General features: G+C 46.1%; 386 protein-coding genes, 34 tRNA genes, 4 rRNA genes, 2 other RNA genes, 17 pseudogenes and 1 riboswitch (2 of these 444 only partly in view). Of the genes and pseudogenes, 168 read left to right on the plus strand and 275 right to left on the minus strand.

Features of this window, described 5'->3' with window-relative positions:
- Positions 1-123, plus strand: the 3' portion of a protein-coding gene (gene exsE2 / locus KHO06_RS12240; RefSeq protein WP_212581674.1) for a T3SS regulon translocated regulator ExsE2. 177 nt of this gene lie to the left of the window's left edge; the window shows 123 of its 300 coding nt (coding positions 178-300); its start codon lies off the left edge, out of view; its stop codon occupies positions 121-123.
- 483 nt (positions 124-606) lie between these two features.
- On the opposite strand, the gene KHO06_RS12245 is transcribed toward exsE2, so the two are convergent.
- The 6 genes from KHO06_RS12245 to KHO06_RS12270 all read right to left on the minus strand — a co-directional run bounded on the left by KHO06_RS12245 (position 607) and on the right by KHO06_RS12270 (position 7,484).
- Positions 607-1,656 carry a hypothetical protein gene (locus KHO06_RS12245; RefSeq protein ID WP_212581675.1) on the minus strand — a complete coding sequence of 350 codons (1,050 nt, stop codon included), beginning with the start codon at positions 1,654-1,656 and terminating at the stop codon, positions 607-609.
- Positions 1,657-1,861: 205 nt separating this feature from the next.
- Entirely contained in the window at positions 1,862-3,142 is a 1,281-nt protein-coding gene (locus KHO06_RS12250; protein WP_212582477.1) for an AAA family ATPase, read from the minus strand.
- A 21-nt stretch (positions 3,143-3,163) separates the two neighbouring features.
- Positions 3,164-3,529: an AAA family ATPase gene (locus KHO06_RS12255; protein ID WP_212581676.1), complete on the minus strand. Its 366-nt coding sequence runs from the start codon at positions 3,527-3,529 to the stop codon at positions 3,164-3,166.
- 412 nt (positions 3,530-3,941) lie between these two features.
- Positions 3,942-4,029 (minus strand) — tRNA-Ser (locus KHO06_RS12260).
- A 144-nt stretch (positions 4,030-4,173) separates the two neighbouring features.
- Complete coding sequence (locus KHO06_RS12265; RefSeq protein ID WP_010646956.1) at positions 4,174-4,623, minus strand: L-alanine exporter AlaE; 450 nt, start codon at positions 4,621-4,623, stop codon at positions 4,174-4,176.
- Between the two features lie 440 nt (positions 4,624-5,063).
- Positions 5,064-7,484, minus strand: a complete 2,421-nt coding sequence (locus KHO06_RS12270) for a hybrid sensor histidine kinase/response regulator (protein WP_212581677.1) — start codon at positions 7,482-7,484, stop codon at positions 5,064-5,066.
- A gap of 53 nt (positions 7,485-7,537) precedes the next feature.
- On the opposite strand from KHO06_RS12270, the gene KHO06_RS12275 reads away from it, so the two are divergent.
- Positions 7,538-8,149, plus strand: coding sequence for a YecA family protein (locus tag KHO06_RS12275; RefSeq protein ID WP_212581678.1), 612 nt, complete (start codon positions 7,538-7,540; stop codon positions 8,147-8,149).
- Between the two features lie 67 nt (positions 8,150-8,216).
- On the opposite strand, the gene KHO06_RS12280 is transcribed toward KHO06_RS12275, so the two are convergent.
- The 21 genes from KHO06_RS12280 to aspS form a co-directional block, all read right to left on the minus strand.
- Positions 8,217-9,383 (minus strand): glutathionylspermidine synthase family protein, encoded by a 1,167-nt coding sequence (locus KHO06_RS12280; protein WP_045377923.1) that lies wholly within the window; start codon positions 9,381-9,383, stop codon positions 8,217-8,219.
- Between the two features lie 5 nt (positions 9,384-9,388).
- A complete protein-coding gene (locus KHO06_RS12285; protein WP_005426101.1) occupies positions 9,389-9,958 on the minus strand; it encodes a DUF1190 domain-containing protein in 570 nt (189 codons plus the stop codon).
- An 8-nt stretch (positions 9,959-9,966) separates the two neighbouring features.
- On the minus strand, positions 9,967-10,383 hold the full coding sequence (locus KHO06_RS12290) for a DUF350 domain-containing protein (protein ID WP_005426232.1): 417 nt from the start codon (positions 10,381-10,383) through the stop codon (positions 9,967-9,969).
- A complete protein-coding gene (locus KHO06_RS12295; protein ID WP_010646945.1) occupies positions 10,383-11,426 on the minus strand; it encodes a potassium channel family protein in 1,044 nt (347 codons plus the stop codon). The genes KHO06_RS12290 and KHO06_RS12295 overlap by 1 nt, the downstream gene beginning before the upstream one ends.
- 144 nt (positions 11,427-11,570) lie before the next feature.
- Positions 11,571-12,614, minus strand: a complete 1,044-nt coding sequence (nadA, locus tag KHO06_RS12300) for a quinolinate synthase NadA (RefSeq protein ID WP_212581679.1) — start codon at positions 12,612-12,614, stop codon at positions 11,571-11,573.
- Positions 12,615-12,922: 308 nt separating this feature from the next.
- Positions 12,923-13,678 carry a tol-pal system protein YbgF gene (gene ybgF / locus KHO06_RS12305; RefSeq protein WP_038889163.1) on the minus strand — a complete coding sequence of 252 codons (756 nt, stop codon included), beginning with the start codon at positions 13,676-13,678 and terminating at the stop codon, positions 12,923-12,925.
- A 15-nt stretch (positions 13,679-13,693) separates the two neighbouring features.
- Entirely contained in the window at positions 13,694-14,215 is a 522-nt protein-coding gene (gene pal / locus KHO06_RS12310) for a peptidoglycan-associated lipoprotein Pal (protein ID WP_005426291.1), read from the minus strand.
- A gap of 31 nt (positions 14,216-14,246) precedes the next feature.
- On the minus strand, positions 14,247-15,599 hold the full coding sequence (tolB, locus tag KHO06_RS12315) for a Tol-Pal system beta propeller repeat protein TolB (RefSeq protein WP_212581680.1): 1,353 nt from the start codon (positions 15,597-15,599) through the stop codon (positions 14,247-14,249).
- Between the two features lie 10 nt (positions 15,600-15,609).
- A complete protein-coding gene (gene tolA, locus KHO06_RS12320) occupies positions 15,610-16,638 on the minus strand; it encodes a cell envelope integrity protein TolA (protein ID WP_212581681.1) in 1,029 nt (342 codons plus the stop codon).
- Positions 16,639-16,651: 13 nt separating this feature from the next.
- Positions 16,652-17,095, minus strand: a complete 444-nt coding sequence (gene tolR, locus KHO06_RS12325; protein WP_009842719.1) for a protein TolR — start codon at positions 17,093-17,095, stop codon at positions 16,652-16,654.
- Positions 17,096-17,098: 3 nt separating this feature from the next.
- Positions 17,099-17,797 carry a protein TolQ gene (tolQ, locus tag KHO06_RS12330; RefSeq protein WP_005426224.1) on the minus strand — a complete coding sequence of 233 codons (699 nt, stop codon included), beginning with the start codon at positions 17,795-17,797 and terminating at the stop codon, positions 17,099-17,101.
- A complete protein-coding gene (gene ybgC / locus KHO06_RS12335) occupies positions 17,787-18,206 on the minus strand; it encodes a tol-pal system-associated acyl-CoA thioesterase (RefSeq protein ID WP_005426200.1) in 420 nt (139 codons plus the stop codon). The genes tolQ and ybgC overlap by 11 nt, the downstream gene beginning before the upstream one ends.
- Positions 18,207-18,377: 171 nt before the next feature.
- Positions 18,378-18,680, minus strand: a complete 303-nt coding sequence (ybgE, locus tag KHO06_RS12340) for a cyd operon protein YbgE (RefSeq protein WP_212581682.1) — start codon at positions 18,678-18,680, stop codon at positions 18,378-18,380.
- A complete protein-coding gene (gene cydX / locus KHO06_RS12345; protein WP_000270284.1) occupies positions 18,673-18,780 on the minus strand; it encodes a cytochrome bd-I oxidase subunit CydX in 108 nt (35 codons plus the stop codon). The genes ybgE and cydX overlap by 8 nt, the downstream gene beginning before the upstream one ends.
- 12 nt (positions 18,781-18,792) lie before the next feature.
- Positions 18,793-19,929 (minus strand): cytochrome d ubiquinol oxidase subunit II, encoded by a 1,137-nt coding sequence (cydB, locus tag KHO06_RS12350; protein ID WP_038889166.1) that lies wholly within the window; start codon positions 19,927-19,929, stop codon positions 18,793-18,795.
- A 17-nt stretch (positions 19,930-19,946) separates the two neighbouring features.
- Positions 19,947-21,533 carry a cytochrome ubiquinol oxidase subunit I gene (cydA, locus tag KHO06_RS12355; protein WP_038889167.1) on the minus strand — a complete coding sequence of 529 codons (1,587 nt, stop codon included), beginning with the start codon at positions 21,531-21,533 and terminating at the stop codon, positions 19,947-19,949.
- Positions 21,534-21,994: 461 nt separating this feature from the next.
- On the minus strand, positions 21,995-22,999 hold the full coding sequence (gene ruvB / locus KHO06_RS12360) for a Holliday junction branch migration DNA helicase RuvB (RefSeq protein WP_009698277.1): 1,005 nt from the start codon (positions 22,997-22,999) through the stop codon (positions 21,995-21,997).
- A 21-nt stretch (positions 23,000-23,020) separates the two neighbouring features.
- Entirely contained in the window at positions 23,021-23,635 is a 615-nt protein-coding gene (ruvA, locus tag KHO06_RS12365) for a Holliday junction branch migration protein RuvA (RefSeq protein WP_043882971.1), read from the minus strand.
- A gap of 78 nt (positions 23,636-23,713) precedes the next feature.
- Positions 23,714-25,165 (minus strand): methyl-accepting chemotaxis protein, encoded by a 1,452-nt coding sequence (locus KHO06_RS12370; protein WP_212581683.1) that lies wholly within the window; start codon positions 25,163-25,165, stop codon positions 23,714-23,716.
- A 122-nt stretch (positions 25,166-25,287) separates the two neighbouring features.
- Entirely contained in the window at positions 25,288-25,809 is a 522-nt protein-coding gene (gene ruvC, locus KHO06_RS12375) for a crossover junction endodeoxyribonuclease RuvC (RefSeq protein ID WP_005426231.1), read from the minus strand.
- 99 nt (positions 25,810-25,908) lie between these two features.
- Positions 25,909-27,687: an aspartate--tRNA ligase gene (gene aspS, locus KHO06_RS12380; protein ID WP_005426152.1), complete on the minus strand. Its 1,779-nt coding sequence runs from the start codon at positions 27,685-27,687 to the stop codon at positions 25,909-25,911.
- A gap of 272 nt (positions 27,688-27,959) precedes the next feature.
- On the opposite strand from aspS, the gene KHO06_RS12385 reads away from it, so the two are divergent.
- From KHO06_RS12385 to KHO06_RS12415, 7 genes are all read left to right on the plus strand, one after another.
- Positions 27,960-28,826 carry a DUF72 domain-containing protein gene (locus KHO06_RS12385; protein WP_212581684.1) on the plus strand — a complete coding sequence of 289 codons (867 nt, stop codon included), beginning with the start codon at positions 27,960-27,962 and terminating at the stop codon, positions 28,824-28,826.
- A gap of 104 nt (positions 28,827-28,930) precedes the next feature.
- Positions 28,931-29,668: a carboxy-S-adenosyl-L-methionine synthase CmoA gene (cmoA, locus tag KHO06_RS12390; protein WP_005426299.1), complete on the plus strand. Its 738-nt coding sequence runs from the start codon at positions 28,931-28,933 to the stop codon at positions 29,666-29,668.
- A gap of 185 nt (positions 29,669-29,853) precedes the next feature.
- Positions 29,854-30,825 carry a tRNA 5-methoxyuridine(34)/uridine 5-oxyacetic acid(34) synthase CmoB gene (cmoB, locus tag KHO06_RS12395; RefSeq protein ID WP_005426262.1) on the plus strand — a complete coding sequence of 324 codons (972 nt, stop codon included), beginning with the start codon at positions 29,854-29,856 and terminating at the stop codon, positions 30,823-30,825.
- Between the two features lie 221 nt (positions 30,826-31,046).
- A complete protein-coding gene (locus tag KHO06_RS12400; RefSeq protein ID WP_005426107.1) occupies positions 31,047-31,793 on the plus strand; it encodes an ATP-dependent zinc protease in 747 nt (248 codons plus the stop codon).
- Between the two features lie 11 nt (positions 31,794-31,804).
- Positions 31,805-33,310, plus strand: coding sequence for an inactive transglutaminase family protein (locus KHO06_RS12405; RefSeq protein WP_005426303.1), 1,506 nt, complete (start codon positions 31,805-31,807; stop codon positions 33,308-33,310).
- A 3-nt stretch (positions 33,311-33,313) separates the two neighbouring features.
- Positions 33,314-34,282 (plus strand): alpha-L-glutamate ligase-like protein, encoded by a 969-nt coding sequence (locus KHO06_RS12410; protein ID WP_005426199.1) that lies wholly within the window; start codon positions 33,314-33,316, stop codon positions 34,280-34,282.
- Between the two features lie 199 nt (positions 34,283-34,481).
- Positions 34,482-34,634 (plus strand): hypothetical protein, encoded by a 153-nt coding sequence (locus KHO06_RS12415; RefSeq protein WP_005426147.1) that lies wholly within the window; start codon positions 34,482-34,484, stop codon positions 34,632-34,634.
- 86 nt (positions 34,635-34,720) lie between these two features.
- Here KHO06_RS12415 and KHO06_RS12420 read toward each other — a convergent pair whose 3' ends face one another.
- From KHO06_RS12420 to KHO06_RS12430, 3 genes are all read right to left on the minus strand, one after another.
- Positions 34,721-36,361, minus strand: coding sequence for a GMC family oxidoreductase N-terminal domain-containing protein (locus tag KHO06_RS12420; RefSeq protein ID WP_212581685.1), 1,641 nt, complete (start codon positions 36,359-36,361; stop codon positions 34,721-34,723).
- Complete coding sequence (locus KHO06_RS12425) at positions 36,348-37,913, minus strand: long-chain fatty acid--CoA ligase (protein ID WP_077261726.1); 1,566 nt, start codon at positions 37,911-37,913, stop codon at positions 36,348-36,350. The genes KHO06_RS12420 and KHO06_RS12425 overlap by 14 nt, the downstream gene beginning before the upstream one ends.
- An 81-nt stretch (positions 37,914-37,994) precedes the next feature.
- Positions 37,995-39,485 (minus strand): coniferyl aldehyde dehydrogenase, encoded by a 1,491-nt coding sequence (locus KHO06_RS12430; protein ID WP_212581686.1) that lies wholly within the window; start codon positions 39,483-39,485, stop codon positions 37,995-37,997.
- A gap of 166 nt (positions 39,486-39,651) precedes the next feature.
- Here KHO06_RS12430 and KHO06_RS12435 point away from each other — a divergent pair, with 166 nt between their 5' ends.
- Entirely contained in the window at positions 39,652-40,680 is a 1,029-nt protein-coding gene (locus tag KHO06_RS12435; RefSeq protein WP_212581687.1) for an AraC family transcriptional regulator, read from the plus strand.
- Positions 40,681-40,757: 77 nt separating this feature from the next.
- Here the strand turns inward: KHO06_RS12435 and mukB are convergent, their stop codons facing one another.
- From mukB to cmoM, 4 genes are read right to left on the minus strand one after another with little or no spacing between them, the layout of a single operon-like run.
- Positions 40,758-45,221, minus strand: a complete 4,464-nt coding sequence (mukB, locus tag KHO06_RS12440; RefSeq protein WP_212582478.1) for a chromosome partition protein MukB — start codon at positions 45,219-45,221, stop codon at positions 40,758-40,760.
- A gap of 2 nt (positions 45,222-45,223) precedes the next feature.
- A complete protein-coding gene (gene mukE / locus KHO06_RS12445) occupies positions 45,224-45,949 on the minus strand; it encodes a chromosome partition protein MukE (protein ID WP_005532796.1) in 726 nt (241 codons plus the stop codon).
- Complete coding sequence (gene mukF, locus KHO06_RS12450) at positions 45,930-47,267, minus strand: chromosome partition protein MukF (protein ID WP_212581688.1); 1,338 nt, start codon at positions 47,265-47,267, stop codon at positions 45,930-45,932. Before mukF ends, mukE begins: the two co-directional genes overlap by 20 nt.
- Before the next feature lie 2 nt (positions 47,268-47,269).
- The gene (gene cmoM / locus KHO06_RS12455; protein ID WP_005426241.1) at positions 47,270-48,061 is read right to left on the minus strand and encodes a tRNA uridine 5-oxyacetic acid(34) methyltransferase CmoM; all 792 of its coding nucleotides are present in this window, start codon (positions 48,059-48,061) and stop codon (positions 47,270-47,272) included.
- A 113-nt stretch (positions 48,062-48,174) separates the two neighbouring features.
- On the opposite strand from cmoM, the gene elyC reads away from it, so the two are divergent.
- Complete coding sequence (gene elyC / locus KHO06_RS12460) at positions 48,175-48,981, plus strand: envelope biogenesis factor ElyC (protein WP_005426158.1); 807 nt, start codon at positions 48,175-48,177, stop codon at positions 48,979-48,981.
- A gap of 107 nt (positions 48,982-49,088) precedes the next feature.
- Here the strand turns inward: elyC and torR are convergent, their stop codons facing one another.
- Positions 49,089-49,802 (minus strand): two-component system response regulator TorR, encoded by a 714-nt coding sequence (torR, locus tag KHO06_RS12465; RefSeq protein WP_005426192.1) that lies wholly within the window; start codon positions 49,800-49,802, stop codon positions 49,089-49,091.
- A 233-nt stretch (positions 49,803-50,035) separates the two neighbouring features.
- Between torR and torD the strand changes: the two genes are divergently transcribed.
- From torD to KHO06_RS12490, 5 genes are all read left to right on the plus strand, one after another.
- Positions 50,036-50,683, plus strand: coding sequence for a molecular chaperone TorD (gene torD, locus KHO06_RS12470; protein WP_005426309.1), 648 nt, complete (start codon positions 50,036-50,038; stop codon positions 50,681-50,683).
- A 443-nt stretch (positions 50,684-51,126) separates the two neighbouring features.
- Positions 51,127-52,131 carry an HTH-type transcriptional repressor PurR gene (gene purR, locus KHO06_RS12475; protein ID WP_005426185.1) on the plus strand — a complete coding sequence of 335 codons (1,005 nt, stop codon included), beginning with the start codon at positions 51,127-51,129 and terminating at the stop codon, positions 52,129-52,131.
- Positions 52,132-52,410: 279 nt separating this feature from the next.
- Positions 52,411-52,500: riboswitch (cyclic di-GMP riboswitch) on the plus strand.
- Between the two features lie 116 nt (positions 52,501-52,616).
- The gene (locus tag KHO06_RS12480) at positions 52,617-53,207 is read left to right on the plus strand and encodes a TfoX/Sxy family DNA transformation protein (RefSeq protein ID WP_005426274.1); all 591 of its coding nucleotides are present in this window, start codon (positions 52,617-52,619) and stop codon (positions 53,205-53,207) included.
- A gap of 120 nt (positions 53,208-53,327) precedes the next feature.
- Entirely contained in the window at positions 53,328-54,017 is a 690-nt protein-coding gene (locus tag KHO06_RS12485; protein ID WP_005426239.1) for a TVP38/TMEM64 family protein, read from the plus strand.
- Positions 54,017-54,334 carry a DUF2007 domain-containing protein gene (locus KHO06_RS12490; RefSeq protein ID WP_010645812.1) on the plus strand — a complete coding sequence of 106 codons (318 nt, stop codon included), beginning with the start codon at positions 54,017-54,019 and terminating at the stop codon, positions 54,332-54,334. The genes KHO06_RS12485 and KHO06_RS12490 overlap by 1 nt, the downstream gene beginning before the upstream one ends.
- Positions 54,335-54,371: 37 nt before the next feature.
- Here KHO06_RS12490 and KHO06_RS12495 read toward each other — a convergent pair whose 3' ends face one another.
- From KHO06_RS12495 to topA, 4 genes are all read right to left on the minus strand, one after another.
- Complete coding sequence (locus KHO06_RS12495) at positions 54,372-55,175, minus strand: alpha/beta hydrolase (protein WP_212581689.1); 804 nt, start codon at positions 55,173-55,175, stop codon at positions 54,372-54,374.
- Positions 55,176-55,298: 123 nt separating this feature from the next.
- Positions 55,299-56,756 (minus strand): glycogen synthase GlgA, encoded by a 1,458-nt coding sequence (glgA, locus tag KHO06_RS12500; protein WP_038889184.1) that lies wholly within the window; start codon positions 56,754-56,756, stop codon positions 55,299-55,301.
- Positions 56,746-57,963 (minus strand): glucose-1-phosphate adenylyltransferase, encoded by a 1,218-nt coding sequence (glgC, locus tag KHO06_RS12505; RefSeq protein ID WP_005426320.1) that lies wholly within the window; start codon positions 57,961-57,963, stop codon positions 56,746-56,748. The genes glgA and glgC overlap by 11 nt, the downstream gene beginning before the upstream one ends.
- Before the next feature lie 534 nt (positions 57,964-58,497).
- Positions 58,498-61,128: a type I DNA topoisomerase gene (topA, locus tag KHO06_RS12510; RefSeq protein ID WP_212581690.1), complete on the minus strand. Its 2,631-nt coding sequence runs from the start codon at positions 61,126-61,128 to the stop codon at positions 58,498-58,500.
- A gap of 751 nt (positions 61,129-61,879) precedes the next feature.
- On the opposite strand from topA, the gene KHO06_RS12515 reads away from it, so the two are divergent.
- Positions 61,880-62,128 (plus strand): YciN family protein, encoded by a 249-nt coding sequence (locus KHO06_RS12515; RefSeq protein WP_005426324.1) that lies wholly within the window; start codon positions 61,880-61,882, stop codon positions 62,126-62,128.
- A 65-nt stretch (positions 62,129-62,193) separates the two neighbouring features.
- On the opposite strand, the gene aroA is transcribed toward KHO06_RS12515, so the two are convergent.
- Both aroA and KHO06_RS12525 read right to left on the minus strand, forming a co-directional pair.
- Positions 62,194-63,474, minus strand: coding sequence for a 3-phosphoshikimate 1-carboxyvinyltransferase (gene aroA / locus KHO06_RS12520; protein ID WP_212581691.1), 1,281 nt, complete (start codon positions 63,472-63,474; stop codon positions 62,194-62,196).
- Between the two features lie 160 nt (positions 63,475-63,634).
- Positions 63,635-64,111 carry a glycine zipper 2TM domain-containing protein gene (locus KHO06_RS12525; protein WP_038889187.1) on the minus strand — a complete coding sequence of 159 codons (477 nt, stop codon included), beginning with the start codon at positions 64,109-64,111 and terminating at the stop codon, positions 63,635-63,637.
- Between the two features lie 41 nt (positions 64,112-64,152).
- Here KHO06_RS12525 and aat point away from each other — a divergent pair, with 41 nt between their 5' ends.
- The 3 genes from aat to infA all read left to right on the plus strand — a co-directional run bounded on the left by aat (position 64,153) and on the right by infA (position 65,860).
- Positions 64,153-64,863, plus strand: coding sequence for a leucyl/phenylalanyl-tRNA--protein transferase (aat, locus tag KHO06_RS12530; protein ID WP_012127426.1), 711 nt, complete (start codon positions 64,153-64,155; stop codon positions 64,861-64,863).
- A complete protein-coding gene (locus KHO06_RS12535; RefSeq protein ID WP_038889188.1) occupies positions 64,860-65,561 on the plus strand; it encodes an arginyltransferase in 702 nt (233 codons plus the stop codon). Before aat ends, KHO06_RS12535 begins: the two co-directional genes overlap by 4 nt.
- 80 nt (positions 65,562-65,641) lie before the next feature.
- On the plus strand, positions 65,642-65,860 hold the full coding sequence (gene infA, locus KHO06_RS12540; RefSeq protein ID WP_001040192.1) for a translation initiation factor IF-1: 219 nt from the start codon (positions 65,642-65,644) through the stop codon (positions 65,858-65,860).
- A 193-nt stretch (positions 65,861-66,053) separates the two neighbouring features.
- Here infA and clpA read toward each other — a convergent pair whose 3' ends face one another.
- Together clpA and clpS are read right to left on the minus strand one after the other, a co-directional pair.
- Complete coding sequence (gene clpA / locus KHO06_RS12545) at positions 66,054-68,324, minus strand: ATP-dependent Clp protease ATP-binding subunit ClpA (protein ID WP_045373188.1); 2,271 nt, start codon at positions 68,322-68,324, stop codon at positions 66,054-66,056.
- Between the two features lie 48 nt (positions 68,325-68,372).
- Positions 68,373-68,693 carry an ATP-dependent Clp protease adapter ClpS gene (gene clpS / locus KHO06_RS12550; RefSeq protein WP_005427554.1) on the minus strand — a complete coding sequence of 107 codons (321 nt, stop codon included), beginning with the start codon at positions 68,691-68,693 and terminating at the stop codon, positions 68,373-68,375.
- A 710-nt stretch (positions 68,694-69,403) separates the two neighbouring features.
- Between clpS and cspD the strand changes: the two genes are divergently transcribed.
- Positions 69,404-69,622 carry a cold shock domain-containing protein CspD gene (gene cspD, locus KHO06_RS12555; RefSeq protein WP_005427548.1) on the plus strand — a complete coding sequence of 73 codons (219 nt, stop codon included), beginning with the start codon at positions 69,404-69,406 and terminating at the stop codon, positions 69,620-69,622.
- A 146-nt stretch (positions 69,623-69,768) separates the two neighbouring features.
- Here cspD and KHO06_RS12560 read toward each other — a convergent pair whose 3' ends face one another.
- Positions 69,769-71,994, minus strand: a complete 2,226-nt coding sequence (locus KHO06_RS12560; protein ID WP_212581692.1) for an NADP-dependent isocitrate dehydrogenase — start codon at positions 71,992-71,994, stop codon at positions 69,769-69,771.
- A gap of 371 nt (positions 71,995-72,365) precedes the next feature.
- On the opposite strand from KHO06_RS12560, the gene KHO06_RS12565 reads away from it, so the two are divergent.
- On the plus strand, positions 72,366-73,070 hold the full coding sequence (locus tag KHO06_RS12565) for a pseudouridine synthase (protein ID WP_077261731.1): 705 nt from the start codon (positions 72,366-72,368) through the stop codon (positions 73,068-73,070).
- Positions 73,071-73,141: 71 nt separating this feature from the next.
- Here the strand turns inward: KHO06_RS12565 and KHO06_RS12570 are convergent, their stop codons facing one another.
- Complete coding sequence (locus KHO06_RS12570) at positions 73,142-73,819, minus strand: DUF2057 family protein (protein ID WP_212581693.1); 678 nt, start codon at positions 73,817-73,819, stop codon at positions 73,142-73,144.
- 76 nt (positions 73,820-73,895) lie between these two features.
- The gene (locus tag KHO06_RS12575) at positions 73,896-74,921 is read right to left on the minus strand and encodes a porin (protein WP_050904643.1); all 1,026 of its coding nucleotides are present in this window, start codon (positions 74,919-74,921) and stop codon (positions 73,896-73,898) included.
- A gap of 515 nt (positions 74,922-75,436) precedes the next feature.
- On the opposite strand from KHO06_RS12575, the gene dinG reads away from it, so the two are divergent.
- From dinG to xthA, 5 genes are all read left to right on the plus strand, one after another.
- Positions 75,437-77,512: an ATP-dependent DNA helicase DinG gene (dinG, locus tag KHO06_RS12580; RefSeq protein ID WP_045397681.1), complete on the plus strand. Its 2,076-nt coding sequence runs from the start codon at positions 75,437-75,439 to the stop codon at positions 77,510-77,512.
- Positions 77,513-77,526: 14 nt separating this feature from the next.
- Positions 77,527-78,312, plus strand: coding sequence for a TSUP family transporter (locus tag KHO06_RS12585; protein WP_038889197.1), 786 nt, complete (start codon positions 77,527-77,529; stop codon positions 78,310-78,312).
- Positions 78,309-78,854, plus strand: a complete 546-nt coding sequence (locus KHO06_RS12590; protein WP_005534025.1) for a primosomal replication protein — start codon at positions 78,309-78,311, stop codon at positions 78,852-78,854. Before KHO06_RS12585 ends, KHO06_RS12590 begins: the two co-directional genes overlap by 4 nt.
- Positions 78,854-79,018, plus strand: coding sequence for a pleiotropic regulatory protein RsmS (rsmS, locus tag KHO06_RS12595; protein ID WP_005431885.1), 165 nt, complete (start codon positions 78,854-78,856; stop codon positions 79,016-79,018). The genes KHO06_RS12590 and rsmS overlap by 1 nt, the downstream gene beginning before the upstream one ends.
- A gap of 118 nt (positions 79,019-79,136) precedes the next feature.
- Entirely contained in the window at positions 79,137-79,943 is an 807-nt protein-coding gene (gene xthA, locus KHO06_RS12600) for an exodeoxyribonuclease III (RefSeq protein WP_045373201.1), read from the plus strand.
- Between the two features lie 79 nt (positions 79,944-80,022).
- On the opposite strand, the gene KHO06_RS12605 is transcribed toward xthA, so the two are convergent.
- The 5 genes from KHO06_RS12605 to KHO06_RS12625 form a co-directional block, all read right to left on the minus strand.
- Entirely contained in the window at positions 80,023-80,700 is a 678-nt protein-coding gene (locus KHO06_RS12605) for an ABC transporter permease (protein WP_045373203.1), read from the minus strand.
- A gap of 3 nt (positions 80,701-80,703) precedes the next feature.
- Complete coding sequence (locus KHO06_RS12610) at positions 80,704-81,444, minus strand: ABC transporter permease (protein ID WP_045377857.1); 741 nt, start codon at positions 81,442-81,444, stop codon at positions 80,704-80,706.
- An 81-nt stretch (positions 81,445-81,525) separates the two neighbouring features.
- Positions 81,526-82,296 carry an ABC transporter substrate-binding protein gene (locus KHO06_RS12615; protein WP_005430696.1) on the minus strand — a complete coding sequence of 257 codons (771 nt, stop codon included), beginning with the start codon at positions 82,294-82,296 and terminating at the stop codon, positions 81,526-81,528.
- 80 nt (positions 82,297-82,376) lie between these two features.
- Positions 82,377-83,147, minus strand: a complete 771-nt coding sequence (locus KHO06_RS12620; protein ID WP_212581694.1) for an ABC transporter ATP-binding protein — start codon at positions 83,145-83,147, stop codon at positions 82,377-82,379.
- A 233-nt stretch (positions 83,148-83,380) separates the two neighbouring features.
- On the minus strand, positions 83,381-84,835 hold the full coding sequence (locus KHO06_RS12625) for a flagellar sheath protein A (protein WP_212581695.1): 1,455 nt from the start codon (positions 84,833-84,835) through the stop codon (positions 83,381-83,383).
- Positions 84,836-85,293: 458 nt separating this feature from the next.
- Here KHO06_RS12625 and KHO06_RS12630 point away from each other — a divergent pair, with 458 nt between their 5' ends.
- The 9 genes from KHO06_RS12630 to KHO06_RS12670 all read left to right on the plus strand — a co-directional run bounded on the left by KHO06_RS12630 (position 85,294) and on the right by KHO06_RS12670 (position 98,269).
- A complete protein-coding gene (locus KHO06_RS12630; protein WP_038892562.1) occupies positions 85,294-86,841 on the plus strand; it encodes a DUF3360 family protein in 1,548 nt (515 codons plus the stop codon).
- 307 nt (positions 86,842-87,148) lie between these two features.
- Entirely contained in the window at positions 87,149-89,425 is a 2,277-nt protein-coding gene (gene pflB, locus KHO06_RS12635) for a formate C-acetyltransferase (protein WP_050909162.1), read from the plus strand.
- Positions 89,426-89,578: 153 nt separating this feature from the next.
- The gene (locus KHO06_RS12640; RefSeq protein WP_005431699.1) at positions 89,579-90,556 is read left to right on the plus strand and encodes a lipid A deacylase LpxR family protein; all 978 of its coding nucleotides are present in this window, start codon (positions 89,579-89,581) and stop codon (positions 90,554-90,556) included.
- A gap of 144 nt (positions 90,557-90,700) precedes the next feature.
- Positions 90,701-91,441 (plus strand): pyruvate formate lyase 1-activating protein, encoded by a 741-nt coding sequence (gene pflA, locus KHO06_RS12645; RefSeq protein WP_005431703.1) that lies wholly within the window; start codon positions 90,701-90,703, stop codon positions 91,439-91,441.
- A 191-nt stretch (positions 91,442-91,632) separates the two neighbouring features.
- Complete coding sequence (locus tag KHO06_RS12650; protein ID WP_045373213.1) at positions 91,633-92,298, plus strand: energy-coupling factor ABC transporter permease; 666 nt, start codon at positions 91,633-91,635, stop codon at positions 92,296-92,298.
- A gap of 158 nt (positions 92,299-92,456) precedes the next feature.
- The gene (locus KHO06_RS12655; RefSeq protein WP_005534010.1) at positions 92,457-92,957 is read left to right on the plus strand and encodes a YfbU family protein; all 501 of its coding nucleotides are present in this window, start codon (positions 92,457-92,459) and stop codon (positions 92,955-92,957) included.
- 489 nt (positions 92,958-93,446) lie between these two features.
- A complete protein-coding gene (locus tag KHO06_RS12660) occupies positions 93,447-95,381 on the plus strand; it encodes a PrkA family serine protein kinase (protein ID WP_005431706.1) in 1,935 nt (644 codons plus the stop codon).
- 45 nt (positions 95,382-95,426) lie between these two features.
- Entirely contained in the window at positions 95,427-96,698 is a 1,272-nt protein-coding gene (locus KHO06_RS12665) for a YeaH/YhbH family protein (RefSeq protein WP_212581696.1), read from the plus strand.
- A gap of 11 nt (positions 96,699-96,709) precedes the next feature.
- Positions 96,710-98,269, plus strand: coding sequence for a SpoVR family protein (locus KHO06_RS12670; protein WP_103410090.1), 1,560 nt, complete (start codon positions 96,710-96,712; stop codon positions 98,267-98,269).
- 81 nt (positions 98,270-98,350) lie between these two features.
- Here KHO06_RS12670 and kdsB read toward each other — a convergent pair whose 3' ends face one another.
- From kdsB to KHO06_RS12695, 5 genes are read right to left on the minus strand one after another with little or no spacing between them, the layout of a single operon-like run.
- Positions 98,351-99,109: a 3-deoxy-manno-octulosonate cytidylyltransferase gene (gene kdsB, locus KHO06_RS12675; protein WP_038891570.1), complete on the minus strand. Its 759-nt coding sequence runs from the start codon at positions 99,107-99,109 to the stop codon at positions 98,351-98,353.
- Positions 99,109-99,288, minus strand: a complete 180-nt coding sequence (locus KHO06_RS12680; protein WP_005378451.1) for a Trm112 family protein — start codon at positions 99,286-99,288, stop codon at positions 99,109-99,111. Before KHO06_RS12680 ends, kdsB begins: the two co-directional genes overlap by 1 nt.
- Positions 99,269-100,276, minus strand: a complete 1,008-nt coding sequence (gene lpxK / locus KHO06_RS12685; protein ID WP_212581697.1) for a tetraacyldisaccharide 4'-kinase — start codon at positions 100,274-100,276, stop codon at positions 99,269-99,271. The genes KHO06_RS12680 and lpxK overlap by 20 nt, the downstream gene beginning before the upstream one ends.
- 5 nt (positions 100,277-100,281) lie before the next feature.
- Positions 100,282-102,033, minus strand: a complete 1,752-nt coding sequence (gene msbA, locus KHO06_RS12690) for a lipid A ABC transporter ATP-binding protein/permease MsbA (protein ID WP_005431688.1) — start codon at positions 102,031-102,033, stop codon at positions 100,282-100,284.
- Between the two features lie 31 nt (positions 102,034-102,064).
- Entirely contained in the window at positions 102,065-104,323 is a 2,259-nt protein-coding gene (locus tag KHO06_RS12695; protein ID WP_212581698.1) for a DNA internalization-related competence protein ComEC/Rec2, read from the minus strand.
- A gap of 8 nt (positions 104,324-104,331) precedes the next feature.
- Between KHO06_RS12695 and KHO06_RS12700 the strand changes: the two genes are divergently transcribed.
- A complete protein-coding gene (locus KHO06_RS12700) occupies positions 104,332-104,841 on the plus strand; it encodes a DUF2062 domain-containing protein (protein ID WP_005431694.1) in 510 nt (169 codons plus the stop codon).
- A gap of 202 nt (positions 104,842-105,043) precedes the next feature.
- Here KHO06_RS12700 and lolE read toward each other — a convergent pair whose 3' ends face one another.
- Genes lolE through lolC form a run of 3 tightly spaced genes read right to left on the minus strand, consistent with a single transcriptional unit; the run spans position 105,044 to position 108,199 of the window.
- Entirely contained in the window at positions 105,044-106,288 is a 1,245-nt protein-coding gene (gene lolE, locus KHO06_RS12705; RefSeq protein WP_212581699.1) for a lipoprotein-releasing ABC transporter permease subunit LolE, read from the minus strand.
- Between the two features lie 2 nt (positions 106,289-106,290).
- Positions 106,291-106,998 carry a lipoprotein-releasing ABC transporter ATP-binding protein LolD gene (lolD, locus tag KHO06_RS12710; RefSeq protein WP_212581700.1) on the minus strand — a complete coding sequence of 236 codons (708 nt, stop codon included), beginning with the start codon at positions 106,996-106,998 and terminating at the stop codon, positions 106,291-106,293.
- On the minus strand, positions 106,991-108,199 hold the full coding sequence (gene lolC / locus KHO06_RS12715; RefSeq protein ID WP_212581701.1) for a lipoprotein-releasing ABC transporter permease subunit LolC: 1,209 nt from the start codon (positions 108,197-108,199) through the stop codon (positions 106,991-106,993). Before lolC ends, lolD begins: the two co-directional genes overlap by 8 nt.
- Before the next feature lie 264 nt (positions 108,200-108,463).
- On the opposite strand from lolC, the gene KHO06_RS12720 reads away from it, so the two are divergent.
- The 4 genes from KHO06_RS12720 to KHO06_RS12735 all read left to right on the plus strand — a co-directional run bounded on the left by KHO06_RS12720 (position 108,464) and on the right by KHO06_RS12735 (position 113,922).
- Positions 108,464-109,033, plus strand: coding sequence for a PilZ domain-containing protein (locus KHO06_RS12720; protein WP_212581702.1), 570 nt, complete (start codon positions 108,464-108,466; stop codon positions 109,031-109,033).
- A gap of 25 nt (positions 109,034-109,058) precedes the next feature.
- Positions 109,059-112,520, plus strand: coding sequence for a transcription-repair coupling factor (mfd, locus tag KHO06_RS12725; RefSeq protein ID WP_212581703.1), 3,462 nt, complete (start codon positions 109,059-109,061; stop codon positions 112,518-112,520).
- A gap of 7 nt (positions 112,521-112,527) precedes the next feature.
- Complete coding sequence (locus KHO06_RS12730; RefSeq protein WP_005431683.1) at positions 112,528-113,295, plus strand: peptidoglycan binding protein CsiV; 768 nt, start codon at positions 112,528-112,530, stop codon at positions 113,293-113,295.
- A 78-nt stretch (positions 113,296-113,373) separates the two neighbouring features.
- A complete protein-coding gene (locus KHO06_RS12735) occupies positions 113,374-113,922 on the plus strand; it encodes a GNAT family protein (RefSeq protein ID WP_038891560.1) in 549 nt (182 codons plus the stop codon).
- Positions 113,923-114,008: 86 nt separating this feature from the next.
- Here KHO06_RS12735 and KHO06_RS12740 read toward each other — a convergent pair whose 3' ends face one another.
- From KHO06_RS12740 to hinT, 7 genes and pseudogenes are all read right to left on the minus strand, one after another.
- Positions 114,009-115,298: an NAD(P)/FAD-dependent oxidoreductase gene (locus KHO06_RS12740; protein WP_005431677.1), complete on the minus strand. Its 1,290-nt coding sequence runs from the start codon at positions 115,296-115,298 to the stop codon at positions 114,009-114,011.
- Between the two features lie 527 nt (positions 115,299-115,825).
- Positions 115,826-116,365 carry an alpha/beta hydrolase YcfP gene (gene ycfP / locus KHO06_RS12745; protein WP_045397638.1) on the minus strand — a complete coding sequence of 180 codons (540 nt, stop codon included), beginning with the start codon at positions 116,363-116,365 and terminating at the stop codon, positions 115,826-115,828.
- A gap of 75 nt (positions 116,366-116,440) precedes the next feature.
- Positions 116,441-117,322: a thiamine kinase gene (gene thiK, locus KHO06_RS12750; RefSeq protein ID WP_045417672.1), complete on the minus strand. Its 882-nt coding sequence runs from the start codon at positions 117,320-117,322 to the stop codon at positions 116,441-116,443.
- A gap of 42 nt (positions 117,323-117,364) precedes the next feature.
- Positions 117,365-117,954, minus strand: a pseudogene (lpoB, locus tag KHO06_RS12755) (penicillin-binding protein activator LpoB).
- Between the two features lie 91 nt (positions 117,955-118,045).
- The gene (locus KHO06_RS12760) at positions 118,046-118,438 is read right to left on the minus strand and encodes a YcfL family protein (RefSeq protein WP_212581704.1); all 393 of its coding nucleotides are present in this window, start codon (positions 118,436-118,438) and stop codon (positions 118,046-118,048) included.
- A pseudogene (locus KHO06_RS12765) lies at positions 118,438-119,833 on the minus strand (hypothetical protein). The gene KHO06_RS12760 and the pseudogene KHO06_RS12765 overlap by 1 nt, the downstream one beginning before the upstream one ends.
- A gap of 70 nt (positions 119,834-119,903) precedes the next feature.
- On the minus strand, positions 119,904-120,254 hold the full coding sequence (hinT, locus tag KHO06_RS12770) for a purine nucleoside phosphoramidase (RefSeq protein WP_212581705.1): 351 nt from the start codon (positions 120,252-120,254) through the stop codon (positions 119,904-119,906).
- Positions 120,255-120,489: 235 nt separating this feature from the next.
- On the opposite strand from hinT, the gene KHO06_RS12775 reads away from it, so the two are divergent.
- Both KHO06_RS12775 and KHO06_RS12780 read left to right on the plus strand, forming a co-directional pair.
- Entirely contained in the window at positions 120,490-122,481 is a 1,992-nt protein-coding gene (locus KHO06_RS12775; protein ID WP_045373232.1) for a methyl-accepting chemotaxis protein, read from the plus strand.
- 165 nt (positions 122,482-122,646) lie between these two features.
- Positions 122,647-123,807 (plus strand): DUF1887 family protein, encoded by a 1,161-nt coding sequence (locus KHO06_RS12780; RefSeq protein ID WP_005431680.1) that lies wholly within the window; start codon positions 122,647-122,649, stop codon positions 123,805-123,807.
- 154 nt (positions 123,808-123,961) lie between these two features.
- Here KHO06_RS12780 and udp read toward each other — a convergent pair whose 3' ends face one another.
- From udp to KHO06_RS12805, 5 genes are all read right to left on the minus strand, one after another.
- The gene (gene udp / locus KHO06_RS12785) at positions 123,962-124,720 is read right to left on the minus strand and encodes a uridine phosphorylase (protein ID WP_005437517.1); all 759 of its coding nucleotides are present in this window, start codon (positions 124,718-124,720) and stop codon (positions 123,962-123,964) included.
- Between the two features lie 321 nt (positions 124,721-125,041).
- Positions 125,042-127,348: a zinc/cadmium/mercury/lead-transporting ATPase gene (locus KHO06_RS12790; RefSeq protein WP_081233766.1), complete on the minus strand. Its 2,307-nt coding sequence runs from the start codon at positions 127,346-127,348 to the stop codon at positions 125,042-125,044.
- A gap of 100 nt (positions 127,349-127,448) precedes the next feature.
- On the minus strand, positions 127,449-128,900 hold the full coding sequence (locus KHO06_RS12795) for an MATE family efflux transporter (RefSeq protein ID WP_038891552.1): 1,452 nt from the start codon (positions 128,898-128,900) through the stop codon (positions 127,449-127,451).
- 63 nt (positions 128,901-128,963) lie between these two features.
- On the minus strand, positions 128,964-129,383 hold the full coding sequence (locus tag KHO06_RS12800; RefSeq protein ID WP_005431646.1) for a CBS domain-containing protein: 420 nt from the start codon (positions 129,381-129,383) through the stop codon (positions 128,964-128,966).
- Positions 129,384-129,726: 343 nt separating this feature from the next.
- Complete coding sequence (locus KHO06_RS12805) at positions 129,727-131,346, minus strand: NAD(P)/FAD-dependent oxidoreductase (RefSeq protein ID WP_005431643.1); 1,620 nt, start codon at positions 131,344-131,346, stop codon at positions 129,727-129,729.
- Positions 131,347-131,576: 230 nt separating this feature from the next.
- Between KHO06_RS12805 and fdxA the strand changes: the two genes are divergently transcribed.
- Positions 131,577-131,900, plus strand: a complete 324-nt coding sequence (gene fdxA / locus KHO06_RS12810; RefSeq protein WP_005431654.1) for a ferredoxin FdxA — start codon at positions 131,577-131,579, stop codon at positions 131,898-131,900.
- Between the two features lie 90 nt (positions 131,901-131,990).
- On the opposite strand, the gene KHO06_RS12815 is transcribed toward fdxA, so the two are convergent.
- From KHO06_RS12815 to KHO06_RS12830, 4 genes are all read right to left on the minus strand, one after another.
- Entirely contained in the window at positions 131,991-132,725 is a 735-nt protein-coding gene (locus KHO06_RS12815) for an RNA methyltransferase (RefSeq protein WP_050917741.1), read from the minus strand.
- Between the two features lie 123 nt (positions 132,726-132,848).
- Positions 132,849-132,945, minus strand: an RNA gene (gene ffs / locus KHO06_RS12820) — signal recognition particle sRNA small type.
- A 142-nt stretch (positions 132,946-133,087) separates the two neighbouring features.
- On the minus strand, positions 133,088-135,085 hold the full coding sequence (locus KHO06_RS12825) for a GGDEF domain-containing protein (RefSeq protein WP_212581706.1): 1,998 nt from the start codon (positions 135,083-135,085) through the stop codon (positions 133,088-133,090).
- 170 nt (positions 135,086-135,255) lie between these two features.
- Positions 135,256-135,999, minus strand: coding sequence for a hypothetical protein (locus KHO06_RS12830; RefSeq protein ID WP_045373240.1), 744 nt, complete (start codon positions 135,997-135,999; stop codon positions 135,256-135,258).
- A gap of 271 nt (positions 136,000-136,270) precedes the next feature.
- On the opposite strand from KHO06_RS12830, the gene KHO06_RS12835 reads away from it, so the two are divergent.
- Complete coding sequence (locus KHO06_RS12835) at positions 136,271-136,573, plus strand: DNA base-flipping protein (RefSeq protein ID WP_005529865.1); 303 nt, start codon at positions 136,271-136,273, stop codon at positions 136,571-136,573.
- Positions 136,574-136,611: 38 nt separating this feature from the next.
- On the opposite strand, the gene KHO06_RS12840 is transcribed toward KHO06_RS12835, so the two are convergent.
- The gene (locus KHO06_RS12840; protein WP_005431657.1) at positions 136,612-137,046 is read right to left on the minus strand and encodes a YbaY family lipoprotein; all 435 of its coding nucleotides are present in this window, start codon (positions 137,044-137,046) and stop codon (positions 136,612-136,614) included.
- Between the two features lie 167 nt (positions 137,047-137,213).
- Here KHO06_RS12840 and tesB point away from each other — a divergent pair, with 167 nt between their 5' ends.
- Positions 137,214-138,074: an acyl-CoA thioesterase II gene (gene tesB / locus KHO06_RS12845; protein WP_038891543.1), complete on the plus strand. Its 861-nt coding sequence runs from the start codon at positions 137,214-137,216 to the stop codon at positions 138,072-138,074.
- A 57-nt stretch (positions 138,075-138,131) separates the two neighbouring features.
- On the opposite strand, the gene KHO06_RS12850 is transcribed toward tesB, so the two are convergent.
- Entirely contained in the window at positions 138,132-138,599 is a 468-nt protein-coding gene (locus KHO06_RS12850) for an Lrp/AsnC family transcriptional regulator (RefSeq protein WP_005431675.1), read from the minus strand.
- A gap of 145 nt (positions 138,600-138,744) precedes the next feature.
- Here KHO06_RS12850 and KHO06_RS12855 point away from each other — a divergent pair, with 145 nt between their 5' ends.
- A complete protein-coding gene (locus KHO06_RS12855; RefSeq protein WP_005431662.1) occupies positions 138,745-139,839 on the plus strand; it encodes a PLP-dependent cysteine synthase family protein in 1,095 nt (364 codons plus the stop codon).
- Positions 139,840-139,917: 78 nt separating this feature from the next.
- Here the strand turns inward: KHO06_RS12855 and KHO06_RS12860 are convergent, their stop codons facing one another.
- On the minus strand, positions 139,918-140,235 hold the full coding sequence (locus KHO06_RS12860) for a DUF1244 domain-containing protein (RefSeq protein ID WP_212581707.1): 318 nt from the start codon (positions 140,233-140,235) through the stop codon (positions 139,918-139,920).
- Between the two features lie 203 nt (positions 140,236-140,438).
- On the opposite strand from KHO06_RS12860, the gene KHO06_RS12865 reads away from it, so the two are divergent.
- Entirely contained in the window at positions 140,439-141,014 is a 576-nt protein-coding gene (locus KHO06_RS12865; RefSeq protein WP_212581708.1) for a porin family protein, read from the plus strand.
- A 104-nt stretch (positions 141,015-141,118) separates the two neighbouring features.
- Here KHO06_RS12865 and KHO06_RS12870 read toward each other — a convergent pair whose 3' ends face one another.
- From KHO06_RS12870 to KHO06_RS12880, 3 genes are all read right to left on the minus strand, one after another.
- Positions 141,119-141,316: a hypothetical protein gene (locus KHO06_RS12870; protein ID WP_045373245.1), complete on the minus strand. Its 198-nt coding sequence runs from the start codon at positions 141,314-141,316 to the stop codon at positions 141,119-141,121.
- A 227-nt stretch (positions 141,317-141,543) separates the two neighbouring features.
- Positions 141,544-144,657, minus strand: coding sequence for a multidrug efflux RND transporter permease subunit VmeF (vmeF, locus tag KHO06_RS12875; RefSeq protein ID WP_212581709.1), 3,114 nt, complete (start codon positions 144,655-144,657; stop codon positions 141,544-141,546).
- On the minus strand, positions 144,657-145,763 hold the full coding sequence (locus KHO06_RS12880) for an efflux RND transporter periplasmic adaptor subunit (protein ID WP_212581710.1): 1,107 nt from the start codon (positions 145,761-145,763) through the stop codon (positions 144,657-144,659). Before KHO06_RS12880 ends, vmeF begins: the two co-directional genes overlap by 1 nt.
- A 283-nt stretch (positions 145,764-146,046) precedes the next feature.
- Between KHO06_RS12880 and KHO06_RS12885 the strand changes: the two genes are divergently transcribed.
- The 5 genes from KHO06_RS12885 (at position 146,047) to KHO06_RS12905 (ending at position 146,810) form a co-directional block, all read left to right on the plus strand.
- Positions 146,047-146,131, plus strand: a tRNA-Tyr gene (locus KHO06_RS12885).
- A gap of 85 nt (positions 146,132-146,216) precedes the next feature.
- Positions 146,217-146,301, plus strand: a tRNA-Tyr gene (locus tag KHO06_RS12890).
- 84 nt (positions 146,302-146,385) lie between these two features.
- A tRNA-Tyr gene (locus tag KHO06_RS12895) sits at positions 146,386-146,470 on the plus strand.
- Positions 146,471-146,555: 85 nt separating this feature from the next.
- A tRNA-Tyr gene (locus KHO06_RS12900) sits at positions 146,556-146,640 on the plus strand.
- A gap of 85 nt (positions 146,641-146,725) precedes the next feature.
- Positions 146,726-146,810: transfer RNA gene (locus KHO06_RS12905), tRNA-Tyr, on the plus strand.
- Between the two features lie 409 nt (positions 146,811-147,219).
- Here the strand turns inward: KHO06_RS12905 and KHO06_RS12910 are convergent.
- Complete coding sequence (locus KHO06_RS12910) at positions 147,220-148,092, minus strand: TIM44-like domain-containing protein (RefSeq protein ID WP_045417701.1); 873 nt, start codon at positions 148,090-148,092, stop codon at positions 147,220-147,222.
- A 256-nt stretch (positions 148,093-148,348) separates the two neighbouring features.
- Between KHO06_RS12910 and KHO06_RS12915 the strand changes: the two genes are divergently transcribed.
- The 3 genes from KHO06_RS12915 to KHO06_RS12925 all read left to right on the plus strand — a co-directional run bounded on the left by KHO06_RS12915 (position 148,349) and on the right by KHO06_RS12925 (position 151,895).
- The gene (locus KHO06_RS12915; RefSeq protein ID WP_005425581.1) at positions 148,349-148,939 is read left to right on the plus strand and encodes a TetR-like C-terminal domain-containing protein; all 591 of its coding nucleotides are present in this window, start codon (positions 148,349-148,351) and stop codon (positions 148,937-148,939) included.
- A gap of 13 nt (positions 148,940-148,952) precedes the next feature.
- The gene (locus tag KHO06_RS12920) at positions 148,953-150,827 is read left to right on the plus strand and encodes an MFS transporter (RefSeq protein WP_005425580.1); all 1,875 of its coding nucleotides are present in this window, start codon (positions 148,953-148,955) and stop codon (positions 150,825-150,827) included.
- 162 nt (positions 150,828-150,989) lie between these two features.
- Positions 150,990-151,895, plus strand: coding sequence for a putative sulfate exporter family transporter (locus tag KHO06_RS12925; RefSeq protein ID WP_045370552.1), 906 nt, complete (start codon positions 150,990-150,992; stop codon positions 151,893-151,895).
- Here the strand turns inward: KHO06_RS12925 and KHO06_RS12930 are convergent.
- Positions 151,881-152,081, minus strand: coding sequence for a hypothetical protein (locus tag KHO06_RS12930; RefSeq protein WP_005425578.1), 201 nt, complete (start codon positions 152,079-152,081; stop codon positions 151,881-151,883). The genes KHO06_RS12925 and KHO06_RS12930 overlap by 15 nt on opposite strands.
- A gap of 96 nt (positions 152,082-152,177) precedes the next feature.
- Entirely contained in the window at positions 152,178-153,059 is an 882-nt protein-coding gene (locus tag KHO06_RS12935) for a LysR substrate-binding domain-containing protein (protein ID WP_212581711.1), read from the minus strand.
- Between the two features lie 156 nt (positions 153,060-153,215).
- Here KHO06_RS12935 and nagE (KHO06_RS12940) point away from each other — a divergent pair, with 156 nt between their 5' ends.
- On the plus strand, positions 153,216-154,670 hold the full coding sequence (nagE, locus tag KHO06_RS12940; RefSeq protein ID WP_212581712.1) for an N-acetylglucosamine-specific PTS transporter subunit IIBC: 1,455 nt from the start codon (positions 153,216-153,218) through the stop codon (positions 154,668-154,670).
- 50 nt (positions 154,671-154,720) lie between these two features.
- Here nagE (KHO06_RS12940) and menE read toward each other — a convergent pair whose 3' ends face one another.
- From menE to KHO06_RS12970, 6 genes and pseudogenes are all read right to left on the minus strand, one after another.
- The gene (menE, locus tag KHO06_RS12945) at positions 154,721-156,154 is read right to left on the minus strand and encodes an o-succinylbenzoate--CoA ligase (RefSeq protein WP_212581713.1); all 1,434 of its coding nucleotides are present in this window, start codon (positions 156,152-156,154) and stop codon (positions 154,721-154,723) included.
- A complete protein-coding gene (gene menC, locus KHO06_RS12950) occupies positions 156,139-157,128 on the minus strand; it encodes an o-succinylbenzoate synthase (RefSeq protein ID WP_005425572.1) in 990 nt (329 codons plus the stop codon). Before menC ends, menE begins: the two co-directional genes overlap by 16 nt.
- A 130-nt stretch (positions 157,129-157,258) precedes the next feature.
- Positions 157,259-158,125, minus strand: coding sequence for a 1,4-dihydroxy-2-naphthoyl-CoA synthase (gene menB, locus KHO06_RS12955; RefSeq protein WP_038887944.1), 867 nt, complete (start codon positions 158,123-158,125; stop codon positions 157,259-157,261).
- A gap of 26 nt (positions 158,126-158,151) precedes the next feature.
- A complete protein-coding gene (gene menH / locus KHO06_RS12960; RefSeq protein WP_045397585.1) occupies positions 158,152-158,946 on the minus strand; it encodes a 2-succinyl-6-hydroxy-2,4-cyclohexadiene-1-carboxylate synthase in 795 nt (264 codons plus the stop codon).
- The gene (gene menD, locus KHO06_RS12965; RefSeq protein WP_212581714.1) at positions 158,933-160,651 is read right to left on the minus strand and encodes a 2-succinyl-5-enolpyruvyl-6-hydroxy-3-cyclohexene-1-carboxylic-acid synthase; all 1,719 of its coding nucleotides are present in this window, start codon (positions 160,649-160,651) and stop codon (positions 158,933-158,935) included. The genes menH and menD overlap by 14 nt, the downstream gene beginning before the upstream one ends.
- Positions 160,648-161,956: pseudogene (locus tag KHO06_RS12970) on the minus strand (isochorismate synthase). The gene menD and the pseudogene KHO06_RS12970 overlap by 4 nt, the downstream one beginning before the upstream one ends.
- A gap of 217 nt (positions 161,957-162,173) precedes the next feature.
- Here KHO06_RS12970 and KHO06_RS12975 point away from each other — a divergent pair.
- The 3 genes from KHO06_RS12975 (at position 162,174) to KHO06_RS12985 (ending at position 165,395) form a co-directional block, all read left to right on the plus strand.
- Complete coding sequence (locus KHO06_RS12975; protein WP_029788618.1) at positions 162,174-163,388, plus strand: pyridoxal phosphate-dependent aminotransferase; 1,215 nt, start codon at positions 162,174-162,176, stop codon at positions 163,386-163,388.
- Positions 163,389-163,472: 84 nt separating this feature from the next.
- A complete protein-coding gene (gene yfbR / locus KHO06_RS12980) occupies positions 163,473-164,057 on the plus strand; it encodes a 5'-deoxynucleotidase (RefSeq protein ID WP_005425568.1) in 585 nt (194 codons plus the stop codon).
- A gap of 3 nt (positions 164,058-164,060) precedes the next feature.
- The gene (locus tag KHO06_RS12985; RefSeq protein WP_045455046.1) at positions 164,061-165,395 is read left to right on the plus strand and encodes an anti-phage deoxyguanosine triphosphatase; all 1,335 of its coding nucleotides are present in this window, start codon (positions 164,061-164,063) and stop codon (positions 165,393-165,395) included.
- A 20-nt stretch (positions 165,396-165,415) separates the two neighbouring features.
- Here the strand turns inward: KHO06_RS12985 and KHO06_RS12990 are convergent, their stop codons facing one another.
- Positions 165,416-166,033 carry a DTW domain-containing protein gene (locus KHO06_RS12990; RefSeq protein WP_212581715.1) on the minus strand — a complete coding sequence of 206 codons (618 nt, stop codon included), beginning with the start codon at positions 166,031-166,033 and terminating at the stop codon, positions 165,416-165,418.
- 3 nt (positions 166,034-166,036) lie between these two features.
- Between KHO06_RS12990 and rrtA the strand changes: the two genes are divergently transcribed.
- On the plus strand, positions 166,037-166,588 hold the full coding sequence (gene rrtA / locus KHO06_RS12995; RefSeq protein ID WP_212581716.1) for a rhombosortase: 552 nt from the start codon (positions 166,037-166,039) through the stop codon (positions 166,586-166,588).
- Between the two features lie 144 nt (positions 166,589-166,732).
- Here rrtA and KHO06_RS13000 read toward each other — a convergent pair whose 3' ends face one another.
- The 7 genes from KHO06_RS13000 to tig all read right to left on the minus strand — a co-directional run bounded on the left by KHO06_RS13000 (position 166,733) and on the right by tig (position 175,577).
- A complete protein-coding gene (locus KHO06_RS13000) occupies positions 166,733-167,020 on the minus strand; it encodes a helix-hairpin-helix domain-containing protein (protein WP_005425566.1) in 288 nt (95 codons plus the stop codon).
- Between the two features lie 145 nt (positions 167,021-167,165).
- On the minus strand, positions 167,166-169,025 hold the full coding sequence (gene ppiD / locus KHO06_RS13005; protein ID WP_212581717.1) for a peptidylprolyl isomerase: 1,860 nt from the start codon (positions 169,023-169,025) through the stop codon (positions 167,166-167,168).
- Positions 169,026-169,239: 214 nt separating this feature from the next.
- The gene (locus tag KHO06_RS13010) at positions 169,240-169,512 is read right to left on the minus strand and encodes an HU family DNA-binding protein (RefSeq protein ID WP_005430934.1); all 273 of its coding nucleotides are present in this window, start codon (positions 169,510-169,512) and stop codon (positions 169,240-169,242) included.
- 192 nt (positions 169,513-169,704) lie between these two features.
- Positions 169,705-172,056 (minus strand): endopeptidase La, encoded by a 2,352-nt coding sequence (gene lon / locus KHO06_RS13015; RefSeq protein ID WP_005529911.1) that lies wholly within the window; start codon positions 172,054-172,056, stop codon positions 169,705-169,707.
- 131 nt (positions 172,057-172,187) lie between these two features.
- Positions 172,188-173,468, minus strand: coding sequence for an ATP-dependent protease ATP-binding subunit ClpX (gene clpX, locus KHO06_RS13020; RefSeq protein ID WP_005430932.1), 1,281 nt, complete (start codon positions 173,466-173,468; stop codon positions 172,188-172,190).
- Between the two features lie 71 nt (positions 173,469-173,539).
- The gene (gene clpP / locus KHO06_RS13025) at positions 173,540-174,166 is read right to left on the minus strand and encodes an ATP-dependent Clp endopeptidase proteolytic subunit ClpP (protein WP_005430931.1); all 627 of its coding nucleotides are present in this window, start codon (positions 174,164-174,166) and stop codon (positions 173,540-173,542) included.
- Positions 174,167-174,272: 106 nt separating this feature from the next.
- On the minus strand, positions 174,273-175,577 hold the full coding sequence (gene tig / locus KHO06_RS13030; RefSeq protein WP_045397570.1) for a trigger factor: 1,305 nt from the start codon (positions 175,575-175,577) through the stop codon (positions 174,273-174,275).
- A gap of 524 nt (positions 175,578-176,101) precedes the next feature.
- Here tig and KHO06_RS13035 point away from each other — a divergent pair.
- The 3 genes from KHO06_RS13035 to KHO06_RS13045 all read left to right on the plus strand — a co-directional run bounded on the left by KHO06_RS13035 (position 176,102) and on the right by KHO06_RS13045 (position 179,509).
- Positions 176,102-177,907 carry an ATP-binding protein gene (locus KHO06_RS13035; RefSeq protein WP_212581718.1) on the plus strand — a complete coding sequence of 602 codons (1,806 nt, stop codon included), beginning with the start codon at positions 176,102-176,104 and terminating at the stop codon, positions 177,905-177,907.
- Between the two features lie 4 nt (positions 177,908-177,911).
- Entirely contained in the window at positions 177,912-179,249 is a 1,338-nt protein-coding gene (locus KHO06_RS13040) for a sigma-54 dependent transcriptional regulator (protein WP_212581719.1), read from the plus strand.
- A gap of 77 nt (positions 179,250-179,326) precedes the next feature.
- Positions 179,327-179,509 (plus strand): hypothetical protein, encoded by a 183-nt coding sequence (locus KHO06_RS13045; protein WP_043883365.1) that lies wholly within the window; start codon positions 179,327-179,329, stop codon positions 179,507-179,509.
- Positions 179,510-179,545: 36 nt separating this feature from the next.
- Here the strand turns inward: KHO06_RS13045 and KHO06_RS13050 are convergent, their stop codons facing one another.
- The 9 genes and pseudogenes from KHO06_RS13050 to KHO06_RS13090 all read right to left on the minus strand — a co-directional run bounded on the left by KHO06_RS13050 (position 179,546) and on the right by KHO06_RS13090 (position 189,560).
- Positions 179,546-180,907, minus strand: coding sequence for a TRAP transporter large permease (locus KHO06_RS13050; protein ID WP_005437607.1), 1,362 nt, complete (start codon positions 180,905-180,907; stop codon positions 179,546-179,548).
- A 3-nt stretch (positions 180,908-180,910) separates the two neighbouring features.
- Positions 180,911-181,579 (minus strand): TRAP transporter small permease, encoded by a 669-nt coding sequence (locus tag KHO06_RS13055; protein WP_212581720.1) that lies wholly within the window; start codon positions 181,577-181,579, stop codon positions 180,911-180,913.
- A gap of 118 nt (positions 181,580-181,697) precedes the next feature.
- Positions 181,698-182,693, minus strand: a complete 996-nt coding sequence (locus KHO06_RS13060) for a TRAP transporter substrate-binding protein (RefSeq protein WP_005430879.1) — start codon at positions 182,691-182,693, stop codon at positions 181,698-181,700.
- 215 nt (positions 182,694-182,908) lie between these two features.
- Positions 182,909-184,378: a protein adenylyltransferase SelO gene (locus KHO06_RS13065; RefSeq protein ID WP_212581721.1), complete on the minus strand. Its 1,470-nt coding sequence runs from the start codon at positions 184,376-184,378 to the stop codon at positions 182,909-182,911.
- Positions 184,379-184,548: 170 nt separating this feature from the next.
- A pseudogene (locus tag KHO06_RS26820) lies at positions 184,549-185,365 on the minus strand (sugar transporter).
- 168 nt (positions 185,366-185,533) lie between these two features.
- Positions 185,534-185,659 carry a GlyGly-CTERM sorting domain-containing protein gene (locus tag KHO06_RS13075; RefSeq protein WP_212581722.1) on the minus strand — a complete coding sequence of 42 codons (126 nt, stop codon included), beginning with the start codon at positions 185,657-185,659 and terminating at the stop codon, positions 185,534-185,536.
- A 248-nt stretch (positions 185,660-185,907) separates the two neighbouring features.
- The gene (locus KHO06_RS13080; RefSeq protein ID WP_212581723.1) at positions 185,908-187,275 is read right to left on the minus strand and encodes a TrkH family potassium uptake protein; all 1,368 of its coding nucleotides are present in this window, start codon (positions 187,273-187,275) and stop codon (positions 185,908-185,910) included.
- Positions 187,272-187,934 carry a TrkA family potassium uptake protein gene (locus tag KHO06_RS13085; protein ID WP_005437626.1) on the minus strand — a complete coding sequence of 221 codons (663 nt, stop codon included), beginning with the start codon at positions 187,932-187,934 and terminating at the stop codon, positions 187,272-187,274. Before KHO06_RS13085 ends, KHO06_RS13080 begins: the two co-directional genes overlap by 4 nt.
- A 390-nt stretch (positions 187,935-188,324) precedes the next feature.
- Positions 188,325-189,560 carry a DEAD/DEAH box helicase gene (locus tag KHO06_RS13090; RefSeq protein ID WP_005430868.1) on the minus strand — a complete coding sequence of 412 codons (1,236 nt, stop codon included), beginning with the start codon at positions 189,558-189,560 and terminating at the stop codon, positions 188,325-188,327.
- 182 nt (positions 189,561-189,742) lie between these two features.
- Here KHO06_RS13090 and KHO06_RS13095 point away from each other — a divergent pair, with 182 nt between their 5' ends.
- Positions 189,743-191,068 (plus strand): hemolysin family protein, encoded by a 1,326-nt coding sequence (locus KHO06_RS13095; RefSeq protein ID WP_212581724.1) that lies wholly within the window; start codon positions 189,743-189,745, stop codon positions 191,066-191,068.
- Between the two features lie 92 nt (positions 191,069-191,160).
- Here the strand turns inward: KHO06_RS13095 and KHO06_RS13100 are convergent, their stop codons facing one another.
- Entirely contained in the window at positions 191,161-193,122 is a 1,962-nt protein-coding gene (locus KHO06_RS13100) for a TonB-dependent receptor (protein WP_212581725.1), read from the minus strand.
- Positions 193,123-193,240: 118 nt separating this feature from the next.
- On the opposite strand from KHO06_RS13100, the gene KHO06_RS13105 reads away from it, so the two are divergent.
- On the plus strand, positions 193,241-193,981 hold the full coding sequence (locus tag KHO06_RS13105; protein ID WP_212581726.1) for a 4'-phosphopantetheinyl transferase superfamily protein: 741 nt from the start codon (positions 193,241-193,243) through the stop codon (positions 193,979-193,981).
- Between the two features lie 17 nt (positions 193,982-193,998).
- Here KHO06_RS13105 and KHO06_RS13110 read toward each other — a convergent pair whose 3' ends face one another.
- From KHO06_RS13110 to KHO06_RS13135, 6 genes and pseudogenes are all read right to left on the minus strand, one after another.
- Positions 193,999-194,940, minus strand: coding sequence for a hypothetical protein (locus KHO06_RS13110; RefSeq protein ID WP_212581727.1), 942 nt, complete (start codon positions 194,938-194,940; stop codon positions 193,999-194,001).
- On the minus strand, positions 194,933-198,886 hold the full coding sequence (locus KHO06_RS13115; RefSeq protein ID WP_212581728.1) for an enterobactin synthase subunit F: 3,954 nt from the start codon (positions 198,884-198,886) through the stop codon (positions 194,933-194,935). The genes KHO06_RS13110 and KHO06_RS13115 overlap by 8 nt, the downstream gene beginning before the upstream one ends.
- Before the next feature lie 33 nt (positions 198,887-198,919).
- On the minus strand, positions 198,920-199,810 hold the full coding sequence (locus KHO06_RS13120) for an isochorismatase family protein (RefSeq protein WP_038891826.1): 891 nt from the start codon (positions 199,808-199,810) through the stop codon (positions 198,920-198,922).
- A gap of 64 nt (positions 199,811-199,874) precedes the next feature.
- Positions 199,875-201,494, minus strand: a complete 1,620-nt coding sequence (locus KHO06_RS13125) for a (2,3-dihydroxybenzoyl)adenylate synthase (RefSeq protein ID WP_212581729.1) — start codon at positions 201,492-201,494, stop codon at positions 199,875-199,877.
- Entirely contained in the window at positions 201,491-202,711 is a 1,221-nt protein-coding gene (locus tag KHO06_RS13130) for an isochorismate synthase (protein ID WP_079401094.1), read from the minus strand. Before KHO06_RS13130 ends, KHO06_RS13125 begins: the two co-directional genes overlap by 4 nt.
- Positions 202,712-203,002: 291 nt before the next feature.
- Positions 203,003-204,099 (minus strand): annotated as a pseudogene (locus KHO06_RS13135) (hypothetical protein).
- A 101-nt stretch (positions 204,100-204,200) separates the two neighbouring features.
- Between KHO06_RS13135 and KHO06_RS13140 the strand changes: the two are divergent.
- Positions 204,201-204,992: a 2,3-dihydro-2,3-dihydroxybenzoate dehydrogenase gene (locus tag KHO06_RS13140; RefSeq protein WP_212581730.1), complete on the plus strand. Its 792-nt coding sequence runs from the start codon at positions 204,201-204,203 to the stop codon at positions 204,990-204,992.
- A gap of 19 nt (positions 204,993-205,011) precedes the next feature.
- On the opposite strand, the pseudogene KHO06_RS13145 reads toward KHO06_RS13140, so the two are convergent.
- From KHO06_RS13145 to KHO06_RS13160, 4 genes and pseudogenes are all read right to left on the minus strand, one after another.
- Positions 205,012-205,735, minus strand: a pseudogene (locus KHO06_RS13145) (transglycosylase SLT domain-containing protein).
- A 210-nt stretch (positions 205,736-205,945) separates the two neighbouring features.
- Entirely contained in the window at positions 205,946-207,073 is a 1,128-nt protein-coding gene (locus KHO06_RS13150; protein WP_212581731.1) for an HNH endonuclease, read from the minus strand.
- 20 nt (positions 207,074-207,093) lie between these two features.
- A pseudogene (locus KHO06_RS13155) lies at positions 207,094-207,678 on the minus strand (class I SAM-dependent methyltransferase); the annotation flags it as partial.
- Positions 207,679-207,838: 160 nt separating this feature from the next.
- Positions 207,839-207,915: transfer RNA gene (locus tag KHO06_RS13160), tRNA-Arg, on the minus strand.
- Between the two features lie 204 nt (positions 207,916-208,119).
- Here KHO06_RS13160 and folD point away from each other — a divergent pair.
- Together folD and KHO06_RS13170 are read left to right on the plus strand one after the other, a co-directional pair.
- A complete protein-coding gene (folD, locus tag KHO06_RS13165) occupies positions 208,120-208,980 on the plus strand; it encodes a bifunctional methylenetetrahydrofolate dehydrogenase/methenyltetrahydrofolate cyclohydrolase FolD (protein WP_005430847.1) in 861 nt (286 codons plus the stop codon).
- A 237-nt stretch (positions 208,981-209,217) separates the two neighbouring features.
- Positions 209,218-209,589: an endonuclease domain-containing protein gene (locus tag KHO06_RS13170; RefSeq protein ID WP_212581733.1), complete on the plus strand. Its 372-nt coding sequence runs from the start codon at positions 209,218-209,220 to the stop codon at positions 209,587-209,589.
- Between the two features lie 247 nt (positions 209,590-209,836).
- Here the strand turns inward: KHO06_RS13170 and KHO06_RS13175 are convergent, their stop codons facing one another.
- The 4 genes from KHO06_RS13175 to KHO06_RS13190 all read right to left on the minus strand — a co-directional run bounded on the left by KHO06_RS13175 (position 209,837) and on the right by KHO06_RS13190 (position 213,590).
- Positions 209,837-211,036 carry a NupC/NupG family nucleoside CNT transporter gene (locus KHO06_RS13175; RefSeq protein WP_005430867.1) on the minus strand — a complete coding sequence of 400 codons (1,200 nt, stop codon included), beginning with the start codon at positions 211,034-211,036 and terminating at the stop codon, positions 209,837-209,839.
- A gap of 236 nt (positions 211,037-211,272) precedes the next feature.
- Positions 211,273-212,217 (minus strand): LysR family transcriptional regulator, encoded by a 945-nt coding sequence (locus KHO06_RS13180; protein ID WP_005446456.1) that lies wholly within the window; start codon positions 212,215-212,217, stop codon positions 211,273-211,275.
- 71 nt (positions 212,218-212,288) lie between these two features.
- Entirely contained in the window at positions 212,289-213,260 is a 972-nt protein-coding gene (locus KHO06_RS13185) for a lytic murein transglycosylase (protein ID WP_212581734.1), read from the minus strand.
- 48 nt (positions 213,261-213,308) lie between these two features.
- The gene (locus tag KHO06_RS13190) at positions 213,309-213,590 is read right to left on the minus strand and encodes a YcgL domain-containing protein (RefSeq protein ID WP_005430875.1); all 282 of its coding nucleotides are present in this window, start codon (positions 213,588-213,590) and stop codon (positions 213,309-213,311) included.
- Positions 213,591-213,787: 197 nt separating this feature from the next.
- On the opposite strand from KHO06_RS13190, the gene minC reads away from it, so the two are divergent.
- The 3 genes and pseudogenes from minC (at position 213,788) to minE (ending at position 215,545) form a co-directional block, all read left to right on the plus strand.
- A complete protein-coding gene (gene minC / locus KHO06_RS13195) occupies positions 213,788-214,450 on the plus strand; it encodes a septum site-determining protein MinC (RefSeq protein ID WP_212581735.1) in 663 nt (220 codons plus the stop codon).
- 31 nt (positions 214,451-214,481) lie between these two features.
- Positions 214,482-215,279: pseudogene (minD, locus tag KHO06_RS13200) on the plus strand (septum site-determining protein MinD); the annotation flags it as partial.
- A gap of 2 nt (positions 215,280-215,281) precedes the next feature.
- Complete coding sequence (gene minE / locus KHO06_RS13205) at positions 215,282-215,545, plus strand: cell division topological specificity factor MinE (protein WP_005437690.1); 264 nt, start codon at positions 215,282-215,284, stop codon at positions 215,543-215,545.
- 265 nt (positions 215,546-215,810) lie between these two features.
- On the opposite strand, the gene rnd is transcribed toward minE, so the two are convergent.
- From rnd to KHO06_RS13245, 8 genes are all read right to left on the minus strand, one after another.
- Complete coding sequence (gene rnd, locus KHO06_RS13210) at positions 215,811-216,929, minus strand: ribonuclease D (RefSeq protein ID WP_045370502.1); 1,119 nt, start codon at positions 216,927-216,929, stop codon at positions 215,811-215,813.
- A gap of 87 nt (positions 216,930-217,016) precedes the next feature.
- On the minus strand, positions 217,017-218,708 hold the full coding sequence (fadD, locus tag KHO06_RS13215; RefSeq protein ID WP_212581736.1) for a long-chain-fatty-acid--CoA ligase FadD: 1,692 nt from the start codon (positions 218,706-218,708) through the stop codon (positions 217,017-217,019).
- A 106-nt stretch (positions 218,709-218,814) separates the two neighbouring features.
- A complete protein-coding gene (locus KHO06_RS13220) occupies positions 218,815-219,669 on the minus strand; it encodes an alpha/beta hydrolase (protein ID WP_212582479.1) in 855 nt (284 codons plus the stop codon).
- Between the two features lie 6 nt (positions 219,670-219,675).
- The gene (locus KHO06_RS13225) at positions 219,676-220,233 is read right to left on the minus strand and encodes a Slp family lipoprotein (RefSeq protein WP_212581737.1); all 558 of its coding nucleotides are present in this window, start codon (positions 220,231-220,233) and stop codon (positions 219,676-219,678) included.
- Positions 220,234-220,258: 25 nt separating this feature from the next.
- The gene (locus KHO06_RS13230; RefSeq protein WP_005428720.1) at positions 220,259-220,564 is read right to left on the minus strand and encodes a hypothetical protein; all 306 of its coding nucleotides are present in this window, start codon (positions 220,562-220,564) and stop codon (positions 220,259-220,261) included.
- Between the two features lie 60 nt (positions 220,565-220,624).
- The gene (gene tsaB, locus KHO06_RS13235; protein WP_054822928.1) at positions 220,625-221,326 is read right to left on the minus strand and encodes a tRNA (adenosine(37)-N6)-threonylcarbamoyltransferase complex dimerization subunit type 1 TsaB; all 702 of its coding nucleotides are present in this window, start codon (positions 221,324-221,326) and stop codon (positions 220,625-220,627) included.
- A 45-nt stretch (positions 221,327-221,371) separates the two neighbouring features.
- Positions 221,372-223,297 carry an ATP-dependent DNA helicase gene (locus KHO06_RS13240; RefSeq protein WP_212581738.1) on the minus strand — a complete coding sequence of 642 codons (1,926 nt, stop codon included), beginning with the start codon at positions 223,295-223,297 and terminating at the stop codon, positions 221,372-221,374.
- 91 nt (positions 223,298-223,388) lie between these two features.
- Positions 223,389-223,571, minus strand: a complete 183-nt coding sequence (locus tag KHO06_RS13245; RefSeq protein WP_005428722.1) for a hypothetical protein — start codon at positions 223,569-223,571, stop codon at positions 223,389-223,391.
- Positions 223,572-223,820: 249 nt separating this feature from the next.
- On the opposite strand from KHO06_RS13245, the gene purU reads away from it, so the two are divergent.
- The 3 genes and pseudogenes from purU (at position 223,821) to KHO06_RS13260 (ending at position 226,863) form a co-directional block, all read left to right on the plus strand.
- Complete coding sequence (purU, locus tag KHO06_RS13250; protein ID WP_005428723.1) at positions 223,821-224,654, plus strand: formyltetrahydrofolate deformylase; 834 nt, start codon at positions 223,821-223,823, stop codon at positions 224,652-224,654.
- Positions 224,655-224,860: 206 nt separating this feature from the next.
- Positions 224,861-226,490, plus strand: a pseudogene (locus KHO06_RS13255) (serine protease).
- Positions 226,491-226,494: 4 nt separating this feature from the next.
- Positions 226,495-226,863 carry a hypothetical protein gene (locus tag KHO06_RS13260; protein WP_212581739.1) on the plus strand — a complete coding sequence of 123 codons (369 nt, stop codon included), beginning with the start codon at positions 226,495-226,497 and terminating at the stop codon, positions 226,861-226,863.
- Between the two features lie 71 nt (positions 226,864-226,934).
- Here KHO06_RS13260 and KHO06_RS13265 read toward each other — a convergent pair whose 3' ends face one another.
- Entirely contained in the window at positions 226,935-227,531 is a 597-nt protein-coding gene (locus KHO06_RS13265) for a VOC family protein (RefSeq protein ID WP_045397483.1), read from the minus strand.
- A gap of 220 nt (positions 227,532-227,751) precedes the next feature.
- Here KHO06_RS13265 and argS point away from each other — a divergent pair.
- The 3 genes and pseudogenes from argS to KHO06_RS13280 all read left to right on the plus strand — a co-directional run bounded on the left by argS (position 227,752) and on the right by KHO06_RS13280 (position 230,710).
- A pseudogene (argS, locus tag KHO06_RS13270) lies at positions 227,752-229,484 on the plus strand (arginine--tRNA ligase).
- 125 nt (positions 229,485-229,609) lie between these two features.
- Positions 229,610-230,038: an HIT domain-containing protein gene (locus KHO06_RS13275; RefSeq protein ID WP_212581740.1), complete on the plus strand. Its 429-nt coding sequence runs from the start codon at positions 229,610-229,612 to the stop codon at positions 230,036-230,038.
- Positions 230,039-230,188: 150 nt separating this feature from the next.
- Positions 230,189-230,710: a YqhA family protein gene (locus tag KHO06_RS13280; RefSeq protein WP_005426711.1), complete on the plus strand. Its 522-nt coding sequence runs from the start codon at positions 230,189-230,191 to the stop codon at positions 230,708-230,710.
- 109 nt (positions 230,711-230,819) lie between these two features.
- Here KHO06_RS13280 and KHO06_RS13285 read toward each other — a convergent pair whose 3' ends face one another.
- The 5 genes from KHO06_RS13285 to znuA form a co-directional block, all read right to left on the minus strand.
- Positions 230,820-231,050: a FeoC-like transcriptional regulator gene (locus tag KHO06_RS13285; protein WP_005426709.1), complete on the minus strand. Its 231-nt coding sequence runs from the start codon at positions 231,048-231,050 to the stop codon at positions 230,820-230,822.
- Positions 231,047-233,323: a Fe(2+) transporter permease subunit FeoB gene (gene feoB / locus KHO06_RS13290; RefSeq protein WP_212581741.1), complete on the minus strand. Its 2,277-nt coding sequence runs from the start codon at positions 233,321-233,323 to the stop codon at positions 231,047-231,049. Before feoB ends, KHO06_RS13285 begins: the two co-directional genes overlap by 4 nt.
- Positions 233,323-233,550, minus strand: a complete 228-nt coding sequence (locus tag KHO06_RS13295; protein ID WP_005426705.1) for a FeoA family protein — start codon at positions 233,548-233,550, stop codon at positions 233,323-233,325. Before KHO06_RS13295 ends, feoB begins: the two co-directional genes overlap by 1 nt.
- Before the next feature lie 782 nt (positions 233,551-234,332).
- Positions 234,333-237,713 (minus strand): AraC family transcriptional regulator, encoded by a 3,381-nt coding sequence (locus KHO06_RS13300; RefSeq protein ID WP_212582480.1) that lies wholly within the window; start codon positions 237,711-237,713, stop codon positions 234,333-234,335.
- A 212-nt stretch (positions 237,714-237,925) separates the two neighbouring features.
- Positions 237,926-238,807 (minus strand): zinc ABC transporter substrate-binding protein ZnuA, encoded by an 882-nt coding sequence (gene znuA, locus KHO06_RS13305; protein ID WP_212581742.1) that lies wholly within the window; start codon positions 238,805-238,807, stop codon positions 237,926-237,928.
- A 78-nt stretch (positions 238,808-238,885) separates the two neighbouring features.
- Here znuA and znuC point away from each other — a divergent pair, with 78 nt between their 5' ends.
- Positions 238,886-239,674: a zinc ABC transporter ATP-binding protein ZnuC gene (gene znuC, locus KHO06_RS13310; RefSeq protein WP_038892101.1), complete on the plus strand. Its 789-nt coding sequence runs from the start codon at positions 238,886-238,888 to the stop codon at positions 239,672-239,674.
- The gene (gene znuB, locus KHO06_RS13315; protein ID WP_212581743.1) at positions 239,667-240,452 is read left to right on the plus strand and encodes a zinc ABC transporter permease subunit ZnuB; all 786 of its coding nucleotides are present in this window, start codon (positions 239,667-239,669) and stop codon (positions 240,450-240,452) included. Before znuC ends, znuB begins: the two co-directional genes overlap by 8 nt.
- A 131-nt stretch (positions 240,453-240,583) precedes the next feature.
- On the opposite strand, the gene sucD is transcribed toward znuB, so the two are convergent.
- The 8 genes from sucD to sdhC all read right to left on the minus strand — a co-directional run bounded on the left by sucD (position 240,584) and on the right by sdhC (position 250,206).
- Positions 240,584-241,456: a succinate--CoA ligase subunit alpha gene (sucD, locus tag KHO06_RS13320; RefSeq protein WP_005436989.1), complete on the minus strand. Its 873-nt coding sequence runs from the start codon at positions 241,454-241,456 to the stop codon at positions 240,584-240,586.
- Positions 241,456-242,622: an ADP-forming succinate--CoA ligase subunit beta gene (gene sucC, locus KHO06_RS13325; RefSeq protein ID WP_212581744.1), complete on the minus strand. Its 1,167-nt coding sequence runs from the start codon at positions 242,620-242,622 to the stop codon at positions 241,456-241,458. Before sucC ends, sucD begins: the two co-directional genes overlap by 1 nt.
- Positions 242,623-242,827: 205 nt before the next feature.
- Positions 242,828-244,036 (minus strand): 2-oxoglutarate dehydrogenase complex dihydrolipoyllysine-residue succinyltransferase, encoded by a 1,209-nt coding sequence (gene odhB, locus KHO06_RS13330; RefSeq protein WP_005426699.1) that lies wholly within the window; start codon positions 244,034-244,036, stop codon positions 242,828-242,830.
- A 28-nt stretch (positions 244,037-244,064) separates the two neighbouring features.
- Positions 244,065-246,890 carry a 2-oxoglutarate dehydrogenase E1 component gene (gene sucA, locus KHO06_RS13335; RefSeq protein WP_005426698.1) on the minus strand — a complete coding sequence of 942 codons (2,826 nt, stop codon included), beginning with the start codon at positions 246,888-246,890 and terminating at the stop codon, positions 244,065-244,067.
- Between the two features lie 92 nt (positions 246,891-246,982).
- Positions 246,983-247,693: a succinate dehydrogenase iron-sulfur subunit gene (locus KHO06_RS13340; protein ID WP_005426697.1), complete on the minus strand. Its 711-nt coding sequence runs from the start codon at positions 247,691-247,693 to the stop codon at positions 246,983-246,985.
- Between the two features lie 15 nt (positions 247,694-247,708).
- Positions 247,709-249,475 (minus strand): succinate dehydrogenase flavoprotein subunit, encoded by a 1,767-nt coding sequence (gene sdhA / locus KHO06_RS13345; protein WP_005426690.1) that lies wholly within the window; start codon positions 249,473-249,475, stop codon positions 247,709-247,711.
- The gene (sdhD, locus tag KHO06_RS13350) at positions 249,476-249,820 is read right to left on the minus strand and encodes a succinate dehydrogenase, hydrophobic membrane anchor protein (RefSeq protein ID WP_005426689.1); all 345 of its coding nucleotides are present in this window, start codon (positions 249,818-249,820) and stop codon (positions 249,476-249,478) included.
- On the minus strand, positions 249,814-250,206 hold the full coding sequence (gene sdhC, locus KHO06_RS13355; protein ID WP_005426687.1) for a succinate dehydrogenase cytochrome b556 subunit: 393 nt from the start codon (positions 250,204-250,206) through the stop codon (positions 249,814-249,816). Before sdhC ends, sdhD begins: the two co-directional genes overlap by 7 nt.
- Positions 250,207-250,601: 395 nt before the next feature.
- Here sdhC and KHO06_RS13360 point away from each other — a divergent pair, with 395 nt between their 5' ends.
- Positions 250,602-251,891, plus strand: a complete 1,290-nt coding sequence (locus KHO06_RS13360) for a citrate synthase (protein WP_005426685.1) — start codon at positions 250,602-250,604, stop codon at positions 251,889-251,891.
- A gap of 165 nt (positions 251,892-252,056) precedes the next feature.
- On the opposite strand, the gene KHO06_RS13365 is transcribed toward KHO06_RS13360, so the two are convergent.
- On the minus strand, positions 252,057-252,815 hold the full coding sequence (locus tag KHO06_RS13365) for a Nif3-like dinuclear metal center hexameric protein (RefSeq protein ID WP_212581745.1): 759 nt from the start codon (positions 252,813-252,815) through the stop codon (positions 252,057-252,059).
- Between the two features lie 132 nt (positions 252,816-252,947).
- On the opposite strand from KHO06_RS13365, the gene KHO06_RS13370 reads away from it, so the two are divergent.
- A complete protein-coding gene (locus KHO06_RS13370; protein WP_050909989.1) occupies positions 252,948-253,700 on the plus strand; it encodes a DUF1853 family protein in 753 nt (250 codons plus the stop codon).
- A 349-nt stretch (positions 253,701-254,049) separates the two neighbouring features.
- Here the strand turns inward: KHO06_RS13370 and pgm are convergent, their stop codons facing one another.
- Together pgm and seqA are read right to left on the minus strand one after the other, a co-directional pair.
- Positions 254,050-255,696 (minus strand): phosphoglucomutase (alpha-D-glucose-1,6-bisphosphate-dependent), encoded by a 1,647-nt coding sequence (gene pgm, locus KHO06_RS13375; RefSeq protein ID WP_212581746.1) that lies wholly within the window; start codon positions 255,694-255,696, stop codon positions 254,050-254,052.
- A gap of 92 nt (positions 255,697-255,788) precedes the next feature.
- Positions 255,789-256,331 carry a replication initiation negative regulator SeqA gene (gene seqA, locus KHO06_RS13380; protein ID WP_005535181.1) on the minus strand — a complete coding sequence of 181 codons (543 nt, stop codon included), beginning with the start codon at positions 256,329-256,331 and terminating at the stop codon, positions 255,789-255,791.
- Between the two features lie 92 nt (positions 256,332-256,423).
- On the opposite strand from seqA, the gene KHO06_RS13385 reads away from it, so the two are divergent.
- From KHO06_RS13385 to fldA, 3 genes are all read left to right on the plus strand, one after another.
- Positions 256,424-257,191, plus strand: a complete 768-nt coding sequence (locus tag KHO06_RS13385; RefSeq protein WP_045377666.1) for an alpha/beta fold hydrolase — start codon at positions 256,424-256,426, stop codon at positions 257,189-257,191.
- A gap of 112 nt (positions 257,192-257,303) precedes the next feature.
- Positions 257,304-257,525 carry a DUF2788 domain-containing protein gene (locus KHO06_RS13390; protein ID WP_005446406.1) on the plus strand — a complete coding sequence of 74 codons (222 nt, stop codon included), beginning with the start codon at positions 257,304-257,306 and terminating at the stop codon, positions 257,523-257,525.
- Between the two features lie 49 nt (positions 257,526-257,574).
- Positions 257,575-258,108 carry a flavodoxin FldA gene (gene fldA, locus KHO06_RS13395; RefSeq protein WP_010643291.1) on the plus strand — a complete coding sequence of 178 codons (534 nt, stop codon included), beginning with the start codon at positions 257,575-257,577 and terminating at the stop codon, positions 258,106-258,108.
- Between the two features lie 57 nt (positions 258,109-258,165).
- Here the strand turns inward: fldA and KHO06_RS13400 are convergent, their stop codons facing one another.
- A complete protein-coding gene (locus KHO06_RS13400) occupies positions 258,166-258,669 on the minus strand; it encodes a DUF4442 domain-containing protein (protein ID WP_038892119.1) in 504 nt (167 codons plus the stop codon).
- Between the two features lie 199 nt (positions 258,670-258,868).
- On the opposite strand from KHO06_RS13400, the gene fcrX reads away from it, so the two are divergent.
- Entirely contained in the window at positions 258,869-259,318 is a 450-nt protein-coding gene (fcrX, locus tag KHO06_RS13405; protein WP_010643296.1) for a ferric iron uptake transcriptional regulator FcrX, read from the plus strand.
- Positions 259,319-259,448: 130 nt separating this feature from the next.
- On the opposite strand, the gene glnS is transcribed toward fcrX, so the two are convergent.
- Together glnS and nagE (KHO06_RS13415) are read right to left on the minus strand one after the other, a co-directional pair.
- A complete protein-coding gene (glnS, locus tag KHO06_RS13410) occupies positions 259,449-261,119 on the minus strand; it encodes a glutamine--tRNA ligase (protein WP_010643299.1) in 1,671 nt (556 codons plus the stop codon).
- Between the two features lie 234 nt (positions 261,120-261,353).
- Complete coding sequence (gene nagE / locus KHO06_RS13415) at positions 261,354-262,928, minus strand: N-acetylglucosamine-specific PTS transporter subunit IIBC (RefSeq protein ID WP_005425455.1); 1,575 nt, start codon at positions 262,926-262,928, stop codon at positions 261,354-261,356.
- A gap of 489 nt (positions 262,929-263,417) precedes the next feature.
- Between nagE (KHO06_RS13415) and nagA the strand changes: the two genes are divergently transcribed.
- From nagA to asnB, 4 genes are all read left to right on the plus strand, one after another.
- On the plus strand, positions 263,418-264,554 hold the full coding sequence (nagA, locus tag KHO06_RS13420) for an N-acetylglucosamine-6-phosphate deacetylase (protein ID WP_005425436.1): 1,137 nt from the start codon (positions 263,418-263,420) through the stop codon (positions 264,552-264,554).
- A 2-nt stretch (positions 264,555-264,556) separates the two neighbouring features.
- Entirely contained in the window at positions 264,557-265,771 is a 1,215-nt protein-coding gene (locus tag KHO06_RS13425; RefSeq protein WP_005425462.1) for an ROK family protein, read from the plus strand.
- Positions 265,772-265,852: 81 nt separating this feature from the next.
- On the plus strand, positions 265,853-267,442 hold the full coding sequence (locus KHO06_RS13430) for a cation:proton antiporter family protein (RefSeq protein ID WP_045377661.1): 1,590 nt from the start codon (positions 265,853-265,855) through the stop codon (positions 267,440-267,442).
- Between the two features lie 229 nt (positions 267,443-267,671).
- Positions 267,672-269,336, plus strand: a complete 1,665-nt coding sequence (gene asnB, locus KHO06_RS13435) for an asparagine synthase B (RefSeq protein WP_005425432.1) — start codon at positions 267,672-267,674, stop codon at positions 269,334-269,336.
- A 112-nt stretch (positions 269,337-269,448) separates the two neighbouring features.
- Here the strand turns inward: asnB and rfaH are convergent, their stop codons facing one another.
- Positions 269,449-269,949 carry a transcription/translation regulatory transformer protein RfaH gene (gene rfaH, locus KHO06_RS13440; RefSeq protein ID WP_038892128.1) on the minus strand — a complete coding sequence of 167 codons (501 nt, stop codon included), beginning with the start codon at positions 269,947-269,949 and terminating at the stop codon, positions 269,449-269,451.
- A 333-nt stretch (positions 269,950-270,282) separates the two neighbouring features.
- Between rfaH and KHO06_RS13445 the strand changes: the two genes are divergently transcribed.
- Positions 270,283-271,671, plus strand: coding sequence for a peptide MFS transporter (locus KHO06_RS13445; protein ID WP_005425503.1), 1,389 nt, complete (start codon positions 270,283-270,285; stop codon positions 271,669-271,671).
- Between the two features lie 91 nt (positions 271,672-271,762).
- Here the strand turns inward: KHO06_RS13445 and hemH are convergent, their stop codons facing one another.
- From hemH to htpG, 3 genes are all read right to left on the minus strand, one after another.
- Positions 271,763-272,728, minus strand: a complete 966-nt coding sequence (gene hemH / locus KHO06_RS13450) for a ferrochelatase (RefSeq protein ID WP_045370486.1) — start codon at positions 272,726-272,728, stop codon at positions 271,763-271,765.
- 140 nt (positions 272,729-272,868) lie between these two features.
- Positions 272,869-273,513: an adenylate kinase gene (adk, locus tag KHO06_RS13455; RefSeq protein WP_005425498.1), complete on the minus strand. Its 645-nt coding sequence runs from the start codon at positions 273,511-273,513 to the stop codon at positions 272,869-272,871.
- 319 nt (positions 273,514-273,832) lie between these two features.
- Positions 273,833-275,737, minus strand: coding sequence for a molecular chaperone HtpG (htpG, locus tag KHO06_RS13460; RefSeq protein WP_212581747.1), 1,905 nt, complete (start codon positions 275,735-275,737; stop codon positions 273,833-273,835).
- A 272-nt stretch (positions 275,738-276,009) separates the two neighbouring features.
- Here htpG and KHO06_RS13465 point away from each other — a divergent pair, with 272 nt between their 5' ends.
- From KHO06_RS13465 to KHO06_RS13480, 4 genes are read left to right on the plus strand one after another with little or no spacing between them, the layout of a single operon-like run.
- A complete protein-coding gene (locus tag KHO06_RS13465; RefSeq protein ID WP_005425426.1) occupies positions 276,010-276,882 on the plus strand; it encodes a transcriptional regulator in 873 nt (290 codons plus the stop codon).
- Between the two features lie 11 nt (positions 276,883-276,893).
- Positions 276,894-277,409 (plus strand): transmembrane regulator ToxS, encoded by a 516-nt coding sequence (gene toxS / locus KHO06_RS13470; RefSeq protein WP_005425490.1) that lies wholly within the window; start codon positions 276,894-276,896, stop codon positions 277,407-277,409.
- A gap of 46 nt (positions 277,410-277,455) precedes the next feature.
- Positions 277,456-278,211, plus strand: a complete 756-nt coding sequence (locus KHO06_RS13475; RefSeq protein ID WP_212581748.1) for a sulfite exporter TauE/SafE family protein — start codon at positions 277,456-277,458, stop codon at positions 278,209-278,211.
- Between the two features lie 23 nt (positions 278,212-278,234).
- The gene (locus KHO06_RS13480) at positions 278,235-278,513 is read left to right on the plus strand and encodes a SelT/SelW/SelH family protein (RefSeq protein WP_010643323.1); all 279 of its coding nucleotides are present in this window, start codon (positions 278,235-278,237) and stop codon (positions 278,511-278,513) included.
- A 52-nt stretch (positions 278,514-278,565) separates the two neighbouring features.
- Here the strand turns inward: KHO06_RS13480 and yfcE are convergent, their stop codons facing one another.
- From yfcE to KHO06_RS13510, 6 genes are all read right to left on the minus strand, one after another.
- Complete coding sequence (yfcE, locus tag KHO06_RS13485; protein WP_012127245.1) at positions 278,566-279,111, minus strand: phosphodiesterase; 546 nt, start codon at positions 279,109-279,111, stop codon at positions 278,566-278,568.
- 69 nt (positions 279,112-279,180) lie between these two features.
- On the minus strand, positions 279,181-279,390 hold the full coding sequence (locus tag KHO06_RS13490; RefSeq protein WP_005425482.1) for a hypothetical protein: 210 nt from the start codon (positions 279,388-279,390) through the stop codon (positions 279,181-279,183).
- Between the two features lie 159 nt (positions 279,391-279,549).
- Positions 279,550-279,957 (minus strand): CBS domain-containing protein, encoded by a 408-nt coding sequence (locus KHO06_RS13495; RefSeq protein ID WP_005425434.1) that lies wholly within the window; start codon positions 279,955-279,957, stop codon positions 279,550-279,552.
- Positions 279,954-280,304: a P-II family nitrogen regulator gene (locus KHO06_RS13500; protein WP_005425459.1), complete on the minus strand. Its 351-nt coding sequence runs from the start codon at positions 280,302-280,304 to the stop codon at positions 279,954-279,956. Before KHO06_RS13500 ends, KHO06_RS13495 begins: the two co-directional genes overlap by 4 nt.
- Positions 280,294-281,085: a DUF1538 domain-containing protein gene (locus KHO06_RS13505; RefSeq protein ID WP_005425423.1), complete on the minus strand. Its 792-nt coding sequence runs from the start codon at positions 281,083-281,085 to the stop codon at positions 280,294-280,296. Before KHO06_RS13505 ends, KHO06_RS13500 begins: the two co-directional genes overlap by 11 nt.
- The gene (locus KHO06_RS13510) at positions 281,082-281,816 is read right to left on the minus strand and encodes a DUF1538 domain-containing protein (RefSeq protein ID WP_045377641.1); all 735 of its coding nucleotides are present in this window, start codon (positions 281,814-281,816) and stop codon (positions 281,082-281,084) included. The genes KHO06_RS13505 and KHO06_RS13510 overlap by 4 nt, the downstream gene beginning before the upstream one ends.
- Before the next feature lie 258 nt (positions 281,817-282,074).
- On the opposite strand from KHO06_RS13510, the gene KHO06_RS13515 reads away from it, so the two are divergent.
- The 3 genes from KHO06_RS13515 to KHO06_RS13525 all read left to right on the plus strand — a co-directional run bounded on the left by KHO06_RS13515 (position 282,075) and on the right by KHO06_RS13525 (position 285,167).
- Positions 282,075-282,992, plus strand: coding sequence for a TIGR01777 family oxidoreductase (locus KHO06_RS13515; RefSeq protein WP_010643330.1), 918 nt, complete (start codon positions 282,075-282,077; stop codon positions 282,990-282,992).
- A gap of 37 nt (positions 282,993-283,029) precedes the next feature.
- Entirely contained in the window at positions 283,030-283,857 is an 828-nt protein-coding gene (locus tag KHO06_RS13520) for an SDR family oxidoreductase (protein ID WP_005425448.1), read from the plus strand.
- 455 nt (positions 283,858-284,312) lie between these two features.
- The gene (locus KHO06_RS13525) at positions 284,313-285,167 is read left to right on the plus strand and encodes a co-chaperone YbbN (protein WP_010446759.1); all 855 of its coding nucleotides are present in this window, start codon (positions 284,313-284,315) and stop codon (positions 285,165-285,167) included.
- Positions 285,168-285,273: 106 nt separating this feature from the next.
- Here KHO06_RS13525 and KHO06_RS13530 read toward each other — a convergent pair whose 3' ends face one another.
- From KHO06_RS13530 to bcsQ, 5 genes and pseudogenes are all read right to left on the minus strand, one after another.
- Positions 285,274-289,035: a cellulose synthase subunit BcsC-related outer membrane protein gene (locus tag KHO06_RS13530; protein WP_081234721.1), complete on the minus strand. Its 3,762-nt coding sequence runs from the start codon at positions 289,033-289,035 to the stop codon at positions 285,274-285,276.
- Positions 289,023-290,132 (minus strand): cellulose synthase complex periplasmic endoglucanase BcsZ, encoded by a 1,110-nt coding sequence (gene bcsZ / locus KHO06_RS13535; protein ID WP_081234723.1) that lies wholly within the window; start codon positions 290,130-290,132, stop codon positions 289,023-289,025. The genes KHO06_RS13530 and bcsZ overlap by 13 nt, the downstream gene beginning before the upstream one ends.
- On the minus strand, positions 290,129-292,420 hold the full coding sequence (bcsB, locus tag KHO06_RS13540; RefSeq protein WP_050919219.1) for a cellulose biosynthesis cyclic di-GMP-binding regulatory protein BcsB: 2,292 nt from the start codon (positions 292,418-292,420) through the stop codon (positions 290,129-290,131). Before bcsB ends, bcsZ begins: the two co-directional genes overlap by 4 nt.
- A pseudogene (gene bcsA, locus KHO06_RS13545) lies at positions 292,410-295,042 on the minus strand (UDP-forming cellulose synthase catalytic subunit). Before bcsA ends, bcsB begins: the two are co-directional and overlap by 11 nt.
- A 12-nt stretch (positions 295,043-295,054) precedes the next feature.
- Positions 295,055-295,825, minus strand: a complete 771-nt coding sequence (gene bcsQ, locus KHO06_RS13550; protein ID WP_212581749.1) for a cellulose biosynthesis protein BcsQ — start codon at positions 295,823-295,825, stop codon at positions 295,055-295,057.
- A 677-nt stretch (positions 295,826-296,502) separates the two neighbouring features.
- On the opposite strand from bcsQ, the gene bcsE reads away from it, so the two are divergent.
- From bcsE to KHO06_RS13585, 7 genes are all read left to right on the plus strand, one after another.
- Positions 296,503-298,086 (plus strand): cellulose biosynthesis protein BcsE, encoded by a 1,584-nt coding sequence (gene bcsE, locus KHO06_RS13555; protein ID WP_212582481.1) that lies wholly within the window; start codon positions 296,503-296,505, stop codon positions 298,084-298,086.
- Positions 298,083-298,259: a hypothetical protein gene (locus KHO06_RS13560; protein ID WP_167381315.1), complete on the plus strand. Its 177-nt coding sequence runs from the start codon at positions 298,083-298,085 to the stop codon at positions 298,257-298,259. Before bcsE ends, KHO06_RS13560 begins: the two co-directional genes overlap by 4 nt.
- Positions 298,259-299,878, plus strand: a complete 1,620-nt coding sequence (gene bcsG, locus KHO06_RS13565; protein WP_212582482.1) for a cellulose biosynthesis protein BcsG — start codon at positions 298,259-298,261, stop codon at positions 299,876-299,878. Before KHO06_RS13560 ends, bcsG begins: the two co-directional genes overlap by 1 nt.
- 176 nt (positions 299,879-300,054) lie before the next feature.
- Positions 300,055-300,969: an SPFH domain-containing protein gene (locus KHO06_RS13570; RefSeq protein ID WP_212581750.1), complete on the plus strand. Its 915-nt coding sequence runs from the start codon at positions 300,055-300,057 to the stop codon at positions 300,967-300,969.
- A 9-nt stretch (positions 300,970-300,978) separates the two neighbouring features.
- Positions 300,979-301,440 carry an NfeD family protein gene (locus KHO06_RS13575; RefSeq protein ID WP_005425424.1) on the plus strand — a complete coding sequence of 154 codons (462 nt, stop codon included), beginning with the start codon at positions 300,979-300,981 and terminating at the stop codon, positions 301,438-301,440.
- A 330-nt stretch (positions 301,441-301,770) separates the two neighbouring features.
- Positions 301,771-301,950 (plus strand): hypothetical protein, encoded by a 180-nt coding sequence (locus KHO06_RS13580; protein ID WP_077201026.1) that lies wholly within the window; start codon positions 301,771-301,773, stop codon positions 301,948-301,950.
- A 149-nt stretch (positions 301,951-302,099) separates the two neighbouring features.
- A complete protein-coding gene (locus KHO06_RS13585) occupies positions 302,100-302,339 on the plus strand; it encodes a hypothetical protein (protein WP_152442076.1) in 240 nt (79 codons plus the stop codon).
- Between the two features lie 50 nt (positions 302,340-302,389).
- Here the strand turns inward: KHO06_RS13585 and KHO06_RS13590 are convergent, their stop codons facing one another.
- The 3 genes from KHO06_RS13590 to zipA form a co-directional block, all read right to left on the minus strand.
- Positions 302,390-303,685 (minus strand): hypothetical protein, encoded by a 1,296-nt coding sequence (locus KHO06_RS13590; RefSeq protein WP_038892155.1) that lies wholly within the window; start codon positions 303,683-303,685, stop codon positions 302,390-302,392.
- A 513-nt stretch (positions 303,686-304,198) separates the two neighbouring features.
- Complete coding sequence (ligA, locus tag KHO06_RS13595; protein ID WP_212581751.1) at positions 304,199-306,211, minus strand: NAD-dependent DNA ligase LigA; 2,013 nt, start codon at positions 306,209-306,211, stop codon at positions 304,199-304,201.
- A gap of 88 nt (positions 306,212-306,299) precedes the next feature.
- Positions 306,300-307,271 (minus strand): cell division protein ZipA, encoded by a 972-nt coding sequence (gene zipA / locus KHO06_RS13600; RefSeq protein ID WP_212581752.1) that lies wholly within the window; start codon positions 307,269-307,271, stop codon positions 306,300-306,302.
- A gap of 250 nt (positions 307,272-307,521) precedes the next feature.
- On the opposite strand from zipA, the gene cysZ reads away from it, so the two are divergent.
- The 5 genes from cysZ (at position 307,522) to crr (ending at position 312,434) form a co-directional block, all read left to right on the plus strand.
- The gene (gene cysZ, locus KHO06_RS13605) at positions 307,522-308,265 is read left to right on the plus strand and encodes a sulfate transporter CysZ (protein WP_038892169.1); all 744 of its coding nucleotides are present in this window, start codon (positions 307,522-307,524) and stop codon (positions 308,263-308,265) included.
- 165 nt (positions 308,266-308,430) lie between these two features.
- A complete protein-coding gene (gene cysK / locus KHO06_RS13610; RefSeq protein ID WP_005534670.1) occupies positions 308,431-309,399 on the plus strand; it encodes a cysteine synthase A in 969 nt (322 codons plus the stop codon).
- 298 nt (positions 309,400-309,697) lie between these two features.
- Positions 309,698-309,955, plus strand: coding sequence for an HPr family phosphocarrier protein (locus KHO06_RS13615; protein WP_005436894.1), 258 nt, complete (start codon positions 309,698-309,700; stop codon positions 309,953-309,955).
- A gap of 139 nt (positions 309,956-310,094) precedes the next feature.
- Complete coding sequence (ptsI, locus tag KHO06_RS13620; RefSeq protein ID WP_212581753.1) at positions 310,095-311,819, plus strand: phosphoenolpyruvate-protein phosphotransferase PtsI; 1,725 nt, start codon at positions 310,095-310,097, stop codon at positions 311,817-311,819.
- A gap of 105 nt (positions 311,820-311,924) precedes the next feature.
- Positions 311,925-312,434: a PTS glucose transporter subunit IIA gene (gene crr / locus KHO06_RS13625; RefSeq protein ID WP_005425608.1), complete on the plus strand. Its 510-nt coding sequence runs from the start codon at positions 311,925-311,927 to the stop codon at positions 312,432-312,434.
- A gap of 98 nt (positions 312,435-312,532) precedes the next feature.
- Here crr and KHO06_RS13630 read toward each other — a convergent pair whose 3' ends face one another.
- From KHO06_RS13630 to KHO06_RS13640, 3 genes are all read right to left on the minus strand, one after another.
- Positions 312,533-313,657 carry a flagellin gene (locus tag KHO06_RS13630; RefSeq protein ID WP_212581754.1) on the minus strand — a complete coding sequence of 375 codons (1,125 nt, stop codon included), beginning with the start codon at positions 313,655-313,657 and terminating at the stop codon, positions 312,533-312,535.
- Positions 313,658-313,769: 112 nt separating this feature from the next.
- Positions 313,770-314,903 (minus strand): flagellin, encoded by a 1,134-nt coding sequence (locus KHO06_RS13635; protein WP_212581755.1) that lies wholly within the window; start codon positions 314,901-314,903, stop codon positions 313,770-313,772.
- Positions 314,904-315,419: 516 nt separating this feature from the next.
- Positions 315,420-316,574, minus strand: a complete 1,155-nt coding sequence (locus tag KHO06_RS13640; protein ID WP_005425620.1) for a flagellin — start codon at positions 316,572-316,574, stop codon at positions 315,420-315,422.
- 236 nt (positions 316,575-316,810) lie between these two features.
- Between KHO06_RS13640 and KHO06_RS13645 the strand changes: the two genes are divergently transcribed.
- On the plus strand, positions 316,811-316,969 hold the full coding sequence (locus KHO06_RS13645) for a hypothetical protein (protein WP_212582487.1): 159 nt from the start codon (positions 316,811-316,813) through the stop codon (positions 316,967-316,969).
- A gap of 55 nt (positions 316,970-317,024) precedes the next feature.
- Here the strand turns inward: KHO06_RS13645 and flgL are convergent, their stop codons facing one another.
- From flgL to KHO06_RS13680, 7 genes and pseudogenes are all read right to left on the minus strand, one after another.
- The gene (flgL, locus tag KHO06_RS13650) at positions 317,025-318,215 is read right to left on the minus strand and encodes a flagellar hook-associated protein FlgL (RefSeq protein ID WP_212581756.1); all 1,191 of its coding nucleotides are present in this window, start codon (positions 318,213-318,215) and stop codon (positions 317,025-317,027) included.
- A 12-nt stretch (positions 318,216-318,227) separates the two neighbouring features.
- Positions 318,228-320,136, minus strand: a pseudogene (gene flgK, locus KHO06_RS13655) (flagellar hook-associated protein FlgK).
- A gap of 166 nt (positions 320,137-320,302) precedes the next feature.
- Positions 320,303-321,229, minus strand: coding sequence for a flagellar assembly peptidoglycan hydrolase FlgJ (gene flgJ, locus KHO06_RS13660; RefSeq protein ID WP_005438655.1), 927 nt, complete (start codon positions 321,227-321,229; stop codon positions 320,303-320,305).
- A gap of 80 nt (positions 321,230-321,309) precedes the next feature.
- Positions 321,310-322,338, minus strand: a pseudogene (locus tag KHO06_RS13665) (flagellar basal body P-ring protein FlgI).
- A 44-nt stretch (positions 322,339-322,382) separates the two neighbouring features.
- Positions 322,383-323,162 (minus strand): flagellar basal body L-ring protein FlgH, encoded by a 780-nt coding sequence (gene flgH / locus KHO06_RS13670; protein ID WP_005425645.1) that lies wholly within the window; start codon positions 323,160-323,162, stop codon positions 322,383-322,385.
- 30 nt (positions 323,163-323,192) lie between these two features.
- Complete coding sequence (gene flgG / locus KHO06_RS13675) at positions 323,193-323,981, minus strand: flagellar basal-body rod protein FlgG (protein ID WP_005425600.1); 789 nt, start codon at positions 323,979-323,981, stop codon at positions 323,193-323,195.
- 18 nt (positions 323,982-323,999) lie between these two features.
- Entirely contained in the window at positions 324,000-324,749 is a 750-nt protein-coding gene (locus tag KHO06_RS13680; RefSeq protein ID WP_005425588.1) for a flagellar basal body rod protein FlgF, read from the minus strand.
- Between the two features lie 119 nt (positions 324,750-324,868).
- On the opposite strand from KHO06_RS13680, the gene KHO06_RS13685 reads away from it, so the two are divergent.
- Positions 324,869-325,030, plus strand: a complete 162-nt coding sequence (locus KHO06_RS13685) for a hypothetical protein (RefSeq protein WP_212581757.1) — start codon at positions 324,869-324,871, stop codon at positions 325,028-325,030.
- A gap of 33 nt (positions 325,031-325,063) precedes the next feature.
- Here KHO06_RS13685 and flgE read toward each other — a convergent pair whose 3' ends face one another.
- From flgE to KHO06_RS13715, 6 genes are all read right to left on the minus strand, one after another.
- Positions 325,064-326,377, minus strand: a complete 1,314-nt coding sequence (flgE, locus tag KHO06_RS13690) for a flagellar hook protein FlgE (RefSeq protein ID WP_005425641.1) — start codon at positions 326,375-326,377, stop codon at positions 325,064-325,066.
- 32 nt (positions 326,378-326,409) lie between these two features.
- Positions 326,410-327,117 (minus strand): flagellar hook assembly protein FlgD, encoded by a 708-nt coding sequence (gene flgD / locus KHO06_RS13695; protein WP_005425626.1) that lies wholly within the window; start codon positions 327,115-327,117, stop codon positions 326,410-326,412.
- A 17-nt stretch (positions 327,118-327,134) separates the two neighbouring features.
- Complete coding sequence (gene flgC / locus KHO06_RS13700) at positions 327,135-327,548, minus strand: flagellar basal body rod protein FlgC (protein ID WP_005425613.1); 414 nt, start codon at positions 327,546-327,548, stop codon at positions 327,135-327,137.
- Between the two features lie 5 nt (positions 327,549-327,553).
- A complete protein-coding gene (gene flgB, locus KHO06_RS13705; RefSeq protein ID WP_005425594.1) occupies positions 327,554-327,949 on the minus strand; it encodes a flagellar basal body rod protein FlgB in 396 nt (131 codons plus the stop codon).
- A 367-nt stretch (positions 327,950-328,316) separates the two neighbouring features.
- Positions 328,317-329,144 (minus strand): protein-glutamate O-methyltransferase, encoded by an 828-nt coding sequence (locus tag KHO06_RS13710; RefSeq protein WP_010650748.1) that lies wholly within the window; start codon positions 329,142-329,144, stop codon positions 328,317-328,319.
- A gap of 11 nt (positions 329,145-329,155) precedes the next feature.
- Positions 329,156-330,082, minus strand: coding sequence for a chemotaxis protein CheV (locus tag KHO06_RS13715; protein ID WP_005425637.1), 927 nt, complete (start codon positions 330,080-330,082; stop codon positions 329,156-329,158).
- 76 nt (positions 330,083-330,158) lie between these two features.
- Here KHO06_RS13715 and flgA point away from each other — a divergent pair, with 76 nt between their 5' ends.
- The 3 genes from flgA (at position 330,159) to flgN (ending at position 331,787) form a co-directional block, all read left to right on the plus strand.
- A complete protein-coding gene (flgA, locus tag KHO06_RS13720; protein ID WP_045417847.1) occupies positions 330,159-330,905 on the plus strand; it encodes a flagellar basal body P-ring formation chaperone FlgA in 747 nt (248 codons plus the stop codon).
- A 115-nt stretch (positions 330,906-331,020) separates the two neighbouring features.
- Positions 331,021-331,335, plus strand: a complete 315-nt coding sequence (gene flgM / locus KHO06_RS13725) for a flagellar biosynthesis anti-sigma factor FlgM (protein ID WP_005425628.1) — start codon at positions 331,021-331,023, stop codon at positions 331,333-331,335.
- Between the two features lie 26 nt (positions 331,336-331,361).
- A complete protein-coding gene (gene flgN / locus KHO06_RS13730) occupies positions 331,362-331,787 on the plus strand; it encodes a flagellar export chaperone FlgN (RefSeq protein WP_212581758.1) in 426 nt (141 codons plus the stop codon).
- A 195-nt stretch (positions 331,788-331,982) separates the two neighbouring features.
- Here flgN and flgP read toward each other — a convergent pair whose 3' ends face one another.
- Positions 331,983-332,414, minus strand: a complete 432-nt coding sequence (gene flgP / locus KHO06_RS13735; protein WP_005425609.1) for a flagellar assembly lipoprotein FlgP — start codon at positions 332,412-332,414, stop codon at positions 331,983-331,985.
- A gap of 9 nt (positions 332,415-332,423) precedes the next feature.
- Positions 332,424-333,063, minus strand: a pseudogene (locus tag KHO06_RS13740) (FlgO family outer membrane protein).
- 172 nt (positions 333,064-333,235) lie between these two features.
- On the opposite strand from KHO06_RS13740, the gene KHO06_RS13745 reads away from it, so the two are divergent.
- Both KHO06_RS13745 and KHO06_RS13750 read left to right on the plus strand, forming a co-directional pair.
- Entirely contained in the window at positions 333,236-334,369 is a 1,134-nt protein-coding gene (locus tag KHO06_RS13745; RefSeq protein WP_005425597.1) for a flagellar assembly protein FlgT, read from the plus strand.
- Positions 334,370-334,437: 68 nt separating this feature from the next.
- Positions 334,438-334,514, plus strand: a tRNA-Arg gene (locus KHO06_RS13750).
- Positions 334,515-334,604: 90 nt separating this feature from the next.
- Here the strand turns inward: KHO06_RS13750 and KHO06_RS13755 are convergent.
- The 5 genes from KHO06_RS13755 to chiP all read right to left on the minus strand — a co-directional run bounded on the left by KHO06_RS13755 (position 334,605) and on the right by chiP (position 340,404).
- Positions 334,605-335,111 (minus strand): hypothetical protein, encoded by a 507-nt coding sequence (locus KHO06_RS13755; RefSeq protein ID WP_005449220.1) that lies wholly within the window; start codon positions 335,109-335,111, stop codon positions 334,605-334,607.
- 197 nt (positions 335,112-335,308) lie between these two features.
- Positions 335,309-336,265 (minus strand): OmpA family protein, encoded by a 957-nt coding sequence (locus tag KHO06_RS13760; protein ID WP_005425612.1) that lies wholly within the window; start codon positions 336,263-336,265, stop codon positions 335,309-335,311.
- A 614-nt stretch (positions 336,266-336,879) separates the two neighbouring features.
- Positions 336,880-338,307 carry a glutamate--tRNA ligase gene (gltX, locus tag KHO06_RS13765; RefSeq protein ID WP_020196224.1) on the minus strand — a complete coding sequence of 476 codons (1,428 nt, stop codon included), beginning with the start codon at positions 338,305-338,307 and terminating at the stop codon, positions 336,880-336,882.
- Positions 338,308-338,562: 255 nt separating this feature from the next.
- On the minus strand, positions 338,563-339,159 hold the full coding sequence (locus tag KHO06_RS13770; RefSeq protein ID WP_005425603.1) for a DUF2057 domain-containing protein: 597 nt from the start codon (positions 339,157-339,159) through the stop codon (positions 338,563-338,565).
- 123 nt (positions 339,160-339,282) lie between these two features.
- Positions 339,283-340,404, minus strand: coding sequence for a chitoporin (gene chiP, locus KHO06_RS13775; protein ID WP_005425622.1), 1,122 nt, complete (start codon positions 340,402-340,404; stop codon positions 339,283-339,285).
- 473 nt (positions 340,405-340,877) lie between these two features.
- Between chiP and KHO06_RS13780 the strand changes: the two genes are divergently transcribed.
- Positions 340,878-343,574 (plus strand): heavy metal translocating P-type ATPase, encoded by a 2,697-nt coding sequence (locus KHO06_RS13780; protein WP_212581759.1) that lies wholly within the window; start codon positions 340,878-340,880, stop codon positions 343,572-343,574.
- Positions 343,575-343,598: 24 nt separating this feature from the next.
- Positions 343,599-344,048, plus strand: a complete 450-nt coding sequence (locus KHO06_RS13785) for a DUF411 domain-containing protein (RefSeq protein WP_005425611.1) — start codon at positions 343,599-343,601, stop codon at positions 344,046-344,048.
- A gap of 66 nt (positions 344,049-344,114) precedes the next feature.
- Here KHO06_RS13785 and KHO06_RS13790 read toward each other — a convergent pair whose 3' ends face one another.
- Positions 344,115-344,807 carry an oligogalacturonate-specific porin KdgM family protein gene (locus KHO06_RS13790; protein WP_005425607.1) on the minus strand — a complete coding sequence of 231 codons (693 nt, stop codon included), beginning with the start codon at positions 344,805-344,807 and terminating at the stop codon, positions 344,115-344,117.
- A gap of 452 nt (positions 344,808-345,259) precedes the next feature.
- Entirely contained in the window at positions 345,260-347,911 is a 2,652-nt protein-coding gene (locus KHO06_RS13795; RefSeq protein ID WP_212581760.1) for a beta-N-acetylhexosaminidase, read from the minus strand.
- Between the two features lie 458 nt (positions 347,912-348,369).
- Here KHO06_RS13795 and KHO06_RS13800 point away from each other — a divergent pair, with 458 nt between their 5' ends.
- Together KHO06_RS13800 and KHO06_RS13805 are read left to right on the plus strand one after the other, a co-directional pair.
- Complete coding sequence (locus KHO06_RS13800; protein ID WP_212581761.1) at positions 348,370-349,242, plus strand: TraB/GumN family protein; 873 nt, start codon at positions 348,370-348,372, stop codon at positions 349,240-349,242.
- Between the two features lie 175 nt (positions 349,243-349,417).
- Positions 349,418-349,840, plus strand: a complete 423-nt coding sequence (locus KHO06_RS13805) for a hypothetical protein (protein WP_212581762.1) — start codon at positions 349,418-349,420, stop codon at positions 349,838-349,840.
- 203 nt (positions 349,841-350,043) lie between these two features.
- Here KHO06_RS13805 and rplS read toward each other — a convergent pair whose 3' ends face one another.
- The 5 genes from rplS to ffh all read right to left on the minus strand — a co-directional run bounded on the left by rplS (position 350,044) and on the right by ffh (position 353,627).
- On the minus strand, positions 350,044-350,397 hold the full coding sequence (rplS, locus tag KHO06_RS13810) for a 50S ribosomal protein L19 (RefSeq protein ID WP_005379971.1): 354 nt from the start codon (positions 350,395-350,397) through the stop codon (positions 350,044-350,046).
- Between the two features lie 41 nt (positions 350,398-350,438).
- Complete coding sequence (gene trmD / locus KHO06_RS13815; protein WP_005534054.1) at positions 350,439-351,182, minus strand: tRNA (guanosine(37)-N1)-methyltransferase TrmD; 744 nt, start codon at positions 351,180-351,182, stop codon at positions 350,439-350,441.
- 27 nt (positions 351,183-351,209) lie between these two features.
- The gene (gene rimM / locus KHO06_RS13820; RefSeq protein ID WP_005534055.1) at positions 351,210-351,758 is read right to left on the minus strand and encodes a ribosome maturation factor RimM; all 549 of its coding nucleotides are present in this window, start codon (positions 351,756-351,758) and stop codon (positions 351,210-351,212) included.
- Between the two features lie 27 nt (positions 351,759-351,785).
- Complete coding sequence (gene rpsP, locus KHO06_RS13825) at positions 351,786-352,034, minus strand: 30S ribosomal protein S16 (protein WP_004410028.1); 249 nt, start codon at positions 352,032-352,034, stop codon at positions 351,786-351,788.
- Between the two features lie 210 nt (positions 352,035-352,244).
- A complete protein-coding gene (ffh, locus tag KHO06_RS13830; RefSeq protein WP_005462555.1) occupies positions 352,245-353,627 on the minus strand; it encodes a signal recognition particle protein in 1,383 nt (460 codons plus the stop codon).
- Positions 353,628-353,840: 213 nt separating this feature from the next.
- Here ffh and KHO06_RS13835 point away from each other — a divergent pair, with 213 nt between their 5' ends.
- On the plus strand, positions 353,841-354,635 hold the full coding sequence (locus tag KHO06_RS13835) for an inner membrane protein YpjD (protein WP_005426660.1): 795 nt from the start codon (positions 353,841-353,843) through the stop codon (positions 354,633-354,635).
- A gap of 155 nt (positions 354,636-354,790) precedes the next feature.
- Complete coding sequence (locus KHO06_RS13840; RefSeq protein WP_005426658.1) at positions 354,791-356,065, plus strand: CNNM domain-containing protein; 1,275 nt, start codon at positions 354,791-354,793, stop codon at positions 356,063-356,065.
- Between the two features lie 88 nt (positions 356,066-356,153).
- Here the strand turns inward: KHO06_RS13840 and luxS are convergent, their stop codons facing one another.
- From luxS to pncC, 25 genes and pseudogenes are all read right to left on the minus strand, one after another.
- Entirely contained in the window at positions 356,154-356,672 is a 519-nt protein-coding gene (gene luxS, locus KHO06_RS13845) for an S-ribosylhomocysteine lyase (RefSeq protein ID WP_212581763.1), read from the minus strand.
- 89 nt (positions 356,673-356,761) lie between these two features.
- Positions 356,762-357,367: a hypothetical protein gene (locus tag KHO06_RS13850; RefSeq protein ID WP_005438049.1), complete on the minus strand. Its 606-nt coding sequence runs from the start codon at positions 357,365-357,367 to the stop codon at positions 356,762-356,764.
- Between the two features lie 19 nt (positions 357,368-357,386).
- Positions 357,387-358,955 (minus strand): glutamate--cysteine ligase, encoded by a 1,569-nt coding sequence (gene gshA / locus KHO06_RS13855; protein ID WP_005426650.1) that lies wholly within the window; start codon positions 358,953-358,955, stop codon positions 357,387-357,389.
- A 163-nt stretch (positions 358,956-359,118) separates the two neighbouring features.
- Entirely contained in the window at positions 359,119-361,962 is a 2,844-nt protein-coding gene (locus tag KHO06_RS13860) for a pitrilysin family protein (RefSeq protein WP_212581764.1), read from the minus strand.
- A 9-nt stretch (positions 361,963-361,971) separates the two neighbouring features.
- Positions 361,972-362,433: pseudogene (locus tag KHO06_RS13865) on the minus strand (YqaA family protein).
- Positions 362,427-363,377: an NADP-dependent oxidoreductase gene (locus tag KHO06_RS13870; protein ID WP_212581765.1), complete on the minus strand. Its 951-nt coding sequence runs from the start codon at positions 363,375-363,377 to the stop codon at positions 362,427-362,429. Before KHO06_RS13870 ends, KHO06_RS13865 begins: the two are co-directional and overlap by 7 nt.
- A 149-nt stretch (positions 363,378-363,526) precedes the next feature.
- A complete protein-coding gene (locus KHO06_RS13875; protein WP_005426644.1) occupies positions 363,527-364,657 on the minus strand; it encodes a sodium ion-translocating decarboxylase subunit beta in 1,131 nt (376 codons plus the stop codon).
- A 9-nt stretch (positions 364,658-364,666) separates the two neighbouring features.
- Positions 364,667-366,460, minus strand: a complete 1,794-nt coding sequence (gene oadA / locus KHO06_RS13880; protein ID WP_045369847.1) for a sodium-extruding oxaloacetate decarboxylase subunit alpha — start codon at positions 366,458-366,460, stop codon at positions 364,667-364,669.
- Between the two features lie 33 nt (positions 366,461-366,493).
- Positions 366,494-366,751 (minus strand): oxaloacetate decarboxylase subunit gamma, encoded by a 258-nt coding sequence (locus KHO06_RS13885; RefSeq protein ID WP_005426641.1) that lies wholly within the window; start codon positions 366,749-366,751, stop codon positions 366,494-366,496.
- 596 nt (positions 366,752-367,347) lie between these two features.
- Positions 367,348-367,424, minus strand: a tRNA-Arg gene (locus KHO06_RS13890).
- Between the two features lie 59 nt (positions 367,425-367,483).
- Positions 367,484-367,560: transfer RNA gene (locus tag KHO06_RS13895), tRNA-Arg, on the minus strand.
- A gap of 59 nt (positions 367,561-367,619) precedes the next feature.
- Positions 367,620-367,696, minus strand: a tRNA-Arg gene (locus tag KHO06_RS13900).
- Between the two features lie 59 nt (positions 367,697-367,755).
- Positions 367,756-367,832, minus strand: a tRNA-Arg gene (locus KHO06_RS13905).
- A 59-nt stretch (positions 367,833-367,891) separates the two neighbouring features.
- Positions 367,892-367,968, minus strand: a tRNA-Arg gene (locus tag KHO06_RS13910).
- Positions 367,969-368,025: 57 nt separating this feature from the next.
- A tRNA-Arg gene (locus KHO06_RS13915) sits at positions 368,026-368,102 on the minus strand.
- A gap of 56 nt (positions 368,103-368,158) precedes the next feature.
- Positions 368,159-368,235 (minus strand) — tRNA-Arg (locus KHO06_RS13920).
- Positions 368,236-368,319: 84 nt separating this feature from the next.
- Positions 368,320-368,411: transfer RNA gene (locus KHO06_RS13925), tRNA-Ser, on the minus strand.
- Between the two features lie 29 nt (positions 368,412-368,440).
- Positions 368,441-368,517, minus strand: a tRNA-Arg gene (locus KHO06_RS13930).
- Between the two features lie 31 nt (positions 368,518-368,548).
- Positions 368,549-368,640, minus strand: a tRNA-Ser gene (locus tag KHO06_RS13935).
- Between the two features lie 243 nt (positions 368,641-368,883).
- Positions 368,884-369,081, minus strand: coding sequence for a carbon storage regulator CsrA (gene csrA / locus KHO06_RS13940; protein WP_004415691.1), 198 nt, complete (start codon positions 369,079-369,081; stop codon positions 368,884-368,886).
- Positions 369,082-369,173: 92 nt separating this feature from the next.
- A complete protein-coding gene (locus tag KHO06_RS13945; protein WP_005425356.1) occupies positions 369,174-370,361 on the minus strand; it encodes an aspartate kinase in 1,188 nt (395 codons plus the stop codon).
- A 201-nt stretch (positions 370,362-370,562) separates the two neighbouring features.
- Positions 370,563-373,160, minus strand: a complete 2,598-nt coding sequence (gene alaS, locus KHO06_RS13950) for an alanine--tRNA ligase (protein WP_050919026.1) — start codon at positions 373,158-373,160, stop codon at positions 370,563-370,565.
- Between the two features lie 142 nt (positions 373,161-373,302).
- Positions 373,303-373,770 carry a recombination regulator RecX gene (gene recX / locus KHO06_RS13955; RefSeq protein WP_005425358.1) on the minus strand — a complete coding sequence of 156 codons (468 nt, stop codon included), beginning with the start codon at positions 373,768-373,770 and terminating at the stop codon, positions 373,303-373,305.
- 206 nt (positions 373,771-373,976) lie between these two features.
- Positions 373,977-375,020, minus strand: a complete 1,044-nt coding sequence (gene recA, locus KHO06_RS13960) for a recombinase RecA (protein WP_005425359.1) — start codon at positions 375,018-375,020, stop codon at positions 373,977-373,979.
- A gap of 200 nt (positions 375,021-375,220) precedes the next feature.
- Positions 375,221-375,703 carry a nicotinamide-nucleotide amidase gene (gene pncC / locus KHO06_RS13965; RefSeq protein WP_105066534.1) on the minus strand — a complete coding sequence of 161 codons (483 nt, stop codon included), beginning with the start codon at positions 375,701-375,703 and terminating at the stop codon, positions 375,221-375,223.
- A gap of 85 nt (positions 375,704-375,788) precedes the next feature.
- Between pncC and mutS the strand changes: the two genes are divergently transcribed.
- The gene (gene mutS / locus KHO06_RS13970; protein ID WP_081234591.1) at positions 375,789-378,350 is read left to right on the plus strand and encodes a DNA mismatch repair protein MutS; all 2,562 of its coding nucleotides are present in this window, start codon (positions 375,789-375,791) and stop codon (positions 378,348-378,350) included.
- A gap of 89 nt (positions 378,351-378,439) precedes the next feature.
- On the opposite strand, the gene rpoS is transcribed toward mutS, so the two are convergent.
- From rpoS to rlmD, 13 genes are all read right to left on the minus strand, one after another.
- Positions 378,440-379,426, minus strand: a complete 987-nt coding sequence (rpoS, locus tag KHO06_RS13975; protein WP_005425361.1) for an RNA polymerase sigma factor RpoS — start codon at positions 379,424-379,426, stop codon at positions 378,440-378,442.
- Between the two features lie 80 nt (positions 379,427-379,506).
- On the minus strand, positions 379,507-380,430 hold the full coding sequence (locus KHO06_RS13980; RefSeq protein WP_038891105.1) for a peptidoglycan DD-metalloendopeptidase family protein: 924 nt from the start codon (positions 380,428-380,430) through the stop codon (positions 379,507-379,509).
- A gap of 14 nt (positions 380,431-380,444) precedes the next feature.
- Complete coding sequence (locus KHO06_RS13985; RefSeq protein ID WP_012128909.1) at positions 380,445-381,071, minus strand: protein-L-isoaspartate(D-aspartate) O-methyltransferase; 627 nt, start codon at positions 381,069-381,071, stop codon at positions 380,445-380,447.
- Positions 381,071-381,847, minus strand: coding sequence for a 5'/3'-nucleotidase SurE (gene surE, locus KHO06_RS13990; protein WP_005531673.1), 777 nt, complete (start codon positions 381,845-381,847; stop codon positions 381,071-381,073). Before surE ends, KHO06_RS13985 begins: the two co-directional genes overlap by 1 nt.
- A complete protein-coding gene (truD, locus tag KHO06_RS13995; protein WP_212581766.1) occupies positions 381,847-382,890 on the minus strand; it encodes a tRNA pseudouridine(13) synthase TruD in 1,044 nt (347 codons plus the stop codon). Before truD ends, surE begins: the two co-directional genes overlap by 1 nt.
- 45 nt (positions 382,891-382,935) lie before the next feature.
- Positions 382,936-383,412 (minus strand): 2-C-methyl-D-erythritol 2,4-cyclodiphosphate synthase, encoded by a 477-nt coding sequence (ispF, locus tag KHO06_RS14000; RefSeq protein WP_005425365.1) that lies wholly within the window; start codon positions 383,410-383,412, stop codon positions 382,936-382,938.
- Positions 383,413-383,426: 14 nt separating this feature from the next.
- On the minus strand, positions 383,427-384,137 hold the full coding sequence (gene ispD / locus KHO06_RS14005) for a 2-C-methyl-D-erythritol 4-phosphate cytidylyltransferase (RefSeq protein ID WP_212581767.1): 711 nt from the start codon (positions 384,135-384,137) through the stop codon (positions 383,427-383,429).
- Between the two features lies 1 nt (position 384,138).
- The gene (gene ftsB, locus KHO06_RS14010) at positions 384,139-384,420 is read right to left on the minus strand and encodes a cell division protein FtsB (RefSeq protein WP_005452106.1); all 282 of its coding nucleotides are present in this window, start codon (positions 384,418-384,420) and stop codon (positions 384,139-384,141) included.
- A 423-nt stretch (positions 384,421-384,843) separates the two neighbouring features.
- A complete protein-coding gene (gene eno, locus KHO06_RS14015) occupies positions 384,844-386,145 on the minus strand; it encodes a phosphopyruvate hydratase (protein ID WP_005425372.1) in 1,302 nt (433 codons plus the stop codon).
- Between the two features lie 78 nt (positions 386,146-386,223).
- Positions 386,224-387,864 (minus strand): CTP synthase, encoded by a 1,641-nt coding sequence (locus KHO06_RS14020; RefSeq protein WP_005531665.1) that lies wholly within the window; start codon positions 387,862-387,864, stop codon positions 386,224-386,226.
- A 151-nt stretch (positions 387,865-388,015) separates the two neighbouring features.
- Positions 388,016-388,813: a nucleoside triphosphate pyrophosphohydrolase gene (gene mazG, locus KHO06_RS14025; protein ID WP_038891109.1), complete on the minus strand. Its 798-nt coding sequence runs from the start codon at positions 388,811-388,813 to the stop codon at positions 388,016-388,018.
- Between the two features lie 204 nt (positions 388,814-389,017).
- A complete protein-coding gene (gene relA, locus KHO06_RS14030) occupies positions 389,018-391,237 on the minus strand; it encodes a GTP diphosphokinase (protein WP_212581768.1) in 2,220 nt (739 codons plus the stop codon).
- 127 nt (positions 391,238-391,364) lie between these two features.
- Positions 391,365-392,684 carry a 23S rRNA (uracil(1939)-C(5))-methyltransferase RlmD gene (gene rlmD / locus KHO06_RS14035; RefSeq protein ID WP_212581769.1) on the minus strand — a complete coding sequence of 440 codons (1,320 nt, stop codon included), beginning with the start codon at positions 392,682-392,684 and terminating at the stop codon, positions 391,365-391,367.
- Between the two features lie 192 nt (positions 392,685-392,876).
- On the opposite strand from rlmD, the gene barA reads away from it, so the two are divergent.
- A complete protein-coding gene (gene barA / locus KHO06_RS14040; RefSeq protein WP_045451165.1) occupies positions 392,877-395,675 on the plus strand; it encodes a two-component sensor histidine kinase BarA in 2,799 nt (932 codons plus the stop codon).
- A gap of 88 nt (positions 395,676-395,763) precedes the next feature.
- On the opposite strand, the gene acpS is transcribed toward barA, so the two are convergent.
- The 11 genes from acpS to rpoE all read right to left on the minus strand — a co-directional run bounded on the left by acpS (position 395,764) and on the right by rpoE (position 404,984).
- Positions 395,764-396,144, minus strand: coding sequence for a holo-ACP synthase (acpS, locus tag KHO06_RS14045; protein WP_212581770.1), 381 nt, complete (start codon positions 396,142-396,144; stop codon positions 395,764-395,766).
- 12 nt (positions 396,145-396,156) lie between these two features.
- Positions 396,157-396,888: a pyridoxine 5'-phosphate synthase gene (pdxJ, locus tag KHO06_RS14050; protein ID WP_005426507.1), complete on the minus strand. Its 732-nt coding sequence runs from the start codon at positions 396,886-396,888 to the stop codon at positions 396,157-396,159.
- Positions 396,885-397,616 carry a DNA repair protein RecO gene (gene recO, locus KHO06_RS14055; RefSeq protein ID WP_005426504.1) on the minus strand — a complete coding sequence of 244 codons (732 nt, stop codon included), beginning with the start codon at positions 397,614-397,616 and terminating at the stop codon, positions 396,885-396,887. Before recO ends, pdxJ begins: the two co-directional genes overlap by 4 nt.
- Before the next feature lie 128 nt (positions 397,617-397,744).
- Positions 397,745-398,707 carry a GTPase Era gene (era, locus tag KHO06_RS14060; protein ID WP_005531651.1) on the minus strand — a complete coding sequence of 321 codons (963 nt, stop codon included), beginning with the start codon at positions 398,705-398,707 and terminating at the stop codon, positions 397,745-397,747.
- A complete protein-coding gene (gene rnc, locus KHO06_RS14065) occupies positions 398,700-399,377 on the minus strand; it encodes a ribonuclease III (protein WP_005449793.1) in 678 nt (225 codons plus the stop codon). Before rnc ends, era begins: the two co-directional genes overlap by 8 nt.
- A 21-nt stretch (positions 399,378-399,398) precedes the next feature.
- On the minus strand, positions 399,399-400,298 hold the full coding sequence (gene lepB, locus KHO06_RS14070) for a signal peptidase I (protein ID WP_005426502.1): 900 nt from the start codon (positions 400,296-400,298) through the stop codon (positions 399,399-399,401).
- Between the two features lie 104 nt (positions 400,299-400,402).
- Positions 400,403-402,196 carry a translation elongation factor 4 gene (gene lepA, locus KHO06_RS14075; RefSeq protein WP_038891116.1) on the minus strand — a complete coding sequence of 598 codons (1,794 nt, stop codon included), beginning with the start codon at positions 402,194-402,196 and terminating at the stop codon, positions 400,403-400,405.
- Between the two features lie 127 nt (positions 402,197-402,323).
- Entirely contained in the window at positions 402,324-402,794 is a 471-nt protein-coding gene (locus KHO06_RS14080; protein ID WP_045384556.1) for a SoxR reducing system RseC family protein, read from the minus strand.
- Positions 402,791-403,756, minus strand: coding sequence for a sigma-E factor regulatory protein RseB (gene rseB / locus KHO06_RS14085; RefSeq protein ID WP_005531641.1), 966 nt, complete (start codon positions 403,754-403,756; stop codon positions 402,791-402,793). The genes KHO06_RS14080 and rseB overlap by 4 nt, the downstream gene beginning before the upstream one ends.
- Positions 403,753-404,379: a sigma-E factor negative regulatory protein gene (locus KHO06_RS14090; RefSeq protein WP_005449785.1), complete on the minus strand. Its 627-nt coding sequence runs from the start codon at positions 404,377-404,379 to the stop codon at positions 403,753-403,755. Before KHO06_RS14090 ends, rseB begins: the two co-directional genes overlap by 4 nt.
- A gap of 26 nt (positions 404,380-404,405) precedes the next feature.
- Positions 404,406-404,984, minus strand: a complete 579-nt coding sequence (gene rpoE, locus KHO06_RS14095; protein WP_005449784.1) for an RNA polymerase sigma factor RpoE — start codon at positions 404,982-404,984, stop codon at positions 404,406-404,408.
- A 558-nt stretch (positions 404,985-405,542) separates the two neighbouring features.
- Between rpoE and nadB the strand changes: the two genes are divergently transcribed.
- Complete coding sequence (gene nadB / locus KHO06_RS14100; protein WP_041853458.1) at positions 405,543-407,150, plus strand: L-aspartate oxidase; 1,608 nt, start codon at positions 405,543-405,545, stop codon at positions 407,148-407,150.
- Positions 407,151-407,184: 34 nt separating this feature from the next.
- Here the strand turns inward: nadB and KHO06_RS26560 are convergent, their stop codons facing one another.
- Positions 407,185-407,625: a protein YgfX gene (locus KHO06_RS26560; RefSeq protein ID WP_309145832.1), complete on the minus strand. Its 441-nt coding sequence runs from the start codon at positions 407,623-407,625 to the stop codon at positions 407,185-407,187.
- Positions 407,573-407,833 carry a succinate dehydrogenase assembly factor 2 gene (locus KHO06_RS14110; protein ID WP_005429937.1) on the minus strand — a complete coding sequence of 87 codons (261 nt, stop codon included), beginning with the start codon at positions 407,831-407,833 and terminating at the stop codon, positions 407,573-407,575. The genes KHO06_RS26560 and KHO06_RS14110 overlap by 53 nt, the downstream gene beginning before the upstream one ends.
- A 236-nt stretch (positions 407,834-408,069) precedes the next feature.
- Here KHO06_RS14110 and ygfZ point away from each other — a divergent pair, with 236 nt between their 5' ends.
- The 3 genes from ygfZ (at position 408,070) to KHO06_RS14125 (ending at position 410,364) form a co-directional block, all read left to right on the plus strand.
- Entirely contained in the window at positions 408,070-409,038 is a 969-nt protein-coding gene (ygfZ, locus tag KHO06_RS14115) for a tRNA-modifying protein YgfZ (RefSeq protein WP_212581771.1), read from the plus strand.
- Positions 409,031-409,504, plus strand: coding sequence for a YbaK/EbsC family protein (locus tag KHO06_RS14120; protein ID WP_212581772.1), 474 nt, complete (start codon positions 409,031-409,033; stop codon positions 409,502-409,504). The genes ygfZ and KHO06_RS14120 overlap by 8 nt, the downstream gene beginning before the upstream one ends.
- Positions 409,505-410,157: 653 nt before the next feature.
- The gene (locus KHO06_RS14125) at positions 410,158-410,364 is read left to right on the plus strand and encodes a DUF1107 domain-containing protein (RefSeq protein ID WP_212581773.1); all 207 of its coding nucleotides are present in this window, start codon (positions 410,158-410,160) and stop codon (positions 410,362-410,364) included.
- Between the two features lie 79 nt (positions 410,365-410,443).
- On the opposite strand, the gene KHO06_RS14130 is transcribed toward KHO06_RS14125, so the two are convergent.
- The 3 genes from KHO06_RS14130 to KHO06_RS14140 are packed head-to-tail and all read right to left on the minus strand — an operon-like array spanning position 410,444 to position 413,478.
- Complete coding sequence (locus KHO06_RS14130) at positions 410,444-411,652, minus strand: FAD-dependent 2-octaprenylphenol hydroxylase (protein ID WP_212581774.1); 1,209 nt, start codon at positions 411,650-411,652, stop codon at positions 410,444-410,446.
- 28 nt (positions 411,653-411,680) lie between these two features.
- A complete protein-coding gene (ubiH, locus tag KHO06_RS14135) occupies positions 411,681-412,859 on the minus strand; it encodes a 2-octaprenyl-6-methoxyphenyl hydroxylase (protein ID WP_038891910.1) in 1,179 nt (392 codons plus the stop codon).
- Between the two features lie 40 nt (positions 412,860-412,899).
- On the minus strand, positions 412,900-413,478 hold the full coding sequence (locus KHO06_RS14140; RefSeq protein WP_010650321.1) for a YecA family protein: 579 nt from the start codon (positions 413,476-413,478) through the stop codon (positions 412,900-412,902).
- Positions 413,479-413,728: 250 nt separating this feature from the next.
- Between KHO06_RS14140 and KHO06_RS14145 the strand changes: the two genes are divergently transcribed.
- From KHO06_RS14145 to serA, 5 genes are all read left to right on the plus strand, one after another.
- Positions 413,729-414,037, plus strand: a complete 309-nt coding sequence (locus KHO06_RS14145) for a cell division protein ZapA (protein WP_005531622.1) — start codon at positions 413,729-413,731, stop codon at positions 414,035-414,037.
- 8 nt (positions 414,038-414,045) lie between these two features.
- Positions 414,046-414,230, plus strand: a non-coding RNA gene (gene ssrS / locus KHO06_RS14150) — 6S RNA.
- A 5-nt stretch (positions 414,231-414,235) separates the two neighbouring features.
- Positions 414,236-414,829, plus strand: a complete 594-nt coding sequence (locus KHO06_RS14155; protein WP_212581775.1) for a 5-formyltetrahydrofolate cyclo-ligase — start codon at positions 414,236-414,238, stop codon at positions 414,827-414,829.
- Positions 414,830-414,887: 58 nt separating this feature from the next.
- Positions 414,888-415,544: a ribose-5-phosphate isomerase RpiA gene (gene rpiA, locus KHO06_RS14160; protein ID WP_005436473.1), complete on the plus strand. Its 657-nt coding sequence runs from the start codon at positions 414,888-414,890 to the stop codon at positions 415,542-415,544.
- Between the two features lie 259 nt (positions 415,545-415,803).
- On the plus strand, positions 415,804-417,033 hold the full coding sequence (gene serA / locus KHO06_RS14165) for a phosphoglycerate dehydrogenase (RefSeq protein WP_045451144.1): 1,230 nt from the start codon (positions 415,804-415,806) through the stop codon (positions 417,031-417,033).
- A 75-nt stretch (positions 417,034-417,108) separates the two neighbouring features.
- Here the strand turns inward: serA and KHO06_RS14170 are convergent, their stop codons facing one another.
- Both KHO06_RS14170 and KHO06_RS14175 read right to left on the minus strand, forming a co-directional pair.
- Positions 417,109-417,804, minus strand: a complete 696-nt coding sequence (locus KHO06_RS14170; protein ID WP_005429927.1) for an oxidative stress defense protein — start codon at positions 417,802-417,804, stop codon at positions 417,109-417,111.
- A gap of 254 nt (positions 417,805-418,058) precedes the next feature.
- A complete protein-coding gene (locus KHO06_RS14175) occupies positions 418,059-418,955 on the minus strand; it encodes a LysR family transcriptional regulator ArgP (RefSeq protein ID WP_005429925.1) in 897 nt (298 codons plus the stop codon).
- Between the two features lie 160 nt (positions 418,956-419,115).
- On the opposite strand from KHO06_RS14175, the gene KHO06_RS14180 reads away from it, so the two are divergent.
- Together KHO06_RS14180 and KHO06_RS14185 are read left to right on the plus strand one after the other, a co-directional pair.
- Positions 419,116-419,745: a LysE/ArgO family amino acid transporter gene (locus tag KHO06_RS14180; protein ID WP_005429924.1), complete on the plus strand. Its 630-nt coding sequence runs from the start codon at positions 419,116-419,118 to the stop codon at positions 419,743-419,745.
- A gap of 24 nt (positions 419,746-419,769) precedes the next feature.
- Positions 419,770-420,252 carry a YbaK/EbsC family protein gene (locus KHO06_RS14185; RefSeq protein WP_212581776.1) on the plus strand — a complete coding sequence of 161 codons (483 nt, stop codon included), beginning with the start codon at positions 419,770-419,772 and terminating at the stop codon, positions 420,250-420,252.
- A gap of 63 nt (positions 420,253-420,315) precedes the next feature.
- Here KHO06_RS14185 and mscS read toward each other — a convergent pair whose 3' ends face one another.
- The 4 genes from mscS to epd all read right to left on the minus strand — a co-directional run bounded on the left by mscS (position 420,316) and on the right by epd (position 425,221).
- The gene (gene mscS / locus KHO06_RS14190) at positions 420,316-421,182 is read right to left on the minus strand and encodes a small-conductance mechanosensitive channel MscS (RefSeq protein ID WP_005531607.1); all 867 of its coding nucleotides are present in this window, start codon (positions 421,180-421,182) and stop codon (positions 420,316-420,318) included.
- 458 nt (positions 421,183-421,640) lie between these two features.
- Positions 421,641-422,717 carry a class II fructose-bisphosphate aldolase gene (gene fbaA, locus KHO06_RS14195; RefSeq protein ID WP_005531604.1) on the minus strand — a complete coding sequence of 359 codons (1,077 nt, stop codon included), beginning with the start codon at positions 422,715-422,717 and terminating at the stop codon, positions 421,641-421,643.
- Positions 422,718-422,869: 152 nt separating this feature from the next.
- Complete coding sequence (locus KHO06_RS14200) at positions 422,870-424,030, minus strand: phosphoglycerate kinase (protein WP_005436484.1); 1,161 nt, start codon at positions 424,028-424,030, stop codon at positions 422,870-422,872.
- A gap of 153 nt (positions 424,031-424,183) precedes the next feature.
- Positions 424,184-425,221: an erythrose-4-phosphate dehydrogenase gene (gene epd / locus KHO06_RS14205; RefSeq protein ID WP_212581777.1), complete on the minus strand. Its 1,038-nt coding sequence runs from the start codon at positions 425,219-425,221 to the stop codon at positions 424,184-424,186.
- A 198-nt stretch (positions 425,222-425,419) separates the two neighbouring features.
- Between epd and KHO06_RS14210 the strand changes: the two genes are divergently transcribed.
- On the plus strand, positions 425,420-425,656 hold the full coding sequence (locus KHO06_RS14210) for a hypothetical protein (RefSeq protein WP_045384536.1): 237 nt from the start codon (positions 425,420-425,422) through the stop codon (positions 425,654-425,656).
- 51 nt (positions 425,657-425,707) lie between these two features.
- Here KHO06_RS14210 and tkt read toward each other — a convergent pair whose 3' ends face one another.
- Positions 425,708-427,660, minus strand: coding sequence for a transketolase (tkt, locus tag KHO06_RS14215; protein WP_212581778.1), 1,953 nt, complete (start codon positions 427,658-427,660; stop codon positions 425,708-425,710).
- A gap of 368 nt (positions 427,661-428,028) precedes the next feature.
- Between tkt and metK the strand changes: the two genes are divergently transcribed.
- The 8 genes and pseudogenes from metK (at position 428,029) to ruvX (ending at position 434,683) form a co-directional block, all read left to right on the plus strand.
- Positions 428,029-429,183, plus strand: a complete 1,155-nt coding sequence (gene metK, locus KHO06_RS14220) for a methionine adenosyltransferase (protein ID WP_005425833.1) — start codon at positions 428,029-428,031, stop codon at positions 429,181-429,183.
- Positions 429,184-429,464: 281 nt separating this feature from the next.
- Complete coding sequence (locus KHO06_RS14225; RefSeq protein WP_045371819.1) at positions 429,465-430,262, plus strand: DUF2189 domain-containing protein; 798 nt, start codon at positions 429,465-429,467, stop codon at positions 430,260-430,262.
- A 67-nt stretch (positions 430,263-430,329) separates the two neighbouring features.
- Complete coding sequence (locus KHO06_RS14230) at positions 430,330-430,827, plus strand: SprT family zinc-dependent metalloprotease (protein WP_212581779.1); 498 nt, start codon at positions 430,330-430,332, stop codon at positions 430,825-430,827.
- A 150-nt stretch (positions 430,828-430,977) separates the two neighbouring features.
- Positions 430,978-431,673 (plus strand): deoxyribonuclease I, encoded by a 696-nt coding sequence (endA, locus tag KHO06_RS14235; protein WP_005425828.1) that lies wholly within the window; start codon positions 430,978-430,980, stop codon positions 431,671-431,673.
- Between the two features lie 146 nt (positions 431,674-431,819).
- Positions 431,820-432,551 carry a 16S rRNA (uracil(1498)-N(3))-methyltransferase gene (gene rsmE / locus KHO06_RS14240; protein WP_005425825.1) on the plus strand — a complete coding sequence of 244 codons (732 nt, stop codon included), beginning with the start codon at positions 431,820-431,822 and terminating at the stop codon, positions 432,549-432,551.
- A 14-nt stretch (positions 432,552-432,565) separates the two neighbouring features.
- A pseudogene (gshB, locus tag KHO06_RS14245) lies at positions 432,566-433,517 on the plus strand (glutathione synthase).
- Between the two features lie 129 nt (positions 433,518-433,646).
- Complete coding sequence (locus KHO06_RS14250; protein ID WP_038892068.1) at positions 433,647-434,210, plus strand: YqgE/AlgH family protein; 564 nt, start codon at positions 433,647-433,649, stop codon at positions 434,208-434,210.
- Between the two features lie 47 nt (positions 434,211-434,257).
- Positions 434,258-434,683: a Holliday junction resolvase RuvX gene (gene ruvX / locus KHO06_RS14255; protein ID WP_038892069.1), complete on the plus strand. Its 426-nt coding sequence runs from the start codon at positions 434,258-434,260 to the stop codon at positions 434,681-434,683.
- Between the two features lie 61 nt (positions 434,684-434,744).
- On the opposite strand, the gene KHO06_RS14260 is transcribed toward ruvX, so the two are convergent.
- Complete coding sequence (locus KHO06_RS14260; RefSeq protein WP_005425812.1) at positions 434,745-435,851, minus strand: PilT/PilU family type 4a pilus ATPase; 1,107 nt, start codon at positions 435,849-435,851, stop codon at positions 434,745-434,747.
- A gap of 31 nt (positions 435,852-435,882) precedes the next feature.
- Complete coding sequence (locus KHO06_RS14265) at positions 435,883-436,923, minus strand: type IV pilus twitching motility protein PilT (RefSeq protein WP_005425810.1); 1,041 nt, start codon at positions 436,921-436,923, stop codon at positions 435,883-435,885.
- Between the two features lie 28 nt (positions 436,924-436,951).
- Here KHO06_RS14265 and KHO06_RS14270 point away from each other — a divergent pair.
- From KHO06_RS14270 to hemW, 7 genes and pseudogenes are all read left to right on the plus strand, one after another.
- Positions 436,952-437,661, plus strand: a pseudogene (locus KHO06_RS14270) (YggS family pyridoxal phosphate-dependent enzyme).
- A 130-nt stretch (positions 437,662-437,791) separates the two neighbouring features.
- The gene (gene proC, locus KHO06_RS14275; RefSeq protein ID WP_212581781.1) at positions 437,792-438,610 is read left to right on the plus strand and encodes a pyrroline-5-carboxylate reductase; all 819 of its coding nucleotides are present in this window, start codon (positions 437,792-437,794) and stop codon (positions 438,608-438,610) included.
- Between the two features lie 52 nt (positions 438,611-438,662).
- Positions 438,663-439,220, plus strand: a complete 558-nt coding sequence (locus KHO06_RS14280; RefSeq protein WP_005425806.1) for a YggT family protein — start codon at positions 438,663-438,665, stop codon at positions 439,218-439,220.
- Positions 439,220-439,510 carry a DUF167 family protein YggU gene (yggU, locus tag KHO06_RS14285; protein WP_005425805.1) on the plus strand — a complete coding sequence of 97 codons (291 nt, stop codon included), beginning with the start codon at positions 439,220-439,222 and terminating at the stop codon, positions 439,508-439,510. Before KHO06_RS14280 ends, yggU begins: the two co-directional genes overlap by 1 nt.
- A 59-nt stretch (positions 439,511-439,569) precedes the next feature.
- Positions 439,570-440,001, plus strand: coding sequence for a DUF4426 domain-containing protein (locus KHO06_RS14290; protein ID WP_005425804.1), 432 nt, complete (start codon positions 439,570-439,572; stop codon positions 439,999-440,001).
- Between the two features lie 105 nt (positions 440,002-440,106).
- Positions 440,107-440,709: an XTP/dITP diphosphatase gene (locus KHO06_RS14295; RefSeq protein ID WP_005436525.1), complete on the plus strand. Its 603-nt coding sequence runs from the start codon at positions 440,107-440,109 to the stop codon at positions 440,707-440,709.
- A gap of 18 nt (positions 440,710-440,727) precedes the next feature.
- Complete coding sequence (gene hemW, locus KHO06_RS14300; protein WP_212581782.1) at positions 440,728-441,900, plus strand: radical SAM family heme chaperone HemW; 1,173 nt, start codon at positions 440,728-440,730, stop codon at positions 441,898-441,900.
- 206 nt (positions 441,901-442,106) lie between these two features.
- Here hemW and glsB read toward each other — a convergent pair whose 3' ends face one another.
- The 3 genes from glsB to trmB all read right to left on the minus strand — a co-directional run bounded on the left by glsB (position 442,107) and on the right by trmB (position 444,889).
- On the minus strand, positions 442,107-443,027 hold the full coding sequence (glsB, locus tag KHO06_RS14305; protein WP_212581783.1) for a glutaminase B: 921 nt from the start codon (positions 443,025-443,027) through the stop codon (positions 442,107-442,109).
- A 102-nt stretch (positions 443,028-443,129) separates the two neighbouring features.
- Entirely contained in the window at positions 443,130-444,158 is a 1,029-nt protein-coding gene (locus KHO06_RS14310) for a DNA methylase (protein ID WP_005425798.1), read from the minus strand.
- Positions 444,159-444,169: 11 nt separating this feature from the next.
- Complete coding sequence (trmB, locus tag KHO06_RS14315) at positions 444,170-444,889, minus strand: tRNA (guanosine(46)-N7)-methyltransferase TrmB (protein ID WP_212581784.1); 720 nt, start codon at positions 444,887-444,889, stop codon at positions 444,170-444,172.
- A 203-nt stretch (positions 444,890-445,092) separates the two neighbouring features.
- Here trmB and mutY point away from each other — a divergent pair, with 203 nt between their 5' ends.
- The 16 genes from mutY (at position 445,093) to KHO06_RS14395 (ending at position 451,197) form a co-directional block, all read left to right on the plus strand.
- Positions 445,093-446,169, plus strand: coding sequence for an A/G-specific adenine glycosylase (gene mutY, locus KHO06_RS14320; protein ID WP_051117017.1), 1,077 nt, complete (start codon positions 445,093-445,095; stop codon positions 446,167-446,169).
- A 19-nt stretch (positions 446,170-446,188) separates the two neighbouring features.
- Positions 446,189-446,461: an oxidative damage protection protein gene (locus tag KHO06_RS14325; RefSeq protein ID WP_005425792.1), complete on the plus strand. Its 273-nt coding sequence runs from the start codon at positions 446,189-446,191 to the stop codon at positions 446,459-446,461.
- A gap of 86 nt (positions 446,462-446,547) precedes the next feature.
- Positions 446,548-447,678 (plus strand): membrane-bound lytic murein transglycosylase MltC, encoded by a 1,131-nt coding sequence (gene mltC / locus KHO06_RS14330; protein ID WP_038863707.1) that lies wholly within the window; start codon positions 446,548-446,550, stop codon positions 447,676-447,678.
- A gap of 109 nt (positions 447,679-447,787) precedes the next feature.
- Positions 447,788-447,863 (plus strand) — tRNA-Phe (locus KHO06_RS14335).
- 51 nt (positions 447,864-447,914) lie between these two features.
- Positions 447,915-447,990, plus strand: a tRNA-Thr gene (locus tag KHO06_RS14340).
- A 7-nt stretch (positions 447,991-447,997) separates the two neighbouring features.
- A tRNA-Phe gene (locus KHO06_RS14345) sits at positions 447,998-448,073 on the plus strand.
- 43 nt (positions 448,074-448,116) lie between these two features.
- A tRNA-Asn gene (locus KHO06_RS14350) sits at positions 448,117-448,192 on the plus strand.
- A 70-nt stretch (positions 448,193-448,262) separates the two neighbouring features.
- Positions 448,263-448,338 (plus strand) — tRNA-Thr (locus tag KHO06_RS14355).
- A 7-nt stretch (positions 448,339-448,345) separates the two neighbouring features.
- Positions 448,346-448,421 (plus strand) — tRNA-Phe (locus KHO06_RS14360).
- A gap of 42 nt (positions 448,422-448,463) precedes the next feature.
- A tRNA-Asn gene (locus KHO06_RS14365) sits at positions 448,464-448,539 on the plus strand.
- 292 nt (positions 448,540-448,831) lie between these two features.
- Positions 448,832-450,457, plus strand: a complete 1,626-nt coding sequence (locus tag KHO06_RS14370; RefSeq protein ID WP_212581785.1) for a methyl-accepting chemotaxis protein — start codon at positions 448,832-448,834, stop codon at positions 450,455-450,457.
- Positions 450,458-450,690: 233 nt separating this feature from the next.
- Positions 450,691-450,766 (plus strand) — tRNA-Phe (locus tag KHO06_RS14375).
- A gap of 51 nt (positions 450,767-450,817) precedes the next feature.
- Positions 450,818-450,893 (plus strand) — tRNA-Thr (locus KHO06_RS14380).
- A gap of 21 nt (positions 450,894-450,914) precedes the next feature.
- A tRNA-Asn gene (locus tag KHO06_RS14385) sits at positions 450,915-450,990 on the plus strand.
- Between the two features lie 40 nt (positions 450,991-451,030).
- A tRNA-Thr gene (locus tag KHO06_RS14390) sits at positions 451,031-451,106 on the plus strand.
- 15 nt (positions 451,107-451,121) lie between these two features.
- A tRNA-Asn gene (locus KHO06_RS14395) sits at positions 451,122-451,197 on the plus strand.
- 157 nt (positions 451,198-451,354) lie between these two features.
- Here the strand turns inward: KHO06_RS14395 and KHO06_RS14400 are convergent.
- From KHO06_RS14400 to KHO06_RS14450, 11 genes are all read right to left on the minus strand, one after another.
- Positions 451,355-452,791, minus strand: coding sequence for an NAD-dependent succinate-semialdehyde dehydrogenase (locus KHO06_RS14400; RefSeq protein ID WP_212581786.1), 1,437 nt, complete (start codon positions 452,789-452,791; stop codon positions 451,355-451,357).
- A 657-nt stretch (positions 452,792-453,448) separates the two neighbouring features.
- Positions 453,449-453,525 (minus strand) — tRNA-Asp (locus KHO06_RS14405).
- Positions 453,526-453,556: 31 nt separating this feature from the next.
- A 5S ribosomal RNA gene (gene rrf, locus KHO06_RS14410) occupies positions 453,557-453,673 on the minus strand.
- A 57-nt stretch (positions 453,674-453,730) separates the two neighbouring features.
- A tRNA-Thr gene (locus tag KHO06_RS14415) sits at positions 453,731-453,806 on the minus strand.
- A gap of 101 nt (positions 453,807-453,907) precedes the next feature.
- Positions 453,908-454,024 (minus strand): 5S ribosomal RNA (rrf, locus tag KHO06_RS14420).
- An 88-nt stretch (positions 454,025-454,112) separates the two neighbouring features.
- A 23S ribosomal RNA gene (locus KHO06_RS14425) occupies positions 454,113-457,001 on the minus strand.
- A gap of 275 nt (positions 457,002-457,276) precedes the next feature.
- A tRNA-Ala gene (locus KHO06_RS14430) sits at positions 457,277-457,352 on the minus strand.
- A 43-nt stretch (positions 457,353-457,395) separates the two neighbouring features.
- Positions 457,396-457,472: transfer RNA gene (locus KHO06_RS14435), tRNA-Ile, on the minus strand.
- Positions 457,473-457,574: 102 nt separating this feature from the next.
- A 16S ribosomal RNA gene (locus KHO06_RS14440) occupies positions 457,575-459,127 on the minus strand.
- The 16S, 23S and 5S rRNA genes sit together here with 4 tRNA genes alongside, the layout of an rRNA operon.
- A 502-nt stretch (positions 459,128-459,629) precedes the next feature.
- On the minus strand, positions 459,630-460,880 hold the full coding sequence (locus KHO06_RS14445) for an HD-GYP domain-containing protein (protein ID WP_212581787.1): 1,251 nt from the start codon (positions 460,878-460,880) through the stop codon (positions 459,630-459,632).
- A gap of 141 nt (positions 460,881-461,021) precedes the next feature.
- Positions 461,022-461,373, minus strand: partial view of a LacI family DNA-binding transcriptional regulator gene (locus KHO06_RS14450; protein ID WP_212581788.1) — the 3' end only. 647 nt of this gene lie beyond the right edge of the window; only the last 352 of its 999 coding nucleotides appear in the window; its start codon lies off the right edge, out of view; its stop codon occupies positions 461,022-461,024.

The following is a 461,373-nucleotide window of genomic DNA, read 5'->3' on the forward strand; positions in this document are numbered from 1 at the left end:
TCTATGCTTGCCAATACTGAGCGCTCCAACGCGATTTTAGGCTTTGAAAAAGACTCGAACGCAGCACAAAGCCTGTTGAGTAGAAAGGTTCAAGTGATCGCGGCCAATAGGCCGATGAGCTAGGGTTCACCCTCACCTTGCAAGAAACGCAAAGCCCCGAGATTTCGGGGCTTTGTTGTTTTGGAAATTAGAGATACAAAAAAAATCCTTGGAAGTCTTTTTTGTGAATGTGGGAATGAGGAAATTAAATTACTGAATAGTAACCAAATTAGTAGACGCTCTTTAACGTGATTTCACCTTTGCTTGTTTATCCCCGAATTAAAGAGAAGGATTACCTAAATTGGATGAGCAAATGCTGATTTTCTCATTGGTACTGGTTGTAACTCTGTTAATTGGCCTATTTTACATAGTCAGGAAGGTCTTGCTCCGTCGCAACAATCTTAAACTTAACTCTGTTGAGCCAACCCTTAGAAAGTCCAAACGCAATCTTTTGGATCTGAGCAGAACGCAGGCTAAGGTCGTTCGACAAAACAGCGCCCTCACAGCCGACGATGCCGCCTTTATTCAGTCTTGCCTTTTTGTAGAAAAAGATAGCAATAAATAAGCCTATTCAAAATTAAGCTTTCCAGATAATTCAAACATCAAATCTTGATGCAAAACCGTAAATGGTAGCTCAAGGTAATCTCCCGGAGCACGTTTGATTGCTTTCCCATCGTTAGGTGCATTTTTCGTATACCCCATAACAAATTCACCATTTTCCCTTACATATGGTAAAACAACTATACGCCCATGGTTCTTTGACACAATCTTACCTTCAACCCAAAGAGCGTTCTTCCCCTTGTCTGAATCAGGAATCGAAGCAAACTTCACTTGCCACCCAACCAAATTACCTTGCTCTTCAAACCAGAATAAATAGTCCCCTGAAAGAATGACTTTTACCCCTTTCTTGTATTCTTGTTCTAGGTGTTTCTTGACACTCTCCAACTGCAGCAATTTATTGGCTTTTGGCAATAAAGCAGCCCTAATGCTAGCTTTTGTCTTGCTCCAATTTTGCATCCCATCAAACCCAAATGGGCGAGCAATCATTTCTCTATAGGAATATTTTGCTGTGGTCTGAGTGTGGAGGCCTCGTCTCCATACATTGTCATCTCCTTTAACCAGAGTGAGACGATGTTCACTGATTCTGACTATTTTCACATAAGGAGTTTCTGTTAGCCTCTTGTACAACGCACTACGTAAAGAATCACTTGCGCCATGGATTTCGATATCCTGCCACTCCTCCGCAGGAAACGGCTTGCTTTTGTAAATAGATAGAGCTTCTCGTAGCATCAAGTCTTCTTCGCGTACAAGCCTCTTTTGTGCTGTAGTTCTTTTTTTTACTTTTAAAATCAAAGAACATTTCTGTTCATGGGGAAGGTTAAGCGTCTCAAGAGTAGATAGAAGCTTTGAGTTTTCATCCTCTGCAGACAAGCAAGCCTCTTCAAAGGAGTCGTAGAAACGTTTACGCTTGACTTGAGTTCTCAGATCGTAAGGCTTGTCGTACCATTGTAGCTCCCCATTTTTGTCAAGCCGACACTCATGAATTAAATAACCACGCCCTCTAAAATAAAATTGTACGGGGCAGACTGCTAATATGGTACTTCGATCAAGATCCATGGTTTACCATCATCAAATTGTATTGTTTCCAAAGCACTTCCTGATTCGAGTGACAGTAGATGTCACGCGCCAATACTCATAATTGGAAAACGTTACTTACTCAAAGGTTGACCAGCCAAGGCTCGTAAAAACACTTAGTAGTTAACCGTGCAACTAAAAATGATTATAGAGAGAAGGGCCTTCCCCCTCTCTCCAATTCAAGACATTAGGCTAATGCTTTGTTTAATGTTTTCGTTAACTTGTAGAAAGCAGAGTAGTCGTCAGATCCCGCTTTTGCCTTTTCGCGAAATTCTTTCAAATACAGTCCCTTCAGCTCATTTTTAGCATATTTCTGCTCGTCTTTTGTTCCATGTATAGCCTGCTGAATAAGATCTGGGTTAGACACATTTACTGCATTTTTGTAGGAATCAGGAATCAACCCCTCAACACTTCGGCACCCTGCCTTATCTATGCCGACCACAACATATGAACTATTCTTTTCGAAGCCATGCCTTTTCAATGTTGGCTCTATATCCTTTATCACGTCTATGTCAAACGTTATCACCATGTTCTTGCTTCTTGACTTAATGAAGTTAAGAAGTGTCGAGTTTTTGAGATTCCCGCATCCATCATAAGCGAATATCTCACCGTCAAAATCTAAGCGATTCTCTCCATGACTATCGTGACGCAATGACTCAAAGTACTCCTTGTCAGTTTTACCTTCAACCAGTAGGTAAGATTTTGATTCTGAGAAGAAAATATCTCTCCAAGGCTTAAACTCCTCATTAGCGAGACCCAAAACTACTCCAAATGGCTCCATCCAGTTCTCTTCATCAATCTCAACTCTTGCTGTTGCTCTCAGTTGGTTTCTGTACTTCCTTCTCTCCAAAAGAATATTACTATCAGGTGCAGACTGGTTCAGCATGTAAGGGCTATGGGTTGTCGTGATCACCTGCACACCAAACTCATTCGAGATTTGCTGCAAAATCCTACCAAATTCGGCCTGTGCTGAAGGGTGTAGAAAACTCTCTGGTTCTTCAATTACTAGTATCGGAGTGAGCTTTTCAGCAGACGTCGCAGACTCACTGATTTGCTTTGCTTTAAGAAGCGTCAGAAAAATCATTGTTCTGTTTTTAGTACCACTTCCCCAGTCATCAAGATCAACATCCATTTTGCTATCACCTAAGGTCAGGTTATATGGAAGTCGATCGATACTAAAGTCTGGTAATGTTAAGCCTACTTTCAGATTGCTGTTTAGCTTACATAGCAGGGCTGATATTTCTTCTTTCTGGGTTTTTGCGATCTTAGCTAAAGACTTATTCATAGATTCAGACATTACATTCATGTCTTTAGAGTATTGAGCAGAAAATTCGTCAAGAAAACCTGTAAACGAGGCTCTACTTTCAATCTCTGTCGAGTTATGAATTAGTATGCTTGATTGTACTTTTTTGTGTATCTCTTGAGCTTTGATGCCCTCAAATAAAACACCATCAATAGTTGCAGTTATCTCGCTCGACGACGACGAATCTTACCACTGGCAATGCAATTCCAATTCAAGCGATGTGCCCGGTTCTTTTAACCCAAGATAATCAATAAAAAACTCGTATACCCCGCCATCCGAACTTTGGAAGATAGTCAAACCGATAGTAACTTCAGTCTTTTTATCCTGATCCTCCGTATCCTTCCATCGTGGATAATCTCTTAAAGCAGAAATACTATGCCTTCTAGCTCTTCCTAGAATGCTGTCTTCTCTTAGAACAGCTCTTAATGCTCTGACTATGTTGCTCTTACCTGCATCATTTTGACCACAGATTGCTGAATAGTAATCATCAAACTTAATATCGATATTCTCAAAGGTTCGATAGTTCTCAATTCTTAGTTTATTAATTTTCATCTGAACACTCTCTAGCCAACCAACATGCGGCTTTAACGACAAATCGTCGCATTTACCCCCGAAGACAACAAACGATATAATTAATCTTTTCAAGAAGATAAATTAGTTGCATAAAAAGTTAAAATACCCCTATGGAAGTAGGAAAGATTGTGAGGCCCCCTAATTGAACGAGTTACTTCAGCAGCTATAGAAATAGATTCTAAATAGTCTCTTATTTTTCAGCTAAGACGAGGTTAATGTTGCTTCACAACATCCATCTAAAGACAAAGATGCCATTGAATGAGAAAGGTACAGTTCCGGTAGGTTTTAGTGCGAAATCCTGAAAGTATTTGTCGGCCTAATTGTCATATACCCAAAAACCTCAAATCCAAAAACGAAAAAGCCCCAGCATTTCTGCTGGGGCTTTAGAATGTGGCGGTGAGTGAGAGATTCGAACTCTCGATACGTTGCCGTATACACACTTTCCAGGCGTGCTCCTTCAGCCACTCGGACAACTCACCGAATCAAATTGTGGTTAGCATCATTGGCTAACGAGGCGCTAATTTAATGATTATGTGCCTGATGGTCAAGGCTAAACACGAAAAAAAGCGCCCTTTTGCGTTTGTTTGCTCACTATCTAGCTAAATTGCATAAAACAGGGGCAATTATGCTTCTTGATAGTAGCCAGGTACTCGGAACCAACGGCGGCATTGGTCAAGGAAATAACCGTAAAGTACACCCATACCGCAAGATACAACCGCGTTACTCGCCACTGCTGTAATGATTTGGTCAGTCGATGCGCCTACCGCAAACAAAATACCTGCGTAAACTGGAGATTGGAATAGCACGTACGCCACCAAATCAGATACGTTCTTCATGAAAGAGGAAGGGGAAAGCTTGTTGCCTTGGCGTAGCACCCAGTCACGGAACATTCCATAAGGCCATGCAATTGCGATATTGACTGGAATAGACAGCGTGCGTGATGCCAGAGACTGCTCGAACGTCATACCCGAGATCAAAATCTCAATGATCATCCCTGTGATAAAACAAAAAACCACCATAGCAAAAGTATCCGCTGCGGCGTTACGAATACAAAATGGTCCACGAGACTTCATCTACAACCTCTAAAATCAAACACTATTAAAAACGACATCTATAAAATGATTTACTGCATTTAAAACCACAAAGCAGTCAATGGCGCTATTAGAGCACAACATTTTCAGTTTATGGTTCCGTTTTAAATTATTGGTTGTAAATTAATAACCAACTTTAAGCCTAAAAGTAGCAGCTTTCACCAAAACCAGTAAAAACCACCTTAGAACGACCTAAAATGAGGTTTAAAAACGTAATTTATTTACTAATAAGCGACTTAGCACACGAAAACACGCAGAAAACCAGAGAAATATCTGGTAAGTGAATTTCAAAAAGATCGGCTTATGCTACTTGGAGGTCGATTTTCAGAGTAAATGCGAAGTTTGTGGGGTTAGAGAAATGGGCTTGAACAAAGGAAGTTGCTCGAACCTCGGTTCAAGCGACTTCCTTTTTATGTGTGAGGTTATTGATCTGCCAATAATATGGTGAGCTGATCGATATCTTCTTGCTCAGGAGATAAGGCTTTCAGTAAGTGGCTTTCAATACGTTCGATAACGCTGCTTAGCTCTTCTGTCATGCTCGGTTGCACACTATCGAGAATATAAGACAGCGTCGTTAGCGCTTGAGTGAGGTTGCCATCATCTAACGCTAGATAGAAGTTCAAAAGTAACGCATCTACATCGTGCGGTGTTACTGGTTTATTCCCCTGCTTATCTTGGTATTGATAGAGGATAGAAGCGTGGCGATACAAAGCATCATCCAATTCTGATTCAACAATAGGTTTTGCAATAATGTGGTTAGCGCCTACATCAAGCATCCGCTCTTGTGTCTCTTTGAATACATCGGCCGTACACCCGAAGATCAACACAGATTTTGCGGGGGTATCCATAGAGCGAATCACCGCTATTGCGCCTACCCCATCGAGCACCGGCATGTGGTTGTCCATTAATACCAAATCAAACTTCTGACTGGACACCTGCTCTACGGCTTGTTTGCCATTCTCGACACAAACACAAGCGAAGCCCTTCGAGCGTAAGAAAGTCTCCATGATGATGGTGTTGGTGCGGTTATCTTCAACGATCAACGCACGTAAACCTTGGCAATCAAGTTTGTGTGTGCTGGTAGGCTCCAATATCCCCGCTTCACAGGGGTTTAGCTCAAGTTCGACCACAAACTTAGTGCCGATACATTCTTGGCTCTGCACGGTAATGCTACCGCCCATGTGCTCGGAAATTTGCTTAACAATCGCGAGTCCAAGGCCTGTGCCGCCATATCGACGCGTGGTCGAAGACTCCGCCTGCTCAAACGGCCTAAAGATGCGTTCCTGAGCGTCAGGACTAATGCCGATGCCAGTGTCTTTTACGCTAATGCGCAAGCGCGTTTGCTGCCCCTCGACATACTCTGTCAGTTCTACCTCCACATAGCCTCGGTCGGTGAACTTGACTGCATTATTAAGCAGGTTGAACAAAACTTGGCGCAGTCGTGCTTTATCGTTGTTGTACCAACGCCCCTCTGGCACATTGGAAATGACACGGAATTGCAGGCCCTTCTCAGCACACAAGGTGTGATAGACACTGTTGGTACTGCCCAGAATCGAATCAATTGGGAATGGCGTGTTATCAATCTCGATGTGCCCCTGCTCAATCTTCGAGTAATCCAAGATTTCGTTTAGCAACGTCATCATATGATCGCCTGAGTCATACAGGGTGTTGAGGTGTTTTCTCTGCTCGTCGGTTAACTGGGTTTTCAGCAGAATTTGTGCCGTTCCCAACACACCATTCATCGGCGTTCGAATTTCATGAGATAACGTTGCCAAAAATGCCGTTTTTGCATTGGTGGATGCCTGCGCTTTGATGCGCTCTTGCTCTAGGTAGACGGTTTTCTCATTGAACTTAGTGATCAAGTGCCCGATTTCATCTTCACTATCGTAGGTAATGTCGATGATGCCACCAGTTTTGGAGTCATCAACTTTTTGCGCGATGCGGACGATGGGTTCCACAATGTAGCGATTAAGTAGGTAGTAACCCACCAGCACACAGATCAATAAGAAAGGGATGATGCCCCGCTCTACACTCATCACTTGATCAAACACTTGTTCTGCAACTTGAACTTTGGCATTCACAACGTCCATTTGCCATTGGAAAGCTCCGAATTCAAGTTGACTGATATAAATGTCTTTTGTGAGATGAAAGTTATGCTCAATCACGACTTGTCCATCCGCGTCACGGATCACCACGCCTAAAGAGTATTGGTTGGTGTGCTCGCGAATGAACTGGAATAGCGCTTCGAGGGATAAATCGACCGTGGCGACACCAGCAAAAACGCCCTGTTTGTAATAAGGCGCTGAAGCCGTGATCATCTGAACTTGGGTAAAGGTATCGATATAAACGCCAGACCAACTTACATAACCAGCGGGCTTATTCGCCACAGATTGATACCATGGCTCGTTGTCGTAACCACCGGACTCGGGGTTATTGTAAGAATGGATTTGATCTAAGCTGCCGTGCTCGTTCTTATTGAAAAATAAACTTGTGTATTGCCAGCGCTCATCTTCGAGTGTCGGCTTTGGCCATAAACCGCCACTGACGATGATGTCATCACTCACGGCAAGCAACTGAGGAATGGTACCTTGCAGCGAAATATCGGCTGTTGGTGTTTGCCCTAACCCGACCAAGCTGTTCAGCAATCCAACGGAGCTGGTCAATGGCCCCTCGATTTGAGATGCGAGTAATTGGGTGCGTAAATTCAAATTACGTTCGAGCTTTTCTCGAACTGGCGGGTCAACAACGAGGTACACGACGGAGCCAATGGTCGCGATAAAGAAACACAAATAAAGCGTTAGGGCGAGAATGCTTTTTTTTCTGAGTGACGAACGAATTTCCATAGATGTAGACGAATCATTCCCTAATATCGATTTATCGCTGATTGATTGGTAATATGAGCGCAACCAACCAGCCCATTAACAAATGGTATTCGATTTTGAAACTACAAGACATCCTTTCTCTTCCAGAACTTGATGGAAAACTACTAAACCTAGCGAAAACTCAAGGCTTTGTAACGTCGATGGCGTGTGCGCCAAACGTTCTAAACCCTCAAGAGTGGCTGCCGTTCTTATGGGGTGGTGAAGAAACCGCACCCTTCTCTGATGGCGAACAACTAGAGCAGTACATTGATGAGATTGTTCAAATGTGGAACCAAACTCGTCCTGCTCTTCTAGAAGGTTCATGGCAATGGCCAGAAGGTTGTGAACTGGATGATAAAGATATCGTTTCAGCGAACACGCGTGATTTCTGTGAAGGCGTACTTCAAGGCTGGCAAATCACTCGTGATGACTGGGAAAATTTGATGCCTGCAGATAGTGAAGACAGCGCTCTACTGGGTGGTGTTCTGCTTTCTCTTACTATGCTTTACGATCCAGAAACAACGATCGCGACACTTGCAGAGCAAGGCATGGAAGGTTTAGAGCAGTTTGAAGAGATCTTCAATGCGATGCCAATGATGCTTGGTGGCCTGACTCAGCGCGGTGTTATGCTAGCAGAAGAAGAGTAAGACGCTTTGCTCATCTAAAGCAGACTGCATTTGATGAAAAGCTCTCCACGTTGGAGAGCTTTTTTGATCAATCGAGAATAACGTGGGGAATATAGCGCGCCATATCTTGCGTGACTAAACTGCTGTCTTCTCGAATGGAAATGCCGGCGGCTTTGTCATTGACTAACCAGCTGCCAATCAAAGTATGGCTCTGACCAAATTTCGGTAGCGGATGATATTGCTGGACGATGTTTTGGCTCGATTCGTACGGCCCAGGAGTTTTCACTAAACGCTGTCCATTTTTGACGATCTCTATGTTTGCGCCTTCGCGAGAAAAAAGAGGCTTGATGACATAGTCTTTCAAACTGCTCGCTTTTGGATCGTTCGCAAAATACGCAGGCAGGAGATTAGGATGATTTGGAAAACGCTCCCAAAGCAACGGCAATAGCGCTTTGTTAGACAGAATCGACTTCCACATCGGCTCTAACCAGTTCACACTCGATGTTGCGAGATACTGGCTGTATTGCTCTTCGAACATGAATTCCCACGGGTAGAGTTTGAACATCCAGCGAATCGCTCGGTCATCGGCATCAACAAACTGCCCCTCTTCTGTCACACCAATATCTTCGACAAAAACAAACGCCGTAGCTAAGCCAGCTTCACGGGCGCAATCTTCCAGATATTGCACAGTGCCTTTGTCTTCTTCGGTATATTTGCAGCAACTGAAATGCAGTGTTTGTCCCGGTTGCAATTTGGCGATCTCGGCGAAGCGCTCAATGAGGAAATCTTGCAGAATATTAAACTGATCCGCACTTTGGTGGATGCGGCCTTTGTTAACCACATCTTCTAACCATACCCACTGCCAAAAGCCTGTTTCAAACAGAGAGGTAGGAGTATCTGCATTGTTCTCTAGCAGTTTTGCTGGTGATGAACCGTTGTAAGCAAAATCCATTCTTGAATAGAGGGATGGCTCTCTGCGTTGCCAAGAGGAAGCCACTTGGGACCACATGGCTTCAGGAATGGCACATTGCGTCAGTAATCGCTCACTTCGTACGACCTCGTCCACGATTTCAAGACACATTTGATGAAGCTCCTCGGTTGGGTCTTCAATGTCTTGTTCGATTTGGGAAAGGGAGAATTGATAGTAAGCACTCTCATCCCAGTAGGGTTGGTCGTACATGGAATGGAAACCAAAACCAAACTGGCGTGCTAAATCACGCCAGTTTTCTCTTTCTTGTATTTCTCGTCGAAACATCGCTGTTAACCGCCACGACTCACTGATACTGCTTTACCGAACCCGCCTCGCGACATGGCACGGCCAATCGTACCGCCACCTCGCTTGTTTAGGTTACTCGTCGCCACCTTGGTAGGTTGATTACGGTAAGAGCCGTAGAACTGCCCTGCGCCGTTGTAATACTTGGATTTGTAGCGATACATCGGCTCTGAATAGTAGCTTTTGTTGTAACCACTTAAACCGCTGACTGCACGGCTGAAGAAGTATCCTCCCACAAACGGTACGTAAGAACGGTGGCGCGAGCTGTAATAACAATCGTCTTCGTAGAAATCGTCTTCACACTCGTACTCATTGTTATAGCGCGGTGCGTTTTCTTCTGCTCTCGCCATTGCTTCTTGATACGCGATTTCACACTGTTCGCTGAACTCTGGCGCATCCGATTTACACTCATCCGCGTCGGTGTAGATGTAACCTTCCGTTTTCGATTCGTGCGTTGCCAGAAAGAAGATGCCACCAAAAGCAACGAATGGAATGATTCGTCCAACTTTAAAGCTTTTGTCCATTGAAGAACGTTTGACGTTAGAACTGCGTTTCATCGCTCCTCCTAGTACGTCATGCAAGCCGCGTTCAGCACGCCGACAGAGACAGAGACGGCCGCTAGCACGATGCCCGCTGGCACTTCATCATTCTCAATACGCTCTGAGACTTTTGGCAAAAGAATGAAACGTACGATACCAAACGCGATGATTTGCGCGAGCATGGCCACAACGCCCCACACCATGAAATCGACGATGTTCACTGAGTTAGTCGCCGCACCTGCAATCGCTAAGCAATAACCAAGGAACGCACCACTTAACGCAACCGCAGCCGCGGTGTTTTTCTCTTCTTTGATCAGGTGCCATTCATCGTATGGAGTCAGTTTGACGTAGATGAACTTGAACGCCAGTACGAAGATAATCGAAACGGAAAAATAGATAAGAAAGTTAGGAAAACCTGCCAACAGGTCGGCAATCATGTGCATTATTTGTCCTTGTTCATGTCTGTCCAAGCGAAATCATCAATTCGCTCATCGGCAATATAAAACAGCTTAGTGCTCGGTGGCACTTGAGCGCTGAGCTCCGGATTAAGCTCAATGCCGCTACCAAGATCGAAAGCGATCAAGGTCGCTTGATGGTGCTTCTTAATGAACCCAAAGATCGTCTCGACCGTCGTCGTTGGTTGATCTTCAGGGTAGATCACAGAGTACTGAGTCATACCACGTGTTGAAGCCAACAGCTCTTGATGGAGTGCACTTGAGCCCGGATCCACCGCCGCTTTGGCAAGCATCTCTGCCCCTACAGCTGGGATACATTCCGCTCTCGGGCAGTGCTGGCTCAACAATCGGCCCAACGCATCGTCTTTGAAATAAGCGAGCAAGTGTGCATCAGGATTTACAGAGGCACAATACAATGCTGCTGAGAGGGTGATGTCATCGGTGAGATTATCAACAATGATACAGTTCGCTTCGGTGATGTTGGCATTCTTCATCTCCTGCGCATCGGTATAGCTGTTAACCTTGATAAAACCAATCTCACCCGGTAGTGGGTTTTCAATGTCTGAACGACTGCACAAAACGATTGGACGCTTGCCATGTTCTTCATGTTGCAACATACGGATCAGATGCATGGTACGTGCGCCATTCCAACCCAGTAATACGATATGGTTTTCCACTCTTACTCTCCGTTTGCCCAATATTCCCGCTCGCCAATAGTCGATCGCGCCTCCTGCCACTCGTCCCAAAATGGCGGCAAATAAGCTCAAACCACCAGGGATGATAAACAACACGACTACCCACTTGCCCATATCGGTGACGGGTGAATGATCGCCATAGCCCACCGTAGAGGCGGTGACCATTAGGTAGTAAATGAAGTTCGAGAAGTTATCGGTTAGTGCGTGCTCCCCCGCGAGGGCCAGCAACAACCATGAAATGGCGATATATGCGGCACTAATGACAAGAAGGTTTCGGTTGCTCAATTTGAAAAGATGGGTACTTAGCCACTTTTTCAGTACTAGCCATACAGCCATAAGTTTCCGATTCCTTTCTGATTGCTATAACTAAATACTAACTCATTGATTGTAAAAAACAAAAAAACCAGCCATATTCGGCTGGTTTTTGAGATTTATCGTAGCAAACTTTGGTCTAAGAACTGACTAAGCGTTGCCTTTCAACTACATGTTAAGCTGCTCTGCGAAATCTAGCATGCGGTTCAGTGAGACCAGAGATTTCACACGTAATGCTTCATCAACGAAGATTTCGTGCTCTGCACCACCTTCTCTCAATGCTTTTTCAATCGCTTTAAGGCCATTCATTGCCATCCAAGGACAGTGTGCACAGCTGCGACACGTTGCACCCGCACCTGCCGTTGGAGCTTCAATCAGCTCTTTTTCTGGCACTAGCTGCTGCATCTTGAAGAAGATACCTTTGTCAGTAGCCACGATCATTTGTTGCTGAGGAAGCTCTTTCGCCGCTTTGATTAGCTGACTTGTAGAACCCACTGCATCGGCAAGTTCCACCACACTCGCAGGAGACTCTGGGTGCACTAGGATAGCGGCATCTGGGTATACGCTCTTCATCTTGCGTAGTGCATCTGCAGAGAACTCATCGTGAACCACACACTCACCTTGCCATAGCAACATGTCTGCGCCTGTCTTGTTCGCGATGTAAGAACCTAGGTGACGGTCAGGGCCCCAGATGATTGGCTTATCTTCTGCGTCTAGGTGTTCAACAATCTCTAGAGCGATGCTTGATGTAACTACCCAATCAGCGCGCGCTTTTACCGCTGCCGACGTGTTTGCGTATACCACGACCGTATGGTCAGGGTGTGCATCACAGAATTCGCTGAACTTGTCTGCTGGACAGCCAAGATCAAGAGAACATTCAGCCTCTAGCGTTGGCATTAGAATGCGTTTTTCAGGCGTAAGGATCTTTGCAGATTCGCCCATAAAGCGCACACCACCAATGATCAGTGTGCTTGCTGGGTGACGGTTACCAAATTTCGCCATTTCTAGCGAATCACCAACAAAACCGCCGGTCTCTTCAGCCAAAGCTTGGATCTCAGGATCGGTGTAGTAGTGCGCGATAAGTACCGCGTCTTTCTCTTTAAGCAGCTTTTTGATTCGCTCGATGTAATCGGCTTTTTCTTCTTGGCTTAATGGGATTGGTTTTGGAGGGAATGGGTAAACTGTCTCGATTTTATCTAGTATGTGGCTCATTGCTCTTGCTCTACGCAACTTCCTTTAATCCGAGTATTGTAACCTTGTTGATTTTCAAAAACCAACCCGTAACCGGAATTTATAGCAGTCTAGCCGTATATCTTTGTTGTAAGTAACAATTCTAACTGTAGAGAATGAACGCTTGTTACATCTCAGGTCAGCAACACAGAGACGAGTATTGATGGGGATTGAGGCATAGGGAGATAAGGAGTAGAGATTGAAAGAGAAAGAGAAAGAGATAGGGATACAAAAAACAAAAAGGGAGCCTCTGCTCCCTTTGATATTGTCTTGCTACCGATTAGGCGTGATTACTTCAGCTTAGAGCCTGCAACTTTCGCCGATGCACTGCCCGGGTACTCATCAACAACTTGCTGATAGTATTTCTTCGCCTGTGCGTCATTTTTGTTACGCTCTGCGATATCGCCTAGCTTAACCAATGCGTCTGCACGCTTGTTGGAATCTTTGTAAGAAACCACAGCAGCAAAGCTTTTCACGGCCTCTTTGTCCTGTTTCTTAGCGAAGTACAACTGACCTAGCCAGTAATGCGAGTTCGCTGAGTAAGTTGAATCAGGATAGTCCTTTTGGAACTGTTGGAATGCAGCGATCGCGCCAGTGTAGTCGCGTTTCTTGAGGATCAAGTCCACCGCATCTTGGTAGGCCGTTTGCTCATCGGCATTCGATGAGTACTTACCACCCGTTTCCGCTGGTTTGGTTTCTTTTACTGGCGCAGCTTTCATTTCGCCACGCACTCGATCTAACTCAACGAACAACTCTCGCTGACGTTTCAGCATTTGCTGCATCTCGTAGCTGTTGCGCTCTAACTGACCACGTAGATCACTGATCTCTTGTGACATTTGGTCAATTTGCTCTTGCATTTGAAGCTGAACGCGGTTGCGATTTTGCAGCAAGCGCTCTAAACGCTCGATGTCGCTTTCGGAAGAAGATCGAGTAGATACTGATGATGTGCTGTTGAGATCTGATACTGGAGCTGGTGCAGCGAACGCGAAGTTCGCTGCACTTGCCAGTAACGTAAGCGTAACAGCGCGCTTAGTGTTACTGAACATGAGGTTTACCTCGAATTAGTATACTAGAACCGCACGACGGTTCTTAGCGTAAACTTCTTCAGATTGACCTAGAAGAAGTGGCTTCTCTTCACCGTAGCTAACGATAGAGATTTGGTCAGCTTGAACACCTAGTGCTTGTAGGTAGTTCGATACTGCTTCAGCACGACGCTCGCCAAGTGCGATGTTGTACTCAGGCGTACCACGCTCATCCGCGTGACCTTCAATCGTTACTTTAAGAGCAGGGTTCTTGCTTAGGTAAGAAGCGTGAGCTGCTAGCATTTCTTCGTAATCGCCCGCAATTGTTGAGTTATCAAATGCGAAGTAGATAGTTTGAGTTTCACGTAGCGCTTGCTCTTTTAGCTCTTGCTCCGTTAGCTGACCATTTGGATCGATCGGCGTTACTACTGTTGTTTCTGAAGCACCAGTGTTTGTTTCTGCACCAGTGTTAGAAGCAGCGTCATCGCTTGAACTACATGCTGTCATAGCCATCACAGGAATCGCGATTAGTAGCCCTTTTAGAACCTTGTTCAGTTGCATCTTATTTTCCTTTATTAATCAATTTTTCTTACTACAAAAACGGTGACCATGCGGGAGCTCTTACACGCCCATTTGTTGCCGGTAATCTAGCTTTAAATCGACCATCAATTGACACCATCGATAGTACGTTTTTCTTGTTGTAAATCGAGCTATAGATAACCATGCCACCATTTGGGGCAATGCTCGGAGACTCATCAAGCAATGTTTTTGTTAGAACCTGAAGAGCGCCTGTTTCCAAATCTTGTTTAGCCAAGTTGAAACCCGAATCACTGCGATTCACCATGACTAGGAATCGACCATCAGGGGTGATTTGACCACCTAAGTTTTGGCTGCCTTGCCAAGTCAAGCGGTTAGTAGAACCGCTGCCCAAATCTACTTGATAAATCTGAGGTTTACCACCCCTGTCAGATGTGAAAATCAGTGATTTACCATCAGGGTGCCAGAACGGTTCTGTATTATTTGATCTGCCACGCGTAATTTGTGTCAGCTTGCGAGTTTTCAGATCCAAAGTGTATACCTGAAGCGAGCCAGTCTTAGACAGTACCAGTGCTAACTGACTGCCATCTGGAGAGAATCTTGGCGCACCATTGTGGCGAGGGTATGAAGTAATCTTCTCGCGCTCGCCGGTATAGATGTTCATGATGAAGATTTCAGCTTGGCCATTTTGGAAGCTAACATAAGCCAGCTTTTGACCATCTGGAGACCATGCAGGAGACATCAGTGGCTGCTTAGAACGCAGAACCAAACGCTCGTTGTAACCGTCGTAATCCGCAACACGAAGTTGGTAAGGGAAGTTATCTTTATCGTTCACTACCACGTAAGCAATACGCGTCATAAACGCACCACGTTCACCCGTCAACTGCTCGTAAACCAAGTCAGAGATTCGGTGTGCGTATTCACGCATACGTGGGCCTTCAACTGTTGCAACCTTGTTGAACAGAACATGATCTTTAGAAAGGACTAGCTCACCGTCACCACCCAATGCTTTGCTCTTACCACCAGTTAGCTGGCCGCGCACTACGTCAACCAATTGGTAGTTAACTACGTAGTTACCCTGCTCGTTCTTTCTGATTGAGCCAGTAAGCAATGCGTCCACACCTAAGCCGGTCCACGCATCAAAGTTCACCTCTGATTCGTTGAATGGCGTTTGGGGCATTTTGCTGGTTGGTACCGGGCTGAATTTACCACTGCGTTGCAAGTCAGAAGCAATCACAGCAGAAATATCGGTAGGAAGCGGTTCACTGCCTTCCCATTTGAATGGAACAACAGCAATTGGTCGTGCTGAATCAATACCATCGGTAATCACCAGCTCTAATGCAGCGTGAGCTACACTCGTCAGACTGCCAAGCAGTACAAACATTCCTAGTAAAAGACGTTTAATCACGGCTTATCCCTTATTGTTGTAGTGCGACCGTAAGGTTAATATCCTTCAGCCTTTGGTTAACTGTTGAATCGGTAGACATTGGAAAACTTGGCACTTGTGCGATTGCACTCTTTGCAGCCGCACATACTCTAGAGTCTCCAGAAAGCACACTCACCGATGAGACTATCATGTCTGCCCCTGTCGGAATCAGCTTAATGTTAACTCTACACTCCTTTCCCAATAAGTAGTCGTCCTTTAGCAATTTGCTTTGAATAAGCTGAGTATAGATTGAGCTGTAACGAGAAACTTCGTCAGCGACAAATTGCCCTTGTGCCTGTTGGTTTGCACTCGACTCACTTTCTAGACCGGCAAAGATGTCATCCAGTGCCGCTTCTTGTTCTTTACGCTCACGCTCGATTTGTTCAAGACGCTCTTTTTCTTTACGCGCTTTCTCTGCGGCCTCTTTGGCTGCCTTTTCTTTCGCGATGCGTTCTTGTTCGGCTTTTGCTGCGGCTTCGCGTTCACGTTTCGCTTTTTCTTCCGCTTCTTTTGCGGCTTTCTCACGCGCTACACGTTCCTGCTCTGCCTTACGTACTGCCTCTTCTTTGGCTTTACGCTCTTTCTCGGCTTTTGCTGCTTGCTCTTTCGCTTTGCGAGTACGTTCTTCTTCGGCCTTACGTTCTTGTTCTTTCTTCTTGCGAGCAGCTTCGGCTTCACGAGCGGCTTTGGCGTCTTTTGCCTGCTGCTCTTTTAGCTTACGAATCTGTTCTTCTTCAGCTTTACGGTTTTTCTCAAGCTGCTCAGCTTCACGTCTCAGTTTATCCAGACGGTCTTGCTCTTTCTTCGCGGCTTTTTCGCGTTGCTGACGAATCTCGTTCGCTTGTTTCTGAACAAGTTTTGGATCAATCACCACGGCCTGAACCATCTGCCCTGTCGGCTCTGGTTTCGACATTGTGAAATCCGTACCCCAAAGCAGAGCAACGACTAACAGCGCATGCAAACCAACCGATATCGCTATCGGCTTGGTGTATTCTTTGCGTTTCTTCTTGTTGTCTTTCATAGATGTACGATGTCTATTCCTTGATATCGGTCATCAGACCCACTTTTGGGATGCCTGCACGACTTAACTCGTCAAGCAAAAGTACAACGTCAGCGTATGGCGTTGCCGCATCACCACCGACTGCAACAGGTGAATCAGGCTTAATCTCACGCTCGGCTTTCACGCGCACAATCACGTCTTGTAGTGATAGACCGCGTTGAACCTCTTCATCATTCACGCTTAGGCCTAAATTGCCGTCACGATCGATTTCGATAATGATGAAGCTGCTGTCTGTATCACCAGCCAGATCTTGCATGGATTCAGCCGTCGACGTTTGTGGTAGATCCACATCCACGCCTTGAGTCACAAATGGAGCGGTCGCCATGAAAATGATCAACAGAACAAGCATCACGTCGATGTAAGGTACGACGTTGATCTCTGCAGTCATTTTACGCTTTTTAGGTTGGTAACCCGCCATGACTTATTCCTTACTTGCGCTGTCTCGACCCGCCATCGCTTGACGGTGCAGAATGCTGTGGAATTCTTCAGAGAAAGTTGCGTATGTGTGTTCTAGCTTACTTACTTTGTTACTTAGACGGTTGTAAGCCATTACCGCAGGGATTGCCGCGAATAGGCCCATCGCTGTCGCAATCAGTGCTTCAGCGATACCTGGCGCTACCATTGAAAGCGTTGCTTGCTTCACTTCACCTAAAGCGATGAACGCGTGCATGATGCCCCAAACGGTACCAAACAGACCAATGTATGGACTGATAGAACCAACCGTTGCAAGGAATGGTAGGCTGGTTTCAAGTTCATCAACTTCACGAGCAACAGCGACGCGCATTGCACGGCCAGTACCTTCCATGATGTAAGCTGGTGAGTTTGCGTTGCTCTTACGTAGGCGTGCGAACTCGGTAAAACCTGCGTAGAAGATTTCTTCTGTGCCCGTGATGTCGTCTTTGCGGCCTTTCACTTTTTGATAAAGCTGTGAAAGATCCGTGCCCGACCAAAATTTGTCTTCAAATGACTCTGCATCTTTTGATGCTTGAGATAAGACTTTGCTGCGCTTAATGATCATAGCCCATGATGCGATTGACATGCCTAGCAGTGTCAACATCACAAGCTTTACCAACAGACTGGCCTGAAGAAAGAGATCTAAAATGGAAATATCAGCAGTCACTATTTGTTAGCTCCGAATTGATAAATGATGGAATCGCAATTGGCTTCATTTTCTTATTATCGATACATGCTACCTTAACCATTGCCTTGCACAATGTTCTGCCTTCATCATTGACTAACTCTTGACAGAATTGCAGGGAAGCACGTTTTATTTCTGACACTCGGGTTAGAACGGTCAAATGCTCGTCCAGCCTAGCGCCTTGGTTGAAATCGATATCCATGTGTCGGACAACAAAGCCTATGTTTTGTTCCAATAACACATGTTGGGAAACGCCTTTTGCACGCAACATCTCAGTGCGTGCACGTTCAAAGAATTTCAAATAATTTGAATGATATACAACGCCGCCCGCATCCGTGTCTTCGTAATACACGGTGATCGGCCAGCGGAAGGGATTTGATGTGCCTTGCAAGGGAGTACCAGTAATTTCAATTCTTTAAAGCAATTACTATAACTGAAGCGGCAGTAATTGGTACTGAGCGAAGGGAATATTTTTGAATTTTGTAGAAAAAATAAAAGCCAGACAAACTGCCTGGCTTTTATTCGATGATTTAGTAACCGACTTTATTTCAGAGTGTAACGCTTACATGAAATACAGTGCAGTTAGATAAATTAGGATAGCGAGTGAGAAGTAAGGGCTGAACAATACTTGCCAGTACCAGTTTCTCGGTTTAAAACCCACGCCATACACCATGCTTGAGCAACAAGCCCAAATCAATGCTGGCGCGATAAACGCATTAAAGCCACCAATTTCTCGATGGTATGCGTTTGGGTCCCACATCACCAATCCAACGTGCATAAAGCCGAGGATTAAGGCCAAGACTCTCAGCAGAGTCTTGTCCATTGGTGCGTGAAGTTTCGCTACCTTGCCAGCGAGATTACTCACTGTCTTTATCCATCATTTCTGAGTGCTCTAACCAAAGAGCGTTGATGATACCGAATGCACAAGCAAGTAGTACACCTAGAATCCATGCGAAATACCACATAGTAATAGCTCCTTAGTAAAGTGAGTTTTTGTTGTCTTCGATGAACTGATCATCCAAGCGACCGAACATCTTGTAGTAAGTCCAAGACGTGTAAGCCAAGATGATTGGAACCATAACAAACGCTACGCCTGTCATTAGGTTCAGAGTCAGCTCAGATGAAGTTGCATCCCACATTGTTAGGCTGTGGCTTGGCACTAGGTCTGATGGCATGATGAATGGGAACATCGCAATACCAGCAGTAAAGATAACGCCAGCGTTACCTAGGCTTGATGTTAGGAACGCAATACCACACTTCTCTAGACGAGATGCCAATACAGCTAGAAGCGGCATAGCAACACCCAATACAGGTGCAGCCCATAGTAGTGGGTAAGTTTCGAAGTTCGTCATCCACGCGCCTGCTTCACGGATAACCTCTTTGTTTAGAGGGTTAGACGCTGCTGCAGTGTCGATACCACCTACGATTACGTAGCCTTCAATGTTTTGGATCCAGAAGCCTGCTGCTACGAAAGCAACCACTGTTAGTAGGCCAGTAAGCTGAGCTACGTTACGAGCACGAGTGTGTACTTCGCCAGTTGTTTTCATTTGCAGCCAAGTTGCGCCTTGCATCAGGATCATGAACAAGCTTACTAGACCACATAGCAGAGCAAATGGGTTTAGTAGACCGAAGAATGAACCGTGGTACGTTGGCATTAGGAATTCGTTCAACTGGAATGGAACACCTTGTAGAAGGTTACCAAACGCAACACCAAAGATGATTGGTGGAACGAAACCACTGATTGAGATACAGATATCCCAAGTGTTACGCCATTTTGGATCTTCGATTTTCGAACGGTAATCAAGACCGATTGGACGTAGCCAAAGTGCCGCTAGAGTTAGGATCATCGCTAGGTAGAAACCAGAGAACGATGTCGCGTAAACTAGAGGCCATGCAGCGAACAATGCACCACCTGCAGTGATAAGCCATACTTGGTTACCATCCCAGTGCGGAGCGATTGAGTTAATCATCACACGACGTTGCGTGTCGTTTTTACCGATTACAGGTACAAGCGCGCCTACACCCATATCGAAACCGTCAGTAATCGCGAAACCAACTAGTAGAACACCGATCAGTACCCACCAGATGAATCGCAAGATTTCGTAATCAAACATCTTGTTATCTCCTTGCCTTACGCTTCTACTTGGCGACTAACTTTGTCTTCAACAGAGTCAGCGTTTTGCTCGAAGTGGTAGCGACCTGTTTTCAGGCTGCTTGGACCTTTACGAGCGAATTTCACCATTAGGTATACTTCTGCGATTAGGAACACAGTGTATAGCGCTAGGATTGCAAATAGTGAAGTCCAAATCTGACCCGCAGTCAGTGCAGATGCCGCTACATGAACAGGTAGAATTTCACCTACTGCCCAAGGCTGACGACCGTATTCTGCAACGAACCAACCTGCTTCGATCGCAATCCATGGAAGTGGAATGCTGAACAATGCAGCTTTAAGAACCCAAGGTTTCTGTTCGATCTTCTGACGACATGTTTGGATGAATGACGCACCGAATACGAATAGCATAATGAAACCACACGCAACCATGATACGGAATGACCAGAATAGTGGCCAAACTGTTGGGATAGAATCATCCGCAGCCGCTTGGATTTGGTCTTCTGTCGCATCAACAACGTTTTCTGTGTAACGTTTTAGAAGTAGACCGTAACCTAGGTCACCTTTCACTTCGTCAAACGCTGTCATGTTTGCTTCAGACTTGTCGCCTGCACGCAGTTTTTCAAGTAGCTCGTACGCGTACATACCTGTACGGATACGGTCAACGTGCTCTTCACGTAGATCGTGTAGACCTGTTACTTGCTCGTCAAATGAACGCGTTGCGATGATACCCATTACGTAAGGGATCTTGATCGCGTAATCGGTGTTCATTGTTTCTTGGTTTGGAATACCAAATAGCGTGAATGCTGCAGGCGCTGGCTCTGTGTGCCATTCTGCTTCAACTGCCGCTAGTTTCACTTTTTGAACTTCACCCAACTCGTAACCAGATTCGTCACCTAGAACGATTGTCGATAGAATTGCTGCCATACCGAAAGATGCTGCGATAGCAAATGAGCGACGAGCAAACGCCACGTCACGGCCTTTCAGTAGGTAGTATGAACTGATGCCTAGAACGAACATTGCACCACACGTGTAACCTGACGCTACTGTGTGTACAAATTTAACTTGCGCTACTGGGTTTAGAACAACGTCTGCAAAGCTCACCATTTCCATACGCATGGTTTCGAAGTTGAACTCAGCGCCTACTGGGTTTTGCATCCAGCCGTTCGCGATAAGAATCCAAAGTGCAGAGAAGTTAGAACCTAGAGCAACCAACCAGGTTACCGCCAAGTGTTGACGTTTCGATAGACGATCCCACCCGAAGAAGAATAGACCAACAAAAGTTGACTCCAGGAAGAAAGCAACCAGTGCTTCGATCGCAAGTGGCGCACCGAAGATGTCACCTACATAGTGGGAATAGTAAGACCAGTTCGTACCAAACTGGAACTCCATGGTAAGGCCGGTAGCCACACCAAGTGCAAAGTTAATACCGAACAGCTTACCCCAGAACTTGGTCATGTCCTTGTAGATTTGCTTGTTCGTCATTACGTACATCGATTCCATAATGGCCAAAAGGAAGGCCATACCAAGGGTCAATGGTACGAATAGGAAGTGATACATCGCTGTCAGTGCAAACTGCAACCGCGACAGATCAACTACGTCAATCATGGTAACTCCTATGTGTCGGCTGAATGACACTCTCTACATATTGCAATCCATACACAAGTGTTATTTACACTTGAAAAATGTTGAATTATCACAACGCTTTGTTGCAAAAATGTGCTTCGTTGGTTAGTTAATTGTTAAGCATCAGCTAATATAGCTGGGCCTAATATTACTTCTAAAAACAGTTTGTTTCAAAAGGTTTATAGCAGGAAAGCGCTTTGATATATATCAATCTTTAGGCGTCGAATTTGAACAAAAATCCATCAATTTGATCCAGATCAAACGATATTTAAAAGGGATGTTAAAGGAGCGTAATCAGGAGAGAGATTTATCAGTTGGCTAAGAACATAGAGTTAACAACCAATAAGTTTTTATTACCTATTTAGTATTAGAAGAGATTTAATAAATGAGAGGTTGGTCAACATTGGTGAAAAGCTGAGCACTACGTGCCCAGCGTTGAAATCTTACTTTTCAATTCCGAAATGCAAATAAGCACGATCGGTGGCAATTCTACCACGCGGAGTGCGTTGCAAATAGCCTTGTTGGATTAGATATGGTTCAAGAACGTCTTCGATGGTGTCTTTCTCTTCACCGATCGCCGCTGCCATGTTGTCCAAACCAACAGGTCCACCACCAAACTTCTCCATGATCGCTAACAGCAGCTTACGGTCCATATAATCGAAACCTTCGGCATCGACATCAAGCATGTTCAATGCTTTGTCTGCGGTATCAGCACAAATGTGACCGTTGCCTTTTACTTCCGCATAGTCACGAACTCGGCGTAGCAATCGGTTAGCAATACGTGGCGTGCCACGAGCACGGCGAGCAACTTCTAACGCCCCTTCCGACTCCATAGACAAACCCAAACAGTCAGCACTGCGCTGAACGATATCTTGCAGGTCTTTCACTTTGTAGTATTCAAGACGCTGAGTAATACCAAAACGGTCTCGAAGTGGCGAAGTCAAAGAGCCTGCACGCGTCGTTGCACCGATCAAAGTGAAAGGTGGTAGATCAATTTTGATAGAGCGCGCCGCTGGGCCTTCACCAATCATGATGTCTAACTGGTAGTCCTCCATCGCTGGATACAACACCTCTTCAACCATCGGGCTTAAGCGGTGGATCTCATCAATGAACAACACATCGTTTTCTTCTAAGTTGGTCAACAGCGCCGCTAAGTCCCCTGCTTTCTCAAGTACAGGGCCAGAAGTGGTACGAATGTTCACTTCCATCTCATTGGCAACGATGTTCGCAAGTGTGGTTTTACCCAAACCTGGAGGACCAAATATCAAAAGGTGGTCGAGCGCTTCATTTCGCAATTGAGCGGCTTTGATGAAAATCTCCATCTGATCACGCACGTGATCCTGACCTTGGTAATCCGCCAGCTTCTTAGGACGAATCGCACGGTCGATGACATCTTCATCACGAAACGAAGGATTCTCTGGCGCGATTAAACGATCGGCTTCAATCATATTGTTCCCTTGGGCTTTCCGTTACACCATTGATTTTAGTGCTTCACGGATCAGTTGCTCACTGGTCATATCCGGTTTAGCGATCTGAGAAACCACTTTCGACGCTTGAGTTGGCTTGTAGCCTAGAGCTAGAAGCGCACTGATTGCCTCTTCTTCTGCGTTGTTAGAAGCCGCAGAACCAGAGTCCGCAGGTGCTGCATCAGTAAACGGAGTAAACAGATCGCCAGCGCCCCACCCTTTCAGGCGGTCTTTCATTTCAACGACGAGGCGTTCAGCTGTCTTCTTACCAACACCAGGCAGCTTCACAAGCGTTGAAATGTCTTCACGCTCAACGCAAGAAACGAATTGGCTCGCTGTCATACCTGAAAGGATACCCAGACCTAGCTTAGGACCAACACCGTTCGCTTTGATCACTTCACGGAACAGCGCACGCTCTTTGACTGTGTTGAAACCGTAAAGCAATTGCGCGTCTTCACGCACAACAAAGTGAGTATAAATAATGGCTTCTTCACCGACATTTGGCAGTTCGTAGAAACAGCTCATTGGCATCTGAACTTCATAACCAATGCCATTAACTTCAATTAAAACTTCAGGTGGTTGCTTTTCAAGCAGAGTGCCGCGAAGACGTCCAATCACTATAAATACTCTTTGGAAATGAATTTGCGACAGGATAATAAAGAACTGGATAGACATCCAGTCCTTTATGCGGTGGGGTTAGATTTTTGAGACAACTTGATCAAGTTGCTGTGTGAGGTTGCGCACCGCGACCACTTGCCCGTTCAGCTCGTTGCCGTATTGCGCGACAGTTTCGGCAATGGTTTTGGTGTTCACTACGCCGTTAGCAACTTCACTGCTGGCTTCATCTAACTCTTTTAAAGCCGTCATTTGCGTTGCCATGATGCCAGACAGACTCTGCACATCATGAGAGATGGTGGTAACTTGCTGAATAATGGTGTTCATTCGCTCTGTACTTGACGTAACAACGCTTTGACCATGCTTCACTTCTTGTTCACTGCGATCAAGCAAGTTCCGAATTTCCACCGCCGATTGACTGCTCTTCGCCGAAAGCTCTCGCACTTGCTCTGCCACCACCGCAAAGCCTCTGCCCTGCTCACCCGCTCGCGCCGCTTCAATAGCGGCATTGAGTGCCAACAAGTTGGTTTGCTCTGCGACCGAGGTAATCAAGTCTGCCACTTTCATGATATCTTCATGGCTGGTAATGATCTGGCTGATCGCTTGGGTTGAATCCTCCAGCAATTCCGAGCTTTTCTCAGCTTGTTGATGAACGTCTTCACTCTTCTCTCGTAGCTCTTCGACAAACTTGCTGGACTCTTCAATCCCCGTCGCCATGTGATGCACTTGCTGACTCATTTGCTCGGCTGCACTCGCTTGGGATTCACTGTTTACATTGAGCGCATTCACTTGAGCATCTAATTGTGATGATTGTTCGTCCAACACTTGGGAGACTTGTTTCAACTCACTTGAGTTTTGATTCGCCTGCTCTAGCACCTCCCCTAAACGTAGCTCTCCTTCTGTTGCCTTCTGCGCCACCAACTCACTTTCTGCTTTGGCTTTCTCTGCACTTTCGATCGCGATGTCTCGCTGCTTGGCGGTAAAGGCTTGTGCAATACAGATCACCACCAGCGGTAACACAGTGCCTGACCATATTTCCACACGCAGGGCAGACTCAGACAACACTAATTGAGGAAAACCAAAACCAGACACGTGCTGATACGTCATAACGGCAGAAAGCATTATTACTAAGGCACTCCATGAGATCGCCATGATACGAGTGCCAGATAAAAAGAAAGCGACGACTAACAAAGGTACCCAGTAAGTTTGGGTTGAATCGACCACACCACCACTTTGATAGATGATGTTAAGCGCATGCACTGACATGCCAACAAAACCCAAATTGAGCGACAATGCTGGGTGCTTGAACCATTTCAGGCTGAAGGCGGATATCAGTTCGAGTGCGATTAAGAGTATTGAGGTGAAAATTAAGCTTTCATGTCCATGTTTGGACCATTTGATCAGGCTGTAGATCCCGACGAGGAAAGCGATGAGGGTAAATAGAGAGAGGATGTCGGCTTGACGTTGTTGTGTTCTCGTCCATTGAGTTTGGCGCGGCATAAATGCACTGCGCCACTGCGTGGCTGGATTCATGTTCAATCTTCCTTGATTGATTTCTTATTAGACCTCTGACCACTATAGTTTTGTAACATTTTCTCAACAAATTTAATCCCTAAATCTGTCTGAGATGTCTCATTTTTAATACGAGAACACGCCTAACGGTAACGACCTTTTCTTGCACTGGTTGCTTTGCCTGCGAGCGCCACAAGTGTCTTATTGGTGTTAGCGTGACAAATGGCAACACCTAACGCATCGGCAGCATCGGCTTGAGGCTTGGCTGGCAATTTAAGCATGTGTTGAACCATATGTTGAACCTGTACTTTGTCTGCGCCACCTGTACCTGTTACCGCTTGTTTAATGAGGCGAGCGGCGTACTCATGCACCGGAAGATCCGCATTCACTGCCGCCACAATCGCACTACCACGCGCCTGCCCGAGCTTTAGTGCAGAATCAGCGTTCTTCGCCATAAACACTTGCTCAATAGCAAACACATCTGGTTGAAACTGAGTGATGATTTCCGTTACGCCTGCGTAGATTTGCTTGAGACGACCTGGCAGCTCTTTTTCAGAAGTACGAATACAGCCGCTGCCTAGATATTGCAAATGACGACCTTGCTGGCGAATCACGCCGTAACCGGTAATACGAGAGCCTGGGTCGATGCCCAAAATAATTGACATGAAGAGTCCTAATCAATAACTCACTAAATTTATTAGAATATATGCCATTAAAACAAAAACTCCCGCAGATGCGGGAGTTTTTCTTTAATTGTTGTGCGCTTATTCTGCGTCTTTTTCTTTCGCAACTGTTACTGCAATCGCTAGCTCTTCTAGAGCCGCTGGGTTTGCAAGGCTTGGTGCGTCTGTTAGTAGACACGCCGCCGCAGTTGTTTTAGGAAACGCGATAACATCACGGATGTTCTCTGTACCACATAGTAGCATCACTAGACGGTCTAGACCGAATGCAAGACCAGCGTGTGGAGGCGTACCGAATTTCAGAGCGTCCAGTAGGAAGCCGAATTTCAGTTGTTGCTCTTCTGCATTGATACCTAGGATATCGAATACTGCTGCTTGCATTTCTGCGTTGTGAATACGTACAGAACCACCGCCAACTTCGTAGCCGTTTAGAACCATGTCGTATGCGTTTGAGTTCGCCGCTGCTGGGTTCGCTTTTAGCTCTTCCGCAGTCACACCTAGTGGCGATGTGAATGGGTGGTGCATCGCGTGTAGGTTGCCTTCGTCGTCTTCTTCGAACATTGGGAAATCAACAACCCATAGAGGAGCCCAAGTGCCTTCTTTAGTTAGACCTAGGTCTTTACCAAGTTTAAGACGAAGTGCGCCTAGTGCTTCAGCAACGATGTTAGCTTTGTCTGCGCCAAACAGGATGATGTCGCCAGATTCCGCTTGAGTGCGATCTAGAATACCGTTGATCACGTCTTCGTTTAGGAATTTAGCTACTGGAGATTGGATGCCTTCCATGCCTGCTGCACGGTCGTTAACCTTCATCCATGCTAGACCTTTCGCACCGTAGATACCTACGAATTCTGCGTAGCCGTCGATTTGCTTACGAGTAAGCTCTGCACCACCTGGTACGCGGATAACTGCAACGCGACCTTTCTCGTCGTTTGCTGGGCCAGAGAATACTTTGAACTCAACGTCTTTCACTAGGTCAGCAACATCTACTAGCTCTAGTGGGTTACGTAGGTCTGGCTTATCAGAACCGAAACGACGAATCGCTTCGCTGAACGGCATTACTGGGAATTCACCTAGGTCAACGTTCAGTAGCTCTTGCCACATTTCACGAACCATTTTCTCAGTCGTTGCACGAACTTGGTCAGCCGTCATGAATGACGTTTCGATATCGATCTGAGTGAATTCTGGTTGACGGTCAGCACGCAAGTCTTCATCACGGAAACACTTAACGATTTGGTAGTAACGGTCAAAACCAGACATCATTAGAAGCTGTTTGAATAGCTGTGGAGACTGAGGAAGCGCGTAGAAGCTGCCTTTGTGAACACGGCTAGGTACTAGGTAGTCACGAGCGCCTTCTGGTGTCGCTTTTGTTAGTACTGGTGTTTCGATGTCTAGGAAGCCGTTGTCATCTAGGAAACGACGAACAAAGCTAGACGCTTTAGCACGTAGCTTGATGCGGTCGCTCATTTCTGGACGACGTAGATCTAGGTAACGGTACTTCAGACGTTGCTCTTCAGAGTTCTTTTGGTTGAAGTCTAGAGGCAAAACGTCAGAGCGGTTGATGATTTCAAGACCTTTTGCAAGGATCTCAACTTCACCTGTTGCCATGTCTTTGTTTACTTGGCTTTCTGGACGAACGCGAACTTCACCAGTTAGCTTGATACAGAATTCATTACGAAGTGTGTTAGCCACTTCATACGCATCTGCCATATCTGGATCAACAACTACCTGAACGATACCTTCGCGATCTCGCATATCGATAAAAATAAGACCGCCTAAATCACGACGACGGTTAACCCAGCCGCAAAGTTCTACAGTTTGTCCTGCAAGGGACTTGTTCAGGTGACCACAGTAATGGGTACGCATAATGAAATTCCCAATCTCTCAAATATTGTTAACTACGCTCTGTCAGCCTCATTGCCGAGCAGAGTAAAGATCCATTTATACGCTGAAAGCCTATGAAAATCGACTACTCAACATACAATTAAGTGTGTTTTATCATTCATTGGTGGTTTTTAGTACAACAAATGTTCAAAAGCGCACCAAAGCGAAAAAATTGGTGGGGATTATAGCGTGAAATTACCCATTTCAGCAAAACTCTCGTAAAGTGGGCTTAGGAAAAAACGTAAAGCAGAGATATGGATAATTTACCCCTTCGACTTGGATTGACCATGTGGTCGCACAACCAGTGGCAACAAAGCTTTTATGGCAGTGGCACCAAACCAGCAGAGCGACTCGAAAAGTACGCGCAGGTGTTCCATACCGTAGAAGGCAACACCACCTTTTATGCCACACCGACGCTCAACACGGTGCAAAACTGGAAAGCCGCGACTCACGACGATTTCAAATTCACCTTTAAGTTGCCAAAAGCGATTACTCACGAACAGATGCTCAGAGGTTGCGACGAGCAGCTACGTGACTTTATGACGGTAATGGAACCACTTCATGAACGTGTTGGGCAATGGACGATTCAGCTCCCTGCAGCTTTTGGGCCTGAGCATCTTGAGCGCCTGAAGAAGTTCTGTGCCAGCTTTCCGCCGAATTTCCCACTTGGGGTGGAAGTTCGTCATATGGCGTTTTTCTCCAAAGGTGAAGAAGAGCGAGCGTTGAATCAGTGGCTGTTAGAGAGCGGCATTGATCGTATTATTATGGACAGCCGCCCTGTATTTGCCGCGCAGCCGACAACAGAAGCGGTGATCGATGCCCACCAGAAAAAGCCTCGCGTTCCGGTGCATGCAATTGCTACCGCCAAGCATCCAATGATTCGTTTTATTGGCCATCCAGATATGGACGATAACCTGCGCTTTTTCGAACCTTGGTTAAAGAAACTGCCGATGTGGATTGAACAAGGCATTCAGCCGTACTTGATGATTCACACGCCAGATAACGTCTTAGCACCAGAACTGGCTGAAAAGCTTTATAAACAGCTACAACTTAGGCTTTCACTGCCGAACTTGTCTGTATTTCCTGCCAACGATGGCAACTCGCAAATACAAATGTTTTAGACAAGCTTATAATTAAGCAAATGACAGAGGCGCGAATTTCCCATAAAATACGCGCCTTTTTTGATGCCTGACATTTCAGGCGGCTTGTATGCAGAGATTTGGTTATGAACCCTAAGAGCAATCCAGATACTATTTTTTCGGCTCCAATCGATAAAATTGGGGATTTCACGTTCGATGAACGCGTAGCGGAAGTTTTCCCTGACATGATTCAGCGATCGGTGCCGGGTTACAGCAACATCATTTCTGCAATTGGTATGTTGGCAGAGCGATTTGTTAAGCCTCACTCAAACATCTACGACCTGGGTTGTTCTTTGGGTGCTGCTACGCTGTCTATGCGTCGTCATATCAAACAAGAAGGTTGCCAAATCATTGCAGTGGATAACTCTCCTGCGATGGTTGAGCGCTGTAAGCTTCACGTCAACGCGTACCGCAGTGATACGCCAGTTGATGTAGTAGAAGCGGACATTCGTAATATCGAAATCGAAAACGCATCTGTTGTGGTGCTGAACTTTACGCTGCAATTCCTTTCTCCAGAAGATCGCTATGCGCTACTAGAGAAAATCTACGCGGGTCTGCGCCCGGGCGGTATTTTGATTCTGTCTGAAAAGTTCGTGTTTGAAGATGAAGTATCCAATGAGCTGTTGATTGACCTTCACCACGACTTTAAACGTGCAAATGGCTACAGCGAACTTGAGATCAGCCAAAAACGCAGCGCGATTGAAAACGTGATGCGCCCAGATTCGAAGAAAGATCATAAAGAGCGTTTCGCAGAAATTGGTTTCTCAAGCTACGACGTTTGGTTCCAGTGCTTTAACTTCGGTTCGATGTTTGCGATTAAATAAGCTTCGCGACACAGTTCGCTCTCATTAGGACGTCATCCTCAAGAGCGAGGAACGAGCGAGTTGGGGATCTCTTATCAAAAACGATAAAAACCGAGATTCCCTATCACGTTCGTCCCTCACTGTAGGGAATGACACATTTAACTTTTACCCAGGGTCTACTGACTCCATAAACTCAGTGAAAAACTATGTTTAATTTTGCTAATTTTTATCAGTTAATCGCTCAAGACACTCGTCTTCAGCCGTGGCTAAACGTATTACCTCAACAATTAACAGATTGGCAAAACGCTGAGCACGGTGACTTTGGTCGCTGGCTGAAAGCGCTGAACAAGATCCCACAAGGCGCACCAAACCAAGTGGATATCAAAAACTCAGTGACTATCAGCAACGATACGCCTTTCCATGAAGGCGAGTTGAAAAAGCTAGAAAGCCTACTGCGTACATTCCACCCATGGCGTAAAGGTCCATACACAGTGCACGGTATTCATATCGATACTGAATGGCGCAGTGACTGGAAATGGGATCGCGTGCTTCCTCACATCTCGCCACTGAAAAATCGCAGCGTATTAGATGTGGGTTGTGGCAACGGCTACCACATGTGGCGCATGCTAGGTGAAGGTGCACGCCTAACGGTTGGTATCGACCCTTCTCATCTGTTCCTAATTCAGTTCGAAGCGATTCGCAAGTTAATGGGCGATGACCAACGCGCTCACCTATTGCCACTGGGTATTGAACAGCTACCTAAGTTAGAAGCGTTCGACACCGTATTCAGCATGGGCGTGCTTTACCACCGTCGCTCTCCACTGGATCACTTGGTGCAGCTAAAAGACCAGTTGGTATCAGGCGGTGAGCTTGTTCTGGAGACACTCGTCATCGAAGGCGATGAGAATGCGGTATTAGTTCCGACGTCTCGTTACGCGCAAATGCGTAATGTGTACTTCTTCCCTTCAGCGAAAGCGCTGAAAGTGTGGCTAGAACTGGTTGGCTTTAAAGATGTGCGCATCGTAGATGAAAACGTAACGACGGTTGGTGAGCAGCGCACGACCGATTGGATGACACATAACTCACTGCCGGATTACCTTGATCCAAACGACCCGAGCAAAACGGTAGAAGGCTACCCTGCCCCTCGTCGAGCGGTACTTGTGGCAACCAAGCCATAATTAACTAAGATTTCTGACATTGTCTTAACTCACTCCCTCCGTTAAGACATTAACCTCTCTTCAAATCTAATTAAGGATGCATATTGCGTCCTTAATTTTTTGGCTTTTCGTCACTATTCCTCACTCTGTAAGAGACTGTCGCAGATTCTTGCTTGTGAGCGATTGTCGATAACGCTAAACTCCTAAAAAACAAACAACTTACTCCAATCCCAAGGTTTTCAATGTTTATACGATTGACTCCGGTTGTTGCCATCGCCTTACTATCTGGATGTACTTTAACCAAAGGCGAACAGTACCACCAAGAAACGTTAGCTGCTATTCAGGCTTCTGAAACGAATTTCAATACTCGCGTTACCAACTTAGAGCTTCAACTTAGTAACCAGTCGGATTACATCGAGAATCTGGAAGACCAAGTGGATAAGTTAAATGGCGAACTTAGCACCTTCCGCAAAGAAGCGATGGACGAAGTCAGGAAGCCAAAAGAACCTATCATTGTTCAAGCGCCTGCTCCTGTTCAAGCCACTCCTACCCATGACATTGTCCTTGGCTCAATTGAGCGAGTGACGATCGATTCAATCAAACAAACTTTCGATGCTCGCGTAGATACTGGCGCAGCGACTTCTTCACTGAATGCAGTCGATATTGAAGAATTCGAGCGAAATGGCAAAAACTGGGTGCGTTTCCACCTTGCTGACAATACCAAGTCAGAAGAAGAGAAAGATATTTGGATTGAAGCGCCAATTATTCGCTATGTGAAAATCCGTCAAGCAACCAATGAAGAACTAGAGCGTCGAGCTGTTGTTGAACTTTGGGTACGCGTTGGAAAAATTCATGAAAAAGCGCAATTTACGTTGGCAGATCGCTCTCAAATGAACCATCCTGTGTTACTAGGAAGAGAATTTATGCGCGACATCGCACTCGTCGATGTAAGCCGTAAATATATTCAAACGGAAGAAGAGAAAAAATAATAAGGTAGATTATGACGTCCAGAATACCATTTTACCTGTCAATCATCCTTTTGGTGGTGGCAGGCATCGCCTTGAGTGTTTTCAGACATCAGAATTACGGCGTTCCTTGGACTCCAGGTGAAACACGTCAAGTTTGGGATGTTGAAGCCCGCATTGAATTCAATGCAAACGGCGGTGAAGTAAAAGCTTCTCTTGCTGCCCCTCATACACAAAAAGGCTACACTTTAATCGGTGAGTCTGCGTCGTCTCCAGGTTACGGTGTTTCTTACGTAAACTCGGATTCAGGCCGCCGTGCTGAATGGTCAATTCGTCAGGCAACTGGCGCACAAACCATTTACTACAAAGCACAATTCTTGGTTGATCCTCAAGCGAAGGTAGACGAACTACCACCATCGGGTGAAATCACCAAACCTACCCTTTCAGCTCCACAACAAGCGGCTGCAAACGCGTTGATTGAGCGCGCGATGAGCCGTTCGGCAGACAACGAAACTTTCGCTCGTGAGCTGATCAAAACACTCAATGATCCAGACAGCCAAAACGCGGCACTAATTCTAAACGACTTTGATCGCACTGATGCACTGCATAAAATCTTGCTTACTGCAGGTGTACAAAGCAAAACCGTTGGTGTTATCGAGCTAGAAGATGGCCGTCGTCGTCAAACCATCCAACCTATGGTTCAAGTTTGGTCTGGTGACAAGTGGGTTCTGTTCTCACCAAATTCAGAACAAGCGGCAGCACAACCTAACCTTCTGGTGTGGGATGAATCAAACGTTTCTCTACTTGACCTAGTGGGCGGTAAAAACAGCCAAGTTCACTTCTCAATGATCAAGCAAGAACTCACGCCGCAAGAAGCAACAGATAATAAAGTGGAAGCTGACGGTCTATTGAACCTATCGATCCACAGCTTGCCTCTTGAAGAACAAGCGATGTTCAAGACCATCATGCTGATTCCAATCGGCGCTCTGATCGTCGTGTTCCTGCGCGTTATCATCGGTCTTAAGACATCCGGTACCTTCATGCCTGTTCTGATTGCGGTTGCCTTTGTACAAACGCAACTTGTGACTGGTATCGTTGGCTTCCTATTGATTGTTGGTACGGGTCTGATCATCCGAAGTTACTTATCGAGGCTGAACTTACTTCTGGTAGCAAGGATATCCGCGGTTATCATCACGGTAATCATGATCATCTCTGTGTTCACGGTTGTGGCATTCAAGATTGGTCTAACTGAAGGTCTAACCATTACCTTCTTCCCAATGATCATCTTGTCATGGACTATCGAACGTATGTCGATTCTATGGGAAGAAGAAGGTGCGAAAGAAGTAGCGCTTCAAGGTGGCGGTTCACTGCTAACAGCGGTACTGGTTTACTTAGCAATGACTAACACGTACATCCAGCACCTAACGTTTAACTTTATCGGCCTACAGCTTATTGTACTGGCAGGTATTCTACTACTAGGTACATACACGGGTTACCGTCTAACTGAGCTGCGCCGCTTTAAACCACTAGCGGAGGACTAAGCGATGTTTGAACGTTTTACTTCGCCATCAAAACTTCGCCATAAAGGTATTATGGGAATGAACAAGCGTAACCACAGCTACATTGGTCGCTACAATGATCGTTCTAAATACCCATTGGTGGATGACAAGCTAAAAACCAAGATCATCGCTGAAGCAGCAGGCGCGACTGTGCCTGCTCTTATCGGTGTGATTGCCAGCCAAGCTGAAGTGAAAAAGATCCACAAAATGGTCGAAGACTGGCCTGGTTTTGTAATCAAACCAGCACAAGGCAGTGGTGGTAAAGGTATCTTGGTTATCACTTCGCACAAAGATGGCGTCTACACTAAGCCATCAGGTGCTACCTGTAACAAAGAAGAAGTTGAGCGTCACATCAGTAACGCACTAGCGGGTCTTTTCTCGCTTGGTGGTAAGAATGATGTGGCTGTGGTTGAGAACTTAATTAAGTTTGATGACTGCTTCGACGGCTTCAGTTACGAAGGTGTGCCAGACGTACGTATCATTGTATTCAAGGGCTACCCTGTGATGGCGATGATGCGCTGTTCTACGGCGGCATCCGATGGTAAGGCGAACCTTCACCAAGGTGCGGTTGGCGTTGGTATCGACATCGCGACAGGCAAAGCCATTCGTGCGGTACAGTTTGACCAACCCGTCACTCACCACCCAGATACTGGGAAAGACTTGTCGACACTGCAAGTGCCTCACTGGGAACGTTTGTTAGAGCTAGCGTCTAGTGCTTGGGAAATGACAGGCTTGGGCTACATGGGTACCGACATGGTATTGGACAAAGAAGAAGGTCCAATGGTGCTTGAGCTAAACGCTCGCCCTGGTCTAGCAATCCAAATTGCAAACGGTGCAGGCCTCCTACCTCGCTTGAAGCACATTGAAAACCTTGGCATGCCAGCCGAGTATCCAAAACCTAAAGAGCGCGTTGCCTACGCAGCCGAACAATTCGGTGTGAAATCTCAGTTCTAATCTCTTAGCTAGCAGCTATTCCCATAGTTGCTAGCTAACCTTTCATATTTGAGCACTATCGCTCCCTTCTTAAGTAATTCATCGTTGTTATTACTCCAATCGATGATCCAGCTAACAAAACACACATCGATCGTTTCTTTTTTCTGCCGATTTTTGATTTTATATTTTCTCCCCCTTACTCAACTCGAGAGGTTGGGCGATGCTAACAAAAGAAACTAATAACAATGATACTTCGCTTGTAGAACAAGAGAGCTTTGACCAGCACTTACAGCGTTTGTCGGAAATCTCTGTCCAAGCACTTGATGAGCTTGCTGAAATGATCGAAAAAGGAAATGACCTGTCAGAAGAATAGGATTCACCTTTTCACATTTAAGCGCCTGCTAAAAAAGCCGAGACTGTAGCCCTACAGCTCGGCTTATTTCATTCGCGATAGGCGGTTTATATCGAGGCAGCCGCTTGCTCCTCAACACTCTCATCTAGGCGATAATCCGCTTTGATGATATCCGCTACTTTCTCTGCAATCATGATGGTTGGCGCATTGGTGTTCCCACCCACCAGCGTCGGCATGATAGAGGCGTCGACAACTCTCAACCCAGCCAAGCCATAAACCTTAAGGTCTTTGTCGACAACAGCTAGAGGATCCGTCTCCGTTCCCATTTTGCAGGTGCCAATTGGGTGATATTGAGTATCCGCACGATTGCGGATGTCCTGCTCAATGGCGCTATCATCGCAGGCATCAACCGGATAAAAGTTTTCGCCGCGAATCTCTTCGAACGCTTCACTTTCTAGCATCTGATGTTGCTTCTTCCAACCTTTGATCATGATTTCCATGTCTTCGGGATGGCTGAAAAACGCCGGATCAATCAGCGGGTCATCATAAGGATTCGTGCTGCTGAGTTTGACAGTGCCAATACTCTTTGGACGCAATAAAGTCACGTGAGAGCTAAAGCCATGACTCATGTGCATTTTACGTGCGTGGTCATCAACCACTGCGACAACAAAAACAAACTCTAAATCTGGGACCGTGACATCTTCATCCGAACAGAGAAAACCAATGCCCTCAGCAAAGTTACTGCTCATTTTACCGTTACGGTTTTTCATCCATTGCGGTAGCGCTTTCGTCATTTCCGTTGCCATTTGCAGCGAAACACCAAAAGTATCGCGCTTGGCCGAGCATCGATAAGTGTGCACTAGATCGATATGATCTTGTAAGTTCTCACCTACTCCGGGCAGTTCGTGCACTTGATCAATGCCGTGAGCGACGAGATCTTTCTTAGCACCAACACCTGAGAGCATTAGGATTTGCGGCGAGCCAAATGCACCAGCAGAGAGAATCACCTCTTTGTTGCACCTGATCTGAAAGCTGTGCCCCTTCAAGCCGTATTCCACACCGATCGCTCGTTTACCTTCAAACAATACTTTGTGCGTGGTCGCCTTAGTGATAACGGTCAGATTAGGTCTATTCAGGTTGGGCGTCAGATAAGCTTTGGCAGCACTGCATCGCTCGCCATTGATTTGTGTTACTTGAGTTGGCATTGCGCCCAGTTGCTCGGCGCCATTGATGTCCAAATTACGTGGTACACCGATTGACTCACACGCTGTTAAATAACACTCAAGGATCTCACTCGGCGAGCGTAAGTTAGCGACATTAAGCGGACCACCTTGCCCATGGAATTCATCATGATGAACTTCGTTGTTTTCCGCTTTCTTGAAGTACGGCAAACAATCTTGATAGCTCCACCCTTCATTACCAAGGCTTGCCCACAAGTCATAATCGTACTGGTGTCCTCGGGCATACATCATTGCGTTGATGGAACTCGAACCACCGAGTGTCTTGCCCCTCGGCTGATAGCCTTTACGACCATTCAAGCCCACTTGAGGAACCGTTTCAAACCCCCAATTGTTTATTTTGGTCGGCATCATGGCAACCACACCAACTGGCGTATGGATGAAAGGGCTTGAATCTGTACCACCCGCTTCCAATAAACAAACGGTGACATTAGGATCTTCGGTGAGGCGAGACGCTAAAACACAACCAGCTGAACCGCCACCAACGACGATAAAATCATACTTGTCCATTTTCGACCTCCACAACGTCTAAAGGATGAAGCTCTCGTTTTAAAATCTTTCCAGTTGCTGTCATCGGCAGTGCTTTACGGATAAAGACACGACGCGGGTACTTGTAATCGGCCAGTTGTTCACGACACCAAGCGATCAATACATCGCTCTTGCAATGCGCATCTTGATGGAGCACGACATGGGCATGCACTTCTTCACCTAGGCGGTCATCATGCTCACCAACGACAGCCACCATCTCTACATCGGGGTGGCACATCAAAACTTCTTCAATCTCTCGCGGATACACGTTGTAGCCACCGCGAATAATCATGTCTTTGACGCGGTCGACGATAAACAAATTGCCGTGCTCATCCACACGCCCAATATCGCCAGTTAAGAACCAACCATCACGTAACGCATCGCGGGTTGCTTCTGGTCGTCCGTAATAGCCTTTCATCACACTCGGGCTTTTTATGCAGACTTCGCCTAATTCCCCAATGGCTTGGCCATGCCCTTTTACATCGGCAATCTTAATTACGTAGCCACACAATGGTTGCCCGACACTGCCAGGCAGTCGATCACCATCAATATGATTAAATGTCGCTACTGGCGCGGTTTCTGACAGCCCATAGCCTTCCAACACCGGTAGTTCGAAGCGCTGTTCAAACTGACGAATCACTTCTACTGGCATAGAGGCACCACCCGATACACCTAACCGAAGACTGTGCTTTACTAACTCTGAATGCTCCGGAGATTGTTCGCCCGCTCTAAGCAGTGCGATATACATGGTTGGCACACCAGCGAACACGCTGACTTTGTGCTGGATAATTTGCTCAATCACGAACTTCGGCTCAAAGCGTGGAATCAGGACCATGGTAGAGCCTGTCAGCACGCTGGCATTCATCATCACGGTTTGCCCAAAGCTGTGGAATAGCGGCAAGGTCGCCATGGTTGTATCGCTGTATTCCAGACGCATCAGGTACTGGGAGGACATGGCGTTGGTTAGCATATTGGTGTGGGATAATTCAGCCCCTTTTGGCTGTCCTGTGGTACCGGAGGTATAAAGGATCACTGCGGTATCATCACCATTTCTCGTTACCGATTCGAAACTGTCGTTCTCTTCAGCAAGCCACGCGTTAATAGCAAATTCTCCTTCCTCGCATTGAGCAGAGAGCGAGATAAAATATTCGCACTGCTCGGCCTGAGAAAATCCTTGCCTGCCGTAGCTCCCCATTGGTAATTCTTCGCTACCTTCAAAGCAAAAGTACGCTTTAGCATCAGAGTCATTGAGGTGATACGCAATCTCACGGCCTTTAAACAGCACATTCAAAGGCACGACCACACAGCCTGCTTTTAAAATGCCGTAATACACCATGGGGAAATAAGTGATGTTTGGACAAGACAGCGCGACTTTATCTCCAACTTGGAGTCCCAGTCGTTTCAAGTTGGCAGCTATGTTGCCTGCGAATTTGTCGAGTGAAGCGTAGCTGATTTCATCATCGCCCATCCTGAGCGCCACTTTTGAAGGAAAGAGCGCAGCACTGCGCTCCAGATTGACAGCAAGGTTATGCATCCATGATCTCCTTTGGTCGCAAGGCAGCCAGCGAGCACTGGCTGCTGAAGATTCTTTGTGTAGAGAGGTAAGAATTGAGGGTTACGAGTGCTTGTTTAAGTCTGGGTCGGGCTTGCCTGCAAATACACGCAGCACCAGCTTTTGCACCATGTTGCCGTAAGGCGGTGCAAACAATTGGATTGGGAACCAATCGCGCATTTTGAGCACTGTGCGCGCGTGGCTGAGTTCGCGGAAACCTTCTTCACCATGGTAGTTGCCAATACCTGAGTTGCCTACACCACCAAATGGCACAGAGTGATTAAGGACATGCCATCCCCAATCATTGATAGTTACACCACCACTGTGGGTCTGAGTAAGCAAGGTTTCACGTTGTTCTGAGTTGTTGCTAAACAAATAGCAAGCCAGTGGTCGAGGTCTTTGGACGATATATTGAATCACTTCGTCGATTGAGCGATAAGTATGAACAGGCAATAGGGGACCAAAGATCTCTTCTTGGCAGATACGCATTTCGGGAGTCAGGTTGGTCGCGATGTACAAGGGTGTTTTTCGTCCTTCACCATAATCTAAGCACTGGGTAACCGTTGCCCCCCTCTCGCGTGCATCATTGAGTAAGTCATGGAAGCGTTTGTGCTGTGCATCATCCACCAATGCGGTGTAGTCCTGATTGGCTTTAATTTCGCCGTACATATTCTGATGTGCAAGCTTTAACGCTTCAACAAAAGCCTCTTGCTTACCTTCCGGCACAAAGGCGTAATCTGGCGCGATACAGATTTGGCCAGAGTTAAAGCCTTTGCCATGGGCGATACGCTCTGCTGCTTTCGCAACGTCATAATCATCAAATACCACCACGGGTGATTTGCCCCCTAGCTCCAAGGTCACTGGAGTAAGATTGGCAGCAGCGTTAGCCATGATGATCTTGCCGCTTGCTGGCGATCCAGTGAACACTAGATGATCAAAAGGCAGATGAGAGATTTCCATCGCCTCTGGATGATTCCCCTCAACAATGCGGACCAAGTTGTCTGGATAAATTTCAGCGAGCATACGACGCAGCTGTCGAGTCGTCTCAGGGCAGTTTGGTGGCATCTTGATCATGCAACGGTTACCTGCCGCTAACGCCGTGATCATCGGGCCGATGGAAAGATACAAAGGAAAGTTCCAAGGACAAATAATCCCGACCACGCCTTTCGGCTGATATCGAACTTCCAATTTATTGCCTTTGAACAGCCACTCAGTAGGTCTACGACTTGGCTTCATCCAGCTTTTTAAGTGACGGACAACGTGGTTGATATCGAGGATAGGAGCAAGTATGTCAGCCATAACAGACTCGGTGTGACAGCGACCTCCAAAATCTTGGCTCATTGCTTGTGCCAATACATCTTGGTATCGAGAAAGTTGCTTCTTCAGTGCCAACAAACGATGCTTTCTCACCGCATAGCTCGCTGCTGGTTCTGCTTGATAAGCGGCTTGTAACTCAGAAAACCACATTTCAAGTTCGTTCACTGTCGAATCATTAGTAGCAATCATTCCTTGATCACGCTGTACATCCGTATCTTGCTTAGCCAGTACATTCATGTTTCTCTCCTACTGTGCAATTTATTCAATTACAACATTTTGATAACATGAGGCACAGGTTACAAAAAGACAAAAAACGGTGATATTCGGACAGCTTTGAGACAAGCATGACTGAATACCATCGGAATACCTGCTAGGATTGATCCGAATGTAAAGGGGGCTACGCATGGAATACACCGCAGTTTATGAGCCAGATACCGAATCCTGTGGTGTTTTGGACTTGCAGCTACTCACACGCTACCTTGAGCCCTCTGTGAAGGTGGAAACAATACTTGAAGGCAGTGGCATTAGTGCCCCCGAACTTTATGCCCCGGACACACACATCACCCTCGCACAAAAGCTGGTGATTTTTAGCAATGCCCTCGCCCATTCTGATGAGCCAGGACTGGGGCTTGAAGTAGGACAACAAGCTCGTTTTAGTGACTTTGGTGTACTTGGCTATGCTGTGTTTAGCAGTAATACCTTGCTCGATGCATTAATGATGGGCTTTAAGTATCTTCGGCTTGCAGGGCCGGTGTTAAAGAAAAAAATGTGGGTGGAAGATAACTCAGGATACTTTCGAGCTGAGCAACTTATCGACCTACAATCCATTTTGCCTTTTTGCTGTGAATATTGGTTCGCGGCCATTCAAAGTTTGTGTGAAGAGGTGATGCAAAAACCTTTTCCCTCAAAATTGATTCGATTCCCTTATCCGGAACCTGAACACAGCGAGCTGTATGAACAAGTCTTCCATTGCAAAATAGAGTTCAACAGCGACCGTTTGGAATGGCAGTTCGATGCCACCAGCTTATACGATCCACTGCCAGCGGCGAATCCTATGACGCTGCAAATGTGTTTGAAATCTTGTGATGAAATGCTGGCCAAAGTAAGCGGTCATGTCAGTTTAAAAGAGAAGATCACACAGATGTTTCTCGAGCGGCCAGGTTGTTATCCCTCCATTGAGCAGTTGTCTGCCGAGTTGGGTATGTCTTCAAGAACGTTGCGACGCCACCTTAAATCAGAAGAAAGCAGTTATCAGCAGATCCTTGACCATGTTCGCTTTCACTTAGCGCGCCATTACTTGGCTTCGACACAGATGAGTGTCGAGGAAATCTCTGAGCGTATTGGCTTCTCCGACAGCGCAAACTTCCGTTGTGCCTTTCGTAAATGGAGTGGCAACTCACCAAGGCAATATCGACAACAAGTCCCTCAGTGATAAGTTTGTCTTTCATCAGAGCATAAACAAAAACGCCCGCAATCATTGCGGGCGTTTGGTTTTATTAGATTCGGAGTTTACGATTCAAACTCTTCAATCATCTCTTGCGCTTCGGTCTTAGGCTTATCCGTTTGACCAAAACCACGCAGACCAACTACGTGTACATGCTCGTGGTCTTTAAACACCTTACGCACCAGTTTGTAGGTCGTACCTTTCTCTGGACTGATGTTTTCTGGTGCCGCGATAAGAAGCTGCATATCCAGACGGTCACACAATTCGAACAATGTCGCGATAGACTTAGCATCCAGACGTGCTGCTTCATCCAAGAAGAGCAAACGACAAGGCACAATATCTTTGCTACGCAGACGACGAGACTCTTCTTCCCAGCTTTGCACTACCATCAGTAGGATTGACTGACCGGTACCGATCGCTTCACCTGTTGATAGCGCGCCAGACTCAGCTTGTAGCCAACCATCTGTACCACGGTTCACTTCTACACTTAGCTCTAGGTAGTTACGGTAATCCAGTAGCTCTTCACCCAGAACCTGAGGAGAACGTTGACCCATATCGATATGTGGGTTCACGCGTTGGAACAGTTTCGCCATTGCTTCAGAGAAGGTAAAGCGAGTCGATTCAAACAGATCTTTATGCTGCTCTTGCTGTGTCGCTAGACCGTTCAGTAGCACTTCGTGACTTTCGCGGATCTTCACGTTTAGACGTACGCCCTTCACCTGACCAAACGAGATGTTCGACAACCCTTGGTTTAGCATACGAATACGGTTCTGCTCACGCTGAATCGTCTTCTTGATGATGCTCGCTACTGACTCAGAGCTGATCGCTAGACGGTTTTCACGTTGCGTTAGCTCTTCCGTTAGACGCGCTAGCTCTACTTCCATCTCTTCGATTGCTTCCACTGGATCATCAGTACGGATGATATCCTGACGAATACGCTCACGAAGATGTTGGTAAACCGCGATGTAGAACAGAACTTTACGCTCTGGACGTGCATTGTCTTCTGACAGACGCAGCGCATCACGCAGGTCGTCATTGTTCGCAACCGCGAGACGCAGCGCACCCAATGATTTATCCGACATTGAGCGCAGTTCATCCGCTGACATGTAAGCCAGTTCACGCTTGTGTAGACGACGCTCAACATCGTTCTCACGCGCCAGACGAAGTACTGAACACCAGCCAGCTTTCGCTGCAACAACGAAGGTACGCAGCTCAACGTATTCTTTCTGAACTTTCTTCAGACGTTTCGCCAAGCCTTTCATCTCTAGTTCAGTAGAGGTGATCGTGCGCTCGTATTCGCTCTTACGGCTACGAGACGTATGTAGACGCTCATGCAATTCATCACGACGACGCATTGCACGTTCTTCTGCACCTTCGTCCGCGTTAACGCCAAACTCTTGAAGTTCTTGTTTGAACTCTTGAACCGTTTCCAGTTTCGCTTGGTGTGAGCTCTTCAATGACGCCAATACTTGGTTGTATTGGTTCATTTGACCTTGGGACTGTTTCAACTCTTCACGAGAGCGAGTACGCATTTGTTCAGCTTGAACCAATTTCGCTTTTAGCTGCTCACTCAGTTCGCTGCTCTTGTTCAGTAGGTCTACTGAATCTGAGTAAGCGAAGTAGTGGCGACGTTCAACGAGATCTGAAAGTGCAAAGATTTGCTTCTTAAGATCTTGTAGCTGTTCGTCTGCCGCTTTGTATTCCGCTTCCAGCGCATCGAATTGCTCTGGGTCAGCATCTAGGGCAACCGCGACTTTTTCCAGTTCCGCCACTGCTTTCGCGTGGTTATTTAGGAACGCTTTTGCTTCTGAAAGCTGAGCGATTTTCTCTTCCAACTCATCAAAGCGCGCTTGCAGCGACTCATCTTCAATCAGTGCCATGTTTGGTGCTAGCTTGTCTAGAGAAGACAACGCTTGCTTGCTGGTTTGCAGTTGAGAACGTTGTTGTTGCTCTTTCGCATCCAGATCAGCCAGTACGCGAGAAATTTGGTTACGCTTGTCGCGAATGGTTGCCAATGCTTGCTCTGGGTCAGCTTCAAATGCTACTTGAATGTGGCTTGCCACAAACTGGTTAAACGCTTGATACAGACGCTGCATTTTTTGCGAATCGAATGCCGCTTTCGCGTGCTTCTCAACCACTTCTTCACGTTCGTTACGTAGTAGCTCTAAACGTTGCTCACGTGCTGCACGACCAAACAGTGGGATTTCAGGCAAGCGAGAGTAACGCATTTGGCGATCGTTCATGCGAACACAAACTGCGCCTTCTAGCTCTTCAGCGTCGAATGAGCTGTCATCAAAGGCATCGATGTCACCTTCAATGATGTACAAGTCTTCTGGACAGTCGTCTAGCTCTACCAGTTTCTCTTCGATACCAGATAGGTCAGAAACAACGATAGCGTGACGAGCCGGACCGTACATCGCACTGAAGTAAGGGGCGTCATCAATTGTGATGTCATCGTAGATCTCAGACAGCAATACGCCGCCTAGAGTATCTGCCAAGCCTTTCAGGCGAGGGTCGTTTGAACCACCAGGAGAAGCAAGACGCTCAATCTCAGTGTCAAGTTGGCTGCGACGCTCTGCTAGCTTGTCTTTCGCCAGAGAAAGGGTCTTCTCTTGCTCAAGCACCACTTGCATTTGGCTCATGACTGACTGGCTATCTTCTAGCTCAGCGTCACTTTGTTCACGCAGTTTTTCTAGCGCATCGTTCGCCGCAATCCAAGTTGGAGCAATGGCTTCTAGCTTGCTGATTTCCGCTGCTGCATCTTGCTCTAGACGACGCTGTTCACTGCGTTGTTCACGCACGTCTTCCTGCGTCATTTCTAGCGAGTCAATTTGCATCGCGTGACGCTCACGTTCTTGTTCAAACGTGATTTCGTCAGTCAGTTCAACATGGAACTGCTTTTGGTATTCGTTGACTAGCTCACGCGCTTGACGTTGCTGGTTAAGGCTACGCTCGAGGTCACGGTGCTGTGCACGCCATTGTTGTTCGTTTTGCGCCACTTGCTGAGATTCACGCGCTTTCGCAATTGCGGTTTTCGCATGTTCAGACGCGTCTTTACGCTCAACTTGACCAACGATGCTTTGTACCAGTTTAAGTGCAGTTTCGAATTGCTCTGCTGCTGCAGAAGACATGTCCAACTTGTGCTTAACCGATAGCAACGCGTTGGTGCTTTCTGATTCTTTGCTTTTGAGTTCAGAGACAAGCGCTTGTGCCGATTCTGCCGTTAGGCTGTCATCGTCAAGTAATTGTTTCGCTTTTTCCAGCGCTTGAACCGCTTGTTGGTATTGAAGCGCGCGAGTTTGCTGAACGTCGAGTGCTTGTTGGTAGTCCGCCAGTTGCGTCTTAAGGCTATCCACCTCTTCTTCCGCAACGGTCGCCTGCTCTTCCACCATCATCACGCGTTCTTGCGCTTCTTCCACTACCATCATCTGTTCTTCAAGACGCTCACTCAGCTCTTCAAGATCTTCTTGGTAGCGTTCGATCTTCTCTTGCTGACGCAGCGCGTTTTGCACCAGTTGCAAGTGATCCGAAGCCGCTTGGTAATCTTGCTCTAGTGCAGATTCCGACTCAACTAACAGTTCTAGTTCTTCTTGAACGCGGTTAAGCAGGTTGTTTTGCTCAACGAGAGTTTCACGAGAACCGAACAGCTCTGAACGCAATGACAGTGTTTTATCCAACTTGTTACGACGATCGTTCGCGTGACGCATGTAGTCCGCGGCCACATAGTTAGTCGACTCTGTGATCAAGTGTTTGAACAAGTCGCGGTCTGCTTGCGTGGTTTTGATCGCTTCTAGCGTCATGCGGTTTTCGCGCAGCGCCGATTCCATATCTTGGAACGCTTTCTTCACGCCACCGTTTTGTGGCAGAAGGTAGTCACGTAGCGAGCGCGTGATTGCGCTTGAGATACCACCGTAAAGCGATGCTTCGATCAGACGGTAAAATTTAGAGCGGTCACCAGAATTACGCAGTTTCTTCGGAATCACACCGAATTCGAACATCTGTGAGTGGTAATCCACGATAGAAGAGAACGCTTTGAATTGAACACCTTCAAATTCTGCGATCGATTCTTTTACTTCGTTGATTTGACGTACACGAGCTTGCGTCGCTGATACGCTTTCAATCAAGATATCCGTTGGTTTCACATGGCTTGGAAGACCTTGGATAACAAACGGTTTGATGTCTACTTTCTTATCACGACCCGCAACTTGCTGCAGTTTTACTGCGAACAATAGGCGTTGGTTACGTGAGTTCACCACGTCTAGCGCCGCATAACATGCGCCCGGCTGTAGCTTACCGTACAAACCTTTGTCGCGAGACGATTGGCTGCTGCCTGCTTCTGTGGTGTTACGGAAGTGCAGTAGCGTTTGGTCAGGAATCAATGCGGTGATGAACGCCGCCATTGTGGTTGATTTACCTGCACCGTTACCACCTGATAGCGTGGTGACGAGACCATCGATGTCAAACGTACGGGCAAAGAAGCCGTTCCAGTTGACCATGGTCAGCGATTGGTATTTACCGCGTTCAATCATGCTCATGCTTCACCCTCTTCTGTTGTTTCTTCTTGGGCTTGGTCGTCTTGATCTTCTTCAGACAATAGGCTGCCTTGGCTTGGTTCTTTGGTGTGCACTACCGCCTCACCATCACGGATCAGACGTAGCTGCGCTTCACGCATATCATCGCCAACACGTACATCGGCACCAAAACGGAATACCGCTTCACTGATGCTGAATTTACCTGTTTCACCGATGTTGATGATCATGCCTAGACGGCGCAGACGACGAAGTGACGTACGTACTTTTTCAAACAGCTTTTCTTTATCAAGGTCTGAACCAGTAGCACGGTTCGTTACTAGCTTCATCAGCTTATTTTCATCTGCTAGTGCAAGCAGTTCGTCGTACAGCTCTTGGTTAGTGAAGATACCTTCGTGCGCAAGACGCTCTGGACTTAGGTAAAGGAAACACAGTACCTTACCCACCAGCATATCCAGCTCAGAAAGCACACTGCGGCCAATCAGAGACGTTGAACGAGGACGAAGGTAGAAGAAACCTTCTGGCGCTTTCACCAATTCGGTGTTGTAGCGTTGGTAGAAAGAAGAAAGCTCAAGTTCGAAATCCGACAACAACGCGTGGTTGTCTAGATCTTCACTTGAGATATGACGCCCTGCTCGAAGCATGCTGTCTAGCGCTGGGAACAGAGGGTTAGAAATTGCTTTTGCCAGATTCTCTGACATGTATTCATTAGTATCGGTCGATGACATTCGCTTGTACCTTTGCCCCAAATTCGTTGATTGCTTTCCAGTCTGGCTGAACAGCTTGGTAGTCGGATTCTGAATAACCCAGACGTACCGCCTGATCAACGACAATGCGAGCTAAATCAAAGTGATGAGTGTATGGGTGTTGTGCAAGGTAATCTCGCAGTACCACGCTCAAGTCGATTGGTGTGCCTTGATCTTTATGCGCTTTCAGCATGTCACCAATTCGCTCTGCCAACTCATCATTGACTTGTTGAAACTCTTCGTATTCTACTTCCATCGGAACTTGACCCGTTACCTCGTCATCACGCAGTACTAGGGCTTCATCGCGGAGGTCAGAAAGCCTTTCCGCATCTGCATAAGTCAGATACCAAGGCGCATCGAAGTAATCTTTGACGGATTGACGCAGACGCGAGCTAAACGCACGGTTCTTATCCATATCAATGGCAGTACGGATGAACTTGTGTACGTGTCGGTCGTAACCAATCCAAAGGTCGATCGCTTGCTGGCCCCAGCTTGTGATTCGGTCCAGTTTCATCTGCAGACCAAACAAAGCTTCTTCGATAAACTCAAGCTCAGGGTCACCATAAACAATTTCTTGGATGTCTAGGATCTGAGTTTGCAGTTCATCACTGGCAGCTTGCAGCGTATCTTGAAGTTCACGCAACGTGCTGGATGTTTCTGACAGAAGCGCTTCACAGTTGTTGATCGCTTCACGCCAGTCTTTGTTAAGCAGGTCTGCAATCTGTTGTTTAACAGACTGTTGCTGCTCATCCATCACACGTTGGTTGAGGTCAATTTGATCGAAGATCTCGCCTACAGAATATTTCAAAATTCCGTAAACGTTTTTCTTCCAGTGGCCTGGAGTGCCACCCTTTTGTGCCGCTTCAATCGCTTTTGCCATTTCATCCGCTACCATGGATAGCTGGATAGAAAGACGCAGTTTCGAGAACTCACGATGGCGCACGTAGTAGTCGGTTATCCCTATCGCTAATGGCGACAAGCGGTAAATGCTCGCTCCGTCAGTAATTTCACTGACAAAACGGCTAATGAGGCGCTGCTTTACCATCTCGTTGATGGCATTGTTCGCACGGAAAGCCGAAGCTTCACCCGTCTCATCAAAAAGTCGAGTGACGATGGTAAATGCGTCGTGCAATTCACCTTCACCCAATTCTTCATCGAACCTTTCATTACTTAGTACAGCGATGGCAATCAAAAATGCCAATCGCTCAGTGGTCAGGTTCAACGAGAAATCGTGCTGCTTTACCCAGCCAACCAACTCATCGATTGGTTGCTCTGCAGCATTGAGAGTCATCTCACTCATCGTTATTCCTGTTTATCGTTCTTCTTAGCCCACACATGAATATAGCGGCCTAATGAGAGGTATGGCTCTTGTCGACAAAGTTGTTTTTCTAGCGCCAACACATCTTCAAACTCGTAATCGCCCATGTATTCCATATTGCCTATGTAATCACTGAATGAACGAATACCAGATTTTCCACAAATACTAAAACCAGAATCTTCTATCCATTGATAGACCTCTTCGGGTTTTAGGCCTTTTTGTGGCTGTAGTTTAAATCTTTTTCGGTGAGGCATGCCGTCTAAAACATGAGGAATGTTGCCACAAACCACATTTTTATAGACTAAGCCGTGGTGGTTATAGAACATAACCGAAGCGATGCCCCCCGGCTTGACCTGTTCCAAAACGGTTTCGAGTGCGGTTTTCGGGTCTACCAACCACTCCATGACAGCATGGAACATGACAAGGTCCACCTGCCCTTCCATGTGATCACCAATGGATTGGACAGGCGAATGAATCAGGCGATACTGCTCAAGCAAACCGTTTTTTTCAATATCCTGTTTCGCTAGTTGCAGCATTTCCGAAGATAGATCACATAAAGCGACATGATGTCCGAGCTTAGCAAGCTTTTGCGACATTTGTGCTAAACCACCACCAGCATCAAGGACTTGTAGAGCTTGATGGTCGGCGCCTAATTCACTTAGAATCTGTAGAAAATCTTCCCACACAATGATTTGACGGATCTCCCCTTTATCGGAGCCGTAAATATTTTTTGCAAATTTGTGGGCGATATCGTCGAAATTGCGGTCTTCTGTCACTTCTGCTGGGTTATCATATCGGATTGTGCCGCTATTCTGTCACAAGGAAAGCAGGAATAAAGAGGGTCAACCTCATTTTTATAATCAATTGATGTTTTTCGGACTATTTTCGTATGTTTGAGCTGAAAAAAGTAATGTCTGCCTTGCTTATGCCACTTCCGGCATTGTTAATAATAGGCTTGTTAGGTCTTGCTCTCATTAGTTTTACCACAAAACGTAAAACTGGCTGCTTTGTTGTTCTATTCTCTTTCGTCGGCATTTTTCTTGTTGCCTTCCAACCTGTTTCAACCAAGCTGTTAATGCCTCTTGAGCGCGAGTACAAAGCGTTTTTACCTGTTTCTGGTACCGTTGACTATGTCATGGTGCTTGGTAACGGACATGTGGTGGACAATGAGATCCCACCCACTTCTCAATTAAGTCGCACAGCACTAATGCGACTCACCGAAGGCATTCGTATTTTGCGTATGTACCCAGGTGCAAAACTCATTCTGTCTGGCTACGCTGGCGGCTCTGAAATAAGCCATGCTCGTATGATGGCGAACGTTGCGCTTTCTCTTGGTGTAGCCAAATCCGATATCATTTTGTTGGAAGACGCGAAAGACACCTGGGAAGAAGCACGCCAAGCGGCAGCCTTCGTAAAACAAAAAGATATTGTGTTAGTGACTTCTGCTAGCCACATGAAACGTGCTTTGTATGAGTTCAACGCTGCGGGTATTAAACCAATCCCAGCACCAACGAACTTTATGGCGATTGATGACATCGAGCAGCCATGGCAGAAGTACGCACCAAAAGCACGCTACCTAGAGCAAACCGAACTCTACTGGCATGAATACCTTGGTGGGTTGTGGCAAAAGCTGCGCGACAACGTCGGTCAAACACCAATGGTTGAAATGGAAGATCCTGAAATATTGCAGCCATAGAAACAGCGTTTAATCGCTAGCAAGCTTCTTACGCTAGATTGCGCTACAAAAATGACAGACACAAAAAAGGAGAGCCAGTGCTCTCCTTTTTCTTTACTGCAATGATTTTAGTCACCAGCGAACATGTAGCCTTCACCGTGAACCGTCACAAAGATTTGTGGGTTCTTAGGATCAAACTCCATCTTAGCTCGCATGCGGCGAATCAAAACGTCGATAGTACGATCGTTTGGCGCATCCACTCGGTGGCTAATCATATTCAAAATACGCTCACGGCTAAGTACCTGATTTGGGTACGAAGACAGTGCAACTAACAGCTCATATTCTGCTTTCGTTAGTTTCACTGGCTCACCATTACGGCTTAGAGCACGACGTTGAATATCAAACGTCCACTCACCGAAGCGCACAATGTGTTCTTCATTAGTGTCGCTGGCTGCTTTTTGAGAACCGTTGCGAGCCGCAGAGATGCGCCACAGCAAGTTCTTAACGCGAACCAGTAATTCCCTTAGTTCAAAAGGCTTTGTCACATAATCGTCTGCGCCCATTTCTAGGCCAACGATTTTGTCAATGCTATCCGTGCGTCCTGTCACTAATATGATGCCGATATCTGATTGGCTGCGTAATTCACGCGTAAGCATCAGGCCGTCTTCGCCGGGCAAGTTAATATCCAGCATAATTAAATCTACATCGCCACCTTGCAGCACTTCACGCATCTCTGCGCCACTTTCTGCTTCACTGACTTTGTAGCCTTCGTTTTGGAAATAGCCCGCAAGCTTACTACGAGTTACAACATCATCTTCTACGACTAATACGTGATAGCTCATTTACACCACTTTCTGTCTTTTTTATTATCCAAGACGTATTCTATTCATAACTAGTAACATTTCTAGTCGTAGAACCATTAAAATGCAAGATTTTGCGATTTTATTGATTCAAAGCAAGCTTATTTACGGCCATACATAACTACGAATATTTTCCCACAAAGCATAACAATTATAGTTACTGCTATTCATCTTAATTGTTTACACTTAAGGGAGAATCATTCAGGAGCAAAAAAATGCAAGAAGTGAAAGCTTTTAACGAAAAACGCGCCGAGATCTATTGGTGGTTTTCTAGCCTGTTCGCAAAAGAGCTGACAGAAAACGAATTGGAAACCTACCACAGTGTTGAAATTCGAAGCTTTTTAGCCGGCCTTGGTGAAAATGAATCACTGAAACCAGCCGTTGATACCCTTGTTGATGCACTCAACCGCCTACAAGATCGTGAAGACGCTCAGCTAGAATTAGCTGCAGACTTCTGCGAACTTTTCCTTAAAACAGAAAAACACGGCGCACTGCCTTACGCCTCTATGTACATCGGTAAATCTGGCCTGCTAAATGATAAACCAGCAGAAGAGATGGAAAAGCTGATGGCTGATTTTGGCGTGCAGGTAGACGAAAATCTTAAAGAACCAGCAGACCACTTAGCGGTAGAGCTGGATTTCTTAGGCAACATGATCATTCGCTCAAACGAACTAGAGCAAGAAAAGCATATGGAAGAAGCGTTCGAGAAACAGAACGAATTCATCCAGCAGCACCTTATGACTTGGTTGCCTCAGTTTGCTGCTAAATGTAAGCAATTCGATGAATTTGGCTTCTATGTTAGCGTTGCGCAACTATTAATTGCATTCTGTAAACTGGACAGCACCTACCTTCTTGGTGAATAATTGCCGCCTATTTTAGGGAGCCTGCTATTTAGGCTCCCTATTTTATTCGTTTATTTTTAATCTGGCTCATAGAAACCCAACAAATTTAGCCGTTAAAATGTGACCTCAAAGGCGCAAAACAACCGCTGAAAATATTGCCAGCCTGCCCACATCAGTCTAAAATGTGAGCGCAAACGATTAAATATGATTTATATGTAAACCGCTGAAATATAGCGGTTTTTGTGTTTTCTTAACATGATTGCTGACCTATTTCTCATTTATGTAAGACAGGAATAGGCGTTTCAGCAACAAATGTTGCTACAAACCTTTTTATACCGATTTCGGAACAACCGCTGCCAAATATCTCAGCAATGCCCTTTCTGCAGTTGCTCGGTTTGCGCAAGACCCTAAGCGTATGGTTGTCTTCACTACGGTATTCAGTAGCTCGATACAGGACATCATTTATGGCCACTATTAAAGACGTTGCTCGCTTAGCCGGCGTTTCTACCACAACAGTTTCGCACGTAATTAACAAAACTCGCTTTGTTGCAGAGACCACTCAAGAAAAAGTAATGAAAGCAGTGGATGAGCTCAATTACGCGCCAAGTGCTGTTGCTCGTAGTTTGAAATGCAACTCTACTCGTACTATCGGTATGTTAGTTACTCAATCAACCAACCTATTCTTCTCTGAAGTGATCGATGGTGTTGAAAGCTACTGTTACCGTCAAGGTTACACACTGATCTTATGTAACACTGGTGGTATCTACGAGAAACAACGTGACTACATCCGCATGCTTGCTGAGAAACGCGTAGACGGCATCCTAGTAATGTGTTCTGACCTTACGGAAGAGCTAAAAGAGATGCTTGATCGCCATTCAGACATTCCTAAAGTGGTAATGGACTGGGGCCCAGAAAGCTCACAAGCAGATAAGATCATTGATAACTCAGAAGAAGGCGGTTACATCGCGACGAAATACCTGATCGACAACGGTCATACTGACATCGCATGTTTGAGCGGCCACTTTGAAAAGGCGGCGTGTCAAGAGCGTATCGCAGGCTACCGTCGTGCAATGGCTGAAGCAAATCTTGCAGTAAACGAAGATTGGGTTCTTGAAGGTAACTTCGAGTGTGATACAGCAGTACTTGCTGCAGACAACATCACTGCAATGGAGAAACGCCCAACTGCTGTATTCTGCTTTAACGACACAATGGCGTTAGGTTTGATGAGCCGTCTACAACAAAACGGCATCAAAGTACCAGATGACATCTCCGTTATCGGCTACGACAACATTGAGCTTGCTGAGTACTTCTCACCGCCACTAACGACGATCCACCAACCGAAACGTCGTGTGGGTAAAAACGCGTTTGAAATTCTACTAGAGCGCATCAAAGATAAAGAGCACGAAAAGCGTGTGTTTGAGATGCAGCCAGAGATCGTAGTTCGTAATACAGTTAAGAAATTGAACTAATTTCACCTCAGTTTTTATAAAGCGCTCTTCGGGGCGCTTTTTTATTGCGTAAAATAACTTTTTTGAAACATTCGACATCGCTTATACAATCAAAAGCTAAGATAAGTTGCTGTTTTAACTCACTTGTAGCCCATTTCCTACATCAAGCTTTAGTATGACAAGTAGACAGTCCAAAATATGAAACTAAACACATCAAAATAGCACTATTAACTGAACCAAGATCACACTTTGGTGTTTGAAACGTGATGTTAATTCAATATACGAAGTATTCTCAAATGGTCACGCACAGGGCAAACCATTCGAAAGGGTGGGACGCAAAGCCTCCGGCCTGAACCATCGAACTAGATGGAAGGTAGCGGGGTTACCGATGGCAAATATGCATTAAGTGAGTTTACCCTTTAATGACATTGTGTCTGCATGCATTTGCTAATCTCTCGGACCTGATTTTTGGTGGCGTAATATTAATTACACCGAGATAACACACCATGGATAAACCGATACTCAAAGACTCAATGAAGCTGTTTGAGGCACTTGGTAATATCAAGTCGCGCTCAATGTTTGGCGGCTTCGGGCTCTTCGCTGATGAAACGATGTTTGCGCTAGTCGTAAACAACCAACTTCACATTCGAGCTGACCGACAAACATCTTCTGACTTCGAGACTCAAGGACTAAAACCGTACGTCTACAAGAAACGTGGTTTCCCAGTCGTTACGAAATACTATGCGATTTCTGATGATCTATGGGATTCAACCGATCGCTTGATTGAAGTTGCAAAGCAATCTCTAGAGACCGCTAAGCAAGAGAAAAAGCAACAAGCGAGCACCAAACCTAACCGATTGAAAGACCTTCCGAACCTTCGCCTAGCAACTGAACGTATGTTGAAGAAAGCAGGCATTGACTCTGTCGAGCAGCTAGAAGAAGAAGGTGCCTTAAACGCTTACAAAGCAATCCAAGATACGCATGCCTCAACGGTAAGCCTTGAGTTGTTGTGGGCACTAGAGGGCGCAATCAACGGTACACATTGGAGCGTCGTACCTCAGTCTCGCCGAGAAGAATTGATGAGTGCTCTCCCGTAGCGCGTTCATATCAGTATGACATTGAGTAAAAGCCGCAGTTTTCACGCTGCGGTTTTTTTTTGAAATTTTTTCTTATTCCATTCTGTCTTATTATTTAAGAAGCCAAACGGAGCAATTGATATGAATAAGAAACTGATTTTAGGACTGATCCTAGTCGCGACCATCCTCTTTTTAGGTGTAAATTTTGGCCAATACCTAACCCTAGAAAATGCAAAAGCACAACAAGAGGCGTTAAATAGCTTTATTGACCAAAACTTCATATACGCCGCCGCGACCTATTTCTTTGCTTATATCGCCATTACTGCGTTTTCGATTCCAGGCGCAGCTGTCGTTACCCTGCTCGGTGCTGCCTTGTTTGGTTTTTGGACTAGTTTATTGTTGGTTTCTTTTGCCAGCACCATCGGCGCTACGATTGCTTTCTTGAGTAGCCGTTACCTATTGAGAGAATGGGTACAAAGCAAGTTTGGGAGTAAACTGAGTGCGATTAACCAAGGCGTTGAAAAAGACGGTGCCTTTTACCTGTTTTCTCTGCGCTTGATTCCTGTTTTTCCGTTTTTCCTTATCAACTTATTGATGGGGTTAACACCGATGACCATTGCGCGTTTTTACTTAACCAGCCAAATCGGTATGCTGCCAGGCACTGCCGTGTACTTAAACGCTGGTACTCAGCTCGCCACCATTGATAGCCTATCAGGTATTGTGTCGCCGACCGTATTAGCGTCATTTGCGTTACTTGGTTTGTTCCCAATCATCGCAAAATGGGTTATGAATAAAGTTCGCCCTGCTCAAGTACAAAACGGAAACGCTTAATGAAAATATACGTCGCCAAGAATCCTGCTGAAGCTCATATCGTTTGCGAGCTTCTAAAAACCGAACAGATAGCTTGTGAAGTAAGAGGCGAGGGAATGTTTGGCTTGAAAGGCGAACTGCCATTTGGCGATGATACAGACCCGTATGTTTGGCTTTTACATCCAGAGCAAGAGTTGAAAGCGTCAGCCATTGTTGAAGATTATCGACAACAAGCGGACCGAACTTATCAAGATTGGCAATGCCCACAATGTTCAGAACAAAATGAAGGTCAGTTTGGGGCATGCTGGCAATGTGGATATCAAATAGGGGAGCCATAATGGCTCCCCTACTCTTTGGGTCTGACTGAAAAATCTATTAAGCCGCTAGACTTTGCTGCTTAATGAACTCGATAGAATGCTGGTTAAAGTAGTCTGGTCTTTCCACATTACACACGTGTCCACAATCAGGAATTTCGCGCAAGACGCTGAGCTTGTGTACCGCAACCATCTCTTTCACAGGTTTAATGAACATATAATCTCTGTCCCCCATCAAGTATAGGGTTGGGATTGGAAGCTCACGATCTTTAAAATATCGCATCAACGGGTTCACATCCGCAGCCAAAATAAACCAACGTTTGAATTCTTTCTGGCACAGCTTCTTTGCTTCGCGAATAAATAAATGTCGCGATTCACGTTGGTTCTTCTGTGGCATCACAATGTAAGCAAATAACTTATACAGCCACATGTATGGCAGGATGTGCTTACCGAGGTTACCAAGTCTCACTAGGATTTGAGAGCATGTATTCAAACGTGTCACCGCCCCGCCAAGAACCATAGAGCGTACGCGTTCTGAAGCCAGCTCGGCAAGGTTACGAACAATGATGGTCCCCAGAGACATACCGACAAAGTGCGCGGACTGAATCTTAAGGTGATCTAGGACTTTTAAAATATCTTGGGTGACTGCCGTAAAGGTATAACGGCTTGTCATCAACTCTTTAAGCAGTTGATTGGATTTTCCGTGTCCTCGAAGATCAATCAGCAATAAGTTGAAGTGCTGCTTATAAGCCTTGATCTGTTTAAACCATATCGAAGAACTGCCACCAGCACCATGAACGAAAACGACCCACTCTTTACTAGTAGGGTGTAAATAGGTTTTGTGGAATAAAAGTGGCTGAGTCATGTATCAGTATGAAAAACATTCTTTGTGAACAGGAATAAATAAATCCTAACACACTCTATTAGGACAAGAGTAATAAAGGCACCTAATTCGGTGCCTTTCGTTACACTTTCTAAAAATTTTGCGTCAATTTAACGCAGCTCTATACAGTTGCAAATACTCTTCAGCCGCTTTGCGCCAACAAAAGTCTTTTTGCATAGCATGCAGTTGTACTCGCCTTACTTCGTTCACATTTTGTGCATACAGCAATAATGCTCGTAGCATGGTAAGCAACAATCCTTGTGGCGTCGGCTCATAAAAAACAAAACCCGTTGCGTCTGTTGGATCAACGTCGTAGTCATTCACGCTATCTTTCAAGCCCCCCACCCCACGAACGATAGGCAAAGTGCCATAAGCCATGCTGTAGATTTGGTTCAAACCACAAGGTTCAAACTCAGAAGGCATTAAGAAGAAATCTGAACCGGCCTCAACCAAGTGCGCGAGCTCGTTGTCATAAGCTTCAACAAAAACAAACTTATCCGAAAACTGTGCGGCAACATCTCGTAACTGCGCAGCCAGAATAGGATCGCCAGTACCAACCACAACAAGTTGAACATCGTGTTTTAGAAAATCAGCCAATGCCGGCAACAGATAATGAACCCCTTTTTGCTGTGTCAGGCGGCACACCATACCAAACATGGCACAATCGGACGCTTCAAGACCCAGTTGTTCTTGCAGCGCCTTCTTACATGCGTTTTTACCACGAACCATACTTTGTCGATTCGCTTTGTAGTTTAGCGGTAAACTCGAATCGGTTTCTGGGTTCCAAGTGCCGTAATCGCAGCCATTAAGAATACCAACCAAATCTCCAGCACGTTGCTGAAATTCCCACGCCATACCATGGCTTCCCAGCTCAGTTTTAAGCTCTTCTGCATAAGTTGGACTGACCGCATTGATTTTATCGGCGTTCATCACCCCCGCTTTAAGCATGGTGATGTGCGTAGCGCTTACCGCTGCGTCTGGTACATTTCGGGAATGAAACTCAGGAAGACACTGAACATCGTCATAGCTAAATACCCCTTTAAATACCGCATTATGGATAGAGATAACGCTGCGAGTATTCGCAAAGAAAGCGTCGTGACCGTAACGATGTTTTAGCAAGAATGGGACTAACCCAGTATGCCAATCATTGGCATGTACAATATCTGGTTGAAAACCAAGCTTAGGTAACATATCAAGGCAAGCAGCGCTGAAAAAAGCAAAGCGCTCGCCGTTGTCGGTATAAGCCTGGTTATTTTCCGCATACATGGAAGGACGATTGAAATACGGAGGGCAATCAATCAAGTAAACTGGATTGTCGCCGAGCGTTAGCTTTAGGACACGGTAAGCGGTATGAGGCCAACTCGTTAGCTCTGTCTCAAGAACGGTTTCCGCCTCTGATAACTGCTCAATGCCGGTATAGGCTGGTATAGAAATTCGTACATCTTGCTGAAGATTTTGAAGGGCTTCCGGCAGTGCCTTGGCTACATCAGCCAAGCCACCACTCTTGATCAGTCCTTCGACTTCAGACGCTACAAACAGAACAGACAAATTGTTAGTAGCCAACACGTGCTCCTTTTGGAATTACAACAATGCCATCATCTGACACATGGTAGTGTTTCTTATCTTCTTGTAGATTTACACCAATTTGCGTACCCGGTGCAATATCCGCATCTTTATCTACAATCACGCGACGAAGTACACAACCTTCTCCAACTTTCACGTCACCAAGCAAAATACATTGGCTAATGTCACACGCAGAAGCGATGTTGCTGCGGAAGCCAAGTACCGATTTTTCGATGCGAGAGCCACGCACGTAGCTGCCGTTACATACTAAGCTGTCGATGATCTGAACTCGACCATTGTCAGAGTCCGTAAATGTCGCAGGTGGCAATGGTGGGTAGTAAGTGTGCAGTGGCCATTTGCGGTTGTATAGAGAGAACGCTGCGTCTTTCTCAAGCAGGTCCATATGAGCTTGCCAGTACGCGTCAATCGTACCTACATCGCGCCAGTAAACTTCTTCTTTCTCGCCAGTAATGCGGTTAGTACTGAAGTCGTAAACAAACACATCACCACGTGGGAACATCTTTGGAATGATGTCTTTACCAAAATCGTGAGAAGAAGCTTCATTGTCGGCATCTTCAATCAGCTCAGCAAACAGCGTCTGAGCTTCAAATACGTAGTTCCCCATCGAAACCAGCGCATGTTCTGGGTCGCCAGGAATAGATTTCGGGTTTGCAGGTTTCTCTTCAAAGCCGATCATACGACCTTCGTTATCGACTTCAATAACACCAAATTGAGAAGCTTCAGATAACGGCATTCTAAGCGCTGAAACCGTTAGTGACGCTTCTTTCTCTTGGTGGAAAGCCAACATCTGTTTGATGTCCATTTTATAAATATGGTCTGAACCAAAGATACAAACTTGATCCGGTTCCGCCAATTCCATAAAACGTAGGTTTTGGTAAATAGCATCCGCTGTACCTTCATACCAACGCTTACCTGTACGCATTTGCGCAGGAATTGGGTCGATAAAACGGTCGGTAATGCCGTTGATGTTCCAACCCTTTTTCAAGTGGTGGAATAGAGATTGAGATTTGAATTGAGTAAGAACGTAAATGCGCATGAGATCCGCATTCACAAAGTTATTCAGAGCGAAATCAATAAGTCGGTAGCTCCCGCCAAAAGGGACCGAAGGTTTACTGCGGGATTCCGTTAAAGGTCTCAAGCGAGAGCCTTCACCGCCAGCAAGAATCATTCCCAAAACACCAGCCATTCGTTGTTCTCCATATATAGTTATAGCTTGGAACTGGTACTCGCTTGATATGAGCAGAACTCGGGGAGTCAAGCGAATACGTTAATACATTCGCACTGACAAGTTTCTTTGAACCCTCACAGCACGAACTAAAAAAGCTATTGCACATCCTCGTACGCCAGCACCTTAGTTATTCTTTATTTTTGGCGCTAAATAACAGCATACAGTTGCATTATTTGTGTAATAAGTTATCGGACTGGAACTAAATTACAATTTAAAATATGCCATTCCGTGTCATATACAGATGTTGCTTACTCAATACGGTATCTTGATCACACATCAGGGCGCAAACGATTACATTGTGAAAACAATTTACAAACCGATTAACTACACAAGTGCAGTTTTGCGACAGGATACGATGAAACTATGACCGTTCGATGAAAACAAAATGGAGAAAACTTGAAGGGAAAAGCATTGATGAAATGAATGATTTATAAAGTAGCAGATAAAAAATAAGGCAGCGAAATCGCTGCCTTATCCATTTAAACTTGATGTTTAAGCTTTTGCTTTTTTGCGCTTATCTGTGATTTCCCACTTACCGTCAACAAACAACGCAGTCCAACCACTTGGTTTGCCATTGTCTTCAGTACGCACGTAGTTTTCTTTGCTCTTACGGCTAAAGCGAACGACTGCAGGGCGACCATCTGGATCCGCTGCTGGCGCTGTCGTTAGGTACTTAAACTTCTCTGGAAGACGCTCTTCGAAGCGAGCAAGTTCTGACACCAACGGGGCACGAGTTTCACGTGATTTAGGGAAGTTGCTTGCCGCCATAAATAGGCCAGAAGCCCCATCACGCAGAACAAAGTAAGCGTCCGAGTTTTCACATGGCAGTTCAGGGAAATGAACTGGATCTTCTTTCGGAGGCGCAACTTCGCCATTCTTCAGAATCTTACGAGTGTTCTTACACGTCTCACTCGTACAGTCCATGTATTTACCGAAGCGACCGTTTTTAAGCACCATGTCAGAACCACACTTGTCACACTCAACAACTGGGCCATCGTAGCCTTTCACTTTGAACTCGCCGTGTTCAACGATGTAGCCTTCACAGTTCGGGTTGTTACCACAAACGTGCATCTTACGCTTATCGTCGATCAAGTACGCATCCATCGCCGTTTCACAGATAGGACAACGCTTCTTCGCACGCAGTGCTGCAGTTTCCACATCTTCTTCTAGAACATTGATAATGCCATCTTCGTCACCCAAGTTAATCGTTGTCTTACAACGCTCTTTAGGTGGTAATGCGTAACCAGAACAGCCAAGGAATACACCGGTAGATGCAGTACGAATACCCATTGGACGGCTACAAGTCGGACATTCGATGTCTGTCATCACGATGTGATTCAGCTTCATGCCGCCTTCGTTTTCGTCCTGTTCCGCTTTCTCAAGATCGCCAGTGAAGTCTGTGAAGAAGTTGTCTAGGACATCTTTCCACATCACATCGCCTTCTGCGATTTGGTCAAGCTTCTGTTCCATACGAGCCGTGAAGTCGTAGTTCATTAGGTCGTTAAAGCTGTCATCTAGGCGGTCAGTAACGATCTCACCCATCTTCTCTGCATAGAAACGACGCTGTTCAACTTTCACGTAGCCGCGATCTTGGATCGTAGAGATGATTGAAGCGTAAGTTGAAGGACGACCAATGCCGCGCTTCTCAAGCTCTTTAACCAATGCCGCTTCTGTGAAACGTGCAGGTGGCTTAGTAAAGTGCTGTTTAGGCTCTAATGACTCTAGGTCTAGCTTTTCGCCTAGCTGAACAGCTGGAAGAATCGTATCTTCGTTTTTACCCATTGGGCGTTGTACGCGAGTCCAACCGTCAAACTTAAGGATACGGCCTTTCGCTTTTAGCGTGTATTCTGCCGCTTTCACACTGATTGTTGTTGAATCGTATTCTGCTGGCGTCATTTGACAAGCAACGAACTGATTCCAGATCAATGAGTAAAGTTTGTGTGCGTCCGCATCAACACCTTGTAGATCTTCTGATTTCACAGAAACATCGGAAGGACGAATCGCTTCGTGCGCTTCTTGTGCGCCCTCTTTGCTACCGTATGTTAGCGGTTTAGCAGGAAGGTACTTGTCACCATACTCAGAGCCGATGAATCCACGAACCGCATCTACAGCTTCCGCACTCAAGTTAGTTGAGTCGGTACGCATATAGGTGATGTAACCCGCTTCATACAAACGTTGAGCGAGCATCATTGTCTTCTTAACGCCGTAGCCAAGACGAGTACTTGCCGCTTGTTGCAGTGTTGAAGTGATGTAAGGAGCAGACGGCTTACTCTTTGTTGGGCGGTCTTCACGCTTACAAACTTCGTAGCTCGCTTTTTCCAGTACCGAAAGCGCTGCTTTGGTCTCTGCCTCGTTGACTGGCTTAAACGCAACGCCATCTTTTTGTGCAACAAGCAATTTGAATGCGGTCTTGTCTTTGGTGTTCGTATTCGCGTTGATATCCCAGAACTCTTCTGGAATGAAAGCGTTGATTTCACGCTCACGCTCAACCAATAGCTTCACCGCTACTGATTGTACGCGACCTGCTGAAAGACCACGCGCAACTTTCTTCCATAGCAATGGAGAAACCATGAAACCTACTACTCGGTCCATGAATCGACGTGCTTGCTGTGCGTTAACACCGTCCATGTTTAGCTCGCCAGGTGTCTGGAAAGCTTGTTGGATAGCATTCTTAGTGATCTCGTTAAACACCACGCGCTTGTATCGCTCTTCATCGCCACCGATGATCTCACGAAGGTGCCATGCGATTGCTTCCCCTTCGCGGTCCAAATCGGTTGCGAGGTAAACGTAATCAGCGTCTTTGGCTAATTTTTGCAGTTCGCTTACGACTTTTTCTTTGCCTGGAAGGATTTGGTAATTCGCATCCCAGTCATGATATGGGTTAATCCCCATTTTTTTGATTAGCGCTTTGCGGTCTTTTTCTTTTTTGACACGCGCTTTCTCTTCCGGGCTCATTCCTTTTGTAGAAATGGCAGCGGCTTTTTTCTCACCAGTGCTTTGACCGGCCGTAGGCAGATCACGCACGTGACCAACACTAGACTTAACAATAAAGTCTTTACCAAGATATTTATTTATCGTCTTAGCCTTGGCTGGTGACTCCACTATAACGAGCGATTTACCCATAACTGACTCTAACGTCCTTCATAATAATGCGGGTAACTGCCCCCTAAGGAAGCTACCCGCATAATGTTCTATTTCATTGCTTCTTTTTTTACTATTGTGCGAGATGAAAAGAAGATCAACTGCTTTTTTGAAATTCAGATCCGATTGGTTGACAATTCATCGCCTTTGCACTTTGACGAGGCAGGGTTCTGAAAAAGGTCTTGAGCGGCATATACTAAGCAGGCAAAGATTCCTCTCGCTAGTCGAATTCAATAAATTTTGTCTCACATCACAAAATATTTTTTCTTTCGCGATCAGAACGTAACCTTAGGTTAGACCGTGAAATAGCCACTGCATGCGTATACCCAAGTAACCTCGAGATGCTAGGTTCAGCGAGAATGACTTGGTTTGTAGACGCGGCGGCGATTTAAAGATCTAGTCATTCTAAATCAAGAATCGGCAACAAAGTATACAAGCCAAGGCAGCTCGCCCTTTGGGAGCGTGTCATTGACCCGATTGCTGCGTCAAACAACATGGAAACAGCTAGCTATTACACTGCGTTGTTTTCCTTACTCTCGAATCAATGACAACGCTCTGAATCCTGCATCTTGAAGTCACTTGGGTATATACCAATAACGCCTACTATTTCCTCTATATAAATGTATATCGGTATATAAAGCGTAAACACGCAATCAGAGATTTAGGCATGCAAACCCATGACAATTGTGGGTATACTGCACTCACTTAAGTTTCATTGAATGACGAGAGCGTTATGTCTGATAGAAAATACATTGAAGAATTCGACCTTCTTTTAATCGCAAACCAAATCATCCAAGAACACGATGACTACATCGATGGTATGCGTGCGACGAGCGTAGAAGAAAAAGACGATGTATTGGTATTTAAAGGTGAGTACTTCCTCGATGAGAAAGGTCTACCGACCACTAATACAACAGCAGTATTCAATATGTTTAAGTACCTAGCGCACCACCTTTCAAAAGAGTTCACATTGAACAAGTAAGCGCTTCAAATTCAATAAAAAAGCCAGAGTTCTCACTCTGGCTTTTCTCTTTCATATAAGACGAATTAACAGCTCAACGCTTTCAACTTATCGAAGTAATCCGGGAACGTCTTGGACGTACACTTAGGATCGTTAATCGTCACAGGCGTGTCGCTTAGCGCTACCAGCGAGAAACACATCGCCATGCGGTGATCGTCGTATGTATCAATCGCAGCGTGCGTAAGCTGTGGTACAGGCTTCACAATGATGTAATCTTCGCCCTCTTCCACTTCTGCGCCAACTTTGCGTAGCTCAGTCGCCATAGCGGATAGACGGTCAGTCTCTTTTACACGCCAGTTGTACACGTTGCGAATCGCCGTTGTGCCTTCGGCAAACAGTGCTGTTGTCGCAATGGTCATCGCCGCATCTGGAATATGGTTGTAGTCCATATCGATGCCTTTCAGCTGACCGACACGAGAGATAACGTAATCATCACCCCATTCGATCTCTGCACCCATTTTTTCAAGCGCATCAGCGAATTGGATATCACCTTGGATACTGTTTTTACCAATACCAGTGACTTTCACTTCACCACCTTTGATGGCTGCTGCCGCCAAGAAGTAAGAAGCAGATGATGCATCACCTTCAACCAAGAAGTCACCCGGAGCGACGTACTGTTGACCCGCAGGAATCACAAATTCTTGGTAATCGTTGTTGATCACATCCACACCAAACTGTTTCATGATGTGCAGCGTGATATCAATGTATGGTTTTGAAACCAGTTCACCTTCGATGTTGATGCGAATGCCACCTTCTGCCAACGGCGCCGACATCAAAAATGCCGTCAGGAATTGGCTAGAAATCGAACCATCAATCGATACAGAGCCCGACTTAAGTCCAGTACCTACGATTTTTAGTGGTGGGTAGTTTTCATTTTCCAGATACGTTACGTCCGCGCCAGCCGCTTTTAGGGCCGTGACTAAGTGACCAATTGGGCGTTCCTTCATTCTAGGTTCGCCAGTCAGAACGTATTCACCTTCGCCTAAGCATAGGGCTGCAGCAAGTGGACGCATTGCTGTACCTGCATTGCCTAAAAAGAGCTCTACAGGTTCAGAGACAGAAAATGGGCGACCAAGACCTTCTACGACACACTCCGTTTTGTCCTCAGACAATTGGTACTGAACACCGAGTTTAGTCAGAGCGTTCAACATGTGGCGAATATCATCACTGTCGAGAAGGTTGGTCAAACGAGTCGTACCTTTTGCTAGTGCAGCAAGCAGTAACGCTCGATTGGAAACGCTTTTTGATCCAGGAAGGTTCACTTCCCCTTGAATTTTATTGATAGGTTGTAACGTTAGGCTTTCCATTAAAAGTTGATAATCCTTTGTGCCCTCACTTCAAGGTTTTTGAGAGCTAAACAATTCTTCGTGATTTCAGACTAACGAAAAAACCACCACAAAACCAGAGTAAATCCATGCTAATTTTTGAATAATTAGTCAGCTTAGGTTTTGCAGTGCAAACGTTGGCTTAATAAGCGATATCAACCCTTACACCATCATCAAAATACAGGATGCGCACCTCATCACCTCGATTAAACAACATGCTGTTATCAACATCTTGAATGACGTTGATCAGTTTGTTGCCATCAACCTTGATCAATAGCTCAACGAGTTTGTATTCAACCGTGTATTCATAATTGCTGCGATTTCTCACCACCGCCGCACCAGCCAATGCACCAACAGCCGTCGCCACTTCTTTCCCCGTGCCACCACCAAATTGATTGCCGACTAAACCACCGATCGTCGCCCCTAGTAAGGTCTCCCATCCGTTGCTTTGAGATTGCTTCACCTCTTGCTGTGTAATGTATCGCACCGAATCGACTTTGCCATACACCACTTGGTTAACTGGCTTTGCTACATTTCTTTCATAGGCTGCATTGGCGAAAAATGGCAAAAACAGTATGATCCATGCCCATCGTTTTATATTAAGTGTTACTCCGCTCATAATAAGCTCCTATAGGCTCTGATGTTGGTAAAGTTTTCTTTATGGCTATCTATTTAACTGAACTTGGTGATTCACATTCTTTTCCGTCGCCATACGACGCATTGAATGACCCAAATGGCTTGCTGGCTTTTGGCGGCGATCTTAACCCTGATCGCATTCTAAACGGCTATCATCAGGGCATTTTCCCTTGGTATGGGCCGGGAGAGCCGATTCTATGGTGGAGCCCATCTCCACGAGCCGTTTTTGACCCTTTGGCATTTAAGCCTTCCAAAAGCTTGAAAAAGTTTCAACGTAAACAACAGTATAAAGTAACGCTAAACAATGCAACCGAACGCGTAATTCAATTATGCTCTTCAACTCGCTCAGCAGAAGAAACTTGGCTCAATGAAGAGATGCAGACATCATACATTGAGCTTGCAAGACGCGGACACTGCCACTCAGTAGAAGTATGGCACGATGAGAAGTTAATTGGCGGCTTGTACGGCATTAGCGTCGGCCAACTTTTTTGTGGTGAGTCGATGTTTAGCCTTAAAGACAACGCGTCGAAAATCGCATTGTGGTATCTATGCGAGCACTTGGCGTCAAACCAAGGTCAATTAATTGATTGCCAAGTAATGAATCCGCATCTAGCCTCACTTGGCGCGTTTGAGCTGGAGCGTGACGACTTTGTACAAAAACTACTATCTTTAAGAGACAGGAACATTAATTTGGGTACGTTTGAACCACAGGTTTTGCAAGGCGCAGTATCATGAGCACAGATCTCCAGCACATTCGTATCGGATTAACTAATAACCATCCATGCAGTTACCTACCTGAACGTGAAGAGCGAGTGGCTGTCGCGCTAGACGAAAACTTACATACAGAAGACAACTATCAAGTTTTGATGGCCAACGGTTTTCGACGCAGCGGCGATACTATTTATAAGCCTCACTGTCAGCACTGCAACGCATGTCAACCTATACGAATTGCGGTACCTGACTTCATCCCTTCAAAAAGCCAAAAGCGTTTGCAGAGCAAAGGAAAGGCGTTACATTGGGAGATGAAACCTGAGCTCGATCCAAATTGGTTTGACCTTTACAGTCGCTATATCTGTGAGCGACACAAAGACGGCACTATGTTCCCACCAAGAGAGGATGAGTTTGCTCGGTTCGCGCAAACAACTTGGTTGACCACTGGGTTTCTTCATATTTATGACGAGAGTGATCGACTTCTCGCGGTCGCCGTTACCGATATAATGGATAAATGTGCAAGTGCGTTTTATACCTTCTTCGATCCGGACTATCCTTTATCTCTCGGGACGTTAGGGGTACTTTTCCAGCTCGAATATTGCCAACGAGAGAATAAACATTGGCTATATTTGGGTTATCAGATCGATGAATGTCCAGCGATGAACTACAAAACTCGCTTTCAACGACACCAAAGGCTAGTAAATCAGCGTTGGCAAGGGTAGAATACGCCCCAACTTTACATAATTACTGTTTAGCGGCAAAATAAGCGCGCTAATACCGCCTAATTTCTAAAGAGGATTAAATGGCTAAAGAAGACGTAATTGAGATGCAAGGCACTGTGCTTGACACTCTACCAAACACTATGTTCCGCGTTGAACTTGAAAACGGTCACGTTGTGACTGCACACATCTCTGGCAAGATGCGTAAGAACTACATCCGTATCCTTACTGGTGATAAAGTAACTGTAGAGATGACTCCATACGACCTTTCTAAAGGCCGCATCGTCTTCCGTGCTCGTTAATCTCTGATTTTCGAATACAATAAAAAACGGAGCTCAAGGCTCCGTTTTTTATTGTCTGTTTTTGCTCTCAATACCAAGCTTACTTTTGGGAGTTTCAATACACTCCACAGGCTCAGGCTTGCTCCATTCTTGCAGACACAAAAAAAAAGCGCACGCCTAGGCGCACGCTTTTAAAATAGATTTCAACAAAGAATTAGTGAAGTGCTGCTTCTTTCTCGCTTAGGTATTCAAACTTAAGCTCGTCTTTCACTAGCGTTACCTTCACTGTACCACCGTCAACCAATGAGCCGAACAGAAGTTCATTGGCCAAAGGTTTCTTAAGTTGCTCTTGGATAACACGTCCCATTGGACGCGCGCCCATCGCTTTGTCGTAACCTTTGTGTGCCAACCAATGACGAGCATCCTGCGACACTTCCATTGATACGCCACGAGCATCCAATTGAACTTGAAGCTCCACGATGAACTTGTCAACCACTTGGTGGATCACCGCTTCATCTAGGCTATTGAACCAAATGATATTATCTAGACGGTTACGGAATTCTGGTGTGAACACCTTCTTGATTTCCGCCATCGCATCATGACTATTATCTTGTTGGATAAGACCGATAGATTTCTTCTCAGTCTCAGCCACACCGGCGTTGGTTGTCATAACAAGAATGACATTACGGAAGTCAGCTTTACGACCATTGTTATCTGTTAGCGTACCGTTATCCATCACTTGCAGTAGCAAGTTAAAGATATCTGGGTGTGCTTTCTCGATTTCATCAAGCAGAACTACTGAGTGTGGATGCTTAAGCACAGCGTCAGTCAACAGACCACCTTGGTCATAGCCCACGTAGCCAGGAGGCGCACCGATTAGGCGGCTGACTGAATGACGTTCGCCGTACTCCGACATATCGAAGCGCAGAAGCTCGATACCAAGCAACTTAGAAAGCTGAACCGTAACTTCTGTTTTACCAACCCCTGTAGGGCCCGCAAACAAGAATGAACCAACTGGTTTGTTATCCACGCCAAGACCTGCACGAGATAACTTGATGGCTTCAGATAGCGCATCAATCGCCGTGTCTTGACCGAACACAAGCATCTTCATCTTATCATCCAGATTCTTCAGAATGTCTTTGTCTGAAGACGACACTGATTTCTCTGGAATACGAGCCATTTTCGCAACCATCGCTTCGATGTCTGCTACGCCGACCGTTTTCTTACGACGACTTGCTGGTGCTAGACGACTACGTGCACCCGCCTCATCAATCACATCAATGGCTTTATCTGGTAGATGACGTTCGTTAATGTACTTCGCCGATAGCTCTACAGCAGCACGCAATGCTTTGTTGGTGTAACGCACTTCGTGGTGAGCTTCGTACTTAGGCTTAAGGCCAATCAAAATCTTCGTAGTATCATCCAGAGAAGGCTCTACTACATCGATCTTTTGGAAGCGACGAGATAGCGCGCGTTCTTTCTCAAAAATGTTGCTGTACTCTTGGTACGTCGTTGAACCGATACAACGCAACTTACCGCTACTCAGTAGAGGTTTGATCAGGTTAGCAGCGTCAACTTGACCGCCAGAAGCTGCACCCGCACCGATGATGGTATGAATTTCATCAATGAACAGAATCGCATCTTCTTCTTTCTCAAGCTGCTTCAAAACTGACTTAAAGCGTTTCTCAAAATCACCACGGTATTTAGTGCCAGCCAGTAGAGAACCAATATCTAAGGAATAAATCACACTATTTTGAATCACTTCAGGCACTTGGCCTTCTACAATTCTCCACGCAAGACCTTCCGCGATAGCCGTTTTACCTACGCCAGCTTCACCCACAAGTAATGGGTTGTTCTTACGACGACGGCACAGCACTTGAATCGTGCGCTCAAGCTCTTTGTCACGGCCAATCAATGGGTCGATATTACCCGCTTTCGCAACTTGGTTTAGGTTCGTTGCAAAGCTTTCCAGACGCTCTTCTGGGTTGGTTTCTTCAGGTGCTTCTGAGCCAAACGAATCAGATGAAGAAGAATCTTCATTTGAACCCGATGCTTTAGTGATGCCGTGAGAAATAAAGTTAACAATGTCCAAACGAGAGATATCGTTCTTTTTAAGTAGGTAAGCAGCGTGAGACTCTTGCTCACTGAAAATAGCAACGAGGACGTTTGCCCCAGTCACTTCACTGCGGCCAGACGACTGAACATGGAAGACGGCGCGTTGAAGTACACGCTGGAAACTCAATGTCGGCTGGGTTTCGCGCGTCTCATCACTTTCTGGGATGAGCGGCGTTGTTTGGTCGATAAAAATATCGAGTTCATTTCGCAAAGCATCAAGGTCCGCTTTGCAGGCTAAAAGGGCTTCCTTAGCTGCATCATTTTCTAATAATGCAAGTAGGAGGTGTTCGACAGTCATGAACTCGTGGCGTTTATCACGTGCACGAGCGAATGCACCGTTAAGGCTTGACTCTAGTTCTTTATTTAGCATAAGTACCTCCCGAAAGAACAACTTGGGTTGCTCGAGCAAGTCTTCTTATTACGCTTGCTCCATAGTACATAGTAGCGGATGCTCATTTTCCCTTGAGTACATCGTCACTTGCGCTACTTTTGTTTCAGCAATTTCTGCACTGTATGTGCCACAAATTGCCTTTCCTTCATAGTGAATCTTGAGCATGATTTGCGTTGCTTTATCAATATCGTGTGAGAAGAATCGCTCAAGTACCTCTATGACGAAATCCATAGGTGTGTAGTCATCATTGTTGAGTACAACGTTATATAGCTTTGGTGGCTGAACTTTTGTACTTTCTCTCTCCAGAAGATCAGAGTCTGGAGTCACCCATTCAAAATTTTTACTCATGGCAATTCAAAGATATCGTATCAAAGGGTTGATGTTTTCGACCTATAAAAACAATCTACCATAAGCATACCATGCGGTGTAGTGAGATATGGCACCTAATTCGAATTTGATAGATAAAATTTGCGTCCTCATATAGAGACTAATGCACCTCCGGCAGGCGCGCAAATAAAAGATTTTTATCACTGAGGCGCGATATTTTTGCCGTTAGATTCACAAATATTCGACACACTTCATCTTCTATAACTACCCTCTCATATTCTGCCAAGATCACAGTTACAGGGAAAAAACACTAAATATCACGAAAACCGTACTTTTTATTCATTCAGTAGAATCTTCTAATGTACTCTTCTCATCTAGTATTCATTTTCCTTATATCAGAACCTTACAGAGATTTTCACTAAACTTCGGCAAACAACCATAAATTACTTTGCAAAGTTGTTAATCTCAAAAGTGATTTGTTTTCAAATATGTTTCTGATTGTTGTCTTTCACTATTGACTGTCGAGATTCATTGACTACAGTGGAATGTGTTGATGCATAAATCCTCATTCTGGGTTTGTTGGTTTTCTAACACCCTGATGAATATGGATATGCTCACTCGACGTGTGTTAGCAATTACGAACAAAGCAACGGCTAACAATGAGGCCAAGCTAAAGGGATAGCTTGGAGAAGTAACAACATCAGTAAAAAATGCATGAGGGATGTAAAAGCATGGCTACAGGTACAGTAAAGTGGTTTAACAATGCCAAGGGATTTGGGTTTATTTGTTCAGACGAAGAGGAAGGAGACATTTTCGCCCACTACTCAACTATCCAAATGGACGGTTATCGTACACTGAAAGCAGGCCAACAAGTCTCATACGAGATTGAAAAAGGTCCAAAAGGTTCACACGCAAGTAGCGTAGTGCCAATAGAAGGCCAAGCCAAATAAATCGAGCGCTGTCGGAAAGACAAACCATTTGCTCTCGTGAAAGCACAAATTATCTGTTTTCATGAAGAGAAAAATAAACCCGCGTAAAGCGGGTTTATTGTTTTTATAAGTCTTAACTACGCGCTACCGAAATAGCGCGTACAAGGTTATTTATTGATGATTGCGTTCAGCGTTGCGCTCGGGCGCATCAATGTAGAAGCTAGCGCATCATCCAGTGAATAGTAACCGCCTAGCTCACCTTTCACACCCTGTGCATTGTTTAGCTCGGAAACAATCGCTTCTTCTTGCTGCGCAAGCGCGGCTGCTACTGGCACAAACTCAGCCGCTAGATCAGCATCTGCCGTTTGCTCAGCGAGTGCTTTCGCCCAGTAAGACGCAAGGTAGTAGTGGCTACCACGGTTATCCAACTCACCAACTTTACGTGACGGTGACTTGTTGTTGTCTAGGAACTCACCCGTTGCTTTATCAAGTGCATCGGCAAGTACCTGTGCTTTTGCATTGCCAGCAACCGTGCTTAGGTGCTCAAGAGATGCCGCAAGTGCAAGGAACTCACCCAAAGAATCCCAACGTAAGTGGTTTTCTTTTTCTACCTGTTGAACGTGTTTAGGAGCTGAACCGCCTGCACCCGTTTCAAATAAACCGCCACCGTTCATTAGTGGGACAATAGATAGCATCTTCGCAGAAGTACCAAGCTCCAGAATTGGGAACAAATCAGTTAGGTAGTCACGAAGTACGTTACCTGTTACCGAAATGGTATCTAGGCCTTCTTTGATACGCTCTAGAGAGAATTTACATGCGTCGATTGGTGCCAGGATCTTGATCTCTAAACCTGAAGTGTCGTGCTCAGGGAGGTACGCATTTACTTTCTTGATAAGTTCTGCATCGTGAGCACGAGCTTCGTCTAGCCAGAATACTGCTGGAGCACCTGAAGCACGAGCACGAGTAACAGCAAGTTTCACCCAATCTTGAATTGGCGCGTCTTTCACCTGACACATACGGAAGATGTCACCTTCTTCTACCGCTTGTTCAAGAAGAACCGCACCAGAAGCATCTACAACACGCACACTGCCTGCTGCATCTAAGATGAAGGTCTTGTCATGAGAACCGTACTCTTCAGCTTTTTGGGCCATTAGACCGACATTTGGAACGCTGCCCATTGTTGTTGGGTCAAACGCACCATGTTCTTTACAGAAGTCGATCACCGCTTGGTAAATACCTGCGTAGCTACGATCTGGAATCATTGCTTTCGTATCTTTCTGCTTGCCGTCTGGTCCCCACATTTGGCCAGAAGCACGTAGCATTGCAGGCATAGAAGCATCAACAATGATATCGCTTGGTACGTGTAGGTTAGTAATACCGCGATCTGAATCCACCATAGCTAGTGCTGGTTGCGTTTCGTATACCGCAAGAATAGCTGCTTCGATTTCTGCTTTTTGTTCTGCAGGTAGCGCTTCAATCTTCGCATATACGTCACCGATACCGTTGTTTACATCAACGCCTAGCTCTTCAAACAGCTTCCCGTATTTTGCAAATACGTCTTTGTAGTAAACCTTAACTGCGTGACCGAAGATAACTGGATCCGATACCTTCATCATGGTTGCTTTCATATGTAGAGAAAGCAGTACATCTTGCTGTTTTGCTTCTGCAATTTCTTTCTCGAAGAACTCAACAAGCGCTTTCTTGTTCATTACTGAACAATCGATCACTTCTTTGTCTTGTAGAGGGAATGCTGATTTAAGTTCTTTTACCGAACCATCAGCAGCAACAAATTCGATTTTAACGTCGGTAGCACCTGAGATAGTCGTCGATTTTTCACTACCGAAGAAATCGTTGTCAGCCATACTTGAAACGTGAGATTTAGAGTCTGCTGACCACGCGCCCATTGAATGCGGGTTTTTCTTTGCGTAGTTCTTCACTGAAAGTGGTGCACGACGGTCTGAGTTACCTTCACGCAAAACTGGGTTAACCGCACTACCTTTGATTTTGTCGTAAGTCGCTTTGATCGCTTCTTCTTCGTAAGTGCTTGGCTCTTCTGGGTAGTTTGGTAGCTCGTAGCCTTTCGCTTGCAGCTCTTTAATAGCGGCCTTTAGCTGTGGGATTGACGCTGAGATGTTTGGAAGCTTAATGATGTTCGCTTCAGGCGTTTTCGCCAATTCGCCTAATTCTGCTAGCGCGTCACCGATGCGCTGATCTTCTTTCAAATGTTCTGGGAAGTTAGCGATGATGCGACCCGCTAACGAAATATCACGTGTATCTACATTAATGCCAGACGATGCTGTAAACGATTGAATGATTGGTAGTAATGAATAGGTTGCTAACGCCGGGGCTTCATCAGTGATGGTGTAGATAATTGTAGGTTTTTCTGTAGGCATGAAATTTCCCTATTTTTTACTCAACTAAGCTGAACAACTCAGCAACTGAGTTCGTTGAATTTACGCAGTGCTTAACGTTAGTAGTGCATTCCTCCTCACCAACGCGACATGCGGTTTGCACTCTTTCTTATAGTTTGAAGCTCTATGGCTCTCTATCCATGAGTGCACTTTGTGCCAAGTTTGCTTTCATGAAGTTCTTTTGCAAAAACACCTCACTAAAAGCAACTTGGCTATATCATTAAACAAATAACACGAAATAGTCTATTATTCTGTGCGCTTTTGTTAGTTTTTGGCGCGCAAATGATAGCCGATAAGAAGAAAACTTAAAACTTTCAAACACAGTTCATTTACATTTTTGCAAGGTAGTTAACATGTCATCTCGCACGGGTCATGAAAAAGGTCGCCGTAGTAACCACTCCAAACCGAGCCATTTTAAACGCTCTGGTAAGCCAAATCATTCAAATGGACAGGCTAAAAATCGACCGAGTCGCCCTACCCGTTCTTCAAAATCCGCTAAACCGCGTATTGCACCCGAAGATCGTAAGGTGGTTATTTTCAATAAGCCCTATGACACGTTAAGCCAATTTACTGATGGCGATGGCCGTAAAACGCTAGCTGATTATATTCCTGTAAAAGATGTTTATGCGGCAGGCCGATTAGACAGAGACAGCGAAGGTTTGATGGTGCTCACTAACGACGGCATTCTGCAGGCTAAGTTGACCCAACCTCAATCAAAGTCACCAAAGACCTATTGGGTCCAAGTAGACGGTGCTCCGACTGAAGAGGATTTAGAGAAACTACGTAAAGGCGTTGAATTGAAAGATGGCATGACATTGCCAGCAAAAGTAGAAGTGATGCCTGAGCCAGAGATCTGGGAAAGAACTCCACCAGTCCGCTTTCGAGCAAACATTCCAACTACTTGGTTAGCTATTACTATTATAGAAGGGAGAAACCGTCAGGTAAGACGTATGACCGCGCACATTGGATTCCCAACTCTGCGTTTAGTTCGTTACTCGATGGGCGGTATTGTTCTTGACGATTTAAAGCCAGGGGAGTGGCGAGAAATAAAGCTCTAGGCTTAAACCTCAAAAAACATAAAAGCAGGCAATCACCTGCTTTTTTTAGTTTTTGTCGTTACCAATAACGATTATTGTTGAGCAACCCACTTTTTGAAGGTTTCTTTTTCTTCTGGTGTCGCTTTTTGGTACATCGTCTTAAGTAAATCTACCATTTGACTGTCTTGCGCCGTTGGCGATTGTGTGGAGGCTTCTGTAACCGCTTTTGGTTCCACACCAGTCACCGCTTGGCTATGTTGGTTTACAGTCACATATGTCACAGCAACTCCAGCTACACCACCAGCAATATTATAGTTACGAGCTTCCTGAGCGTAATTACGACCAATTTGAACGCCATCGGACTCAAGGACGTCTTCAAAAAGATCGATTGGCTGACCTTTAGAATCTAGTAGTTGCCACTCTAAAGGAGAGATGTTGGTTTGTGCTTGGCGGTAAGTTTTGAATTCTGGCAGCTCGAATTTTAGTTCTTCATTCTTCACATCGAACTTAGCAATAATAGCGTCGCCATAAACCCCTTTGATATCATCGCCAATTTCAAATTCTGGTTGGTATTTGAAGACAATTTGGTTAGTACCGTCAGGGATCTCTATTGTTTTCTCATCCGAAAACAAGCCACCTTCAAGCTTTGGTTTCTCCATGTTTACTGCTAGCAACTTCACATCTTCAGGAACAACCAAAGTTGTCGCAGCGTATAAATTTGTACTAGCCAAAACAGAAAGCGCCATCGCCATTTTTAATGAGAACTGCATAGAAGTTAAATCCTTATCTCCAATAGTAAAAGACCCAGCATAAAGCTGGGTCTTACAATATCAAACTGGGTTTTGATTACCAGTAGAAACGTGCACCAACACCGAAGTCAGTCTTGCTATCTGTCTTCACGTTGTCAGTTGAAGTCTCTTCAAATACGTATGCACCTTCAGCGAATACGCGAGCCCATTTAGAGAACTTGTACTCAACACCAGCGTAGAAGCGAGAATCGTCGCCATCTACAGTGCCAGCTTTGTCAGAAGAAGACATTACTAGCTCGTAACCAGAGTATAGTGTTGTCTTAGGAGCAACAGCGAACATACCAGCTAGAGAGATACCGTGAGAATCAACAGTCTCGTCTGAGATCTTGTTCTCGTCTTCGTTGTAGTAGTATGTTGCACCTAGAGTGTGCTCACCTAGAGCGTACTCACCAGTTACTTCGAAAGATAGGTTTTCTGAGTCGTGAGCAACGTTGTTTACTGCAATTTTGTTTACAGAAGAAAGGATACCAGCGTGCATTGATAGGTCGCCGAAAGACTTACCTACGAATACTTCACGAACTTCTTCGTTCTTGTCTTTCTCGCCTAGAGCGTAACCCGCTTTTAGCCAGAAAGCATCGTTTTCGAATGCGTATTTAATTTGAGAATCGTTGTTCCACTCGTGTCCGTAAAGAAGTGCAGAACCACCGAAGAAGTATGAGTAATCAGCGCCGTAAACGTCATCTGCGAAAGTACCTTCTTTACCGAAGCGGATAGTACCCATTTCGCCCATGTCGAAACCGAAGATGTGACGACGAACGAATACAGTATCGTCTGTACGCTCGCTTGAATCAGCACCAGCGCCGTAGTTGTCACCAAGAGCAACACCGATTTCAACTTCACCTAGTACTTTTAGGCTGTCGTTTACAACGTAAACGCCGTTTACACCCATACGTGAAGAGCTAGTGTTTAGCTCAGCAGTGTGGTCAGTGCTGTCTAGGAATAGAAGAGTTGGACGTAGTTGACCGTAAAAATCTACAGAACCTTCTTCAGATTTGAATACTTCAGCTGCATTCACAGTAGTTGCTGTAGCAGCAACCGCTAGTGCTAATAGAGTCTTTTTCATAATTAATCCACTGCCTTTTCTTAGTTCGGGATATCCTTGTCCGATTCCCTTTTTTATATTTTTGAAACCGCTTGTTATCGAAACGTAACAATGATTGGTCTGCAAAATCTGGGCACTAGAGTGCAAAAGATTATTCTGCCTGTCAAATTTTCTAAACAGAAATATCAAAAAACAAAAACACACTTAAAAAACAGCAAGTTAGAAATTTACATTTAAATTATTCGATGAAGTTCTAAACTACAAGCTTGATTTTTCGTAATTTAGTGATTCATAAATAACAAATACAAAACACCTATAAATCACAAAAATAAAGACACAAACAGAATATATAACTATATAGGTGGCATTTTTGAAGCTTTATATTTTTCACCTAATGAAATTATTTTCATTTAGTTTGAGTTCAATATTTTTTTGTGAACAAGATCTACATTCCGCACAAAAGCATTCCATTTTGTGAACTACTGTCGAACCAGTGATGTGTGCTACTATGCGCCTCCAACGCACTTGAGGCCCGTATGCTAACCAGTAACATCCAAAAATCGATTCGAACCAGTTATCAGAACTTGCAAGCTCAACTGGATAACTTTGTTCCGAGACGAGCACAAAACTACCTCGTCGCTGAGATCGCAAAAACGCTATGCGGGCAATACCACAAATCAAATCGAATGCTGGTAGCCGAGGCAGGAACCGGTATCGGTAAGTCACTCTCCTATTTAATGGCGGCGATTCCTGTCGCGGTTTACAACAACCGCAAAGTAGTGATTTCAACTGCGACAGTGGCCTTGCAAGAGCAATTGGTGAATAAAGACCTCCCTCTTTTCCGCCGAATTACGGATCGAGAGTTTTCTTTTATTCTTGCTAAAGGGCGTCAACGCTATTGCTGCGCAGAAAAGCTTGCTACAGCCAGTGGTGTGGATGGTGGCCAGCTCGCAATGTTTGAGACCAAGCCTAAGAAAAAAGACATCGAACTCCTAGAGACTATGTATCGTTCTCTTGCTCAAGGTAAGTGGGATGGCGACCGTGACTCTTGGCCAAAACCAATAGATGACCGTCTATGGCAGCTTATTGTGAGTGATAAGCACAGCTGCAATAACAGCTTACCAGCCCATCGCAACTGCCCTTTTCAGAAAGCTCGATCAGAGTTAGACAAGAATGATGTCATCATTGCGAACCATTCTTTAGTGATGGCTGATGCTGATTTAGGCGGTGGCGTGATTCTCCCTGAACCTGAAAACACGATTTATGTTTTTGACGAGGCCCATCACCTACCCCATGTTGCTCGCGACCATGCATCCGCCTCTGCGAGTTTGAAAGGTGCAGCGGCTTGGTTGGAAAAGCTTAATCAATCGACCAGTAAGTTTTCATCTCTAGCAGACGAGAAACGTGTCGCGCGTTTTCGCAATGATTTGCAGGAATCGGTGCAAGAGCTCATCCCAGCCCTGAGCCAACTAACCAAACAGTTCGATCCTGCACAGTTTGAAGAAAACATTTATCGCTTTGAACATGGTGAGCTGCCAGAGTGGTTAGAAAACCAATCTAAAGACCTCAAACAACTGAGTAAAAAAGCAAACCAAAGTGTTGCGAAGATCGCCGATCTTATTGCTGAAAGAGTTAAAGACGGCGAACTTTCATCAAGGTTAGCAGAACCAGCACTCGCTGAATTGGGTTTTTACATTCAGCGCCTGGAAAACCTTGCACAGGTGTGGAACCTGATGGCAGAGCCTACCCGTGACAAAGGTGCTCCTTTGGCCAGATGGCTGGAAAAACACCCAGACCGAGAAGGCGATTACATTGTTAGTGTTTCTCCACTAGAGATTGGCTGGCAACTCGATCAACAAATCTGGAGCCGCTGTATTGGTGCAGTCCTCGTATCTGCGACAATGCGAGCTCTGAACTCGTTCAACTATTTCTGTCATCAAGTTGGTGTCGATGCAAAACCTGAGTCTGGCACTCAGTTCTTAGCATTGGCTTCTCCGTTCGACTATCAAAACCAAGCCGAGCTTTTGATTCCAGCAATGAGGTACGAGCCTCAAGCGCCGCAATTTACCGAATATCTTATTGAAATTTTGCCTAAGTATTTAGAAGACAACAAAGCAAACTTAGTATTATTCTCCTCTTATTGGCAAATGAACCAAGTGGCGGATGCGTTAAGTTCAGACTTCATAAAACGAGGCTGGGCACTGCAAGTTCAAGGCGAAAGTTCACGCGCAGAAATTCTAAAAAAACATAAAAAACTCGTAGATCAGCAGAAAACTAGCATTCTTTTCGGTACAGGAAGCTTCTCAGAAGGCCTTGATTTACCCGGTGAACTACTAGAAAACCTCATCATCACTAAGATTCCATTTGGAGTCCCTACTTCTCCGGTAGAACAGGCTCACTCGGAATACATAGAGAAGAAAGGAGGAAACCCGTTTATGCAGATCACCGTTCCTGATGCGAGCAAAAAGCTGATTCAAAGTGTCGGTCGTTTACTGCGCAAAGAACGCGATTCTGGTAGAGTGACCATCCTTGATAGACGTTTGGTAACAAAACGCTACGGGCAAGCTTTAATTGACTCGCTTCCGCCGTTTAAACGCAAGATCGAATATTAGAAGAATAATTATTTATGGAAATGATTGAGCCAACCATGCTGTTGGTCTTGGCGCTAGTCGCTTTTGTTGCTGGATTTATTGATGCTGTAGCCGGTGGAGGAGGCATGCTTACTGTCCCCGCTTTGCTGTCGCTAGGACTTCCGCCACATATTGCATTAGGAACCAACAAACTAGCCGCATCTTTTGCTTCTTCCACTGCCGCTTTTACTTATTATAGAAAGCGCTTGTTCAAACCACAGTGCTGGGGAAGAGCGTTTGTAGCAACCCTAATTGGCGCGACATTAGGAACGCTGTTTGTTGATGCTATTAGTACAGAATGGTTAGAGAAGGTTTTACCTCTTATTATTCTTGCGGCCGCCATGTACACCGTATTCCACAAAACACCGCAATCAACACATCAGAGCCCAACACCAGAGCCGTGCCCTATGTTAAATAAAAAACAGTATGCACAGGGGTTTACGATTGGCTTTTATGATGGTCTAGCAGGCCCTGGTACCGGTGCTTTTTGGACAGTAAGCTCGATGGCACTTTATCGATTGAACATCTTGCTTGCGTCAGGCCTAGCAAAAGCAATGAACTTCACCAGCAACTTTACTTCTCTCATCACTTTTGCTGTTTTAGGTCATATCAACTGGGTGCTAGGCTTAACCATGGGAGTCTGTTTAATGGCTGGCGCTTTTGTTGGCGCACATTCCGCTATTCGGTTTGGCTCCAAATTCATTCGCCCAGTGTTTGTCACTGTGGTCAGTGTGTTGGCGATAAAACTTGCCTATGACGCGTGGTTTGTGGGATTAACATGAACATTAAACAGCTTTCTGAAAACTTAAATCAGATGTCTAATCAAGCAGCCATGCTTGATCGCCAACGCGGCGAACATCATGTTCCACTTTTTGATGAGCGCTTGTTTCATTGCCGTTCTCGTTTGCTTACGCCATGTGTTAAAGAGGCAAATGCAACACTGGATGCTATCATCCGCGAGCAAAATGAAGGAAAGCTCACAGCCCTTCGAGCTGAGTACTTAACGGAGCGTTTGGTAGCACAAATCACCGCGATTCAACGTGAAATTTCCACGACTAAGATTCGTAAAGGCGAGATCAAACACAGCAGCCACTTCCGAAAACCCATCAATGTGATGTACCAGGAATTGGCACAGCATCAAGAGTGGGCTCGCCGTTTACGCGAAATGGTATTAGAGAAGCAAAGAGCGGTCGAAATGGCACCAAGCTTTGCTAGAGCAGAGGCTCAGAAAGTCTTGCTCGCCACCGAACAACGACTAGAACGTTGCGAAGCAGCCCTGCTTAAATTAGAGAACCAAATTACTCATAGGGAAAAGAACCAGTAATGTCAGAACAGCCAAAATCTCCTCTCGACGACGCGCCAGCAGAGATCAAACTCGCGGTTGATTTAATTTACCTGCTCGAAACCAACGAGATAGATCCTGAGACTGCACTCAAAGCGCTAAAGATCGTGCAAAATGATCTGGAAAACAAACTTAAAGCACAGTAGCACCTAGCAATTTGGCCTTGTCTCACTCGTCTCCTCCCCCCTTACATGAGAACCATTTGCACCTTCCCGTTGCAATGGTAACATCATACGCAAACACGCCCCTTGAGAAGGATAAAAAATGAAAGTAATTAGCTTTAACATCAATGGACTTCGTGCGCGTCTGCATCAACTCCAAGCGCTTATCGACAAACACCAACCAGACGTGATTGGTCTTCAAGAAATCAAGGTACACGATGAAGCATTCCCTATCGAAGATGTCGAGGCGATGGGCTACAAAGTTTACTTTCACGGTCAAAAAGCCCACTACGGTGTGGCAATGCTATGCAAACAAGAGCCGATCAGCGTTCAAAAAGGTTTCCCAACCGACAATGAAGAACATCAAAAACGCATGATCATGGCGACGTTTGAAGATGAGAATGGTGAGAAGGTAACGGTTCTAAATGGTTACTTCCCTCAAGGTGACAATATCGCTCACGAAACCAAATACCCATATAAGCGTCAGTTTTACAAAGACTTGATGACTTACCTGAATGATCACCACACTAACGATGAACAACTGATCGTCATGGGTGACATTAATATTAGCCCAATTGATTCAGATATCGGCATTGGCGAACCAAACCGTAAGCGTTGGTTGAAGACAGGGAAATGCTCATTCCAACCGGAAGAGCGCGAATGGTTGAAAACCTTATTAGACTGGGGCTTCGAAGATACATTCCGTAACCTGCACCCGGAAGTCAATGACCGTTTCTCATGGTTTGATTATCGCTCTCGTGGTTTCGATGATAATAGAGGCCTACGTATCGACGTTATTCTGGCGACACCATCGCTGGCGAAAAAGTGTGTTGAATCAGATATCGATTATGAACTACGTGGTATTGAAAAGCCTTCTGACCACGCCCCGATCTGGTCTACTTTCCAATAGCCAAATCACTTTCCAAAAAACCAAAAGAGCGCCAATCGGCGCTCTTTTTCTTTTCATTCACTATTTTGCTGGTGACGATTTAGCTTAACGGCCTTAGGTATGCCAAGAAGCGCTTCTCTGCCATTTTAAAACACCACAAAATAATGAAGGTCAATGCCATATAGAACAGCCCCGCTGTTAGGAATGACTCAAATGGTGCGTAGTATCGAGAGTTCACCAAACGAGCAGCCCCTGTCAGATCCATAATGGTAATAATACCCGCAACCGCACTGCCATGAAGCATGAAGATGACTTCATTGGAGTAAGCTGGCAATGCACGACGCAAAGCACTTGGCAAAATAATGCGGCGATAAGTCATAAACTTGCTCATACCGTATGCTTTAGCGGCTTCCACTTCACCTTTAGGCAAACCATTAATTGCCCCACGAATAATTTCCGCCGTATAGGCTGATGTATTCAGTACGAAAGCCACCAGTGCACAAAACCACGCGTTTTCCCAAAGTGTATCTTTCACCGGGAAGAACTGGTCCATACCGTAATAGATAAGGTAGAGCTGCACGAGCAATGGAGTCCCACGAAAAAAGTAAATAAATGCCCAAGACGGCAAACTTAATGCGTAATTCGTGCTGTTACGCGCGATAGCTAAGGGAATTGATACACATAGACCAATCACCAGCGCTAACGCAACAAGCCATACTGTCGTCCACAATCCATCAAGATAGACCGGGAAGCTTTCAATTATCAATGAAAAATCCATGGCTTACCTCGCGTGAATACTGAATTTACGTTCCACCAGCTTAAGCAAACCGGTCGAAACGCTGGTAAAGAACAAAAAGATGATCGCGACTGCCATATAGAAGGTGAACGGCATCTTGGTTGTACCTGCTGCCAATGAGCTCATACGAACCATGTCTTCCAAACCGATGATGGAAACCAATGCCGTCGTTTTCAGTAGAACCAACCAGTTGTTACCAAAGCCAGGTAAGGCATGTCGAATCATTTGAGGTAATAAGATTCTGCGAAACGACATTACCGGACTCATGCCATAAGCTTTTGCCGCCTCTAATTCGCCTTTGTCTACGGCCATGATCGCACCACGGAACGTCTCAGCCATGTAAGCACCAAAGATAAATCCAATGGTCAGCACGCCTGCAATAAAAGGGCTGACGTCAATATAATCAGGCAAGTAAGAAGTCCACTCATGGTTAGGGTCACTTGCAGTAAACCACTCGTTGAGTGTCTCATTGATCGAATAAAGACTGTTGTTTAATAGAATTTGACCACCGAAGAAGATCAGCATCATCAAAACAAGGTCTGGAATGCCACGAATAATGGTGGTGTAAAGTGTCGCTATGGCTCTCGCCCACTTGTAAGGCGCCAGTTTTGCTAACGCACCAAGCATACCGAGAATCATGGCTAAAAGAAGTGAAAGTACAGCGACTTCTATGGTTACTAGAGCCCCTTTTAAGATCGAGGCTTCATATCCTTGTAGATCCAGCATAGGTGAGTTCCTAATCCCTAAACTCAAAAGATCGACCGTTAGCTACTTCTAGGAACAAGCCAACGGTCGCTTAGTTACAGCTTACTCGCCGTAAACATCGTAGTTGAAGTATTTACCTGCGATTTCTTGGTAAACACCTTTTTCACGTAGTGACAAGATAGCCGCATCTAGCTTCTTAGTTAGGTCTTTGTCTTGCTTACGAACGGCAATACCAAAGCCATCACCGAACCATTTAGGATCCGTTAGAGAAGGACCAACAAATTCGTACGCTTCACCACCCGCTTTGTTTAATACACCTTCTTCAAGTGCTGATGCATCACCAAGTACTGCTGCGACACGACCGTTAGCAAGATCTAGGTAGGCTTCATCAAATGAACCGTAACGTACGATTTCAACTTTATCGCCGTAGTTATCTGTTAGGTACTTATCATGAGTGGTTGCACGTTGAACGGCAATTTTTTGACCGTCAAGGTTATCAAAGTCTAGGTTTGCGCCTTTCTTGGCGATGAATTTGTTTGGAATCAGTGCGTATTTTCCTGTGAAGTCGACTTTCTTCTTACGCTCTTCAGTGATCGACATTGCAGCGATAATTGCATCGTATTTACGAGCAAGTAGAGAAGGAATAATACCATCCCAGTCTTGAGCAACGATCTGACACTTCACTTTCATCTCTTCACAAAGTGCGTTCGCCATATCCACGTCGAAGCCTTTTAAAGAGCCATCCGTTTCTGTCCAGCTAAACGGAGGGTAAGCGCCTTCAATACCAAAGCGAACGGTTTTCCATTCTTTCGCTTGGGCGACACCAGACACTGCTGTTGCAGCAAGCGTTGCTGCTAATAACCACTTTTTCATTTCCATACTCCTGTGATTGCTTTTATTTGGTTTTGATTGTTGTGCTTAATAGGTGGCAAAAGACTGCCACCCAAGAAATATTAGTAGATAGATGAGATAAATTGCTGTAATCGTTCCGAATCTGGGTTTGTAAATAGCTTAGCTGGATCTCCCTGTTCTTCCACTAAGCCTTGATGTAGAAACATCACATGGTTAGATACGTCACGTGCAAATGCCATTTCATGGGTAACGACCAACATCGTTCGCCCTTCATCTGCCAAATCTCGCATTACTCCTAACACCTCACCAACCAACTCAGGGTCGAGTGCAGAGGTTGGCTCATCGAACAGCATCACTTCTGGATCGACAGCAAGAGCGCGAGCAATAGCCGCCCGTTGCTGCTGACCACCTGAAAGGTGTCCTGGGTAGTAGTCTTTTCGCTCGTACAGCCCTACTTTTTTCAGAAGCAGCTCTGCATTTTCAATCGCTTGTGATTTAGGTACGCCAAGTACATGCACCGGCGCTTCAATCACATTTTCTAGAACCGTTAAGTGTGACCAAAGGTTAAAGCCCTGAAACACCATGGCTAAGCGTGAACGAATACGTTGAACTTGTTTCTCATTGGCTGGAACGGACTCTCCTGCTCGGTTATTTTTCATCTGGATAAGCTCGCCGTTTACCCAAATCTCACCAGCAGTAGGCGTTTCAAGAAGGTTAATACATCTTAGGAAGGTACTCTTACCGGAACCGGAAGAGCCAATGATGGAGATAACATCGCCTTTATGAGCGGCAAGTGAAATGCCTTTAAGGACTTCATTCTGTCCAAATGTTTTGTGCAGGTCTTTTATATCTAGCGCTGGTACATCATTCATTGCGCCTTACTCCCTGTGTTTTAGTCACTGCAATAAGGGACTCCGCCCTCTTTGAATTGGAACAAACTATCACCACCAACCGCAAGTTGCAACAAATTATTAACCTAAATAATTCGAATAGATAGATACAACAATCAAATTAATATGCAACATTTAGCTAAATATTCTTTAAATGTTGAATAATTGACATAAAAAAGCCCCTCAGTAGAGGGGCTAGTTAAGATACAAAAGTGTTAATTAGTTCTCTCTAAAAGTAGAGTCTTAGTTTGAGCGACTCGATTCGCCATATCGCGAACTTGCTTTTCATTCATAACAATACCAAGCACATCTTCTTTAGTGTCTGTACCATTACCATTAGCGAAAGCAGTCAGGAAGTCTGCAGCTTGTACGTCACCTTCATCTTCAGTGAAAACATAGCTTTGTGTTATCTGGGAACTATTAGAGATCACAAGATCATCTTCAGCACCTGCTGGTACACTTGAGTAGTCTAAGTCTGGTACAACAATACTGCGTTCGATTAGAGAGTAAACAGAATGTCTTACCACATAAGGTGTAGAGCCTACCGTTGTGCCTTGTTGGTAACTAACACGTTGTAAACCATTTTCGTTACCTAAGCCGATACTGTCAGATAGATCAACAACACTATTCGATACTCCTGGTTTTACGTTCTGAGTGTTGTTTACTGCAAACAGTGAAGCATCGTCGACTACAACACTAAAGTTGTCAGAAACTTTGTCTGTATACGCGGCTTCCCATCCCAGAGTCGAAATTGTACCGTCAACGCTGAATGTCCACACATCACCTTTTAAAGCATCAGGGTGATAAAAAGCATTTGCTTTAGGGACTTCTGCCAAACGATATGCGAAGCCCTTGTAAATAGCATCAATATCAATCGTTGAGAATTTAATTCCCGATGCACTCACCATCGGAGTAGAAGGTGTATTGGCAAATACCATACGACCATCCGTCCAATCTTCAAAACCATATTGGTACAGTGATGCACGAGAATCGGTTCGATACTGAGCAATCATCGTTCTTTCTGTGCTTACTGCTGGCAATACTTCACCCTTAGTAAAGCGAGACTCATTTGCCGTAACAGTTTCTAGCTGAGAATCAAAGTAGAAAGTGGAATAAGGTTGGCCTTCTGCATCTTCAGCAACTTTATAATCAAGGGCTGTCTTGTTAACAATTGAGTCGTTGTTGCCCGTTAAACAAGTCGTGTTACTTACATTCGCATCAGCCGATAAATAAACATTTCTAAGTGAAGAATCTGCTTCTAACAAGTCTTTAGAGAATGTAATTGCGTTAATAATAGTGCCATTCACTTCTTGCACCGTTACGCTGCCACCATCAGGAATTGTCTGAAGAATGATCGTCAATTTGTCGTTGCTCGCAGTAACTAAGTCACCTTCACGGTTACCAGCAGCATCTGAGTAATATGCGGTTAACTGTGAATCAAGCACTCCACCCAAACGGTGGTAGTTCAATACTTTCTCTTCATTGTTCGAGTCAAAGCGGTCATAGATCGTACATGAGCCATTACTTGCCAACGCTTGAGTTTTTGCTGCAACGAAGGTGAAGTTAAAAGGAGTTTGAGGTGCACCACCACCGCCACCACCGCCGCCACCGCAACCGACCATTAATCCCGAAATAATTGCCACTAGCGGCAGTACTTTAAGCTGTTTCATGTCTTCTTCCTAAACTGAGCGGCAATGATTAGCCAAAAAATCGTCTCTGCTCGGTATTAAGCAAGAATGAAGCCAGCTTTTTGTTCCATCTATGAATGGCATCAATAAGTTCAATTGAGCATTATTTCTGCAAAACAAAGTCTAATTTTATGCAACTTGTGTAATCGAATTACACACTAAATCACCAGCTTGTTCGCATGCCAGACACTTTCTGTAGTTTTCTTTCACATCTATTCTTAAAGTGATCTAAATCAATCACCCCAAAGGGCTATCTTGTTAGACTCCGCGTCAATGATGAGGAATTTTTTGTGCCTCAACACAACGAGTTATTAGCTATGCTTAGGCACGTAGTATTCGTGTGACAAAATCTAATAATAGCTAGCATAGGAAGTGCCGCAGGAAGCGGAAAACACACAATTCAATTTAGAATTCATAACTTTTAAATATATGAGGAATCTATGTCAGACGCAGTGAATAAAGCGCACTCTGATTCGGATATTGAGACTAAAAGCTACCGCGAGCTTCACCGTCCATCATCTGAGTTCGCAAGCCGTTCAGACTACCTAGACCACGAACTACAAATCATGAAGCCACGTCGCTTTGGCTTGAACTTGCCAGGTCGTGACTTCCGCTTTGAGCTTGAAGACCTTGTTCCAGCACTTGCTGGTACTATCGGTATTATCGCGATGTACTCTGCGGTAATGATGTCTTGGGCTGAAGGTCTTACTGCAGCATGGGACCACGTAAACTTAGGCAAAGATTTTGCAATCGAAGTTGCACGTGTAGAAATGCTTATCCCTGCACTCCTTTTCTGTGTACTTGCTTCTGGTTTTATTAACCCTAAAGCCAACCTTGCAGGTAACCACGGTCCAATGATCCCTCTTATTGGTACCATCGCTCTTGCTGGTGCTCACCCTCTTGCATTGGCAATTCTAATCGGTGTATTTGGTCTTCTACTTAGTGCCTTGAAAGGCGGCTCCAAGCTAGTAAACCTCACCTCAGAAGGTACAGCCGGCGGCTTGCTTATTTTCTTGGGCTTAACAGGTACTATGAGCCAAATCACTTCGATTCAAGAATGGGCGGTTGGTCTACAATCTTCTACTGTTGAAGCGGGCAGCATGGGTTATGTTGGTCTAATCGTACTAGCAGTGACGATCGCGCTGTACGCATTCCTTGCAAAAGTGAACAAGCGTTGGCTAGCAATCCCAGTGTGTGCTTTCACTGGCCTTGCAATCGCTTTAGTACTAGGCGCAGGTTTCGATATTAAATTCGTCACTGAAACAGGTCTTCCTAACCTAAACCCAGTTTACTGGTGGGGCAGCACTGAAGAAGGTTGGATGCTAGGTCTTCCTAATATGGAACACTTCATCGCATCACTACCGTTTGCAATCCTTGCTGTAGCGATGTGGTCTCCTGACTTCTTAGGTCACCGTATCTTCCAAGAACTGAACTACCCTAAAAAGACTGAAAAAGTACTGATGGACGTTGATGACACAATGACAATGTGTTCTATCCGCCAAATGGTAGGTACAGCAGTAGGTGGTGGTAACATCACTTCATCTTGGGGGACTTACATGATCCCAGCCGCGATCGCGAAACGCCCTATCCCTGGCGGTGCTATCCTTCTTGGTCTTCTAGTGATGATCATCGCAATCCTTGGTTTCCCAATGGATATCGCGGTATGGCCACCAGTAATGCGTGTTGCTCTTCTTGTAGGTGTATCTCTACCTCTACTTGAAGCAGGTATGCAAATGGTGAAAGACTCAAAAGATTCTCAAGCAGCAGGTATCTGTATATTTGGTTCAGCAGTTGTTAACCCAGTTCTTGCTTGGGCACTGACGATGCTTCTAGACAACAACGGTCTAATTGGTGATAAAGAGCGCGCAGCTCGCCTGTCATTTGTAGACAAGATTGTGATCCCTGTAGGTGTACTTGTTATCTGTTTGGTCGCTATGCTTGCAGTAGGTATGCTAGAAGGACAATATGGCATTAAAGCTTGGCTATAATGACATTCGTTCAAAAATTGTGTGGGTAGCGCTTGTCGCTACCCAATTTTTATCGAGATTTTTTAGTATTTATTGATTTAGTTTAAGGTTTGCAGAATTTTTTTTAGTGTAGCCTTGAATTGTGGTTGGGAAGAACCCACATTGTTAGCAGTGACAATATTTATAGTTTTATGACCCACATTTTCTTATTTAAGACTATACATATTGTTATTCATTAAGAGTGTACTGTTCTCCATCTAACAGTGGAGATAGCTGGCTCAACGGCGAACCAGTACGTATTTTTTTCTACTACAAAGGTAGGTATGTCATGGCAGAGCAATTTGCTAAAGCTTGGGAAGGTTTTGCTGCAGGCGACTGGCAAAACGAAGTAAACGTTCGTGATTTCATTCAGAAGAACTACACTCCGTACGAAGGCGACGAATCTTTCCTAGTTTCTGAAGGTACTGAAGCGACTAACAAGCTTTGGGCTAAGGTAATGGAAGGTATCAAACAAGAGAACGCGACTCACGCTCCTGTTGATTTCGATACTTCAGTTATCTCTACCATCACTGCTCACGATGCAGGCTACATCGAAAAAGACCTAGAAACTATCGTAGGTCTACAAACTGAAGCTCCTCTTAAGCGTGCAATCATCCCTAACGGTGGTATCCGTATGGTTGAAGGTTCTTGCAAAGCTTACGATCGCGAGCTTGACCCACAAGTTAAGAAAATCTTCACAGAATACCGTAAAACGCACAATGCTGGCGTATTCGATATCTACACTCCAGATATCCTAGCATGTCGTAAATCAGGCGTTCTAACTGGTCTTCCAGATGCGTACGGTCGTGGTCGTATCATCGGTGACTACCGTCGTGTTGCTCTATACGGTATCGACCGTCTAATGCAAGACAAGCTAGCTCAATTCAAATCTCTACAAGAGCGTTTTGAGAACGGTGAAGATCTACAAATGACTATGCAGCTTCGCGAAGAGATCGCTGAGCAGCACCGTGCACTTGGCCAAATGAAAGTTATGGCTGAGAAATACGGCTGTGACATCTCTCGTCCAGCTGAAACTGCACAAGAAGCAATCCAATGGACTTACTTCGGTTACCTAGCAGCTGTTAAATCTCAAAACGGCGCAGCTATGTCTCTAGGTCGTACTTCTACTTTCCTAGATATCTACATCGAGCGTGATATCGCTGAAGGTAAGATCACTGAAGTTGACGCACAGGAAATGATCGACCACTTCGTAATGAAACTACGTATGGTTCGTTTCCTACGTACTCCTGAGTACGATGACCTATTCTCTGGCGACCCAATCTGGGCAACAGAGTCTATGGGTGGTATGGGTCTTGACGGTCGTACGCTAGTTACGCGTTCAAACTTCCGTTTCCTAAACTCTCTATACACAATGGGTCCTTCTCCAGAGCCAAACATCACTGTTCTTTGGTCTGAGCAACTACCTGAAGGCTTCAAGAAGTTCTGTGCGAAAGTATCTATCGATACTTCATCAATCCAGTACGAGAACGATGACCTAATGCGTCCAGACTTCGAGTCTGATGACTACGCAATCGCATGTTGTGTATCTCCAATGATCATTGGTAAACACATGCAGTTCTTCGGCGCTCGCGCTAACCTAGCTAAGACTCTTCTATACGTTATCAACGGCGGTGTGGATGAGAAACTGAAGATCCAAGTTGGTCCTCAAATGCCTAAGATCACTGACGAAGTTCTAGACTTCGACGATGTATGGGGCAAACTAGACCACTTCATGGATTGGCTAGCTAAGCAGTACGTGACTGCACTAAACAGCATCCACTTCATGCACGACAAGTACAGCTACGAAGCTGCACTAATGGCTCTACATGACCGTGACGTTCGTCGCACTATGGCTTGTGGTATCGCTGGTCTATCTGTTGCAGCTGACTCACTATCTGCAATCAAATACGCGCAAGTTAAACCAGTTCGTGACGAAGATGGCGTAGCAATCGACTTCGAAATCGAAGGCGACTACCCTAAATTCGGTAACAACGATGCTCGCGTAGATGACATCGCTTGTGAACTTGTTGAAGTATTCATGAACAAGATTCGTCAGCTTAAGACTTACCGTGACGCAATCCCTACTCAGTCTATCCTAACTATCACTTCAAACGTGGTATACGGTAAGAAGACTGGTAACACGCCTGACGGTCGTCGCGCAGGTGCTCCTTTCGCACCAGGTGCTAACCCAATGCACGGCCGTGACGAAAAAGGTGCTGTAGCGTCTCTAACGTCTGTAGGTAAACTACCGTTTGCTCACGCTAAAGATGGTATCTCTTACACGTTCTCTATCGTACCTAACGCTCTAGGTAAAGATGAAGGTTCACAACGCGCTAACCTAGCTGGTCTAATGGATGGTTACTTCCACCACGAATCTGGCATTGAAGGCGGTCAACACCTTAACGTGAACGTACTTAACCGCGAAACTCTAGAAGACGCTGTTAAGCACCCAGAGAAATACCCTCAGCTAACAATCCGTGTATCTGGTTACGCTGTACGCTTCAACTCTCTAACTGCAGAGCAACAAGCTGACGTAATCGCACGTACATTCACTGAGTCTCTATAAGACCAGCTGAATTAGCACTCTGAGTGATAGAACAAAGGCCGATGCTGTAAAGCATCGGCCTTTTTTTTGTTTCTTGAACTAAAGTTGTGACATTGCGAAAGATTTTGTTTGTGATCTTCCGTATGATGCGCAAAAAGCTTGCAAACATAATATATGAAACTTAGTAAATTAATCGTCCTTGCTCTGCTGTCTCCAGCAGCTATTGCATCCACCAAGTCCACAGTCTCTTTCACTTTAGATAACGATGGTATCTTCGGCGTCGACCAAGATTATACCAACGGTATTTTCCTTTCTTACGCGACAGAAAAACTGCGTGAAGACGCAGAGTGGAATTGGTTCACACTTAATGACAACAGCCAAAGTAACGTAGACAAGATTGAAATCGTACTTGGTCACAAGATGTACACACCAAGTGACATTGAAGCCGACTACCCTCTTGTTAACGATCGTCCTTACGCAGGCTACCTTCATACCGAAATCAACTATATCTCACTGACTGCAGATAAAGCCGTTCGCTATAACTTCACTATCGGTGCAACAGGTGAAAGCTCGTTGTCAGAGAAAGCACAGGAAATCGTGCACGGCATTACTGGCTCAACCGACCCGCAAGGTTGGGAATACCAGATTGATGATGAAATCGCATTCAGCGTAGGTTACCGCGCATTCAATAAGTTGATGCGCAGCGAAGGTGAAAGCACACAGTGGGAAATCACCAATGTAAACGACATTAATGCGGGTAACTTCCGTAGTGATGTTTCACAAGGTGTAATGTTCCGTTGGGGTACAAACCTAGCAAACAGCATCGGTGCGGCAAACATCAGTGTTGAAAGCCCATTCCACGCAAGTATGCTGGCTAAAAGCACCTCTAGCTGGTTCTTGTTTACCGGATTCGAAGGTCGTTACCGCTTTAATGACATCACCATCGAAGGCGATCGCTCTGGTATTCCTGAGCCATCAGATCAATACGATGTTACGCTACAAAACTGGCAAGCGAGTGCCGTCGCAGGTGCCACTTGGTACAACCAAAACTACGGCGCGAGTTTAACCTTTACCGTCAAAACACCAGACTATAAAGAAGCTCAAACCGACGTTTACGGTACTGGTTCCCTCTCTTTATTCGCCTTCTTCTAAAGAAAAACCCTTATGCGGCGTGTGAGTTTTCATTCGCCGTTTTCTTTGCTCATTATCTCGCCAACGAAAGTCCTGTTAGACTGTTTTAACCCTTCAATTTGTAATAAAATAACGGTCAGAATTTATTAAAAATGAGAGCAAAAGATGTCAACAACTGGTCGTATTCACTCGTTTGAGTCATGTGGTACCGTAGACGGACCTGGTATTCGTTTTATCGTCTTCTTGCAAGGTTGCTTAATGCGCTGTAAGTATTGCCATAACCGCGATACATGGGACACGCATGATGGCAAAGAAGTGACGGTTGAAGAGATTATTGCAGAAGCAAAAACCTACCGTCACTTCATGAATGCATCAGGTGGTGGCATTACGTGTTCTGGTGGCGAAGCAATGCTTCAGCCGGAATTTGTACGTGACTTCTTCCGCGCTGCTCAAGCTGAAGGCATTCATACCTGCCTAGATACTAACGGTTACATCCGTAAACACACTGATGTTATCGACGAAGTATTGGATGCGACAGACCTTGTCATGCTTGACCTTAAACACATGAAAGACGAAATCCACCAAGAGTTCATCGGTGTGTCTAACCGTCGTGTTTTAGACTTTGCTCGTTACCTACATAAGATTGGTCAAAAGACTTGGATTCGTTATGTTGTAGTCCCTGGCTACACTGACGAGCCAGAAGCAGCGCACATGCTGGGTGAGTTCATCAAAGATATGGACAACATCGAAAAGGTAGAGCTTCTGCCATACCACAAACTTGGTGCGCACAAATGGGAAGCGCTTGGTGTTGAATATCCGCTTGATGGCGTCAACCCACCATCAAAAGAAACAATGGATGAAATCCAGTCAATTCTTTCCCAATACCACTCAAATGTGAAATACTAAGCGCATTAGGTTATTGAATAGATTAAAAATACCAGCAGCTTGCTGGTATTTTTTTACCTATACGTTGGTGTATGTGTTGTACAAACTAGTCGAACAAACTGATCGGCCTTGTGTCCTATCCAACCCATATTAGACGTATTAGGAATACTAAGTAGTATGTAAAGCTCACAGGAATAGCGTTGGAATAACTCATGGATTGGTTTAATTTCGTTTCGGTCATCATTGTTTGCTGGGTCGCGGTCGTTTATTGCCTTCCCGATTGGCGAAAAGTGGTTTGGCCTAAAATGGAGCAAGAAAAGCCATTCCAACATTTGGTCTTCGCAACACTCTTCCTACTTAGCATTTTGTGGTCTGCCCAGGCCGGTGTGAAAGAAGGGTTACAAATTCACTTTCTTGCGTTGACGACGCTAACCATGATGTACGGTTGGCGAATGGCGTTTCTTCTCTGCATCCCTGCCATGATCGTCAATCACTTGATTCACGGCATACCGCTGTTAATGTTACCAAGCTCATTGGTGCTTTCTGCTCTGGTTCCAATTCTTATCAGCTATCTTATCTTTTTGCTAAGTTATCAGTATCTTCCGCGCAATATCTTCGTTTTCATTTTTGTAGCGGGATTCTTCAATGGTGCGCTCACTGGTAGCCTCCATTTACTCGTTAACTCTTTTTACCACCTCTCTATCGGTCATTACGACTGGCAAACCATCCAGCACAATTACTTTGTTTTTGTTCCATTGCTTGCCTTCCCTGAAGGACTTCTCAACGGAATGTCACTGGCTGTGTTGACGGTTTTCAAACCAGAATGGCTACGAGTCTTCTCAGACCGAGATTATATATACAACCATTACCATAAATAAGCTGTCATCGCCCGTTAACACAGCGTTTTTAAACTGGCTAAATTCAATAATTCTTGCCATTTTTCATATTAAATATGTGTTGAGATCATGTTTCACCTTCGTCCGAAACGTTAACCTAAGCACATTAAAAATGTATTAGATTATTTAGTGAGGTCATCATGGAAATGTCAAACGCTCAACGTTTGATTCTATCAAACCAGTACAACCTAATGTCTCAACTTGACCCTAGCAATGCGGCGAAATACAAGCGTCTACAAACCATTGTAGAGCGTGGTTACGAGCTGCAAATGCGCGAGTTGAACAAAGATTTTGGCTGCATCACCGAAACGGAATGTCGTGAAATCATCGACATTATGGAGATGTACCATGCAATGCAAGAATCAAACAAAATGCTGGATGATGAAGAGCGCGGCAAAGTGGACCAACGTCGTCTTCAGTTCCTTGGCTTTGATATCGCAACGGAAGCGCAGCAAGTGCATTACGTACGCTTCCTAGTGGATTCAGAAGGTCTTTACCCTCAATTTGACAAAGCGGACCATCACTTCAATAGCCAAATGCCAATGCTAGACAAATACCGTCGCATGCTAAAAACTTGGCGCAACTGCCCTCGTCAATACCACTTGTGTGCAAACGAACTGGCGCAAATCTTTAGTGCATAACCCAGCAAGTATCTGAAAAGGAGAGCAAAGGCTCTCCTTTTTCTTTTCCCCTGTCACAATTCAGCCTCATTCGTTAAGCACGCTTAAGTCTTTCATTCTCTGTAACTTGCACACAAATCACTAATCTCAGTGATTCAAAGCCACATATCTGATTTCTATCGCTCCTATTCACAGCTCAAATTGTTAATTCTCTAAACAGTGATTCAAATGTCACTTTTGCAATAAATTCATAATTGTTAAGCAAAATTGGAAATCCCCGACTAGGCTTAAATTGAGAAAGGGAGTGATTGAAAGGAACTTATCCATCGTTCTTCGTTGCAGTGAAAAAGTGTCCATAAAGCAAAGTCTTTGGTCTTGTCTAGCTTGCCTTCAGTACAAACCAAACGTGATAACAGGACGTATAACTTCATACAACGAAGGGCATATCAAGGTTGGGTAAGCCTGCGTCAACGTTCGTCGGTAGACTGACTAGTTAAAGGGGAAAGCGACATGAGTATTTTCGACCACTATCAATCAAGATATGAAGCTGCAAAAGATGAAGAGATGTCGTTACAGGATTTCTTAGCCCTGTGTAAAGACGACAAAAGCGCCTACGCTAACGCTGCAGAACGCCTACTTATGGCTATCGGAGAGCCAGAAGTCATTGATACTGCTCAAGATCCAAGACTGAGCCGTATATTCTCAAACCGTGTCATTTCGCGTTATGAAACCTTCAAAGATTTCTATGGCATGGAAGACGCAATCGAGCAGATTGTTTCTTACCTCAAGCATGCCGCACAAGGTTTGGAAGAACGCAAACAAATCCTATACCTACTCGGCCCTGTTGGTGGTGGTAAGTCATCACTTGCCGAAAAGCTAAAAGCCCTAATGGAAAAAATGCCCGTTTATGTGCTTAGCGCAAACGGCGAACGAAGCCCAGTTAACGATCACCCATTCTGTTTGTTCAATCCAACAGAAGATGGTGAGATCCTCAAGAAAGAGTATGGCATCGAGCATCGTTACCTACGTTCTATCATGTCACCATGGGCGGCAAAACGTCTTCATGAATTTGGAGGTGATATCACCAAATTTAAAGTACTGAAAGTTCGCCCTTCTATCCTTGATCAAGTAGCTATTGCGAAAACCGAGCCAGGTGATGAAAACAACCAGGACATTTCGTCCCTAGTTGGTAAAGTCGATATTCGTCAGTTAGAACATTACTCACAAGATGACCCAGATGCCTACAGCTACTCTGGCGCGCTATGTAAAGCGAACCAAGGCTTAATGGAATTCGTTGAGATGTTCAAAGCACCAATCAAGGTATTACACCCACTATTGACGGCAACTCAAGAAGGTAACTTCAACGGGACAGAGGGTCTATCAGCGATTCCATTCGACGGTATGATTTTAGCGCACTCAAATGAATCTGAGTGGCAAACCTTCCGTAACAACAAGAACAACGAAGCGTTCTTGGACCGTGTATACATCGTGAAAGTACCTTACTGTCTACGAGTGTCGGAAGAAGTTAAGATCTACCAGAAACTGCTTGAAAACAGTGAGCTATCTAAAGCACCTTGCTCACCAAGCACACTCGAAACGCTGGCTCAATTCAGCATTCTTTCGCGACTTAAAGAGCCTGAAAACTCGTCCATTTTCTCGAAGATGCGCGTGTATGACGGTGAAACACTGAAAGACACCGATCCGAAAGCGAAGAGCTACCAAGAGTACCGAGATTACGCTGGCGTTGATGAAGGCATGAATGGCCTATCAACCCGTTTCGCATTCAAGATCTTGTCTCGCGTATTCAACTTCGACCAAACAGAAGTGGCTGCAAACCCAGTGCACTTGTTCTACGTGATTGAACAACAAGTAGAACGCGAGCAGTTCCCTTCAGAAATGGCAGAGAAGTATCTTGAATTCTTGAAAGGCTATCTAGTGCCTCGTTATGTCGAGTTCATTGGTAAAGAAGTTCAAACTGCGTACCTAGAGTCTTACTCTGAGTACGGCCAGAATATCTTCGACCGTTATGTCACCTATGCAGACTTCTGGATCCAAGACCAAGAATATCGCGACCCAGAAACAGGCCAACTGTTCGACCGTGCTTCTCTAAATGCTGAACTAGAGAAAATCGAGAAAACGGCGGGCATCTCTAACCCGAAAGATTTCCGAAACGAAATCGTCAACTTTGTGCTTCGTGCGAAAGCCAATAACAATGGTCAAAACCCAGTTTGGACCAGCTACGAAAAACTGCGCACGGTAATCGAGAAGAAAATGTTCTCCAATACCGAAGAACTGCTTCCGGTTATCTCTTTCAATGCGAAAACCTCTTCTGAAGATCAGAAGAAACACGACGACTTTGTCGCTCGCATGATGGAAAAAGGCTATACCGAGAAACAGGTTCGCCTACTTTCTGAGTGGTACCTACGAGTACGTAAGTCATCCTAACCAGTTTGAGTTAGGTCGCTTGTGAAACATGAAGAGGGCTATTTCATGGCGCAATTTATAGACCGAAGGCTCAATGGCAAGAACAAGAGCGCTGTTAATCGACAGCGCTTCTTGAAGCGCCATAAAGAGCAGATTAAAGAGTCGGTAGCTGACGCAGTGAATCGACGCTCGATCACGAACACGGAAACGGGCGAAGACGTCGCAATACCGCACAAAGATATTAACGAACCTATGTTTCATCAGGGTAAAGGGGGCGTGCGCGACCGCGTGCATCCTGGTAACGACCAATTTATCACCGGTGACAAAATCGAACGCCCGAAAGGCAGTGGCCAAGGCGGCGGTGCTGGTGAAGGCAATGCCAGTCCTGACGGTGAAGGCCAAGACGAGTTCGTTTTCCAAATTTCAAAAGATGAGTACCTCGATATCTTGTTTGAAGATTTAGAGTTGCCGAATCTTGAGAAGAACCAAATTGCCAAAATCACAGAATGGAAAACCCACCGTGCGGGTTACCAAACCGCGGGTATTCCATCCAATATTGCCGTTGTTCGCTCGCTACAACAATCTCTAGCGCGACGCACGGCAATGACAGCAGGCAAAAAGCGTCTTCTTAATGAACTGGAAGATGAGCTTACTCGCATCAAAAACATCGAGCCCGCTCAACAGCTTGAAGAAAATCGTCTGAAGAAGGAAATTGAGGATCTGCGCAAGAAAATCGAAAGCGTACCCTTTATCGATACCTTCGACTTACGTTTCAAAAACTATGAGAAGCGCCCAGTGCCATCGAGCCAAGCGGTCATGTTCTGTCTAATGGACGTATCCGGCTCTATGGACCAAGCAACCAAAGACATTGCAAAACGCTTCTATGTACTGCTTTATCTGTTCTTGACGCGTACCTACGAAAACGTTGAAGTGGTCTTCATTCGTCACCATACACAAGCGAAAGAAGTCGATGAGCACGAGTTCTTCTATTCGCAAGAAACGGGTGGCACGATTGTTTCGAGCGCACTCAAACTGATGAATGAGATCGTTCAAGACCGCTACCCTGTTGGCCAGTGGAACATCTACGCGGCTCAAGCATCCGATGGCGATAACTGGGCAGACGATTCACCTCGCTGTCGTGACCTACTCGTCAATAAGTTACTGCCAAATTGTCAGTACTATTCATACATCGAGATCACTAGACGTTCCCATCAAACGCTGTGGCATGAGTATGAAAAGCTTTCCGAAGCCTTTCCAAACTTCGCCATAAAAAACATCCGCTCTGTGGAGGATATCTTCCCAGTCTTCCGTGAACTATTCCAAAAAGAAAATGCGTAAGGAGGCTAGCGATGAATACCGCAACGACAAACCTTTCGGGGGAAGCCTCGAAGAAACGCAGAGAAAATATGCTGCCAGATGGTCCAGATTGGACGTTTGAATTGCTGGAGCGTTACCACAAAGAAATCAAGCGTGTGGCGGAGCATTATCGTCTCGACACCTACCCTAACCAAATTGAGGTCATTACCTCAGAGCAAATGATGGATGCTTACTCAAGCATCGGTATGCCCATCAACTACAACCACTGGTCGTTTGGTAAAAAATTCATCCAAACGGAGCAGAACTATAAGCACGGCCAAATGGGGTTAGCTTACGAAATCGTGATCAATTCTAACCCATGTATCGCTTACCTGATGGAAGAGAACACCATCACCATGCAAGCACTAGTTATTGCTCACGCTTGTTATGGGCACAACTCGTTCTTCAAAGGTAATTACCTGTTCCAAACTTGGACCGACGCCAGTTCGATCATTGATTACCTACTGTTCGCGAAGAACTACATTGCGGAATGTGAAGAGCGTTATGGCGTACATGAAGTTGAACAACTACTCGACTCTTGCCATGCTCTAATGAACTTCGGTGTCGACCGTTACAAGCGACCTGAGAAGATTTCCATCAATGAAGAGAAAGCTCGTCAGGAAGAGCGTGAAGCTTATCTGCAATCGCAAGTGAACGAACTATGGCGAACCGTTCCACAATCGAAAACCAAAGAAGAAGACATCAAAGTGCGCTTCCCGAGCGAACCACAAGAGAACCTGCTCTACTTCTTTGAAAAACACGCGCCACTGCTTGAACCTTGGCAGCGCGAGATTGTGCGTATCGTGCGTAAGGTAAGCCAATACTTCTATCCACAAAAGCAAACTCAAGTCATGAACGAAGGCTGGGCAACCTTCTGGCACTACACCATCCTTAATCACCTTTACGATGAAGGTTTAGTGTCTGAGAAGTTCATCCTCGAGTTTCTGCACAGTCACACTAGTGTGGTTGCACAGCCACCTTACAACAGCCCTTACTTTAGCGGCATTAACCCGTATGCGCTTGGATTCGCGATGTTCCGTGATATCAAACGTATCTGTGAAGAACCAACAGACGAGGACAAAGAGTGGTTCCCTGAGCTAGCAGGAACAGACTGGCTAGATGCGGTTCACTTTGCCATGCATAACTTCAAAGACGAGAGCTTTATTAGCCAATACTTGTCACCGAAGCTCATGCGTGATTTCAAGTTGTTTGCCATCAATGACGATGATCGTAAAAACTTCATCGAAGTTGCCGCCATTCATGATGAGATGGGGTACCGACGCATTCGTGAAACGCTGGCTGCACAATATAACTTGGCGAACTTAGAGCCAAACATTCAGGTTTTTAACGTGGATGTCCGCGGTGACCGCTCGTTAACGCTGCAATACGTCCCTCATAACCGCATTCCTTTGGATAACAGTTATGAAGAGGTACTTAAGCATGTGTATCGCTTGTGGGGCTTCGATGTGATTTTAGAAGAAGTGAAAGACACCGGACACAGAGAGATCCTCTCAACCTGTCCGAAACGCAACCAGTACGACACCAATATCTAACCGATACAGCGTCCGAGCTATCGTAGATACAAAAAGGCTCCTCAATGAGGAGCCTTTCTAATTTGAGAATCAATACCAAGCTTATTGTGCTTGCTTAGCGACAATGGCTCGTACTGCTTCTAAATCTTCTGGTGTATCCACACCTGCTGCTGGCGCTTCTTTTGCCACTTCAACATGAATCTTTTCACCGTACCAAAGCACGCGAAGTTGCTCTAGACACTCGATTTGCTCAAGTGCGCTTGGCTGCCAATTCACGTAAGTATTAATGAAACCCGCGCGGTAAGCGTAGATACCGATGTGACGCATCAATGGATTCGCGATGGTTTTGTCTTGCTTAGCAAAGTTGTCACGATCCCAAGGGATCGTTGCGCGACTAAAGTACATGGCATAACCACGCTCGTCCGCAACCACTTTCACCGCATTCGGGTTGAAGACTTCCTCTTCCGATTCAATCTCAACCGCAAGCGTTGCCATTGGTGCATCGCAACCTGCTAGGTTGTCAGCCACTTGGCGAATAATCGATGGCGGAATCAATGGTTCATCACCCTGAACGTTAACCACAATGTGGTCTGCAGGGATAGCCATTTTTTCTACCACTTCCGCTAGTCGCTCAGTGCCAGATTCGTGGTTTGGCGAGGTCATACAAACCTTGCCACCAAACTGCTCTGCCGCCGCCGATACGCGCTCATCGTCAGTTGCGATAATCACGTCTTCTGCGCCCGCTTGTAAGGCTTGTTCATATACCCATTGGATCATTGGTTTACCACCAATGTCTGCCAACGGCTTACCCGGTAAGCGGCTTGACGCGTAACGTGCAGGAATGACAACCGTAAAAGACATTAGCGTCCCTCGTCCATGCTCATAGTTCGTGCTTCTGGCTCAAGCAGAACAGGAATACCCTCTTTGATTGGGTAAGCAAGACGATCCAGTTTGCAGATCAACTCTTGATTATCTTTGTCGTACGTCAGCTTACCTTTGCACACAGGGCAAGCTACAATCTCAAGCAGACGGTGATCCATAAGTCGCTTTAACCTCTTTAATTCGATTTAAAATTCGCTCTGCGTCGTTTGATTCAAACTGAGCAGAAACGGGTAGATACCACCAATTGTCTTGCGCATAACTGTCGCATTTGACGGCATCCTTTTCTGTCATAATCACATTCGCTCCTTGTTGAGCCAATGCTTGTAATTCTTGCTGATCAAAGTCTTGATGATCGGCAAAGCCTTTCGTCACTTTGATATCCGCATTCATTGCGTTAAGTGTATTAAAAAATCGTGCTGGATGCCCAATCCCCGCAAACGCAACGAGATCACGTAATTCACTGACCTCGACTTGTTGCTTGGTCTTCAGGTTTATCGCCTTTGATGGCGCTAAAGACATTGGCATTTCGCCTTGCTTAGCTTGACCACCATTCGTGATGATAAAGTCGACTTCAGCGAGACGCTCTACCCCTTCACGAAGAGGACCAAGTGGAATAAGGCTTTCATTGCCAAAGCGGCGATTACCATCAACGATAACGAACTCGATATCTCGCTCTAGAGCGTAATGCTGGAGGCCATCGTCAGTAATAATGATGTCAACGCCAGTTTCAAGCAATGCTTTCACCGCATTGGCACGAACCGGGTCTACAGCGACAGGTGCAGCAGTACGGCGATAAATCAGCTTCGGCTCGTCACCACAGTGTTTCGCTGGTGTATTGTCATCCAAAACAAGCGGATACTGCGGCGCTTTCGCCCCATAGCCACGAGACACAACGCCTGGTTTGTAACCAAGCTGCTGTAATTGCTCCACCAGCCACACAACAACTGGTGTTTTACCATTACCCCCAGCCGTGATGTTACCCACCACAACTACAGGCACTGGCGCTTTGTAAGCTTGTTTTTTACCTGATTGAAATTGTTGACGCTTAGACTTACTGATCGCACCAAACAACAAGCTCAGTGGCCACAAAAGCGGCCACAGTAGGTATTTGAGAGGATGGTTTTCGAACCAGATTTTTTCAACCACAGTTCTTAGGCACCAAATTGGATTCGATGAAGTTGAGCGTACGCGCCATCTTTCTTGGCAATCAGCTCCGCGTGGTTACCGCGTTCAACGATAGAACCTTCATCTACCACTAGAATTTCATCTGCATTCTCGATAGTCGACAGTCGGTGTGCAATCACCAATACCGTCTTGTCTTTTTGCAGTTCATCCAGCGCCGATTGAATAGCACGTTCAGATTCCGTATCCAGAGCTGATGTCGCTTCATCAAGAACCAAAACAGGGGCATCACGAAGAAGTGCACGAGCAATAGCGACACGTTGACGTTGACCGCCAGATAGACTCGCGCCATTCTCACCAATCATCGTATCAAGGCCGTCTTCCATCTTGCTGACGAACTCAGTGACGTGAGCAAGTTTAGCGGCTCGTTCGATGTCTTCACGTGTGTATTGATCTTCTGTCGCGTAAGCAATGTTGTTTGCAATCGTGTCATTAAACAAATGTACGTTTTGCGATACCAATGCAAACTGCTCGCGCAGGTTCTTAAGCTCGTAGTCACGAATATCATGGCCATCAAGTGTAATTGAACCACCGCTGACGTCGTAAAAACGGTTGAATAAGTTCGCGATGGTACTCTTACCCGAACCTGAACGACCAACAAGAGCAACTGTCTTGCCTTTTGGAATATCAAAGCTCACGTTCTCAAGTGCCGGTTTCTCTGCACCTTCGTAGGTAAAGCTGACTTCTTTTACTGCAACGTCGCCATTTGCACGTTCTACAGTGAACTTACCTTCGTTCTTCTCTGGCTCTAGGTCTACCAGGGCAAACAAGGTTTGGCTCGCTGCCATACCACGTTGGAACTGAGAGGTTACGTTTGTCAGCGCTTTAAGCGGACGCATCAAACCAAACATTGCTGAGAATACAACGGTAAATGTGCCCGGCGTTAACTGTTCTTTGATTGAGTCGATACTTGCTAGGTACAGAACTACAACAATCGCAATAGACGCGATCATTTGAATGATTGGGTTTGCTGCAGCTTGAGCTGTCACCAACTTCATGCTTTGTTGACGCATTTGGTTGCTGACTTTTTCGAAGCGCTTGCCTTCGATATCTTGACCACCGTAGCTTAGTACGACTTTGTGACCTTTTAACATTTGCTCAGCAGAAGCCGTCACATGCCCCATCATGGTCTGCATGTTCTTCGAAATCTTACGGAATCGCTTAGAAACGATACCAATGCCCCAAGCCACAACTGGTGCAACAGCAAATAGTACTAGAGAAAGCTGCCAGCTGTTGTAGAACATCAGCACAAGAAGACCGATTATGCTCGCACCTTCACGCACAATGCTGACTAACGCTTGGCTGGTTGCTGCAGAGACCTGTTCCGAATCATAAGTAATACGAGACAGTAAATTACCTGTTTTTTCTTTATCAAAGTAAGAAACTGGCATATGCATGAAGTGATTAAACACCATGCGACGAATTTGCATCACCACGTTGCCAGATACCCAGCTCAAGCAATAAGTGGAGACAAATCCGCTCACACCACGAATGAACATCATGGCGAAAACAATCAATGGAAGCGTGCGTAGAAAATCCGATTCCGCATTACCAAAACCTTCATCAAGAAGTGGTTTTAGCAAAGAAATCATATAGGTATCTGAAAGTGCATTAATCACTAATGCAATGACGGCAACGATAATGCCTGACTTATAAAGGCGAATAAATTGCCATAGACGCTTAAACGTCTGCCAGGTCGTTTCATCAGTATTTATCGACATAGAAGTGCTTTATTTTCTTACATTAAGACTCTTATTCTACTCCCTTACGCAGCATCTGCCTATACCAAGGCTCAAATGTCTCACTACGTTTAGCTTCAAAGTACCAATTGTCTCGCTCAATAAACACCGATACCTGCCCATGATTTCCCGTATCCAGCCAGTGGGCATTTGCTGCCTGATAAGCCGATAAAACATTTTCAGCAGGCATGCCCCACTGATTACTTTTTGCTAACGAGGCTATCGCCAAGGTTGGAGAGACAGTTTGAACAAATTTTGGATTCGAAGAGCTCTTGCTACCATGATGAGGAACCAACATAACATCACTCTCTAGCTTGTTGGGTTCACGCATAAGTATCCACTCACTGACGGCTTCAATATCGCCAGTCAAAAGCAATTTAAAACCCGATTCCTTATCCACAACTCGAACAACACACGAATGAGGATTATAAGCACGGTTTACCTGCTTAGGTGGCCATAGGACTTCAAAATAAAGCGCCTGCCAATACCAGCGTTCACCCGCAATACAAGATTGGTAGTTAGCGTAGTTTTGACTGCTGAATTTCTGCGCTGGCGAAAAGTACTGCTCTATATACTGCCTACCTCCAGCATGATCCGAATCAGCATGACTGATAATGAACATATCAATGGTACCAAAACCTCTGCGATGTAATACGGGAGAGATAACTTGCTGAGCTATGCTCCCTGAGTTCCAAGCTTTGCCTGTGTCATAAAGCGCCACCTTTCCATGCTTCTCAATTAATACCGCAAGGCCATGCCCTACATCTAACACGTCCACTCGCCAAGAATTTGTTGTACGCTCATAAAATAGGGCGACACCCGTCACTAGCATGACTAACGTAACGAGCGAGCCCCGATTCAAAAAACGTCTCAATAATCCACAGATGGCAACTGCGAGTATCGTTAAGGTCAAAGGCAAACTTACAAAATGCCAACTCCCGACCGCAAACTGTAATGACCATGTCAGTGGCAACAACACCCAATCCACCAGTTGCCAAAGCACACCAGCCAACTGAAAAGCAATTGGGGTTACAATCAGCGCTAGGAACATCAAAGGGACGACCAAAAAACCAAACCAAGGAATGAAAACTAGGTTGTAAGCAATGGACACCAAACTTGTTCCAGAGAAAAACGCACCGCTGATTGGCACGATAAGTAAAGTAAGTACTAACTGTATTTTTAGTAGTGAACTCAGCTTCGTTTGCCAATTGCCGCGTCGCTGTTGAACCACATTCACGGCCAAAAGCACGGCAACCACGGACAGATAAGACAACCAGAAGCTCATCGTGAATGAAGCAAAAGGCTCGATGAAAAGCTGTATCGAGACAGCGAGTAGTAACACTCGCCAAGGACTCCAATGAACCAAAGCCGCTTTAAGCACGAGATAAATGACACAAACCGAAAAAGCACGGGTTGTAGGTAAGGAAAAATCGGCCAACCACGCATAAACGAGCGCTGCCAATAAACCGACAGCGGAAGGAAGGTGAACAAACTTGGGGAATAGAAGCCGAATGACAAAGCCCAAACTCATGCCAAACGCAAACGCCATTCCAATATGCAAACCAGAGATCGAGACCAAATGCAGCAGCCCGCTATCTCGCAGAGACTGCCAATCCTGTTTAGCAAGCAGGGAGCGGTCACTAAATGCTAATGCACTGATTAACGGGAAATGGTCAAGTTCAGCAATATGAGTATCAACGGCCGTAATGATTTGCGGTCGAAATGAAGAGTGTGTACGAATCAACCATTTCGCGTCATCAGGTGTGACAGCTCTAGCGACAATACCCTTACCTATCGCTTGCTTTTCCGCATCAAACCCCGCCTCATTCTTCAAACCCAGAATCGGTTTGATCGTCACCTGAGTAGTGAACTCACTGTTAATGGGCAGTGGGAAAGCGGTTATCAATCGGATTTTCGGTTTAAGAAAAGGTAACAGGTTTTGAGAATTCACCTGATTGATCTGCGCAATTCCTTCATATCCGTGACTTATTTGCGTAAAAGGGCTGTCAACTTTGCCATTTATGGTAATATTCACCCCTGCTCGAAACAGGGCTTGTCTTTGATGCTCCATAACATTGCCGTGGATAATGACAACCATAAAGCCCCAAATTACGCCTATGCTCAATAAGCCACGACGTAATTTGATAATCGAGCCAGTGGCAATTATTCCCAGCAGCAACCATCGCCAATCAGGCATCGTCGGCCACCACGCAGACGATATAACGCTCGCTACAAATAACGCCAAGGTCAAACTTTTTTCTAAGAGAGTCATGTCGTCCTATGCCTAGAAAGCTGATAAAACGCTTCATGCCAGATCATGAAATGATCAAACGCCAAAAAGCACTGAAGGTCTTCGGCAACGTTTTATACAACCCAAACTTGTGGTGTTTAAATCGTCGCTCTGCATCAGGTGCTTTTGCTGTTGGTCTGTTTATGGCGTTTGTTCCGCTTCCGAGCCAGATGATCATGGCGGCGGGTCTCGCCATCATGCTTGGTGTTAACTTGCCTCTATCTGTTGCCCTTGTCTGGATCAGTAATCCAATCACCATGCCGGTGCTGTTCTACTTCGCATACAAACTTGGCGCATTGGTCATGCATGTACCACCACAACCGTTCCACTTTGAGTTGTCGTGGGAATTCATCATGCAGCAAATGAACACCATTGGGCCTCCATTTCTACTAGGCTGCGCAATCTGTGGCGTGGTATCAGCCATCATCGGCTATTTTGGTATACGTGGACTATGGCGTTACTCAGTGGTCAGAAGCTGGCAAAAACGTAAGATACGATAAGTACTTCTTCTTCAATTGGCAGGTTGCAGAACATCGAATGGAGAACAGTTAACGTTCGAAATGAAAGGCGATGTAACTCAAGTATGAAAGCTACCGAGCCACTGCAGAGATAGTTCGATTACAGATAAAAGAAAGGACCGAGATTCGGTCCTTTTTTGTGTCAGTGAGTGACCAGCGCTTCGCTAAGTTCTAGTTCTATCCACTACTTTGAACTCAATACTGCCGCTGGGTTAAGCTTCGCTGCACGAGATGCGGGATACCAAGTAGCTAGCAAGCTAAGAACAATCGCTGTAATGGAAACTAAAGCGACATCAGGCCAGTGCAACTGCGATGGCAAGAAGTCGACAAAATAGATATCCCCCGAAAGGAATTGGTGACCAATTAAGGCTTCCAGCCCCTTAATAATCGGTGTGAGGTTGAGAGCGACAAGAACGCCAACGACACTGCCAGCAAGACTGCCGAATACGCCAGAGAAGACGCCTTGCCACACAAAGATACGTTTAATCAAACCATCCTTTGCACCCATAGTACGAAGAATCGCAATCTCGGCAGCACGATCTTTCACCGCCATCATCAGTGTCGACACAATGTTGAAACACGCCACACCGATAACCAAGACCATCACCAAGTACATAATGGTACGAACGAGCTGAATATCGCGATACAAGAAGCCGAACTGTTGTTGCCAGCTTTTCAGGTAAACATACACATCAATCAGATTGCCCACTTCTCTCACAATCGAAGGGGCGTTCAGAACATCATCGGTTTTAAGAGAAATCCCGGTAACGCCATCCCCCAAGCGTGCATAAGCTTGTGCATCCTCCAGAGGCACTAAAGCCAATGAGTGATCGATTTGACCATTAAGAGTCAAAAATCCAGCCACCTTAACGCGAACTCGTTTTGGTGCTTGAACCTTATTAGTGCTGCCAGTCTGGGGAATCATCAAAGTAATGTAATCACCCACATCGACGTTAAGCTCATTCGCTACACCACGCCCCAAAATGACTTGCTGTTGGCCCGCATAGAAGTTCTGCCATGCTTTTGGATCAATGAACTCCGACATGCTCGAGACCGCTTGTTCAAAAGCAGGATCCACACCACGCACTTCAATCGCCTTAAGCTTGCTGCCCTTTTCTGCCAACCCCGTAAATCGAACATAAGGCGCCGCTGCGACAACATGTTCATGCTTCAAGGCTTGGTTCATGGTCTTGGTGTAGTTATGTAGCGGACCGTTTACCCCTTCTAACTCCCCATGTGGGATTACCGATAAAACACGTGACTGTAGCTCACGCTCAAAACCGTTCATGGCGGATAGACCTATAATGATCACCGCAACACCAACCGCAATACCAATGGTGGAAGAGAGAGAAATGAACGACACCATCTTGTTACGCTTTTTCGCGCGACTAAAACGGCCACCGATCATCAATGCTAAAGATGAAAACAAAATTAGCCCTCCGCAGTCGCTGTTTGAACAGTAAAGCGATCCACCAGCAACCCATCTTGCATGTGCATTTGACGGTCCATTTTCGCGGCTAACTCGTTATCGTGGGTCACCACCAAGAAAGCGATGTTCGATGCCTGGTTTAGCTCACGCATCAAATCGTAAATCGCCAATGCGGTATTGTGGTCTAGGTTACCCGTGGGCTCATCAGCCAAAACCAAGTCAGGCTTATTAACCAAAGCACGGGCAATCGCAACACGTTGGCGCTCACCACCAGATAGCTCCGAAGGACGGTGATCCATGCGGTGTTCTAGGCCAACTTTCTCAAGTAGAGCTTTTGCTTCCGCTTTCGCATCCGCTACTTTTGCGCCCCCAATCAACAATGGCATCGCAACGTTTTCTACTGCGGTAAAGTCAGCCAATAGGTGATGGAACTGATAGACAAAACCAAGGTGTTTGTTTCGTAGTGCCGCTTGCTTGTTTGAACTTAGCGCAGACAAGTTCTGCCCTAGAAAATCCACTTCACCTTGAGATGCATCATCTAAAGCACCAAGGATGTGAAGCAGCGTACTCTTACCTGAGCCAGATGAGCCAACAATAGAAACCAGTTCACCTTTGTCGAGATCAAAACTCACGCCTTTCAACACTTCCGTATCTAACGAGCCTTCTCGGTAGACTTTACGAATATCACGACATTCTAATAGCTTATTCATAGCGAAGTGCCTCAGCAGGTTTAACAGAAGATGCTCGGTAAGACGGGTAAACAGTTGCAGCTAGACTCAGAGCAATCGCCAGCACTACCACTAATAAAATTTGGAATGAATCAATCACGATTGGCAAGTGACCACCAAAGCTAAACAAGGCAACGCCTGCCGCTTCCAGAATGGCATTGAGATTGAGCGATAGAGCAACGCCGACTGCGCCACCAACAATCGCACCAATCACACCACTACTCGCGCCCTGCACCATGAAAATCGCCATCACTTGAGATTGCTTCATGCCTTGAGTTTTGAGAATCGCGACTTCCGATTGCTTCTCCATCACCACCATGATCAACGCAGAAATAATATTAAATGCTGCTACGCCAACAATCAGCCCCAGCATCAAGCCCATCATGTTCTTTTCCATTTTTACTGCTTGGAAAAGCTCACCACGCTGCTCACGCCAGTCACTCCATTGCCAACCTTCCGGCATTGGCTTATCTGCAAATTCCGTCACCATGAATGGGTCAGAGAAGAACACACGCCAACCGGATACCGTATTTTTCGGTAAACGCATCAATTTAGAAGCATCAGTCATGTTGACGATCATAAGCTGACCATCCACATCTGAGCCGGTATTAAAGATACCCGCTACGGTGAAGTTACGTTGACTTGGGATTCGACCTAATGGGGTAAATTGCGTCGCATTGGTCACCATTAAGCGGACTTTGTCACCCATCGATACTTTAAGAGAGCGCGCCAAACTGTGACCAAGGAAAACCTTATATTCACCCGATTGTAGTGAAGATAAGCGACCTGCTATCAAGTGATTGGAAATAGGATCGCCAAGTTTAGGCTCGATACCAATCAAGTAACCAGCGGTTAGCTGCGCGGAACTTTGGATCACCGCTTCACCACGCACAATCGGCTCTGGCTCAGCAATGGTCGACATATTTTGAATGAATTGGGGCGCCGTCTCGCTCATTGGCGTTTTGCCATCATGCTGAGAAACGACAGCATGAGGAAGTACGCCTAAAATGCGCTCTTTAAGCTGAGCTTCAAAGCCATTCATCACAGACAGTACTGTCACCAACGCCATCACACCAATCGTGATACCTGCGGTCGACATGTAAGAAACGAATCGACTGAATCTATCCCCGGAGCGTCCCCGAAGATACCTCAAGCCAATAAACAAAGAGATAGGATGATACATATAGGACAAACCAACTGGTTTTCTAATAATGGAGCCAATACTTAGCTAATTAATACCGGTTATCTTACCTTACTCTTACTATGAAGAAGACAAGATAATCGCTAAATTTGTCAACGACATGCAATAAGTCCCCATTTACTGCAAAAAGTTCAGCCATAAAAACAGGTAAACTTGATAACTTACCCTGATTAGCGATAATCACTCCCCTATCCTACTCATTCTTCAATGAAATGAGAGCGCTCGATGGCAGAAAAGGACCAAATTATGACAGAGCAAGAATACTTCACCGTGCACCACAATCTGACGATTAACGTCGAAACGTTAGGGACGGACTTTGCTCTACCAGATGAGGCCACTTTTGTATCTGAAATTCCAGCACCGTTCATCGTCGCAAGTGAATTCAGTCACTTAGATATGTTAGCGGATAACGCGAGGCTGGAACTGCAAAATAAAGAGTTGAAACACGTCATCAGCTTGCTGGATACCCAAAACTCAAAACTCAACTTACTGCTGAGTTTTATGCTTTCTCAGCAAGATGATATTGCACTGCGTTTTCAAACCACGCAATTCGGTGCAAGCCAACTGAGCTATCGCAGCGCTTCTGCCGCAGAAAAAGACCAACTGGTTCGAGTGAAACTCTTCTTAGATCATCCTGCCGCAGCAATTTACTGCTACGCTCAGGTAGTAGAGTGCGAACAATCAGAGCAAGGTTATGTGGTTACACTCAAGTACAAACTGCTTCGAGAAGCTGACCAAGATTTATTAATCAAAGCCGCGCTATACCAACAGCAAAAATTACTCCGTCAGCGCTCACTAGAGCGAGAAAACAAATAACCCTCATGCTCCTAAAATAACTATCATGACAAAAGCAACAATTCTTTCCGTCACGAATCCATCTGAGCGTGGCGACAAAAAACAACTTGGCAACCTACCTGGTGCAGCATTGGCAATGGCAATCGCTGAGCTAGCCAAACAGCATTCAAGTCACTCTTTGCTTGTAGTGCCAGATCCACAAATCGCACTCAAGCTGCAAGCGGAAATTGAACAGTTTACCGATCAGCCAGTCAGCCTATTTCCAGATTGGGAAACACTGCCTTACGACAACTTTTCTCCGCACCAAGAGATCATCTCAGACCGTATTGCACGCTTATACCAATTGCCGACTCAAAGTAACGGCGTAACGATTGTGCCAGTAAGTACGGTGTTGCAGCGCCAGTCTCCGCGTGATTTCTTATTGCAACACACTTTGATGGTGAAAACGGGCGACCAATTCTCACTAGATAAGCTTCGTGTGCAGCTAGAGAACTCAGGCTACCGTCACGTTGATCAAGTGTTTGGTCCGGGTGAATACGCGAGCCGAGGGTCGATCCTTGACCTGTTCCCAATGGGCAGCTCAGATCCATACCGAATTGATTTCTTCGATGACGAGATCGACACCATCCGTACCTTCGATCCAGAAAACCAACGTTCGATCGAAGACATTCAGCAAATCCAATTGCTACCAGCGCATGAGTTCCCGACAACCAAAGCGGCAATTGAAGATTTCCGTACTCGCTGGCGTTCTCAGTTTGAAGCTCGCCGCGAGCCCGAGTCGATTTACATGCAAGTCACCAAAGGTACTTGGCCGGCAGGTATCGAGTACTGGCAACCACTGTTCTTCGACCATACCGAAACACTGTTTGACTACCTGCCAGAAGACTCTCAACTGATCACATACGGTAATATTGAAGCCGCAGTGGATACCTTCTGGAATGACGTAGATTACCGCTACGATCAAAAGAAAATCGATCCGATGCGTCCGTTGTTAGCACCACATGAATTGTGGTTGAAAAAAGACGAACTATTTACTCACTTCAAACAGCTGCCACAGGCGCAGTTGAACTTAGAGAAAATCGTTAAGCGTGCTGGTCGCCAGAATCTCGCAGTTCAATCTCTAGCCGAGCTTGGTGTTCAACAGCAGAACAAAGAGCCGTTAGCGCGTTTACGTCAATTCAGTGAACAATTCACAGGTAAAATCATTTTCTCTGTGGAATCGGAAGGCCGCCGCGAAGCACTAACAGAGCTGCTGCAAGGCATTAAAGTGCGTCCTGTCGTGCATGGTTCACTCTACCAAGCACTGGATTCTGGCGATCGTTTCAGTTTGATCTTAGGTGCAGCAGAACATGGCTTTATTCACGATGACCTGAACTTCGCCCTGATCTGTGAAAGCGATCTGCTGGGCGATCGTGTGATTCAACGTCGCCGTAAAGACAAGAAAGCGGTAAACAGTGACACCGTTATTCGTCACCTAGCCGAACTTAAGCCGGGTCAGCCTGTTGTGCACATCGATCACGGTATTGGCCGCTACATTGGCTTACAGACTCTTGAAGCGGGCGGCATGAAGACGGAATACGTAACCCTTGAGTATCAAAATGACGCCAAACTTTACGTTCCCGTCTCTTCATTAAACCTAATCAGCCGCTACTCTGGTGGTGCTGAAGAGAGCGCGCCGCTGCATAAACTGGGTGGTGAAGCATGGGCGAAGGCTCGTCGTAAAGCCGCTGAGAAAGTACGCGACGTCGCGGCAGAGCTACTTGATGTTTACGCTAAGCGTGAATTGAAACCGGGCTACAAGTTTGAGCTGGACCGTGGTCAATACGCCACATTTAAAGCCACCTTCCCGTTTGAAGAAACCGATGATCAGTCAACTGCCATTAATGCGGTTCTATCCGATATGTGCCAAGCAAAAGCCATGGACCGTCTCGTATGTGGTGATGTGGGCTTTGGTAAAACAGAAGTGGCGATGCGCGCTGCGTTTGTTGCTACAGACAACAGTAAGCAGGTCGCGGTATTGGTGCCAACCACCCTACTTGCTCAGCAGCACTTTGAAAACTTCCGTGATCGCTTTGCCAACTTACCAATTCGCGTTGAAGTACTTTCACGTTTTAAATCGGCAAAAGAGCAAAAAGTCATTCTTCAAGACGTCGCCGATGGCAAAGTGGATATTGTCGTAGGTACTCACAAGCTGCTTTCAAGCGACATCAAATTCAAAGATCTTGGCTTGTTGATCGTCGATGAAGAACACCGCTTCGGTGTACGCCAAAAAGAAAAAGTGAAAGCGATGCGTGCTGATGTCGACATCCTAACGCTGACCGCAACCCCTATTCCTCGTACATTGAATATGGCAATGAGTGGCATGCGCGACTTGTCGATCATCGCAACACCGCCTGCACGTCGCCTAGCTATCAAGACCTTCGTGCGTCAACGTGAAGACTCTGTGGTACGCGAAGCCGTACTGCGTGAAATCATGCGTGGTGGTCAGGTTTATTTCCTACACAACCAAGTAGAAACCATTGAAAAAACCGCTGAAGACCTACAAAAGCTGATTCCTGAAGCGCGCGTGACCGTTGCCCATGGTCAAATGCGTGAACGTGAACTAGAGCGCATCATGAACGATTTCTACCACCAGCGTTTCAACCTGCTGGTGTGTACCACCATCATAGAAACAGGTATCGACGTTCCGACGGCCAACACCATCATTATGGATCGTGCCGATAACCTCGGTTTAGCGCAGTTGCACCAGCTTCGTGGCCGCGTTGGTCGTTCACACCACCAAGCTTACGCTTACTTATTGACGCCACATCCAAAAGCCATCACCAAAGATGCGATTAAGCGTCTTGATGCGATCGCTTCGCTGGAAGATCTCGGTGCAGGTTTCACACTGGCCACGCACGATCTTGAGATTCGTGGTGCGGGTGAGCTATTAGGTGACGAACAAAGTGGTCAAATTCAATCTGTTGGCTTTACACTGTATATGGAGATGCTTGAACAAGCGGTCGAAGCATTGAAAGAAGGTAAAGAACCATCATTGGATGATCTGCTTCGCGAACAAACTGAAATTGAGATGCGTATCCCAGCGCTATTGCCGGATGACTACATTCCAGATGTGAACACACGTCTATCGATGTACAAACGCATTGCAAGCGTGACAGATAACGAAGGTTTGTCTGAACTGAAAGTGGAACTGATTGACCGATTTGGTGTTTTACCAGATGCAACCAAGAACCTCCTATCTGTCTCAGAGTTGAAAATTGGGGCAGGAAGTCTCAAAGCGAAGAAAATTGAGGCGCATGATAAGGGCGGATTCATTGAGTTTTACCCTGATGCTGACATTAATCCAGCGTATTTGGTTAAACTCCTGCAATCACAGCCGCAAAAATTTGCAATGGAAGGTCCAACTAAGTTCAAGTTTAGCGTACCATTGACGGACCGACGTAAACGCATCCAGTTTGTTCAAGACTTACTGAATGATTTTAAACAGAATTTATTACCAACGAGCTAATAGTCGAATGAGAATACTGATCCCATTATTGCTTCTTTGTGTCTCAATGCCATCTTGGGCTGCGCGTCAATTTGATATTGAAGTAATTATTTTCAAGCGAGCAGTCAACGCTGAAAGTACCAGTGAATCATGGCCAAACGAACTGCCAACTATTGAAATGAGTAACGTCGGCAGCCTACAAAGCGATTCTTACCGCCAGTCAAAAGGCGTCACGCTTCTACCACGTTCTTCTTACCGATTGAACGCACAAGAAGCTGCGCTGAACAACCACGCAGGCTTTAAAGTGCTAAAACACGTGGCATGGCGTCAAGGTGACCGTGGTAAAGCCAGTGCACCAATCTTCCGTATGGTTGGTGGCCGAGACTTCTCTGGCTCTTACAATGCAGATGGCAGCCCTGTCGGCAGCAGCACATCACTATCAACCGATGGCTACAGTGAAGAGAGCGTGAATGGCCCACTGTACGAACTAGACGGTAAGTTACAAATCTATGTTCAGCACTACTTGTTTGCTGAAACAACCATCGATATTCGTGAACCAAGCGTGCGTGAAGTCCACCTAGCGTCACAGCCTTCAGAACAGCTATCTGATGAATTTGGCGAAGTCGATGGCAACGTACAAGTTGGCAACTTAGCGGAAGTCACCCCAACCGTGACCGAAGAGAAGTTTTTGAAGAGCTTCCGAATGGATCAAAAGCGTCGTATGCGCAGTGGCGAAACCCACTACCTAGACAACCCATTGATGGGTATGATCATTCAAGTTCGTCGAGTTCGATAAGAGCCACCTCAACATAAAAGCGCAGCACTGGCTGCGCTTTGTTTTATCTAGAGTCTCACATGGAAGTTGTATCAATTCATGAGTCCAGATTTTGAAATCATCACCCCTCGTTTAGCGCTGCGACTGATTCCTTCAGAACACGCTCACACCTTGCAGCGACTCCTAGTCGAATCCCCTTCTCTGCATCAATGGCTAGATTGGTGCAATGAAGACGTTACGTTAAAAGACGCTCAAGATTTCTTGTTAGCAACTCGCTTAAATTGGGTCAAAACCGAGGCGTTTGGTTTTGGCGTTTACGAGCGTGAGAGCAACAGTCTCGTAGGCATGGCGGCGGTTAATGAGCTTTACCATACCTTCAATATGGCAAGCATTGGTTATTGGGTTGCCGATCGCTATCAGCGCAAAGGTTATGCACAAGAATCGATTCGCTCACTGGCAGAGTTCTGCTTTGCCAAACTCAATTTAACTCGCGTGGAAATTGTCTGCGATCCAGATAACACCGCCAGTCAGGCATTAATTGAATCCGTTGGCGCACAAAAAGAAGCCATTGCCAGAAACCGTTTTATCTTCCATGGCAAGCCAAAGGATGGCGTAGTGTATTCACTGCTTCCTAGTGACTTAGAATGAAAAAAGCCACCGACATGCGGTGGCTTTTGTTTTGACCTTTGTTTCGCTCTCAACCAAATCAGCTTAAAGAGCCAAATCATCAAATATTAGTGCAGCTTCAAGTTCGGACGCAGTACGCGGTTGATACGGCCAACCAGCATCATCAGGCCTGTCTTAATCACGCCATGCAGCGCCATTTGGTGCATGCGGTATAGCGAAATGTAAACCACACGAGCGATACGACCTTCAACCATCATCGAACCTTTGGTTAGGTTACCCATCAAGCTACCAACCGTAGAGAAGCGGCTTAGAGAAACCAGAGAACCGTGGTCTTTGTATTCGTAAGCTTTCAGTTCACGACCATTTAGCTTAGCAACGATGTTAGTAAACGCTTGGCTAGCCATTTGGTGCGCAGCTTGAGCTCGTGGCGGAACAAAAGAGCCATCAGGCTGAGTACATTGTGCTAGATCACCAATAACGAAGATGTCGTCATCACGTGTGGTTTGTAGCGTGTTTTTCACTACAAGCTGGTTAATACGGTTCGTCTCTAGACCTGCGATATCTTTAATGAAGTCAGGCGCTTTGATACCCGCAGCCCATACCATGATTTGCGCAGGGATCTTCTCACCGTCTTTCGTCGTCAGACCGTCTTTGTCCGCCTGCGTCACCATGGTCGCTGTGCGTACGTTGACACCCAACTTAACCAATTCTTGGTGTGCCGCAGAAGAAATACGTGGAGGAAGCGCAGGAAGAATACGTTCGCCCGCTTCAACTAGGTTTACGTTTAGCTTGCTAGAATCTAGGTCGCCAAAGCCGTAAGTACGCAGCTCTTTCACTGCGTTGTGAAGCTCAGCAGAGAGCTCAACACCAGTCGCACCCGCACCAACAATCGCGATATCTACCGTGCCATTACCGTTTTTCGCGTGCAGTTTTAGGAACTCGTTGTTCATTTCACTACGGAAACGGTGTGCCTGTTCTGGGCTATCTAGGAAGATACAGTTGTCACGAACACCAGGAGTGTTGAAATCGTTAGATGTAGAACCAATTGCCATCACTAGAATATCGTATTCTAGTTCACGGCTTGGCATAAGAAGTTCGCCGTGCTCGTCTTTAAGCTCACTTAGAATGATCACTTTACGTTCACGATCAATGTCTTGAAGGCTGCCCATTTGGAAGTCAAAGCTGTGGTTTTTTGCGTGAGCACGGTAGCTCAGTGCATCCACACCTTCGTCCAAAGAACCTGTTGCTACTTCGTGCAACAATGGTTTCCACAAGTGGCTCGCTTTACGGTCTACCAGTGTAATTTGCGCACGGTTCTTACGACCCAGAGTGCGGCCCAGTTTGGTTGCCAACTCAAGGCCACCAGCACCGCCGCCTACAACGATAATGCGTGTCACAATGTTATCCTCTACAAAAATGAATATATGGGTTCAGCTCGATGCTGACTCACAGTGCTCTGCGGTCATACATCCAACCGATGAATTCTTTGGTCTCTAGAGGTGAGCTCACTTTTGGATAAACGCCGATACCATCTTGTTTTTGCTTCTTATTTCATTTGCTTGTTGATGCGCATCGGTTTGCTCGTCTGAAACACGCGATCTCAGACAAAAAATGGGCAAGTTTCTTACTCGCTCTCAATTTTTTTTGATATTTATCAAATTATTTTTACGAAGTTCATTATATAGGGCTATCTTTTGATGGCAACAAAAATCCTTACTCTAGATACGGATTGGCTAATTTTCATCTGCTTAACGGTATCGTTTTCGTGCCACAAAAGGTTAAAACAATAAATCAAGATAATAAATAGCTACAAAATGTAAATTTCTACAGAATTATTATTATCAAGTTGGGCAAAGCCAGAAACAAAAACGGCACTTCGAAAAGTGCCGTTTAAAGATAGTTAAATCATTTGCTCTGGTACAAGTTAAGCGTTTTTGAATGCCTTCATCGCTTGCAAGTGGTGAGAGATTTTCTTGAATTTATGCGTTTGAGTTTCATCCCAAATGATTTGGTAGTGTTTATCCAATTCTGCTGCAGTTTTTGAGTTATCGTGAATTTCATCTTCTTTCGACAAAATAACCAAACAGCGCTCTTGGTTTTTCGTACGGAACTGCTCGACACATTTAGTGGCAATATCTTCGTACTCTTCTGGACGATCAATACGCCCTGCCATCGTCTTCTCTGGGTGCAAATTCGGGTTGAACATCACTTGTTTGATGCCGCAAAGAAAACCGATTCGCTCTGACCAGTATGCGCCAAGACCCACACCACAAATCAGTGGATTTGGATCGTTCGCTTGGTCAATGACCTTAGACACTTCTTTCAATAAGTGCTGCATGTCATGCTTAGGATGAAGTGTGCTGTAGTTGATGAAACGAACGTCATCATCGATGAACTGCAATTGAAGAACTTTTTCGTGGTTACCTGGGCTTGTACTATCAAAGCCGTGCAAGTAAATAATCATGTGTACCTCTCCCTGTGACTTGCTGGTACTTCACTTTAAACTACCACTATTTCCTTATGGTTAAAGAGGAAAAAGTCATGAGTTATCAAAACAGTGATCTTCAATACATAATAAGTCTTTAAACTCGCGAGCACTGTCTAAGTATTGTTCATCATCCCACAATTTGTAGGCGACTAAATACCATAGCATTGCCATCATTCGAGTTCTTGGCATCCAAGCTTGAACGCCTTCTAGCCACAAATCCACGTCTTCAATTTGACGAACTTGGCAATACCTGACGACGCCATCTTCAATTGGTACGTCAGCCAGTTGCAAAATAAGGGTGAGATCAAGTCTTGGGTCCGCTAAGCCTGCGTATTCCCAATCAATGACTTTCACACCGTCTTGGCCGCGCACTAAGTTGTAACAACCAAGGTCAAAATGACACAGTGCTGCTGGGATTTGGTCTACGCTTGGTTCAGAACGCCACTTGCGATACAACATCTCAAACTCAGTGCCTACGTACTTGCCCCCCAGCTCTAACCAATAATGATCGATACGTGAGAGATAAGAGAATGGCACTAATGGAATCGACGTTGCTGAATACTCGTGAATCGCAGCCGCTATTGGCAGTAACTCTTCAATATCAATTCCCGGTTTGGTGAGAGTTTCACCCGGCACCCACTCCACCAATAAACCTTGCTCGTGAACAAACACGGGCTTCGGGCCTAAATTGAGCGAAGCAATCGCGTTGAGAACTTGATATTCATTGTGGCGAGATATAGCAAAGGCCTTGCATACATTACTGGTCGGTCGCCAGACGTAAGCAAGGCCTTCAGAGGATTCCAACCGCCAACAGCGATTGGTCAATCCACCAGTGACGGTTTGAACCTTCACTGGTGGCGAAGTAAAGAAGCCATCAAGAGTATTTAAACTCGGGTCTAATTGTTTCGCTTGTTGCCAAGAAAACCACGCCATGAATGACTTCTCCACTTAGGTCATAAGACCAAACAGAATCAATTAAAGACCAAATAGGCTCTTAGATTGTTCTTTACGGATTTCAGTCTCATCCGCCCACTCAATCAAACCAGTTTCAAGGTCCATTAGACGCATGGTCATTTTGTAGTAAACGTCTTTGTCACTACCTGCATTTTTCACGATGCTAGAAAGGTTTCCGTAAAGCATGTATTGCGCACCGACCATTTTACCGAATTGGATTGCTGTGCTTTGGTTCACTAGCTCGTCAGTGTTTTGGAAGTTAAGTTGCTCACGAACAGACTCAACGCGGTCCATATCTACGAAACGGAACTTACCAGAGTTCAGCATCTTAGTAGAGATAGTGTCTGTGATTGATTCCGTATCAATATGTTCGCTTGTCTTGTTCTTGATACGCTCAACAAACACGATAGGACGTTGGTCACGAGTAATTGCTGCCACTGAACCTGACATCATCATCTGTCGACCATTTCGCCAGCAATTTTTTGTAGATCCGTCGAGCCAAAATCGATCGTTGTGGTTTCTGTCGCTTGCGCATCACCGTAAGAGACTTTGTTTGAACAACCACCCAGAATGACGGCAAGACCTAAAAGAGCAATAATACTTTTTTTCATGAGAGTTCCTTAGTTTGTGTTTCATCCCGAGACGTCTCCATCTTGGGAAAGCAGCATAGCTACCTAAAAAATATGTATCCCAAAGCTTGGGTTAGTTATCTTGTGCTTCGCGAATTTGTACACGGAATTGAGTCCCTTTCGGGTTCACCGTCACTTCAGACAAAGTCACTTGTTCAAATCCACGCACAATCATTTTGCGCCATGGACCTGGTTTGGTATTCACTTCTAATCCAGTATTGTCATACCAGTAAAAACGATAAAGAATCTCTTGATCGCCTTTGTAATTACTGCTCAGTTGAACAACACCGCGTGGACGGTCATCAACATAAGTCGTGGTAATATTGTCTACCAACAGGCGACTACCCATGACGTTATCGTGGAAGAAAACCTTTTGCGTTTGGCCATCGATTCGGATTCCCGCAGTGTTATCTGCACAACCTGCTAAACCTACTATCACTGCCAAACCTATAAGCCATGCTCTCATTACAACCTCCCTAGCTGTTTATGCCACACCGTAGAATGTGTTCCCTGACGAGAAACCCAAACCAACGTTGTTTGCTGTGCTGGCACTTCGAATTGATACACCTGATCACCAACGTTCAGACTCTGCTGACCCGGCTTGACGACTTTCGACGCCGTTTTCACCGTGCCCGGAAGTGTCTGCCAACTTCTGGTATCAGGCTGTTCGGTTAGTGTATTCCACACGTTGAAAAGAATGTTGCCGACATCGTCACCTTTCGCCGCTTCTTTTCGAATTCTGTCTTTGGCCCAAACACGAATTGCCTGACGAATCACAATCGTCGTTAAACGCTCATGCAAATCGTTTTGCGCCATGGCATTCACATCAGCCAATGTGCTTGAAGGTAGCTTTTTACCATTCAACGCAACATCACCAAAACGTTGGGTTCCGCGCTTCGGATAATAAGGCAGTGCGAGCGAGTAGATCGCGCCATCACCTCGGCTGTCATAGATTGGTAAATCAATACGCCAACCTTGTAGCGCTTCCACCACACCTTGCTCATCAATCACAATCACGCGACCTTGCGACTTACTCAGCCCTGATGGTGCTTTGCCGTAGCGCTTCTCTAGCATACGAAGATCTTGACGCATACCGAGCTTTTTCGCGGCATACATGGTGCTTTCAATAACTTGCTTGTTATCTGGCATCACTGCAAGTGCACGACGATAGTCTACATACGCACTGTTCAGATCTCGTGACGCTTCATACAGCAATCCAGAAAGGTAGAATAAGTAACCATTTTGTACAGAGCTCAGCTTTTTGCCTGCGTCTGGGTAGTTGGCTAGCACACTACCTAAGTTCGCTGACATACCTTGCTTCTTAAGATCCTTCTCTGCTTGATTTAGTTCCTTTTCACGTGCTTTCTTTGCCGCCTCTTGCACTTGGTTTGCGCGGCGCATCTCAACCAGCGCCCCCTCAAGGTCATTTTTTTTGTAGGTAGTTCAGACCAAGGTACAAATGCAAAAAGCCGAGTTCATAGTCGGCAGGTTGGTATTCGTTTAAATTGTCGTTAACGGCAAGTGAGCCCACGCTGGTCGCCGTTTCCGTAACAGAAATGGTAGCGCGATCTTGTTGTTTGCGTACTGCACGATCGCTGTCTTCAAGTGAACTCAGGCTGGTTGGGTAGTCTTGGGCAAGAAACGAGATTCGGCCTTGTTCAAAGTTGCCAAGTATATCGCCACCGACATCACTCGATTGCAGTTGCTCAGCTTTGGCATATTCGCCAGCAACCACAGCTTGATAAACTTCTTTATTTTGGTCGCTATAATGACTGAACAGATTGCCAGCGGATAAGTTTGCACATCCTGTAGCAAGCAGGACCCAGCTCATCAATCCGAATAGCTTCACACCATGTTTCACATTTATCTCCACAAATGTGTTGTTCAAGGAAGAAAGAAGTGGATGAATCACCTCACCCACTCCTAAAAGATTAACTCAATACCATAGGGCCTAAAGGACGACCACCCACTAGGTGCATATGAATATGATAGACTTCCTGACCGCCATGTGAGTTACAGTTTAAAATCAAACGGTAACCGTCTTCTGCAATGCCTTCTTCTTTAGCGAGCTTCTTCGCAACCGTGAACATACGGCCCATCATTGCCTCATCTTCCACTTCCACGTCATTGGTTGTCGGGATCAGCTTGTTCGGGATGATAAGGATATGGCTTGGCGCACGCGGATTGATATCACGAAATGCCGTTACTAAATCATCTTGGTAAAGGACATCTGCTGGGATTTCTTTGCGAATAATTTTGCTAAAGATGGTTTCTTCCGCCATGGGTACTCCATTTTATAAGGTGTGTAACCTATTTAGTATGCGCTAAGCCAAAAGCGAGCTCAATAAAAAACAGTGTTCACTTAACATTATCAATATAAGTCGTGACGTTGAAGCTTTTTTTGTCGTGTGCGTCATAAAACGTGCGTCGCAAACTCAATACAATCCGATGAATTTTGTTACTTTTTTAAGACAATTCTAATTTATGTTGTCTATTTTTGGGAGAGGAAGCTCACTTATGCGAGGTTCAGTAATTAAAAGGATGTATGCAGGCTTTGCGCTGATCATCGTCTTATTCGCAGTCACGATTGCCATTATGATGGGAGGCATGAATGATATTCACGGTAAGTTTGAGACTGTATCCAAGTCTTCTCTGCCGCTTGTCTCTTTATCTAACCAAACCAGTGTAGAGCTTCTTTCTGCCGACAAATCTTTTAAAGACTTCCTGACCACAGAGAATAAGCAACGCATGGATCAGATGCGTCAGGAATTTGCCAAATCTCAACAAAGCTTCGAAGCAACATTGAGCCAACTTGAAGTTGCAAGCCAAATCTACCCTTCCCTTGCCGAACCTTTTTCTCAGCTTAAAGAACTTGAGCAGAGCTACTTTACCGAAGCAAAGGAAGCCATGGATAACTACGAAGCGATGTTCGCTGCACAAGAAGAAGTGCAAAAATCTTCTCGTCGCTTCCAGCAACTCAATACTGAGCTATCTGTGGGTCTAAAAGAATACGTGGCGGATCAATCCAGCATCTCAGTTAAAGTGATGGCGAAAAGCTACTTTATTAAGCTGAAAGATGCAGAAGTGATTACGTCAGATGCGCTGGCAAGCTCAAATCCTGAGTTTGTAACGCAAGCCGTAGCAAAAAACCGCAAGGCGGTGACGCATCTGAATTACGCTTTCCGCGGTTTGGTGACTCAACTTCCTGAACTTAAAGAAGCCTTCGGCGAGTCTGTTGAACAATTTACCCGTGACGTAGGTATGCGTGGTGGTGTATTAGACCAACACAATAACTATCTATCGGCACGTGCGGCGCTTTACAACAACATCGCTAACCTTGCCACCAAAGTTGACTCAAGCATGTCGATTCTTGAGCAGTTCACAACAACCGCAACCAATAAGCTGAACGAATCTCTTGCAGACGCAGGCGACATCTACTCAGCAGGTGTTACCAAAGCGATTGTGATTGGCGTCATTGTGGTGTTGTTTGCAACGGCTATCGGTTACCACATTGCTCATAGTGTTCGTGAGCCACTGACTCGTATTCTGAAGGCATTAGAAGGTCTGACAGAAGGCGACATGACGCAACGCATTGATATTCGTTACAACAACGAATTCAGCCGTGTGAGTGGCCATATCAATACGCTGGCAGACAGCCTACATAACATCCTTGTTAAGCTGAATGACGCATCAGAAAACCTAGCGTCTACAGCCTCGACGAACGAGCAGACTTCTTCTCAAGCACAAGCTCAGTTGAACTCTCAGCGTGAGCAAACCGCAAACGTAGCTACAGCAATGACAGAGATGTCTCACTCAGTGCAAGAAGTCGCGCAAAGTGCTCAAGGCTCGTTAGAGATGGTACAGCGTGTTGAGACGGCTTCTGATCAAGGCCGTAACGTCATGAACAGCAACATCTCAACCATCAACCAACTTGAGACACGCTTAAACGAATCCGTCTCTGCGGTTTCTGAGCTACAAAAAATGAGTGGCCAAATCGGCTCGATTCTGGATGTGATTCGTAATATTGCCGAACAGACCAACCTGCTTGCACTGAATGCGGCGATCGAAGCGGCACGTGCTGGTGAGCAGGGACGCGGGTTTGCGGTAGTGGCAGATGAAGTTCGCGTGCTGGCTTCCAAGACCACACAATCGACAACTGAGATTGAAGCAATGATCAGTAACCTTCAATCCAGTTCGCAGTCTGCTAACCAAGTTATTCAAAGCTGCATGAGCGATATGGAAATGTCTGTTGAGCAAGCCTCTAAGGCAAACAGCTCAATGGAAGAAATCCAAGCGCTGATCATCGAAATCAGTCAGATGAGTACCCACATATCCCAAGCGGCGGCTGAGCAGAGCGAGACTTCTGCGGATATTGCGCGCAGCATTGAAGACATCAATAGCATTGCTGACCAGAGCTACCATGCGATGTCCAGCATCGCGCAAACCAGTGAATCTTTGACTCAACTGGCACATCAACAAAACGAACTGGTTCATCGATTTAAACTATAAAGTTTTATGTAAAAACTAGAAAATTCATTGCAACCAACTGTATAAGGGCGACTTTTTATTGAAGTCGCCCTTGTTTTTTATGAGCTGTGTCTACATATGGTTTATATGGCTTGCTCATCCCTTTTCTTTTCTCTTTTCGAGCAAGCCAAATAAGAAGGAAAACCTATGGCTGTTCATGTTGGTATTATCGACCAAGATCCAGTGAGATTAGTCACTCCTCTTTTGGATAATCGCACTGTAAGTACACATATCGTCTTCATCGGCGACAAAAGCCAATCCGATATGTACGAGCGACTGAGCGCAGTATTAGAGCAGCGAGAAATTACGTCTGAATTCTTTGAAATTCCTTCTGCAGTAAACACTTCTCTGATCAAACAATCTGTCCATCAATTGGCAAAAGACCTCCATGACCGAGGTGAAGAAGTAAAACTCAATGCAAGCTGTGGCCTCCGTCACCGACTGCTTTCCGTGTACGAAGTCTTCCGTACGTACCGCTGGCCAATCTTCGTAGTAGAACCAAACAGCGACAAACTGTGCTGGCTTTACCCAGATGGCAAAGAAGACACGCAAGTGGAAGACCACATTACGATTTCTGATTACCTCACTATTTTCGGTGCGCGCGGTGAGTTCCACCACGTAGACCTTCCACCTCAACTCGATCAAAAGCTTTACGAACTGGGTGAACGCTGGGCATCTAACGCGCTGGAGCTTGGCCCTGGCCTTGCAACACTGAACTACCTTGCAACCACTTGTCGTAAAGAACAAAAGCTGGATGTGGAGCTTTCAGAGAAGCAACAAGGCTATCGTGAGCTGAACATGCTACTGACCGATTTGGTTGAAGCGCAAATCGCCACTTACGAAAACGGCGTTCTAACCTTCGCTGACGAAGATGCTCGCCGTTTCTCTAACGGTGAATGGCTAGAAACGCTGGTGCACAGCACAGTGAAACAAATCCAAGACACCATGCCGACAATCCAAGACCGTTCGTTGAATGTGCAGGTTTACCGCAAACTTGGTGAAAGCGAAGTTCGTAATGAACTTGACGTAGCTACGGTGGTAAACAACAAGCTTCACATCATTGAATGTAAGACGAAAGGCATGCGTGATGATGGCGATGACACCCTATACAAGCTGGAATCGTTACGTGACTTATTAGGCGGCCTGCAAGCGCGAGCGATGCTAGTTAGCTTCCGCCCACTGCGTCACAACGACATCACTCGTGCAGAGGACTTAGGTTTAGCGTTGATCGGCCCTGATGAGCTGAAAGATCTCAAAACGCACCTAACCGCATGGTTTAAAGCCGCTGGCGGTTCTGACGAAATTTAATCGTTACTATCCGATCAAAAAAAGCAGCCTCGAGCTGCTTTTTTATTGCGGCAGATTTGTTGTTTGAATACTCATACAACACTGCCAGATAGAAAAAGCCAGAGGCGAACCTCTGGCTTTTCCCGTTTGTTTAAATGCCAACTAAATGTTGTGCTTAAAGCATCTTACGCGCTGCTTCTACTACAACTTTAATTGAGCGAGCTTCCGTTTCTTTCAGCGTTGAATGATCTGGAATCTCTTTTTGTGTACGGTTGATGATTACACCCGCCACACAACCTGCTTTCAGGCCTGAGCTTGCACACATAGTTAGCAGTGTTGCTGACTCCATTTCGAAGTTTAGAACGCCCATGTCTTGCCACTCTTGCATAGAACCTTGGAAACGCTTAACAACACGGCCAGAGAAAGTGTCGTAACGCTCTTGACCTGGGTAGAAAGTGTCACTTGAAGCAGTCACACCCATATGAACTGTTGCACCAGACTCTTCAACCGCTGCTTTCATTGCTGTTGCGATTTCAAAATCTGCTACTGCTGGGAACTCCATTGGAGCAAAGTGTAGGCTCGCGCCATCTAGGCGAACAGAACCTGTAGTAACGATCATGTCACCCACGTTTACGTGTGGTTGGATTGCACCAGTAGTACCTACACGTAGGAAAGTGCGAACGCCAAGCTGCGCTAACTCTTCTACTGCGATAGAAGTAGATGGGCCACCGATACCAGTAGAACAAACCACAACAGGTTTACCGTCTAGCTCTGCACGGTATAGCGTGTATTCACGGTGACTTGCTAGAAATACTGGGTTTTCCATTTCTTCAGCGATTTTTTGTACGCGTGCTGGATCGCCTGGAATGATTGCTAGAGTAGCACCATTAAGATCCGCTTCAGTAACACCTAAATGGAATACAGCTTGAGACATAAGTCGCTCCTTGTTGTGGCTTATTTTGTAAACAATAAGCTCATTAATAAGTTGTTGGGTACAGATGCACTGTAGCGAACCTTTCACTAACATTGAGTGATCACAGTCACAATGAAACAATGTAATAAATCTACACTTTCAAATAAAAACGGTTTTGATCACACTTTTGGAGCCATAAGATCATTTCGTTGCATACCAATGAGTGATTTACCAAACGAATCATTCACCTTTGTTATCTCCACCTTCAGGACAGAAAAAAGCCCAAGGTACGATGACCTCGGGCTATTTATTCAACATTCAAAGATGTACGAAAGGTTGATACTACTTCACTTGTTTTGATTCGAAGCGAAGCAGACGCAGTGCATTCAGTGTGACCAGTGCCGTAGCACCACTGTCGGCAAGAACGGCAACCCATAAACCGGTAATACCCAGTAAGCTTGTTACTAAGAACACACCTTTTAGGCCTAATGCTAACGCCACGTTCTGACGAATGTTATTCAGCGTCGCACGTGATAGTTCAATCATACCAGCGAGTTCGATCAAACGGTTGTGAGTCAGCGCGGCATCAGCCGTTTCGAGTGCAACGTCAGTACCACCGCCCATCGCAATGCCAATGCTTGAAGCCTTCATCGCTGGTGCGTCGTTAATACCATCGCCTACCATCGCAACGGTATGCTGCGCTGAAATCTCTTCTACATAGTGCACTTTGTCTGCTGGTAGCAAACTTGCTTTGTAATCAAGGCCAATTTGGTTCGCAATTGCTTCAGCACTGCGAGGGTTGTCACCTGTTAGCATCACAGATGAAATACCCAGTTTCTTCAATGCCGCAACGGCTTTTTGAGCATCTTGACGAAGCGTGTCTTGCCAAGCAATCAAACCTATCACTTCGTGATCGTGGCGTGCGATAACCACGGTTTTACCTTGTCCTTCCAACGCCAAGACTTGCTGCTCTACCTGTTGTGAGATTGGGAAGTCAGCTTTCGATGGAGCTATCACCTGAACCAATTTGCCTTCAACAAGCCCTGTCACACCAGAACCAACCTGCGCGGTTTTGTCTGCAGCTTCAGGAATGTTGATGCCTTGCTCTTGCGCTTTGTTCACCAACGAAATGGCCAGTGGGTGGCTTGAGCCAATCTCAATCGACGCCGTCAGGCGAAGCAATTGCTCTTCAGTCACATCAAACGGCACCACATCAGTCACTTGTGGTTTACCTTGTGTCAACGTACCCGTTTTGTCGAAAGCGACCGATTCAACACGACCCAATAGCTCAAGCGCAGCACCACCTTTGATCAGTGCGCCTCGTTTTGCCGCCGCCGCTAAGCCAGAAGTGATCGCCGCTGGCGTAGAGATAACCAAAGCACATGGACATGCAATCAACAATAACGCTAAACCACGGTATACCCACGTTTCCCAAGGTTGAGCAAACAACAATGGTGGTGTGATGATGACTAATAGAGAAACAAGCATCATCAACGGTGTGTACCAGCGGCTGAACTTATCGAGGAAGCGTTCAAGTGGTGCTTTGCGTGATTCCGCTTCTTCAATCAAATGTAGGATACGGTCAATCGCGTTCTCACCTTGGCGAGACGTCACTTTGACTTGAACAACTTTATCGACAACCACAGCACCCGCCATGATTTTACCGCCTTCGTTATGCTCTACGGGAACAGACTCGCCCGTTAACGCACTTTCATCAAAGCTTGCCGCTTGAGTCATCAGCAAACCATCAGCTGGCATACGACCGCCAGGCGCAACTTCAATCACATCACCCGGTTGTAGCTGTGACGCAGGCACTTCTTGACGTTCACCATCTACAATCAGCGTTGTGTTCTCTGGAACAAGGTCCATCAAAGCTTGAACACCGCTACGAGCACGAGATGATGCATATGCTTCTAACTTTTCACCAATAAGGAAAAGCAATAGCACCATCGCCGCTTCAGCGGTTTCACCGAGGTAAAGCGCACCTAACGCCGCCACACTCATTAGTGTTTCAATCGCAAATGGCGTACCAGTACGAGCCAACTTGACCGCTTTCATCGCAACCGGGTATAAGCCGAGCAAACAGGTTAAAGTAAATAGCCAAGTACTCAGCGTTGGATTGAAGTCAGAAATGATGCCAGCAAACGCCATCGCACCTGCAATGGATAGGATTTGAACATTGTCTTTAATAACGCCCAACCAACCCTTTTTCTCTGCTTTTGGTTTGGGCGCATCTGTCGATGTCAGTGGGAAGCCAGTTTGCTGAGAAACCTGCTCGATGACAGAAGCCAACGCACGATTATCAAAATCGACCACTAACTTTTCTGTCGCGAACAAGACCTTGGCATTTGTGACACCCTCAACAGAAGAAATGGCCTTTTCTAGCTTTTGAGCACAAGCAGGACAATCCATGCCCGATACTAGCCAGCTATGACGAATGGAGGATTCGAGGGGTTCGGCAGGGCCTTCGTCTTCAACAGAATCCGAGCTACAGCTTCCGCCACTGCAGCAAGAATCTTCCGAAGTTACGACGGTTGCTTGCGTAATATTAAGCGTTGGTTTTGCTGGCGCGCAGCAAGAATCGTTTGCTCCTAGCGCCACCGCAGATTTGACTTTGCCTGTTTGGCAACCTTGATGTTTCGTACACATAATTCACTTTCCTTATTGGTGATAAGTCTCTATTTATCACTAAGAATAAACCTTAGAGCTAACTCCAAGGTCAAGTGTATTTATGGGCATTTCACGAAATTTATGCTTTCTCATCTTCCAAAGCGGTCGCTACTTCATCTATCAACACCGCATCATGGGAACAGAAAGGCTGAGTATTGACGCAAGTGATCGCAGGATCGTCTTCAATGTCTTCTTCTCCGAAGTTTTGCATCAGATCTTTAATGTGTTTGTTCAGCACGACTAACGCCAGCAACCCAAACACTATCGTACCCACTGCTTGCCCATATAACACACCAAGCGCGCCATACCATTGCGATCCAAAGTAAACAAAAGGCAGAGTACCAATTGTGGCTTTACCCAAGTTCAACGCCGTGGAATAAAGTGGTTTACCGAGATTATTGAAAGAAGTGTTAGCGACAAACAAAGTCCCATTGAAGACAAACGTAATGGCAACATAGGTGCAAAATGCGATAACAATAATCGCGGCGTCCCCCGTTAGGCTAAACATCGCTACGATGTAATCTTGCAGCACATAAAGCAGAGCACAGACACCTAGGGTGTATATCGTAGTCACCAATAAAGAGTCGGTCAGAGTGCGCTTCACACGATCCATACGCTCCGCACCGAAGTTCTGCCCAATGATCGGGCCAACCGCGCCAGAAAGCGCAAAAATAACAGCAAAGCACACTGGCGTTAAACGCCCTATCACGGCAAAACCTGCCACAAAATCTTCACCAAATTGTGCAATGTGAGTGGTCACAATCGCATTACCAATTGGTGTGGCAGTGTTGGTGATAATGGCTGGTATCGCGATCGCCAAGATAGGTTTGAGATTATTTCTGAAGATATCGAAGTCTGGAAGAGACACCAATTTGTGCACGCTAATCAGCGGATAAAGGGAGAAAGCCAATACTGTGAAACGAGCGATCACCGAAGCCGCTGCAGCCCCTTCTACGTTCCATTTAAAGACAAAGATAAACAGTGGATCGAGAATCGCGTTTACAATACCACCAGCCAAAGTTGCCCACATAGAGCGCTTTGCATCACCCGCGGCTCGTAAACCGGCACCTGCCGACATACCCAATGCCAGAATCGGCGCACTTGGCAATAGAATGTTGAGGTACGCTTCAGCACGCTCAGCAGCAACACCCTCAGCACCAATGGCCGCTAATAGCTCTGGGATATGAATGTACATACCAATGGTGATGACCAAGCTGATCATAAAAGCAACCAACATGATACTGCCACTGGTCAGCCTAGCGCGTTCAAAGTCCTTTGCGCCAATCGCTTTAGATACCAGGGCGCCCATGGCAATCGACGTGCCGATAGAGGCAGAAGTGGAAAAGAAGATCAACGTTCCTGCAAAGCCGACGGCAGCCGCTAGCTCCACCTGCCCCAGCATACTGATGAAAAGCATATCGAGTAAATCGACAACAAACAGAGCCATCAAACCAACGGAACCGGCTCCAGACATCACCAGAATGTGGCGCATCGTAGAACCTTGGACAAACTTCGCGTCTTGCGTAGACATACTCTTCCTCAACGACAAAAAGACGCCGAGGCGTCTTTCGTCTTAATACTTATTATTTTGATATTAAACGGGATGTTGGAAACATTCGTTTAGCGTTTTGCCGATGGCTCTTAATACATCGCGTCTTGTAATCACACCGACGAGCTTCTCTTTATCATCGACCACAGGATACATTTTAGGTTTACCTATCTGCATCATGTCAGCCAGTTCGATAATAGACATTTCTGGCGACACAGACAGAACATCGTCATGCATACACTCTTCTACCGTGTGTGTATCCTGACAGTGATAACTGGCTTTAACGAGTTTGTCTAAAAGGTCTTGCTCAGAAAGGAATCCAATGACTTTCTCGTTTTCGTTAATCACAGGTCCACCTAGAGTAACACTTTGCATCACCTTGTCCAAAGCCGCCGTCAACGACATGTCCTTGGTGAAAGTCACCGCCTGTAACGTCATATAATCTTTAACTTTAAGTGAGTGCATTCTTATCTCCTTAGCGGCACGTTTTTGCTGCCTTTAAGATAAGTGTCGTCTAATTTCTTGATTTTACTAAATGGAAATTAGCAATTTTATTTATAGGTGCTGTCTATTGATCTTTATCTAAATCAATACATAACACAAACCTATAGATATGCAGTTGCATATTTATTTAAAGTCACGTGGAAAAACCATTTCGCTGCAAGCAAAGAATATACAAGCTTGAATTCGTTCGAGTCAGAAACGAGTCAACACAGAAAGACCAAAAAGAAATAACTAGCTATGCAGTACAAACAAAAAAGCCAGCCCCAAATCAGGCTGGCTTTCATTGTATTATCACGCAATAAAATTATGCGTTTTGCATTGCTTCAACGATGTCACGAGCAACGGCTTCCGCGACTTTAATGCCATCGATACCCGCAGAAAGGATACCACCCGCGTAGCCAGCACCTTCACCCGCAGGGAAGAAGCCTTTCAAGTTGATGCTCTGGAAGTCTTTACCACGCTTGATGCAAACTGGAGAAGACGTACGCGTCTCAACACCAGTCAGTAGGCCGTCTTCAGAAGCAAAGCCTTTGATCTTACGATCGAATGCTGGAATTGCTTCACGAATCGCTTCAATAGCAAACGCCGGTAACGCTTTTGATAGGTCGGTCAGTTTGATGCCCGGAGTGAATGATGGCTCAACATCACCCAGCGCACTTGGATCGCGACCTTTAAGGAAGTCACCAATCTTCTGTGCTGGAGCGTCGTAGTTCTCGCCGCCAAGTGCATAAGCGCCCGATTCTAGTTCACGCTGGAAGCGGATACCCGCTAGCGGATCGCCTGGGTAATCGACTTCTGGAGAGATGCCCACAACGATTGCGCTGTTCGCGTTGCGTTCTGCACGAGAGTATTGGCTCATACCGTTGGTTACTACGCGACCTTCTTCAGAAGTTGCCGCAACAACAGTACCACCTGGACACATACAGAAGCTGTAAACCGTACGGCCATTCTTACAGTGGTGAACCAGTTTGTAGTCTGCCGCACCAAGAATTGGGTGGCCTGCATTTGGACCAAAGCGTGCTTCGTCGATCATCGATTGTTTGTGCTCGATACGGAAACCAACAGAAAACGGCTTCGCTTCCATGTAAACGCCACGGTCGTGCAGCATTTCAAAGGTATCACGAGCACTATGACCTACCGCTAGTACTACGTGACGAGATTTGATCTCTTCACCGTTTGATAGCGTTACGCCTGTGATTTGACCATCTTCCATATGCAGATCGTCAACACGAGTACTAAAGCGGATCTCACCACCTAGTTCGATGATTTTCGCGCGCATCTTTTCGATCATGGTAACCAATTTAAAGGTACCGATGTGCGGCTTACTTACGTATAGAATTTCTTCTGGTGCACCAGCTGCTACAAACTCAGTGATCACTTTACGACCGTAGAAGTTTGGATCTTTCACTTGGCTGTAAAGCTTACCATCAGAGAAAGTACCTGCACCGCCCTCACCAAACTGAACGTTTGATTCTGGGTTTAGTGTGCGCTTACGCCAAAAGCCAAACGTGTCTTTAGTACGCTCACGTACTTCTTTACCACGCTCAACGATGATTGGGTTAAAGCCCATTTGAGCCAAAACCAAACCCGCAAACAAACCACAAGGACCAAAACCGATCACCACTGGGCGCTCTGTTAGGTTCTCTGGTGCTTTCGCTACAAACTTGTATTCCATATCTGGTGTTTGGCGAACGTGCGGATCTTTTTCGAATTTCGCTAACAACGCTTCTTCATCACCTTCAACGATGATGTCTAGCGTGTAGATAAGGTGAATATTGGTTTTCTTACGAGCATCGTAGCCGCGTCTAAAGACATTAAAAGAGATAACTTTCTCAGCAGCGATGCCAAGCTTTTTAGTAATCGCGTCCAATAGCGCGCCTTCCTCATGATCAAGAGGAAGTTTAATTTCATTAATACGAATCATGTGATGTCTCGTTATGGTAGGTGTCTTAGCCAAAGCCACACATTTCCCTCCATATTTAAGGAGAAAAAAAATGGTCAGCTCACAATGGCGCGCATTTTACGAGAAATTGATTTGTCTGTCATACTAAATCCAAGTTGCGCGGCGGAATTAACGTAGCGAATGTTGAATTTTGCCTTGGGATGAGTATTATCCCCATTCTTCAATTTTGACTAACTTAAGAGCTGATTATCATGGCGTTTGTCGTAACCGATAACTGTATCCAATGTAAATACACTGACTGTGTCGCGGTATGCCCTGCAGATGCCTTCCACGAAGGCCCGAACTTTATGGTAATCAATCCGATTGAATGCATCGACTGTGGCTTGTGCGTGGATGAATGTGCCGCAGCCGCTATCTTCCAAGAAGACGAGCTACCAGAAGATCAAGTGATCTACAAAGAGCTCAACGCAGAACTTGCTGAAATCTGGCCAGTACAAACCGAAGTGAAGCCAGCAATGGATGAAGCGGAAAAGTGGAATGGTGTTCCAAACAAGTTGGACATGCTAGAAAAATAATTGCATTAAAACGAAAAAAGCGTAATGAACCTCAACTTGAAAAAGTCTGGCTCGTTACGCTTTTTTTGTATCTATGATTCGTTGATGCGATTAGCTGTGTTGACGACGCATATTGTCCAGAATAATACCTGTCGCCATTGCCACGTTTAGCGACTCAGCACCACCAAACGCTGGAATAGTGATTTTATCGGTCACAAACTTCGATGCCGCCTCACGTACACCATGAGATTCACTGCCCATCAACAAAATGCCGTCTGCTGAGAATTCCGTTTTGTGCACGCTTTCACCTTCAAGAAAAGCGCCATACACCGGCAAGTTTGCATCTTCCAAGTAGCTTGGTAAATCCACTAGACTCACTTGCACACGACCAAAGCTACCCATGGTTGCGCTAATGGTTTTCGGGTTATATGGGTCGGCACAATCCGTACTCGCGATGATGTGCTTGATACCGTACCAATCCGCAACGCGAATGATCGTACCCAAGTTGCCCGGATCAGAAACGCCATCCAATGCGATCATCAAGCCTTTAGCCTGCGGCACTGTTACGTTTGGAATTTCAACCACAGCAATAGCTGCATTGTTGCTCACCAGCGTACTTGCTTTGGTTAGGTCATCCAGTGACGCTTCAATGCACTCGAAACCATTGAGTTCTTGGCTGTGCTGCTCTAGAAAATCAGCGGTTGCAAAGATTTGCTTTACACTTAACGAGCTGTTCGCCAATTCCAGTACATTCTTTTCACCTTGAACCAGAAATAAGCCGTGCGCTTTACGCTGCTTCTTTTGACCCAAAGCACGAAGCAGTTTTAGTTGGTTTTTTGAAATCATGAAAATATCCCAGGTGAAAATGGCATGAACTAGAGCGCCAGATTATAGAATAAAGTGAAATGAACAAAAAGAGACGCCGGAAACGAAAAAGCCTCGCTGTATAAGCGAGGCTTTTAAAGGGTGGGACCCCAGCCACATCCCGGCACACAAGTCACACGCTGCGGCTGCTTCCTTCCGGACCTGACCGAGTTCACGAGCTATTGTTGCGAGAGGACCAAGGCCCCATAATTCTGTTTTGAGAGCGTATCTCAAATGATGTGAGGATTATTCAGCATCGCCTGTCGGATTGCAAGGGCTAAAGCGACGATTTTCTCCTTTTCACTTCCGTTTGGACAAAACTCGGTCAATTCAGCGCATTAGGTTCAAACTAGACAAGGGGTTGATTCCTTGCAATCACGAGAGGCTTGCTTACTTGAGTACATATCTTCATCTGCGAGGTGCAATGCTTGTTCAAGACTAACACTGCGCTCACGCTTAGCAGAAACACCAACTGAAATCGTTACTTGGCTTAAATCACCAAATAGCTCCTCTTTTACCTCCAGGCAGTTAAGCTCTTCTATTGCCCTCGCTAACTGCATCTCCGTCGGATAGCCGAGCAAAATAAACTCGTCACCACCAATACGATAGCTCCTGCCCGTCCATACACGATGTATTTTTAGCGACAGCAACTGCAGTACCTTATCCCCGGCTCTGTGTCCGTAAGTATCATTGATTTGCTTAAATTTATTGATATCAAGGTACAAAATAGCAAGATCTTTCGGTACGCCTTGGCGGTATTTCACCTGTAAAGAGCGGCGATTTCTAAGCCCAGTTAAATTGTCGGTGTTCGACTGACGGTACAAATACAGACTGACACCCAGAGCGAACACCAGCACAAAAATAAACACCGCTTGCGTTTGAGTGGCTAAGCGAACTTCGTACTCCAATGCCGTGCGCCAGTCTGGTCTCAAATCGTATTGGGCAACAATCTTTTCCAGATCCAACATAGAAATCGCACGACTAAAATACGGAGCGAGAATTTTGCCACGTTCATTATTCGTTAAACCAACAGACAATTCAGACTGGTAGAACTCACCAATCGCATCATCTTGTTCAATAGGAATCAATTCACTAAGACGCAGGAAGTGATTGAGCATCGCGGTGTCCATTGCAATGTAGTCAATTTCTCTGGCAAGTAGCGCATCCAACATCGCCTGCTGTGAATCAAAACGATTGAGTTCCTTTAATGGCAACATTTGCGTCAGCATCTGATCAAAGAAATCATCCTTCACAACACCAATGCGCTCTGATATCAATTGGGACACATGAGAATACACATTTGGCTTGTATCCAAGGCGTTTTACCATCACAGAGGTTGGTTGATAATGGTACTCAGGGAAGTAACTGAACGCACGTCGCTCACGGCTGATGGTCAGCGGCGCAAGCATGTCGAACTCCCCTTCAATGAACTGGTTATACATCGATTCCCAGCTCTCGTTTGGTTTGCTGATCACCACGCAATTCAGAGCCAAGATTGCACAACTCTTAAGCACCACATCGGCGGTCATCCCCTCTACGCTTCCATCCGAGCGATAAACCACATAAGGGAAAATGGATTCAAATTTAATCGTAAACGGTTTTTCGAGATCGATAGGCAACTGCTTAATTGATTCACGTAACGCGGTTTGTCTCAGTTTGAATTGGTACAAGGCTACCTTCTCTCGCAGCAATTTCTGAACGTCTTCGCTATGAATAAAGTCAGCGAACTGTGCAAGAACTTCAAGGTGTGCGCCTTTCTGACTCACAATAGAAACGGGTTTGATTGAGATATGGTCGTTCAGCAGTGTCGCATCAAACCCTTCTAATAGCATAGGCTTGAGCTGGTTGATGGCATCCACTACGCCATCAACCTTACGAGAGCGAAGCAATGACACCGCTTCCTCATGCCCTTGATATGGTACTAGGAGCAACTCTGGATAGTTTTGCTGGATCAGCGCTTCGTAGATGGTGCCTTTAGGCACACCAACAACATTCGCTTCACTCAGCGTCATGCCGCTCAAACCATAAAGATAGGTGTATTCAATATTGGTTGGGCGTGAATAACTGAACTTCTGAGCGCGTTCTTGAGTGAAAGTAATATTCGCAGCGAAATCACTATCACCGCGGGCAACAGAATCTAAAATCCCATCAAAGCTCGAATAATTAACATATTCAATTGAGACATCAAATTTTTCCGCCACCGCATCAAACAGGACACGTGTAACGACATCATCCGCTTCTGTCGCTACCTTATAATGGGAGACATGCTCTGGTTCTGCTTTGAGACTCAGGCTCAATAGAAAGCAAGCAAAAACCAACAGCCTTTGAACTACTTTAACCATGACTAACGTTTCTAAAAGACCCAATATACTTGGGATTAAGATTGAATTTTTATTATTAAATACACAATAAATATAATAGGCCGAACATATAACATCCAGCCTATTATTTCATAAACAAATCAATAGTCTGCCGCACGGGTCACTATTTAATCAGTGCGGCTGCAACTATTTTATAATTCCGCTTGCTCATCACTACTACGTAAGATGTAGTCCGTCATCCAAGCGGTACCAAGTAAGCATATCCAAACCACGAATACAGGGTTAGGCACATCAATATTTGGGCTGACAACCAAGGCCGCAAAGCCGACCGTCGGTAATGTCCAGCAAAGCAGTTTCCCCCAGCGCATTGAATTTTTAATCTTCGTTAGCGCTTCCATCGACGCCAAAATACCAGTGATGCTCAGTGCAACCAGAACTGCATAAGGCAGATCAGCCAGCCACAACGGCAAGAGTAACAGTAATGACCACCAGCTATGCTTCTCTGAAGGTTTCCAATGATTTGCCGCCCACCACATGACGATCACCGAAAGGGTTTGCACCATCGTGAGCCAAGCAGAGCCATCTAACTTGCCTGCTTGCTGCGTAACCATAATGCCCACTTGCAAAGTCAGCACTATCAAGCCTGCCGTAAGTAAAACACCCAACGAACTGCGACGAGAGAAAACCACCATGAGTAAAGGGAAAAGGATCAGGACGCCCACCGATAACGCAATCGGCTGCATTGATAAGGTCACGCCATAAACAGTCATGGCGCCGAGCAGAATCAGACCAGCAAGGCCACCTTGCGGTAATATCCACAATGCGGGGATCATTAAGGCAAGAACGGGAATCTCTCCCTCACTCAAACTGATGGCACGAGCGCACACCACGGCAAGAAGAGTCGTAACAAGAAATTGAAGTGTCGAAAAAATCATAGCGCCTCCTGGCTTCCCCAACCAACTTGGTAACTCAACGGCATGTCAAACTGGGCATTAAAAATCGTTGAGCGGGTCTATATGTAAACTAAGCGTGAGCTTGTTTTTGTCTTTCTAACTTACTCGAATGATCAATTGCGGCTCAAAAAAGAAACAACAAAAACGGTGGAGAGAGATGAGCAGCAAATGATGTTAAGGAGCAAGAACTGATAGCGAAGTACAACTCTTGTGTATTACCATTCCTTGGTAAACAACAGTGGACACTTTCAGTATGGACCAATTTTTAATGCAAATCTTTGCTGTAATTCACCAAATTCCTAACGGGCGAGTTTCGACTTACGGTGAGATCGCAAAAATGGCAGGCTATCCGGGCTACGCAAGACACGTCGGTAAAGCGCTTGGAAATTTACCGGAAGGCAGCAAACTGCCATGGTTTCGCGTGATCAACAGTCAGGGCAAGATTTCGTTAAAAGGCCGAGACCTTGAAAGACAAAAGCAAAAGCTTGAAGCGGAAGGCATTGAAGTGTCTGAAATCGGAAAAGTGTCGCTCAGAAAATACAAATGGCAGCCTTAAGCTGCCATTTTCAAATCCATTGGGTTAACAGTAAACTATTAACGGGTACCAACCAGACGAATATTTGCTTCATGCGTTTGCTCAGCATCCGTAATCACTGGGATGCTTGTATCATTAATGAAACGTAGCTTGCCATCCACTTCGATACGAGCACGCAGGCTGTAACGGTGATTTGGTTGAATATCGTTGCTGTTGTAGCTTAGCTCAAATGCTAGAGGTACTTGTTTACCCTCTGTTTCGAACGTTTGTTTCGCAAGCACTTTTGCCGGCGCATCCGCTAAAGAAACATCTTCTAGCGCGACGGTCACAACTGCGTGTGGAGGCAGTGCGATACGCTCACGGTAAGCCACTGTACCTGTAATAGTCTTCATAGACGCCTCAGCTGATTCCATTTCTGTTGTTTGAGAAGTTTGGCAACCCACTAGTGCAGCACCGAATAGTAAAGAAGTAACAAGTAGTAGTGTTTTTTTCATAGTTTCCTCAACGGGTGTATCAATTCGCGCTAAGTATAGAGGGAGATTATAAAACTGTCTGCTGTACGGCGATGTATTTGACAATAGTTTGACTAAGTTAGAAATTACCAAACAGTTGATTTTGTTTCATAATTGAAGCAACGATAAAAACAAGGTGAGGACACATCATGAGTAAACCATTAAGAGAGCTACTCAGCCTACTACAACTCGAAAAACTAGAAGAAGGCTTGTTCCGTGGACAAAGCGAGAACCTAGGTTTACCTCAAGTTTATGGTGGTCAGGTTATTGGACAAGCGCTATCCGCAGCGCGTTACACCGTAGAAGATGCACGCACCGTACATTCTTTCCATAGTTATTTTTTATACCCTGGCGATCCAGAGAAACCAATCATCTATGACGTAGAGAACCTACGCGATGGCCGCAGCTTCAGCACTCGTCGAGTCAAAGCGATCCAAAATGGTCGTCCGATTTTCTACCTAACGGCGTCTTATCATGGTGATGCACCTGGGTTTGATCACCAAAACACCATGCCTGATATTCCTGGGCCAGAGCATTTCCCTTCGGAAACCGAGCTTGCAAGCCATATTGCCGAGTTCCTTCCAGAGCGACTACGCAAAACATTCTGTGGCGAAAAGCCGATCGAAACTCGCCCAGTTAACATCGTCAATCCGCTTAATCCAAAGAAAACCGAACCAAAGCAATACCTTTGGATTCGTGCTAACGGAGAGATGCCCGAGAACCAACTGATTCACCAATATCTGCTGGCCTACGCATCCGATTGGGGATTTTTGACCACCGCACTTCATCCACACGAAGTGTCTTTAATGACGCCAAACTTCCAAGTCGCCACCATTGACCACTCTATCTGGTTCCATAGACCATTTAAGATGGATGAGTGGTTGCTGTACGCAATTGAAAGTCCGACAGCGAGCAATACGCGAGGCTTGGTCCGTGGTGAGATCTACAACCAGCAAGGTCACCTTGTTGCAACCGCAGTTCAGGAAGGTGTGATGCGCTTTACCAAATAACGCATCGAATTGAGCTCAAAGAGGAGTACCGGCGTACTCCTTTTTTATTGGGTTGGCTCAAACCCCGTACAATGGCAGCTCGGTGGTGTATTTGATCGGCTCCATCGCAAAGGTAGAGGTCACATTGGATAAGCCTTTTACGCTGTTGACCAGTCGCTTATAGAACTCATCAAAACGCTTCATGTCTTTTACCACAACCTTCATCATGTAGTCGTACTCCCCCGCCATGCGATAAAACTCCATCACTTCAGGGAAATCACTGACCGTAGTCACGAAATGGTGATACCAATCTTCTGAGTGGTCGCTGGTTTTGAGCTGCACAAATGCAATAAACGATAAATCCAGCTTCTCAGCACTCAACAACGCCACTCGCTTCTCGATATAGCCTTCATCTTCGAGCTTTTTTAAACGCTTCCAGCAAGGTGTGGTGGTGAGATTGACTCGCTCGGCCAAGTCATTTAATGACAAGGTCCCGTCGTTTTGGAGTAAAGAAAGTAACTGTTTGTCGATTTTGTCTAAGCTCATTCCTAGCTATTTCCTGATTTAGAGAAAACTTTTCTATCAAAGGTGAATAACAAAACAATAATAGCAAAGTTTTTCTCTGTAGTTATAGGTAGATTATCCCTAAAGATAAAAACAACTACCCTACAAATTTTCGAGGAGTCACGTTATGTGTACTGACCACAACTGGATCAACAATGCTGTACGCAAAATCGAAGCAGATTTTCAACGTTCAGCAGACACTCACCTATTCAAATTAGACCTACCATCTCTCGAAGGCATCGACATCTATCTAAAAGATGAAAGCACGCACCCAACAGGCTCTTTGAAGCACCGTTTGGCGCGTTCGCTATTCCTTTACGCGATTTGTAATGGTTGGGTTGGTCCAGAAACCACAGTGATCGAAGCATCATCAGGCAGTACTGCCGTTTCTGAAGCGTACTTCGCGCGCCTACTTGGTTTGCCATTTATCGCGGTTATGCCAAAAACCACAGCGCGTAAGAAAATTGAACAAATCGAATTTTACGGCGGTAAAGCACACCTTGTTGACCGCTCAGACCAAATTTATGACGAGTCTCGTCGCCTAGCGAAAGAGCTAAACGGTCACTACATGGACCAATTTACTTACGCTGAGCGTGCAACTGACTGGCGTGGTAACAACAACATCGCGAACTCAATCTTTAGCCAAATGGAGCTAGAAGATCACCCAATCCCAAGCTGGGTTGTAATGAGCCCAGGCACTGGTGGTACATCAGCAACGATTGGCCGTTTCATCCGTTACCAAAAATACGACACAAAACTGTGTGTGGTTGATCCTGATAACTCTGTGTTCTATGACTACTTCCAGTCTGGCAACGCAGACATCAAGGGCGAAAACGGCAGCAAGATCGAAGGTATCGGTCGCCCACGTGTAGAACCTAGCTTTATCGCTGGCGTTGTAGACGAAATGCGCAAAATCCCTGACGCGGCAAGTGTGGCAACAGCACATTGGTTATCTGGCTTGATTGGTCGTAAAGTTGGCGCATCGACAGGTACCAACCTATACGGCGTACTTCAGCTTGCATGTGAAATGAAGCAACGCGGTGAGACAGGTTCTATCGTGACGCTACTGTGTGACTCAGGAGAACGTTACCTTGATACTTACTACAACACTGAGTGGGTAAAAGAAAACATCGGTGACATTCAACCTTACCTAGCACAGCTTGAAACCGTTCAAGCAAAAGGTTGCGTTGAACCAGCATGTTGTAGCCCAATCACTGAATAAAATCAGACGTCAAATACAAAAACAGCCCGCTCATTTAGCGGGCTGTTTTTTATTATCTTTGATCTACTCTAAGAAGCGTTACTTCTTCTGACGTGCTTCAGATGCTGCTAGTTGTTCTGGTGTCGCTTTTGGTTGGTGGTTTTGTTTCCACTCATCGTAGGTCATGCCGTAAACACGTTCACGAGCGTCATCGATGTCGATATCCACGCCAAGGTCTTCCGCTTCTGCCTTGTACCATTTACTGAAACAGTTACGACAGAAGCCAGCAAGGATCATAAGGTCGATGTTTTGCACGTCTTTGTTTGCATCCAAATGCGCTAATAGACGGCGAAATGTCGCTGCGTCCAGTTTGTCTTGCTCTTCTTGGGTTAGATTTTTGTATTTGAATTCAGCCACTTTACTTTCCTTTTATTTGTCTCGCAGTTCATCACATCGAAGTGAGTAAGTTTGATGGGTCTAAAATTTGCGCCATTACAACAAATTTTTCTCTAAAGCCCCCGCACTCACCCAAAAGACTGATATGATAACTGCCAGTTATCTTATTGATTAAATTAATACTAATTCTAAAAACGGTCTTTCACAAAGGTTATCGCCAAGTTATGAAAAACGCCATCCTATTATTATCTGCATTGACCATGAGTCTGCCAACTTTCGCCGCTCAAGAGCAAACCCATCAATCCTACCTATACCTAGGTACAGGTAATGTCGGCTTTGATACGCCGGATTTTGGTTCTGATCGCGACAGTGGTTGGTCAACACCTCACATTACGGTTGGCTGGGGCTATCATGTAAACCAATACCTCGCATTTGAAGGGGTACTGCGCTATTCACAAAATGAACTTAAGAATGATGCTCTAAAAACCGACTTAGACCTTCACTACTACCAAGCTGGCATGTCCGCGGTGGTCACGAGTGATAACTTGGGCGATACGCCACTTTCACTGTTTGGTCGCGTAACAGCGCTTGGCACTCAAGCTGAAATGTACGTACCAAACGAACAAAAAGTAGCAGATGATACTGGCGCGCTGTTCAACATCGGTGCAGGTATCCACTGGGATATGAGTAAAGATATCTGGCTACGTGCTGAATACATTTACAACGTTGCAGACATGGGTTTTGATGACTTCTACGACTGTTATGAAGGTGTACAAGTAAGTTTGGGTAAACGCTTCTAACCAAACCTTCTAAACTGGATCTACTACTTAGAATTGAAGACAAAAAAGCCGAGTTAAACACCTCGGCTTTCTTAAATCTGTTTATTAGGGAGCAATGCTAGCCATTATTGTTCTGAAAACTTGCCGGCAGTCTCTTGCTTAACATGGCTACTTTGCTGGCCAGCATCAAGAGAGGTCAGAACGCTTTGTTGGCGATCTTGAATCGCGTCCGTTAACTTCGGTAATGCTGTTGTTGCCAGTAGTGCCATAGCACCTGCAACCAAAACCATTTCAACCATGTAGCTACCACGGAATTTTTTCAAGGGAACACCTCAATACCAACATCAGCCAAAGCATCAATCCTCAGATACCTTGTCTGCCAAGACCCGTCATTCGGTCAAACACGATGAGCGAGTCCGATGCCCCTCGAAGAAGTGGCGAAATAATAACCAATAATTATTGTTAGATCCATAAGTAGCCAGGTGAAAAATACTAAAAAAGCCGAACAAAAATCGTTCGGCTTTTCATTTCAACATCTTACTGAGATAACTTATGGATGCGCAATGCGCCCTTTCGTATCGTGACTCAGCGCTTTATTAAGCTCAGCTTCGACATGGCCAGGTGAACGCGTCTTCGCAGAGATCAAACGGTACATCGCAGGGATAACGAACAGGGTAACTAACGTCGCAAAGCCCATACCGAAGAAGATAACGGTACCAACAGCCACACGGCTTTCATAACCCGCACCAGTCGACATAATCAGTGGAATCGCACCAGCCAAAGTAGTAAATGCTGTCATCATGATCGGGCGTAGACGACGTGCTGCCGCATCCGTAATCGCTTTTTCAAACTCAATGCCGCGGTCACGCAACTGGTTAGCAAACTCAACGATCAAAATGCCGTTCTTGGTTACCATGCCGATCAACATGATCATGCCGATCTGACTGTAGATGTTCATCCCTTGGCCCATCACCACCAAACCGAGGAAGCCACCAAATACGCCCATCGGTACAGTGAACATTACCACCAGAGGGTTAACGAAGCTTTCGAACTGCGCTGCCAGTACTAAATACGCCACTAACAGTGCTAATGCGAATACGACCGCTACGCTAGCTTGATTCTCTTTGAAGTCTTTTGATTCACCAGAGTAACTCACTGAAATATCACCCGGGAGGTTATCAATCGCTTCTTGATCAAGGAAGTCCAATGCCTCACCCAGAGTGTAGCCTTCCGACAAGTTCGCAGTGATAGTGATCGACTTCTGCTTGTTGTAGTGAGACAAACGAATCGATGCCGCCACTTCTTCAATCTTGGTTACCGTGTCCAATGTCACCAGCTCACCGCTCGTGGTTCGCAAGTATATCTGGCTCAAATCTGCCGTGTTGTTGAAGCTGTTTTCATCACCGCGTAGGTAAACATCATACTCTTCACCGCGATCGACATAAGTGGTTTCACTTTTACCACCAAGCATGATTTCCAGAGTTTCAGAAATGTCTTGAACACTTACGCCAAGTTCAGCCGCGCGGCGTTTATCAACCGAGACTAATAGTTCTGGTGTTTTCTCTGAGTAATCAATCTCCGCACCTTCCATCATTGGTGATTCTTCAGCCTTGTTCTTAAGCATTTCCGCCCAGACTAAAAGCTCATCGTAATCCGAGCCGCCGAGCACAAACTGAACTGGTTCACTCGAACCACCGCGGAAACCCGGCATGAATGGGAAAACACGAACATCAGGAATGCCAGCCAATGACTTACGTACTTGGTTCAGCGCTTCTTGTGCAGTGACGTCACGTTCGTTCCAATCTTCAAGGATCATGATAACGAAACCCGTTTGGTCACCCGCCTGGCCACCGAACGCTGGCGTTTGGATGCTGAATGATTTCAGGAAACCCTGGCCTAAAAGCGGCATCAAACGATCTTCTACGATGTCCATGTTTGCCGACATACGGTTGTATGACGTTGCATCTGCACCACGTACAAAGGCAAAGATGACACCACGGTCTTCTTGTGGGGTTAACTGTGCCGGTACTTGATTCATCAAGCCGTAGCTGCCGCCCATACACGCAACGATAACCAAAGGTGCCGCCCAACGAACTTTCAACGCACCGCGCAGCGCTTTGCGGTAACCCGCTTCCAACTTAGCAAACAATTTATCAACCGCTTGGTTAAACCGGTTAGGTTTCACGTTCGCTTTGAGGATCTGACTGCCTAGAACAGGTGTAAGTGTCAAGGCAATCAGCGACGAGAAGATCACCGACATAGCCAGCAATACAGAGAATTCGGTAAACAGCAAACCGACCATGCCATCCATAAAGGAAATCGGTAGGAATACCATCACAAGAACCAACGTGGTTGCGATAACCGCGAAACCTACTTCTCGCGTACCTTTATAAGCCGCCAGTAATGGTGATTCACCACGCTCAATATGGTGGAAGATGTTCTCTACTACTACGATGGCATCGTCCACAACCAGACCGATAGACAAGATCAGCGCCATCAAAGTAATCAGGTTGATAGAGAAACCAAAGTAGTAAGCCGCAATAAACGAAGAAATCAGTGAAACGGGTACCGTCACCGCCGGAATCAGAGTCGCACGCGCCTGACCGATAAAGATGTATAGAACCAGAATTACCAAACCACCAGTAATAAAGAGGGTGCTGTAAACCTCATCAATCGAACGCTCGATAAAAACGGTAGCATCATAGTCGATCGCGAGGCGAGTCCCATCTGGTAAGAACTTCTGAATCTTATCGACTTCAGAGCGTACCGACTGCGCCACTTCTAGCGGGTTTGCATCAGACTGAGGCACCACACCTAAGCTGATGTTAACCACACCATCACTCTTAAAGGTCGAGTTTTCGTTTTCTGCACCAATGAACACATCCGCAACGTCTTTTAGATAAATAGGTGTGTTATCACTTGCGCGTTTCACGACAAGGTATTGGAAGTCTTCTGGCGTGTTGTAAGTACGTGCGGTTCGCACCGACATTACAGTTGAGTCATTACGAACTTCACCACCTGGGCTTTCTAAGTTTTCACTTCGAAGTGCAGAGGTAATGTCAGATGCCGTGACCGAGCGCCCCGCCATCAAATCTGGCTTGAGCTTCACGTACATCACTTTATACAAACCACCAGACAGATCGATGGAGCTAACACCCGAGATCAGACTGAAGCGATCCATCAGGACACGCTCGGCGTAATCAGTCAGCTGAGTACGGTCCATCTCAGACGAACTAAGGTTAATATAGAGGGAAGCTTCACCCGAACCGTTGTTCTTGAATACTACAGGGTCGTCGGCTTCATCCGGTAATGAACGTTGAGCTCGAGCAACCGCATCACGCACATCACTGACACCGGTATTGAGGTCATAGCCCAATTCAAAGGTGATAGTAATACGCGACATGCTGTTTCGCGTGGTGGAACTGATTTCATCGATACCGCTGATACCCGAAAGTTGATCTTCCAGTACCGACGTAATTTGACTTTCAATAATGGTTGCAGAAGCGCCTTCGTAACGAGTACTGATCGATACAACCGGGCTTTCGATGTCTGGCATTTCACGTACTGCAAGCTTGGTAAACGACACAAAACCGAATACACACAGCAGCATGCTCAATACCAACGCCGCAACGGGGCGCTTAACGGAAACGTCAGAAAGTAACATTAGTTCGCTTCCTTAGCCGCTTCGTCTTGCAAGCCTTTCACACTCTTCTCACCATTTGCGTCGGCCGTTTTCGCTTTACCAGGTGCGACGATCTCTTTGACTTCAACACCATCGCGCATGTTCACAATGCCTTGCACAACGATCTTGTCACCGATCTCTACACCAGATTCAATCACAACTTCGTTGTCGACACGTGCTCCAAGGAACACTTCTTGACGCTTCGCCTTATTGTTTTCATCAATCACGTAAACAAAGCGTTTAGTGCCTGAGTATTCCAAGGCTTGAACTGGGATAATTGGCGCTTCAATAGCAGGGAATACGAGGGCCGCTTGCATCAACATGCCCGGCTTCAGGTGATTTTCAGGGTTGTCGAATTCAATACGGATACGAAGGTTCAAAGTTTCCGCACTGATACGAGTATCGATACCCGTTACTTTACCGACGAAGTCCAAACCACTCCACGCACTGGTGGTCGCATGTACATCCATTCCTACCGATAGCATAGAGAGATAGCGCTCCGGAACTTGGAGATCCAATTCCATCACCGACAGGTCATCCAGAGTGAGTAGCTCTGAGCCTGCGCTGACCATTTTTCCTCGGCTAAAATCGATAAAACCAACGGTACCGGCAAAAGGTGCACTGATATTTAGATCCGATAAATTGGCTTTTGCTGCGTCAAGACGTGCTTCGGCAATCTCTACGCTCGCTTTTTGTGCATCAATTTCAGTTTGAGTGATGGCATTACGTTTAACCAAACGCTGAAACTCTTTTAACTTACGTTGTTCATCTTTCAGATACGCTTTTGCTTCTACTAAAGCTGCTTGTGCTTTATCGTCGTTTAACAGAATAAGAAGCTGGTCTTGTCGCACGTTTTGGTTGGCTTTTACGGCGATCTCTTTCACCTTTCCTGAAACCTCAGAAGCAACAACCACCGACTCTGCAGCTTCAAGCTTGCCGATCAGTGATAAAGACTGGTTGATTTGATGCGTCTCTACTTGCTCAGTTACCACGGTAACTGTCGATGGACCACGTTTTGCTGCAAAAGCGGCTGGTGATGCCATTAAAATAGAAAGCGTTAAAACGGATAAAGTGGCTCTCATACTCATAATTTTGGCTACTAATTAGATAAACTTATGTCATTAAACTGAATACAGTTTATCAGTTGATACGACGCCTAACGTCAAGTAGTGTAAATTCAAGTAAAAAGTCAGTTTCTCTTTTGTATAAACGACATACAAAACGCTGACTTTCTGCCATCTTTGCCCAAAAAGGCAGCATTCAACGTAAAAACGTAAGAAAAACGCTTTACAGCCGGAGCGAGTTTGCTATGATGCGCTCCGCACTTGAGAGATGTGTTGGGAAAACAAATCTTAAGTATAAAAATACCCTGGAGGGGTTCCCGAGTGGCCAAAGGGAGCAGACTGTAAATCTGCCGGCACTGCCTTCGATGGTTCGAATCCGTCCCCCTCCACCATATTCTTTCTTATGCTTTTCCTTTGAACATAAGAACAACTTGGAAGCTAGGTTGGGAAACTAACATCTAAGTATAAAAATACCCTGGAGGGGTTCCCGAGTGGCCAAAGGGAGCAGACTGTAAATCTGCCGGCACTGCCTTCGATGGTTCGAATCCGTCCCCCTCCACCATATTCTTTCTTATGTTTTTCCTTTGAACATGAGAGCAACTTGGAAGTTAGGTTGGGAAACTAGTTTTCAAGTATAAAACACCCTGGAGGGGTTCCCGAGTGGCCAAAGGGAGCAGACTGTAAATCTGCCGGCACTGCCTTCGATGGTTCGAATCCGTCCCCCTCCACCATATTCTTTCTTATGCTTTTCCTTTGAACATAAGAACAACTTGGAAGCTAGGTTGGGAAACTAACATCTAAGTATAAAAATACCCTGGAGGGGTTCCCGAGTGGCCAAAGGGAGCAGACTGTAAATCTGCCGGCACTGCCTTCGATGGTTCGAATCCGTCCCCCTCCACCATATTCTTTCTTATGTTTTTCCTTTGAACATGAGAGCAACTTGGAAGTTATGTTGGGAAACTAACTTTTAAGTATAAAAATACCCTGGAGGGGTTCCCGAGTGGCCAAAGGGAGCAGACTGTAAATCTGCCGGCACTGCCTTCGATGGTTCGAATCCGTCCCCCTCCACCATATTGAAGAAGCCAGCTCATTGAGCTGGCTTTTTTCGTTCTATACCTATCATTTTTCAATGACTTACCTCACTCTCTGGCTAAATCTAGCCTAATTCAAGGCGCGACTTATAATGCCTTTTCGTTAAGTAGTACGGCTCCTAAGCTCTTTTATCTACCTCTATTTGAAAGAGAATCGAAGTGTTAGTTGGTTTCTTTCAGTCAATGGAATCAAGCAACTGATCACCCCATTAGTTCTATCTTCACTATTCCCTACTGTGTGACTCATCGCCTCCCTTTTAAGAACCCTATTCGCTCGACTTTAACCACTCGAAGTTATATCGATAGGTTTCGATTCTCTGATCTCCAGACATAAAAAATCCCGCTCGAAAGCGGGATTTTACTAAGACCAAATTGAACGCTGTTGGTGATTAACCTTGAATACCAACAATCAACCAAGGTGCATTTGGTACCGTTAGGTCACGTTCTAAATGCCAGATATCTTCGATGTCTTCTTCGATACCTTCTTCTGCATCACGGTAACGACCGCTAAATTGCAGGCTAAGCTGTGCTTTGTTCGCATCGTAGTCAGCACGAACGATTTCCGCATCTACGTACATCACATCAGTGTGTTGCTCGCCATCTAGCTTCGCACGCTCTGCTTTCAAGTCTTCAAATAGGCTTGGAGAAACGTACTCTTCAATCGTATGAAGTTGGTTGTGGTTCCAAGCACCTTGCAGGATTCGGTAGTGCTCACGAGAGCCATTAATGAATGCTGCTTGGTCAAAACCCGGTGGGTAGTTATGCGGGATGTCAGTTTGTGCACCGAAACCGCCAAAACCACCTGCGTTTGTGTTTGGTTGTTGCTCAAAGTTCTGCATGTTTGGTTGCTCGAACTTAGAAGCGTTACCACCAAATGCTGGCTGTTGACGATGCTGATTCATACTGCCTTGCTTAGCACCAAGCATGCCGCGCATCAGTTTGAAGATAACAAATGCAATCAAACCAATGATCAGGATATCCATAAACTGGATACCTTCGAACGCACCACCAAAGAATGCTGCCAATAGACCACCAGCAAGAAGACCACCAAGTAAGCCGCCCATCAAGCCTTTCTTGCTTGACGATTTAGCACCTTGTTCTTTACCAATGGTGTTTGTATTTTGTTGCTGCTGTTTAGGAGCAGGAGCCGTTTTATAGCTCTTACCGAACGACTTACCACCGCCAAACTTCTTCGCTTCCGCGATAGGTGTTACAGCAACGGTAAACATCAGTAGGGCGACAATCGAAAATAAACGTTTCATCGTTATCCTTAAAATTGACGATAAGTACTTAACCATGCTGCCGAACAATGTGATGAACAAGCATCCAATATCAGTAGCACGCTAAATATGAGATGTGACCATCATACTCCGTCAGATACAACAATGAAACATTCCATAATAGAAGACATGTATCAGAATATTGCCAACCCATAGGTTTATGACTTGTTTGCGTTATTGACGCTCAATCAGTAGCTGACTATCATATTGAACGATGTTCAATAAGTAGTTTTAAATTATGGCGCGCAGAAACGATCACACCAGAGAAGAGCTAGTCAACTTGACGCTTTCCACAGTCAAAGACTTTTTAGACGAGAATTCTTACCACGAGCTTAGTCTTCGTAAGATTGCGAACATGATTGGTTACGTACCAAGCACGCTCGTTAATATCTTTGGTAACTACAACCTGCTGCTTTTACATGCCGTGGCCCAAACTCTGGATGAGTTACAGCAAGAAGCCGTAGCCGCGACAAAAAATAGTAAGGATACTCATCAGGCACTTTTTGAACTGGCTTACTGTTACCACGACTTCGCACAAAAACATCCTCATCGCTGGCAACTGGTCTTTGAGCACAACATGAATGGTGCGGAGCTTCCAGAGTGGCATGCAAAACGCATCGATGGCATGACTGGCATGTTGGAATCTCTTCTTGCGCAAATTGCGCCGCACCGAACCGAATCTGAAGTTTTGCAAGCAAGTCGCGTTTTATGGTCTGGGGTACATGGAATCACGCTACTTAGCGTCGATGATAAGTTTTTCTCTAGTGAACCTATTGATGGTAAAGAGCTTATTGATAACCTGATTTCAAACTACCTGATCAGCTGGTAATAAAGGATTATTCATGTCATCAGACAGCCAGTCGTCTTTGCTTAGGCAGCGAAAGTTCCTCCCTTATTTTGTCACCCAGTTTTTCGGAGCTTTCAACGACAACATATTCAAAAACGTACTGTTGCTGTTTGTGGCCTTTGCTGGCTCTAGTGCACTACCGATCTCTAGCAACCTGTTTATTAACTTAGCGGCAGGCTTATTTATACTGCCCTTCTTCTTATTTTCCGCATCCGCAGGGGTGCTAGCTGATAAATACGAGAAGTCTTGGTTTATTCGTAAGGTTAAGCTGTTTGAAATCGGCATCATGCTACTGGGCGCGATTGGTTTCATCACCGAAAGCTACGGCGTGCTGCTCTTACTGCTTTTCTTGATGGGCACGCAATCCGCGTTCTTTGGGCCGGTCAAATACGCACTGCTTCCTCAGCAACTCAATGAGAAAGAATTAGTCCCTGGTAACGCCTTAGTCGAAGCGGGGACGTTTATCGCGATTTTGGTCGGTACGCTGGGCGCAGGTCTTATCGCTTCGGCCGACAATGCCAAATATCTTGCTGCATTCTGCGTTGTCATCTTTGCAGTACTAGGCTACCTCTCCAGCCGATTTATCCCTTTTGCCTCAGCAGGCGCTCCAGATATTCAATTTAAGTGGCAGCCTTACAAACAAACCAAACTCACACTTTCCATTGCGAAGTCTGATCGAATTGTCTTTCAATGCATCATGGCAATCAGCTGGTTCTGGTTCTTAGGTGCGGCTTATCTGACTCAGTTCCCTAACTTCACTAAGGTCTACTTGAACGGCACCGAAAGCGCGGTTTCTTTTCTTTTAGCACTTTTCTCAGTGGGTATTGCTGTCGGCTCTATGGCGTGTAACTGGCTGTCGAATCACCGCATCGAAGTGGGTATCGTACCGATCGGTGCTTTGGGGATCACCATTTTCGGTTTCTTGATGGCAACATCGATTCCAACGGACTTACCTCGATTCCACACTTTCGCAGAGTTCGTTAGCTATGACGCTTTCTGGCCTCTATTCTTCTACCTACTGATGATCGGTATTTCGGGTGGTTTGTTTATCGTCCCACTTTATGCCCTGATGCAACACCGAGCGAAAGAGACAGAACGAGCACAAGTGATTGCTGGCTTGAACATCTTTAACTCTCTGTTCATGGTCGGCAGCGCTGTATTGGGCATTGTTTGCCTGAGCGTGCTTGAGATGAGCATTCCTCAACTGTTCGCTCTTCTGGCAATCCTGAATTTTTTGGTCGCTGCATACATCTTCCTGCAGATCCCTATCTTTGTCGTGCGCTTTGCGATGTGGGTAGTCACTCACACCATATACCGAGTAAAGCATAAGAACTTACATCACCTTCCAGAACACGGCGGGGCGTTGATCGTCTGTAACCATGTCAGCTACATGGACTCACTGCTATTAAGTGCAGTTTGCCCTCGCCTGATTCGATTTGTGATGGAAGAAGACTACGCAAATCTTCCTCCTCTACGAGGTTTCCTTCGTCGAGCTGGCGTGATCCCTATTTCTGCAAGTAACCGAACGTCTATCCGCCGTGCCTTCAATGATGTCGAGAAAGCACTGAGTGAAGGTCATATTGTGTGTATCTTCCCTGAAGGGCGGCTAACCTCTGATGGTGAGATGAACGAGTTCATGCGCGGTATCGATATTATACTTCGTCGCAGTCCAGTCCCCGTCATTCCAATGGCGCTAAAAGGCTTGTGGGGCAGCTATTTCAGCCGTGCAAAAGGCCGCGCGTGCAAAGGGCTACCAACGCGTTTCTGGTCTAAGTTAGAAATCGAAGCAGGCACGCCTGTTGATCCAAAGCAAGCCAGTGCACAAGCTATGTTTGAAAAGGTGCAAGCGCTTCGCGGCGACTGGCGCTAGATTCACCACAAGATAATTTTGGAATGTTGAACATGTGTTTAGTTTTACTGAACATATGTTCAATTCATTAAGACTTTCTGACCCAAAGCGTTACTGTATACTTCACGCTTTAACTCATAACAACGAACGACATCCTTGAATACAAAGAATATCCCCTTTGGATTGGCACTGCTGTTTTGTTTGACCCCTTTTGTGTCCTCTCCTATTGCGCTTGTGATCGGTTTTCTACTGGCGAGTTTTAGCCTAGTACCGACTGAACTTCCTATTGCCTCTTTTACTAAGAAGCTGCTTTCCTATTCGATTATTGGTTTGGGCTTCGGTATTCACTTTGAACAAGCTCTCGCCGTCACTTCTGATGGTATTGGTCTTATCATCGCAACCATTCTCGGTACACTGGTGATCGGCATGATGATTGCCAAAATGATTAAGCTAGAGCGCACCACAGCCTACCTAATCGCTTCTGGTACCGCAATTTGTGGCGGTAGCGCGATTGCCGCCGTCGCGCCTGCGATCAAAGCCAAAGATGAACAAATTGGTTTAGCTCTAGCGACCGTTTTTGTGCTCAACTCTCTGGCGCTGTTTATCTTCCCTGTGATTGGTCACGCGATCGGCTTGGATCAGCATACGTTCGGAACCTGGGCTGCGATTGCGATTCACGATACGTCTTCCGTTGTGGGCGCAGCATCTGCATACGGTGAAGAAGCATTGACTACCGCAACAACATTGAAGCTTGCTCGCGCATTGTGGATCATTCCTGTCGCGCTAGTGAGTGCTGTGATTTTTTCTCGCGGTAACGGTGAGGAAGGCAAGAGTAAGTTAGTGATTCCTTACTTCATTTTCTGGTATTGCGCTGCGATTGCGTTCAGCGACTTCTTCCCGCAATTTGAAGTGGTGTATCAAGGCATCTTTGCTATTGCTAAACAAGCCCTTGTGGTGTGTCTGTTCTTGATTGGTTGCAGCATTTCAGTATCGAAACTGAAGTCAGCAGGCGCAAAACCGCTGATGTTTGGTGTAACGCTATGGGTTCTGATTTCAACAACCTCGCTTGGCTGGCTACTTTTCAGCTAAACCTTGATTGATTTTATCTGGCTGAGTTGATTCCGCTTTTTGTGCGCTTTGACTTTTGTGTACCAACACTAAAGCAATCGCCACCAGAAAGGCGGTTAACTCAGCCAACGAGCGCGTTAAGCCATCGGTGCTGACAGCAACGCCGATTTGCAATAACACCGCTGCCGCTAACGCTAATTTGATCATCCTGAACCTTATGCTTTATTCCTTAATCTTTGAGCATGATTATGATTCAGAGTTATAAGGATACGAAATTCCCTTTTCGACTAATTCATTGCGAAATCAACTAAGTTGGCTTTCTATCCAAGAGATAAAGGTTTTCACTTTAGGTCGATGCTCGTAGCCTGAAGGGCAAACTAAGTCATACCCCAGCTGGGTATCCATCATCGGATAAGGGCTGACCAGTTCACCTTTATCTAAAAAGTCTTTCACGAATCGATAGCGCCCCATCGCGACCCCGACGTGATTTCTTGCTGCTAGCACTGCCATATCACGATGACTCACACAGTAAAAGTGCTGGAAAATATCGATATCCAGCTCCATATAAGTCACCCATCGCTGCCATACATCCGAACCGAGAGCATGAATAAAGTTAATCCGTCGGAGTGACTTCATACCATCTTCCAGAATATTCAGTTCCTTCATGTACTGAGGCGTACAGACCGGAATGTACTTTTCGCCAAACAGTCGCTGGCGATACACATCAACCAAATGATCCGTATCGTAAAAAATGGCTACATCAATCTGATTGGTCACCAAGTCGAGTTGGTTTTCTTGGGCGAAAAGGTTGAGGTTAAACCCCGGGAAATGACGTTGGAAATCCGCAATACGAGGCATCAGCCATCCATTCAAAAAACCTGGCGATGCAGCAATGTTTAATTCCCCCACCAAGTCCGTCGACTTAATCTCTTCAATCTCATTAAAAATGGTACTGAGTGACGTAGATAACGTTTTTTGAAATCGATGCCCTTCTGATGTCAGTTCGAGTTTGCGAGTGCCTCGAACAAACAGAGAGAAACCAAGCTCCTGTTCTAGCACTTTGATGCGATGGCTTACGGCTCCTTGCGTTAAGTGCAGCTCTTTTGCTACCTGCGTAAAGCTAAGATGCTTCGCTGCGATGCTAAAGGTATGAAGATTTCGAAGCAGTAACTGTTGGTTTGCCATAATCGACCATGCATTAAAAATATTAATTCATGATAGTAGTGAATTCGTTTGTTTGCGTCGATAATTAAGTTTCAAATAGCCCTTAGAAACTTAATAAAAACGTCACTTTCAAACATAGATCATGTTTTAGGTGGCATTAAAATTATAGGGGCAAATATGAATATACTCGGCTACATGCAAAAAGTCGGTAAGGCATTAATGGTTCCGGTAGCGACCTTACCCGCTGCGGCAATCTTAATGGGGATTGGCTACTGGATAGATCCGGTTGGCTGGGGCTCTGAAAGTGTCTTAGCGGCATTCCTCATTAAATCAGGCGGGGCCATCATCGATAACATGGCGGTACTGTTCGCCGTTGGTGTCGCTTTCGGATTGAGCAAAGATAAAAACGGCTCAGCAGCACTGTCTGGCTTCATTTGCTTTATGGTACTGACGACGCTACTCGCACCGGGTGCCGTCACACAGCTAATGGATATTAGTGCTGACGAAGTGCCTGATGCGTTCAACAAAATCAACAACCAGTTCATCGGTATCTTGGTGGGTATTATCTCCGCTGAAATCTACAACCGTTACTCCGGAGTCGAGCTACCAAAAGCGCTGGCGTTCTTTAGTGGTAAACGCCTAGTACCAATCCTCACCTCCATCGCAGGTATGGTGTTGGCTTTTGTTCTGCTTTACGTATGGCCTGTGATTTACGATGCATTAATTATTTTCGGAACCAAACTTGAATCCATGGGTGCGGTTGGCGCCGGTTTATTTGGCTTCTTTAACCGTCTAATGCTAACAATCGGCATGCACCACGCGCTTTATCCCGTCTTCTGGTTTGATGTGGTTGGTATCAACGACATTCCAAACTTCTTAGGCGGCGCGCAGTCTATTGCTAACGGCACAGCTGTAGTCGGCCAGACGGGTATGTACCAAGCTGGTTTCTTCCCAATCATGATGTTTGGTCTACCGGGCGCTGCTCTTGCGATTTATCACTGTGCTGATAAGCAAAACAAAACCAAAGTATTTTCTATCATGCTAGCTGCGGCAATGGCATCCTTCTTCACAGGTATCACCGAACCACTAGAGTTCAGCTTTATGTTCTTAGCACCAGTGCTGTATCTGATTCACGCGGTATTGACTGGTATTTCTCTATACATTGCAGCAAGCATGCAGTGGATGGCGGGCTTTGGTTTCTCAGCTGGTTTTGTTGACTTCGTACTGTCAAGCCAAAACCCATTGGCAACCAAATGGTACATGCTGATCCCACAAGGCTTAGTCTTCTTTGCGATTTACTACAGCGTATTCCGCTTCGCGATCATCAAGTTCAACTTGCGTATGCCGGGTCGTGGTGAGGACATGGAAAAAGAAGTCACTGAGAATATTGGTGAGCTAGCGAAAGATTACATCGCCGCAATTGGCGGTGCAGACAACATCCTAGAAGTGGACAACTGTATTACTCGACTTCGTTTGACTGTAAAAGATTCATCCCTAGCTGACGAAGCTAAGCTCAAACAATTGGGTGCTGCTGGTGTAGTCATGATTGGTAAAGGCGGCTTACAAGTGATTATCGGTCTAGGAAAAGTAGACAAGGTAGCTGAGCAGATGAAACTCGCGCTCGCTAACTAAAGAATTGTGGTGACTCACCATCACCACATCCCCCTGAAGTGCAATAACGCTTAGTCACCGTTTTGCACTTCATTTTTTAACCAGTCTTTCACCGCTTTGCGCGAGATTTTGATTCCCCCACCCAACAGGGTTTGAGGCATTGCGTAATACGCCACTGGCCATTTGAATTTTTCTAACTTAGTTTGCAGATGTTGTTCGTATTGAGTTTTATCCAGTAACGACTCTGTTTGAATCACAGCCACTGGTCGGTGTCCAAACTCAACATCCTCTACTGGCACAACAATGCTTTGTGAAATACTCTCAATTTGGTTCAGTGCCGCTTCAATTTCTTCACAGTGAACATTCTCACCGCCAGAGATAAATTGGTTGTCTGCTCGACCAATGATCTTGAGTTCGTCGCCTTGCCACTCTCCAAGATCCTTACTGTCGAACCAACCATTTTCATTCAGAAGTGAGGTAACTGAGCCTTGCTTGAAGTAGCCCGCCGCTAGCGTCTGCCCACCGATATAAATACGCTCTTCCACCAGCTTAATATCGCGATTTCGTAATAGGTGGCCCGCGTTACTAATGCTATCGATTTGCTTTGCAGTTACGGTAGAGGCCGCTTCTGTCATGCCATAGCCCAGCCAAGTTTCAATACCCATCTGTGTCGCTCGCTGTGCGAGTTCGTGCGCTACATGACTACCGCCCAGTAAGACATGCGTGAGGGACAATTCGACTTGTTCATCCAGTAAACGCTTAAGCTGGGTCGCAACTAAAGAAGCGTGAGAGACGCCAAGAATATCATCAGCAAGATTTCCGTTCCCTACTTTGAGCGTTGCGCCTGCAAACAACCAACGGTAGACAATCGCCAAGCCTGACACGTGGTAAAGCGGCAAGGAAAGCAGCCAGCTATCTTCATGGTTGAACCGGAACTCAGCCAACAAACCTTGAGCTGAAGAAAGGTGCTGACGATGAGTATGTACCACGGCTTTAGGGGTGCCTGTTGAGCCAGAGGTAAACACAATAGACGCTAAAGCATCATGTACGTAGCCCTCGTTCGAATTGCCAGCATCACATTGCGATTCGCTATCCAGAGTCGAAAGTTGGATGATAGATAGTTGCGATAACTGCTGTTCAGAGTAGCTAGCGGCAACACCATCAGCAAACCACACAAAACGTTGTTGGGTTGGCTTGTATAGCGTCGTTAACTTACCTGAGAGAGCCTCAAATGGCTGCGGCATGGTCAACGCAGTGATTGCGCCTATCTGCTGCGCAGCAAGGTAAAACCACAAGGTTTCAACTTGGTTCTTACCGACTAGCGTCACCACATCTCCACTCGCGACACCGTGTTGTTGAAGGTAGCGAGAATACAAGTCAACACGAGCAGTCAATTGTTGCCAGTTAACTTGCTCTTTGATTGTCTTAAGCGCAATAGAAAAAGGGCTCACTTGAGCCCAATATTTCCATGGTGCAATCGCAATAGTATCTATGCTGAATGCCACACTAACTCCTGCTCAGATAGCGGAAGAACTGGAAGCTCACACTTCGGCCAACCCTGCTCTAGCTGCGCTTTGAACAAACCAATAGTATCCAGACCTGGGATCTCATTAGGTAATTGCCATTGCGCTAAGCGAGCAAGCTGGTTTAGGCCAAGACTTGATTCAATGCTTGAACTGATCACCGCTTTGATACCCAACGTCTTCGCCTTTTCAATCAGCTTAATACAGAAATCAACCGAGCCGATCAGCGTTGGCTTGATGATGATGGTTTTTACACCTGTAAGATCTTCTAAACTGAAGTCTTCACGGCGAACCGCATCTTGCAGTGTTTCATCCCACGCGATTGCAATACCCGTATTGATAGCGAAAGACAGGCTATCACCCGGAGAGCGGCATGGCTCTTCCAAGAAGGTAATACGCTGGCGCAGTGATGGTGCAATGTACTTAGCAAACTGCTGGGCTTTTTCTGGTGTCCAAGCACGGTTAGCATCAAGGCGAAGTGTCAGCTGTGGAATCGACTCTAAGAACAAGTTCACTAACATGCCGTCACGAATAGGCTCGTATAAACCCACTTTTACTTTCGCGACTTTTTCGCCTTCCATTTCGTTCAGCTTAGGGATCAAGTCATCTGGGTCGCCGTTACACAGCGGCGCGACTTGGTACTTACCCTGCGCAGGTAAACCGCCTTCAAGCTCCAGCTGAGCCATAGACAGACCAAACGCAACCGATGGATACATGTTGTTGTAATCTAAAGGCAAGTTTGCCACCCAGCGCTCTGCTTGCGCTTGCAGCTGAATGCCCGCTTCTTCAGTGCCTTCTAGGCTGAAGCCAACCAAAGGGGCAACTTCACCGCGACCAACCTTGCCACCTTCCGTTAATTCAAGGATATAACCTTTACGTTCCGTCAGCTTGTTATCACGTAGTATTACGCCACTGTCCATTGGTAGACAGTAACGGTAAATCTTCGCTTTACGCATAATTCGAATCCTATGTAATGCCATATATTCTGAGCTTTTTAACAAGAGAACTCGCTAGTCTCCCAGAGGGCGAGACGCTCAGGACGAAAAACGAAACAGAGGAGCACAATGGCTCCTCTTCTTATACGAATTATGGGTTACGAGGGAACTTGTCGAAGTCTGGACGACGTTTCTCGTTGAATGCGTTACGACCTTCTTGGCCTTCATCTGTCATGTAGAACATCATAGTTGCGTTACCCGCTAGTTCTTGCAGACCTGCTTGACCATCACAGTCCGCGTTCAACGCAGCTTTCAGGCAACGCAGTGCCATTGGGCTGTGTTGTAGCACTTCACGACACCAACGAACGGTCTCTTTCTCTAGATCCGCTAGTGGTACTACCGTGTTTACTAGGCCCATGTCTACCGCTTCTTGAGCGTTGTAGAAACGACATAGGAACCAGATTTCGCGTGCTTTCTTTTGGCCTACGATACGAGCCATGTAAGATGCGCCCCAACCGCCATCAAATGAGCCTACTTTAGGACCTGTTTGACCAAATTGAGCGTTGTCAGCAGCAATTGTTAGGTCACACATCATGTGCAGTACGTGACCACCGCCCACAGCCCAACCAGCTACTGATGCGATCACTGGTTTTGGACAAGTACGAATATCGCGTTGGAAGTCCAATACGTTCAGGTGGTGCGTACCTTGGTCGTCTTTGTAGCCGCCGTAGTCGCCACGGATCTTCTGGTCACCGCCAGAACAGAATGCGTCTTCACCTAGACCAGTCAGAATGATTACGCCAACACCTGAGTCATAGCGTGCGTCTGCTAACGCATCAATCATCTCTTTTACCGTTTGAGGACGGAACGCGTTGCGCACTTGAGGGCGTGCAATGGTGATTTTCGCGATACCATCTTCAGATTTGTGGTAGTGGATATCCTCGTATTTGTCGCCGCAATCTTTCCATTGAACCGGAGCGTAAAGTTCTTCTTCAGAAATGCCTACTGTTTTAGCCATGGTGATTCCCATTGTTCTCGTTGCTCTCACTCAAAGTGAGAATGAATTATTTGATCAACTTGCATCGCAAATCGTTGTGGTTGCTCTTGATGGACGTTATGTCCAGCCCCCTCAATTTGTCGATACGCCAACCCGCTTGTTTCAGCCAGTTGGCTAAATTTTTTGTCTTTTTCGCCGCAGAGGTAATAAAGCGGAACCGCTTGTTGCTGCAATGCTGGCAACAGATAAGATTGCTTCGCCAATGATGTCGCAATCAGCATATCCGCCACTGCAGAACCAAGATTAGCACTTCGTTTCGCCACCAATGTTTGTCTTTGCTCATGGTTTAGTGAAGAAAAGACCAACTGTTGATACCAATCGTTCAAAACGCAGGCAAGAGGCTCAGTTTTGAAACGCTTTGCCCAGCGCGAATCGTTTTCGAATCGTGCCTGTCTGTCTGACTCGCTTTGAAGCCCGAAGTTTCCTCCTTCAACAATGGCACCACAAATATTGAGATCTGGAAAACATTGGTGAGCAAGGCCATGCATAGCAATGCGTCCACCCATTGAGTAACCAATCAGGATAAGCGGTTGTTGCGAAGGAAATAGTAAAGATAGTGCGGAATTGAGTAATTTGCAGCAATCATTCAGATCGCTGCAAAAAATAGATTGGCTGCGTCCATGACCGGGTAAGTCAATCGTTACTCGGTCATACTGAGGTAAAGCACTCAAGCACTGTTGCCAATCCTCGCCACTGCCAAGCAAACCATGTAAAAACACCAGAGTAGGCAAAGTGCCACCTTGGTGCTTTTCCGTTGCTGGGAAGCGCTCAGAATAGAGCATGCAAATTCTTATTGAAGGATTTTAAATGCTCGACAGCTTGGTTCGATGGCGTTTGCACTTCGACCACCAATGCGCCTTGCCCTGAAGCAAAATGTTCGGAAACCAAGGATTGGTATTCTGCTAACGAGCTTGGCTTACGATACTGCAAACCAAACTGTTTCGCAGCGTGCTCAAACTCGTAACCATGAGGCATTTGGTAGAACGACTCACGATGTTCCTGCGGCACTGGCAACAAATCAAAAATCGCACCGCCATCATTATTGGTGATCACCAAGACCGAAGGTAGCTCACTGTGCGTAAACAGTGCCAACGAGTTCAAGCCATATAACGCAGAAGTGTCGCCAATAAACATCAACATCGGATTATTCCGCGCGCGTTGTACACCACTTGCAGTGGCAAACAGGCCATCAATGCCAGACGCTCCACGGTTAGTGAAAACCTCTGTGTTATCAAGCTTACCGAACATGTCGATTAAACGAACAAACAAACTGTTGCCGACAAACAGATCCACACCTTGAGCACGCTCGGCAACATCAATCGCCAATGCAATTTCACTTAACTCACTCTTAGGATCCGAAACAAACAGCCCTTTGGCATGCTGCGTGACCTGTTTGATGTCCGCAGCCAACTCATCTGCCCAGCCAGCGTGTTCTGATGAGAAACCCGACGTGCGTTCTACCCAAGCGCTTGGTTGCTCAGCCCAGTGCCATTGAGGTAAATGACTCTGGTTGTCACGGTCTAACCGAGGAGAGACAAACCAATATTGTGTATCACCACCCTGCTGGTTTCGTGATACGTGTTTCTCTAACCAATGGTTAAAACGTTTAGAAATGATTCGGCTGCCAAACTGAACAATCAAATCACAGTCATCAAGCTGACTCGCCATTCTTGGATTTTGCAGCCATAAATCGAAATGTGCCCAATCTGAGCTCACACCACTTTGTGGGTCAGCCAATACTGGCCATCCCATCTGCTCAGCAAATGCACGTGCCGCTTGCGCTTGAATCAAAGGCAAGCTGCCAATGACCACCAAACCTTTGTTGTCACCACAGCTTGGTATTGCACTGCTGGTTTTTGGATTGAAGCGTTGGCAATACGTCACCTTGCTATCTCGCCAACCGGCAACGGTATCAAGGTAGTCCTGATAGGTACTCTTTTCTGTATTGGAGTACAAAGGCTCTGGAAACGCACAGTTAATGTGAACCGCGCTGCCTCTTAGGCGTTGCGTAAACATCACCTCATCAACAGAAGTAAGCAACCAATTCAACGGGGTTGATAGCGTAGGACTCGGCAGGTTAAGACTGTCAGAAACATGTTCTGAAAAAATACCCAATTGATTAATGGCTTGGTTTGCGCCACAACCCACAAGTTCAACCGGGCGGTCTGCAGTTAGCACCACCAGCTTTTCCCCCGTCAGCTTTGCTTCTGCAATCGCAGGCAACAAGTTCGCTACCGCTGTACCCGATGTAACAATCAGCGCCACTGGTTCTTTACTTGCTTTAGCAAGTCCCAGAGCCATAAAGCCCAAGCCACGCTCATCAAAATGGGTGTGGATGGTAAAATTTGGGTTATCTGCCGCCTCGACCGTTAAAGGTGTGGAGCGAGAACCGGGTGCAATACAAACGTGGTTCACACCAAAGCGGTTCAATTCTGTCAGGATGGTTTCAGACCAAATGCGATTTAAAACAGCTTGATCGGCACTCATGATGCAACCCCAAGCGGCGGGTGGTCTGAAATAAGAGAAAGTAACGTCGACATTTTTTTTATCTAACTCGGCCCATTCGTGTTCTGCAATGGAGCCTGGAACAATACCCGCGCCAGCAAACAGTTGTACTTGGTCACTCAAAACCAACGCACTTCTTATTGCGACGCAAAACTCTGCACGCTCATGGCTAATGTATCCCATCGAGCCTGCATACCAGCCGCGTGCAAACGGCTCGTTATCCAATATAAATTGCATCGACTCTTTACGCGGTAAACCGGCTACTGCGGCGGTTGGCTGTAAAGCTGAAAGCAATTGAACACCGTTGATGCCCGCTTTCAGATCCGCATTAATATTACGCTTAAGATGTTGGACCTTTCTCAGACGAACCAATCGAGGCTCTTTTTCTACCTCAACACGCTCCGAATGCGGTGTTAGTCGATCAATGATGTCATCCACCACATATTGGTTTTCATTGAGGTTCTTAGAGTCTTGCGACAGCCAGTTCGCCAGCTCCATGTCTTGCGTCGCGTTGTCACCGCGGCCAATCGTGCCAGCCAACGCTTCTGTGTGCAGCTCATGACCCACTCGCGAGTATAGGCGCTCTGGCGTCGAACCCATAAAGCTGTGCTTGCTGTCTAAACTCAACAAAAAGTGAAAGCTGTGATGGTTATTTAGGTAGCTCGCTTTAAGAAGCTGCGCAGCAGAAAGTGTTGAATCCAGCATAACTGTCGATTTGCGAGCCAGAACCACTTTTTTAAACTCATCGTTGTCGATGCCTGTGAGCACCTTTTCGACCAACGCGTTCCATTCAGGCTGTGTTGGCGCATGATCAATTGAGCGAATATGAGATGAAATTGGCGCAAGACTAGGCACGTCACATACCAACTTTTTCAAGCCTGCTAATGTACGTGTTTTATCTTCTGAGATATTCACCGCGAGTGACCATTGCTGATCGAATCGAATCAGCTCGATTTGCGGTAGAAAAAAGAAAGACGGCATGCAGCGACGATTCTTCTCGTGCTGACCATCGAAAGAGCGGCCACCCCATACGCGTTGGCCTTCGCCAAGGATCGTATAAGCTGGGCCGGGCTCAACAAATGAATGGAGCTGACCTAGGGCAACAACTTCTTCACGAGTATCACGGGACTGCCAGTAAAACTTGGGAAAAAGTGGTTGTGCTTCAAGCCAGTCAATAAACGCGAAATTGGGTTTCTCGCTGAGTGGCTCGACTAAACGTGTTTGATTGCCTTCCGTTTGCTGAACTCGCTCGATAATTCTCTTTACGGCTTGATGGAACTGTGACAAATCAACCTCGAAATATGTGAGGATAAGTGATAACTGACGGCTACTCTAAGTTTAGACCCAAAGCAAATCAAGGTCGTATGCGATCTTTTGCAAAATCCTGTGATAACAACCGGACAAAAGTTAGCCATTAAACGGATAATTTACAGATTTTTATTCTAATAAAAAACAAATTATTGTACTTTAATAAAGAAATTAACGATTTTTTAGGAATTATACAATGCAAAATATCGGGATGTCGTCAAAACTCGACAATGTCTGCTACGACATTAGGGGTCCTGTACTCAAACATGCTAAACGCATGGAGGAAGAGGGGCATAAAATCCTAAAGCTAAACATTGGTAACCCCGCCCCATTTGGTTTTGACGCCCCTGATGAGATTCTAGTAGATGTCATCCGCAATCTACCAACTTCTCAAGGCTATTGTGATTCCAAAGGTATCTACTCTGCGCGTAAAGCTGTTGTGCAGCATTACCAGCGCAAGGGCATTCGTTCTCTTGATGTTGAAGATGTTTACGTAGGTAACGGCGTTTCAGAGCTAATCGTGATGGCAATGCAAGCGCTACTGAACAACGGTGACGAAATGCTGATCCCAGCACCGGATTACCCGTTGTGGACGGCGTCTGTTGCACTGTCTGGCGGTAAGCCTGTTCATTACCTATGTGACGAAGGCGCAGACTGGTATCCAGACCTAGAAGACATCAAAAAGAAAATCACGCCAAAGACACGCGGTATTGTTCTGATCAACCCGAACAACCCAACGGGTGCTGTATACAGCCGTGATTTCCTGTTGGAAGTGATTGAGATTGCACGTCAGCACAAACTGATGATCTTCGCCGATGAAATCTACGACAAAGTGCTTTACGACGGTGCAACACACACATCAGTTGCGACGCTAACCGACGACGTATTGGTGATGACCTTCAACGGCCTGTCGAAAGCTTACCGTGTTTGTGGCTTCCGTGGTGGTTGGATGTTCCTAACTGGCCCTAAACATTTGGCGCAAGGTTACATCAACGGTCTTGAGCTGCTGTCTTCCATGCGCCTGTGTGCCAACGTGCCAATGCAACACGCAATCCAAACCGCATTGGGTGGCTACCAAAGCATTAACGAGCTAATCCTGCCAGGTGGCCGTCTGCTTGAGCAACGTAACCGTGCTTACGAGCTGATCAACCAGATCCCTGGAGTTTCGTGTGTGAAGCCAAAAGGCGCGATGTACTTATTCCCGAAAATCGATACCAAGATGTACAACATCAAAAATGACCAACAAATGGTGTTGGACTTCTTGAAACAAGAGAAGGTCCTGTTGGTTCAGGGTTCAGGCTTTAACTGGCCGAAGCCCGATCACTTCCGTATCGTAACTCTACCTCACGTAGAAGATCTCGAAACCGCGATTGGTCGCTTTGAACGATTCTTGACGACCTACAGCCAGTAGTAATTAGTGCTGATCTCTCATATGCTTAGAGGAGCTCCTAGTGAGCTCCTTTTTTTTGTATCAGAATCAAAATTGGAGACAGCAATGAAAGAAAGCCATTTTTTCGCCCACTTGGCACGAATGAAGCTCATCCAACGCTGGCCCTTAATGCGCTCGGTATCGCCGGAAAACGTTTCTGAACACAGCTTGCAAGTCGCGTTTGTTGCTCATGCCCTCGCCCTAATCAAAAACAAAAAGTTTGGCGGCAACTTAAACCCTGAACGCATCGCTATTCTCGCTATGTACCACGATTCCAGTGAAGTCTTAACGGGTGATCTTCCAACCCCAGTAAAGTATTACAACCCAGAAATTTCTAAAGAATATAAAAAGATAGAAGCGGCAGCTGAACAAAAACTGTTATCTATGCTGCCAGAAGAATTCCAAGATGATTTTGCGCCCTATTTGTTATCGCACTCTGCGCACGAAGAAGATGCATTGATCGTCAAGCAAGCAGACTCTATCTGCGCTTACTTAAAATGTCTCGAAGAACTTAGCGCCGGCAACCACGAGTTTGCTCTAGCGAAAAAGCGTCTCGACATCACTCTGCAAGAACGCAAAACACCGGAAATGGAATACTTCCTTCATACCTTTGCCCCAAGTTTTGAATTATCGCTGGATGAAATCAGCTAATTGATGGAGAGAAAAGTGTCGTTTGAATTAGATGCCTTATGGCAAGAGCGCCATGATGATGAGCACAAGATCCGTCGTGACGATCATCGTAGCCCCTACCAACGAGACCGAGCTCGTATTCTGCACTCGGCTGCCTTCCGTCGATTGCAGGCAAAAACTCAGGTCCATGGAAACAGCTTGGAAGACTTTCACCGTACCCGATTGACACACTCTCTTGAAGCAGCACAGTTGGGTACGGGCATTGTGGCTCAACTTAAGAAGAAACAGCCTGAGTTTCGAGACCTTCTACCGTCTGACAGCTTGATTGATTCACTCTGTTTGGCGCACGATATTGGCCACCCACCTTATGGGCATGGCGGTGAAGTCGCGCTGAACTATATGATGCGTGAGCATGGTGGCTTTGAAGGCAATGCCCAAACCTTCCGTATCGTCACCAAGTTAGAACCCTATACCGAGCACTTTGGCATGAACCTATCACGCCGTGCCTTACTCGGTCTGATCAAGTACCCAGCCTTGCTTAGTCAAACTCGCGCGGTTTGCCTGCCGAAACCAGTCGAGCACCAGCGCAAATTGAAAGCCAAAGACTGGAGCCCCGCAAAAGGCATTTACGACTGTGATAAAGATTTGTTCGATTGGGTCATTGCACCATTAACCGACAACGACAAAGCCCTGTTAAGCCAAATGCGTTGTCGTCCAGAATCGGATTTTGAGCACTGTAAAACACGATTCAAATCGCTCGACTGTTCAATTATGGAGCTTGCAGACGACATCGCTTATGGCGTGCATGACTTGGAAGATGCAATTGTGCTAGGAATGGTCACTCGTCAGCAATGGCAAGAAGGCGCAGCCAGTCAATTGGCCGATTGTGGCGATGCGTGGTTTGAAGAGCATATTGGCTCAATTGGACAAATGCTGTTTAGTGGTAAGCATCATGAGCGTAAAGATGCGATTGGTGGCATGGTCAATGCGCTGCTGACCAGTATTTCAATCAAGGTCGTAGATGAACCTTTCAGCAACCCATTATTGGCTTGGAACGCGTGTCTAGAACCACAGATGGCAAAGGCGCTTGAAGTACTCAAACACTTCGTTAGCAAGTATGTGATTCAAGTGCATCAGGTTCAGATTGTTGAGTACAAAGGACAACAGATCATTATGGATTTGTTTGAAGCGTTAAGTGCGGATCCTGAACGCTTACTTCCGACACATACTCAAGCATTGTGGCAAGAGGCGGCTAACGAGAGCGCGAAAATGCGTGTGATCGCGGATTACATCTCGGCGATGACCGATGGCCACGCACAAAAGCTGCATCGACAGTTGTTCTCTTCAATAGTCCTTTAGAGAAGTACTCTATCGGTTCGCTACTCGTCTTTCAGGTAGTTCTTTTCAAATACGCCCGGAGGCATCTGGGCGATTTGAAATTCAATCATCTTCTCAAACGCCGTTAACAAAGGCGTGAAATCTTTCCCAGACTCCATCAGGCTCAGTGCATGAAAGCCGGCTTCCACGGTAGATAAGCTGTTGTTCGATGGTGCCTTACGAATGGTGTAATGACCTTGCAAATCCTCTGGCAGTTTCACTGTTGGAAGGGAGTGCAAGTTGGTCGAAAGTTGCCACATTTTGTAAGCTTTCTTCCAAGTGCCATCGAGTAAAATCAAGCGTGTTTTCTTATCTGCCGCCTCTCCGACCGTCGCCAAGTCTGAAAGGCACAACGATTGTTCTGAAGGGTAAAGAATGAAATGTTGATAAGTGTCATCCTCAAGCAACGCATTCAAGGCCTCGCTATCTGAAAAGTCTTCTCCGATCAAACAAGTACAATGATTTAGACTCAAATTGAGAATTCGTGCCGTACCAAGAGGACGATGTTCTTCACTCGTATGCTGAAGGATGATAAGTTCAACCTCGTTTGCTAGCGGTACAATCCATTGGCAAATACAAGCTTTGCGCGATTTTCCACACTGAGAACAATAACGAGACATAGAGTGAACCTTTATACATTGCTGAGCATCATCAGCGTTATCTGTTTAATACTGCAATTCGAACCAATGGCAAGCCTAACCGAATGGCACGCCTACAATATACGCCACGGCGAATGGTGGCGAATCGTAACAGGAAATCTCACGCATACCAACTTTGCTCACCTCGGGATGAATCTCGCTGGTTTATGGGTGATCGGATTTATCTTCCGCCCTACCGTGCATAATTTCATCATCGTATTTCTCGTTTTGTGTACCTTCGTTGGTGCGATGAACTTATTCACCAATATGTCGGTTTACGTCGGGCTGTCGGGTGTGCTGCACGGCTTATTCGGCTTCTGGGCGCTGACTGAGGTTTTCGACGGTAGAAGAAGCAGTTTAGTGCTGGTAGGTGGTTTGATTGCTAAAGTCGCTTGGGAGCAGTTCTACGGCCCTTCAACAAGCACTGCGGCGATGATTGGGGCTCGCGTAGCGGTGGATGCTCACCTGTTTGGTGCAATAGGTGGTTTGAGTATGGCTTGGTTAGAGAAGCTGACCCATCGTCGTATCTTTGGCTAGAGATTAGAGAATTGAAAGCCAGTTCACCACTACTCTGTAAATAGCCCCAAAGAAGAGTAAAAAATCCCGAACCAGTAAAGAGGCTTGGTTCGGGAAAGCAGTAATAGGAAACAAAAACTTTGCTTTTAATGGCAAGAACGTCGATTACAGCAGGATGCGGTCTTCGTTCTTCTTAACAGTCGCCTCACCGATGCCTTTCACCTTTGTAAGATCCGCAGCTGTTTTAAATGGACCGTGCTCGTTGCGATACTCAACAATATCTTGCGCTTTCTTCTCACCAATACCATTAAGTAGCGTCGCAATCTCTTCTGCAGTGGCAGAGTTAACGTTAACCGTAATCTCAATACCTTCATACTTATCTGCTTTAGTCTTTGTTTCCGCCCAGCTCATCGGCGCGAGTATCAATAAGCACAGCGTTAACATCCATTTCATTTGAGCAATCTCCCTTTGGTAGTTGTATCAGAACGAAAACTACTCTAGGCAAAGCGCTGTTTGTATTGAAGTTTCTTCAGATAAAAATAAAACGGGCCGCTAATGCGACCCGTTTTAGTTAACATGCAAATTACATCAGTAATGCTTAGTTGCTCACAACAAAGTACTCAATGTCAGTGTTTGCGCGCAGTACTGCAATTACCGAAGTAAGATCTTGTTGAGACGAAGCACGTTGCATTTGCATCGCAACTTGCTCTTCTAGCGCGCTGTCTAGCTCCGCGTGTACCGCATCAAGCTCAACAACTACAACGTTACCTTCTAGATCTTTAGATTGACCGTATACAGGCTTGTCACCTTCAGGTTTCGCCATAGCGAATACTGTTGCAGCGAGTGGAGAACGACGATCAACAGATTCTTGCTCGCCAAACGCTAGGTCGTTTTCTGCAAGGATGTCTTTGTTGCCATCTTTCAGAGCTGCGACAACTTTAGTACCTAGTTCAATTGCACCTTGCTCACCTTTAACGCGAGACAGTTCAGCAACCACTTGGTCTTTCACGTCAGCAAGAGGAAGAACCGTCTCGTCACGAGCATCTTCAACACGAACGACGATGATGTGCTCTGGCGCCACTTCGATAGCTTCAGAGTTCAGACCATCTTCTTTCACTTCTGGGCTCAAGATTGCTTGCATTACCGCTTGGTTCTTAAGAACCTCAGGCGCATCAGCTTGAGAGATGAAGTCCGTTGTCTTCACTTTCTGACCAACCGCTTTAGAAGCGTCGTCTAGAGAATCTGGGTATTCAAACGCCACTTTCTCAAGTTCGTTTTGCAGTTCGTAGAATTGATCAACCGCTTTCTGGTCAACCATTTCTTGTTTGATTTCAGCTGCAACTTCAGAGAACGGCTTAGCAACCGCACCTGTAAGCTCTTCTAGCTTGATGATGTGGTAGCCAAAGTCAGACTTCACTAGACCTGTCATATCACCAGGGTTCTTAAGTGCGAATGCAGCCTCTTCGAATGCAGGATCCATCACATCGCGCTCAATCCAACCTAGGTCACCGCCGTTTTCCGCGCTACCAAAGTCGTCTGATTTTTCTTCTGCTAGCTTAGCGAAGTCAGCGCCACCGTTTAGCTCGTCAAGAATCGCTTGTGCTTTCGCTTCGTCATCACCCTCAACAAGGATGTGCGCTACGCGACGCTGCTCTTCTGTAGAGTATTTGTCTAGGTGCTCATCGTAGTATTTCTTAACGTCTTCGTCAGAAATTTGGATTTGCTTCTTAAGCTCGTCAGCTGAAAGCTCAATGTAAGCAACCTTAACTTGTTCAGGACGAGTGAACATTTCTGGGTTTGCTTTGTAGTAGTCTTGAATTTCTTCGTCAGTCAGATCTACCTTCTTAGCAAACTCATTCAAATCGATAGTGATCGTGCGAACGTCACGAGTCTGAGTGAACAGTTTACCTTCAGATTGAACTTCGCCAGGTAGAGTGAATTCACTGGTTTGTAGTGCGTTCAACAGTTGCTCACGAACCAATTCACGACGCATGTACTCAGCAAAAGAATCTGGAGAGAAACCTGCACGACGTAGAGATGCTTGGTAGATCTCTTGGTCGAATTTACCGTTCGATTGGAACTGAGGCATATCTAGAATCATGCTACGTACTTGAGCATCGCTAATGCGTAGGCCAAGAGCTTCTGCTTGTTGGTCAAGCAGCACGTCGTTGATCATACGATCTAGAACAGATTTGCGGAAAGATTCAACGTATGCAGGGTCAGCCAGCATTTGAGAGAAGTAATCACCCAATTGAGCTTGCATGCGGTTACGCTCATTTTGGTAAGCCATCTCGAACTCACCACGAGCAATCTCGGTATTACCTACTTTCGCTGCTGCGTTGTTGTTACCGCCAACGATGTAGCTACCTACACCAGCAAATACGAAAGAAAGGATGATAAGTCCAAGGATAATTTTGACCGCGATGCTGTTCACGCCTTCGCGTAGTCGATCCATCATAATTTAACTGCTCTCCACAATTGAAGCCGACTGCTTCTAATAGAAAATGTAATGTCGCGATAATATCAGAAAAAGAAATGCGCATCAGTAGGATGCGCATAATTTAAGAAAGTTCGGCTCTTAGTTTGTAAATTTTTGTTCAAATCTGACTGTTTGGACAAAAATTATGCAACGGCCGTTCGCTGAACCAGCTCTGCGTCATCGACGCAAAGAATTAGTTACAAGCGTCTTTTAGAGCTTTACCAGCTTTGAAAGAAGGTACTTTAGCTTCTGCGATTTGGATTTCTTCACCAGTTTTTGGGTTACGGCCAGTGCGCGCTGCACGAGTACGAACGCTGAATGTACCGAAGCCAACAAGAGCAACTTGATCACCAGACTGAAGCGTACCGCTTACTGCTTCGATGAATGCGTCTAGAGCGCGACCAGCTGATGCTTTAGAGATGTCTGCGTTTTCTGCGATTTGTTCTACTAGTTGAGTTTTATTCACTGTGATTTCCCCTTTGTGTCATCTGTGATTATTTTTGTGATGACTTTCGTTCCATAATTAAGAAAATATGCTTCGCCCCTTATCCTTCAAGGGCTGCAAGCTTTCGAACTTAACTTAGCCTCCAAAAAAAAACGCTGACAAGCCTTTTTAGGCCTATCAGCGTAAAGTTTTACTTATTTTTGCTGCACATCACTATTTTTGAGACTGAAACTCAACGCCCGTCGGGTCTCGCTCTAGTGCAACTTTCAGAACTTCGTCGATCCACTGTACTGGGATAACCTTCAGATCCGCGATAACATTTTCTGGAATCTCTTCCAAATCACGCTCGTTGTCTTTCGGAATCAGTACCGTTTTGATGCCACCACGGTGTGCCGCAAGTAACTTCTCTTTTAGGCCGCCGATAGGTAGAACTTCACCACGTAGAGTGATTTCACCTGTCATACCTACTTCTGCTTTTACCGGGTTACCCGTCAAGCTAGAAACTAGCGCAGTACACATTGCGATACCCGCACTTGGGCCGTCTTTAGGTGTTGCGCCTTCTGGTACGTGCACGTGGATGTCACGCTTCTCGTAGAAGTCTGAGTTGATACCCAGCTTTTCAGCTCGTGAACGTACAACCGTCATTGCCGCTTGGATCGACTCTTTCATTACGTCGCCAAGAGAACCCGTTTGAGTCAGCTTACCTTTACCAGGCATCGCTTCCGTTTCGATCGTTAGTAGATCGCCGCCAACTTGTGTCCAAGCTAGACCAGTTACTTGGCCAATACGGTTGCTGTCATCTGCTTTACCAAAGTCATGACGTTGAACACCTAGGTACTCTTTCAGATTGTCCATTGTCACCGTCACAGACTTCAAGCTCGTATCAAGCAGGATGTTCTTCACTGCTTTACGGCAGATCTTAGAAATCTCACGCTCGAGGCTACGCACACCCGCTTCACGCGTGTAGTAACGAATAATGCCGATGATTGCCGAATCTTCGATGGTAATTTCGTTTGGTTTCAGACCGTTACGCTTCACTTGCTTATCAACAAGGTGACGTTTGGCAATGTTTAGCTTCTCATCTTCTGTATAACCAGAAAGACGAATCACTTCCATACGGTCAAGTAGCGGACCCGGAATATCCATCGAGTTAGACGTCGCGACGAACATTACATCAGACAGATCGTAATCTACTTCTAGGTAGTGATCGTTAAATGCATTGTTTTGTTCTGGGTCTAGAACTTCTAATAGTGCTGATGATGGGTCACCACGCATATCTGAAGACATCTTGTCGATTTCATCCAGAAGGAACAGCGGGTTTTTCACGCCAACTTTAGACATCTTCTGAATAAGCTTACCTGGCAATGAGCCAATGTAAGTACGACGGTGACCGCGGATTTCCGCTTCATCACGCACGCCACCCAGAGCCATACGAGTGTATTTACGGCCTGTTGCAGCTGCGATAGAGCGACCTAGCGATGTTTTACCCACACCAGGAGGACCTACAAGACAAAGGATAGGGCCTTTCAGCTTGTTGATACGGTTTTGTACCGCTAAGTACTCAAGAATACGTTCTTTAACACGCTCTAGACCGTAGTGGTCTTCGTTTAGAATCTCTTCTGCTTTCGCAAGGTTCTTCTTCACTTTAGAACGCTTGTTCCAAGGAACGCTTACCATCCAGTCGATGTAGCTACGTACCACTGTCGCTTCTGCAGACATTGGAGACATCATCTTAAGCTTTTGCAGCTCTTGTTCTGTCTTTTCACGTGCGTCCTGAGGCATTTTCGATTCTTCAATCTTTTGCTTCAGTGTTTCGAACTCGTCAGGTGCGTCTTCCATCTCGCCAAGTTCTTTCTGAATCGCTTTCATTTGCTCATTCAGGTAGTACTCACGCTGAGATTTTTCCATCTGCTTCTTAACACGACCGCGGATGCGTTTCTCTACTTGAAGAAGGTCGATTTCTGATTCCATCTGGCCCATTAGGAACTCAAGACGCTCAGTCACATCAACGATTTCAAGTACTTGTTGTTTGTCCACCAGCTTAAGAGGCATATGCGCTGCGATCGTATCTGCTAAGCGCGCCGCTTCATCAATACCGCTTAGTGAAGTCAGTACTTCTGGCGGGATCTTTTTGTTCAGTTTGATGAAGCCTTCAAATTGGTTAATCGCACTGCGAACAATCACTTCTTGCTCACGCTCATCAAGCTCTGGCGTTACCACAAACTCAGCCTCAGCAAGGAAGAATTCGCTTTCTTTGAAGTGGTTAATCTTAGCGCGTTGCTGACCTTCAACCAGCACTTTAACGGTGCCGTCAGGTAGCTTAAGAAGCTGGAGAATGGTTGCTACCGTACCTACTTCAAATAGGTCGTCAACCGTCGGCTCGTCAGTGTCAGCTTGCTTTTGTGCCACAAGCAGAACTTGTTTGTTTGTTTCCATCGCCGTTTCTAGACAGCTAATCGATTTCTCGCGACCAACAAACAATGGAATGACCATGTGTGGGTAGACCACTACGTCACGTAGAGGTAATACCGGGATCTCGATACGCTCGGAACGTTCCAAGTTCATATAATTCTCTCTTCCGCTTTCACGTTTAACGTATTACTTAAGGCAGTATATGGGGTCTAATTATTTGGATTCAATAAGAGAAATAAAAAAAAGGAGGTAATTACTTACCTCCTTTCTATTCATGGCTGAATTTATTCTGCTCCAGCGGCCTGATTGTCGGCGTTGCTGTAAATGAGCAATGGTTCTGATTCACCGTTAATCACTGATTCATCAATTACGACTTTACTTACGTCCGTCGCTGATGGCAGTTCATACATGGTTTCTAGCAGAACGCTTTCTAAGATTGAGCGTAGACCACGAGCACCCGTTTTACGCTCCATCGCTTTTTTAGCGATAGCACGAAGCGCGTCTTCACGGAACTCAAGTTCTGCGTCTTCTAGCTCGAACAATGCTGCGTATTGCTTAGTCAGTGCGTTCTTCGGCTCACATAGGATCTGAATTAGCGCTTCTTCATCAAGCTCAGTCAGTGTTGTTGTTACTGGTAGACGACCGATAAACTCAGGGATCAGACCGTATTTCACTAGATCTTCAGGTTCTACCTGAGTAAATAGTTCACCGACTGTTTTGGTTTCGTTCTTAGAGCGCACTTCTGCGCCAAAACCAATACCTGTGCCTGTCGCTACACGCTGTTCAATCACTTTATCTAGGCCAGCAAATGCACCACCACAGATGAACAGGATCTTAGACGTGTCCACTTGTAGGAATTCTTGCTGCGGATGCTTACGACCACCTTGTGGCGGAACCGATGCAACCGTACCTTCGATAAGTTTTAGTAGCGCCTGCTGAACACCTTCACCAGATACGTCGCGCGTAATTGATGGGTTTTCAGCTTTACGAGAAATTTTGTCAATTTCGTCAATGTATACAATGCCGCGTTCAGCCTTCGCTACATCGTAATCACATTTTTGCAGAAGCTTCTGGATGATGTTTTCAACGTCTTCACCAACGTAACCTGCTTCGGTTAGTGTGGTAGCGTCAGCCATTGTAAATGGCACATCCAGGAATCGAGCTAGCGTCTCAGCAAGCAGTGTTTTACCACTACCCGTTGGACCAATTAGAAGGATGTTACTTTTACCAAGTTCCACACCTTCGCTCGTTGTATCACCATTGCGTAAACGCTTGTAGTGGTTATATACCGCAACTGCGAGCACTTTTTTCGCGTAATCTTGTCCGATCACATAGTCATCAAGGTGTTCACGGATCTGTTTTGGCGTTGGTAACGCTTCAGATTCTTTCTTAGGGAGAACATCCTTGATTTCTTCGCGAATGATATCGTTACATAAGTCGACACACTCGTCGCAAATGTAAACTGACGGACCTGCGATTAGCTTGCGAACTTCGTGCTGACTTTTGCCACAGAAAGAGCAGTACAGCAATTTGCCGCTGCCACTTTCTTTGCTTTTATCTGTCATTCGCTAACCTCTTAGCCTTTACTCTTTATGAATGAGTGTATATCAAATTTAGCCAAAATGCGCTGGCTAAATTACTCGCCGCGGTGGCTCAACACTGCATCCACAATACCGTATTCTACTGCCTGATCTGCCGACATGAAGTTGTCACGATCGGTATCGCGCTCAATCACTTCAAGAGGCTGGCCAGTATGTTCTGCTAATAGGTTGTTTAGCTTCTGCTTGATGGTCAGGATTTCCTGAGCATGGATTTGGATATCAGAAGCTTGACCTTGGAAGCCACCTAATGGTTGGTGGATCATCACACGTGAATTAGGCAGAACGTAACGCTTACCTGGCGCACCACCTGCAAGCAGGAACGCACCCATAGAGCAAGCTTGACCCATACATACTGTGCTTACATTTGGCTTGATGAACTGCATGGTGTCGTAGATAGACATACCTGCTGTTACGCTGCCGCCTGGTGAGTTGATGTATAGGAAAATATCTTTATCTGGATTTTCAGATTCTAGGAAAAGTAGTTGAGCCACGACAAGGTTTGCCATGTGGTCTTCCACTTGACCAGTTAAAAAGATCACGCGCTCTTTAAGCAGACGTGAGTAAATGTCGTAAGAGCGTTCGCCGCGGGAAGTTTGTTCAACCACCATTGGCACTAGCGCGTCAATAATTGGCGACATTGCGTTTTTTTCTTGGTAGCTCATATTCTTATGTCCCTAAAATAAATGGCCCGGATGATGATGTATCATACGGACCATTGTTAGCAGAATAATCGACGTTAAGTCAACCTTCTACGCAAGATATTGCTTATTAAGCAGCAGGTTGTTGGTTAAGTAGCTCGTTGAAGCTTACTTCTTTCTCAGTAACCTGTGCTTTAGCGATGATCGCGTCGATAGCTTGCTCTTCTAGAGCAACGTTACGCATGTTGTTCATCATTTGCTCGTTTTGCTCGTAGTAAGCAATAACTTCTGATGGATCTTCGTAAGCAGTTGCCATCTCTTCGATAAGTGCTTTCACTTTCTCGTCGTCAGCTTTTAGCTCTTCAGACTTGATTACTTCACCTAGTAGAAGACCTACAACTACGCGACGTTTAGCTTGCTCTTCGAACAGTTCACGTGGAAGCTGTGCAGCTGCTTCTGGGTTACCACCGAAGCGTTGTGCAGCTTGTTGACGTAGAACTTGGATTTCTTGGTCGATAAGTGCAGCTGGTACGTCGATTTCGTTTTGCTCAACTAGACCGTCGATAGCTTGCTCTTTGATGCGGTTCTTAACAGCTTGCTTAAGTTCACGCTCCATGTTCTTACGAACTTCAGCTTTAAGTGCTTCAACGCCACCTTCAGCAACACCGAACTTAGAAACGAACTCGTCGTTTAGTTCTGGTAGTTCACGAGCTTCAACTTTGTTCACTTTGATTGCAAACTTAGCCGCTTTACCTTTTAGGTTTTCAGCGTGGTAATCTTCTGGGAAGTTTACGTCGATTTCGAATTCCATACCTTTAGTTTTACCTTCGATACCGTCTTCGAAACCTGGGATCATGCGACCTGCGCCCATTTCTAGTGGGAAGTTCTCAGCTTTACCGCCTTCGAACTCTTCACCGTCGATAGAACCAACGAAGTCGATGCTTACGCGCTTACCAGCTTCTGCAGCTTCTTCAACTTCAGCCCAAGTAGCTTGTTGCTTACGTAGAGTTTCGATCATCTCTTCTACGTCTGAATCGTTAACTTCAGTTGTTGGTTTTTCAACAGTGATGCTGTCTAGACCTTTTAGCTCAACTTCTGGGTAAACTTCGAAAGTTGCAGTGAATACTAGATCTGCGCCTTCGTTGTTTTCAACTGGAGCGAACGTTGGTGCGCCAGCTGGGTTGATTTTCTCTTTTACGATCGCTTCGATGAAGTGGCGTTGCATAACTTCACCAAGAACGTCTTGACGTACTGCTTTGCCGTACATCTTAGCAACCATTTTTAGAGGCACTTTACCTTTACGGAAACCATCGAAACGACGGTTTTTAGCGATGTTGCGTAGTTCAGCTGTTACAGCGTCTTCGATGTTTGCAGCTGGAACAGTAATGTTTAGACGGCGCTCTAGGCCCTCTAGCGTTTCAACAGTAACTTGCATTATATATAAACCTCTAAAGTGGCTCGGTCTTCCCGAGCTTATGAGCGAGACTCTTTGAGTTCACGCTTCATCCTTGTGTAGTGTCCTGTCCGAACACCTAAGTTAAAACCGAGTATCGATGCTGGAAACCAACACCGGACTAATCAGTGATATCCTCAGCAAACGCAAAAGGTATCTCCTATTAGCCTCAGGACAGAATTTTTAGACGCGACATTCTAGCGATCTGTCGCAATCCTGTCGAGCCAATAGCCACTATGTGGACATTGTCTGCGCTAAATTCTCGAATACGGACTCAATTTTTACGAAAAATGCCCTTTTAGCATCGCTTCGCCTCAGCCAGCATATCTAGAATGGGGACAATAGCGACTTTTTCAAGAGAATCGACAGCTTTTTTTATTGAAAAGCCTAAAAAGAGATCTTGCTCTTGTTTTACTCCACAGAGTTGGAAACGAAATCCCCATTCATCCCTACAAACTATTAACATTTTCTTACGTGGTGAAAACAAGATGTAAGGGAGCGCAAGGATGTCGCAAAAAAGTCGTATTCTACTGATTTTTTTTGCCTTCTATTTCCTTTGTGCCTTCGTTGGTGGGCATTGGGTTTGGCAGGCCAGCTACCAATCTTTGCTCGATAAACATCAATCCCAGTTAGAGCGGTTCTCCAGCCATATTCAGAACAAGTTAGATAAGTACGCGCACATCCCTCACCTGCTTTCAAAAGACGAACCTTTGGTTGAAGCCCTACTCAATCCAGACAACAGTGCCCAACTGGAAATCACTAATCGATATTTAGAATCGGTCAACAATGTCATTGCCGCTTCAGACACTTATTTGATCGACAAATGGGGCACGACGATAGCCGCCAGTAACTGGCGCAAGGAGCGTTCGTTTATCGGCCGCAACTTTGCTTTCCGTCCCTACTTCAAACAGGCGATTGTCGGTCAGCGTGCTGAATATTACGCCCTCGGATCTACCTCAGGAAAGCGCGGTTACTACTACTCCTACCCAATCGTCTATGCCGGGGGCGTGCTTGGTGTCGTGGTGGTCAAAATGGATTTAAGTAAGATAGAAGATAACTGGCAACACCCTAAAAGCGTCTTTGTTGCAAGTGACCCAAATGGCATTGTATTTATGAGTAGCCGGAGTGACTGGCTATTCAAAAGCTTACAGCCACTCGACGATCCAAAAACTGCAGAGATTTGGGCTAGCCGCCAGTATTTAGACACCACCATCGAGTCACTGGGTTTTGTTGGCGATATGGGTTTGGCGCATACAGAAGCGAAGCAAGGCTACCCATACAATCGAGGCACACTGGTGGTTTCTTCTCTCCCTCTGCAAGATCTCAAACTCACCATCCGAGTGTTGTCTCCCAAGCAGTCCGTGGTTTGGATCACCATGGGCTATTTACTCGTGTTAACGCTTAGCTTCACGGTTCTATTTTTGGTTGGCCAGCTCGTCTACCACCGTCAACAACGCCACCGTCAAATTGAGCGAATCCAACAAGAAGCCAATCAGAAACTTGAATACCAGGTGATGGCGCGTACCGCTGAGTTACAAGCCGAGATTGCTCAACGCAGCGAAACCGAACAAACCCTTCGTCAGACTCAAGACGAATTGGTTCAAGCGGCCAAGTTGGCGGTACTGGGGCAAATGTCGGCCAGCATCAGCCATGAACTCAACAATCCATTGGCGGCTATTCGTAGTTTCGCTGAGAACGGTAAACTGTTCCTCCACAAAGAGAAGTTCGAGCGTGTTGAAGACAACCTTACTCGCATCTCAGCCCTTACCGACCGAATGGCTAACATCAGTCAACAACTGCGGTCTTTTGCCAAGAAAACCAGTGGCAATGAGCTGGTTCACACTCAGCTACTACCCGTCATTGCTTCAGCAAAAGAGTTGATGAAGCCTGCTTTAAAATCAGCACGAGTAACCCTAACAACCAATTTGTTAGGGCAGGATGTCGACGTTCAGATTAATACGATTCAACTCGAACAAGTGTTAGTGAACTTAATCACCAATGCGATAGAGGCACTTAGAGAGCAAGAGGACAAGCAAATCGAGCTGTCCGTGGTTCAAGACCGCGAGGCCAAACTCGTCTGGATTCATGTGGACGATAACGGTTCAGGACTGGGTGATGTTACCCTTTCAGAACTGTGCGAACCCTTCCTTACCACCAAACAAAATGGCTTGGGGCTAGGGCTTTCTATCTCCCAACAAATCTTAGCCAGTATGAATGGCAAATTAAGCGCACAGAATCGAGAACAAGGCGGTGCTCGATTCTCACTCTGCCTACCTATTGTTACACCGCTCGCCGCACAACCAGAAGGATGAGACCATGTGTCAGGTGTTTTTTATTGACGACGAAGCCGATCTCAGACTGGCCATCGAGCAAACTTTTGAGCTGGCGGATATCGATGCCAAGTTTTTTCCGGATGCTGAATCGGCTTTAATTGCCATGCAGCAAGGCGAAGAAGCGGGCGTCGTGATCACCGACATCTGCTTACCGGGAATTTCTGGCATGGACTTGCTGACCACACTCACTCAGCGCGATTCAAACCTCCCCGTCATCATGATCACCGGACACGGCGATATCTCCATGGCCGTACAAGCTCTCCATCAGGGCGCTTACGATTTTATCGAGAAACCTTTTGCGCCAGAGCACCTAGTGGAAACCGTTAAGCGGGCCATTGAGAAGCGAAAGCTCACCAATGAAAACGAAAAACTGCGCCAGTCACTCAAAGCAAGTAAAACCCTTGGGCCAAGAATCATTGGTGAGACTCCTAGCATCCAAGTGCTACGAGAGACTATCACGCATATCGCCGATACCGACGCAGATATCTTGTTGTTTGGTGAAACCGGCACAGGTAAAGAGCTGATTGCTCGCTCTCTTCACGAACAAAGTCATCGCCGCAATCAAAACTTTGTTGCCGTTAACTGCGGCGCGGTGCCAGAGAACCTTATCGAGAGCGAACTTTATGGCCATGAAAAAGGTGCCTTTACCGGAGCAGAAAGTCGTCGCATTGGTAAGTTTGAGTTTGCACAGGGCGGCACACTGTTTTTGGATGAAATCGAATCTATGCCGATTCAGGCACAAATTCGTTTGCTAAGGGTGCTTCAAGAAAGGGTGATTGAACGTGTTGGCTCGAACGAATTGCTGCCGTTGGATATTCGCGTCATTGCGGCTACTAAGGTCGACTTAAAACAAGCGGCAGAGGAAGGCACATTTCGTCAGGATCTTTATTATCGCCTTAATGTGGTCACTCTCGATCTACCGCCAATGCGCGAGCGCAAAGAGGACATTCCTGCGCTGTTCCATCACTTTTTATTGGTTGCCGCATCTCGTTACGGCAAAACCTCTCCTAGCCTCTCCTCACAAGATTTGGCTCAGTTAATGGCGCATGATTGGCCGGGTAATGTGCGCGAACTACGAAATGCAGCTGAACGATTTGTCCTACTGGGTAAATTAATCCAATTGGGAGATACCGCCTCGACGTCTCCATCTTCATCTAGCCTTGCGGAGCAGGTAGCGGAATTTGAAAAAGCCGCGATAGAAAGTGCATTACTGGAGAACAGCGGCAGTATCAAACAGACCATGGAACAATTGAATGTGCCTCGAAAAACCCTGTACGACAAAATGCAACGCTATCAGATAGATAAGGATCTATATAAATAAAACGCAGTTTGCGGTTTGTCGTTATATCCAACTTGAATCATACTTTTTATAACAACGAAAAGATGGCTTAAACGGATATGACAGAAAAGATCAAAATCCCCGTGATCACCGATACTGTGATGGTTGACGGGCATTATCAAGAAGAGAGGCGCTCGGGAGAAGACCGGCGTAAAAACAAAAAGAAATGGCTCGGTTACGAGCGTCGAGTGAAACCGGACCCAAGAAGACCAGCCTATAAATCCATAGATGAAGAGGTGTGAATAGTCACACCTCTTTGTCTTTATGGCTAAAAACCATTACTTAGTGATGATTTCTGGCCCCATCAATGTCGTTGGCAACCAAGTCGATACCCAAGGCACGTAAGTGACGATAATCAGGAAGAGGAACATCACCGCCACCCATGGCAATGCCGCTTTCACCACATTCATCATCGACATCTTCGCCACACCAGCGGTCACAAATAAGTTGAGCCCCACAGGCGGGGTTATCATGCCTATCTCCATGTTCACCACCATCATGATGCCAAGGTGGATCGGATCAATACCCAGTGCAATCGCGATTGGGAACACCAACGGTGCGACGATGATGAGCAAGCCAGACGGCTCCATAAACTGACCGCCAATCAGCAGCAACACGTTAACCACAATTAAGAAGGTAATCGGCCCTAGACCCGCTGATAGCATAGATTCGGTGATCATTTGCGGGATGCGTTCTTCGGTAAGCACGTGCTTAAGAATCAGAGCATTAGCAATGATGAACAGCAACATGATGGTCAGCTTGCCTGCTTCATACAGCGTATGCTTAGTATCTTTATGAACAAACGTTTGGAAGATTTTAACCAATGCAGGTTTAGTGTTCTGCTTGTCAGCAAATGGCCCCATGTCTTTGTAGACAAAGTTAGCAATGAAGAATGAATACACCGCCGCCACCGCCGCCGCTTCTGTCGGAGTAAAGATACCGCCGTAGATACCACCAAGGATAATCACCACCAGCAATAAACCCCAACTTGCGTCTTTGGCGGCATCGAAGGTTTCTTTCCAACCAACAAAAGGTTGTTTTGGCAGGTTCTTGATTCTCGCGGCAATGTAAATCGCAATCATCAACATCACGCCCGCCAGCAACCCCGGAATAACGCCACCAAGGAACATACGCCCAACCGACACATCCGTTGCAGCGGCATACACCACCATCACGATAGAAGGTGGGATCAAAATGCCCAGCGTTCCCGCATTACAGATAACACCCGCTGCAAACTCTTTCGAGTAGCCGTTCTTGATCATACCAGCGATAACAATGCTACCAATCGCTACTACGGTTGCAGGGGATGAACCCGATAGCGCCGCAAACATCATACATGCCACAACTGACGCCATCGCTAAACCGCCGCGGAACCAACCAACAATAGCAATCGCAAAGCGGATAATACGCTTCGCCACGCCACCGGTAGACATAAAGCTTGAGGCCAAGATAAAGAAAGGAATCGCTAACAAAGTGTAGTGGCCAGCAAACGCGTTAAACAATGTCTGGGCAACGGAAGCCAAAGACGCATCCGAGTGCATTAATAAGAAAAGAATACTGGAAAGGCCCAGCGAGACAGCAATTGGCACACCGATCAGCATGAAGCCAATCACCATCAAGAATAAAAACAGAATATCCATGATTTACTGCTCCTTGCGATCTGATGAAGAACCATTTGGAATCGCGTCTGCGGCTTCACTGAGTTCTTCTTTTAGCGCTTCTAACTCTTCCTCGGCTTCATGACCTGCAATCAAGCGGTCCAGTTTGCCTGTTGCGATCTGCCAAGTGATTTGCACAAAACGGAAAGTGAGTAGCGCCATACCAAGGGGCAAAGCAAAGTAAGGAATAAAGCGAGGCAGCTTCTCATAGCGCTCACCTTCATTGAGCCAATCGGCTAAAAACTGAAACATCTCTGGCATCGGGATATCGTCGGTTTCATACCATGCACGCTCAGTGACAAACGGATACCAGTAGTTCCAAGAACCGACCAAAAGCAGAATAGAAAACGCTATACAAGCAGCAGCTGCAAGCAGTGCGAGGACTTTTCGTTTTGGCTCCGACACCATGTTGATGATGACATCGACACCAATGTGAAAATGCTTCTTCACACCATAAGATGCGCCGACCAGTACCATCCATGCGAACATGAACACCGTCAGTTCCAGCGCCCAAAGAATATTATCGTTAAAGACATAGCGAAAAATCACATTGGCAAACGTCAGCAATGTCATCGCGCCAAGAAAGAACGCAATCAACGTCTCTTCAATGGCATCGGTGATCCGCCCTGCCTTGGCAAAAAAAGTCTGTTCCATAATTACATCACGTCATTATTGGGAGAAAAGGGCCCTCTTCCCCATGAATGAGTAAACGAGGGCCAATCGTAGTGCTTTGTATTTTTACTTATTTACCCAAAGAGCTTGGGCGTGTTGATTATTGGTTGGATGCAAGTGCCGCACTAATAAGATCTGAACCAATGTCTTTCTCAAACTTCTTCCACACAGGTTGCAATGCAGTTACCCACTCTTGACGCTGCTCCGGCGTTAGAGTGCGCACCACACCACCCGCTTCAATGATGTTGTTCTTGTTAGCGAGGTTCACTTCTGTCGACTCCGCATTACGCTGAGCCGTCACTTCTTGAATGATGGTATTGAGCTGTTCACGCTGATCGGCTGGTAGGTTTTTCCAGAAATCGTTCGATGTCACAACCAAGTAGTCCAGAATGCCGTGGTTGGTTTCAGTAATGCCATCTTGTACTTCGAAGAACTTCTTACCGTAAATGTTCGACCACGTATTTTCTTGGCCATCGATAACCTTAGTTTGAAGGCCGCCGTACACTTCTTTGAAAGACATCTTTTGTGGGTTTGCACCAAGCTGTTCGAACTGAGCCACGAGTACGTCTGAAGCTTGTACACGGAACTTTAAGCCTTCAGCATCGCTTGGCACCATCAACGGCTTGTTGGCAGACATCTGCTTCATGCCGTTATGCCAGAAAGCCAAGCCCTGTAGACCACGTCGTTTCATTGCGTTTTTCAGCTTTTCACCTGATTCCGAGTTTTGGAAACGGTCAACGGCTGCAACGTCTTCAAATAGGAATGGCAGGTCAAAAATGCGGTACTTCTTGGTGAATTTCTCAAACTTTGAAAGAGAAGGAGCCGCGAGTTGAACGTCACCATTAAGCAGCGCTTCCAATACTTTATTGTCATCGTACAACGTCGAGTTTGGGAAAACCTGCATACAGACTTTGCCGTTCATCTCTTCATTGACGCGCTTTTCCAGTAATGAAGCAGCAATGCCTTTTGGGTGTTTGTCTGTATTGGTTACATGGCTGAACTTAATCACGGTTTCACCAGGGTCACAGTTTGCGGCAGCGTTAAAGCTAGTGATAGCAAGAGCAGAAACAGACAATAGAGTTAGAGGCTTAAACATTATTATTCTCCTTGTTGAATCACATCCCATCCTTTCCATGAGTACCTAAATGGGTAGAGGGTGATGGGTACGGATGTTCAACAAAGAGCAAATTACAGACCAAGCCGATTACTTATTACTATTCAGTAACTTAAATAAAAATGAAAAATTATTGGTGAGGATAAGGGGTTAAATCCACCCACGAGCACAAGCTCAATGGGTGGGAAATGACACATTTACGATGAACAGCTGATTTCCATTTTCTTACCCCACTCGGGCGGCAACTTGGCATACTCATCAAACTCGGGCTGTTCATCATAAGGACGCTTTAATAGCTCAGCCAGTCGGTTTACTTCACTAAAGTCCCCCTCCTCTGCCTTATCGATGGCAAGTTGAGCGAGGTAGTTGCGTAAGATGTACTTTGGATTCACTTGGCGCATACGCTCACAACGTAGCTGAACGGTGACACGCTCACCGTGCTCGTCCACTTCTAATTCACAGCGAGCGAGATATAAGTCTACCCATGCACTTGCCGCTTCTCGATCAATAAACAAATCAATCACAGCTTGAGGCGATTTAACGTCAAGGTTAGACAATTCACGAAAGAAGCGAGTGTAGTCAGCTTTGTTTTGATTCAACAACTCAAACATTGCTTCGAACAAGCGGCCGTCTTCGTCCACCTTGGTATGAAGACCAAGTTTGGCACGCATCAACTCACTGAATTTTTGACTCAGACGCACTTCAAACTTCCCTAGTGCAGCCTCAAGATCTTCTCTTTGTACAAGAGGCGACAAGGAATGCGCCAAAGCAGAGAGATTCCACAGTGCAATACGCGGTTGCTGTTCAAAAGCGTAACGGCCTTGGTAGTCAGAGTGGTTGCAGATGTAATTAGGATCGTAGTCATCAAGGAAACCAAACGGCCCGTAATCAAAGGTTTGCCCTAGAATCGACATGTTGTCGGTATTCATCACACCATGGGCAAAGCCGTAAGCCTGCCAGTAAGCAATCATCTCTGCGGTTTTCTCCACAATAGACTCGAACATGGCTGCGTATGGCTTCTCGGTTTCTAAGCACTCAGGGAAATGCCATTCAATCACTTTGTCTGCCAGCAGCTTTTGCTCAGCTAATTGGTTGGTGTAGAAGAAGTGCTCGAAGTGACCAAAACGGATGTGGGTTTCTGCAACACGAATCAATAGTGCGCCATATTCCGTCTTCTCGCGATAGACGGGCGTATCGCTATCCATCATACCCAGCGCTCTGGTAGTGGGAATGCCAAGCCCTGCCATGGCCTCACTACACAGATATTCGCGGATCGTAGAACGTAATACTGCTCGGCCATCGCCCATTCGAGAATAAGGTGTAAGGCCGGCCCCTTTGAGGTGAATGTCGAACCAAGTGCCATCTTGATGTTGCATTTCTGCCAGCAGCAAACCACGACCGTCGCCCAAGTCTGGATTGTAAACACCAAACTGATGGCCCGCATACTTCATAGCTAGAGGAGCAAATGGCGCAAAATCCACTTGCCCAGAAAACACATTCAATAGCTCATCGTTTTCGGTGGCTGGGAAACCAAACTGCTGAGCAAACTCACCATTCCATACCACCCAGCGGGTATTGTCTAAGAGCTGCGGGGTAACGTAGGTGAAAAATGCTGACGGCAATTCACTGAATCGATGGGTGAAATTCACCCCTTCCCAGTTGGACATTGTGATTCCTTAAATATGGTTTCCTGTAAAGAGTATACGCCGTGTATGCGTTCGCCTTCAGCCACGAATTGTGCATGGGTATTTGCTAGGGCTGGAAAATGAGAGTGGAAGGGAATCAAGAACTGAGATGCCCCGCCACAAGGAAAGTACAGCGGGGCGAATAAGCGAGGTTAAGCCGGGAACTCGTCGTTACTCTGTTGAAGATCCTGTGCGCCCTTAAACTGAGCACGCTCGATATCCACAATCTTACGGTAGCTCAAAGATAAAAGTGCGATTTGGAAAGCACCAAAAATACCGAAGATCACTCCAGATACGATCAGTGCCAACAAGTGAGAAAACTCAGCGAAGACCAATTGGCTAGCCGTTCCCACCAATAAAGGAATCAAGCCCATCAAGATAAACACTTGCTTATTGAACGGACGACTTTGTCGCCAAGCATTGCCCAAACTGCGTGGCTCTCGGTCCAAGGCAGTAGCAGGTAAAACCAATGACCAACGAGAAAGGACCCAGTATCCTGGAATACTCAGAACCAAAGTGATGGCCTCTAATGCCAGATGACTAATATCTCCGCCTTCAAAGACGACAAAAAAAAGTCACTAAGAAGATGGGTAGTGCGATGATCAGCCCCATTGCTAAGCCAAACAAAATCCACCAGCCAATAAAGCGCAGCTCGCGCATGGATAGACGCATCACATCAAGAGCGGAACGCATGTATTCACGAGCAAGGTAAATACGGTGAATACGAACCGCCGCCATCGCTGCAACTAGCGGGTACAAAAGGAATGTCGTAATAAAAAAACCGGGGCCAAAGTTAGAAAAATCGGGCTCTTGCGAGCCTTGGGCCAAGGCTTCTTGGTATTGGGTGATAAAGATAGTGTGCACCACAATCAAAGGAATACAAGCAATGACAATCGCGAGCAAATTTGCCCTGACCATGACGATTGCTTCTCGGCAAATAGCCGCAACAGAAAACGAATTGTCAGACATAAAAATATCCTTACTTTTATAAGTATCTAGCCATAGACTACGCCTCAAAAATAGACAGCGCGTAAAAATAAAAGTGAAACTCATCTCATACTAAAAAGATTGATGAGTTTATCGTTGGAACAAGAAATAAGAACAAAGCCACTCGAAGGAGTGGCTTTGAGATATCGATTAAGCGCGACGACGCCAGCCCAACAGTGCTAACAGCATTAACACCCAGTAAGAAACACTGCCTCCGCCGCCTGAGCTACCGAAGTCATTGTGGAAGTCAGAGTAATTCGATAACACATCAATCATGATGCTCTTACCTTACTCCAAACTACGGCTCCATGAGTTCAATGCGCATATAACGCATTTCATACGCAAATAAAACAACAAGTTGCACATAATAGAACTATCGAATACTACAGATTTCAATCAATATTGAAATACTATCGCCACAAATAAATAGAAATTATTCTCATTTATTTGATGAATTTATAAAAAACGCGAGAGGCGGTTAAACCACACTCTCGCGTAATCGTTTTTTGATGATTAACCTGTTATTAACCAGTCAAGACATTGTCTTCTGGGTACTTGATCAGAGTTGGCTCAGGACGCGCGAGCATATACGCCAACGTCAAAGGTCCGATACGTCCGATTATCATCACCACAATCATGATGTACTTACCCGGCTCCGACAATTCAGCCGTTAAACCAGCGGTAAGGCCAACCGTTGCAAATGCAGAAATGGTCTCGAACATCACCTTATCGAAGGCCGCTTTCTCCGTGATCATCAATAAGAACATTGCGGTCGTTAAGATAGCGCCACTGACCACAATGATGGCCAGCGATTTCGTCACCGTTTGCCAGTTTACTGTGCGCTTGAAGATCACCACATGTTTCTTCTGGCGTAAGAATGCCCATGTCGCCATAAATGCCACAGCAAAGGTCGATACCTTAATACCACCACCCGTTGAGGTAGAACCCGCACCAATCAGCATCAACACAATCATTACCAACAAAGCAGGCTGGGTAAACTGAGCCAAATCGACACTGTTAAAACCCGCTGTTCGCGCACTGGCTGATTGGAAGAACGCCGCTAGCCACTGCCCTGCCACAGGTAAAGATTCCATGGTGTTTGGGTTATGCCTTTCTAATAACCAGAACATTACAGTACCGACAGCAAGTAGCACTGGCGTGGCAATGAGCATAATTTTGGTATGCAGATGCAAGAAGTGGAAACCTCTGCGCCAATGCAGCCATAAATCACCAATGACCGTAAAGCCCAAACCGCCGAAGATAAACAAACCCGCTAGTGTAAAAATAACCACTGGGTCATTCACAAAGCTCATCATGCTATCGGAGAAGAGCGCAAAACCCGCGTTGTTGAAGGCCGAGATAGAATGGAACAGCGCATAGAACATGCCCGTTTGCCAGCCCATTTCTGGCACCCAGCGAAACGAAAGGAAAACAAAACCAATCGTCTCAGCAATCAGTGCGAAGATAACGATTTTCTTCACTAGCTTACGCAGATTTACTTGGCGATCTTGACCCAAGGCATCTTTGGCTAACGCTTGTTGTCGAAGGCTCAAACGAACCCCAAACATGTAAAGCAGGACAGCAGAGAGGGTCATTTGCCCTAGCCCACCAACTTGCATTAAAAACATCAGCAGAATTTTACCTGCCAATGTGAAGTGCTCACCCGTATCCACCACACCTAGGCCGGTCACACTGATGGCCGAGGTTACGGTAAATAACGCATCGGTCAGTGACAAACCGGTAACAGAGAACACTGGTAGCGTGAGCAGTACAGCAGAAGGCAATAACACACCGAGAAAGCTCAGCAATATAATGCGCGGTTCGCCACCTTTCGCTTTATCTCGTTTGCCATCTGGGACGTAAAAAACGCCTCTCTGATGAAATTGCTTCATAGTGATTTCAACTTGCTCGCAAGTTTATCTTGAGGACCAACGACAATAATGAGGTCGCCGATTTCTAATGTGGAATTCAGATCAGGCGCTTTGGTGATCTCAGGGCCTCGTTTAAAGCCCAGCACTTGTACGCCTTCCACTTTACACAGCGCAAGGTCACCCAAGGTTTTACCCATCCAGCGCGAGCCAATGACAAACTCAGTCATCGCTAAGCCGCTGCCAAGTGGGTGGAACTCAAGTACGCGTTTATCAAGCATCTTACGCGCAACACGAATCCCCATATCACGCTCAGGCATGATGATGTGGTCTGCACCAATTTTTTGCAGCACGCGTGCTTGGAAGCGATCGTTCGCTTTGACCCAAACCGATTTCACGCCCGCCTCTTTCGCAATCAGCGTCGCAAGAATGCTGGCATTCACATCAGCACCAATGGCAATCATAACCATGTCATAGTCGTCGAGTTTGAGTTCAGCTACCGTATCTTCTTGAGTACAGTTTGCCACGATGGCTTGGCTAACAAATCCTGCCGCTTCTTTCACACGGTCCTCATTAACGTCTACCGCCAAAACCTGTGAGCCGGAATCCTGCAGTTCTTTACAAACAGCCAAGCCAAAACGACCCAGACCAATTACCGCAAATTGCTTATCACCCGTTTTCATTCGTGCCTCATTTATGCGTTGAATAGCAGGCGCGAAAGTCTGCGCCTATTCCTCACCATCTGCAAACAAGACGACAAAAAATTGACAAAACCCTAACTCAGACTTTCGCACTCAATGTCTGTTAAGCGTAAGACACAATGATTGAGTTTTCCTAATTATTCGCAAGTAAATCAAAAGAATAGCCACCAAGTTCACACTTAGTACGGGGTCATATTCATCGTCCATTCAAAACCGCTGCTTTTAGCCAGCAAACACCAATTCGTCTGCCATGGAAAGCATGCACCAACGAGAAATCAAAAGTAATAGACTGAAATCAAAAACAAAAAAGCCACATCGAAATGTGGCTTTATCTCTATGAAGACAGGTTTGATACAAAAACAAACGTGCAGATTATTTAGAATCGCGCTTGTCGCCATTGTCACGACGAGGACGCTGATCTTGCGGTTTTCGCTTGTTCTTTGGCACGTAGTTTAGAATTGAAATTGGAACAGGCTTTCTTGGTGCAAAACCTTCAATTTCTACACGCTCTAATAAATGGCCAAGACGGCTTTCAATCATGCATAGGTTTTTGAAATCGTCTTTCGATACCAATGAAATCGCTTCACCCTGCGCGCCAGCACGACCAGTACGACCAATGCGGTGCACGTATTCGTCTGCCGGGTATGGCAAATCGTAGTTGATCACCACTGGCAAGTTGTCGATATCGATACCACGCGCCGCAACACCCGTTGCAACCAGATATTGAATTTCACCCGCTTTGAACTGTTCAATCAGCTCTTGGCGAACGCGTTGGTTGCGACCACTGTGGAACGCTTCGGCCACGATGCCGCGCTTCTCTAACTGAGTCACTAGCTTAGCTGCACCGTGTTTGGTTTCAATGAATACCAATACTTGTGACCAGTCGTTCTCGTTTAGCATGTGGCTCAATAATGACGACTTCATGTCTTTATCAACCGTGGTGATCCACTGCTTGATGTTTGATTTTGATGCGCTGTGCTTCGCAATCGAGATTTCTTCAGGATCGACAATCGCGTTCTTCGCCAAATCACGCACTGGGTTTGATAGCGTTGCAGAGAACAGCAAGCTTTGAATGTCTTCTGGCATGCAATCGACGATCTTATCGATCGAATCGATGAAGCCCATATCCAACATTTTATCGGCTTCATCCAGCACCAGCATTTCCACTTCATCAAAGTGAATGGCACGTTGGCCGTAAAGGTCAATCAAACGTCCTGGCGTACTCACCACAATATCAACGCCGTCAATCAGCGCTTGTTTTTGCGGTGCGTAATCTACACCGCCGAACATCGCCATTGAACGCAACGGTAAGTTCTTACCGTAAGCTTCGATGCTTTGGTGTACTTGAAGTGCAAGCTCGCGCGTTGGCGTTAGGATGATCGCACGTGCACGCTTTTTACGTTGCGTTTCACCTTGGCTCAATTTTTCTAAGATTGGCAATACAAAGCTGGCGGTTTTACCCGTACCTGTTTGTGCTGCGGCAATCAGGTTGCGACCACGCAGAACAATAGGAATGGCTTTTTGTTGGATAGAAGTCGGTTTTTCATAACCCAGCGCCTTCACAGCATCTGTGATAGGAGCGCTTAAACCAAGCTTAGAAAATGGCATAGAAACGTCTCAACGAAGAAATGGGCGCGTAGTGTATCAGAATCCGTCTTAAGTAACAGAATCATTCACACCAGCAAGTTGGCTGGCTCAACAAACAAATTCTATCCTTTTCATTGCACATTTGATTGTTACAGTGTGATGATTTATTCACCACTTCACGTTTCTGCTAGATAAAGCTAGCTATGCTGAAAAGGTGTGCATCACTGGAAAACTCCATGGACATTTTATTACTGATTGGATTAATCGCGCTCAATGGTGTGTTTGCCATGTCTGAGATTGCCTTGGTCACCGCTAAAAGCGGACGACTGAAAAAATTTGCCGAACACAACGCTGCAGCCCGCCTCGCCTTACAACTAAAAAACAATCCCACACAGTTCCTCTCTACCATCCAAATCGGTATCACAGTGATCGGTATCCTCAGTGGTATCTTTGGTGAAGCCACACTCTCGGTTCCGTTTGAACACTGGCTCGTCACACAAGGTATCGAGCGCGAAGTCGCCACCGTACTCGCTACCGCCATTGTCGTTGTCGTCATCACCTACTTCGCCATTGTGATAGGCGAATTGGTCCCAAAACGTTTTGCGCAAAACAATGCCGAGCGTATTGCGGTTATCGTCGCTTATCCTATTCATTGGTTAGCAAAACTGACCACACCATTTGTCATGCTGCTGACGACCTCTACTGACGCACTACTCAAGTTGCTGCGCCAAAATAACAATGGTGAGGTGGTCACAGAAGAAGACATTTTTGCCGTGGTGAGTGAAGGCTCGGAAAGCGGTGCGATTGAACCGCAAGAACAACTGATGATCCGTAATTTGCTGCACCTCAACGATCGCCTTGCACTTTCGCTAATGACGCCTCGCTGCGATATGCATTATCTCGACCTCGATTTACCCCTTGAAGAAACGCTCAGAAACTTGCGTCAAACGCAGCATTCCGTTTGGCCAGTGTGTAAAGGCGGACTGGACAACATCATCGGTACGATTTCTTCCAAAGTCTTGCTGGATGAATACAACGAGCTGTCGATTTCTCGCTTGGCTAAGTTGCTCAAACGTTCACGCTTTGTGTCAGAATCGATGAAAGGCTTACCACTGCTCAACTATATGCAACAAACCAGTACCGAAATGGTCTTTATCGTCGACGAATATGGCGATGTGCAAGGCTTGGTAACTCACCATGATTTACTCAAATCCATAGCGGGAGAGCTGGGCATGGCGCCACAGCATATTTGGGCGAAAAAACAGAAAGACGGCAGTTGGCTGATGGATGCTCTAATTCCGCTTAACGAGCTGAAATACAAACTTGAACTCAATGCCATTGAGGGTGAAGAGAGTGAGGGTTTTCAAACCTTAAATGGCTTTTTGACTTGGTTAATCGGGCGAGTACCGACTCAAGGTGAAACTGTTGACTATCAGCGTTGGCGATTCGAGATACTGCATGTGAAGAGTAATCGTATCGTTCAGGTTAAAGTCACAGAAACCATCAAAGAACTTGAGGCTGAATGTTAAACATTCATGAGATAGAAATGAAAAATAGCCTCTGCGTAGAGGCTATTTTAGGTTTCAATAAAACCAGTAGTTCAACAAGGCCAGCAGCCTAATTAGAACAGGTACGTTGCGCTTACGTACGCACTGCGGCCTTTCTCAGAATAACCGTAGTAATCATCTTCATCATCCAACTCGACGTCAAAGATGTTGTTCAAACCCGCTTTTAGATTAAATTGTTGGAAATCGTAACCCACACCCAAGCCAACAAGCGTATAGCCATCGACCGTTTTGTTTTCACGTCTTTGGTTAGTGATGACTTGTTTACCAATGTAGTTCACGCGGGCAAAGGTGGTGAATGAATCGAAGACTTCCCAATTGACATCTAGGTTTGCCAAATGCTCAGGTGTTTTAGTTAGCTTATCACCACTGCTCTTGTCTTTCGCGTCCGTGTAGGTGTAGTTACCTTTTAGGTTGATGCTATCGGTAATGTCATACCAACCCTCTAGTTCAAAACCTTTGGTCTCCGCTTTGCCGATGTTCTGATACGTGAAAATAGGCGTTTGACCCACCGAACCTACTGGCTTAGTTAGGTCTCGCTCAATCTTGTTCTTCAAGTCGGTGTGGTAGTACATCAGACCAACACCCATCGCTGTTGTCTCATACGCTAGGCCAGCTTCGTAGCTTTCTGATTCTTCCGGTTTTAGATCTTCATTACCGGTTAGCCAACAACGGTTACCACAACTGATCACGCGAACTTGGTCGCTGCTTTCCATCATACCCGGAGCACGGAAACCACCACCAAAGCCACCTTTCAAAACAAACTCATCCGTAAAGCTGTAAACCGCGTAAGCACGAGGGCTAAAGTGGCTGCCATACACTTCATGAAAATCTTGACGACCACCTAAAGTCACCGCCAATTTATTGAGGTCAAACTCGCCTTGAACAAAGACCGCTCCTTGATAGTTGTCGATATCACCTGACGGAACATCACGGCTATTTTTCAGCTCCGATGTGCGGTACTCACCGCCGAACACCCATTCGTGCGAATCGCGCCACAAACCAGAAAGTTTAAAATCAAGTGTGTTGTTTTGTAGTTCAACGTCCGCTGCACCATTGGTATACGCCGTACTCGCGTCATCCAGTTGCATGTTTTCGCCGTACAGACGCACTTGCGAATCTACCGTATCCCAAGCGCCTTCGTGGGTCAGGCCGTAATTCCAACGCGTGGAATCTTGAGTGTTCGTCTGTGAACCTGAGCGAGGGTGAACCCAATCGGCTTCGCGCTCATCGTTGGTGTAAATCACATCCGCGATCAAACGTTGCTCTTCTGTCAGTTGCCAAGCAAGCTCACCAAAGACGTTCGTTGTGTCTTTTTCTTCTAACGCATCGAAGTCTGGGTTTGTATCGGTACGCCATGGGTCACGAACCGAGCTTTCAACAATAATACTGCCTTCAACATTGTCTGAAAGACTGCCGCTCGCGTACGCGTGCCCTTTCAAGCCGTCACCACCATCGCCTTCAAGAATGCTCTCGTACTGCAAGCCCACCGAGCCCGATAGTTCTTCTGTTGGCGCCTTCAAAATGACGTTAACCACACCACCCATGGCTTCAGAACCATACAAAGAGGATACTGGGCCACGAACCACTTCAATGCGTTGGATCGCGCTCAGAGGAATGCTCGATAGGTCAAAGTCGTTACCACGGATCAACGCATCCTGAGAGTTGATGCGACGCCCATTGATTAACACCAAAGTGTGTTTGGAATCTAGACCACGAATACGAATGTTATTACGACCGTAAGCGGTGCTGCTCAGTACGCTAACACCTGTCGCACTGCGAATCGCTTCCGAGATGTCTTTTACTGGCATCTTCGCAATGTCATCGGCGGTGATCACCGAAACGGAAGCTGGCGCGGTTAACTCAGAGTGCTGAGTAAGCGACGCGGTTACCACCATGCGCTCCATTTCCACCACTTCGTCTTGATCGTTCGCAAGCGCAGAACCACTGAACGCTGTCAAAAGCGCCCCCGTTAAAACAGAAGGCATAAACATGGGCTTTTTCACTGAAGTTTTCACTGCATTTCCTTATATCTATTTTATCAATCATTTAGACTCGAAAACCCTAAGGAATAATGTATAAATAGAATTCATTAACATTCGTATTCAACCTTAAGGTTTGAACTAGGTTTTATTTTTGAACGGCAACTTATTGAAAGTGACACAATTGAAAAACGAAGCGCCAGATAGTCCCCTCGCCCCTTTTCATCTTCACCTAGAAGGTGCCAGTCCAAAGGTTTACATCGTGCAAGCCACACCGGAGATGTACTCTCAAGCGGGCCTTCCCGAAGAAGAAAAACACATTCAAAAGGCAGTAGAGAAGCGCCAACGCGAGTTCAGAGCTGGGCGCCACGCGGCGCGGTCTGCCATGCAAAATTTGGATTTATCCAAACCTAATCTGACGGAGATGCCGATCCTGACAGGTCACTTTAGAGAGCCCCTTTTTCCAAGTGATATCAGTGGCAGCATCAGCCATACTGATGGCATTTGCCTTGCCGCGTGTGCCCAAAAAAACGAAGTCGCAAGCCTAGGAATCGATATTGAAAGCAATACCGCGCTTGCCGAGCACCTTTTCTCTTCCATCTACACTCGCGATGAACAAGCACTACTCAACCGTAGTAACGATCTGCCTGATACGCTGATATTCAGTATCAAGGAAAGCATTTTTAAGTGCTGCTTTCCCTTCGTTAAGGTGTACTTCGATTTTCTCGATGCACAGATTACGTTAGAGCCCAAGAACAAACATTCAGGGCAATTTAGCTTTGCGTTGATTGGCCGCAACCAAGACGCATTGAAAGCAAAATTGCCAAATCTCTCATTTCATGGACACTACTGCTTTGACCAGCAATACGTATTCTCGCTGTGCTACTTTTCCTAATGAATTTGTCATGTTTGTTATTCGATGACCTTTTTGATCACCATCTGCTGCCGCTCATTGACTAGCGGCAACCGTTGTTCTAACCGCGACTTCCACATCAACGGTACGTTCACACCGTGTGCGTCTAATTGACGACTTTGCGGCCCTAGATACCAATAAGCGTCCACCAATTTATCCAGCGAGATAAACGCGTAAGGGTTGACTGGTGGTTTCTTCGGGATCAAATCGAGGAACGACTTTTGGCTTAACTTAGGCTGCGTTGTCGCATAGATACCATGTTCTGTATGACTGAACTCACTCGTCAGAATGTGCGGCCACACAGAAACGTAACGCTGAGCAAACTTCTGCTGAGCCAAATCACCAAACGTCTTATGCTTAGCCATAAAACCTAACGTCGGAGAACGCTTGAGAATGTGTCGCGCACCGACGAGCACCACAACGCCTCGGTCACCCTTCACCGCTCGCTTCTCGACGCCATCGACTAACGCTTGATCACGTTGGGCATTAATCTTTGCCAACTCTCCCGCATGCGCGATGTCTTGCCATTGGAAAGAAGGCTCTGTCAGCACAACGTTGATAGGCACCTTGCGCTGTGCATTCGCTGCTCTTAAACGTTGGAAGAACTGGCCATAACACGGGTGTAACCAAGCTGGAAACGCAACCGAATCCAGCCACACTGCAGCCAGTTCTGCATCGGTAATCGTCTCGCCCATTAGGTAATTGTTGAGTAAAGCTTGATGCTTGGCGTTACCAAACTCGATAAATAAATGGGAAAACATCCCATCGAGTTCCGCATCCAACAATACGTCGGTCATCTTTTCGAACAACTCGCCATACCAATGCGCTTCGCCAATCGCTAAAATGGCGCCAGCTTCCAATTTGGCTTTGAAGAAAGTCAGAGGAGAAATCATCCCCTCCAACTGAGCGTTCGATCTAGATTGTGTTGACGAATCAAACATCGAACCTCTCTCTTAGTTCTTTCACCATGTGGGTACCAATCAAACGCAGCATCTCTGGACGCATCATGTCACGGTGCAAACAGGCCACATCAACCACTTTGAGGTCGCCCTCCATGTACTTGAACCAGCCATTACGATCGAGGAACGACTCTTCTGGTGGCTTCTCAGCGTTGAAGAACAGCACATCCCCTTGGTAGTGATAATCGACCGCATCACGTACACGCTGGTTGTTGTTGATCACCACCTCAATCATGGCTGTGATGGTCTCGGTGCTCAGGTGCGCCATGGAAGAACCTGCATCTTGCAGGATGTCGATCACCTCTGGCTTAGTGATGCTGGAATGCGCGGCTTCATCAAACTCAACCCCCGCCATACGGATCAGTGCACCAAGCGCTTGCTCTTCTCCCGGTGGATGAATGGTTTGCCACTGCTCTGCAGGGTAAGAATCCAGTAACGTGACTAAGCCCACCTCTTGGCCTTGCTCTTGTAAGATGCCCGCCATTAGGTGAACAATCATGCCGCCAATTGACCAACCCAGAAGATGGTAAGGCCCAAAGGGTTGCTCTTCACGAATCGCGGCCACGTAGTCTTCTGCCATTTCCTTCATGCTCTTTGGTAGTGGTGCAGAAGGGTCACCAAGGTTACGAGCTTGGACACCATAAAGCGGAACATTAGACGGAATGATTGGCGTCAGTGCCGCGTAACACCAACTTAGGCCACCAGCGGGATGTACACAGAAGATAGCCGCTTTGCCTTCACGCTTACGCAGCGGTAACAAAATGCTCAGTGCATCATCACTTTCGCTGCCGTTGAGCTTGGCCGCGATACCGGAAACCGTTGGCGATTCAAATACCGCCGCCAGTGACAACTCAATCCCCATGATTTCTTTCACATGGGCAATCAACTGTGCAGCCAATAGGGAGTGCCCGCCAAGCTCGAAGAAGTTGTCATCCACACCGACCGAAGGTAGATCCAATAACTGACAGAACAACTTACACAAACGCTCTTCAACTAAGTTACTTGGCCCCTTGGTACCGACTTGACCAGACAGATCCGGCTTCGGTAGTGCGCTGCGATCCAATTTGCCGTTAGGCGTTAATGGAAAGGCTTCAAGCTCAACAAAGTAGCTCGGCACCATATACTCTGGCAGCGGCTCCGTGAGGTACGTTTGCAATGCATTGCTATCGATACCCTGCTCAGTATTCTCAGCGGTGACGTAAGCAACCAAGCGCTTGTCGCCGTCATTGTATTCCTGAGCCAACACCGCCACTTGAGCAACACTTGGGTGGTTGGCCAAGGCATTCTCAATCTCTTCCAGCTCGATACGGAAACCGCGGATCTTGACCTGAAAGTCACTACGGCCACAGTACTCAATAGCACCATCTTCACGCCAACGAGCCAAATCGCCCGATAGATACATTCGGCTGCCTTGTGGACCAAATGGATTGTCGATAAAGCGTTCTGCCGTCAGTTCTGGCTGACCATAGTAGCCTTGTGCCAATTGTCGCCCAGCAATGTACAAGTGCCCTACCACACCCGGCGGTACTGGGTTTAGTGCATCATCCAGAATGTAGATTTGCGTGTTCCACACTGGACGCCCGATTGGAATCGACGTGCCTTCGGTATTGGCTTCACTTGGCCAGTAAGTCACATCCACAGCCGCTTCTGTTGGGCCATAAAGGTTATGCAGAGGCGCGTTGAATGCTTGGTAATAGTGATTAACTAACTCGATAGGCAACGCTTCACCACTACAGAACACTTGGCGTAAGCTTTGACATAAATCGGCGTCCGCCTGCTGAACAAAGATTTGCAGCATAGATGGCACAAAGTGCAGCGTGGTGATCTTCTCGCGATGAATAAGATCTTGCAGATAAATCGGATCTTTATGCCCGTCCGGTTTCGCGATCACCAAACATGAGCCAACCATCATTGGCCAAAAGAACTCCCACACCGACACATCAAAGCCCGCAGGCGTTTTTTGCAACACGCGATCTTTCGCAGTAATCGGATATTGGTCATGCATCCATAGCAATCGGTTAACGATCGCATCATGGGTGACCACCACACCTTTTGGTTTGCCCGTCGAACCAGAGGTGTAAATCATGTAGGCCGGAGAGTGCGGCTCTGGCTTCACTTGCGGAGGCAGTGGCTCGACTCTTTTGTAAATGGTTGGCAAGGTGTCATCATCGACCAGCTTCACTTCCACACCTTGCGGCAACTTGTCTTGCAGTGCCGACGTAGAGAACACAAACTTAGGCGCAGAGGAATCTAGCATGTAGTGAATACGGCCCTCTGGATAATCTGGGTCCACCGGTACATAAACCGCACCTGCGGCCAGAATCGCCTGCTGTACAACGATCAGCTCTTCACTTCTTGGCACACACACCGCGATGCGATCACCCAGAGTAACGCCTTCTGCCGTCAGCCAGTTGGTCAGCGAGTAGACTTTTTTCGCTAACTCTTCGTAGCTGAGCTTTTGGCCTTCAAAGATTATTGCTGGTGAATGGGGGGTAAGAATACGCTGCCTTGCCAACAGAGCGGCTAACGTCGTCTCGGGTACCTCGTGGTCAGTGTCGTTCCAAGTTTCGATGACTTTCTCTCGCTCACCGGCAAGAAGAATGTTGATATCGCTGACTTGGCAAAGAGCTGGATCTGGATCTTGAGCTTGCGCGCTTGCAAAAAAGTCGCTCATAAAGTGGAACAAACGCTGCTGATGCTCGTGAATGTCTTTCTCGGAATACAGCTCCGGATTGGCATCCATATCGATATGAAGCTGACCACCAAGCTCGTAACAATAAAACGAGATGTCATCTACTGGACCGGCCGACAAGTTATGCGCTTTGGAGTTAAGCTCGCCAAATTTATGCTCGTATTCAAACGGCATGATGTTAACCAAGGGACCAAACAGGTTACGGTTGTCTTTTACCAAGTTAAGCTCACGGTGAAGCTCTTCATAACGGTAGCTTTGGTGACGACGAACCGAGGAAAACTCTTGGTTAACCTGTTTGATCAGCGTCTTAATATCCAAGCCTTGTTCAAAGCTGACGCGCACGGGCAAAATGTTCACGCGCATCGCTGGGGTTTGAATCGCAACAGAACCTAAACGCCCCATCAAAGGCACACCAAGAACAACTTCATTAGAACGCGTCATACGGTGCACATAAGCGGCAATGGATGCAATGAGCACGCTGTACCAGTGGGTGCGACACTGTTTCGCCAGTGATTCCATGCGTTGGAAATCATCGACTTCCATCGCGCCTTTTAAACGTAAAAAACGGTCTGACGTAACGGTCGGTTTGCCCGCGAGGTTGACGGTATCTGAATGGTCTGCGTAACGTTGAAGATAGAAAGCACGATCTTTTTGGTATTTCTCCGACGCTTTGTAGTCGTCGTCCTCTTTTAGCAAGGCTTGCTGGTCGACAAACTCGATCTTGTCGAATGGTTTCCCCTGAGCGAGTTGGCCATAAATATGTGCCACGCGTCCCGCCACCAAGGACATGCTGTAGCCATCAATCGCGATGTGATGCAGCGAAAGGAACCACACGAACTGGTCTTCTGAAAGCTTGAGCAATGCCATAACGAATAATGGGCCTTGCTCTAAATCGACAGGTTGTTTCAGCTCTGACTTCATCCAATCGACGGCAGCATCCAGCGGTGCATCCTGTTGTGAGAAATCGATTCGCTCTACCTGCCAGTTTTGGCGGTCAATCACCATGCGTGGGCCTTCGGTGGTGGTGACAAACTTAGCGTGTAAGGAATCTACCTCATCAATCGCCGTTTTAACCGCTTCAACAAAACAAGGCTCATCCACCTTGCCATCAATCACTAGGTATTCACCCGTCTTGTAAATTGGATTTTCTGGATCGCGCAACTGGGCAAACCAAATCCCGGCTTGGGCATCCGTCAGCGGCAACAGTTGCTCCGCTGTATAAGGTAAATCGTACATGTTCATTCCTTTGTTTTTCTTATTCTTTGGCTGCTAAGTCCGTTTCTTCTCGATCAGTTGCCACCAATCTTGCAAACTGGGTTTGGCAGCCAGTTCCATAAAACTCACATCAAGTCCCGCTTGTTGCCAATCACTCACCAGCGACATCATGCGCACGGAGTCCAAACCGAAATCCAACAGGCTATCTTCTGGTGTCATTTCATCGACTGGCACTTCTAGCAAAGCAGCCAATTGCTGAGTTAAGTGGGGCTGAGATTGAGGAATAGAGAAATCATCACCGACCAGTTCATCGGCACGGTTTATCTGAGACAAGAGCTGCTGTTTATCCAGAACATAACCGCAGCGGCCAGCAACGTAGTTGAGCGCCATGTCGTGATCATCAGAAGAAAAATCCGCTACCGCATCAGACACCATAAAGGCTTGAATATCGGTCATGAAGGCTTCTGCCGCGGTTTGCAAACAACCGATGTGAGCGTAAACACCAACGATGATCAACTGATCGCGTCCCGTTTCATCCATCATGGATTTAAGCGGCGTACGCTGGAATGCGCTGTAACGCCATTTGGTGTAAACAATATCTTGCTCGGTAGGCGCTAACGCAGGAAAAATGCGAGTAATGCTGTCGTCGGCTTTTAAACCCGGTCCCCAAAAATCCGTCAGCAATGCACGGTCTTCTTGCTTTTGGTCACCAGGTTGCGCTGTATACACCACGGGGATCCCTGCATCAATACAGGTTTGCTTGATCGCCTGAATGTTACGCGTCAGGGTTTGAATCAACTCGCTGTCGACATCATAGAAATTGAGGAAGTACTGCTGCATGTCGTGAATAAGTAACACGGCACGCTGGGGGTCTACAGACCAGTTAACACGGTTTTCTGGTATCGCCTTGGGCAATGGGTAACCAGAGAGAGAGGGAATGGCCATTGGGCTTGTCTCCAAAATATTAAAAAAGCTCAGCGTCCCAAAAGCCTTTGCGACGCTGGGTTGGTTAAACGAGTTCTAATAGCTTGTTTTTATTTATTTTTCCGACGGGGGTTTTCGGCAGTACATCAACAAAAATAACGCGATCAGGGATCTTGAAGTCCGCTAAGCCGCGATCTCTTAAAAAGCGTTTTATTTCAATCACTCTAGGATTCTGTTCTGGGCAAACCAAGGCTGCGCAACTGCGCTCACCTAAGTAATCATCTGGAATGGCAATTACGGCGGCATCGTGAACCGAGTCATGAGCAAGCAGATGGTTCTCGACCTCCTCCGCAGCGATTTTCTCTCCACCACGGTTGATCTGATCTTTATCGCGCCCCACCACCTGTAAGTTGCCCGCTTCGGTCAAAACGACAATATCGCCCGTGCGGTAGTACCCTTGCTGAGTAAAAGAACGCTGATTATGCTCTGGCGCACGGTAATAACCTTGAATGGTGTAAGGGCCACGCACGAACAAAATCCCCTCTGTTCCTTGCTCAACGGGGTTGCCCATTTCATCAAGAACCAACAGCTCATCCGCAGGCGACATCGGCCGACCTTGGGTAGAAATGATTTCAGACTCGGGGTCATCCAAACGGGTGTAGTTTACGAGCCCCTCTGCCATGCCGAATACCTGCTGCAAGGTACAGCCCAACTCTGGTCGAACTCGCTTTGCAGCTTCTTCACTAAAACGAGCACCACCCACTTGCAACACTTCAAGGGACGTAATGTCATGTTCTGTTCGCGCAGCTTCATCCAGCCATAAGAGTGCTAATGGCGGAACCAAAGCCGCCACGGTAATTTGGTATTTCTCAATCAAAGAAAACGCCGTCTGAGGACTAGCATCTGGTGTTAACACCACAGTGCCACCAGCCATTAAACAGCCCAGTGCACCTGGCGAGCTAAGCGGAAAGTTATGCGCCGCAGGCAACACACAAAGGTAACGAGTTCGATCTGAGAACTGGCAAACTTCATTGCTGGCACGAACGCTATAGAGATAGTCGCTATGAGTGCGCGGGATCAGTTTTGGCGTGCCCGTAGTGCCACCAGAAAGTTGGAAGAACGCAAAGTCTTCTCCCTGTTCTTCATGCAGTTCTGCTTCGTTTGAATAAAGACTATCGAGCGCTAGGCTACCAGTAGGCATTTCGCTCGCTTCACCCGCCCAAACAATGCTGGTAAGGCTCGGTAATTCAGCCGCAACTTGCTGCGCGATATCAGCCGTGTTCACACCTCGCTGCGGTGCAGTAATCAATACTTTTGCCTTGGTAAAATGACAAAAGTATCGAATCTCCGAATAACGGTGCGCTGGCAAAGCCAGTACGGGCTGCACGCCAATTTTGAGTAGAGCGAAAAAGCTAAGATAAAACTCCCCAATGTTCGGTAGATGCAACACCGCTTTGTCTCCTGGTTTGAGACTCAGCTTGGTTTGGAAACCTGCCGCCAGTTGGTCGACCTGTTGCGCCAAAGATTGATACGTCCACTCGCGCTCGCCATCTACCAATGCCAATTGCTGTGGCAGTCGAATAGCGCTGGCTTGTAACATTTGTGGGATCGTTTGATCTGTCCAGTAACCAGCTTGGCGATATTGTTCTGCTCGCGCTTCTGGCCATGGGGTAAAGCCGGATGCTTGCATAGACTCGTGACTCATTGCACCACCTCCATGTTTTCACGGATCTCGATGCCCAACGCATTGAGTACAGTGCGCATCTTGTTACCGGTTTCTTCCAGCTCACTTTGTGGCTCAGAGCCTGCCACAATCCCAGCGCCCGCGTATACTTTGAGGCGTTTTTTCTCCACCTCCGCACAACGGATCACGACCACCCATTCACCATTGCCACGAGCATCAACCCAACCAACAAGACCGGTAAAGTAACCGCGGTCAAAAGGTTCAACATGGCTAATAAAATCGTAAGCTTGCGCCGTCGGATAACCGCATACGGCTGGCGTTGGGTGCAGTGCACTTGCTAATTTCAACACACTCGTGTTTGCATCCGATACCGTGCCCTCGATGCGAGTCGAGAGGTGAAGCATGGCTTTGGTTTCTATCACCGATGGCACCATTGGCACATACAGGTTATGGCACCAAGGCTGTAGCGCTTTCTCAACCGCATCCACCACCACAGCATGCTCATGGAGATCTTTTGCGCTCTCCATCATCAGCTCACCTTGCTGCTGGTTAATGCATTCGTTGTCACTGCGTCGGCGAGAACCCGCCAGAGGGTTGGAACAAACGTGTGGGCCTTTACGTGACACAAGCAGTTCAGGGCTCGAGCCCATTAAGTACGCGTCAGATTGACTGCCACCAATACGGGTAGAAAACGTGTAGCCACCTGGGTTTTGTTTGAGTAAGGTTTTCAAGAGGCGTGCGCGGTCAATTTCCTCTTCCGTATCGACCTGCATGGTGCGTGATAACACCACTTTATCCAGATCAATGTCCTCTCGACAGCAGCTTGTCGCCGCTAACTCAACACTGCGCATGTACTCTTCAGGAGCAGGAATCGGTTGGATCGATGAAGGTGGACAATCAGCAACCCCATCCACATCAGAAACTTTATCCGGTCTGATTGGTGACGTCGTGATAAGACGGTCTGGGACGATAAAGTGCACCGGGTTGTGTTCAGAGAACGGAATCACTCCCACCGCAATGGGGTTTTGGTTTCCCGCATCCTTTGCCGATTCAAGTAATTGACTGATGTGAGTATCTAACTCGGAGAATTTCACCTGTTGGGAAAATTCTGCGGCAATGCCTTGGGTAAGTAAGGTCACCGTCGGTGAGCTAAAAAAGAACGAAGCATCATCCGTATGAGCGTTAAGAAACTCGGTGAGCATAGTGCTACTTCCCATTGAGTTACGAAGCATAATCATCTCTCAAGCTTTATTAAACATAGCGTTCCAAATGAGATCCCTTCTCATTTGACGAGTGAGACTACACATACAAAATCAATTGTTCAAACACTTTTTGATAATAATTATCACTCGCATTATAAATAATTCTATAAATTAATCCCATAGTATGAATATGGGAAAAAGCAAATAATTACTTATAGTTAGATAACATAAGAGGAAAAATCACTGGACATAAAAAATGGCTGAACCCTTTTGGAATCAGCCATCAATCATTGATCGGATCAATGAATTTACGTAATAGGACGTCAATTAACCCTGATCGTTAAAGCCGTATTTTTCATCGCTCAACGTTCGTATTTCATTGAAGCGGTCTTGCATCTTTCCGCCAATTAAATCCACGCGTCTTTGCATCTCATTCACCCAATTTCGGTCTGCCATCACGTCACGAGGAAATACTGTCGTGCGTTGATTTGCTCCAAGATAAAGAAACGCATCAAACAATTCGCCCACTTGCGCATCCATCTTGTCCATAGCCGCTAACTTGTAACGGGCCTTCGGCAAGAGGTCGATAAATCTCAGCTCCGCAATTGGGCTTTGTTTCACGTCCAGCAGCGCTGGGGCTGACACACCGTGGAAAGTTTCCACTACTTCTGGCTCTGTCATTGGCCAAATTAAGTACGTGCTGTCTGGAAACGCTTGTTCCAAACGCGTCGCCAGTGGCCAAGCGCTGTCCCGCGTTTTTGCCACGTAATCCTTTGGCGCATTAACCAAATGAAAAGCGCCAAAAATCAACAGCGCTTTTTCTTGCTTGGCCATTCGCTCAGCCGCAATTTGATAGAAGTGATCGGTTTTATTTTTCGCCGCCAGTTTCCACACTTTTTCATCTTGAAGGCCTTGCCAATCAAAGGGGCTTCCGCTAAATGCACCTGAATCTTTTTCCCTTCAGGCAAGGTCGCATTGCGCGTTCTGATCGCCTCAAAAAAGTTTCGATACGCATCCGGCATCCAGGCCATAAAATAAATTGATCCCCTCAGCACCTCCTCCAACTGCGCTTGCGTCACCTCGCCACCAGCCAAATATTCATCCAGCACCGGCTGGTATTTCGCATTGCCAAATTCAACCACAATATGAGTAACCTGGTCAGAGAACGCCTCGGTCTTCACCAGTTCGGTAGCGTAATTCAGAAACGCATCGTTCCAATGGTAATCACCGATCCCAACAAAATTGTGTTGCTCGAACGCTTTTAAAATGGCCGCATTTGCAGGCTGGGCTTGTTTCACTACTTGCTCAATTTTCTGCTTGGGTAAGTCCACCTCGGCAGAGTGTGGTAAATACTCGCACCCAACCATTCCAACGAGCCCCACAGCCAAAAGCCAAGGTTTGATTTTCCAGCCAAATTTATTCATCAATTTCACGACCTCCTTGTTAATATCGCGACAACGATAACAAAAATCATTATCATCCATCCAATTTTGATTTGATACTTGTTGCACAAAAGGAGAAAGGAATGAGTGAAAACCGCTCAGAATTCAACGGCAAACTGTGTTTAGTGACCGGCGCAGGACAAGGGATTGGCCTAGCATGTGCCAAAAGCTTATTGGCACAAGGAGCACGAGTGATTGCCTGTGATGTCACTCAATTGGCACTCGATGCCTTCCAGCAGTCGCTACCAGAATGCCAACAATCAAATACGCTGCTTGTCCCTTTTGATTTGGCAGATTCAAATGCAATTCAAACCGCTTGCCACAACCTGGAGCAAGACCAGCTCATCCCAGATTACATCGTCACTTGTGCTGGCACTTTGCATCTCGAATCAGTTTTAGATTTGCCATTGGAAGCACTGAATAAAACCTTGGATGTGAACTTAAAAGGCGCCATGCTGCTCACACAACAACTGGCTAAAATTCTGGTCAAACACAGCAAGCAAGGCGCGATTGTGGCCGTCGGTTCCAACGCCGCAGACACACCACGCGTCAAGATGTCCGCTTACTGCACTTCCAAAGCTGGCCTGCACATGTGGATGCAATGTTTGGGGTTAGAACTGGCAGAGCATGGCATTCGCTGCAACATCGTCAGCCCCGGTTCAACCCGAACCCCAATGCAAGAGCAGATGTGGAATGAAGCTTATGGCGAGCGAGAAACAATTCAAGGCAACTTGGCCTCCCATCGCATGGGCATTCCGTTAAACAAGATTGCCGAGACCAAGGACATCACCAACGCGATTGAGTTTTTGCTCAGTGATAAATCAGGTCATATCACCATGCATGATTTGAGAGTGGATGGCGGAGCGACCTTCTGATCCTCCGCCGAACGGAAAGTTAACCGTAAAACTTGGGGTGCCTGCCCTTCTCTAGCTTGCGCCTCACCTTGTAGGACACATCACCTAACGTGATCTTGCCAGCGTTGTTGCGGTCGATCCCCGCGTTCTGACGATACGCGATCGACCCCTGTTTAAACAACACATGCGAATGGGGTTTACCAATGGCAGCCGGATAGAGAATCGCCATGTACACATCCTCAAGAGAGTCCATTCGACCACGGTACGGCAAGAAGTACGCTTTGACGTAATCGAGCTGCTCAATTGCGCTCATCTTGGCCAGTTTTTTTGGTGCTGGTACCCAGCGCCTCGGCCGTTGAAGGCATAAACTGAATCAACCCTGTCGCGCCACTTCCAGAACCATTTTTGATGCTCGGGCTAAACGTCTCTGCCGTTTCAAACGCCATGCAAGCCATTAGGTGGTTTGGGTCTATATTGAGCTCTTGAGAAATGTCGCTGACTTTGCTTTTAAACTCGGGCGAAACGCGATTACCCCAAGCTAGGGCATCAACAGGAGAGGAGGAAAAACACGAACAAGAAACATCATTTTTATTAGGGAATAAAGATAAAGGCGAGAGAGTGTTCACAACCTTCTGATTCTTACGCATCAGGCTGTTAGGAAAGGAAAAAACCTTATCTTTTTTGTGCTTAAGCTTTGTTATTTTTAGTAGCTTATACAATCGCTTAGAAACCGTTTTCACGATAAAACCACAGTGGGAAAACATTTGTAAAACTGTAGTCCATTTCTTACTTTTTTAACATCAGTATCAGTTGTGAAGCACAAAAGTGTGAGGTAAATCAGTGAGCTTTATAGAAAACATAAGACTGACAAATGGAGTTGTTGGAAAAGTATACTCAGCGTTTTTCTGTACGTTGAAAACAATGAGAGATTCGTTTATGAGTTCAAACTAAAATGAGTAGTGTTCATTCCGAGTCTAGCGCCCCTTAAACAGCACCCCTCTATGATGGCCAAGGTAATATTTATGGCTATTATGGACGTGAAAAGACATGTCTTCGTGTAGACCAAGAACTTCTGGTTTTTCTAGGTAGCGTGATATTAAAACTTTCCCTTTATCATCAAACGATATGAAACCGAGATCGAATGCTTTATCCAGATTAGGAAGTAGCAATAGTCCGTTGAACTTATCTAATCGTTCTTCGTTGTTGGAATCTCGCCACGGTTTAATATGCGACGCTAACAGTAATTGGGTATTCTTAAACCCGGTAACAGCGCAACCTCCCCACATATCAATGAGCTTGTTTCTAAAATGACCTTGTCCCATTCTGGTGTTTACCAAAATTGTCTTTTCAGTCGTACTTAGTTGTTTGTCATTCATTACATGCCGGATATCTGCATTCACATCAATTTGGGCTAAGTCAGCGAGAAAGGTGTCGTAGTGAGACAATGCTGCACTATACATACCCTTGCCTTTTATATCGCGCACTTGAAACTCTGGTAACTGCACCGCTTGTTTCTTATAACTCTTAAAGTCTGAATAAGACTTTATTTCTGTGATAGATGCTTCTATTTTTCCTTCATCCATCAACCAGTTAGAAATTGAACCACGGACTGCTCCTAAGTAGTTCTTTGCAGTTTTCTCTGATTTGCCCAAATCAAGTAACCATCGATAAAATAATGAAGATAAGTCTGATAAGTTGGAAACAAGCGCTTCTTTCAATTCATTCGAGACTATGTAGCTATTCATATATTCGAATAGCTCATCATCAACGTAAGCGTATGAAATGGCCTTTGATGAGTACCTTTTTGTATTTTCTATGGAATAGCCTTCATTATAAGAGTGATGCCAGAACCCCTCGCTTCTCAAAAAGAAAAAAGGGTTCTCAGGTGTGTTTCGATCATTTCCTATTGCTAAGTTTTCGAAGTGATGTGTGAATCGCTCTTTAAGAACAGAATTAAGTTCAATCTTGTTTGAAACGATATGTCCAGCCTGCATCAAATCTATAACGGTAAGAAGCATACATACTTTGTGAGGACTCTTTTTTCCGTTTGAACTATTCACGTTCAAATTACTGAATTTATCTACATAATGTTGAAGAGACACAACTAATCCTTCTCTTACTTTGACACAACCACAGTCTGCCAATGAACGTCATCACGCTTGAGTTGATCGTCACTGTCAGAAACATGCCTAACCATAAGCGCACTGTTCTTTGCCAACTGTTCTAACTCTTGAACGGAGACAGGATAAGCTTTGCGCCCATCGGTGAACTCACCATGGCGAAGACTTATGACCAATCGACCATTTGGTGCTAGTAGATTAGAGAGCTTACGGAAAGCGCGTTCACGATGAGACGTCGCAAGATGCATCCAAACCGCACTCACCAAAATAAGATCAAAGCGAAGCCCTAGGTTGGTGGTTTTCTCAAGCGCAGGCAAGGCATCATCAAGCCAAGTAACCGAATCACCCGTCTTAACTTTACCAAGCTCTAGTAGAGATGCGGCAGGCTCAAGAGCAATCACTTCACAGCCTTGCTCCGACATCCATTTTGCATCTCGCCCAGACCCTGCTCCCACATCCAATACCCGATCGCCAGCATGAGGCCAAAAACGCTGCCAGCTCGCGTGAACATTCTCAAACGTCGTCGAGTTATATTGCTCCGCTAATGAGCTCGCATTTTGGTTATAGAAATTAGAAGTTGAAGACATAAAGATAAGGCTGCAATTGAAGTGAACACATAGTAAGTGCTATTGATTGCAAAGACTAGAAGGTAGTGCAAAAGTTGTAGGAGACGTTGAGTTGGAAATTCTGATGCCTAAAACGACAAAACCCCGATAACTCGAGGAGCTATCGGGGTTTCTAAATAAATGGCACGCCCTATAGGATTCGAACCTATGACCACATCCTTAGAAGGGACGTGCTCTATCCAGCTGAGCTAAGGGCGCGCTACAGGGACAGGATTATACGAGTTCAAGCGCTTAAATCAACGGGTTTTCATAACATTCTGATCTGAATGCCTAAAAAAAGGGCACTAAAGCGATAAATGTTCAAAAACACCCCAAAGCAAACGTTTGCGTATGGATGTTAAATAGATTTTCTGCGACAATGCGCCGCAAATAATTTGCCTTCTCAATTTAAAAAGGAAAGTCATGACTGCTCAAAATATAGATGGAACTCTCATTTCCCAAACTGTTCGATCCGAAGTTGCAGCACGTGTGAAAGCTCGCGTTGAGGCTGGCCTTCGTGCTCCTGGTCTTGCAGTTGTTTTAGTTGGTGAAGATCCAGCTTCTCAAGTTTACGTTGGCAGTAAGCGCCGCGCGTGTGAAGAAGTTGGCTTTGTCTCTAAGTCTTTTGACCTTCCTGCGACAACGTCGGAAGAAGAGTTGTTGGCACTTATCGATGAGTTGAACAACGACGCAGAAATCGACGGTATTCTTGTTCAGTTGCCACTTCCAGCTGGCATTGATGCAACGCACGTTCTTGAGCGTATTCACCCAGAGAAAGACGTGGATGGCTTCCACCCTTACAACGTTGGTCGTCTAGCGCAGCGCATTCCTAAGCTTCGTTCTTGTACGCCAAAAGGCATTATTACGCTGCTTGACCGTTACAACATCGAACTACGCGGTAAGCATGCGGTTGTGGTTGGCGCATCAAACATTGTTGGTCGCCCAATGACACTTGAGCTGCTTCTTGCTGGTTGTACGACAACAACTTGTCACCGCTTTACCAAAGACCTAGAGGGTCACGTTCGTCAAGCTGACCTTGTTGTAGTTGCAGTTGGTAAGCCAAACTTCATTCCTGGCGAGTGGATTAAGAAAGGCGCTGTTGTGGTCGATGTGGGCATCAACCGTCTTGAATCTGGCAAGTTAGTAGGTGACGTTGAATACGATAAAGCACGTGAGAACGCGAGCTTCATTACACCAGTACCGGGCGGCGTTGGCCCAATGACGGTAGCAAGCCTAATTGAGAACACGATGCTGGCTTGCGAGCAGTTCCATACGAAGAAATAAAGAATTATGATACTGAAAGGGCTCCGCAAGGGGCCCTTTTTGTTTGGAGTAATAACCCCCTCTAACTCCCCCTTGAAAATGGGGAGGACTGGGCTGAGATCGCTTTTACCTATGAAATCACAGCGCACATCATATTAATTGTCGATTAGTGCTTCACACTAAGCGCACTCCGATCTAGTCCCCTCTCCTTTCTAAGGGGAGGGTTAGGGAGGGGTTGAGAACGCAAAGGAACCACCAGTGCCACAACGAACTTTTAACTTAAAGTACCAAAAGCAAATCAGGAGTCAGTTACGTACAAATATGCCAAAACCTGAAGAGATACTCTGGCAAAGAATCAGACGTAAACAGCTTGGCGTGAAGTTTAGACGGCAACATGGCATTGGTCGCTATATTGTTGACTTCTATTGTGCGGAATTGAACTTAGTTATTGAGATTGATGGCGATAGCCATTTCTCTGATGAGGGAAAAGAGAAAGATACAATTAGGGATTCATTCATGGAAACATTGGGGATTAAGGTTCTGCGATTTACCAACGAAGAAGTGATGAAGCAAACCGAGTCTGTTTTGGAAAGGTTACTCAATTTAGTTCGGAGCAGTAACCCCCTCTAACTCCCCCTTAAAAATGGGGAGGACCGGACTGAGATCGCTTTTAGTCCGCTGACTTGTTCAAATACCGAAACCGGATTTAGTTTGGAGCAACAACCCCCTCTAACTCCCCCTTGAAAATGGGGAGGACCGGACTGAGATCGCTTTTCCCTATGAAATCACAGCGCACATCATATTAATTGTCGACTGGTGCTTCACACTAAGCGCACTCAAGTCTAGTCCCCTCCCCTTTCTAAGGGGAGGGGTTCTGTTACAAACTCAGAATCACGCCAGCGATTGATGCGCTCATCAGGTTCGCCATTACGCCTGCTGCGATTGCGCGGAAGCCGTATTTCGAGATGAATGAACGCTTCTCTGGCACTAATGAGCCTAGGCCGCCAATTAGCATTGCCATGGTTGAGATGTTTGCGAAACCACACAGTGCGAAGGTTACGATAGCTTGTGAGTGTGCGCTTAGCTGAGACTTCACTTCCATCAGTTGGATGAAGGCTACGAACTCGTTTACCACGATCTTGTTACCGATCAGGGAGCCAGCCACGATAGCTTCATTCCAAGGAATACCTAGCAACCATGCGATTGGTGCGAATAGGTAGCCAAGTACTAGCTCGAAGCTCAGTTCCATACCGAATAGACCACCGAACCAGCCTAGAATGCCGTTTAGCATCGCGATAACACTCACGAACGCCAATAGCGTTGCACCTACCGCCACTGCGATACGTAGACCAGACATTGCGCCGTCTGCCATTGCTTCAACCACGTTGGTTGCGCGTGGCATTTCTACTTGGTCTAGATCCATATCCTGTGCTGCACTGTCTGTCTCTGGCATCATGATTTTTGCCATTAGAAGACCCGCAGGTGCTGACATGAATGCCGCCGCGATTAGGAAGTTAAGATCCACACCCAGTGATGCGTAACCCACTAGCGTGCCACCTGCAACCGATGCCAAACCACCAGTCATTACTGCGAAGAACTGAGAATCGCTCATGTGCTTCAGGTATGGCTTTACTACTAGCGGTGCTTCAATCATACCAACGAAGATATTCGCTGTTGCAGAGAGAGATTCTGCACGGCCTGTGCCTAGCAAACGCTGTAGACCACCACCGATCAGGTTGATCACTTTTGGCATCAGTCCAATGTGGTACAAACCAGAAATCAGTGCCGAGAAGAAGATGATGATACCAAGTACATTAATCGCGAAGGTAAAGCCACCTGTTGCTAGGTTGCCAAATAGGAACGCGATGCCCTCTTGACCGTAGTTGATTAGGTTAGAAACCGCGCCAGTTACTGCGTTAAGTGCCTCTTTACCCGCTGGAACGTACAGTACCAATAGCGCGAAGATTACTTGCAGAGCAAAAGCCAAAGACACCGTTCGTAGACGAATGTTCTTACGGTTAGTCGAAAGCAGCCATGCTACGAATAGGATGACTACGATACCAAGAATTGAGTTCATAAAATGAATCCGACAAAAGGGGGAACAGGAAAGGCGTCGGATTGTATAGAGTGAAAGAAATGCTGCAAGTTAGGGATGTTAACAGGCTGAGAATCTCGCCTGAACACTATTTAACCAGCAAAATAACTCATTGAATTAAATAAAGATAAACGTTTGCCTAAAGTTATTATTTCCAAATGGAAAAGATGTTTCTGGATTTGGAAAAATTTTGTGATTCAAATCACCTTATGTATTCCCTACTTCGGAATCGAAATATACGGGGCTAATCGCTGATCCCAATGGCAAGGCGATCCGATCTTTTGTTTGATGAATTCGATCACTGCTGAGATCTTTTTCGGCATATGCTGACGACTTGGGTACACCGCATAAAACGGCATGGATTGGCTGGCTCTCCAATCAGGTAGAAGCTGGATCAATTTGCCTGAGCGGAACTCATCCCCCAGTAAATAAGTGGCTAAGTAAGCAATCCCCCACCCTGCGATTGCAGCATCACGCACCGCTTCTGCTAAATCGACCGAGTAGTTACCAGAGACTTTCACATTAAGCTCTTGTTCGCGATTGGTGAAGGCCCAACTGGTGTAGTCACGCTCCCAACTGCGGTAAATAAGGCAGTTATGCTGCGACAAGTCATTCGGTTCGGTTGGCGTATCGAACTTGAGTAAGTAATCCGGCGATGCCGCTACCACAAATTGGCAATCTGCTAATCGCTGAGCAATGTAGCCTTCTGGTAGGTGTTCATTGTTGGTGATCCATAAATCCAAGCCTTCTTCGAGCATATCAACTTTGTAATCGAACAAATGCACTTCGACTTGCAGTTGCGGGTATTTCTCACGAAGTTCTTGAATGGCAGGAATGATGTGCAACGTGCCAAAAGACTGCGACAAACCAAGACGAACCAAACCAGCGACTTCATCGCGTTGGCTTTCCATCTCTAACGTGGCACTGCTAACAGCTTGCACCACTTGTTCACAATGATGATAGAAGGTTTGCCCCGCTTCGGTTGGTGTGAAGCTGCGCGTGGTGCGTTGAACAAGCTTAATGCCCAGTGAAGCTTCCAACTGGCTGAGCTGTTTACTGACGTGAGAAACAGACACGCCTAGGCTCTTTGCCGCAGCGGTAAAGTTCTTATGTTTGATCAACGCTGAGAAGATCACCATTTGTGCAGCACGTTCTGATAACACGCAAACCTCGTTTCAAATAGAGAAAACAAAGGGCTCCGAAGAGCCCCTTTTTATTCGTTTATACATTCAATCTAGAATGTGATGCGGTCAGCTAAGTGACTTACCGCCAGTGCGAAGTAGTAAGAGCGGTTCCACTTCATCAACACATTGTAGTTGTTGTACACCAAGTAAGTACGACCGTTCTCATCGTCTGGCATGATCAACCAAGCTTTAATGTCTTCGTCCAGCTTAGGAAGTGGGCTGCCATCGTATTTGGTGATGCCAAGCTTACTCCACTCTTGCAGGTACTTACCTTTTTCCGCTTCGCGACCTTGCAGGTTGTGGTCGATACCGTGTGGCACCTTAACCTGACGACCCCAAGTGAACTTATCATCCCAGCCAGATTTGCTTAGGTAGTTCGCAGTAGAAGCAAACACGTCCGCTTCTGATTGCCAGATGTCTTTCTTGCCGTCGCCATTACCATCCGCGGCAAAGCGTAGGAATGAGCTTGGCATAAACTGACATTGACCCATCGCACCAGCCCAAGAACCTTTGAAATTCTCTAGATCGATATGACCTTCATCTAGGATTTGTAGTGCCGCCATGGTTTCTTTACGGAAGAACTCTTCACGACGACCTTCAAACGCCATGGTCGACAACGCGTCGATCACGCGGAAGTTACCGGTGAACTTACCGAAGTTACTTTCCACGCCCCACAGCGCAACGATAAAGCGCGGCTGCAGGCCAAACTCATCGCCAATGCGTTTTAGCTCAGCGTAGTGTTCTTTATACAGTTGCTTCGCTTGCTTAACCTTCCACTCAGGTACCGCGCGCGGAATGTATTCATCTAACGTCAGTTTCTTCTCAGGTTGGTTACGGTCGGCTTTGACTGCACGTGGTTTGTATTCCACATCAGCAAAAGCGGCACTGATCACCTGTTCGGAAATGCCTTTATCACGTGCTTCTGCACGCAATTTATTTAGGTATTCATCAAAGCCATCGCTGCTTGCAAAGGCTGAAGTGCACATACCAACGCTGAGCATTGCTGCCAGTATCTTTTTCATATCGCCCTCCTTGAGCGAGGCAGAATTCCCAGATGAAAAGCGGTGACGTTATTCGCCTTTCTGCTGGGCTTTTTGTTCTTTGTATTTTTCTAGTAGGTTTTCCGGCGGAGGCGGAACCTGTAGGAAGAAACCATCATTAATTAATGACGTTTTCACTTTCTCGACATCAACTTGTGCCAAAGTACGACCATCAAGTTTGATTGTCATCACCGGCATAGGCTTACCGAACATCTGCATTAACGTGTCAGGAACCTGTGAGAAATCATCCTTTTTCGGAATATAGAGATAAGTGCCTTCTTTTCTGGAGCTTTTATAAATAGAACAAAGCATGACGAGCCTTTTGTGCTGATTTACCCGCTTTGAATGCGGATTTTGTTGAAAACGTAAAATTCTCGCAAACTTGATAGCAAATTTGAGATTAATTCACTTATTTGCCCGCTTGAGAACTTGCTGCGCTAAAGGATGAAATATAACATGACAGACCTAGTTTAAGGCAACGCTCTTTCAATAAAGGCAAGAAGTCCACGATGACCCATTCACCTGACCTTAAAGGTAGCAGTTTTACATTGTCAGTTTTACACCTTTCTGACAACGAGATCGCTAAGACTGTCGAATTTTTGCAAGAAAAGGTTTCTCAAGCACCCTCTTTCTTCGCATCCGCACCTCTGGTTATCAATATAGCAAAAGTAGAAGGCGATATTGATTTCACCGCACTTAAACAAGGCATCGCCGATGCAGGGTTTATTCCGGTTGGCGTGACTGGCTGTAAAGATAAGCGCGTTCAAAACCTTGCCTCAGAAACGGGCTTCGCCATCATGTCTGCGAGCAAATCTCCAACTCAAGCACCAGCGAAAATGGCGCCGACCAAAATCGTTCGTACGCCTGTACGTTCTGGCCAGCAGATTTACGCCAAAGACGGTGACTTGGTTGTACTAGCACACGTAAGCGCTGGTGCAGAAGTGATTGCTGATGGCTCTATCCACATTCATGGCACTCTACGCGGACGCGCCATTGCAGGGGCAAGCGGCCAACAAGAAGCACGAATTATTTGTCACGATTTACAAGCTGAACTGGTTTCCATTGCAGGAGATTACTGGTTGAGCGATCAAATTGAGAGTGAGTATTGGCAAAAGAAAGTAATGATCAGTAAAGCCGAAGAATCATTACATCTAGAAACACTCACGATTTAGTCTAAAAAGGAAATAAAATGGCACGCATTATGTAGTAACGTCTGGTAAAGGTGGCGTTGGTAAAACCACTTCAAGCGCAGCCATCGCCTCTGGTCTGGCTCTTAAGGGCAAAAAGACTGCGGTGATCGATTTTGATATCGGCTTGCGTAACCTCGATCTTATCATGGGCTGTGAACGCCGCGTGGTGTATGACTTTGTTAACGTCATCAACGGTGAAGCAACGCTTAACCAAGCGATGATCAAAGACAAGCGCACAGATAACCTATTCATTCTTCCAGCTTCTCAAACACGCGATAAAGACGCGCTAACCAAAGATGGCGTGCAACGTGTGTTCACTGAATTGGATGAAATGGGCTTCGACTTCATCATCTGTGATTCTCCAGCAGGTATTGAGCAAGGTGCTCTGATGGCGCTGTACTACGCAGATGAAGCAATTGTAACGACGAACCCAGAAGTGTCTTCGGTACGTGACTCTGACCGTATCCTAGGTATTTTGGATTCTAAGTCGCTACGAGCTGAGCAAGGTCTTGAGCCAGTTAAGCAGCACCTACTACTGACGCGTTACAACCCTTCTCGCGTAACACAAGGTGAGATGCTAAGCGTTGAAGACGTAGAAGAGATCCTACACATTTCTCTACTGGGCGTAATTCCAGAAAGCCAAGCGGTACTGAATGCATCAAACAAAGGTGTGCCAGTGATCTTTGACGAGAACACAGATGCAGGCATGGCTTACTCTGATACGGTAGACCGCCTACTGGGCAACCAGGTTGAATTTCGTTTCCTTACTGAGGAGAAGAAAGGACTCTTTAAACGACTATTCGGAGGCTAGACATGTCACTACTAGAATTTTTCCGCCCGCAGAAGAAAACTTCTGCGAATCTAGCCAAAGAGCGTTTGCAGATCATCGTTGCTGAGCGTCGTAGCCAGAACGATCCTGCGCCTTCTTACTTGCCTCAATTGAAAGAGGACATCTTGAAGGTGATCAGCAAATACGTTGCGATTGATCCAAACATGGTGGATTTAACGTTTGAACACAAGGACGATGATATTTCGGTTCTTGAGCTCAACGTGAAGTTGCCAGAAGACGAGAAGTAATTACTTTTCGGCTTTAATTGAGAGTCTTCCTTTTCGTCATTCTGGTCAACGAGGTACGAACGCGATTCAGTACCTATGACTAGCATGCTCGGGTTATGGATAAAAGGTTTTGAATTCAAAGCGAGCTGTCAGTAGATTCCTAGTCTCACTTAGGTTCACTGGAATGACCCTGTGGCTTAGTCCTGCTGAAATGGGGACTCAAAACAAAAGACAAATGCGTGTTACAAAAAAGGTTGGCGATATTGCCAACCTTTTTTATTAGTACTTACTTCAGCACCTTATTCATCTTCTCGCCGAGTAACTCAAGACGCCAGCCTTGCATCACATCCGGCAGACGCGCTGGGTCGCGGTCTTTCTTCCATACCCAACTGATGATTTGGTTGATCTGCTTTTTAGAAGCCAAGAACTCGGTCGCCAAGCCTGATTTTTGCGACGCTACCTTCACCACATCCTTCATGTTCTTGAAGATTTGCTTGTAGCCTGGGTAATCCATCAAACGTTCGATTTTTGCTGGGTAGTCATCGGCTGGTGTTTGTTTCGCTTGCTTCACAATACCCGCAATTCGTGCACCGTGGCGGTTAATCGCACGAATGTCGATGCCTTCCGCTTCCATCTTCTTAAAGCCAGTCAAACCAAGACGAGCCACCGTCAGCAAATCACCTTCTTTGAAGATGAAGTTCAGTGCTAGGTCACGCTTAATCGCTTCGCGGTAACGCCAAGTTGCCAATGGCTTAAGAATCGCAAGTTCAGCCGGTCTTAGCTGCCATGCGCCTTTAATGTCTAGGTAGGCGTTTTCTTCGTTCACGTTGCGAATACGCTTTGATACCAGCAGGTCGCTCTCTTGCTGAACCGCTTCCCACCAGCCGGCTTCGTTCACTTTATCTAACAGCTTCTCGTAAAGAGGCATTAGGTAGTGCACGTCGGCCGCGGCGTAATCAAGCTGCTTTTGAGTCAGTGGGCGCGCCATCCAGTCGGTGCGAGATTCGCTCTTGTCTAGCTCGACGCCAAGGTATTCTTCCACCAGCGTAGCGAAGCCCGTCGACAGGCCGTGACCTAGGAAAGCGGCCATCAACTGCGTATCCACCATTGGGAATGGTGTACAACCAAAGGCATTTTGGAAGACTTCTAGATCTTCACCACACGCGTGCAGTACTTTTAGTACTGAGGTGTCTTTTAACAACTCGACGAACGACGTCATATCGGTCAGTTCGGTCGGGTCGATAAGGGAAAGTTGTTTGCCATCGAAAAGCTGAATCAAACCTAGTTGCGGATAGTAAGTCCTGATTCGCACGAATTCGGTATCCAGCATAACTACGTCGGCTTCTCTTGCTAGAGCGCAGACTTCTTCTAGGTCTTTGTTTTTCGTAATGATCTGATAGTTCACATGCTTCTCGCTATAAAAAAATGCCAGCAAAACGCTGGCATTCTAACACTATTTGGCAATAAATGATTGTTGCACAAAGAAATCCGCTTATGCGCTCTTCTTCGCTAGCTCTGCGTCGTTCTCTTCACGCAGTACGCGACGAAGGATCTTACCTACGTTGGTCTTCGGTAAGTCTTCACGGAACTCAACCAACTTAGGCACTTTGTAGCCAGTTAGGTGTTGGCGACAGTGTGCAATCACTTCGTCTTTGGTTAGGCTCGGATCGCGTTTTACAACGTAGATCTTCACCAACTCGCCAGACACTTCGTGAGGCTGACCGATTGCCGCGACTTCTAGCACTTTACCGTGCAGTGCGACTACGTCTTCGATTTCATTCGGGTAAACGTTGAAACCAGACACAAGAATCATGTCTTTCTTACGGTCAACGATGTGTAGGAAGCCTTCATCATCAAACTTAACGATGTCACCCGTCGATAACCAACCGTCTTCGTTGATCACTTCTTTGGTCGCTTCTGGGCGCTGCCAGTAACCTTGCATCACTTGAGGACCGCGAACTTGAAGCTCACCTGTCTCAGTATTTGCTAGTGCGTTACCTTCTTCATCAACAATACGTACTTCTGTTGATGGTACAGGCAGACCGATAGAACCATTGTATTCCACTAGGTCGTGCGGGTAAGCCGCCACCAATGGAGAACATTCTGTTAGACCGTAACCTTCTAGTAGGTAACAGCCTGTGGTCTTTTGCCATTTTTCAGCGACAGCACGTTGCACGGCCATACCACCACCTACTGCTAGGCGAAGGTTGCTGAAATCTAGCTCATGGAAATCTTCGTTGTTCACTAGCGCGTTAAATAGCGTGTTTACACCGGTAATCGCAGTGAACTGGTATTTTTGCAGCTCTTTCACAAAGCCCGGAATATCACGCGGGTTAGTGATAAGCAGGTTGTTGCCACCCATTTCAACAAACAGTAGACAGTTCACCGTCAGCGCGAATACGTGGTAAAGCGGCAGTGCTGTCACAACCAGTTCGCGTCCTGGTGCCAAAACTGGACCGTACGCGCCTTTCGCCTGCATTACGTTGGCGATCATGTTGCGGTGCGTTAGGATTGCGCCCTTCGCTACGCCCGTTGTACCACCAGTGTACTGTAGGAATGCGATATCATCGCCAGACATAAATGGTTTCACGTATTGAAGACGACGACCTTTTTGCAGCGCTTTACGCATTGAAATTGCACCCGGTAGATCGTACTTAGGCACCATGCCCTTCACGTACTTAACCACGAAGTCGACAAGCGTCCCTTTTGCACGTGGCAACATTTGACCAAGACTGGTCAGAACCACGTGTTTCACTGGCGTGTTTTCTACGATTTGCTCGAGCGTGTTCGCGAAGTTAGAAACGATAACGATCGCCGTTGCGCCAGCATCGTTTAGCTGATGCTCAAGCTCACGAGGAGTATAAAGTGGGTTCACGTTCACAGCGATACAGCCCGCACGCAAAATACCGAATAGCGCGACAGGGTATTGCAGCAGGTTTGGCATCATAAGAGCAACGCGGTCGCCCTTCTTCAGCTTTAGTTCGTTTTGTAGATATGCGGCGAATGCGCGGCTACGCTCTTCCAATTTGCGGAAGGTCATGACCGAGCCCATGTTCATGAATGCCGGTTGGTCTGCGTATTTTTGAACAGACTGCTCGAACATTTCTACCAAAGACTCATATTGCTCTGGATTGATGGTTTCAGGTACGTCACTTGGATAACGTGAAAGCCATGGTTTATCCACGATGTTACTCCTCGTTTATAACTGGCTAAAAAATAGCGTCCTTTTTATTTTGAGCACTATTACAGCACAGCAAACGTGCTTGAGCACGTAACTCTCAAACACTTGTTTAAATTTTGTTAACTACACCAAGAATTCGCTTTGCCACCTCGAGTGTTTGCTCTAAATGACAATGGTGACCACCCGCGACAGAAACCACATTCGGTGGATTTTCGCCCCAATCGACTTGGTTAGACTGTAAATGCTGAAATCCTTTGTCACCCAAAATGATCAGGTGCGGACAGCGTATTTGGCTGGTGATCGAGTTCGCGTGGTCCTGTGCCATGCGGTAAAGAGAATCGCACTTTAATTTGGCATCGTGTCGCCAAAACCATTGGTTCTCGCGACATTCGGTTCCGCGCTCTACGATTGGCATCAACTGCTCAGCGGTCAGGTGATTCGCTTGCATGCGTAGCTTTAACGCCAGATCGAAAGAAGCGATAGCTCGCTCCGGTTTGTTGCGTTGACGTTGTCGGCTAAGGACACCATCACGCAGTCGTTTCACGCTATTGGAAGGCAGTTCTGCGAGTGGACCCGCTCCTTCAATTTGCACTAACGCTTCGACCTGTTCAGGAAAGGCAGCACTATAGCAACTTGCGATTAATGCGCCTAGTGAATGACCTACTAACACCAGTCTGTTTGGCGATAATTCATCCAATAATTGGTGTAAATCAGCAATGTAGTCGTGGAAGGGGTAGTAATTGTCAGAGGATTTATGACTGGATAAGCCATGACCAAATAGATCAATTGCTAGTAAATGAAGATCAGGATTGCACTGATTGATAGCGTTCATCAAGGTTATGAAGCTGCCCGCGTTGTCCATCCACCCATGAAGAAAAACGACTGAACAAGCAGTCGTTTTTTCGTTTCCGATCTCTAAGGCTGCCATGCTCCCATTTGGGAGTGCAAAACGGCGCTCATTCATCACAGATTATTTAACCTTCTTGATCATCTTGCCGTCTTGCGGGAAATCCGAACGCATCATACGGCAGTTAATGGAGTAACAAGGGTAGTAATAGGTTGGCGTGTCGTACATACGTACGCGCTCTTCAATCTTCCATAGACGGTAGCCATCGCCTTTGATCGCAGGGAAGATGTATTGGTGCTCACCAATTTTGCCTTCTTCTTCGCCCGCGCCTTTACCAACAACGGTAATAAGTCGGCCTTGGCTAAACGCAACCGGCTCTAGGTAACCATCAAAGTACACTGCGAAGCGACCCGTTGGTTCTTGGTCAATATCCGGCTTACCTGATTTGCTGATTGGCAGGTTTACGATCTCCAGACGCGTTTGGTCTTTCAAGTTATCCACTTTAGCGATAACACCACCAAGGCGGACATCGTTAGCAGCCTGTCCTTGGTCTTCGGCAAAGGTTTTGTAATCCGTCAAAACCTGCTCGGTGCTTGCATTCAACTCTTCAGGAAGAGAACTACAGGCAGAAAGCCCGAATGCCGCGATAATAACCAGAAAAATACGTCCAGAAAGTTTCATAAACCCCCACTATAAATTCGTTGTTTTACACATAGATATCGACACCAAGTAACTGAGCAAGTTCCTCTTTCTTTGCTCGATTCATGACGTCCATATACTGTTCCATTGCTTTGCGAGCATGACCCTCGGGCAAATCATATTGCACTTGAGCGCGATGAATCTGAGACTCATCCACTTGCTTAATGGAATGCGCGACGGCGTTCGCCACCTTAGAAGGTTGACCAACGGACTGCTTATCTTGAGTTTTCTTTACCTGCCCTTTTTTACCGACTTTATTGGTGCGATTTGCACCCGGTATTAACGCAGGAGGTAAACCATTGATAGACGCCATAACGCTCCATAAAAATACAGGGCAAACGCCCTGCACTTTGTCATATCATTAAAAGTCCGATTATTCGCGACCCGGAAGTTTCTTCCACGTCACATTATCACGCAGATAAACTGGGCTCGATTCTTCTACTGGGACTGTGTTGCCTTTCTTAAGTTCCTGCTCAGCAAGAATCACAATGTCTTGTGAATCAGGGTAAAGAACATCGCCACTGGTGACGTTGAATGGCAGTTTGCCAAGATCTTCTTGGTAAGCATCCCAACCAGTACCCGCTTTAGTCCACGTTTTGTCGTCTGCTTGTGCTTCTTCCGCTAGACGCGCTGGTGGAATAACGCATTCTGCATCCACGCCTGCCCACTCACCGTTTTCTTGGCGAGTGTAACGTGCCCAGTAAACTTCACCCATGCGCGCATCAATCGCAACCGCGGCATCTGTAGCACCGTGTAGGCGGTAGCTTGCTTGTGCCATCGCAGCCAGCGTTGAAACGCCGATCATTGGTAAGTCAGCACCGAACGCCAAACCTTGCGCGATACCAATACCGATACGAACGCCAGTAAAGCTGCCCGGACCACGACCAAACGCCAATGCGTCTAGATCTTGTAGAGTCAGACCCGCTTCTTTCAGTACCTCGTCTACCATAGGCAGTACTTTCTTAGTGTGGTCACGAGGAGCCACTTCACTGCGTGAAATCACTCGGTCATTAACCAGTAGCGCAACTGAACAGTTCTCAGTTGCCGTATCGATAGCAAGAATTTTTGCGCTCATGTAACTCTCTACAATTCTTCTTTAATTTATTGATGCCACAGCGCATTAGTCTGCGGCAGGTTGTTCTGTTTTTAGGAATGTTTTGATTCGTTCCAAATCCCGTGTTCTTGGGATTGGCGGTAAACTGCCGAGGAAGATGCCACCATAATCACGCGTCACCAAACGGTTGTCGCAAATGATTAAGGCACCATGGTCTTTTTGGTCTCGAATCAAACGTCCTACGCCCTGCTTTAACGTGATAACCGCATCCGGGATTTGCACTTCTGCAAACGGCTCACCGCCACGTAATCGACAATCTTCGATTCGGGCTTTGAGTAGCGGATCATCAGGGGCAGTAAACGGTAATTTGTCGATGATAACACAGCTCAGCGCATCACCTCTAACATCGATCCCTTCCCAGAATGCACCCGTCGCCACCAGCAGTGCATTACCCAGTTCCATAAACTCGGCAAGGGTCTTTTGTTTGCTCATCTCACCTTGCATTAACACAGGCAGATCCAGTACTTCACGGAAGCGTTCACCAAGCTCACGCATCATGCTGTGCGAAGTACACAGAAAGAAACAACGCCCGTCGTTCTCTTCAATCACAGGCGCAAGCATTCGCACCAGTTTGTCGGCTAAGCCTGGGCTGTTTGGTTCTGGTAAATAACGAGGCACACACAAACGTGCTTGCTTCTCGTAATCGAACGGAGATGGCAACGAAAACTGCTGTTTAGGCTTCAATCCAAGACGATCGGTAAAGTGTTTAAAGTCACCCGAAACCGCAAGGGTTGCAGACGTGAAAATCCACGCACCTTGTTTGATTTCGATTTGCTCATGGAATTTATCCGCCACCGATAGCGGCGTAATGTGCAAAGCAAAGTGACGTGGAGATGTGTCGTACCAGTATGAGTAACCAGTAATATCGACATCACAGACGCGGTCAATTCGTCCTTTGATCAGGTTGGCACGCTCAAAGGCGGTGTCCAGCAACTGGCTTCGACCCAACGCCAGTTTCAACACATCAATCGCTAGATCTAAACTATCGGTTAAACGCACCAATTCACGTTTGATCGATTCCGATTGCAAAGCTTCACGCCAGTTACCTCGAAAGCCCGGCTCACCCAGTACGATGCGTATATCCATGGCACTTTGCATCAGCTTATCACCGACTTTTTGTAGCTGGCGCATGTCTTTTGCTTCAGTGCGGTAAGCAATCTCAATGTCTTTAGCGAGCTCTTGAATCTGACGGCTAGAGATCGATTGTCCGAAGTATTCGCTAGCAATGTCTGGAAGCTGGTGGGCTTCATCGAAGATGAACACATCAGCTTCAGGGATCAATTCACCAAAGCCGGTTTCTTTGATCGCGAGGTCTGCAAGGAACAAGTGGTGGTTGACGACAACAATGTCCGAATCCATTGCGCGTTTGCGTGCTTTTAAGACGAAACAATCGGTGTAGCTCGGGCAATCTTTACCTAAACAGTTATCGTTGGTTGAGGTAATGGTTGGGATGATCATGCTGTCTTCTGGCAGATCATCACAGTCACCTAAATCGCCCGTTTTGGTTTCAGACGACCAAGTTCGAACCTTCACCAATTGGGTCAATAATGTTGGATCGGCTTCATTAGTATGGCTCTCGACCATTTGTCGGCTTAGACGATCCAAACATAAGTAATTGGATCGACCTTTTAGTAGCGCGACTTGTCCATAAAAGCCCAAAGCATTGACCATCAACGGTAGGTCACGGTGATACAACTGCTCTTGTAGGTTCTTCGACCCGGTACTGATGATGACTTTTTTGCCGCTCAAGAGCGCAGGCACAAGGTAAGCGAAGGTCTTACCCGTTCCCGTTCCGGCTTCTACCACCAGCTGAGTTTGGTCTTTGATCGCACTGCTGACGGCTTCTGCCATATCGATTTGTGGCTGGCGAGCTTGAAAGCCCGGAATGGCTTTGCCTAAAGCGCCCTCAGAGGAGAATGTTTTTGCGATCATGCCTGACATCTGGTTGGAAAAATTGTCGTGAGTATATCAGAGATACTTGTTCAATCAGACAACCTGCTGCGCTATTTCTGTCTATTCGCTCTCAACGACTCAATACGGTTTGCAGAAACGAGAGTTCCTCTTCCGACAAAGTGCTCATGGATTCAGAAACGGTTAGTTTCCTCAGTTGACGTTGCAACAGAGATTTTTGGTTTGCATTGAGCAAATGTAATTGTTCCATTAACTGGCGGAAATCCTCATCAGAAACACCAAAATGTTTAGGCATCCTTTACCTCCTCGACATTAAACACACGAATACTGAATCGCTTATATCAATTCGAGGGTTAACGCAGAGTAAACCTTGGTGTTTTAAATGAACAAATGAAGCACACCAAACAAGGGCTTCAACGGATAATTTGTTGAAACCGCGCCGAGAATAGATTATTTATGAAGTCAGATTGCAGTACGATTCACGCTTCTGACGTGACCCTTTTATTCGTACGCTAGAAAAATAATGCATGGAAGTATCTGATTTATGGAAAAGAAAACACTGTTAACCCATTGTTCTGACGCACCGGGTTTGATCTCAAAAATCACCAATATCTGTTATAAGCATCAGCTGAATATCGTTCATAATAACGAGTTTGTTGATAACACCAGTGGGCACTTTTTCATGAGAACCGAGTTGGAGGGTTACTTCAACGATCAAACGCTACTCGCCGATTTAGACCAAGCGCTGCCACAAGGTGCAAAACGTAAACTTATTAGCTCTCGCCGTAAACGCATCGTCATCCTAGTAACCAAAGAAGCCCACTGTTTAGGTGATATTCTGATGAAGACTTACGATGGCAGCTTAGATGTTGAAATTGCTGCGGTTGTTGGTAACTACGACAAACTTCAAACACTCACTGAACGTTTTGATATCCCTTACCATCACGTCACTCACGAAGATCTTAGCCGTGAAGAGCACGAGCAGAAGATGCTTGAAGTGATTGATCAATATGATGCCGATTACCTTGTACTGGCGAAATACATGCGTGTTCTCACTCCGACTTTCGTGGAGAAATACCGTCACAAGATCATCAATATCCACCACAGCTTCTTACCCGCGTTTATCGGTGCTAAGCCATACCAACAAGCTTACGATCGCGGTGTGAAGATCATCGGTGCTACGGCGCACTTCGTGACAAATGACTTGGATGAAGGTCCAATCATCAAGCAGGACGTTATTCCAGTAGATCACACGTTCAGCGCACAAGATATGGCGCAAGCAGGTCGCGATGTAGAGAAGAACGTATTGAGCAAGGCTTTGAATAAAGTGATCAATGACCACGTATTTGTCTACGGCAATAAGACGGTTATTCTGTAATTACTTCTCTCTTTTTACAATTTCACTATGAATAAACCCGCCTAACTGGCGGGTTTGTTTTTCAACAGTATCTTCCGCAATAAATCCCAAGAATCACTCCCCTATTTTATAGCTTTTCATCCTCTTTCAGCTATTTACTCGAGTAATGACTCTATCTATAATTCATTATCATTTTTATAAAATCACTTTAATATTACGGAATTAAAATGAAAAAAACGTTAGTGGCTTTTCTGATTGGGCTGACTTTGCCAGCAACCACAATCGCAGATACTCTTAAGCCTGTTAAGAATGATGTATCCACTCGCATTATCGGCGGTGAGCCAGCCAATACTTCTGACTGGAAGTTTATTGCTTCACTGGTACGTAAAGGACAGCCAGCATCTATTGGTCACTTCTGTGGCGGTAGTTTCCTTGGTGGAAAATACGTATTAACTGCTGCGCACTGCGTAGAAGACCTCAATGCGGACGATCTGGATATCGTTCTTGGTCTTTATGACAAAAACAGAGAGTCTCAAGCACAGCGCATCGCCGTTAAAAATATCTATTCACATGATGCATATAACAGCAAAACAACGAACAATGACATGGCTCTTATTGAGTTGGAACGCAGTGTCGACAGCGCGACTATTGCTCTTGCAACGCCAGAAGTTCTCGCTAACGTACGCGCAGGAGATAAAGTACATGTCGCAGGATGGGGAAACACCTCTACGACAGGAAGGGAATTTCCGGCTGTTTTACAACAAGTTGATTTAGAGTATGTGGATCGAGAGACCTGCCAAAACCTAGAAGGAGATTACGCCAACGTATCAGATGATGGCATCTGTGCTGGATACTATTGGGGAGGAAAAGATAGCTGCCAAGGAGATAGCGGCGGTCCACTCATCGTTGATGATAACGGTATCAACAAATTGCTAGGCGTGGTCAGCTGGGGGGGATGGATGTGCTCAACCAAACGCTTATGGTGTTTACGCCAACGTCGCTCATTTTCAACACAATGGTTGGATAGATAGCCATCGCAATACTATCAGCTTCACTCAGTACCGAGATCTTCGTTTCGTTGAGCGAAAAGCGCAGCAAGAGACCTTTACTATTCGTAATGACGATACTATCCCATTCAACATCTACCAAAGCACAATATCATACGGAAGTACCATCGAGAAAAGCACTTGTACTGGTACCTTAAAGCCTTCGCAAAGCTGTCAAATTACCGTCGGCTACCAACCTAGCTATTCGGAATCAGCAACAACGATAGAGCTCTTTACCGATCATCCGAAACTGTCCAAACTCACAACAACTTTCGAGTATTCAGGTGTAGATAAAGCAAGCAGATCAGTGCGTAATGCCATTCCGCTAGCAGACGCAAATGTTTATACCGGTCAAAACGCTTGGACGACTGAAAATGGTGAACTGCAATCAGCGGATATGGGAGCTTATCCTGGTGTATCTGAGCTGGTTTTGACCGATCTTCCGAAGGGCAAACTTACCATGGATCTCAAAGTAATGTCCGATGGTTTTGATTACTTTGCCATCTTTGTTAATGGTCAAGTTAACTATGTGACCAGCCAACTCCTCGCTTATGAAGAGCTCCAGATCGATCTGTACAAAACATCGAATACAATAGCGTTTGCATACCTCAAACAACCGAATTCGAGTGGTATTTACAGCGCGCAAGCAGTTATTCGTAATATAAATATGTCAGTCAGCACAGATAATACGGGCGATACTGGCAACACTGGTACCAACTTTAATAAAAAGTCTAGTTCAGGCGGCAGTTTATCTATTGGCCTACTGATGTTAATGGCTGCAGGTTCATTCGTACGACGCAAAAAAAGGTAACGAGATGAAACATAGACTCAAGATATTCCTACTTGGTTTGGGCACTATCAGTTTAACTGCATGTTCAGCAAACGCAGGACTGCAAACAAACCAGACGTCTGAGCACCAAACAATGATGGTAGAGGCTTATAGGACAAGTGAGAGTCAGATTTCATTTATCACAGAGTCTAACGGCTGCAGTGAAAACGAGGACTTTAGCCTAAAAATAGAGCAAAGCTCACAGACAGAGGCTCTTATTACTATCGTTAGAGACAAGGCGGATCATTGTAAACGAATGCCGTTTGCCAAAACTTTTACACTGCCTCTAGATGAAGAGTTGCAAGGCAAAAAGCTTTCCATTACAAACCCAAAAAGCAAGTCACTGACTAAATAATAGTTAGCATGCAAAAGGGAGCCTCGGCTCCCTTTTTACTTCCAACAACTAAGCAATCTTCACTCTAGCGTTTACGACTGCTCAGACTCAACAATACGCTTGAGTGAATGCGGGTGCAGCTTGATACAAATGCCTTGATACTTAAACGCCACGGTTGGGTTATTCAAGCGTTCGCCTTCCCCTTTCGGGCTCGATAGTTTGATCTTCACACCCAGCTCTTCTAACTCATTAAAGCGTGCGCCAAACGCTGGATAAGTGTGTTTCAAATCAGCAAGAAACTCATCTGCGGTTTCGGCATGAGACGGAATCACAAACTCCACATGTTCCCAGCTTTCAGTTGGGTAGATTTTGCCTTCCGCAGGGTATGGCAGCTCAAGACACTCAATCTTCCAACCACGGCTTTCTAACGCTTTGTCGAATTCAATAACAATAATCGGGCGACCGTTGATTTTCGCTTGTGAAATCACCTTACCGTATTGATTCCATGCTTCATGCGCAGCTTTTGCGGTATCAGTATCATTAATACGCAGCGCAATATGGTCAGCTTGAGCAAAGCTCAGATCCAGTTTTAACAGGGATGCAAGCTCTTCAATCTTCGCCATAAACGCATCCAGATCTTGGATCATCAATTCAGGCGCTAGGCGTTTTTCAACTAGTTGAGTCGTCATTGTGGCTCTCTTATGGGGCGATTTATCTCATTACTCTGCGCGCAATAGTAAACGCAAACCAAGCCACATTTCCATTCAATCGAAAAAGTATAAATTTCCCCAATTCCTCTCTGTATGAAAAGCAATAAAGTTGTTATCATTAGCCCCATTTTTGTGAACTCCAGCAGAACTTGGCACTTACTTCGCCGAGTTCTTCGTCCTTGAATTGAAGGAAACGCGTGTGAATATCCAAGCACTTATTAATGACAAAGTATCTCAGGCTCTAGAAGCCGCTGGCGCACCTGCAGGCAGTCCTGCGGCGGTACGCCAATCAGCAAAGCCACAATTTGGTGACTACCAAGCAAACGGCGTAATGGGCGTTGCTAAAAACTGGGTACTAACCCACGAGAATTTGCACAGAAAGTACTGGATGTTCTAGACCTAGAAGGTATTGCGAGCAAGACAGAAATCGCAGGTCCTGGTTTCATCAACATTTTCCTAAGCGAAGAGTTCCTAGCGAAGCAAGCGGAAGCAGCATTGGCTGATTCACGCCTTGGCGTTGCAGCAGACGAAGCTCAAACTATCGTTGCTGACTACTCTGCACCAAACGTTGCGAAAGAAATGCACGTTGGTCACCTACGTTCAACCATCATCGGTGATGCGGTAGTACGTACTCTTGAGTTCCTAGGTCACAAAGTGATCCGTGCGAACCACATCGGCGATTGGGGTACTCAGTTCGGTATGCTTATCGCAAACCTTGAGCGTGTACAGCAAGAGTCTGGCGAAGTTTCTATGGAACTGGCTGACCTTGAAGGCTTCTACCGTGAGTCTAAGAAACTCTACGACGAAGACGAAGAATTCGCAGTGAAAGCACGTAACTACGTTGTGAAACTGCAGAGCGGTGACGAGTTCTGCGCAGAAATGTGGAAGAAGCTGGTTGACGTAACCATGATCCAAAACCAGCGTAACTACGATCGTCTAAACGTATCTCTATCTCGTGATGACGTAATGGGCGAGAGCATGTACAACGACATGCTACCTAAGATCGTAGCAGACCTTAAAGCACAAGGTCTTGCAGTTGAAGATGACGGCGCGCAAGTTGTGTTCCTTGAAGAATTCAAGAACAAAGACGGCGAAGCGATGGGCGTTATCGTTCAGAAACGCGACGGCGGATTCCTATACACAACAACGGACATCGCATGTGCGAAATACCGTTACGAAGAACTAGGCGCGGACCGCGTACTTTACTTCATCGACTCTCGTCAACACCAACACCTAATGCAAGCTTGGACTATCGTTCGTAAAGCGGGTTACGTTCCAGAGTCAGTATCTCTTGAGCACCACGCGTTCGGTATGATGCTAGGTAAAGACGGTAAGCCATTCAAGACTCGTGCAGGCGGTACGGTTCGTCTTGCTGATCTTCTAGATGAAGCAGAAGTTCGTGCAGCACAGCTGATCGAATCTAAGAACCCAGAACTAGCTGAAGACGAGAAGAAAGCGATCGCTAACACAGTTGCAATGGCAGCGGTTAAATACGCAGATCTTTCTAAGCACCGTACCACGGACTACGTGTTCGATTGGGACAACATGCTAGCGTTCGAAGGTAACACTGCACCATACATGCAATACGCATACACTCGTGTAGCATCTGTATTCGCTAAAGCTGGCGTTTCTATGGATGATCTACAAGGTGAAATTAAGATCACTGACGAGAAAGAAAAAGCGCTTATCGCAAAACTTATGCAGTTCGAAGAAGCGGTTCAATCTGTTGCTCGTGAAGGTCAACCACACATCATGTGTAGCTACCTATTCGAACTAGCAGGTCAGTTCTCTAGCTTCTACGAAGCGTGCCCTATCCTAGTTGCTGAAGATGAAGCAGTAAAACAAAGCCGTCTGAAACTAGCAGCGCTAACAGCGAAGACCATCAAGCAAGGTCTGTCTCTACTAGGTATCGATACTCTAGAGCGTATGTAAGCGATTCGAGAATCGAGACTCGAGACTCGAGACTCGAGACGATTTAGAAAGGTTGGCGCGAAAGCGTCAACCTTTTGTTTTATCTGGCGTATACTGATGTCATTCAATTCAAATCGGATAATATAATGAGTTTTGAACTGCACCCTCAACTGGCAAAAGACACCACCGTTATCGGCCACTTCCCACTGTGTGTGACGCTTCTGCATAAAGACAACGCCGTGCCATGGGTTATCTTGGTCCCTAAACGTGCAAACCTAAAAGAGCTTCACCACTTGCCAATGCAAGAACAGCAACAGTTTTTGCTAGAGTCTCAAGCGGTGAGCCAAGCACTGGAAGCAACCTTCCGTCCAGACAAGCTAAACCTTGGTGCACTAGGTAATATGGTGCCACAACTGCACATTCACCATATCGCTCGCTTCAAAGATGACGTAGCATGGCCGGGACCGGTTTGGGGGAACACCAAAGGTGAATTCCGTACAGAAGAAGAGCAAAACGAATTGCTTGGTCGCATTAAAAATGTGCTGTCACTGAGCTCTATTTTCCAAAAAGCATAAGCACTGCTAGCGAAAATAATTCGTCTTTGAATACGACTGAAATAGACAGAGAAAGATTAATACACATTTGTAACAATCTTTCTCATTTTTCTGGGATTATCACTTAAATCAAACTTGTTTAGACTGCCAGCTCAATTAGAGAGGGTCATCATGAAACAAGTCTTCAACACATTCCGATACGTTAGCTGGATCGCCATCATCTGTTCTATGGCTGCTTCGTTCTTGCTTTTTGTTATGGGCGCAGCAAAAACCTATTCGGCATTTGCGGTCTTCATTCTTAATCAAACACCTCCAGAAGCACTCGCACATTTAGATAAAGCAGACATCGCGATCGCGTATTTGATCAAGTCACTGGATACGTTTCTTGTCGCGTTAGTTTTGTTCATTTTTGCTCATGGCATCTACACACTGTTTATTTCCAACAAAGCTAAAGCGAAAACACAAGAACAGTCGGTTTTGCATTGGATCAGAACTCCAAACATCGGCCACCTAAAAAATATTTTGGCTGAAGTCATCATCGTAATCTTGTTTGTGAAGTTCTTAGAGCTCGTACTGATTAACTTCGACAGCTTAGATTGGACGATCTTAACATTGCCTATTTCGATTTTAGTTTTAAGTCTTGGTTTGAAGTTCCTAGGCTTAGGTGCGACTAAACACTCTGAAGAGCATTGATTCCGCAGTATTCACAAACAATAACCAGAAAAAGAAAAGCCGCATCATTACAGATGCGGCTTTGTCGTTTTTACGTGATAACTTTTTAGGTGACTAATTCTGACAATCGCTACATGGTGACTGTCAGAGATAGACCATCTTGCTTGGTCACCGAGTAGCGTACTCGAGTCACGTCATGAGCTTTATTGGTGTCGACTAGACGGCTAATTTTACCCTTCTTAATCCACACGCTTAACATTGCGTCGGCACCATCTTCACTCATCCCAAACTGCTTAGCCAGATCTGACTGGGAGACGGTTCCTTTGTCTGCAATGTATTGATAAAGCTCTTTTAAAATCATGCTACTTGCGCCTCTAGAGAACCTTGTTGCTTCTTGCCAACTCGCTTGAACACACGATACGTACCAAAGAAGATAGCTACGATCGCTGCCATCCAAATACCACTGGTAATCGGGCTATCCGCGAAGTGCGTCAACTGGTTGTAGAACGTTGCACATAAGTACGCTAACGCCATTGTCCAAACTGCAATAAAGCGTGCGAACTTATGGCCAAATTCACGAACGTAGGCACCCATCGCCGCCACACAAGGAGTGTACAGTAGGATAAAGATTAGGTACGCAAATGCAGCATTGCCGGAGGCGAACTTCGCTTTAATGTTACCAAAGATAGACGCATCAACTTCTTGGTCTTCTGCCACTGCATTTGAGTCTGTTAAGTCACCAACCTCAATACCGAGCGGATCTGAGTAGCTCAAGCCAGCAAGGTTTTCAGGGATACTCATTACCGCCTCTTCTAGGCTGCCCATTAGATCGAATTCAGCTTCTTCACCATCGCTTGGTGTGGTGTATAGGCTGTTCAACGTACCAACCACCGCTTCTTTCGCGAAAATACCGGTAATAATACCTACTGTCGCTGGCCAGTTATCTTCTTGAACTCCGATTGGCGCGAAGACTGGTGTTACGACTTGTGCTGCTTTAGAAAGTACAGAGTTCTTACTGTCTTCGTTACCAAAGCTGCCATCGGTACCTAGCGAGTTAAAGAAGCTAAGAATAGCAACAACAACGACGATCGTTTTACCTGCCCCCAATACAAAGCGCTTTAGCTTTTGCCATGTTTTGATTACAACGTTTTGTAGTGTAGGAAGCTCGTAGTCCGGCATTTCCATCACCAAGCTATCACTGCTACCTGGGTAAAGCGTGTGCTTAAGGAAAAGACCCGTGAAGATCGCTGCCACAATACCAAGTAGGTAAAGTGCAAATACGATGTTCTGACCAGAACCAGGGAAAAATGCCGCAGCAAACAGCGCGTATACTGGTAGACGGGCACCACATGACATAAACGGCGCCATAGATGCAGCCAGTTTACGCTCACGCTCTTGGTCTAGGGTACGAGTCGCCATGATTGACGGTACGTTACAACCAAAGCCAAGAACCAGTGGTACAAATGCTTTGCCCGGCAGACCGATTTTTTGCATAACTTTATCAAGTACAAATGCAGCACGAGCCATGTAACCTGAGCTTTCAAGTACCGCTAGGAACAGATACAAACATGCAATAACCGGAATGAAGGTTGCAACAGTCTGGATACCACCGCCGATACCGTCAGCAAGCACCGTCACTAACCACACTGGTAAATGGCCATCTAACAAGTGATGACCACCATCCACTAATATCGCACCAACACCGATATCGAAAAAGTCGATGAACGCACTACCAATGTTGATAGAGAACATAAACATCAGGTACATCACAACAAAGAAGAACGGGATACCCACCCACTTGTTGAGGATGAACTGGTCGAGCTTTTCAGTCACACTACGACTTAGCTTACCTTCACTACGGCGTACTTTCTTACACTCTTCATGAAGATGTGTGTATTTTGTGTCGGCAACGTGCAGGTCAACATCCAGTTCAAGCTCAGCTATCGTGTTTTCAACGCTGGTGCGGTCAGCATCAGACATGCTATTAAGAACCAACGCGTCTTTTTCTAGCGCACGAATTGCTAGAGCACGGTTGGAAACGGTTTGATCATTGAAAAGAGCCGAAACGTTGTTGATCGCCGCTTCCATTTGCTCGCCGTAGTTCAAAGACATTTCTTTTAGTGCAACACCTTGAACCACAGACTTATGCAGCTTCTCTTTAAACTCTGCAACTTGTCCTTTATTTGTTGCAGACAAACTCACCACTGGGCAACCCAATGTTTTTTCTAACTCTGCAACGTTAATGACTTGGCGCTCACGCTTAAGCGCGTCCATCTTGTTCAACACGACGATCATTGGGCGACCGAGTTCGCGCAGCTGCAACGTCATATATAGAGAGCGTTCTAGACTTGTTGCGTCCACCACGTTGATGATTAAGTCAGCAGGATGAGTAAGTACCGCACGAGATGCAATTGATTCGTCGATACTGTTACTGTCGTTGCCACTGTCTAGAGAGTAGATACCCGGAAGGTCTGTCAGTAAGAACTCATCACCAGCATGTTTGTACTGACCTGTTTTCTTTTCAACAGTCACACCAGCCCAGTTACCGACTTGCTGCTTAGCACCAGTCAGGCCATTGAAAAGCGTAGTTTTACCACTATTAGGGTTACCAACAGTAAGAATTTGGTATTGCATTATGCTCGCTCCACTTCGATGTTCTGCGCAATGGTTTCTCGCAACGCAACAGAAACACCACGGACTTCAACTTGCAGTGGATCCCCCATTGGCGCACGTCGAATCACTTTTACTTCTGTGTTTGGCAACAACCCCATAACCATCAGCTTTTTTCTGACATCCGATGTGAGACCTTCCAATAATCGGATGGTCACCGTTTCTCCGGGTTTAATTTCTGATAGCTTCATAGTGGCCCTTAAGAGTATTGCTAATGATAAATATTATTATTAAGACTATTTAATGCGCCGATTCTACTCTTCTACATCACCTTAATCATTGTGTGAAATCAAAGATTTCACTATTACCACCGACAGTTTAACGTTAACTCCGTCAAGTTATATCACGTCACTTTCGTCAAAATCGAATATTTTCAGGCTAACCAAAATTAACACAACCGTAACAAACCAAGTTGAGCAACATTGATTTTCATTTAAAAACAGCAACTTAATGTCAAAATAAAACTTTGTCGCTTTTCTCACATAAAGCTGTCGTTATTTTTATAAGAAAAATAAGTAAGGTCTCGTATAGTTAACCCATCGAGAGGCAATAGCCACTCAAAAGAATTCCAGAGGTGGCATGGCAACATGTCACTCCGGCAGCAAGCGAAGGTGTCATTGACACCCGTGGTATAGTCCCCCCGGCTATACCACGATATTTTTTTTCTTCTCTTTCTTCATTCGCTTATCACTTAACGTCCTATAATCCCTAAACGTTTTCCTCGAAAAAACCAATTATTCTCGTTGCCTATCGCAATTTTATATCGCCATTGTGCTACATGTATTCCTCGTTAGATGGATCGAGCCTTGCATCCCGCATCCCGCATCCCGCATCCCGCATCCCGCATCCCACCAGATTAAATCTTATTCCCCTTCTGCCTAGCATCCATATCGCGTTCTTTACGATACCGCTCGTCTTACAAGCGTAAAAAAGCCCAACTCTAATAGCTGGGCTAGATAACTTTGAATTAGAACTACAGGCTTGTTTGGCTCTCTTGTGTCATCGCGAACTTAGACGGCGGTAACCCGAAGTGTAATTTAAACTTCTGACTAAAGTAGGATGGGTCATTGAAGCCGCAGTTGAAGGCAACTTCACTGATCTTCTCACCTGCTAGCAACTGCTCACATGCGGTCTCCAACCTGACTTCTGTTACATAATCTTTTAGTGTTCTGGACGACGCCGACTTAAATCGTCTCTGCAAGCTTCGCTCAGACATAAACAACATCTTAGCGGCAGATGCCGTACCAAACTCTGGATCGTGGTAGTGCTCAGCCACTAACTGATACACTTTCATTAACCACTCTTGCTCAGGCGACATCTCTTCTTGTTGAGGTTGCTGTGTCTGAGCAAACTCAGGAAGCGCCTCCTCAACATGACTTGGCTCTTGAGCACATGGCCACGTAATCTCTATCTTATTTTGAGCATCAGAAGTGAACATCGATAAATGGCCGCCACTGGCTGCAACTAATTGAGGCAGGTTATCCATACTTAAGTCAACATTGTTGGTGCTCGTTGGGCGTATTGTCGATGCTTTACTTGGCAACTGAGTACCATGGTCAATGAAGCTCAGCGAGACAATATCATTGCCCTCTTCCAGTGTTAATTTAACCAACTGTCCCCGGAACGAACGCTTGATGATATTGGCAAAGATGCTGTTAAAAATGACATCGAGGTTAAAGCTTTCTAGTGAAATGCGGCTCGCCTTTTGCTCATCTTGCAGTTCGACATTAATGCCTGCTTTTGAAAAGTCCTCGCGCCAAACATCCACCACCGATTGGGTTATCTGACTTAAGTTGTAATTTTGACTGCCGCTGCTGGTGTCTTCAGGAGCACTTTTAAGCTCGTTCAATTGCCAGTAGGTCTTGGATAAATGGTCTTGAGTTGCCGAATCCACATCAATAGGAAGCTTGTTCGCGATCGAATCAATACTCGACTTTATCGATTGAGCAACATGATCCACCAGCAGGTTTCTTACCTGAATCTGCTTTCTCAATTGTTGGTTACTGGTCAACAACACTCGACTTTGATGGCGCAGCTGATTGGTTTTTAGCGTAACTTGAGCTGCCAGATCTCGGTTAGCTTGCAGCACATAGCGTGAGCGCCAATACATTAGAAGGGCAAGAACCGCAATAACAGCCAAGGTAAAACCCGATATGGCCAACTTCGATAGATACCATGGTTTAAGCACTGTAAATCTGGAATCTAATCCAATCAGACCCGAAGCCAGTTGTAAGTCATTACTAACCTGTAAGTGGTAATCGCCAGAATTCAGGTGTTCTAACGTTAATTGCCCACCTTCTAACGTTTGCCATTTTTCACTTTCATTTAAGCGATAATACAAATTCTGATTGTCAGGCTTGGGCATCACACCAAAAAGGAAACTAAGGGACGACCCATAAGGCAGCTTCATCTCTTCTAAGTAGGCACTACCCACTTGTACCACTTCATTTTCCAGCATGACTTGGCTAACAATAAGCTTAGATTCTGGCGTGTTAGAAACCAGCAATTTAGACGAGTCAGCTTTAACTAACCCATACTGAGAGCCAAAGATAAGTTGGCGATCACTATCTTCAGCACGACGGATAACGTTACAAATGCCTGGTAAGAATTCATTATTGATAAGGCCCGATGAAGAAGAGTAATGCTTCATGAGCTGTCCAGATAAATGGTAGTAACTTAAGCCAACAGAAGAAGCAAGCCACACCCCTTCCGAATCACTAAGCAAACAAGCTGGGCGAGAGTTTGCGACACTCATCTCCATCACTTGTTTTTCATTGCTGCCCGGAACGGTTCTGAAAACGCCATAGGCGGAAGCAAACCACTGCGAGCCATCATTTGCGGTAATAATATCGAGTGATTCACCGTACTTTTCTGAAAAATGGTTAAAGCGAATTCGCTCTCCGTCATACTCGTAAACGCCGTGGTCAGTCCCTATCAGCAGTAACTCTTCCTTGTCGTACAGACGCGTAATCTTCGCGGGTAAGAACTTACTCACTAACCATTCGCTGCCAAAATTTCTCATAGTCTGGTTAACAGCATCAATATTAAATAGCTGATAACCACTGGATATCCAAAGGCGATTGGGGCCATCAGCGGTAATATGGTCGATTGTCTTGCCTGCGATAACTTGGAGGTAAGGGAATGTCATCTGCTGTAAGTTTTTCAGGCTATATATTTCCAAACCCGTGGACGTGGCAACCCAGAGCCTCTCTCCCTGAAAAGCAAATTCGTTAATTTGTGACGACACATTCAACACATCGGTAATGCTGCCATTGTTCGAGCGATACAACTTATGATCGTCCGCAAACCAAAGTGCACCATCGGGTCCGGTAAGCGTCTGCCGAATACGACCAGAGAGCATTTGCTGGTCATAACTGCTGAACGTAATTCGCTCAAACTTTTTACTAAACAGAGAGTAATAGCGAATGCCTTGGTTGGTGGCAATCCACATTCCCCCCATATTATCGTTCAGCAACGAGTAAATTTTGGTGCTAGCGAGCTCTAGTTCTAGAAAACTTGCTGGTGTCACTTGGGTTACTTCGCCAGTTAAGAAGGAATACAAATAAAGACCTTGCTCTGTCCCTACCCAGTATTCTTGATTGGTTTCAGCAAAGGTTAAGACATGAGAAGCGCCGATTCTAATAACAGGCTTGCCGGGCTCATAGATATTAAATATCAACGCGCCTTTTAAAGTACCGACTAAGATTTCACGACGAGTATGGGAGTAATACACTTTCTCAATGTAATTTTTGCCCGATGAGACAACATGATTAAACTTGCTGCCTTCTGATAGGTATACGCCTGAAGTTGTCGCCAATGCCCACTTGGTTTCGACAAAGATAGCGTCATTAATATAGACGTAACTGTTGTTGCTATGCTGATAGAGCTGTAATAGAGAAAAGGAGTTCAGTTCGCTGGTTTCAACATTATAGGTATAGAACTGCGCACCATCACTGACCCAAATATAGTTCCCGGATGAGCCAATCTTACGGATCTGAGAGCCAGGGTTGAGGCTAAAGACTAAACGGCGCTCTTGGTTCGGATAAGTTTGATACACCTCGTTTTCAATAAATGTCCAAAATGAACCTTTGTGGTAAGCCAACTGCTCTACTTTGTTTCTGAGGAAGCTACCGGATTTTGGCAGTGTGGTTTGACCATCATAGAACAGAACACGACCATGAACATCATGGATCCAGAGCCCACCTTGTTCACCGAGGAACAATTTTTTCGCTGCAATGAAAGTGCCCTTAACCTGATTCGGCAAAGGGTAAAAGATCGCATTCGCTTCACTTGAAGCAATTGCTTGAAATGAGAGGATAAAAGCCCCAAAAAATAGGGCTATTTGGCGCAGCAAGATAAAATCCTTACATGTATCAATACGTGCGGTCTCATCATTCACTCATGCTTTCCGTAGCTGAGTGGCTATATGGTTATTTCGAGCCGCTAATTATTGATAATGATATCTCAAATCCTTTGATAGGAAAGACTCACTGCGCCTAAGGTTTGCAATTCTTACTGCTAGATCACGTTAAAAACAGATCTGATGCAAGAAGCACAACACAATTGTTACTTTTCGCTCAAACACTGACTAAAGCTATTCGACATACCTTGAAGAAATTCAAAGTAACTGCCTGACTTTACGTCAATCTCGCTACCTAACGGATCAAGAATACCCGTTTTTACGTCACTGCCGCGCATCACACTCTCAATCACAGCGGGTGTAAATTGAGGCTCTGAAAACACACAGGCTACATCACCAGTGCCAAGTGTTTTACGAATATGAATCAACGTTTTCGCACCAGGTTTTCGATCAGGAGAAACGGTAAAGTGACCCATTTGATTTAGGTCGTAGCGCTCTTCAAAATAACCGTAGGCATCGTGGAATACAAAGTAACCTTTGTCTTTCACTGGTGTAAGTTGCTGTTTGATTTCTGCGTCTGTCGCTTTCAACTGAACTTCGAACTTGTTTAAGTTTTCCGCATAAGTTGCAGCGTGTTCAGGGTCAGTTTCAGCCAACTTGTGAGCAATAGCATTCGCAACTTGTTGAACGGTTTCAATACCTAACCAAAAGTGAGGATCGTGAGTGCCATGGTTGTGACCGTCATGGTCATGAGCATGTTCGCTACCAAACTCGCGCAATGACAAATCCGGAATTTGACTAATCGTTAGCGTATTACCTTTGTCGGTCACGACTTTCTCTAGAAACGGCTCAAGATCATGACCGTACCAAATGACAAGATCTGCCGCTGCAACTTTCTTTACATCGGATGGACGCAAAGCATAGTCATGAGGCGAAGCGTTGTTTTGAAGCAGCACGTCTGGTTTTGTCACACCTTCCGTTAGCTCGGTTGCGATCATTTGAATCGGTTTAATACTGGTTAACACAGTGACTGCGTGAGCAGGTAAGGTTAACATTGCTGTAGCAGCAAGAATTATAGCTCTTTTCATAGTTTTACTTGGGGTATGGCGTGGAAAGTGAGATAATGTTACATTATAACATTATTATTTTGCAAATGAGTTTCATTCATGTCTTCACTAGTCCGTCTTGAGCAACTGTGCGTCGAGTTTGACGAACGTAGAGTTCTCGACAATGTCACTATGGAATTAGAAAAGGGCAAGATCACTACCCTAATTGGTCCCAATGGAGCGGGAAAATCGACGTTAGTTAAAGTCATTCTAGGTCTCCAGAAACCGACCAGCGGTAAATTAACCAAACAGCGTAAGCTGAAAATTGGTTATGTCCCTCAGAAACTGAAACTCAACGACTCTCTTCCGCTGAACGTGATTCGCTTTTTAAACCTCGCAGGCAAGTATAGCAAGCAAGAGTGCCTTGATGCGTTACGCCTTGTCGGTGCCGAGCACCTGATCGCAAGTAACATGCATCGTCTATCTGGTGGCGAAAATCAACGTGTACTTCTAGCACGAGCGCTCCTTCAACGCCCAGAACTTCTCGTTTTGGATGAACCCGCTCAAGGTGTCGATGTTCAAGGCCAAATAGACTTATATGACCTGATTGAAAGCATCCGCCATCGCTTTGATTGTGGTGTGTTTATGGTTTCACACGACCTACATTTAGTCATGGCTAAGACCGATGATGTGATTTGTTTGCATCACCACGTGTGCTGTTCAGGCTCGCCGGCAACCATTACTCAGCATCCTTCTTACATTGCTCTATTTGGCAATGCCACCCGTGAGTCTCTAGCGTTTTACCACCATGACCACGAACACCATCATCACGATTTAGCTGGCTCACCAGTCACTGGCGACGCTACCTCTTGCTCAAACCACGCTCACGGACATCACCATCATGATTGAGTTTTTACTGCCTTCAATATTGGCCGGCATTGGTATCGCGATTATCGCAGGTCCACTTGGTTCATTCGTAGTGTGGCGCAAAATGGCTTACTTTGGTGACACACTCGCGCACGCGTCTTTAATGGGGCTGGCGCTTGGCTTTCTGCTAGATATCAACCTATATCTTGCTCTGCTCGTTTGCTGTCTTGCATTAGCGGTACTGCTAGTGACACTTCAAAAGCAACAGCTTGTCGCGACGGATACATTACTGGGCATTTTGGCTCACAGTGCTTTGTCGATTGGTTTGGTTTCCGTCAGCTTCTTAGACAATGTTCGCGTCGATCTAATGAGCTACTTATTTGGTGACCTATTGGCGGTATCACCTCAAGATCTGATGTTCATCTATGCTGGTGTCATCGCAGTTAGCGCATGCTTATATCTTTTCTGGCGCCCACTACTATCTAGTACCGTGAGTGAAGAGCTTGCTGCTGTGGAAGGTGTGAATACCGATTTGGTACGTCTAGTTCTGATGCTTATGGTTGGTGTAGTGATCGCAGTCGGTATGAAGTTTGTTGGCGCACTGATCATGACTTCACTACTGATTATCCCAGCGGCAACGGCTCGTAAAGTCTCTTCTTCACCGGAGCAGATGGCGCTGTTTGCATCGATTATTGGTTCTATCGCGGTGTTGATGGGACTGAGCCTGTCTTGGCATTTCGATACTCCAGCGGGTCCCTCTGTCGTCATCAGTGCCACATTCTTATTCATGATTAGCCAACTTATTAGCCGCAAAGCATAGCCCGAGCGTTTAATACAACCCACCTCATGCTTGAGACAAAAATCAAAGCAAGATAAAAAAAAAGGTGGGACAGAAAAAGAAAAGCCTGCGAAGTCGCAGGCTTTTTAATGCTTATAGTGTGGTTTGGTTAATTACCAACCTGTCACTTCACGTAGACCTTTACCAATCTCAGCTAGAGATTTCACAGTCTTAACGCCAGCTGCTTCTAGTGCTGCGAATTTGTCTTCTGCAGTACCTTTACCACCAGAGATGATTGCACCTGCGTGACCCATACGCTTACCAGGAGGAGCAGTAACACCCGCGATGTAAGAAACCACTGGCTTCGTTACGTTTTCTTTGATGTAAGCTGCTGCTTCTTCTTCCGCAGTACCACCGATCTCACCAATCATTACGATTGCTTCTGTTTCAGGGTCTTCTTGGAAAAGCTTCAGGATGTCGATGAAGTTTGAACCTGGGATTGGGTCACCACCGATACCAACACACGTTGACTGGCCAAAGCCTTCGTCAGTCGTTTGCTTAACCGCTTCGTACGTTAGTGTACCTGAGCGAGAAACGATGCCCACTTTACCTTTCTTGTGGATGTGACCAGGCATGATACCAATCTTACACTCATCAGGAGTGATAACACCCGGACAGTTAGGACCGATCATGCGAACACCAGTTTCTTCTAGCTTCACTTTTACATCGATCATATCTGTCGTTGGGATGCCTTCAGTGATCGTTACGATAAGCTCGATACCAGCGTCGATCGCTTCTAGGATTGCATCTTTACAGAATGGTGCTGGTACGTAGATAACTGTTGCTGTTGCGCCAGTCACTTCTACTGCTTCACGTACTGTGTTGAATACAGGAAGACCAAGGTGAGTTTGACCACCTTTACCCGGAGATACACCACCAACCATTTGTGTACCGTAAGCAATTGCCTGCTCTGAGTGGAAAGTACCTTGACCACCAGTGAAGCCCTGACAGATTACTTTAGTGTCTTTGTTAATTAGTACAGACATTATTTAGCCTCCGCAGCAGCAACAACTTTCTGAGCAGCATCTGTTAGCGACTCAGCAGCAATGATATCAACATCAGAATTAGCAAGAACTTCGCGACCTAGGTCAGCGTTAGTACCTTCTAGACGAACAACAACAGGTACCGTTACACCAACTTCTTTCACTGCACCGATGATGCCTTCTGCGATCATGTCACAACGAACGATACCGCCGAAGATGTTTACTAGAACCGCTTTCACGTTGTCATCAGATAGGATGATTTTGAATGCTTCTGCTACACGCTCTTTTGTTGCGCCGCCACCTACGTCTAGGAAGTTAGCAGGCTTACCACCGTGTAGGTTTACGATGTCCATTGTACCCATCGCTAGACCCGCACCGTTAACCATACAGCCAACGTTGCCATCCAGTGCCACGTAGTTCAGTTCCCACTGAGCTGCGTGCGCTTCACGCTCGTCTTCTTGTGAAGGATCGTGCATTTCACGAAGCTTAGGCTGACGGTATAGCGCGTTTGAGTCGATGTTGATCTTACCGTCAAGACACAGCAAGTTGCCTTCGCCAGTAATAACCAGTGGGTTGATCTCTAGTAGCGCTAGGTCGTACTGAGAGAACATAGTGCCAAGACCCATGAAGATCTTAACGAATTGTTTGATTTGGTCACCTTCAAGACCAAGTTTGAACGCTAGCTCGCGACCTTGGTAAGCCTGAGGGCCTACTAGTGGATCGATCGCTGCTTTGTGGATTAGCTCCGGCGTTTCTTCCGCAACTTTTTCGATTTCCACACCACCTTCAGTCGAAGCCATGAAAACGATCTTACGAGTTGCACGGTCAACAACCGCACCAAGGTAAAGTTCGTTAGCGATGTTAGACGCTTCTTCTACAAGGATTTTAGTAACAGGCTGACCATTTGCGTCTGTTTGGTAAGTAACCAAGTTCTTACCTAGCCATTTTTGTGCGAATTCTTTTACGCCATCTTTTGTATCGTGTAGCTCAACACCGCCCGCTTTACCGCGGCCACCAGCGTGAACCTGACATTTTACAACTTTCTTTTCAGTAATGATGCGACCTGCTGCTTCAAAAGCTTCTTGTGGCGTATCACATGCGTAGCCTTCCGGTACAGGCAAACCGAATTCTGCAAACAGCTGTTTGGCTTGGTATTCGTGCAAATTCATTTTGATATTCCGTTTGTTTATCCCTTAAGGGATTTATTATTTCCATAACGCCGCATCGATGCGGTACGTCTGTAGGGTCTTCTCAAATCAACTGCTTATAAGTTTATATCGGGGGCAGTTCAAATGAAGGCCAGACGCTGAGCCAGTCTAGCCTCGGATGCTGTAGACGTCGAGCTATCAAGGAGAACTCGACGTTTTAGCGATATTAAACGTCTAATAGCAGACGCGCTGGATCTTCTAGTAGCTCTTTAATGGTTACTAGGAAACCCACTGACTCACGGCCATCGATCAAACGGTGGTCATAAGATAGTGCTAGGTACATCATTGGCAAGATTTCTACTTTGCCGTCAACCGCCATTGGACGCTCTTGGATTTTGTGCATGCCCAAGATTGCCGATTGTGGTGGGTTGATGATTGGCGTAGACATCAATGAACCAAATACACCACCATTAGTGATAGTGAAGTTACCGCCCATCAACTCATCAACCGTTAGCTTGCCGTCACGGCCTTTGATTGCTAGCTCTTTGATGCCTTTTTCGATGTCAGCAAAACCTAGTGTGTCGCAGTCTTTTAGAACTGGCGTCACTAGACCACGTGGCGTAGAAACCGCCATGCTGATGTCGAAGTAGTTGTGGTAAACAATGTCATCACCATCGATAGAGGCATTCACTTCTGGGTAACGTTTTAGTGCTTCAGTTACTGCTTTCACGTAGAAAGACATGAAGCCAAGACGAGTACCGTGACGCTCTTCGAACTGGTCTTTGTATTGCTTACGAAGGTCCATGATTGGCTTCATGTTCACTTCGTTAAACGTAGTTAGCATTGCCGTGTTGTTCTTCGCTTCTAGAAGACGGTTTGCTACTGTCTTACGCAGACGCGTCATTGGTACACGCTTTTGGCTACGAGCCGCTGCAGGCGCTTCAACGGCTGCTGGAGCTTCTGCTTTCGGTGCCGCTTTTGCGTTTGCAAGATGTGCTTCAATGTCTTCGCGAGTAATACGACCGCCAACACCAGAGCCTTTCACTTGGCTAGCTTCAAGACCGTGTTCAGCAAGAAGACGACGAACAGCTGGGCTTAGCGCATCGTTGCTTTCTTCTGTTAGCGTTGCTTTATGACGCTTATCAGGAGACGCTTCTTTGTCTTCTGTTGAATCTGTTGTTGGTTCGCCTGCTACTGCGCCTGGCTTAAGCTTCGCGATCAACTGCTTAGAAAGTACTGTTGCACCTTCTTCTTCAATAATGGCTTCTAAAACGCCCGCTTCCGGAGCCGGTACTTCAAGCACAACTTTATCGGTTTCGATATCAACCAGAACTTCATCACGCTCGACTACGTCGCCTGGTTGTTTGTGCCATGTCGCTACGGTTGCGTCAGCAACTGATTCAGGTAAATCTGGAACCAGAATTTCAATTGTCATATCTGTTTCTTCCTTTAACTTCTAGTTCTTAATTCGAAGTTTTTGAGTTCACGTTCAGAGCGTCTTCAACCAACGCTTTTTGTTGTTTCAAGTGCACCGACATGTAGCCTACTGCTGGCGAAGCAGAAGCTGGGCGACCTGCGTATTTAAGATCTGCGCCTGCTGGAATAGCAGCACGGAAGTTGTGTTGGCTACAGTACCAAGCACCCTGGTTTTGAGGCTCTTCCTGACACCACACGAAATCTTCAACATTCGTGTATTGCGCGATAGCGGCTTGAACTTCATCCATTGGGAACGGGTAAAGCTGCTCGATACGCACAATAGCAACATCATCTTGTTCGTTGTTGCGACGCTGTTCTAGAAGGTCGAAATAAACCTTACCTGAACAGAACACAACACGTTTCACTTTGCTTGGATCCAGATTATCGATCTCTGGAATCGCTGGTTGGAATGTGCCTTCAGAAAGCTCTTCCAATGACGATGTACAAAGTGGATGACGCAGTAGCGACTTAGGTGACATAACAATCAGTGGACGACGCATAGGACGCACCACCTGACGACGGATCATGTGGTAAACCTGTGCTGGTGTAGATGGCACTACAACCTGCATGTTTTGTTCAGCACATAATTGTAGGTAACGCTCTAAACGCGCAGATGAGTGCTCAGGGCCCTGACCTTCGTAACCGTGTGGCAACAACATAGTTAGACCACATAGACGAGCCCACTTTTGCTCACCTGATGAGATAAACTGGTCAATCACCACTTGTGCACCGTTCGCGAAGTCACCGAACTGTGCTTCCCAAATGGTCAAACCGCTTGGCTCTGCTGTTGCGTAACCATATTCAAACGCCAATACCGCTTCTTCTGACAACACTGAGTCAAAGACTTGGAATGGACCTTGTTTGTCATGAATATTCGCCAACGGAATGTAGGTGCTTGCGTCGTTCTGGTTATGCAGAACTGAGTGACGGTGGAAGAAAGTACCACGTCCAGAGTCCTGACCAGAGATACGGATACGCTTGCCATCATCAACTAGAGTTGCGTACGCCAGCGTTTCAGCCATACCCCAATCAAGAGGCTTCTCACCGCTGATCATTGCAGAACGATCGTTGTACAACTTGTTTACACGGCTCTGTAGCTTATGACTATCTGGGTATTGGATTAGGCGCTGACCCAACTCTTTCAAGCGAGTTGAATCAAATGTGCTATCCCAAGAAACATCCCAGTCATGGCCGAGGTACGGTGACCAGTCAACAGAGTGTAGAGCCATTGGGCGCCACTCTTTAACCACGACTTCGCCTTTGTCTAGCGCGTCGCGGTACTCGTTAACTAACTGAGTCGCCACTTCGATATCTGATTCGTTTTTGTCGATCAGAACATCAGCGTACAGTTTACGAGGCGTTGGGTGTTTCTTGATTTTTTGGTACATCAACGGCTGAGTTGCATTCGGCTCATCCGCTTCGTTGTGACCATGACGACGGTAACAAACCAAATCAATCACAACATCGCGTTTGAACTCGTTACGGTAATCCAGTGCAATGCGCGTTACGAAAGCAACCGCTTCTGGATCGTCAGCGTTAACGTGGAAAATTGGTGCCTGTACCATCTTCGCGATATCAGTACAGTACATGGTCGAACGTGTATCGCGAGGGTTCGAAGTCGTGAAACCAACTTGGTTGTTCACAACAATACGAACTGTACCGCCAACGCAGAAACCACGTGCAAGAGACATGTTGAACGTCTCTGCTACCACACCCTGACCTGCGATTGCAGAGTCACCGTGGATAGTGATAGGTAGTACGCGGCTTCCATCAAAGTCACCTAAGCGATCTTGACGAGCACGAACTGAACCAATAACTACTGGGTTTACAATCTCAAGGTGAGATGGGTTGAAGGCTAGCGCTAGGTGAACATCACCACCCGGCGTTGCAAAGTCTGCAGAGAAACCTTGGTGGTACTTAACATCGCCCGTACCCCATGTTTCATCATGCTTGCCCGCAAACTCATCAAACAAATCTTGTGGCTTCTTACCAAGAACGTTAACAAGCATGTTCAAACGTCCACGGTGAGCCATACCGATAACCACTTCACGCATGCCGCTTGTACCAGCATGACGGATCAGCTCTTTTGTCATCGGAATCAGTGCATCACCACCCTCAAGCGAGAAACGCTTCGCACCAGGGAATTTTGCACCCAAGTAACGCTCAAGACCTTCAGCAGCCGTTAGCTCCTCAAGGAATGTACGTTTTTCGTCTTTATCGAAAGATGGCTGACCAACGACAGACTCTAAACGTTGTTGGATCCAACGCTTTTGCTCTGTGTCTGTCATGTGCATGTATTCTGCACCGATAGAACCACAGTAAGTCTTCTTCAGTGCTGAGTAGATGTCTTTCAACTGCATCGTCTCTTGACCAATGGCAAAAGAACCTACGTTGAAAGTTTCTGCGAAGTCATCTTCGGTGAGATTGTGGAATGCAGGGTCTAGCTCCGCCACAGGTGGACGTTGCCATAGACCTAGAGGATCGAGTTCAGCAGCTTCATGACCGCGGAAGCGGTATGCGTTGATAAGCTGTAGAACTTTTACTTGCTTAGCGTCGACATCTGGATCACTAACTTGGACACTGTAATGCTTTGTTTCTTGAGCGAGTCGTCGGAAGTAGTCACGGACACGCGAGTGCGGCTGTTCAGCCACTTCTTCTGAGTTCTTAGGCAACTCATCAAATACGCGTTTCCACTCCTCACTTACCAGATCGGGATCACTTAGATACAGTTCGTAGAGGTCCTCTACATACGTTGCATTGGCGCCAGCCAAGTGTGAAGACTCGAGCCATGCCTTCATCACGCCGTTGTGCATATTTTCCCTTAACCAGTAGTTTTCACGTTTGCTTCGGTCTGCGCCGAGCTATTAAGAGCCGCTCCAAGTAGAGCGGCAATTTTTGTTGTTAATTAAATCGAACGATTCACCAGCATCGACTTGATGTGACCGATGGCTTTCGTAGGATTTAGCCCCTTAGGACAAACACTTACACAATTCATGATGCCATGGCAACGAAAAACGCTAAATGCATCATCAAGATCGGACAAACGTTCATCAGTCGCTGTATCTCGGCTATCAATTAGCCAGCGGTAAGCTGCTAAAAGACCAGCAGGGCCGATAAATTTATCTGGGTTCCACCAGAATGATGGACAAGAAGTTGTACAACATGCACACATGATACATTCGTACAATCCATCTAAATGCGCACGTTCATCTGGCGATTGTAAGTTCTCGCGTGAAGGTGGTAGAGCACCATCATCAATCAAGAAAGGCTTAACTTTCGCATAGTTATCGTAGAACTGCGTCATGTCAACGATAAGATCGCGTACTACTGGTAGACCTGGTAATGGTCGGATGACAATCTTGTCACCCTGCAGTGCTGAAAGTGGTGTAATACACGCTAGACCGTTTTTACCATTCATGTTCAGGCCATCAGAGCCACAAACACCTTCACGGCATGAGCGACGGAATGAGATGCTAGGATCTTGCTCTTTCAGCAGAATCAACGCATCCAGAACCATCATGTCTGAGCCTTCTTCCACCTCAAGGGTGTAATCCTTCATGTAAGGTTTTGTGTCTACATCCGGGTTGTAACGGTATAAAGAGAAGTTCAATTTCATAGTCATTTCCTCCTCTTAGTATGTACGTACTTTCGGTGGGAAAGCGTCACGGTGAACTGGCGTCATGTTTACATCACGCTTCGTCATCGCTTCTGTTTCCGGGTTGTAGATAGAGTGGCATAGCCAGTTTTCATCATCACGCTCTGGGAAGTCGAAACGAGCATGTGCACCACGGCTTTCTGTACGGTAGTTCGCTGCTACAGCTGTAGAGAATGCAGTTTCCATCAAGTTGTCTAGCTCTAGACACTCGATACGTTGCGTGTTGAATTCAGAAGACTTATCAGCAAGGTGTGCGTTTTGCAGACGCTCGCGGATCACTTTCAGCTCTTCTAGACCTGTTGCCATTGCATCACCTTCACGGAATACCGAGAAGCTGTTTTGCATGCAAGATTGCAGATCTTTACGGATTTGAACTGGATCTTCACCACCAGTGCTGTTTTCCCAACGCATAGTACGCGCTAGAGACGCTTCAATGTCAGATTCAGTTGCTGGGCGAGCTTCAGCTTGTGCAGCCAATGTTTCGCCAAGGTGTAGGCCTGTCGCGCGACCAAATACCACAAGGTCAAGCAGTGAGTTACCACCCAGACGGTTTGCACCGTGTACTGATACCGAAGCAATTTCACCACATGCGTATAGACCTTGAACTTCAACGTCATTGCCGTCAGCAGTCTGCTTGATTGCTTGACCTGAAACTTGTGTTGGAACACCGCCCATCATGTAGTGACAGGTTGGGATTACTGGAATTGGCTCTTTCACTGGATCCACATGCGCGAATGTACGTGAAAGCTCACAGATACCTGGTAGACGAGATTCAAGAACGTCTTTACCTAGGTGATCCAGTTTCAGCTTGATGTGCGGACCCCAAGGGCCGTCACAACCACGACCTTCACGGATTTCAATCATCATTGAACGCGCTACTACGTCACGGCCAGCAAGGTCTTTCGCGTTTGGTGCGTAACGTTCCATGAAGCGCTCGCCGTCTTTATTTAGAAGGTAACCACCTTCACCACGACAACCTTCAGTAACAAGAACACCTGCGCCAGCGATACCCGTTGGGTGGAACTGCCACATTTCCATATCTTGCATTGGAACACCAGCACGAAGCGCCATACCAACACCGTCACCAGTATTGATGTGAGCGTTCGTTGTAGAAGCGTAAATACGACCCGCGCCACCTGTTGCTAGGATAGTTGCTTTCGATTTGAAGTAACAAATCTCGCCCGTTTCCATACAGATAGCAGTACAACCCATGATCGCGCCGTCTTGGTTTTTCACCAAGTCTAGTGCGTACCACTCAGAGAAGATGGTTGTTTTGTGTTTAACGTTTTGTTGGTAAAGCGTATGAAGAAGAGCGTGACCAGTACGGTCTGCTGCCGCAGCAGTACGAGCCGCTTGCTCACCACCAAATTCTTTCGATTGGCCACCAAACGGACGTTGGTAGATAGAACCGTTATCGAAACGAGAGAATGGTAGACCCATTTTTTCTAGCTCGATAACCGACTCAGGGCCATTCTTACACATGTACTCGATAGCATTCTGGTCACCAATGTAATCAGAACCTTTTACTGTGTCGTACATGTGCCACTGCCAATCGTCCTTGTGCGAGTTACCAAGCGCAACCGTGATACCGCCTTGCGCAGATACAGTATGAGAACGAGTTGGGAAAACTTTTGACAACAAAGCACAAGATAGGCCTTGCTCCGAAATTTGTAGTGCAGCGCGCATACCTGCACCACCAGCGCCGATTACTACGGCATCAAACTCACGAACTGGAATAGACACTTACGCACCCCACAAAATAAATAGACCAGAGAAGACATAGCCGAATAGAACGGCAATAACACCAAGTTGCAGTGCGCCACGAAGTTTCGCGCACTTAATGTAATCCGTTAATACTTGCCACAAACCGATCCACGCGTGAATCAGAATCGAAACAAGTGCCAACATGGTGAAGACTTTAGTGAATGTACCACCAAAGAATTGGGTCCAAGATGCGTAAGAGATATCTGAGAAAGCGCAGAAGCTCACCAGATAAATCGTGTATAAAGTCATAATGATCGCTGACGCACGAATCAGTAAGAAATCGTGGACACCGTTACGACCAAATGAAGAAACGTGTTTTACCATACCAAGATCCCCGCCAATAGTGATAACACTGCAGTAGCACCAAACGCGACTTTAGCGCTCATTGCGCCTGACTCGAGTTCTTCAAAGTGGCCTAGGTCCATCAACAAGTGACGAACACCACCAGCAATGTGGTAGGCAAGTGCAGTTAGAATTCCCCACAGAATGAATTTCACGAAGAAGCTATCGACGATGTCAGCGGCTTCCATAAAACCCATCGGGGATGACAGAGAAATGGACAGTAACCAAAGTAATATACCCACCGCAACAAACGTAATCACACCCGACACACGGTGCAGGATGGACGCGATTGCTGTGATGGGAAAGCGGATGGTCTGTAAATCTAAATTAACAGGTCTTGACTTTCTTTCTTTCACGGGCTTGCTCACTCAGCTCCATTGAGCATTTATTGTTATAACCAATTTCAGCTTCCAAACGTACAAAAGTTAACATTTGATTAACAAATACTCGCAATAAGCTCGGAGATAATTGTAAACACTTTGTTAACAAACGGAGTCCGTAAACAAACCTCACTTTTGTTTCCAGCCCCGAATTTATAAGGATTTAACTAAAATTTTCTGTGCCAATATACGGCCAGCAACATTCTAATACAATTGATGTAACAAATTATGCTACATAGAACAGATTTTTAACGATTTTCATGAGAAAAATCATAACAAGTGCACACAAAACTGGAGAAAAATTGACTTTAAGCTTTAACAACAGTACAAAAATGGCACATAAACATCCTGGACGGATTAAATAATAAACAAAGGAGATTGTTATGGCGGATAAGAAAGCTACCCTTCATGTTGAAGGTCATGCGCCGATCGAACTGCCAATTATGGACGGTACGCTAGGTACACCTGTGATTGATGTTCGTAAACTGGGAGCCAATGGTTACTTTACTTTTGACCCAGGTTTTCTTGCCACTGCATCTTGTGAATCATCAATTACGTACATCGATGGCGGCAAAGGTATTCTTTTGCACCGCGGTTACCCGATTGATCAATTAGCCAATAACGCAGATTACTTGGAAGTATGTTACATCCTGCTTTATGGCGAAGCCCCTACCCGTGAGCAATACGAGCAATTTAAAACAACTGTTACTCGCCATACTATGGTGCACGAGCAGATCGCAAGCTTCTTCCATGGCTTCCGTCGCGACGCTCACCCAATGGCAGTAATGTGTGGCGTAGTTGGTGCACTAGCGGCCTTCTACCACGATTCACTAGATATCAACAACGACGAGCACCGTGAAATTGCGGCTTATCGTCTACTGTCTAAAATGCCAACGCTGGCAGCGATGTGTTACAAGTACTCAATCGGCCAGCCGTTTATTTACCCTCGTAACGACCTAAACTACGCGGAAAACTTCCTGCACATGATGTATGCAAACCCATGTGAAGAATACGAAGTAAACCCTGTTGTTGCGCGTGCGATGGATAAAATCTTCACACTTCACGCAGACCACGAACAAAACGCTTCAACGTCGACAGTTCGTCTATCTGGTTCTTCTGGCGCGAACCCATTCGCGTGTATTGCCGCAGGTATTGCTTCTCTATGGGGTCCTGCACACGGTGGTGCAAACGAAGCGTGTCTGAAGATGCTTGAAGAGATCGGCAGCGTAGACAACATTCCTGAGTATGTTGAGCGTGCAAAAGACAAAGATGACCCATTCCGTCTGATGGGCTTCGGTCACCGCGTTTACAAGAACTACGATCCACGTGCGACAGTAATGCGTGAAACATGTCACGAAGTTCTTAAAGAGCTGAACATCCAAGATCCACTACTAGACGTAGCAATGGAACTTGAGCGCATTGCTCTTTCTGACGAATACTTCGTGTCTAAGAAGCTTTACCCGAACGTAGACTTCTACTCTGGCATCATCCTAAAAGCGATCGGTATTCCTGTATCGATGTTTACGGTAATCTTCGCGATTTCTCGTACTATCGGTTGGATCGCTCACTGGAACGAAATGCACAGCGACCCACTAAACCGAATCGGTCGTCCTCGTCAGCTATACACTGGTGAAACTCAACGTGAGTTTTCTCCATTGCACGAGCGTGAGTAACGGTTAGAATCGAGAATCGAATAAAATAAGGGTTGGCGTGAAAGCGTCAACCCTTTCTATTTTGGAGTGATTAGAACGAGCTACGCTCTATGGAACGCTTCGCTTCGAGATGCGAGAGATAATTGCGTAACACTTTCACATCTCAACAGACAAAGCCCGTCCCTTCTATACTGGGTTATCAATATCAATAAACGTAACGTCTAAACCATGCTCTTGCGCTAACCATTCCCCTAGCGCTTTAATGCCGTAGCGTTCGGTTGCATGGTGGCCAGCTGAGAAATAATGAATGTCTAATTCACGAGCCGTGTAAGTGGTACGTTCTGAGATCTCGCCCGAAATAAATGCATCTAATCCATGCTGAGCAGCAAGCTCAATAAAATCCTGACCACCGCCGGTACACCAGCCAACAGTCTCAATCATTTTGTCTGCATTGTCAGGCGCAATATGCAAAGGTTCACGGTTTAGGACTTGATTGATTTTGTGTGCGAAGTCAGCGCCAGTCATTGCTTGTTTCAAGCGGCCAAACAGAGCGACAGATTGAGGGTGCCCTTCTAAGCCGCCTTCCACTTCAATGTCTAGCAAGCGAGCAAGTTCTGCGTTGTTACCAAGTTCAGGATGAATATCTAACGGTAAGTGGTAGCCATATAGGTTGATATCATTTTTGATCAAGCTACGGATACGCTTTCCTTTCATACCACGAATAGGCTCTGGCTCACCTTTCCAAAAGTAGCCGTGGTGAACAAGCAGCGCATCAGCATCTAGCTCGATGGCTTTATCGATCAGCGCTTGTGAAGCAGTGACACCTGTCACGATGCGTTTGATTTCTGATTTGCCTTCTACTTGCATACCATTCGGTGCGTAATCTTTAATAAGTTGCGGAGACAGTTTCTCGTTAAGGATCTTTTCCAGCTGTAAGTTATTCATTTTTAATTCCAATACTTGTGGCTTGAGCAAAGTGTATATCGAACCGCAATCTAGATGCCAGTTGCGACATCCCCAACTCAAATAAATTTCGATACAATAGGAGGGCTATGCCAGTGACAACAAGGAAAATGGATGAACTCTCTACAACGTTTCTATCAATGGATTGCTTGCACCCCACCACTTTTTAAACTTCAAACGCCATTTGCCACTGTAGAAGATCTTCTGGCATCACCTCTATCTGACAACGAAGACTACGATGGCAATCCACGACTTGGCTTCCTTTACCAACACCTTTGCACCAAGCTGCTGACTTGCTCGCCTCGATATGAATTGGTTGCTGAAGAGATTCAACTCAATGACACGACTGGCCGCACGATTGGCGCCGTTGATTTGATCCTCAAGAATCAGGAAACCAAACAACACGAGCATTGGGAAGTAGCCATCAAGTTCTACTTACTGCATGAGGGCATTTGGTATGGACCGAATGCTCACGACCAACTGCACAAGAAGCTCGACCGTATGCTCACCCACCAGCTAAAAATGAGTCAAAGAGAAGAGTTCCACCAACAGTTACCGTTAGACAATATACCGAGTGAGCACCTTCTAATGCAGGGACGCCTTTACGTTAACCCTTTTTCTGCAGAACCTATCCCGACAAGCTGTTTAGGTTACGAACTAGACCCAAGCCAAATATCCGGTTACTGGTGCTATCAAAGCCAATGGGAGCAAATTGAAGAGCCACTTTACGCCCTCTCTAAACCACTTTGGGCAATAGGCAATGAGCAGTTCTTAGAGCCTATCGATAAACCATCCGATAGGTTTGTTCACGCTCAAACAAAGAGCGGTCAATTTTGGTTTGTTGTACCGGATACTTGGCCGAACTAAAACGGGAAACGGGAAACGGGAAACGGGAAACGGGAAACGGGAAACGGGAAACGGGAAACGGGAACGAACGGGAAACGGGAAACGGGAAACGGGAAACGGGAAACGGGAAACGGGAAACGGGAAACGGGGGAAACGGGAAACGGGAAACGGGAAACGATTTTATTTTGTTTTACGAGGAACAAGTTCCGTCAACACCTTCTTAATCAAAATACCTTTTCACTACACCCTCAATGAGCACCTCTCAATTCCCAAAGCGAAGCGCTCCCGACTCTCGAAGCGCAGCGTTCCCTCTTCACAAACAAAAAGGGCCGACGCAATGTCGACCCTTTTAAAATCTTAACCGTTTGAATTACAAACCAGCGGCTGCAAACACTTGATTAACAATTTCTTGTGCTTCAGCTTCGATTTGTTTTAGGTGCTCTTCACCTTTGAAGCTTTCACAGTAGATTTTGTAGATGTCTTCGGTACCTGATGGGCGAGCTGCAAACCAACCATTCGCTGTCGTTACTTTAAGGCCACCAATTGCAGCACCATTACCTGGTGCGTGCGTTAGACGAGCTGTAATTGCATCACCAGCCAGAGTTTCAGCCGCTACCATTTCTGGTGACAACTTCTTCAGTACGTCTTTTTGTGGGCCATTAGCTACAGCTTGAATGCGGTTGTACTTAGATTCACCGTGCTTCGCTGCTAGCTCTTCATAATAATCTTGAGGGTTCTTACCCGTTACCGCAGTGATCTCTGCTGCTAGAAGACATAGCAGGATGCCGTCTTTGTCTGTTGACCAAGGCGTACCATCTTTACGAAGGAAAGACGCACCTGCACTTTCTTCGCCGCCGAAGCCAAACTTACCAGTGTACAGACCATCAACAAACCATTTAAAGCCGACTGGTACTTCACATAGCTCACGACCTAAATCCGCTACAACACGGTCAATCAAAGCACTTGAAACTAGCGTTTTACCAACAGCTACGTCTTTACCCCACGCTTCACGGTGACGGTATAGGTAATCGATACAAACCGCTAAGAAGTGGTTCGGGTTCATCAGACCTTTCGGCGTAACGATACCGTGGCGATCGTAGTCAGGGTCGTTACCAAAGGCTAAGTCGTATTCATCTTTCAACGCCAATAGACCCGCCATTGCGTAAGGAGAAGAACAGTCCATACGTACAACGCCGTCTTTATCTAGAGACATGAATTGGAAAGAAGGATCAATCGCTTCACTTACTAGCGTTAGGTCTAGGTCGTATGCCTGACCAATTTGACGCCAGTAATCAATGCCACTGCCACCCAATGGATCTATACCAATCTTCAGGTTTGCTTTTTGGATTGCTTCCATATCGATAACATTCACTAGATCATCGATGTATGGCTTCACCAAATCCATCTCTACAAACAGATCCGATGCTTTCGCTTCTGCCAGTGGTAGGCGTTTAACACCTTGCAAACCTTCAGCAATCAGCGCGTTTGCACGATCTTCGATTGCTTGAGTCAGTTCAGCCTCTGCTGGACCACCGTGAGTCGGGTTGTATTTGATGCCGCCGTCTTGCGGTGGGTTATGCGATGGGGTAATTACGATACCGTCTGCTTTGTCATCATGCTTGATGTTGTGAGTCAGAATCGCGTGTGAAATACCCGGTGTTGGTGTGTAGCCGTTGCCTTGTTGAACAATAACTTTCACGCCATTTGCAATCAATACTTCAATCACACTTGAAAATGCTGGCTCTGATAGTGCGTGCGTGTCTTTACCAACAAACAATGGACCTGTTGTTCCTTGCTCAGCACGAACTTCCGCTACCGCTTGAGCGATCGCTAAAATGTGGTTTTCGTTAAAAGTGTGCTTGTCTGCAGTACCGCGGTGGCCAGAAGTACCAAATTGAACCTTATGTTCTGCGTTTGCTGCGTCTGGTTGAAGTAAGAAGTAGTTAGCAACGAGTGCTGGGATATTGTGAAGATCTTCCTGCTGCGCTTTTTGCCCAGCACGAGGGTGCATAGCCATGTTTGACATCCTTTCTTTAAAAACAAATAAAATCAAAAAAGCCTCATAATATCTGCTAAACGCTACACATTATGAGGCTTCTATCAGGTTTCTTAGATTGAACCTGTTACTTTCTCTATTAAGTCAGGCTGGAATTCCATGTGAGCCATCACCTGCTCTACCATCTGTCGCTTACGACTGGTGTTGTTGTTGGTGATTACCCAAAATGGCGTGCCAGGAATTGCTTTAGGTTTGGTAGTGTTACCATTTGCTAGCAGAGTCTCTTCGTTATCAGCAAAGTAAACGCGTTTGCGCCCTTTCACTTTTGTTGCTTGAGAGAAACTCTCTGGATTCAGTTTGTGTAAGGTTGATAGTACCAACATGAAGCGATCAATCGCTTTCTTAAGACCAGCAAACTCGTCAGAGATAAGTAGAGAGCGCATCTCTTTTACGGTATCTACTGATTCTGCTTTGCCAGCATCTTTACTTACTACAATCCCTTGTGGCTGTTCTACTACAGGTGCAACAACTGCTTCCTGCAACTGGCCATCAAGGTTCAAAAGGCGTCGTAAAATATCCGAGGCACTTTCACCGATATGCTTGGTTTGACCCGCAATGTAACGGTATAGATCCTCATCAACCTCAATTGTTTTCATTCGCTTTTCACATTCTCAATGTTTAAACTCTGGGGGATTATAACGAGATCCTCGCGGATACTCCACGTTAAACCCATCACGAATAAGATAAAATGTCAGCATTACTCAACTATAAGCAGGAAGGGCACGGCCAAACGGTTGTTTTGATTCATGGATTGTTTGGCAGTTTCAGTAATCTAGGTTTACTGGCTCGCGACCTCGTTCAAGATCACTGTGTGATCAGCATTGATCTCCGAAATCATGGCCTTTCTTTCCATTCAGAAACACACAACTATGAAGTAATGGCGCAAGATGTTGCTGATTTACTTCGTTATTTGAATATCGAGCCAGCACTTGTCATCGGTCACTCAATGGGCGGAAAAGTTGCGATGAAATTGGCGGATGTTGCGCCAGAGTTTGTTAAACGACTAGTCGTACTCGATATGGCGCCAGTGTCTTACCAAACAAACCGTCACGATAACGTGTTTAACGGCCTGCAAGCGGTAATCAAAGAAAAACCGGCCAATCGCCAGCAAACGATGGATATTCTTGCTCAACATATTGAAATCGATGGCGTTAGACAATTCCTGTCGAAATCGTTGTACAAAAATGGTGACCAAATGGACTGGCGCTTTAACGTTGCAAGTTTGCTCAACAACTACGACGACATCATTGGCTGGCAAGAAATTGCACCAACCGACATTCCTACGTTGTTTGTTAAAGGCGGTGATTCCGACTATCTGATGCCTGAGCATCAACCTGCGGTTAAACGCCAGTTTAACAACGCAAAAGCACACATTATTGCCAACACCGGACACTGGTTACATGCCGAGAAACCGGCAGAAGTTATGCGTGTGATCAGGAAATATATTTCGAGTTAACAAATTCGAAAAACAACGCCAGATTATTGAAATAACCCTTCTCGTAGTGCATTAACTTTACCGTTTAACAGTGGTATAGTGCGCACAAGAATTTTTGGCATGAAGGACGACAATGCTATACGACTATATGGACATGCTCGAGTCGATCGGGCTCGATCTTCTTTTTGCTGCTATCTTCTTCTTCATTGGGATGGCGATAAAAGATGTACTAAAGCAAGGCAATGTACCTGTTTTTGGTCGTCGTATTGTGTGGTTGGTTCTTTTCCTTGGCTGTGCTGGTTTCATCGCCAAAGGTCTGATTCAGCTCAGTTGGGAAGGCACAGGGCTAGGTTAAGCTCTGCTCCCCCATCGCCAGTAACAAACAATGTAAAGGTATAGACTCTATGGCAAGTGTAGGTATCTTCTTCGGTAGCGACACAGGTAATACTGAAGCCGTTGCAAAGATGATTCAAAAGCAACTAGGTAAACAACTAGTTCACGTTCAAGACATCGCAAAAAGCAGCAAAGAAGACATTGATAACTTTGATCTTCTACTTCTAGGTATCCCGACTTGGTACTACGGTGAAGCACAATGTGATTGGGATGATTTCTTCCCAGAACTTGAGCAAATCGATTTCTCTACGAAGCTAGTTGCTATTTTCGGTTGTGGTGACCAAGAAGATTACGCAGAGTACTTCTGTGACGCAATGGGCACAGTACGTGACATCGTTGAAGCGAAAGGCGGTACTATCCTAGGCCACACTTCGACTGAAAGTTACGAGTTCGAAGCATCTAAAGCTCTAGTAGAAGGTGACGACAGCCAATTCGTTGGTCTGTGTATCGACGAAGACCGTCAACCAGAACTGACTGACGAGCGCGTAGAAAACTGGGTTAAGCAAGTCTACGAAGAGATGTGCCTAGCTGAGCTTGAAGGCTAAGTAAGCATTCATAAAAAAGACCTCCTTCGTGGAGGTCTTTTTGTATCTAAACAGGGACTAAGAGATTTCTGTCGCAATTTCTTCTTCTCGGTACTGAGGTTTCTTCCTCACGTACAATTTGCGCTGCACTTCCGAAACAACATTACCCTCTTTGTCTTTTACGTGAGTAATGAATTCAGGGAAGCACTTCTCACCATTACGAGTCATTTGATAGATTTCATCTAGCATGCCATCTGTCACCTCAAACTCCGCAAACAAATCACTCTGCCCGGGCTTAATGAAGTTGATACTCGCCTCTTTATCCCAAACGTAGTATTCCTCGCGAAGAATGCCCATCAACATCAAAGAGTAAATTGGGTCAGTGAGAGAGAAAATACTTCCTCCATACTGAGTTCGATTGGCGTTTTTATTCCACCAGCGCAGTTTCAAACGAACTTTCACCGTTCGAAAGTCTTCAGAAATATGTAAGATTTTAATACCAGCCCCCCAGAATGGCGGCCAAATATTCAGCGAAAACTTCACAATTCCTGGTTTATATATCTTAGCAAGTCGCTTATTCATAACTGTCCGTAGTCGTTGCGTTCCAATGTTATCAATATGTAACTGGTCTGATCTGTAATATAATCGACCTGTTTCCAATTTACAAAAAGAATCTATTAACCCTTTGAAGTTCGTGGTTTAATGTTCAGTACGCTTCGCCTATAATGATAGGAATATTATATTCTGTTAAATCGCTGCAGATGATCCAACGGGAAAGTATATGTCAGACAATAATCAGGCGCTGAAGGATGCGGGTCTAAAAGTAACCCTTCCAAGGCTAAAAATTCTAGAAGTACTTCAGCAGCCAGACTGCCAGCACATCAGTGCTGAAGATTTGTACAAAAAGCTAATTGATCTAGGTGAAGAGATCGGACTAGCAACCGTTTATCGTGTACTAAACCAATTCGATGATGCTGGTATTGTTACTCGTCACCATTTCGAAGGCGGTAAATCAGTATTTGAACTGTCAACTCAACATCACCACGATCACCTTGTGTGTCTAGATTGTGGTGAAGTGATTGAGTTTTCAGACGACGTGATCGAAGAACGTCAAAAAGAAATTGCGGCTAAGTACAATGTTACGCTTACTAACCACAGCTTGTACCTATACGGTAAATGTAGCGACGGTTCATGTAAGACAAACCCTGACGCTCACAAGCCAGCAAAATAAGAGTCCGACTCTTATCGCTTTTACTCTAAAACGTCAGCCTCGGCTGGCGTTTTTATTGTCTGAACAAATCAGACTAGCCATAAAAAATGCCAGCAATGATGCTGGCATTTTTGTTAGCGAGGTATTGAGATTATTGGTTCTCGATTTTCGCCCAAGTATCACGTAGACCAACAGTACGGTTGAATACTAGCTTATCCGCTGAAGAGTCTTTCGAATCTGCACAGAAGTAACCCATACGCTCAAATTGGTAACCTTTTTCAGCTTCTGATGCTGCTAGGCTTGGCTCAACAAAACCGTTTAGAATCACTAGTGATTCTGGGTTGATTGTCGCAGCAAAGTCATCCGCAGCCGCTGGGTTTGGTACTGTGAACAAACGATCGTACAGACGAATTTCTGCAGGCAGAGCTTTGTCTGCTGAAACCCAGTGAATTACACCTTTCACTTTACGGCCATCTGCTGGGTTCTTACCTAGCGTGTCAGCATCGTAAGTACAGAAGATTGTCGTGATGTTACCTTCTGCGTCTTTCTCGATGCGTTCAGCCTTAATCACGTATGCGCCACGTAGACGTACTTCTTTACCTAGAACAAGACGCTTGTATTTCTTGTTTGCTTCTTCACGGAAGTCTTCGCGCTCGATCCAAACTTCACGAGTGAATGGCACTTCACGCTCACCCATTTCAGGTTTGTTTGGATGGTTAGCAACCGTTAGCGTCTCTACCGCACCTTCTTCAAAGTTCTCGATAACAATCTTAACAGGATCTAGAACAGCCATCGCACGCGGTGCATTTTCGTTTAGATCATCACGAATACAAGATTCTAGTGAACCGAACTCAATCATGTTCTCTTGCTTCGTTACGCCGATACGCTTACAGAACTCACGAATAGATGCAGATGTGAAGCCACGACGACGCAGACCAGATACGGTTGGCATACGTGGGTCATCCCAACCATCAACCAATTTCTCAGTTACTAGTTGGTTTAGCTTACGCTTAGACATCACTGTGTATTCAAGATTTAGGCGGCTGAATTCGTACTGGTGTGGACGACAATCAATTGTGATGTTATCTAGAACCCAGTCGTACAGACGACGGTTATCCATGAACTCTAGAGTACAGATAGAGTGCGTAATGCCTTCTAGCGCATCAGAGATACAGTGTGTGAAGTCGTACATTGGGTAAATGCACCACTTATCACCAGTCTGGTGGTGAGTCGCGAAACGTACACGGTAGATAACTGGGTCACGCATAACCATGAATGAAGAACCCATGTCGATCTTCGCACGAAGACACGCTTTACCTTCTTCGAACTCACCCGCACGCATTTTTTCAAATAGCGCTAGGTTTTCTTCGATTGGGCGATCACGGTATGGGCTTGGTTTACCCGGAGCCGTTAACGTACCGCGGTATTCACGAATCTGCTCAGGACTTAGCTCATCAACGTACGCTAAGCCTTTATTAATCAATTCAATTGCATATTCGTAAAGCTTGTCGAAGTAGTTTGATGAGTAACATACTTCACCATCCCACTCGAAGCCCAACCAGTTTACATCTTTCTTGATAGACTCAACGTATTCGATGTCTTCTTTTTCAGGGTTTGTATCGTCGAAACGTAAGTTACATTGGCCCTGGTAGTCCTGAGCAATACCGAAGTTCAAACAGATAGACTTAGCATGACCGATGTGCAGGTAGCCATTCGGCTCCGGCGGGAATCGAGTATGCACGCTAGTGTGTTTACCATCCGCTAGATCTTTATCAATGATCTGGCGAATAAAGTTTGATGGACGAGCATCAGCTTCACTCATCTATAGCACCTCAAAAATATTAGTATTGTCAGAGAAAACAGTACTCCGTAACCGTACTCGGTTTACAGAGTGCATTGTTCCTAATGATCCACAATTCTTAGCGATTAGACAACAAGAACCGTCGTTAAAACGGCAATATTTCTCTTCTTCGCTTGAAAGCACAGCATATTAAATCTGCACAAACAAAAAAAGACCTCCCGAAGGAGGTCTTTATAGAGAGTCATTAAGATGTAATTAAGGCAGTTTTACATCTGATAGGTCTTCACCTGCACCGATTGCTTTCATTTCACCAGCAACGATTTCTGCAAGAGGACCCAGGATAACTTGAAGGTTGTTTTCGCCAAGCTTAACCACACCTTTCGCGCCTAGTTTCTTAAGTACTGCTTCGTCAGCAACAGAGCGGTCTTTAAGCGTTAGACGTAGACGAGTGATACACGCGTCGATTGAAGTTAGGTTATCGTGACCACCTAGCGCTTTCAGGTATTGACGAGCTAGGTCACCTTTTGCTGCATCACCAGCTGGAGCAGCTGCAGCTTCGTTATCGTCGTCTTCACGACCTGGCGATTTCAGGTTGAAAGCGCGGATTGCGAAGCTGAATGTGAAGAAATATAGAGCACCGAAGCCTAAACCTACTGCGAACAGTACTAGTGGCTTAGTTGCTAGACCGTAGTTCAGTACGAAGTCGATTAGACCTGCAGAGAAACCAAAGCCGTGTAGCGTACCAAGCATGTTTGCAATTACTAGAGACAGACCTGTAAATACTGCGTGGATTGCGTATAGAGCAGGTGCTAGGAATACGAACATGAACTCTAGAGGCTCAGTGATACCTGTTAGGAATGAACAGAATGCTACTGAGAATAGTGCACCACCAACTTGGCTGCGCTTCTCAACTGGTGCTGCTAGGTACATAGCAAGTGCCGCACCTGGTAGACCGAACATCATCACAGGGAAGAAACCGTTCATGAATACACCAGCGCTCTTATCGCCGCCGAAGAAGCGGTGTAGGTCACCAGATTTCAGAGTTTCAGTTACTTCTTTAACTGTTGCAGTGATTTCTGGAGTTACAGAGTTAGCGAATTCGAATGTGTGAGTTTGACCAGCAACAAGAGTCTTAGCTAGAGCTGGGTCAACACAAAGCTGTTGTAGTGCAGGAAGCGCTTGACCAGCAGCAGTTGCGCCAGAAACTAGAACTTCTTGACACGTACCCATACCGAACCAGAAGTACGAGTTTAGTACGTGGTGTAGACCTACAGGGATAAGTGCACGGTTAAGCGTACCGTATACGAATTGACCGATAGCACCAGAAGTAGAAACTGCGTGTGCTAGTGCGTCAAGACCGCCTTGGATTGTTGGCCATACAACACCAGCAATTGCACCAGCTACTAGCGAGAATAGACCCGCCATGATTGGTACTAGACGTTTGCCAGAGAAGAATGCCAACCACTCAGGAAGACGAGTAGCATGGAAAGCGTTGTAAGAGTGACCAGCGATGATACCTGCAATGATACCGCCGAAGAATGACATGTTAACGCTTGCATCGATTGTTGCTGCTGTTGCAGTAAGTACGAAGTAAGCAACTGCACCTGCTAGACCTGCAGCACCTTGACCGTCTTTAGAAAGACCGATCGCGATACCTAGACCGAATAGCAGTGGTAGTTGACTAAAGATTGCGTTACCAGCAGATGCCATAAACGCGATGTCTAACAGGTCAGGCTGACCCAAACGTAGTAAAAGCGCTGCAACTGGAAGCGTTGCGATAGGAAGCATAAGAGCTTTACCTAACTTCTGCGCGTATCCAAGAATATTCACCTTAAGTTCCCCCTATAGGATTTTATGTTTTGTTGAATGACTTATTTCAGTCGTTCAATTTAGTCGCTACCAGTTTATGATATTAATTTTGCTCCGCAAATTAAAACCTCATTGTTTGTGATCATAATCACCAGAAATTGGTCATTCAGAAGGTTTTTGCTAGCGAGATCATAAAACTTATTTTATTATACGAAAAAATGGCGTTTTAGAGATAAGATTCTCGGACTTTATGCAAGACAGAATCAGTGTTATTTTGGTATCTCTACAGATGATTCGCAGTAACTTTGCTCTGGAAAACAATCATAAAAACTAATTCATTTATTATTTTTCAGTTAGTTACTCTGATAATGACATCGATAAAACGCGACTTGCTGTATGTGACTCGTTATCTAATTCAGTGATACAAACTAAGTACCAGCCCGACTCATGGAGTCGCCAGTTAGATAACGGAACAGAAAATGAATTCTCATCTATAAGGACTAGCTGACTATGTACGCGCTAAGTAACTGTAAAATCTATACCGGTAGTGATGTTCTTACCGATCATGCTGTCATCATCGACAATGACCAGATTCAATCAGTTGTGCCAGTGACTCAACTACCAGAAGGTATTGAAGTAAAAGATCTGGACGGTGCTAACCTAAGCCCTGGTTTTATCGACCTACAGCTAAACGGCTGTGGCGGTGTGATGCTTAACGACGAAATCACACCAGAAACAATGCAAATCATGCATGAAGCAAACCTTAAATCTGGTTGTACAAGCTTCCTACCGACTCTAATCACATCTTCAGACGAAGACATGCGCGCTTCGATTGCTGCAGCTCGTGAGTACCACAACAAATACCAAAACCAATCGCTAGGTTTGCATCTTGAAGGTCCGTACCTAAACGTAGCGAAAAAAGGTATTCACAGCGTTGACTTCATCCGCCCTTCTGACGACGGTATGATTGATCTGATTTGCGCAAACGCAGACATCATTGCAAAAGTAACGCTAGCACCAGAACAAAATGATCCTGAGCATATCTCTCGTTTGAAAGCGGCTGGCATCGTAGTTTCTATCGGTCACACCAACGCAACATACGCAGAAGCACGTCAAGGTTTCGAAGCAGGTATCACATTTGCCACTCACCTATTCAATGCGATGACGCCAATGGTTGGTCGTGAACCAGGTGTGGTTGGTGCGATTTACGACACCCCAGAAGTTTACGCTGGTATCATTGCAGACGGTTTCCACGTTGATTACGCAAACATTCGAATTGCTCATAAAATCAAGGGCGAAAAGCTTGTTTTGGTGACGGATGCCACAGCTCCAGCAGGTGCTAACATTGATCACTTTATTTTTGTCGGTAAGAAAGTATATTACCGAGATGGTAAGTGTGTTGATGAAAATGGCACACTAGGCGGCTCAGCTCTGACTATGATCGAAGCAGTTCAGAATACAGTTGAGCACGCAGGCATCGCTTTAGACGAAGCTCTACGAATGGCTACACTGTACCCAGCAACCGCAATCGGTGTTGAGGACCGTCTTGGCCGAGTTCGAAAAGGTATGGTAGCAAACCTTACTGTTTTCGATCGTGACTTCAATGTAAAAGCGACGGTTGTTAACGGACAATACGAGCAAAATTAAGCATGAATGGCGGACAGATTGGTAATGTAGATTTAGTAAAACAGCTTAACAGCGCTGCGGTATACAGGCTGATTGACCAACAAGGTCCAATCTCCCGTATTCAAGTCGCGGATGTTAGTCAGCTCGCCCCAGCGAGTGTTACCAAAATAACCCGCCAACTTTTAGAGCGCGGCTTAATTAAAGAAGTCGCGCAACAAGCTTCTACCGGTGGTCGTCGAGCAATCTCGTTGACCACTGAAGTAAAACCTTTCCACTCTATCGCTGTTCGATTAGGTCGTGACTACGTGCAATTCTGCTTGTACGACTTAGGCGGCACAGCATTGGCACAAGATCAACACGAGCTTCATTACAGCAACCAAGCTGACTTGATTGCTGGATTGATTGATTTACTGAAAGACTTCGTAAATCGTTGCCAAGACAAGATCGACCAACTTATCGCTATCGGTATCACACTGCCTGGTTTGGTGAACCCAACCACAGGTGTTGTTGAGTACATGCCGAATACAGACATCGATAACCTCGCTCTAGGCGAAATCATTCGTGAAAAGTTCAATACCGCGTGTTTTGTTGGTAACGACGTGCGTGGTATGGCACTGGCTGAACACTACTTTGGCGCGAGCCAAGACTGCCAAGATTCGATTCTGGTCAGTGTTCACCGCGGTACTGGTGCAGGTATTATCGTGAACGGTCAGGTATTCCTTGGTTTCAACCGCAACGTCGGTGAAATCGGTCACATCCAAATCGACCCACTTGGCGAGCAATGCCAATGCGGTAACTTTGGCTGTCTAGAAACGGTTGCAGCCAACCCTGCCATCGTACAACGCGTGAAAAAGCTGATTGCACAAGGTTACGAATCAAGCCTTACTCAGCTTGAACACATCACCATTGATGACGTTTGTACTCATGCGATGAATGGTGACGAGCTGGCGAAACAAAGCCTAGTTCGCGTAGGTAACCAACTTGGTAAAGCTATCGCAATCACGATTAACTTGTTTAACCCGCAAAAAATCGTCATTGCTGGTGACATTACTGCCGCGGAAGAAATTGTGTTCCCAGCAATCCAGCGCAACGTAGAAAACCAATCTTTAAAGACTTTCCATAACGAACTTCCAATTGTTGCCTCTCACATTGATAAGCAACCAACGATGGGTGCATTTGCGATGATCAAGCGCGCTATGTTGAACGGAGTTTTGTTACAAAAGTTACTAGAAGACTAAGTTTATACAACCAATTGAGTTACAATCTCGGGCTGTGGTTTCACAGCCCGTTTTTGTATATCAGGAATATAGCTCAACAGTATGGAAATTATTCTAATTACAACGGCGTTCCTCGCCGGCTTCATCGCTCTAAAATGTAACCTCCCCCCTTTGGTCGGTTTCCTACTTGCAGGTTTTGGCCTTCATGCGTTTGGCTACCAAAGTAATGACGTCATTGTCACGCTCGCAGACCTTGGTGTGACCTTGCTGCTTTTCACCATTGGTTTAAAGCTGGATGTAAAAACGCTGCTTTCTAAAGAAATTTGGGGCGGTGCTACAGCGCACAATATTCTCTCGACTCTTTTCTTTGCGCTGGTTCTCGTTGGGCTGAAGCTGCTTGGGCTTTCATCCCTTGCCACCATGGATCACAGTCAGATCCTACTGCTCGCTTTCGCTCTCTCTTTCTCTAGTACCGTATTTGCAGTTAAAACGCTGCAAGAGAAAGGTGAGATGAACGCCACCTACGGCACACTAGCCATTGGTATCTTGGTTATGCAGGATATCTTTGCCGTAGTATTCCTTACCGCTTCCACGGGTAAGATTCCTGAATGGTACGCCATTGGATTATTTGCCTTGCCGTTTCTCCGCCCATTGTTCTACAAGCTGCTAGACAAAGTTGGTCATGGCGAGATGCTGGTGCTGTTTGGTATCTTCTTCGCGCTCGTGGTCGGTGCCGGCTTATTTGAACTGGTCGGCATGAAGCCAGATTTGGGTGCTTTGATATTGGGTATGCTATTGGCTGGGCATCGTAAAGCGTCCGAGCTATCCAAATCATTGTTTAATATGAAGGAACTATTCCTCGTCTGTTTCTTCCTTAACATTGGTTTATCAGCTTCATTGAGTTTTACCGGCGTAGGCTTAGCGCTGCTATTTATCTTGCTGCTGCCTATCAAGGGGCTGCTCTACTTCCTCACCATCAACCACTTTAAGTTCCGAGTACGTACTTCATTGCTGACGTCGCTATCGCTTTTCAACTACAGTGAGTTCGGTCTGATTGTTGGTGGTCTGGCTTACAAGATGGGTTGGATGCCGAGCGACATGTTGGCCGCAATTGCTGTCGCTGTGTCTATCTCATTTATTATCTCTGCCCCGCTAAACCGATTGGGCCATCAGATTTACCAACATTCTGGTAAATGGCTACAAGAAACCGCAGCAGAGAAACTGAACCAACGAGACCAACTCATCAATCCTGGTCATGCTCAAGTACTGATCCTTGGTATGGGACGAATTGGCACTGGCGCCTACGACGAACTACGCGCTCGTTATGGCAAGATTTCACTGGGTGTTGAAGTCCGTGAAGAGGCCGCACACAAGCATCGCTCTGAAGGCCGCAATGTCATCTCTGGCGATGCGACTGACCCAGATTTTTGGGAGCGTATTTTGGACACGGCTAACGTGAAAATGGTGCTTCTCGCAATGCCACATCACCAAGGTAACCAAACCGCATTGGAGCAGTTACAAAGTCGAAACTATAAAGGACAAATTGCAGCGATTGCTGAATACCCAGATCAGCTTGAAGGCTTATTAGAGACAGGAGTCGATGCTGCATTTAACATCTATAGTGAGGCTGGTAGCGGTTTTGCACGTCATGTTTGCGATCAACTTCAACCTCAATTTACACCGATGAAATAAGCATCGAGGTGGATATATTTTCAGAGCCCTCTTTTAACCAGAGGGCTTTTTTGTGCATTTTTTAAACCAAACCTTGATCTCATTCATCAAAATCAGACATTTTTTAGATACCATCTAATCAACAAGGCTTTTTATCATTTTTTTAATCATCAAACGTTGCTTTTTTTACTCAGAATGGCAAATTGAACCTATACCGATTAAAAATTGTTTAGTTTAAAAAGGATGTTGTATGTGTTCAGTATTTGGCATTTTAGACATTAAGAGCGATGCAGCGGCATTGCGCCCTATCGCACTTGAGATGTCGAAAAAGCTTCGTCACCGCGGTCCAGACTGGTCTGGTATTTACTCATCAGAGCGCGCAATCCTAGCGCATGAGCGTCTGGCGATCGTTGGTCTAAATAGTGGTGCCCAACCACTATACAGCCCTGATAAAAAACTCATCCTTGCGGTAAATGGTGAAATCTACAACCACAAAGAGATTCGTGCTCGCTATGAAGGCAAATACGAATTCCAAACCGATTCAGACTGTGAAGTTATTCTAGCGCTATACCAAGACATGGGCGCTGACCTTCTTGAAGAACTAAACGGTATTTTTGCATTCGTACTTTACGATGAAGATAAAGATGAATACCTAGTTGGCCGTGACCACATTGGCATCATTCCGCTTTACCAAGGTTACGATGAGCACGGTAACTACTACGTTGCGTCAGAAATGAAAGCGCTTGTACCTGTGTGTAAGACCGTGAGTGAGTTCCCTCCAGGTTGTCACTACGGCAGTGCCGATGCAGAACCTCAACGCTACTATATCCGCGACTGGAACGAGTACGCAGCAGTACAAGGCAACAGTACAAGCAAAGAAGAATTGACTGAAGCGCTAGAAGCTGCAGTGAAACGCCAACTGATGACTGACGTGCCATACGGTGTGCTTCTTTCTGGTGGCCTGGATTCTTCTATCACTTCAGCAGTTGCAAAACGATTTGCAGCGATGCGTATTGAAGACGATGAGAAATCTGAAGCATGGTGGCCACAGCTGCACTCATTCGCAGTGGGCCTAGAAGGTGCACCAGACTTGAAAGCCGCTCGTGAAGTTGCAGACCAGATTGGTACGGTTCACCACGAGATGACCTACACGATTCAAGAAGGTCTGGACGCGATTCGCGATGTGATTTACCACATTGAAACGTATGACGTAACGACTATCCGCGCTTCAACACCAATGTTCCTAATGGGTCGTAAGATCAAAGCAATGGGCATCAAGATGGTACTGTCTGGTGAGGGTGCAGATGAAATCTTTGGTGGTTACCTGTACTTCCACAAAGCGCCAAACGCAAAAGAGTTCCACGAAGAGACGGTACGTAAGTTGCTTGCTCTGAACATGTTTGACTGTGCACGTGCTAACAAATCACTAGCAGCATGGGGCGTAGAAGGACGTGTACCTTTCCTAGATAAAGAGTTTATTGATGTTGCGATGCGCTTGAACCCAGCAGATAAGATGTGTGGCAACGGTAAGATGGAAAAACACATTCTTCGTGAGTGTTTCGAACACTACCTACCAGAATCAATCGCATGGCGTCAGAAAGAGCAGTTCTCTGATGGTGTTGGTTACAGCTGGATCGATACTTTGAAAGAAGTGGCAGAACAGAAAGTAACGGATCAACAAATGGAAACGGCACAATTCCGCTTCCCTTACAACACACCAACAACCAAAGAAGGTTATGTATACCGCGAAATCTTTGAAGAGTTGTTCCCGCTACCATCTGCAGCAGAATGTGTACCTGGTGGCCCTTCAGTAGCATGTTCTTCAGCGAAAGCGATTGAATGGGATGAGTCATTCCAAAACTGTGTTGACCCGTCAGGTCGTGCAGTACAGACCGTTCACAACGACGCATATTAATTATTCGTTGTTTCAAAGAGGGTTGGCTTCACCAACCCTTTTAAAGCAAACACAATAGATACGATCAAAAAGAGGTGCTTACGCACCTCTTTTTATATTTGATGGAATCAGGCTATTTTAAATCTAAATCGCTGTTGTCTATGCTGACAGGTACACGCTTGGTGATCATCTGAACCAACATTATTGAGCGCTTCTCACCATCTTGTTCTTGGAAGATGGCATCAATACCGGCAAACTGCCCGCTCTTCACCCGCACTTGATCACCAGGTTTTGGCATGTTCTCAGCATCGGTCTGGTCGTCGATGCATTTATCCAGCTGCTTAAGCTCATAAACCAGATCACCCTGTATCTCTTTCGGCTGTGCACCAAAGCGAACAAAGTCCACCACGCCTCGCGTAGAGCGAACTGATGTGAAGTTTGGGCCTTCTTCATAGTCAAATCGGGCAAACACATAGCAAGGAAACAGTGGCTCTTCGACTTTCTGTCGTTTACCACGTAAGATCTTTTCGACTTCGACAGTAGGGTAAAAACACTCCACACCCTGGTTTTCAAGGTGCTGCTTCGCCCTAACTTGCTCTCCTCGCTTACAATACAATAAATACCAACGTTTCATTTTATTACTAGCCAATTATATTTTTGCTCGATCCTAACATTAAGCAAAAGACGAGTCATGGACATTCAAGCAACCTATTAATTGGCTGCTTAATATTAAGATTAAAACTTACACCTTTTCAGAACATTAAGAAAATAAGTCTATAGTCAAAAATGAAAAGTAAGTTTGTAACACGAGCAAATCACCGACAAAAACCCCGTCATTTCAGCACTGAGCAGGCATTTCATAAGGCAAATGAATCGTCACATGAAATTTTATTGTTTGTCAGACAAGAAATTGCCATGTATACGTAGATTTCGTTAAAAAATGTAATAACTACTATTAGAAGAGCTTATGTCAAACCAACATCAATACTTTGGTCACCCACGTGGCTTGTTCTTATTGTTCGGTACTGAACTTTGGGAACGCTTTTCTTACTACGCAATGCGCGCCATTCTAGTACTGTATTTAACTGACACAACAATGAACGGTGGCCTTGGCTGGTCGACTAAAGATGCCCTAGACCTATACGGCATCTATACTGGACTTGTCTACATCACCCCTCTTATTGGTGGCTACCTTGCGGATAACTACCTAGGTCAACGCCGTTCTATTCTAATTGGTGGCGCGTTGATGGCTATTGGCCAATTTACGCTAGCAATGCCAGCAGATGCTCTGGGTCTTGGCTCTTTACACACTTTCTACCTAGGTCTTGCTCTACTTATCTGTGGTAACGGTCTATTCAAGCCAAACATCTCTACAATGGTTGGTGATCTATACAATGAAGGCGATAACCGTCGTGATGGTGCTTTCACTATCTTTTACATGGGTATCAACCTAGGTGCGTTGCTGGCTGGTGTTGTATCGGGCTCTGTAACGAACGAATTTGGCTGGAAAGCAGGCTTCGTTGCTGCCGGTATTGGTATGCTTGTTAGCCTTGTGATGCAAATGACAATGGCGCAATCTTGGTTAGGTGACATTGGCCGCGTACCAGCAGCAAAACGTGACCTAGCAATTAAGAAATCTGCGAAGAAAGAGCCACTAACCAAAGAAGAAGTGGATCGAATCAAAGTTATCCTTGTGATGAGCCTGTTTACCATCGTTTTCTGGGCAGGCTTTGAACAAGCTGGCGGTCTAATGAACATCTACACGCAGCAATACACAGATCGTATGATCGGTGGCTTCGAAGTGCCTGCTGCGTGGTTCCAATCACTAAACCCGTTCTTCATTATTACTCTTGCACCTGTATTAGCCGTTTTGTGGGTGAAACTGGGTAAACGTGAACCTAACTCACCGATGAAATTTGCCCTAGCGATGTTCTTCCTAGCACTGGGTTTCCTATGTATGGTTGGTGCTGTTATGGAGCAAGGTGGTGATACTGCGGTTAAAACATCAATGCTATGGCTAGTAGGTGCGTTCTTCTTCCATACGCTTGGTGAACTGTGTCTATCTCCTATTGGTCTATCTCTAGTAACTAAACTAGCTCCGCTACGTCTTGCATCGCTTATGATGGGCGCATGGTTCGGCTGTAACGCAATCGCAAACTACGTTGCAGGTTATGTTGGCTCTCACGTAGGTGAACTAGGCGCACTAGCAATCTTCAGTGGTATTGCGGTAACTGCGACGATTTCTGGCGTGATTCTATTGTTGTTCTCTAACACGCTAGTTCGTTGGATGCATGGTGCTGAAAATACTCACAGCACAGCAGAACAAATTGAAGAGCAACAAACGCAAGTTGCTTAATATAAAGTGCAAATAAAAACAAAGGGTCGCAATCGCGACCCTTTTTGTTTCTACACCCCAAACTACCTTGGAGATAGATACAGGTTTCGCTTTAAAGCTTAGAGCGAACAAGCTCAACCATCATCTCGATGTGCTCATCATTGTCATTCAAGCACGGGATGTAACTGAAGCTCTCACCACCAGCTTCTAGGTAAATCTCTCGGCACTCTTCTGAGATTTCTTCCAATGTTTCCAAACAGTCTGCAGAGAAAGCTGGCGTAATCACGTTAAGTTTCTTCTTACCTTGGCTTGGTAATACTTCCAGCGTCTTATCCGTGTATGGCTGTAGCCATTCTTCACGACCAAAACGTGACTGATATGTCATTCCGATTTGCGCTTCACTCAAACCCAGTGCTTCACCAAGCAAGCGAGTCGTCTCTTCACAATGCTTAGGGTAAATATCACCATTGTCTGCATAACGCTTAGGGATACCATGGTAAGAACAAAGTAGGTAATCGCCTTGACCATGCTCTGCCCAATGGTCACGAACCGATTGAGCAAGTGCCGCGATGTATTGGGGATGATTGTGGTAATCACGAATAAAGCTGAACTCAGGCATTACTGGCATCTTTTTGAATGCCTTGGTCATACCGTCTGAGACTGCGGCCGTCGTTGTACCCGAGTATTGCGGGTAAAGAGGCAAGACAATCACTTCCTCTACGCCTTGTGCAATCAGCGCTTCAAAACCAGATTGTAAGCTTGGATTACCGTAAGTCATACCCAATTCAACTGGCATATCGAGTGCAACGGCTAACTTGTGAGCTTGTCGTTTTGAGTACACCATCAGAGGTGACCCCTCCTCCATCCAGACAGACTGGTACAGCTTGGCGACTTTCGGCGAGCGAATTGGCAAGATGACACCGTGAAGAATCGGACACCAAAGCCAACGCGTCATATCAACGACACGATGATCATGAAGAAACTGACTTAAAAAGCGTTTTACAGCTGGTGCAGTTGGCTCATCAGGCGTACCCAAGTTAACCAATAACACGCCCTGTTTATTATTGTTGTTTTTCATAACATCCTATTCATGGTGATCGGCTTGCTTTGTACGGTGGAACAAACCAGATGGTTCATCGTACTTACAGGCAAAAATAAAAAAGCGACCCGAGGGTCGCTTTTAAATATATCAAAATATTAAATTTTGCCGTTAGCAAATTATGCTAGTGCTTTCTCAATATCTGCGCTTACTTCTGCAACTTGCTTAGTACCGTCGAATTTAAGGTACTTAGTGTTACCAGCTTCAGCTTCTTTACCGTAGTAGTTGATAAGTGGTGCTGTTTGCTCGTGGTAAACACCTAGACGTGCACGCACTGTTTCTTCTTTGTCGTCATCACGAACAACAAGATCTTCACCAGTTACGTCATCTTTACCTTCCACTTTTGGTGGGTTGTAAACAACGTGGTAAGTACGACCTGAAGGAAGGTGAGCACGACGACCAGCCATACGCTCTACAATCACATCGTCAGCTACGTCAAATTCGATTACGTAATCAACGTCAACGCCCATCTCTTTTAGGCCGTCAGCTTGAGGGATAGTGCGAGGGAAACCATCAAGTAGGAAACCTTTTTCGCAATCGTCTTGAGCAATACGCTCTTTGATTAGACCAAGGATGATTTCATCAGAAACTAGCTGACCAGCGTCGATAACAGCTTTAGCTTGTTTACCAAGCTCTGTACCTGCTTTGATAGCAGCACGAAGCATATCACCAGTAGAGATTTGTGGAATACCGTATTTATCCATGATGAAGTTTGCTTGTGTGCCTTTACCTGCACCTGGAGCACCTAGAAGAATGATGCGCATGATTTATCCTCTTTAATATTTAAGATTTATACCGAAGCTCACAATAGCTGGACTTCTAGGAATAACCCCACGAAGCACTGGCAACGATAAGTTTCGGTATAACGTTTAGGCGAGCCAAAATACACGCCTTATTACTCACATTCAAGTGTTGAGATTCTAACACAGGTTCACTGCGCAATGAGCAGATTAAGACTAAAGAATGTTAGCGATGCCAGCTTTCCTGTCTTGTTGATTACTAACTCAACACTTAAAGTGTGAATCTATGCGTTTTACAAACAAAAAGCTCGCATTTCGCGAGCTTTTTAGGGGTATTGAGTTATTAAACCTTAGTCAAAAGCTTGTTGATGGCACCAACGAATTGCGAAGGATCTTCCATCGAACCACGCTCAGCTAGCATCGCTTGGCCCAGTAACACCTCAACCCAGCGACCAAACGCTTCTTCGTCCGCTTCATCCGCCATGCGTTTCACTAGTGCATGCTCTGGGTTAATTTCGAAGATGTATTTCACTTCTGGTACCGCTTGGCCAGCCGCTTCAAGAAGCTTCGCCATCTGCGTGCCCATTTCGAAATCATCCGTCACGACAACAGCGGGTGTTGTTGCCAGTTTAAAGGTGGTGCGAACTTCTTTCACACGGTCACCAAGGTAAGACTGAGTGCGTTCAACAACAGACTTAAACTCTTCTTCCGTTTCTTTCTGTTTTTCTTTTTCCGCTTCGTCTTCAAACTTGCTTAGGTCTAAGCCCGCTTTCGTGATCGATTGGAACTGCTTACCATCAAACTCTGTTAGGTAGTTCATCAACCACTCGTCAATTCGATCGAACATCAAAATAACTTCGATGCCTTTCGCTTTGAATTGCTCTAGGTGTGGGCTGTTCTTCGCCGCAGCGTAACTGTCTGCCGTAAGGAAGTAGATCTTATCTTGACCTTCTTTCATGCGTTCAACATAAGAAGCCAAACCAACGGTTTGTTCTGCGGAGTCCACTTCAGTAGATGCGAAACGCAATAGACCAGCAACTTTCTCTTTGTTTGCCATGTCTTCTGCAACGCCTTCCTTCATCACAAGGCCGAACTCTTTCCAGAATGATTGGTATTTCTCTGTATCATTCTTTGCCATGCGCTCTAGCATAGTAAGCACACGCTTGGTACAAGCATTACGTAATGACTGAGTGACTTTGTTATCTTGTAGGATTTCACGTGATACGTTCAAAGGCAGATCGTTTGAATCGATCAGGCCACGCACGAAGCGCATGTAAGAAGGCATAAACTGCTCAGCGTCATCCATGATGAATACGCGCTGTACGTACAGTTTCAGACCCGATTTATGATCGCGGTTCATCATATCCCAAGGTGCTTTCGCTGGGATGTAAAGCAGACTGGTGTAGTCGTTCTTACCTTCTACGCGGTTGTGGCTCCACGTAAGAGGATCTGCAAAATCGTGAGAAACGTGCTTGTAGAACTCTTGGTACTCTTCTTCAGAGATATCTGACTTATTGCGCGTCCAAAGTGCTTGAGCTTTGTTGATCTGCTCCCACTTCTTCTCACCCGTTTCTTTGCCTTCGTCATCACGAACCGAAGTTTGGATAGAAACAGGGATACCGATATGGTCAGAGTATTTGCTGATCACATCGCGTAGACGCCATTCGTTTAGGAATTCTTTACCTTCTTCACGCATGTGAAGCACGATGTCCGTACCTCGAGAATCTTTGGTAATGGTCTCAACGGTGTAATCACCTTCGCCAGCAGAGTGCCATTGCACCGCCTCATCAACAGCGAGACCAGCCGCGCGAGTGCGCACAGTCACTGCATCCGCAACAATAAATGCAGAGTAGAAACCCACACCAAACTGACCGATAAGTTGAGAATCTTTGCTCTGATCATCTGACAGCTTGGAGAAAAATTCTGCAGTCCCTGATTTCGCGATGGTACCTAGGTGCTCAATCACATCATCACGGCTCATACCGATGCCGTTGTCAGAGATGGTTAATGTGTTCGCGCTTTCATCGAACGCAAGCTTCACGCCTAAGTCAGCGTTGCCCTCATATAAATCTGGGTTAGATAGCGCTTGGAAACGAAGTTTATCTGATGCGTCGGACGCGTTTGAGATCAGCTCGCGTAGAAAAATCTCTTTGTTGGAATAAAGAGAGTGAATCATCAGATGAAGTAGTTGTTTTACTTCCGATTGAAAGCCACGAGTTTCTTTGTTGTGAGATACGGTTTCGCTCATGTTTGCTCCATAACATCTAAACTAATTAGACTTTTAATGACAAAGCCCTAACCGCCGCCTCATAAAAGCGGCATTACTAAGATGTCATTTAACATGTGGCTGACAAATGTAAATTCAAGGTCAATATTGCTAAAAACGGTGTTTTTTTAGAAAATTTTAATTATCCTACGTGTCTAAAAGCATCTAAAACGTGGCACATGTCCTTTTGCGCACGCCTTGTTATGTGACGCAAATCACTATAATTACAGAATCATCCACCTAAGAAGAACTAAATGACTAACATCGGCACCAAATTTCTGCTTGCTCAAAGATTCGTCTTTGACCCAAATAGTAATTCGCTCGCTGACCAACAAAATGGCAACGAAGTTGTACGATTAGGCAGCAACGAAAGCCGTATTCTCCTCATGTTGGCAGAGAGACCTAACGAAGTGATAACACGTAACGAACTGCATGAGTTCGTTTGGCGTGAACAAGGCTTTGAGGTGGATGACTCAAGTTTAACTCAAGCGATCTCTACACTGCGTAAAATGTTGAAGGATTCAACAAAATCACCAGAATTCGTTAAAACCGTGCCAAAACGCGGCTACCAACTTATTTGTTCTGTTGAGCGTTTAAGCCCGCTTTCTTCTGACTCTATCGCTGATATTGATGATCAAGAAGAAGAGAACGAAGCGCCAGTGGTTGATTTAGAGCAGTTTGCTGAAGCTACCACAGAAACGCAAGCAGACATCGCTCCAGAAGCCGCTGCTCCAGTTGAAAAGCCGAAGCCAACACCAGCGCAGAAGAACGCGAACTGGCTATTCCGTATTTTGGTTGTCGTCGCTTTGCTGCTGCCGGTTTGTGTACTGATGTTGACTAACCCAGCAGAATCTCAATTCCGTCAAATTGGTGAATACCATAATGTGCCAGTAATGACGCCAATTAACCACCCTCAGTTAAACGAGTGGCTGCCATCAATTGAGCAGTGCATCAAACGCTACGTTGAGCACCATGAAGATTCCTCTTCGCCTGTAGAAGTCATCGCGACAGGTGGTCAAAACAACCAACTGATTCTGAACTATATCCACGATAGCGACCATTCATACGAGAATGTCACGCTGCGTATTTTCGCTGGTCGTAATGACCCTACCGACATCTGCAACTAAGGGAGGCTGAAATGAAGATTAAAATAGCATCTGCGGTTTTGGCCGTATCCATCCTTTTTAGTGGCTGGCTATATTGGGGCAGTGACCTAAAAGTGGAACAGGTTCTGACTTCAAACGAATGGCAGTCAACCATGGTGACACTCATCACCGATACTCTGCCAGACGATACAGTTGGCCCACTACGCAAAGTTAATGTTGAGTCGAATGTGAAGTACTTACCTAACGGTGACTACATTCGTGTGGCGAACATTCGATTGTTTGCTCAAGGCTCAAATACTGAATCAACCATCAATATCTCTGAGAAAGGTCGTTGGGAAGTAAGTGATAACTACTTGCTGGTTTCGCCTTCTGAATTCAAAGATATCTCAGCATCGCAATCAAAAGACTTCTCTGAGTCACAGCTTCGTCTCATCACACAAATCTTTAAGTTGGATGCAGAACAAAGTCGCCGTATTGATGTAGTCAACGAAAAAACACTACTACTGACTAGCCTGAACCACGGTTCTACGGTACTGTTTAGAAACTGATTTTGATTCAATGATAAGGGGCCAAGATGGCCCCTTTATTTTTCGCATGGATTGGCTAGATACTCTCACTCTCTTCTTCGGTTCCCTCGTTGCAAATACACTCGCTTCTCTCTCTGGCGGCGGTGCAGGATTATTGCAATTTCCATTATTGATCTTTCTCGGCTTACCCTTTTCTGTCGCTCTTGGAACACACAAAGTGGCTTCCGTCGCACTGGGGCTTGGCGCTGCAAGCACGCACCTCAAAGCCGGCACAATAAAACCGAAGATCGCGCTTTATCTGATTCTAGTCGGCAGTATTGGTATCGTGATTGGTGCAAATCTGATTGTCCAAATACCTGACGATATCGCAGAGAAAATGCTTGGCGCGATGATCCTTGCTCTTGGCATCTATTCTCGCTTTAAAAAAGAACTTGGCCAAGTCGAGCTTGCGACTCATCGAGACACATTGGGTTGGATCATCGGCGGATTAGGATTGATGCTGATAGGCGTCGTGAATGGTTCGCTAACTGCAGGTTCAGGTCTCCTCGTGACGCTGCTCCTCGTGCGCTGGTTTGGTTACGATTACAAACAAGCAGTGGCTTACACCATGATCTGTGTCGGTCTGTTTTGGAATGGTATTGGTGGTGTTGCCGTCGTACAAGCAGGCGCTCCGATTCATTGGGCATGGCTACCCGTGCTGTTATTGAGTTCATTTTTAGGTGGTAGTTTAGGCGCGTGGGCAGCAACTCGATACAGCAATCGCGTTATCAAGATTGCGTTTGAGGTCCTCACCTTTGCAGTCGGCATCAAACTACTACTTTAGTCTTTAGAGAAAGGAAATGAGAAATGGATAAAGCCATTATAGACATTTACTACTGTCGCCAGTGCAATTGGATGTTGCGCTCGACTTGGCTATCGCAAGAGCTGCTTCATACGTTCAGTGAAGAAATTGAGACCGTCAGCTTGCACCCTGACACAGGCGGTCGTTTTGAGATTTTCTGCAACGGCACGCAGATTTGGGAGCGTAAAAAAGACGGCGGCTTTCCTGAGGCTAAGGTCCTTAAACAACGAGTAAGGGACATCATCGACCCTGAGCGTGATTTAGGCCATTCAGATACAAAATAGGGAGCCAGTGGCTCCCTATTGTTTGATATCTATGTGCTCTATGACTCGTTGATTAGATCGTGGTTTGAGCCAACACTTCACCCTCCGGGGTTTGCACCTTGAGTGTGTTGCCTTCCATTAGACCATAGCTACGCGACAAACCATTTCTTGGGAAAGTCATCGAACCAGGGTTGAAGATCACTGCCCCATCCTGCATTTCGGCAACAGGCACATGAGTATGACCATGAGCAATGATGTCACCTTCACGCAGTGGTGGACGTTTTGCACTGTTGTACAAGTGCCCATGAGTAAGGAACATGCGCTTACCAGATTCGAGTAGTATCCACGCATAATCCATCATCATCGGGAAACTCAACAGCATTTGGTCAACTTCGCTGTCACAGTTACCACGTACAGAAATAATCTGATCGCTGTATTGGTTCAGTAAATCAGCGACTTGCGGTGGGTTGTAACCTTCTGGGATAGGGTTTCTTGGCCCATGGTTTAGCGTATCCCCCAACAAGATGAGATGATCGGCACCAGAGGCCAAGTAAAGCTGAATAGTTTCTTCGGTTGCTGGCAAAGAGCCGTGCAAGTCTGAGGCAAAAAATAGTTTCACGACATCGTCTCCTCAAAAAATATGAGGCTATTCTACGGCATTCTTATAGAAGCTCAACCTAAGTACCTATTAATGGCTGCGTAGCATTTCCACCAGCATTGGCACTAGATAGAACCAAGCGACATAGCCAACACCAGCTAAAACAACGATCCAAAAAATGAACGATAGAAACTTCGACTTCGCTAAATGGTTGAGCGGATCAGGCTCACCACATCCGGGGCAAGTATGAGCTCGTTTTGAAATTTGTTTTTCACAAACAGGACAAGCAACTAGCGGCATGACATGACATCCTCAATTATTCTTTAATTCTCAAAGAATAAGCCTCAGATTGCAGATATGCAATGGCACAACTAAGCAATTCGCAAGGGCTTTGCTAAATGTCGCTGACCTGAGAAAAATTATCAGCCTGTTTGCACTTGAGCCTCTCAGCAAACACGGTTACAAGGCTTCTCTGGCCATCCCATTGATCACGATATTGTTGTAGCTCACCATACCAATCACCTCTCCGTTTTCGATCACTGGCGCACGGCTAATACCAAAGCGCTCAAACAAACGAGCGCAGTATTTCACATTCATGTTTGGGTCGACGGACAGTGCCGGCTTGGTCATGATCTCGTAGATATTAGTCCGCTGCGGGGAGCGATTTTTCGCCAAGACTTTTTTAGCAATGTCGTTCATCAACACAATGCCGTATTCATCATCTTCATGGCGTTTTTTTACCACCAACGCTTTCACTTCACTCTTTCTCGCAAGTGTTATGCCTTCGTGTACTGTAATTAATCCATCGACAATGATGTACGTTGCCGCCATTACGTCTCTGACTCGAATCAGCTCATGATTACTCATAACTCGTCCTCTACCACTTTGGTCAGTTTTTCTACTTGGTGCGCGACGCCAACTGCATCTTCAACATCAATTTGCACTGCGATGCCTTGGCCAGACTCCTGGTCGAACTCTCCGACGTCACTAATGGTCTCCAAGATATGCCTTGATAAGTGCTCTTCCACTACAAACAGTAAGACGTCTTTCTGCACTTCCAGCGTCAAACCAAAGAAGGTGCGTTTTTGGTTTAAGCCCTGCCCTCGTGCATTATTAATAACCGTCGCTCCTGTTGCGCCTGCTTCACGAGCTGCATCAAGCACCTTGTCGGTTTTACTGTCCTCTACAAAGGCCAGAATCAATTTAAAGCGCATTTTCATTTTCCTCCGCGGTCTCTTTGTTCAACCACTGGGTGATCTGGGCATAGCCCATCACTGAAATGATTGGAAATAAGCTGGCAAAGGCAATCAAACCAAAGCCATCAATCATTGGGTTTCGTCCCGGAACCGTCGATGCCAACCCCAAACCAAGGGCCGTAACTAAAGGTACCGTTACGGTCGACGTCGTGACGCCACCGGAATCGTAAGCCAACGGCACAATCAGCTTGGGGGCATAAAAGGTTTGGATCACCACCACGATGTAACCAGCAATGATGTAGTAATGAATCGGGTCGCCGACGACAATTCGATAGCTGCCAAGTGCAATGCCAAACGCCACGCCCAAAGCCACAGCGATACGTAATCCGTTAACACTAATGCTGCCTCCGGACACTTGATTGGCTTTAATCGCAACAGCAATGAGAGAAGGCTCTGCAATGGTGGTGCTAAAACCGATAAAGAAAGCAAAGATGTACACCCAGTAATAATCAATCCAGCTCAGAGCTTGGCCAATGGAGATTTTAAATTCCATCAAGAAAGCCGGTGCCGTCAATTGAGTTGCCATGGTTTCGCCCAATGGGAATAACGCCATTTCTAACCCAAGCAAAAACAGCGACAAGCCCAGAATGACGTAAGCAAAACCGAGCAAAACCTTAGGTAAATTAGAAATGGGACGACGTAAAACCGCCAATTGAAAGCCGAAGATAATCGTCGCAATGGGAACCACATCGCTGATGGTAGAAACGAAGGTATCGATGAAATGTGCAAACGAAATCATGCCACCACCATCCCATAGATCATGACAAACATCATCGGCAGTAACGAGGCAAACGCGATCAAACCAAAGCCATCAATCATCGGGTTTCGTCCTTTAATCGCCGACGCTAAGCCAACACCAAGGGCTGTTACCAGTGGCACCGTGATGGTAGACGTCGTCACACCGCCAGAGTCGTAAGCAACGCCAATGATCGACTCAGGCGCAAACCCTGTGAGGATCACGACACCGATATAGCCACCGATGATCATGTACTGAATCGGCCAACCTTTTAGAATCCGCAGCACACCTAACACAATCGCTACCCCCACCGACAAAGCAACCGTCAAACGCAGTCCATCAGCGTAGTCTTCCATCGACTGTTCCGTATTAGCGATCATGCCACCTTCAGCTGCAACCTCCGACGCCTCCTCTGCAACCGCCGTTAAAGCAGGTTCCGCGATGGTGGTGCCGAAACCCAAGCAGAATGCGAAAATCAAGAGCCAAAAGACGCTGCCTTTATTGGCAAAAGCTTGCGCCATATTTTCACCGATAGGGAATAAGCCAAGCTCCAGACCAAAGATAAAAAAGGTCAAACCGAGAATCACAAGAAGGAGACCAAATAAGATTGAGACAAGATTGGGGAGTGGCTCTTGAAGGACAACAAGTTGGAAGAAGGTGATAACAACAACGATAGGCAGTAGGTCACGGGCGCTACTGAGTAAGGCTCGAAACAGAGCAACAAATGCTTCCATACACACCTCCTACCCGAGTGCCTTCTTCTTTTATAATCAGCATGGCACAGTTTCTCTGGGCTAAGTGTGAGCAACACTCAAAGCCTGATAACATTTTGTTACACTTGTTCAAACTGTGAACTTCGCACCGCTTGAGAAGAAAACACTTCTAACTCGTTAGGAACTAATAATAAAATCGACATTGCAAGTCATTGATATGATCATGCAAGACGGTTAACGACTATAATGTCTGAATGGTTTCACACTCAAAGGGACGACATGAAGATACTACTGACTGGCGGAACAGGCTTTATTGGTTCTGAGCTACTCAAAATGCTCACCACTCATCAAGTCATTTTGCTGACGCGCACCCCCGCGCAGGCAAAACAGCGACTTCAGCATGCCGATGTCGGTAATATTGAATACCTTGATTCCCTCGATTCACTGGAAGATCTCAACGATGTTGACGCAGTAATCAACCTTGCAGGTGAGCCCATCGCAGACAAACGCTGGAGTCAGGAACAAAAAGAGATCATCTGCAACAGTCGCTGGAAAGTGACCGAGCGCATTGTCGAACTGATCCACGCCAGTACCGAGCCCCCTTCAGTATTCATAAGCGGCTCTGCGGTTGGCTATTACGGCGATCAACAAGACCACCCCTTTGATGAATGCCTACACGTAAACAGTGAGGCCTTCGCCCATTCTGTGTGTGCTCGATGGGAGCAAATCGCCAAACGAGCAGAATCAGAGCAGACACGTGTGTGCCTATTACGAACTGGGGTTGTTCTTGGCCCTAATGGTGGTGCTCTCGCCAAGATGCTGCTGCCTTACAAACTGGGCTTAGGTGGCCCGCTAGGCAGCGGTAGACAGTACATGCCTTGGATTCATATCTTGGATATGGTTCGCGCCATCATGTACTTACTCGAAACGCCGCATGCGCATGGCGAATTCAACTTGTGCGCCCCACACCCAGTTAGCAACAAAATTTTTAGTGGCACATTGGCCAAGACTCTTAAGCGTCCGCATATATTGTTCACCCCGAAATGGGTGATGAACATGGCAATGGGGGAATCCTCTTGCCTGCTATTTGATAGCATACGCGCAAAACCGAAAAAGCTTACCGAGCTTGGCTTTAAATTCAGTTACTCCCGAGTGGAGCCTGCACTCAAGAACTTGCTTCAAGATAGAAGTTGTTGAATCATAAGGCTCACGAACTCTCAGTGAGCCCTAAACTATGAAAAAGTCTGTTCTTATCACCGGATGCTCTACCGGCATCGGTTACGTATGTGCCCACGCTTTGCAAAAGGAAGGCTTTCACGTCATTGCTTCCTGCCGACAAGACCAAGACATTGAACGCCTAACCAACGAGGGCTTAACGTGTATTAAACTGGACCTGAATGATCCTGAGAGTATTTCGTCCGGCGTCGCACAAGCGCTCGAGTTGGCTGAGGGTAAACTTTATGCCGTCTTCAACAATGGCGCTTACGGCCAACCAGGTGCTTTGGAAGATTTGCCGACAGTGGCCCTTCAAGCACAATTTCAAACCAACTTCTTCGGCTGGCACCAACTCGTAAGAGAAGTGCTACCGCACATGCGTAAACAAGGTGAAGGGCGCATCATCCAAAACAGTTCCGTACTCGGCTTTGCCGCCATGAAGTATCGTGGCGCCTATAACGCCTCTAAATTCGCGCTAGAAGGCTGGACAGACACCCTACGTTTGGAATTGATGGACACCAACATCAAGGTAGCATTGATCGAACCAGGGCCGATAGAGACCCAGTTTAGACAAAATGCCTTAAAGGCGTTTGAGCAATGGATTGATGTGGAAAGCAGCGCCCACAGAGCAGCTTACGAGGGCCAAAAGCAGCGTTTAGATAACGACAAGTCGAACAACAAGTTTGTGCTTCCTGCTGAATCTTGTATTGAGCCCGTGCTTCACGCACTCACCAGTGATAAGCCAAAGATTCGCTACAGAATCACCACACCAACTAAAGTCTTTGCCGTTTTAAAGCGCCTATTACCCACTCGTCTTCTTGATAAAATTTTGCGACAAGCAGCATAAAAACTTTTTATCACAATGTAATTTTACCGTAACAATGTGATGTCATTATGAGCATGTAGGTTAAGAAAACCTCAATGTTCGAATCAATTTCTAGGTTAGTATCTTCATCCATAGAGCCTGAACGCGATGTGGATACTCACTTTAGATTTGGTATCGCCACCCTTTCTGTTTTGTATTTTCGCGAGACAATAATGACATTAAATCAGCTTAACTGGCTTAGTGTGGGTGTAGTGTTGACCATGTTCATCCTATTTTGATACCACACCCAGCACACAACTATAACGTCTAACAAGACTCTCTAACCCGTGCTGGACTTGCCAAATTTAATAGCACTTTCGCTTGCTATCAGGAATACGCTGCTTCGGCAGCGTTTTTCCTTTCTATCGCTTGAATTTCCCAAATATCAACTCCATATCTACAATCAACGACAAGAAACAAAAAGCAAGGATACTCTGATGCAATCCCCATTTATCGTTGAGTTAACAGAACAAAACTTCCGTGAAACGCTTGAAGGATCAATGAACACGCCGGTGTTGATTCATTTTTGGGCGAGTGCTCAACCTGAAAGTGCACAAGTGATTCCTGAATTACAAATGCTGGCTCAGCAATACAACGGCGCTTTCACCCTTGCTCTATTGAACTGTGAACAGCAGCCTGCTCTTGCTTCTCAATTCGGCGTGCAAGTGCTACCGACCATCGCATTGTTTATGAATGGTCAAGCAGTCGATGGCATGGGTGGCCCTCAGCCAATTGACGCGATTACGGCAATGCTGCAAAAGCATCTACCAAGCCAAGATGAAATGCAGTTGAAGCAAGCCAGCGAACTGCTCCAACAAGGTGAACATGCTCAAGCTTTGGCGATTCTACAAACGTTATCGGAAGAGCTTCAAAACCGTGGTGATGTAAAACTAGCGATGGCAGATTGTTTACTGGAAACCAAACAGTTTGAATTGGCACAAACGCTGTTGGGTGCGATTCCACTAGAATACCAAGACAACTACTACAAAGGTTTGATCGCGAAGTTAGATCTACATCTTCAAGCCGCAGATAGCCCAGAACTTCAACGCCTTGAACAAGAGCTAGCCGCAAACCCTGATAATTTAGAACTCGCGTGTGAGCTTGCCGTTCAATACAACCAAGTTGGCCGTGATGAAGAAGCACTTGAGCTGCTTTGGAACATTCTCAAAGCTAACCTTGGTGCACAAGACGGTGAAGTGAAGAAAGTCTTTATGGATATCTTGAGCGCACTTGGCCAAGGTAACGCATTGGCAAGCAAATACCGCCGTCAACTTTACTCGATTTTGTACTAATCAAATCTCCGTAAAGTTATAGAATTTGAATAGAAAAGGCCGGAAAATCTCCGGCCTTTTGTGTTTCTGCTATTTCTTAAAACACTTGTTCAACCAATTGCTAGCATTAGAAATCACTGTACAGCGTTGGAACCGCTGGTGGGTATTCAATTGGCTGCCAGCGATCATTAAAGGTGTACTTGGCGTAAAGCATGAAATGGTTTGGCGTATAAAACTCTGAACGCTGCAAATCCACTAGCGCACCAAGGTACCAGCGTTTACTCACTCGTTTCTCAACGGCTGCTTGCAGCGAGGCACCAAAACCGCCACCGCTCTCAGAAGTGTCACCTGTAGACAAATAAGGCGCATCTTCTTGCGTCCATGAATTAGAAATAGAAGCGCTAAGCTGATACGACCATGTACTGTTGTAACGACCGTAATAGTTCACTGGCAGTGATACAGAAAAATAACTTTGCGGGCTGTAGTAGCCGCCATGCCCAAGCGTGTATTCACCTAAGTTTTTATCGTAATCGAGGTACATCAAGTTGGTGCCGATACTCAAACGCTGGTCATCCGTGGCAATCAGTTTGTAGTAAGTCCCGCCCAGCACACCGAGACGAGTATTATCTTCAACGTTTTCCCCCGTCAGAGCATGATATTGCAGGCTACTCCAAAAACCGTAAGGGCCGCCAATATCCCAGCTTGAATTGAGCTTAACACCTGTGCGAACCACACCACCCCATTTTTTGCCTTGAGGATCGCTGGTTCCACTCGGTACCGTCATTCCAGCATAAGAAAGTGTGCTGCTGGTTTCTGGTCGGCGAGACGCTTCTGCAGTCCAACCAAAGTCCCCAAGATCGCCATCAACGCTGATGCCACCAACCCAAGTAGTATGATCAAAGCCAATTGGTGTAGTACCAATGTCCACTTGCCAGTCTTTCGCTTGCCAACCTACACCAAGTGCCATGCCTGAAGCTTCATCTTGGAATGAGGTGCTATCAAAGCCTCCCTTTTTCTCGTAGTAATCTAGCTCACCAGAATCGACAGAGACGTAATCCGCTCTCAGCAACAAGTGACCGTCGAGTGATTCGATAGGAATTCGCGCTTCAATTGGCACTTGGTTAGATGCATTCAGCCCGTCACGGGCACTGTAATCCCAACCAATAAGCACATGACCATCACTACGATCATGGAGCGTATCGATGTCTGACTTAACATTGCGAGTCAGCCAGTAGTCATCCGCTGTGTCATACAACTCGCGCAAAGTGAGAGTATCTTGCTGGGTTTTGTTCGGATTTGCGCTTTTTTCAATTCGGTCGCTATTTAGCGCTTGGTAACCTCGTTTTTCAGCTAACTTCCATTGCTGATTGTCCATCGCAATCGACATGCTGTTTCGGTAAGCCAAAGCATCAGCACCTTGCACGTCATCGAGCAAGCGGTTCAGGGTGTTCGCATCATTGCGGTAACCAAGTTGATTAAATACAGAGGCAACCGTCATCAGCTGAGCGGCATTCAGCGTGTCACGCTTCTTATTCAAGATAAGATGTAAGTCGTGATAGGTTGCCTCATCTCCGCTCTGGGCGCTGGCTTGCAACATCCCGACCTGAGCTTGCGTCTTGAATGGTTCAGGTTTTGATGAGATACGTTCATACAAAGCCATTGCTTGCTCTGGTTGTTGATTCGCAAGTAACAAATCCGCTTGCGCTAAGGTTCGACGTGTTTTCAGCTCATCAAATTGCAAAGTTTCAGAAGCACTTACCTTTTGCTCATCCGAACTCAGCGCTAATTGCTCGTACCATTGGTCAAAATCTTCAAACTGATTCAAACTCACCATCATACTGCCGTAAGCGAGTTGCTCATCGCGAGACCAGTGTGGTGATTGTTCGAGGCTTCGATAAATTCTTTCAGCTTCAACGGCTTGATCGATCTCTACCCACGCTCCAGCAAGACGTGCTAATGCCTGTACTTGGCCTTGATAGTCCTGCTCCAACGCATGCAACTTAGCTTGCACAGACGCTGGCTCCTCAAGGTAACGCTGTTGAATATCTTGTAATTCAGCATCGAACTTCAATCGAGTCAAATTGCGCTGCATGGAAGGCGTGACCGCTTTCTCTGGCACGCTTTCTAGCTCAGAAATTGCCTCTTCGACTTTGAAGTCTTGCGCGAGATACAGGGCATGAGCAAACTTCATCTCAGGGTCTGAGCTGGATGCGGTCCACTCAGCCATCAGGGCATCTGCACGTTGCTTGTCCCCCATAGAACGAACAACACCAGCAATATCCAGTCTCAACCACGGCGATGTTGGTTTTAGCTCAATCAATTCTTCCACCGCAGATTGCATACCCGCTTGATCATTCTGGGCGATAGCGACTCTCAAACGAGCAAGAATGATCTCAGATTGAATACCATTGATTTTCTCAGACACCACCTGTTTTTGCGCTGGAGAAAAGCGCTGTGCAAGCGAAGCCGCACCCGCCCAATCTTGCTGCTCAATACGAACATCGAGTCGTCCACGTAAGGCAGAGCCGTTGAGTTGCTCAAGTTTGAGTGCTTGGATATAGGCTTTATCTGCCGCGGCATAGTTCTTTTGTTCTAAGTAAAGCGCCCCCAAAGAGGTAAAAGCGTAAGGCTGAGTTTTATCGGATTGAATGGCTTTACGGTAAAGGCTTTCAGCTTGTTTAAACTGCCCTTTCTCGGCCAGTGCATCACCTTGATCCAAATAAGCCCAATATTGCGAGGTTTCAATCAAAGTGGCCCATTTAGAGGCACTATCTGGGTCTTTATCTAGCTGCTGTGCACGTTCAAAATACTCAAGCGCCTTTTGTTGCTGACCTTTACGCAGATATACCTTGCCCATACCACCCAATATTTCTGGGTCGCTCGGACGCGTCGTCATCGCATAACGTAACTGCTTCTCAGCTTGCGAAGTTTTGTCTTCATCCAGCAGTTTGAGACCTTTCAATTTGGCAAGATAGGTTGGATCCTTACGCAGGTCTTGCTCGGTTTCCCAACGTTGCTTCGCACCTTGGTTAGCACGTTGAATCTCAAGGTCCGAAGGATAGTAGCTCGCTAGAATCGCGTATTGTTGAACCACTTGTTCTGAAATCGGCAATTGGTCGAGGGCACGCAGCCAAGATGTCGCCGCACTGCTGCCAATGACTGGCGCTAAAGCTAGCTTTTTGTAGGTATCTAAAATCCATGGGTCAGCTGGATTCTCTTTGCGGATATGATTCGCCAATGCGAGTTGAAACTGAGGCACTCCCGGATAGTCTGCATTCAACCGCTCTAGGCCTTGTTTGACAGTCTGCCAACTGCCATCAAGATTGCTTTGCAGCTGAAGAAACTCTAACTGCAAGGCAGCCGAGGGCATGCCATTTGGAAAAATCGCTTTATACGCTTTGATGGCTTCTTCGTAGCGGCCAGATTTAGCAAGCAGCTTCGCTCGCTGGTAATCGCCTTTCTTATCTCCCTGAAGAGCCATTATGGCGGCAAGATCTTTCGCTTGCGGGGAGTTTGGCGATTGTTTAGTTAAACGCTGAAAGGTCTGCTTGGCAAGCTCCGGCTGTTTACGCTTTAAATACATATTGGCTTGGTAATACAAGCCAATCGGGCTCCCTTCCTCAATCGCAAACAAACGCTCAAGGGTACTTTCAACGATATCGTCACGCCCTATCGCATCCGCCAGCTTGAGCTGTTCAACCAACCACTCTACCGAGTTCACTCGAGCAAGAGACGTCGAGAACTGAACCGTTTCGATCGGTTGATAAACCGCGGCTAACTGCGCTTGGCTCAGCGGTTTTGAACTGAAACTTTGCGCGTGGACGGGGTAAACCCCACTCGCCATCATGGCCAATGGAATTAACCACGAAGCGCGTCTTATTCTTGGCATTGCTCGCTCCATGCTGGCAACAACTCACCTTGCTTACCAAAGCGGTAGCGCGCCTGATGCCAGCCGAGGCCAAACAAGCTCAAGACATTGTCGTAGTAGTGATCGTTTCTGTCCGAGATAAGCTCTTGCTGCGCTCGGCTTGCTTGCGCTTTGAGCAGCTCAGACTCACCAGACGCCGCCAGCAAAGGCAATGCAGCGGCAGAAAATCCAGCACTGCCAACTTGAGTGTATTCACCTGTTTCTGTATTCACTTCTCGTGGTGGCGCATCAAGTGCTTTAGTCGCTGCGACAAAGGGCTGCATTTGCTGAATCAGTGACGCTTTTTCTGCAACTTGATCATCAAGCATACCCGCCCATAAATAGGTACGGATGGCGTTGTAGCTGCCAATTGGCCCAGTCACCGAATCAGCACTGTACTGGCCTTGACTGAGCGTTGCCCAATCAGGGCTGAAACCTTTTGGCATGGTTTGCGTTAGCATCTGCGCGCTCGCTTTATACATACTATCCCATGAATACTGCGGATACAGAGCTTCCATTCGTGCAATCAGCTGTAACGGCACATAACTCGGATTCACACGGTAGCGATCACCAAATTCAAACCCTGTTGGTGCAGGCAGCAACACGCTACCAACGCCATCAATCGACACGGTTTCTTCACGCAAAATTCGACTAGCAAGCAGATGACCAAGCGATTGGTAGTAATAGTTATCCCACAATCGACCTGCTTCCACTAAAGCGTACGCAATCCAAAGATCGGAATCCGATGCTGCATTGGTATCTAAAACACCAAAACTGCCGTTCGCTTTTCTGCCCCATAACCAAGCCGGCAACCTTGCCGTTAGGTCGCCATCAGCCAGATGAATTTGAGTCCATTTAAGCACTTCGGCGAAGGCTTTTCGGTCATTGGCAACCAATGCAAAGAACAGCGCATAGGACTGGCCTTCAGACGTAGTGATCATGCGCTCATCGCTGCCATCTACTACTCTTCCCTGTTCAATATAAACCGACTTAAATGTATCCCACTGAGGCCAGTCACACGTGTTTGCCCAGAGTTGAGGAGAAGCCATCAGAATCATGAGTGCTATCAGCTTTTTCATTCTTCCTCTTCCTCCGTTTTTTCGAGACGCTTAGCCGACACTTGACGTAGCACACGCCACAGCACGATCGTGACAATCACCATCAATATCGCGGCAAAACAAGCCACTACAATTGGGTGATTTGAGAAGTGATACCAAACCAACTGCCATACAGGGAGCTCACCGACATAGTAATGAGAGCCTACGTTATAACTTGCGACTTCGTCGTTTCTTAACGTCACCACAGAGCCAAACATGTGCTCGATTTTCCCCGAATCTGAGAGTGCTTTGTCCACCGAAGCAAAATCTGCTGGGTGTGCGGCCATGATTGACACCAAGCTACGATTGCTTGTGTATGGCGACTCCATGCCATATATCGCAGCAAAGGAACCATCAGCTTCAACTGAGACATAATCGGCAGGGACTTGGTTAGCGTCACTAGGGCTCATCCAGTTCATACCAAGTTGTTGCTCATTCTTACTTGGCAGACGAATTTGACGCTCGCCTGCTTCGACCACAAGATTAACTTGCTCTGGGTCGTTAGCCGCTTCTTCCAATGAACGCACAACGCCAATACTTAAGATATCCTTGTCTTTTAGTGTCTCTGCATCCCATTGGTCCGTTAGTTGAATCTGAATACCCGGATAACCAGAGTCAGCCCCTAGCGAGCCCATCATGTTTAAAAACGTCTGCAACGCCTCTCTTGGGGCATTTTTAGGAACGACTACCGCAGTTTCAGACAGATCGGCCATACGTGTGTACGGGAAGCCTGATGTGGCAAACGCACGCATATTTGGCATTTCGATATAGTGTGGGAAGCCACTGAAGTCGAGTGTAGAGTCTCCATCTACAACAGCATATTGTTTGCTCGGTTGAGTAACCTGACATTGTCCATCGGTAACCGAGGCAAAACCAAATTCAAAGTCGATTTGGTTTTTGCTGCCAACTTTAAACGCGGGAATACGAACCTGTTCGTCAGAACTGAGAAAACTGTCATCCAACAAAGGCACGCGAACACGGTTGGAATCACCACCCTGACCTTCTGTTGTGAGGTTAAACGCTTCAATAAATTGATCGTTGATGCTCAGTGTTAGACGAGAGCCTGAATGGTCTTCTGTCGGTGGTGAGTAACGGTAGTTCAGATCCATTGGAATACCGCGGCTTTGCCAAGTGAATAGATCTGGTGGCAAACGTAGGCTAACGCTGATAGGAGGCGGTGTGCGACCTTCCACTTGCAGCATACTCTTTTGCTCGACAAGCTCAGAAAGCGCAACCGGACGATCGGTGCTCACCCAGTTTGGCGCATCGTAAGGCACGCGAGGTTTGATTTGCTTCACCTCGTTGATCTTAGCAATTGGTCCAGTAAGAATCTGGTTACCCAATGCCAAACCACGTACGGCTGTATTGAGGTCTGCACTATCACGGCCAATCACCAAAAGTAACTTCACGTAAGGATCTGTTGGATGAGTGATCACCTGTAAACGAGGGCCATCAGTGTCCGGAAAATCTTTTAAGAACTCTGGCTTGTTATCGTTGGTGATAAACACTACGGCGTTGCGCTCTGGCAAGGTGTCGAAACTCAGAGGGAACTGCGCCCCACGCCAAGCTGCTAAAGAGCCAAAGTAGGAACTCAAAACACCAGCGGCTTTCACTTCGTCTAAGTCATATTTATCGCCCATCACAACCGGTAAGTTGAGTTGGCTAAAGTCGCGTACATCAAAAAATGGGGCAGGCAGCAGACTCAAGTCGCTTTCCAACTGCGTCTTTTGCACGAACATTTCGATACGGCTGCTTTGGCTGATCTCTGCCCAAATGCTCGAGTCGTTCGGGTTCGCACAATCTTTGTGAGTATTACCAATCAGCTCAAAACGAATTTGGTTGTAGTTGCTGAAATAACGCGTATCTAAAGGCATAGAAAGGCTAAGCTTTTTGCCCTGTTGGCCATCAACAATGGACGCGACACCCATGAGTTCATTGTTCAAATACACTTTGACGTGAGAAACTAAGGCAAGCAACGCAGGTGAAGGCGTGATGTCAAAATACAAAGTGGCTTTAGACACCACCTCATCAAGGCGAGAGCCAAAGCCGACATAAGCGTTCGCTTCGCTACCTTGAATCGCAATTGAGCCACTGTAGCCCAGTTGAGTAAATGGAACCACGCGCTTAAAGACAGTGGCATTTTCCGCGTCTTGTTGCTGAGCTTGAGGTTCCGACAATTGCTGTTTTACTTCTTGTGCCGCGAGACTGCCCGACATACACATCAGAGTGATTGCCGTCGTCAACGCTGTTAGTTTTTTATTATTTAGCATGACTTTGGGTCCTGGTTGGGACATAGCGAGGTCTAAGTGACCAAATAAATTCGATACAAAATAAAAGAGCATCCACACTGACCATGACAAATTTAGGACAGTGTTGTAGCAAGCGCTTGTATCCATTGAAGCCGACTTGTAGCACGGCTTGCATACTCGATAGTGGCTTATCTGCTTGATAGCCTTGTTGCCATTTCGCCCATGTATCTGCTCGCGCGAACGTGCACTGGACGTACTGGATTTGTTGTTGGTGCGACAATTCATTGAGTTGCATACCAAAGATGCCTTTATGAGCATAGGCAACGGTCATCGGGAACACGAATTCTTGACCACCACGATTCAGAATCACTTCCAGTGATTGACCGAGTAGGTACTGACAAGTTTGTTCATCCATTCCATCGATTTCGATACGAACACCCCCTAATGAAAAGTCTTTCATCTGAGCTTGAATCAAATGCCCAGAGTGAAGTCTCACCGCAACAGGAATCGCCACCTCTACACGGTGATCTTTTCGCACCTGTTTCGCTTCTACCGCAACCGCAACCGCTGCACCTAAGATCAGCAAGTTGTACATCGTCCACACTAAGTTAACGATGACAGTACCGACCTCATCTTGGGGCCCCCACCCCATGCGATACAGCCCCACAGCAAAGCCTATGACATTCAGTGCCACCAGCACCAAATAAGGTCGAGAGATCACCCAGTCGTAATGTGATTTTTCGACTAAGCCCCCTTTCGCTGTCACGTTGAATGTCCCTTTATGGGGCGCAAACAAAGCGACAGTGGTTGGTCTTGCGATATACCAACAAGCACGGTTTCATACACTTCTCCCCAGAAGGAGTAACGATAGTCACCTTGCATGCGTGAGTTGGTCATACTGGCATGGATCATGTGCGGCAAGACGTACAAGATGATCGCCAGTGCTGGCGCGTAAATGACGTAAGAGTGTAGTAACAAAAACGCCAAAGGTGCTATCAAAAACACAATACGCGGAATACCGGATAAGAAATGCAGCATCGCATTAACGTAACAAAGCCGTTGGGACAGCTTGAGACCTTTACCAGTGAGCGGATTGTCGACCCTAAAAATCTGAGCCATCCCCCTTGCCCAACGAATACGCTGCCCGACGTGCGCTGATAAGGTTTCAGTCGCTAAACCCGCTGAAATCGGCTGCTTGAGATAAGCAGAGCGGTAACCCAATCGGTGCATGCGCAGTGACGTATGTGCGTCTTCCGTTACGGTTTCGACCGCAATACCACCGACTTCTTCAAGCGGGTCACGACGCAAAATGGCGCACGATCCACAGAAGAAAGTCGCGTCCCATAAATCGTTACCATCTTGAATCAATCCATAGAACAAGTTGCCTTCATTAGGCACATTGCGGAAGTTCGACAAGTTACGTTCAAACGGATCCGGAGAGAAAAAGTGGTGCGGAGTTTGAATCAGCGCGAGCTTCGGATCTTTGAGGAACATGCCCATAGTGAGCTGGAAGAATGCTCGAGTTGGAATGTGGTCACAGTCGAAGATCGCCACAAACTCTCCATCCGTCTGCTTTAACGCATAGTTGATGTTACCGGCTTTGGCGTGCTCGTTCGTCGGCCTTCGAATGTAGTTGACTCCAACACTCTTGGCGAAATCACGGAAGCTATCTCGCTTACCATCATCAAGGATGTGAATTTTCAATTTGTCTTTTGGCCAGTCCACCCCCATCGACGCATACACGGTTGCTTTCACTACATCGAGATCTTCGTTGTAAGTAGGAATCATCAGGTCGATAGTTGGCCAAGTGGATTGTTCCGTCGGCATAGAAACGGGCTTGCGGTTGAGTGGCCAAATATTCTGGAAGTAACCCAGCATCAATACGATCCAAGAATAGGTTTCTGCCAAAAGCAAAATGCCACCCAGTACCAAAGCAACAGGGTCATCCCAGTTTAAGGTTGAAGAGTAACGCCACCAAAGATAACGGCAAGAAGCGGTCACAGATAAGATGATCAGCAGCATCGTCGGGAAGCGACCCGGCATGCGTCTTACCATCATGGCTAATGCCCACAGAAGCAATACAAACACCGTCTGCGCCTCATAACCAAATGGGACGGTAAAACACAGCAGAGCAATGAGAACGACAACGAACAAAAGAATGTAATTGAGTGCCATTGCGGGTTTGCTCGCTTTGATGCGCTCACGGACCTCAGGGTCTTTGACTTGGTTTGCGGTCTTTTCCAACCAGCGAACGCTTTTCGCTACCAACTCAAATGGCAGATAAAACGCGTTGCGAACTTGCTCCGCGATATGAAGAGAAAAATCACCGAGCTTTTTCGACCAAGATGCATTGAGGTTTTGCTTGAAGCATAGCAACCAAACACTTTGGATAACGAAACGAACCGGGTCGAATAGTCTTGGCGCTGCATAATTAACATGTGGGAAATAAACGAGAGGCAACTTCCAAGACGGCACACCGCCGATCATTGGTTTTAAGAAAATAAAACTCAGCGAAAACCAAAACGAAAGCAAACAGCGCCCGAGCCAGTTAGATTTGCAGTTCCAAGCCTGCTCATAAACGGTTTTCTGCACATTAAACTGCTCAACGACCCAGCTTTGGAAGATAAGATTAAGGCTACGCATTACTACACCACCCTAGGCACAGGTTGCCGAGAGTGTAGACACACACCAAAACGCCAAGGACTGGTAATCTTTCGCTGCTTGGCTAATTGGAGAGTAATGCTGCACCGTGGTCAAATTTGCAACGCACTCTGGCAGTGCCGTGTCTCTGTGCATCATCACAGGCACCAAAGCATCCCCTAACTCTTTTTTCAAAACCAGCATGAAGTCACGTCCAATTTCTGTTTCCGGTTGATACTTATTGAGGACAAATTTGAGTTTGCCCTGTTCAATCAACGCTTGAATACCATGCTGATGTTGAAATTGGTTTTTCAATACAGAGTAATTGATGGCATCTGCATTAAGTACAACCAAAACCATATCCAAAGAAGCCATAAAGCCTGCTAGATTTGGCGCGCTTAGATAAGACAAATCACCATGAAATAACTGCCATTGCTCGCTCTCATCAATTTCGAGAGTGGCCTCAGCAAGCTGTTGGAGGGGATGGAGATGAGCGTGAGAAAACTGAGAATGCTGCTCATCATTTATTTGGCCAAACGGAAGGAAAGTCACGCCTTGAGGACTTTGATAGCCAGCCTCCATCCACGAGCCGCCATTGAGTACTCGCTTAGCCCAACCATCTTGCTCTTCAGAGGGAAGACCAAGGTGAAGACGCAGCAAGTTTTCAGGTAACGCATCTATCGCGAGAACCTGCTTGTTAATTTTGACTAAAGCTTGAGCTAAGTTTGCGGTCAGTGTTGTCGAGCCACAACCGCCTCTTAGGCTCACAAGAAGAAGGCGCTTCATATCGCTTCCGTTTTAAGACCTGCTTGATTCTTTCTGCTGCCCATTTTTGTCTCGCCAGTACACTGTGATTGAAAGATTAACCACTTACTTTTCACCTTGTGGTATGACTCATTTTCTGTTGTTTCAACATACTGGTGCTGAGCTAAGTTATATGAAGAGTAGATCGAATTAATATCTTTTGCTGGTTCTGTCACAACATATTTCCATATTTCTCGCACACTTACTCAGAAAATGGCGGGATTCCTGTCCTACACTTAAACTCTGATTAAGCCATACTGATGAAAATTTGACGCACTTATCCGTGCATCACATATTTACAGAATAATAAAAAATGTGAACAACCTAAGTCATTGAGCACATGATTATTAAATTCCTAAGTGATGTTTGGCTTCAGAAACCGAAGTTATGAAGATATGTTGTAATTATCCATTTACGATATATAAACCATAGCTATAGGCATACTTAGAACATATAGATTTCAGAATGCAGAACTTTTAGGTTTATAAACATCAAGGCAGATAATGCTATATCTATTTTTATTTTTGATCAATTTCGTTTAATATCTCAGCGTCATTTTCTTGTCACTAAGAATGCATTTTTTGTAAGGATTGGCATACAGCGGATTGTTAGCCATTAAAGCAAATGATATTAAACAACTGATATATAAGGTAAAGTTAATGTCATCAATACACGGTTTATCCGCGATTACAAGTGAGCGTGAGATTAAGTCTGTCTACGTCAATTTATTTTCCCACAAGCGTATGGCAATCGATTACCTAATAAATACAACATGCAATACTGGCAACAGTTCACTTACATCCTTCTCTGATAAAGCTTCTTTTCTTTCCGGTCTAAATGACAGCACATTACTTAAATTCAATAACTTATCTGCCGAACATTTGGATAAGATTTTCTTTATCAGTAATAAGGCCTCAACAAAGAAGCCAAATCCGGTATTTCTAGCCAAAGACATTCACAGAATAAATATAGCCAAAAACTCACATTTTAATTTAATTATTCCGGACTCAATTTTAGTTCAATGCGAAGACAGTGATGTGAGATTATTCCTACAGCAACTAAGCGCTTTATCTTATAAGAAAGAGTCTGTGGTCAATGTATATATTTATGGGCACCTTGCGACCTCAATACTAAAACCAAAGTTATTGACCAATAATCACTTTATCTCCGGTTTAGGCACCATGACGGCTTTAGATGACTCTCGTTACGGTTACCTCGTTGATTTTTGGTCAAATAAGCATGGCGTGAAGTCAGAAGAAGAGTACATCCTCACTCATGATAAAGCCGATAAGTTAATAGCGACACCGTATGAAAAAGTACAAGCATCGGAAGTCACCGAAGACAAAGCAGACAGTGAACGGATTTATATTTCCAGAGAGGCTATTGGCGAGAGCACTAACGTGCCAAAAGAAATGCACATTGCAGAAGACAATCAGAGCCTGATAAGCATGCTAGACAGTCCTAGGGCATCAACGCTTATATTTAGCTGCGCGAGCCAAGACGAAGTACAACAGTTGGCATTGGATTGTTACCGTCTGAGAATGAAGGCGGGTCGTCAATTAAAAATCATCATCCGTGAAACACAGCAATGTCTGAGGTACGCCGACGAGAAGTTTCTTCTCCGTGCTGGGGTGAATTTAATCTCGCCTGTTCAAGTCCCACAAATGCGTTTTATGACTCAAGTGGAAGCCATACAGGGCCAGATGCTGACGCGCTCACTGCCACAAAATTTGGACGCCCTACTCAAATACGATGTTAAGTTTGGCAGTAAAGGCTACCTAAATAACCGAGACTTTGTTCAATATTGTACAGACGTTATCGCTAGCTCTACTCGATCTAATGTGAACTTCGCCCTCATCAAACTCAACTTATTACCAGGCATGAGCGCTGAAGAGTGCCTCAGATTGTGTCATATCCGCAGAGATGGTGACGTAGTGACAGCCTGCAATAAAGCGCTTTACGTTTTATTTAGTGCCATCCGTCACAACGATATTGAAGTTGCGCTCAACAATATATTTGAGTTCCCAACTCGAGACTTGTTTCACTCAACTCGTAGTTTTGAAACCCAGTATGACATTGAAAGTGAACTAAAATACATCATGGAAGATGAGGTCGTTATCTCTGAGGAGGTCTCTAACCTAACCACAGAGAAGCAGATTTTTTCAGCATCAAAACAATCTTTAAATAACGTACCCGCTTTATTTGCTGTGAGGAAACCCATCAACCTGAAAGGGCAAGCATGAACATAAATGATTTTTTTCTCACTGTTGGCATTAGCCTTAGTGTAGGCCTGATTCTGGGCTACTTCTTACGGGATATTGTCGGTGCGGTATATGACTTCTACCAGCGAAACCTAAAACGTTCGCGCTATTTTGAACAAGATCTGTCCATCAACAAAAATAAGAAGCTTAAGTGATGACTTCACATCCTAAACAAACTGCCCAGTTCACGATTGGATTGGGATGGTGGAACATTTATTTTATTGCCAAGGTCGCCCTTTATCTACAAGGGGTCATAGACTTCCACCCGCTAGAAAACTTCGCACTACTGCTGTTTATTTTGCTCCCAGTGCCAGTAAAAGCGTTAAATACCCTCCGTCATGTGGTTGCGATTGTTATTGCAGCATGGTTGCTTCATTACGATTCCTTTCTTCCACCACTCGATCGACTTTGGGCACAAGCTGGCCAGCTAATGCAATTTGAGTTTAGCTATCTTGTTGAACTCCTGGGCCGCTTCATCTCTGCTCAAGCGCTGCTAGGGCTGTTTGCGTTGTGTGCTGCTTATTACATCCTGAGTAAGTTTTTGCGCATTTCGGTGTTTGTTGTTATCGCGATGCTTTACGTCAGCGTTCCCAAAGATGCCGAGAGCCCTGTAACGGTTGAAGCAGCTCAACCTGCACCACCAGCCACGACTGACGTAGCAGAAACAACAAAACCGCAAATGACAGAAATCAACGACGACACGCTCAACAGCATGAAAGCAGATTTCTTTGCTAAAGAAGCGTCGCGACGCGTGTCATTTAACCCAGATAACACTCAAGACGCGCCATTTGACTTACTGTTCTTGAGTATCTGTTCCGTCGCTTGGGATGATATTGAAATTGCTGGCTTAGCCGATCATCCGCTGTTCAAAGAATTCGACATCATGTTCGACAACTTCAGTGCCGCAACCTCCTACAGTGGCCCTGCTGTTATTCGACTATTAAGAGCAAGCTGTGGCCAGCAGGAACACAGCCAGCTATTTGAGCCCGCGCCCAAGCAATGTTATCTATTCGACGACTTAAAGGCCCTTGGCTTTCAAGAAAACTTACTGATGAACCACAATGGCGTATTCGATAGTTTCTTGGAGTTAATTAAGAAAGATGGCGATCTAAAAACCGACCTCATGTCACAAGCAGGATTCACGCCTTACCAAAAATCATTTGATGGTTCCTCTATCTTCCGTGATAAGCAAGTGCTTGATAACTGGTGGCAACAAAGGATAAAAAGCGATGATGAAAAAGTGGTTGCCTTATACAACTCTATTTCATTGCATGACGGAAACCGAATCATCAATGCCAACTCAACAACCTCAATGGTGAGTTATAAGAAACGACTTAAGAATCTACTTGATGATCTTTACGCCTTCTTTAAAGAGCTAGAAGCCTCTAAACGCAACATCGTGGTCGCATTAGTGCCAGAACATGGTGCGGGTATGCGAGGCGATAGAATGCAAATATCTGGCATGCGAGAGATCCCGGCTCCAACCATTGTACATACGCCAGTAGGTATTAAAGTTTTTGGCGAAGGGATTCAGCGTCAAGGGGAAACTGAACACGTGAAAGCACCTTCAAGTTATTTAGCGCTATCACAACTGGTGTCAAATATTCTCGAGCAAAACATTTACGAGAAAAAGTCCTTTAATCCGAGCGACCTAGCCGAGAACTTACCTGAAACTCAAGTGGTTGCGCAGAACTCAGGTTCAACCGTTATCGAAGTCAATGGTAAGTACTACGTCTCGCTGGACGGCTCAAGTTGGATTGAATATCCGAAGTAAATAGTCAACGTAATAAACAATCTGCCTTAAGTGATGGGTGAGATTAAATAGCGAAAGGCCGGGAAAAACCGGCCTTTATTTTGTCTGGAATTTATCGAGCCTCTCATTTCTACGATTGTTTCATCAGCCTAAATGAGTAAAAATGAATCAACATTATGCACTTAAGGGAATAGCACATGCCAATTGACTCATTGATCACCATCGGTATTTTCGTTGCTCTAGCCGTTATCCTCCTCGCTTCTGCAGTAAAAACCGTTCCACAAGGCAACAACTGGACGGTCGAACGCTTTGGTCGTTACACCCATACCCTCAAGCCAGGCCTTAACCTCATCATTCCTTTTGTTGACCGTGTCGGACAAAAGGTCAACATGATGGAGCGCGTACTCGACATTCCAGCACAAGAAGTGATTTCGAAAGATAACGCCAATGTAGTCATTGACGCGGTAGGGTTTGTTCAAGTCATCGATGCCGCGAAAGCCGCTTATGAGGTTAACGACCTAGAACATGCGATTCGTAACCTAACCCTCACTAACATTCGTACCGTACTTGGCTCAATGGAATTGGACGAGATGCTTAGCCAACGTGACATGATCAATACCAAACTGCTCTCTATTGTCGACCAAGCAACCAACCCTTGGGGCATAAAAGTCACTCGTATTGAAATCAAAGATGTTCAACCACCAGCGGACCTAACAGCAGCAATGAACGCTCAGATGAAAGCAGAGCGTAACAAACGTGCGGAAATTCTCGAAGCTGAAGGGGTTCGCCAAGCTGAGATCTTACGTGCCGAAGGCCAAAAACAGTCAGAGATTTTAAAAGCGGAAGGTGAAAAGCAATCTGCTATCTTACACGCGGAGGCTCGTGAGCGCGCCGCACAAGCAGAAGCAAAGGCGACTTACATGGTATCGGAGGCAATCGCTAAAGGTGACGTAAAAGCCGTGAACTACTTTATAGCCCAAGGTTACACCGAAGCATTGAAGAGTATTGGCCAAGCTGAAAACGGCAAGATCATCATGCTGCCAATCGAAGCCACTGGGCTAATGGGCTCTGTCGCGGGTATCGCAGAAATGTTCAAACAAAGTAAAGACTAAGGTCTGCTTATGGATTTATTTAGCCTATTAGAAGGTGTCACCTTTTGGCATTGGATTGCGTTTGGTCTCGCGTTACTCGCCGTTGAATTGCTCGGGACAGCCGGCTACTTTTTATGGCTCGGCCTCTCTGCACTAATTGTGGGTGCTATCTTGTCTTTCTTACCGATTAGTTGGCAAATGCAATGGTTAGCATTTGCTGCTTTCAGCCTAGTGACAACTTGGCTTTGGTGGCGAAAACAATGGTCGAAGGATCGCAAAAGCGATAAAGCGCGCGACCTCAATCAAAAGCATAAACAATTGATCGGCAATATTGTCACTTTGGAAGAAGACTTCACTGTAGGCATGAACCGCTTAAGAGTTGCCGATACGACTTGGTCTGCCGAATCAGAGCACGACTTACCGGCAGGAACTCGAGTCGAGATTGTGGCTGTAGAGGGCATCATTCTCAAGATTAAGCCGGTTTCTCGCTGATTTGTGTCAAAATAATAGGGTGCAAAGCACCCTATTTCATATTTATTCTAACTACCTCTTTTATTTCATTGAGTTATTTAAATTATCCATAAAAATTAAGTAACAGAAATATTATCAACATCCTCTCTTTTTTATCCAATCTTCATTTATTAAAACTGAACAATTCAGACACATAGAAAAATATAACTCCTTTTTCGAAATCTAAATTTATTTTAAAAAATAAAACACTGTTGAATTTAATTTTGATCTTTCTAGGTCTCTATACATACTTAACGCATAAGCATGTCAATTAGGTGCTTATATTTTTTAAGGTAAGTAAGAGGAAGTACTATGAAAAAGACAATGATGTTATTCGCTGTCGTCTTGTTTTCATCGAGTGTGTTTGCCTACACAGGCTCTAACGGCAACAGCGCGACAGGACCTAACGTGCAATGCTACCTGCCAGATGGGACTAGCGATTACATGCCAATAGTCTTATGCCAACATCAAAATGGTAAGACTAAATACTGATAACGGCATTTAGTTGTCAGAGATTCGTCGTTAAATTTTTCTATTAATCAACAGCTTTAAATCAAATATTGGCTTAGAAATGAGAGTCATAAAATAATGAGCAGTCATTAAGCACGTTTTAAATTTAGTAAGTAGTTACGTAGTTTCGAATGATTAAGATGGCTCATTTAGAAACGGACAATATTTATAGGAATTTTGTTATGAGATATATATTATCAATCGCGATATCAATTGTAGCTTTGTCATTTAACTCTGCTCACGCTTACAGTGGTGCAAATGGTAACCAAGGAAGAACTTTAGGCCCAGAAGTACAATGCATGATTAAAAACGGCGATGTTGTTTCTATGCCGGTAGAATATTGTAAGTTGTTAGAAGGGAAAGAGGTGTAACAAAAAATGGCCTCATATTGAGGCCATTTTACTTTCAACAAGACTGTGTCTTAGAAGAAGTTGTGCGGTACGATAACTTGGAAACGGAAGTCAACGCGCTCGTAATCAGAGCTGTCGTTCATGTCACGAGTTAAGTAAGTAGAGTGGAAACGCATTGTTGTGCCTTTCATTGCACCTGCTGGAAGCGTGTAGCCTACTGTACCGTTAACTGCGTATTCTGAATCGAAACCAACTTTGTCTTCAGAAATAGTTGATAGACCTAGACCAACGTAGCCGAACCAGCCACCACCGAAGTCAGTGCTTAGACGGTTGTACCATGCGATTTGAGTATCTTGGTTCCAGTCAGATAGTGCATCCCACCACTGGCTCCAAGTACCGTTGTTTGTACCGTAGCCACGAACTGTACGTGGAGTGAACTCTGCACTGTTCTCAGTGTGAGTGTAGCGAACTTGAGACATCCAGTTCATAGTGCCAACAGGCATTGTCAAAGACAGACCGTGGTGAGCACCCAAACCATCGTAGTCTACATCAGAGTTAACTGCGTAAAGGTCGTAAGCTAGTGCTGCATCGCCAACATTGAAATCAAACTGAGCTTTGTATGATGTGTTTGACTCATCCATTTTAGCTAGGTTTGCATGACCAACACCTAAGTTAAGACCAACACCACCTACTTTACCCGTCAAACCGATAGATTGTAGAAAATCAAAAGTACTGTCGTTTGACTTATTAACATTTGGATCTTGCTTAGATGTCATCCACCAAGGAGCAGTGTGGCCAGTTGACGCACCGTAACCTAGAGTAAAGCCACCAACATCAACGAATGCTTTACCGCCTTTGTAAGTACCTGGAACGAAAGACCATACGTTACCAATCGTACCAACACCCATTTGAGTTAGACCAAAGTCACCACGGAAGCTTTCGCCACCTTTAAATTTAACTGCAGCTTTAGTGATTTTAAGCGCACCGTTTTGAGACTCATCCTGAGCCCAACCGTCACACATTGAAATCTCTGAACAAGCACCGTTGTTGTACATTGAACCGCTGAAGTAACCACCAAGGTCGATACCTACTGAGTCATTGTGGTAACCAGAAGAAAAGTTTAGAGCAACGTTGTAATCTGTGTAGTTTAGGTTCTCTTCGTGATCAGCATCTACACCAATCTTATGAGAACGGTAACGCGTGTCTGTCACTGCTACCAAAGATAGTGTTGCACCATCAAGAAACTCAGAAAGAGCGTCTACATATTGGTCACCAGCAGCAGAGTCAGTTGCCGCCATTGCAGGAGCACTTGCAAGTGCGCCCATCATTGCTGCTGTAATAGCAGATACCTTGAAAAATTTGTCCATGGAAAAAACTCCTAAAAATGGGTATAGCTGTATTTTTCTATCTCACCTTAAGTTGGCCGCCGAAGGGGAGAAGCAAATTCCTGAATAAACCTAAATCATCTCTAATTTAGTTATTTTTAGTTCCTGCATACACACCGTGTATCCACGCCATTAAGACTAACTTCGCATCTAAAAACATCCAAACGGAACTTATTTTTTTTCTAAAAAAAATATGACCAACGCCAAAGTTCCATATAAGTTGTTGATCCAGATCTTATTTTTAACACCAAAGACACAATCAAACTCCAATCCCTTATTATTCAGTCACTTGAAGAGATTCAACAACGCTCAATTTGAAGTCGATCGCAGACTTTTTTGCTATGAGAGATGAATAACTGAAGGAGAGATCCTGATCACTGAAATCAGTAAAAGGCGCATTGGATGGCTATTAAGTGACTTTTTAATTGCAAAGAAAAAGCCCTAAACGACTGGCATTTAGGGCTTTTAGTTATTTTTTAGCTTTTTTGATAAGCGTTATTTCATTAAGTTGAGCAAGTCTTGTTCAGTTTGAATCTCAATACCTAGCTCTTGTGCTTTTGCAAGCTTAGAACCAGCATTCTCACCAGCAAACAGAATGTCTGTTTTCTTCGATACACTACCCGTTACTTTCGCGCCTAGATTCTGTAATGCTTCTTTCGCTTCTGAGCGACCTAGTTGAGAAAGGGTGCCAGTTAATACAACCGTCTTGCCTTCCAATGGTAATTCAACACCTTCTTGTGGTGCTGCAATCTCTGGCCAGTTGATGCCTTGTGCTAGCAAGTCTTGAACAACGGCTTGGTTTTTCTCTTCACCAAAGAACGTCGTAATGTGTTTTGCTACGATCACACCAATGTCCTGAACTTCAATCAATTGCTCTTCTGTTGCTTGCTGAATTGCATCTAGGTTTTTGAAGTATTGTGCTAGGTTGGCCGCTGTCGCCTCCCCGACTTCACGAATACCCAGCGAGTACAAAAAGCGTGGCAACGTTGTGAGTTTTGATTTTTCAAGCGCATTAACAACGTTGGTTGCCGATTTAGGCCCCATACGCTCTAGTACTGTTAAGACACCCGCAGAAAGCTTGAATAAATCAGCTGGGGTTTCCACCATTTCGCGATCCACCAGCTGCTCAATCACCTTGTCGCCTAAGCCATCAACATCAAGAGCCTTACGAGACACAAAATGCTTCAGCGCTTCTTTACGTTGAGCCTGACAAACTAAACCTCCAGTACAACGTGTTACCGCCTCCCCTTCGATGCGCTCAACGTGAGAGCCACATACCGGACAAGCATTCGGGAAGACGATCTCGCGCGCAGTTTCTGGGCGACGCTCTTTGATAACAGACACCACTTGTGGAATCACGTCACCAGCACGGCGAATAACAACTTGGTCACCGACCATCACTTGCAAACGCTCAATCTCGTCTGCGTTATGAAGTGTCGCGTTAGAGACCGTTACACCACCAACAAATACTGGTTCAAGCTTGGCTACTGGAGTAATCGCGCCAGTACGACCAACTTGGAACTCGACTTCGTTTAATGTTGTGATTTCTTCCTGAGCCGGGAATTTGTAGGCAATCGCCCAACGAGGAGCACGAGCAACAAAACCTAAACGCTCTTGAATCGCAATGTCGTCCACTTTGATAACGACACCGTCAATTTCGTAAGCCAAAGCTTCACGGCGCGTAAGAATATCTTGGTAGTACGCTTTAACCTCTTCCAAGCTATCGACTCGCTTGGTTTCTGGACACATTGGCAAGCCCCACGACTTGATTTGTAAGAATCGTCCGTAGTGACTGTTAGCAAGAGTTGCCCCCTCCACAACGCCAACACTGTATGCATAAAAGCTTAGAGGACGTGAAGCCGTGATACGAGAATCTAATTGACGTAGGCTACCTGCTGCCGCATTGCGTGGGTTAACAAAAACTTTCTCGCCTTTTTTTCGTGCGTTCTCGTTAAGTTTGTCAAAACCGGCTTTTGGCATGAATACTTCACCGCGTACTTCTAGACGCGTCGGCCAGTCTTTACCTTGTAACTTTAATGGAATGGCACTGATGGTGCGTACGTTCTCAGTGATGTTTTCACCCGTCGTACCGTCACCACGAGTCGCAGCTTGCACCAATACACCATTTTCATACAGTAAGCTCACTGCCAAGCCATCAAGCTTCGGCTCGCAACAGTATTGTTTAATGGTATGGCCAACGACACGGTCTTGAGCACGTTTATGAAAGCCATCCAGCTCTGCATCATCAAAGGCGTTGTCTAATGACAACATTGGCACTTCGTGAGTAACTTGGCTGAATTCAGACAATGGCTGACCACCAACACGTTGGCTTGGAGAGTCAACAGTCACCAACTCTGGGTGTTCGGCTTCAATATCCATAAGCTCGCGCATCATACGGTCGTATTCTGCATCTGGAATCTCTGGGTTATCTTCCACGTAGTAACGAACAGCGTGGTAATGCAGCGACTCTTTTAGTTCTTCTAGTCGCTGAAGTACTGATTCAGACATATTAAAGCCCCGTGTATATTCATCAATGAGGTTGGGAATCTAAGAAAAAAGGCTCCTAACGGAGCCCTTTCATTATTTGGTGTTAAGGTTATGCGTTAGCAGCATTAAACTCAACTATTTGACGTCGATATGATGCTAATCGATCTGGTGTCATCAAGTTTCGTTGATCATCCAGAACGTTACCGCCCATATCGTCAGCGATTTGTTGCGCAATACGCAGCATTAGGTTGAAGTTTTGGTCTGCTTCACCGTAGCAAGGTAGCGTCATGAAGAACGAAATACCTTTGGTGCTAAATTCTGCTGGATCGCCATGCTCTAGCGTACCTGGTTGCATCATATTGGCTACGCTGAATAGCACTTTGCCGTTACCAGATAAATCTACATGACGATGGAAAATGTTCATCTCGCCATAAATGAGGCCATTTTGTTGCATGCTGTCGAATAATTGAGTGCCCACAAAAGGCTCATCACCAGCGCAGTGGACGTTCAATACAATCACTTGCATTTCTGGTTCAGGCTTCGGTTCTTCGACAACCGGCTCAACGACCACTGGTGCAACTTCCACTTCTGGCGCTTGCGCTGCTAAAGGAGCTTCAAACACTGGTTGGAGAGTTTCTTCAACAACTTCTGCGACTTCTTCTTTTTCGGCAAAAGCCTTCGCAGGTTGTTGTAGTACAGGTTCGACTTGCTCGTCATCCGTCTTCGTCGCAACAAACGCTGGAATCTCTTGCTCTTCTCTCTGCTCTTTGTCTTCTTTTGCCTCAAGGACATCATCGATCAGAGGATCAGACGAGAATTTGTTATCGAATGAGTTTTCCATCCCAAAATCTGGCTCTTTGCGATCTTTACGAATGATTTCAAAATCGTCTTCTGGAGCAGGAGCAAAATCGCGCTCTTGTTCAGGAGTGTCTTTATCCTCTTGGTCAACGTCCAACTTGCCAAGTGGCTTGTTACCAAATTTTGCTTTGCCTTCTTTTTTGCTTGTCCACAAACCATGAAACAGCAACGCGGCGATGGCTAATGCGCCAACAACAATGAGTACGAATCGCAATTCCTGCATTATTTACTCTCAATCTACTTGTTCTTACTACTCGCACATCCTTGAGCAGCAACCCAAGTGCAATAAATCCGAATGATGCTTTTACTTTACCAAAACTATATGTAGGTTTAGAACAACTTAATGCAAGAAGTTCCGCTTTTTGTTGTGATTCTTGCCACGATTCCACTTTACAAGACCTAAATTGTTAGGGCATTGAAAGAAAAGCATCCACAGGTACAATGAGTTTTCACTTACACGAAGCAAAATGGATATGAAGTCGAATAATCAGCCTAGAACCGGATTCGGTTACTTCCTATATGGAATTCAAATAGCACTTTCTCCAGAGATACGTCGCTTTGTCGTCTTGCCACTGCTTGCCAACATCTTGCTTGTTGGTGGTGCTATCTTCTATTTATTCTCTCATCTCGATGTTTGGATCGAGAGTTGGATTGGCAAATTGCCTGAGTTCCTCTCGTGGCTTACCTACATCTTGTGGCCAATTTTGGTGTTGACCATTCTTGCCACCTTCTCTTACTTCTTTAGTACATTGGCTAACTTCATCGCCGCACCATTTAATGGTTTGTTGGCTGAAAAGGTCGAAGAGTCCCTCACTGGACAAAAAGTCAATGACGATGGCTTTGCAGCTTTGATTAAAGATGTGCCTCGAGTCATGGCCCGAGAATGGCGCAAGCTGCTATATGTGTTACCAAAGGCGATAGGTTTATTTTTGCTGCTACTCATCCCAGCATTAGGCCAAACCGTTGGGCCTTTCTTGTGGTTCATCTTCACTGCATGGATGTTGGCAATTCAGTACTGTGATTATCCATTTGATAACCATAAAGTACCTTTCAATGACATGCGTTACAAATTGAAACAAAAGCAAGGTAAGGCATACGGCTTCGGTGTACTGGTTTCTGTCTTTACGACCATTCCCATTCTTAATCTCATTGTGATGCCAGTTGCAGTATGTGGTGCGACGGCCATGTGGGTGACAGAATTTAAACATCAACAGTAGCCCACTTTTAAACCTATTCAGGGAAGGCAGAATCAGCCTTCCCTTTTATTTTGCTCATTTCTCGACCAACCTCATAAGATATAACTTTTTAATCCTTTTCCCTTTTTTTTATACCGCATATTCTTCTAACCATATTCACAAAACGTGTAATGAAGGAACATCACTATGAGCAAGATCTACGAAGACAACTCTCTTACCATTGGTAACACGCCACTCGTTCGCCTAAACAAAGTGAGCAACGGTAAAGTTCTAGCGAAAATCGAAGCGCGTAACCCAAGCTTCAGTGTTAAATGTCGTATCGGCGCGAACATGATTTGGGAAGCAGAAAAAGCGGGAACGCTTAAGCCAGGCGTTGAGCTAGTTGAACCAACAAGTGGTAACACAGGTGTTGCGCTTGCATTCGTAGCAGCAGCTCGCGGTTACAAGCTAACACTTACTATGCCTGAGTCTATGAGCCTTGAACGTCGTAAACTTCTTAAAGCACTAGGTGCAAATCTAGAACTAACAGAAGCAGCAAAAGGCATGAAAGGCGCGATCGCGAAAGCAGAAGAAATCGTTGCAAGCAACCCAGACAAATACCTTCTTCTACAACAGTTCAACAACCCTGCTAACCCAGAGATTCACGAAAAGACGACTGGTCCAGAAATTTGGGACGCAACTGACGGCGAAATCGATGTATTCGTAGCAGGTGTCGGTACGGGCGGTACGATCACAGGTACAAGCCGTTACATCAAAGGCGAAAAAGGCAAAGCCATCACTTCTGTGGCAGTAGAGCCAGCTGAATCACCAGTGATTGCACAAGCGCTAGCGGGTGAAGAAATCCAGCCAGCACCACACAAAATCCAAGGTATTGGCGCAGGTTTCATCCCTGGCAACCTAGATTTGGAACTTCTTGACCGCGTTGAGCAAGTCACTTCTGAAGAAGCGATCGAGATGGCTCGTCGCCTAATGGAAGAGGAAGGCATCCTAGCGGGTATTTCTTCAGGTGCAGCAGTCGTAGCAGCAAACCGTCTTGCAGAACTACCTGAATTTGCAGGAAAAACTATCGTAACCGTTCTACCAAGCTCTGGTGAACGTTACCTAAGTACAGCGCTATTTGCTGGTATCTTTACCGAGAAAGAGAACCAACAGTAATATGTGGTCAAATCAATTTTTCGTTTAAAAAAGCCCCGTTCAGGGGCTTTTTTGTTGATCCCTGCCCCACCTTTGGTAATATCAGGGTGTTTTATTTTTAGGTTCAAAATAAAGAATCTAAACCAAAAAGGTTTCAGTGTGATTACGCACGCAAACAGTTGCGTAATGACCAAACTTTTGACTAGTATCAGTTCTGACACGCTTTGAACTCTCCCGTGCTAGCGCACAAGGTGTAAAGCAGTTAAGCTAAAACTTAGTCATAAACTAACAAAAAAATACATTTATTGGGGTATATCACATGTACGAGAAGCAAGTAGAAATCACAGCAGAAAACGGTCTTCACACTCGTCCAGCTGCACAGTTCGTTAAAGAAGCTAAAGCATTCGACGCGGACATCACTGTGACTTCTAACGGTAAAAGCGCTAGCGCTAAGAGCCTATTCAAGCTGCAAACACTAGGCCTAGTAAAAGGTACTCTAGTAACTATCTCTGCTGAAGGCCCACAAGCTCAGCAAGCAGTTGACCACCTAGTTGCTCTAATGGACCAACTACACTAATTCGGTCTCCTATTTCAGAAGCCATTTTGTGAAAGCAAAATGGCTTCGTTGGAAATAGGCTCAAAACTAAGCTAATACTATTCGTTAGCGCACCCATTATTCTCCCGTTTTATAAAGTTGACCAACTTAAGGTAAGGCTATGATTTCAGGCATCCTAGCATCTCCTGGTATTGCAATCGGTAAAGCACTACTACTTCAAGAAGATGAAATTGTCCTAAACACAAACACTATTTCTGATGATCAAGTAGAAGCAGAAGTTGCACGTTTCTTTGACGCTCGTAACAAATCTGCAGCTCAGCTAGAAACTATCAAGCAAAAAGCGCTTGAAACTTTTGGCGAAGAAAAAGAAGCGATCTTTGAAGGTCACATCATGCTTCTTGAAGACGAAGAGCTAGAAGAGGAAATCCTAGCACTTATCAAAAACGACAAGATGACTGCTGATCACGCGATTCACTCAGTGATCGAAGAGCAAGCATGTGCTCTTGAGTCTCTAGACGACGAATACCTGAAAGAACGTGCAACTGACATCCGTGATATCGGTTCTCGTTTTGTTAAGAACGCACTAGGTATCAACATCGTTTCTCTAAGCGATATCGATCAAGAAGTTATCCTAGTAGCTTACGACCTAACACCATCTGAAACAGCGCAAATTAACCTAGACTACGTTCTTGGTTTCGCTTGTGACATCGGTGGTCGTACTTCTCACACTTCAATCATGGCTCGCTCTCTTGAGCTTCCAGCTATCGTTGGTACTAACGACATCACTAAGCAAGTTAAGAACGGCGACATGCTGATTCTTGATGCGATGAACAACAAGATCGTTATCAACCCATCTGACGCTGAACTAGAAGAAGCAAAAGCAGTTAAAGCTGCATTCCTTGCTGAAAAAGAAGAGCTAGCTAAGCTAAAAGACCTACACGCAGAAACAACTGACGGTCACCGCGTAGAAGTTTGCGGTAACATCGGTACTGTTAAAGACTGTGACGGTATCATCCGTAACGGTGGTGAAGGTGTTGGTCTGTACCGTACTGAATTCCTATTCATGGACCGTGATGCGCTTCCAACTGAAGAAGAGCAATACCAAGCTTACAAAGAAGTTGCTGAAGCAATGAACGGCGAAGCTGTGATCATCCGTACTATGGATATCGGCGGCGACAAAGATCTTCCTTACATGGATCTTCCAAAAGAGATGAACCCGTTCCTAGGCTGGCGTGCAGTACGTATCAGCTTGGATCGTCGTGAAATCCTACGTGACCAGCTACGTGGTATCCTACGTGCATCTGCACACGGTAAACTACGTATCATGTTCCCAATGATCATCTCTGTTGAAGAAATCCGTGAGCTTAAACAAGCAATCGAAGAGTACAAAACAGAACTACGCGCTGAAGGTCATGCATTCGACGAAAACATCGAAATCGGTGTAATGGTTGAGACTCCAGCTGCAGCAGCTATCGCGCACCACCTAGCGAAGGAAGTTGCTTTCTTCTCTATCGGTACAAACGACCTAACTCAGTACACACTAGCGGTTGACCGTGGTAACGAGATGATTTCTCACCTATACAACCCACTATCACCAGCTGTACTTACTGTGATCAAGCAAGTTATCGACGCTTCTCACGCTGAAGGTAAGTGGACTGGTATGTGTGGTGAGCTAGCTGGTGATGAGCGTGCAACACTTCTACTTCTAGGTATGGGTCTGGACGAATTCTCTATGAGCGGCATCTCTATCCCTAAAGTGAAGAAAGTTATCCGTAACTCTAACTTCGCAGAAGTGAAAGCAATGGCTGAAGAAGCACTTTCTCTACCAACAGCAGCAGAAATCGAAGCAGTTGTAGAAAAGTTCATTGCAGAGAAAACTCAATAATCAACTAATTCCAATGAGATAGGCGCTCAAAAAAAGTCGTCTATCTCGAAAGATTGGTATACTATAATTCGACAGAATTAAATAAAACGTTAGGAGCATGACACAATGGGTCTGTTTGACAAACTTAAGAAGCTAGTATCTGACGACAGCGCTGACGCAGGTGCAATCGAAATCATCGCACCACTATCTGGTGAGATCGTGAACATCGAAGATGTGCCAGATGTTGTTTTCGCTGAGAAAATCGTTGGTGATGGTATTGCTATCAAACCTGCTGGTAACAAAATGGTAGCTCCTGTAAACGGTACTATCGGTAAGATCTTCGAAACGAACCACGCGTTCTCTATCGAGTCTGACGACGGTGTTGAGCTATTCGTTCACTTCGGTATCGACACTGTTGAACTGAAAGGCGAAGGCTTCAAGCGTATCGCAGAAGAAGGTCAAACTGTTAAAGCTGGCGACACTGTAATTGAATTCGATCTAGCTCTTCTAGAAGAGAAAGCGAAATCAACGCTAACTCCAGTTGTTATCTCTAACATGGACGAAATCAAAGAGCTGAACAAGCTTTCTGGTTCTGTAACTGTTGGTGAAACTCCAGTTCTACGTGTAACTAAGTAATTTTTACTTAGCCGAACACGAAAAAAACGCTGCCAATGGCAGCGTTTTTTATTACCTGAAACTTTTGTTCTTGAGCGATGTTCATCGCTGCAACCTATTCAACTAAGTAAGCCAAGTGCCGAGCTCGGTCTCTGCTTCGCTTGGGCTAACAATGCGGTAGTTGCATCTTGCAGTACTTGTGAACGCACCATCTCCGTCGATTCTCGCGCAAAATCCGTATCTCGTATCCGCCCTTTTGATTCGGTCACACTTCGGTTCACCGTGTTAAGGTTATCCATGGTGCCACTCACCCGGTTTTGGAAGCCGCCTATTTCACTTCGATGTGAGTCAACGTACTTAATCGCGGCATCAATCACCCCAATTGACAGCTGTGCACCACCAGCAGTCGACATATCGATATCGTCCATTGTGATGAGCTCACCCGCACCGACATCAAGCTCATCCGCTAAACTGCCCTTTACTTCCACACCCTCTGGCGCATTCAACGTTGAGGCAAAAAATTGCAGCTCATTATTTTCCGTTACTGAGGCACTCGCTATCGATTGCTGCGCATTGATGTAAGTGGCAACTTGCTCGATGCGGTCTCCTAGTTTGAGCCTAATAGATTCAGTTTGAGATTGCCCTTTGCTGTCTTGATATTCAAGTTTGAGGGTTTGATTATCTTTAGTGACTCGCCAGTCTTTATCGACCGCATCACCAACATAATGCTGTCCTCCCATCTCTGGAATATGGCTACGCATGTTTCGTAGCGTCAAAGAGATTGAGTTGGCATTCGCGCCAATATGGAAGCTTTGTGAACCGTAAGATCCATCAAATAGGTTTTTATCTGCAAATGTCGTCGTGATCGCGACACGATCTAGCTCATCTTGCAGCGCTACAACCTCGGACTGAATACTTTGCCGGTCACTTGAATCATTGCTGCCATTTGCTGCTTGCAGCCCTAGAGAGCGTAAGCGTTGCAATATATCGCTACTCTCATGCAAAGCGCCTTCTGCGGTTTGTGCCACCGAATATGCGTCGTGCGCATTTCTCAAGGCGACATCAAGCCCTCTTGTTTGAACATTAAGAGTATTGGAGATCTGTAGACCAGCAGCGTCATCACTGGCGGAGTTAATCCGATACCCCGAAGTGAGATTGCGCTGCGATTCTATGTTTTGCTCAGCTGCGTGACCGAGGTGTCGCTGCGTCATCATCGCAGTGACATTGGTATTTAAAGAGACCATCTAATCGATACGAACTCCTTGTTCCCGTCCTGTACGGTGTACCTAATGCGTGATTTGAATAAGCAAAAAGCCAGGGGTTAGCCTGGCTTTTGTATCACGTCGATTAGGTTTATTAACCTAGTAGGCTTAGCGCTGAGTTTGGCGCTTGTTTCGCTTGCGCAAGGATTGAGCTTGACGCTTGCGATAGAATTTGTGACTTGGTCATTTGAGTCGTTTCTTTCGCGAAGTCTGTATCTTTAATACGGCTCTTCGACGCGTTCACGTTCTCGTTGATGTTATCCAAGTTGCTGATTGCGTGGTTGAAACGGTTTTGGAAAGCACCCAGCTCTGCACGGTGGCTGTCTACGTATTTCAGTGCCGCATCGATGATAGCAACAGATTCTTGCGCGCCACCTACAGAAGTAACGTCGATAGTATCTACCGTTACGTTATTGCCGTCACTTAGACCTAACTCACCAGATAGGCCGCCTGAGAATTCAACGTCGCCTTCAACTTTGTTGTTACCCGCAAACACTTGCAGTTTGCTGTCTTGGTCTACTGACGCTTTTACTAGGTCAGTTTGACCGTTGATGTAAGTCGCCAGCTCTTCGATATCGTCACCCGCTTTTGCGCTGATGTTGATTTCTTGCTCTTGACCAAAGCTGTCAGTCAGGCTGATTTTCAGGTCGTTTTTGCCTTCTTCAACGTTCCAGTTTTTGTCTTTGCCGTTTTCAGCTTGGTAGCTCACGCCGCCCATCATTTGGTTGTCAGAGCGCATGTCTTTTAGGTTCAGCATTACCGCTTCGCCGTTATCTGCACCGATTTGGAAAGACTGAGTACCGTAAGTACCGTTTAGAAGCTTGTTACCACCGAAAGAGGTCGTTTCAGCGATACGGTTTAGTTCATCGTTCAGCGCTGTTACTTCTTCTTGAATCGCAACACGTTCTGCTTTTGAGTTAGAACCGTTTGCTGATTGAAGAGACAGGTCACGCATACGTTGTAGGATGTTAGTGGTCTCGTTCATTGCACCTTCAGCAGTTTGTGCAATAGAGATACCGTCGTTCGCGTTACGAACAGCCACATCCAGGCCACGGCTTTGTACGTTCAAGCGGTTCGAGATTTGAAGACCCGCAGCGTCGTCTTTCGCGCTGTTGATTTTGAAACCTGAAGACAAACGCTCCATAGAAGTTTGTTGTGCTGAGTTTGCGTTGTTTAGGTAACGCTGAGCGGTCATCGCTGATACGTTTGTGTTTACATTCACTGCCATGGTGATTTCTCCAATTGATTTTCCGATGTAGCGGTTTCCGACGTCTCGGAAAACCAAGTAGTTCTCTCAAAGTTACTTCTATTAACGACTCGGTTTTCAGAAGCTTTAGAAAAAAATCAAAAAAAGTGAATTTGCGAGATTTAGCTAGAAAAATTGAAGAAAAGTAGAAAAAAGGCCTCAAGTTTCTGCAGCTTAAGCCGAGCGTTCTAAATTGAACAAAGAACAACCAAAAGCCAATAAAAAGCAGTGAGTTAGATGAGATTTAGGAAGACTTTATCTGGACGATAGAAAAGAAAAAGCCCCTTTTCCTTTGAGAGAACTGGGGCTAGGTTGGTAGCCAGAGCCTATGTGGAGATCAAGAGAAATGAACACATAACCGGCACACCGGGTGCAACCTTACATTGAAAATGATTGGCAGGTGAGAGATGAGAGAGCCGCACATTCTATTATAACGTTGCTTGCCATAAGCCTGCATTCCCATCCACGTCTGAATGTATTGAATACAGGCTAGGTAAACTACTGCAATAGTGACATTGCAGAGTTTGGCAACTGTTTCGCTTGAGCAAGAATCGAAGTACCTGCTTGTTGCAAAATTTGAGCTTTGGTCATTTGCGTGGTTTCTTTCGCAAAGTCCGTATCTTTAATTCGGCTGTTTGACGCATCAACGTTTTCTTGAATGTTCGCCAAGTTATTGATGCTGTGGCTTAGACGGTTTTGTTTTGCACCTAGGTCAGCACGTTGTGAATCCACGTACTTAAGCGCTGAATCCAGTACAGAAATCGCGTTTTGAGAACCTTGTACAGTTGTCATATCGATGTCTTGCACTGATGTGCGTACTGCTTCATCACTTAGACCTAAATCCGATGCTAGACCACCAGAGATTGAAATATCACCTTGCACGTTCGGGTGCGCGACGAATACTTGCAGTTTACCATCTTCGCTTACCGATGCGTTGATCATATCAGATTGGCCGTTGATGTACGTTGCCAACTCTTCAATATCGTCGCCTGTTTTTGCGTTGATGTTGATCTCTAGGTCATCTGGATTGCCGTCTTCATCTTCACCCATGCCAGGAAGGGTGATTTTTAGATCCGCTTTAGTAGGATCGACGCCCCAGTCTTTGTCTTTGCCATTCTCAGAGAAGAAAGTCACACCGCCCATACGTTGGTCATCCGCGCGGATGCTCGTTAGTGCCATAATCATCGCTTCACCAGAGCTTGAACCGATTTGGAATGCCGCTTCACCGAACGAACCGTTCAATAGACGACGACCACCAAATGATGTTGTTTCTGCGATACGGTTTAGTTCATCCGTCAACGCAGATGATTCTTCATTGATCGCTTGGCGCTCCGCTGGAGAGTTAGTACCGTTTGCAGATTGAATCGCCAAGTCACGCATACGTTGCATGACTGACGTCGCTTCGTTCATCGCACCTTCTGCCGTTTGGGCAATCGAGATACCGTCGTTCGCGTTACGCATTGCCACATCAAGACCACGAGACTGCGCAGTAAGACGGTTAGAGATCTGTAGACCTGCCGCATCGTCTTTTGCACTGTTAATCTTGTGACCAGATGATAGACGCTCCATTGAAGTGTTAAGTTCGTTGGTCGCCTTGTTTAAGTAACGCTGCGCGGTCATCGCGGAGACGTTAGTACTAACTGTTACAGCCATTATGCTCTCCTGTTGAGTTCGCAAGCTTTTGCGAAGCGGCCAGCTTTACTCTCATTTGGATAAGCACTGACCGTAAAAAATTCGTTGCTAAATCTGCTTATATGGCAAGATTTAGGATCTCGTAAGTCTGTTCTGACAACATCAATACAATTTGTGTGCCAACTTGTTTCAAACTATTTGTTCTTTTAATAATGAACAAATAAACAACAAGTTATAGCGCATATGGGGCACGAGCCTTGTCTTGCTCATATTTTGTTGTGTTGCCGAATTGCTGTTTCTCTATTGCCGCTCAAATTACCGTTGGCTTGATTGCCGCTTTCGGTCAAATCATGCCGCTTGGCTCGCATTACTCGGTGCTTTTCGTTGATTTCTCGCACTTAAGGCTTGGCACATAAGGCATTAAAATCGAACGTTTCGAGCACCGAACGCACTGCATAGACGATAGGCGCGTTAAATATAGTTAAACAACGTCAGGTCTTTGGTTTTGCCAAATGCCTGTTGTGAGGCTTGCAGTGCACGTGAATTCTCACTGAACTCAATCACTGCCTTGGAGTAATCCAAGTCCTCAAAATTGCTCTTCGCTTTCGCCAGAGACAAATTAAAATCTTCGTGGTTTTGCTCTTGAATATCGAGCGTGCTCAACTTAGCCCCCACATCGGTTCTTACTTTGTTCATGTGAACAAATGCCGCTTGGAATTCTTCCGTCATTTGATGCAGCTTTGCCGTCGCCGATGCGTCAGATACTGAGCTCTCTGACCACTGCATGGTTTCTTTGAATGCATCAAAAACACTGAAGGTTTGGCGCGGCTCCAGCGTGATGCTATCCCCTGCGGATACTTGCCCTTTCAGCTGAATGTTGACGCCTTCATATTGGATGCCGTCAATTGGCGAATAGTCATCGACTTGAACAATGCTGCCGTCTTTTTCCAGTTGGTAACCAAACTTGCCATTGCTCATATCTACAAAAGTCACTTTGTAATTTGAGTCACTTTTAGATTCATCGGTCGCTTGTCCAAGCAACAGCTCAGAGCCCTCTTGCAGGTCGTATTGCGGTTCAAAATCACCAAAAGGATTTGGGATCTCCGTAAACAGGTGATTACCCGGATAGTTGATGCCCAGCTCAATATTGCTGGCGATCTTCATCTTGCGTTGATAATCGTCACCGGTATAAACCACACTGCCGTCGTAATCGCGGAAGAAAGGCTGCGTTTTTGGTTTCGTCCCAGCAAAAACGTAGTTACCCGATTCGTCTTGAGTATTCACTAACGCTAAGAAGTTGTTGGCAATTTCTTCCAGTTCGCGCTTTTTCGCTGCGCGGTCTTCTGGAGAAAAGGCACCATTGATCATTTCCATCGTAATACGCTTCGACTCATCAACAAACTGCTCTGCATTAGCAACAACCACTTCTTGGTTTTCTAGACGGTTACGAACCAGAACAATGGCATCAAGGTATTGTTTTAACTGCTCTTCTTGTTGACCAATGCTTTGAATATAGTGCGTCGCAAGTGGATCATCACTCGGCTTAGTCAACTGCTTACCAGAAGCCAATTGCTCCTGGTTATGGTGAATCTTATTTTCCTGACGGCGCAGGTCGTTCTGCACTGACTGGTAGTTATGGAAGCTAGAAATTCGCGTTAACATCTAAGGCCTCCTTTAGCGCAACTGCAAGATGGTGTTGAAGGTGTCATTGGCTGCCTGCATCACACGCGAAGAAGCCATATACGCCTGTTGGAACTTCATCGGCCGCTTCTTCATCGAGGTTTACCCCCGATATCGACGCCACGCGCTCTTGTGCTGCCTCGCTTTCTAACTGAGCAACATCCGCTAATCGACTTGCAGTTGATGTCTTCAAACCCACATCAGTGTTCAAGTTGAAGTACAAGCTCATGATGGTCGACTCATTGCCATTCATCTTCTTGTCGGTTTGGATATTTTGCATCTTACGCAAATTGCCATTATCACCCTCAGACGGCACTAAGTTGGCGGTAAACTTATCGTTCGCCAATGCGCCTGCACTTAGCTCAAATACGGTTGCGCCGCCGTTTTTATACGCGGGGTGATTACTCGGAAGGCTCACTGAGACAGGCCCTGTCGGTGGATATGGCTGTGGAGCCATAAGCACATTGCCTTTGGTGTCTGTCACTGCGAATTGGTCACCTGTTGGAGACACCACCACTTCAAATTCACGCAAGTCACCCGCATCAAGGATTTCAAACTTCGCATTACCTTGAGCAAAAGTGGTCGATGCTTCGTAACTTTGCGCGGCGATCGCTTTTGGATCCGTTGTTTCGACTTTCATTTGTGCTGCGCTGCTACGCGTAGGACGAAGTAACACGTGCTCGCCGACCTTTGGTTCATTGCGAACTTCAACACGCATTCCGTCGATGTAGAACGCATTGCCTGCATCGGTATTAAGTTTGACGGTCTCGCCATTTGGCTTAGTCACCGCATAGCTGTCACCATCGTAACGCAACGAGTACTCACCACCTTTCAGCGCGCTGATGTCATTAACGTAAACGGCCATATCAGCCGTAGACTGAGGCCCAGCTACCACGCGAGATTTCGCCAGTCGCTCTGAGTTCACATCAGTAAACAAAGGGTCACCCACATTACCGTAGTGATCCAAACCTTGTGATTGCAGGTGGTTTACTTCACTAGAGAACGCCGTCGCTAAGCGGCCAAGCTCATCCATCACTTGTGGTATGTGCTCGTCACGCATCTTAAGTAACGCGCCAATTTTGCCGTCAATATCGTCTGATTTGATGGCTTTAATGCCGCCACCTTCAACCATAGCCAGGCGACGTTGATGAACATCTGGTGAGCCATCAATCATCTTCAATTGGCTCGCTTCGGTTCCCGAAACTAGCGTATGACCATTACCGATATGAACATTGAAGCCTTCCGAATTTTTACGTGGCGTTACCGTCACCTTGGTGTATTCAGACAGCTCTTTTATTAGTTTTTCATGTTGGTCCATCAAGTCGTTATGAGGACCTGGGGTACGCATCATCAATCGATGAACATCGCGGATTTCAACGGCAAGTTGATTCACGCGTTCAATGCCCATATCCAGTGACTTGTTAGTCACGTCCGATTGCTGGCGCACGGTTTCGTGGAATTCGTTGAGGGTATCGCTGAGTAATTTGGCTTTTTCCAGCACCACTTTGCGCGCGCCCATGTCATTTGGGGTATCCGCCATGGTTTTCACCGCATCGAACCACTCGTTCATGTTCTCTGGGATCTTTTTCGATGCCACTGAAGACAACATGCTAGAAAGCAAATCAAGGTTCTTCTCGTTATCGAGCTTGTTGGCATAGTTGGTTGTGGAGAGGTTCAGCTCTTTAACGGCAAACTCATCCCAAGAGCGGCGAACATTTTCCACATGCACGCCCATGCCGTAAGTCGAACCACCAAATTGACGCGGATCGTTGGTGCCTTGGATAACAGACTGACGACTGTAACCCTCTGTATTTGCATTAGAAATGTTATGACCAGTCGTATTCAACTGTCGCTGAGCAGTAAGCACACTTTGTGTACCCACATTCAACAAATCTGACGCCATACATGCCCCCAAAAACGAAATAAAATCGGTATTGACCGATCACCTAGTTAGCATTTAGCAAAAGGTGTGCCAGTTTAGGAAAGAAAGAGAAGACATGAAAAAAGAAAGGCTTGCACTGTGGCAAGCCTTCTCAAAATGTACATCAAGCATTCGTAATCGGATTGAATTACATACTCTCGATTTTTTGTTTTACCTGAAGCACTTTGTCTGCGTAGCTTGGGTCAGTTGCGTACCCTGCGCTGTGAATTCCACGAATGAAGGATTCAGAATCACCGCCTTGTTGAAGAGCAGTCTCGTAGCGCGGGTTCTCATTCAAGAAGCGAACATAGTCGTTAAAGCTATCTTGGTAGTTCGAGTAAGAACGGAATGCCGCCGTCTCTTTCACAGGCGTGTTATCGTGGAACTCTAGTGTTTGAGTCGTCACTTTATCACCCTGCCAACTACGGTCAGCTTTAATGTTAAACAGGTTGTTACTGCTACCACGTGCGTTCTTAACGACTTTTTGCCCCCAGCCTGTTTCTAGCGCGGCTTGAGCCAATAGCAATGAAGGTTCAACACCCAAGGCTTTTGCTGCACGGTCTGCGTATGGCTTCATCGAATTAACAAAAGACTCTGGCGAATCAAAACGTGATGGCTCTGAACCCGGTCGTGATAGCTGACCTGACTCAATCAAGCGCTGCTCAATTTCACGAGCTTTCTTCGGATCCACACGACGGTATTCCACAGCATTGTTTGCTGCATCACGCATGGCTGTTTCAGCCTTGTCGTCGCCTTGCCCAACCGTCAACTGCTTAACAATCATGTCAGCTAAGCCCATCGAACCCGACGCACTCAAGTTACTCGCCATTTGCTCATCCAGCATTTGACGGTAGAACTTTTCGTTTTGGCTGTTCATTAAGTTTGACTCAAAGCCTTCATTCGCTTCGCGCATCGACTTCAACATCATCGAAGTAAAGATCGATTCAAACTGACGAGCGGCCGCTTGCAATGCTTCATGCTCACCATCTTTGCCCTCTTTCACCGCTTTCTGACGAAGGGTATCGAGGGAACTGATGTCATGAATAAAGCCGATATCGTTAGGATTGTTAACCATGATGTCTCTCCTAATCGATTAGATGATGATCAGCTGGCCTTCAATGGCACCAGCTTGTTTCAATGCTTGCAGAATCGCCATCAAATCCGACGGAGCAGCACCGACTTCATTCACCGCTCGGACAAGGTCATCTAGTGTCAAACCCGGTTCGAACTTGAACATCTTGCCTTTCTCTTCATTCACTTCGATATCAGAGTCCGGCACAACCACAGTTTGGCCACCAGAGAAGCCGTTTGGTTGGCTCACATTGAGGTTTTCTTTGATTGCTACGGTCATGCCACCGTGCGTTACTGCCGCAGGTTTCAGACGAACATGCTTGCCGACCACAATCTACCGGTACGAGAATTCACAATGATTTTCGCCGCGCCATCTGCAGGGTCGAACTCTAGGTTTTCGATTGCTGATAAGAAGGCAACACGTTGGCTTACATCACGTGGAGCACGGACACGAACAGACGTCGCGTCAACCGCACTGGCCATTTGAGGGCCAAGGAAGTTGTTTACCGCATCCGCCATACGTTGCGCAGTGGTAAAGTCAGAATCAAGCAGGTTGAATGTGATGTAGTCACCACGTCCGAATGGGTTTGGAATTTCACGCTCTACGGTTGCACCGCTTGAAATAAGACCAACCGTTGGGTTGTTGCCCACGATTTTAGATCCATCAGCACCTTCTGCACTGAAACCGCTCACGACTAAGTTACCTTGCGCGACAGCGTACACTTGGCCGTCTAGACCTTTTAGGAAGGTTTGTAGCAAGGTACCACCGCGCAGGCTTTTTGCACTGCCGATCGAAGAGACCGTAACGTCTACTTGCTGACCCGGCTTAGAAAATGGTGGCAAAGTTGCCGTTACCATAACAGCGGCAACGTTCTTAATTTTTGGTTTGGTACCCGGCGGCATTTGAATGCCGAAGTTTTGCAGCATTGCCGCGAAGCTTTGTTCTGTAAACGGGTTTGATTCACCCGTACCCGGTAAGCCTGAAACCAAGCCATAACCCACAAGTTGGTTGCTACGCACACCTGCCACTTGCGCGACGTCTTTGATACGTGCGGCTTGGGCTGTGGTTGCAAACAGCGCAACGCTCAACAGTGCTAATAGGATTCTTTTCATGCTTACTTAATCTCGTGCAGTCAATTTGCCGTCTTTTCGACGTCTTACAGGGCTACATTAAAGAATCGTGCCAAGAAACCTGGCTCTTGCATATCTTGTGGTGAGCCTGTGCCAGAGTATTGGATTCTTGCGTTAGATACGCGATTTGACGCAATAGTATTGTCGAAATTGATGTCATCAGGGCGAATTGTGCCACTTAGACGAATGTACTCATCACCCGTATTCAGCGTCATCCACTTCTCACCGCGGATCACTAGGTTGCCGTTTGCCAGCACCTCAATCACTTCTACCGTGATGTAACCGCTGATGCTGTTGCTTTGCTTAGCCGAAGAGTCGCCTGCAAAGGTGTTGGTGTTGTTCAGATCGTACGAGAAGTTGTATTTGCCACCAATTTGCAGCTCTTGACCACCAACAGACAGAGGCTCCATCTTCGCATCGTTGGTTTTTGATAGATCGGCGTTGGCACTCTTAGTCGCACGAGTGGTTTCGTCGAGTGTTACGGTAATGATGTCGCCGATGCCACGTGGCTTAGAATCGTCATATAGGTCGGTAATGTGCTCGGTGCTAAACAAAGAGCCCGTTGCTGCCGCGTAGTGCTCTGGTTTTTGTTTAGGGTGAATCGGTGCCCATGCCGGATCGCCTGCTACCGGATCAGTTCTGCCGCGCAAAGTATCAATGATGCCGCTGCTCTCTTCTTTCGACTTATCGCCTTCAACCGCATCCACCACCGTTGTCGCTTGGCTGACTTCGTCGGTTTCAATCGGTTCTAGCATCGCACAACCAGACATGGTCGTGATAAGTGCAAGTAGACAAATACGTTTCATCATTGGCTCCCTAAATCCCGCTCTTAGTGATTACAACTGCTGGTTAACGAAGCTCATCATCTTGTCGACCGATGAGATCACTTTTGAGTTCATTTCGTACACGCGTTGCGCTTCGATCATGTTGACCAGCTCTTCCGTCACGTTCACGTTAGATGCTTCCAGCATGGATTGACGAATTTCGCCCAAACCATCAAGACCAGGGACACCTTCTTGTGGGTCACCGCTTGCGCCAGTTGGTAAGTAAAGGTTCTGACCGATTGGCTCAAGACCACCCGGGTTTACGAAGTCAGTAATGGTTAGCTGACCAACTACAACGTTGTTTTGCTCACCACGAATACGCACAGAGACTTCACCGTCTGTACCAACCGTGATAGAAATTGCGTCCTCAGGAATCACAATCTCCGGCTCTACAGGGTAGCCAGAGCCAGAAGTCACTAACGTACCTTCGCCATCCAACGTGAACTGACCGTTACGGGTGTAACCGATGTTGCCGTCTGGCAACGTCACTTGGAAGAAGCCATCGCCTTCCACCATCATGTCGAGTGCGTTGGTTGTGGTTTGCGCGTTACCGTGCGTGTGCACTTTTTGCGTCGCAACCACTTTAGAACCGGCACCCAGCATCAAACCACTTGGCAGTTCCGTGTTCTGAGAAGATTGGCCGCCTGGCTGGTTGATGTTTTGGTAGAACAAATCTTCAAATACCGCACGGCTCTTTTTGTAACCTACGGTTGAGGCGTTCGCCAAGTTGTTCGAAATCGTTGCGATGTTGGTCTGTTGGGCGTCTAGACCTGTTTTACTTACCCATAGTGCTGGATGCATTGTGAACCTCTAACTCTGTTAACTCATACGAAGCAATGAATCTGAAGACTTATCCATCTCTTCAGCGGTGCTCATCATTTTGACCTGCATTTCAAACTGACGCTGCAGGTCAATCAGAGCGGTCATTTCACCTACGGCATTCACGTTACTACCTTCAATAGCACCGGTTTGGATGCTGATAGAGCCGTCTGCTTCGTAAGGCTGGTTTGGAGTTTTATGGCGGAATAAGCCATTGGTATCTTTAAACAAGTTTTGATCGTCTGTGCGTACAAGCTTGATACGATCAACCACTTCTAATTCTTCAGCCGGCGCACCTTGAGGCAGTACAGAGATGGTGCCGTCACGACCGATTTCGATTTTGGAGACTGGGATTGGCAAGGTGATTGGCGCATCGTTTTCGCCCAACACCACATGACCACTTGCATTCGTTAGCAAGCCGTTTTGATCCACTTTTAGGTTACCGTTACGCGTCAAACCTTCTTTGCCAGTTTGGTCCATAACAGAAATCCAGCCGCTGCCTTCTACCGTAATATCGAGGTCACGACCGGTTGTGATCACACTGCCTTGCGCAAAGTTATGTCCTGGACGTTCCGTCATACTGAATACACGTGAAGGCAAACCTTCACCATAAGCTTGCATAGAGCGAGCTTGTGCTAAGTCAGCACGGAAGCCAGTTGTACTCACGTTTGCCAGGTTGTTGGCACGCAATTGCAGGGCCTGCATATTTTGCTTGGCGCCGCTCATTGCGAGAAACAGTGCGCGATCCATAAATTACTCCAAAAGTTCTCTGTACAAGGGAGTAAAAGCAATAGTTATGCCAACATTAAAATAATGTTATTAATCAAAAGCTTGAATATAAATTGAGGGTTTTCAGATGGCAATTCAGGATGAATAAGCCAAGAGAGAGGCAATGTTTGATCCGTCTAGCGGCAACAGCGGCAAGCCAGAGATCAAAGCATGCCCAACCTGAACTGAGGTATTTTCAGGTTGAGCACCAAATGAATGTCATGATGTCATCAAACGATACGGCAAGTGCTCGCAGCGTTTGATTAAGCAGATGATAGAGCTATCTAACTAGCGCTCTAACGAATCTGCAGGATATTTTGTTGTAGCTGGTTGTGTACTTCTAGCGCACGTGAGTTCGCTTGGAAGTTACGCTGAGCAGAGATCAGATCCACCAGCTCTTGAGTCATATCAATGTTTGATTGCTCTAGCATACCGTTGTTAATAGTACCGAAAGAGCCTTTATTTGATTCACCCCAGATCTTGTCACCAGAGAACTGAGTTGAATCCCATTGAGTACCGCCTTTCTTATCCAGACCTTGCTCGTTTGGAACACGCACTAGCGCCACACGACCCAATGTTACGTTTTCACCGTTTGAGTAAGTACCCAATACGCTGCCGTTTTCATCAAAGTCTACTTTAGTCAGGAAGCCCGTTGTCGCGCCATCTTCATCGAACTTAGTCAGTTCAAATGGTGCAGCAAACTGAGTCGCTGAGCCTAAACCAAAATTAAGTGTTTGCGCAGGATCCGCGCCGTTTAAATCCACCGGGTTAGTGTTTGTCGCAGGATCGCCCAACGCTACCGATGTGATTGGCTGACCGTTGTTTAGGCTTGCCAACGTGCCATCGTTGTTGAACTTCATCGTGTGACCAACGTGACCCGTTGGCGTTGCAGCATCACCGTTAGCAACATTCAATGGCTTTTCGCCGCCTTTGTCTGTCACTGTGTAGTAAGTTTGCCACGTGTTCGGCTGAGTTTGGTCTTTCAAGTAGTAAGTCGTTAGCTTGTAAGACTGACCCATCGAGTCATAAATCGTTGAAGACGTCGAACGGTTGTATGTATCTGGATCTGAGAAATCAAACTGCGTTGGATCTTTCAAATCACCATTAGCTGGTAAGTTCACACCCACTTCAATGTTCGCTGTTTGCTTTGGCTTACCAAATTCTGCAGGAATATTGATTGGCTGTGGCTCGTAAGATGAAACCTCACCAGACTCAGGGTTTACTTGGTAACCAAGTAGGAACTCATCGTTCGCTGTTACCATGTAGTTATCTTTGTTCAAATGGAACGCACCGTTACGTGTCATTTCATTTTGTTGTGGGATAAGGCGATCTTTCGCTACTGCGAAGAAACCCGTACCCGACACACGCAAGTCCATTGGGTTGTTGGTGTAAATGCTTGAACCTTCGTGGAACTGTTGCGCCACTTGGTTCGCTTGTGCACCGCCACCCGGAGTGGTTTTTGCGTTAGTGAACAAAGAGTTTGAGTACACATCGCTGAATTCCGCACGAGACTCTTTAAAGCCGTACGTGTTGGCGTTCGCAATGTTGTTACTGGTGGTGTTCAAATCCAGTTGAGCGGAGGACAAACCGCTTAAAGATACATATGACATTCCAAAATCTCCTAACCTGACGCGCTATTGAATTACGCTTTGCCGACTTCCAATACTTCTGCAAGTCGAACTGGCGATTCAAAACCTGCCAGATTGAGTAATACGTTTCCGTCGCCCTTACCTAGCAATACACTGTTCACGTTTGCGTAAGTAGACACTGGGAACTCTTGCGACTCCCCATCTACCAAGCCAGACGCTTTCACATTGTATTTGCCAGCAGGCATTGGATTTCCGTTTTCATCATTACCGTCCCAAAGCACACGAGTGTCGCCGGCTGGTTTCGCACCTACCTCAAAAGTACGCACCAATTGGCCCGCTTCGTTTTCCACTCGAACAAACAAGTTGTCGAGAGGTTGTGCAAGCTTAACCATTGCCGCCATTGTTGCATTGTCTTGCTTTACACCCGCCGCGCCTGGGACCAATACGTCACGACCAACCAAAGAGGAAGCTTGTAACGCTTGGTTTGATGTCATTGACGAGTTCAAACTCTCGAACTGAGAGTTCATCTTGCCGATGCCATCTACGGTCGCAAATGACGCCATTTGCGCAATCATCTGGTCATTACCTACCGGCTTAAAAGGGTCCTGCTGAGACAATTGCTTGGTGAGCAAAGATAGGAAGTCTTCCTGTTTCAGGTCCTGCTTACCTGTGCTCTCTTCAGTCTTCTTGTTCTCTTGTAGGCTTTTAAGCTGGTCGATATAGGACAAGCCGCTTTGACCAACGTTGTTAATTCCGGCCATACGCTACCCCCTTATCCTTATTGACCCATCTGCAGCGTACGCAGCAGCATTTGTTTACTAGAATCCGCTACTTGCACATTGGTTTGGTATGCGCGAGAAGCCGAAATCATGTTTGCCATTTCTTCCATTACATTCACGTTGGGCTTGTAGATGTAGCCTTCGTCGTTTGCAAGGGGATGGTCTGGGTTGTACTCCGCATTCAGCGGTTTATCGCTTTCTACAATACCCATCACTTTCACTGGCACCGTATCACCGCCACGCATGGCGTTACTTAACTCAGCACCAAATACAGCATGACGCGCTTTGTAAGTGTCTTTCGCAGAGCTGCTGACACTGTCGGCGTTCGCCAAGTTGCTTGAGGTAGTATTCAGACGAACGGATTCAGCGCTCATTGCGGAACCTGTCACATTGAAAACGTTAAATAAGCTCATCTAAATTATTCCCCTTTGATTGCTTTGGTTAAGTTCTTGAATTTGCTGCCTAGAAAGTCGAGTGATGCTTGGTGTCTGATTTGGTTTTGCATAAACAAGTTACGCTCTAAATCCAAATCTACCGTGTTGCCATCGCCCGTATCTGGTTGCGTAGGAAGACGATATAGCTTGTCCCCGACCAAGGTTGTAGTGGCAGGAATGTGCCGACCATCTGTGCGGCTAAGACCAATGCTTGCCCCGGATGTTGCCGCCTGCAATTCCTTAGCAAAGTCTAAACCTCTTGATTTGTAGCCAGGCGTGTTTGCTTGCGCGATGTTGGTGGAAATCACCTCCGCGTTGCGCTCACGTACGCCCACCGTGTACTGGTGGATGCCTAATGCATTGTCAAAAGATATAGCCATGTTTGCCTCTACAGTAAGAACTGACCGTTATTAATAACTAAAAAGCAATTAGCGTGCCAAAAATAGAGCATGCCGTTTTGCCGCTTCAGTTACCTAAGTCATGGATTGCAATAAGCAAGCCAAGGTGATTGATGGAGTGTCATATCGAACCGAGTAATCAGCTCGGCTCACTAAAAATATACACCCTATGCTTGTGCGCAGGCAAAAATGGTCGTGGCTTTTACAACAGAGATGGGAAAACGACAGCAACAGTTGGGAAGCAGGGGCAAAAGTGAAACCAAGTTAACTAAGAATAGTGAGAAAAGAAAAGCCTGACACGAGGTCAGGCTTTTTAAATGATTAAAAGAGTCAGCTAGTAAGCGGGTTGCTACTTTAGCTTATAAATAATGCCCGGGTTGCAGCGCACCATTTCAAATTTGTCCGTTAAACCCGTCAGTGACTCTGACGCCCCCAACAGCAAGTAACCGCCTGGGTTTAGGCTGTTTGCCATTTGGTTTAGTACTTTAGACTTCATCTCTGGTGAGAAGTAAATCAGTACGTTACGACAGAAAATGATATCGAACTTACCCATCAGCGCGTAGCTGTCCATCAAGTTTTGAGGACGGAAGTTCACTAGGCGTTTAACGTTGTCTTTCACTTTCATGCGGCCATCGCCTGCATCTTCAAAGAAGGTGCGACGACGCTCAGGCGAAAGCCCACGCCCTAGCGCTAGGTTGTCGTAAACACCAGCACGACACATATCTAGCATGCTTGCAGAAATGTCTGTTGCGGTGATCGACACGCTTGGCAATAAACCTGGTTTACGCTGCTGAGTTTCCAAAATGGTCATTGCCATTGAGTAAGGTTCTTGACCTGACGAGCTGGCTGCTGACCAAATTTTGATTGGACGCTTGTTTGCCGCCATCTCCGGCAACAGTTTGTCAGCTAATACCGTGAACGGATAAGTATCTCGGAACCACAATGTTTCGTTAGTCGTCATCGCATCAACAGCGGCAACTCGTAGTTCACGGTTACGGCCTGTCACGACATCACGTAGCAAATCCGACAGCGACGCCAGCTTGAACTTTGTCACAAGCGGGCTCAGTCGGCTGCGTACTAGGTATTGCTTACTGTCACCTAATACGATGCCACATTGTGATTCTAGAAAACGGCTAAAGTCACGATACTCTTGATCACTGATTGTAATAGCAGTCATTAATGTCTCTTTTATTGTGTTAATGCAGATTTAACCGCGTTACCCAATTCATCTGGGTTAAATTTCGCAATGAAGGTGTTAGCACCTACGCGCTCAACCATGGCTTGGTTGAAGACGCCACTCAATGAGGAGTGCAGGATAACATAAAGGTTCTTCAAATCTGCATTTCGGCGAATTTCGGCCGTTAGTGTGTAGCCATCCATCTCTGGCATTTCGATATCTGAAATGACCAAAGAAATCTGATCGTAGATGCTACCTTCTTGTGCCATTTCAAGCAGCTTATTGTACGCTTCTTTACCATCTTTCACAGAGACAACTTCAAAACCAATTGAAGTAATTGCACGTTCAACCTGCTTACGTGCCACCGTTGAGTCGTCTGCGATCAATACGCGACGCACGATTGGCTTCTCTTGTTCAGCAACTGCGATCTCTTCGCCGATGCTTGAATCCATGGTTTCGTCTACTGGAGCAATCTCTGCCAAGATTTTCTCAACGTCCAGAATTTCTACTAGCTCGTTGTCGATGTTTGTTACCGCTGTTAGGTAGTGCGCTTTACCTGCACCATCTGGCGGCGGCAAAATCGCTTCCCAATGCATGTTAATAATGCGCTCAACCGAAGACACCAAGAACGCTTGGATAGTACGGTTGAATTCAGCAATCACAACAAAACATTTATCAATATCTGTGGTTGGACGGCCACCGATTGCCAGACTTAAATCAATCACTGACACAGTATGGCCACGGATATGAGCGACACCTTTCACTAGTGGATGCAGATTTGGCATCGAAGTCAGCTTAGGGCACTGTAGTACTTCTTTTACTTTGAATACGTTAATGCCGTAGCGCTGTCGTCCCATCAACCGAAAAGTCAGTAGTTCCAATCGGTTTTGGCCGACGAGTTGCGTACGCTGATTCACCGAATCAAGAATCCCCGTCATATGCTCATCTCCATCTCAAACTTTTTGTTTTTAAATGATACTCTACGGCTGGCAGGCATAATACCAGAGAAACAGTATGGCGTATCATAATATAAAATCGACACCATTTACTATGACAATATGTAGAGCGTTATTTACAAAGTACGCTAAGTCTATCGGCATTTTGCTCAGTATGTTTAGCTTTTTTGTTCATTCAGCAACGGAAAGTCAGATCGAGCAAATCCGAACCGCCGCTGAGCAGCACATTCTTAGCACGGTAGAGCAGCCAGCGGGAGGAAATTTGTCGGTCAATGCGGCAAATATTGATCCACGTATCAAAGCGACAGATTGCCCAGAGCCCCTTGATACATCCGCATCGTCAACCAGTAGCACGCGCAGCAACATTAACGTGTTGGTTGAGTGCCCTGCTGATGACTGGAAAGTTTATGTGCCTGTGAGGATCTCAGCGTCTGTACCAATGATCGTTTCGACTCGTCAGCTCGGTCGCGGTGAGATCATCAGCGCTTCAGATGTGACAACTTCAATGATCGAATTGCAGCGTTTCCGTAAAGATGGCTTTACCACCTACGATCAAGTCATCGGCGCCAAGCTAAAACGTAACGTTCGTCTTGGCGATGTGGTTGAGCGCAATGATGTCTGCGTGGTTTGCCGCAATGAAAAAGTGACGATTCAAGCCGTAAAAGGTGGCATGACGATCACCACGCAAGGCACGGCGCTACAAGACGGATCCGCCGGCGATCAAGTAAGAGTGAAAAATGATAAGTCCCAACGTATAATAGAAGGAATTGTGACAGGCATCGCGGAAATCACCATCACCTTCTAGGGTTGGCTGGTGTACGGCAAATCGATCAATAAAAATGCAAAAAACCACTAAAGTTATTTTGCCCTTGGTCGATAGTCTGGATACCAGTATTACGATACGAGTTTAAGGTTGAAATATGGCAGGTATAGATAATATACGTTCAGGTCAGATGATGACGACAACCAGTCGCGCACCTGCACGTACTGATTCTAGTGCTACTAGCACTACAGAATCGAAAAAAGCGCCAGCACAACAAGACGCGGTATCACTAAGCCAACAAGGCAAAGCAGTCAGCAAACTCCAAAAGGACATGGCAGCTTCACCGGCTTATGACAGCGCGAAAGTAGCGGCAATCAAAGAAGCAATTGCAAACGGTTCATACAAAGTTGACCCAGAAAAGCTGGCTGACAACATGATCAAGTTTGAAAACGAATTGCAAGGCAAAAGCTAACTGACTTAGGCCCAAGGTAAGTATTCATGGCAGCATTAGTTGATCTTGTTAACTTCCAGCTAGAAAATGCAAAAGCACTTTCTGGAGTGTTACGTCAAGAAACACAGGCGATCAGCGCACGTGTATCTGCTGAGATCGAGAAACTTGCCAAAGAAAAGATGACACTCATTGGTCAATTGAGAACCACTGACCAGCGAATTGCCTCTCACCCGCACGTCAATCAACTTACCGAAGACGAAAGCCTAAGTCAGGTTGTCGCACAGGTCCAATCCATCATTCTCGATTGTCAGCAAGTAAACCAAATGAACGGTGAGTCGCTCAATCGTGCCCAATCCAGCTTCAATAAACTTAACAACATGCTTCAGCGTACCCACGGTAAGGTCGGCATGACCTACAATGCCGGCGGCAAAACTCATACCATTTCAACGCTAGGCACTAACATCAAAGCCTAACTCTTTGAATCAATCCCACGACTACCCTATCGACGTTATCTTGTAGCCAGCAGCTTTATTCCTCTGAGCTTTTATTACTCTAAGCGTAGCCAAACAGTATCCAAAAGCTGACACACGTAAAACTAACGCACATAAAAAAGCGACCGATTGTTGCCAATCCGCCGCTCAAGTCGATTATCTGTTTGTGAAGTTGTATTAGAACAAGGTCTGCTGACGCTTCTCAGGCACCTGTTGCACTTCACCGTAATCACGCAGTTTATCCATCTTACGGATATCCAAACGTAACTCAGTGACATAGCTGTCTTCGACTAAGTAACTGCGCACAACCTCAGCGCCACGAATCACACCGTCAACGGCACCTGTTGTACTTTCAATGCCTAAGCGCTGGTCGGCAAGTTCCGCACGGCCGCTCACTCGCATACCATACACTTGCTCAGCAAGTTCACGGTACGCATCAATCTTAGATGCACGCATCGCACGAACGCGCTTCTCTTCAACAGTACGGCCAGTTTGCTCACTCACGCTTGCGTAACCCACCGCCACCAAAATCTCATCTTGGCGCATCTGCTGCAAAGGCTGACAACCCACCAGCACCAATGTCGCGATAATAAATAATAACTTCTTCATGTCGGTTTCCTAAGGGCGGAGAATCACGGTGTAAGGCTGACGAATAGTTGGGTCAGAACGAATAAGCACACCATCCTGAGTACGGATGCTGTTCAGCGTATCCAAATCACGACCAATGCGGTCCGCAGGCAAGAAGCCTTGTGCCGTTGCAACGACGATGCGGCTTTGCATACCGACTACGCGTGCATTCACTAACACCCCCCCCCTCTTGGCGAAGCATAGTGCCTGTCAGCACGTACTGGATTTCTTGCTCTTGTGCCAGATCTTGCCAATCACGGCTCAGTGCGAAATCGCCTTGCTGAGTCACTTGGATTGAACCTGTGGTTTTGAAATCCACGACTTTAAAGCCACGGCGTTGGAATTGGTGAATAAACCCTTCCGATACCGAGTTACCAAGCCAGTTGGTTGCATCCATGTTTTGCAGATCGACAAAAGAAGTAATCGCAATCGGTGTACGCGACGATACTGCAACGTTCGAAACCATCAGCTCTTCCGTCATGCTCTCAATGAAATAGTCCATCGTATGACGAGGGCTGTCCATCAGCATGAATTGGCTGCCTGAATACGGTTCTTTACCATTGTAAATTGGTGAGTAGGCGCACGATGTTAAAAGCGTCATCATCGATGCGGCAACAAGCCATCTTTTCATGGTTTGATTCTCCAGATAATCTTAGGTGTGACTGCTCTTTCGCGACTTCATTTCAATAAAACGTAATCTTGGAACAGTCCTTGCTTTTCTTCTGCTTGTCGAACGAAAGAAAAGCCCACCAAACTTCACTGAAATTGGTAAAGCAATATTTATACCCGAACGGTTACTAACAATGAAAAAAATATTTTTTAGCCTAATATCAGTCACTTTTATATTGATGATGCCATTTCGAGCAGTGGCATCTTGGTATGAAGTGACAGGCGTTGCCACGATCGTTTCCTCAGAAGAAGCGGCAAGGCTGCACGCGTTAGAAGACGCACTCTTCAAGGCCGTCAACTTTTCGGGCGCTGACATCGGCAGCATCAGCAACTTGATGCCTTTGCTGGAAGAAAACCGCAAAGAGTACCAGTTCACCAACCACGAAGTGCGTTACATCTTGGTCGAGTCAGAGCGTAAACGCAGCGGCAAAATGGAAATGAGGATCCGAGTGGACATTTATCCATCGGCAACGGGTTGCCACGTGGATCAATACAAGAAGACCGTATTGGTCGGTAATATCGATGTCGCCTCTCCTCAACAAGCCGTTATGGGCCAGATCTACAGTGTGGGCGATGACTTTAGCCACGTGGTCAATCGCCAATTAGATCAAACCTCGCGCAGTTTTGTCTCGGTCGGCACCACAGACTACTCCATCAGCGCCAATTACCCAGAACGTACAAAGATGATTGCGCAAGACAATGGCGCGCAGTACATCATCGGTGGTGTCATTACCGACTTAACCGCCACCATTGATGCGAAATTATTGAAAGACGACGTTATTAACCGCCAGTTTGCCATGGAGATGAAGGTCTTTGACGGCAAAACGGGGCACGAGGTTTACCACAAGAACTACCGCGAAGTGGCGCGTTGGCCTTTTGCTAAAACCAGCCAAGTTGATACCCGCAGTGCACGCTTCTGGGCATCAACTTACGGTGAGATGATGCTGCGCGTTAGCCGCAACATTATGTTGGATTTGGAATCGGAACTGTCTTGTAAAATCACCCTGCCAGAAGTCGTTGCCGTATTCGGTAATACTGTGACCATGGATCTTGGCCGTATGCACGGCGTACAGGAAGGTGACCAGCTACAATTGTGGCACACAGCATCATTCATCGACCAAAACGGTCTACCACGTAATAAGGTCTCTCAGAGCGATATTACCCTGAGGGTGACTCGTGTTTATGAACACGAAGCGGAACTGACGATTGAACAGCCAAATCTAGCTTCTAGCGTGCAGATTGGCGACGTAATGAACAAGATGCTTTAGCAACGCGTATAATGCCTTGCGATATGCCTACTTTTGAATATCATAGGTAACGCATCTTATTTGATTACGCCCCCATGGCACAGCTGGATAGCGCAGTCCCCTCCTAAGGGACAGGTCGTAGGTTCGAATCCTACTGGGGGCGCCATTCATCGCCTTAGCTTACCGAATTTAAGCTAAGGCTTTTTTATGTCTGCTATTTAGGTAGAGCGCGCTTGCTAGAGGCACCTGAACAAAACTACTTAAGATCAATGCTGTTGAGACGCCCCATAAAGGTCAGGATCTCTAAGTTGTCTTTGTGGGCATCGAGCAACGCTTTTTTGGTCTGCATATAAGCGGCAAGCTTGCCGTATTTGTTGATAGACCGCACCACCGTTTTGTACTTGTATTCGCCAGCATCATTAAACTCACGCCATTTTGCGATATAGCAGGTGTCGCGGTTGTCTGGGTCTTCCAATGTTGGATTGGGCTTATGGACTATTTTAGGCTCAACGCTGTGTGGCAGCCTTGTCATCAGGTATGGGTCTTTCAATAGGCGACGCCAAAACTTGCCCCACATCTCTCGCCCAAGCTCGTTACGCAGTTTGATGGCTTTCTTAAGCCCTTTCTTTTCCCCAATGCGAACAAAACCCACGGAGCGATGCAATACCGTATCGTCCGGTGTATGAATATGGATCTTAAAGGCTGTCTTGCCTTTTGAGATGAAGCGGTGTCCAGTATTTGTAATTAAATTGCTCTTAGACATAGTGCTAACTAATAATTTTATTAATAGCCAAAAGGGTAAGCAAAACTCATAGATAATTAAAGTAATAAAATACAAAACTGTAAATAGCATGTATGTTTATTCTTTTTTAAAACTTCTAATACAGATATAAAAAAGCCCCAAAGAGCGAACTCTTTGGGGCATTCAGCGCTTAAGGCTTCTAACGGTCAGATAGGAGCTTATTGCTGAACTTGGTATTCAAACTCAGGAACAACAACTTCTACGCGACGGTTCTGTTCACGGCCTTCACGAGTCTCGTTTGAAGCGATTGGGTTGTTTTCACCTTCGCCACGAGCGTGGATGCGAGAAGCATCGATGCCTTTTTCTACAAGAGCGTGAGCTACAGATTCAGCACGTTTTTCAGAAACTTTTTGGTTGTAAGCTGCTGGACCTGAAGTATCTGTGTAACCAATTACGTCAACGTTCGCTTGTGGGTACTCGTTTAGGAATGCTACTAGGTCGTCTAGTTTAGCAGCGCTCTCTGGTTTAAGAGTTGTGCTGTTTAGTGCGAAGCTACCAGTACCGATTGTTTGAGTTTCGAAAGTCTTAGTTACTACTACTGGAGCAACTTCTTCTACAACCACTTCTTCAACGATTGGCTCTTCTTCTACAACAACTTCATCGTTGCCGCCGAACTTGAATGCAACACCTAGCGTTGCAGAGTTGCCCATTGCTTTAACTGAATCGTTGCTGATGTCAGTGATTGTTTGGTATTCCGCACGTGCTGTTACGTTTTCGCTAACGTTGAATTCAACACCTGCTGCACCTAGGTAAGAGTAGTCGTCTTTACCGTCGTTCATCATTAGGTAAGCACCACCCACTTTACCGTAAAGTGCGATGTCTTCAGTGATTGGTAGGCTGAACTTAGGAGCAAGAGTGATTGCTTCTACGTGACCACCGAAAGAAGTTTGGTCAAAGTCACCTAGGTTGTCGAAACCAGCTTCTACTGAGAAGTAGTCATTCATTTCGTAACCAACAAAAGCACCTAGAGTAGAGCCATCTTTGTCACAAGCTTGACCAGCTACACAAGCGTCTTCCATCCAAGACTTACCCATCTTACCGCCCACGTATACTTCTGCGTGCGCTGCTGAAGCCATAAGTAAAGAAGCTGAAATTACCGCTGCTAGTTTTTTCATTATTGATTCCTCTAAAAGAAGTTCTCTTGTTCGTAACGAAATGCGCCGCCTGACTGACGTTGTATTTCAATTCTTTTATTCAGTTCCCTTGAGCTTGATACCGAAGTGACTTCCGATTGTTTGCATATCTGCATAAAAGTCACTTGGGTATGTCTCCTGGTCAGTGGTGCATATCGCTCCCTCACTGACGGCGAGCACTATAACCCCAAGAAATCCCGAGACAAATCCCAAAACTGTCAATTTAGTGTCATCGAAAAGCATGATTTTATGTGATCTAGAGCACCTTAAAGCGAGCAACAACAAGCGCGCAAACGTTTGCGCTATATTTCAAAAAAGAATAGGTAAAGCAAATTAACTTCTCATTAATGAGACGATAATTACGGAACTTTATGGATTGTGCTTTTAATTCAGAGAGATATTTCGTATAGGAAAAGAAAAAATTCATTTGCAGAAGTTATATTTGGATAAGTAAAACTTATCAATTTTTAAGCATTTTGATGAAAAAGTTCCCCAAAGAAAGGGAGAATGATGTCGAATTACCTCTTTATTCCAAAATGAAATACAAAAAAAAACCGCGGTATTTTCCGCGGTTTTTTGACTAATTATTCAAGCAATTATGCGTTCGCTTCACGCTCGGCGATGAACTCAAGAGCCATCTTGATGCGTGCAACACAACGCTCTTTGCCAATCAGTTCCATTACTGCATCTACAGAAGGAGACTGACCGCCACCTGTTACTGCTACACGTAGTGGCATACCGATTTTGCCCATACCGATCTCTAACTCTTCACATACAGCTGCGATAACGCCATCTTTGATGTTCGCTGTCGTCCACTCAGTCAGTGCTTCTGCTTTCGCTAGAGCAAGCTCTAGAGGCTCTTTAGCCACGCCGCGTAGGTGTTTCTTCGCCGCGCCCGCTTCAAACTCAGCGAAGTCTTCGTAGAAGTAACGGATTTGCTCAGCTAGCTCAACTAGCGTGTTGCAACGCTCACCCACTAGCTTGATCACTTCAGTGATAGCTGGGCCGTTTGTTACGTCTAGTTTCTGTTGATCTAGGTGCCATTGTAGATGCTCTGCAACGTACGCTGGATCTGAGTTCTTGATGTAGTGGTTGTTCAACCATTGCAGTTTGTCAGTGTTGAATGCTGACGCAGACTTAGAAACTGCGTTTAGGCTAAATAGGTTGATCATCTCTTCTTGAGTGAAGATCTCTTGGTCACCATGAGACCAACCAAGACGCACTAGGTAGTTGTTTAGTGCAGCTGGTAGGTAGCCCATGTCACGGTATTGCATTACTGATACGGCACCGTGACGCTTAGACAGTTTCGCACCGTCATCACCTAGGATCATTGCACAGTGTGCGAATGTTGGTACTGGCGCACCTAGTGCTTCGTAGATGTTGATCTGACGAGGCGTGTTGTTGATGTGGTCTTCACCACGAACAACGTGAGTAATACCCATATCCCAGTCGTCAACCACTACACAGAAGTTGTACGTTGGAGAACCGTCAGTACGACGGATGATCAAGTCATCCATTTGTGTGTTGCTGATTTCGATACGGCCACGGATTTGGTCATCAAATACTACGCTGCCTTCTTTCGGGTTACGGAAACGGATAACACATGGATCGCCATCTTTTGCCGCTTCGTTTGCCGCTTTGATCTTTGGATGGTTAGCATCGTAACGAGGCATTTCTTTATTTGCTTCTTGCTCTGCACGAACTTCGTCTAGCAGCTCTTTAGATGCGTAACATTTGTATGCTTTGTCTTCTTCTAGAAGCTTATCAACCATCTCGTTGTAACGATCAAAACGTTGAGTTTGGAAGTAAGGACCTTCATTCCACTCAAGACCTAGCCATTCCATACCTTCTAGGATCGCATCAACCGCTTCCTGAGAGTTACGCTCAAGGTCAGTATCTTCGATACGTAGAACGAATTCACCACCTTGGTTTTTAGCGTATAGCCAAGAGTAAAGTGCAGTACGAGCACCACCAACGTGTAGGTAGCCAGTTGGGCTAGGAGCAAAACGAGTTTTAACCGTCATTTGAGTTCCTTAGGGATAATGAGCAACGAGAGGGCTCTCGTTGTAATGTCAAGGATAAAAGTGGCGACATTTTACCATCGTAAGTCAATACTACAATCCTTCCGTGTGGTTTAACGCCAGAAATACAAACAGGGCAGTCACCGAAGCGGCGCTGCCCTGTTATTTATACTAGACGAAGGTTATCGCTAAAGAGCGGTTATAACTGTGCACAACCGCTATAGTAAGAGAAAGAGTATATAGAGGAAGATAACCGAATTACTTCAGGTTACGCATCGCCCACTGCATGAACTCTTGCTGCTCTTCTCGGCTTAAATCATGGAACGATTCTTTCAACGTTTTGGTTACCGCAGGAGAAGCAGCGATACTTGCCTTGGTTGATTCCTTGTTCATAGCCTTGTTGTAATCGGCCACTTCACGCTCGTAATCGCGGAAACCTTGTAGGCCACCTTTGCGCAGTTGAACCATCGAGAACTCAACGTCTTTACCGTTTGCGTCTTTTAGCGTCAGTTTTGGGTCCATTTCAAAAGCATTTGCTTCTTCAATGGTACGGAACTTGTTGTAAGTCAGCGTTAGCTCCGCATCTTTCGGTGCATCAAACTCTAATAAAAGCGGCTGCGAATCGAACTTACGACGCTTGCCATCTTCAAACACTATTTGGCCCACATTCACAGCCAGCTGGTTTGCACCATCTTCAACTTTGATGCTGTTGTTGTCAGAGATCCACTCAGGGTAGACGAACTCACCGTTGATAACGCGAGGAACCAATTCCGCTTGCAGAGTCAGTTGAGCAGCAAATGCAGGCGCAGAAAGTAGTGCGCAAAATCCTAATAGTGTGGTTGTTTTTTTCATCATGGTTTTCTCGTCTTATACCAATTTAGATAAGCCACTGAAACTAACAGGCCAGTCATTTCAATGGCTTATGTGAATAAGTATCAATACAAAAAGGGCGTTTCCGCCCTTTTAGCTGCTTCTGAATTAGAAGTAGTATTCAACACCTACAGAGAACTCATCGTAGTCAGCAGACTTCCAACGGTATTCTGATGGGTCACCTACTTGAGATGCACCGTCACCGAAGTCTAGCGTACGAGCACGAGCGTAAAGTACTGCAGATGGGTCTACGAAGTACATGATCTGTGCAGATAGTACATCATCCGCCGTGTTGTCGATTGTCTTACCGTCACGTTCTAGGTCAAAGTTAGCTGCGTAACCCAGTTTGTACTGCCAATCGCCTGTTGTGTACATCAGACCCGCAGACATTGCATCTTGTTTCTCGCTTACACCGTTGCTTGCATCAGCTTCCATGTATTTGTATTGAGCGAAGAAAGAGATACCGTTTTCAAACCAACCTTGAACACCTACTAGGTACGTGTTGTTTTCCCAAGTTTGACCTTCAGATTCGATGTTACGGTTACCCTCGTAAGCAGCATCCAATTGTAGTGGACCTAACTTGTAGTGAGCCGCAATGCCGCCCCAGTAATCGTCACCAGCACCTAGACCAGCTTCGTCACCTGCACCCGCTGCGATATCTAGAGAGAATTTGTCAGCAAACATTGGAGAGTCCCAACGGACAGTGTTTGATTGACGGTCTTGGTACTTAGCACCACCGATTGCACCACCCCAGTCGTAAACATCGCCTAGACCTGGGTTAGATGCTGGCCAGTCAACCAACTCGTACATTGGAGTAAGTACGCGACCTAGACGAACTTGACCCCAAGAAGCGCTTTCAAAACCTACGAATGTGTCACGCTCACCAAGACCTGCACCTTCACCACCGAAGCTTGGGTCTACGTAGCCACCTTCGATTTGCCAAATGAACGTTGGTTCAAAGTTAGCGAATTGCTTTTTACCACGGAAGCCGATACGAGATTCGTTGTTTAGCTGCATGCCGCCCAAATCGTCGTCAGTTGCTTTGCTACCAGAATCGTAATCGCGGTACGCGGCCTGCATCGCGATAATGCCGTAAACTTCGTAAGAGAAAGAGTCTTTAGTTAGGTACTCTTTCGCTGCATCACTGTTTGCACCATCAGCAAAAGCTGAACCACTGAACATCATGCCTGTGATTGCAGTAGCAAGTAGGCTTTTCTTTAGGTAAGACATTTTTAACCCCTATATTTTTAGTTTTTTCCATTTTCAAATTCGCTAACTAGGACATTGCAGGAACTTGAATCTGTGTTTGGACGGAGCAAATATGACAAACTTTTTTCGCAGTAAAAAACTTTCCCCACGGCAATCTGAGCAACTTCAAAATGAGAAGATCAAAAACAATATAAAACCCAAAAATACAAGAGCTTAAGATATGAAATAAAAATATAAAAACGTCAAAACCATTCCAAGTCACGCCATTTTTATATAAAAAGCTCAAAAGTCGTGATCGAATTCACTCATGTTTTAGGTGTTTTAACGGAACTTTATATTCAGAGAGAAAAAACTTTGAGATAACTCGCAACAATAACTGCATAAAGTCAGCGCAATAACGGAGATTTTGACGAATTTGTTTCGCGTCGAAAAACTTGACCTTCCCCTTGCTGGAAGGTTTATGCTCTCCACATTAGTATTATTGAGGACAAATTATGTATGAGTTCGTTGTACCTATGTCGGGACTTAACTGCATGGGCTGTGCGAGAAAAGTTGAGAAAGCTTTACATGCCAATCACAGTGTTGAGATCATCAATTTGTCCCCAACCATGGTTGAAGTGAAAACCGAATCCCCTCTTTCTTCTATTGTTGAATCCATTGAGTCATTGGGTTATCACGCCGGGCATCAATATCAGTTCCACCTAGCAGGATTGAGCTGCGGCGGCTGCGTGAAGAAACTCTCTTCTTTATTAGAAGCGAATCAAGACGTTATTGCCTTTCAAGCATCGACAACCCTACTCGATATCACAACCCTACTATCAGAGCAGCAAGTGATCGATCTTGTGGCGACTCTCGGCTATACCGCCAGCCTTGATTCTATTGAAATAGAAGAAGAAAGCTCACCAGAGATTGAACAGGTAGAAAAGCAGAGCAACGTCAAAGATGCGCATGTACCACCAGCAAGCATTCAATTGCAAATGCTGATTCAAGGCATGACGTGTGCGAGTTGCGTCTCTTCAGTAGAGAAAGCACTTACTAACGTAGAAGGCATTGAGAAAGCACAAGTAAACCTTGCTGAGCAAAGTGCATTGGTGTTCGCCACTCAAGATACTGAAGCCCTTCACCATGCGATCGTTCAATCCGTAAAACAAGCCGGTTACCAAGCAGAGATCCTGCAAGACGCAGCAACCCAACAAGAAAAGCAAGCAGCTCAACAACTCGCCCAGCAAAAACGCTTCAAGCTGGATGCCATTGCCGGCTTAATTGTCGGTGCGCCACTGATGCTTTGGGGTGTATTTGGCGGCAACATGATGATTCGCAATGCCAATGATCAACTGGCTTGGGGAGCGATAGGCATTCTATGTCTTTTACTGCTTGCAACCGCGGGTAAGCACTTCTTCACTAACGCATGGTTAGCGGCTACTCACAAACGAGCAACTATGGACACTTTAGTGGCTTTAGGCACTGGTGCGGCATGGTTCTATTCGATGCTTGTGGTGATTTTTCCATACTGGTTCCCTCTTGCTTCCCGCCATGTGTACTTTGAAGCGAGCGCAATGATCATCGGCTTAATTTCTCTTGGTCACTATATAGAGGCAAAAGCCAAAGCAAACACCACACGCTCACTTCAGGCTCTGATTAACCTGCAACCTCAGCAAGCGACTGTGATTACAAAACAAGGTGATCAACAAATTACGGTTGAGCAAATCACGTTAGGCATGAAACTGCGCATCAAACCGGGAGAGAAAGTGCCAGTTGATGGCGTTGTGATTCAGGGTGAATCATACATTGATGAGTCGATGCTAACCGGTGAACCAGTACCAGTATTAAAGGCGCAAGATGCGCAAGTGTCTGCTGGTACATTAAATACCGATGGTGGATTAGTCATTGAAGCAACAGGCATCGGCGCGAACACCATGCTGGCTCGAATCATTCGCATGGTACGCACGGCGCAAAGCAGTAAGCCCGCCATAGCCAAATTAGCAGACCAAATTTCATCGGTGTTTGTCCCTGTTGTTGTGGGCATTGCCATCCTTGCCGCTTTGGTTTGGTTTGCGGTAGGTCCAGAACCTAAAGCCAGCTACATGCTTGTCGTAACGACCACCGTACTGATCATCGCCTGCCCTTGTGCGCTGGGGTTAGCAACCCCATTGTCGGTCACCGTTGGTGTCGGTAAAGCCGCGGAGCTCGGCATTTTGATCAAAGACGCTGACGCGCTGCAATTGGCGAGCAAAGTTGACACAGTGGTATTCGATAAAACTGGCACGCTGACGCAAGGCAAACCAAGTGTGCAGCAAGTGTTTACTCATGCCACCAGCCCAGAGCACTTATTGGCTTTGGCTTACGCAGCTGAACGTCAATCTGAGCACCCGCTCGCTAAAGCCGTGTGCGATTATGCTAAGCAACACAATACCGACAGTGTTGAATTGGACTCATTCGAGAATATCCGTGGCCGTGGCATTACTGCGACTTACCAAGCACAACCACTATTCATTGGCTCATTGCAATTTATGCAAAACGAGCAGATTGATACCAGCCCAATGGAGCAAGCGATTGAAGATTGTGCAAACAACGCATGGACACCTGTGGCTGTGGCGCTTAACAATGAACTGGTTGGTTTAATTGCCATCGCTGATCCGATTAAATCTGATGCCAAACAAGCGGTGTCTGCATTAAAATCGCAGGGCGTAAAAACCGTCATGCTCACAGGCGACAACCAACACGTTGCTAATGCGATCGGCAAAGAACTCGGCATTGATGAAGTCATTGCTCAGGTGATGCCCGATGAGAAAGCACAGCACATTAAACTGCTGCAATCTCAAGGCCGCACGGTTGCGATGATCGGTGATGGCATTAATGACGCACCAGCCCTTGCGTTGGCTGATCTTGGTGTCGCAATGGGAAGCGGCAGTGATGTGGCGATCGAAAGCTCACAAATGACCATTCTCAATAAATCACCAATGGCGGTTGTACACGCAATTGAACTCTCTCGCGCTACACTTAAGAACATGAAACAAAACTTGTTCGGCGCCTTTATTTATAACTCGTTGGGTATTCCTATCGCCGCTGGCGTACTTTACCCCGCGTTCGGATTTTTGCTCAGTCCTGTTGTTGCTGGCGCGGCGATGGCACTGTCTTCAATCACGGTCGTCAGTAATGCAAATCGACTACGACTGTTTACCATTAAGTAAGCGACACTTCTTCTCGAGGATCTTATGAAGTTGAAACTATTAACCTTTACAATGCTTGCTGCCACATCAGCGAACGTATTAGCTGCTGATGTCATCAACCACAAGTCACCATACTGTGGCTGTTGCGGTGAATGGACAAAACACATGGAAGAGAACGGCTTTACCGTGGAAGAAAAGCTGCATGATGACATGAATGCGATCAAAAGCGACTTAGGTCTGAAAAACGAACAGCTATACTCTTGCCACACCGCAGAGATCGATGGCTACGTATTTGAAGGTCATATTCCTGCCGACGATATTAAAGCGTTTTTGGAAAACCCACCTCGCAACGCAAAAGGCCTGACCGTACCGGGGATGCCAATGGGCTCACCGGGCATGGAGTACGGTGATAAGAAAGACAGCTACGCTGTTTACGCCTACAACGACAAAGGTCAGGTATACGAATACCGCTACCACAAAGGTAACGACCAATAAAAACAAAGCCCAGCGAGACAAACCGCTGGGCTTTTTCTTAATGGACAGTTAAGACAAACTTTTTAATTAGAAACCGTAAGACGCGCCGAACACGAACGCATTGTTTACTAGGCTATCACCTGCTGCATTTTCTGCACCGTGAGCTTGGCTACGGAACTCAAAGTAAGGTTGTACACCTTGACGAGTCCATGTTGCGCGTAGCTCGTGGTCCATCGTTTCTGCTTCAATCATGTAAACGTTGTTGTAGCTGAAAGTCACATCTTCATTCATCGCGTAACCAATGCGGTTATCCATGCGGTAGTCTGTTTTCGCATCTGCGTCTGTTGCATCAATGTGTGCACGAGTACGGTTACTTAGAGAGATACCGTTATCGAAGTTGTAGCCGATTTTGACTAAAGGACGGTATTGGATGCTCTCACCCGCAGAGAATAGGTGCTGGTAGCCTGCTGCGACCCATAGGTGATCAGTGATGTTGAATGCTTGCTCACCACCTACAGTGATAGCTGGAGTTGTGTTACCTGCGCCACCATTTTCTGTTTCTAGTTTGCCCAGTTGAATGCCGTCAAACTCGGTGTAAACCGTGAAGCCGCCGAATTGGTTATCAAAAGTGTGGCCAGCTTCTAGCGTTGATGTCATGTCCGAACCATGGATTCGGCCATCATCGTGGAATTGGATGTTACCCGTTACGTAAGATGAGCCTGCGAAAGCGCTTGATGCGAAAACAAGAGAAAGTGCACTTAGTGCAAAAACGTTTTTCATAATATTGCTGCCTTTATTTGTTCACGTTATGCGATGAGTTGTCCGGCTATCACTTGCCCTTCATCGCAAACATTGGGATGTGCCTCCCTGGCGACAGCAATACTGCGCAATTTAATTCGCATTGAAAAATAAATCGTTTAAAACAGTGATCCAATTCAAATCAACATTTCCAAAAACCAAAAAAGTTTATTAAATACAGCATCTTGATATAAAACCTAAAAATTCACCAAAAAAATAAAGTGTGACATCAAACTTATTAACCTCTCCAATTAGGCACAAAATAACTATCGAGATCACACAATGGTTCTCTTTCTAAATACCCAACTTAATTATCTTTGAAAAATAATTAGACATTGATCACGCTTATTTTCCGTAGAAAAATAAACAAAGCCCCCAACATACGTTGAGGGCTTTGAGTAAGGAACAATGATTTTAGTGAATGATTAGCAGAATTACTTCACGCTAGTCACACGGCTTGTTTTCTCGTCTGTCGCAGATACAGAGCGGATAAACACTTCACCTTTCACATTTGGACGAGCATTGTCTGCGTAAGTTAGCCAGTTTTTGCCGTCTAGAGAGTATTGAAGCTTCACACCAGGGAACTGAACGTTCATTGCTAGCTTGCCATCTTCTACTTTCGCACCTGGTACAGGTAGGCGGTAGTCGATGCCCGATTTCTCTAGTTTAGCCAGTTCACGTTGACCAAGTACGTTCGCAAAGCGGTTGTAGTCTTGGTTTAGCGCAGCTTTGTCTACTAGGTTAGAGTTTTGCGAGTATTCAACACCCACTTTGTAGTCGTTTTCCCAATCAGCACGGTGCCATGCACGCTCAGCGGCTGCCAGTACGCGAGGGAATACCATGTACTCGTATTGCTCGTCGTTACGTACTGTCTCAGACCAAAGCTGTGCAGATAGACCGTAGAAAGGTTTCGCTTCGATTTCACCTTTACCAGTAAAGCCGTTGCCATCGCGGTCTAAAGACGTTTCTGCGTTCTGAGGCATGTTCTCTGGTGCAAAGCCAAACATCTTACGAGTATCTGTTGCACGCGTTGCCCAGTAGTAACCACGCTCTTTCGGGTCCACTTCGTATGGCATGTCCATGTAAACGTAGTCTGGGTTAGAAACGATCACGTCGTAACCTTTCTTTGACCACTCGTACACTGATGATGTGCCACCCCAGTAAAGAACGTCCCAGAAGTTAACACGTGTGTTTTCTGTTGCGAACGCTTTCTCACCTTCACTGTACTTAAGGCCATCTTGCCAAGCTTGGAAGTTTGGAATGCCTTTCTCAGCCACAATCTTCGACACTTCTTCTGCGAAGTGGCTTGGTAGATGAGCAAAGTCGCTTACCGTACCGTCTGCAATTAGCGTCTGACATTGTGGAGACTGTGCGAATGGCTTGTCTTGTTTAGACAGGTCAATCGTACCTTTCCAGCTTACTTTGTCTTCAGCGTTCACATCTTGGAAACCAGCGCCTAGCTTAATGTTCTTCGCTTCGTCACCACCAAAGTGCCATGTTGTTAGCGGTGCGCCCGCTTCTTGGTGCATTGCTGCGACTTCTGAAATCACTTTATCAACAAAGCGAGTTGAAGATTCCATACATGGGTTGATGAAGCTTTGCTTGTTGTAGAACTGAACCGTCGTTACATTCGATGTATCTTTAGGATCCATCAGGCGGTATTCGTTCGCTTCTGCTTCTTTACCTTCTTCCATTAGACGGTCGTAACGCGCTTCCATTGATACTACCGCTGCACGAGCGTGCGCTGGCATATCGATTTCTGGAATCACTTCAATGTTACGTGCTTTCGCGTATTTCAAGATTTCCACGTAGTCTGCTTTGCTGAAGTAGCCAGAGCCAAAGTTGTCTGTCGTTGGACCAGAGCCAAGCTGAGGCAGTAAACAGCTTTTCTCTTGTGTATCGAAACAACGGTTAGCACCCACTTCTGTCAGCTCAGGCAGACCCGGGATTTCTAAACGCCAGCCTTCATCGTCCGTTAGGTGAAGGTGTAGTTTGTTCATCTTGTACGCTGCCATTTGGTCTAGCGTTGCAAGAATTGCGTCTTTAGAGTGGAAGTTACGAGCCACATCCACCATCACACCACGGTAATCAAAACGAGGCGCGTCTTTAATAGACAGTTGTGGTAGAGAATCAGCATTTTGGCTATCTACCAGGCCAAAGATAGATTGTACTGCGTAGAAAGCACCCGCTTGGTCAAACGCTTTAATCGCAATACCGTCGCCTTTGATGCTCATCTCGTAAGCACCAGATTTTGCTAATTCACCGGTGAAGTCTGCAGGAACAACAGTGATGCTTACAGGAAGATCACCACGAACATCCACACCTACCACTTCTGCACGATCTTGAATTGCTGCGTATTGAGTCGCATCGAATGCGTCTTTAGGCAGCGCAATACCCGCCGCGATATCTACTGTGCCTTTACCTGCTTCAACAGACAGTGGCGTTGGTAGTAACGTGGTTGATACATCTTGTTTTGCTAGGTCTTCGTTCTTCTCGAAACGAGACACAGCGTTTGCAAATACGTTGTTGTCATCTGGCGTACGTTTTAGGTTGTTACCCTCAAGGCCAGTTACGAAAGATGCAACGTCTTCTGTGTTAAGAGAAGCGATCATCTTAGGCTCTGCATTTGGTGCAGCAACGAAAGCGCCTGGCATGAAGTCAGTTTCAAATAGCTGCCAGTATTCAGCAACAAGAGGAAGCACAACCTCTTCACCCGCAGCAAAACCATCGAACTTGTCTGTCGGTTCTAGTTTGTGTAGGTCACCCGTTACGCGAGAAATTTTGAATTGCTCGTTGTCTACATCCAGAATCAGACGAATGCTGTGGAAGTAAATAGCCCAATCTTTAGAGTCAACCGCTTCACCTTGGTTAACTAGCGTCATGTTTACCTTGTTACAAGACGCCCACTCTGCGCCCATGTCTTGACATGCAAGACCTTCGTTAGCACCGTGGTTTGTTAGTACTTCATATTGAATATCAAGGTTGTCAGCCAATGAGTTTACAACTTGTTGCTCAGAGTTCTGCAGTGAAGAGCAGCCTGCCAATGTAGCAATAACAGAAGCAGCAATCAGACTATGTTTCAACATCTTACTTTCCCCAAAAAGTCAGTGGTTCAAAACGACATTTATCAAAAATGGTGAGCACCTAAATGCGAGGCGCTTAACAGTTGCATTCAACATACAAGCAGTTATTTCTAAGCGTAAAATTAATGGAACTAAGAAGTGATCCAGCTCAAATTCGGCTAGACACTGAAAAATATAAACACATTAATTTCAATGAGTTAGTTAAAACGTCAAAAACGAACAACTTTTTTTGACGAGTTTGTTGCGATCACTGTCACGAATATTGGTGGGTTTAAGCTGGTTTTATAGGATTTTGATCACTATTGGTTATTAAGCGAACCATTAACAACAAACTCAATTGAAACACTTTCGTGAATTAACTCTCATTTCTTCACCGTCAAAACTCGTCAATATTTTTAGAAATGACGATTTTGCCGAACCGTGTTATAGATAAGATGCATATTGAATTCGAGGAGCAAAATATGTTTCGACTCTTGTCCGTGATGTCATCTCTGATCGTCTTTTTTACTTCTTATTCAGTTCAAGCCGAGCCACAGCATTGGCTCGCAAAGAAAGGCGATATGGAATACATGATTATTGGTTCCGTTCATGTGGGTGACAAAACCATGTACCCGTTACCCAAAGCTGTCACTCAGTTCCTCAAAAACAGCGATGGCTTAATCATCGAAGCTGACGTTCGAAATACAGAAGGAGTGACGTACCCAAAAACCTCACTGCTTGCCAAAGATGTTTTAGATAGAACGCAGCGTAAGCATATTGCGGAGATTGCGAGTGACCTAGGTCTACAAGAAGCACAGCTACTCAATGCGCCGCCATGGTCAGCGGCTTTAACCATTCAATTGATGTTAGTGAACAAGCTAGGTTATGCATCCGACCAAGGCGTCGACATGCACTTGATTAATCTGGCCGATAAACAAAAAGTGCCTGTATTGCCGTTGGAAAGTGTGCAATTTCAGTTGGATTTAATCGCAGGACAAAAAGATGGCGGTAAAGAGTTTCTGCTCTCTTCTATTGAAGAATATGACGGTGGCGACAAACTAGTACAGTGCTTAATCGACAGCTGGAAGAGTGGTGACGGCAGCACATTAGAGGAAGCATCCATGAGTGAACAATCAAGTGATGAGTTTAATCAAGCTTTCTTGTACGACCGTAACCGAGATTGGGCTGAAAAATTAGATTCTGGCAGAATGCTACCGAAGAAGTCAGGCCAATACACAATTGTTGTCGGCAGCTTGCATTTAGTCGGCAAAGACAACCTCATTGAGCTGCTCGAAGAACGTGGTTTTACTGTTGAGCCTCTCGGCAATACACACAAAGCCGACTGCGATATCTAATCATCACTACCACATACCCTGCCGACATCTGTGCCCTGACTACCGGGGCACTTACATCCTCTTACACCGCCCCCTCACCGTTAAGTCTACACTTACGCTTCGCTGACAAATCCAGCAATCTATCCGATACTATCGATTCATTCTGTAGACAATCTCAAATCTGATAAAAGCCTTTATGAAGTTCAAAGCCACATTATTATGCCTAGCCAGTGCACTCCTTTTACCTTCGTTAGCGAATGCTAAACCCTCTTGCACAATTGAAAGCTTCGAGCCTATCGATATTGCCCCAGAAACTAGAGGCGGCGTATTCGACAAAGAAAGCGGCCAATTTTTAGTTACCCAAAAGCCAATGATGCGATGTGCGAACATCACTTTTACAACGGCTCACACTCGTAACCGTGTTGCTCATCTGTTGACCCAAAACTTTGAAGCCGGCTACTTTGATGGCAAAACGGGACAATCCCACTCGGTGACTTTTGACGAAGGTGAATTAGAAGCAGGCTATATCCGTATCGGCCCAAACAATCCGCAAACCGCTTACGTGTGTTTCACGACATCCGAAACGCCGATTAAAGACATTAGTTGTGATGTGAAGTAACGGTTCTGTCAACACCTTCGAGACCAAACTTCTTGCACTAACCATCCAACAACACCTCTCGGTTCCTAAAGCGAAGCGTCCTCAAATCTGGAAGCGTAGCGTTCTCGATTCTCGAAGGACGAAGTACGTTCCCTAGCTTTTTCACACATAAAAAAACGGAGCCCAGATGGGCTCCGTTTACTATGAGAACGCTAGTTATAGCATTACTTCTTAGCAAGTTTCTCTTTGATACGAGCAGACTTACCAGAACGCTCACGTAGGTAGTACAACTTGGCACGACGTACTGCACCACGGCGTTTAACTTCGATGCTATCAACGATTGGAGAGTGTGTTTGGAACGTACGCTCAACACCTTCACCGTTAGAGATCTTACGTACAGTGAAAGCAGAGTGAAGACCACGGTTACGGATTGCGATTACAACGCCTTCGAAAGCCTGTAGACGCTCACGGTCACCTTCTTTAACTTTAACCTGAACTACAACAGTGTCACCTGGTGCAAATTTAGGTAGGTCTGATTTCATTTGCTCTTCTTCAAGAGCTTTGATGATGTTACTCATTTTTTAAATTCCTAGAATAAACTGATACTAAATAAATTAGGTTACTTTGCGTTATGTTCACTAATGAACTCAGCAAGTAATTGTTCCTGTTCGTCAGTCAGAGCTAGGTTTTCCAGGAGCTCTGGTCTTCTAAGCCAAGTTCGGCCCAGCGACTGTTTTAGTCGCCATTGACGAATGTCCTTGTGATTGCCTGACATCAGTACCGTTGGTACCTCTTTGTCATCCAATACTTCTGGACGCGTATAGTGAGGGCAATCTAACAAGCCATTTGCAAAAGAATCTTCTTCTGCTGACGCGAAATCCCCTAGTACACCCGGAACAAACCGAGAGACAGAATCAATCAACGTCATGGCTGGTATCTCACCACCCGTCATCACAAAATCACCAATCGACCATTCTTCGTCGACTTCAGATTGAATGATGCGCTCATCTACCCCTTCGTAACGACCACAAATCAGAAGTAAATTCTCATTCGTTGCTAGTTCTTCGACTCCTTTCTGGTCGAGCTTGCGACCTTGAGGAGAAAGGTAAATGACTTTCGTCTTACCCGGTGAGGCTGCTTTCGCGGTATGAATGGCATCGCGCAAAGGCTGAACCATCATTAACATACCAGGACCACCACCGTAAGGTCGGTCATCGACAGTGCGATGTTTGTCGTGAGTGAAATCACGAGGATTCCAAGTCTCAATCGACAAAAGACCTTTTTTAACCGCTTGACCTGTTACCCCAAAATCAGTAACAGAACGGAACATTTCAGGAAAAAGGCTAATAACGCCAACCCACATGTTTATCTCGCTCTGTAATTTTGGAGATTAGAATCCAGGATCCCAGTCAACTTCGATCCGTTGAGCTTCGCGATCAACTTTGATGATCACTTGCTCTTCAAGGAACGGAATTAATCGTTCCTTCTGCCCGAAAGCATCTTTTAGATTTGCTTTAACAACCAGAACATCGTTTGAGCCAGTTTCTAGAATGTCAGATACGACACCTAGATCGTAACCTTTAGTGGTTACTACTTGCATCCCAAACAATTCACGCCAGTAGAACTCATCTTCTGACAATTCAGGAAGTACCGCAGGGTCAATAGCAATTTCAAAGTTCGTCAGTAAATGCGCGTCTTCGCGAATATCCAGACCTTCCAGCTTAGCCACCATACCTTTGTTATGGCGCTTCCAGCTTTCTACTTTGTACTCAACCCACGTACCCTTTTGGTTAATAAACCAAGGGCTGTAATCGAAAATGCTTTCAGCATTGTCTGTGTAGGAAAAAACTTTAAGCCAACCACGAATGCCGTAAGTAGCACCAAACTTGCCTACAACAATCTTTTCGTTGCTCATTGTTTCTTTACCTTTCATCGACATAAACTAGTTTCTACTTCTAAAGTAAAATTAAGCCGCTTTTTGAGCGTCTTTAACTAGCTTAGCAACGCGGTCAGATAGAGACGCGCCTTGGCCAACCCAGTGGTTAACGCGGTCTAGGTCTAGACGTAGACCTTCTTCTTGACCTTGTGCAGTTGGGTTAAAGAAACCAACTTTCTCGATGAAACGGCCAGTTGCAGCGTTGCGGCTGTCCGCTACTACGATTTGATAAAATGGACGCTTTTTAGCGCCGTGACGTGCCAAACGAATGGTTACCATGTCGTCCTCTTTGCTTTCTCAAAAATAAAATTAACCCCAATAATTGTCCAAAAAGCTGAACAATCTGGGGTCTCGTGCCAAAATAAAGCTCCGGAATTTTACTCTTATCCCGGAGCAATGCAAGGGGTTTAGTTACTTTTTCACCAACATAAATTGAAATTCAAGTTTGTGATGTAGCTAACACCCTGAAACTAAAGTCTAGGCAATCGTTTAACGACCAAATGGGTTGAAGCCACCGCCGCCACCCATGCCGCCCATCATACCTTGCATGTTACGCATCATGCCTTTCATGCCGCCCTTCTGCATTTTCTTCATCATCTTCTGCATTTGGGTGAACTGCTTCAGTAGACGGTTAACGTCTTGAACCTGTACACCTGAACCTGCAGCGATACGCTTTTTACGCGAACCTTTGATGATTTCAGGACGTTGACGTTCTTTCATTGTCATTGAGCTGATGATCGCTTCCATTTGCTTGAACATCTTATCATCGACTTTGTCTTTTACGTCTGATGGTAGCTGAGACATACCAGGTAGCTTATCTAGCATACCCATCATGCCACCCATGTTTTGCATCTGACCTAGCTGTTCACGGAAGTCTTCAAGGTCAAAACCTTTCTTCTCTTTGAACTTCTTCGCTAGTTTCTCTGCTTTTTCTTGGTCAACATTGCGTTGTAGGTCTTCAATCAGTGACAGTACGTCACCCATGCCTAGAATACGCGATGCAACACGATCAGGGTGGAACGGTTCTAGTGCATCGGTCTTTTCACCCACACCTAGGAATTTGATTGGCTTACCCGTGATATGACGAACCGATAGCGCCGCACCACCACGTGCATCACCATCCACTTTAGTCAGAATCACACCCGTTAGCGGTAGCGCATCACCGAATGCTTTTGCTGTGTTCGCCGCATCTTGACCTGTCATTGCATCAACAACGAACAGCGTCTCAACCGGGTTAATCGCTGAGTGAAGATCTTTAATCTCACCCATCATTTCTTCATCGATAGCCAAACGACCCGCGGTATCGACAATCAATACGTCGTAGAATTTCTTCTTCGCGTGGTCAATTGCTGCGTTAGCAATATCAAGTGGCTTTTGATCTGGTGAAGATGGGAAGAAGTCGACACCGATGTCTGATGCTAGGGTTTCTAGCTGTTTGATCGCCGCAGGACGGTAAACGTCGGCAGACACAACCAAGACTTTCTTCTTATCGCGCTCTTTCAGAAGCTTAGATAGCTTACCTACCGATGTGGTTTTACCCGCACCTTGTAGACCTGCCATCAAAAGTACTGCTGGCGGCTGTGCTGCTAGGTTAAGCGCTTCGTTAGACTCACCCATTACCGCTTCAAGCTCAGCTTGAACGATCTTGATGAATTCTTGGCCCGGCGTTAGGGATTTAGAAACTTCTACTCCAACCGCTTTTTCTTTAACGCGGTTTACAAATTCACGTACAACAGGAAGCGCAACGTCCGCTTCCAATAGTGCCATGCGTACTTCACGTAGGGTTTCTTTAATGTTGTCTTCGGTCAGACGACCTTTGCCACTGATATTCTTCAGCGTTTTGGATAATCGATCCGTTAAATTCTCAAACATCTTTGTCTCTTCGCTAAAATGGCGATTAATTAGTGTGAGTATACCTTAGCCAACGTCACAGTCATACCCGAACACTGCTCTTATCCTTAACTTGAGGGCTAACTCGTTAATTTCAATATCTCATCTCTCGTGATTGATGAGGCATCGCCCATAGCCGCAAAGAGTAATGCAAGGTATAATTTTCACCATTGTGCACAATAACTCTTAAGATTCATGGATAGCTTAATTGCCATCGCAGCCGCCATTCTTTACGTTTTGGCAATTGCGACCATCATTCCCGGACTCTCTCAGCAGTCTGGAATCAAAGCGAAAACCGTATTTGCCAGCGCGGCATGTGCGTTGGTTTTTCACGCTTGGATTCTGAGTGATCTGATTTTCGACGGTTCAGGACAAAACCTCAGCATTCTTAATGTTGCCTCTTTGATCAGCTTTATTATCTCGCTGGTAATGAGTGTGGCGATGCTAAAGAACCGCCTATGGTTCCTTCTTCCTGTGGTTTATAGCTTTGCTGCCATCAATTTAACTGCTGCTACGTTCTTACCAAGCACCTTTATTAAGCATTTAGAAAACGACCCTAAGCTACTTATTCACATTTCTTTTGCGTTGTTCTCCTACGCGACTTTAACCATTGGTGCGCTTTACGCACTGCAATTGGCGTGGCTCGATCACAAGCTTAAAGCGAAGAAGTCATTAGCAATCAACCCGAACTTGCCACCTTTAATGATGGTTGAGCGCCAACTGTTCAAGATTATCTTGATTGGTAACTTGCTACTGACAGGCACCCTATTGACTGGCTTTGTCTTCGTGCAAGACATGTTTGCCCAGGGTAAAGCACACAAAGGCATTCTTTCTTTCATCGCTTGGATTGTGTACTCGATTCTGCTTTGGGGGCACTACCAGAAAGGCTGGCGTGGTAAGAAGGTTACCTGGTTTGCCGTTGCGGGAGCGACATTGTTAACCTTGGCATACTTCGGTAGTCGCTTTGTGAAAGAGATCATTTTAAGTTGATGTTCTCCATCTATAAAATTGCAATTAATAAGGAGCCTTGTGCTCCTTATCCTTTATATTGATGGGCAAATAAAATAGAGTACCCCTTATTCCATTGACTTAATGGCCAAGCTCGGTCATAAATTAACCAAACACATACAAGGAACAGCAGCGTTTTGGACGACATATCTACGGGTATCTTATTTGCGCTACTCGCGTGTCTTATCGTCATATCAGGTTACTTCTCCGGTTCAGAAACAGGGATGATGTCTTTGAACCGCTACCGCTTAAAGCACTTAGCCAATAATGGGCATAAAGGGGCAAAGCGAGTCGAAAAACTACTAGACCGCCCAGATCGCCTGATTGGTCTCATCCTTATCGGCAACAACCTCGTGAATATCCTAGCCTCTGCCATCGCAACCATTCTTGGTATGCGTTTGTATGGTGATTTAGGTGTCGCGATCGCAACAGGTGCACTCACCATGGTTGTCTTGGTGTTTGCCGAAGTCACGCCGAAAACTATCGCATCGCTTTACCCAGAGCGTGTTTCTTACGCAAGTAGTATCCTTCTTACTATTCTGATGAAGATACTGTCACCACTGGTGATGCTGGTGAACTTCATTACCAATGGCTTTATTCGTTTGATTGGCGTGAAAGCGGATCACACCACTGAAGATCACTTAAGCTCAGAAGAACTGCGTACCGTGGTCAACGAAGCGGGCGGCCTTATTCCTCGTCGCCACCAAGACATGCTGGTTTCGATTTTGGATCTGGAGCACGTCACCGTGAACGACATCATGGTGCCACGTAATGAGATCACGGGGATCGACATCAATGACGATTGGAAATCTATCGTCCGTCAGCTGACTCACTCTCCTCATGGCCGTATTGTGCTGTACCGTGATCAGATTGATGAAGTGGTTGGCATGCTGCGCCTTCGTGAAGCGTACCGCTTGATGCTAGAAAAGAACGAATTCAACAAGGAAACGCTACTGCGTGCTGCCGATGAGGTGTACTACATCCCAGAGGGCACACCTCTGAACGTGCAAATGTTGAAGTTCCAACGCAACAAACAGCGTATCGGTTTGATTGTCGATGAGTATGGCGACATTAACGGTCTGGTGACGTTGGAAGATATCTTGGAAGAGATCGTTGGCGAATTTACCACTTCTATCGCACCAAGTTTATCGGAAGAAATTACTCCGCAAGGTGATGGCAGCTTCTTGATTGAAGGCAGCGCCAACATTCGTGATATCAACAAAGGTTTGAAGTGGAAACTACCAACCGATGGCCCACGTACTTTGAATGGTCTGATTCTGGAGCATTTAGAAGATATTCCAGAAAGCCACTTAAGCGTGCAAGTCGCTGGGCATCCAATGGAAATTGTCGATATTGAAGAAAACCGAATCAAGCTGGTGAAGGTGTATCCAAAGCTGAAAAAGAGCAGTTAAGTACGCCACTTCCAATATTCCAATCAACAAAAAAGAGCCTGACATTGTCAGGCTCTTTTGTTTTCAGCTGTCGAAACTAAAAGCTAAGTTAGTCGATACGTAGCTCTTTCAGCATTGACTCTGGCAGTGCCAATTCATCATTCTTATTCACCGCCACACCCGCTTCTAGAATGTTCTTCGCGATTTGCTTAGCTTCATCCAGAGAGTGCATCGCTGCTGTACCACATTGGTATTCGTTCAGCTCGGGGATCTTGTTTTGGTTTTCTACTTTTAGTACGTCTTCCATCGCTGCAATCCAAGCGTCAGCCACTTGCTGCTCTGAAGGCGTACCAATCAAGCTCATGTAGAAACCAGTACGGCAACCCATTGGTGAGATATCAATGATCTCAACGCTGTCACTATTTAGGTGATTACGCATAAAGCCTGCGTACAAGTGCTCTAGTGTATGAATTCCTTTCTCAGAAAGGATGTCTTTGTTTGGAGCAGTGAAACGTAGGTCGAATACCGTGATGGTGTCTCCTTTTGGAGTTTGCATCGTTTTGGCCACACGAACCGCTGGTGCATTCATGCGCGTGTGGTCTACGGTAAAGCTGTCTAATAAAGGCATTACATCTCTCCTGATTGTAATCACCAACACTCTCAAGTATTGGTCGTTATTTTTTGTTCATTCCCTCACCTAAAAGTCAATTAGATGAGCTAAAAGAACCAGCCGCTGTTGTCTTCTAATTCCTGACGACATTGTTTCAGCTGCCAGCCATATGTCTTTGCGGTTTGCTCTACGCGTCTTGCAACCTTAATCAAGCTTGGTTTGCTGTTATAAGTTCCACGTTTGTAACCGCCACGCCCCTCGTGATAGGCAAGGTACTGGTTGTAAGGATCCCACAACGAGATGCCCAATTGGCGACGAGTTTCATGGGTATACCAACCGACAAACATCATGGAGTCGTCAAAGTTAGTACGTGAACCGCCTTGTCCTGTTGCATCTTGGAAATCATCCCAAGCAGGATCTTGAGCCTGAGCATAGCCGTATGCGCTGCTTACACGCCCCCATGGAATAAAGCCAAGAATGTAATCTTTTGGTGGTCGAGCGTCGTGGCGAAAGCTACTTTCTTGCTTAATGATCGCCATGGCCACGTTGATTGGCGTGCCCCACTCTTCTTCCATATCTTTGGCATCTTCATACCAACCAGATTTTTCTCGGAATATTTCACATAGGTTGTCTTGTTGCTTCGGGGGCGCAGTCGCACAACCGGCTAACATCACGCTCCCAAGCACAGACACCACTAACGGCTTAATGTCCAATCCCTGTCCTTACTACTGATTATTGTTTTAGGTAAGCAAAGTAATCTTCTAAGAAATCATCGAAGGATAACGTGTCACTTTGCTCTGCTTGTTTTTGCTTCTCTACCGATGTCGCAACTTCCGTTTCCATTGCGTCAGCTGAATATTGCTCATAGCTGTGTGCTAGGTTTTCTTCACGGAACTTCATGCCAAGCGCACAACCCACTTTACCTAAACCGCCGTGCTCTTTTGTCAGTTCAAGCAGTTGGCCAGAGATGGTCAGCTCTGGTTCATCAATCCAAGACTCTAGTTTGTCGCAAACTGCTTGGTACGCATTACCACCAGCCGCACTATCCATTTCAACCGCAATCTGGCGAAGATCAGAGAACACTCGGTGTGCCCAATCTTGCAGAGATAGACGCTCTCCTTGGCAACCGATTTGCAGCATCAAGCCTTTCTCACGACCAGAGACAATCACCTTGTTCCAGTTGTCACGCCAGCATTCAAGCTCACAGTTGTCCATTGGGTCTGAGTCAGAAAGCGCTGCCCACGTTAGGAATAAATCAAGGAAACGTACTTGCTCTTCACTCACGCCAACGGCACTGAATGGGTTCACATCTAACGAGCGAACTTCAATGTATTCCACACCGCCACGCTGCAAGGCTTCAGAAGGTTTTTCACCGCTCTTCGTTACGCGCTTCGGACGAATTGGAGCGTAAAGTTCATTCTCAATTTGCAGAATGTTTGAGTTCAGCTGACGGTACTCACCATCCACTTTCACGCCAATCTCTGCAAACTCTTCAGATGGACGTCGAATCGCGTCACTTAAACCATCAAGATACTGGTCGATAGAATTAAAGCCAATCTTAAGCACGCTTTGAGCGCTGTTGGTGTAACCGAGATCACTTAGACGCAGAGAGGTCGCTTTTGGTAGGAATAAAGTCCCGCCAATTTTTTCAAATGGTAGATCGGTTTCACGACCTTGAATGAACGAGCCACACAATGCCGGTGACGCACCAAAGAAGTACGGGATCATCCAGCCAAAGCGGTAGTAGTTACGAATCAGCGCAAAGTACGCGTCTGATTTCGTGTCTTGGCGTGCTTCTTCATCTTGCTCACCATGCAAGGCGTCCCAAAATGACTCAGGGAAAGAGAAATTAAAATGCACGCCCGAGATAATTTGCATCAAGCTACCGTAACGGCGTTTTAGGCCTTCACGGTAAAGCGTTTTCATTTTTGCTGAGTTTGATGAGCCATATTGAGCGAGCTGAATATCATCCTCGCTACCCACGTAACATGGCATTGAAAGTGGCCACATTTTCTCTTCACCCATTTTGGTTTGAGTGAAGTGATGAATGTCTTTCAACTGCCCCATTAATTCAGGGATCTCGTGTGATACTGGCGTAATAAATTCCAGTAGAGACTCAGAAAAGTCGGTCGTGATCCATTTGTTTGTGAACGCTGAGCCCAAACCCTCTGGATGAGGTGTTGTAGCTAGGTGTCCATCCTGACGATAGCGCAAAGTTTCTCGCTCAACACCGCGTCCAAACTGCTTAAATACTTCTGGGTTTGATGCAACTTGTTTTAGTCGCGCAGCAAAATCAGTCAAAATGAGGTTCGCTTATATTGGGAGCAGGACACTCGCCAAGCGTGGCAAGTGAAAGCTAAGTTATTGATATATAATCCATCTAGATAAATAACCCATCAAAAAGTCATTTATCTAGTTAGAAACGAATAGCGGAGAGTCTCCTCTCCGCTATTAAATGTGTACTCTATCGAATGATTTCAAGCTCTTCCACGTCTTTCCCTAACTTTTCTAGTTGAGGGCGAAGGGATTTCGCATCCCCGACAACGACTATCTGATAGTCATTCGGGTCGAACCATTTTTCAGCTAGAGCGTTGAGCGTCTGCTTATCGACAGTCTCAACAATAGCGTTGCGTTGCTGTAAGTAATCTTTATCTAGGTTGTATTTCAAAATATCACTGATGAGTTTGCCTTTCTGTGTTGGCGTCTCGTATTTCAGTGCATCTTTTTGACCGACCGCTTGGCGCATAAATTTCAATTCATCGTCAGTCATGCCTGATTGTGAGAACTCGTTCAATTCATTCTCCATCTCGATGATAGACGCAACCGTCGAATCTGCACGCACTTGCGCTGTAAAGACAACAGAACCTGTTTCTACGTTGCCGGAGAAATAACCATAGGCACCATAAGTGTAGCCTTTGTCTTCGCGAAGGTTTTGGTTGATACGGCTATTAAAGTTACCCGCTAAGTTAAAGTTTGCCAGCTGCCCCAAGTAGAAATCACCCGTAGCATCGTAAGGCATACCTTGACGAACCATCATGACGACACTCTGTGGTGCGCCTGGCTTATCAACCAAATGTACTTTTTGCGAACCCAATGGCGCGATAGCTTGTGGCGCATACAATGGTGCTGCTTCGTCTTCCCAGTTCGCCCAGAAAGACAACTGCTTCTCTACATCCGCTTTATTGATGTCACCAACCGCAATGATCTGGGCACTTTGTGGCGTGTAGTGCTTCGAATAGAAGTCACGCACATCATCCAGCGTCAGTGCCTTCAGTCCTGCTTTGGTGCCATCTTTTGGACGCGCAAAGATAGAATCGCCATACAGCACTTGGCGGCTTGCCTGCGATGCCATCCAGCTTGGTTTTTGATGTTCATACACCAAACCTTCTAGAGCTTGAGCTTTTACGCGGTCGAAGTCTTCTTGCTTAAATGCTGGCGAGAGCAACATTTCTTCGACAATCTTTAGCGTTGGCGCTAGGTTTTTCTCCAGAGAAGAAACGCTGATGTCTGTGGTGTACCCCGTCGCATCAACAGCAATCACACTGCCTAACTTGTCCAGTTCTGCTTGAATCTCTTCAGCTGAATGTTCTTTAGTGCCTTCTTGCAGCATCGCAGCGGTCAACTGAGCAAGACCCTCTTTGCCTTTCTCAACGAATCGTGTCCCTGCAGGCAAGCTAAACTGCATGGTCACGGTTGGTGTCTCGCTGCTCATGGTCCCCAGTAACTCAGAGCCATTCTTGAAGTGGATGTCATACAACTTCGGCATGGTTGCTTCTACTGGCGCACCTGCAGGCGGCTGCACAGAACGATCGAAGTTATCCGTCGCTCGGCGGTACGCCAATTGGTCATCAGTAATCTTTTCGTACTCTGGCAAAGTACGCTTTGGTGTCACAAACGTTGCAGGTTTTACCGCAAGTTCGGTCTTACCACGTGGCACAACGCTCAGCGTTACCTTGTTCTTACCTTGAATGAAATCACTGTATGCTTTCTCTACGGATTCAGGCGTCACCGCACGAAGCTGTTCAAGTTGCTCTTCAATCAGATCCGGTTTACCAAAGAATGTTTGATTCGACGCCAGTTGCGTGACTTTACCTTTCACACTTTCTAGAGCAAAAATCGCATCAGCTTCCGTTTTGCCTTTCAATTGTTCAAGGCGATCTTTGGTTACGCCGTCTTTGGCAAACTTATCCAGCGATGCCATCAGCTCATCATACAACTTGGTAAGATCGCCTTTGTCACCAGAATCTCCCATCGCGTAGACATAGAAGTTACACGACAGCTCAGCACAATCATGGAACGATCCTGCATCGACTGCTTTCTGGGTTTTAACTAAGTCTTGATAAAGCACACTGTTAGTGCCACTACCTAGTACACTTGATAGCGTATCTAGCGACGCTTGATTTGCTTCACCGTTGTAGGTTGTCGGCCATGCCACCATGACCATAGGTTGCTGAATACGGTCTTCTAAGGTGATGAACTTGCTTTCTGCTAGTTTCGCAGGCTGCTTCGGTGCATTTTCAACCTCAGGACCACGAGGGATAGAGCCGAAGTATTTATTCACCCACGCTAGCGTTTGTTCAACATCGATATCGCCACCAATGGTCAATACCGCGTTGTTTGGACCATACCAACGTAGGAAGAAAGCTTTCAGATCGTTCACATCAACGCGATCAAGATCTTCAACATAACCGATCGTCTGCCATGAATATGGGTGACCTTCAGGGTACAGCGCTTCAGCCATACGTTCCCACATCAAACCATACGGACGGTTATCGTAACGTTGGGCACGTTCGTTCTTCACAGTAGAGCGTTGGATCTCAAACTTACGCTGCGATACCGCATCCAACAGGAAGCCCATACGATCCGACTCTAACCACAGCATTTTCTCTAGCTGGTTAGCAGGTACGGTTTCGAAGTAGTTAGTGCGGTCACGGTTAGTGGTGCCGTTTAGTGTGCCACCCGCTTCCGTAATAATTTTGAAGTGCTCTTGATCCCCCACATTCTCAGAGCCTTGGAACATCATGTGCTCAAAGAAATGAGCAAAACCTGACTTACCAATTTCTTCACGCGCTGAACCTACGTGGTAAGTCACATCAACGTGAACCAATGGGTCTGAGTCTTCTGGTGCCAGAATCACCGTAAGGCCGTTATCGAGTTGATATTTCTGGTATGGGATTTTCACTTTGCCTTCTTCCGCTTTCGATGACTCGACGAAAGTAACTCCATCAGGCAATGATGATACAGGGGAGTTTGATACACAGCCCGTGATCACTAATAGTGAGCACGCGCTTACCCAAAACATTCTCATGCGCTTTCCTTAAAATAAACCGAGATAGATGGCGGCCAACAAGCTATACCTTGCGGCTTTGCCTAAAAATATAAGAACCAAACACGGCAGAAATTTCATCCTTAACCATCCTGCCGCTAACATAGCGGGTCACCAATCACTGGTAACCAGCTAAAAAAACAATCCCCAATACCCATATTTGGATAACCACTTCAATGCGGTATGAGCGTGCTTCTCATCTTGGGTTTTATTTGGAATCCACAAACCAAGCCAATAGTTAGTAAGACCGCCAAGGGTATTACCAATGGTGGCAACAATAATGATGGAAGAAACTGAGTATTGGTTTAACGATAAGGTGGCAATCAATCCAGCCTCAGAGCCACCAGGTAATAAAGTGGCGCTGAGAAAGCCTGTCATGAACAACACCCATAATGCGGAGTCAGAAAACCAGAGTGCTAAGTTTTCAAAGGCAGCATTAAATGCCTCTAACATGTCATATCAAGCAAGACCTTGCCTCGCGTCCGCCCCGACTCAACTTGTTTGTGAGCGTCAACAACCTCATTCATCGGATAAACCTGCTGTATTTCAGTTTTCAGCAATCCAACCCCAACCATGTAAAGTAAGGTATCTAATTGCTCACGTTCAGGCTCGACTAACATACCGCTGGCTTCAAAACCCAATAGTTTAGCTTTTTCACAAATCAGCTCTGCGGTAATGGTAGGCACCGTAATGACACGAGCGTTATCAGTCAGACATTTGAGGGCATCTAAAGCAGCATCGCCACCAACAAGATCAATCAAAACATCCACATCTTCAACACGTTCTGACACTGGGGCAAATTGATAGTTCACTGCGTGAGCGCCAAGTGTGGCGAGGTAGTCTAAATTTCGTTCACTACAAGTGGTAAACACTTCTGCTTTCGTCGCTACTGCAATTTGTACCGCTATATGACCAACACCACCCGCACCAGCAAGAATTAAAACGCGGTCACCTTCCGTCACATTGGCTTTGCTTAAGGCTTGAGCCGCCGTTTGCCCAGCTAAGGGTAGCGCCGCTGCTGCTTCTAATGTCACGGTATTCGGTACATGACTCAGCTCCGATTCGGGAACACAAACATACTGACTATAGCCACCACCTCGAACTGGGAAGCCAATAAACCCGGCCACCTCATCACCTTCATTAAAGCGCGATGTCCCCTCTCCACATGACTCGACTTTGCCAGAGATGTCATAACCGGGAACCCAAGGTAAGTTATCTTTGTTTTGCGCGGCAGCCCAGCCGAGTCCTGCTCGTGTTTTTACATCAATAGGATTGACGCCTGAATAAGCCACTTTAACGAGGATTTCCCCTGCTTGGGGCGTCGGCGTTGACGCAGTTTGAATTGCAAGAACTTCCGCATTGCCGAACTCGGTAATCGCTATCTGTTTGTGTTCCATAACCCATTCCCTGACAGAAAACAAAAAGGGATGCGAAAAGCATCCCTTTGACTATAAACCATTTTGTTTGCCGAAGTTAATCGCCAATTTGTAAATTGGTGGATAATTCTCTGTCATTGATTATCAACCAATTTACTCAGGATTACTGACTACCCTACGAGTGCCAGCAAGATACCTGCCGCCACAGCCGAACCTAGTACGCCAGCTACATTTGGTCCCATTGCGTGCATCAGTAGGAAGTTTTGCGGGTTCGCTTCTAGGCCAACCTTGTTCACAACACGTGCCGCCATTGGTACCGCAGAAACCCCAGCCGCACCGATAAGTGGGTTGATGTCTTCTTTCGAGAACTTGTTCAGGAGCTTCGCCATCAGAACACCTGCACCAGTACCGATACTGAAAGCTACTGCACCTAATCCTAAGATACCTAGCGTTTCTATATTCAAGAACTGTTCGGCTTGTAGCTTAGAGCCAACACCAAGACCCAAGAAGATGGTCACGATGTTGATCAGCTCGTTTTGCGCCGTTTTAGATAAGCGATCCACGACGCCTGCTTCACGCATCAAGTTACCCAAACAGAACATACCAACCAAAGGCGTTGCCGAAGGTAAGAACAGAATCGTCATTAGTAGTACAGCAAGTGGGAACAATACTTTCTCCCATTTGCCCACGTGACGAAGCTGAGCCATCTTGATTTGACGCTCTTCTTTGGTTGTTAGAGCTTTCATGATTGGCGGCTGAATGATCGGCACCAAAGCCATGTAGCTGTATGCTGCAACCGCAATCGCGCCAAGCAAATCCGGAGACAGTTTACTCGCTAAGAAGATTGCTGTCGGACCGTCTGCACCACCGATGATCGCGATAGACGATGCATCCGCCATAGAGAACTCCATACCCGGTACATAGTTCAGTAAGATCGCGCCAAATAGCGTCGCAAAAATACCAAACTGTGCCGCAGCACCCAGCCACAAGGTCTTCGGGTTTGCAATCAAAGCACCAAAGTCTGTCATTGCGCCGACACCCATAAAGATCAGCAGCGGGAATACACCCGATTCAATCCCGATGTAGTAAACGTAGTACAGCAAACCGCCCGGATCGGTAAAGCCAGCGTTTGGAATGTTCGCTAAGATGGCACCAAAGCCAATTGGTAATAACAGTAAGGGCTCAAAGCCTTTTTTAATCGCTAAAAACAGCAAGGCACAGCCAACCAGCATCATACAGATTTGGCCAAACTCGAAGTTAGCGATCCCTGTTTCTGACCATAGGGTCATCAATCCGTCCATGATACTCCCTTACGCTAGACTCAACAGTGGCGAACCAACCGTAACGGCATCACCTTCTTTCACGTTCAGTTCTTGAACTACCCCACCACGTGCTGCACGAACTTCAGTTTCCATCTTCATCGCTTCTAAGATAAGGAGAACGTCACCTTCCACAACTTCAGCACCCGGTTGAACATTCACTTTAAAGATGTTGCCCGCAAGAGGGGCTGGCACCGCTTCAGCGGCACTATTTGCAGGTGCGCTCGGCGCTGCAGGTTGAGCAGGTACAGTTGCTGTATTTGGCGTCACAGAAGTTAATTGACCTTGAGGGCCTACCTCCACTGCATACACTTGGCCATCAACGCGCACGCTGTAAGTTTCAACGCCACCAGATACAGGTTGTGCTACAGGTGCAGCAGCAGGCTTCGCAGCTTCTAGCGTTGGGGCTGGTTCGAAGGCATCTGGATTACCACGATTTTTCAGGAACTTCAGGCCAACTTGAGGGAACAGTGCGTAAGTAAGCACATCATCAACACGTTCACTTGCGAGCTTAATACCTTCAGATTGCGCTTTCTCCATTAAATCAACCGTTAAGTTTTCCATTTCTGCTTCAAGTAAATCGGCAGGACGACAAGTAATAGCTTCTTTACCATCCAACACTTTCGCTTGAAGTGCTGTATTAACAGGAGCAGGCGCTGCACCGTATTCACCCTTCAAAACACCAGCGGTTTCTTTGGTGATGCTCTTATAACGCTCACCTGTCAGCACATTGATTACCGCTTGAGTACCAACGATCTGAGACGTCGGTGTTACCAGCGGGATAAAACCAAGATCTTCACGTACACGAGGGATCTCTTCCAGTACCTCATCAATACGATCCGCGGCACCTTGCTCTTTTAGTTGACCTTCCATGTTGGTCAACATGCCACCCGGAACTTGGGCGATCAGAATTCGCGAATCCACACCTTTTAGCTGACCTTCCCACTTAGCGTATTTCTTACGTACTTCACGGAAGTAAGCCGCGATAGGCTCGATTTGGTCGAGTTTCAGATTGGTATCACGCTCTGTGCCTTGCAGCATCGCAACCACTGTCTCAGTAGGCGTATGGCCGTATGTACAACTCATAGACGAAATCGCAGTATCAAGAATATCGATACCCGCTTCCACCGCTTTCACTGCAGTCGCCGTAGAAAGCCCTGTGGTTGCATGGCAGTGAAGCGCAAGAGGCACATCACAAGATGCTTTGATGCGCGTGATCAGCTCTTCTGCTTCGTACGGCTTAAGTAGGCCAGACATGTCTTTAATACACAGAGAGTGGCAACCCAGATCTTCCAGGCGTTTAGCCAGATCAACCCAAGTATCCGTGTTATGCACCGGACTGGTGGTGTAAGACAAGGTACCTTGTGCGTGAGCACCGACATCTACTGCAGCTTTTACCGCCTTTTGGAAGTTACGTACGTCATTCATTGCATCAAAGATGCGGAACACGTCCATACCATTGGCATGAGCACGCTCAACAAACTTCTCTACTACGTCGTCAGCATAATGACGGTATCCTAAAAGGTTTTGACCACGTAGTAGCATTTGCATTGGTGTGTTTGGCATCGCTTTTTTTAATTCGCGTAGGCGCTCCCATGGGTCTTCTCCCAAGAAACGGATACACGCATCAAATGTTGCGCCACCCCAGGTCTCTAAAGACCAGTAACCAACCTTATCTAACTCAGCTGCGATAGGCAGCATATCTTCGATACGCATACGCGTAGCAAACAGGGATTGATGGGCGTCACGAAGGACCACATCAGTGATAGCGAGTGGTTTAGACATGCTCTTAAACTCCTTTTTAATCCTATCTTTCGGCTACTTCGCGACAGAGGCGCGATGTTTATGAATCGCAGCCGAGATCGCCGCCACTACTTGTGGACTAACAGCTGAAGAGGTTGGTTGAATGTTGGTATTTGTTTTCGGTGCTGCGATCGGCGCAGGTACTTCTTCCGGTACCAATTTCGACAATAGCCGAACGAGATAAACTAGAATGGTGAGGAAAATAAATACGACCGCCATCCCTGTTAGCATCAGGGTGGCCGCATCTACTAGCAGGCTTCCTATATTCGTCATGTTGCTTCCTTTCTTTGTCATCCTGACAATGTGCAGGACTCTAATAGCGTCAAATCCCGACCAATGGATTATCTCGATTGGTTAAATTTTGTCAATTTTGTTTAAGGAAGCTTTTAAATAATCTCTAATATTGATTATTTATTCACTACCCAGATCACAAATTACACTAAAATTCACTTCGCTAGTGGGATCGCTCAACATATAACCACACTAAAATAAAGTGTTTATGAAAACTGCGATTGGGATTTCAAAATGAAAAGAGCCTTTAGGAAGAAAGTAAAATAAAAACAGAAAGATAGACTAAATTAACACACCATAAACACCCCGATAACACAAGTTAAACATCAATGATTTCGTTAATGTTTATTGGGAGCTATTGGTAGCGGTTCATCAGTCAGACGATATAGAACACAAACAGAAGCTTCGGAGTGACTATTTAAGCGAAGCAATGCCATTGGATAAAAGAGTCCAGAATCATACGCCGAAACAGGATCTCACAGGGGTAGATAGCGCTAAAACGGTTGAAAGGTGTTGAGTCTCATAGCCAAACATCAGATACAAAAAAGCCCCGCATAAGCGAGGCTTTTTCTAAAGAGTGGCGCGTCCTGGAGGATTCGAACCTCCGACCGCCTGGTTCGTAGCCAGGTACTCTATCCAGCTGAGCTAAGGACGCACAGGTTTCGACATCGGTATTCCCAATATCAGGATATCTACAAAAGAAACCCTAAAGAGTGGCGCGTCCTGGAGGATTCGAACCTCCGACCGCCTGGTTCGTAGCCAGGTACTCTATCCAGCTGAGCTAAGGACGCGCAAGTTTCGATATCGGTATTCCCAATATCAGGATATCTATAAAAGAAACCCTAAAGAGTGGCGCGTCCTGGAGGATTCGAACCTCCGACCGCCTGGTTCGTAGCCAGGTACTCTATCCAGCTGAGCTAAGGACGCGCAAGTTTCGATATCGGTATTCCCAATATCAGGATATCTACAAAAGAACCCCTAAAGAGTGGCGCGTCCTGGAGGATTCGAACCTCCGACCGCCTGGTTCGTAGCCAGGTACTCTATCCAGCTGAGCTAAGGACGCGCAAGTTTCGATATCGGTATTCCCAATATCAGGATATCTATAAAAGAAACCCTAAAGAGTGGCGCGTCCTGGAGGATTCGAACCTCCGACCGCCTGGTTCGTAGCCAGGTACTCTATCCAGCTGAGCTAAGGACGCGCAGTTTTCGATATCGGTGTTACCAATATCAGGAGTTCACAAGGAAACCCTAAAGAGTGGCGCGTCCTGGAGGATTCGAACCTCCGACCGCCTGGTTCGTAGCCAGGTACTCTATCCAGCTGAGCTAAGGACGCGCAGTAATCTTTATTTTACTTTGTATAACCCGTTTATCAAACGAATTATTAAATAGTGGCGCGTCCTGGAGGATTCGAACCTCCGACCGCCTGGTTCGTAGCCAGGTACTCTATCCAGCTGAGCTAAGGACGCGCAGATCTTCTTGCTAGGAAGTTGTGAAGTAAATCACATTCATTTCTTACGAAACAAAAAAAGGCCGTCGGGCCAGTCAATGAATGGCGGTGAAGGAGGGATTCGAACCCTCGATACGGGATAAACCGTATACTCCCTTAGCAGGGGAGCGCCTTCAGCCTCTCGGCCACCTCACCGTTTTCATTGTTATATCTCAAAAGAGATATGGCGCGTCCTGGAGGATTCGAACCTCCGACCGCCTGGTTCGTAGCCAGGTACTCTATCCAGCTGAGCTAAGGACGCACTTTTTGTTGATAAATCAACGTTGCAAGAATGGCGGTGAAGGAGGGATTCGAACCCTCGATACGGGATAAACCGTATACTCCCTTAGCAGGGGAGCGCCTTCAGCCTCTCGGCCACCTCACCGTCTTGCGGAGGCACATATTACGTTTTACCGAAAATATGTCAAACACTTTCTTTGAAAAAAAACGCAAAAATCGCTTAACCGATGCGGATTTAATCAAAGTGACTATTAAACAAACTTTACCACCCTATTATGATGAAAAAAAGAGAGTCTTCTCTTAAAAAATGACATTAATTAGAAACTAAAAAGGCTAGCCCATCGGCTAGCCTTTTTCATTCAAACTAAGCTCTGTAAACAGGAGCGGCTTAGTAGTTACCAGAAGCAACGTTACCATTGCCCTTTTCAGCTTGAATGCGCATGTAGATTTCTTCACGGTGAACAGAAACCTCTTTCGGAGCGTTAACGCCGATACGTACTTGGTTACCTTTAACACCTAGTACAGTTACAGTCACTTCATCACCAATCATCAGTGTTTCGCCTACGCGGCGAGTCAAAATTAGCATTCTTTGCTCCTTGAGTAATCTCTAAATATTCTTGCTACAAAGCTATTATCCAACAAAAGTTATATTTTCGTAAACTACCTTGTGACCGAAAATTAGCCCAAAAAGGCATGTTTTTGCTGAATGTTTACTGCTTCGCTAGATGTGACGTAAGCATCATGAAGAATGTTTGCTGCTGCATCCACACACTCAGGTGGTAAGACCAGCATCATAGTGAGTGCATTCGTTGAGCAGAAATTGATCGCAATATCTTGCTGTGCCAACAATTCGCAGGCGTGGTCAACCATTCCATTGGCTTCAAGCCCCACAGCGGTCAACAGGCTTACAGCCTCACTATTACGGATTTTATCGCTGAACACCAGATCCAACTTGGCACATGCATCTTGTTTTATCATGATACCTGTTCGATCTGTTTCCTCGATCACATTCCAAATGTCGATACCCAACATCTGACATTGCTTTGTAATGCTAGACAAATGTTCGTTGTCGACTTCAATCATGGCAAGGTCACGTTGAATGGCTATACCAGAGACGGCTTTTAAGCCTGCTTCTCCTTTTACCAAACTGCCTTCATTCACATCGAATGTAGAAAGCACGCGCAGCGGTACATTATTCTTCCATGCAAACTGCACAGAAGGGAGATGCAACACTTTCGCTCCACGACTGGCCATTGCTTCCATCGAGGGGAAATCAATCACCGCCATCTTTTGAGCGTTTTTTACTACACGTGGATCACAAGTATAAATACCATCAACGTCGGTAAAGATTTGACACTCATCAGCGCTTAACGCACCAGCCAGTGTCACTGCGCTCGTATCTGAGCCACCTCGACCTAATGTGGTGATATCCCCATTTTCATTCACACCTTGGAAGCCTGCTACGATGACGATTTGGTCTTGCTCAAGTAAATCCATAACCGTAGAAGTATCAATGTGTTTAATCGTCGCGTCATTGTGTTGATTGTCCGTCACAATGTTCGCCTGTGCTCCGGTAAGTGAGCGCGCAGCATAACCCAATTTATTCAGAGTCATTGCCAGCAGTGCCATCGACACTTGCTCACCAGCAGAGAGCAAAACATCAAGTTCTCGAGCCGTAGGAACGCTATCTACTTGTTTAGCTAGGTCCATTAATCGGTTTGTTTCGCCTGACATTGCAGACACAACTACGACAACTTGATTACCATCATTTTTCGCCTTAATGATGTGTTCAGCTACCTGGTGGATTCTCTCAATTGAACCCACCGAGGTTCCGCCAAACTTTTGCACGATAAGGGGCTTTTTCACCAGTCTTCACCTTCCCAAGACCAAAGTCTCATTAGGACCACTCATATTCCACTAGTTGAAATTATATAAGCGGTAGTTACAACAAAAACCAAGCAGCGTAAATGACCTGGTTAAAATACGGTCAATTAAACCACTTGGTTATCATAAAAAATTACGCCCAATCAAAGAACATTGATTGAGCGTAAGATGTGTTTTAAATAATTATAGGCGTTCTTCTAGCCAAGGCTGTACAGTCTGAATCGCCGCAGGTAGCGCCGCAACATCGGTACCACCTGCTTGAGCCATATCTGGACGACCACCACCTTTACCGCCAACTTGCTCAGCAACCATCTTAACTAGGTCGCCCGCTTTTACTTTGCCGATAAGGTCTTTGGTTACACCTGCAATCAGACCGATCTTGTCATCGTTCACGTTTGCAAGAAGGATAACGCCGCTACCTACTTGGTTTTTGATGTCATCAACCATAGTACGTAGGTTCTTGTTATCTGCGCCTTCTAGAGCTGCAATCAGTACTTTAGTACCGTTGATATCCTGAACTTTACCCATGATGTTCGCGCTTTCTGCTGCTGCCATCTTGTCTTTCAGTTTTTGGATTTCTTTCTCTAGAGATTTCGCTTTCTGTGCTGATTCAGCCAGTTTCTCTTCGTACTTAGCCGCTTGAGCTTCGATTGCGTCTAGCGCACCTTCACCCGTTACCGCTTCGATACGGCGGATACCTGCTGCGATACCACCTTCAGATGTGATCTTGAATAGACCGATGTCACCAGTGCTTGAAGCGTGGATACCACCACAAAGCTCAGTCGAGAAGTCGCCCATAGACAGTACGCGTACTTCGTCGTCGTACTTCTCACCGAACAATGCCATTGCGCCTTTCTTCTTCGCAGACTCAATGTCCATCACGTTGGTTTCAATCACGTGGTTACGACGAATTTGCGCGTTGACTAGACGCTCAACTTCTTTTAATTCAGCTGCAGTTACTGCTTCTAGGTGTGAGAAGTCGAAACGTAGACCATCAGCCTTCACTAGTGAGCCTTTCTGAGTAACATGCTCACCAAGCAATTGGCGTAGCGCTGCGTGTAGCAAGTGCGTTGCTGAGTGGTTTAGAGAGATAGCTGCGCGACGCTCGGCGTCAACGATAGTTGCTACTTCGTCACCTTTCGCTAGCACACCTTCAGCCATCACACCGTGGTGCGCGATTGCGTTGCCTAGCTTCTGAGTGTCTTCAACACGGAATACACCAGACTCAGTGCGGATTTCACCAGCGTCACCACATTGACCGCCTGACTCAGCGTAGAATGGCGTTTCACCAAGTACGATGATTGCTTTATCGCCTGCAGATAGTGATTCAACTTCGTTACCTTCAACGAACATCGCTGCTACAGAGCTAGAGCCTTTAGTACCTGTGTAACCACAGAATTCTGTTTGCGTATCAACTTTAATTGCTGCGTTGTAGTCAGTACCGAAGTTACCAGCTTCACGCGCACGTTGACGCTGCTCTTCCATCGCTTTCTCAAAACCTTCTTCGTCGATTGCGAACTCACGTTCACGTGCAACGTCGTTAGTTAAGTCAGCTGGGAAGCCGTAGGTATCGTAAAGTTTAAATACGGTTTCGCCGTCTAGTACTTTACCGTCCGTTCCTTGCGAAGAAATGTTATCTAATGCTTCGTTTAGAATCGCCATACCACGTTCAAGTGTACGACCGAAGTTTTCTTCTTCGATACGCAATACTTTTTCAACCACAGCTTGTTGACGCTTCAGCTCTTCGCCAGCCGTACCCATGATGTCAGCTAGTACACCAACCAATTTGTGGAAGAATGCACCTTGTGCGCCCAGCTTGTTACCGTGACGAACTGCACGACGGATAATGCGACGTAGAACGTAACCACGACCTTCGTTTGAAGGCATCACGCCATCAACGATCAGGAATGAACATGAACGGATGTGGTCGGCGATAACGCGTAGAGATTGGTTCGATAGGTCTTCGTAACCGATCACTTCAGCAGCTGCTTTGATAAGAGCTTGGAATACATCGATTTCGTAGTTTGAGTGAACGCCCTGCATGATTGCAGAGATACGCTCGATACCCATCCCCGTATCTACCGATGGTTTTGGTAGCGGTTCCATAGTGCCGTCTGCTTGACGGTTGAACTGCATGAATACGTTGTTCCAGATCTCGATGAAACGGTCACCATCTTCTTCAGGCGTGCCAGGACGGCCACCCCAAATGTGCTCACCGTGATCGTAGAAGATTTCAGTACATGGACCACAAGGACCCGTGTCACCCATTTGCCAGAAGTTGTCTGACTCAAATGGCTTACCACCTTTCTTGTCGCCAATGCGGATAATGCGGTCTGCTGGAACGCCTACTTTCTTGTTCCAGATATCGAATGCTTCGTCATCTGTCTCGTAAACCGTTACTAGTAGACGGTCTGCTGGCAGCTTAAGAGTTTCAGTTAGAAATTCCCATGCGAAAGCAATCGCGTCTTCTTTGAAGTAATCGCCAAAGCTGAAGTTGCCTAGCATTTCAAAGAATGTGTGGTGACGAGCAGTGAAGCCAACGTTTTCCAGGTCGTTGTGTTTACCACCAGCACGTACACAACGTTGAGCCGTAGTCGCTCGAGTGTAGGCTCGCTTTTCTAAGCCTAAGAAACAATCTTTAAATTGGTTCATACCCGCGTTTGTGAACAGCAGGGTTGGGTCGTTATGTGGAACTAACGATGAACTTTCTACGATTTGGTGTCCTTTGCTCTCAAAGAACTTGAGGAACGCGTTACGAACCTCATCAGTGCTCATGTACATGCAGCTCTTCCTGAAAATAGTCGAGTTAGAATTTTGCCGTATTGTAGATCATGCAATCAGCTACGACTAGTTTTCTTACGGAAAAGAGGGGGTAGAAGAAAAAATTTGAAGCAAAACAAAAATCAGCGTGAACCATTCACCGCTAATCTTCGTCCTCAAAGCTCAGCGCATAGCTGATTTGGTCAAAACTGTAGCCACGATATTGCAGAAATCGCACCTGTTTAGCGTACTCTTTCTGGTCTTTGGCTTTTATTCCTTTGAATTTCTTCTCTGCAGCCATTCTTGCCAGTTCAAACCAGTCTTGTGGCTCTTCTGCCATCGCCATATCAATGATGGATTCTGCGACACGCTTTTGGTTCAATTCTTGACGAATGCGGCGCTCACCGTGACCTTTGTAAACATGCTGGCGCACTTGGCTTTTTGCATAACGCAGATCATCCAAATAATTATGGTCGAGACAAAAATTAATGGCCGCTTCGATGTCTGCTTCTTCATAACCTTTTAGAGCTAACTTTTGGTATAACTCGTATTGCCCATGATCTCGACGGCTTAATAATTGGATAGCCGCTTCTTTGCTGGATAAGGTAGGCGCTTGACGCTTTTGGTACATGGTGATCCTAAAACTATTTTTGCTGTACAGGCTCTATAACAATCGTAGTAAACAACCGCTCACTCTAGCTTACTGACGCGCTAGTTCTGATCGCTTACCTACTCTAATTGATATTAATCTGCCCTTTGTTTTTTCGGTTTTGATTTCAGCAGATACAACAAAGCCCCGCATAGCAGGGCTTTGTTCAATATGATTCAATCAGAAGATTAAAACTCTTCTTCTTGCTCTGATTTTTCACCCGATTCTGGTGCTTCAGGTAGTGCTGGTGAAAGTAGCATTTCACGCAGTTTAGCATCGATAGTTTTACCGATTTCTGGGTTTTCGCGTAGGTAGTTACAAGCGTTTGCTTTACCTTGGCCGATCTTGTCGCCTTGGTAGCTGTACCATGCACCCGCTTTTTCAACTAGCTTGTGCTTCACGCCTAGGTCAATCAGTTCGCCTTCGCGGTTGAAACCTTGGCCGTACATGATTTGCGTGTTTGCTTCTTTAAACGGTGCAGCAATCTTGTTCTTAACAACTTTGATGCGCGTTTCGTTACCTACTACTTCGTCACCTTCTTTGATTGCGCCAGTACGACGGATATCTAGACGAACAGAAGCGTAGAACTTAAGTGCGTTACCACCAGTTGTTGTTTCTGGGTTACCGAACATCACACCAATCTTCATACGGATTTGGTTGATGAAGATACACATACAGTTGGATTGCTTTAGGTTACCCGTTAGCTTGCGCATCGCTTGAGAAAGCATACGAGCTTGAAGACCCATGTGGCTATCGCCCATTTCGCCTTCGATTTCTGCTTTTGGTGTTAGTGCTGCAACTGAGTCGACAACCATAACGTCGATAGCACCAGAACGTGCAAGTGCGTCACAGATTTCTAGCGCTTGCTCACCTGTGTCTGGCTGAGAAACCAATAGTGCATCGATATCAACGCCAAGTTTCTTCGCGTATACAGGATCTAGAGCATGCTCTGCATCGATAAACGCACAAGTTTTGCCTTCACGTTGTGCAGCAGCAATCAGCTCAAGAGTTAGCGTTGTTTTACCTGAAGATTCTGGACCGTAGATTTCTACGATACGACCCATTGGTAGACCACCAGCACCCAAAGCGATATCAAGAGAAAGAGAACCCGTTGAGATGGTTTCTACGTCCATTGCGCGGTTATCACCAAGGCGCATGATAGAGCCTTTACCGAATTGCTTTTCAATTTGACCTAGCGCAGCGGCGAGCGCTTTCTGTTTGTTCTCGTCCATTACTTTCTCCGATTTATTCATCTTCTTTGGGCGACGAATAGTAATTCATTTTTCTTAAGCAGAAGAACTGCTCAGCAATGAAAGTTATTATACTGTTGATTCATACAGTGTCCATACCTGTATGAAAAAAATTTGGCTGACCTATAGCCATGATTTGCTCTAGCCCTTATCAACGCTGGGCTAAAACAATTTAAGAAATTCTAGAGCAGATGTTGATGCAATTGAGTCAGTGCATGCTCGACCGCTTTTTTGCGAACTTGTGCACGGTCACCAGTGAAATGCATGGTTTCTACTTGCTGCCAACTTTGGTTATCAACAAAAGCAAAACAGACTGTACCGACAGGTTTCTCCTCACTGCCTCCTCCCGGGCCAGCAATACCGCTGATGGACACGCCGATGGTGGCATTTGAGTTTCTAATTGCGCCCTGCACCATTTCAATCACAACTGGCTCACTCACTGCACCATGCGCATCTAATGTTGAAGCCTGTACGCCAAGCATCTCCATTTTAGCCTCGTTACTGTAAGTAACGAACGCGCGATCAAGCCACGCTGAACTACCAGCAATGTCAGTAATGGCGGTTGCAACACCACCGCCTGTACATGATTCTGCCGTCGTTAAAACATGTCCGTGCTTAGCCAATAATGCGCCTAAATCGGCACTCAATTTTGTTGCTCTTTCCATAGCCAAAAATGCCCTTTGTCTCTTTTTACTTGATAGGGATTCACGTATCCTAAGCCGCTACGGAAATAAACAAAAGTACTTACCTGTGAAAGCTGAACAAAAACACACTCCGATGATGCAGCAATATCTCAAGCTAAAGGCTGAGAACCCAGAAATCTTGCTGTTTTACCGCATGGGCGACTTCTACGAACTCTTCTACGACGATGCTAAACGCGCATCTCAATTGCTTGATATTTCGTTGACCAAACGTGGTGCATCGGCAGGTGAACCTATCCCGATGGCTGGTGTTCCATTCCATGCGGTAGAAGGTTATCTGGCTAAACTTGTTCAGCTTGGTGAGTCTGTCGCGATCTGTGAGCAGATTGGCGATCCAGCGACAAGTAAAGGCCCGGTTGAGCGTAAAGTAGTACGCATTGTCACCCCTGGTACGGTGACTGATGAAGCGCTATTGTCTGAGCGTATCGATAACCTGATTGCATCGATTTACCATCACAACGGTAAATTCGGTTACGCGACATTGGATGTAACTTCGGGTCGCTTCCAACTAGTCGAGCCGGAAACCGAAGAAGCGATGGCCGCAGAGCTGCAACGCACCGCACCTCGTGAGCTACTCTTCCCAGAAGATTTTGAACCCGTACATTTGATGTCGAACCGTAACGGTAACCGTCGTCGCCCGGTCTGGGAGTTCGAGCTAGATACCGCTAAACAGCAATTGAACCAACAATTTGGTACGCGCGATTTGGTAGGCTTTGGGGTTGAACATGCTTCACTCGGTCTGTGTGCTGCGGGTTGTTTGATCCAATACGTAAAAGATACTCAGCGCACTGCCCTACCGCACATTCGTTCATTGACGTTTGATCGCCAAGATCACTCTGTCATTCTTGATGCCGCTACACGTCGCAACTTAGAGCTGACGCAAAACCTATCAGGCGGCACTGATAACACGCTAGCTGAAGTGCTCGATCACTGTGCGACCCCAATGGGCAGCCGTATGCTAAAACGTTGGTTGCACCAGCCAATGCGCTGTGTTGATACCCTTAACAACCGTCTTGATGCGATTGGTGAAATCAAAGATCAAAGCTTGTTCACCGACATTCAACCAATCTTCAAACAAATTGGTGATATTGAACGTATCCTCGCTCGTTTGGCACTTCGCTCGGCACGTCCGCGCGATATGGCTCGTCTGCGCCATGCGATGCAACAACTGCCAGAGTTGGAAGCTGTCACTTCTTCTCTAGCTCACCCATACCTTAAAAAGCTGGCTCAGTTTGCTGCGCCATTAGATGAGGTATGTGATTTACTCGAGCGTGCAATCAAAGAAAACCCGCCAGTGGTTATTCGTGAAGGTGGCGTGATTGCAGAGGGCTACAATGCTGAGCTTGATGAATGGCGCAAACTTGCAGACGGTGCAACCGAGTATCTAGAAAAACTCGAAGCTGACGAACGCGAACGTCATGGTATCGACACCCTAAAAGTTGGCTATAACGCTGTACACGGTTTCTTCATTCAGGTTAGTCGTGGTCAAAGCCACTTGGTTCCACCACACTATGTACGTCGCCAAACGCTGAAAAACGCAGAACGCTACATCATTCCTGAGTTAAAAGAGCACGAAGACAAGGTACTGAACTCTAAATCAAAAGCGCTAGCAGTAGAGAAAAAACTGTGGGAAGAGCTGTTTGATTTGTTGATGCCAAACCTTGAGAAGATGCAAAACCTTGCTTCAGCGATTTCTCAGTTAGACGTACTACAAAACCTAGCCGAGCGTGCAGATTCACTTGATTACTGCCGCCCAACTTTGGATAAAGAAGCGGGCATCAGCATTCAAGCCGGCCGTCACCCTGTCGTTGAACAAGTGACTAGCGAACCATTTATTGCCAACCCGATTGAGCTTAGTTCAAACCGTAAGATGCTGATCATCACTGGTCCAAACATGGGTGGTAAATCGACCTATATGCGCCAAACCGCATTGATTGCTTTGATGGCTCACATTGGTTCATACGTACCTGCAGAATCGGCTCATATTGGCTCTTTAGACCGCATCTTTACTCGTATCGGTGCATCTGATGATTTGGCCTCTGGTCGCTCAACCTTCATGGTAGAAATGACTGAAACAGCCAACATTCTTCACAACGCTACTAAGAACAGCTTGGTGCTAATGGATGAGATCGGTCGCGGTACCAGTACTTACGATGGCCTGTCTTTGGCATGGGCAAGTGCAGAATGGCTTGCGACTCAAATTGGCGCAATGACGCTGTTCGCAACGCACTACTTCGAACTGACTGAGCTACCAAACCTACTGCCAAACTTAGCCAATGTTCATCTTGATGCAGTAGAACACGGAGACAGCATTGCCTTTATGCACGCAGTTCAAGAAGGCGCGGCAAGCAAATCTTACGGTCTAGCGGTTGCTGGTTTAGCGGGTGTTCCAAAACCAGTCATCAAGAATGCTCGTAACAAGCTGTCGCAACTTGAGCAATTAGGTCAAGGAACTGACTCACCTCGTCCGAGTACTGTTGATGTAGCAAACCAACTTAGTCTGATCCCAGAGCCAAGTGATGTTGAACAAGCATTGTCGAACATCGATCCTGATGATCTAACACCGCGTCAGGCATTGGAAGAACTTTACCGCTTGAAGAAGATGCTCTAGTTTCTGAAGTGATCCTGTAAAACGCAAAAAGGCTATGGTCACCCATAGCCTTTTGTTTATTCTGAATTCGCCTCTACAGCGGTCTTTGTTTAGTCGTCTTCTACGTTGAACAGGTTTTCCATATTCAGACCTTGTTTGATCAAGATCTCGCGTAGTCGACGTAAACCTTCCACCTGGATCTGACGAACACGTTCGCGTGTTAGACCAATCTCACGTCCCACTTCTTCAAGTGTTGATGGCTCATAGCCAAGCAGACCAAAACGACGCGCTAGCACTTCTTTCTGTTTTGGATTCAGCTCTTCTAGCCAATGGATCAATGAAGATTTGATGTCATCGTCCTGAGTGGAAACTTCAGGATCCGAGTTGTTGGCATCAGGAATAATATCCAGTAGCGCTTTCTCGCCGTCACCACCAATCGGTGTATCGACAGAGCTAATGCGCTCATTAAGGCGAAGCATTTTGCTTACGTCTTCTACTGGGATATCTAACTGTGCAGCAATCTCTTCTGCTGTTGGTTCATGGTCGAGCTTCTGAGAAAGTTCACGCGCAGTACGCAGATAAATGTTCAGCTCTTTAACCACATGAATTGGCAGACGGATTGTACGAGTTTGATTCATCAACGCACGTTCGATCGTTTGGCGAATCCACCACGTCGCGTAAGTTGAGAAACGGAAGCCTCTTTCTGGATCAAACTTCTCTACCGCACGAATCAGACCTAAATTACCTTCTTCAATGAGATCAAGAAGTGCTAGACCACGATTGCTGTATCGACGAGAGATCTTCACTACAAGACGCAAGTTACTTTCGATCATACGTTTGCGAGCAGCTTCATCGCCACGCAGCGCACGTCGAGCATAAAGTACTTCTTCTTCTGCCGTGAGTAGAGGTGAAAAACCAATTTCGCCTAAGTAAAGCTGAGTTGCATCTAGGCTCTTACTGCTCGCGTCGAATTCTTCGCGTGCTGCTGTTTTGGTTCGGTTGGATGTTTTTTCAAGCTCGTTGTTAGCAATGCCTTCCGTTGATGCATTGTCATATTCGAACTCTTCAACTTTGGTTACTGTGTTGCTGATACTCATAACGCCTCCCCCTGGCGAGTTAGCAAGACATGACAACTCAATATGTCGCTAAATGATGTCGCAAGTTGTTATTCAAAGTTTTAAGGTAAATAGCGCTTTGGATTCACTGACTTACCTTGGTAGCGAATTTCAAAGTGAAGTTTGACGGATTTTGAACCTGAACTACCCATGGTCGCAATTTTTTGTCCGCTCTTAACACTTTGTCCTTCTGAAACCAGCAATCTGTCATTGTGTGCGTATGCGCTTAAATAATTGTCGTTATGCTTCACTATAATTAGGTTGCCATAACCTCGTAGCGCATTACCTGAGTACACAACTGTGCCGGCTGCGGTTGAAACGATAGGCTGACCACGCTGTCCTGCGATGTCGATGCCTTTATTTCCCTGTTCTCCCGCTGAGAAGTTCTTGATTACTCTCCCTTTTGTTGGCCATAACCACTTAGATACTTTGTCATTTTTCGCCGTAGTTACTGGTGGTTTTGGCTTAACATTTTGGTTACCTTTTGACCCAACATACTCCTTTGGTTTGGATTGTTCAACCTTCTTTGGCGGCTGTTTTTGTGCAACTTGAGTCGTAGTTGGCTTAGGTTGTTGAGTAGAGCTTTTACTTGAATTTGACGACTTTGACGCTGTTGATGTTTTAGTCACTGGAGCAGGTTTCGCCGCAACTACCGGAGCTACAACGGGTTCCACTTTATGGCCATATTTAGGTGCGACATATTTCGGGGCCCAAAGTTTTAGCTTCTGCCCCGGAAAAATCGTGTAAGGCGCAGACAATTCATTGTAACGAACAAGATCATTTACATTCTTATCTGTGACGTAGGCAATAAAATAAAGGGTATCACCTTTCTTTACTTCGTAATAACTCCCTCTATAGCTGCCACGTTCAACCGCTGAGTAATCTTTGTTTAAGCTAGAAACAGGTGCAGGTGAGTGAGCCGCGCAACCAACCAGTCCCGCAGCCAACAAACAGCTAATACCAAAACGATGTAATAACTTCTTCACCTAGTCTTTAACCCTTAAGCTAAATCACCTGCAACTAATGGCACAAATCTTACCATTTCTACCACGGTCGACAGATATTGTTCACCCTGACGTTCAATTTTTAATAGTTGTTGCTCTTCTTCACCAACAGGAATGATCATCTTACCGCCCTCTTTCAGCTGGGATAAAAGTGCTTGGGGAACACTTTCCGCTGCCGCAGTGACGATAATCGCATCGAACGGGCCTTTCGCTTCCCACCCGAGCCAACCATCTCCGTGTTTAGTAGAGACGTTATAGATATCCAGTTGTTTCAGACGACGCTTAGCATCCCATTGCAGAGACTTAATGCGTTCAACTGAATAGACATGATCAACAATTTGAGCAAGGACTGCTGTTTGGTAGCCCGAGCCCGTGCCAATCTCTAAAACATTGCTGTCCGATTTCAAATCGAGCAGCTCTGTCATTTTTGCAACGATGTAAGGCTGAGAAATGGTTTGCCCCTGACCAATCGGCAACGCATTGTTGTCGTACGCTTGGTGCATCATTGCTTGTGAGACAAAGCTCTCACGCGGCAGTCGATAAATCGCATCCAACACTCGTTGATCACTGATGCCACTGGAGATAAGAAATGCTATCAACCTGTCAGCATGTGGGTTAGTCATTAATTCTCTTCCTTTAACCAACTGTCCATTGCGCGCAGCGACTCATGAGCAGTGAGATCGACTTGCAGTGGTGTGATTGAAACAAAGCCATGTTCAATCGCGTAAAAGTCCGTACCGATACCGGCATCTTGCTCTTTGCCCGGAGGACCGAGCCAATAGATATCATGTCCACGCGGATCTTTCTGCTTGATCATATTCTCAGCGTGATGACGCGCACCTAAGCGAGTCACTTCAATCTCACCAAGCTCTTCAAACGGAAGATCAGGGACGTTCACATTCAATAGACGGTTGGTTGGAATTGGGCGAATCAGATGCTGCTCAACCAACTGGCGAGCAATTTTAGCAGCCGATTCAAAATGTTGTTTACCGACTAGAGAAAAAGCGATCGCCTGCACTCCAAGGAAGTGCCCTTCCATCGCAGCAGCCACCGTACCGGAGTACAACACGTCATCACCTAGGTTTGCGCCGTGATTGATGCCTGACAGCACGAGGTCTGGCAGGTCATCTTTCATCAACTCGTTCAGCGCAAAGTGCACGCAGTCTGTTGGTGTACCTTGCACAGAGAAGGTCTTCGGCGCTATCTCGGTAACACGCAGTGGTTGCTCTAATGTCAATGAGTTAGAAGCACCAGAGCGGTTTCTATCCGGCGCAACGATCGTCACTTCAGCAATGCTTCTTAGCTCATCAGCAAGCGCATGAATTCCCTGAGCATGAACACCGTCATCATTGCTGAGCAGTATTCTTAATGGCTTCGCGTTGTGTGAATCCATTTCCATTAATATTCTCTTTCTACCTTTTCTTCGATAACCAATTCGCGCACGATTGAAGTCGCAAAGGAGCCCGCATCCAGCGAGAACGTCAGTGTGATGTTGTTACCATCGACAGTCCAAGCTAAGTCTTGTGGCTTGAGTGCGATATCGCGGCGGTCGTGACGCATGCGGTTACCACGAATCAGTGCCATCAAATCTGGTTCTTCATCTAAGAACGGTTGTTCTAAGGTTAGCGCATCCGCTTGAGTTGGTAGCGCGTTATCACCCGCCAGTGCAGCAGTGATCGCCACTTGGCTTTGAGCCAATTGCGCTTGTAGAGCAGCCATGTTGCTTGCGTCAACTAACTGAGTACCAGAAGCTGTCTGTGCCACATCACCATCGATGAACTTGTCAAACACACCATTCTCCAGGCGAGCGGAAACAATGCGGTTGAAGATCCATGAACGAGCTGCTGACAGGTACATGCTACGCTTGTTTTGATTACGGGTACGAACGTTCTCGCGTCCCCATCGACGTGCTTCTTCAAGGTTGTTGCCATCGTTACCAAAACGCTGGCTACCAAAGTAGTTCGGTACACCCACTTGTTTCACTTTTTCAAGGCGTTGCTCAACATCCGCTACATCTGTCACTTCAGACAAAGTCACCACGAACTCGTTCCCTACTAGGTCTCCAGGACGCAGTTTTTTATTGTGACGATCCGTTGCAAGGATTTCGATGCTTGGGTATTGCGCCAAAAATGCTGAAAAGTCTGGCGTTTCACCTTTTGGTAAATGCACACTTAGCCATTGTTCAGTCACAGCATGACGGTCTTTAAGGCCCGCCCAGCTAACGTCTTTCGACTTAACACCACAGGCTTTTGCTAGTTCGTTAGCAACAAAACTGGTGTTCTCACCTGTTTTACGGATACGAACCATTAAGTGCTCGCCTTCACCCGTAAAGGCAAAACCTAAATCTTCGCGAACCTGAAAATGCTCTGGGTGCGCTTTGATTTTTGCAGATGCAACTGGCTTACCTGTTAGGTAAGCCAATGAAGATAAAATGTCTGACATGATGTATTTCCGCTGATATCACAGCTTAGAGGAGCAAATTGCTAATTATTGCTTAAACAGAAGTACAACTGCTTCCGTTGCAATGCCTTCTTTGCGTCCAGTAAAGCCAAGACGTTCTGTCGTCGTTGCTTTTACGTTAATGTTGCTAATGTCGGTTTCGAGGTCTTCGGCAATGGCAGCACACATTGCGTCAATGTGCGGTGCCATCTTCGGCGCTTGTGCCATGATAGTGACATCTGCATTACCAAGACGGTAGCCTTGCTCTTTGACTCGACGGTAAACGTCTTTCAGTAGTTCACGACTATCTGCGCCTTTCCATTTGTCATCCGTATCAGGGAAGTGACGACCAATATCGCCTGCAGCAATCGCGCCAAGCAGGGCATCCGTTAACGCATGCAGCGCAACATCACCGTCAGAGTGTGCAATCAAACCTTGTTCGTAAGGGATCGCTACGCCACCAATGATTACCGGACCTTCACCACCGAATTTATGTACGTCGAAACCATGACCAATTCGAATCATTTTTTATCCTTTCTTTATTCGCCGCGCTCACGGCTGAGATAAAACTCGGCTAGCGCAAGATCTTCTGGCTGAGTAATTTTAATATTATTCGCATTCCCTTGAACAAGTGCAGACTTCTCGCCTAACCACTCCAAAGCCGAAGCTTCATCAGTAATGGTTGCACCTTGTTCCAATGCGTCAGCCAGCGCTTGGGTAAGCTGCTGAGTTTTAAACATTTGTGGAGTCAGTGCATGCCACAATGCTTCTCTATCTACCGTATGATCGATATTTTGTGCCGCGTTTGCTCGCTTCATCGTGTCTCTCACTGGAGACGCGAGAATGCCACCCGTAGGATGAGCGCAACAAACATCAATCAAACGGTCAATGTCGGATGTTAATACACACGGTCTTGCCGCGTCGTGGACTAATACCCACTCGCTTTCTAGATGTGTACTTACATAGTTTAGCCCTGATAACACAGAGTCTGCCCTTTCTTTGCCACCAGCTACACGAATCACATCAGGATGTTGAGCAATGGACAGTTCAGGGTAGTATGGGTCGCCGTCGGTAATAGCCACGACAACCTTAGAAATCTTTGGGTGAGAAAGCAGTTTCTCTACGGTATGTTCCAGTACCGCTTTGCCGTCAATCAACAGGTATTGTTTTGGGCGATCTGCCTTCATGCGGCTGCCAACTCCTGCGGCAGGCACAATAGCAATATGGGTTGGAGTGTTCGTTTCCAACATATTAATGCTCTTCCTCATCGACAATTCGGTAGAAGGTTTCGCCATCTTTAACCAAACCAAGTTCATGACGCGCACGTTCTTCGATTGCATCAAGACCTTGTCGTAAGTCATCAATCTCAGCGAACATCTCGTTATTACGAGCTTGCAGCTTGCTGTTTACTTGTTGCTGCACTTCAATTTCATCTTCTACTGTGTAGTAGTCAGACACCCCATTTTTGCCAAACCAGAGGGTATATTGAAGCCAGCCAAACAGTAACGTAAGGGCTATAACAAAGATTCGCATATCGTTGCTAACATTCTGTACCGGAAGGGATTAGATAAGGTGACATATATAGCATAAATGCGTGATTGGCTCTAGGGCATAAAAAGAGACTCACACGCTCCTTACAGGAAAAAAGCAGCAAAATGAAACAAAGAGATTCCCGACTCTCTCCTTCGTCGTTCTAGGGAATGACAAATGAACATGAGCGAAAGACATCAAAAAGCAAAGTCAATTCTCATATCGCCAAGTGAAGCGATCTCGAAGAGCCAAGTCCGTACCACCTCTCGAAGCGAAGCGTTCTCGAAGGGCGAAGCCCGTTCCCGCCTCTCGAAGCGAAGCGTTCCTGAAGGGCAAAGCCCGTTCCCATATGTCAGATACAAAAACGCCCCGCAAGTGCGAGGCGTTTTCAAAAGCTTTAAGTTAAGCTGTTAATTCAGTTAAGAATTAAGCTTGACCTTTAACTTCTTTAAGACCGTTGAAAGGAGCGCGCTCACCTAGAGCTTCCTCGATACGGATAAGTTGGTTGTACTTAGCAACACGGTCAGAACGGCTCATAGAACCAGTCTTGATTTGACCTGCAGCTGTACCTACCGCTAGATCAGCGATAGTTGCATCTTCAGTTTCGCCAGAACGGTGAGAGATTACTGCAGTGTAACCTGCGTCTTTAGCCATCTTGATTGCAGCTAGAGTCTCAGTTAGAGAACCGATTTGGTTGAACTTGATAAGGATAGAGTTAGCTACGCCTTTCTCGATACCTTCAGCAAGGATCTTAGTGTTAGTAACGAATAGATCGTCACCTACTAGTTGAAGCTTGTCACCTAGTAGTTCAGTTTGGTGCTTGAAGCCAGCCCAATCAGACTCGTCTAGACCGTCTTCGATAGAAACGATTGGGAATTGGTTAGCTAGCTCAGCTAGGTAGTGGTTGAACTCTTCAGAAGTGAAAGTTTTACCTTCGCCTTTCATGTTGTAGATGCCAGCTTCTTTGTCGAAGAACTCAGATGCTGCACAGTCCATAGCTAGAGTAACGTCTTTACCTAGTTCGTAACCAGCAGCTGCAACAGCTTCTGCGATAACTTCTAGAGCTTCAGCGTTAGACTTAAGGTTTGGAGCGAAACCACCTTCGTCACCAACTGCAGTGCTGTAGCCTTTAGACTTAAGAACTTTAGCTAGGTTGTGGAATACTTCTGCACCGATACGTAGACCTTCTTTAAGAGTCTTAGCGCCAACTGGTTGGATCATGAACTCTTGGATGTCAACGTTGTTGTCTGCGTGCTCACCACCGTTGATGATGTTCATCATTGGTAGAGGCATAGAGAACTGACCAGCTGTGCCGTTTAGCTCAGCGATGTGCTCGTATAGAGGCATGCCTTTAGCTGCTGCTGCAGCTTTAGCGTTTGCTAGAGAAACAGCTAGGATAGCGTTCGCACCGAACTTAGATTTGTTTTCAGTGCCGTCTAGTTCGATCATTACTGCGTCGATTGCAGCTTGGTCTTTAGCGTCTTTGCCAACTAGAGCTTCAGCGATTGCGCCGTTTACAGCTTCAACAGCTTTAAGAACACCTTTACCTAGGAAACGTGCTTTGTCACCGTCACGTAGCTCAAGAGCTTCGCGAGAACCAGTAGATGCGCCAGATGGAGCTGCTGCCATACCTACGAAACCGCCTTCTAGGTGTACTTCAGCTTCTACAGTTGGGTTACCACGTGAGTCGATGATTTCACGACCTAGAACTTTAACGATCTTAGACATTAATGTTTCCTCTCGTTTCAAATATAAATGTCAATTTTAAAGGGCAGCAGCACAACCTTCGCCGCTGCCCGTATCCTTTTACTTCTCGAATTCGCCGCGAGCGTTTTGGCCAGCAGCTTTAACGAAACCTGCGAATAGTGGGTGACCATCGCGAGGCGTCGAGGTGAATTCTGGGTGGAATTGAGCCGCTACAAACCATGGGTGAGCTGGGTTCTCAATCATTTCCACTAGTTTCTTGTCCGCTGATAGGCCAGATACTTTCAGACCTGCTTTCTCGATTTGCGGACGAAGATTGTTGTTTACTTCGTAACGGTGACGGTGACGCTCATGAATTGTCGCGTTGCCGTATAGTTCACGAGCTTTCGTACCTTTCTCTAGGTGACATAGCTGTGAACCAAGACGCATCGTACCACCTAGGTCAGACGTTTCAGTACGTTCTTCAACTTTACCTTCGCCGTCTACCCATTCAGTGATCAAACCTACCACAGGGTACTTAGTGTCTTTGTTAAATTCTGTTGAATGTGCACCTTCCATACCCGCTACGTTACGCGCGTATTCGATAAGTGCTACTTGCATGCCTAGACAGATACCTAGGTAAGGTACTTTGTTTTCACGAGCGTATTGTGCTGCGCGAATCTTACCTTCGATACCACGGTCACCGAAGCCGCCAGGTACTAGGATTGCATCTAGACCTTCAAGTACTTCTACGCCTTTCGTCTCAACATCTTGAGAGTCTACGTATTTAATTGTGACGTTTAGACGGTTTTTCAAGCCTGCGTGTTTAAGTGCTTCGTTTACTGACTTGTAAGCATCTGGTAGTTCGATGTATTTACCGACCATACCGATAGTTACTTCACCAGTTGGGTTCGCTTCTTCGTAGATAACCTGTTCCCATTCAGACAGGTCAGCTTCTGGTGCGTTGATACCAAAGCGAGCACAAACTAGGTCATCTAGACCTTGAGACTTAACAAGTTGAGGGATCTTGTAGATAGAATCTACGTCCTTCATTGAGATAACTGCTTTTTCTTGTACGTTACAGAAAAGAGCGATTTTCTTACGCTCGTTCGCTGGGATCATACGATCAGAGCGACAAACTAGAATATCTGGTTGGATACCGATAGACAGCAGCTCTTTAACAGAGTGCTGAGTTGGCTTAGTTTTCACTTCACCTGCAGCTGCTAGGTAAGGAACTAGCGTTAGGTGCATGAACATTGCGCGTTCACGGCCTAGTTCTACAGCAAGCTGACGGATAGCTTCCATAAATGGTAGTGATTCGATATCACCTACCGTACCACCGACTTCAACGATAGCAACATCATGGCCTTCAGAACCTGCGATTACGCGGTCTTTGATAGCATTAGTGATGTGAGGGATAACCTGAATGGTTGCACCTAGGTAATCACCGCGACGTTCTTTACGTAGTACGTCTGCATAAACACGACCAGCAGTGAAGTTGTTACGCTTAGTCATCTTGGTGCGGATGAAACGCTCGTAGTGACCAAGGTCAAGGTCAGTCTCTGCGCCATCTTCCGTAACGAACACTTCACCGTGTTGAGTTGGGCTCATTGTGCCTGGATCAACGTTGATGTAAGGGTCAAGCTTCATCATAGTCACTTTAAGACCACGAGCTTCTAGAATAGCGGCAAGAGATGCTGCTGCAATACCTTTACCTAGAGAGGATACAACCCCGCCAGTAACAAAAATGTAATTTGTCGTCATGTTTAACCTGAAATTGGTTGAATGAGGGAAATGGAGTGCTTCTGGACGGGACGTAAATATACCAGAAGCTCCTAACCGCCACAACGTGAAATCTATCACACCGTAATTTTTTATTTTTTGCTTCAAATCAAATTCGAGTATTCATGCAATTTCAGCTTCGCTCTTCCCGTTTCACTTCATCCCACATGGAATCGAGTTCATCTAGAGTAAAGTCTGTGAGCTGCTTACCGTGCGCTGCAACTTTAGTTTCCACGCCTTTAAAGCGTTTCGAGAACTTTAAGTTGGCTTTTGCCAGTGCTACTTCTGGGTCTTTCCCTAAGTGACGCGACAGGTTCACGGTAGCAAATAAAAGATCGCCTAATTCAAGTTCGACTTTTTCCTCATCCGGCGTAATTTGAAGCGCTTCTTCCATTACCTCTTCAATTTCTTCCTGCACTTTGCCTACAACCGGGCCAAGCGAGTCCCAATCGAAGCCAAATTTTGCGCACTTTTTCTGGATCTTTGTAGCACGCGAAAGCGCAGGTAGAGAGTTTGGTATTGAGTCTAGAATACTTTCTTCAGCTTTGCCTACTTGTGCTTTCTCTTTCGCTTTTTCCGCTTCCCAGTTTGCATTAATCGCTTCTTCAGAATCGAACTCTACTTCTGAAAAAACATGAGGATGGCGACGCGTCAGCTTTTCATTAACCGTTTCTACCACGTCAGAAAACTCGAACAATCCCTGCTCTTTTGCCATTTGGCTGTAGAAAATCACTTGGAACAACAAGTCACCCAACTCTTCTTGTAAGTTCGGCCAATCACGGTTTTGAATCGCATCCACCACTTCGTAGGTTTCTTCGATAGTGTGCGGAACAATGGTGTCGAAGGTCTGCTTTAAATCCCAAGGGCAACCGCTTTCTGGGTCACGCAGCTTCGCCATAATTTGTTCTAACTGTTCAATTGGATGACTCATTTTCTGTTCCTTTAAACCTTTCTATCTAAAGAAAAAGGTGAGCGGCCAAAACCACTCACCTTTGTTATATGTTGATCAATTCTCTAAATAATTGAAGCTGTAGCTAGGCGGCAAGCGAGCGAGACTCCTGAGCATAGCCTGCCTATGTGATGGAGCGAGTGAGCTTAGGCAACAACGCTATCAGCTTCAAGTATGACGAGAATTTTAGCCTAAGCGCTTCACCGACATTACATCCTTGATCTGCTCAACACGCTTCGAAACGCGTGAGAACACTTCAAGGTTGGTCACTTCAAGGTCAAAGTCCATGATCGACATTTGCGTGCGGTAATCGACACGGCTCTTCATGCTGGTGACTTTAATTTTCTCGTTCGCAAATAGCGTTGTGATGTCTTTTAGTAGACCGCCACGTTCCATCGCTTCAACACGAACCGTCAAGATGTAAGAGCCGACAAAGCCGCTACCCCAAACGGTATCAATGATACGTTCTGGAGCGTGATGGCGAAGTTCTTCCAGCTGCTCACAATCGCTACGGTGCACCGAAATACCACGACCTTGAGTGATGTAACCTGAGATCTCATCACCTGGGATCGGCTGACAACAGCGCGCTAGGTGCGTCATTAAGTTATCGACACCTTCTACCACAACCGCATCTTTCTTCGGACGACTTTGTGCTGGAGCACGATTTTCTGCTTCTTGCAGTTTTTCTAGCGCTTGCTGGTCTTCCTCTTCCGCGGTTGGTTTGTTTACCAACGCGTTGATGTGGTTGATGATCTGGTTGATGCGCAAGTCACCACTACCAATACCAACATACAATTCATCGGCGCTATTGACGTTAAAGCGTTTCAGCGCGTACTGGTCTGCGTCTTTCAGTGTCGCGCCGATTTTCGCCAATTCGTGCTCTAGGATTTCACGACCCGCTTCTAAGTTCTTCTCACGACTTTGTTTGCGGAACCATGCGTTGATTTTGGCACGTGCTCGGCTCGACGTCACAAAGCCCAGCGTCGGGTTCAACCAGTCACGTGAAGGGTTTGGCTCTTTCTGAGTGATGATTTCAACCTGATCGCCCATTTGCAGTTTATGAGTGAACGGGACGATACGACCCGCCACTTTGGCACCGATACAACGGTGCCCCACTTCTGAGTGAATGTGGTAAGCGAAATCGAGCGGGGTTGCGCCCATTGGTAGGTCGACAACATCGCCACGTGGGGTAAAGGCATACACGCGGTCATCAAATACCTGACTACGCAGCTCGTCCAACATCTCGCCAGAGTCGGACATTTCTTCTTGCCAATCGAGTAGCTTACGTAGCCATGTGATCTTCTCATCGTAACCGCTGCGGCTGCTTGCACCTTCTTTATATTTCCAGTGCGCTGCAACACCGAGCTCAGAATCTTCGTGCATTTCTTTAGTACGAATCTGGATCTCGATGGTCTTACCTTCAGGACCAAGAATCACGGTATGAATAGACTGGTAGCCGTTTGGTTTCGGGTTTGCTACGTAATCGTCGAACTCGCTTGGTAGGTGTTTATATTTGGTGTGAACCACACCTAGAGCGGCATAACAGTCTTGAAGTTTGTCAGCGATGATACGTACCGCACGTACGTCAAACAATTCATCAAACGCCAGACTCTTCTTCTGCATTTTGCGCCAGATACTGTAGATGTGCTTTGGACGACCACTGACTTCTGCGTTGATGCCGCATACCGTCATTTCTTGGGTAAGGTCGTCGACAAAGTCTTTGATGTATTGTTCACGGACAATACGACGCTCAGCCAATTGCTTCGCGATTTGTTTGTAGGTTTCTGGCTGTTGATAGCGGAAAGCGTAATCTTCGATTTCCCATTTCAACTGACCAATGCCAAGGCGGTTTGCCAGAGGCGCATAGATGTTTGCACACTCTTTTGCCGCTGCACGACGAACTTCGTCCGGCGCTTTTTTTACTTCAATCAGGTTGCAGATACGTTCCGCCAGCTTGATGACCACGCAGCGGAAATCATCCACCATTGCCAACAGCATGCGACGAACGTTATCTACTTGAGACGAGGCAGCACCACCATCCATTGTTACATTTAGTTGACCAATTGCCGCCATTTCGTCGACGCCATCGATCAGCTTAATGATTTCTTTGCTGTATTTTTCCTCAAGGAGCTCTCTATCAAAAGCACCACTTGAGACCAAAGGGAACAGTTGCGCCGCGACAAGTGTCGCTTTGTCCATCGACAAGGTGATCAAGATTTCGATCATCTCTCGTCCACGCCACAACAAAAGCTCCGCCTGCTCGTTATCCGCCAACACAGATTGGCAGTCACGATACACTTCGGTTAAGCGTTTCGCTGTGTTCTTCTCTTGACCTAGGCTAGCCACCCAGCTTTCAAGTTCAAACTGTTCATCTTGGTTTAAATGCGCGCTTCTTACCGCAACCATCTCATCATCCTAATTATTATATTTGTGTGGTTTGACTAACACCATCCAGGTTAGTTCTTGTGCCAAGCCTTAAGCGTTGGCTTATTGACCACCCTCCACGAGTAAGTGATCAATAAAGTCCCAATTATCAGGACTTTTCAAACAGTGCCATCGACTCTAGATGGCTGGTATGAGGGAACATGTCCAGCATACCTAATTTGGTTAATTGGTAGCCTTGCTCCAGCAAGCTCTGACTATCCCTTGCAAGGGTAGCAGGATTACAAGAAACATAAACTATACGGCGTGCGCCAAGCACAGAAACTTGATCAATGATCCCACTCGCACCCGCACGTGCTGGATCGAGCAGCACTTTGTCGAATTGTTCAGCCGCCCAAACTTGCCCTTCAAAATCTTGCTCAAGGTTAGCGTGATAAAATCGAGCGTTATTGATTTGGTTCAAAGATGCATTGTTTGCTGCCTTTTCCACCATTTCTGCCACACCTTCTACGCCAACTACGTGTTTTGCACGTTTCGCGATAGGCAAACTGAAGTTACCCAAGCCACAGAACAAATCTAACACTCGCTCGTCACTTTTTGGGTCTAACCAATCCACAGCCTGAGCAACCATTTTCTGGTTTACCGCTTGGTTCACTTGAATAAAGTTATTCGGCGTAAATGGTACAGTAACACCGGCTTCTTGATAGAAAGGCACTTCGCCCTCAACCAAATCAAGCTGATCCGTTTCAGGCATCAGATAGAGCGATGCCTGGTGACGCTTCGCCAATTCCACCAAGGTATTGGTTTCTTTTTCAGTCAACTTGTTTAGGTGACGCAATGTAATGCATGGACCATTATCACCTAGCACCAACTCTACGTGACCAAGTTGCTCTGGCTTCTTAAACGCTTTTAACGTCGAGTAGATTTCTGGCAATAGCGCATTCAACTCAGGTGCGAGCACAGGACAATCCGTCACTTGTGCAATTTGCTTACTCTGCTTTTTACGGAAACCAAAGTGCAGCTGACGAGTCTTTTTGTCCACGAACAAGCTCACACGAGCACGGCGACGGTAGCCAAGAGATTCACCCAACACAGGCGCATCCAACTCGATATCACTGCCGGCAAATTTTCTCATTAACTGACGAAGCGTTTGCTGCTTGTGCGTCAATTGTTGGTCATAGTTCAGGTGCTGCAGGTCACAGCCACCGCATTCATGGTAATGGGGACAAAATGGCTCCACGCGAGCGTCACTCGGTTTAAGGATTTTAATCAACTTACCGCGAGCGAACTTGCTCTTTTCTTCCACCAATTGGGTTACCACTTCCTCACCCGGTAGCGCACCATCAATAAACAATGGTTTCTTCTTAAGGTAAGCAATGCCTGCGCCGTGATGATCCAAACGCTCTACTTGCACCGCTTGGTGACGGGTATTCAATTGCGTTTTCTTTTTAGGTTGAAAGATACGTGCCATGCTCTGTGCCTGATTTGTGTCTAATTGCTCTACTGCTTCACTATTCTTGCTTGCAGCCGTTGTGTGATTCGAGTGACTTGATTATGCTTACCGTTTATCCGGTGACGTCACTTTTTTGCTCAAGGCTTTATCGTGCGCTTGAGAAATAATGCGTTATTTTCCCATATCCAGACTCCGATGTAATTAGATAACATGACCAGATATGGCTTAAGAGCACGTGTAATTACACTAACTCTCGCTCCCACTCTTATTATTGGTTTATTACTGAGCGGCTTTTTCTCATTCAACCGCTACCAAGACCTAGAGAAACAAGTTATCACCACAGGTAATAGCATTATCGAACCGCTTGCGATTGCCAGTGAAACTCACCTGCTTTCCGAAAGCCGCGAGGCCGTTCGTCGCCTTATCAGTTACGCTCACCGCAAAAATTCGAAACTGGTTCGCAGTATTGCGGTATTCGATGAAAATCATGAGCTTTTCGTCACTTCTAACTTCCATCCCAATTTTGAAGCTCTGATGTTCCCGAAGGATAAACCGATCCCTCAGTTAGGGGACTCGGAAATCTTCGATAACTCGCTTATTCTTCGCGTGCCGATTCTATCTGAAGGTCACTATCTTTCGGAGCTCTCAAATGAGAATCAGGGCACAAAAGCCATCGGCTACATCGCCGTAGAAATGGATCTTTCGTCACTTCGCTTGCAGCAATATCAAGAAGTCTTCTCTGCCTTCTTGGTGTTGATCCTCGGTCTTGGTCTCGCGAGTGTGTTCGCCTCTCGCCTCATGCATGATGTAACCCAGCCGATCACCCACATGAAGAATGTTGTGGACCGCATTCGTCGTGGTCACCTTGATGTGCGTATCGAGGGAAAAATGCATGGTGAGTTAGACCAGTTGAAAAACGGTATCAACGCCATGGCGGTTTCGCTATCGGAATACCACGTTGAGATGCAGCACAGTATAGACCAAGCGACGTCAGACTTGCGTGAGACTCTGGAACAGCTAGAGATTCAGAACGTAGAGTTAGACATCGCTAAGAAGCGTGCCCAAGAAGCAGCACGCGTGAAATCCGAATTCTTGGCGAACATGTCTCACGAGCTTCGTACTCCACTTAATGGCGTGATTGGCTTTACCCGCCAGATGCTGAAAACACAGCTATCGAACAGTCAAACGGATTACTTGCAGACTATTGAGAAGTCCGCAAATAACCTACTGAATATCATCAACGACATCCTCGACTTCTCGAAACTGGAAGCCGGCAAGCTAGCACTGGAAAACATTCCGTTTGAATTCCGAGAAAGCTTAGAGGAAGTAATCAACCTACAAGCCACCAGCGCGCACGAGAAAGGTTTGGAGATCACCTTGAAAGTGGATCCGAAGATCCCGCAAGGCTTGGTGGGTGACCCGCTTCGTATCCAACAAATCCTTACTAACTTGGTCGGTAACTCCATCAAATTTACTGAGCGCGGTAATATCGACATCAGCGTTGAGATGCGCTCACAATCTGGTGATTCGGTCGAACTGCAATTCATGGTGCGCGATACGGGTATTGGTATCTCCGAACGTCAGCAAGCGCAGTTGTTCCAAGCATTTAGCCAAGCGGATGCGAGTATCTCACGTCGCTACGGCGGTACTGGTCTTGGTCTGGTTATCACCCAGAAACTGGTAAGCCAGATGGGCGGCGAAATCAGTCTAACCAGTCGCCTACACCAAGGTTCTACCTTCTGGTTTACGGTTCGCTTGCACTCAACTGAAATGCCAATGAGCGATCTGATTGAAGTCGAACTACTAACTGGTAAGCAATTGCTGTTGGTTGAACCGAACATGCAAGCGGCGTCAGTGACACAGCAGATCCTGAGCCAAGAAGGCATTCTGGTGACCTACCGCTCTTCACTGCCAGAGAACGACGAGAACTACGATTACGTCTTGTTGAACTTGGCTGCCAACCAAACCTACGATGATCAATCGGTAGCGGCTTGGATTGAGCAAGCCAAACGCATGGCTCCGAGTGTGATCATGGGTACGCCAAGTACCGAACTGGCACTGGCAGACCAAGTGATGAACGATCATCAGATCCAATGTCTGACCAAGCCATTATCGCGTCGTAAGCTTCTACAAAGCCTAATCACGGATCACGTCGAAACACCACAAGCGGTGATTGCACAAATTGAGCCAGTGATGAACGAACGCTTACCACTGACGGTGCTTGCGGTTGATGATAACCCTGCCAACTTGAAACTGATCTCTGCGCTATTGAAAGAGCGGGTAGAAACGGTAACGGCATGTAGTAATGGTCAACAAGCGGTGAATCTCGCAACTGAAAAGAAATACGATCTGATCTTCATGGACATTCAAATGCCATTGATGGACGGCGTGACCGCTTGTCAGCACATTAAAGAGCTAGAGCTGAACAAAGACACCCCAGTGATTGCGGTAACCGCGCATGCCATGGCGGGTGAGCGTGACCGACTACTGGCTGCGGGGATGGATGACTACCTAACCAAGCCAATTGAAGAACATGTTCTGCAACAGGTTTTGGTTCATTGGAACCCAAATACCTGTACTGAGAGTGTAGACAAAATCGCGCCTTCTTATGTCGAACCTGTTGTGGAGACTGCGCCACCAGCACCAGAAAAACCACAGCAAGATGTTATCATCGACTGGCAAGCAGCGTTAAAGCAGAGTGCCAACAAAGAAGACTTAGCTAAAGACATGCTGCGCATGCTGATTGATTTTATTCCTGAGGTGGAAGAAGTGGTCGATCAAGCATTAGAGCAAGAAGACTTCTCGCGTGATGACCTTATCCATGTGGTGCATAAACTTCACGGCAGCAGCTCTTACTGCGGTGTGCCGAGATTAAAGTCTCTGTGTGCGACCTTGGAACAAGCGCTGCGCTCGGGTGCTGACATCGAAGACATCGAACCAGAAATGTTCGAACTGCAAGATGAGATGATTAAAGTCACCACGACGGCGAAACTCTATCTTGAGCAGTAGAGAATAACCGAGTAAATCATAGACATAAAAAAGCCAGAGCATCGACTCTGGCTTTTCGTATTCGGTTATTAATCCGTAATCAGACAAATTAGGATTCAAAAATCACCGTCGCGACCGCGTAATGGCGTTCATCCGAAATCGACAGATGAACATGATTGACGCCCATCGACTCGGCGATTTGTTTCGCCACACCGGATATGGTCAATACCGGTTTACCGAACTCATCATTCGAAACCGTAAAATCATGAAAGGTCACGCCTTTTGCGATGCCAGTTCCTAACGCTTTTGAGGCCGCCTCTTTTACTGCGAAACGCTTCGCAAGGTAGCGCCCTTTTTGCTTCAATTCAGCAAACTTAACCATTTCATCTTGCGACAAAATGCGCTTTGCAAAGGGCTCACCCGTTCGACCGAGCGCTTTTTCAATGCGCTCAATCTCTGCGATGTCAGTGCCTAATCCTAAAATTGCCATACTTAAATCTGATTACTTACGAGCCGCAACCATGATGGCTTTCATTTCTGCCACAGATTTTTCTAGACCATCGAAAACCGCACGACCAATGATCGAGTGACCGATGTTCAGCTCGTAGATTTCTGGCAGTGCTGCGATTGGTGCAACGTTGTGGTAAGTCAGACCGTGACCTGCGTTTACGATGATACCTAGGTCATCAGCGTAGCTTGCACCTGCTGCGATCTTCTTCAGTTCATCCTGCTGATCTTCTTCTGTTGTCGCGTCTGCGTAGTGACCAGTGTGAAGCTCAATGTAAGGTGCGCCACAAGCTTTTGCCGCATCGATCTGTTGACGGTCAGCATCGATGAACAAAGATACTTTGATGCCTGCTTCGGTTAGCTTTTGCGTTGCCGCCTTCACTTTCTCAAGTTGACCCACAACGTCCAGACCACCTTCTGTTGTCAACTCTTCACGTTTTTCAGGAACCAGACAAACGAACTCAGGCTTAGTTTGTAGCGCAATCTCAACCATCTCGTCCGTTACTGCCATTTCAAGGTTCATGCGAGTTTGAATGGTTTCACGTAGGATGCGAACGTCACGATCTAGGATGTGGCGACGGTCTTCACGTAGGTGGATGGTAATACCGTCAGCACCCGCACGCTCTGCGATCTCAGCAGCATGAACTGGATCTGGGTATTTAGTACCACGTGCATTACGTAGAGTGGCAATATGGTCGATATTAACGCCTAAGTAGATTGAGCTCATTTTCCGTTACTCCGTGCTCGATATGTCTGAATGAATAATTCGCGACTTTTTAAAGGTTTGCCGCCAAGATACGGCTTTAATGCCATACGTGTAAAGCGTTTCGCCGCTTTTAATTGCTCTTTAGTGACGAACCGCCGTTCACTAATCGCAATCAATTCATTCCCTAAAAATGTCAGGTTGTCGCGCCTTACTGAAGCTATGAATCCCTTTTGCTCACGATAACGGTAAGTCATCTCAGGATCGACAGGCTCACCCGTTCCGGCACAATGCAAGAAATCGACGCCATAGCCCATTGAAGACAGGAGGGCTAATTCAAAGCGACGTAATCCCGGTTCAGGGTTATCACTCTGAGCCAATTCCGTTAGTGCATGCAGATAATCATGAAACAGCGCAGGCATCGGCACTTCCGCCATTAACACGCGCCCGACTAATTCATTTACGTACATTGCGGAGTAAAGGTTTATCCCGAACAACGGCAAACCCAAACTGATTGGCTCAGCCTGACGTAAGGTTTTCATAGAACCTTTGCCAGACCATTTCAGCAATAGTGGCGTGAAGGGCTGTAATGCCCCTTTAAGATTAGAGCGTTTGCTGCGCGCGCCTTTCGCCATCAGCGTGATACGACCATACTCCTCGCTGAATACATCAAGGATCAAGCTCGATTCACTGTAAGGGCGTCGGTGCAATACAAAGCAGCGCTGGAAGCCTTCTGAAGACTGGTTGCTCATTTCAATCAGTGTGCCTAAGTCGGTAATAAAAAATAAGGAGCCAAGCGGCTCCTTATTTTAATCGATATTATATTTTAGTCGATGTTGGAACGAAGTGTCTTCGTTACCAAACTTACAAGCAACCAAACTTACAGGTCGTCGATGTAACCTAGTGAGCGCAGAGCACGTTCGTCATCTGCCCAACCAGATTTCACTTTTACCCAAGTCTCTAGGTAAACCTTACGACCGAATAGCTCTTCCATATCTAGACGCGCTTCACGACCAATTGTCTTGATCTTCTCGCCGCCTTTACCAATCACCATTTTCTTCTGACCATTACGTTCAACAAGAATTAGGGCGTTGATATGGAAACCATCGGTTTCTGGGTTGTAGTCGAAGCGCTCAATCTCAACGGTAACTGAGTATGGCAGCTCATCACCCGTGAAGCGCATTAACTTCTCACGTACGATTTCTGATGCCATGAAACGCTGAGAGCGGTCCGTCACGTATTCTTCTGGGAAGTGGTGCGTTGCTTTCGGTAGGTGATCACGTACGTGCTTGCGCAGTACTTCAATGTTCTTACCGTGTTTTGCAGAGATTGGCACAACGTCAACGAAGTCCATCTTCTTCGACATGTCCATCATATGCAGCATCACTTCGTTACGATCTTGCACGTTGTCTACTTTGTTCACACAAAGCACAACTGGGAAGTTCGACTTCTGAAGCTTAGTCAGCACCATCTCGTCGTCGTTCGTCCAGTGCGTACCATCCACCAAGAAGAACACTAGGTTCACATCACTTAGAGATGAGTTTGCCGCACGGTTCATCAAGCGGTTAATCGCGCGCTTCTCTTCAATGTGAAGCCCTGGTGTATCTACGTAGATCGCTTGGTAATCGCCGTCTGTGTCCACACCCATGATGCGGTGACGCGTCGTCTGCGGTTTACGAGACGTGATCGAAATCTTCTGACCCAAGATTTTGTTCAGAAGTGTCGACTTACCTACGTTTGGACGACCAACAATCGCAATGAAGCCACAGTGCTGGTTTTCTGGTGAACTTACTTCACCGTGTGATGCGAAAAACGCATCGATATCGAATTCGTTATCAGCCATTCGTTAATTGCTCAAGTGCCGTTTCTGCAGCCGCTTGTTCTGCCTTGCGGCGGCTGGTGCCTTTACCGATTACAGGCTTATCCACACCTGCTACGTCACACTCAACCGTGAACTCTTGGTTGTGCGCTTCACCTTTAATATTAGTCACTGTGTAGACAGGCAGCGGTTTTCTTCTGCCTTGCAGGAACTCTTGTAGGCGAGTTTTTGGATCTTTTTGTGATACGCCAGGCTTGATCGCCTCAAGACGCGAGTTGTACCAGCTCAGTACAATGCCGCGAACTTGTTCAATATCACTATCAAGGTAAATCGCACCAATAATGGCTTCTACCGCATCGGCTAGAATAGAGTCTCGGCGGAAACCGCCACTCTTCAATTCACCTGGACCTAATTTTAAATAATCTCCTAGATCGAATTCACGACCCAGTTCCGCCAATGTGTGCCCACGAACCAAGGTCGCGCGCATACGGCTCATGTCACCTTCGTTCACTTTCGGGAAACGATGGTACAGATCATCAGCGATGACAAAACTTAAAATTGAATCGCCCAGAAACTCAAGACGTTCATTGTGCTTACTGTTGGCGCTGCGGTGAGTCAGCGCCAAGTTGATAAGCCCAGCATCCTTAAATTGGTAGCCGAGCTTTCTCTCTAGTTTCTCAATTGGAGAATTCATACTCTCTCGATATTTGAATGGTTAGTGAATACCACCGATGCGGTTGAAACGCACACCAGTTGGAATCCATGAAGGTAGAACGCTGTCTGCGCCACGATCAAACTCGAAGCTGATCCATATCGCTACAGCTTTACCGACTAAGTTTGCTTCTGGAACAAAGCCCCAGTAACGGCTGTCTGCACTGTTGTCACGGTTATCACCCATAACAAAGTACTGACCTTGTGGTACAACCCACTCGTTAACACCTGGACGTGGCTGGTAGTTCTGCACACGATCACGAGCGAGTGGATTCACCAGAATTTGGTGTTCAACCTCACCCAATTTTTCATTCATCTGAATCAGAGGAATGCCATTTTGGATGAATGGGCTCTCTTCAACATTGCTCAACTTAACTGGCTTACAAGTTGATTCACCTTTCGACTGAATACATACCTGCTTATCCGCAGAGTAACGAACAGTATCACCTGGCAAACCAACCACACGCTTAATGTAGTCAATGTTTGGCTGAGGTGGGTATTTGAATACTACGATGTCGCCACGTTCTGGCTTGCCAGTTTCCACTAGCTGAGTGCGCCATACAGGATCTTTCAATCCGTACGCGTATTTCTCCACCAAAATGAAGTCACCCACTAGTAGGGTTGGCATCATTGAGCCTGAAGGGATTTGGAACGGTTCATAGATAAAAGAACGTAATACCAATACGAATGCAATCACTGGGAAGATAGACACACTGTTCTCTACCCACCACGGTTGGCTTTCTACTTTTTGTAGCGTCACCGCATCCAGACCATTTGCTGTTTGCGCTTGGATCTCCGCTACTTTCGCTTGACGTTTTTTCGCAAACACCAGCTTTTCTAGTAGCCAAACTACGCCAGTTACCAAAGTCACGATAACTAGAATCAGTGAGAATGTATTCGCCATTAAATTCCCTTATCTAAAAATACGAAAGTGAAAGAGCCGAAACCCTTTCACTTATTTTACTATCTAACGTCTTATGACAGACAAGAGTACGAGATAGTTCAACTCTAGTCTTTACCAACGTGAAGAATTGCTAGGAACGCTTCTTGAGGCAGCTCTACGTTACCGATCTGCTTCATACGTTTCTTACCTTCTTTCTGTTTCTTCAGAAGTTTCTTCTTACGGCTCACGTCACCACCGTAACATTTCGCGATTACGTTCTTACGTAGCTGTTTCACTGTAGAACGCGCGATGATGTGGTTACCGATAGCCGCTTGGATCGCGATGTCGAACATCTGACGAGGAATGAACTCTTTCATTTTCTCAACAAGCTGACGACCACGAGTCTGAGACTGATCTTTGTGCGTAATCAGCGCTAGCGCATCCACTTTGTCGCCGTTCAGTAGTACGTCTACACGTACCATGTTCGATGCTTCAAAGCGTTGGAAGTTGTAATCCAGAGACGCGTAGCCACGTGATGTCGATTTCAAACGGTCGAAGAAGTCCAGTACCACTTCTGCCATTGGGATGTCGTAAGTGATCGCAACTTGGTTACCGTGGTAAACCATGTCCACCTGAACACCACGCTTCTCAACACATAGTGTGATTACGTTACCTAGGTAGTCCGATGGTACTAGGATGTTACAGCGCGCGATAGGCTCACGGATCTCTTCGATGTCGTTAACCGCTGGCAGTTTTGCAGGGCTATCAACGTATAGAGTCTCACCGTTAGTTTGTTCTACTTCGTAAACTACCGTTGGTGCCGTTGTAATCAGGTCGAGGTCGTATTCACGCTCTAGACGCTCTTGGATGATTTCCATGTGCAGCATGCCTAGGAAACCACAACGGAAACCAAAGCCTAGTGCTGCTGAGTTTTCTGGCTCGTAGAATAGCGATGCATCGTTTAGGCTAAGTTTACCTAGTGCGTCACGGAAGTTTTCGTAATCATCAGAAGATACTGGGAATAGACCCGCGTATACCTGAGGTTTTACTTTCTTAAAGCCTGGAAGTGGCTTCTCGCTGCCGTTTTTCGCTAGCGTCAGCGTATCACCTACTGGTGCGCCTAGGATGTCTTTGATACCACAAACTACCCAGCCTACTTCGCCAGTACGCAGAACATCAGTGTCCACTTGCTTAGGCGTGAAGATACCTAGACGGTCCACACCCCAAGTTTGGCCTGTGCTCATTACTTTAATCTTGTCGTTTTTCTTCAGTGAGCCGTTTTTAATACGAACCAAAGAAACAACGCCAAGGTAGTTATCGAACCATGAGTCGATGATCAGCGCTTGAAGTGGCGCATCTGGATCACCTTCTGGTGCTGGAATTGCTGATACGATGTTTTCTAGAACATCATCTACACCGATACCTGTCTTTGCAGAACAGCGGGTAGCTTCCATTGCATCAATACCAACGATTTCTTCAATTTCTTCCGCTACACGCTCAGGATCAGCAGCTGGTAGGTCAATCTTGTTTAGGATTGGCACAACCTCAAGATCCATTTCGATCGCGGTGTAACAGTTAGCTAGCGTTTGAGCCTCTACACCCTGACCTGCGTCAACCACCAGTAGCGCACCTTCACAAGCGGCTAGAGAACGTGATACTTCGTACGCAAAGTCAACGTGTCCCGGAGTATCGATGAAGTTCAACTGGTACGTTTCGCCGTCTTTAGCGGTGTAGTTCAGCGTCACACTCTGAGATTTGATGGTGATACCGCGCTCACGTTCAAGATCCATTGAATCCAGAACCTGTGCGGCCATTTCACGATCGCTTAATCCACCACAAACTTGGATTAGACGGTCAGATAGGGTCGACTTACCATGGTCGATGTGGGCGATAATCGAAAAGTTACGAATGTGCTTCATAGATTTAGGGTGACTAACTCTTTACAAATAGGGACAGTAAGAAAGCCGTCAGTTGACGGCATTTCAATCAAGTTGGCAGATTCTACCCAATTTCGTTAACGGGCGCACCTTATTTAAAGTCTAGAACTTATTGAATAGGTTCACCGAGAACTCGAATAAGGGTAACTTGGCGCTTTGACTCATCTTCAAGCGGGCGTGACACACGTTTTGCGAGCCACATACCACCAGCCGCAAACAACACCGAGGATAGGATAGTAATACCCTCACCACCTGCCGTTAAAGGTGCAAGCAGGAAGTTGCCAATCACGGCACCGAGAATCAAACCAAACAGAGGAAGAAGGTAGACCGCCATAGCAGATTTGATCAGGCTTGACTCAGGAAAACCGATTTCCACGACTTGACCAACTTTGACGGATTTTGGAGTACGCAAATGCCACGACAGCGTTTTGTTACCAATCGCTTTAGTAACCACGCCTGTGCCGCAGCTTTTTTGCGATGAACAGCTGCTGCAACTGGTTTGTTGCTCACAGCTGAGATCGACATCGTATTGCTGACCGTGACGGTGAACACCCGTCACGGTAGCCAATGCAGTCATCATTGCACTTCACTCTTTGTTACATTAAAAGTGACCGATTGTGCGATACGCTGAGCCGTTGCCGGTGGAATATCACCAACGACGGAAATTTCGTGATTGCCGCTTATAAAGCTATGCAACGTGCGACGACCTTGACGAACCAGCTGGCCTTTCAACGAGTGCTCGTCTTTGTTCGCTACGTACACAGAGAAACTAAATAGTCCATCAGAGTACAGTTGGCTTTCTACCATTTGGTCGGTCACTGCCATACGGTAGCGATTCAGTTCATTTGGATGGAAACCTTCAGGCGTCCAACCTACATTCCAGTTACTCGTTCCAATATCACCTTTTGGCATTGTCAGAACCGCCGGCAACTGAACTTCTTCTAAGCCACTCATCAACTCAGCAATTTTAGGGTTTACTGAGTAAGAGATAGTACGGTACTGCTCAAGCATTTCACCATCGCGGTCAACTAGGTCAGCACGCAGTGGCAAATGGCTCTTCTCATCAATCCACAACACATATGAATAACGCAAACCATCTTTTGGCACAATGCGCAGTACTTGTGTTGGTACGCCAGCTTCACGCGCACGCCCCACTTTTACGTAGTCGTAGTACAAGTTTAGCTCGTCAATATTGGCATTCAGCATTGGCATGATGGGAGCGACCATTTTACCCGACTCAATGGTAAACGGTTCTGCGCCAGTTTCGATGTAGCTTACTTCAGTGCCGCGACGGATCACTTCACGTACGGGACCACTTAAGTACACAAGGTGTGCGTACTGGTCTTTGTCGTGAGTCGCATGACGATACAGCAAAGGTTCAATGCTGTTCTTTTTGATAAGGATATAAGAGAGCTCGTAGCTTAAATTCTTGCTCGCCTCGCTCATTTGATGCAATAAAGCCTCCGCTGGCTTATCACCAGCAAAGGCTTGCGAAGACATCAGACTGAACAGAGCGCAAGCGCTGATCAGAAATTTTTTCATTCAATATCCGGAGTCAGATGTGCATCTTGCTGAGACGCATCACTGTTAATTCTTAGCTGCAATTCGTAGTCACGAAGCATAGCATGAACGCGTTTGCGTTGCTCTTGCATATTTGCTTCACCAACTGAACGCTCTACGGATTCACGCGTCAAGCTTACTGGTTCAGCACTGCCCGCGAATGGCACAGTCTGAAGTACAGGAAGTTGGTCTGCTTGCGGCGACATTGGGTCGCTACCACCATACTGCTGTACGCCTAGTATCACAACAAGTGATACACACGCAGCAACGGCTACTTGACCAAATTGAGTCAACCATGCAGGCAACTGGCGTTTCGCTTTTTGTGGCTCTGGTTGCGACTCTTTTGGCGCGTCGTTAATTGAAATTACGTTAGCACTGCGCGAATCGATAGCACGATGCACAGGCTCGTCTTCTAACGCTAACGCTACGCTTTCAGCAATATTCCACTCAGGCTTTGCTGGCGCTTCACCTCGCATCACATCACCAATTAGGTGATAGTTCTGCCAAGCATCACGGCTCTCTTGGTCTTGCTCTAATTCTTGAATTAAAGCCTTATCGACCAATTCTCCATCCATGAGAGCTGAAAGTTTTTCTTTGTCAGCCATTATTTTCACCATAGTTATCACTTGTACTAGCGCTGCAAAAGAGGTTTGATTTTCTTTTCCACCGCCTCACGAGCACGGAAGATACGCGATCGTACCGTTCCCACCGGGCAATCCATTACTTCAGCAATTTCCTCGTAGCTTAAGCCATCAAGCTCACGCAGAGTCATTGCGGTTTTTAAATCTTCAGGTAAGGCTTCGATTGCACTGAACACTACCCGTTGCAATTCTTTGGACAACGTTAAGTTCTCAGGGTTCGAAATTTCTTTAAGTGCATTACCTGTTTCGTAAAATTCAGCTTCTTCAGCATCCACGTCTGTTGCTGGCGGTCTACGACCTTGGGCAACGATGTGATTTTTCGCAGTATTCACAGCAATGCGATACAGCCACGTGTAAAACGCACTTTCCCCACGAAAACTAGGGATAGCTCGGTAAGCTTTGATAAACGCTTCTTGTGCTACATCTGGAACATCGCCAGGATTACTTACGTATCTGGAGATAAGGTTACATACCTTGTTCTGGTACTTTGTTACCAGTAGGTTGAATGCTTGCTTATCGCCATTCTGAACTCGCTCAATCAATACTTGATCGGTCAGCTGCTCGTTCATTCGAGCGGATACTCCTATTTGTTATGCCCCTACTCTTCTCAGATATGGGTACTAATTATGCAAAACGTAGTATTGACACCACTGCTTACTTGAGCACTATTGTGACTCCGACGTGAATGAGAAAGTTCCATGGTTTCTCAAATTTTTTGTCATTGTTTTTTCACAGTGTGATGTCATTAGCCAAATCCCGCTCCTCGTCCGACTTAAGTCTCGTTTTGACAAGCGAGCATACTGATGGGGAAATGGGTATAATGGATGATCTCTGTCCCAGATTGTGCTGGGTAGAGCATAGAAAAGCAATGGCATTGACAAACTATTACTTTTCATTTGCATGGCTAATGGCTATCAGAACATCGCGTTGCAAGCAAAACTCAGGAAGCATCCTCATGCCCAAAGCATGGAAAAACAAGAGTGGCTGAAGTCACCAAAGTAACGCCGATTTCGATACGTCTCCCAACTTAGCCCTTAGCGACGGATGTCGCGTTAATGGAATGCACATGGTGTGCAAAATATACACAAGGTAGCCTTGTTACCTTAGCTTGGGATTGTAAAAGTAATATGAACACAAATCGTGAACATGAATGTGATGTGTTAGTGGTAGGGAGTGGTGCCGCGGGCTTGTCGTTAGCTTTGCGTGTCGCAAACCACTGTAAGGTGATGGTTCTAAGTAAAGGGCCACGCAGCGAAGGCGCAACGTATTACGCGCAAGGTGGTATCGCTGCCGTATTTGATGAGTCGGACACCATTGAGTCTCACGTTGAAGATACGCAAATTGCCGGGGATGGTATCTGTGATGAAGAGACCGTTAAATTCATCGCGGAAAACTCAAAAGAGTGCGTGCAATGGTTGATTGATGGCGGCGTGCCATTTGACCGTGAAGACGATGATTCTGACGATGAACCACGCTATCACCTAACTCGCGAAGGCGGACACAGCCGTCGCCGTATTTTGCATGCGGCCGATGCCACTGGCATGGCAATGCAAACTTCTCTGCAAGACAACGCACACAGCCACCCAAACATTCATGTTCTTGAACGTCATAATGCTCTGGATTTGATCACCGAAGATAAAATCGGCGGCGACAAAAACAAGATCATTGGTGCTTATATTTGGAACCGCAACGAAGAGCAGGTAGAAACTGTTCGCGCTAAATTTGTTGTACTGGCAACGGGCGGCGCTTCCAAAGTTTACCAATATACCTCTAACCCAGACGTATCATCTGGCGATGGTATTGCAATCGCATGGCGCGCAGGTTGTCGCGTTGCGAACATGGAATTCAACCAATTCCACCCGACCTGTCTGTTCCACCCAGAAGCGCGCAACTTCTTACTGACAGAAGCATTGCGTGGAGAAGGCGCGTATTTACGTCGTCCTGATGGTTCACGTTTTATGCCGGATTTCGACGAACGTAAAGAGCTTGCTCCACGTGACGTCGTGGCTCGCGCGATCGACTTCGAAATGAAGCGCTTAGGTGCTGACTGTATGTACCTCGACATCAGCCACAAGCCAGCGGATTTCATTACTAAGCATTTCCCAACCATCTACTCTCGTTTGATGGATTTGGGTATCGACATGACTAAAGAGCCGATCCCAATTGTACCAGCAGCGCACTACACGTGCGGTGGCGTCATGGTCGATCAAAACGGTCATACCGACCTGAAGAACCTCTACGCGATTGGTGAAGTGAGCTACACAGGCTTGCACGGCGCGAACCGTATGGCATCGAACTCGCTACTTGAGTGTGTGGTTTACGCATGGTCGGCAGCCAAAGACATCCTTAAACATCACAACGAAGTAGAACTAGCACCGCAGGTTCCATGTTGGGATGAAAGCCAAGTGACCAACAGTGATGAAGAAGTGATCATCCAACACAACTGGCATGAGCTGCGCCTGTTTATGTGGGATTACATGGGCATCGTTCGTACCGATAAGCGCCTTGAACGTGCACTGCGTCGTATCCAGATGCTGCAACAAGAGACGCACGAGTACTACAGCCACTTCCGCGTATCGAACAACTTGCTAGAGCTACGTAACCTGCTGCAAGTCGCTGAGCTGATGGTGCGTTGCGCGATGCAGCGTAAAGAAAGTCGTGGTCTGCACTACACCTTGGATTATCCAAACCAGCTAGAGAATAGTGGCCCAACAATTCTTACACCAAACAAATAGCTCTGGCACTAAACAGTAACCGTCAGATGCAACATCAAATGGGGGCTTCGGCTCCCATTTTCCATTGACGTAATATCAAACACAGTTGGCGATAAGCCACATCCTCACAACTGTCTCGCCAGATTGTCGCACTTTCCCCCGACGTTAATTCAAACGTCACTTTGAACGCCGTAGCCGAAACATCAACGCTAGATAATGTCGAGGTTTGCTTGTCATTACGTACCGTGCCATCACGATGTAAATACCAACCGCCACAGGCTGAAGGCACGACAAAGCCGCCTTGCATTTGGCTGCGGAGAATCAGTAATAACAGATAAGTTGATAAGACGAGTGGGATGTCAGAACAGATAAGCGCCCAAACGCAACCTAGGAGAAGAAGTTGGTTGGCAATTTGGGCGTATAGAGACGTGTTAACCTTGAGATTAACGAACCTTGCTGAGGTTGTGCGCGACAATTTTATCAACCATCGATGCATGACCTAGGTTTTCGCTGCGACCGTGTCCCATCACCCAAGTAAACAGATCTGGATCATCACATTCTAATAGTGAGACAAAATCACGCTGCTCTTGCTCATTCAGTGCATCAAAGCACTCTTCAAAAAACGGCATAATCACCACGTCAAGCTCAAGCATGCCACGACGACAAGCCCATTTAATACGCGCCTTTTCTTCCGCAGTGTACATTCAGTATTCCTTCATAGATGTCTTGTTCTTAGTGCGGAGTGTAACAAGGGATGTGCAACGTCACTAGTGTGCGGGTCACAATATGTAGCCAAGTCGCTGCAAATCCTGAACGCATTTAATAAACAAACGTTCAGCTGCGCCAAACACCTCAAAATCGCGTGGATATATTGAGTGCTGACAAATACCGATTCTGCATTTAACATAGCTGAAAAATATCTTCAAAAGGCATTGTAATCATGGAATGGCAAACTCGCTTTTCACCACTGAACCTATCGACACAAGACGCACTACCTGAGCTGTCTATCTCGCTATTGGATAACCTAGGCATGATCACCATGGTCGGGGATGACAAAAAGTCATACCTACACGGCCAAGTTACTTGTGATGTGGTTTCTCTTGAGAAAGACCAATCAATGTTGGGTGCCCATTGTGATGCGAAAGGTAAAGTGTGGAGCGTCTTCCGACTATTCCACCATAACGATGGCTACGCAATGGTTCAGCCGAAATCAGCGATTGAAGTGGAACTAAAAGAAATCAAAAAATACGCGGTGTTCTCGAAAGTGGCCATCGAAGAGTCTAGCGATGTCGTGCTGGGTGTTGCTGGTGAGAATGCCGATGCGTTCATCTCAACACTAAATGCTGATTCTGGCGACGTGCGTACAGTTGAAGGTGGCACTGCAGTCAAAGTCGCTTCAAACCGCTGGTTGCTTGCGCTTACAGCAGAAGCAGCACAATCGTTAGTGGAAGGTAGCCAAGCAACGCTGACTACTCATGAGCTTTGGACTCGTTTCGATATTGAAGCAGCATTACCATACGTGGCAGCAGACGCGCAAAACGAGCACATTCCACAAGCACTAAACGTACATGCGCTTGGCGGCATCAGCTTTACGAAAGGCTGCTACACAGGCCAAGAAACCGTAGCACGCGCGAAATACCGCGGCACCAACAAACGTGCAATGTACATTGTTAAAGGTGCAACCGCTGAAGCCTTAGGTGAAGGTGCAATCGAACTGGAACGTAGTGTCGGTGAAAACTGGCGTTCAGTAGGCGCATTGCTCACACATTACCAATTCAGCGACAACCAAGCGATGGGTCTCATTGTGTTACCAAACAACCTAGACGATGACACTCGTCTGCGCTTGGTTGCTCAGCCAGAGTGCGAATGGGAAATCGCTGCACTACCGTACAGTCTTGACGATGAGTAATACCATTCATACCCCTTTGATGCAGTTTTTGGCGGACCAGAACATCGAGTTCCGCCTTCTTCCTCATCAAAGGCCAGCAACAACCATTGAGGATGCCGCGCAACAACGCGGCATTCGCCCTTCTCAAATGGTCAAAGCGATTCTTTTGCGCGATATGGGGAACCAATATGCGCTTGCTTGTGCACCAGGTAATCGTAGCGTTGATCCAAAGAAGGTGCGCGCATTACTGCAGTGCCGTCGTATGACGTGTGTTGATCAAGCGAACGTAGAAGCGATTACCGGATACAAGATTGGTACTGTCACGCCACTACTTTTAAAACGCTACATGCCGATCGTATTTGATCCAAGTTTGCTTGAAGAAAAAGAAATCACCATTAGCAGCGGAGATCGTATGGCTGGCTTAGCGCTATCCATCGATGATCTCATCCAATTGTGCCAACCAACCATGGCTGATATCTGCCGCTAACATGTAATCGAGCGCAGGATTCTCACTCCTGCGTGATCTCACTCATATCTCGCCGATCACATTAAAGAATTTTTAATCATTTTAAAAACATAAATAGTCACACATAAAAAACTCGTATATGCTGAATTCGTTGGTTAAGTTTTCAACAACGACTTAATCAACATAAAGTGAATCAGCTGACTTGTATGACAGCGTTCATTAAGTCAGTCGTCCACTTTTGTGTAATGCATCTGTGACTATTCGCCCGCCGAAGCGGGCTTTTTTTTTGCGTGGAACTTTTTCCTTTTTACTTCCTCTAACTCAATGAAAGCAATGCATTTGAGGTTTCAACCTCATCAAAACGAACAAAATGCAATCAATTGAGTAAAAACATTTCGCAAACAATCATTTTCCTTCTATTCTTAATTCTGTAACAAAGCTGTTGCTTAATGCACCAAATAAGAACAGGAGGACTCAAGGACAGGTTCCTTCGACAATGATTTTTTGAGGTAATCCTCACGCTATTTGAGATATGACTCTGTCAATTTGTCTAAGGCAGCACAAATCTCTAAAGCAAAGGAGCTCAACTGCACTTAATACTATTGCTGTCACAATAATTTTTACGTGAGAAACGTAGAATGACTGGGCTAGGTAAGAGATAAGGAAGAGTAAATATGAGACTGTTTAAGCGCTATACACCAGGTATGATTGCTAAACACATAAGTCGTCTTTTTAAGGGAAGAATTTATATTTACGGAGTCGGTAAGTTCGAGTTTGATAACGGAAAATTGATACTGCCAGAGAAAGCTGAGAAGCGTCACTTTCAGGCAGTAAAAGAGATTAACCAAGAGATTATGAAGCTCAGATGCGCATACACTTAGCTTAAAACATCGATGTAATAAGAAAGGCTGGATTAACCAGCCTTTTTTGTGTCTTTTATTCGCCAAGCGAGAGAGGCGTTTATTGACGCGCCAGTTCCGGCAAGTTGCCTTTCAAACCTAATGCACGTTTCATGATTTCGTCTTTTGCCCCCGGCAACTGTCCTGCTAGGCTCAAACCAATACCACGGACCAGCTTCTTGGCAGGATTCTCACCAGAGAACAGATCACGGAAGCCTTGCATTGCTGCGATCATCTTCGCCGCTTCAGCTTTACGCCAACGCTCGTAACCACGTAGGTTACGTTTGGTGCCAATGTCCTGCCCTTGTTTCCACAGCGCCAATACTTCTTGCGCTAAGCTCGCAGCATCTAGTAAGCCAAGGTTCACCCCCTGCCCCGCCAGCGGATGAATGGTATGTGCAGCATCGCCAACTAACGCCACGCGTTCGACTACAAAGTCTCGTGCATAACGCATCTTAAGTGGGAATGCAGCACGTTCGCCAACCACTTCACACAAACCTAAGCGCACATCAAATTCGCTAGTCAGTGCTTTATTGAACTCTTGCTCGTTCACCGCCAGCAATTGCTCTGCGCGATTTGGTTCGGTAGACCAAACAATCGAACACATGTGTGGATCAGACATTGGCAGGAAAGCCAATGGACCTTGCGGTGTAAAGATCTGACGAGCAACGCTATTGTGTGGGTCTGCGGTTTTCACGTTCGCAACAAGGGCACTATGACCGTAATCCCAATGCGTTAATGGGATATCCATTTGGTTACGCAGCCAAGAATTTGCACCATCCGCGCCAACAACCAACTTCGCTGTCATAGCTTGACCATTGTCGAGCGTTAGCCAGCTTTCTTGCTCACCCACAGCAAGAGTTGCACAACGAGCGGGCATAAACAGCGTCACATTATCGAGCTTTTGTACTTGCTCTAACAACGCTAATTGAATCACACGGTTTTCAACGATATGACCGAGATCAGGCTGAGCCATGCTCTGTGCATCAAATGCGATATTAGCGAAGCTGTCTTGCTCCCATACTTCCATCGCATAGTATGGTGAGGCACGACGCTGCTCGACACCTTGCCACGCACCAAGGTTGCGAAGGATGGTTTCACTTGAACGACTTAACGCCGATACGCGAACATCTGGTAGTTCGTTGAGTGTGTCGTTTGGTACTGCACCTTCAATAACGGCCACTCGCAGGTCACTGTCCTTAAAAGCGGCCGCTAATGCTAAACCGACCATTCCACCGCCGATGATGGCGATATCTACACTTTGCATCATTGCTATTTGTTACCTAATTCGTTGCCGTTTATCGTTTCACTAAACCAAGTGTATGGCGTAGCAGCGGCTGCTTAAAAGTAGAAAGGTTATCCATCGTTGCAAGGGCAAGATTACGCCCAATTCGCATCGCCGGTAAATCATTTGAAAAAATATGCACGAGAGAGCTGGTTAGCCAAATCGTTTCGCTGCGATCGTCTTCACGGCGCTGGCTAAATCGCATTAAGCCTTGGTAACGACCCACGTCTTCAGCTTGCTTAACAACCTCTTCCGCTAAAGATGCCACATCACGAATACCAAGATTGAAGCCTTGCCCTGCAATCGGGTGAAGCGTCTGTGCGGCATTGCCGACAATAGCAAAACGGTGCGAAATGTTTTGCTTACGATGACGCAGAAGAAGCGGATAGCTCGCGCGTTGTCCAACTTTCTCCATCGCACCTAGTCGCCAGCCAAAATCGTTCTGCAAGCGCTCAAGAAACTCTGCATCGGACAAGTTCACCACGGTTTGCGCTTCTTCAGGACGAAGGCACCATACTAACGACATACGGTTGTCACTCATCGGCAGCAGTGCGACTGGACCATTTTCAGTAAAACGTTCAAAAGCACGACCTTGATGAGGCTCTTGCGTCACAATGTTCGCAATCACTGCCACTTGGTCGAAATCATGTTCAGACAACTCTAGGCCGATTTGCTGACAACATTGCGATACTGCCCCATCGGCAGCCACCAGCAATTTAGCTTCAAGCTTTTCACCGCTGCTCAGTTCAATGTGTACTTTGTCTTGCTCACGCTCGATGTTCGCAACCGAATCAGGGCAAAACAGAGTGATCGCCTCACTCTTATCCAAAAGCTCTTGGTAAACACGGCCAACATCGGCGAGTTCCACTACGTAGCCAAGCGCTTCAACGCCAACCTCATGCTTGGTAATTTCGGTCATGCCCGCATGAGAGCGGTCAGAAACATGAATATGTTCAATTGGGGTAGCACAAGGCTCGATGGCAGACCACAACTGTAAGTGACGCAGGATGTTGACCGTGCCGTAGGACAGAGCAATCGAGCGAGAGTCAAACCCGGGATGTTGATCCGATTGGGCTTTAAAAGGCTCGACAACCGCAATTTGCAGTGCGCCTTTGGATAAACGGTCGATTGCCAACGCCAGTGTGGCCCCTGCCATGGCACCACCAGCAATTACAACATCATATTGCCTCATGCTAACCTCTAGAAGCTATTGGATAATGGGGAACGAGTGATTAATGAATCGTTGGTTTGTTTTCGTTGCTTTCAGGACGAGCACCAAACTCTGCATGAATAGTTAATACGCAGGCTTTTACGTGTTCGATTACTTGCTCTAGCAATAGTGCTTGCTCGCCTAGGTCATCATCTTCATCAATGCCCAGCTTGGCGATTTCTTCTAGATCAGTTAACGCTTCTTTCGCATCGTCTGAGGCTTTATCAATTGCAATCCCCGCTAACCCCATACCAGAGATAAAGTGGTTCACAAAGTCAGACACGCCATCAGCTAGAGCAAACAAACCTTCTTCACCCGCTTCATCAGGAAGCAGCAGCGACAATTCCATAGAAGTGCCAGTTAGCTCGTTTACCGTTACTTGGAACACACTTTGTGCCAACCCTAATGCACTTGATGGCCAGCCCATGCCTTCGTTGGTGTAATCAAACAGAATCGGTTGCCAGGTTTGGTCGTTAATCGCCAATCCACCACTTAGCATGCCAACAAGTAGACCGTGCAACTCTGCTGGTGTCACAGCAAGGCTTGCGGATTTCAGTTCGGCAGCAATAGATTGGTATTCAGGAAGGGTGATTTCACTCATAATCTTGGCTCATTCTTGCGTAATAATGTATCGACATATCCTACCATCAAGCCTAGTCGGCTGAAACGGCTATCAAATTCAATTTTGGACACCATTTGAGCAATTTGCCCAATTCCTGTGTGATCACTTCACCATTTTTCTTTCTGTGATGGGAAATGCTTGAATCTTAATAGCGCTTTTCCTATAGTTTCCTCCTCGGTAGTTGTATAACGCAACGCCTTAGATAGCGCGAATATAGAGTTTATTCATCATGAGCAATCAAGCGATCGACGTTGAAATCCTTGGCAAAATGACACGAGTCAATTGTCCAGCAGGGCAAGAAGAGTCACTAATTACAGCGGCTAAAGATCTTGATCGTCGATTGAAAGAGATGAGCGAGCGTACTAAGGTAACCAATGAAATTCAGCTACTGACTTTTGCTGCTTTGAACATTTGTTATGAATTGCACACCAAGTCATACGAATCTAACGGTCAGCAACAAGAAATGACTGAGCGAATGGAAAAGCTCACCGCGTCTTTAGAAAGCGCGCTTAGTAAAGTTACGCAAGGACAGCAGTAGATACCAAATTTACCCTGGGGTGTGCGTCAGTTGGATTTAAGTCCCTGAGCCGATAAGCAATACCTAAGGGTTAGTACTTGATAGCTATTGAGCAAGCTTGGCATGCACCGAGAAGCCTACGGTTATCATTGCTGATCCGCCTTGAACCAGCTGGTTCAAGGGCCACAATCCTCAACGGCACCCTGGGGTATCCTCTCTATGTCAGACCTATCTCGACAAGAATTCCGCAAACTTATCCGTGAAAAACGCAATGCGCTGTGTAGTGACACTCAGTTTCAAGCAGGGCTCGATCTGATTCACCAATTTTCACAATTACCGGAAATCAAAACCGCACAACACATTGCCATCTACCTCTCCGCCGATGGCGAGTTAGACACCAAACCTCTAATAGAGTCACTATGGCAGAAAGGTAAGTCGATTTACCTGCCCGTCATCCACCCTTTCTCGAAAGGTCAGTTACTCTTTTTGCAGTATCTCAATGATGATCAGTTGGTGTACAACAAATACGGAATCTTAGAACCTGCGCTGGATATTCGTCACCTCAAACCAGTGCGTGACCTTGATGTTATCTGCACGCCGCTAGTAGGATTCGACAGCGTTGGCCATCGCCTTGGTATGGGCGGAGGCTACTACGACCGTACGCTCTCACGCTGGTTTAGTACTGGCGAAGGCGCAAAACCTATCGGTATTGCCCACGATTGTCAGCACGTTGAACGTCTACCTGTTGAAAATTGGGATATTCCATTGCCTAAGATCGTGACTCCAAGCCAAATCTGGCAATGGGAAAAGTAACATTTACCCGCTATAATCACGCCGCAAACGTTAACGAACATCTATTCAGGAGATTGGCATGACTCAAGATGAAATGAAGAAAGCGGCTGGTTGGGCAGCACTTAAGTATGTTGAGAAAGGCAGCATTGTCGGTGTTGGTACTGGCTCTACCGTGAATCACTTCATCGATGCCCTAGGCAGTATCAAAGATGATATCAAGGGTGCAGTGTCTAGCTCTGTTGCTTCAACTGAGCGTCTAAAAGAGCTTGGTATTGAGGTTTATGAGTGTAACGACGTAGCAATGCTAGATATCTACGTTGATGGTGCAGATGAAATCAACGCAGCACGTGAAATGATCAAAGGCGGCGGTGCTGCACTGACTCGTGAAAAGATCGTTGCGGCTATTTCAGAAAAATTCGTATGTATCGTTGACGGCACAAAAGCCGTTGACGTACTTGGCCAGTTCCCACTTCCTGTAGAAGTTATCCCAATGGCGCGTTCTTACGTGGCTCGTGAATTGGTAAAACTGGGCGGTGACCCTGCATACCGTGAAGGCGTAACAACGGACAACGGTAACGTAATCCTAGACGTACACAACATGCAAATCACTAACCCGAAAGAGCTTGAAGACAAGATCAACGGCATTGCAGGCGTGGTAACTGTGGGTCTATTCGCTCACCGTGGTGCAGACGTGGTTATCACTGGCACACCAGAAGGTGCGAAAATAGAAGAATAAATCATTAGATGATTTAAATTTTCTGTTATTTCATTACATACGGCGCCCTAGTGCGCCGTTTTTTCTTCCTTTTTCTAAGAAAAGCATGCCTTATTCCGTAATTTTCTTACCCAAAGCAAAAATTTTTTGTTACTTTATTGAGCAGAAGACGCACAGGGAAACGTTTGTCTTCCGACAAAACTGTTAATTATCCCCTTTTTAATGGTTTTGCTTTATGTGCGCCACATTAGCCCACCTTTCCATTTTAAGGACGAGAAAAATGGCCAAAGTTTCACTGGAAAAAGAAAAGATTAAGATCCTCTTGCTCGAGGGACTTCACCCTTCTTCAGTTGAAGTTCTTCAAGCAGCTGGCTACAGCAACATTGAATATCACAAAGGTTCCCTTCCAGAAGAAGAGCTGATTGAAGCAGTAAAAGACGTACACTTCATCGGAATCCGCTCCCGAACGAACCTATCAGAAGAAGTGATCAATGCGGCGAACAAGCTGGTCGCGATTGGCTGTTTTTGTATCGGTACCAACCAAGTAGACCTAGACGCAGCAGCGCGACGCGGTGTCCCTGTCTTTAACGCACCATTCTCAAACACGCGCAGCGTAGCAGAGCTCGTACTTGGTCAAATCCTACTGCTTCTTCGTGGTATCCCAGAGAAGAACGCACTCGCTCACCGCGGTGTTTGGAAAAAGAGTGCAGACAGCTCTTACGAAGCACGTGGTAAGCGTCTGGGCATCATCGGTTACGGTCATATCGGCACTCAGTTGGGTATCATCGCAGAAAACTTGGGCATGCGTGTCTACTACTACGATATCGAAAACAAGCTTTCTCTAGGTAATGCAACGCAAGTGTTCACCATGAGTGAGCTACTGAACAAGTGTGACGTGATCTCTTTGCACGTACCTGAAACACCAGAAACTAAGAACATGATGGGTGAAGCAGAGTTTGCACGCATGAAGCCCGGTGCAATCTTTATCAACGCTGCACGTGGTACCGTGGTCGATATCCCTGCGCTATGCCATAGCCTAGAATCCGGCCATATCTCGGGGGCTGCGATTGATGTATTCCCTGTAGAACCGAAAACCAATGCGGATGCATTTGAGTCTCCATTGCAGAAGTTCGACAACGTCATCTTAACTCCACACGTCGGTGGCTCAACGCAAGAAGCGCAAGAGAATATCGGTGTTGAAGTAGCAGGTAAACTGGCGAAATACTCAGATAACGGCTCAACCCTATCAAGCGTGAACTTCCCAGAAGTATCACTGCCTGAACACCGTGAATGCTCGCGTCTACTGCACATCCACAAAAACCGCCCAGGTATCCTGACGCAAATCAACACCATCTTCGCAGAAGAAGGCATTAACATCGCGGGTCAGTACCTACAAACGGCAGCAGAGATCGGCTACGTAGTTATCGACGTTGAGACGTCTCGCTCAGAAGAAGCACTCGTGAAACTAAAAGGCATCGAAGGCACAATTCGTGCTCGTATCCTTCACTAATCGCGGATTAATGAACATAAAAAAGGCAGGGACTTTCCTGCCTTTTCTGTTTCTATTCATCGTGTTTAACTGGGCTTATTTAAGCTTGTAAACCACATCAACTTGGTCACGAATCACAAGTGTAGAGTCTTGGTAGCTGTTAGAGCTCTCTCTCGCATCCATTGCCATCGAGCGCATCAGTACAGGGCGAGCGTGCATTTGGTTATAATTGATCTGCCACACATCACCGAGCTTCTTATCAAAACCCGTCGCTAAAGAGGCCGCTTTGCTTTGCGCGTCTTTAATCGCTGCCATGCGTGCCTTTTGCTGGTACTCAGATTGGTTACTCACTTTAAGCTGAATATTGTCGACTTGGTTGATGCCCGCCTTAAGCGCCATATCCAAGTATTCATTCAAATTCGCTAAATCACTGACGGTTACATCAATGCTGCGTGACGCTCGGTAACCAACCAGTTCCGCTTTCCCAGATTTCGGGTAGTGGTACTGAGGCGCTAAGTACAAGTTTGAGCTGGTAATATTGTCTTTCGATAAACCAGCATCGGCTAGGCTCTTAAGAAACTCATCAACCGTATTATCGACCGATTGTTTCGCCTGCTCAGCCGTCATTGTCGTATCAACAACCTTTACAGAGAAGGTTGCCATATCTGGTGTTGCAACCACCTCACCGTAACCCGTGGTTGATACATGGGCAAAATTCGGCACATCATTCGCAAAAACAGAAATGCTGGTAAGGCTGAGTGCTGAGGCCAATAAACATGAAGACAGTTTCATTCGATAAATCCATCCGTTTTGAAAGATTGAAGTCACTCCACATGCCGGAGTTCAGGCGAGATACTCGACGAATGCCTTGGCGAATGAATTGGCGTCTAAACTCGAACAATAAGAGACACCAATGAACTGGAGTGTATATAGACTCATCATAGAAACTTCTGCCAATTATCCAAGCGCCCTACGCGACTTCTAACACAACTTTGACTGTGTTACTTCGCAGTGATTTCCGTTTAAAACGCGAGTCAGTTGGGAACTTATTGCGGAAGGTGCTGTTGCGCGTAGCCTACAATCGCTTGTGAAATCTCTTGAAGCACACCCGTTTCTAACTGCCAGTGATGCCAGTAAATTCGATACGACATCAAAAAGCCCGGCGTAATATCGATTAACTCGCCATTCTCTAATTCATCAGTGATCTGCAACCTAGGAATCAAACAATAAGCGACTCCAGCTAATGCCATTTTAAGAAAAGCTTCAGAACTACTGATGTTGTGATGAATCACGCTGTCTGGCCTAACGTTGAAGTGTTCAGTCAAAAACTTCTTATGTAAATCATCGTATTGGTCATAAGAGACTGCTGGCGCTTTAGCCAGTGTTTGATTATTCACGCCTTCTGTAAAATATCGCTGATAAAACTCAGGGTTGGCGACACAAACATAATCAATGCGACCAAGGTAATCCGCTCGACAGCCCGGGATGGCTTGAGATTCCAAACTGATTGCCCCAGCGACCTCACCACTTCTGAGTTTTTCAATTGAGCGCGACTCACCGTAGATGGTTAACTTAAGCTCTACTTGACGATGCTTCATTACATCCTGCAGCGCAGGTAACAGCCATGTCGCAAGACTATCTGCATTGGTTGCTAATGAAAGCTGTACAGGGCGTGTTGTGGTGTCGTTTTTGAGTTCTGGTAGGATTTCATGCTCAAGGAGCCTGACACGGCGATAAAGCCCGAGTAACTTCTTACCTATCGGGGTTGGCTTGGGTGGTTGCTCACGAATAAGAACCGGCTGAGCGAGATATTTCTCGAGTTGCTTGATACGCTGGGAAATGGCTGATTGCGAAACAAAAAGGTGCTCCGCTGCTCGGTCAAAACTGCCTTGGTGTACCACCGCATCCAAAGCCTCTATCCACTTATAATCCAATCCTCGCACGTGTTTTTCCTCCCTAATAAACGCCAAAGCCAAAGCCAAAGCCAAAGCCAAAAGATAAGCAAAGCTAATAATATATTAAAATCATTAATTATACTTATTTCAATAAAAGCTTTATCTTCCACTCCTCTGTTGTTCTATTGCTAAATTTTTGAGGTGTGTTGTGAGCTTTTGGGTGTTATTACAAGGATTCGGTTTAGGTGCGACAATGATCATTCCGATCGGTGCGCAGAATGCGTATGTCCTTAACCAAGGTATTAAGCGTCAACATCACCTGACGACCGCGACCATCTGTAGCATCCTAGATATGCTCTTCATTTCGCTCGGCATTTTCGGTGGCGGTGCCATTCTGTCGCAAAATGAAATCCTACTGACATCGGTAACATTAGGTGGCATTGCTTTCTTGAGCGTTTACGGCTTACTGTCATTAAAGAGTGCATTCAAACCCGCAGACGCTTCGGAGTCGAAAGGTGAAGTGGTTGCGCGCGGGCGCCGCACCGTGATTCTCGGCGCACTGGCGGTTACCGTTTTGAACCCGCACCTCTACTTGGATACTGTGGTTATCTTAGGTTCTATCGGTGGTCAGTTCGAAGGCAACGATCGTATCGCATTTGCAATGGGCACCATCATGGCGTCATTTGTATGGTTCTACACGTTGTCATTAGGCGCAGCGAAGTTGGGCCCGACACTCTCAAAACCGAAAGTGAAGAAAGGCATCGATATTGCGGTTGCCGCTATGATGTTTACTATCGCTTTTGTACTTGCGAATGAGTTAGTCACCAAATACTGGTAAAGACAAATAGGAAAGAAACACGACATGGAGTCACTGGAAAAAATCTATCAACTCAATCGAGAGCGATTTAATGCGCTCTCCATCCCCTTTCGAGAGTGGCAGCATGAAACCATTCTCGACTTCGAAACCGACATCAAAGTCGCCGCACAACTCGGTTGGACCGGCACGCATACTAAGAGTCTTTTTCTCAAGCTAAAAGGGCAAGGTTATGCCGTATACTTAACCGACAAGGACTCACGTTTAGACTCCAAGCAAATCAAAGCCATGACTGGTAAACGACCTTCAATTTGCAGCGACGATGAAATGGTTGAACAGCTAGGCTGTGTACCCGGTGCAGTTTGTCCTATTGGCTTACCTGAGCATGTCACTATTATCGTCGATACGGCACTCTACCAACACGATGAGCTGCTCTATACACCTGGTTTACCCGAGTTCACCTTTGGCTTCGCAGGTAGCGAACTTAAACGTCTGCTCCTTGCTGGCAGCAACACTCTGCTAGAACTTTAGAACATTGGGATATAAAAAAAGCGAGGCCATTGCCTCGCTTTTTCATGTTCTCAATCGAAGTGATTAAGCTTCTACTTTGTTCAAGTGAACGTCCATTTGTGGGAATGGAATTTCGATACCAGCTGCATCCAACGCTTCTTTGATTGCTAGAGTAGAATCGAAGTAAACGTCCCAGTAGTCAGCTGTTTTACACCATGGACGAACCACGAAGTTAACTGAAGAATCTGCTAGTGCTAACACACCAATCGTCATGTCTGGATCTTTCAGGATACGAGGGTCTTTTTCTAGCGTTTCACGAATCACTTGTTTAGTTTGCTTAAGATCCGCTTTGTAAGAAACACCAATCACTAGATCTACACGACGCGTCGCGTGGCGAGAGTAGTTAGTGATTGCGCCGCCAATAACTGACGAGTTAGGTACAACAACCATTTTGTTGTCTGGTGTTTTTAGTACAGTTTGGAAGATTTGAATTGCTTCAACGCTACCTGCCACACCGCCGATTTCTACATAGTCGCCAGACTTAAATGGACGGAATGCAACAATCAATACACCCGCAGCGAAGTTAGATAGTGAGCCTTGTAGAGCAAGACCAACAGCAAGACCTGCCGCACCGATTACCGCAACTACAGATGCAGTTTGAACACCTACACGACCTAGTGCCGCGATAAGTACGATAACAAATAGAAGGTAACGAACTAGACCGTTGACGAATTCAACAACCGCTTTGTCCATCTTTTTCTTTTCAAGCACTTTTGAAACGCTGTTTGCTACCGCTTTAACGATAATGTTACCGATAAATAGGATCAGCAGTGCAGAGATGATGTTTACACCGTACTGAATAAGAAGATCTGAGTTGTTATTTAGCCATGTTTCAGCTTTGCTCAAACCATCCGTTAAAGAGGTATCGATACCCATCGATTCACCTGCCATATTCGTATCCTCAAAATAAAGATATATAAATCTAATTGCCGTTAACTTATGAACCGTGTTTTTTATAGGTTCTTATTCACAACAACATCCCTATTGTTTTCCTGAACACTGTCAGATTTTTGGCACAATATCTCAAAACTGAAATTTTGCAAAGTCAGAGTTTCGCAAAGACCTACAAAACAAAGTGTTATCAGAGTTTTCTGATATCGGCATATTACAGAGTACGCAATGGATTTACATTTCGCCACACTTTTTACTTGGTTTTATGCCACTTGGTGCTGAAATGCGCTTGGTTTCGAAATTTGCGCCAAAAACAGAAGGGATATGAAGTGAGGTGATCATATAGCAGTTGACCGAGTTATCAATTGCCACAAGAGAGAGAATCCGAATTGTCTCATTGTCTAGACATAAAAAAACCCGCTCTAAGAGCGGGTTTTTAGAAACTCAGGTAAGACGAATTATAGTACGTCTACTGCGTTTAGGTCAGCAAATGCTTTCTCTAGACGAGCTACCATTGAAGCTTGACCAGCACGTAGCCATACGCGTGGATCGTAGTACTTCTTGTTTGGCGCGTCTTCGCCAGTTGGGTTACCGATTTGACCTTGTAGGTAATCACGGTTGTCAGCTTCGTACTGACGGATACCATCCCAAGTTGCCCACTGTGTATCAGTATCGATGTTCATTTTGATAACACCGTAACCGATAGACTCTTGGATTTCTGCTTCAGTAGAACCAGAACCACCGTGGAATACGAAGTTTAGAGCGTTTGGTGCAATACCGAACTTCTCTGCACAGTATGCTTGAGAGTCACGTAGGATAGTTGGAGTTAGAACAACGTTACCTGGCTTGTAAACGCCGTGTACGTTACCGAAAGATGCTGCGATAGTGAAGCGGTGTGAAACAGCGCTTAGTTTCTCGTATGCGTAAGCAACGTCTTCTGGAGAAGTGTAAAGCTCAGATGCGTCCATATCAGAGTTATCAACGCCGTCTTCTTCACCACCAGTACAACCAAGTTCGATCTCGATTGTCATGTTCATTTTAGCCATGCGCTCTAGGTACTTAGCACATGTTTCGATGTTCTCTTCTAGAGACTCTTCAGAAAGGTCTAGCATGTGAGAAGAGAATAGAGGCTTACCAGTTTGAGCGAAGAACTCTTCACCAGCGTCTAGTAGACCGTCGATCCATGGTAGAAGTTTCTTAGCAGCGTGGTCAGTGTGTAGGATTACTGGCACACCGTAAGCTTCAGCTACAGCGTGAACGTATTTAGCACCAGCTACAGCGCCAAGGATTTGAGCACCTTGACCTTCAAGTTTAACGCCTTTACCAGCGAAGAAAGCTGCGCCGCCGTTAGAGAACTGAACAACAACTGGAGCTTTAACTTTTGCAGCTGCTTCAAGTACTGCGTTTACAGAATCAGTACCAACAACGTTTACTGCTGGAAGTGCAAAGTTGTTCTCTTTTGCTACTTCAAATACTTTCTGAACGTCATCGCCAGAGATAACACCTGGTTTTACGAAGTCGAAGATCTTAGACATGGATGTAATCCTATTTATCTGTCGTTTTATAAACAAAACTTGTTAAATTGAAAATCTTGCAAACGTTTGCTCACAACTGGGGCTATTTTAGCAGAGTTCCACTCTCGTTGCAGCAAACAAGAAAGCGGGAGAGGACTCCCGCTTTACTAATATTACTTAGCGCGTGCTTCTAGCATTTCAACTGCTGGAAGTACTTTACCTTCTACGAACTCAAGGAAAGCGCCGCCGCCAGTAGAGATGTATGATACGTCAGCTTTGATACCGAACTTGTCGATAGCTGCTAGCGTGTCACCACCACCTGCAACAGAGAAGCCTTCAGAAGCTGCGATAGCTTCAGAGATACCTTTAGTACCTGCTTCGAAGTTCTTGAATTCGAATACGCCTACTGGACCGTTCCATAGGATAGTCTTAGCGTTCTTAAGGATTTCTGCTAGTTCAGCAGTTGAATCTGGACCAAGGTCGAAGATCATGTCGTCGTCTTGTACTTCAGAAACGTGCTTGATTTCAGCTTCTGCGTTCTCGTCGAATGCTTTCGCACATGCAACGTCAGTTGCTACTGGAATTGCACACTCGTCCATTAGCTTCTTAGCTGTTTCAACTAGGTCTGCTTCGTATAGAGACTTACCTACGTTGTGGCCAGCAGCTGCGATGAATGTGTTAGCAATACCACCGCCAACAACTAGTTGGTCAGCGATTTTAGATAGAGACTCAAGAACAGTTAGCTTAGTAGAAACTTTTGAACCACCTACGATAGCAACCATTGGACGAGCTGGCTTGTCCATTGCTTTGCCTAGTGCTTCTAGTTCGTTTGCTAGTAGAGGACCAGCACATGCTACGTCTGCGTGCATGCCTACACCGTGAGTAGATGCTTGTGCACGGTGAGCTGTACCGAATGCGTCCATTACGAAGATGTCACATAGAGAAGCGTATTGCTTAGACAGTTCTTCTTCGTTTTTCTTCTCGCCTTTGTTGAAGCGAACGTTTTCTAGAACAACGAGTTCACCAGCGTTTAGTTCTAGACCGTTTAGGTAGTCTTTCGCTAGTTTAACTTCGCAATCTAGTGCGTCGTTTAGGTAGTTAACTACTGGTTGTAGAGAGAACTCTTCAGCGTATTCACCTTCAGTTGGGCGACCTAGGTGAGAAGTAACCATAACTTTAGCGCCTGCTTCTAGACAGTGCTTGATAGTTGGAAGAGATGCGATGATACGTGCATCTGAAGTTACTTTACCGTCTTTTACTGGCACGTTTAGGTCAGCACGGATAAATACACGTTTACCTGCAAGATCCAGGTCAGTCATCTTGATTACAGACATGATGTGTCCTCTCAAATATTAAATAATTAAAGTTTTTAAAAACTCGGCAATCCTGCCAAGCCCGTTAATTCTTCAAACTGGTTACTGATATGGAGATACGTCAGATTTATTTCAAGGCTTAAAATAAAAATTTTCTCCATCGCCTCTTCACCATTATTGCTCCACTTGTGAAGAAGCTTGCATTGCTAAGGCGGTATCCAGCATCCGGTTAGCAAAGCCCCATTCGTTATCGCACCAAACGAGCATTTTTACGAGTTGCCCGTTACTCACTCTTGTCTGAGTTCCATCCACAATTGCACTATGGGGATCGTGGTTAAAGTCGATGGAAACGAGCGGCGATTCAGTATAGTCAACAATGTCACGTAATGTACACTGAGATGCGTTAACAATGGTTTGATTTACGTCATTAACTTTCACATTTGTACTAATTGTGACACTTAAATCCATCGCAGTGACGTTAACTGTCGGAACTCGAACCGAAATTGCTTCGAATTTGTTGGAAAATTTCGGGAAGATTCTTTCAATACCCTTATGCAACTTAGTATCGACTGGAATGATGGATTGACTGGCCGCACGCGTACGGCGTAAATCATTGTGGTAAGCGTCGATAACTTGCTGATCGTTCATTGAAGAGTGAATCGTGGTGATAGTGCCAGATTCAATGCCAAAGGCCTCATCTAAGACTTTGATGATAGGAACGATACAGTTGGTGGTACATGAACCATTGGACACCACTCGGTGTTCATCTTTGAGGGTTTCGTGGTTCACACCGTAGATAATGGTGTTATCGAGATCGCTTGCGCCAGGATGTGAAAACAGAACTTTTTGCGCGCCAGCTTCAATATGAGCTTGGCCGTCGGCTTGTGAGCCGAAAACACCTGTACAATCGAGTACAATGTCGACTTCTAAGTCACGCCATGGCAAGAGTTCGATTTCTGCAAGGTGAAGGATTCTAATCGAATCGAATTCGCCACTGTCGTGGTGAACATAGAGGTGTTCTTGGTCATGCGAGATTTTCTTTCCGAAGCGGCCATGACTGGTGTCATATTGAAGAAGATGTGCCATCGCTTCGGGTTGCGCGAGTTCATTAACCGCCACAACTTTTATCTGCTGATGCTTACCGCTCTCATATACTGCTCGCAGTACATTACGACCGATACGTCCAAATCCATTGATCGCAACTTTTAGCATTTATCCTTCGCCTCACCAAAAATTCGTGTCACAGATAGTACCTGATACGGAGGCTGAGCGCATTAAGTAAGTGATCTACCTCGCGGTAAACTATCTTTTCACTTCACAATATATTCACACCAGAAATATATTAATTTCTGACCTCGCGTATTTCACTTGGCACTTTAGCTCCTTGTTTGACCACCAAAGGAAATGCGTATGTCAGGTTTTCCCGCAGCTCACTTTTGTAAGCGATGCAATAGAGAAACACCACACTCTGAAGTGCTAGTCCGTAAACCAAGCAGTTATGATACGGATAAATCGATTCTTGGAACGTTAAAGCTTTGGGCTCATACCCTGCTGAACGGCGGTCACTATTACGATATGGATCGCTATGTCACCTGTAAGGAATGTGGACACAAAGAGAAGGACAACTGGGGAAAAGAATTTGAGTAGGCACAAAAAAACCGAGCATTAACGCTCGGTTTTTCTTTTATCTTCGTAAGCTTACGCTAGCAGTTCTTTTGCTGTGTTCACTACGTTTTCTACAGTGAAACCAAACATTTCGAACAATTGGTCAGCAGGCGCAGACTCACCGAATGTTGTCATACCGATGATGCGACCGTCGAAGCCAACGTACTTGTACCAGAAGTCAGCAATACCCGCTTCTACAGCGATACGAGCTGTTACGTCTGATGGCAGTACTGATTCACGGTAAGCCGCGTCTTGTTTGTCGAATGCATCTGTTGATGGCATTGAAACAACGCGTACTTTCTTACCTTCAGCCGTTAGTTGTTCTGCCGCTTTCACTGCTAGTTCAACTTCAGAACCTTTCGCGATGTCCGCTACTTGTTCAGCTGTACGTTCTTGTTGCGCTAGGTTTTGACGAGAGAAGATAAGCGCCGATGGGCCATCTTTACGTTCAATCGCTAGTTTCCATGCTACTGCAGACTCAACTTGGTCACATGGACGCCACGTGCTCATGTTTGGAGTCAGACGTAGAGACGCCATTTGCTCAACTGGTTGGTGAGTTGGGCCATCTTCGCCAAGACCGATAGAGTCATGCGTGTAAACTTGGATGTTCTGAATTTTCATCAGAGCAGCCATACGCATTGCGTTACGAGCGTATTCCATGAACATTAGGAATGTTGCGCCGTAAGGAACGAAACCGCCGTGTAGCGCGATACCGTTCATGATCGCTGTCATACCAAATTCACGTACACCGTAGTGGATGTAGTTACCAGAGAAGTCGTTCGCTTCTAGAGACTTAGAACCAGACCACATGGTTAGGTTAGAAGGTGCTAGGTCAGCAGAGCCGCCCATAAATTCTGGAAGCATTTGACCAAACGCTTCTAGTGCGTTTTGAGATGCTTTACGTGATGCAATGTTTGCTGGATTAGCTTGAAGGTCAGCAATAATTTGGCTTGTTTTCTCTTCCCACTCAGCTGGAAGTTCGCCGTTTAAACGACGCTTAAGCTCTGCTGCTTCTGCTGGGTAAGCCGCTGCGTATGCTTCAAACTTCGCGTTCCAAGCCGCTTCTTTTTCAGAACCTGCAGCTTTCGCATCCCACTCAGCGTATACGTCTGCAGGGACTTCAAATGCTGGGTGTTCCCAACCTAGGAATTCACGCGCTGCTGCGATTTCTTCCGCACCTAGTGGCGCACCGTGACAGTCGTGAGAACCAGCTTTGTTTGGAGAACCAAAACCGATGATAGTTTTAGTACAGATAAGTGTTGGACGAGGGTCTGCTTTCGCTGCGATGATAGCTGCGTTGATCGCTTCAGAATCGTGACCATCTACAGCAGGGATTACGTGCCAACCGTAAGATTCAAAACGCTTAGGCGTGTCATCAGAGAACCAGCCTTCAACGTGACCATCGATAGAGATGCCGTTGTCATCCCAGAATGCGATCAGTTTGCCAAGGCCTAGTGTACCAGCAAGAGAACAAGCCTCATGCGAGATACCTTCCATTAGACAGCCATCGCCCATGAACACGTAAGTAAAGTGATCAACGATGTCGTGGCCTTCTTTGTTGAACTGAGCCGCTAGTGCTTTCTCAGCCATTGCCATACCAACAGCATTAGTGATGCCTTGACCTAGAGGACCCGTCGTTGTCTCGATACCTGGTGCGTAGCCGTACTCTGGGTGACCAGGAGTCTTAGAGTGAAGCTGACGGAAGTTCTTAAGATCGTCGATAGACAGCTCGTAACCGCTCAGGTGCAGTAGAGAGTAAATCAGCATAGAGCCGTGGCCGTTAGACAGTACAAAACGGTCGCGGTCAGCCCACTCTGGGTTAGCTGGGTTGTGGTTTAGGTGAGAACGCCAAAGAACTTCAGCGATATCAGCCATACCCATAGGTGCGCCTGGGTGGCCAGAGTTAGCTTGTTGAACACCATCCATGCTAAGAGCGCGGATTGCATTTGCGAGCTCTTTGTTTGAAAGAACGTTACGAGAAGACATGTCTGCTCCTGAGTGCATTAAGCGAATTGATAAAGGAATGTGGGCACATTAACCAAGAGTACTGGGTATAAAAGTGCGGGCAACATTCTCTCAAAGCCAAAATCTGACTGCAAACGTTTTACTCACCATTTTTGAGGTTTTAACTCAATCTTTTCGCACTTAATGGACAATTTATTAAAAATTCACCCCATCAAAAGCAAACGATTGGGTAATAAGCTAGACAAATTCAAATAGAAAAAGAGCTTGTAATTCGACCGTGGGAAATTAAAATAGACGTCTAGATGTAGAAACACCTACAAACTGTATTGTATTTTTCGTGGCAAGCTTGCGTTAGTTAGCCATGAGTAAACCTTAAGATTGGAGCTATCATGGCTAAGCACCTGTTCACTTCTGAGTCGGTATCAGAAGGTCATCCAGATAAAATCGCAGACCAAATCTCTGACGCAGTTCTTGATGCAATTCTTGAGCAAGACCCAAAAGCACGTGTTGCTTGTGAGACTTACGTTAAAACCGGCATGGTTATGGTTGGTGGTGAAGTAACGACTTCTGCATGGGTTGATATCGAAGAAATCACTCGTGAAACTGTTCGTGAAATTGGTTACGTTCACTCTGATATGGGCTTTGATGCGAACTCGTGTGCGGTTCTAAACACCATCGGTAAGCAGTCTCCAGACATCAACCAAGGTGTTGATAAAGCAGACCCTAAAGAGCAAGGTGCGGGCGACCAAGGCATCATGTTTGGTTACGCAACTAACGAAACTGAAATCCTAATGCCAGCTCCAATTACATACTCTCACCGTCTTGTTCAAAAACAAGCTGAAGTTCGTAAGAGCGGTAAACTAGATTTCCTTCGCCCAGATGCGAAATCTCAAGTAACGTTCCAATACGACCAAGGTAAGATTGTTGGTATCGATGCAGTTGTTCTTTCAACTCAGCACTGCGATTCAGTAACAACACCTGACCTACGTGAAGCAGTAATGGAAGAGATCATCAAGCCAGTATTGCCTTCAGAGTGGATCACTAAAGACACAAACTTCTTCATCAACCCAACCGGTCGTTTCGTTATCGGTGGCCCAATGGGTGACTGTGGTCTAACTGGTCGTAAAATCATCGTAGATACTTACGGCGGTGCAGCTCGTCACGGTGGCGGTGCATTCTCTGGTAAAGATCCATCGAAAGTAGACCGCTCAGCAGCTTACGCAGCACGTTACGTAGCGAAAAACATCGTAGCAGCTGGCATGGCTGACCGTTGTGAAATCCAACTTTCTTACGCAATCGGTGTTGCTGATCCAACGTCTATCATGGTTGAAACGTTTGGTACTGAGAAAGTATCTCACGACATCATCATTGAAGCAGTTCGCCAATTCTTCGACCTACGTCCATACGGTCTACAAGAAATGCTTAACCTGCTGCAACCAATCTACAAGCAGACAGCAGCATACGGTCACTTCGGTCGCGAAGAATTCCCATGGGAAGCGACTGATAAAGCTGAACTTCTACGTGACTTCGCTGGCATCAAGTAATCGAGCCACGCTAGAATCGATAAAGCCCTCGCCTCTGGCGGGGGCTTTTTGTTTCTCCCCTTCCTCTTCTCCCTTATTTGTTCTGTGAACAAAAATTCAGCAATTATTTGTAAATTGCCTCATCTCCGCCAATAGTTAACATAATGTTAAGTACACTTTTCGATGCATATAACGTAAAGAAATATGATGCAGGCTCACGTGGCTAAAAGAGTCATGAAAAACGTCAGCCGAACATCTTTTATGGCCTAGGTGCCACCGTGGGACTAAATCAAGGAGGAGTTATGCCTCGTACCGTGAATCCATCCGACTTCCAAAATAAACGAAAGGAAGTCCCAGATAACGAATACGCCAGAACCATTCCATGCAACACTGTGAATCTTTCTGCACCCTTTCATTGGCTCGCACTGGGTCTGCACGACTTCGTTCGCATGCCTATTATTAGTGCCTTTTACGGCATCTGCTTCATGGCCGCAGCGATTGGTATCGTGCTTCTGGTTCAATGGCAAGGCACGCACCTTGTCGTAATGCCGAGCTTGATTGTTTACATGCTGATCGGTCCATTTCTAGCACTTGGCTTATATGACGCAAGCTGGGAAAGAGAGCGTGGGCACAAACCAAGCTTGTTCCACTCAATGAAAGCCATTGGGCGTAACTCGACCTCTCAATGGGCATTCGCCGTATTGCTCGCAGTGTGTATGATTTTCTGGATGCGAATTGCTGCACTGCTTCATGCGCTATACCCTTCTGTACAAGGTGCTCCGCTGACTGAATTCTTACCTTTCTTAGTGATCGGTTCACTCGTTGGTTTTGTCTTGGCTTGCGTGGTCTTCAGCATTTCTGCTTTCTCCATCCCGCTGATGATGGAGCGCCGCGTTGATATGATGACCGCCGTTTTCACAAGCTTTAACGCGGTAAAATCCAACATTCCAGCGATGATTGTATGGGCTGCCATTATTTGTGGCGGTATCTTAATCGGCTTTGCGACGTACGGTATTGGTATGCTCTTCACCATGCCAATCCTAGGCTATGGTACATGGCATGCTTACCACGCGACGATTAAGAAAAAACACACGCCTTAGAAAACTGATGCTATGATCCAGCCCTCGCAAACGCGGGGGCTTTTTTATTGGGTAAACGGGGTAAATCGTGGATATAGAACTGAGCTACAAAGCCAAACAGGTGATGGCAAATTGCATCGCGATGGCAGAACAAGCCTTCAAACGTTCTTTTCCAATTCCATCTCTGACTTTCAATGTACGTGGCAAAGCCGCTGGCAAAGCCTATTTACAGCTGAATGAAATTCGCTTGAACCCAAAACTCTTTAAAGAAAACCCTCAAGCGTTTCTCAAAGAAGTAATCCCACACGAAATCGCGCATCTCATTGCTTATCAAGTTTACGGTCGAGTTCGCCCGCACGGAAAAGAGTGGCAAGGCGTAATGGAAGCCGTGTTCAAAGTTCCAGCTAAGACAACGCACAGTTTCGATGTTGCCTCTGTACAAGGTAAAACCTTTGAATACCGCTGTGGTTGTATGACTTATCCGTTGTCCATTCGTCGCCATAACAAAGTTCTTCGCAAAGAAGCGGTATACTCATGCCAGAAATGCCGCCAACCGCTGAGCTTTACAGGCACTCAGCTCTCCTAAAGCCCCAAATTTCCCACTTTTTCATTCCAGAAAGAGAGACATTCGCTCTCAAAGTCTCTCTTTTTACCCATTATTGTTTATTTACTCACCACTAAAGCCCATTTGTGCGTGTTAGAATGAATAAAGTCATACTTTATAAAGACTTTAATCATGAAATACCTGTTCTCTTTATTCCTACTTGCGCTTTCTAGTGCGGCAATTGCTGCGCCTCCAAGCTCTTTCTCTGCGGCTAAGCGTGAAGCGGTAAAAATATACGCCGATCACCCAACCAGCTTCTACTGTGGTTGTGACATCAAATGGCAAGGTAAGAAAGGCATACCCGACCTTGCTTCATGCGGCTACCAAGTTCGTAAACAAGAAAAACGCGCATCGCGCATCGAATGGGAACACGTTGTCCCTGCTTGGCAATTCGGCCACCAGCGTCAATGTTGGCAAAATGGTGGACGCAAAAACTGCACAAGAAACGACAATGTCTTCAAATCAATGGAAGCCGATCTCCACAACCTGACTCCAGCTATTGGCGAGGTAAACGGTGACCGTTCGAACTACAACTTCAGCCAGTGGAACGGTATGGACGGCGTCAGCTACGGTCGTTGTGAAATGCAGGTTAACTTTAAGCAGCGTAAAGTCATGCCGCCCGATCGCGCGCGTGGTTCAATTGCACGTACTTACCTCTACATGAGTAAAGAGTACGGCTTCAAACTGTCTAAGCAACAAACTCAATTAATGAGTGCCTGGAACAAATCCTACCCTGTAGACAAGTGGGAATGTGAGCGTGATGAGCGCATTGCTAAGATTCAAGGCAACCACAACCCATTCGTTCAAGAGGCTTGTCGCGCGCTGTAATTCTTCCTGCGATTACCGCGATACACCTTCGTAGTTTGAGGCGTTATCATTTACTGCAATGGAAACGCCTCTTGCCCCTTGTTTTTTCGGTGGAAAGCATCCATGTTAGTGTCTAAACACTCGCGTATGCAGGAAATCGAAACACTATGCGTATCCCTCGAATTTATCATCCAGAAACCATTCAACAACTTGGCGTTATCGCTCTTAGCGACGATGCAGCTGGCCACATTGGTCGCGTGCTGCGTATGAAAGAAGGTCAAGAAGTCCTGCTCTTTGACGGCAGCGGCGCAGAATTCCCAGCAGTCATCAGCGAAGTCAGCAAAAAGAATGTGATGGTTGAGATCTCTGAACGCGTAGAAAGCAGCATTGAATCACCACTTGACCTTCATCTTGGTCAGGTCATTTCGCGTGGCGACAAGATGGAATTCACCATCCAAAAATCGGTGGAACTTGGCGTTAATACGATTACACCGCTGATCTCTGAACGTTGTGGTGTGAAACTAGACCAAAAACGTTTTGAGAAGAAACTGGCTCAGTGGCAAAAGATTGCGATCAGTGCGTGTGAACAGTGTGGTCGCAACGTAGTACCTGAAATTCGCCCTATCATGAGCCTAGAAGAATGGTGCCAAGAAGAGTACGACGGCTTGAAACTAAACCTTCATCCACGCGCTAAATACTCGATCAACACCCTGCCAACACCAGTTGAAAAAGTTCGTCTATTAATTGGCCCTGAAGGCGGTCTATCTTCTGACGAAATCGACATGACTCGCGAATACCAATTTGAAGAGACGCTACTCGGTCCTCGCGTTTTGCGCACCGAAACAGCGGCTCTGACAGCAATTACAGCTTTACAAGTTCGTTTCGGCGATCTTGGTTAAAACGGAGAAAAATAATGATCAAACTCGGTATCGTAATGGACCCAATCTCGTCCATTAACATCAAAAAAAGACTCTAGCTTTGCCATGATGCTTGAAGCGCAACGCCGCGGCTACGAAATCCACTACATGGAAATGAACGATCTGCACCTAGACCAAGGTAAAGCAATCGCAGACACTAAAGTGGTTGAGCTTAAAGAAGATCCAAACGGCTGGTATGAATTCAAATCAGAGCAGACTATCGAACTGTCTGAGCTTGATGCAGTGCTAATGCGTAAAGATCCTCCGTTCGACACTGAGTACATCTACGCAACTTACATCCTTGAGCGTGCTGAAGAGCAAGGCGCACTGATCGTGAACAAGCCACAAAGCCTACGCGACTGTAACGAGAAACTGTTCACCGCTTGGTTCCCAGAACTAACGCCAACCACCATCGTGACGCGTAAAGCAGAGAAGATTAAAGCTTTCCGTGAAGAACACGGTGATGTGATCCTAAAACCGCTCGATGGTATGGGCGGCGCATCTATCTTCCGCGTGAAAGAGAACGATCCAAACGTATCGGTAATCATCGAGACATTAACGAACCACGGCCAAAACTACGCAATGGCGCAAACCTTCGTGCCAGACATTAGCAACGGTGACAAGCGCATCCTAGTAGTTGATGGTGAGCCAATGCCTTACTGCCTTGCTCGTATCCCAGCAAAAGGTGAAACGCGTGGCAACCTAGCGGCTGGCGGCACGGGTGAAGCTCGTCCATTAAGTGAAACTGATATGAAAATCGCTCAAGCGGTGGCACCAACACTAAAAGAAAAAGGTCTTATCTTTGTGGGTCTTGACGTGATTGGCGACAAGCTAACGGAAATCAACGTAACCAGCCCAACCTGTATTCGTGAAATTGAAGCTGCTTTTGATATTTCTATCACAGGCAAGCTAATGGACGCGATTGAGCGCCGAGTGAAAGGCGAATAACTCAAACTGTATTACAGTTAATAAAGAGCGTTGTGGATTAACTTAAGCAAACTCATGCACATACCCGCAGGGGTAAAAGCTTGATGTTTGCTTAAGTGTTTTTAATAGCCTTATAAGGTCGAGATGAGAATGAACCTCACAAACCATTTCTTAGTTGCCATGCCGGGAATGAAAGATCCCTACTTCCAGAATAGCGTTATCTACGTCTGTGAACATAACGAAGAAGGCGCTATGGGGTTGATGATCAACGCACCTGTCGACATCACGGTAGGCAGCATGCTCAATCAAGTCGAAGTACAACCCGTGCACCCTCGCCTGTTTGAAGCAAGCTTGGATAGACCGGTATACAACGGCGGTCCTGTTTCTGAAGATCGTGGCTTTATCCTGCACAAACCAAAAGACTACTACGAATCAAGTATTCAAATGACCGACGAATTGACGGTAACTACGTCTAAAGACATCTTGTCAGTACTGGGGACAGAGGCTGAACCAAGTGATTATTTAGTAGCACTGGGATATTCAGGCTGGAGTGCGGGTCAATTAGAAACCGAGCTGGCTGAGAACTCTTGGCTGACCATCGAAGCAACACCAGAGATCATTTTCGATACACCGATTATCGATCGCTGGAAAAAAGCAGTCGAGAAGCTTGGCATCGATCCGAGTCAACTGTCCGCGGATGCTGGCCACGCTTAAAGGCGTACACAACCACTACTTTCATTTATTTAGATTCGAGACTCCTTATGTCACGTACAATCATGGCCTTCGATTTCGGCACCAAGAGCATTGGTAGTGCCATCGGGCAAGAAGTTACAGGCACAGCCTCACCGCTAAAAGCATTCAAAGCGAATGACGGCATTCCAAACTGGGATGATATCGAAAAGCAAATTAAAGAGTGGCAACCAGACCTATTAGTGGTGGGTTTGCCGACAGACTTACATGGTAAAGACCTAGAGACCATCACGCCGCGAGCGAAGAAGTTCGCCAACCGTCTGCATGGTCGTTACGGTTTACCTGTTGAATTGCATGATGAACGCCTATCAACGGCAGAAGCACGTGCAGAACTGTTCAGTATGGGTGGCTACAAGGCGCTATCAAAAGGCAATATCGACTGCCAATCCGCGGTGGTGATTCTTGAGAGCTGGTTTGAAAACCTTTGGGGTGAGTAGACATTTCAGGCGCAAATAAAAAAGGTTGGCTTCTGCCAACCTTTTTCGTTTCTGGAATAGATTAATCCATATCGATCTTAACATTCGCCAGCGTGCCTGTAGAGAAGGCTTCACCACGTTGCGTCTTCAACATCAAACGCAGATCGTTGGCTGAATCTGCACTGTGCAATGCATCCTCTTCGCTAATCTTACCTTGCATCACCAACTTGTAGAGCGATTGGTCGAAGGTCAACATCCCGAACTCGTTAGAGCGAGCCATGGTCGATTTCAATTCATGCAGATCACCTCGACGGATCAGATCAGAAACACGTGGACTGTTTAATAAGATCTCAAACACGCCATGACGCCCCTGACCGTTCTTATCACGGATCAACTGCTGACCCACCACACCTTTTAAGTTCATCGACAGATCAAATAAGAACTGATCTTTCTGATCTTTCGGCACTAGGTGCAAAATACGCTCCAGCGCTTGGTTTGCGTTGTTGGCGTGCAGTGTCGCCATACACAAGTGACCAGTCTCAGCAAAGGTCATCGCGTATTCCATCGTTTCTCGGCTACGGATCTCACCAATCAAAATCATGTCTGGCGCCTGACGTAACGAGTTTTTCAACGCCACTTCATAGCTGTCGGTGTCTAGGCCAACTTCACGCTGTGTCACGATGCAACGCTTATGTTCGTGCACAAATTCAATCGGGTCTTCTACCGTCAGGATATGACCCGTTTTGTTGTTGTTGCGATAACCCGTCATCGCCGCCATAGTGGTCGACTTACCAGAACCAGTGGCACCAACCACCAGCACTAAACCACGCTTGGCAATAGCAAGATCTTGCAGTACCAAAGGTAACTTAAGTTGCTCAAACGTCGGAATATTGGTTTCAATACGACGAATAACGGCTCCCGGTAATTCACGTTGGAAAAAGGCACTGACACGGAAACGACCGCAATCACGGACAATGGCAAAGTTAGACTCACGGCTTTTACGAAACTCCTGGCGTCGCTCTGGTTCCATTGCACTGTCAAGTAACAAGGCGACATCATTTTCAGTCAGCTTATCGCCTTGCGGGCGCAATTCACCATCCACACGAAACAAAATCGGAGCACCGACAGTGATGTAGAGATCCGACGCTTTTAACGCCAACATGCCTTCGAGAAATTTATTCAGATCCATCGTCCGTATTCGCTATTTCTTAAGTAATTCGTTACGAGAATTGCTGCGCTTCAATTTCAACTTTCTTATCCACTTCTTCACGCGATACCATGCCTTGCGCCATCAATTGACGAGCATTCTGCTCCATGGTCTGCATACCATGCGCCGCACCAGTCTGAATGATCGAATACATCTGCGCGACTTTGTCTTCACGAATAAGGTTACGGATCGCAGGCGTAGCCATCATGATTTCGTGACACGCGATACGACCGCCGCCGTTACGTTTCAGAAGTTTTTGCGCGATAACCGAACGCAATGATTCTGACAGCATCGAACGCACCATGTCTTTGTCGCTACCAGGGAAGACGTCAATAATACGGTCGATGGTTTTCGCTGCCGAGCTAGTGTGCAGCGTACCGAAAACAAGGTGACCCGTTTCAGCAGCCGTCAGCGCCAAACTGATGGTTTCTTTATCACGCATCTCACCAACTAGAATCACATCCGGGTCTTCACGCAGCGCGCTGCGTAGCGCGTTTTGGAAGCTGTGTGTATCACGGTGTACTTCACGTTGGTTGATCAGACACTTATTGTTGGTGTGAACAAATTCAATCGGATCTTCAATTGTTAGGACGTGCTTATTGTGATTACGGTTAATGTAGTCAACAATGGCAGCCAAGGTAGTCGATTTACCAGAACCCGTTGGGCCAGTAACCAGTACCAAACCTTTTTCCGCATTGGCGATTTTTCTGAAGATCTCAGGAGCTTCTAGCTCTTCCAGTGTTGGAATGCTACTTGGGATGGTACGGAACACCGCCGCACAACCGCGAGATTGGTTGAAAGCGTTGACACGAAAACGGCCAACGTTATGCAATTCAAATGAAAAGTCGACTTCGAGTTTTTCTTCGAACTCACTGCGCTGCGCATCGTTCATGATTTCAAAAACCAAACGGTGCACTTCTTGGTGTGTAAACGCTGGAATGCCCAGTTTTCTTACATCACCATCAATACGAACCATTGGTGGTACACCTGCAGAAAGATGTAGATCCGAAGCATTATGTTTTACACTAAAATCCAGTAACTCAGTGATATCCATTTAAAATCCTTAAGTCTAAAGTACAGCTATGAGTAGTATTCAACAAAACATTGAACATATCACCTCTCAAATTCGACACGACGAACAAAAGTGCGGTCGTTCTCCAGAGTCAGTGCAACTTCTAGCAGTAAGCAAAACTAAACCTGTCGAGGCAATTCTCGAAGCTTACCAAGCTGGCCAAGAGGCGTTTGGTGAAAACTACGTCCAAGAGGGCGTCAGTAAAGTTCAGCACTTTGCCGAACATTATCCAGATAATCGAATCGAATGGCACTTCATTGGTCCAATTCAATCCAATAAATCACGCCCTGTTGCTGAACATTTCGATTGGGTTCACACCATCGATCGCGCTAAGATCGCTCAGCGCCTCAATGACCAACGCCCAAGCGAGCTAAAACAGCTACAAGTTCTGATTCAAGTTAATACCAGTGGTGAAGAATCAAAATCTGGCGTCGCCGATGCAGAAATATTCGAGCTGGCTGAGTTGATTTCTCGCCTGCCAAACCTCACGTTAAGAGGGTTGATGTCGATTCCTGCCAACGTGCCAGATTACGAATCACAACTTCGCGCATTCAAACAACTTGAGGAGCTAAAGCAAAAGCTAGCTCAGCAATACCCAGATGTCGACACGCTGTCCATGGGGATGAGCGGTGACATGGATGCAGCCATCGAAGCAGGTAGCACCATGGTGCGCATCGGCACGGCGATTTTGGCGCGCGCGACTACAGCAAACAGCAATAAAAGCGACTCGTTGTTAGACACTGTGAATTTGAGTCTGACCGCCTTTCTTTAGGCAGTCAGAGCAAAGTGGTGCAATTATACACCTGAGCGCACAACAAATTGTAAGAATTTATATTTGGAAATCAGACATATGGAACATAAAAAGATTGCCTTTATCGGCGCAGGAAACATGGTGCGTGCGATTGTTTCTGGTCTTGTAGCAAATGGCTACCCAGCACAGAACATCATTGCAACCGCCCCATCAGAGACGCGTCGCCAACCTCTTGAGCAAGACTTTGGCATCCGTACCGCCAGCGATAACATCGCAGCCGCGACAGAAGCGGATGTTGTGGTATTGTCTGTGAAACCACAAATGATGGAAGACGTGTGTAAACCACTGCAATCTATCGACTTCAGTGACAAACTGGTTATCTCCATCGCAGCGGGCATCAACTGTTCACGTTTGGATGGCATGCTAGCGACTAAGCTCAACTTGGTTCGCGTGATGCCAAATACACCATCGCAACTTGGTTTGGGCATGAGTGGTCTTTATGCGCCTGAACATGTGCAAGAACAAGATAAAGCCTTCGCGGCAGAGCTAATGCAAGCCTGCGGTAAGGTATGCTGGGTTGAACAAGAATCTGGAATCAACAATGTGATTGCAGCGGCAGGCAGCGCACCGGCTTACTTCTTCCTATTTATGGAAGCGATGCAAGCAGAAGCGATTGCTCAAGGTTTCGATAAAGACACGGCTCGCACGTTAGTTCAGCAAGCAGCACTTGGCGCAGCAAGCATGGTAGTGGAAAATCCAGAAACTGAGCTTTCAACGCTACGCGAGAACGTGACATCAAAAGGTGGCACAACGGCAGAAGCGCTACGTACGTTCAACGAGCACCAACTGTCTGATATTGTGGCAAAAGCAATGCAAGCTGCGGTTGCTCGTGCTGAAGAAATGGAAAAACTGTTTTAATGACTGAGTGGCACCTACTCTGTGTCACTCACTTACTTGTTAAGGGTACCTTATGAATTCAATGAGTTTTCTCATCTCAACCCTATTTGACCTGTACATCATGGTCGTGATTTTGCGTATTTGGTTGCAAGCTGCTCGTGCAGATTTCTACAACCCATTCTCGCAGTTCATCGTCAAAGCAACCCAACCGGTTGTAGGACCGCTGCGCCGTGTGATCCCATCCATCGGCAGCATCGACCTAGCAACGGTACTGTTTGCTTACGTACTTTGTGTGCTTAAGTTTGTTGCGCTGATCCTGATCGCTTCTAGCGGTTCGGTGTCATTCAGCATGGATTTCCTATTCCTAGGTTTATTGTCTCTGATTAAAGCCGCTGGCGGCTTGTTGTTCTGGGTACTACTGATCCGCGCAATCCTGAGCTGGGTTAGCCAAGGTCGCAGCCCTATCGAGTACGTATTCCATCAACTAACTGAACCAATGCTAGCGCCAATCCGTCGCATCATCCCTGCAATGGGTGGCTTTGACCTAAGCGTGCTAGTGCTGTTCATCGGCCTACAATTCGCTAACTTCCTAATGGGCGACATGATTGGTCCTATCTGGTATCAACTATAATGTCAGAAGCAGTTTGGCATGATGGCGAGGATGTGGTGCTTCGGCTCTACATCCAACCAAAAGCAAGCCGCGACAAGATCGTCGGCTTGCATGGTGAAGAGCTCAAAATTGCCATCACCGCGCCGCCTGTCGATGGTAAAGCGAATGCGCACTTAACCAAGTTTTTAGCCAAACAATTTAAAGTTGCTAAAGGTTTGGTTCACATAGAAAAAGGTGAACTGGGACGTCATAAACAAATTCGGATAGAATCCCCAGTGCAAATACCTACAGAAATTAAAGCCATCATTTGATGGCTTTTTATTTACGAAATTCGTACCAATAATAAAGCGTCCGATTCGAGGAAGTGATAATGAGCAAATGGATTACCGCCCTACTGATCAGCCTGCTGTCTTTACCAAGCATGGCAGGTCAGTTCAAAACCATGAAAGACATCGAGGTCCACTACATCGCGTTTAACTCAACCTTTTTAACTCCCAAGATCGCCCGTAGCTACGACATCAAGCGTAATGGCTACAATGCAGTACTAAACATCAGCGTGCTCGATAGTGCCTCTCTGGGTAAGCCAGCCGTTGAAGCAAAAATCAGTGGGCAGGCAAAGAACCTTATCGGTCAAACGCAAAAGCTCACCTTCCGTGAAGTGAAAGAAGGCGATGCGATTTACTACCTAGCAGAGCTCGGTATCACCAACGAAGAAACTTTTACCTTCGATATTGACGTTAAAGCTGGAAACAAAGGCTCAGGTAAGCTTAAATTCACCCAGAAATTTTATGTCGAAGAGTAATTAGGTTGCGATGATCTAAAAGCTTTTAGAACATCATAACCCTAGAACTAATTTAATCAGGGAGAACACTGCGTTCTCCCTTTATCGCTACAGAAAGAGACGACCATGAAAAAGATAGTGCTAGCAACAGGCAACCAAGGCAAAGTTCGTGAGATGGCAGATCTGCTGTCTGACTTCGGTTTTGAAGTATTGGCGCAAAGTGAATTCAACGTATCTGAAGTAGCAGAAACTGGCACGACTTTCATCGAAAACGCGATCATCAAAGCTCGCCATGCAGCACAAGAAACGGGTCTTCCTGCGATTGCGGACGACTCTGGCTTAGAAGTTGATTTCTTGAAAGGCGCTCCAGGCATTTACTCTGCACGCTATGCAGGTGAAAAGGCCTCTGACCAAGAGAACCTAGAGAAGCTACTTAAAGCAATGGAAGGCGTACCAGAAGCAGAGCGCACCGCTCGTTTCCACTGTGTATTGGTTTTGATGCGTCACGAGAACGATCCAACCCCTATCGTTTGTCACGGTAAGTGGGAAGGTCGCATTCTAACTGAAGCACATGGTGAAAATGGCTTTGGCTACGACCCAATCTTCTTCGTACCTGAAGACAACTGCGCGTCTGCCGAACTTGAGCCAGCACGTAAAAAACAACTGTCTCACCGCGGTAAAGCGCTCAAGTCGTTGTTTGCTCAACTGTCTGAGCAAGTGTCTCAGTAATCACGAGCGAATTAGACCATGTTAACGCCCCCTGCACTGAGCTTGTATGTACACATCCCATGGTGTGTACAAAAGTGCCCGTATTGCGACTTTAACTCTCACGCACTTAAAGCCGAGATCCCAGAAGAAGAGTACATCAATGCTCTTCTTGAAGATTTGGATACCGACATTGAGAAATACCGTCTTAACGAAACGCCACGTCCATTGCATTCAATTTTCATTGGTGGTGGTACGCCGAGTTTGATTTCGGCGGAAGGCATCGAGCGTCTACTTAAGGGCATTGAAGCGCGAATTCCGTTCAAGCCTGAAATCGAAATCACCATGGAAGCCAACCCAGGCACCATTGAAGCTGAACGTTTTGTTGGCTACCGCAAGGCTGGTGTAACGCGCATCTCTATCGGCGTGCAGAGCTTTGAGCAACAGAAGCTTGAGCGTTTGGGGCGTATTCACGGTCAAGACGAAGCCGTCAATGCCGCTAAGCTAGCGCACCAAATCGGTTTGAACAGCTTTAACCTCGATCTCATGCACGGCTTACCAGATCAAAGCATCGAACAAGCCTTAGCAGATTTGGATAAAGCGATTGAGTTGGCGCCGCCGCACCTCTCTTGGTATCAGCTGACCATAGAACCAAACACCATGTTCTACTACAAGCCACCGACTCTGCCAGATGACGATGACTTGTGGGATATCTTCGAGCAAGGACATGAGAAACTCGCAGCGGCAGGTTACGTTCAATACGAGATTTCTGGTTACAGCAAACCGGGCTATCAGTGCCAGCACAACCTGAACTACTGGCGCTTTGGTGACTACCTTGGCATTGGTTGTGGCTCACACGGTAAGCTGAGCTTTGCTGATGGTCGCATCATTCGTACCACTAAGGTCAAACACCCGCGTGGCTATCTGATGGCATACCAAAACATGGTGAAGCCGTACTTGGATAGTGAACAGCTTGTGGCTGATGAAGATCGCCCGTTTGAGTTCTTTATGAACCGTTTCCGCTTAATGGAGGCGTGCCCGAAACAAGACTACATCGATACAACAGGTCTGCCGTTGAGCTCAATTCAAGAGACTATCGATTGGGCGCTTGAAATGGGTTACCTGAGTGAAACAGAGACTCACTGGCAAATTACCGAGAAAGGTAAGCTGTTCCTCAATGACTTGCTTGAAGCCTTTATGGCGGAAGAGGAATAAGAAAGGGAATCGAGATTCGGGAACGGACTGGGTCCTTCGAGAAACAGAATGTATGACTACATTTACCTAGGCAGAAACAAAAAGGGTTGGCGCTCAAACGCCAACCCTTTTTTTTATTCGTAACAACACTTATCTAAAGCGAAGCGTTCCTAAGTCCCGAATCCACAAGGACGAAGTCCGTTCCCATATCCAAGTGCAAAGCGCTTTTAAAATATCGAACGACCAATACGCTCAGCAAGTAACTCAAGCGCTTTAGTACCAGCGAGTGAGTTACCAGATGCATCAAGCTCTGGTGACCAAACAGCAATCGTCATTTCACCCGGTACGACAGCGATGATGCCACCACCAACACCAGACTTACCCGGCATACCAACGCGGTAAGCAAATTCACCGGCACCATCGTACAAACCACAAGTTGCTAGCAATGCATTCAACTGCTTGGTTTGCGTTGGTGATACCACAGGCTTACCCGTTTGCACCGACGTGCCTTTATTGGCTAAGTAGCTAAAGGTCTTTGCGAGATCAACACAGCTCATCTTCAATGCACACGCATGGAAGTAGTTTTGCAGAACAGGGATAACCTCGTTCTCGAAGTTACCAAATGAACGCATCAAGTACGCAATCGCAGCGTTGCGGTCGCCATGCATCATTTCAGACGCGGCAACCACTTTGTCGTACACGATATGAGTATCACCAGATAGCTGACGAGCAAATTCCAATAAACGCTGACGAGGCGCAGAGAGACGGCTTTGCAGCAAATCAGCAACCACAATAGCACCAGCATTAATAAACGGGTTACGTGGAATGCCCTGTTCCATCTCTAACTGGATCATCGAGTTAAACGCCTGACCAGAAGGCTCTTTACCTACACGACACCAGATCTCTTCTTGCTTGTACAAACACATAGCCAGAGTCAGGCTCAACGCTTTTGAGATCGACTGAATCGAAAATGACTCTTCTGCATCGCCCGCTTTAATCACTTCACCTTCATTGGTGTATACAGCGATACCCAGTTTGCTATTGGGTACTTTTGCCAATGCGGGAATGTAATCGGCGACTTTGCCTTGACCAATTAGAGGGCGAACTTCCGCTAGAATGTCTGTCAAAATTTGCGCTGTAGGTTTCATCTTCTACCTTCTTGTCACAAGAACCCAAATGGCTGAGTTCAGAGGTAAAAAAAGCCAACGCGGACGTTGGCTTTTCCATGGAATTGATTCGACTCAAGTCGATTATGGTTTTATTGCCACAATGATGTTGCGGTTGATGGATTGATCAACACGGTGAAGATAACCGATGTAAGGCTCTTCTGAAAGTACCTTCCACCCTTGCTCTTCAAATAATGCCGCCACGTCTTTCCACTTCAAGGTGAATTCGTTGAAAGACAGCACCACAGAGCCTTGCTTCTTCAGAACCACTTTCCATGCAGGCAGAGCCTCTTTTAGAAGCTCCAGTGGGCTTCGGTTCAGTTTGCTGTCTTTGGCATTTTTGCTGCCGTGCTGCACGCCGTAAGGCAAGTCAGACACCATCACATCTACCGAGTTCTTCTTCACAACTTGGTCAGCAATACGCGTATCTGCTGAGTACAGCTTCATCGTTTGAAGATTACCTTTGTTGTAATCATCTTTGTCTGCTGCTGCCTCAACCACGAAGCCATCTGCCACTTTTTTACCACCAGAAGTGCGCTTTTCTTTGCTCACTTTGTGCTTAAAGCGACCGTTCTTCATGAACTTAACGATGAAGGTTTGGATCTCTTGAACCCATTTCTGGTTGATCTCAACACCCACAACATTCAAGCCGTGGATCAAACCTTCAAACAGTGTTGTACCTTTACCACACATAGGATCCATCAGCGTTAATTGCGCACTGCCCGTGTTGGCAGCACTGACGCCTAGGTTCACCATCAAACGCGTAAATTGCTCGTTTGTTTTACCTGTGTAACGCAGGATCTGACTCATGCTCTCAGGGAAAGTATTGAATGCAGGCGCCTGAATTGGACGTAATAAGCCATCTTCACGCACTTCAAATAGCGCGTAGTAGATAGATGACGCAGCAATCTTGCCGGCCTGTGCTTCACTTAGTTCGGTTTCGCAAGAGAACACAAGTGCAGCAGGAAGACCCACGTCTTTGTTGCCAATTTCAGTTACTTCAACACCTTCCGACGCCAAAATCGCTTTCAGCTCAGAACATGCAATCGTCATTGCGCTATCAAAGTAAATACGGTTATGACCCGGATTCGCTAATATCGCGTAGTGGTACATCTACTGGCTCCTTAAGCAGTACGCTTGAATTTGATATCCCACACACCGTGGCCTAGACGGTGACCGCGAGCTTCAAATTTAGTCAGTGGACGCTCTTCTGGACGAGGAATGAAGTCGCCTTCTTCAGCGATGTTTTCGAAACCAGGTGCTTGGTTCATGATTTCAATCATGTGCTCAGCGTAGTTTTCCCAGTCTGTCGCCATGTGGAAGATACCTTCATTAAGGATAAGCTTCTGACGAACCATTTCAGCGAACTCAAGTTGTACGATACGACGCTTGTGGTGACGCTTTTTGTGCCATGGGTCTGGGAAGAACAGTTGTAGCGTTGCTAGGCTGCCATTCGGGATCATGTGTTCGAATACTTCTACCGCATCGTGACACATTACACGTAGGTTCGTGATACCCGCTTCGCGAGCATCTGCAAGACAAGCACCAACGCCTGGGCTATGAACTTCGATACCGATGAAGTTTTTCTCTGGCGCGTTCTTTGCCATTTCAACCAATGAAGCACCCATACCAAAGCCGATCTCAAGCACTACTGGGTTATCGTTGCCAAACACTTCTTTCCAATCAAGAAGTTCTGTTTTGTAGTCGATACCCATTGTTGGCCAGCACTCGTTCATCGCATTTTCTTGGCCCTTAGTTAGACGACCTTCGCGACGCACGAAACTGCGGATTTTACGGATCATTTTACCGTCTTCGTTGTATTCGTTAGTGGTTACTTCACTCATTGATTTTGCCTGCACATTGATTAATCAAAGCGGGGATTATCCAAAGAATTCACTTAGGTGCAAGTATTTGTTGAGCTATCGGACTATGGCAGCCCAAAAGCAAACAAACCAGACACAATATCCCCACAGTTTATCTGTTGTACTTACACCACAATCTGTGGTGCAATTTTGCTCCTAACCAATAATAGAATACAGAGCAAGTCGTGACACCTTTCGCCAGTGCCATCTTAGAATGGTATGACGCATATGGAAGAAAAGATCTTCCGTGGCAACAAAACAAGACCGCTTATAGTGTCTGGTTGTCTGAAATCATGCTTCAGCAAACTCAGGTCACTACGGTTATCCCTTATTACCAACGCTTTTTGGAGCGCTTCCCGACCGTGGTCGATCTTGCCAATGCTGAGCAAGATGAAGTGCTGCACCTTTGGACCGGCTTGGGTTATTACGCTCGTGCTCGTAACCTTCATAAAGCCGCAAAAGAGGTCGCTCATAAATACAATGGTGAGTTTCCCCTAGACCTAGAGCAGATGAATGCCCTACCGGGGATTGGTCGCTCCACCGCCGCTGCGGTTCTTTCGTCTGTCTATAAACAGCCACATGCGATATTAGACGGCAACGTAAAGCGCACACTTTCACGCTGTTTTGCCGTGGATGGATGGCCGGGACAAAAGAAAGTCGAAAATCAATTGTGGGAGATCGCAGAAACGCACACGCCACAAACAGACGTCGACAAGTACAATCAAGCCATGATGGATATGGGTGCCATGATGTGTACCCGCAGTAAGCCTAAATGCACCTTGTGTCCGGTCAACGAACTTTGTGTAGCAAAGAAACAAGGTAATGTGCTTGATTACCCGGGTAAGAAGCCGAAAAAAGACAAGCCGGTTAAGCAGACACGTTTCGTTATGCTGCACCACAAAAATGGTGATAGTCACGAAGTGTGGCTAGAACAAAGACCGCAGACAGGTATTTGGGGCGGGCTATTTTGCTTCCCGCAAACCGAGCATATTGATGTAGAGAGCGATATTGAGTTACTACTGGAACAACGTGGTATTCAAGCCAACGATATTAGACATAAAGAAACTCTGATTACGTTTCGTCATACATTCAGCCATTACCATCTCGATATCACACCGATTTTGATTGACCTGTCAAAGCAACCCAATGTGGTGATGGAAGGTAACAAAGGTCTTTGGTATAACTTATCTAAACCTGAAGAAGTCGGTTTGGCAGCCCCAGTAAAACTCTTACTGGAAGCGCTACCCCACGAGCTTCGTTAATTAATTGCAAGGAGTCATTATGAGCCGCACTGTTTTTTGTGCTCGACTAAAGAAAGAGGGCGAAGGTCTAGACTTTCAACTTTACCCAGGTGAACTAGGTAAACGTATTTTCGATAATATCTCGAAAGAAGCTTGGGCTCAGTGGCAGCACAAACAAACTATGTTGATCAACGAGAAGAAGCTCAACATGATGGATCCTGAACATCGCAAACAACTTGAGACTGAAATGGTGAATTTCTTGTTCGAAGGTAAAGATGTTCACATCGAAGGCTACACGCCACCAAGCGAATAAAGCAAACTTGTTTTAAAACAATGACATCACAACCAACCTTGTGGTGTCATTTTTATATTAGAGCCCACAAAGCCATCTCAATAGTTATGAAAAAAATTGCCTTTATTGCTACCGCACTCTTAATGGCAGGTTGCAGCCGCGAATTCGTCGAGCAAATTTACGACGTCAATTACGAGCCAACCAACCGTTTTGCCAACAACCTAGCAGAACTGCCGGGACAGTTTGAAAAAGACACCGATGCTCTCGATGCACTGATCAGCAGCTTCTCTGGCAACATTAAAAAGCGCTGGGGCCAACGTGAAGTGAAAGTCGCAGGTAAAAGCAATTACGTAAAATACATCGATAACTACTTGAGTCGTGCAGAAGTCGACTTCCAAAAAGGTGTGATTACCATCGAAACGGTTTCTCCAACAGAGCCACAAAAACACCTTAAGAACGCCATTATCACCACACTTTTAACGCCAGATGATCCGGCTAGTGTCGACTTGTTCTCTTCTAAAGAGATTAAATTGGAAGGTCAGCCCTTTCTTTACAATCAAGTTGTCGACCAAGACAAAAAGCCCATTCAATGGTCATGGCGCGCGAATCGCTTTGCCGATTACTTGATTGCTAATCAAGTAAAAACCAAAGATGTCGACTTTAAGAAAGCGTATTACGTTGAAATCCCAATGGTAGAAGACCACTTCTCACAGCGTAGTTACCAATACGCAGACATTGTGCGTCGTGCCTCGAAGAAATACGACATCCCTGAAGATTTGATTTACGCCATCATCAAAACCGAAAGTAGCTTTAACCCGTACGCAGTAAGCTGGGCTAATGCGTATGGATTGATGCAGGTTGTGCCGAAAACAGCTGGCCGTGATGTATTCAAGCTGGTGAAGAACCGTTCTGGACAACCAAGCCCTGAATATTTGTTTAATCCAGAAAACAACATTGATACTGGAACGGCTTACTTCTACATCCTTAAAAACCGTTATTTGAAAGATGTACAGCACCCAACCTCGTTGGAGTACAGCATGATTTCTGCTTACAACGGCGGAACTGGTGGTGTTTTAAACACTTTCCATCGAACTGATCGCAAACGTGCGATGCAAGATTTAAATTCTTTACAGCCAAACCAAGTTTATTGGGCACTAACCAAGAAACACCCGAACGCAGAAGCACGTCGTTACCTAGAAAAAGTTACAAATTTCAAAAAGGAATTTAACGCAGGGTAAACTTTTTTCCGACAGTTGAATAAAAAGCGTTCGAACAACCACTTTTTTGAAATTATTTAAAAAAAGTGGTTGACGCAAAGCAGGAAAATCCGTTTAATAGCGCTCCGTCGCCCGGATAGCTCAGTCGGTAGAGCAGAGGATTGAAAATCCTCGTGTCGGTGGTTCGATTCCGCCTCCGGGCACCACAATTTAAAATTGTTGGTGCTTAGCACGAACAGTTAAAAAGAAAACGGTACGCCGACTTAGCTCAGTAGGTAGAGCAACTGACTTGTAATCAGTAGGTCACCAGTTCGATTCCGGTAGTCGGCACCATTCTTTTGCCTCGATAGCTCAGTCGGTAGAGCAGAGGATTGAAAATCCTCGTGTCGGTGGTTCGATTCCGCCTCGAGGCACCATATTTGGTGCGCTTGCTTAGAGTAAGACACAAAACAGAATAGTTCCTCCTTAGCTCAGTTGGTAGAGCGACGGACTGTTAATCCGCAGGTCACTGGTTCAAGTCCAGTAGGAGGAGCCAACTTCTAGAGTTTCATGTAAATGGGATTCTAAAAAATGAAGAGTTTACTCTTCAAAAAAGAAAACGGTACGCCGACTTAGCTCAGTAGGTAGAGCAACTGACTTGTAATCAGTAGGTCACCAGTTCGATTCCGGTAGTCGGCACCATTCTTTTGCCTCGATAGCTCAGTCGGTAGAGCAGAGGATTGAAAATCCTCGTGTCGGTGGTTCGATTCCGCCTCGAGGCACCATATTTGGTGCACTTGCTTAAAGCAAGACACAAACAGAATAGTTCCTCCTTAGCTCAGTTGGTAGAGCGACGGACTGTTAATCCGCAGGTCACTGGTTCAAGTCCAGTAGGAGGAGCCAACTTTGAAAGCCAAGTCTTCGGACTTGGCTTTTTTCTTATCTGCAATTCTAAAATCCCCCTCTACTTTCACTTCCCTCCTTTCCTTTACCATCAATCTCCTCTCGAAACTTCGTTATAAACTCAGACACCATTGATAAAAAACACTTATTTTACGCTAAAAATTTAATCTAAATCATAGTTTCAGCACGACCGCATAGGCGCTTGTATACAAGTTCAATATGATGAATTTATTATTACTCCCCCTAATAAGCTATGCATTGCATAGTACGTAACACGCCTTGTGAGCTAACTATGAAATTAAAAACTCAAGCCTATTTATTATCTGCAATCATATTGGTTGCCCTGCTTGCTCTAACCGCGACAGGTCTATGGACACTGCGCGTAGCAAGTAATCTTGATAACAAAGCTCGAGTTACTGAGCTATTTAGGAGTGCCTACAGCATTCTGACTGAAGTTGAACAAATGGCCGTGGAAGGCAAGATGCCAGAAGATGAAGCCAAAGCGCTGGCGACCCGCCTACTTCGTAACAATATCTACAAAGACAACGAATACGTTTATGTTGCAGACGAGAACATGATTTTCGTGGCGGCACCGCTTGATCCGCAACTGCACGGTACCAGTTTCCACGATTTCCGCGATGGTGATGGCAACAGTGTCGGCCAATTGATTTTGGATGTACTGGGCCGTAAGACAGGTCAAATCGTTGAATACACCTGGACACAGAAACAACCAGATGGAACGGTCGAAGAAAAGCACTCTATCGCAGAGAAAACACCACATTGGAACTGGGTGGTAGGCACTGGTATCGGGTTTAATGAAGTCAACGCTCGCTTCTGGTCAACGGCGCAATGGCAACTGGCACTGTGTTTAGCGATTGCAGGCGCGATTCTAGGCGGCCTAATTATCTCTATCCGTAAGATGCTTAATCTACTCGGCGGCGAGCCAAATGACGTACGTGAAGCGGTTCAAGCCGTTGCTCAGGGAGATATCCAAGCCAGCTTTGAACACACAGCCCCTAAAGACAGCATCTATGGCGCAGTGCAAGAGATGAGTCAATCTCTAGCTAAGATGGTAACGAACCTAGACGAATCAATGCACGCATTACGTTCAGAGCTATCAGCCGTAGAGTCTCGCTCTAATTCGATCGCTGATCTAACCATGTCTCAGCAGCAGTCGACGGCAATGATCGCAACAGCGATGACAGAAATGGCTTCTTCAGCTAACCATGTTGCAAGCTCGGCAAGTGACACTGCACATAACACCGATGAAGCAGACAAACAAAGCCAACACACGCAATCATTGATCCACAGTACGGTAGATAATATTCAAGGCTTGGCGACTCAGCTAAATACGGCCAGCAAAGCGGTTGCGGATCTTGACCAAGATGTAAACAGCATCGTGAAAGTTCTCGACGTAATCGGCGATATTGCTGAGCAAACTAACCTACTGGCGTTGAATGCCGCCATTGAAGCAGCTCGCGCAGGTGAACAAGGTCGAGGCTTTGCGGTAGTAGCAGATGAGGTGCGCAACCTAGCAGGGCGCACACAAGACAGCACAAAAGAGATTCAACAGATGATCTCTAACCTTCAAGAAGGTTCGCGCAATGCTATCCATACAATGGAAATCTGTGCCGAAACCAGTGAAAGCACGGTAACTGAGTCTATGAACGCCTCAGAAGCGCTACAACAAATAGTTACAGCTCTAGAGTCTATTACAGCCATGAGTCAACAAATTGCTACGGCTGCAGCGGAACAAACGCAAGTGAGTGATGACATTGCACACCGCATTAACCTGATTGAAGAAAGTGGTAGTCAGCTAAATGCAGTAGTAACAGAGAGTCAATCAAGCACGCAAACATTGGCATCTTTAGCGGATGAACTTGAAGGTTGGGTGAACAAGTTCTCAGTAAAGCACTAGTTTAAAGTCAATTGTTCAATAAAAAGCACGTTTTCAGACGTGCTTTTTTGTTTTTATCGCCTTTATTCTGAAGGTGAGCGCCCTATCATTATTAAAACAGCGCTTAAAACATGGCGCATTGCTGCTCAAAATGCATAAAAACAGCCCACTCCGAGCACAAATTCATCAAACGATATTTTATTTTAATTTTATTGTTGACCTGAAAGCCGAAAAGCCTTTTAATACACCTCGTCGCCCGGATAGCTCAGTCGGTAGAGCAGAGGATTGAAAATCCTCGTGTCGGTGGTTCGATTCCGCCTCCGGGCACCACAATTTAAAATTGTTGGTGTCTAACACGAACAATAGAAAGAATAACGGTACGCCGACTTAGCTCAGTAGGTAGAGCAACTGACTTGTAATCAGTAGGTCACCAGTTCGATTCCGGTAGTCGGCACCATTTATTCTTAAACAAGATAATTCCTCCTTAGCTCAGTTGGTAGAGCGACGGACTGTTAATCCGCAGGTCACTGGTTCAAGTCCAGTAGGAGGAGCCATCTTTCAGTTAGTAAGTCGATTACTTATTAACGAAAATGTGCCGACTTAGCTCAGTAGGTAGAGCAACTGACTTGTAATCAGTAGGTCACCAGTTCGATTCCGGTAGTCGGCACCACTTATTAAAATTTGTTCCTCCTTAGCTCAGTTGGTAGAGCGACGGACTGTTAATCCGCAGGTCACTGGTTCAAGTCCAGTAGGAGGAGCCATATTAGAAAAAGCCGCATCACTTGATGCGGCTTTTTTGCATCTAAAGAAAACTCGCAGCTCCCCTCTTCATCCAACTTTATCTCAATCAACAAAAAAGCCAGGTGATATACCTAGCTTTCTATTTTGTATCGTATCAGTGAGTAACCAGACAGAAGGCTAGCTCAACCCTCCAAGGCAGATGTACTTAGTCTCTAGATACTCATCCATACCTTGCTTCGCACCTTCACGACCAATGCCAGATTCTTTGATCCCACCAAATGGCGCTACTTCTGTAGAGATAATCCCTTCGTTTACCCCTACCATGCCGTATTCCAAACCTTCACTAAATTTGATGATGCGCTTCAAGCTATCGGTGTAGAAGTAGCAAGCTAAACCATATTCAGTGTCATTCGCCATCGAGAGCACTTGTTCATCGTCATCAAAACTAATGACTGGCAGAACCGGGCCAAACAGCTCTTGCTGCACGATCGCCATACTCTGTTCCACATTATCTAAGATAATAGGCTCCATAAAGCGCCCAGAGCGTTTTTGAGGCTGGTTAAGCATTGTTGCCCCTTCTTGTACTGCCTGATCAATCACTGCCTCTAGACGATGCTTAGAAGCCATCGTAATAACAGGACCAAGAGTTGTATTTTCCTCAAGGCCATTACCGACCGTCAGGCCCGCGGCTTTATCCAGAAGCTTAGCTAAGAACGCCTCTTTTACGCTCTGATGCACATACAAGCGGTTGGTACACACACAGGTTTGTCCGGCATTACGGAATTTAGAGGCTATTAAGCCATTCGCTGCTGCATCTAAATCTGCATCGTCAAAAACAATAAAAGGTGCGTTACCACCCAATTCCATAGAAGCGGCTTTAACCGTATCACTGGCCTGCTTCATTAAGATCTTACCGACACGTGTAGAACCAGTGAAAGAGATCTTCTTAATACGAGGATCGGTACTCAAAACGACACCAAACTCTGCAGCTTGTTCAGAAACAACAGTAGACAATAGAGCTTTAGGGATACCAGCCTGGTGAGCAAGCTCCACCACAGCCAGCGCAGTTAAAGGTGTTAATTCAGAAGGTTTAATGATCATCCCACACCCCGCAGCCAAAGCAGGCGCCGCTTTTCGAGTGATCATTGCAATAGGGAAATTCCAAGGTGTAATCGCAGCACACACACCGACAGGCTGCTTGATGGTAGAGAGGCGTCTATCTACCGCCGGAGCAGGAATTACCTCACCATAGGCACGCTTAGCCTCTTCTGCGAACCATTCAACAAAAGATGCGCCGTATGCGACTTCTCCACGGCTTTCGGTAAGGGGTTTGCCTTGTTCTAAGGTAATGATGTTCGCGATGTCTTCCGTATGCTCTACAAGCAATTGGAACCACTTTTTTAGGGAAGCGGAGCGTGCTTTAGCACTGAGTTTTGCCCACTCGACTTGAGCCGATTTACACGCTTCTATTTGCACATCTAACTCATCCAAAGAGCTAGGCTTTAAGCGAATCAGTTCTTGCTCAGTCGCAGGATTAATAACGGCAATCCCATCTTCAGAAGACAGGCTTTCGAATAAGACTCTTAGCGTTTCACTTTCTATCTGCTGCATCATTAGGTTGTACTCCCATAAGAACCTTTACTAGGTTAATCCTTCTGACAAATAAGAGTAAAGCAAACAAAGTTTTCTTCAGCGTAAATATGAGAAGTAATGACTAGGGCAGCTAACCCATAATAGAGGTAAGGGGACATAACCTAAGATCGTTATCATTTAAGAATATAACCATTGGGAGAGTCATAAGCTCGGTTTTATTAGATAAACCCTGTCTTTAACATAAGAAAGCAAATAGAGGGTATCTCAAACGTAACCAAATGACAGGTTAGATTCCCTAGTACGTGTGGAGAGACGAGGATACGTATGAGAACTTTATCTGAATGAATGATTGAGCTTGTAGGCTACAGACAAAGCCTTACTTTCCTATAAACGAAAATCATGTTCCCCAAAACGGTAAAGCTAGCACGAAGGCTGAATTTCTAGGTAAGTGTTGGTGTGGCCGGGGTTGCGCTCAATTGGACTCGCACACAAGCGGGACTCATTGGCCGTAGACCAAAATAATATCGCCAATACGAAAAGACCTCAGCATTTCTGCTGAGGTCTGGGATAAGTGGCTGACGGCCGGGGTTGCGGGCAACCGGGACTCATTCCCTGAAAGGGAAATTATTACGCTCAAAAACGACAAAACCCAGTCCGAAGACTGGGTTTCTAAATAAGTGGCGGAGCGGACGGGACTCGAACCCGCGACCCCCGGCGTGACAGGCCGGTATTCTAACCAACTGAACTACCGCTCCGCACTGGTTAGACCTAAAGTCTAAATTTAAAGCCTGGCGATGTTCTACTCTCACATGGGGAAGCCCCACACTACCATCGACGCTACTTCGTTTCACTTCTGAGTTCGGAATGGAAATCAGGTGGGTCCAAAGCGCTATGGTCGCCAAGCAAAATTCTTTACGTTTTGTTTTAAGCTTTAACTTAAAGCGTAAAACAAACAGTAAATGGTGCTGATACCCAGAATCGAACTGGGGACCTCATCCTTACCAAGGATGCGCTCTACCGACTGAGCCATATCAGCACATTATCTGTGTCCGTGAGGACTAAAAAAGCCCGCTTTTTCAAACGGGCTCTCTTAATTTTTGTCTTCACCTTCTTAAAAAGGCAAAAACTAAATTTAAAGCCTGGCGATGTCCTACTCTCACATGGGGAAGCCCCACACTACCATCGGCGCTAATTCGTTTCACTTCTGAGTTCGGAATGGAAGTCAGGTGGGTCCAAATCGCTATGGTCGCCAAGCAAATTCTTTAATTCGGAAAGCTGTTTCAGTTCTATTTACACATTCAATGTTCTTACATTGAGTCCATCAAAACCCCTTGGGTGTTGTATGGTTAAGCCTCACGGGCAATTAGTACAGGTTAGCTCAACGCCTCACAACGCTTACACACCCTGCCTATCAACGTTCTAGTCTCGAACAACCCTTTAGGATACTTAAAGTATCAGGGAAGACTCATCTCAGGGCTCGCTTCCCGCTTAGATGCTTTCAGCGGTTATCGATTCCGAACTTAGCTACCGGGCAATGCGTCTGGCGACACAACCCGAACACCAGAGGTTCGTCCACTCCGGTCCTCTCGTACTAGGAGCAGCCCCCTTCAATCTTCCAACGCCCACGGCAGATAGGGACCGAACTGTCTCACGACGTTCTAAACCCAGCTCGCGTACCACTTTAAATGGCGAACAGCCATACCCTTGGGACCGACTTCAGCCCCAGGATGTGATGAGCCGACATCGAGGTGCCAAACACCGCCGTCGATATGAACTCTTGGGCGGTATCAGCCTGTTATCCCCGGAGTACCTTTTATCCGTTGAGCGATGGCCCTTCCATTCAGAACCACCGGATCACTATGACCTGCTTTCGCACCTGCTCGAATTGTCATTCTCGCAGTCAAGCGGGCTTATGCCATTGCACTAACCTCACGATGTCCAACCGTGATTAGCCCACCTTCGTGCTCCTCCGTTACGCTTTGGGAGGAGACCGCCCCAGTCAAACTACCCACCAGGCACTGTCCGCAACCCCGATGAGGGGTCAACGTTAGAACATCAACACTACAAGGGTGGTATTTCAAGGACGGCTCCACTAATACTGGCGTACTAGTTTCAAAGCCTCCCACCTATCCTACACATGTAGGGTCAATGTTCAGTGCCAAGCTGTAGTAAAGGTTCACGGGGTCTTTCCGTCTAGCCGCGGGTACACTGCATCTTCACAGCGATTTCAATTTCACTGAGTCTCGGGTGGAGACAGCGTGGCCATCATTACGCCATTCGTGCAGGTCGGAACTTACCCGACAAGGAATTTCGCTACCTTAGGACCGTTATAGTTACGGCCGCCGTTTACCGGGGCTTCGATCAAGAGCTTCGACCGAAGTCTAACCCCATCAATTAACCTTCCGGCACCGGGCAGGCGTCACACCGTATACGTCATCTTACGATTTTGCACAGTGCTGTGTTTTTAATAAACAGTTGCAGCCACCTGGTATCTGCGACTCTCAATAGCTCCATCCGCAAGGGACTTCACCGTCGAGAGCGTACCTTCTCCCGAAGTTACGGTACCATTTTGCCTAGTTCCTTCACCCGAGTTCTCTCAAGCGCCTTGGTATTCTCTACCCGACCACCTGTGTCGGTTTGGGGTACGATTCCTTACAATCTGAAGCTTAGAGGCTTTTCCTGGAAGCATGGCATCAATGACTTCACTACCGTAGTAGCTCGACGTCGTGTCTCAGCCTTAAGAAGAGCCGGATTTACCTAACTCTTCAGCCTACGCACTTGAACCTGGACAACCGTCGCCAGGCCCACCTAGCCTTCTCCGTCCCCCCATCGCAATTGTAAGAAGTACGGGAATATTAACCCGTTTCCCATCGACTACGCCTTTCGGCCTCGCCTTAGGGGTCGACTTACCCTGCCCCGATTAACGTTGGACAGGAACCCTTGGTCTTCCGGCGAGGAGGTTTTTCACCCCCTTTATCGTTACTCATGTCAGCATTCGCACTTCTGATACGTCCAGCATGCGTTACCACACACCTTCAACCGCTTACAGAACGCTCCCCTACCCAATGCACAAAGTGCATTGCCGCAGCTTCGGTTTACTACTTAGCCCCGTTACATCTTCCGCGCAGGCCGACTCGACCAGTGAGCTATTACGCTTTCTTTAAATGATGGCTGCTTCTAAGCCAACATCCTGGCTGTCTGAGCCTTCCCACATCGTTTCCCACTTAGTAGTAATTTGGGACCTTAGCTGGCGGTCTGGGTTGTTTCCCTCTCCACGACGGACGTTAGCACCCGCCGTGTGTCTCCCGGATAGTACTTACTGGTATTCGGAGTTTGCAAAGGGTTGGTAAGTCGGGATGACCCCCTAGCCTTAACAGTGCTCTACCCCCAGTAGTATTCGTCCGAGGCGCTACCTAAATAGCTTTCGGGGAGAACCAGCTATCTCCAGGTTTGATTGGCCTTTCACCCCTAGCCACAAGTCATCCGCTAATTTTTCAACATTAGTCGGTTCGGTCCTCCAGTTGATGTTACTCAACCTTCAACCTGCCCATGGCTAGATCACCTGGTTTCGGGTCTATATCCAGAGACTGAACGCCCAGTTAAGACTCGGTTTCCCTACGGCTCCCCTAGATGGTTAACCTTGCCACTGAATATAAGTCGCTGACCCATTATACAAAAGGTACGCAGTCACACCACGAAGGTGCTCCTACTGCTTGTACGTACACGGTTTCAGGTTCTATTTCACTCCCCTCACAGGGGTTCTTTTCGCCTTTCCCTCACGGTACTGGTTCACTATCGGTCAGTCAGTAGTATTTAGCCTTGGAGGATGGTCCCCCCATATTCAGACAGGATATCACGTGTCCCGCCCTACTCGATTTCACTTTATATGCGTTGCCGGTTACGGGGCTATCACCCTGTATCGCACAACTTTCCAGAAGTTTCACCTGACGCATAAAAAGCTTAAGGGCTAGTCCAATTTCGCTCGCCGCTACTTTCGGAATCTCGGTTGATTTCTTTTCCTCGGGGTACTTAGATGTTTCAGTTCCCCCGGTTCGCCTCGCTACGCTATGTATTCACGCAGCGATACTTACTTATGTAAGTGGGTTTCCCCATTCGGAAATCCCAGACTCAAATGGTTTTTACTACCTAATCTGGGCTTATCGCAAGTTAATACGTCCTTCATCGCCTCTGACTGCCAAGGCATCCACCGTGTACGCTTAGTCACTTAACCATACAACCCGAAGGAGTTTCGAGTTGATAATCAAATCACCAAAGTTGTCTGCAATTTTTATACATGATGCAGACTCGATTTTGCCGGACTCAAATTCCAAGAACACTTGAATGTGTTGTATTGGTGTTTGTCATAAAGACAAACATTGAGAACTTTACAATCAACAATAAATTGTTGATTTGTCAGCTTTCCAAATTGTTAAAGAGCTAGATTTCTTAATGAAACCATTTTTAAAAGCACTCTGCTTTCTATAGCAAAGAAAGTGCGCTTAAAGATGGTGGAGCTAAGCAGGATCGAACTGCTGACCTCCTGCGTGCAAGGCAGGCGCTCTCCCAGCTGAGCTATAGCCCCATCAAGGTGTCGATACTGTATGCCAATTCCTTGGGAAGGGAATTGGTGGGTCTGAGTGGACTCGAACCACCGACCTCTCGCTTATCAGGCGAACGCTCTAACCACCTGAGCTACAGACCCAGTATCGTCTCTTTCGTATAAACCGTATCAATCTGTGTGGACACTCATCGTGACTCATTTGTCTTCACTTTTTAAAAGTGAAAGCAAACTATCCGTATCGTATAAGGAGGTGATCCAGCGCCAGGTTCCCCTAGCGCTACCTTGTTACGACTTCACCCCAGTCATGAACCACAAAGTGGTAAGCGTCCTCCCGAAGGTTAAACTACCTACTTCTTTTGCAGCCCACTCCCATGGTGTGACGGGCGGTGTGTACAAGGCCCGGGAACGTATTCACCGTGGCATTCTGATCCACGATTACTAGCGATTCCGACTTCACGGAGTCGAGTTGCAGACTCCGATCCGGACTACGACGCACTTTTTGGGATTCGCTCACTCTCGCAAGTTGGCCGCCCTCTGTATGCGCCATTGTAGCACGTGTGTAGCCCTACTCGTAAGGGCCATGATGACTTGACGTCGTCCCCACCTTCCTCCGGTTTATCACCGGCAGTCTCCCTGGAGTTCCCGACATTACTCGCTGGCAAACAAGGATAAGGGTTGCGCTCGTTGCGGGACTTAACCCAACATTTCACAACACGAGCTGACGACAGCCATGCAGCACCTGTCTCAGAGTTCCCGAAGGCACCAATCCATCTCTGGAAAGTTCTCTGGATGTCAAGAGTAGGTAAGGTTCTTCGCGTTGCATCGAATTAAACCACATGCTCCACCGCTTGTGCGGGCCCCCGTCAATTCATTTGAGTTTTAATCTTGCGACCGTACTCCCCAGGCGGTCTACTTAACGCGTTAGCTCCGAAAGCCACGGCTCAAGGCCACAACCTCCAAGTAGACATCGTTTACGGCGTGGACTACCAGGGTATCTAATCCTGTTTGCTCCCCACGCTTTCGCATCTGAGTGTCAGTATCTGTCCAGGGGGCCGCCTTCGCCACCGGTATTCCTTCAGATCTCTACGCATTTCACCGCTACACCTGAAATTCTACCCCCCTCTACAGTACTCTAGTCTGCCAGTTTCAAATGCAATTCCGAGGTTGAGCCCCGGGCTTTCACATCTGACTTAACAAACCACCTGCATGCGCTTTACGCCCAGTAATTCCGATTAACGCTCGCACCCTCCGTATTACCGCGGCTGCTGGCACGGAGTTAGCCGGTGCTTCTTCTGTCGCTAACGTCAAATAATGCAGCTATTAACTACACTACCTTCCTCACGACTGAAAGTGCTTTACAACCCGAAGGCCTTCTTCACACACGCGGCATGGCTGCATCAGGCTTGCGCCCATTGTGCAATATTCCCCACTGCTGCCTCCCGTAGGAGTCTGGACCGTGTCTCAGTTCCAGTGTGGCTGATCATCCTCTCAGACCAGCTAGGGATCGTCGCCTTGGTGAGCCCTTACCTCACCAACTAGCTAATCCCACCTAGGCATATCCTGACGCGAGAGGCCCGAAGGTCCCCCTCTTTGGCCCGTAGGCATTATGCGGTATTAGCCATCGTTTCCAATGGTTATCCCCCACATCAGGGCAATTTCCTAGGCATTACTCACCCGTCCGCCGCTCGACGCCGTTATCGTTCCCCGAAGGTTCAGATAACTCGTTTCCGCTCGACTTGCATGTGTTAGGCCTGCCGCCAGCGTTCAATCTGAGCCATGATCAAACTCTTCAATTTAAGATTTTTTCGGCTCAATGAATACTGAACATTCCGTTCGCTAATAAATAGCAAAAGTAATGTTTGAATTGACTGTGCTGAATCTTTCGATTCAATGGTCACTTCGTATCATTGAAACCTAATTTGAAACCGAAGCTTCTAATTGGATTATCATCAACGAGTGCCCACACAGATTGATAGGTCTATATTTTTAAAGAGCTTGCTTATCAAGAAGTTTTTCTCTCAAAGCGGAGGTGCATTCTAGCGAGATAATTGAGAGTGTCAAACACTTTTTTCAACTAATTTTTCGTAGAAGCTTTTCACCTCTCCGACTCTGCTGAAGCCTTATGGCGTCTGCCGTGTCGATGGATGCGCATTATAGGGAGAAGATTTTCTTTGGCAATACTAAAAATGCATTTTTTCTAAAAAAACATGCCAAATGGATACTTTCCATCCAACCTTAAAATTACCCAGAAATAACACTCAGGATCTCTACAATTTACCCACAAAAAGCTGTGGATAACTACTCATCACTATCGAAGAAGTAAGAAATGCGTGAACGCGGATTGAGGTACTCTTTGATTTTTTCCGGTAATTTAGATGGATGAATCGCATTAACTATCTTTATATCCTTTGATGCAAGGTCGATAATTGGCGCTTGAGTTCTGGGAACCGCTGGATCGTAGACCAGTACATTCGGAAACAATAGATGAGATGCATTCACTGAGATAACCAAACCCACCATATTATTAGAAAGCTGAACCACAGTCCCTGGAGGGAACACCCCCATAAACTTAATTAAGATATTAAGGTTCTCTTCTTTATATAGGTGTTTGCAGTTCTTATATAAGTGGGAAAGTGCCGTATATGGGATTTTTTGCTCAGCAGCAACCGGGGTATGGCACAGATTATCAAAAGCGTTAGCTACAATAATCACTTGTGCAAGTTCATCAATCTCATCTCCTTTTAGGCCTTCAGGGTAACCTGAGCCATCACGAAGCTCGTGATGCTGTACTATTACCGTCTTTGCACTTTCTGGAAAGCCTTCAATCTGATTAGCCATATCTAAGCCATACTTGGTGTGCAGCTTTAGATAGTTGCTTTCAGGTTCACTGAGGGGAATTTGCTTCCTTAATATGGCTGTTGGAATTTTGATTTTGCCCATATCATGGAACAAAGCCGCAAAAGAAAGCGCTTTGAGTTGCTCTGCAGAGTAACCCTTCGCTCGCCCAATCATCATCGCAATAACAGCAACGTTGAGAGAATGGAAATAGATATCTTCAAATTCATTCTTTCCGTTCATCAAATGAAGAGTCACATTGTCATCACACATTAACTTCTCAACGATATCGTCGATGAGTTGCTTCGCTTCCCCTACTGCATCAGCAGGACGGTTGCGAATCTTGGTCATAACTGAACGCATGCGAGCAAGCGAGCGTTCGAATTCTTTTTCACATTGGATGACGCGACGACGATAAGCACTCAGCTTTTCAATTCGCTTTTGTTTTTCTTGCCATAGTTTTTGCGCTTCAAGATCTAACGCATGGTCTTGCTTTACTTCTGCTTGAGGTTGATTCGCCGGTAAAGGGGATGCATCGCTTTGATCAGGATTAAAATATACGAACTTCACGCCAAGATGACGGATCATCTCCACTTGTTCTTGGTCTTTAATTTTGAAGCTGTTGAGTAGAAACGGGTGATCGTTCCACTTTAGCGGAAGACGGATATGTAACCCGGGCTGAATACGATCCACTGTAAGTTTAATTGCTGCCACTGTTCCACTGCTGATAAGACTTTGATGATAAGCATCTAATACTAGTAGATTTTGTAAATGAATTCATCAATAAGGGGAGTGAATAAAGCAGCTCTGTGCATGCCATCAACAAACTTGCACAGAGTGGAGTTAGAAATAGAGTTAGAAAAGAGTGCGGTCTGCTTTACGAAGTTTTAGTTCCGCTTCAAATACTGGCTTGGTATGTAATTGCTGGTCTTTAATTAAACCCATTAACGTTTGTACAGCGACTCTTGCCATATCACTGATAGGAAAATGAACAGCTGATACCGTAGGGTAGAGACTTTCACATAGATCCACACTATCGAAACTTACTAATGAGATTTGCTCTGGTACTGATATGCGTTTTTCATGCAAGAACTGCATTGCTCCGACCGTCATCTCTTCACTACATGAAAACACAGCCGTCACTTCAGGATGTCGGTGATAAATAGCGGCCATTGCGTCGTAGCCACTTTGACGTCCGTAATTGCCT

Source organism: Vibrio sp. B1FIG11 (assembly GCF_905175335.1).
Lineage (GTDB): Bacteria > Pseudomonadota > Gammaproteobacteria > Enterobacterales > Vibrionaceae > Vibrio > Vibrio campbellii.

Excerpts from the sequence above, each read along its gene's own strand:
- KHO06_RS13385 (WP_045377666.1), top strand. The coding sequence starts at position 256,424 with ATGTCAGCATTACTCAACTATAAGCAGGAAGGGCACGGCCAAACGGTT.
- KHO06_RS13230 (WP_005428720.1), bottom strand. The coding sequence starts at position 220,564 with ATGGCGTCTATCAATGGTTTACCTCCTGCGTTAATACCGGGTGCAAAT.
- pgm (WP_212581746.1), bottom strand. The coding sequence starts at position 255,696 with ATGGCTATGCACCCTCGTGCTGGGCAAAAAGCGCAGCAGGAAGATCTT.
- menD (WP_212581714.1), bottom strand. The coding sequence starts at position 160,651 with ATGAGTGCCGATCAAGCTGTTTTAAATCGCATTTGGTCTGAAACCATC.
- htpG (WP_212581747.1), bottom strand. The coding sequence starts at position 275,737 with ATGAGCGAAACCGTATCTCACAACAAAGAAACTCGTGGCTTTCAATCG.
- aroA (WP_212581691.1), bottom strand. The coding sequence starts at position 63,474 with ATGGAAAGCCTAACGTTACAACCTATCAATAAAATTCAAGGGGAAGTG.
- aspS (WP_005426152.1), bottom strand. The coding sequence starts at position 27,687 with ATGCGTACCCATTACTGTGGTCACCTGAACAAGTCCCTTGCAGGACAA.
- clpS (WP_005427554.1), bottom strand. The coding sequence starts at position 68,693 with ATGAGTAAAAATTTTGAATGGGTGACTCCAGACTCTGATCTTCTGGAG.
- KHO06_RS14120 (WP_212581772.1), top strand. The coding sequence starts at position 409,031 with ATGAGTAATACCATTCATACCCCTTTGATGCAGTTTTTGGCGGACCAG.
- menB (WP_038887944.1), bottom strand. The coding sequence starts at position 158,125 with ATGGCTAAAACAGTAGGCATTTCTGAAGAAGAACTTTACGCTCCGGTT.
- KHO06_RS13225 (WP_212581737.1), bottom strand. The coding sequence starts at position 220,233 with ATGAAACTTTCTGGACGTATTTTTCTGGTTATTATCGCGGCATTCGGG.
- KHO06_RS12825 (WP_212581706.1), bottom strand. The coding sequence starts at position 135,085 with ATGGTTAAAGTAGTTCAAAGGCTGTTGGTTTTTGCTTGCTTTCTATTG.
- clpP (WP_005430931.1), bottom strand. The coding sequence starts at position 174,166 with ATGAGCTACCAAGAAAAAAACGCAATGTCGCCAATTATTGACGCGCTA.
- KHO06_RS12680 (WP_005378451.1), bottom strand. The coding sequence starts at position 99,288 with ATGGATCACCGTCTGCTTGAGATTGTAGCTTGCCCTGTGTGCAAAGGT.
- KHO06_RS13580 (WP_077201026.1), top strand. The coding sequence starts at position 301,771 with ATGAAAAAGACAATGATGTTATTCGCTGTCGTCTTGTTTTCATCGAGT.
- seqA (WP_005535181.1), bottom strand. The coding sequence starts at position 256,331 with ATGAAAACAATTGAGGTTGATGAGGATCTATACCGTTACATTGCGGGT.
- rsmE (WP_005425825.1), top strand. The coding sequence starts at position 431,820 with ATGCGTATCCCTCGAATTTATCATCCAGAAACCATTCAACAACTTGGC.
- KHO06_RS14265 (WP_005425810.1), bottom strand. The coding sequence starts at position 436,923 with ATGGATATCACTGAGTTACTGGATTTTAGTGTAAAACATAATGCTTCG.
- zipA (WP_212581752.1), bottom strand. The coding sequence starts at position 307,271 with ATGCAGGAATTGCGATTCGTACTCATTGTTGTTGGCGCATTAGCCATC.
- ftsB (WP_005452106.1), bottom strand. The coding sequence starts at position 384,420 with ATGCGAATCTTTGTTATAGCCCTTACGTTACTGTTTGGCTGGCTTCAA.
- tkt (WP_212581778.1), bottom strand. The coding sequence starts at position 427,660 with ATGTCTTCTCGTAACGTTCTTTCAAACAAAGAGCTCGCAAATGCAATC.
- KHO06_RS13870 (WP_212581765.1), bottom strand. The coding sequence starts at position 363,377 with ATGGAACACAAACAGATAGCGATTACCGAGTTCGGCAATGCGGAAGTT.
- KHO06_RS12865 (WP_212581708.1), top strand. The coding sequence starts at position 140,439 with ATGAAAAACGCCATCCTATTATTATCTGCATTGACCATGAGTCTGCCA.
- KHO06_RS13530 (WP_081234721.1), bottom strand. The coding sequence starts at position 289,035 with ATGCCAAGAATAAGACGCGCTTCGTGGTTAATTCCATTGGCCATGATG.
- KHO06_RS13260 (WP_212581739.1), top strand. The coding sequence starts at position 226,495 with ATGAAACATAGACTCAAGATATTCCTACTTGGTTTGGGCACTATCAGT.
- KHO06_RS14310 (WP_005425798.1), bottom strand. The coding sequence starts at position 444,158 with ATGTACCACTACGCGATATTAGCGAATCCGGGTCATAACCGTATTTAC.
- KHO06_RS12525 (WP_038889187.1), bottom strand. The coding sequence starts at position 64,111 with ATGAGCGGAGTAACACTTAATATAAAACGATGGGCATGGATCATACTG.
- KHO06_RS13050 (WP_005437607.1), bottom strand. The coding sequence starts at position 180,907 with ATGGATATTCTGTTTTTATTCTTGATGGTGATTGGCTTCATGCTGATC.
- sucC (WP_212581744.1), bottom strand. The coding sequence starts at position 242,622 with ATGAATTTGCACGAATACCAAGCCAAACAGCTGTTTGCAGAATTCGGT.
- flgG (WP_005425600.1), bottom strand. The coding sequence starts at position 323,981 with ATGCATCCAGCACTATGGGTAAGTAAAACAGGTCTAGACGCCCAACAG.
- KHO06_RS12920 (WP_005425580.1), top strand. The coding sequence starts at position 148,953 with ATGTCATCAGACAGCCAGTCGTCTTTGCTTAGGCAGCGAAAGTTCCTC.
- torD (WP_005426309.1), top strand. The coding sequence starts at position 50,036 with ATGCAAGAAGTGAAAGCTTTTAACGAAAAACGCGCCGAGATCTATTGG.
- KHO06_RS13245 (WP_005428722.1), bottom strand. The coding sequence starts at position 223,571 with ATGCCTAAACATTTTGGTGTTTCTGATGAGGATTTCCGCCAGTTAATG.
- KHO06_RS12800 (WP_005431646.1), bottom strand. The coding sequence starts at position 129,383 with ATGCACTCACTTAAAGTTAAAGATTATATGACGTTACAGGCGGTGACT.
- KHO06_RS13770 (WP_005425603.1), bottom strand. The coding sequence starts at position 339,159 with ATGATGAAAAAAACAACCACACTATTAGGATTTTGCGCACTACTTTCT.
- KHO06_RS12720 (WP_212581702.1), top strand. The coding sequence starts at position 108,464 with ATGACAGAGCAAGAATACTTCACCGTGCACCACAATCTGACGATTAAC.
- ptsI (WP_212581753.1), top strand. The coding sequence starts at position 310,095 with ATGATTTCAGGCATCCTAGCATCTCCTGGTATTGCAATCGGTAAAGCA.
- KHO06_RS13115 (WP_212581728.1), bottom strand. The coding sequence starts at position 198,886 with ATGTACGATTTACCTTATACAGCGGAGCAACTGTTGCCGCTGACGGAT.
- flgH (WP_005425645.1), bottom strand. The coding sequence starts at position 323,162 with ATGAAACGTATTTGTCTACTTGCACTTATCACGACCATGTCTGGTTGT.
- KHO06_RS14185 (WP_212581776.1), top strand. The coding sequence starts at position 419,770 with ATGGAGTCACTGGAAAAAATCTATCAACTCAATCGAGAGCGATTTAAT.
- vmeF (WP_212581709.1), bottom strand. The coding sequence starts at position 144,657 with ATGTTACTTTCTGACGTTTCCGTTAAGCGCCCCGTTGCGGCGTTGGTA.
- trmD (WP_005534054.1), bottom strand. The coding sequence starts at position 351,182 with ATGTGGGTTGGCGTTATTAGCCTTTTTCCTGAAATGTTCCGTTCTGTT.
- minC (WP_212581735.1), top strand. The coding sequence starts at position 213,788 with ATGACCCATTCACCTGACCTTAAAGGTAGCAGTTTTACATTGTCAGTT.
- KHO06_RS14155 (WP_212581775.1), top strand. The coding sequence starts at position 414,236 with ATGTCAGACCTATCTCGACAAGAATTCCGCAAACTTATCCGTGAAAAA.
- KHO06_RS12855 (WP_005431662.1), top strand. The coding sequence starts at position 138,745 with ATGTGTACTGACCACAACTGGATCAACAATGCTGTACGCAAAATCGAA.
- KHO06_RS13125 (WP_212581729.1), bottom strand. The coding sequence starts at position 201,494 with ATGAGTCACGAGTCTATGCAAGCATCCGGCTTTACCCCATGGCCAGAA.
- yfbR (WP_005425568.1), top strand. The coding sequence starts at position 163,473 with ATGAAAGAAAGCCATTTTTTCGCCCACTTGGCACGAATGAAGCTCATC.
- KHO06_RS14280 (WP_005425806.1), top strand. The coding sequence starts at position 438,663 with ATGAATTCAATGAGTTTTCTCATCTCAACCCTATTTGACCTGTACATC.
- KHO06_RS14250 (WP_038892068.1), top strand. The coding sequence starts at position 433,647 with ATGAACCTCACAAACCATTTCTTAGTTGCCATGCCGGGAATGAAAGAT.
- KHO06_RS14090 (WP_005449785.1), bottom strand. The coding sequence starts at position 404,379 with ATGGCTGACAAAGAAAAACTTTCAGCTCTCATGGATGGAGAATTGGTC.
- udp (WP_005437517.1), bottom strand. The coding sequence starts at position 124,720 with ATGTCTCAAGCTGTATTCCATTTAGGTGTTACTGAAGCGGATCTTAAT.
- oadA (WP_045369847.1), bottom strand. The coding sequence starts at position 366,460 with ATGTCTAAACCACTCGCTATCACTGATGTGGTCCTTCGTGACGCCCAT.
- KHO06_RS13575 (WP_005425424.1), top strand. The coding sequence starts at position 300,979 with ATGGATTTATTTAGCCTATTAGAAGGTGTCACCTTTTGGCATTGGATT.
- pncC (WP_105066534.1), bottom strand. The coding sequence starts at position 375,703 with ATGGAAAGAGCAACAAAATTGAGTGCCGATTTAGGCGCATTATTGGCT.
- znuA (WP_212581742.1), bottom strand. The coding sequence starts at position 238,807 with ATGAAAAGAGCTATAATTCTTGCTGCTACAGCAATGTTAACCTTACCT.
- KHO06_RS12985 (WP_045455046.1), top strand. The coding sequence starts at position 164,061 with ATGGAGAGAAAAGTGTCGTTTGAATTAGATGCCTTATGGCAAGAGCGC.
- tolR (WP_009842719.1), bottom strand. The coding sequence starts at position 17,095 with ATGGCGGGTTACCAACCTAAAAAGCGTAAAATGACTGCAGAGATCAAC.
- KHO06_RS12910 (WP_045417701.1), bottom strand. The coding sequence starts at position 148,092 with ATGAAACGTTTATTTTCGATTGTCGCCCTACTGATGTTTACCGTTGCT.
- sdhD (WP_005426689.1), bottom strand. The coding sequence starts at position 249,820 with ATGGTAAAACACGTTTCTTCATTTGGTCGTAACGGTGTCCACGATTTC.
- KHO06_RS12405 (WP_005426303.1), top strand. The coding sequence starts at position 31,805 with ATGACGTCCAGAATACCATTTTACCTGTCAATCATCCTTTTGGTGGTG.
- ybgF (WP_038889163.1), bottom strand. The coding sequence starts at position 13,678 with ATGTTCAGTAACACTAAGCGCGCTGTTACGCTTACGTTACTGGCAAGT.
- KHO06_RS13835 (WP_005426660.1), top strand. The coding sequence starts at position 353,841 with ATGGATAGCTTAATTGCCATCGCAGCCGCCATTCTTTACGTTTTGGCA.
- KHO06_RS13805 (WP_212581762.1), top strand. The coding sequence starts at position 349,418 with ATGAAGTTCAAAGCCACATTATTATGCCTAGCCAGTGCACTCCTTTTA.
- tig (WP_045397570.1), bottom strand. The coding sequence starts at position 175,577 with ATGCAAGTTACTGTTGAAACGCTAGAGGGCCTAGAGCGCCGTCTAAAC.
- bcsG (WP_212582482.1), top strand. The coding sequence starts at position 298,259 with ATGACTTCACATCCTAAACAAACTGCCCAGTTCACGATTGGATTGGGA.
- endA (WP_005425828.1), top strand. The coding sequence starts at position 430,978 with ATGAAATACCTGTTCTCTTTATTCCTACTTGCGCTTTCTAGTGCGGCA.
- KHO06_RS13035 (WP_212581718.1), top strand. The coding sequence starts at position 176,102 with ATGTCGCAAAAAAGTCGTATTCTACTGATTTTTTTTGCCTTCTATTTC.
- nagE (WP_212581712.1), top strand. The coding sequence starts at position 153,216 with ATGAATATACTCGGCTACATGCAAAAAGTCGGTAAGGCATTAATGGTT.
- ffh (WP_005462555.1), bottom strand. The coding sequence starts at position 353,627 with ATGTTTGAGAATTTAACGGATCGATTATCCAAAACGCTGAAGAATATC.
- KHO06_RS13885 (WP_005426641.1), bottom strand. The coding sequence starts at position 366,751 with ATGACGAATATAGGAAGCCTGCTAGTAGATGCGGCCACCCTGATGCTA.
- KHO06_RS13745 (WP_005425597.1), top strand. The coding sequence starts at position 333,236 with ATGAAAAAAATATTTTTTAGCCTAATATCAGTCACTTTTATATTGATG.
- lolD (WP_212581700.1), bottom strand. The coding sequence starts at position 106,998 with ATGAATAAGCTATTAGAATGTCGTGATATTCGTAAAGTCTACCGAGAA.
- KHO06_RS14080 (WP_045384556.1), bottom strand. The coding sequence starts at position 402,794 with ATGATGACTGCATTGGCTACCGTGACGGGTGTTCACCGTCACGGTCAG.
- KHO06_RS13060 (WP_005430879.1), bottom strand. The coding sequence starts at position 182,693 with ATGTTTAAGCCTCTAACTCTATTGTCTGTTTCTGCTCTTGCTATCACT.
- KHO06_RS12805 (WP_005431643.1), bottom strand. The coding sequence starts at position 131,346 with ATGATTCGTATTAATGAAATTAAACTTCCTCTTGATCATGAGGAAGGC.
- flgM (WP_005425628.1), top strand. The coding sequence starts at position 331,021 with ATGGCAGGTATAGATAATATACGTTCAGGTCAGATGATGACGACAACC.
- KHO06_RS12660 (WP_005431706.1), top strand. The coding sequence starts at position 93,447 with ATGAGTATTTTCGACCACTATCAATCAAGATATGAAGCTGCAAAAGAT.
- KHO06_RS14210 (WP_045384536.1), top strand. The coding sequence starts at position 425,420 with ATGTCAGGTTTTCCCGCAGCTCACTTTTGTAAGCGATGCAATAGAGAA.
- chiP (WP_005425622.1), bottom strand. The coding sequence starts at position 340,404 with ATGTCTTACCTAAAGAAAAGCCTACTTGCTACTGCAATCACAGGCATG.
- ruvX (WP_038892069.1), top strand. The coding sequence starts at position 434,258 with ATGTCACGTACAATCATGGCCTTCGATTTCGGCACCAAGAGCATTGGT.
- KHO06_RS14370 (WP_212581785.1), top strand. The coding sequence starts at position 448,832 with ATGAAATTAAAAACTCAAGCCTATTTATTATCTGCAATCATATTGGTT.
- KHO06_RS12570 (WP_212581693.1), bottom strand. The coding sequence starts at position 73,819 with ATGCAGTTCTCATTAAAAATGGCGATGGCGCTTTCTGTTTTGGCTAGT.
- recO (WP_005426504.1), bottom strand. The coding sequence starts at position 397,616 with ATGAGCAACCAGTCTTCAGAAGGCTTCCAGCGCTGCTTTGTATTGCAC.
- KHO06_RS13090 (WP_005430868.1), bottom strand. The coding sequence starts at position 189,560 with ATGCCATTTTCTAAGCTTGGTTTAAGCGCTCCTATCACAGATGCTGTG.
- KHO06_RS14200 (WP_005436484.1), bottom strand. The coding sequence starts at position 424,030 with ATGTCTGTAATCAAGATGACTGACCTGGATCTTGCAGGTAAACGTGTA.
- KHO06_RS13275 (WP_212581740.1), top strand. The coding sequence starts at position 229,610 with ATGAGTTTTGAACTGCACCCTCAACTGGCAAAAGACACCACCGTTATC.
- KHO06_RS14145 (WP_005531622.1), top strand. The coding sequence starts at position 413,729 with ATGAGCAATCAAGCGATCGACGTTGAAATCCTTGGCAAAATGACACGA.
- KHO06_RS14295 (WP_005436525.1), top strand. The coding sequence starts at position 440,107 with ATGAAAAAGATAGTGCTAGCAACAGGCAACCAAGGCAAAGTTCGTGAG.
- KHO06_RS13715 (WP_005425637.1), bottom strand. The coding sequence starts at position 330,082 with ATGACGGGGATTCTTGATTCGGTGAATCAGCGTACGCAACTCGTCGGC.
- KHO06_RS13520 (WP_005425448.1), top strand. The coding sequence starts at position 283,030 with ATGAAAAAGTCTGTTCTTATCACCGGATGCTCTACCGGCATCGGTTAC.
- purR (WP_005426185.1), top strand. The coding sequence starts at position 51,127 with ATGGCCACTATTAAAGACGTTGCTCGCTTAGCCGGCGTTTCTACCACA.
- pflA (WP_005431703.1), top strand. The coding sequence starts at position 90,701 with ATGTCAACAACTGGTCGTATTCACTCGTTTGAGTCATGTGGTACCGTA.
- relA (WP_212581768.1), bottom strand. The coding sequence starts at position 391,237 with ATGGTTGCGGTAAGAAGCGCGCATTTAAACCAAGATGAACAGTTTGAA.
- infA (WP_001040192.1), top strand. The coding sequence starts at position 65,642 with ATGGCTAAAGAAGACGTAATTGAGATGCAAGGCACTGTGCTTGACACT.
- glsB (WP_212581783.1), bottom strand. The coding sequence starts at position 443,027 with ATGAAACCTACAGCGCAAATTTTGACAGACATTCTAGCGGAAGTTCGC.
- KHO06_RS13390 (WP_005446406.1), top strand. The coding sequence starts at position 257,304 with ATGCTATACGACTATATGGACATGCTCGAGTCGATCGGGCTCGATCTT.
- alaS (WP_050919026.1), bottom strand. The coding sequence starts at position 373,160 with ATGTACATGAGCACTGATGAGGTTCGTAACGCGTTCCTCAAGTTCTTT.
- KHO06_RS14125 (WP_212581773.1), top strand. The coding sequence starts at position 410,158 with ATGAGACTGTTTAAGCGCTATACACCAGGTATGATTGCTAAACACATA.
- KHO06_RS13505 (WP_005425423.1), bottom strand. The coding sequence starts at position 281,085 with ATGATTTCGTTTGCACATTTCATCGATACCTTCGTTTCTACCATCAGC.
- KHO06_RS12780 (WP_005431680.1), top strand. The coding sequence starts at position 122,647 with ATGGCTGTTCATGTTGGTATTATCGACCAAGATCCAGTGAGATTAGTC.
- KHO06_RS12400 (WP_005426107.1), top strand. The coding sequence starts at position 31,047 with ATGTTTATACGATTGACTCCGGTTGTTGCCATCGCCTTACTATCTGGA.
- tolA (WP_212581681.1), bottom strand. The coding sequence starts at position 16,638 with ATGAAAGACAACAAGAAGAAACGCAAAGAATACACCAAGCCGATAGCG.
- KHO06_RS14130 (WP_212581774.1), bottom strand. The coding sequence starts at position 411,652 with ATGATGCAAAGTGTAGATATCGCCATCATCGGCGGTGGAATGGTCGGT.
- KHO06_RS12795 (WP_038891552.1), bottom strand. The coding sequence starts at position 128,900 with ATGTCTACGCAAGACGCGAAGTTTGTCCAAGGTTCTACGATGCGCCAC.
- cysK (WP_005534670.1), top strand. The coding sequence starts at position 308,431 with ATGAGCAAGATCTACGAAGACAACTCTCTTACCATTGGTAACACGCCA.
- KHO06_RS12275 (WP_212581678.1), top strand. The coding sequence starts at position 7,538 with ATGAGCGCAACCAACCAGCCCATTAACAAATGGTATTCGATTTTGAAA.
- KHO06_RS12515 (WP_005426324.1), top strand. The coding sequence starts at position 61,880 with ATGTCTGATAGAAAATACATTGAAGAATTCGACCTTCTTTTAATCGCA.
- KHO06_RS13560 (WP_167381315.1), top strand. The coding sequence starts at position 298,083 with ATGAACATAAATGATTTTTTTCTCACTGTTGGCATTAGCCTTAGTGTA.
- KHO06_RS12835 (WP_005529865.1), top strand. The coding sequence starts at position 136,271 with ATGGACCAATTTTTAATGCAAATCTTTGCTGTAATTCACCAAATTCCT.
- KHO06_RS26560 (WP_309145832.1), bottom strand. The coding sequence starts at position 407,625 with ATGCATCGATGGTTGATAAAATTGTCGCGCACAACCTCAGCAAGGTTC.
- KHO06_RS12255 (WP_212581676.1), bottom strand. The coding sequence starts at position 3,529 with ATGAAAATTAATAAACTAAGAATTGAGAACTATCGAACCTTTGAGAAT.
- KHO06_RS12575 (WP_050904643.1), bottom strand. The coding sequence starts at position 74,921 with ATGAAAAAGACTCTATTAGCACTAGCGGTTGCTGCTACAGCAACTACT.
- KHO06_RS12790 (WP_081233766.1), bottom strand. The coding sequence starts at position 127,348 with ATGTGTACGAAACATCAAGGTTGCCAAACAGGCAAAGTCAAATCTGCG.
- topA (WP_212581690.1), bottom strand. The coding sequence starts at position 61,128 with ATGGGTAAATCGCTCGTTATAGTGGAGTCACCAGCCAAGGCTAAGACG.
- csrA (WP_004415691.1), bottom strand. The coding sequence starts at position 369,081 with ATGCTAATTTTGACTCGCCGCGTAGGCGAAACACTGATGATTGGTGAT.
- minE (WP_005437690.1), top strand. The coding sequence starts at position 215,282 with ATGTCACTACTAGAATTTTTCCGCCCGCAGAAGAAAACTTCTGCGAAT.
- mazG (WP_038891109.1), bottom strand. The coding sequence starts at position 388,813 with ATGAGTCATCCAATTGAACAGTTAGAACAAATTATGGCGAAGCTGCGT.
- rplS (WP_005379971.1), bottom strand. The coding sequence starts at position 350,397 with ATGAGTAACATCATCAAAGCTCTTGAAGAAGAGCAAATGAAATCAGAC.
- KHO06_RS13000 (WP_005425566.1), bottom strand. The coding sequence starts at position 167,020 with ATGAAATGGATGTTAACGCTGTGCTTATTGATACTCGCGCCGATGAGC.
- KHO06_RS12610 (WP_045377857.1), bottom strand. The coding sequence starts at position 81,444 with ATGCTGGATCTACAAGGATATGAAGCCTCGATCTTAAAAGGGGCTCTA.
- msbA (WP_005431688.1), bottom strand. The coding sequence starts at position 102,033 with ATGTCGATAAATACTGATGAAACGACCTGGCAGACGTTTAAGCGTCTA.
- KHO06_RS14020 (WP_005531665.1), bottom strand. The coding sequence starts at position 387,864 with ATGACGACAAATTACATTTTTGTTACTGGCGGGGTTGTATCCTCTCTA.
- feoB (WP_212581741.1), bottom strand. The coding sequence starts at position 233,323 with ATGCAATACCAAATTCTTACTGTTGGTAACCCTAATAGTGGTAAAACT.
- KHO06_RS13365 (WP_212581745.1), bottom strand. The coding sequence starts at position 252,815 with ATGAATAACTTACAGCTGGAAAAGATCCTTAACGAGAAACTGTCTCCG.
- KHO06_RS13490 (WP_005425482.1), bottom strand. The coding sequence starts at position 279,390 with ATGCCGCTAGTTGCTTGTCCTGTTTGTGAAAAACAAATTTCAAAACGA.
- KHO06_RS13055 (WP_212581720.1), bottom strand. The coding sequence starts at position 181,579 with ATGGAACAGACTTTTTTTGCCAAGGCAGGGCGGATCACCGATGCCATT.
- gltX (WP_020196224.1), bottom strand. The coding sequence starts at position 338,307 with ATGACGGTTAAAACTCGTTTTGCTCCTAGCCCAACTGGCTACCTACAC.
- KHO06_RS13465 (WP_005425426.1), top strand. The coding sequence starts at position 276,010 with ATGACTAACATCGGCACCAAATTTCTGCTTGCTCAAAGATTCGTCTTT.
- KHO06_RS13295 (WP_005426705.1), bottom strand. The coding sequence starts at position 233,550 with ATGAAGCTATCAGAAATTAAACCCGGAGAAACGGTGACCATCCGATTA.
- KHO06_RS14110 (WP_005429937.1), bottom strand. The coding sequence starts at position 407,833 with ATGTACACTGCGGAAGAAAAGGCGCGTATTAAATGGGCTTGTCGTCGT.
- KHO06_RS13085 (WP_005437626.1), bottom strand. The coding sequence starts at position 187,934 with ATGAAAACGGGTGATAAGCAATTTGCGGTAATTGGTCTGGGTCGTTTT.
- fldA (WP_010643291.1), top strand. The coding sequence starts at position 257,575 with ATGGCAAGTGTAGGTATCTTCTTCGGTAGCGACACAGGTAATACTGAA.
- KHO06_RS12270 (WP_212581677.1), bottom strand. The coding sequence starts at position 7,484 with ATGGAAATTCGTTCGTCACTCAGAAAAAAAAGCATTCTCGCCCTAACG.
- acpS (WP_212581770.1), bottom strand. The coding sequence starts at position 396,144 with ATGGCAATTTTAGGATTAGGCACTGACATCGCAGAGATTGAGCGCATT.
- KHO06_RS13790 (WP_005425607.1), bottom strand. The coding sequence starts at position 344,807 with ATGAAAAACGTTTTTGCACTAAGTGCACTTTCTCTTGTTTTCGCATCA.
- flgJ (WP_005438655.1), bottom strand. The coding sequence starts at position 321,229 with ATGGTTAACAATCCTAACGATATCGGCTTTATTCATGACATCAGTTCC.
- KHO06_RS12830 (WP_045373240.1), bottom strand. The coding sequence starts at position 135,999 with ATGATTTTTTCGACACTTCAATTTCTTGTTACGACTCTTCTTGCCGTG.
- KHO06_RS13120 (WP_038891826.1), bottom strand. The coding sequence starts at position 199,810 with ATGGCCATTCCCTCTCTCTCTGGTTACCCATTGCCCAAGGCGATACCA.
- ycfP (WP_045397638.1), bottom strand. The coding sequence starts at position 116,365 with ATGATTATTTACTTGCACGGCTTTGATAGTACAAGCCCAGGTAACCAC.
- KHO06_RS14260 (WP_005425812.1), bottom strand. The coding sequence starts at position 435,851 with ATGGATCTGAATAAATTTCTCGAAGGCATGTTGGCGTTAAAAGCGTCG.
- rsmS (WP_005431885.1), top strand. The coding sequence starts at position 78,854 with ATGTCAGAACAGCCAAAATCTCCTCTCGACGACGCGCCAGCAGAGATC.
- proC (WP_212581781.1), top strand. The coding sequence starts at position 437,792 with ATGGAACATAAAAAGATTGCCTTTATCGGCGCAGGAAACATGGTGCGT.
- rnc (WP_005449793.1), bottom strand. The coding sequence starts at position 399,377 with ATGAATTCTCCAATTGAGAAACTAGAGAGAAAGCTCGGCTACCAATTT.
- tsaB (WP_054822928.1), bottom strand. The coding sequence starts at position 221,326 with ATGAGCGCAAAAATTCTTGCTATCGATACGGCAACTGAGAACTGTTCA.
- KHO06_RS13800 (WP_212581761.1), top strand. The coding sequence starts at position 348,370 with ATGTTTCGACTCTTGTCCGTGATGTCATCTCTGATCGTCTTTTTTACT.
- KHO06_RS12245 (WP_212581675.1), bottom strand. The coding sequence starts at position 1,656 with ATGGATCTTGATCGAAGTACCATATTAGCAGTCTGCCCCGTACAATTT.
- KHO06_RS13425 (WP_005425462.1), top strand. The coding sequence starts at position 264,557 with ATGAATGGCGGACAGATTGGTAATGTAGATTTAGTAAAACAGCTTAAC.
- luxS (WP_212581763.1), bottom strand. The coding sequence starts at position 356,672 with ATGCCTTTATTAGACAGCTTTACCGTAGACCACACGCGCATGAATGCA.
- KHO06_RS13525 (WP_010446759.1), top strand. The coding sequence starts at position 284,313 with ATGCAATCCCCATTTATCGTTGAGTTAACAGAACAAAACTTCCGTGAA.
- KHO06_RS13220 (WP_212582479.1), bottom strand. The coding sequence starts at position 219,669 with ATGAATGAGCGCCGTTTTGCACTCCCAAATGGGAGCATGGCAGCCTTA.
- dinG (WP_045397681.1), top strand. The coding sequence starts at position 75,437 with ATGCTAACCAGTAACATCCAAAAATCGATTCGAACCAGTTATCAGAAC.
- rpsP (WP_004410028.1), bottom strand. The coding sequence starts at position 352,034 with ATGGTAACCATTCGTTTGGCACGTCACGGCGCTAAAAAGCGTCCATTT.
- fcrX (WP_010643296.1), top strand. The coding sequence starts at position 258,869 with ATGTCAGACAATAATCAGGCGCTGAAGGATGCGGGTCTAAAAGTAACC.
- xthA (WP_045373201.1), top strand. The coding sequence starts at position 79,137 with ATGAAAGTAATTAGCTTTAACATCAATGGACTTCGTGCGCGTCTGCAT.
- trmB (WP_212581784.1), bottom strand. The coding sequence starts at position 444,889 with ATGAGTGAAGTAACCACTAACGAATACAACGAAGACGGTAAAATGATC.
- KHO06_RS13480 (WP_010643323.1), top strand. The coding sequence starts at position 278,235 with ATGGATAAAGCCATTATAGACATTTACTACTGTCGCCAGTGCAATTGG.
- KHO06_RS13795 (WP_212581760.1), bottom strand. The coding sequence starts at position 347,911 with ATGTTGAAACATAGTCTGATTGCTGCTTCTGTTATTGCTACATTGGCA.
- mfd (WP_212581703.1), top strand. The coding sequence starts at position 109,059 with ATGACAAAAGCAACAATTCTTTCCGTCACGAATCCATCTGAGCGTGGC.
- flgE (WP_005425641.1), bottom strand. The coding sequence starts at position 326,377 with ATGTCATATGTATCTTTAAGCGGTTTGTCCTCCGCTCAACTGGATTTG.
- KHO06_RS12430 (WP_212581686.1), bottom strand. The coding sequence starts at position 39,485 with ATGAATGTACTGGCTAAGCAAGATACGGATGTACAGCGTGATCAAGGA.
- KHO06_RS14325 (WP_005425792.1), top strand. The coding sequence starts at position 446,189 with ATGAGCCGCACTGTTTTTTGTGCTCGACTAAAGAAAGAGGGCGAAGGT.
- KHO06_RS13370 (WP_050909989.1), top strand. The coding sequence starts at position 252,948 with ATGAACTCTCTACAACGTTTCTATCAATGGATTGCTTGCACCCCACCA.
- KHO06_RS14225 (WP_045371819.1), top strand. The coding sequence starts at position 429,465 with ATGCCTCGTACCGTGAATCCATCCGACTTCCAAAATAAACGAAAGGAA.
- KHO06_RS12760 (WP_212581704.1), bottom strand. The coding sequence starts at position 118,438 with ATGAGAGCATGGCTTATAGGTTTGGCAGTGATAGTAGGTTTAGCAGGT.
- KHO06_RS12930 (WP_005425578.1), bottom strand. The coding sequence starts at position 152,081 with ATGATCAAATTAGCGTTAGCGGCAGCGGTGTTATTGCAAATCGGCGTT.
- crr (WP_005425608.1), top strand. The coding sequence starts at position 311,925 with ATGGGTCTGTTTGACAAACTTAAGAAGCTAGTATCTGACGACAGCGCT.
- KHO06_RS13140 (WP_212581730.1), top strand. The coding sequence starts at position 204,201 with ATGAGTGAAAACCGCTCAGAATTCAACGGCAAACTGTGTTTAGTGACC.
- KHO06_RS13630 (WP_212581754.1), bottom strand. The coding sequence starts at position 313,657 with ATGGTCTCTTTAAATACCAATGTCACTGCGATGATGACGCAGCGACAC.
- odhB (WP_005426699.1), bottom strand. The coding sequence starts at position 244,036 with ATGACAATTGAAATTCTGGTTCCAGATTTACCTGAATCAGTTGCTGAC.
- clpX (WP_005430932.1), bottom strand. The coding sequence starts at position 173,468 with ATGACAGATAAAAGCAAAGAAAGTGGCAGCGGCAAATTGCTGTACTGC.
- cspD (WP_005427548.1), top strand. The coding sequence starts at position 69,404 with ATGGCTACAGGTACAGTAAAGTGGTTTAACAATGCCAAGGGATTTGGG.
- yggU (WP_005425805.1), top strand. The coding sequence starts at position 439,220 with ATGTCAGAAGCAGTTTGGCATGATGGCGAGGATGTGGTGCTTCGGCTC.
- KHO06_RS13130 (WP_079401094.1), bottom strand. The coding sequence starts at position 202,711 with ATGATTATGCTTCGTAACTCAATGGGAAGTAGCACTATGCTCACCGAG.
- KHO06_RS12620 (WP_212581694.1), bottom strand. The coding sequence starts at position 83,147 with ATGAATGATGTACCAGCGCTAGATATAAAAGACCTGCACAAAACATTT.
- mukF (WP_212581688.1), bottom strand. The coding sequence starts at position 47,267 with ATGAGTGAGATGACTCTCAATGCTGCAGAGCAACCAATCGATGAGTTG.
- KHO06_RS12495 (WP_212581689.1), bottom strand. The coding sequence starts at position 55,175 with ATGACTCAGCCACTTTTATTCCACAAAACCTATTTACACCCTACTAGT.
- KHO06_RS12625 (WP_212581695.1), bottom strand. The coding sequence starts at position 84,835 with ATGAAACAGCTTAAAGTACTGCCGCTAGTGGCAATTATTTCGGGATTA.
- KHO06_RS12975 (WP_029788618.1), top strand. The coding sequence starts at position 162,174 with ATGCAAAATATCGGGATGTCGTCAAAACTCGACAATGTCTGCTACGAC.
- KHO06_RS12280 (WP_045377923.1), bottom strand. The coding sequence starts at position 9,383 with ATGTTTCGACGAGAAATACAAGAAAGAGAAAACTGGCGTGATTTAGCA.
- KHO06_RS12490 (WP_010645812.1), top strand. The coding sequence starts at position 54,017 with ATGAAAATATACGTCGCCAAGAATCCTGCTGAAGCTCATATCGTTTGC.
- KHO06_RS13500 (WP_005425459.1), bottom strand. The coding sequence starts at position 280,304 with ATGCGCTTTAAATTGATTCTGGCCTTTGTAGAGGACAGTAAAACCGAC.
- flgC (WP_005425613.1), bottom strand. The coding sequence starts at position 327,548 with ATGAGCTTATTTAACGTTTTCAATGTGACAGGTTCCGCAATGAGCGCT.
- KHO06_RS12640 (WP_005431699.1), top strand. The coding sequence starts at position 89,579 with ATGAAACTTAGTAAATTAATCGTCCTTGCTCTGCTGTCTCCAGCAGCT.
- flgD (WP_005425626.1), bottom strand. The coding sequence starts at position 327,117 with ATGGCCGGAATTAACAACGTTGGTCAAAGCGGCTTGTCCTATATCGAC.
- adk (WP_005425498.1), bottom strand. The coding sequence starts at position 273,513 with ATGCGCATCATTCTTCTAGGTGCTCCAGGTGCAGGTAAAGGCACACAA.
- KHO06_RS13635 (WP_212581755.1), bottom strand. The coding sequence starts at position 314,903 with ATGGCAGTGAATGTAAACACAAACGTATCAGCGATGACCGCTCAGCGT.
- KHO06_RS13360 (WP_005426685.1), top strand. The coding sequence starts at position 250,602 with ATGGCGGATAAGAAAGCTACCCTTCATGTTGAAGGTCATGCGCCGATC.
- KHO06_RS12415 (WP_005426147.1), top strand. The coding sequence starts at position 34,482 with ATGCTAACAAAAGAAACTAATAACAATGATACTTCGCTTGTAGAACAA.
- KHO06_RS12735 (WP_038891560.1), top strand. The coding sequence starts at position 113,374 with ATGAGTCCAGATTTTGAAATCATCACCCCTCGTTTAGCGCTGCGACTG.
- KHO06_RS13495 (WP_005425434.1), bottom strand. The coding sequence starts at position 279,957 with ATGAGTAATCATGAGCTGATTCGAGTCAGAGACGTAATGGCGGCAACG.
- KHO06_RS12915 (WP_005425581.1), top strand. The coding sequence starts at position 148,349 with ATGGCGCGCAGAAACGATCACACCAGAGAAGAGCTAGTCAACTTGACG.
- surE (WP_005531673.1), bottom strand. The coding sequence starts at position 381,847 with ATGGAAATGGATTCACACAACGCGAAGCCATTAAGAATACTGCTCAGC.
- KHO06_RS12585 (WP_038889197.1), top strand. The coding sequence starts at position 77,527 with ATGGAAATGATTGAGCCAACCATGCTGTTGGTCTTGGCGCTAGTCGCT.
- lepA (WP_038891116.1), bottom strand. The coding sequence starts at position 402,196 with ATGAAGCACATTCGTAACTTTTCGATTATCGCCCACATCGACCATGGT.
- rpoS (WP_005425361.1), bottom strand. The coding sequence starts at position 379,426 with ATGAGTATCAGCAACACAGTAACCAAAGTTGAAGAGTTCGAATATGAC.
- KHO06_RS12485 (WP_005426239.1), top strand. The coding sequence starts at position 53,328 with ATGAATAAGAAACTGATTTTAGGACTGATCCTAGTCGCGACCATCCTC.
- recX (WP_005425358.1), bottom strand. The coding sequence starts at position 373,770 with ATGTACCAAAAGCGTCAAGCGCCTACCTTATCCAGCAAAGAAGCGGCT.
- KHO06_RS13445 (WP_005425503.1), top strand. The coding sequence starts at position 270,283 with ATGTCAAACCAACATCAATACTTTGGTCACCCACGTGGCTTGTTCTTA.
- KHO06_RS13680 (WP_005425588.1), bottom strand. The coding sequence starts at position 324,749 with ATGGATCGCGCACTGTTTCTCGCAATGAGCGGCGCCAAGCAAAATATG.
- KHO06_RS13185 (WP_212581734.1), bottom strand. The coding sequence starts at position 213,260 with ATGAAAAAGATACTGGCAGCAATGCTCAGCGTTGGTATGTGCACTTCA.
- mukB (WP_212582478.1), bottom strand. The coding sequence starts at position 45,221 with ATGATTGAACGCGGTAAATACCAATCGCTGACCATGGTCAACTGGAAC.
- cydB (WP_038889166.1), bottom strand. The coding sequence starts at position 19,929 with ATGTTTGATTACGAAATCTTGCGATTCATCTGGTGGGTACTGATCGGT.
- rfaH (WP_038892128.1), bottom strand. The coding sequence starts at position 269,949 with ATGAAACGTTGGTATTTATTGTATTGTAAGCGAGGAGAGCAAGTTAGG.
- fbaA (WP_005531604.1), bottom strand. The coding sequence starts at position 422,717 with ATGTCTAAGATCTTCGACTTCGTAAAACCAGGTGTTATCTCTGGCGAT.
- KHO06_RS13585 (WP_152442076.1), top strand. The coding sequence starts at position 302,100 with ATGATTAAGATGGCTCATTTAGAAACGGACAATATTTATAGGAATTTT.
- lolC (WP_212581701.1), bottom strand. The coding sequence starts at position 108,199 with ATGTATCATCCTATCTCTTTGTTTATTGGCTTGAGGTATCTTCGGGGA.
- rimM (WP_005534055.1), bottom strand. The coding sequence starts at position 351,758 with ATGTCGATGAAAGGTAAAGAAACAATGAGCAACGAAAAGATTGTTGTA.
- rpoE (WP_005449784.1), bottom strand. The coding sequence starts at position 404,984 with ATGAACGAGCAGCTGACCGATCAAGTATTGATTGAGCGAGTTCAGAAT.
- metK (WP_005425833.1), top strand. The coding sequence starts at position 428,029 with ATGGCTAAGCACCTGTTCACTTCTGAGTCGGTATCAGAAGGTCATCCA.
- KHO06_RS13985 (WP_012128909.1), bottom strand. The coding sequence starts at position 381,071 with ATGACTAACCCACATGCTGACAGGTTGATAGCATTTCTTATCTCCAGT.
- KHO06_RS12265 (WP_010646956.1), bottom strand. The coding sequence starts at position 4,623 with ATGAAGTCTCGTGGACCATTTTGTATTCGTAACGCCGCAGCGGATACT.
- bcsQ (WP_212581749.1), bottom strand. The coding sequence starts at position 295,825 with ATGAAGCGCCTTCTTCTTGTGAGCCTAAGAGGCGGTTGTGGCTCGACA.
- glgC (WP_005426320.1), bottom strand. The coding sequence starts at position 57,963 with ATGGCTGGTGTTTTGGGAATGATTCTTGCTGGCGGTGAAGGCTCTCGC.
- znuB (WP_212581743.1), top strand. The coding sequence starts at position 239,667 with ATGATTGAGTTTTTACTGCCTTCAATATTGGCCGGCATTGGTATCGCG.
- KHO06_RS13240 (WP_212581738.1), bottom strand. The coding sequence starts at position 223,297 with ATGATCGCAAAAACATTCTCCTCTGAGGGCGCTTTAGGCAAAGCCATT.
- tesB (WP_038891543.1), top strand. The coding sequence starts at position 137,214 with ATGAGTAAACCATTAAGAGAGCTACTCAGCCTACTACAACTCGAAAAA.
- purU (WP_005428723.1), top strand. The coding sequence starts at position 223,821 with ATGGAAAAGAAAACACTGTTAACCCATTGTTCTGACGCACCGGGTTTG.
- barA (WP_045451165.1), top strand. The coding sequence starts at position 392,877 with ATGACCAGATATGGCTTAAGAGCACGTGTAATTACACTAACTCTCGCT.
- KHO06_RS12630 (WP_038892562.1), top strand. The coding sequence starts at position 85,294 with ATGTCAGACGCAGTGAATAAAGCGCACTCTGATTCGGATATTGAGACT.
- lon (WP_005529911.1), bottom strand. The coding sequence starts at position 172,056 with ATGAACTTGGAACGTTCCGAGCGTATCGAGATCCCGGTATTACCTCTA.
- znuC (WP_038892101.1), top strand. The coding sequence starts at position 238,886 with ATGTCTTCACTAGTCCGTCTTGAGCAACTGTGCGTCGAGTTTGACGAA.
- rlmD (WP_212581769.1), bottom strand. The coding sequence starts at position 392,684 with ATGGCACGTATCTTTCAACCTAAAAAGAAAACGCAATTGAATACCCGT.
- bcsZ (WP_081234723.1), bottom strand. The coding sequence starts at position 290,132 with ATGAAAAAGCTGATAGCACTCATGATTCTGATGGCTTCTCCTCAACTC.
- flgN (WP_212581758.1), top strand. The coding sequence starts at position 331,362 with ATGGCAGCATTAGTTGATCTTGTTAACTTCCAGCTAGAAAATGCAAAA.
- serA (WP_045451144.1), top strand. The coding sequence starts at position 415,804 with ATGGCCAAAGTTTCACTGGAAAAAGAAAAGATTAAGATCCTCTTGCTC.
- clpA (WP_045373188.1), bottom strand. The coding sequence starts at position 68,324 with ATGCTAAATAAAGAACTAGAGTCAAGCCTTAACGGTGCATTCGCTCGT.
- KHO06_RS12370 (WP_212581683.1), bottom strand. The coding sequence starts at position 25,165 with ATGAATCCAGCCACGCAGTGGCGCAGTGCATTTATGCCGCGCCAAACT.
- KHO06_RS13430 (WP_045377661.1), top strand. The coding sequence starts at position 265,853 with ATGGAAATTATTCTAATTACAACGGCGTTCCTCGCCGGCTTCATCGCT.
- cydA (WP_038889167.1), bottom strand. The coding sequence starts at position 21,533 with ATGATTGACGTAGTTGATCTGTCGCGGTTGCAGTTTGCACTGACAGCG.
- hinT (WP_212581705.1), bottom strand. The coding sequence starts at position 120,254 with ATGGCGGAAGAAACCATCTTTAGCAAAATTATTCGCAAAGAAATCCCA.
- torR (WP_005426192.1), bottom strand. The coding sequence starts at position 49,802 with ATGAGCTATCACGTATTAGTCGTAGAAGATGATGTTGTAACTCGTAGT.
- KHO06_RS14170 (WP_005429927.1), bottom strand. The coding sequence starts at position 417,804 with ATGAAACTGTCTTCATGTTTATTGGCCTCAGCACTCAGCCTTACCAGC.
- KHO06_RS13400 (WP_038892119.1), bottom strand. The coding sequence starts at position 258,669 with ATGAATAAGCGACTTGCTAAGATATATAAACCAGGAATTGTGAAGTTT.
- ubiH (WP_038891910.1), bottom strand. The coding sequence starts at position 412,859 with ATGAGGCAATATGATGTTGTAATTGCTGGTGGTGCCATGGCAGGGGCC.
- pal (WP_005426291.1), bottom strand. The coding sequence starts at position 14,215 with ATGCAACTGAACAAGGTTCTAAAAGGGCTACTAATCGCGATTCCTGTG.
- KHO06_RS13570 (WP_212581750.1), top strand. The coding sequence starts at position 300,055 with ATGCCAATTGACTCATTGATCACCATCGGTATTTTCGTTGCTCTAGCC.
- KHO06_RS12535 (WP_038889188.1), top strand. The coding sequence starts at position 64,860 with ATGAGCACAGATCTCCAGCACATTCGTATCGGATTAACTAATAACCAT.
- cysZ (WP_038892169.1), top strand. The coding sequence starts at position 307,522 with ATGAAGTCGAATAATCAGCCTAGAACCGGATTCGGTTACTTCCTATAT.
- KHO06_RS13075 (WP_212581722.1), bottom strand. The coding sequence starts at position 185,659 with ATGATTGATGTGTTATCGAATTACTCTGACTTCCACAATGACTTCGGT.
- KHO06_RS12605 (WP_045373203.1), bottom strand. The coding sequence starts at position 80,700 with ATGGATTTTTCATTGATAATTGAAAGCTTCCCGGTCTATCTTGATGGA.
- epd (WP_212581777.1), bottom strand. The coding sequence starts at position 425,221 with ATGCTAAAAGTTGCGATCAATGGATTTGGACGTATCGGTCGTAATGTA.
- KHO06_RS13110 (WP_212581727.1), bottom strand. The coding sequence starts at position 194,940 with ATGTTTGATTCGTCAACACAATCTAGATCGAACGCTCAGTTGGAGGGG.
- era (WP_005531651.1), bottom strand. The coding sequence starts at position 398,707 with ATGGCTGATAACGAATTCGATATCGATGCGTTTTTCGCATCACACGGT.
- rseB (WP_005531641.1), bottom strand. The coding sequence starts at position 403,756 with ATGAAAAAATTTCTGATCAGCGCTTGCGCTCTGTTCAGTCTGATGTCT.
- KHO06_RS13510 (WP_045377641.1), bottom strand. The coding sequence starts at position 281,816 with ATGGAAGCATTTGTTGCTCTGTTTCGAGCCTTACTCAGTAGCGCCCGT.
- asnB (WP_005425432.1), top strand. The coding sequence starts at position 267,672 with ATGTGTTCAGTATTTGGCATTTTAGACATTAAGAGCGATGCAGCGGCA.
- mukE (WP_005532796.1), bottom strand. The coding sequence starts at position 45,949 with ATGTCATCGACCGATACTAATGAATACATGTCAGAGAATCTGGCAAAA.
- nadB (WP_041853458.1), top strand. The coding sequence starts at position 405,543 with ATGAACACAAATCGTGAACATGAATGTGATGTGTTAGTGGTAGGGAGT.
- KHO06_RS13285 (WP_005426709.1), bottom strand. The coding sequence starts at position 231,050 with ATGATTTTAAAAGAGCTTTATCAATACATTGCAGACAAAGGAACCGTC.
- KHO06_RS12815 (WP_050917741.1), bottom strand. The coding sequence starts at position 132,725 with ATGATTTCAAAAAACCAACTAAAACTGCTTCGTGCTTTGGGTCAAAAG.
- KHO06_RS12425 (WP_077261726.1), bottom strand. The coding sequence starts at position 37,913 with ATGCATAACCTTGCTGTCAATCTGGAGCGCAGTGCTGCGCTCTTTCCT.
- ppiD (WP_212581717.1), bottom strand. The coding sequence starts at position 169,025 with ATGATGGATCGACTACGCGAAGGCGTGAACAGCATCGCGGTCAAAATT.
- KHO06_RS13755 (WP_005449220.1), bottom strand. The coding sequence starts at position 335,111 with ATGTCTAAGAGCAATTTAATTACAAATACTGGACACCGCTTCATCTCA.
- mscS (WP_005531607.1), bottom strand. The coding sequence starts at position 421,182 with ATGGCAGGTGAATCGATGGGTATCGATACCTCTTTAACGGATGGTTTG.
- KHO06_RS12590 (WP_005534025.1), top strand. The coding sequence starts at position 78,309 with ATGAACATTAAACAGCTTTCTGAAAACTTAAATCAGATGTCTAATCAA.
- flgL (WP_212581756.1), bottom strand. The coding sequence starts at position 318,215 with ATGTTAACGCGAATTTCTAGCTTCCATAACTACCAGTCAGTGCAGAAC.
- pdxJ (WP_005426507.1), bottom strand. The coding sequence starts at position 396,888 with ATGAGCTCAATCTACTTAGGCGTTAATATCGACCATATTGCCACTCTA.
- KHO06_RS12410 (WP_005426199.1), top strand. The coding sequence starts at position 33,314 with ATGTTTGAACGTTTTACTTCGCCATCAAAACTTCGCCATAAAGGTATT.
- ruvC (WP_005426231.1), bottom strand. The coding sequence starts at position 25,809 with ATGTCAATTATTTTGGGCATCGACCCAGGCTCTCGTATTACCGGTTAC.
- KHO06_RS13780 (WP_212581759.1), top strand. The coding sequence starts at position 340,878 with ATGTATGAGTTCGTTGTACCTATGTCGGGACTTAACTGCATGGGCTGT.
- KHO06_RS13590 (WP_038892155.1), bottom strand. The coding sequence starts at position 303,685 with ATGGACAAATTTTTCAAGGTATCTGCTATTACAGCAGCAATGATGGGC.
- KHO06_RS13515 (WP_010643330.1), top strand. The coding sequence starts at position 282,075 with ATGAAGATACTACTGACTGGCGGAACAGGCTTTATTGGTTCTGAGCTA.
- KHO06_RS12290 (WP_005426232.1), bottom strand. The coding sequence starts at position 10,383 with ATGCACATGATTGCCGACCTGTTGGCAGGTTTTCCTAACTTTCTTATC.
- KHO06_RS13475 (WP_212581748.1), top strand. The coding sequence starts at position 277,456 with ATGGATTGGCTAGATACTCTCACTCTCTTCTTCGGTTCCCTCGTTGCA.
- KHO06_RS13045 (WP_043883365.1), top strand. The coding sequence starts at position 179,327 with ATGACAGAAAAGATCAAAATCCCCGTGATCACCGATACTGTGATGGTT.
- KHO06_RS12665 (WP_212581696.1), top strand. The coding sequence starts at position 95,427 with ATGGCGCAATTTATAGACCGAAGGCTCAATGGCAAGAACAAGAGCGCT.
- eno (WP_005425372.1), bottom strand. The coding sequence starts at position 386,145 with ATGTCTAAGATCGTTAAAGTTCTAGGTCGTGAAATCATCGACTCACGT.
- KHO06_RS12435 (WP_212581687.1), top strand. The coding sequence starts at position 39,652 with ATGGAATACACCGCAGTTTATGAGCCAGATACCGAATCCTGTGGTGTT.
- KHO06_RS12695 (WP_212581698.1), bottom strand. The coding sequence starts at position 104,323 with ATGACTCTCTTAGAAAAAAGTTTGACCTTGGCGTTATTTGTAGCGAGC.
- KHO06_RS13095 (WP_212581724.1), top strand. The coding sequence starts at position 189,743 with ATGCTGAAAAGGTGTGCATCACTGGAAAACTCCATGGACATTTTATTA.
- glnS (WP_010643299.1), bottom strand. The coding sequence starts at position 261,119 with ATGAGTGAAGCTGATGCTCGTCCATCAAACTTTATTCGCCAGATCATT.
- ispF (WP_005425365.1), bottom strand. The coding sequence starts at position 383,412 with ATGATTCGAATTGGTCATGGTTTCGACGTACATAAATTCGGTGGTGAA.
- KHO06_RS12775 (WP_045373232.1), top strand. The coding sequence starts at position 120,490 with ATGCGAGGTTCAGTAATTAAAAGGATGTATGCAGGCTTTGCGCTGATC.
- KHO06_RS12990 (WP_212581715.1), bottom strand. The coding sequence starts at position 166,033 with ATGTCTCGTTATTGTTCTCAGTGTGGAAAATCGCGCAAAGCTTGTATT.
- pflB (WP_050909162.1), top strand. The coding sequence starts at position 87,149 with ATGGCAGAGCAATTTGCTAAAGCTTGGGAAGGTTTTGCTGCAGGCGAC.
- KHO06_RS12295 (WP_010646945.1), bottom strand. The coding sequence starts at position 11,426 with ATGGCTGTATGGCTAGTACTGAAAAAGTGGCTAAGTACCCATCTTTTC.
- KHO06_RS13710 (WP_010650748.1), bottom strand. The coding sequence starts at position 329,144 with ATGACTGCTATTACAATCAGTGATCAAGAGTATCGTGACTTTAGCCGT.
- ruvB (WP_009698277.1), bottom strand. The coding sequence starts at position 22,999 with ATGATTGAAGCCGATCGTTTAATCGCGCCAGAGAATCCTTCGTTTCGT.
- lepB (WP_005426502.1), bottom strand. The coding sequence starts at position 400,298 with ATGGCGAATACATTCTCACTGATTCTAGTTATCGTGACTTTGGTAACT.
- truD (WP_212581766.1), bottom strand. The coding sequence starts at position 382,890 with ATGTCAGACATTTTATCTTCATTGGCTTACCTAACAGGTAAGCCAGTT.
- KHO06_RS13040 (WP_212581719.1), top strand. The coding sequence starts at position 177,912 with ATGTGTCAGGTGTTTTTTATTGACGACGAAGCCGATCTCAGACTGGCC.
- ygfZ (WP_212581771.1), top strand. The coding sequence starts at position 408,070 with ATGGAATGGCAAACTCGCTTTTCACCACTGAACCTATCGACACAAGAC.
- KHO06_RS12560 (WP_212581692.1), bottom strand. The coding sequence starts at position 71,994 with ATGCCTACAGAAAAACCTACAATTATCTACACCATCACTGATGAAGCC.
- sucD (WP_005436989.1), bottom strand. The coding sequence starts at position 241,456 with ATGTCTGTACTAATTAACAAAGACACTAAAGTAATCTGTCAGGGCTTC.
- KHO06_RS12615 (WP_005430696.1), bottom strand. The coding sequence starts at position 82,296 with ATGAAAAAGTGGTTATTAGCAGCAACGCTTGCTGCAACAGCAGTGTCT.
- thiK (WP_045417672.1), bottom strand. The coding sequence starts at position 117,322 with ATGGCGTGGTTTTCTTGGCAACAAGCGAAACAATTAGACCCGAGTTTA.
- KHO06_RS12840 (WP_005431657.1), bottom strand. The coding sequence starts at position 137,046 with ATGAAAAAAACACTACTACTTGTTACTTCTTTACTATTCGGTGCTGCA.
- ispD (WP_212581767.1), bottom strand. The coding sequence starts at position 384,137 with ATGTTGGAAACGAACACTCCAACCCATATTGCTATTGTGCCTGCCGCA.
- KHO06_RS13785 (WP_005425611.1), top strand. The coding sequence starts at position 343,599 with ATGAAGTTGAAACTATTAACCTTTACAATGCTTGCTGCCACATCAGCG.
- menC (WP_005425572.1), bottom strand. The coding sequence starts at position 157,128 with ATGCGTAAAGCGAAGATTTACCGTTACTGTCTACCAATGGACAGTGGC.
- KHO06_RS12565 (WP_077261731.1), top strand. The coding sequence starts at position 72,366 with ATGTCATCTCGCACGGGTCATGAAAAAGGTCGCCGTAGTAACCACTCC.
- KHO06_RS12480 (WP_005426274.1), top strand. The coding sequence starts at position 52,617 with ATGGATAAACCGATACTCAAAGACTCAATGAAGCTGTTTGAGGCACTT.
- KHO06_RS12655 (WP_005534010.1), top strand. The coding sequence starts at position 92,457 with ATGGAAATGTCAAACGCTCAACGTTTGATTCTATCAAACCAGTACAAC.
- KHO06_RS12285 (WP_005426101.1), bottom strand. The coding sequence starts at position 9,958 with ATGAAACGCAGTTCTAACGTCAAACGTTCTTCAATGGACAAAAGCTTT.
- KHO06_RS13265 (WP_045397483.1), bottom strand. The coding sequence starts at position 227,531 with ATGACGACTCAACTAGTTGAAAAACGCCTAGCGCCTGAATTGATGATC.
- nagA (WP_005425436.1), top strand. The coding sequence starts at position 263,418 with ATGTACGCGCTAAGTAACTGTAAAATCTATACCGGTAGTGATGTTCTT.
- KHO06_RS12935 (WP_212581711.1), bottom strand. The coding sequence starts at position 153,059 with ATGGCAAACCAACAGTTACTGCTTCGAAATCTTCATACCTTTAGCATC.
- menH (WP_045397585.1), bottom strand. The coding sequence starts at position 158,946 with ATGCTCTATTCTGAGCGCTTCCCAGCAACGGAAAAGCACCAAGGTGGC.
- mltC (WP_038863707.1), top strand. The coding sequence starts at position 446,548 with ATGAAAAAAATTGCCTTTATTGCTACCGCACTCTTAATGGCAGGTTGC.
- KHO06_RS13280 (WP_005426711.1), top strand. The coding sequence starts at position 230,189 with ATGAAACAAGTCTTCAACACATTCCGATACGTTAGCTGGATCGCCATC.
- fdxA (WP_005431654.1), top strand. The coding sequence starts at position 131,577 with ATGGCGTTTGTCGTAACCGATAACTGTATCCAATGTAAATACACTGAC.
- KHO06_RS14400 (WP_212581786.1), bottom strand. The coding sequence starts at position 452,791 with ATGATGCAGCAGATAGAAAGTGAAACGCTAAGAGTCTTATTCGAAAGC.
- KHO06_RS12385 (WP_212581684.1), top strand. The coding sequence starts at position 27,960 with ATGGATAATTTACCCCTTCGACTTGGATTGACCATGTGGTCGCACAAC.
- KHO06_RS13065 (WP_212581721.1), bottom strand. The coding sequence starts at position 184,378 with ATGTCCAACTGGGAAGGGGTGAATTTCACCCATCGATTCAGTGAATTG.
- KHO06_RS13190 (WP_005430875.1), bottom strand. The coding sequence starts at position 213,590 with ATGCTTTGTTCTATTTATAAAAGCTCCAGAAAAGAAGGCACTTATCTC.
- KHO06_RS13615 (WP_005436894.1), top strand. The coding sequence starts at position 309,698 with ATGTACGAGAAGCAAGTAGAAATCACAGCAGAAAACGGTCTTCACACT.
- bcsE (WP_212582481.1), top strand. The coding sequence starts at position 296,503 with ATGTCATCAATACACGGTTTATCCGCGATTACAAGTGAGCGTGAGATT.
- KHO06_RS13340 (WP_005426697.1), bottom strand. The coding sequence starts at position 247,693 with ATGAAATTGAACTTCTCTTTATACCGTTACAACCCGGATGTAGACACA.
- KHO06_RS14140 (WP_010650321.1), bottom strand. The coding sequence starts at position 413,478 with ATGAGTGAAATCACCCTTCCTGAATACCAATCTATTGCTGCCGAACTG.
- cydX (WP_000270284.1), bottom strand. The coding sequence starts at position 18,780 with ATGTGGTATTTCGCATGGATTCTAGGTGTACTACTTGCTTGTGCATTC.
- folD (WP_005430847.1), top strand. The coding sequence starts at position 208,120 with ATGACTGCTCAAAATATAGATGGAACTCTCATTTCCCAAACTGTTCGA.
- KHO06_RS14290 (WP_005425804.1), top strand. The coding sequence starts at position 439,570 with ATGAGCAAATGGATTACCGCCCTACTGATCAGCCTGCTGTCTTTACCA.
- flgP (WP_005425609.1), bottom strand. The coding sequence starts at position 332,414 with ATGAAGAAGTTATTATTTATTATCGCGACATTGGTGCTGGTGGGTTGT.
- kdsB (WP_038891570.1), bottom strand. The coding sequence starts at position 99,109 with ATGTCTTTTACGGTTGTCATTCCTGCACGTTACGCGTCAAGCCGCTTA.
- bcsB (WP_050919219.1), bottom strand. The coding sequence starts at position 292,420 with ATGCTAAATAATAAAAAACTAACAGCGTTGACGACGGCAATCACTCTG.
- rpiA (WP_005436473.1), top strand. The coding sequence starts at position 414,888 with ATGACTCAAGATGAAATGAAGAAAGCGGCTGGTTGGGCAGCACTTAAG.
- KHO06_RS13685 (WP_212581757.1), top strand. The coding sequence starts at position 324,869 with ATGAATAAGCCAAGAGAGAGGCAATGTTTGATCCGTCTAGCGGCAACA.
- KHO06_RS13080 (WP_212581723.1), bottom strand. The coding sequence starts at position 187,275 with ATGAAGCAATTTCATCAGAGAGGCGTTTTTTACGTCCCAGATGGCAAA.
- KHO06_RS12880 (WP_212581710.1), bottom strand. The coding sequence starts at position 145,763 with ATGAGTATGAGAGCCACTTTATCCGTTTTAACGCTTTCTATTTTAATG.
- cmoA (WP_005426299.1), top strand. The coding sequence starts at position 28,931 with ATGAACCCTAAGAGCAATCCAGATACTATTTTTTCGGCTCCAATCGAT.
- elyC (WP_005426158.1), top strand. The coding sequence starts at position 48,175 with ATGTTTGAGCTGAAAAAAGTAATGTCTGCCTTGCTTATGCCACTTCCG.
- ligA (WP_212581751.1), bottom strand. The coding sequence starts at position 306,211 with ATGTCTGAATCAGTACTTCAGCGACTAGAAGAACTAAAAGAGTCGCTG.
- KHO06_RS12730 (WP_005431683.1), top strand. The coding sequence starts at position 112,528 with ATGAGAATACTGATCCCATTATTGCTTCTTTGTGTCTCAATGCCATCT.
- KHO06_RS13640 (WP_005425620.1), bottom strand. The coding sequence starts at position 316,574 with ATGGCTGTAACAGTTAGTACTAACGTCTCCGCGATGACCGCGCAGCGT.
- flgB (WP_005425594.1), bottom strand. The coding sequence starts at position 327,949 with ATGGCTATATCTTTTGACAATGCATTAGGCATCCACCAGTACACGGTG.
- nadA (WP_212581679.1), bottom strand. The coding sequence starts at position 12,614 with ATGAGCCACATACTAGATAAAATCGAGACAGTTTACCCATTCCCTCCA.
- KHO06_RS12850 (WP_005431675.1), bottom strand. The coding sequence starts at position 138,599 with ATGAGCTTAGACAAAATCGACAAACAGTTACTTTCTTTACTCCAAAAC.
- flgA (WP_045417847.1), top strand. The coding sequence starts at position 330,159 with ATGGCGTATCATAATATAAAATCGACACCATTTACTATGACAATATGT.
- hemH (WP_045370486.1), bottom strand. The coding sequence starts at position 272,728 with ATGAAAAACAACAATAATAAACAGGGCGTGTTATTGGTTAACTTGGGT.
- KHO06_RS13860 (WP_212581764.1), bottom strand. The coding sequence starts at position 361,962 with ATGAGAATGTTTTGGGTAAGCGCGTGCTCACTATTAGTGATCACGGGC.
- cmoB (WP_005426262.1), top strand. The coding sequence starts at position 29,854 with ATGTTTAATTTTGCTAATTTTTATCAGTTAATCGCTCAAGACACTCGT.
- toxS (WP_005425490.1), top strand. The coding sequence starts at position 276,894 with ATGAAGATTAAAATAGCATCTGCGGTTTTGGCCGTATCCATCCTTTTT.
- hemW (WP_212581782.1), top strand. The coding sequence starts at position 440,728 with ATGTTAACGCCCCCTGCACTGAGCTTGTATGTACACATCCCATGGTGT.
- aat (WP_012127426.1), top strand. The coding sequence starts at position 64,153 with ATGGCTATCTATTTAACTGAACTTGGTGATTCACATTCTTTTCCGTCG.
- KHO06_RS13175 (WP_005430867.1), bottom strand. The coding sequence starts at position 211,036 with ATGAACTCAATTCTTGGTATCGTAGTCATCCTATTCGTAGCATGGCTG.
- KHO06_RS12670 (WP_103410090.1), top strand. The coding sequence starts at position 96,710 with ATGAATACCGCAACGACAAACCTTTCGGGGGAAGCCTCGAAGAAACGC.
- KHO06_RS13875 (WP_005426644.1), bottom strand. The coding sequence starts at position 364,657 with ATGGACGGATTGATGACCCTATGGTCAGAAACAGGGATCGCTAACTTC.
- recA (WP_005425359.1), bottom strand. The coding sequence starts at position 375,020 with ATGGACGAGAACAAACAGAAAGCGCTCGCCGCTGCGCTAGGTCAAATT.
- KHO06_RS12420 (WP_212581685.1), bottom strand. The coding sequence starts at position 36,361 with ATGGACAAGTATGATTTTATCGTCGTTGGTGGCGGTTCAGCTGGTTGT.
- KHO06_RS12650 (WP_045373213.1), top strand. The coding sequence starts at position 91,633 with ATGGATTGGTTTAATTTCGTTTCGGTCATCATTGTTTGCTGGGTCGCG.
- sucA (WP_005426698.1), bottom strand. The coding sequence starts at position 246,890 with ATGCACAACGGCGTGATGAAGGCATGGCTCGAGTCTTCACACTTGGCT.
- KHO06_RS12700 (WP_005431694.1), top strand. The coding sequence starts at position 104,332 with ATGCCTAGAAAGCTGATAAAACGCTTCATGCCAGATCATGAAATGATC.
- KHO06_RS13760 (WP_005425612.1), bottom strand. The coding sequence starts at position 336,265 with ATGAAAAAACTAGCAGCGGTAATTTCAGCTTCTTTACTTATGGCTTCA.